This is a genomic window from Moritella sp. 5, from assembly GCF_018219455.1.
Taxonomy (GTDB): Bacteria; Pseudomonadota; Gammaproteobacteria; order Enterobacterales; family Moritellaceae; genus Moritella.
The window spans coordinates 2,190,210-2,651,582 of record NZ_CP056122.1 but is presented as its reverse complement, the minus strand read 5'-3'; the positions used below and the strand labels follow the sequence as shown (position 1 = coordinate 2,651,582).

The 461,373-nt window shown below is 38.6% G+C and carries 406 protein-coding genes, 2 tRNA genes, 4 pseudogenes, 1 riboswitch and 1 other annotated feature (1 of these 414 cut by a window edge); of the genes and pseudogenes, 233 read left to right on the top strand and 179 right to left on the bottom strand.

The genetic code is table 11. The features are described from left to right. The 14 genes from tssA to HWV01_RS11890 all read left to right on the top strand — a co-directional run. On the top strand, window positions 1-24 hold the end of the coding sequence (gene tssA / locus HWV01_RS11955) for a type VI secretion system protein TssA (protein WP_211671748.1). Its footprint begins 1,167 nt before the window's first position; only the last 24 of its 1,191 coding nucleotides appear in the window; the start codon falls outside the window, past its left edge; it ends in the stop codon at window positions 22-24. Window positions 25-96: 72 nt separating this feature from the next. Next, window positions 97-603 carry a type VI secretion system contractile sheath small subunit gene (gene tssB / locus HWV01_RS11950; protein WP_211671747.1) on the top strand — a complete coding sequence of 169 codons (507 nt, stop codon included), beginning with the start codon at window positions 97-99 and terminating at the stop codon, window positions 601-603. After that, window positions 603-2,090: a type VI secretion system contractile sheath large subunit gene (tssC, locus tag HWV01_RS11945; RefSeq protein ID WP_211671746.1), complete on the top strand. Its 1,488-nt coding sequence runs from the start codon at window positions 603-605 to the stop codon at window positions 2,088-2,090. Before tssB ends, tssC (HWV01_RS11945) begins: the two co-directional genes overlap by 1 nt. 77 nt (window positions 2,091-2,167) lie before the next feature. Then, window positions 2,168-3,793 carry a type VI secretion system contractile sheath large subunit gene (gene tssC / locus HWV01_RS11940; protein ID WP_211671745.1) on the top strand — a complete coding sequence of 542 codons (1,626 nt, stop codon included), beginning with the start codon at window positions 2,168-2,170 and terminating at the stop codon, window positions 3,791-3,793. Between the two features lie 53 nt (window positions 3,794-3,846). Further along, the gene (locus tag HWV01_RS11935; RefSeq protein ID WP_211671743.1) at window positions 3,847-4,686 is read left to right on the top strand and encodes a type VI secretion system accessory protein TagJ; all 840 of its coding nucleotides are present in this window, start codon (window positions 3,847-3,849) and stop codon (window positions 4,684-4,686) included. Further along, entirely contained in the window at window positions 4,686-5,177 is a 492-nt protein-coding gene (gene tssE / locus HWV01_RS11930) for a type VI secretion system baseplate subunit TssE (RefSeq protein ID WP_211671741.1), read from the top strand. The genes HWV01_RS11935 and tssE overlap by 1 nt, the downstream gene beginning before the upstream one ends. A gap of 86 nt (window positions 5,178-5,263) precedes the next feature. Then, window positions 5,264-7,099, top strand: coding sequence for a type VI secretion system baseplate subunit TssF (gene tssF / locus HWV01_RS11925; protein ID WP_211671740.1), 1,836 nt, complete (start codon window positions 5,264-5,266; stop codon window positions 7,097-7,099). Window positions 7,100-7,114: 15 nt separating this feature from the next. Continuing rightward, window positions 7,115-8,092, top strand: coding sequence for a type VI secretion system baseplate subunit TssG (gene tssG, locus HWV01_RS11920; RefSeq protein ID WP_211671737.1), 978 nt, complete (start codon window positions 7,115-7,117; stop codon window positions 8,090-8,092). Between the two features lie 115 nt (window positions 8,093-8,207). Beyond that, a complete protein-coding gene (locus HWV01_RS11915; RefSeq protein ID WP_211671735.1) occupies window positions 8,208-8,864 on the top strand; it encodes a peptidoglycan-binding domain-containing protein in 657 nt (218 codons plus the stop codon). Window positions 8,865-8,914: 50 nt separating this feature from the next. Then, complete coding sequence (locus HWV01_RS11910) at window positions 8,915-11,914, top strand: toxin VasX (RefSeq protein ID WP_211671734.1); 3,000 nt, start codon at window positions 8,915-8,917, stop codon at window positions 11,912-11,914. Window positions 11,915-11,928: 14 nt separating this feature from the next. Continuing rightward, window positions 11,929-12,888 (top strand): hypothetical protein, encoded by a 960-nt coding sequence (locus HWV01_RS11905; protein ID WP_211671733.1) that lies wholly within the window; start codon window positions 11,929-11,931, stop codon window positions 12,886-12,888. A 144-nt stretch (window positions 12,889-13,032) separates the two neighbouring features. Beyond that, entirely contained in the window at window positions 13,033-14,712 is a 1,680-nt protein-coding gene (locus tag HWV01_RS11900) for a hypothetical protein (protein ID WP_211671732.1), read from the top strand. After that, a complete protein-coding gene (locus tag HWV01_RS11895; RefSeq protein ID WP_211671731.1) occupies window positions 14,712-15,149 on the top strand; it encodes a hypothetical protein in 438 nt (145 codons plus the stop codon). The genes HWV01_RS11900 and HWV01_RS11895 overlap by 1 nt, the downstream gene beginning before the upstream one ends. A gap of 299 nt (window positions 15,150-15,448) precedes the next feature. Further along, window positions 15,449-16,186, top strand: coding sequence for a hypothetical protein (locus HWV01_RS11890; protein ID WP_211671729.1), 738 nt, complete (start codon window positions 15,449-15,451; stop codon window positions 16,184-16,186). A 78-nt stretch (window positions 16,187-16,264) separates the two neighbouring features. Here the strand turns inward: HWV01_RS11890 and HWV01_RS11885 are convergent, their stop codons facing one another. Both HWV01_RS11885 and HWV01_RS11880 read right to left on the bottom strand, forming a co-directional pair. Further along, window positions 16,265-17,167 (bottom strand): S1/P1 nuclease, encoded by a 903-nt coding sequence (locus HWV01_RS11885; protein WP_211671728.1) that lies wholly within the window; start codon window positions 17,165-17,167, stop codon window positions 16,265-16,267. A 334-nt stretch (window positions 17,168-17,501) separates the two neighbouring features. After that, window positions 17,502-18,917: a serine hydrolase gene (locus tag HWV01_RS11880; RefSeq protein WP_211671727.1), complete on the bottom strand. Its 1,416-nt coding sequence runs from the start codon at window positions 18,915-18,917 to the stop codon at window positions 17,502-17,504. Between the two features lie 266 nt (window positions 18,918-19,183). Between HWV01_RS11880 and tssH the strand changes: the two genes are divergently transcribed. From tssH to HWV01_RS11840, 8 genes are all read left to right on the top strand, one after another. Beyond that, a complete protein-coding gene (gene tssH / locus HWV01_RS11875; RefSeq protein ID WP_211671726.1) occupies window positions 19,184-21,781 on the top strand; it encodes a type VI secretion system ATPase TssH in 2,598 nt (865 codons plus the stop codon). A gap of 235 nt (window positions 21,782-22,016) precedes the next feature. Further along, window positions 22,017-22,496 (top strand): type VI secretion system tube protein Hcp, encoded by a 480-nt coding sequence (locus tag HWV01_RS11870; RefSeq protein WP_211671725.1) that lies wholly within the window; start codon window positions 22,017-22,019, stop codon window positions 22,494-22,496. Window positions 22,497-22,572: 76 nt separating this feature from the next. Beyond that, window positions 22,573-24,474 (top strand): type VI secretion system Vgr family protein, encoded by a 1,902-nt coding sequence (locus tag HWV01_RS11865; RefSeq protein WP_211671724.1) that lies wholly within the window; start codon window positions 22,573-22,575, stop codon window positions 24,472-24,474. A gap of 36 nt (window positions 24,475-24,510) precedes the next feature. Then, the gene (locus tag HWV01_RS11860; RefSeq protein WP_211671723.1) at window positions 24,511-24,798 is read left to right on the top strand and encodes a PAAR domain-containing protein; all 288 of its coding nucleotides are present in this window, start codon (window positions 24,511-24,513) and stop codon (window positions 24,796-24,798) included. Window positions 24,799-24,806: 8 nt separating this feature from the next. After that, window positions 24,807-25,955: a hypothetical protein gene (locus HWV01_RS11855; protein ID WP_211671722.1), complete on the top strand. Its 1,149-nt coding sequence runs from the start codon at window positions 24,807-24,809 to the stop codon at window positions 25,953-25,955. Further along, the gene (locus HWV01_RS11850; protein ID WP_211671721.1) at window positions 25,952-26,905 is read left to right on the top strand and encodes a hypothetical protein; all 954 of its coding nucleotides are present in this window, start codon (window positions 25,952-25,954) and stop codon (window positions 26,903-26,905) included. The genes HWV01_RS11855 and HWV01_RS11850 overlap by 4 nt, the downstream gene beginning before the upstream one ends. Window positions 26,906-27,093: 188 nt before the next feature. Next, entirely contained in the window at window positions 27,094-27,342 is a 249-nt protein-coding gene (locus HWV01_RS11845) for a hypothetical protein (protein ID WP_211671720.1), read from the top strand. A 305-nt stretch (window positions 27,343-27,647) separates the two neighbouring features. Next, a complete protein-coding gene (locus tag HWV01_RS11840) occupies window positions 27,648-28,922 on the top strand; it encodes a DEAD/DEAH box helicase (protein WP_211671718.1) in 1,275 nt (424 codons plus the stop codon). 329 nt (window positions 28,923-29,251) lie between these two features. On the opposite strand, the gene HWV01_RS11835 is transcribed toward HWV01_RS11840, so the two are convergent. The 5 genes from HWV01_RS11835 to HWV01_RS11815 are packed head-to-tail and all read right to left on the bottom strand — an operon-like array spanning window position 29,252 to window position 34,226. Continuing rightward, on the bottom strand, window positions 29,252-29,917 hold the full coding sequence (locus HWV01_RS11835) for an OmpA family protein (protein WP_211671716.1): 666 nt from the start codon (window positions 29,915-29,917) through the stop codon (window positions 29,252-29,254). Continuing rightward, window positions 29,914-30,705: a motility protein A gene (locus HWV01_RS11830; protein WP_211671714.1), complete on the bottom strand. Its 792-nt coding sequence runs from the start codon at window positions 30,703-30,705 to the stop codon at window positions 29,914-29,916. The genes HWV01_RS11835 and HWV01_RS11830 overlap by 4 nt, the downstream gene beginning before the upstream one ends. A 3-nt stretch (window positions 30,706-30,708) precedes the next feature. Next, a complete protein-coding gene (locus HWV01_RS11825; protein WP_211671707.1) occupies window positions 30,709-32,520 on the bottom strand; it encodes a FliG C-terminal domain-containing protein in 1,812 nt (603 codons plus the stop codon). An 8-nt stretch (window positions 32,521-32,528) separates the two neighbouring features. Then, entirely contained in the window at window positions 32,529-33,092 is a 564-nt protein-coding gene (locus HWV01_RS11820; RefSeq protein WP_211671706.1) for a tetratricopeptide repeat protein, read from the bottom strand. 9 nt (window positions 33,093-33,101) lie between these two features. Beyond that, entirely contained in the window at window positions 33,102-34,226 is a 1,125-nt protein-coding gene (locus HWV01_RS11815) for a hypothetical protein (protein ID WP_211671702.1), read from the bottom strand. A 330-nt stretch (window positions 34,227-34,556) separates the two neighbouring features. Here HWV01_RS11815 and HWV01_RS11810 point away from each other — a divergent pair, with 330 nt between their 5' ends. Then, on the top strand, window positions 34,557-35,441 hold the full coding sequence (locus HWV01_RS11810) for an alanyl-tRNA editing protein (protein ID WP_211671700.1): 885 nt from the start codon (window positions 34,557-34,559) through the stop codon (window positions 35,439-35,441). Between the two features lie 149 nt (window positions 35,442-35,590). Here HWV01_RS11810 and HWV01_RS11805 read toward each other — a convergent pair whose 3' ends face one another. Further along, on the bottom strand, window positions 35,591-36,046 hold the full coding sequence (locus HWV01_RS11805; protein WP_211671699.1) for an L-alanine exporter AlaE: 456 nt from the start codon (window positions 36,044-36,046) through the stop codon (window positions 35,591-35,593). 308 nt (window positions 36,047-36,354) lie between these two features. Continuing rightward, a complete protein-coding gene (locus HWV01_RS11800; RefSeq protein WP_211671698.1) occupies window positions 36,355-37,179 on the bottom strand; it encodes a DUF2797 domain-containing protein in 825 nt (274 codons plus the stop codon). Window positions 37,180-37,519: 340 nt separating this feature from the next. Between HWV01_RS11800 and thrS the strand changes: the two genes are divergently transcribed. The 8 genes from thrS to ihfA all read left to right on the top strand — a co-directional run bounded on the left by thrS (window position 37,520) and on the right by ihfA (window position 47,532). Then, window positions 37,520-39,454, top strand: coding sequence for a threonine--tRNA ligase (thrS, locus tag HWV01_RS11795; RefSeq protein ID WP_211671697.1), 1,935 nt, complete (start codon window positions 37,520-37,522; stop codon window positions 39,452-39,454). Continuing rightward, entirely contained in the window at window positions 39,451-39,993 is a 543-nt protein-coding gene (gene infC, locus HWV01_RS11790) for a translation initiation factor IF-3 (protein WP_211675839.1), read from the top strand. The genes thrS and infC overlap by 4 nt, the downstream gene beginning before the upstream one ends. An 84-nt stretch (window positions 39,994-40,077) precedes the next feature. Then, window positions 40,078-40,272, top strand: coding sequence for a 50S ribosomal protein L35 (gene rpmI, locus HWV01_RS11785; protein WP_019439703.1), 195 nt, complete (start codon window positions 40,078-40,080; stop codon window positions 40,270-40,272). Window positions 40,273-40,299: 27 nt separating this feature from the next. Next, window positions 40,300-40,656 (top strand): 50S ribosomal protein L20, encoded by a 357-nt coding sequence (gene rplT / locus HWV01_RS11780; protein WP_019439702.1) that lies wholly within the window; start codon window positions 40,300-40,302, stop codon window positions 40,654-40,656. Window positions 40,657-40,882: 226 nt separating this feature from the next. After that, window positions 40,883-43,759, top strand: a complete 2,877-nt coding sequence (locus tag HWV01_RS11775) for an EAL domain-containing protein (protein WP_249185284.1) — start codon at window positions 40,883-40,885, stop codon at window positions 43,757-43,759. A gap of 90 nt (window positions 43,760-43,849) precedes the next feature. Beyond that, the gene (gene pheS, locus HWV01_RS11770; RefSeq protein WP_211671694.1) at window positions 43,850-44,833 is read left to right on the top strand and encodes a phenylalanine--tRNA ligase subunit alpha; all 984 of its coding nucleotides are present in this window, start codon (window positions 43,850-43,852) and stop codon (window positions 44,831-44,833) included. A gap of 14 nt (window positions 44,834-44,847) precedes the next feature. Beyond that, the gene (gene pheT, locus HWV01_RS11765; RefSeq protein ID WP_211671692.1) at window positions 44,848-47,235 is read left to right on the top strand and encodes a phenylalanine--tRNA ligase subunit beta; all 2,388 of its coding nucleotides are present in this window, start codon (window positions 44,848-44,850) and stop codon (window positions 47,233-47,235) included. Between the two features lie 3 nt (window positions 47,236-47,238). Beyond that, the gene (gene ihfA, locus HWV01_RS11760) at window positions 47,239-47,532 is read left to right on the top strand and encodes an integration host factor subunit alpha (RefSeq protein ID WP_211671691.1); all 294 of its coding nucleotides are present in this window, start codon (window positions 47,239-47,241) and stop codon (window positions 47,530-47,532) included. Between the two features lie 134 nt (window positions 47,533-47,666). On the opposite strand, the gene HWV01_RS11755 is transcribed toward ihfA, so the two are convergent. After that, window positions 47,667-49,226, bottom strand: coding sequence for a SulP family inorganic anion transporter (locus HWV01_RS11755; RefSeq protein WP_211671689.1), 1,560 nt, complete (start codon window positions 49,224-49,226; stop codon window positions 47,667-47,669). Between the two features lie 158 nt (window positions 49,227-49,384). Next, window positions 49,385-53,047 (bottom strand): ribonuclease E, encoded by a 3,663-nt coding sequence (rne, locus tag HWV01_RS11750; protein WP_371816324.1) that lies wholly within the window; start codon window positions 53,045-53,047, stop codon window positions 49,385-49,387. Window positions 53,048-53,589: 542 nt separating this feature from the next. Between rne and rluC the strand changes: the two genes are divergently transcribed. Then, window positions 53,590-54,543, top strand: a complete 954-nt coding sequence (gene rluC / locus HWV01_RS11745) for a 23S rRNA pseudouridine(955/2504/2580) synthase RluC (protein ID WP_211671684.1) — start codon at window positions 53,590-53,592, stop codon at window positions 54,541-54,543. A gap of 107 nt (window positions 54,544-54,650) precedes the next feature. On the opposite strand, the gene HWV01_RS11740 is transcribed toward rluC, so the two are convergent. Then, window positions 54,651-55,238 carry a nucleoside triphosphate pyrophosphatase gene (locus tag HWV01_RS11740; protein WP_211671682.1) on the bottom strand — a complete coding sequence of 196 codons (588 nt, stop codon included), beginning with the start codon at window positions 55,236-55,238 and terminating at the stop codon, window positions 54,651-54,653. Window positions 55,239-55,342: 104 nt separating this feature from the next. On the opposite strand from HWV01_RS11740, the gene yceD reads away from it, so the two are divergent. The 12 genes from yceD (at window position 55,343) to HWV01_RS11680 (ending at window position 64,723) form a co-directional block, all read left to right on the top strand. After that, entirely contained in the window at window positions 55,343-55,891 is a 549-nt protein-coding gene (yceD, locus tag HWV01_RS11735) for a 23S rRNA accumulation protein YceD (RefSeq protein ID WP_211671680.1), read from the top strand. Window positions 55,892-55,907: 16 nt separating this feature from the next. Beyond that, window positions 55,908-56,078: a 50S ribosomal protein L32 gene (rpmF, locus tag HWV01_RS11730; RefSeq protein WP_006033904.1), complete on the top strand. Its 171-nt coding sequence runs from the start codon at window positions 55,908-55,910 to the stop codon at window positions 56,076-56,078. Window positions 56,079-56,089: 11 nt separating this feature from the next. Beyond that, complete coding sequence (gene plsX, locus HWV01_RS11725) at window positions 56,090-57,103, top strand: phosphate acyltransferase PlsX (RefSeq protein ID WP_211671678.1); 1,014 nt, start codon at window positions 56,090-56,092, stop codon at window positions 57,101-57,103. 131 nt (window positions 57,104-57,234) lie between these two features. Then, on the top strand, window positions 57,235-58,158 hold the full coding sequence (fabD, locus tag HWV01_RS11720; RefSeq protein ID WP_211671675.1) for an ACP S-malonyltransferase: 924 nt from the start codon (window positions 57,235-57,237) through the stop codon (window positions 58,156-58,158). Between the two features lie 16 nt (window positions 58,159-58,174). Beyond that, window positions 58,175-58,909, top strand: a complete 735-nt coding sequence (fabG, locus tag HWV01_RS11715) for a 3-oxoacyl-ACP reductase FabG (RefSeq protein WP_211671668.1) — start codon at window positions 58,175-58,177, stop codon at window positions 58,907-58,909. Between the two features lie 141 nt (window positions 58,910-59,050). Then, window positions 59,051-59,287 (top strand): acyl carrier protein, encoded by a 237-nt coding sequence (gene acpP / locus HWV01_RS11710; RefSeq protein WP_067049274.1) that lies wholly within the window; start codon window positions 59,051-59,053, stop codon window positions 59,285-59,287. Between the two features lie 119 nt (window positions 59,288-59,406). Then, complete coding sequence (gene fabF / locus HWV01_RS11705; protein WP_211671665.1) at window positions 59,407-60,651, top strand: beta-ketoacyl-ACP synthase II; 1,245 nt, start codon at window positions 59,407-59,409, stop codon at window positions 60,649-60,651. A 178-nt stretch (window positions 60,652-60,829) separates the two neighbouring features. Beyond that, complete coding sequence (gene mltG / locus HWV01_RS11700; RefSeq protein WP_211671661.1) at window positions 60,830-61,828, top strand: endolytic transglycosylase MltG; 999 nt, start codon at window positions 60,830-60,832, stop codon at window positions 61,826-61,828. A gap of 16 nt (window positions 61,829-61,844) precedes the next feature. Then, complete coding sequence (gene tmk, locus HWV01_RS11695) at window positions 61,845-62,489, top strand: dTMP kinase (protein WP_211671655.1); 645 nt, start codon at window positions 61,845-61,847, stop codon at window positions 62,487-62,489. 46 nt (window positions 62,490-62,535) lie between these two features. Continuing rightward, entirely contained in the window at window positions 62,536-63,465 is a 930-nt protein-coding gene (gene holB / locus HWV01_RS11690) for a DNA polymerase III subunit delta' (RefSeq protein ID WP_249185282.1), read from the top strand. Window position 63,466: 1 nt separating this feature from the next. After that, window positions 63,467-64,240, top strand: coding sequence for a TatD family hydrolase (locus tag HWV01_RS11685; RefSeq protein ID WP_211671653.1), 774 nt, complete (start codon window positions 63,467-63,469; stop codon window positions 64,238-64,240). A 231-nt stretch (window positions 64,241-64,471) separates the two neighbouring features. Further along, window positions 64,472-64,723: a DUF2960 domain-containing protein gene (locus HWV01_RS11680; RefSeq protein ID WP_211671650.1), complete on the top strand. Its 252-nt coding sequence runs from the start codon at window positions 64,472-64,474 to the stop codon at window positions 64,721-64,723. A gap of 123 nt (window positions 64,724-64,846) precedes the next feature. Here the strand turns inward: HWV01_RS11680 and HWV01_RS11675 are convergent, their stop codons facing one another. The 7 genes from HWV01_RS11675 to HWV01_RS11645 all read right to left on the bottom strand — a co-directional run bounded on the left by HWV01_RS11675 (window position 64,847) and on the right by HWV01_RS11645 (window position 75,989). Next, window positions 64,847-67,669, bottom strand: a complete 2,823-nt coding sequence (locus HWV01_RS11675; protein ID WP_211671649.1) for an Hsp70 family protein — start codon at window positions 67,667-67,669, stop codon at window positions 64,847-64,849. A gap of 96 nt (window positions 67,670-67,765) precedes the next feature. Further along, complete coding sequence (locus HWV01_RS11670; RefSeq protein WP_211671647.1) at window positions 67,766-69,595, bottom strand: Hsp70 family protein; 1,830 nt, start codon at window positions 69,593-69,595, stop codon at window positions 67,766-67,768. After that, window positions 69,592-70,212 carry a DUF2760 domain-containing protein gene (locus HWV01_RS11665; protein ID WP_211671645.1) on the bottom strand — a complete coding sequence of 207 codons (621 nt, stop codon included), beginning with the start codon at window positions 70,210-70,212 and terminating at the stop codon, window positions 69,592-69,594. The genes HWV01_RS11670 and HWV01_RS11665 overlap by 4 nt, the downstream gene beginning before the upstream one ends. Window positions 70,213-70,516: 304 nt before the next feature. After that, window positions 70,517-71,977: a 16S rRNA (cytosine(1407)-C(5))-methyltransferase RsmF gene (rsmF, locus tag HWV01_RS11660; RefSeq protein ID WP_211671643.1), complete on the bottom strand. Its 1,461-nt coding sequence runs from the start codon at window positions 71,975-71,977 to the stop codon at window positions 70,517-70,519. 92 nt (window positions 71,978-72,069) lie between these two features. Beyond that, the gene (locus HWV01_RS11655) at window positions 72,070-74,784 is read right to left on the bottom strand and encodes an MlaD family protein (protein ID WP_211671642.1); all 2,715 of its coding nucleotides are present in this window, start codon (window positions 74,782-74,784) and stop codon (window positions 72,070-72,072) included. Continuing rightward, the gene (locus tag HWV01_RS11650) at window positions 74,771-75,394 is read right to left on the bottom strand and encodes a paraquat-inducible protein A (RefSeq protein WP_211671640.1); all 624 of its coding nucleotides are present in this window, start codon (window positions 75,392-75,394) and stop codon (window positions 74,771-74,773) included. Before HWV01_RS11650 ends, HWV01_RS11655 begins: the two co-directional genes overlap by 14 nt. Continuing rightward, window positions 75,381-75,989: a paraquat-inducible protein A gene (locus tag HWV01_RS11645; RefSeq protein ID WP_211671637.1), complete on the bottom strand. Its 609-nt coding sequence runs from the start codon at window positions 75,987-75,989 to the stop codon at window positions 75,381-75,383. The genes HWV01_RS11650 and HWV01_RS11645 overlap by 14 nt, the downstream gene beginning before the upstream one ends. A 247-nt stretch (window positions 75,990-76,236) precedes the next feature. Between HWV01_RS11645 and HWV01_RS11640 the strand changes: the two genes are divergently transcribed. From HWV01_RS11640 to HWV01_RS11580, 13 genes are all read left to right on the top strand, one after another. After that, window positions 76,237-76,548, top strand: coding sequence for a YebG family protein (locus HWV01_RS11640; protein WP_211671635.1), 312 nt, complete (start codon window positions 76,237-76,239; stop codon window positions 76,546-76,548). A 205-nt stretch (window positions 76,549-76,753) separates the two neighbouring features. Further along, window positions 76,754-77,386, top strand: coding sequence for an RNA chaperone ProQ (gene proQ, locus HWV01_RS11635; protein WP_211671634.1), 633 nt, complete (start codon window positions 76,754-76,756; stop codon window positions 77,384-77,386). A gap of 113 nt (window positions 77,387-77,499) precedes the next feature. Next, complete coding sequence (gene prc, locus HWV01_RS11630; RefSeq protein ID WP_211671633.1) at window positions 77,500-79,500, top strand: carboxy terminal-processing peptidase; 2,001 nt, start codon at window positions 77,500-77,502, stop codon at window positions 79,498-79,500. A gap of 91 nt (window positions 79,501-79,591) precedes the next feature. Further along, window positions 79,592-82,204, top strand: coding sequence for an aminopeptidase N (gene pepN, locus HWV01_RS11625; RefSeq protein ID WP_211671632.1), 2,613 nt, complete (start codon window positions 79,592-79,594; stop codon window positions 82,202-82,204). Between the two features lie 261 nt (window positions 82,205-82,465). Further along, window positions 82,466-87,316: an NAD-glutamate dehydrogenase gene (locus HWV01_RS11620; protein ID WP_211671631.1), complete on the top strand. Its 4,851-nt coding sequence runs from the start codon at window positions 82,466-82,468 to the stop codon at window positions 87,314-87,316. 90 nt (window positions 87,317-87,406) lie between these two features. After that, a complete protein-coding gene (pyrD, locus tag HWV01_RS11615) occupies window positions 87,407-88,417 on the top strand; it encodes a quinone-dependent dihydroorotate dehydrogenase (protein WP_211671629.1) in 1,011 nt (336 codons plus the stop codon). A gap of 101 nt (window positions 88,418-88,518) precedes the next feature. Beyond that, window positions 88,519-89,079 carry a cell division protein ZapC domain-containing protein gene (locus HWV01_RS11610; protein ID WP_211671627.1) on the top strand — a complete coding sequence of 187 codons (561 nt, stop codon included), beginning with the start codon at window positions 88,519-88,521 and terminating at the stop codon, window positions 89,077-89,079. A gap of 153 nt (window positions 89,080-89,232) precedes the next feature. Further along, complete coding sequence (gene rlmKL / locus HWV01_RS11605; protein WP_371816322.1) at window positions 89,233-91,365, top strand: bifunctional 23S rRNA (guanine(2069)-N(7))-methyltransferase RlmK/23S rRNA (guanine(2445)-N(2))-methyltransferase RlmL; 2,133 nt, start codon at window positions 89,233-89,235, stop codon at window positions 91,363-91,365. Beyond that, on the top strand, window positions 91,365-91,601 hold the full coding sequence (locus tag HWV01_RS11600) for a glutaredoxin family protein (RefSeq protein ID WP_211671625.1): 237 nt from the start codon (window positions 91,365-91,367) through the stop codon (window positions 91,599-91,601). The genes rlmKL and HWV01_RS11600 overlap by 1 nt, the downstream gene beginning before the upstream one ends. 166 nt (window positions 91,602-91,767) lie before the next feature. Then, entirely contained in the window at window positions 91,768-93,678 is a 1,911-nt protein-coding gene (locus HWV01_RS11595) for an ABC transporter ATP-binding protein (protein ID WP_211671624.1), read from the top strand. 15 nt (window positions 93,679-93,693) lie between these two features. Then, on the top strand, window positions 93,694-95,442 hold the full coding sequence (locus tag HWV01_RS11590) for a DUF3466 family protein (protein ID WP_211671613.1): 1,749 nt from the start codon (window positions 93,694-93,696) through the stop codon (window positions 95,440-95,442). A 155-nt stretch (window positions 95,443-95,597) separates the two neighbouring features. Further along, the gene (rmf, locus tag HWV01_RS11585) at window positions 95,598-95,774 is read left to right on the top strand and encodes a ribosome modulation factor (protein ID WP_067049208.1); all 177 of its coding nucleotides are present in this window, start codon (window positions 95,598-95,600) and stop codon (window positions 95,772-95,774) included. 331 nt (window positions 95,775-96,105) lie between these two features. Further along, complete coding sequence (locus tag HWV01_RS11580; protein ID WP_211671611.1) at window positions 96,106-96,975, top strand: PEP-CTERM sorting domain-containing protein; 870 nt, start codon at window positions 96,106-96,108, stop codon at window positions 96,973-96,975. A gap of 214 nt (window positions 96,976-97,189) precedes the next feature. Here the strand turns inward: HWV01_RS11580 and HWV01_RS11575 are convergent, their stop codons facing one another. Next, entirely contained in the window at window positions 97,190-97,609 is a 420-nt protein-coding gene (locus HWV01_RS11575) for a hypothetical protein (RefSeq protein WP_211671603.1), read from the bottom strand. 191 nt (window positions 97,610-97,800) lie between these two features. After that, window positions 97,801-98,088 carry a glutathione binding-like protein gene (locus HWV01_RS11570; RefSeq protein ID WP_211671599.1) on the bottom strand — a complete coding sequence of 96 codons (288 nt, stop codon included), beginning with the start codon at window positions 98,086-98,088 and terminating at the stop codon, window positions 97,801-97,803. A 414-nt stretch (window positions 98,089-98,502) separates the two neighbouring features. Here HWV01_RS11570 and HWV01_RS22510 point away from each other — a divergent pair, with 414 nt between their 5' ends. The 5 genes from HWV01_RS22510 (at window position 98,503) to HWV01_RS11545 (ending at window position 102,289) form a co-directional block, all read left to right on the top strand. Continuing rightward, window positions 98,503-99,792, top strand: a complete 1,290-nt coding sequence (locus HWV01_RS22510) for a PAS domain-containing methyl-accepting chemotaxis protein (RefSeq protein ID WP_211671596.1) — start codon at window positions 98,503-98,505, stop codon at window positions 99,790-99,792. Between the two features lie 521 nt (window positions 99,793-100,313). Next, window positions 100,314-100,715: a DUF2007 domain-containing protein gene (locus HWV01_RS11560; protein WP_211671594.1), complete on the top strand. Its 402-nt coding sequence runs from the start codon at window positions 100,314-100,316 to the stop codon at window positions 100,713-100,715. Window positions 100,716-100,752: 37 nt separating this feature from the next. Beyond that, window positions 100,753-101,238: a GNAT family N-acetyltransferase gene (locus HWV01_RS11555; protein WP_211671591.1), complete on the top strand. Its 486-nt coding sequence runs from the start codon at window positions 100,753-100,755 to the stop codon at window positions 101,236-101,238. A gap of 22 nt (window positions 101,239-101,260) precedes the next feature. Then, window positions 101,261-101,788 (top strand): GNAT family N-acetyltransferase, encoded by a 528-nt coding sequence (locus HWV01_RS11550; protein WP_211671588.1) that lies wholly within the window; start codon window positions 101,261-101,263, stop codon window positions 101,786-101,788. A gap of 24 nt (window positions 101,789-101,812) precedes the next feature. Further along, the gene (locus tag HWV01_RS11545) at window positions 101,813-102,289 is read left to right on the top strand and encodes a GNAT family N-acetyltransferase (protein WP_211671582.1); all 477 of its coding nucleotides are present in this window, start codon (window positions 101,813-101,815) and stop codon (window positions 102,287-102,289) included. Window positions 102,290-102,624: 335 nt separating this feature from the next. On the opposite strand, the pseudogene HWV01_RS11540 reads toward HWV01_RS11545, so the two are convergent. Next, a pseudogene (locus HWV01_RS11540) lies at window positions 102,625-102,866 on the bottom strand (IS110 family transposase); the annotation flags it as partial. A gap of 131 nt (window positions 102,867-102,997) precedes the next feature. Between HWV01_RS11540 and HWV01_RS11535 the strand changes: the two are divergent. The 14 genes from HWV01_RS11535 to HWV01_RS11470 all read left to right on the top strand — a co-directional run bounded on the left by HWV01_RS11535 (window position 102,998) and on the right by HWV01_RS11470 (window position 114,417). After that, complete coding sequence (locus HWV01_RS11535; protein ID WP_211671577.1) at window positions 102,998-103,306, top strand: hypothetical protein; 309 nt, start codon at window positions 102,998-103,000, stop codon at window positions 103,304-103,306. A 124-nt stretch (window positions 103,307-103,430) separates the two neighbouring features. Continuing rightward, window positions 103,431-103,820 (top strand): HIT family protein, encoded by a 390-nt coding sequence (locus HWV01_RS11530; RefSeq protein WP_211671574.1) that lies wholly within the window; start codon window positions 103,431-103,433, stop codon window positions 103,818-103,820. A gap of 157 nt (window positions 103,821-103,977) precedes the next feature. Beyond that, complete coding sequence (gene rpiB / locus HWV01_RS11525; RefSeq protein ID WP_211671571.1) at window positions 103,978-104,409, top strand: ribose 5-phosphate isomerase B; 432 nt, start codon at window positions 103,978-103,980, stop codon at window positions 104,407-104,409. 57 nt (window positions 104,410-104,466) lie between these two features. Further along, entirely contained in the window at window positions 104,467-105,042 is a 576-nt protein-coding gene (locus tag HWV01_RS11520; RefSeq protein WP_211671568.1) for a YdeI family protein, read from the top strand. Between the two features lie 49 nt (window positions 105,043-105,091). Further along, window positions 105,092-105,442 carry a cupin domain-containing protein gene (locus HWV01_RS11515; RefSeq protein ID WP_211671565.1) on the top strand — a complete coding sequence of 117 codons (351 nt, stop codon included), beginning with the start codon at window positions 105,092-105,094 and terminating at the stop codon, window positions 105,440-105,442. Window positions 105,443-105,477: 35 nt separating this feature from the next. Further along, complete coding sequence (locus tag HWV01_RS22505; protein ID WP_371816360.1) at window positions 105,478-105,780, top strand: isochorismatase family protein; 303 nt, start codon at window positions 105,478-105,480, stop codon at window positions 105,778-105,780. 170 nt (window positions 105,781-105,950) lie between these two features. Then, window positions 105,951-106,460 carry a GNAT family N-acetyltransferase gene (locus tag HWV01_RS11505; RefSeq protein WP_211671563.1) on the top strand — a complete coding sequence of 170 codons (510 nt, stop codon included), beginning with the start codon at window positions 105,951-105,953 and terminating at the stop codon, window positions 106,458-106,460. A 443-nt stretch (window positions 106,461-106,903) separates the two neighbouring features. Next, window positions 106,904-107,731 (top strand): NAD(P)-dependent oxidoreductase, encoded by an 828-nt coding sequence (locus HWV01_RS11500; RefSeq protein WP_211671559.1) that lies wholly within the window; start codon window positions 106,904-106,906, stop codon window positions 107,729-107,731. Between the two features lie 59 nt (window positions 107,732-107,790). Further along, complete coding sequence (locus HWV01_RS11495) at window positions 107,791-109,557, top strand: YdiU family protein (protein ID WP_211671555.1); 1,767 nt, start codon at window positions 107,791-107,793, stop codon at window positions 109,555-109,557. Between the two features lie 108 nt (window positions 109,558-109,665). Continuing rightward, window positions 109,666-110,187, top strand: a complete 522-nt coding sequence (locus tag HWV01_RS11490) for a GNAT family N-acetyltransferase (protein ID WP_211671552.1) — start codon at window positions 109,666-109,668, stop codon at window positions 110,185-110,187. A 97-nt stretch (window positions 110,188-110,284) separates the two neighbouring features. After that, entirely contained in the window at window positions 110,285-110,440 is a 156-nt protein-coding gene (locus tag HWV01_RS11485) for an AAA family ATPase (protein WP_211671550.1), read from the top strand. A gap of 506 nt (window positions 110,441-110,946) precedes the next feature. After that, window positions 110,947-111,753: a hypothetical protein gene (locus HWV01_RS11480; RefSeq protein ID WP_211671547.1), complete on the top strand. Its 807-nt coding sequence runs from the start codon at window positions 110,947-110,949 to the stop codon at window positions 111,751-111,753. A 99-nt stretch (window positions 111,754-111,852) separates the two neighbouring features. Then, window positions 111,853-112,602 carry a hypothetical protein gene (locus HWV01_RS11475; RefSeq protein WP_211671544.1) on the top strand — a complete coding sequence of 250 codons (750 nt, stop codon included), beginning with the start codon at window positions 111,853-111,855 and terminating at the stop codon, window positions 112,600-112,602. A 267-nt stretch (window positions 112,603-112,869) separates the two neighbouring features. Then, a complete protein-coding gene (locus tag HWV01_RS11470; RefSeq protein ID WP_211671536.1) occupies window positions 112,870-114,417 on the top strand; it encodes an Ig-like domain-containing protein in 1,548 nt (515 codons plus the stop codon). A gap of 263 nt (window positions 114,418-114,680) precedes the next feature. Here HWV01_RS11470 and lepB read toward each other — a convergent pair whose 3' ends face one another. After that, the gene (gene lepB, locus HWV01_RS11465; RefSeq protein WP_211671534.1) at window positions 114,681-115,214 is read right to left on the bottom strand and encodes a signal peptidase I; all 534 of its coding nucleotides are present in this window, start codon (window positions 115,212-115,214) and stop codon (window positions 114,681-114,683) included. Window positions 115,215-115,632: 418 nt separating this feature from the next. Between lepB and HWV01_RS11460 the strand changes: the two genes are divergently transcribed. After that, window positions 115,633-116,097, top strand: a complete 465-nt coding sequence (locus tag HWV01_RS11460; RefSeq protein WP_211671532.1) for a DUF1772 domain-containing protein — start codon at window positions 115,633-115,635, stop codon at window positions 116,095-116,097. 592 nt (window positions 116,098-116,689) lie between these two features. Here the strand turns inward: HWV01_RS11460 and fabA are convergent. From fabA to HWV01_RS11440, 4 genes are all read right to left on the bottom strand, one after another. Next, window positions 116,690-117,208, bottom strand: coding sequence for a bifunctional 3-hydroxydecanoyl-ACP dehydratase/trans-2-decenoyl-ACP isomerase (gene fabA / locus HWV01_RS11455; RefSeq protein ID WP_211675836.1), 519 nt, complete (start codon window positions 117,206-117,208; stop codon window positions 116,690-116,692). Window positions 117,209-117,302: 94 nt separating this feature from the next. Further along, a complete protein-coding gene (locus HWV01_RS11450) occupies window positions 117,303-119,276 on the bottom strand; it encodes an AAA family ATPase (RefSeq protein WP_249185280.1) in 1,974 nt (657 codons plus the stop codon). A gap of 245 nt (window positions 119,277-119,521) precedes the next feature. Beyond that, a complete protein-coding gene (locus tag HWV01_RS11445) occupies window positions 119,522-120,061 on the bottom strand; it encodes a DUF2058 domain-containing protein (protein WP_211671528.1) in 540 nt (179 codons plus the stop codon). 159 nt (window positions 120,062-120,220) lie between these two features. Continuing rightward, window positions 120,221-121,054: a Tim44 domain-containing protein gene (locus HWV01_RS11440; RefSeq protein ID WP_211671526.1), complete on the bottom strand. Its 834-nt coding sequence runs from the start codon at window positions 121,052-121,054 to the stop codon at window positions 120,221-120,223. A gap of 271 nt (window positions 121,055-121,325) precedes the next feature. On the opposite strand from HWV01_RS11440, the gene HWV01_RS11435 reads away from it, so the two are divergent. Next, entirely contained in the window at window positions 121,326-122,357 is a 1,032-nt protein-coding gene (locus HWV01_RS11435) for a serine protease (protein ID WP_249185279.1), read from the top strand. Window positions 122,358-122,423: 66 nt separating this feature from the next. After that, window positions 122,424-123,338, top strand: a complete 915-nt coding sequence (locus tag HWV01_RS11430) for a L,D-transpeptidase family protein (RefSeq protein WP_211671521.1) — start codon at window positions 122,424-122,426, stop codon at window positions 123,336-123,338. 92 nt (window positions 123,339-123,430) lie between these two features. On the opposite strand, the gene HWV01_RS11425 is transcribed toward HWV01_RS11430, so the two are convergent. Continuing rightward, window positions 123,431-123,697, bottom strand: a complete 267-nt coding sequence (locus HWV01_RS11425; RefSeq protein WP_211671520.1) for an Lpp/OprI family alanine-zipper lipoprotein — start codon at window positions 123,695-123,697, stop codon at window positions 123,431-123,433. A gap of 222 nt (window positions 123,698-123,919) precedes the next feature. Between HWV01_RS11425 and HWV01_RS11420 the strand changes: the two genes are divergently transcribed. After that, window positions 123,920-124,084 (top strand): hypothetical protein, encoded by a 165-nt coding sequence (locus tag HWV01_RS11420; protein ID WP_211675944.1) that lies wholly within the window; start codon window positions 123,920-123,922, stop codon window positions 124,082-124,084. Between the two features lie 122 nt (window positions 124,085-124,206). On the opposite strand, the gene HWV01_RS11410 is transcribed toward HWV01_RS11420, so the two are convergent. Beyond that, the gene (locus HWV01_RS11410; RefSeq protein WP_211671515.1) at window positions 124,207-124,572 is read right to left on the bottom strand and encodes a PilZ domain-containing protein; all 366 of its coding nucleotides are present in this window, start codon (window positions 124,570-124,572) and stop codon (window positions 124,207-124,209) included. A 461-nt stretch (window positions 124,573-125,033) separates the two neighbouring features. Between HWV01_RS11410 and HWV01_RS11405 the strand changes: the two genes are divergently transcribed. Both HWV01_RS11405 and HWV01_RS11400 read left to right on the top strand, forming a co-directional pair. Continuing rightward, on the top strand, window positions 125,034-126,695 hold the full coding sequence (locus HWV01_RS11405) for an EAL domain-containing protein (RefSeq protein WP_249185277.1): 1,662 nt from the start codon (window positions 125,034-125,036) through the stop codon (window positions 126,693-126,695). Between the two features lie 155 nt (window positions 126,696-126,850). Next, window positions 126,851-127,552, top strand: coding sequence for an oxidative stress defense protein (locus HWV01_RS11400; RefSeq protein WP_211671513.1), 702 nt, complete (start codon window positions 126,851-126,853; stop codon window positions 127,550-127,552). Between the two features lie 109 nt (window positions 127,553-127,661). Here the strand turns inward: HWV01_RS11400 and HWV01_RS11395 are convergent, their stop codons facing one another. Together HWV01_RS11395 and HWV01_RS11390 are read right to left on the bottom strand one after the other, a co-directional pair. Further along, window positions 127,662-129,212 carry an alpha/beta hydrolase gene (locus tag HWV01_RS11395; RefSeq protein WP_211671511.1) on the bottom strand — a complete coding sequence of 517 codons (1,551 nt, stop codon included), beginning with the start codon at window positions 129,210-129,212 and terminating at the stop codon, window positions 127,662-127,664. 212 nt (window positions 129,213-129,424) lie between these two features. Continuing rightward, a complete protein-coding gene (locus HWV01_RS11390) occupies window positions 129,425-130,360 on the bottom strand; it encodes a polysaccharide lyase (protein WP_211671509.1) in 936 nt (311 codons plus the stop codon). Window positions 130,361-131,487: 1,127 nt separating this feature from the next. Here HWV01_RS11390 and HWV01_RS11385 point away from each other — a divergent pair. After that, window positions 131,488-132,414: a bestrophin family protein gene (locus tag HWV01_RS11385; protein ID WP_211671505.1), complete on the top strand. Its 927-nt coding sequence runs from the start codon at window positions 131,488-131,490 to the stop codon at window positions 132,412-132,414. A 51-nt stretch (window positions 132,415-132,465) separates the two neighbouring features. Here the strand turns inward: HWV01_RS11385 and HWV01_RS11380 are convergent, their stop codons facing one another. The 3 genes from HWV01_RS11380 to HWV01_RS11370 form a co-directional block, all read right to left on the bottom strand. Further along, the gene (locus tag HWV01_RS11380) at window positions 132,466-133,044 is read right to left on the bottom strand and encodes a porin family protein (protein WP_211671502.1); all 579 of its coding nucleotides are present in this window, start codon (window positions 133,042-133,044) and stop codon (window positions 132,466-132,468) included. A 607-nt stretch (window positions 133,045-133,651) separates the two neighbouring features. Further along, the gene (locus HWV01_RS11375) at window positions 133,652-134,251 is read right to left on the bottom strand and encodes a porin family protein (protein ID WP_211671501.1); all 600 of its coding nucleotides are present in this window, start codon (window positions 134,249-134,251) and stop codon (window positions 133,652-133,654) included. A 152-nt stretch (window positions 134,252-134,403) separates the two neighbouring features. Beyond that, a complete protein-coding gene (locus HWV01_RS11370) occupies window positions 134,404-135,279 on the bottom strand; it encodes a DMT family transporter (protein WP_211671500.1) in 876 nt (291 codons plus the stop codon). Window positions 135,280-136,349: 1,070 nt separating this feature from the next. Here HWV01_RS11370 and HWV01_RS11365 point away from each other — a divergent pair. Then, entirely contained in the window at window positions 136,350-136,745 is a 396-nt protein-coding gene (locus tag HWV01_RS11365) for a hypothetical protein (protein WP_211671499.1), read from the top strand. Between the two features lie 52 nt (window positions 136,746-136,797). Here the strand turns inward: HWV01_RS11365 and HWV01_RS11360 are convergent, their stop codons facing one another. After that, window positions 136,798-137,883, bottom strand: a complete 1,086-nt coding sequence (locus tag HWV01_RS11360) for a tyrosine-type recombinase/integrase (RefSeq protein WP_211671497.1) — start codon at window positions 137,881-137,883, stop codon at window positions 136,798-136,800. Window positions 137,884-138,324: 441 nt separating this feature from the next. Between HWV01_RS11360 and HWV01_RS11355 the strand changes: the two genes are divergently transcribed. The 3 genes from HWV01_RS11355 to HWV01_RS11345 all read left to right on the top strand — a co-directional run bounded on the left by HWV01_RS11355 (window position 138,325) and on the right by HWV01_RS11345 (window position 140,711). Then, window positions 138,325-138,957, top strand: coding sequence for an SDR family NAD(P)-dependent oxidoreductase (locus HWV01_RS11355; protein ID WP_211671495.1), 633 nt, complete (start codon window positions 138,325-138,327; stop codon window positions 138,955-138,957). Window positions 138,958-139,034: 77 nt separating this feature from the next. Further along, window positions 139,035-139,484, top strand: coding sequence for an MEKHLA domain-containing protein (locus HWV01_RS11350; RefSeq protein WP_211671493.1), 450 nt, complete (start codon window positions 139,035-139,037; stop codon window positions 139,482-139,484). Window positions 139,485-139,536: 52 nt separating this feature from the next. Then, window positions 139,537-139,636: riboswitch (purine riboswitch) on the top strand. 67 nt (window positions 139,637-139,703) lie between these two features. Then, entirely contained in the window at window positions 139,704-140,711 is a 1,008-nt protein-coding gene (locus tag HWV01_RS11345) for an adenosine deaminase (protein ID WP_211671491.1), read from the top strand. Window positions 140,712-140,784: 73 nt separating this feature from the next. Here the strand turns inward: HWV01_RS11345 and HWV01_RS11340 are convergent, their stop codons facing one another. From HWV01_RS11340 to HWV01_RS11330, 3 genes are all read right to left on the bottom strand, one after another. Further along, complete coding sequence (locus HWV01_RS11340; RefSeq protein ID WP_211671489.1) at window positions 140,785-141,024, bottom strand: plasmid replication protein RepB; 240 nt, start codon at window positions 141,022-141,024, stop codon at window positions 140,785-140,787. A 143-nt stretch (window positions 141,025-141,167) separates the two neighbouring features. Next, entirely contained in the window at window positions 141,168-141,941 is a 774-nt protein-coding gene (locus tag HWV01_RS11335) for a hypothetical protein (RefSeq protein ID WP_211671487.1), read from the bottom strand. Between the two features lie 401 nt (window positions 141,942-142,342). Then, window positions 142,343-143,890 carry a sodium:alanine symporter family protein gene (locus tag HWV01_RS11330; protein WP_211671485.1) on the bottom strand — a complete coding sequence of 516 codons (1,548 nt, stop codon included), beginning with the start codon at window positions 143,888-143,890 and terminating at the stop codon, window positions 142,343-142,345. A 599-nt stretch (window positions 143,891-144,489) separates the two neighbouring features. On the opposite strand from HWV01_RS11330, the gene HWV01_RS11325 reads away from it, so the two are divergent. After that, entirely contained in the window at window positions 144,490-144,984 is a 495-nt protein-coding gene (locus HWV01_RS11325) for a hypothetical protein (protein ID WP_211671483.1), read from the top strand. 12 nt (window positions 144,985-144,996) lie between these two features. Then, window positions 144,997-146,625 carry an ABC transporter ATP-binding protein gene (locus HWV01_RS11320; RefSeq protein ID WP_211671482.1) on the top strand — a complete coding sequence of 543 codons (1,629 nt, stop codon included), beginning with the start codon at window positions 144,997-144,999 and terminating at the stop codon, window positions 146,623-146,625. Window positions 146,626-146,686: 61 nt separating this feature from the next. Here HWV01_RS11320 and HWV01_RS11315 read toward each other — a convergent pair whose 3' ends face one another. Then, entirely contained in the window at window positions 146,687-147,268 is a 582-nt protein-coding gene (locus HWV01_RS11315) for a TetR/AcrR family transcriptional regulator (RefSeq protein ID WP_211671477.1), read from the bottom strand. A 192-nt stretch (window positions 147,269-147,460) separates the two neighbouring features. Here HWV01_RS11315 and HWV01_RS11310 point away from each other — a divergent pair, with 192 nt between their 5' ends. The 3 genes from HWV01_RS11310 (at window position 147,461) to HWV01_RS11300 (ending at window position 151,723) form a co-directional block, all read left to right on the top strand. Then, a complete protein-coding gene (locus tag HWV01_RS11310) occupies window positions 147,461-148,261 on the top strand; it encodes a DJ-1/PfpI family protein (RefSeq protein WP_249185276.1) in 801 nt (266 codons plus the stop codon). Window positions 148,262-148,370: 109 nt separating this feature from the next. Further along, a complete protein-coding gene (locus HWV01_RS11305; protein WP_211671475.1) occupies window positions 148,371-149,627 on the top strand; it encodes a hypothetical protein in 1,257 nt (418 codons plus the stop codon). 524 nt (window positions 149,628-150,151) lie between these two features. Further along, a complete protein-coding gene (locus HWV01_RS11300) occupies window positions 150,152-151,723 on the top strand; it encodes an ATP-binding cassette domain-containing protein (RefSeq protein WP_211671473.1) in 1,572 nt (523 codons plus the stop codon). Between the two features lie 94 nt (window positions 151,724-151,817). On the opposite strand, the gene prfH is transcribed toward HWV01_RS11300, so the two are convergent. Further along, window positions 151,818-152,441 (bottom strand): peptide chain release factor H, encoded by a 624-nt coding sequence (gene prfH, locus HWV01_RS11295; RefSeq protein ID WP_211671472.1) that lies wholly within the window; start codon window positions 152,439-152,441, stop codon window positions 151,818-151,820. Next, complete coding sequence (locus HWV01_RS11290; protein ID WP_211671470.1) at window positions 152,438-153,604, bottom strand: RNA ligase RtcB family protein; 1,167 nt, start codon at window positions 153,602-153,604, stop codon at window positions 152,438-152,440. Before HWV01_RS11290 ends, prfH begins: the two co-directional genes overlap by 4 nt. 594 nt (window positions 153,605-154,198) lie before the next feature. Between HWV01_RS11290 and HWV01_RS11285 the strand changes: the two genes are divergently transcribed. Next, a complete protein-coding gene (locus HWV01_RS11285) occupies window positions 154,199-155,386 on the top strand; it encodes a hypothetical protein (protein WP_211671469.1) in 1,188 nt (395 codons plus the stop codon). Window positions 155,387-155,425: 39 nt separating this feature from the next. Here the strand turns inward: HWV01_RS11285 and HWV01_RS11280 are convergent, their stop codons facing one another. Continuing rightward, on the bottom strand, window positions 155,426-156,007 hold the full coding sequence (locus tag HWV01_RS11280; protein ID WP_211675586.1) for a TetR/AcrR family transcriptional regulator: 582 nt from the start codon (window positions 156,005-156,007) through the stop codon (window positions 155,426-155,428). 159 nt (window positions 156,008-156,166) lie between these two features. On the opposite strand from HWV01_RS11280, the gene HWV01_RS11275 reads away from it, so the two are divergent. Next, the gene (locus HWV01_RS11275) at window positions 156,167-157,222 is read left to right on the top strand and encodes an alkene reductase (RefSeq protein WP_211675585.1); all 1,056 of its coding nucleotides are present in this window, start codon (window positions 156,167-156,169) and stop codon (window positions 157,220-157,222) included. Window positions 157,223-157,290: 68 nt separating this feature from the next. On the opposite strand, the gene HWV01_RS11270 is transcribed toward HWV01_RS11275, so the two are convergent. Next, window positions 157,291-158,103 (bottom strand): AraC family transcriptional regulator, encoded by an 813-nt coding sequence (locus tag HWV01_RS11270; RefSeq protein ID WP_211675584.1) that lies wholly within the window; start codon window positions 158,101-158,103, stop codon window positions 157,291-157,293. Between the two features lie 166 nt (window positions 158,104-158,269). Here HWV01_RS11270 and HWV01_RS11265 point away from each other — a divergent pair, with 166 nt between their 5' ends. Genes HWV01_RS11265 through HWV01_RS11245 form a run of 5 tightly spaced genes read left to right on the top strand, consistent with a single transcriptional unit; the run spans window position 158,270 to window position 161,250 of the window. Further along, window positions 158,270-158,755, top strand: coding sequence for a YHS domain-containing (seleno)protein (locus tag HWV01_RS11265; RefSeq protein WP_211675583.1), 486 nt, complete (start codon window positions 158,270-158,272; stop codon window positions 158,753-158,755). A 51-nt stretch (window positions 158,756-158,806) separates the two neighbouring features. Then, window positions 158,807-159,085: a DUF2282 domain-containing protein gene (locus tag HWV01_RS11260; RefSeq protein WP_211675582.1), complete on the top strand. Its 279-nt coding sequence runs from the start codon at window positions 158,807-158,809 to the stop codon at window positions 159,083-159,085. Window positions 159,086-159,102: 17 nt separating this feature from the next. After that, a complete protein-coding gene (locus HWV01_RS11255) occupies window positions 159,103-160,008 on the top strand; it encodes a DUF692 family multinuclear iron-containing protein (RefSeq protein WP_249185531.1) in 906 nt (301 codons plus the stop codon). Continuing rightward, window positions 160,001-160,783 (top strand): DNA-binding domain-containing protein, encoded by a 783-nt coding sequence (locus HWV01_RS11250; protein WP_211675581.1) that lies wholly within the window; start codon window positions 160,001-160,003, stop codon window positions 160,781-160,783. Before HWV01_RS11255 ends, HWV01_RS11250 begins: the two co-directional genes overlap by 8 nt. Window positions 160,784-160,785: 2 nt before the next feature. Then, entirely contained in the window at window positions 160,786-161,250 is a 465-nt protein-coding gene (locus tag HWV01_RS11245) for a DoxX family protein (protein ID WP_211675580.1), read from the top strand. A gap of 159 nt (window positions 161,251-161,409) precedes the next feature. Here HWV01_RS11245 and HWV01_RS11240 read toward each other — a convergent pair whose 3' ends face one another. Together HWV01_RS11240 and HWV01_RS11235 are read right to left on the bottom strand one after the other, a co-directional pair. Then, on the bottom strand, window positions 161,410-162,150 hold the full coding sequence (locus tag HWV01_RS11240) for a DUF1566 domain-containing protein (protein ID WP_211675579.1): 741 nt from the start codon (window positions 162,148-162,150) through the stop codon (window positions 161,410-161,412). Window positions 162,151-162,707: 557 nt separating this feature from the next. Beyond that, window positions 162,708-162,827: pseudogene (locus HWV01_RS11235) on the bottom strand (type IV pilin protein); the annotation flags it as partial. A gap of 586 nt (window positions 162,828-163,413) precedes the next feature. Between HWV01_RS11235 and HWV01_RS11230 the strand changes: the two are divergent. Further along, window positions 163,414-165,141, top strand: coding sequence for a hypothetical protein (locus tag HWV01_RS11230; RefSeq protein ID WP_211675578.1), 1,728 nt, complete (start codon window positions 163,414-163,416; stop codon window positions 165,139-165,141). A gap of 135 nt (window positions 165,142-165,276) precedes the next feature. Here HWV01_RS11230 and HWV01_RS11225 read toward each other — a convergent pair whose 3' ends face one another. Further along, window positions 165,277-167,016: a bifunctional UDP-sugar hydrolase/5'-nucleotidase gene (locus HWV01_RS11225; protein WP_211675577.1), complete on the bottom strand. Its 1,740-nt coding sequence runs from the start codon at window positions 167,014-167,016 to the stop codon at window positions 165,277-165,279. A 384-nt stretch (window positions 167,017-167,400) separates the two neighbouring features. Between HWV01_RS11225 and HWV01_RS11220 the strand changes: the two genes are divergently transcribed. Together HWV01_RS11220 and HWV01_RS11215 are read left to right on the top strand one after the other, a co-directional pair. Further along, the gene (locus tag HWV01_RS11220) at window positions 167,401-167,766 is read left to right on the top strand and encodes a phage tail protein (RefSeq protein ID WP_211675576.1); all 366 of its coding nucleotides are present in this window, start codon (window positions 167,401-167,403) and stop codon (window positions 167,764-167,766) included. Window positions 167,767-167,781: 15 nt separating this feature from the next. After that, entirely contained in the window at window positions 167,782-168,900 is a 1,119-nt protein-coding gene (locus tag HWV01_RS11215) for a phage tail sheath family protein (RefSeq protein WP_211675574.1), read from the top strand. A 101-nt stretch (window positions 168,901-169,001) separates the two neighbouring features. Here HWV01_RS11215 and HWV01_RS11210 read toward each other — a convergent pair. After that, window positions 169,002-169,223: pseudogene (locus tag HWV01_RS11210) on the bottom strand (MFS sugar transporter); the annotation flags it as partial. Between the two features lie 80 nt (window positions 169,224-169,303). Here HWV01_RS11210 and HWV01_RS11205 point away from each other — a divergent pair. The 3 genes and pseudogenes from HWV01_RS11205 to HWV01_RS11195 form a co-directional block, all read left to right on the top strand. Next, window positions 169,304-169,675, top strand: a pseudogene (locus tag HWV01_RS11205) (LysR substrate-binding domain-containing protein); the annotation flags it as partial. A gap of 161 nt (window positions 169,676-169,836) precedes the next feature. Continuing rightward, entirely contained in the window at window positions 169,837-170,292 is a 456-nt protein-coding gene (locus HWV01_RS11200) for a carboxymuconolactone decarboxylase family protein (RefSeq protein WP_211675573.1), read from the top strand. A gap of 16 nt (window positions 170,293-170,308) precedes the next feature. Continuing rightward, entirely contained in the window at window positions 170,309-171,112 is an 804-nt protein-coding gene (locus HWV01_RS11195) for a helix-turn-helix domain-containing protein (protein WP_211675571.1), read from the top strand. A 171-nt stretch (window positions 171,113-171,283) separates the two neighbouring features. On the opposite strand, the gene HWV01_RS11190 is transcribed toward HWV01_RS11195, so the two are convergent. Next, window positions 171,284-171,907: a bifunctional 2-polyprenyl-6-hydroxyphenol methylase/3-demethylubiquinol 3-O-methyltransferase UbiG gene (locus tag HWV01_RS11190; RefSeq protein WP_211675569.1), complete on the bottom strand. Its 624-nt coding sequence runs from the start codon at window positions 171,905-171,907 to the stop codon at window positions 171,284-171,286. A gap of 285 nt (window positions 171,908-172,192) precedes the next feature. On the opposite strand from HWV01_RS11190, the gene HWV01_RS11185 reads away from it, so the two are divergent. From HWV01_RS11185 to HWV01_RS11175, 3 genes are all read left to right on the top strand, one after another. Next, entirely contained in the window at window positions 172,193-172,975 is a 783-nt protein-coding gene (locus HWV01_RS11185) for a phosphotransferase family protein (RefSeq protein WP_211675567.1), read from the top strand. 310 nt (window positions 172,976-173,285) lie between these two features. Beyond that, window positions 173,286-174,896, top strand: coding sequence for an ABC transporter ATP-binding protein (locus tag HWV01_RS11180; RefSeq protein WP_211675565.1), 1,611 nt, complete (start codon window positions 173,286-173,288; stop codon window positions 174,894-174,896). Further along, window positions 174,893-176,545 (top strand): ABC transporter ATP-binding protein, encoded by a 1,653-nt coding sequence (locus HWV01_RS11175; RefSeq protein ID WP_211675563.1) that lies wholly within the window; start codon window positions 174,893-174,895, stop codon window positions 176,543-176,545. Before HWV01_RS11180 ends, HWV01_RS11175 begins: the two co-directional genes overlap by 4 nt. A gap of 103 nt (window positions 176,546-176,648) precedes the next feature. On the opposite strand, the gene HWV01_RS11170 is transcribed toward HWV01_RS11175, so the two are convergent. Continuing rightward, entirely contained in the window at window positions 176,649-177,908 is a 1,260-nt protein-coding gene (locus HWV01_RS11170) for a type II toxin-antitoxin system HipA family toxin (protein WP_249185530.1), read from the bottom strand. A gap of 59 nt (window positions 177,909-177,967) precedes the next feature. Further along, on the bottom strand, window positions 177,968-178,312 hold the full coding sequence (locus tag HWV01_RS11165) for a helix-turn-helix transcriptional regulator (protein WP_249185529.1): 345 nt from the start codon (window positions 178,310-178,312) through the stop codon (window positions 177,968-177,970). A 402-nt stretch (window positions 178,313-178,714) separates the two neighbouring features. Between HWV01_RS11165 and HWV01_RS11160 the strand changes: the two genes are divergently transcribed. Then, window positions 178,715-179,911, top strand: coding sequence for a hypothetical protein (locus HWV01_RS11160; protein ID WP_211675560.1), 1,197 nt, complete (start codon window positions 178,715-178,717; stop codon window positions 179,909-179,911). A 146-nt stretch (window positions 179,912-180,057) separates the two neighbouring features. Here HWV01_RS11160 and HWV01_RS11155 read toward each other — a convergent pair whose 3' ends face one another. Further along, on the bottom strand, window positions 180,058-180,558 hold the full coding sequence (locus HWV01_RS11155; RefSeq protein ID WP_211675558.1) for a hypothetical protein: 501 nt from the start codon (window positions 180,556-180,558) through the stop codon (window positions 180,058-180,060). 510 nt (window positions 180,559-181,068) lie between these two features. Between HWV01_RS11155 and HWV01_RS22375 the strand changes: the two genes are divergently transcribed. Then, entirely contained in the window at window positions 181,069-181,629 is a 561-nt protein-coding gene (locus HWV01_RS22375) for a hypothetical protein (protein WP_249185528.1), read from the top strand. 77 nt (window positions 181,630-181,706) lie between these two features. On the opposite strand, the gene HWV01_RS11145 is transcribed toward HWV01_RS22375, so the two are convergent. From HWV01_RS11145 to HWV01_RS11135, 3 genes are all read right to left on the bottom strand, one after another. After that, window positions 181,707-182,069, bottom strand: a complete 363-nt coding sequence (locus HWV01_RS11145; RefSeq protein ID WP_211675556.1) for a hypothetical protein — start codon at window positions 182,067-182,069, stop codon at window positions 181,707-181,709. A 1,369-nt stretch (window positions 182,070-183,438) separates the two neighbouring features. Beyond that, a complete protein-coding gene (locus tag HWV01_RS11140; protein WP_211675554.1) occupies window positions 183,439-184,197 on the bottom strand; it encodes a hypothetical protein in 759 nt (252 codons plus the stop codon). A gap of 598 nt (window positions 184,198-184,795) precedes the next feature. Next, window positions 184,796-185,167, bottom strand: coding sequence for a helix-turn-helix transcriptional regulator (locus tag HWV01_RS11135; protein WP_075478140.1), 372 nt, complete (start codon window positions 185,165-185,167; stop codon window positions 184,796-184,798). 135 nt (window positions 185,168-185,302) lie between these two features. Here HWV01_RS11135 and HWV01_RS11130 point away from each other — a divergent pair, with 135 nt between their 5' ends. Genes HWV01_RS11130 through HWV01_RS11115 form a run of 4 tightly spaced genes read left to right on the top strand, consistent with a single transcriptional unit; the run spans window position 185,303 to window position 187,393 of the window. After that, window positions 185,303-186,445, top strand: a complete 1,143-nt coding sequence (locus tag HWV01_RS11130) for a phage/plasmid replication protein, II/X family (RefSeq protein ID WP_211675552.1) — start codon at window positions 185,303-185,305, stop codon at window positions 186,443-186,445. Between the two features lie 11 nt (window positions 186,446-186,456). Further along, window positions 186,457-186,738: a single-stranded DNA-binding protein gene (locus HWV01_RS11125; protein ID WP_211675551.1), complete on the top strand. Its 282-nt coding sequence runs from the start codon at window positions 186,457-186,459 to the stop codon at window positions 186,736-186,738. Between the two features lie 12 nt (window positions 186,739-186,750). After that, window positions 186,751-187,113, top strand: coding sequence for a hypothetical protein (locus HWV01_RS11120; RefSeq protein ID WP_211675549.1), 363 nt, complete (start codon window positions 186,751-186,753; stop codon window positions 187,111-187,113). Window position 187,114: 1 nt separating this feature from the next. After that, the gene (locus tag HWV01_RS11115; RefSeq protein WP_211675547.1) at window positions 187,115-187,393 is read left to right on the top strand and encodes a hypothetical protein; all 279 of its coding nucleotides are present in this window, start codon (window positions 187,115-187,117) and stop codon (window positions 187,391-187,393) included. 273 nt (window positions 187,394-187,666) lie between these two features. Here the strand turns inward: HWV01_RS11115 and HWV01_RS11110 are convergent, their stop codons facing one another. Both HWV01_RS11110 and HWV01_RS11105 read right to left on the bottom strand, forming a co-directional pair. Continuing rightward, window positions 187,667-188,425 carry a hypothetical protein gene (locus HWV01_RS11110; RefSeq protein WP_211675554.1) on the bottom strand — a complete coding sequence of 253 codons (759 nt, stop codon included), beginning with the start codon at window positions 188,423-188,425 and terminating at the stop codon, window positions 187,667-187,669. Between the two features lie 598 nt (window positions 188,426-189,023). Beyond that, window positions 189,024-189,395, bottom strand: coding sequence for a helix-turn-helix transcriptional regulator (locus HWV01_RS11105; protein WP_075478140.1), 372 nt, complete (start codon window positions 189,393-189,395; stop codon window positions 189,024-189,026). Window positions 189,396-189,530: 135 nt separating this feature from the next. Between HWV01_RS11105 and HWV01_RS11100 the strand changes: the two genes are divergently transcribed. From HWV01_RS11100 to HWV01_RS11085, 4 genes are read left to right on the top strand one after another with little or no spacing between them, the layout of a single operon-like run. After that, window positions 189,531-190,673, top strand: a complete 1,143-nt coding sequence (locus HWV01_RS11100) for a phage/plasmid replication protein, II/X family (RefSeq protein ID WP_211675552.1) — start codon at window positions 189,531-189,533, stop codon at window positions 190,671-190,673. 11 nt (window positions 190,674-190,684) lie between these two features. Beyond that, window positions 190,685-190,966: a single-stranded DNA-binding protein gene (locus tag HWV01_RS11095; RefSeq protein ID WP_211675551.1), complete on the top strand. Its 282-nt coding sequence runs from the start codon at window positions 190,685-190,687 to the stop codon at window positions 190,964-190,966. A gap of 12 nt (window positions 190,967-190,978) precedes the next feature. Beyond that, window positions 190,979-191,341 (top strand): hypothetical protein, encoded by a 363-nt coding sequence (locus HWV01_RS11090; RefSeq protein ID WP_211675549.1) that lies wholly within the window; start codon window positions 190,979-190,981, stop codon window positions 191,339-191,341. Window position 191,342: 1 nt separating this feature from the next. Further along, window positions 191,343-191,621 (top strand): hypothetical protein, encoded by a 279-nt coding sequence (locus HWV01_RS11085; protein WP_211675547.1) that lies wholly within the window; start codon window positions 191,343-191,345, stop codon window positions 191,619-191,621. Window positions 191,622-192,067: 446 nt separating this feature from the next. Here the strand turns inward: HWV01_RS11085 and HWV01_RS11080 are convergent, their stop codons facing one another. Next, entirely contained in the window at window positions 192,068-193,528 is a 1,461-nt protein-coding gene (locus tag HWV01_RS11080; RefSeq protein WP_211675545.1) for a chitinase, read from the bottom strand. Window positions 193,529-193,925: 397 nt separating this feature from the next. Beyond that, on the bottom strand, window positions 193,926-194,348 hold the full coding sequence (locus HWV01_RS11075; RefSeq protein WP_211675544.1) for a hypothetical protein: 423 nt from the start codon (window positions 194,346-194,348) through the stop codon (window positions 193,926-193,928). A 296-nt stretch (window positions 194,349-194,644) separates the two neighbouring features. On the opposite strand from HWV01_RS11075, the gene HWV01_RS11070 reads away from it, so the two are divergent. Beyond that, window positions 194,645-195,583: a bile acid:sodium symporter family protein gene (locus HWV01_RS11070; RefSeq protein ID WP_211675542.1), complete on the top strand. Its 939-nt coding sequence runs from the start codon at window positions 194,645-194,647 to the stop codon at window positions 195,581-195,583. Here HWV01_RS11070 and HWV01_RS22500 read toward each other — a convergent pair. Then, window positions 195,558-195,749, bottom strand: coding sequence for a TRAP transporter large permease subunit (locus tag HWV01_RS22500; protein WP_371816359.1), 192 nt, complete (start codon window positions 195,747-195,749; stop codon window positions 195,558-195,560). The two genes, HWV01_RS11070 and HWV01_RS22500, sit on opposite strands and share 26 nt — an antisense overlap. Window positions 195,750-196,084: 335 nt before the next feature. On the opposite strand from HWV01_RS22500, the gene HWV01_RS11060 reads away from it, so the two are divergent. Next, window positions 196,085-196,831, top strand: a complete 747-nt coding sequence (locus tag HWV01_RS11060) for a PEP-CTERM sorting domain-containing protein (RefSeq protein ID WP_211675538.1) — start codon at window positions 196,085-196,087, stop codon at window positions 196,829-196,831. Window positions 196,832-196,936: 105 nt separating this feature from the next. Here the strand turns inward: HWV01_RS11060 and HWV01_RS11055 are convergent, their stop codons facing one another. Continuing rightward, window positions 196,937-197,392 carry a TerB family tellurite resistance protein gene (locus HWV01_RS11055; protein ID WP_211675537.1) on the bottom strand — a complete coding sequence of 152 codons (456 nt, stop codon included), beginning with the start codon at window positions 197,390-197,392 and terminating at the stop codon, window positions 196,937-196,939. A 166-nt stretch (window positions 197,393-197,558) separates the two neighbouring features. Between HWV01_RS11055 and HWV01_RS11050 the strand changes: the two genes are divergently transcribed. After that, a complete protein-coding gene (locus HWV01_RS11050) occupies window positions 197,559-199,355 on the top strand; it encodes an ABC transporter transmembrane domain-containing protein (protein ID WP_211675535.1) in 1,797 nt (598 codons plus the stop codon). Between the two features lie 118 nt (window positions 199,356-199,473). Beyond that, window positions 199,474-199,653: a hypothetical protein gene (locus HWV01_RS11045; RefSeq protein ID WP_211675533.1), complete on the top strand. Its 180-nt coding sequence runs from the start codon at window positions 199,474-199,476 to the stop codon at window positions 199,651-199,653. 34 nt (window positions 199,654-199,687) lie between these two features. Here the strand turns inward: HWV01_RS11045 and HWV01_RS11040 are convergent, their stop codons facing one another. Both HWV01_RS11040 and HWV01_RS11035 read right to left on the bottom strand, forming a co-directional pair. Then, complete coding sequence (locus HWV01_RS11040) at window positions 199,688-200,233, bottom strand: hypothetical protein (RefSeq protein ID WP_249185527.1); 546 nt, start codon at window positions 200,231-200,233, stop codon at window positions 199,688-199,690. Window positions 200,234-200,293: 60 nt separating this feature from the next. Continuing rightward, window positions 200,294-202,948, bottom strand: coding sequence for a beta-N-acetylhexosaminidase (locus HWV01_RS11035; RefSeq protein WP_211675531.1), 2,655 nt, complete (start codon window positions 202,946-202,948; stop codon window positions 200,294-200,296). Between the two features lie 633 nt (window positions 202,949-203,581). Here HWV01_RS11035 and HWV01_RS11030 point away from each other — a divergent pair. Both HWV01_RS11030 and HWV01_RS11025 read left to right on the top strand, forming a co-directional pair. After that, window positions 203,582-204,700, top strand: coding sequence for a porin (locus HWV01_RS11030; RefSeq protein ID WP_211675529.1), 1,119 nt, complete (start codon window positions 203,582-203,584; stop codon window positions 204,698-204,700). Between the two features lie 238 nt (window positions 204,701-204,938). Next, on the top strand, window positions 204,939-205,610 hold the full coding sequence (locus tag HWV01_RS11025) for a thioredoxin domain-containing protein (RefSeq protein ID WP_211675528.1): 672 nt from the start codon (window positions 204,939-204,941) through the stop codon (window positions 205,608-205,610). Between the two features lie 59 nt (window positions 205,611-205,669). On the opposite strand, the gene HWV01_RS11020 is transcribed toward HWV01_RS11025, so the two are convergent. After that, window positions 205,670-205,951: a peptidylprolyl isomerase gene (locus HWV01_RS11020; RefSeq protein ID WP_211675826.1), complete on the bottom strand. Its 282-nt coding sequence runs from the start codon at window positions 205,949-205,951 to the stop codon at window positions 205,670-205,672. A 240-nt stretch (window positions 205,952-206,191) separates the two neighbouring features. Between HWV01_RS11020 and pgm the strand changes: the two genes are divergently transcribed. The 12 genes from pgm to ttcA all read left to right on the top strand — a co-directional run bounded on the left by pgm (window position 206,192) and on the right by ttcA (window position 218,206). Continuing rightward, window positions 206,192-207,829 carry a phosphoglucomutase (alpha-D-glucose-1,6-bisphosphate-dependent) gene (pgm, locus tag HWV01_RS11015; RefSeq protein WP_211675526.1) on the top strand — a complete coding sequence of 546 codons (1,638 nt, stop codon included), beginning with the start codon at window positions 206,192-206,194 and terminating at the stop codon, window positions 207,827-207,829. Window positions 207,830-208,274: 445 nt separating this feature from the next. After that, a complete protein-coding gene (ccoN, locus tag HWV01_RS11010; RefSeq protein WP_211675524.1) occupies window positions 208,275-209,702 on the top strand; it encodes a cytochrome-c oxidase, cbb3-type subunit I in 1,428 nt (475 codons plus the stop codon). A gap of 15 nt (window positions 209,703-209,717) precedes the next feature. Further along, window positions 209,718-210,320 (top strand): cytochrome-c oxidase, cbb3-type subunit II, encoded by a 603-nt coding sequence (gene ccoO / locus HWV01_RS11005; RefSeq protein ID WP_211675523.1) that lies wholly within the window; start codon window positions 209,718-209,720, stop codon window positions 210,318-210,320. 11 nt (window positions 210,321-210,331) lie between these two features. After that, window positions 210,332-210,523 carry a CcoQ/FixQ family Cbb3-type cytochrome c oxidase assembly chaperone gene (locus HWV01_RS11000; RefSeq protein ID WP_211675521.1) on the top strand — a complete coding sequence of 64 codons (192 nt, stop codon included), beginning with the start codon at window positions 210,332-210,334 and terminating at the stop codon, window positions 210,521-210,523. A 12-nt stretch (window positions 210,524-210,535) separates the two neighbouring features. Beyond that, window positions 210,536-211,447, top strand: a complete 912-nt coding sequence (gene ccoP / locus HWV01_RS10995) for a cytochrome-c oxidase, cbb3-type subunit III (RefSeq protein WP_211675519.1) — start codon at window positions 210,536-210,538, stop codon at window positions 211,445-211,447. A gap of 96 nt (window positions 211,448-211,543) precedes the next feature. Next, entirely contained in the window at window positions 211,544-212,035 is a 492-nt protein-coding gene (locus HWV01_RS10990; protein WP_211675517.1) for a FixH family protein, read from the top strand. Continuing rightward, a complete protein-coding gene (locus tag HWV01_RS10985; protein ID WP_211675515.1) occupies window positions 212,035-214,428 on the top strand; it encodes a heavy metal translocating P-type ATPase in 2,394 nt (797 codons plus the stop codon). Before HWV01_RS10990 ends, HWV01_RS10985 begins: the two co-directional genes overlap by 1 nt. Further along, window positions 214,428-214,622, top strand: a complete 195-nt coding sequence (ccoS, locus tag HWV01_RS10980; protein ID WP_211675514.1) for a cbb3-type cytochrome oxidase assembly protein CcoS — start codon at window positions 214,428-214,430, stop codon at window positions 214,620-214,622. Before HWV01_RS10985 ends, ccoS begins: the two co-directional genes overlap by 1 nt. Continuing rightward, window positions 214,612-215,301, top strand: coding sequence for a sulfite exporter TauE/SafE family protein (locus HWV01_RS10975; protein ID WP_211675512.1), 690 nt, complete (start codon window positions 214,612-214,614; stop codon window positions 215,299-215,301). Before ccoS ends, HWV01_RS10975 begins: the two co-directional genes overlap by 11 nt. A gap of 44 nt (window positions 215,302-215,345) precedes the next feature. Beyond that, window positions 215,346-216,086 (top strand): FNR family transcription factor, encoded by a 741-nt coding sequence (locus tag HWV01_RS10970; RefSeq protein WP_211675510.1) that lies wholly within the window; start codon window positions 215,346-215,348, stop codon window positions 216,084-216,086. A 160-nt stretch (window positions 216,087-216,246) separates the two neighbouring features. Then, window positions 216,247-217,158, top strand: coding sequence for a universal stress protein UspE (gene uspE / locus HWV01_RS10965; protein ID WP_211675508.1), 912 nt, complete (start codon window positions 216,247-216,249; stop codon window positions 217,156-217,158). A 118-nt stretch (window positions 217,159-217,276) separates the two neighbouring features. Continuing rightward, window positions 217,277-218,206 carry a tRNA 2-thiocytidine(32) synthetase TtcA gene (ttcA, locus tag HWV01_RS10960; RefSeq protein WP_211675506.1) on the top strand — a complete coding sequence of 310 codons (930 nt, stop codon included), beginning with the start codon at window positions 217,277-217,279 and terminating at the stop codon, window positions 218,204-218,206. Window positions 218,207-218,294: 88 nt separating this feature from the next. Here ttcA and HWV01_RS10955 read toward each other — a convergent pair whose 3' ends face one another. Further along, window positions 218,295-218,942 carry a DUF2987 domain-containing protein gene (locus HWV01_RS10955; RefSeq protein ID WP_211675504.1) on the bottom strand — a complete coding sequence of 216 codons (648 nt, stop codon included), beginning with the start codon at window positions 218,940-218,942 and terminating at the stop codon, window positions 218,295-218,297. A 264-nt stretch (window positions 218,943-219,206) separates the two neighbouring features. Between HWV01_RS10955 and potA the strand changes: the two genes are divergently transcribed. The 4 genes from potA to HWV01_RS10935 all read left to right on the top strand — a co-directional run bounded on the left by potA (window position 219,207) and on the right by HWV01_RS10935 (window position 223,041). Next, window positions 219,207-220,310, top strand: a complete 1,104-nt coding sequence (gene potA / locus HWV01_RS10950) for a spermidine/putrescine ABC transporter ATP-binding protein PotA (protein WP_211675502.1) — start codon at window positions 219,207-219,209, stop codon at window positions 220,308-220,310. Next, window positions 220,303-221,160, top strand: a complete 858-nt coding sequence (potB, locus tag HWV01_RS10945; protein ID WP_211675500.1) for a spermidine/putrescine ABC transporter permease PotB — start codon at window positions 220,303-220,305, stop codon at window positions 221,158-221,160. Before potA ends, potB begins: the two co-directional genes overlap by 8 nt. Continuing rightward, window positions 221,153-221,923, top strand: coding sequence for a spermidine/putrescine ABC transporter permease PotC (gene potC / locus HWV01_RS10940; protein WP_211675498.1), 771 nt, complete (start codon window positions 221,153-221,155; stop codon window positions 221,921-221,923). The genes potB and potC overlap by 8 nt, the downstream gene beginning before the upstream one ends. An 83-nt stretch (window positions 221,924-222,006) precedes the next feature. After that, the gene (locus HWV01_RS10935; RefSeq protein ID WP_211675496.1) at window positions 222,007-223,041 is read left to right on the top strand and encodes an extracellular solute-binding protein; all 1,035 of its coding nucleotides are present in this window, start codon (window positions 222,007-222,009) and stop codon (window positions 223,039-223,041) included. Between the two features lie 81 nt (window positions 223,042-223,122). Here the strand turns inward: HWV01_RS10935 and cobB are convergent, their stop codons facing one another. Both cobB and HWV01_RS10925 read right to left on the bottom strand, forming a co-directional pair. After that, entirely contained in the window at window positions 223,123-223,848 is a 726-nt protein-coding gene (gene cobB / locus HWV01_RS10930; RefSeq protein ID WP_211675494.1) for a Sir2 family NAD+-dependent deacetylase, read from the bottom strand. A 274-nt stretch (window positions 223,849-224,122) separates the two neighbouring features. Further along, window positions 224,123-224,851, bottom strand: coding sequence for a phasin family protein (locus tag HWV01_RS10925; protein WP_211675492.1), 729 nt, complete (start codon window positions 224,849-224,851; stop codon window positions 224,123-224,125). A gap of 244 nt (window positions 224,852-225,095) precedes the next feature. Here HWV01_RS10925 and HWV01_RS10920 point away from each other — a divergent pair, with 244 nt between their 5' ends. Together HWV01_RS10920 and radA are read left to right on the top strand one after the other, a co-directional pair. Next, window positions 225,096-226,322, top strand: coding sequence for a threonine/serine exporter ThrE family protein (locus HWV01_RS10920; protein WP_211675491.1), 1,227 nt, complete (start codon window positions 225,096-225,098; stop codon window positions 226,320-226,322). Window positions 226,323-226,404: 82 nt separating this feature from the next. Then, window positions 226,405-227,799 (top strand): DNA repair protein RadA, encoded by a 1,395-nt coding sequence (radA, locus tag HWV01_RS10915; protein WP_211675489.1) that lies wholly within the window; start codon window positions 226,405-226,407, stop codon window positions 227,797-227,799. A 190-nt stretch (window positions 227,800-227,989) separates the two neighbouring features. On the opposite strand, the gene HWV01_RS10910 is transcribed toward radA, so the two are convergent. The 5 genes from HWV01_RS10910 to HWV01_RS10890 are packed head-to-tail and all read right to left on the bottom strand — an operon-like array spanning window position 227,990 to window position 230,639. Beyond that, window positions 227,990-228,232 carry a DUF2492 family protein gene (locus HWV01_RS10910; RefSeq protein ID WP_211675487.1) on the bottom strand — a complete coding sequence of 81 codons (243 nt, stop codon included), beginning with the start codon at window positions 228,230-228,232 and terminating at the stop codon, window positions 227,990-227,992. A gap of 14 nt (window positions 228,233-228,246) precedes the next feature. Then, window positions 228,247-228,681: a YcgN family cysteine cluster protein gene (locus HWV01_RS10905; protein WP_211675486.1), complete on the bottom strand. Its 435-nt coding sequence runs from the start codon at window positions 228,679-228,681 to the stop codon at window positions 228,247-228,249. 11 nt (window positions 228,682-228,692) lie between these two features. Then, complete coding sequence (locus HWV01_RS10900; protein WP_211675484.1) at window positions 228,693-229,364, bottom strand: fumarylacetoacetate hydrolase family protein; 672 nt, start codon at window positions 229,362-229,364, stop codon at window positions 228,693-228,695. A gap of 2 nt (window positions 229,365-229,366) precedes the next feature. Further along, the gene (locus tag HWV01_RS10895) at window positions 229,367-230,329 is read right to left on the bottom strand and encodes a lytic transglycosylase domain-containing protein (RefSeq protein ID WP_211675482.1); all 963 of its coding nucleotides are present in this window, start codon (window positions 230,327-230,329) and stop codon (window positions 229,367-229,369) included. Window positions 230,330-230,360: 31 nt separating this feature from the next. Continuing rightward, window positions 230,361-230,639, bottom strand: coding sequence for a YcgL domain-containing protein (locus HWV01_RS10890; protein ID WP_211675480.1), 279 nt, complete (start codon window positions 230,637-230,639; stop codon window positions 230,361-230,363). A 125-nt stretch (window positions 230,640-230,764) separates the two neighbouring features. On the opposite strand from HWV01_RS10890, the gene minC reads away from it, so the two are divergent. The 3 genes from minC to minE are packed head-to-tail and all read left to right on the top strand — an operon-like array spanning window position 230,765 to window position 232,576. Beyond that, window positions 230,765-231,484 (top strand): septum site-determining protein MinC, encoded by a 720-nt coding sequence (gene minC, locus HWV01_RS10885; protein ID WP_249185526.1) that lies wholly within the window; start codon window positions 230,765-230,767, stop codon window positions 231,482-231,484. Between the two features lie 15 nt (window positions 231,485-231,499). After that, complete coding sequence (gene minD / locus HWV01_RS10880) at window positions 231,500-232,309, top strand: septum site-determining protein MinD (RefSeq protein ID WP_211675478.1); 810 nt, start codon at window positions 231,500-231,502, stop codon at window positions 232,307-232,309. Continuing rightward, entirely contained in the window at window positions 232,310-232,576 is a 267-nt protein-coding gene (minE, locus tag HWV01_RS10875; protein ID WP_211675476.1) for a cell division topological specificity factor MinE, read from the top strand. Window positions 232,577-232,629: 53 nt separating this feature from the next. On the opposite strand, the gene rnd is transcribed toward minE, so the two are convergent. From rnd to HWV01_RS10850, 5 genes are all read right to left on the bottom strand, one after another. Then, window positions 232,630-233,760 (bottom strand): ribonuclease D, encoded by a 1,131-nt coding sequence (gene rnd, locus HWV01_RS10870; RefSeq protein ID WP_211675474.1) that lies wholly within the window; start codon window positions 233,758-233,760, stop codon window positions 232,630-232,632. A gap of 108 nt (window positions 233,761-233,868) precedes the next feature. Continuing rightward, complete coding sequence (gene fadD / locus HWV01_RS10865; protein WP_211675473.1) at window positions 233,869-235,527, bottom strand: long-chain-fatty-acid--CoA ligase FadD; 1,659 nt, start codon at window positions 235,525-235,527, stop codon at window positions 233,869-233,871. Between the two features lie 224 nt (window positions 235,528-235,751). Further along, entirely contained in the window at window positions 235,752-236,621 is an 870-nt protein-coding gene (locus HWV01_RS10860; protein WP_211675471.1) for an alpha/beta fold hydrolase, read from the bottom strand. A 6-nt stretch (window positions 236,622-236,627) separates the two neighbouring features. After that, window positions 236,628-237,332 (bottom strand): tRNA (adenosine(37)-N6)-threonylcarbamoyltransferase complex dimerization subunit type 1 TsaB, encoded by a 705-nt coding sequence (tsaB, locus tag HWV01_RS10855; RefSeq protein WP_211675468.1) that lies wholly within the window; start codon window positions 237,330-237,332, stop codon window positions 236,628-236,630. Between the two features lie 12 nt (window positions 237,333-237,344). Beyond that, window positions 237,345-239,255, bottom strand: coding sequence for an ATP-dependent DNA helicase (locus HWV01_RS10850; RefSeq protein WP_211675451.1), 1,911 nt, complete (start codon window positions 239,253-239,255; stop codon window positions 237,345-237,347). A 342-nt stretch (window positions 239,256-239,597) separates the two neighbouring features. Here HWV01_RS10850 and HWV01_RS10845 point away from each other — a divergent pair, with 342 nt between their 5' ends. Then, entirely contained in the window at window positions 239,598-240,701 is a 1,104-nt protein-coding gene (locus HWV01_RS10845; RefSeq protein ID WP_211675449.1) for a phosphoribosylaminoimidazolesuccinocarboxamide synthase, read from the top strand. Between the two features lie 117 nt (window positions 240,702-240,818). Here the strand turns inward: HWV01_RS10845 and HWV01_RS10840 are convergent, their stop codons facing one another. Further along, window positions 240,819-242,435: an NAD(P)/FAD-dependent oxidoreductase gene (locus HWV01_RS10840; protein WP_211675447.1), complete on the bottom strand. Its 1,617-nt coding sequence runs from the start codon at window positions 242,433-242,435 to the stop codon at window positions 240,819-240,821. Window positions 242,436-242,658: 223 nt separating this feature from the next. Here HWV01_RS10840 and fdxA point away from each other — a divergent pair, with 223 nt between their 5' ends. After that, window positions 242,659-242,982, top strand: a complete 324-nt coding sequence (gene fdxA / locus HWV01_RS10835) for a ferredoxin FdxA (protein WP_211675445.1) — start codon at window positions 242,659-242,661, stop codon at window positions 242,980-242,982. A gap of 213 nt (window positions 242,983-243,195) precedes the next feature. Then, on the top strand, window positions 243,196-243,639 hold the full coding sequence (locus tag HWV01_RS10830) for a hypothetical protein (protein ID WP_211675443.1): 444 nt from the start codon (window positions 243,196-243,198) through the stop codon (window positions 243,637-243,639). Between the two features lie 53 nt (window positions 243,640-243,692). Here HWV01_RS10830 and HWV01_RS10825 read toward each other — a convergent pair whose 3' ends face one another. From HWV01_RS10825 to HWV01_RS10780, 10 genes are all read right to left on the bottom strand, one after another. Further along, entirely contained in the window at window positions 243,693-244,106 is a 414-nt protein-coding gene (locus HWV01_RS10825; protein WP_211675441.1) for a GNAT family N-acetyltransferase, read from the bottom strand. Between the two features lie 86 nt (window positions 244,107-244,192). Beyond that, window positions 244,193-245,773 (bottom strand): tetratricopeptide repeat protein, encoded by a 1,581-nt coding sequence (locus tag HWV01_RS10820; protein WP_211675439.1) that lies wholly within the window; start codon window positions 245,771-245,773, stop codon window positions 244,193-244,195. A gap of 212 nt (window positions 245,774-245,985) precedes the next feature. Beyond that, window positions 245,986-246,813: a hypothetical protein gene (locus HWV01_RS10815; RefSeq protein ID WP_211675437.1), complete on the bottom strand. Its 828-nt coding sequence runs from the start codon at window positions 246,811-246,813 to the stop codon at window positions 245,986-245,988. A 249-nt stretch (window positions 246,814-247,062) separates the two neighbouring features. After that, window positions 247,063-248,307 (bottom strand): MFS transporter, encoded by a 1,245-nt coding sequence (locus HWV01_RS10810; RefSeq protein WP_211675435.1) that lies wholly within the window; start codon window positions 248,305-248,307, stop codon window positions 247,063-247,065. A gap of 40 nt (window positions 248,308-248,347) precedes the next feature. Beyond that, window positions 248,348-248,803 carry an N-acetyltransferase gene (locus HWV01_RS10805; protein ID WP_211675433.1) on the bottom strand — a complete coding sequence of 152 codons (456 nt, stop codon included), beginning with the start codon at window positions 248,801-248,803 and terminating at the stop codon, window positions 248,348-248,350. A gap of 62 nt (window positions 248,804-248,865) precedes the next feature. Next, entirely contained in the window at window positions 248,866-249,384 is a 519-nt protein-coding gene (locus HWV01_RS10800) for a GNAT family N-acetyltransferase (protein WP_211675431.1), read from the bottom strand. Between the two features lie 91 nt (window positions 249,385-249,475). After that, the gene (locus HWV01_RS10795; RefSeq protein ID WP_211675429.1) at window positions 249,476-249,916 is read right to left on the bottom strand and encodes an acetyltransferase; all 441 of its coding nucleotides are present in this window, start codon (window positions 249,914-249,916) and stop codon (window positions 249,476-249,478) included. Between the two features lie 45 nt (window positions 249,917-249,961). Beyond that, on the bottom strand, window positions 249,962-250,393 hold the full coding sequence (locus HWV01_RS10790) for a GNAT family N-acetyltransferase (protein ID WP_211675427.1): 432 nt from the start codon (window positions 250,391-250,393) through the stop codon (window positions 249,962-249,964). A gap of 67 nt (window positions 250,394-250,460) precedes the next feature. Continuing rightward, entirely contained in the window at window positions 250,461-250,892 is a 432-nt protein-coding gene (locus HWV01_RS10785) for a GrpB family protein (protein WP_211675426.1), read from the bottom strand. Window positions 250,893-251,090: 198 nt separating this feature from the next. Beyond that, window positions 251,091-251,456: a DUF4440 domain-containing protein gene (locus HWV01_RS10780; RefSeq protein WP_249185525.1), complete on the bottom strand. Its 366-nt coding sequence runs from the start codon at window positions 251,454-251,456 to the stop codon at window positions 251,091-251,093. Between the two features lie 468 nt (window positions 251,457-251,924). Next, window positions 251,925-252,044 (top strand) — a sequence feature (His leader region). 37 nt (window positions 252,045-252,081) lie between these two features. On the opposite strand from HWV01_RS10780, the gene hisG reads away from it, so the two are divergent. Genes hisG through hisIE form a run of 7 tightly spaced genes read left to right on the top strand, consistent with a single transcriptional unit; the run spans window position 252,082 to window position 258,498 of the window. Then, window positions 252,082-252,993, top strand: coding sequence for an ATP phosphoribosyltransferase (gene hisG / locus HWV01_RS10775; protein WP_211675424.1), 912 nt, complete (start codon window positions 252,082-252,084; stop codon window positions 252,991-252,993). 39 nt (window positions 252,994-253,032) lie between these two features. Then, window positions 253,033-254,328 carry a histidinol dehydrogenase gene (hisD, locus tag HWV01_RS10770; protein ID WP_211675422.1) on the top strand — a complete coding sequence of 432 codons (1,296 nt, stop codon included), beginning with the start codon at window positions 253,033-253,035 and terminating at the stop codon, window positions 254,326-254,328. Further along, window positions 254,325-255,392, top strand: a complete 1,068-nt coding sequence (gene hisC, locus HWV01_RS10765; RefSeq protein ID WP_211675420.1) for a histidinol-phosphate transaminase — start codon at window positions 254,325-254,327, stop codon at window positions 255,390-255,392. Before hisD ends, hisC begins: the two co-directional genes overlap by 4 nt. Before the next feature lie 44 nt (window positions 255,393-255,436). Beyond that, on the top strand, window positions 255,437-256,510 hold the full coding sequence (gene hisB / locus HWV01_RS10760) for a bifunctional histidinol-phosphatase/imidazoleglycerol-phosphate dehydratase HisB (protein WP_211675418.1): 1,074 nt from the start codon (window positions 255,437-255,439) through the stop codon (window positions 256,508-256,510). After that, entirely contained in the window at window positions 256,510-257,112 is a 603-nt protein-coding gene (hisH, locus tag HWV01_RS10755; RefSeq protein WP_211675416.1) for an imidazole glycerol phosphate synthase subunit HisH, read from the top strand. The genes hisB and hisH overlap by 1 nt, the downstream gene beginning before the upstream one ends. 1 nt (window position 257,113) lies before the next feature. Continuing rightward, window positions 257,114-257,887: an imidazole glycerol phosphate synthase subunit HisF gene (gene hisF / locus HWV01_RS10750; protein WP_211675415.1), complete on the top strand. Its 774-nt coding sequence runs from the start codon at window positions 257,114-257,116 to the stop codon at window positions 257,885-257,887. After that, window positions 257,884-258,498: a bifunctional phosphoribosyl-AMP cyclohydrolase/phosphoribosyl-ATP diphosphatase HisIE gene (hisIE, locus tag HWV01_RS10745; protein WP_045110493.1), complete on the top strand. Its 615-nt coding sequence runs from the start codon at window positions 257,884-257,886 to the stop codon at window positions 258,496-258,498. Before hisF ends, hisIE begins: the two co-directional genes overlap by 4 nt. Window positions 258,499-258,642: 144 nt before the next feature. On the opposite strand, the gene rsd is transcribed toward hisIE, so the two are convergent. Next, complete coding sequence (rsd, locus tag HWV01_RS10740) at window positions 258,643-259,116, bottom strand: sigma D regulator (protein ID WP_211675413.1); 474 nt, start codon at window positions 259,114-259,116, stop codon at window positions 258,643-258,645. Window positions 259,117-259,397: 281 nt separating this feature from the next. Beyond that, on the bottom strand, window positions 259,398-260,042 hold the full coding sequence (locus tag HWV01_RS10735; protein ID WP_249185524.1) for a lysophospholipid acyltransferase family protein: 645 nt from the start codon (window positions 260,040-260,042) through the stop codon (window positions 259,398-259,400). Window positions 260,043-260,391: 349 nt separating this feature from the next. Here HWV01_RS10735 and HWV01_RS10730 point away from each other — a divergent pair, with 349 nt between their 5' ends. The 6 genes from HWV01_RS10730 to cydC all read left to right on the top strand — a co-directional run bounded on the left by HWV01_RS10730 (window position 260,392) and on the right by cydC (window position 267,510). Further along, window positions 260,392-260,940, top strand: coding sequence for a GbsR/MarR family transcriptional regulator (locus HWV01_RS10730; protein WP_211675411.1), 549 nt, complete (start codon window positions 260,392-260,394; stop codon window positions 260,938-260,940). Between the two features lie 49 nt (window positions 260,941-260,989). Further along, window positions 260,990-262,579 carry a cytochrome ubiquinol oxidase subunit I gene (locus tag HWV01_RS10725; RefSeq protein WP_211675409.1) on the top strand — a complete coding sequence of 530 codons (1,590 nt, stop codon included), beginning with the start codon at window positions 260,990-260,992 and terminating at the stop codon, window positions 262,577-262,579. Window positions 262,580-262,590: 11 nt separating this feature from the next. Next, window positions 262,591-263,730, top strand: a complete 1,140-nt coding sequence (gene cydB, locus HWV01_RS10720; protein ID WP_211675407.1) for a cytochrome d ubiquinol oxidase subunit II — start codon at window positions 262,591-262,593, stop codon at window positions 263,728-263,730. Window positions 263,731-263,740: 10 nt separating this feature from the next. Then, the gene (gene cydX / locus HWV01_RS10715; protein ID WP_211675405.1) at window positions 263,741-263,875 is read left to right on the top strand and encodes a cytochrome bd-I oxidase subunit CydX; all 135 of its coding nucleotides are present in this window, start codon (window positions 263,741-263,743) and stop codon (window positions 263,873-263,875) included. Between the two features lie 123 nt (window positions 263,876-263,998). Beyond that, window positions 263,999-265,750, top strand: a complete 1,752-nt coding sequence (gene cydD / locus HWV01_RS10710; RefSeq protein ID WP_211675404.1) for a thiol reductant ABC exporter subunit CydD — start codon at window positions 263,999-264,001, stop codon at window positions 265,748-265,750. After that, window positions 265,747-267,510, top strand: a complete 1,764-nt coding sequence (cydC, locus tag HWV01_RS10705) for a thiol reductant ABC exporter subunit CydC (RefSeq protein WP_211675402.1) — start codon at window positions 265,747-265,749, stop codon at window positions 267,508-267,510. Before cydD ends, cydC begins: the two co-directional genes overlap by 4 nt. An 86-nt stretch (window positions 267,511-267,596) precedes the next feature. Here the strand turns inward: cydC and HWV01_RS10700 are convergent, their stop codons facing one another. The 5 genes from HWV01_RS10700 to HWV01_RS10680 form a co-directional block, all read right to left on the bottom strand. Beyond that, window positions 267,597-268,082, bottom strand: a complete 486-nt coding sequence (locus HWV01_RS10700) for a DUF1499 domain-containing protein (protein ID WP_211675400.1) — start codon at window positions 268,080-268,082, stop codon at window positions 267,597-267,599. A 125-nt stretch (window positions 268,083-268,207) separates the two neighbouring features. Further along, window positions 268,208-270,505, bottom strand: a complete 2,298-nt coding sequence (locus HWV01_RS10695; RefSeq protein WP_211675398.1) for a polysaccharide biosynthesis tyrosine autokinase — start codon at window positions 270,503-270,505, stop codon at window positions 268,208-268,210. After that, window positions 270,505-271,020 (bottom strand): polysaccharide biosynthesis/export family protein, encoded by a 516-nt coding sequence (locus tag HWV01_RS10690; RefSeq protein ID WP_211675396.1) that lies wholly within the window; start codon window positions 271,018-271,020, stop codon window positions 270,505-270,507. Before HWV01_RS10690 ends, HWV01_RS10695 begins: the two co-directional genes overlap by 1 nt. Window positions 271,021-271,031: 11 nt before the next feature. Further along, a complete protein-coding gene (locus HWV01_RS10685) occupies window positions 271,032-272,228 on the bottom strand; it encodes an outer membrane beta-barrel protein (RefSeq protein WP_211675395.1) in 1,197 nt (398 codons plus the stop codon). 59 nt (window positions 272,229-272,287) lie between these two features. After that, window positions 272,288-273,682: an undecaprenyl-phosphate glucose phosphotransferase gene (locus HWV01_RS10680; RefSeq protein WP_211675393.1), complete on the bottom strand. Its 1,395-nt coding sequence runs from the start codon at window positions 273,680-273,682 to the stop codon at window positions 272,288-272,290. Window positions 273,683-274,029: 347 nt separating this feature from the next. On the opposite strand from HWV01_RS10680, the gene HWV01_RS10675 reads away from it, so the two are divergent. After that, on the top strand, window positions 274,030-275,046 hold the full coding sequence (locus HWV01_RS10675) for an acyltransferase (protein ID WP_211675391.1): 1,017 nt from the start codon (window positions 274,030-274,032) through the stop codon (window positions 275,044-275,046). Window positions 275,047-275,053: 7 nt separating this feature from the next. Here the strand turns inward: HWV01_RS10675 and HWV01_RS10670 are convergent, their stop codons facing one another. Both HWV01_RS10670 and HWV01_RS10665 read right to left on the bottom strand, forming a co-directional pair. Beyond that, window positions 275,054-276,505, bottom strand: coding sequence for an oligosaccharide flippase family protein (locus HWV01_RS10670; protein WP_211675389.1), 1,452 nt, complete (start codon window positions 276,503-276,505; stop codon window positions 275,054-275,056). 34 nt (window positions 276,506-276,539) lie between these two features. Further along, complete coding sequence (locus HWV01_RS10665) at window positions 276,540-277,799, bottom strand: O-antigen ligase (RefSeq protein ID WP_211675387.1); 1,260 nt, start codon at window positions 277,797-277,799, stop codon at window positions 276,540-276,542. A gap of 187 nt (window positions 277,800-277,986) precedes the next feature. On the opposite strand from HWV01_RS10665, the gene HWV01_RS10660 reads away from it, so the two are divergent. Then, a complete protein-coding gene (locus tag HWV01_RS10660) occupies window positions 277,987-279,078 on the top strand; it encodes a right-handed parallel beta-helix repeat-containing protein (protein ID WP_211675385.1) in 1,092 nt (363 codons plus the stop codon). A 57-nt stretch (window positions 279,079-279,135) separates the two neighbouring features. Here the strand turns inward: HWV01_RS10660 and HWV01_RS10655 are convergent, their stop codons facing one another. Together HWV01_RS10655 and HWV01_RS10650 are read right to left on the bottom strand one after the other, a co-directional pair. Continuing rightward, window positions 279,136-279,684: a DUF882 domain-containing protein gene (locus HWV01_RS10655; protein ID WP_211675383.1), complete on the bottom strand. Its 549-nt coding sequence runs from the start codon at window positions 279,682-279,684 to the stop codon at window positions 279,136-279,138. A 70-nt stretch (window positions 279,685-279,754) separates the two neighbouring features. Beyond that, window positions 279,755-281,068, bottom strand: a complete 1,314-nt coding sequence (locus tag HWV01_RS10650; RefSeq protein WP_249185523.1) for a L,D-transpeptidase family protein — start codon at window positions 281,066-281,068, stop codon at window positions 279,755-279,757. Window positions 281,069-281,191: 123 nt separating this feature from the next. On the opposite strand from HWV01_RS10650, the gene HWV01_RS10645 reads away from it, so the two are divergent. The 3 genes from HWV01_RS10645 (at window position 281,192) to HWV01_RS10635 (ending at window position 282,667) form a co-directional block, all read left to right on the top strand. Beyond that, window positions 281,192-281,647: a YaiI/YqxD family protein gene (locus HWV01_RS10645; protein WP_198155426.1), complete on the top strand. Its 456-nt coding sequence runs from the start codon at window positions 281,192-281,194 to the stop codon at window positions 281,645-281,647. Window positions 281,648-281,679: 32 nt separating this feature from the next. Next, window positions 281,680-282,153 carry an NYN domain-containing protein gene (locus HWV01_RS10640; protein ID WP_211675382.1) on the top strand — a complete coding sequence of 158 codons (474 nt, stop codon included), beginning with the start codon at window positions 281,680-281,682 and terminating at the stop codon, window positions 282,151-282,153. 124 nt (window positions 282,154-282,277) lie between these two features. Beyond that, complete coding sequence (locus HWV01_RS10635) at window positions 282,278-282,667, top strand: GtrA family protein (protein ID WP_211675380.1); 390 nt, start codon at window positions 282,278-282,280, stop codon at window positions 282,665-282,667. Window positions 282,668-282,676: 9 nt separating this feature from the next. Here the strand turns inward: HWV01_RS10635 and HWV01_RS10630 are convergent, their stop codons facing one another. Continuing rightward, window positions 282,677-283,933, bottom strand: coding sequence for a sensor histidine kinase KdpD (locus HWV01_RS10630; protein ID WP_211675378.1), 1,257 nt, complete (start codon window positions 283,931-283,933; stop codon window positions 282,677-282,679). A 67-nt stretch (window positions 283,934-284,000) separates the two neighbouring features. Beyond that, window positions 284,001-284,672 (bottom strand): response regulator transcription factor, encoded by a 672-nt coding sequence (locus tag HWV01_RS10625; protein ID WP_211675377.1) that lies wholly within the window; start codon window positions 284,670-284,672, stop codon window positions 284,001-284,003. A 158-nt stretch (window positions 284,673-284,830) separates the two neighbouring features. Here HWV01_RS10625 and HWV01_RS10620 point away from each other — a divergent pair, with 158 nt between their 5' ends. The 3 genes from HWV01_RS10620 (at window position 284,831) to HWV01_RS10610 (ending at window position 288,453) form a co-directional block, all read left to right on the top strand. Continuing rightward, the gene (locus tag HWV01_RS10620) at window positions 284,831-285,889 is read left to right on the top strand and encodes a glycosyltransferase family 2 protein (RefSeq protein WP_211675375.1); all 1,059 of its coding nucleotides are present in this window, start codon (window positions 284,831-284,833) and stop codon (window positions 285,887-285,889) included. A gap of 5 nt (window positions 285,890-285,894) precedes the next feature. Continuing rightward, on the top strand, window positions 285,895-287,379 hold the full coding sequence (locus HWV01_RS10615) for a glycosyltransferase family 39 protein (protein WP_211675373.1): 1,485 nt from the start codon (window positions 285,895-285,897) through the stop codon (window positions 287,377-287,379). Between the two features lie 165 nt (window positions 287,380-287,544). Beyond that, window positions 287,545-288,453 carry a TIGR01777 family oxidoreductase gene (locus HWV01_RS10610; RefSeq protein ID WP_211675371.1) on the top strand — a complete coding sequence of 303 codons (909 nt, stop codon included), beginning with the start codon at window positions 287,545-287,547 and terminating at the stop codon, window positions 288,451-288,453. Window positions 288,454-288,474: 21 nt separating this feature from the next. Here HWV01_RS10610 and HWV01_RS10605 read toward each other — a convergent pair whose 3' ends face one another. Continuing rightward, window positions 288,475-288,819, bottom strand: coding sequence for a hypothetical protein (locus tag HWV01_RS10605; protein WP_211675369.1), 345 nt, complete (start codon window positions 288,817-288,819; stop codon window positions 288,475-288,477). An 8-nt stretch (window positions 288,820-288,827) separates the two neighbouring features. Continuing rightward, on the bottom strand, window positions 288,828-290,411 hold the full coding sequence (locus HWV01_RS10600) for a ComEC/Rec2 family competence protein (protein WP_249185522.1): 1,584 nt from the start codon (window positions 290,409-290,411) through the stop codon (window positions 288,828-288,830). Between the two features lie 28 nt (window positions 290,412-290,439). On the opposite strand from HWV01_RS10600, the gene HWV01_RS10595 reads away from it, so the two are divergent. After that, complete coding sequence (locus HWV01_RS10595; protein WP_211675368.1) at window positions 290,440-290,958, top strand: DUF2062 domain-containing protein; 519 nt, start codon at window positions 290,440-290,442, stop codon at window positions 290,956-290,958. 470 nt (window positions 290,959-291,428) lie between these two features. Here the strand turns inward: HWV01_RS10595 and lolE are convergent, their stop codons facing one another. Genes lolE through HWV01_RS10580 form a run of 3 tightly spaced genes read right to left on the bottom strand, consistent with a single transcriptional unit; the run spans window position 291,429 to window position 294,614 of the window. Beyond that, window positions 291,429-292,676 (bottom strand): lipoprotein-releasing ABC transporter permease subunit LolE, encoded by a 1,248-nt coding sequence (gene lolE, locus HWV01_RS10590; RefSeq protein ID WP_211675366.1) that lies wholly within the window; start codon window positions 292,674-292,676, stop codon window positions 291,429-291,431. Beyond that, complete coding sequence (gene lolD / locus HWV01_RS10585) at window positions 292,676-293,395, bottom strand: lipoprotein-releasing ABC transporter ATP-binding protein LolD (protein ID WP_211675364.1); 720 nt, start codon at window positions 293,393-293,395, stop codon at window positions 292,676-292,678. Before lolD ends, lolE begins: the two co-directional genes overlap by 1 nt. Beyond that, on the bottom strand, window positions 293,388-294,614 hold the full coding sequence (locus tag HWV01_RS10580) for a lipoprotein-releasing ABC transporter permease subunit (RefSeq protein WP_211675363.1): 1,227 nt from the start codon (window positions 294,612-294,614) through the stop codon (window positions 293,388-293,390). The genes lolD and HWV01_RS10580 overlap by 8 nt, the downstream gene beginning before the upstream one ends. A 218-nt stretch (window positions 294,615-294,832) precedes the next feature. Here HWV01_RS10580 and HWV01_RS10575 point away from each other — a divergent pair, with 218 nt between their 5' ends. From HWV01_RS10575 to HWV01_RS10565, 3 genes are read left to right on the top strand one after another with little or no spacing between them, the layout of a single operon-like run. Beyond that, window positions 294,833-295,432 (top strand): hypothetical protein, encoded by a 600-nt coding sequence (locus HWV01_RS10575; protein ID WP_211675361.1) that lies wholly within the window; start codon window positions 294,833-294,835, stop codon window positions 295,430-295,432. A gap of 48 nt (window positions 295,433-295,480) precedes the next feature. Continuing rightward, the gene (mfd, locus tag HWV01_RS10570) at window positions 295,481-298,957 is read left to right on the top strand and encodes a transcription-repair coupling factor (protein WP_211675359.1); all 3,477 of its coding nucleotides are present in this window, start codon (window positions 295,481-295,483) and stop codon (window positions 298,955-298,957) included. Further along, entirely contained in the window at window positions 298,954-300,213 is a 1,260-nt protein-coding gene (locus HWV01_RS10565) for a CsiV family protein (RefSeq protein ID WP_211675357.1), read from the top strand. The genes mfd and HWV01_RS10565 overlap by 4 nt, the downstream gene beginning before the upstream one ends. A 10-nt stretch (window positions 300,214-300,223) precedes the next feature. On the opposite strand, the gene HWV01_RS10560 is transcribed toward HWV01_RS10565, so the two are convergent. From HWV01_RS10560 to HWV01_RS22370, 6 genes are read right to left on the bottom strand one after another with little or no spacing between them, the layout of a single operon-like run. Then, on the bottom strand, window positions 300,224-302,080 hold the full coding sequence (locus tag HWV01_RS10560; protein ID WP_211675355.1) for a sugar transferase: 1,857 nt from the start codon (window positions 302,078-302,080) through the stop codon (window positions 300,224-300,226). Window positions 302,081-302,083: 3 nt separating this feature from the next. Then, window positions 302,084-303,145 (bottom strand): glycosyltransferase, encoded by a 1,062-nt coding sequence (locus tag HWV01_RS10555; protein WP_211675353.1) that lies wholly within the window; start codon window positions 303,143-303,145, stop codon window positions 302,084-302,086. Continuing rightward, window positions 303,129-304,598, bottom strand: a complete 1,470-nt coding sequence (locus HWV01_RS10550) for a capsule biosynthesis protein (protein ID WP_211675351.1) — start codon at window positions 304,596-304,598, stop codon at window positions 303,129-303,131. Before HWV01_RS10550 ends, HWV01_RS10555 begins: the two co-directional genes overlap by 17 nt. Window positions 304,599-304,600: 2 nt before the next feature. Further along, window positions 304,601-305,086 carry a hypothetical protein gene (locus HWV01_RS10545; RefSeq protein ID WP_211675350.1) on the bottom strand — a complete coding sequence of 162 codons (486 nt, stop codon included), beginning with the start codon at window positions 305,084-305,086 and terminating at the stop codon, window positions 304,601-304,603. Window positions 305,087-305,107: 21 nt separating this feature from the next. After that, window positions 305,108-306,301, bottom strand: coding sequence for a glycosyltransferase (locus HWV01_RS10540; RefSeq protein WP_211675348.1), 1,194 nt, complete (start codon window positions 306,299-306,301; stop codon window positions 305,108-305,110). Next, the gene (locus tag HWV01_RS22370; protein ID WP_249185521.1) at window positions 306,298-307,002 is read right to left on the bottom strand and encodes an acyltransferase; all 705 of its coding nucleotides are present in this window, start codon (window positions 307,000-307,002) and stop codon (window positions 306,298-306,300) included. Before HWV01_RS22370 ends, HWV01_RS10540 begins: the two co-directional genes overlap by 4 nt. Window positions 307,003-307,196: 194 nt before the next feature. Here HWV01_RS22370 and HWV01_RS10530 point away from each other — a divergent pair, with 194 nt between their 5' ends. After that, window positions 307,197-308,147, top strand: coding sequence for a glycosyltransferase family 2 protein (locus HWV01_RS10530; protein ID WP_211675346.1), 951 nt, complete (start codon window positions 307,197-307,199; stop codon window positions 308,145-308,147). 61 nt (window positions 308,148-308,208) lie between these two features. Here HWV01_RS10530 and HWV01_RS10525 read toward each other — a convergent pair whose 3' ends face one another. Next, complete coding sequence (locus HWV01_RS10525; protein ID WP_211675344.1) at window positions 308,209-308,970, bottom strand: Nif3-like dinuclear metal center hexameric protein; 762 nt, start codon at window positions 308,968-308,970, stop codon at window positions 308,209-308,211. A gap of 76 nt (window positions 308,971-309,046) precedes the next feature. On the opposite strand from HWV01_RS10525, the gene HWV01_RS10520 reads away from it, so the two are divergent. Beyond that, entirely contained in the window at window positions 309,047-309,964 is a 918-nt protein-coding gene (locus HWV01_RS10520; RefSeq protein ID WP_211675338.1) for a DUF1853 family protein, read from the top strand. On the opposite strand, the gene fabV is transcribed toward HWV01_RS10520, so the two are convergent. Beyond that, on the bottom strand, window positions 309,951-311,156 hold the full coding sequence (fabV, locus tag HWV01_RS10515) for an enoyl-ACP reductase FabV (RefSeq protein ID WP_211675337.1): 1,206 nt from the start codon (window positions 311,154-311,156) through the stop codon (window positions 309,951-309,953). The genes HWV01_RS10520 and fabV overlap by 14 nt on opposite strands. A gap of 266 nt (window positions 311,157-311,422) precedes the next feature. Here fabV and HWV01_RS10510 point away from each other — a divergent pair, with 266 nt between their 5' ends. The 4 genes from HWV01_RS10510 to HWV01_RS10495 all read left to right on the top strand — a co-directional run bounded on the left by HWV01_RS10510 (window position 311,423) and on the right by HWV01_RS10495 (window position 315,738). Next, on the top strand, window positions 311,423-312,079 hold the full coding sequence (locus HWV01_RS10510) for a pyrimidine 5'-nucleotidase (RefSeq protein WP_211675335.1): 657 nt from the start codon (window positions 311,423-311,425) through the stop codon (window positions 312,077-312,079). Between the two features lie 155 nt (window positions 312,080-312,234). After that, window positions 312,235-314,667, top strand: a complete 2,433-nt coding sequence (locus HWV01_RS10505) for a YgiQ family radical SAM protein (protein ID WP_211675333.1) — start codon at window positions 312,235-312,237, stop codon at window positions 314,665-314,667. A gap of 224 nt (window positions 314,668-314,891) precedes the next feature. After that, window positions 314,892-315,410 (top strand): aminoacyl-tRNA deacylase, encoded by a 519-nt coding sequence (locus HWV01_RS10500; RefSeq protein WP_249185520.1) that lies wholly within the window; start codon window positions 314,892-314,894, stop codon window positions 315,408-315,410. A 46-nt stretch (window positions 315,411-315,456) separates the two neighbouring features. After that, window positions 315,457-315,738, top strand: a complete 282-nt coding sequence (locus tag HWV01_RS10495; protein ID WP_211675332.1) for a hypothetical protein — start codon at window positions 315,457-315,459, stop codon at window positions 315,736-315,738. Window positions 315,739-315,745: 7 nt separating this feature from the next. On the opposite strand, the gene HWV01_RS10490 is transcribed toward HWV01_RS10495, so the two are convergent. Then, window positions 315,746-316,054, bottom strand: coding sequence for a carboxymuconolactone decarboxylase family protein (locus HWV01_RS10490; RefSeq protein WP_211675330.1), 309 nt, complete (start codon window positions 316,052-316,054; stop codon window positions 315,746-315,748). A gap of 148 nt (window positions 316,055-316,202) precedes the next feature. Continuing rightward, complete coding sequence (gene mog, locus HWV01_RS10485) at window positions 316,203-316,736, bottom strand: molybdopterin adenylyltransferase (RefSeq protein WP_211675328.1); 534 nt, start codon at window positions 316,734-316,736, stop codon at window positions 316,203-316,205. Between the two features lie 249 nt (window positions 316,737-316,985). Here mog and dcuC point away from each other — a divergent pair, with 249 nt between their 5' ends. Beyond that, window positions 316,986-318,353, top strand: coding sequence for an anaerobic C4-dicarboxylate transporter DcuC (gene dcuC, locus HWV01_RS10480; protein ID WP_211675326.1), 1,368 nt, complete (start codon window positions 316,986-316,988; stop codon window positions 318,351-318,353). An 82-nt stretch (window positions 318,354-318,435) separates the two neighbouring features. On the opposite strand, the gene HWV01_RS10475 is transcribed toward dcuC, so the two are convergent. Then, on the bottom strand, window positions 318,436-318,855 hold the full coding sequence (locus HWV01_RS10475; protein WP_211675324.1) for a cupin domain-containing protein: 420 nt from the start codon (window positions 318,853-318,855) through the stop codon (window positions 318,436-318,438). Window positions 318,856-319,013: 158 nt separating this feature from the next. Between HWV01_RS10475 and HWV01_RS10470 the strand changes: the two genes are divergently transcribed. Together HWV01_RS10470 and HWV01_RS10465 are read left to right on the top strand one after the other, a co-directional pair. Next, window positions 319,014-319,679, top strand: a complete 666-nt coding sequence (locus tag HWV01_RS10470; protein WP_211675322.1) for an HAD family phosphatase — start codon at window positions 319,014-319,016, stop codon at window positions 319,677-319,679. A 94-nt stretch (window positions 319,680-319,773) separates the two neighbouring features. After that, window positions 319,774-319,938: a hypothetical protein gene (locus HWV01_RS10465; RefSeq protein ID WP_211675320.1), complete on the top strand. Its 165-nt coding sequence runs from the start codon at window positions 319,774-319,776 to the stop codon at window positions 319,936-319,938. Between the two features lie 19 nt (window positions 319,939-319,957). Here HWV01_RS10465 and HWV01_RS10460 read toward each other — a convergent pair whose 3' ends face one another. The 3 genes from HWV01_RS10460 to HWV01_RS10450 form a co-directional block, all read right to left on the bottom strand. Next, window positions 319,958-320,257, bottom strand: a complete 300-nt coding sequence (locus HWV01_RS10460; protein WP_211675318.1) for a hypothetical protein — start codon at window positions 320,255-320,257, stop codon at window positions 319,958-319,960. A 228-nt stretch (window positions 320,258-320,485) separates the two neighbouring features. Next, window positions 320,486-321,643, bottom strand: a complete 1,158-nt coding sequence (locus tag HWV01_RS10455) for an iron-containing alcohol dehydrogenase (protein ID WP_211675317.1) — start codon at window positions 321,641-321,643, stop codon at window positions 320,486-320,488. 15 nt (window positions 321,644-321,658) lie between these two features. Continuing rightward, window positions 321,659-322,354 carry a type 1 glutamine amidotransferase domain-containing protein gene (locus HWV01_RS10450; protein WP_211675315.1) on the bottom strand — a complete coding sequence of 232 codons (696 nt, stop codon included), beginning with the start codon at window positions 322,352-322,354 and terminating at the stop codon, window positions 321,659-321,661. Window positions 322,355-322,522: 168 nt separating this feature from the next. Between HWV01_RS10450 and HWV01_RS10445 the strand changes: the two genes are divergently transcribed. Both HWV01_RS10445 and HWV01_RS10440 read left to right on the top strand, forming a co-directional pair. Beyond that, complete coding sequence (locus tag HWV01_RS10445; protein ID WP_211675313.1) at window positions 322,523-323,452, top strand: LysR family transcriptional regulator; 930 nt, start codon at window positions 322,523-322,525, stop codon at window positions 323,450-323,452. A gap of 86 nt (window positions 323,453-323,538) precedes the next feature. Next, entirely contained in the window at window positions 323,539-323,922 is a 384-nt protein-coding gene (locus HWV01_RS10440) for a hypothetical protein (protein WP_211675311.1), read from the top strand. 91 nt (window positions 323,923-324,013) lie between these two features. Here HWV01_RS10440 and HWV01_RS10435 read toward each other — a convergent pair whose 3' ends face one another. From HWV01_RS10435 to HWV01_RS10425, 3 genes are all read right to left on the bottom strand, one after another. Continuing rightward, the gene (locus tag HWV01_RS10435) at window positions 324,014-324,874 is read right to left on the bottom strand and encodes a PA4780 family RIO1-like protein kinase (RefSeq protein ID WP_211675309.1); all 861 of its coding nucleotides are present in this window, start codon (window positions 324,872-324,874) and stop codon (window positions 324,014-324,016) included. A 182-nt stretch (window positions 324,875-325,056) separates the two neighbouring features. After that, window positions 325,057-327,159, bottom strand: a complete 2,103-nt coding sequence (locus HWV01_RS10430) for a 3-hydroxyacyl-CoA dehydrogenase NAD-binding domain-containing protein (RefSeq protein WP_211675307.1) — start codon at window positions 327,157-327,159, stop codon at window positions 325,057-325,059. A gap of 3 nt (window positions 327,160-327,162) precedes the next feature. Beyond that, window positions 327,163-328,377 (bottom strand): acetyl-CoA C-acetyltransferase, encoded by a 1,215-nt coding sequence (locus tag HWV01_RS10425; protein ID WP_211675306.1) that lies wholly within the window; start codon window positions 328,375-328,377, stop codon window positions 327,163-327,165. 200 nt (window positions 328,378-328,577) lie between these two features. Between HWV01_RS10425 and HWV01_RS10420 the strand changes: the two genes are divergently transcribed. The 4 genes from HWV01_RS10420 (at window position 328,578) to mobB (ending at window position 335,561) form a co-directional block, all read left to right on the top strand. Further along, window positions 328,578-330,293, top strand: coding sequence for a DEAD/DEAH box helicase (locus HWV01_RS10420; RefSeq protein WP_211675304.1), 1,716 nt, complete (start codon window positions 328,578-328,580; stop codon window positions 330,291-330,293). 298 nt (window positions 330,294-330,591) lie between these two features. After that, window positions 330,592-331,701: an efflux RND transporter periplasmic adaptor subunit gene (locus HWV01_RS10415; RefSeq protein WP_211675303.1), complete on the top strand. Its 1,110-nt coding sequence runs from the start codon at window positions 330,592-330,594 to the stop codon at window positions 331,699-331,701. A gap of 12 nt (window positions 331,702-331,713) precedes the next feature. Next, window positions 331,714-334,842: a multidrug efflux RND transporter permease subunit gene (locus HWV01_RS10410; RefSeq protein ID WP_211675302.1), complete on the top strand. Its 3,129-nt coding sequence runs from the start codon at window positions 331,714-331,716 to the stop codon at window positions 334,840-334,842. Between the two features lie 179 nt (window positions 334,843-335,021). Then, entirely contained in the window at window positions 335,022-335,561 is a 540-nt protein-coding gene (gene mobB, locus HWV01_RS10405; RefSeq protein WP_211675301.1) for a molybdopterin-guanine dinucleotide biosynthesis protein B, read from the top strand. A gap of 52 nt (window positions 335,562-335,613) precedes the next feature. On the opposite strand, the gene HWV01_RS10400 is transcribed toward mobB, so the two are convergent. Beyond that, window positions 335,614-336,063, bottom strand: a complete 450-nt coding sequence (locus HWV01_RS10400) for a MerR family transcriptional regulator (RefSeq protein ID WP_211675300.1) — start codon at window positions 336,061-336,063, stop codon at window positions 335,614-335,616. Between the two features lie 126 nt (window positions 336,064-336,189). Between HWV01_RS10400 and HWV01_RS10395 the strand changes: the two genes are divergently transcribed. Then, window positions 336,190-336,717, top strand: coding sequence for a carboxymuconolactone decarboxylase family protein (locus HWV01_RS10395; protein ID WP_211675299.1), 528 nt, complete (start codon window positions 336,190-336,192; stop codon window positions 336,715-336,717). 125 nt (window positions 336,718-336,842) lie between these two features. Here HWV01_RS10395 and HWV01_RS10390 read toward each other — a convergent pair whose 3' ends face one another. The 4 genes from HWV01_RS10390 to queE all read right to left on the bottom strand — a co-directional run bounded on the left by HWV01_RS10390 (window position 336,843) and on the right by queE (window position 341,597). Further along, window positions 336,843-338,219 (bottom strand): DUF1329 domain-containing protein, encoded by a 1,377-nt coding sequence (locus HWV01_RS10390; RefSeq protein ID WP_211675298.1) that lies wholly within the window; start codon window positions 338,217-338,219, stop codon window positions 336,843-336,845. A gap of 79 nt (window positions 338,220-338,298) precedes the next feature. After that, on the bottom strand, window positions 338,299-340,107 hold the full coding sequence (locus tag HWV01_RS10385; RefSeq protein WP_211675297.1) for a DUF1302 domain-containing protein: 1,809 nt from the start codon (window positions 340,105-340,107) through the stop codon (window positions 338,299-338,301). A 283-nt stretch (window positions 340,108-340,390) separates the two neighbouring features. Then, window positions 340,391-340,774: a DUF4440 domain-containing protein gene (locus HWV01_RS10380; protein ID WP_211675296.1), complete on the bottom strand. Its 384-nt coding sequence runs from the start codon at window positions 340,772-340,774 to the stop codon at window positions 340,391-340,393. A 154-nt stretch (window positions 340,775-340,928) separates the two neighbouring features. Then, entirely contained in the window at window positions 340,929-341,597 is a 669-nt protein-coding gene (queE, locus tag HWV01_RS10375; protein WP_211675295.1) for a 7-carboxy-7-deazaguanine synthase QueE, read from the bottom strand. 132 nt (window positions 341,598-341,729) lie between these two features. Here queE and HWV01_RS10370 point away from each other — a divergent pair, with 132 nt between their 5' ends. The 3 genes from HWV01_RS10370 (at window position 341,730) to HWV01_RS10360 (ending at window position 343,170) form a co-directional block, all read left to right on the top strand. Beyond that, window positions 341,730-342,125 carry a CidA/LrgA family protein gene (locus tag HWV01_RS10370; protein WP_211675294.1) on the top strand — a complete coding sequence of 132 codons (396 nt, stop codon included), beginning with the start codon at window positions 341,730-341,732 and terminating at the stop codon, window positions 342,123-342,125. Further along, window positions 342,122-342,811, top strand: a complete 690-nt coding sequence (locus tag HWV01_RS10365) for an LrgB family protein (RefSeq protein ID WP_211675293.1) — start codon at window positions 342,122-342,124, stop codon at window positions 342,809-342,811. Before HWV01_RS10370 ends, HWV01_RS10365 begins: the two co-directional genes overlap by 4 nt. Window positions 342,812-342,966: 155 nt before the next feature. Beyond that, the gene (locus tag HWV01_RS10360; protein WP_211675292.1) at window positions 342,967-343,170 is read left to right on the top strand and encodes a CPXCG motif-containing cysteine-rich protein; all 204 of its coding nucleotides are present in this window, start codon (window positions 342,967-342,969) and stop codon (window positions 343,168-343,170) included. Window positions 343,171-343,317: 147 nt separating this feature from the next. Here the strand turns inward: HWV01_RS10360 and HWV01_RS10355 are convergent, their stop codons facing one another. After that, a complete protein-coding gene (locus HWV01_RS10355; RefSeq protein ID WP_211675291.1) occupies window positions 343,318-343,923 on the bottom strand; it encodes a riboflavin synthase subunit alpha in 606 nt (201 codons plus the stop codon). A 274-nt stretch (window positions 343,924-344,197) separates the two neighbouring features. Between HWV01_RS10355 and HWV01_RS10350 the strand changes: the two genes are divergently transcribed. Further along, window positions 344,198-345,574 (top strand): MATE family efflux transporter, encoded by a 1,377-nt coding sequence (locus HWV01_RS10350; RefSeq protein ID WP_211675290.1) that lies wholly within the window; start codon window positions 344,198-344,200, stop codon window positions 345,572-345,574. A gap of 120 nt (window positions 345,575-345,694) precedes the next feature. On the opposite strand, the gene norR is transcribed toward HWV01_RS10350, so the two are convergent. Further along, window positions 345,695-347,314 carry a nitric oxide reductase transcriptional regulator NorR gene (norR, locus tag HWV01_RS10345; protein WP_211675289.1) on the bottom strand — a complete coding sequence of 540 codons (1,620 nt, stop codon included), beginning with the start codon at window positions 347,312-347,314 and terminating at the stop codon, window positions 345,695-345,697. A gap of 281 nt (window positions 347,315-347,595) precedes the next feature. Between norR and HWV01_RS10340 the strand changes: the two genes are divergently transcribed. After that, entirely contained in the window at window positions 347,596-348,828 is a 1,233-nt protein-coding gene (locus HWV01_RS10340) for an NAD(P)/FAD-dependent oxidoreductase (protein ID WP_211675288.1), read from the top strand. 83 nt (window positions 348,829-348,911) lie between these two features. Here HWV01_RS10340 and HWV01_RS10335 read toward each other — a convergent pair whose 3' ends face one another. Together HWV01_RS10335 and HWV01_RS10330 are read right to left on the bottom strand one after the other, a co-directional pair. Beyond that, complete coding sequence (locus HWV01_RS10335; RefSeq protein WP_211675287.1) at window positions 348,912-349,412, bottom strand: GNAT family N-acetyltransferase; 501 nt, start codon at window positions 349,410-349,412, stop codon at window positions 348,912-348,914. A gap of 102 nt (window positions 349,413-349,514) precedes the next feature. Then, window positions 349,515-350,042 (bottom strand): GNAT family N-acetyltransferase, encoded by a 528-nt coding sequence (locus HWV01_RS10330; RefSeq protein WP_211675286.1) that lies wholly within the window; start codon window positions 350,040-350,042, stop codon window positions 349,515-349,517. A 287-nt stretch (window positions 350,043-350,329) separates the two neighbouring features. On the opposite strand from HWV01_RS10330, the gene hmpA reads away from it, so the two are divergent. The 3 genes from hmpA (at window position 350,330) to HWV01_RS10315 (ending at window position 351,790) form a co-directional block, all read left to right on the top strand. Further along, window positions 350,330-351,520: an NO-inducible flavohemoprotein gene (hmpA, locus tag HWV01_RS10325; protein ID WP_211675285.1), complete on the top strand. Its 1,191-nt coding sequence runs from the start codon at window positions 350,330-350,332 to the stop codon at window positions 351,518-351,520. A gap of 95 nt (window positions 351,521-351,615) precedes the next feature. Next, window positions 351,616-351,691: transfer RNA gene (locus HWV01_RS10320), tRNA-Val, on the top strand. A 23-nt stretch (window positions 351,692-351,714) separates the two neighbouring features. Continuing rightward, window positions 351,715-351,790: transfer RNA gene (locus HWV01_RS10315), tRNA-Val, on the top strand. Between the two features lie 230 nt (window positions 351,791-352,020). Here HWV01_RS10315 and HWV01_RS10310 read toward each other — a convergent pair. After that, entirely contained in the window at window positions 352,021-353,049 is a 1,029-nt protein-coding gene (locus HWV01_RS10310) for a hypothetical protein (protein ID WP_211675284.1), read from the bottom strand. A 347-nt stretch (window positions 353,050-353,396) separates the two neighbouring features. On the opposite strand from HWV01_RS10310, the gene HWV01_RS10305 reads away from it, so the two are divergent. Next, window positions 353,397-354,335 (top strand): hypothetical protein, encoded by a 939-nt coding sequence (locus HWV01_RS10305; protein WP_211675283.1) that lies wholly within the window; start codon window positions 353,397-353,399, stop codon window positions 354,333-354,335. Between the two features lie 37 nt (window positions 354,336-354,372). Here HWV01_RS10305 and HWV01_RS10300 read toward each other — a convergent pair whose 3' ends face one another. The 3 genes from HWV01_RS10300 to HWV01_RS10290 form a co-directional block, all read right to left on the bottom strand. Further along, the gene (locus tag HWV01_RS10300) at window positions 354,373-355,842 is read right to left on the bottom strand and encodes a DASS family sodium-coupled anion symporter (protein ID WP_249185519.1); all 1,470 of its coding nucleotides are present in this window, start codon (window positions 355,840-355,842) and stop codon (window positions 354,373-354,375) included. A gap of 238 nt (window positions 355,843-356,080) precedes the next feature. Further along, a complete protein-coding gene (gene htpX, locus HWV01_RS10295; RefSeq protein ID WP_211675282.1) occupies window positions 356,081-356,956 on the bottom strand; it encodes a protease HtpX in 876 nt (291 codons plus the stop codon). 184 nt (window positions 356,957-357,140) lie between these two features. Beyond that, window positions 357,141-357,326, bottom strand: coding sequence for a hypothetical protein (locus HWV01_RS10290; RefSeq protein ID WP_211675281.1), 186 nt, complete (start codon window positions 357,324-357,326; stop codon window positions 357,141-357,143). Window positions 357,327-357,599: 273 nt separating this feature from the next. Here HWV01_RS10290 and HWV01_RS10285 point away from each other — a divergent pair, with 273 nt between their 5' ends. Continuing rightward, window positions 357,600-358,367 carry a spermidine synthase gene (locus HWV01_RS10285; RefSeq protein WP_211675280.1) on the top strand — a complete coding sequence of 256 codons (768 nt, stop codon included), beginning with the start codon at window positions 357,600-357,602 and terminating at the stop codon, window positions 358,365-358,367. Window positions 358,368-358,494: 127 nt separating this feature from the next. On the opposite strand, the gene HWV01_RS10280 is transcribed toward HWV01_RS10285, so the two are convergent. Further along, window positions 358,495-358,842, bottom strand: coding sequence for a DUF2956 domain-containing protein (locus tag HWV01_RS10280; protein ID WP_211675279.1), 348 nt, complete (start codon window positions 358,840-358,842; stop codon window positions 358,495-358,497). A 408-nt stretch (window positions 358,843-359,250) separates the two neighbouring features. Here HWV01_RS10280 and HWV01_RS10275 point away from each other — a divergent pair, with 408 nt between their 5' ends. After that, window positions 359,251-360,312, top strand: coding sequence for a CNNM domain-containing protein (locus HWV01_RS10275; protein WP_211675278.1), 1,062 nt, complete (start codon window positions 359,251-359,253; stop codon window positions 360,310-360,312). A gap of 206 nt (window positions 360,313-360,518) precedes the next feature. On the opposite strand, the gene HWV01_RS10270 is transcribed toward HWV01_RS10275, so the two are convergent. Then, window positions 360,519-361,172 (bottom strand): beta/gamma crystallin domain-containing protein, encoded by a 654-nt coding sequence (locus tag HWV01_RS10270; RefSeq protein WP_211675277.1) that lies wholly within the window; start codon window positions 361,170-361,172, stop codon window positions 360,519-360,521. 615 nt (window positions 361,173-361,787) lie between these two features. Between HWV01_RS10270 and HWV01_RS10265 the strand changes: the two genes are divergently transcribed. From HWV01_RS10265 to HWV01_RS10250, 4 genes are all read left to right on the top strand, one after another. Continuing rightward, window positions 361,788-362,021 (top strand): ubiquitin-like protein, encoded by a 234-nt coding sequence (locus HWV01_RS10265; RefSeq protein WP_211675276.1) that lies wholly within the window; start codon window positions 361,788-361,790, stop codon window positions 362,019-362,021. A gap of 366 nt (window positions 362,022-362,387) precedes the next feature. Further along, window positions 362,388-362,588: a hypothetical protein gene (locus HWV01_RS10260; protein ID WP_211675275.1), complete on the top strand. Its 201-nt coding sequence runs from the start codon at window positions 362,388-362,390 to the stop codon at window positions 362,586-362,588. Between the two features lie 34 nt (window positions 362,589-362,622). Further along, the gene (locus tag HWV01_RS10255; protein ID WP_211675274.1) at window positions 362,623-363,216 is read left to right on the top strand and encodes a hypothetical protein; all 594 of its coding nucleotides are present in this window, start codon (window positions 362,623-362,625) and stop codon (window positions 363,214-363,216) included. Then, entirely contained in the window at window positions 363,155-364,591 is a 1,437-nt protein-coding gene (locus HWV01_RS10250) for a LysM peptidoglycan-binding domain-containing protein (protein ID WP_211675273.1), read from the top strand. Before HWV01_RS10255 ends, HWV01_RS10250 begins: the two co-directional genes overlap by 62 nt. Window positions 364,592-365,543: 952 nt before the next feature. On the opposite strand, the gene HWV01_RS10245 is transcribed toward HWV01_RS10250, so the two are convergent. Continuing rightward, entirely contained in the window at window positions 365,544-365,747 is a 204-nt protein-coding gene (locus HWV01_RS10245) for a hypothetical protein (protein ID WP_211675272.1), read from the bottom strand. Window positions 365,748-366,618: 871 nt separating this feature from the next. Here HWV01_RS10245 and HWV01_RS10240 point away from each other — a divergent pair. After that, a complete protein-coding gene (locus HWV01_RS10240; RefSeq protein WP_211675271.1) occupies window positions 366,619-367,812 on the top strand; it encodes a DEAD/DEAH box helicase in 1,194 nt (397 codons plus the stop codon). A 98-nt stretch (window positions 367,813-367,910) separates the two neighbouring features. On the opposite strand, the gene HWV01_RS10235 is transcribed toward HWV01_RS10240, so the two are convergent. The 10 genes from HWV01_RS10235 to HWV01_RS10190 all read right to left on the bottom strand — a co-directional run bounded on the left by HWV01_RS10235 (window position 367,911) and on the right by HWV01_RS10190 (window position 382,208). Continuing rightward, window positions 367,911-368,870: an HlyD family secretion protein gene (locus tag HWV01_RS10235; protein WP_211675270.1), complete on the bottom strand. Its 960-nt coding sequence runs from the start codon at window positions 368,868-368,870 to the stop codon at window positions 367,911-367,913. Beyond that, complete coding sequence (locus tag HWV01_RS10230) at window positions 368,870-369,196, bottom strand: DUF3302 domain-containing protein (RefSeq protein WP_211675269.1); 327 nt, start codon at window positions 369,194-369,196, stop codon at window positions 368,870-368,872. The genes HWV01_RS10235 and HWV01_RS10230 overlap by 1 nt, the downstream gene beginning before the upstream one ends. A gap of 159 nt (window positions 369,197-369,355) precedes the next feature. Next, entirely contained in the window at window positions 369,356-370,411 is a 1,056-nt protein-coding gene (locus tag HWV01_RS10225; RefSeq protein ID WP_211675268.1) for a TIGR01620 family protein, read from the bottom strand. After that, on the bottom strand, window positions 370,402-371,847 hold the full coding sequence (locus HWV01_RS10220) for a YcjX family protein (RefSeq protein ID WP_211675267.1): 1,446 nt from the start codon (window positions 371,845-371,847) through the stop codon (window positions 370,402-370,404). Before HWV01_RS10220 ends, HWV01_RS10225 begins: the two co-directional genes overlap by 10 nt. A gap of 468 nt (window positions 371,848-372,315) precedes the next feature. Further along, a complete protein-coding gene (locus tag HWV01_RS10215) occupies window positions 372,316-373,359 on the bottom strand; it encodes a hypothetical protein (protein WP_211675266.1) in 1,044 nt (347 codons plus the stop codon). Window positions 373,360-373,793: 434 nt separating this feature from the next. After that, window positions 373,794-375,095, bottom strand: coding sequence for a DEAD/DEAH box helicase (locus HWV01_RS10210; RefSeq protein ID WP_211675265.1), 1,302 nt, complete (start codon window positions 375,093-375,095; stop codon window positions 373,794-373,796). Window positions 375,096-375,312: 217 nt separating this feature from the next. Next, window positions 375,313-376,140, bottom strand: a complete 828-nt coding sequence (nirC, locus tag HWV01_RS10205) for a nitrite transporter NirC (protein ID WP_211675264.1) — start codon at window positions 376,138-376,140, stop codon at window positions 375,313-375,315. 185 nt (window positions 376,141-376,325) lie between these two features. Continuing rightward, entirely contained in the window at window positions 376,326-376,652 is a 327-nt protein-coding gene (gene nirD, locus HWV01_RS10200; RefSeq protein WP_211675263.1) for a nitrite reductase small subunit NirD, read from the bottom strand. Further along, on the bottom strand, window positions 376,649-379,198 hold the full coding sequence (gene nirB, locus HWV01_RS10195; protein WP_211675262.1) for a nitrite reductase large subunit NirB: 2,550 nt from the start codon (window positions 379,196-379,198) through the stop codon (window positions 376,649-376,651). Before nirB ends, nirD begins: the two co-directional genes overlap by 4 nt. Window positions 379,199-379,490: 292 nt before the next feature. Beyond that, window positions 379,491-382,208, bottom strand: coding sequence for an HD domain-containing phosphohydrolase (locus tag HWV01_RS10190; RefSeq protein WP_249185518.1), 2,718 nt, complete (start codon window positions 382,206-382,208; stop codon window positions 379,491-379,493). 656 nt (window positions 382,209-382,864) lie between these two features. Between HWV01_RS10190 and HWV01_RS10185 the strand changes: the two genes are divergently transcribed. The 5 genes from HWV01_RS10185 (at window position 382,865) to HWV01_RS10165 (ending at window position 391,185) form a co-directional block, all read left to right on the top strand. Beyond that, window positions 382,865-383,185, top strand: a complete 321-nt coding sequence (locus HWV01_RS10185; protein WP_211675261.1) for an isoamylase early set domain-containing protein — start codon at window positions 382,865-382,867, stop codon at window positions 383,183-383,185. A gap of 33 nt (window positions 383,186-383,218) precedes the next feature. Then, window positions 383,219-385,468 carry a 1,4-alpha-glucan branching protein GlgB gene (gene glgB / locus HWV01_RS10180; protein WP_211675260.1) on the top strand — a complete coding sequence of 750 codons (2,250 nt, stop codon included), beginning with the start codon at window positions 383,219-383,221 and terminating at the stop codon, window positions 385,466-385,468. A gap of 51 nt (window positions 385,469-385,519) precedes the next feature. After that, entirely contained in the window at window positions 385,520-388,018 is a 2,499-nt protein-coding gene (locus HWV01_RS10175; RefSeq protein WP_211675259.1) for a glycogen/starch/alpha-glucan phosphorylase, read from the top strand. A gap of 130 nt (window positions 388,019-388,148) precedes the next feature. After that, window positions 388,149-389,465, top strand: a complete 1,317-nt coding sequence (glgC, locus tag HWV01_RS10170; RefSeq protein WP_211675258.1) for a glucose-1-phosphate adenylyltransferase — start codon at window positions 388,149-388,151, stop codon at window positions 389,463-389,465. Between the two features lie 151 nt (window positions 389,466-389,616). After that, a complete protein-coding gene (locus HWV01_RS10165; protein WP_211675257.1) occupies window positions 389,617-391,185 on the top strand; it encodes a glycogen synthase in 1,569 nt (522 codons plus the stop codon). A 397-nt stretch (window positions 391,186-391,582) separates the two neighbouring features. Here HWV01_RS10165 and HWV01_RS10160 read toward each other — a convergent pair whose 3' ends face one another. Next, window positions 391,583-394,570: a di-heme oxidoredictase family protein gene (locus tag HWV01_RS10160; protein WP_211675256.1), complete on the bottom strand. Its 2,988-nt coding sequence runs from the start codon at window positions 394,568-394,570 to the stop codon at window positions 391,583-391,585. Window positions 394,571-395,155: 585 nt separating this feature from the next. On the opposite strand from HWV01_RS10160, the gene HWV01_RS10155 reads away from it, so the two are divergent. Continuing rightward, window positions 395,156-396,028 carry a DNA replication terminus site-binding protein gene (locus HWV01_RS10155; protein WP_211675255.1) on the top strand — a complete coding sequence of 291 codons (873 nt, stop codon included), beginning with the start codon at window positions 395,156-395,158 and terminating at the stop codon, window positions 396,026-396,028. Between the two features lie 9 nt (window positions 396,029-396,037). Here HWV01_RS10155 and HWV01_RS10150 read toward each other — a convergent pair whose 3' ends face one another. Continuing rightward, window positions 396,038-396,472, bottom strand: a complete 435-nt coding sequence (locus HWV01_RS10150) for a TM2 domain-containing protein (protein ID WP_249185517.1) — start codon at window positions 396,470-396,472, stop codon at window positions 396,038-396,040. Window positions 396,473-396,891: 419 nt separating this feature from the next. On the opposite strand from HWV01_RS10150, the gene HWV01_RS10145 reads away from it, so the two are divergent. Continuing rightward, complete coding sequence (locus HWV01_RS10145) at window positions 396,892-397,311, top strand: HPP family protein (protein ID WP_067046411.1); 420 nt, start codon at window positions 396,892-396,894, stop codon at window positions 397,309-397,311. A gap of 70 nt (window positions 397,312-397,381) precedes the next feature. Here HWV01_RS10145 and HWV01_RS10140 read toward each other — a convergent pair whose 3' ends face one another. Further along, entirely contained in the window at window positions 397,382-398,641 is a 1,260-nt protein-coding gene (locus tag HWV01_RS10140) for a multidrug effflux MFS transporter (protein WP_211675253.1), read from the bottom strand. A 96-nt stretch (window positions 398,642-398,737) separates the two neighbouring features. On the opposite strand from HWV01_RS10140, the gene HWV01_RS10135 reads away from it, so the two are divergent. Then, window positions 398,738-399,229: a MarR family winged helix-turn-helix transcriptional regulator gene (locus HWV01_RS10135; RefSeq protein ID WP_249185516.1), complete on the top strand. Its 492-nt coding sequence runs from the start codon at window positions 398,738-398,740 to the stop codon at window positions 399,227-399,229. A 53-nt stretch (window positions 399,230-399,282) separates the two neighbouring features. Here HWV01_RS10135 and HWV01_RS10130 read toward each other — a convergent pair whose 3' ends face one another. The 4 genes from HWV01_RS10130 to HWV01_RS10115 all read right to left on the bottom strand — a co-directional run bounded on the left by HWV01_RS10130 (window position 399,283) and on the right by HWV01_RS10115 (window position 402,756). Then, a complete protein-coding gene (locus HWV01_RS10130) occupies window positions 399,283-399,807 on the bottom strand; it encodes a hypothetical protein (RefSeq protein ID WP_211675252.1) in 525 nt (174 codons plus the stop codon). Window positions 399,808-400,136: 329 nt separating this feature from the next. Next, window positions 400,137-401,129, bottom strand: a complete 993-nt coding sequence (locus HWV01_RS10125) for a Gfo/Idh/MocA family protein (protein ID WP_211675251.1) — start codon at window positions 401,127-401,129, stop codon at window positions 400,137-400,139. Between the two features lie 187 nt (window positions 401,130-401,316). After that, window positions 401,317-402,036: a tRNA-uridine aminocarboxypropyltransferase gene (locus HWV01_RS10120; RefSeq protein WP_211675250.1), complete on the bottom strand. Its 720-nt coding sequence runs from the start codon at window positions 402,034-402,036 to the stop codon at window positions 401,317-401,319. Between the two features lie 135 nt (window positions 402,037-402,171). Further along, window positions 402,172-402,756 (bottom strand): hypothetical protein, encoded by a 585-nt coding sequence (locus HWV01_RS10115; protein WP_211675249.1) that lies wholly within the window; start codon window positions 402,754-402,756, stop codon window positions 402,172-402,174. A 343-nt stretch (window positions 402,757-403,099) separates the two neighbouring features. On the opposite strand from HWV01_RS10115, the gene HWV01_RS10110 reads away from it, so the two are divergent. Next, complete coding sequence (locus HWV01_RS10110; protein WP_211675248.1) at window positions 403,100-403,816, top strand: MOSC domain-containing protein; 717 nt, start codon at window positions 403,100-403,102, stop codon at window positions 403,814-403,816. 102 nt (window positions 403,817-403,918) lie between these two features. Here HWV01_RS10110 and HWV01_RS10105 read toward each other — a convergent pair whose 3' ends face one another. Beyond that, the gene (locus HWV01_RS10105; protein WP_211675247.1) at window positions 403,919-405,370 is read right to left on the bottom strand and encodes a hypothetical protein; all 1,452 of its coding nucleotides are present in this window, start codon (window positions 405,368-405,370) and stop codon (window positions 403,919-403,921) included. Between the two features lie 554 nt (window positions 405,371-405,924). Here HWV01_RS10105 and sbcB point away from each other — a divergent pair. Continuing rightward, entirely contained in the window at window positions 405,925-407,367 is a 1,443-nt protein-coding gene (sbcB, locus tag HWV01_RS10100) for an exodeoxyribonuclease I (protein ID WP_211675246.1), read from the top strand. A 103-nt stretch (window positions 407,368-407,470) separates the two neighbouring features. On the opposite strand, the gene HWV01_RS10095 is transcribed toward sbcB, so the two are convergent. After that, entirely contained in the window at window positions 407,471-409,408 is a 1,938-nt protein-coding gene (locus HWV01_RS10095) for an AsmA family protein (protein ID WP_211675245.1), read from the bottom strand. 606 nt (window positions 409,409-410,014) lie between these two features. Between HWV01_RS10095 and HWV01_RS10090 the strand changes: the two genes are divergently transcribed. Then, window positions 410,015-411,424: a YjiH family protein gene (locus HWV01_RS10090; protein WP_211675244.1), complete on the top strand. Its 1,410-nt coding sequence runs from the start codon at window positions 410,015-410,017 to the stop codon at window positions 411,422-411,424. Between the two features lie 140 nt (window positions 411,425-411,564). Here HWV01_RS10090 and dcd read toward each other — a convergent pair whose 3' ends face one another. From dcd to apbC, 3 genes are all read right to left on the bottom strand, one after another. Continuing rightward, the gene (gene dcd, locus HWV01_RS10085) at window positions 411,565-412,167 is read right to left on the bottom strand and encodes a dCTP deaminase (protein ID WP_211675243.1); all 603 of its coding nucleotides are present in this window, start codon (window positions 412,165-412,167) and stop codon (window positions 411,565-411,567) included. 29 nt (window positions 412,168-412,196) lie between these two features. Then, window positions 412,197-412,841 carry a uridine kinase gene (gene udk, locus HWV01_RS10080; RefSeq protein WP_211675242.1) on the bottom strand — a complete coding sequence of 215 codons (645 nt, stop codon included), beginning with the start codon at window positions 412,839-412,841 and terminating at the stop codon, window positions 412,197-412,199. A 151-nt stretch (window positions 412,842-412,992) separates the two neighbouring features. Further along, window positions 412,993-414,069 carry an iron-sulfur cluster carrier protein ApbC gene (gene apbC, locus HWV01_RS10075; RefSeq protein WP_211675241.1) on the bottom strand — a complete coding sequence of 359 codons (1,077 nt, stop codon included), beginning with the start codon at window positions 414,067-414,069 and terminating at the stop codon, window positions 412,993-412,995. 203 nt (window positions 414,070-414,272) lie between these two features. On the opposite strand from apbC, the gene metG reads away from it, so the two are divergent. The 3 genes from metG (at window position 414,273) to cdd (ending at window position 418,659) form a co-directional block, all read left to right on the top strand. Next, window positions 414,273-416,339 carry a methionine--tRNA ligase gene (gene metG / locus HWV01_RS10070; protein ID WP_211675240.1) on the top strand — a complete coding sequence of 689 codons (2,067 nt, stop codon included), beginning with the start codon at window positions 414,273-414,275 and terminating at the stop codon, window positions 416,337-416,339. A gap of 111 nt (window positions 416,340-416,450) precedes the next feature. After that, window positions 416,451-417,641 carry a class I SAM-dependent methyltransferase gene (locus HWV01_RS10065; RefSeq protein ID WP_211675239.1) on the top strand — a complete coding sequence of 397 codons (1,191 nt, stop codon included), beginning with the start codon at window positions 416,451-416,453 and terminating at the stop codon, window positions 417,639-417,641. Window positions 417,642-417,744: 103 nt separating this feature from the next. Beyond that, a complete protein-coding gene (gene cdd, locus HWV01_RS10060) occupies window positions 417,745-418,659 on the top strand; it encodes a cytidine deaminase (RefSeq protein ID WP_211675238.1) in 915 nt (304 codons plus the stop codon). 73 nt (window positions 418,660-418,732) lie between these two features. Here cdd and HWV01_RS10055 read toward each other — a convergent pair whose 3' ends face one another. Beyond that, window positions 418,733-419,572 (bottom strand): isopenicillin N synthase family oxygenase, encoded by an 840-nt coding sequence (locus tag HWV01_RS10055; RefSeq protein WP_211675237.1) that lies wholly within the window; start codon window positions 419,570-419,572, stop codon window positions 418,733-418,735. A 278-nt stretch (window positions 419,573-419,850) separates the two neighbouring features. Continuing rightward, window positions 419,851-420,528: a thiol:disulfide interchange protein DsbA/DsbL gene (locus tag HWV01_RS10050; protein ID WP_249185515.1), complete on the bottom strand. Its 678-nt coding sequence runs from the start codon at window positions 420,526-420,528 to the stop codon at window positions 419,851-419,853. Between the two features lie 359 nt (window positions 420,529-420,887). On the opposite strand from HWV01_RS10050, the gene HWV01_RS10045 reads away from it, so the two are divergent. From HWV01_RS10045 to HWV01_RS10030, 4 genes are all read left to right on the top strand, one after another. Further along, the gene (locus HWV01_RS10045; protein WP_211675236.1) at window positions 420,888-422,801 is read left to right on the top strand and encodes a methyl-accepting chemotaxis protein; all 1,914 of its coding nucleotides are present in this window, start codon (window positions 420,888-420,890) and stop codon (window positions 422,799-422,801) included. A 312-nt stretch (window positions 422,802-423,113) separates the two neighbouring features. Beyond that, window positions 423,114-425,027, top strand: a complete 1,914-nt coding sequence (locus HWV01_RS10040; RefSeq protein ID WP_211675235.1) for a methyl-accepting chemotaxis protein — start codon at window positions 423,114-423,116, stop codon at window positions 425,025-425,027. 263 nt (window positions 425,028-425,290) lie between these two features. Continuing rightward, on the top strand, window positions 425,291-427,204 hold the full coding sequence (locus HWV01_RS10035) for a methyl-accepting chemotaxis protein (RefSeq protein WP_211675801.1): 1,914 nt from the start codon (window positions 425,291-425,293) through the stop codon (window positions 427,202-427,204). A gap of 224 nt (window positions 427,205-427,428) precedes the next feature. Next, window positions 427,429-429,342, top strand: coding sequence for a methyl-accepting chemotaxis protein (locus HWV01_RS10030; RefSeq protein ID WP_211675234.1), 1,914 nt, complete (start codon window positions 427,429-427,431; stop codon window positions 429,340-429,342). A 115-nt stretch (window positions 429,343-429,457) separates the two neighbouring features. Here the strand turns inward: HWV01_RS10030 and HWV01_RS10025 are convergent, their stop codons facing one another. From HWV01_RS10025 to HWV01_RS10010, 4 genes are all read right to left on the bottom strand, one after another. Further along, window positions 429,458-430,921 (bottom strand): diaminobutyrate--2-oxoglutarate transaminase family protein, encoded by a 1,464-nt coding sequence (locus tag HWV01_RS10025; protein WP_211675233.1) that lies wholly within the window; start codon window positions 430,919-430,921, stop codon window positions 429,458-429,460. A gap of 53 nt (window positions 430,922-430,974) precedes the next feature. Continuing rightward, window positions 430,975-432,147, bottom strand: a complete 1,173-nt coding sequence (nspC, locus tag HWV01_RS10020; RefSeq protein ID WP_211675232.1) for a carboxynorspermidine decarboxylase — start codon at window positions 432,145-432,147, stop codon at window positions 430,975-430,977. Continuing rightward, a complete protein-coding gene (locus HWV01_RS10015) occupies window positions 432,147-433,367 on the bottom strand; it encodes a carboxynorspermidine synthase (RefSeq protein WP_211675231.1) in 1,221 nt (406 codons plus the stop codon). Before HWV01_RS10015 ends, nspC begins: the two co-directional genes overlap by 1 nt. A 119-nt stretch (window positions 433,368-433,486) precedes the next feature. After that, on the bottom strand, window positions 433,487-435,031 hold the full coding sequence (locus tag HWV01_RS10010) for an aspartate aminotransferase family protein (RefSeq protein ID WP_211675230.1): 1,545 nt from the start codon (window positions 435,029-435,031) through the stop codon (window positions 433,487-433,489). A 521-nt stretch (window positions 435,032-435,552) separates the two neighbouring features. Between HWV01_RS10010 and HWV01_RS10005 the strand changes: the two genes are divergently transcribed. Then, window positions 435,553-436,191 carry a M15 family metallopeptidase gene (locus HWV01_RS10005; protein ID WP_211675229.1) on the top strand — a complete coding sequence of 213 codons (639 nt, stop codon included), beginning with the start codon at window positions 435,553-435,555 and terminating at the stop codon, window positions 436,189-436,191. Between the two features lie 81 nt (window positions 436,192-436,272). Here HWV01_RS10005 and HWV01_RS10000 read toward each other — a convergent pair whose 3' ends face one another. Beyond that, window positions 436,273-436,731 carry a nuclear transport factor 2 family protein gene (locus HWV01_RS10000; protein WP_211675228.1) on the bottom strand — a complete coding sequence of 153 codons (459 nt, stop codon included), beginning with the start codon at window positions 436,729-436,731 and terminating at the stop codon, window positions 436,273-436,275. A 401-nt stretch (window positions 436,732-437,132) separates the two neighbouring features. On the opposite strand from HWV01_RS10000, the gene sph reads away from it, so the two are divergent. Next, window positions 437,133-438,596, top strand: a complete 1,464-nt coding sequence (sph, locus tag HWV01_RS09995; RefSeq protein WP_211675227.1) for a sphingomyelin phosphodiesterase — start codon at window positions 437,133-437,135, stop codon at window positions 438,594-438,596. 97 nt (window positions 438,597-438,693) lie between these two features. Here sph and HWV01_RS09990 read toward each other — a convergent pair whose 3' ends face one another. The 4 genes from HWV01_RS09990 to HWV01_RS09975 all read right to left on the bottom strand — a co-directional run bounded on the left by HWV01_RS09990 (window position 438,694) and on the right by HWV01_RS09975 (window position 443,281). Continuing rightward, window positions 438,694-439,140, bottom strand: coding sequence for a hypothetical protein (locus tag HWV01_RS09990; RefSeq protein ID WP_211675226.1), 447 nt, complete (start codon window positions 439,138-439,140; stop codon window positions 438,694-438,696). Between the two features lie 13 nt (window positions 439,141-439,153). Further along, complete coding sequence (locus HWV01_RS09985; protein WP_211675225.1) at window positions 439,154-440,479, bottom strand: excinuclease ABC subunit B; 1,326 nt, start codon at window positions 440,477-440,479, stop codon at window positions 439,154-439,156. A gap of 1,136 nt (window positions 440,480-441,615) precedes the next feature. Further along, window positions 441,616-442,740 (bottom strand): DNA alkylation repair protein, encoded by a 1,125-nt coding sequence (locus HWV01_RS09980; RefSeq protein ID WP_211675224.1) that lies wholly within the window; start codon window positions 442,738-442,740, stop codon window positions 441,616-441,618. 127 nt (window positions 442,741-442,867) lie between these two features. Then, window positions 442,868-443,281: a RidA family protein gene (locus HWV01_RS09975; protein ID WP_211675223.1), complete on the bottom strand. Its 414-nt coding sequence runs from the start codon at window positions 443,279-443,281 to the stop codon at window positions 442,868-442,870. 301 nt (window positions 443,282-443,582) lie between these two features. On the opposite strand from HWV01_RS09975, the gene HWV01_RS09970 reads away from it, so the two are divergent. Continuing rightward, window positions 443,583-443,888: a hypothetical protein gene (locus tag HWV01_RS09970; RefSeq protein WP_211675222.1), complete on the top strand. Its 306-nt coding sequence runs from the start codon at window positions 443,583-443,585 to the stop codon at window positions 443,886-443,888. A gap of 155 nt (window positions 443,889-444,043) precedes the next feature. Next, window positions 444,044-444,493: an SMI1/KNR4 family protein gene (locus HWV01_RS09965; protein WP_211675221.1), complete on the top strand. Its 450-nt coding sequence runs from the start codon at window positions 444,044-444,046 to the stop codon at window positions 444,491-444,493. 66 nt (window positions 444,494-444,559) lie between these two features. On the opposite strand, the gene HWV01_RS09960 is transcribed toward HWV01_RS09965, so the two are convergent. Then, the gene (locus HWV01_RS09960; RefSeq protein WP_249185514.1) at window positions 444,560-445,777 is read right to left on the bottom strand and encodes a hypothetical protein; all 1,218 of its coding nucleotides are present in this window, start codon (window positions 445,775-445,777) and stop codon (window positions 444,560-444,562) included. A gap of 429 nt (window positions 445,778-446,206) precedes the next feature. Between HWV01_RS09960 and HWV01_RS09955 the strand changes: the two genes are divergently transcribed. Together HWV01_RS09955 and HWV01_RS09950 are read left to right on the top strand one after the other, a co-directional pair. After that, complete coding sequence (locus HWV01_RS09955) at window positions 446,207-447,067, top strand: winged helix-turn-helix domain-containing protein (RefSeq protein WP_211675220.1); 861 nt, start codon at window positions 446,207-446,209, stop codon at window positions 447,065-447,067. A 31-nt stretch (window positions 447,068-447,098) separates the two neighbouring features. Then, complete coding sequence (locus tag HWV01_RS09950) at window positions 447,099-447,539, top strand: hypothetical protein (protein WP_249185513.1); 441 nt, start codon at window positions 447,099-447,101, stop codon at window positions 447,537-447,539. A gap of 86 nt (window positions 447,540-447,625) precedes the next feature. Here HWV01_RS09950 and HWV01_RS09945 read toward each other — a convergent pair whose 3' ends face one another. Next, window positions 447,626-448,255 carry a LysE family translocator gene (locus HWV01_RS09945; RefSeq protein ID WP_211675218.1) on the bottom strand — a complete coding sequence of 210 codons (630 nt, stop codon included), beginning with the start codon at window positions 448,253-448,255 and terminating at the stop codon, window positions 447,626-447,628. Between the two features lie 275 nt (window positions 448,256-448,530). On the opposite strand from HWV01_RS09945, the gene HWV01_RS09940 reads away from it, so the two are divergent. Continuing rightward, a complete protein-coding gene (locus HWV01_RS09940) occupies window positions 448,531-449,406 on the top strand; it encodes an alpha/beta fold hydrolase (RefSeq protein ID WP_211675217.1) in 876 nt (291 codons plus the stop codon). Window positions 449,407-449,525: 119 nt separating this feature from the next. On the opposite strand, the gene HWV01_RS09935 is transcribed toward HWV01_RS09940, so the two are convergent. Both HWV01_RS09935 and HWV01_RS22495 read right to left on the bottom strand, forming a co-directional pair. Continuing rightward, window positions 449,526-451,412 (bottom strand): Ig-like domain-containing protein, encoded by a 1,887-nt coding sequence (locus HWV01_RS09935; RefSeq protein WP_211675216.1) that lies wholly within the window; start codon window positions 451,410-451,412, stop codon window positions 449,526-449,528. A gap of 504 nt (window positions 451,413-451,916) precedes the next feature. Then, window positions 451,917-452,372, bottom strand: a complete 456-nt coding sequence (locus tag HWV01_RS22495) for a helix-turn-helix domain-containing protein (protein WP_371816358.1) — start codon at window positions 452,370-452,372, stop codon at window positions 451,917-451,919. 61 nt (window positions 452,373-452,433) lie between these two features. On the opposite strand from HWV01_RS22495, the gene HWV01_RS09925 reads away from it, so the two are divergent. Beyond that, window positions 452,434-453,042: a LysE family translocator gene (locus tag HWV01_RS09925; RefSeq protein WP_211675795.1), complete on the top strand. Its 609-nt coding sequence runs from the start codon at window positions 452,434-452,436 to the stop codon at window positions 453,040-453,042. 90 nt (window positions 453,043-453,132) lie between these two features. Here HWV01_RS09925 and HWV01_RS09920 read toward each other — a convergent pair whose 3' ends face one another. Further along, window positions 453,133-454,221: an acyltransferase gene (locus HWV01_RS09920; protein ID WP_211675215.1), complete on the bottom strand. Its 1,089-nt coding sequence runs from the start codon at window positions 454,219-454,221 to the stop codon at window positions 453,133-453,135. 375 nt (window positions 454,222-454,596) lie between these two features. On the opposite strand from HWV01_RS09920, the gene HWV01_RS09915 reads away from it, so the two are divergent. After that, window positions 454,597-455,442, top strand: a complete 846-nt coding sequence (locus HWV01_RS09915) for an MBL fold metallo-hydrolase (RefSeq protein ID WP_211675214.1) — start codon at window positions 454,597-454,599, stop codon at window positions 455,440-455,442. A gap of 149 nt (window positions 455,443-455,591) precedes the next feature. Here HWV01_RS09915 and HWV01_RS09910 read toward each other — a convergent pair whose 3' ends face one another. The 3 genes from HWV01_RS09910 to HWV01_RS09900 all read right to left on the bottom strand — a co-directional run bounded on the left by HWV01_RS09910 (window position 455,592) and on the right by HWV01_RS09900 (window position 459,770). Then, complete coding sequence (locus tag HWV01_RS09910) at window positions 455,592-457,349, bottom strand: hemopexin repeat-containing protein (protein ID WP_211675213.1); 1,758 nt, start codon at window positions 457,347-457,349, stop codon at window positions 455,592-455,594. A 115-nt stretch (window positions 457,350-457,464) separates the two neighbouring features. After that, window positions 457,465-458,433: a chromosome segregation ATPase gene (locus tag HWV01_RS09905; RefSeq protein WP_211675212.1), complete on the bottom strand. Its 969-nt coding sequence runs from the start codon at window positions 458,431-458,433 to the stop codon at window positions 457,465-457,467. Beyond that, window positions 458,433-459,770, bottom strand: a complete 1,338-nt coding sequence (locus HWV01_RS09900) for a sphingomyelin phosphodiesterase (RefSeq protein ID WP_249185512.1) — start codon at window positions 459,768-459,770, stop codon at window positions 458,433-458,435. The genes HWV01_RS09905 and HWV01_RS09900 overlap by 1 nt, the downstream gene beginning before the upstream one ends. 360 nt (window positions 459,771-460,130) lie before the next feature. Here HWV01_RS09900 and HWV01_RS09895 point away from each other — a divergent pair, with 360 nt between their 5' ends. Continuing rightward, complete coding sequence (locus HWV01_RS09895) at window positions 460,131-461,048, top strand: DUF368 domain-containing protein (RefSeq protein WP_211675211.1); 918 nt, start codon at window positions 460,131-460,133, stop codon at window positions 461,046-461,048. Window positions 461,049-461,373: the final 325 nt, after the last annotated feature.

Here is a 461,373-nt window from a genome sequence, read left to right as displayed (position 1 = left end):
ATAGCCCAGAGTGAAGAGACATAAAAGATTAAACTCAGCAGTAAATACCAATACATAAGTAATGATAGTCATTACTTCATAATTTAAGGAACAGCTATGGAAAGCGTACAGTCAAAATTATCACGAGTTCGTACCCCACGGGTACATATTACCTATGATGTTGAAACCGGTGGTGCAATTGCCAAAAAGGAATTACCTTTTGTGGTTGGCATTATGGGTGACTTTGCGGGAGAAAACAAAAGCTCGTTAAAACCATTAAAAGATCGTCGTTTTGTTCAGATCGATAGAGATAACTTTGATGATGTATTAAAGCGAATGAATCCGAAATTAGAATTTAAAGTAGACAACACCTTGCTTGATGAAGATGGCCAAGAAATGAGTGTTAGTCTTGAGTTTAATTCGCTAGCCGATTTTGAACCCGCTGCAGTTGTTAACCAAATTGAACCATTACGTAAATTAATGGAAACACGAAATAAATTACGAGATTTAATGACAAAAGTCGATCGTTCTGAAGAGTTAGAAGATATTTTAGAAAAAGTATTAAGCAACAATGCTGATTTAGATAAATTAGCAAATGAGCTAGACCTTGGGGAGAAAGCATAATGTCAGATTTTGCAGCAGCACAAGAACTCGAGTCAGCAGAAGAGCAAGTATCAATACTTGACCAAGTCATCGGAGCAACAAAGCAAACCGAAGTATCGCGTTCGGAAGAGTTGATCAAAACCTTAACGGAAGAAGCGTTGAAGGGGACGGTGAGTTGGAATAAAAACTTAACGGTTACATTTAATGAATCGATAGCAGCACTAGATGAGAAAATTTCAAAGCAATTAGCGAAGATTATGCACAATGATAAATTTCAAAAGTTGGAAGGATCATGGCGCGGCGTTCATAACTTGGTTACAAGTACAGATACAGGCGGTACGTTGAAACTGCGTTTAATCACGATAACTAAAAAAGAGCTGCACAAAGATTTGAGTAAAGCGGTTGAGTTTGATCAAAGTCAGATCTTCAAAAAGGTATATGAAGGGGAATTTGGTATCGCTGGTGGTGAACCATTTGGTGCTATTGTCGGTGACTATGAATTTAGTAATCATCCTGAAGATATTGAATGCCTTTCACTTATGTCTAATGTATCTGCGTCTGGTTTCTGCCCATTCTTATCCGCATCTGCGCCTGAATTATTTGGTTTTGATTCATGGAATGAAATGGATAAACCTCGTGATTTAAGTAAAGTATTTGAGTCATTGGAATACACCAAATGGAATTCATTCCGTGACAGTGCAGATTCGCGTTTTGTTACGCTTACTATGCCTCGTGTTTTAGCGCGCTTACCCTATGGTGAGGCAACGTCGCCAGTTGAGGAATTCCGTTACGAAGAATTTGCACTGTCAGAAGATGGCCATATGTCTCAGTCTGCTGACAATGATAACTATTGCTGGTCAAATGCAGCCTATGCGTTAGCATCTCGCCTTACCGAAGCATTTTCAAAATATGGTTTTTGTACTGCGATCCGTGGTGCAGAAGGCGGTGGTAAAGTGGCTGGTTTACCTACACATACTTACATGAGTAGCGATGGTGATCCAACGCTAAAATGCCCAACTGAAATTGGTATTACCGACCGTCGTGAAGCTGAATTGAGTAAACTTGGATTCTTGCCAATCTGTCATTATAAAGACAAAGATTACGCGGTCTTTTTTGGCGCGCAATCTTGTCAAAAAGCCGCCCAGTTTTCTGATCCTAATGCGCAAGCAAATGCGTCAATTTCCACTCGTTTACCTTATATTATGGCAACCTCTCGCTTTGCGCATTACCTTAAAGTGATGGGCCGAGATAAAGTCGGTAGTTTTGCAGAAGCGAAAGATCTTGAAAATTGGTTGAATCGTTGGATCTTGGGTTTTGTTAATGCCTCTGAAGGTGGTGGTCAAGAAATCCGAGCGAAATACCCACTGGCGGATGCGAAAGTTAAAGTCACAGAAATTCCGGGTAAACCTGGTAGCTATAACGCTATTGCATGGATGCGACCTTGGCTACAAATGGAAGAGTTAAGTTCGTCATTACGTCTTGTAGCTAAAATTCCAGAAGGTAATTAATAGTAATAATAACAAATAGTAAGCAGGTGTGTTTAACCTGCTTACTTTCAATATATGCATATTGTTAAAGGAGTAACATGATGCAGCAAACAGTTATCAAACAACCCGAAACAATCAATATTCAAACGTCGACTGCTAGAAAGAAGAATACTAAGGATCAAACGAATAGTGCTTTTGTATTGAATCCTGCTGATTTATTACAGCAAGAATTTTTGCAACAAATGGATGTTGAAGACGATATCATTATTGAAGAATTATTGGTTTGGCTCGTAGACAATGGATTAAAATCAAATGGAAATATCAGACTCGAACTTAACGCAACGCTAACTCAATTATTAACAGATTTAGATAAAGCGTTGAACATGATGATGAACAATATTATTCATCATCATAAATTTCAACGACTTGAGGCGAGTTGGCGAGGCGTCCATTATCTTGTTCAGCAAGAGCAAGCGATTGATCGGGAAGAGATAATTAAAGTCAGTATGCTCAGTATTTCATGGCAGGAAATATCACGAGATTTTAGCCGTGCCATCGAATTTGATCAGAGTAACCTTTATCGCCTTATTTACAGTAACGAATTTGGACAAGCAGGAGGTCAACCGTTTGGATTACTGCTTGGTGATTATCAAATTACTAATCGAATTCAACCGGGAAATTCGTTATCAGATATTGATATTCTACGTAATATGACGCAAGTTTCAGCCGCGGCATTTGCCCCCTTTGTTGCTTCCGCAAGTCCACAACTGTTCGGCGTTAATCGCTTCTCAGAATTAGGCTTAGGTATTGATATCAACGCTCATTTTGAACAAGTTGAATATATACAATGGCGACGGTTACGTGAAACAGAAGACGCTCGATATCTTGGGTTAACAGCGCCGTATATGTTAATGCGGCGTCCTTATTTGGATGACGGTCGTTTTCATCATCAATTTCGTTTCCGTGAACGGATTAAGGATGCCGAGAAAGATAACCTATGGGGCAATATAGGTTACGCGTTTGCCGTCATATTAATGCGGTCTTTTGCAAGTTCAAAATGGTTTGCTCAGATCAGAGGGGTAAATCAAGGTGAGATAAATCGTGGCGTGGTTGATCAATTTCCTCATCATTATCTTGGCGCAGAGTCATCACTAAATATGAATAATGATGTGTATAAACGCCGCAACGAAATACCATTGAATATGTTTGTGAGTGATAGATTAGAAAAGCAATTTTCAGAAGCTGGTTTTATTCCGTTGTCAATTTTACAACACACAGATAAGCTCGCTTTTTTCAGTAACTCATCAGTACAGAAAGCGGTAAATTATATCCATAACGGTATACAAGTGACTGCCGATACTAAAGTGGCACAAGTTAACGCTCGACTCGCGACTATGTTGCAATACATTCTCTGCGTATCACGGTTTGCACATGCAATTAAGGTGATTGGCCGTGAAAAGGTGGGCAGTTATTTGACTGCACAAGAGATACAAAGCGATATTCAAAAATGGTTGCAGGGATACACAGCTGCAGCGGGAAGTGCTTCAGATGAAGTCAGGGCAAAACGTCCTCTGTGCGAAGCACGGGTAGAAGTACATGAAGTGAAAGGGAAAACAGGGAGTTTTTATTCTGTAATTCACTTAAAACCACATTTTCAATTAGATCAAATGGTGTCATCTATCCGTTTAATTACGGAACTGGCAGCAAGTGACGTTGCGGTTTAGCCGTTACGTTAAGCTAAAATTTGAAAAGATTAGACATGCATAAGGATATGAACATGCAAGAAATAAAACAGTTAGTTGAAACCGGTAAGTTAAAAGACGCAATCGCTTATTGTCAGGCAAGATTAAAAAAACAACCACTTGATACTGATATTCGCAGTGCTTATATCGAGCTGCTATGTATTAATGGCGAGCTAGATAAAGCCGATAAACAAATTAACTTGTTAACCAATCAAGCACCCGAAACCGCGATTGGTGGCAAAAATGTCCAACAACTTATTCGAGCGCAGCAATCTCGCGTTGACTTTTCGCAAGGTGGGGCAACGGCAGCAGTATTTAGTGATGCAGACGCAGAGTTAGAAGCCATTGTGGCACTGCAAGTCGCCATTAAAGATAACAACCTAGAAGATATCATGACTCAATGCACAGCTTTAGAATCTGCGCGTTATCAGCATAGCCCTACTAAACCACGGGATCTTGATGACAGTTTGGCTGGTTATTTAGAAGTGCTTGGAACAAATGGTAAATTTTACTTAGTTAAATTCTCACAAATCACCCTGCTGGAATGGCAACCTGCAAGTTCAATCCTAGAGCAAGTATGGCGTCGTGTTCATATTGATATCGCAAACGGACCAAGCGGTGATGCATTCATACCTCTCACTTACCTAAGTAGTCAATCAGACGCTGAAAAGCTTGGTCGTGAAACGGATTGGCAACCAATGAATCAAGCTGCAGGTGAAGGCCTGACTATGTATCAAGGTGTTGGTCATAAAATGCTATTAATTGGTGAGTTAGCTGTTCAGCTGACAGATTTTTACTATGACCAAGAGAATAAAGACAACCATGATAGCCAAGACGTAAATATAGGTATGTCATCACAAGCTGAGTTAGCTTAATGGCCGTTCATAATAAGCAACTTATTGAAGCGTCGTTATTAGATAAGCTTATCGATCTAGAACCGAATATCAGTAATGCACAAGAGAAACGCACAGGCATAACAGTGCGGTCATTACGTCGTTCAATGAAGCGCGACCTCGAAAATCTATTAAATTCGAAGGTGAAATGGATGACCTGGCCTCATTATTATCGTGAGCTCGACGATTCGTTATTTAACTATGGACTTCCGGATTTTTCGGGGCTTCCAGTAGGAACCCTTGATGGAAGACTTGCATTATGCGTTCAAGTTAAACAAACCATTATGCGTTTTGAACCACGTATTATCGAAGTGAATGTAGAACCTGTCGATATCAATGATGACATTGACCGATCATTAAAGCTAAGAATTGAAGCTTTAATGCACGCAGATCCGCATCCGGAACTAATCAGCTTAGAGTCTGAAGTTGAACCTGTTTATCTGGGTATTTCGGTAACAGATAATCTGTACTAATTTTCCAATTTATAATCTAAACGGCAGCAAATAAGTGATTATTTTTTGTCATTGGTATCGCTATAAAATAACCATAGGCTGTACATATGAGTGATGATTTATTAAGTTATTATAATCGTGAATTAAGTTACCTGCGACGAATGGGCGCTGATTATGCTAAAAAATACCCTAAAATAGCAGGTCGATTAAAGCTTGATGATGATTCAGTCGAAGACCCACACGTGTCTCGATTACTGGAAGGCGTGTCCTTATTAACCGCACAGATTAGACAAAAACTTGATGACAGTTTTCCTGAATTAACTGATGCGTTATTAGGGCAGCTTGCACCCGATTATCAAGTTACGATCCCGTCGCTTGGTATTTGCCAGCTTAATGTGAACGACATTGTCAGTAATGGTAGCTTATTTGAGCAAGGTAGTCGTGTAGTTACCCATGTCGCTGGCTACAAGGCTTGTGAGTTTACAACGTGTTATAACACGGATGTTAAACCATTAAAAATCGAAGATATTCACTTTAAGAATGCACCTTTCAATGCGCCTGACTCACCTTGGATCACCAAACCTAAATCCGTTTTGCAATTCACGCTAAAACATTTTGTTGCAGGTGATAATTTATCGCTGGTTAATCCAGACAAATTACGCTTTTATCTTGGTGGTCAACTGCAGCATGCATTTTTACTGTATACACATTTATTTCAGCATCTTATTGGTATTGGTATCAGTACCAAAGACGGTTTAAGTCACTGTAAAACATTCGAATCAAGGCATCTTTCAGCAGTCGGCTTTGGGCATGACGAATCTGTTTTACCTTATGGCAATAAGTCGTTTGATGGCTATCGATTATTAGTCGAGCAGTTTGCTTTCCCACAAAAATTTTTGTTTGTTGAATTAGTCGATTTGCTTTCTAAATTAACACCAGAATATGAAGATGAAGTGCAGTTTCACTTTTATTTTTCAGCGTCCTCGTCAGAGCTTGAGTCAAATATTAATCAGGACAGTCTTAAATTAAACTGCACGCCAATCATCAATTGTTTTGAACAGCAGTTAGAGCCCGTTGTATTAGATCCCAGTGTATATGAATATCGGATTGTTGCAGATAACCGCGATGAATCATGTTCTGAAGTCGTGTCGATTACGGACGTTGCCTTGTATGACAGCGAGATGGATAAAATCAGGCTCGGTCCTTTTTATAGTCAGACTCATCCACGTTATCAAGACGTGAAACATTTTTGGGTTGCAAGGCGTGAGCATTCAGATTGGTCTGGTGGCGTTGCACAAAAAGGCACAGAGTTATTCTTATCCGTCGTTGATCGTGAGTTTAATAGTTTTACGGGTATCGCGGCAAATGGCAGTCGCCAGCGTTTAAGTTTACACGGGCTTTGTTCTAATCGTAACTTGCCAGTACAACTGCCTTATGGTGGGGGAAACCCAGTATTACATACGCCATCCGGTGGTCACATGGTACAAAGTGCCACTTGCATGACAGCTTTCACCGCAGCAGTCAGACCTGAATTAGGTAAAGCAACCCGTTGGCAGCTATTACGTTTAGTTAGCCTCGAGCATTTCTCTGGGAATGGAGGTCGAGATAAACTACGTGATTTATTACACCTATTTAACTTTGCAGACAATGCGGCCAGTAATACACAGATCCAACATATTGAGGGATTAACGATTACGCCTTCTACAGCCAAGTTACTGATACAAGGTCGCATGGGCGTTTGCTATGGTAGTGATATTAACCTAATACTCAATCCAGCGGGTTTTCCTGACAATGATTTATTCTTCTTCGCGACAATCTTAGATCGTTTCTTTGCATTGTTTGCTGCAATCAATAGCTTTACCCGTCTTAAGGTCACTTGTAACGGCAGTACGCAGTTATATCATCAGTGGCCAGCGCGGATTGGCGAACGTGCTTTATTATAAGCTGAGGGAATCGATATGTTAGACAAAGATTTAATACAATACCCGCAGGATTATGATTTTTACCAAGCCGTGTATGCATTGCAAAACCGTGCAAAGCGGGCTGGTTTTGAGCATGGTGCTATTGGGCGTGATAACTTTCCGAGTCTTGAAGCTGTTCGTTTTTCTGTCGCTCAACAAGTGGGTTATGCTGGCGCACCAATTAATAAGGTTTCTGAGGTTACTGACAGTCACCAGTTAGATCTCGCCGTCACATTCTTAGGATTGACGGGAATGAATGGGGTACTGCCATTTCATTATACCGAGGCCATACTCCAACGCATTCGGCATAAAGATCATGCATTGTGTGATTTTTTTGATATGTTTAATAACCGCATTATTGCCTTGTACTACCGCAGTTGGGAAAAATACCGATTTGCAATAGGGTATGAACAGAATGCGTGCAAGCCAACAGATCCAATTAGTGTGGCACTCAGTAATTTAATCGGTGCTGAAGACGACTTAGCGTTATATTTCGCCAGTTATTTTAAACATGCTATCCGCAATGAAGCCAACTTACGCAACATGTTGCAAGAGATCCTTGATGGTGAAGTTGTCATTAAGACACTGCAAGGTCAGTGGGTTAACATGGGCGATGATGAAGTTACGCGGTTATGCTCAAGGCAGCAACCTGAAGGGGCATTTGCCTGTTTAGGGGTTAACAGTATGCTTGGTGAGAATATGTGGGATCTTAGCAGTAAGATTGATATCGTGATCAAACCCAGAAATGGCAGGGATTTTGACCAGTTAAAACCTAATTCTGCAACACGTAAGGTAATTGAAAAGGCCGTTTCCAGTTACCTTGGACCCGCAGTTAAAAGTTCTTTAAAAGTGGAAGCCGATTATGATGCGATCATAAAGCCGCGTTTAGGCTCTGTCGAAATGCAGTTGGGGGCAGGTGCGATGTTGCTGCATGACGAATCACAGAGCTGTCAGCCTCGTAAAGTGTGTTTATAAGCAACAAATTTCATACTTTTTTCATATTTAAGCCATTGATATTGATGATAAGCTGATTTTATTACGGGATGGCGTTACGGCTATTCCCAATAAATTGCTGTATTAAGGATTGATAATGGCAGAACAATACACGGTAGTGCAGGGCGATACCTTACCACGGATTGCCAAACATCATGGTTTTGCCAATTACAAAGCCATATATGAGCATGAGTCGAATACGGATTTTCGTACCAAACGTGATAACCCTAATATCATCTACCCGGGTGATGTCATTACGATCCCCGATCCTGAACCTGTCTTTATGGCGCTAGCCAGTGCCAAGATTAATGTGTTTAAAATTAAAAAGCATGCAGAGTATTTTCGGGCCGATTTTAAAGATAGTGAAGGTAATTCATGGGCTGGTAAGCGCGTGGTGTTATCGCTTGATGGTGTGGAAACTGAATCACTTGTTAATGACGATGGAACTATTGAAATAGAGTTAGAAGAAAATAGTGCAGAAACAGGCATATTAAGTCTTTATTTTGATGACGGTTCCCAAGAACCTAGTGAGATATTTGATGTTAGCTTAGGGCATTTAGATCCTGTCGATACAGAAACCGGCATTCAGGCTCGCTGTCGATTATTGGGCTTTGATTGTGGTGATATTGACGGCAATATTGCTGAGAAATCAACGGCAGGTATTAAAGGTTTTCAAGCTGAGCATGGATTAGCTATCGATGGTAACGCTGCAGCAATAACTCAGGCTAAATTGAAAGAAATATATGGCTGTTAACTTATATGGCTGTAAAAACATTAGGCTGTAAATAGAAAAATGGATTTTATATGACTCAGCAAACTATCGCCGCTCCTGTGGCGAAAAACGACATTAATAAATTTATCATAGATACAAAGGTAACACCGATTTACCCTGTTCGTTATGCGTATGCTAACTTTTTTGAGGAAGAGTTGGTTGAGGCTTCTGAACCACCGGCGTTATCGACGTTACTTTCTCTTGATGCATCCGATAATAGTGGTTACATCAAAGAAAGTAAGGGCTACTTGGTTCGACTATTACGTGAAGGTTGGGTATACATCCGTGAAGAAGACGACGAAGCTAATGGGTATTTGCATATTTTTAAATATGAGAAGATTAGGAGTGAAGGGGAAATAGTTGAACACTTCACTAAATATTTGTTTGAAAATAAAGCGAATGCGCAAGATGGACTGGTTTTAGACGACTCGAAAAAGGATAAGTCATACCCGTTTGTGTTTGTACGTAAAGGTATTAAAGAGATCAGTATCATTTATACAGCACATGAGCTACATCCAAATGTTATTGATAATTTGAATCGTAACGTTGATGAACGCAAGTTAGCAATGCAGCGAGTAAATCTAATTGCTGAATCTCATGAACATGCTGTCAAAGCCAATCCAGATAATTTCAAGAAGTTAATTGAAGACTATAAATCCAGACAAGATCGATTCTTACGATTAAAGGAAACAGATAATCCTGATATACAAGATCTTAACTTAGATGTTTTAACCACTGAATCATCGTATGAATTAGTGGCCGAACAGATCGCTGCAAAGTTACAACGTAAAATCGCATATGGTGACACAGCACGTATTATAGCGCTACACGATCCTGTTGGACGACAAATTGAAATAGCCGAAGCACATGCGAAACTATCTATTTGGGAGAAAAATTTTTCAGCATCGAATATATATCCTTATACAATTGGCAGTATTGTTAATGACTTAAATAAAACTAAAGATGCCGATATGCGGAAGATCCTTGATGAGTCAATAGCTTGGGATAAGCATGAAAAACATTGGGGAGAAATGAATGAGCAATATGCTCAGTTTAAACAGAGGCAAGATCAGTACTCTGCACTATATCTCGATTTTATGTGTGGTTCGGAACTCACAGTCGGCTCACTGAGCATGTATTTTCAACAATTCTTTTGGTCAGAACCGTTATCTGCAAACGATACTGAAGCTGAATTAATCAAACTGTGTACCGTCGGTGCTGAAATGTTTATGGGTATTGTTTCTTCTGCACCGGGTAAAGCAGCAATGGAATCGATCATTACTGATGCAGTTGATAATAAGAATAACAATGCTTATTCAATAAAAATTGCTGTTATGGTTAAATTGTTGACTACGCCCGGGGTTGAATTTTCAACGCATGCTGTCCAGTCTGTTGATAAGTTTTTTGCTGGTTTAGGTTCGCTATGGGGGGAAATGCTCTCCTATTCAGATTATTCAATGCAACTATCTAAAAGACAATTTAATAAATTAAATGTAAAAGCACTGACCTATACCGTAGAAGAAGTTGTGCCTCATTTATTGAAAGTGTTTGGTGTAAAAGTTGATCGCCATAAAAAAGTGCGTATTTCCGATGATGCCTTGGCAAAAGTCTTTGCTAAGGCACTTTCAGGTAAATTAAATTCAGAGGCTAAAGCACATGCTGAAGTCAGTAGTAATGAAAGGGCTAAGTCACGCGGGAATAGACTTTTTGCGACATCTAAAAAATTAAAAGAGATGTCCTCATTTTATTACTCTCTTGCAAACATTACGGTAGATAAAACAGCTGCACACCGTTATAAAACCGTTATTGCGGGGGATATAGCCGCTGATGCTAGCGTTACTGGTAATCATAAAGGTAAGGCAGTGCTTTTTTTAGATACGACATTTTCGGGTTTATCGGCCTTTATTAACGTACAAACTCTTTTTGATATAGCAAACGAATCTAAATATGTGAATGCAGATCCACTTAAACAAGCTGCAATAAATAATTCTGCCATGAGCTTGATAAGCAGTGCTTCCTCTTTAGCGGTTGATACTGTAACCCTTGCAAATACGGTTACTCAAGGTGCGGCGATGATCAGCAAACATGCACCTAAAATTGCGAATATGTCAAAAGTAATGACCCCTGCATTAACTGCACGTGCAGGAAGTGTTGGAACGCTGTTAGCTGGCAAACTGGTGGGTAGTGCTGTTGCACTTGCAAATCTAACCGCGTCTGTTGCTGCGGTCTATAGCGGTATGCGTGCATATGAATTAGGTCATACTGAAGAGGCCACTGGACATTATCTTTCTGCTTTTGGTTCTGGTGTGTTATTCGGACAGGCTGCAGTTGCCGCAGGACTGTATTTAACTACTGGGGCCACGATTCCAACACCCGTTACTTGGGCTGTTGCTGTCGTTGGTTTAGTGGCTATTGGTGCGGGAGTTGTTATCACAATGGTTTACGGTAAAACTAGATTGGAGTTGTTGCTTGAGAGTTGTTTTTGGGGGGCAGGTAAAAAACATTTATTTTGGGATGATAAAGAAAATCGAATTGATGATATAACCAAATTGTTAGAAATGGCAGGTGAAATTCATAATTTAAAATCAGTGCAATCGTCTTTCCAAAACGAATTTCAAGAGTTTATGAATTTATTCTATATGCCAAAATTAGAAATGAAGCAAACAGATAATGGAATAGGAGTGCCACGTACTGTTAATTATCACTTTTCTCTACCAAGTTTTCAGATGGGCCAATCAGATTTACGATTTGATTTCTTTAGTACAGGCTGGTCGGGTAGTGTTGTAGATAATAAATTAAATACCGATTTTAAAACTGCTTTTGAGGCTTATTTAGATAATGAGGCCGATGGCCTTTATAACAAAGGGAACTTGGAATTTGAAATAACGATGCTGGTTCCAAGTAGTAGTCACCTTAAGTGGTCCTACGAATGGCAACCTAGTATTACCGTGCCAACTCGTTTTTTGACTGAAGACGGGATCATAAAGGGCCAAGTCTCTGATTATGGCATGCGTAATGACGACATTATTTAAGGATAGATATTATTATGAAAAAATTTAAGTGGGTTGAACATCCTATTCCACTCATGTTTAAGCGTGATGTGCTACTGGGTTATGAGCGCGATAAAACAAATAATAAAGTCCCTAGACCGGTGATTTCTATTAATAGTGATTTTTTAGTATTAAGTAATAGTTTTGTCATTATTCGGAATTTATTTTTAATTCCAGCATTGTTTTCTGTTCTGTATTTGTGTATTAGCGAAATAGAAGAGATATATCAGAATTGGAAAGCATCGGAGAAAAACGCAATAGAATATATTGAATTCAAAAAAAGTAATTATGGAGATGATTATTTTGAAACATTACCAATAGGAACTAAGTATCGAGATATCATTTTGTATCAATATGGGAGGATTGATGAAAATAATAAACTAAAATTCGAGCAGTTTCTTACTGATAGATATGAAGGGTATTACGTTAATGGTGAGGGTTCTCGTCGTCATGACCGCAACAGTATTATTTTTTTTGGAACAACTATCCCATTATTACTAATTTGGATTATAGGCTTTAAACGCCGTGCGCCTTTGATTTTTGACCGTAAAAGGCGTCTTTTGTACACATGGAGTAAAGGCAGCGTAGTTGCGCAGCGTTATGACAATCTACGTGCTTTGGAAACCCCGTCTTTTTTAGCCATTATGCTAAGAGCGACAGTGAAAAAGGGTCAATTAGGTTGGGGTCGATTCTCTGTCACGCCGCAGGGTAATACTATCTATAACAGTAAAGATTCTTATCAACAGATCCTTGCTTACATCGTACAGTTTATGGAATACGGACGCGAACACGTGATGCCTGAACAAACAGAGTGGCAGGGGCGTAAAGGGTGGTTCTTATTTGAAGATAAAAAGCCCGATGACTTTGAAGGACAGCTTTCGGCATTGTTAGTGAGAATTGATGCTGCGACAGACGAAGTTGACTTTGATGAAAACGGGCAACTTGTTGAGTCTTAATACAGAAACATCATACTAGCCCTCAGTCCTTGGTATAGTTAAGGTATTAATTTAACTAAGAAACATAGGGCTGATAGTTAAACAGATGTAAGATGCAAAGGAATAGCATCATCGTACTTCAATTTTCGCTAAACGGATTTGGCAATGTCTTATAAATTAATATTATTAAGTGAATTAAAACCCACAGATCTTAAAATGGTATTAAGGCCGTATGTTGCTATTGATATTATCCGCGAATGTCACCTTAATCACACTCAAATTTGGGATCTTGATTGGCATAATGATCATGCTGATTTCATGGCCTCGCCAGCAGATAAATATACTCGTGTAATTGATAAACTCCTTCTCGGCCATATTGTTTTACTGCAATGGCCACAAGCACAGTTTGATGGTGTTATTAACGATAGCGGAAATGTACACCAATCTATGACAATGGGTATTGATAATGAAGTATTGGTGAGTAAAGTTAGGACACTTCAAGCGTCAATAATAAAACAAGAAAGTCATTCTCCAGCTGCCGAAAGCAAACCATTATCAAAGCCAATTATTGCGCCAGTTAACACTACTACCGCGCCAGCTAGAGCAATTCAAGATGCGGCTGTCGCCGGCCCATTCGAGATAGAAGTGGAATTATTGGATGAAACTGACACCCCGATAGCGAATGCAGAATATATTTTAAAATTGGCGACGGATGAAGAGCGAACCGGGCAATTAGACGGAAATGGTTATAAGTTATTTTCCGGTGCTGAATATAAACGCTCGCAGATCCATTTCCCACAATACGAAGGCTATGATTGGGAAAGAGGGGCAGCTTCGCAAAGAAATCAACAGGTAAGTAGTAGCCAAAAGAAAGCACTGCAGTCAAGACATATGGAAGCTACACAGCAAAATATACCTTCTTACCTTACTGGTGATGCACCTGAAACCACTATGCATCCATCTTATCCTGTAATAAAAAATACACGTGTTTTTCCTGATGAAAATGTACGGGCGTTGCTAACAGAAAATAATCATGATGTTATGCTTTTAACATTACCTGAAATATTTGAAGTACTACAATCGTGGGGATGGAAAGATACAAAAGAGACTTGGGTCGAAACAACCCAATCTACAGGAGGTCAAGTACTTATTAATTACGGTGTAAATGGTAAGGATGTTGTAACCACATCAATGATTATTGCTAAGCTTGGTGACTTTGGTATTAAAGCAACTGTATATATGAATCATAAAGGTACAGAGTTAATTAAATTTACTGGTTATGCAGGAGTAAGGCAGATTTTGAACGCACCAGTGTTTGGACTGAAAAATCCAAAAGTTGTAGATGTTGGCATTGGTAAATACGGTCTCAAAAACTCGATAATTCAAGGTGCAAGGGTCACTTTTTATGTTGCAGCAGCCTATAGAACCATTGATTTCATACTTAATGATGAAACATCGCTGGCCGAATTTATCGGTAGTTTGGCAACTGATGTAGCTAAAATAGGGATTGCATCAGCTATCTCATGGGGAGTCGGGGGGCTAGTGGTTGCCTCAACGAGCTTTGTTACTGCACCATTAGCTATTGTGGTACTTGTAGGTTTAGGGGCATCAATTGCACTCAATATACTCGATGAGAAATATGAAGTTACAGATCATGTTGTAAAATATCTTGAGAGGGCTCAACAAGAAGTAATGGAAAAAGCCAAAGAAATTGAAAATGGATTTTGGGATTTGGGAGGGATGTTCATTGATGGATTTCTCGATACTGGTAAAGAAATCATTGAATCTGAGATTAAAAATTATGTTAAGAAAGGCATAAGTCAATTAACACCGAGAATTTTATAATGAATGAATTTAACTTTAAATTAAGATTTAAATTAGTAATTGGAAGTATATTCCTTATTTTTTTTATGTACTTATTAGTTAGTTTAGGTATAGAAAAAATAGCTGAGTATCTGATATTCCCTGAATCATTTATTTATACTTCAGGTGCAATATTCATAGCGTTAGGTTCATTCGCTATGCTCCCACTTTTAATTATGCTTTTAAGTCCTATTTTTTACGGCGTAAAAGCTGACGTTAAATTACAGAAAATATATTTTAAAGTCATGGTCTACGCCTTAATTATAGCTTCAATATCCTCATTAACTTTTAGTTTAATATATTTACCGATACTAGAGCGTAGAGGGTATATTGCATGTAAAGGGACACCTATGGGGTATACACCTGGAATGGGAACACAGTATGTATTAGATTTATCTTTATGTGGTGCGAATAAATAGGTTTATCTATTCACGTCGATGATGAATATTATCTCCAAAACCACACACCCAATAGCGCTAGTTCATCACCGTTCAATTGTGATATTTTGATCTCACAAGGGTCATACATAGAATTATCAGATTTAATGCGAATGGTTATATCAGTCCCAGGGAGTAACTCTAAAGATGAAGTAGATTTTGGTATAACGAACATAGCTATGTATCTACATAAACACGTATTAGAGATGCTAGTGATATACCCGTAGTTCAAGTCATCATTGAAAGTAGTTCAAACTTATTTACCAGTAGAGTGGGACATCATGAGTGAAGCAAGTGAAATGACAGAGCAGGAATTAAATGAGTTACGCTGGCAAGTAGAGCGTAAGTTACGTGATATCTTAGATGCTGAATTATTTAAAGCTTCTGTTAGTTACGAGTGGCGACTTATGGTTAAATTTCCAATCGCACCTAAGCTTTGTTGTTATTTGATGGGGGTATTTATTGGTGGTTTATTTGTTTATAGGGGAATGAATGAAGGATCATTAGGTACGATTATTTTTGGTTTTATCTTTGGTTTTATCTTTGGTTTAATTCTTATAAGCATATCTCATTATTTATTTTTTCCAGATAAGGATACACACTACAAACTCACTCCTCTCGGTATTGTTTATACTGAAAAAGATACCATCCCTGATGTAGCTTATACAATTATGCGTGGTTTTGCATGGTTCTCTGCGGTGGCCTGTTTGGCGACAGTTGTTTATGTTGGCCCACTTGCTTTTGTTGGCGCTGGTGGTATGGCGTTGTTAGCAGTTAAATTTACGGGGTTTAAGGCTGTTACTCAAACTCATCACATTAATTTTATCGGGAGCTATAAAATTAAAATTATTCAGAACAAAGGTGTGTTAAGTCTATGGACTAAATCACATGGTGTACATGCATCCGGGCGATTTTATTTTGAAGCCGCCAAAGAAGATGAATTAATTAAGGAACTGTCAAAACATATGGAAATCAAAGAAATAATTCAGGTAAAGAGTATGCGTGAATTAGATTTTTAAAAAATGATATTTTCTTACTACTAACTTACAAAAAAACGAGTCTAAAGTGACTCGCTTTATGCGGTATCAGACTTGAGGTTACTTGGTTGGGTATGCCGAATTTATTTCATCAGCTAAACGATAACCAGCTTGAGATAAACGCTGTTTAACGTCTTTAGTGCCTTGGTCATAGTATGCAGCACTTGGTGTTGTGTCTTTCTTTACACTGTATCCGAAGTCTGCCATTTTATAGCTTTCTTGCACCCACTGATTGATATTACCAGTAGTACCTAGTTCAAACGACTTTTTAGGGTGCGTTTTCTGTAGTGTTACAGCCACATCATGGATATCATAAAGCGTGTCAAGGAAACCCATACCACTGTCCCATAAATGGTGGAGATCGTGTTGTGGAATATTAAGCGTATACTTATTCGCACCTAGGTCACTATTACAGCTGTTAGCAGAAATGTCGCTGCTAATTGAGTGCATTGGTTGGTGTGAATCGCCAGCAAGGTGGCTAATGAACATCATGCTTGCTGCTTGATGATTTACTTTGAAGCTTTCAAATAAGCTTTTAGATACGACTTCCACATTTGGAATGTGAATAAAATTACATTTACTGCTTGCTGGATACGTTTGGTTAATATAATGCCAAGCACCCGTGGTTTTTTCATCCCACTGGTCTAACGATGCCGGTATTTGTTCGCCCATCGATTCCCAAATGTTTTCTGCTGGAACCTTGCGAATTAAATCCGGTACCATAGCGAGTTTTGCAAATTGACTTGCACCTTCAAAAGTATCCATTTTATTTTTGATATCTTGAGGCATTGAGCGATATGCTTTTTCTGCTAACACGTCAACTTGTCCACGTGCTGTGTCAGATAGATTCTGGTAGGCAATCTCTGCAACGATTACATGTCCTTGGTAGTTCCATGCGTTTGCAGCCTGTGGGAGTAGGGCTAATAGTACAACAGATGATGCAATCAGATTTTTATTCTTCACGTTCGTCTCTATTTTATCGTTCAATAAGATAGGTTCCGATTAGGCATTTTTATGTGAGGTACGTCAAATAATATCTTGTAATCTTTTTTATCAAAGGTTGAATTTTGTGCCGTTTGGTCTTGAAGCATCTTTACAGTAGATTTTGAATGTAGGAATTGAAGAAGGGGAAGGACAAGAGTTCAACAAAATCAGTACAAGAGAGATTATGTATTTTTATGAAGAGATACCTATAGGCTTAATCAACTAGAATCTGATGTGTACTAGCTCAAATTTAAACTGACAGGTATCATACAAAAAGTGGATAACTGTCAGATTAAGCCTAAGCTAGTACAACTTAGCTTATCTTCTCAAATTTAAACTTATCCGCTACCGTTATGCCAATAACTCTACCAACGTCATCTTTATGGAAAACGTATGGGTTAAACTTGGACTCTACCTCAATGAATTTTGCTTCCTCAACAGGGTATAAACGTGAAAATTTTTCTTCATCTGGTGCCTTAAATTGTAATTTTTCATCGATAACTCTAATGTCTACAATGTAGTCTCCAGAATAACCAATATTAGTGGACATTTTATACTTTCCTGTAAACTCTTTAAGTTTATCAAGAGGAACATTGAATACATCAATGGACTTTCGTTTGTACATGCCCATTTCATAATATTTGGAGATAGCCATCATAACCTTCATATTCGTTAAACTACCACTGTCTCCATTACTCATCACTATGATGCCTTCACCTTCATTTACGAAAGCGTTAAAGTCATTAGTAAAACCAAGGTTTTTACCGTCGTGACCAAAGATAATTTGGTTGTTAACCTGTCTTATAGATGGACCGAGTCCCCAATCACCTTGATGCTTGATAAAAATAGACTCTACTGTCGATTTCTTTAATATCCCATCGGTTTTTCCCGCTATTATTGATTGCATATGCATGACATATAAAGCTAAATCTGATGGTGTAGTCCATAGGCCGGCAGCAGCCTTCTCTGGGTAATCATTATAAATCGCGGGGTACATTTGTCCATTCTGGTCATAAGCTGCACTTGCACGCTGCTTTAACATCATAGGCAATACATGCTTGAATGTACTACTTGTCATCCCCATTGGCTTAAGAATTTGATTATCGGCATATTCTGAAAAAGAAAGCCCTGTAATGTCTTCGACTATTTTTTGGATGACAGTATAGCCACCTCCGGAATATCGCCAATTTTTTCCTGGTAGCTGATTAACTTCAACTTTGTGAGTGTTTCCCTTACCACTAAGAATATCAATTGTACTTGGAAGTTTACTACCAGTTGCGTACCCTGGAAAACCCGGAACGCTAAGGCCTGCATTATGAGTAAGTAAGTGGCGTAGTGTGACGGGGTTTTCTTTGGTCAGTTGGCTTCCTTCAACCTTCCAACCTTTTAGGTATTGATTGACATCTACATCTAGTTTCAACTTCCCTTGTTCAACCAATTTCAGAGCAGCTAGGGCGGCAACTGGTTTGCTGATTGATGCTGCTTGGAATAGAGTGTCAGTGTTCACCTTCAATGTTGCATTCGCAATACCATAACCTTTTGCCCAATCGATTTTTCCTTTATGAATTACCGCAACACTAAGGCCTGGTAAATTTGTTTTATTCATACTGTCAATTATAGAGATACTTGCGTCTGGTTCACCAACAATCTTAAAAATGTTTTTTAGATTGTTTTCAATATTTTTGGGCGCATCGGCGTTAGTTTGAGCTGCGCACGTAAATGTCAGCAAACACGCAGAAAGCAGCGAGGTATTGAAAAACGAAGAAAAATAACGTTTTTTATTCTTAATGGCGTGTTTGATTTATAGCTCCTTAACAAGCAAGAACAGATGAAAATAATGCTCTTTTTAATGATGAAGTGAAATTTATCACTTGTATTACTTTAACTTGTTTAGACGATATTTTTCAACCTTTTTTCATACCTCTAACCGATTGTTAATTAAGCCTAAAGTTCATACCATTGATGTGTTAATTTGATGGATTAAAAGGATTTTACATGTCAACGATGTCGTTAAAACACCTAGTGGATAAATTAAACCAAAGCGGGAAGAAGGCACTAGAAGGTGCTGCGGGACTTTGTCACTCGCGTAGTCAATTTACGGTTGAGATAGAACACTGGCTATTACAGCTGGTAGAAGAGAAACAAGATGATATAGGAATAATCTGTCAGCTGCAGGGCATCGATGTACAAGTGCTTATCAATGAACTTAATTTATCATTAGAACGACAAAAAACCGGGAATAGCGCAGCGCCAAGCCTCTCTCCGCATATCATCACCTTGTTAAGGCAAGCTTGGTTAAATGCGACGATTGAGTTTGACGAACAGCAGATCCGTTCCGGTATTATTCTTTATACACTGCTTAGTGACGACAGTATTAATGCGATGTTGTCTCGTCATGTTCGCCAATTTGAACGATTATCAGCAGCCTTAATTCGTGATAATTGGTCTATCATCACCGAAAAATCGACAGAGCAAAACAGCCTTGTTGGTGTGTCTAATGCTGGCGTTACAACAAACAGTAAAACACCATCGTTAGACCAATTTACGGTTGATTTAACGCAAAAAGCCCGTAGCGGCAAGATGGACCCTATTTTAGGGCGTGACCCAGAAATAAGACAAATGGTCGATATTCTTACCCGACGACGTCAAAATAATCCAATATTAACCGGAGATGCAGGTGTTGGTAAAACCGCAGTTGTCGAAGGGCTCGCGCAACGTATTGTAGCTAAAGATGTCCCTGAAAGCCTACAGCATGTGCAATTACGCGAACTGGATTTAGCACTACTGCAAGCGGGTGCAGGGATGAAAGGTGAGTTTGAAAACCGCCTTAAAGCGGTATTAAATGAAGTAAAACAATCTGCAAACCCGATCATCTTATTCATTGATGAAGCACATACCATGATTGGTGCTGGTGGCGCGGCAGGTCAAAATGACGCAGCAAATATCCTCAAACCTGCGCTAGCTCGTGGTGAGTTACGTACTATCGCAGCAACAACCTGGGTTGAATACAAAAAGTATTTCGAAAAAGATCCGGCATTAACCCGTCGTTTCCAAGTTGTTAAGATAGAAGAGCCTTCTGTTCCAACTGCAGTCACTATGTTGCGTGGTATTTTACCTGTCATGGAGCAACACCATGATGTTGTTATCACTGCAGATGCCCTTCAAGCCGCTGTGGCCTTATCTAAACGCTATATAAACGGCCGTCAATTACCGGACAAAGCAGTGGCCTTATTGGATACCGCTTGTGCTCGCGTTGCAATTAGTCAAGCTGCAACACCGGGTTTAGTTGAAGATTTACAACGTCAGCAAGCGCAGCTTGAAGTTGAAATTAAACTGCTTGTGCGTGAGCAGTTATCTGGCGATGATCATCGTGACACAATTAGCATGTTACAAACGAGCCTTACTGGCATACAAGATAACTTAGCTATTGAGAAACAAGCTTGGCAAGCGCAATCAGAATTAGTAAAAGCTATTCAACAACAAATTGCAGATATTCATGAAAATGGCGCAGAAGAAGAAAAATATACTCGACTTAAAGCGTTAAAAGCACAATTACACCAAGCTAAAAATACCATGGTCTACTGGCAGGTTGATGAACAAGTTATTTGTGAAGTCATTTCTGACTGGACAGGTATCCCATTAGGTAAAATGGAGCAAGATGAACTGGAAACAGTGCTTAACCTCAGTGACGAAATGAAGTCACGTGTTATCGGTCAAGATCATGCGATTGATATGATTGCTAAAACAGTTCAAATCTCGCGTGCGCAACTCAGTGATGAAAGTAAACCCAATGGTATTTTCATGTTAACGGGCCCAAGTGGTGTCGGTAAAACGGAAACCGCGCTCACACTTGCCGAGCAGGTTTATGGCAGTGAAGAAAATATTATCACGATTAATATGTCTGAATATAAAGAAGAGCATAAAGTATCACTGCTTCTTGGTTCACCTCCCGGCTATGTTGGTTTTGGTGAGGGCGGCGTATTAACCGAAGCTGTTCGCCGTAATCCTTACAGTGTGGTGTTACTCGATGAAATGGATAAAGCAGCACCTGGCGTACAAGATATCTTTTATCAGATCTTCGACAAGGGCTGTGTTAAGGATGGTGAAGGGCGAGATATCGATTTTAAAAATACCATCATTATCATGACATCCAATGTAGGTACTGACACGATAACAGGCTTGTTTGCCGATCCAGACACTGCCCCTGAGTTAGAAAGCTTGCTAGATTGTATTAAAGCAGATTTAACCGCGGTATTTAAACCCGCGTTCTTAGGACGTGCAAACATAATTCCGTTTGTGCCGTTAACGGATGACATGTTAAGTACGATTGCTCAATTACAAATAAATCGTTTGGCTGCGCGAATTCGTCGTAATCACAATGCTGATTTTACAGTTGATAATGAAGTAATTACTCAAATTGTCAGTCGTTGTCATGACGTGGCATCAGGTGCCCGTACAATCCATAACTATCTACAAAATACCTTGTTACCCGAAATATCAGTACAAGTATTGGAAGCAATGACTAAACAGGTTGAATTTAGTCAAATAAACGTTATTACGAATGAAGAAAAATTCATTATCACGCTCATTTAGAACGAAAAGTATGAGATAGAAAACCATTCTTTTTATAGGGTGAAAGCATACTTGGAAAACTTGTATTACAGAGTGGTAATTTAGATAATGTAATCAGCTGTTGAAGCGCAGATTTGTTTATTTATTATAGTGTTAAGTAAACTGGCTGGTAATTTGAAATATATTTTAGAGATGGTTTTTTTGATAAAACTATTGTAATGAAAAGCTTATTTAAGCAATTTAAAAGGATGATAAAATGCAAGCAAATACGTATTTAAATTATGAAGGGATTGCTGGTGAATCTACTGCTAAAGAATTCCCAGATTTAATCACAGTATTATCGTTAGACTTCGGTACAACTCGTGTATTAAGTTCTTATACTGGTACTGCGCAAGATCGTGAAGCAAGTTCTGCAAAGCTTAATGATATAACGATTACAAAATTACAGGATAAAGCGTCACCTGAGCTATTTAAAGAATCGACAATTGGTAAAGGTAAAAGTGCAATCTTCCACATTACTAAGCAGGGTAAAGGCATCGAAGAGATCATGAAAATTGAACTTACAGATGCAATGATCAGCGGCTACCAAGTTTCTGTTCAAGGTGACCGTCCTTTAGAAACGATTACAATTAGTTATACAGAAATGATGATGACTGTAACGCCGACTGATGATCAGAACAATGTACAAGCACCACTTGTATATGGTTACAGCGGTGTAACTGGCCAACAAATGTAAGTTTGCTGGTTTCACAGTTGGGTGACTTAAACAGTTGCCCAACTGTTTCGTTACACTTGTTCAGTTAGGAAATAAAATGGCAGCGGCTACTCAACAACATTCAATGATGAAAATCACCACACCATTGGGTGGTGACGCCTTACATATTACGGCCGTATCAATGCAAGAAAGCATATCTGCTTTGTACGAAATTAATGCCTCGGTGTATACCACAAATAGTGAGCTGGATTACCAAGCGCTACTGGGTCAATCGGTAACCATTGAACTTGCTGTTAAAGATTCTTCTGGCAACTACACAAGAAATTTTAATGGTCTTGTAACGAGTATCAGTTCTCAGGGGCAATCTTATGAAGCACTGAATAATACCAGTAAATATTACCGTTATACCTTAATTATTTCACCGCAGCTTTGGTTAGCAACTATGCGAAGTAATTGCCGTATCTTTCAAGACCTCTCCGTTATCGATATTGCGTCATTAATATTTCCTGAGCATAATATTCAGTTTGTTAACAATGCAGGTACTACATTTAAGCCCTATGAATACTGCGTTCAGTATCATGAAACTGATTATCAACTTTTGACTCGATTATTTGCTCAGGAAGGTATATATTTTTACTTTAAGCAAAGCAGTGGATCTAATTCCGTTATATTAGCAAATTCAACGACTTCACATGTGAACTGTGCAGAAAGTCCTTTGCTACAATCAGATGACATTATTTCTCATGCTTATGTCTCCACTTGGTCGTCATTGGCCGCAGTTAAACCCGGTAAGGTGAGCTTAAGAGCGATTAACTTTGAACAGCCCTTAATGAACATTGACGGTAGTTCAGTTAATGCTGAGTTTACAGGGCAGGATAATTTAGAACATTTTGAATATGTTTCTGGGCATAAAAATTTAGCCGCATCAAATTCATTTTCAGCAACACACTTAGAACAATTACAATCAAACAAAGCTATTTTTAAAGCCAGCTCAAATTATGTGACGATTGAAAGTGGTAAGGTGATTGCTTTTTCTAAGCACGCAACACAAAGCCTTGTGGGGCCTGAATTCCTTATTACACGCAACCATTTTATGGCGAGTCAAGGTTCGCAGCTTGATGTTAATTCAAAAAATGGCATGGAGATCAATTCTAATTTTTGTTGTGTTGAAAATACGCCAAACTATCAGCCGATTATAAATATAAATAAACCAATCATTCGTGGTGTGCAAACAGCCATTGTAACGGGGGCTGCGTCGGACGAGATATATGTTGATTCTTACGGACGCATTAAAGTTAAATTTTATTGGGATAGGCTAGGTACATCAGACGAGAATAGCTCTTGTTGGATCCGAGTTTCTCAAAATTGGGCGGGTAAAAACTGGGGCGCATTCTTTTATCCCCGTGTAGGGCAGGAGGTATTGGTATCATTCTTAGATGGCGATGCTTCACAGCCTATTGTTATTGGTGCTATTTATAATGGCGATCAAATGCCAGCCAATCCTTTACCGGCCAACAAAACTCAAAGCGGTATTAGGACTCACTCAACAACAACTAACGGTAATGCAAACTGTAACGAGCTGATTTTCGAAGACAAAATAGGCAGTGAATTGTTAGGCTTGCGTGCAGAGAAAGATCATAAATTAGTGGTCGTTAATAATCAGACCGACACTGTAGGCAATGATCGTACAACAACGGTCACCAATAATGACACATTGACAGTGACCAATGATCAAACGCAAACCGTCAATAACGACCGTAATAGCAAGATCGCTAATAACGATATGCTCGATGTTGGCAATATACTTAAACTTAAGGCTGCAACGGAGATTAAGCTTGAAGTTGGATCGGCTAGCTTATTAATGAAAAGTGACGGAACGATAAAGCTTTCTGGCGTTAATATCGAAATATCAGGCACAAATGTCAAAGTTAAAGGCTCTGCAACTAATATCGAAGGATCAATGGTTGTTGTGAAAGGTTCTGTCGTTAAAATTAATTAAACTTATTTTATTATCTGGTTTTAGAAAAGGATTTTTATGGGAATGCCAGCGGCCACAATGACGAGTTTTCATGTATGCCCTGCAGTTAGCGGAATAGTGCCTCATATTGGAGGCCCTGTGATCATCGGTTCGCCTACTGTGCTGATTGGAGGACTACCAGCGGCAAGGTTGGGTGATAAAATGGTATGCTGTGGACCACCAGATACGATTGTGAAAGGATCTTCGACGGTTCTCATTAATGGCAAACCTGCTGCTCGAATGGGAGATGCCGCTGCACATGGTGGCAAAATTGTTGCGGGTGTTCCGACTGTGTTAATAGGTTAGGGATTGATATGGATGTAAAGTCTCTACTTTCGTTGATTGGCCTGGCTGAAACTTATTTTCAACAGCGAGAACGTTGCTTTGATAATTGTTGGTCAACGCATTTACAACTCAAGCAACTTGACCAGCAAGCCGCAGGTTGGTTTTATTTATTAACGCAGCAAGGTGATGCATTATTATCGCTAGATATAGATAAACCCACTTGGCTTGACTTATTATTAGCGCAAACGGTCACCGAATTAGTGGAGCTCGTAAAACATCGCACTGCGATTAATGGTAGCGATAGGGTTTGTCTGCAATGGTGGTCACAACATCATAATGGTGCTGCGTTAATTGCTGCGCTTATTACACTGGAAGCAACAGCAAAACAATCATCAGCACAGCAGAGCTTGTTAACACAAGAATTGTTATGTGTTATCGCCAGCGCAACGCCTGTTATTAGCGATCAATTCAATTTTCTTCATGTCGATAATATTAAGCCCTGCATTCATTTTATTAACCAGCATTTGGGCAAAGCATCACATATCTGGTCTAGTCACTTTTTAGACGCAGAAACGACAGCGCAAAATAGTAAAAAGTTATTAGCATTGAGCTTATGTCGAGGCACTTTTCCTGTGAACTTGCCTGTATTATGCAGCGCGTTATTAGCAGACAAATATTTATTGAAACAATATGTTGTTCAAGCAGATAGCCGTTTGGTTGGGGCTTTAATCAATGAATTGTCTGCCCATAACGATAATGCCAAATTTGTATTATCACTCATGGCATTTAGCGGATATAAACAATTTATTCCTTGGTTGATCCAAATGTTAACCGCTGGTTTTTTAAGTCACGCTGCTTTTGCTGCTTTGCATACCTTATTAGGGGCTGACTTAGAGACGCAACTACCCGCTAAATTATATGGCGAGTACGAACCTGAATCTCAAGTAGACTTGCTGGTGGCGTTGAAACAGTCATTGAGTGATTGGTGGATATTGCACCGCGATGAATTCCCTGAGCGTATATTGGCGGGTAAACCAATTAATGAATCAAATATAGACTTTATCTGGCAGCAAGGAAACATTTCTCAATGCGAGGTTGCTGCTTATCACTATTGGTGCATGAAGGCTGAACATCGTTTAACGGATGCGCGAGGGTTTAATATCGGAGGGATGCTATGAAATTTACGGTAGTCGATTATGCCGGTGAATTTGGTTGTCATCCTAATTCAATCGATTCTGTTTTGACTGGGCTAACACCGGATATAGCCTTAACAGAGCTTGCTGAATACGCGCAATTTAAACCCGTTAAACAAGTCGTATTTACTCAGTCAGAATTGGCCGATAACCGTATTGACCGATGGCAAATATTGATTAACGCTGCGTTAGTCAACTCGAATTTAATTGAATTAAGTCAAGATGCACCGGTATTGATGGTACTGCCTTATGTCGATGCTAAATTTAGCCAGATGCAAAATAATTTGATTGATTCTGTGATTGCTATTTTACCTGCGTGGACAAGGCATTCTAATAGTCATTATTACTTGCTGGGGAGTGCGGGGTTTTATCAGGCATTGCGCCAAGCGGACGTATTACTCAGTAGTGGTATGGAGCAGGTGGTGATTGGTGCGGTAGACAGTTGGGCGACAGAACAGGGCTTGTTAAAGTTTATCGGTCAGTTCAGTGATTATGATTCTGTTGTATTACCAGCTTCGGAAGGGGCTGTCTTTATTGTGTTGTCTCGGCTGTCACAGGGTATAGAGGTGTTAGATTGTGGTATGGATGTGGTGATTGATCGACATGCTCCAAGTGGTTTAATTGCGATTATTGCGGATCTTGTCGCTAAACAAACTCAACCTGTGCAGTATTTGTCACTGTGTCATTCCGGAGATGAAAGCTTAGATCAAGTCGGCCACAATACACTCTGTGCGATTTCAGGGCTTTACGATGCTAATACTCGGTTTTTAACGCCACAAATTACGCAAGGCGATATTGGCGCTTGCTATAGCTTATTACATTTTTTACTCAGTTATCATCATTATAAACAGAAGATCTGGCAGGGAACTAGCCTACAAATTGATACGTCGTCGTTGCCCTATGTTGGCGCAGCGATTTATCGCTGGAGTGACTGAGTACTTATCGCGGGTGTGACAGGTACTTACCGGTAGTAAGACAAAGTCGCATTGCTACGACTATATATAATGAATCAGACTGGCTTGTTAAGGCAAAGAATAATAGCGATGGCTTAGGTTCGTTAGACTCATCTGCTGGTGGTTCTGATAATGGCGGGGAACCTGAGACTATTATCGAATCGACAATTATGGCACTTCAGGGAAATGGTTGGTCCTCTCCCTATACAGATCCTACAACTGAAAAATACATCTCAGACGAAACGTTCCTAATTGAAGGTATTGTCACGGCCATCCAAGTTAATGCCTTAGGTAATGATTTACCACAAGGCTTCTTTATTCAAGATGAACTGGGCGATAATGATGTGACAACATCTGATGGTATTTATGTCTCAGGTTTTATAACAGGTCTACTGGCTTATTATCACTTGGTTTCTTAACTGGCTTTGCTTTGTTTCGACGCTTCGGTCAACGATATATTAAGATGAACAGATAATATAATACGAGGTATACCTGTTGAATTATTGGGTATAACCTCATTATTTTGATCTGTATTCACTCATTCACAGGTAAGCTATATGTCGATGGCTCCACTGCCGTTTTTGCAGGGAAATATATGATATTAAGTATTAAAAAGTAAGATTGAATAACATTACCGCAAGGTTTGATCGATTTCACTAACTTAATAGGGCATAAATACGCTAAAATAGTCGGCTATTATCTTATTTCTGAGCTTTATATATTAATGACAACTGTCACAGCACCAGCAAACTTTACCGAACTTGGCCTTATTTCACCTTTGTTAGCGCGATTAACTGAGCTGGAATACCAGCAGCCAACGCCTATTCAAGCGCAAGCTATCCCAAGCGTATTAGCGGGACGTGACTTAATTGCAGGGGCAAATACCGGTTCGGGTAAAACAGCCGCTTTTGCATTGCCTATGCTGCAGCACTTACATACTGAAAAGCAATCGGGTAGTACAAGCAGTAAAGGTAACTATGTTACTGGACTGATCTTGGTACCGACTCGAGAACTAGCAAAGCAAGTTGCAGACAGCATTAAATCTTATGCAGTGCACTTTAACGGCGCGATTAAAACGGTTGCTGTTTTTGGTGGTGTATCAGTAAATACACAGATGCTAGCATTACGCGGCGGTACTGATATTTTGGTTGCAACACCTGGTCGATTACTCGATTTGATTTCAAGTAATGCTATTAAGCTAGATATGGTTAAAACCTTAGTGTTAGATGAAGCCGACCGTATGTTAAGTTTAGGCTTTACAGAGGAGTTGTCTTCACTGTTAGCTTTGTTGCCAAAGAAAAAACAAATTTTATTATTTTCAGCAACTTTCCCTGAAAAAGTACAAACTTTAACGCAAACCTTACTTAACGATCCAATTGAAATTCAACTGCAAAGTGCGGATGCAAGTACCTTAGTTCAGCGTGTTTTTACTGTTAACCAAGGTGAAAAAACAGCCGTTCTAGCGCATTTGATCAATGAAAATCAATGGCGACAAGTGCTTATTTTTGTTAATGCTAAACACAGCTGTAATCACTTAGCAGATAAACTTGCTAAGCGTGACATTACATCACAAGTGTTTCATGGCGATAAAGCGCAAGGCGCTCGTATTCGTACGCTTGACGGATTTAAATCTGGCGAGATTCAAGTGCTTATTGCAACTGATATCGCAGCCCGTGGTTTAGATATCGAAAAACTGCCAGTGGTGATCAACTTTGACTTACCGAGAAGTCCATCTGACTACATGCACCGTATTGGTCGAAGTGGCCGTGCTGGTGAAGTGGGCTTAGCATTATCGCTTATCGACCATGAAGATCATCATCATTTCAGCGTCATCGAAAAGAAGAACAAGATCCGACTTGAGCGTGAGCAAGTAGGGGGTTTTGAAGTAGATGAAACTATCGAAGCATATATACCAATGGCTCCACCTGAAGGCAGCGGTAAGAAAAAGCGTAAAAATAAAGCCCCAGTAAATGCAGATATCTGGTTGAGTAATAATTAACCTACACAGAATAAATCTAGTAATAAAAGTAGGTGTCGCGCAACGGCATCTACTTTACAACACTTCAACGGCCTTTCAGATTCACTTGGTTTTTCCACTGGTTCTATCGTGTTAAATGTTTCAGTAATTCCCATGGAAAACTTTAAGCAGTAATATTTAACTCACATCACACTTAGACCATCATGCATAATATGTTAACTATGATGTTCGCTTTAAGATTTACGTATGTTGTGTTTCAGCAGGGCTGTTCAGGTGCTAGAGTCAGTTTAAATAAGATATACCCCAACGAGTTGGGGTATATTGACTTATGAGAGTTAATTCAGAAGAGGTTAAGGCCTACGAATGTAAATGACAGCGCGACGGTTTGCTGCTCTAGCTGCGTTTATATCCTTAGTTGTACTTAATTCGACTTTGGGTCTTGAGTCAGCATAAGCAACTGCTTTTAGTTTATTTTTTTCAACACCTTGTTGCTCAAGTCGTTTAACAATGACAACTGCTCGAGCGCTCGATAACTCCCAGTTTGATGGGTAGAGTAGGGTATTGATTGGAATGTCGTCAGTATGACCTTCAATTTCAATCTGCTGGTTTTTGACATTTGAGTTATTAATGGCGTCAGCAATTTGATCAATCACAGGTAACATCTGTGATTTGATCTCCGCATCACCAGAGCCATAAAGTGCCTTATTAGAAAACTCAATTTTGATACCTTTTTTATCAATACTGACATCGACTAATTCAGCCATGTTATTTTTTTCTAGTACACTCGTAATGTCTTTTTTCAATTCACTAAAAGGCATAGAGGTCTTAGTTGTGTGGGTTATCGATGTGATACCTTGTTCGAGCTCTTGTAAACGGCCTTCATTTACTTCTGATACACTGACCAGAATAACAAAGAATGCTAGCAATAACGTGATTGCATCACTGTATGTGACTAACCAACCATTATCGTCTTTATCGCTTAATAGCGAGGAAGACGGTGGTCTTTTTAATCTCATTGACCTAACTCCGTCATTTTATGTTTGGGCGCTAGGTAACAGTTTAATCTGTCTTGAATATACAAATTATCTTTGTTTTCTGTTATCAACTCTAAACCAGCTGTTATAATTTGACGCTCGAAGAAAATGCGATGCTGCCTTCTTGCAATGCGAATTGCAGATGGTTTAAAGAGTAGCTGTGCTAACAATGTACCGTACAATGTCGTTAATAGAGCAATGGCAAGGCCTTTGCCTAATGCAGACAAATCACCACTCATATTATCAAGCATGATGATTAAGCCAATCAAAGTACCAACCATACCAAAACTAGGGGCGTATATTGAGAGTGTATTAATGACATTTACGTGTTCATTTCTACGTTGAAAATCACTTTCATTCGTGTCGTCAAGCATACTAGAAAGAACTTTCGATTTATAACCTGTACCCAATAACTCCATTGCATTGATAATGAAATCATCCTTTTTTTCTTTCTCAGTCAAACTGTTTTCTAACGCTGTTATACCTTGTTTTTTGTATATATCATTCCATTCGATAATACGACTAACAAGTTGCTTTAGTTGTTTGTTTTGGTTCTTTTCGTCAAGTAGGTTAACCATCATTTCGGTAAATGCGGCCCAAATCAAACGAAACGAGTAACTAATTAAGGTCGCACCAAAAGTCCCGCCAAGCACGATAAGTAAACTGAATAAGCTTACAAAGATCAGGTAATTATCAGTGCTTTTAAAAATGGCGTAAACGAATAAACCGACTGCACCTAATATGCCTACGAAAGTACTAATTGAAATCATCTATTATCCCTTTAAATCATTCATAGTGAAACGACCTGAGTTGAGCAACTGTCTTACTGCTACAACAATATCTTGTTGCGCGCTCGCTATGCTTTCTTGATCTGGAACTTCGAGTTGTTTTATCTCAAATAGCAGCGCTGATTTTAATTTAACAGGCAGGTCTGTTAATACGTGTTGAATTTGCTCTTCCTCAAAAGAGTGCAAACCAATTGCCACTATTTTACGCTCAAGGTTACGCAATGCATCGGCAAGTACTAACGTTGGTGTCTTCAATACATCATCAAAGCAATAGAATTGCTCGCGAATCTTCATGTAGGTTTCTGGAGAGCTTTCTTTAAGTTGCGTTAATAATGCTTGCTGCTCGTTTAGCGGTAAACGATCTAACATACCAAGTAACAACTCAGTGCCATCTGCATTGATGTGCTTGAAGTCAGGTACATGTCGTGATTTCTTGGCTAGACGCTGTGCAATCTCGTTAAACGTTGCGACCGGGAAGTTATGGAACTGTCCAATTTCAACTGCAACTAATGCACGTTCAGTAGGGCTTAACTGTTTTAATACAGCCGTTGATTTTAATTCTTCAAGCTGTGTTAAAACTAACGCTTTTATCCTAGGCTGTTCTTCTTTAATTAACCACGAGATTTGATTGTCAGTTAATTTTTGAAGGTAAGAAAATGGTTTATGTGTTATTGCTTCAGCATCATTTTCTATGTGCGTCAATAACTGCAGTAGATCATTTAGACTAGTGATTAAAGCAGGGTAATCTTTTTGTTCTTGCTTAAGGTAGTTTATATACTGTGGAATTTCATGCACAAGATTAGGGAAAATCGAAGTGAATATCGAACGACCTAATGTTTGATATGATGCAGCCAACAGTGGCATGTTTTGCTCGTTTAAAGCGATTTTAGCCACGGTGGTTTGGATTTTGTCTGGAGATGCGAGGCTCAGACTGATAATTCGCTGACGTAGGGCTTGTACATCTTGCTGCTGTTGCATTAGTAATGGTTCAGCTGATGGTGGAGTACTATCTATTTCTTCAACTTTTTCTGGCTTACTTCTATTTCGTAATAGTAAAAAAAGTAAAATTAATAATAAGGCGGCGAATAAAACCATTAACCAACTCAACCATTCTTGATACCAGGGTAATGGCTCTGAACTTTCTGAATCTTGAACTGCCAACTGTTTTGGAAAATCAGTCGGTATGATAGTTAATGTGTCACCTCTAAATGGATTGTAGTTTAGCTTTTCAGTAAGCAAGTTTCTTAAGAATACAACTTGTTCGTTGTTAACTGTGCTAGCAACTAATAACTTAGTGTGAAGTACTCGTAATGTTTTTTCTGAATCGTCCTTACTTTTTGGTTGATTGGCTTTTTTTACTTGATTTTCGAGTAACTCAGCTTGCTTGGTAATTGTTTTTTCCATTTCTGCAATTTGAGCTTTTGCCTGTTCTACCGCTGGATTGACAGTATTTTCTTTAGGCATATTACTTGGCAGGGCAGGTAAGTCAAATTCATCTTCAGCTTCAGGTGTTATTGTTGAAGGGGCTTGATTAGCCTGCTCTGGACTTTGTACTTGTTCCGGTGTTGCTTGTGAGGCTTGACCGTTATTATTCGTTAAATCTTGAGATTTAGGCGACGTTAATACTTCAGCTCTAATCGAAAGTATAAAGCTATCATCACCGAGATAGGCTTCGATATCTCTATTCAGCCTTTCTTCTAGGCCTTGGCTTAACTCGAGTGATTCAATTTCATTTGCCATAACCAGTGGTGTAAGCACAAGTAATATAGCGAATAATAAAGATTTAAAAATAGTCATAATCATCCTTATTTATCACCCATTTTAGTCAATGCTTTCTGAACATCTTCGTATGATGGATCAAGTTCTAATGCTTTATTCCATGCGGTTCTTGCATTGGTGTAGTTTTTCATTCTGTAATTCACGCTACCTTTAAGTGCGTGAGTTTGTGCAAGGCTAGGCGCTGCTTTAATCGCATCTTCTACTTTAGCAAGCGCCTCTGGGTAATCTTTATCTACAGCAAGTTGTTGAGCCGCAGATAATAAGCGTAATGCCTTATCTATATCTTCAGGAGCAGGCTCTTGTTCATCTAATATGTCTTCGAACTGCTCGTGATCTTCTTGATTGTTGATAACTTCTTCCGGATTTATGTCCTCATCGTTTTCGATTTCGAATATAATATCGCTACCAAGTACGTTAAATGCGACTTTTGATTCGTAGTTAGTTCCCTTATTTCGAAGGGATAATATGCCTAGTTCTAATGGGTTACCTGCTGCATCTGTTATTGCTTGTACATGATTCTCATTATTATCTTTTTTAGCACTGCATGCGGTAAGGGTGATAAGCATGCATAAAGTAATTATCTGTTTCATATTCTATCCTTAGATACGGTAGCTAAGTGTAATGTCGAAGCTTACGCCACCAAATGTAATCTCTGATGCATAGTTTGCTTTAGAACCTGCATCGATATTACTTTCGGAGACGCTAATGATGCCTAGTTCTAACGAACCACTATCGGGGAAGCTAATTTCAGTACCTACTCTAAACGCAACGGCATGGTAATTTTTGAATAATATTTGACCAATACCGATATAAGGTTTGAATTTAATTTTCTGGTTCCAATCTGGCATTAATAAGAAAACTCGACCTTCGATGTTTACACCGGCTAAGTTTATAATGTCTCTATTTTCAAGGTTTGTGACCGCATCAAAGATAATTGCGTAATCAAGGTAAGGTGTTAAATCAGAAGATTGATTTTTACGAACACCGATTGTTGTGAACTTATCTACACTAGTCGTTTTACCTGTGCTTGTGTTTAATCGTTTAGCTTCAAGACCCCAAACACCTAAAGTAAGTGCCCAGTCTGATTTTTTTGGCAAACCAATATCCGAATTTACTTCAATGTTTTCAGATATATTTTTAGCCCATATCGCATCCATCGTTTTTGCATTCACAAGCTTTAGTTGCAGATCGTAAACGCCATCATGAACTGATGCATCCCACATTAGAAAGGCATTCGCACGAATGTCTTTCGCCATTGTTTGTAATTCTTTATTTGTTTCGGCGCTATGTTTCACACGTACACTGCCATTTTTTACAGTGATATATGTTTTAGAGCATTGAACACATGTTTTAACTCGTATGTCGTTGTCAATAAGGCTCAATGATAATTTATTTTCGATTAAGCTTAATGTTGTTTTGTCTAGTTGGTGCTGTAATCTGTCACCGGTATGGTAGAGAGCAACCGTTCTAATATTTTGCTCAGAAAGTTCCCAGGGAAGTTCTCCCCAGATATCGTTACGGTCAAGAATATTTAAAAATACAAGGTATGATTGGCTAGGGGTAATATTCGATGGCGTTAAAGCTTGATGGGTTATTTCTGATTGTTCGTCATTGTCGGTAAGTTCTGCGGAATGGCTTAATGGGATATATGCGATAGTCATTATACAAAAAGAAAAAAAAGATACAAAAAATGATTTTTTTATATCAAAGAATGAACGTGTCATGGAATGCCTTTTTTATATTTTAATAAGTATATTAATGCATTAGTGTATCTATTTTCAGATTTTTAAACTGTAAGTAATATGTAAGTAAATGTAAGCTGGTCGTAATTAAGTGTAAATAATAAGGAGGAGCTGTAAATTTAACCTGTCTAGGAAATGTTCCATCACATTGAATTTATTGATTAATTAAGATGTAATACCGTGTGAGGTCATACATAGTATTGGCTAATTTAAATAGTGCTTTATACCAATTTTCAATTGAGGTATCTCCTTTAAACGTATTGGAAATGGTATTATTGTGCAATTCACTTACTAATTATCTAAGGGTGTTTAATGTCTGATGTTGTAATTCATCAAGTACGACCAACTAAGGTTCTTTTTACTCAAGGAATCATACAATCTTTAACTCAAGTTCAGTGGGTTGAACAAACAGACACCAGTACTTATGTGGTTACTGAAAAAACACCGTTCCACCCGGTAAGTCATATCTGGCCAGATCATCCTGCGGATAAAGGGTTTTTAGTATTTAACGGTAAGCAATACACAGTCACAGATTGCGTTACGGGTGCTTTCGATATTGAAAATAGTAAGCTATATAAAGGTACAGATATACCCGTAAAACGTGGTGAGCCTGGCTGGTATTTTGTTGTCGTACACGAATTAGAATTAGACATGGCATTAAACATTAATGATTCTGTTGAATTAGTTGTTGATGCAAGGTATCAAACGGCATTAAGTCGAGGACACAGTGCAGGGCATTTGGCTTCTTATGCGTTAAATAAGGTTTTAGAACAAGGTTACTGGCGTAAAGATGCATCACGCAAAGATGTATTAAATAATCGCGACTTTCATTCATACGCACAAACATTAAGTTTGGTCTCTGAAAACAAATCAACAGACAATTACCGTTTGGGTAAAACGTTGAAAAAGCGTGGCCTTAATGTGGCTGAGATGCTTGCAGACCTATCACTCATTGAAGCGAGGGTGAATGGCGTATTGGCAACCTGGCTTGCGACTAAAGCATCTGTTGTGATGAAGTGTGAAGGTGATTCGCTTACGGACTCTCGTTTTTGGTGTTGCGATTTAGGTTGTGGTGAAAGTATTGCTATGCCTTGCGGTGGTTCACACGTACAAAGTTTGGCTGAATATAAAGATATAACGATTGAGTTAACATTTAAGTCTGATCAAGAATTAGAGATGATCACAAAGGCTAATTAAAAATAACCCTTACTAATTTAAAAACATCTGTAAATGCACACGTTAAATCTTTGAATTCCTAAAATAGAGGTTCGTTCAATTTTTTTATCCGAACCTCTATCCATACTATTCTTTAGGGGCAATACCAGTCTGATATATTATTTTGCCGGTTAAGCGCTGATACCTGCGTGGTATCCTGGTACGCGAAATAGCTTACGACATAAATCAAGAAATTGGCCGTAGAACACACCGACAAAGCATGACACAACAGCGTTACTTGATACCGCTGTTACGATTTGCTCAACATCAGCACCGACAGATAATAAAATTAAGGCATAAACAGGTGATTGGAAAGATACATACGCAAACGTATCACCAAATTGTTTTGTTAGTTTATTCTTAACTAATTTAGCACCAGTCCTAATAATAAAGTCACGATATAAACCATATGGGTATGCAATGGCGATGTTGACCGGGATAGAAACCACACGGGAAGCTAAAGATCGTTCAAACGACATCCCAGAGACAAAAATCTCAATCAACATTCCCACAGCAAAGCTAAATATGACCATTGCGAATGTGTCAGCTGCGGCATTACGAACGCAGAAAGGGGCTTTAACTTGCACTTGCTTATCTCCAGATTAGATTAATATCGTGTGTAAATTGATTTATTCATCACTTATAAGCTGGCTGCCTGGTTATAGGTGGAATATGTGAGTATTAAATCACGTATTTGGCAGTTTTAATCACTAAAGGTGGGCCGGTTTTTAAGTTTTTTATGTATTTAATACTGATAATGAATGAAAAATAGAGAGTAAATACTGGGGAGTACAAAGTTTGATACGGATTAGTGTGATTTAGTTCAAATTACTGACCGAAGCTAGCGGTCAGCATCTCGTAATACACAATTACCTATTGACAAGCGATTGAGTGGTTAAGCTGTTAATGTTATTTCATAACTGGTGAATTTTCGCATGTTGATCACACCAGTATCAAAAAACAGGTATTGACCTTTAATACCTTGCAATATGCCTGATACAACAGGCTCTTTATCAAAATTGTGTGAAACTATTTTAGTCGGGTGCTGAGTAACAGGGTAGTTAATGGTAACAATATCCCCTTCGAGTTCCTCGATTGCATCTAAACCATACATCATTTCAATATTACCTAATTGTTCTTCAATTAAAGGCATTAAACGTGCTGCTTCCGCTTTTAAATCAATATCTGCGTTTTCGCCTTTAAGCATGGTACGCCAGTTGGTTTTATCACCAATGAATTCAGCTAATGCGGTTTCTACTAACCCCGATATTTGTCTGGTTTTTACTTTAAAGATCGGCAGACCTTGTGTTGCACCTTGATCAATCCAACGGGTTGGTAATTGAGTATGACGGGTAATACCAACTTTTAATGCAGACGTATTTGAAAGGTATACATAGTGGTCAGTCATACAGAAATCATCGGCCCATTCTGGTTGACGACAAGTTCCGTACTCATAATGACACGTTTCTGGTTTCATGATACACATATCACAACTGGCTAGCTTGCGTGTACAAACAAAACAATGGCCTTGTGAATAGCTCTTCTTTGTTTTCTTTCCACAGTTTAAGCAATGTATGTTGCCAGTGTGCGTGAGTGTGATTGATTTACCGATAAGTTCGTTTAACGGAATAAGTGTATCGTCGAGTGGTAATTGGTAACTGACACTATTATCTGCATTAAGTGTTGAAACCATTTTACTGATATGGCCTGTGTATGACATTTTATGATATTCCATTGCTCGTGAAATTATTTTAGGCTTACGTTGTTTGGTAATTTACGTGTTTCTTCTTATTATAGGGGGATTAATCTACGTAAAATTAACAAAAACCGTGTAATTATAATGTAATTCTATATAATACTTGGTCTGGAATTTCTTTCTACTTATTGTTATCACTTTTAGTTTTTAGATGGCAAAATGTCCAGATTGAATTTTAGTTCTTTATTTACATTAGGTACGTTACTTTGTGTATATAAAAGAAAACTTATCACACGATGTTTAATAACATCTTAATTTATGCAAACGCTGCATCGTAGGCAGCATCACTGCAAAAGGATATAAAATGCCTGTAATTACTCTTCCAGATGGCGCTCAGCGTCAATTTGACAACCCAGTAACGATTATGGAAGTTGCTGCAGATATCAGTTCTGGTCTTGCTAAAGCGTGTATCGCTGGACGCATTAACGGTGAACGTGTTGACGCATGTGACCTGATCACTGAAGACGCTGCAATTGAAATCATTACTTCTAAAGATGCTGATGGTCTAGAGATCCTACGCCACTCTTGTGCGCATTTACTTGGTCATGCTATTAAGCAATTATGGCCAAACACCAAGATGGCTATTGGCCCTACCATTGATAAAGGCTTCTATTATGATGTCGATATGGAAGAACCAATTAGTGAAGCTGATTTAGCTAAGCTAGAAAAGCACATGAACAAACTGGTTAAGACCAACTATCAAGTTATTAAGAAAGTTGTATCTTGGCAAGAAGCGCGTGACACGTTTGAAGCACGTGGTGAAACATATAAAGTAGCTATCTTAGACGAGAACATCGGCAAAGATGAAACGCCTGCTTTATATTACCATGAAGAATACGTTGATATGTGTCGTGGTCCACACGTACCAGTAATGAAGCATTGCCAGCATTTCAAATTAATGTCTGTTGCAGGCGCATACTGGCGCGGTAACTCAGACAATAAGATGTTACAACGTATATATGGTACAGCTTGGACTGATAAGAAAGAGCTAAAAGCATATATTCAACGTCTTGCTGAAGCTGAGAAGCGCGATCACCGTAAAATTGGTAAACAACTAGACCTTTACCATATGCAAGAAGATGCACCTGGTATGGTGTTCTGGCATAACGATGGTTGGACAATTTTCCGTGAGTTAGAAAATTTCATTCGTGAAAAATTACGCGAGTTTGATTACCAAGAAGTGAAAGGTCCACAAATCATGGATCGTAGCTTGTGGGAAAAATCAGGCCATTGGGATAAATATTCAGAAGGTATGTTCTGTACTCACTCAGAAAACCGTGAATATGCGATTAAACCAATGAACTGTCCTGGTCACGTACAGATTTATAACCAAGGTTTAAAATCTTACCGTGATTTACCATTACGTATGGCAGAGTTTGGCTCATGTCACCGTAATGAACCATCTGGTTCGCTACATGGCCTAATGCGTGTACGTGGCTTTACGCAAGATGATGCACATATCTTCTGTACTGAAAGCCAAATTCAGCAAGAAGTATCTGATTGCATCAAGATGGTTTTTGAAACTTACGCTACATTTGGTTTCGAAAATATTGAGATTAAACTATCAACACGTCCTGAAAAACGTGTAGGTAGTGATGAGACTTGGGATAAATCTGAGCAGGCACTTGCTGATGCATTAACTGCAAGTGGTTTAAGCTACGATGTACAAGAAGGCGAGGGTGCGTTCTACGGACCTAAAATCGAGTTCACACTACATGACTGCTTAGATCGTGCATGGCAATGTGGTACAATTCAGCTAGACTTCTCAATGCCTGAGAAATTAGGTGCGGAATATGTGTGTGAAAGTAACGGTCGTGAGACGCCTGTTATGATTCACCGAGCGATTTTAGGTTCACTTGAGCGCTTCATTGGAATTCTGATTGAAGAATATGCAGGACTTTTTCCTACTTGGTTATCACCTGTTCAAGCTGTAGTTATGAACATTACAGATAAACAGGCTGTTTTTGCTACAGAATTTGTAGAAAAAATGAAGAAAGTAGGCATTAGATCAAAATTAGACTTGAGAAATGAGAAGATAGGCTTTAAGATCCGCGAACATACTTTGAAACGTGTGCCATATCTTTTGGTTATCGGCGATAAAGAAGTCGAATCAGGAGAAATTGCAGTACGTACTCGTAAGGGCGTTGACTTAGGTACTATGAAGTTAGATGACTTCATCAGTAAATTACAAACCGAAGTCAATAGCCGCGGTAAAACAACTTTGGAGGATTCGTTATAAAAGGCGGAAAAAAAGGTCAACAACAAACGACCAGACAACATCGTATAAACGAAGAAATTCGTATACCTGAATGTCGCTTAAACGGTGCTGATGGTGAAGTAATTGGAATCGTATCTATAAGAGATGCACTTGCTAAAGCAGAAGAAGCAAGTTTAGATCTTGTAGAAATTAGCCCGAATGCCGAGCCTCCTGTTTGCCGTGTCATGGATTACGGTAAATTTATATACGAGAAAAGTAAATCTGTTAAAGAGCAGAAGAAAAAGCAAGTTCGGGTTCAGGTTAAGGAAATAAAATTCCGACCTGGAACTGATGTTGGCGATTATCAGGTAAAACTACGCAACCTGACTCGCTTCCTCGAAGAAGGTAACAAAGCAAAAATTACGCTGCGTTTCCGAGGTCGAGAAATGGCGCACCAGAGCTTAGGCTTTGATCTTTTAAATCGTATTAAAGAAGATTTACAAGAGATTGCAGTCGTGGAAGCTTTCCCGAAAATGGAAGGTCGCCAAGCTGTAATGGTGTTAGCCCCTAAAAAGAAATAGTAGGTGCTTCCAAGTAATATGAGTACGTAAGTACTCATATTCGCCTTACTGTTATTCATTAATATTCAACAATGCGGAGTTATAATGCCTAAGTTGAAATCGAATAAAGGCGCTGCAAAGCGCTTTAAGAAAACCGCTAATGGTTTTAAACGCAAACAGTCTCACCTACGTCATATTTTGACCAAGAAGAGCACTAAACGTAAACGTCACCTTCGTGGTACGCAAATGGTTGCAAAGTGTGATGTTGCATCTGTTTCACGTATGCTTCCATACGCTTAATTTTAGATATAAAAGAGGAAAATAGTTATGCCTAGAGTTAAACGCGGTGTTGTTGCACGTGCTCGTCATAAGAAAGTTTTAAAACAAGCTAAAGGTTATTACGGAGCTCGTTCACGAGTTTACCGTGTTGCTTTCCAAGCAGTTACAAAAGCTGGTCAATATGCTTACCGTGACCGTCGTCAACGTAAACGTCAATTCCGTCAATTATGGATTACACGTATTAACGCTGCTGCACGTCAAAATGGTATGTCTTACAGCCGTTTCATTAATGGCCTTAAACACGCCTCTATTGAAATCGATCGTAAGATCTTAGCAGACATTGCTGTATTCGATAAAGCGGCATTTACTGTACTAGTAAATAAAGCAAAAGAAGCAGTTGCTTAATTTTAATTAAGTAACCGTTATTAAAAGGAGGCCTCGGCCTCCTTTTTTAGTATTTGGTATAATAACGAAAATTATACCTACAAGTAACTAATCCCCTTGCCCTATAAAATAGTTATAAATACCTGTCCGAACTGCCTCCTATATACTTGAAGAATCCTTTTCTGTAATATCAATGCCTCAATTTAAAATAATTTTGAGATTGATATTAAAATTTATGCATTCTTTATTGTCTTTACTATTTTTTATCACTTTTAGTCTATACGCCACTTTTGCACAAGCTGAAGGCGTTGTTATTGATTCTGACTTTAAAGTTGCCCGTCTTGGTACATCAACAAAGTATTTTGAAGATAAAACCAATTCATATACATTTGATTATTTGTCACAAAGACAATCTGCTATTCCATGGGTTAAAGCTAATCAAACTCATTTTAATTTTGGCTTTTCAGATAGCACATTTTGGTTTAAGGGGGAAATCGTTAATAAAACGAACCTTGATAAATATCTGATTATTGATTTTGGCGATTCGCTGTTAGATCAAATAGATCTTTATTTTATGCATGAAAATGGACAGTCGGTTGTAAAAAGACTCGGTACGCGTCGTCTGGATGAGGATAATATGCCTAAACTGACATTCGCTAGGGGTTTTAAGGTTGAAGCGGGTGAAAGGGTGAGTTACTTCATTCGAATTAAAACAAGTGCCTTTTTACAAACTCCCCTCAGGATTTGGAATGCGAACGATTTCATTGATGAACAATCACAGCATAAATTAATGGTTGGTATGTTTACTGGCCTATTTTTAATGATGATATGTTATCTAATATTTTTATATATTCACCTGCATGAACCACGATTAATTCAATATGTTGTATTTATCATGTGCTATATCTCTGTCATATGGATTTTAGAAGGTTTTGGCTTCATTTATAATGTAAGTTTTATAGCTCATTATTATGATTCAATAATCGTGATATTAATGGGCGTGATTGGTTTAAACTTGAGTTTATTTGCACGACAATTATTAAAGTTAAGATACCGTTCTTGGTTTTCGGTATCGACAAAAATACTTATCTTTTTCTCGACGGTTGTTATTTCAAGTTCAGTATTATTTTCATTTAAAACCAGCATCATATTAATGTCTATTTTAGCTCTTGGCATTACATTGTTGTCAATTGTCTGTGGCTTATTTTTTATCCGTAATGAATCTAAAGATGTTCGTTTTTATGTGCTGTCATTAGTATATTTTATACTTGGTATTGATATTCACATATTAACTCGTTTCGGGTTGCTTGGTCAGAATGAGTTTACGGATTATATCTCGGCATTTTCTGCTTTAATCGTATTGGTTTATTTATGTTGGAATTTTGCAAAGCAAATGGCGCATGACCGGGTTGTAAAAAAAGATGTCGAAAAGCAAATGACATCTGCCAATGAGCGTTATTACAGCGTATTTCAAAATGCAGCCGAGGGTATGTTTACGACGTCACTCGAAGGGTGCATATTAGCGATTAATAAATCAATGTGCAGATTACTCGGTTTTATTAATCTGGAGGACATGCAAAAGTCAGGGAATCTAACCGCAGATGCGTTTTATGCAGACCCTGGCTTGCGTGAAAAAATAATAGAAAGACTACGTGTTGAAGGTGAGATTAATAGCATTGAGATGTCTGGCTATGATCGTTATGGTGAAATATTCCACGGTGAAATCAATATGCGTCTTAATATACAACCTGATATAACTGTTATAGATGGGTCATTTGTTAATACGACAAAACGTAAGCAACATGAAATAAAATTGGCATCGATTGCTAAATATGATCAGTTGACGGGGCTCGTAAACCGTACTCATTTTGAAAAACTGGTTGGTGTAACTTTAGAAAGTAAGCGTTCGGTATTAGAAGACAACATTTTACTTTATTTAGATCTTGATCAGTTTAAGTTGGTTAATGACATTTGTGGGCATGATGTTGGTGATTCACTATTGAAAAAAATCACCGTGGTTTTAAAGTCATTTCTTGATGAAAGTGCGATATTGGCGCGATTTGGTGGTGATGAATTTGGTATTTTACTTAACAAGACTAACTTTGATAGTGCGTTAGAAACTGCAGATACTATTCGCTGTGGTATTGAAAACTTTAGGTTCACACATAATAGTCGACATTTTGTGTTAGGTGTTAGTATCGGTATTGTCATTTTAGATGAATCAATTGAAAACTTTTCACAAGCATTGAGTCTTGCTGATACGGCATGTTTTACAGCAAAAGAGCAGGGGCGTAATCGCGTTCATGTATACAGTAAAAGTAATGATGTAATGCTTGGTCATCAACGTGAAATGCGTTGGATCGGTGTATTGCGTGAAGCGTTAGATGCAGATAGATTCGAGCTTGCGTTTCAAACTATCAAGCCTTTATCTCCTTCTGTGGATGAAGGCTATCGCTATGAAATTTTACTTAGGTTGAGAGATGAACAAGGTGTTTTACAATCACCAAGTGAATTTATTGCCGCCGCTGAAAACTATAATTTTATGTCACAGCTTGATCGTTGGGTTGTTAAAACATACTGTCAGTGGCTGTCTTCTAATCCAAAACACCTTGCCAACCTGAGTTCGGCATCAATCAATTTATGTGGCCAATCTTTGGTTGATCGCAGTATGCATACCTTTATAGAAAAAACAATTTCAGCCTATGGCATACCCCCTGAAAAACTGTGTTTTGAAATTACAGAAAGTCAGGCAATTATGGATTTTGATCGAACAATACTGTTTATGAACAAGTTTAAAGATTTGGGTTGCCGTTTTAGTTTGGACGATTTTGGTAGTGGGTTTTCTTCATACAGCTATATTAAACGATTGCCAATTGATCAACTGAAAATTGATGGTTCATTTGTTAAAAATATTGAAACAGATCATGTTGATTACACTATGGTTAAGTCATTTAATGAAATTGCAAAGGCAGTTAATATTAAAACGGTAGCTGAATATGTGGAAAATGAAAACATTAAAAATATCCTATCAGGAATAGGGATTGATTATGTTCAAGGCTATTTAATAGCCAAACCTGCACTTTTAGTTGATTTAGTTGATATTGAGCACCTAGATTCAGCTTAAGTACTAGCACTTAGGCTTACTTTTGAGTAAAATCATCCATTACTGAATGAATCTATTCACTTTTCCTGCCAACAGGGTGATAAGAAAAACATGCAACACCTCAAAGAAATAATAGTACAGGCCGTAGAAGCCGTAGCAAACGCAACTGACCTCGCAACATTGGACACTGTGCGTGTTGAGTACCTTGGTAAAAAGGGTATTTTAACTGAACAGATGAAAACATTAGGTAAACTGCCTCCAGCAGAAAAACCTAAAGCTGGCCAAGCGATTAATATTGCTAAGCAAGAAGTTCAAAAAGTCATTAACGAGAAACGTGATGCATTACAGCAAGCTGTTTTAGATGCTAAATTAGCTGAAGAAATGATTGATGTGACAGCACCAGGTCGTACCAACCTTAATGGTGGTTTACATCCTGTAACACGTACTATCGAACGTATTGAATCATTTTTCGGTGAATTAGGTTTCGCTGTTAAATCTGGACCAGAAGTTGAAGATGATTATCACAACTTTGATGCATTGAATATCCCTGAGCACCATCCTGCTCGTGCGGATCACGATACATTTTACTTTAACCCTAAATTAGTACTAAGAACACAAACGTCTGGTGTTCAAATTCGTACGATGGAAGTGGAAAAACCACCAATTCGTATTATTTCTCCAGGCCGTGTTTACCGTAATGATTACGATCAAACTCACACACCAATGTTCCACCAAGTAGAAGGTCTATTTGTGGACGAAAAGGTAAGCTTTAGCGAACTAAAAGGTGTGTTACACGATTTCCTAAATAACTTCTTTGAAGAAGATTTAGAAATTCGTTTCCGTCCTTCTTATTTCCCATTCACAGAAACTTCTGCCGAAGTTGATGTTATGGGCAAAAATGGTAAATGGTTAGAAGTACTAGGCTGCGGCATGGTACACCCTAACGTATTAACCTCTGTTGGAATCGACCCTGAGAAATACTCTGGCTTTGCCTTTGGTATGGGTGTTGAACGTTTAGCGATGCTTCGCTATGGCGTTAACGATTTACGTTCATTTTTCGAAAATGATTTACGTTTCCTCAAGCAGTTTAAATAAGATAGGACTCAATAATGAAATTCAGTAATGAATGGTTACAAACTTGGGTTAAACCAGGTCTTACAAATGAAGAGTTAGCTCATCAAATCACGATGGCTGGTCTAGAAGTTGACGGTATTGATGCTGTTGCGGGTGATTTTACTGGTATCGTTGTGGGTCACGTTGTTGAATGTGGTCAGCATCCGGATGCAGATAAATTACAAGTAACTAAAATTGATATAGGTGCAGAAGAGCTAATCGACATCGTATGTGGTGCAGCTAACTGCCGTGAAGGGCTAAAAGTTGCGGTTGCAACTGTTGGTGCTGTGTTACCAGGTGACTTCAAAATTAAAAAAGCAAAACTACGTGGTCAACCATCACACGGTATGCTTTGTTCTGAGTCTGAAATGGGCATGGCTGAATCAGCTGAAGGTCTCATTGAATTACCCGCTGACGCAGTACCTGGTACTTGTATTCGCGAATTCCTTGGTCTTGATGATGTTACGATCGAAGTTGATCTAACACCTAACCGTGCTGATTGTTTAAGTATCGCAGGTATTGCTCGTGAAGTTGGTGTTTTAAACAACATAGCTGTCACGGCACCTGAATGGACTAATGCAACGGAAACAAGCGCTGAAACAGTAAGTGTTTCTGTAGACGCTACAGCGCAGTGTCCTCGTTACCTTGGTCGTGTGATCAGTAACTTAGATGTGACTGCGAAAACGCCTTTATGGATGGTAGAGCGCCTACGTCGTTGTGGTACTCGTTCAATTGATCCAATCGTTGACGTAACAAACTATGTATTGTTAGAACTAGGTCAACCAATGCATGCATTTGACTTAGCGACTTTAACGGGTGGCATTAATGTTCGTCTTGCAAACCAAGATGAAAAATTAACACTACTTGACGGTAATGAAGTTAAGCTAAATGACAATACACTTGTTATTGCAGATGATAGCGGTGCGATTGCAATGGCTGGTATCTTCGGTGGCGAAAAAACTGGCGTAACGACTGCAACAAACTCAATTTTACTGGAGTCTGCATTCTTTAGCCCGCTCGCGATTACTGGTCGCGCTCGTGCATACGGTCTGCATACTGATTCTTCACATCGTTTTGAACGTGGTGTTGATTCAGAGCTTCAATATCAAGCGATGGAACGTGCAACACAGTTAATCGTTGAAATCTGTGGTGGTGAAGTCGCTCCTGTTGTAGATGTGACTACAGAGTCTGCATTACCGACACATGCGCCAATTAACTTACGTCGTCATCAGTTAGATAAAGTAATTGGCTTCCATGTTGAAGATGCGAAAGTAACTGATATTTTAAACAGTTTAGGTTTATCGCCTACGTTTGAAAATGATACATGGACAGTTTCTTCTCCATCTTTCCGCTTCGATATCGAAGTTGAAGTCGATTTAATCGAAGAAGTAGCGCGTGTATTCGGTTACAACAATATCCCAAATGTTGCACCTGTTGCTCCATTGAAGATGACTGATCATAATGAAGCAACATTACCTGTTCGCCGCATTCGTGACTTAATGGTTGACCGTGGTTTCCAAGAAGCAATTACATATAGCTTTGTTGACCCAAAACGTCAGTTATTATTACACCCTGAAGCAGACCATCTTGTATTACCACATCCAATTTCGATTGAAATGTCAGTAATGCGTGTAAGTATGTTTACAGGTTTGGTAGAAGCTGTTGTAGCTAACCAAAAACGTCAGCAACAGCGTATTCGTTTATTTGAAACTGGTCTTACTTTTATTAAAGATGAATCAGTTGAAAATGGCGTGCTTCAAGTGCCAATGCTTGGTGCAATCATCGCGGGTACAGCAAATGCTGAATCGTGGAATCAAGAGAGTAAGTCTGTTGACTATTTTGATCTTAAAGGCGATTTAGACGCATTATTAGATCAAACATGTAACACTGATGAATTTGTACTTAAACGTGCAAGTCATCCTGGATTACATCCTGGTCAAAGTGCTGAAATCTTCTGTGGTGATCGTTCTGTTGGTCATATTGGTACTATCCATCCTTCACTAGAGAAGAAGTTAGGCCTAAATGGTTCAACGATTATTCTTGAGATTGAACTGGCTACATTAACATCTCGTAAATTGCCGCAAGCTGTTGAAGTTTCTAAGTTTACTTCGAACCGTCGTGACATTGCTATGATTGTTAAAGACGACGTTAACGCTGGTGATGTTCTCAACTTCATCAAAAAAGTTGGCGGGAATCAGTTAGTTGGCATAAACTTGTTTGATGTATACCAAGGTACAGGTGTTGCAGAAGGTCATAAGAGCCTAGCAATCAGCTTAACCTTACAAGATATCTCACGCACCTTGGAAGAAAAAGAAATATCTGAAGCAGTAAATAATGTTGTGGAAGCTATCTCATCTGAATTCAATGCATCCTTGAGGGATTAATTTATGGCACTAACCAAAGCTGATATTGCTGAAACTTTATTTAACGACGTTGGCCTGAGTAAACGTGAATCTAAAGAAATGGTAGAAGCTTTCTTTGAAGAGATTCGCTTATCTTTAGAAGTTAACGAACAAGTTAAAATATCTGGTTTTGGTAATTTTGACCTTCGTGATAAAGGTGAACGACCTGGTCGTAATCCTAAAACAGGTGAAGATATACCAATTACAGCTCGTCGCGTTGTGACTTTTAAACCGGGTCAGAAGTTGAAAGCGAAAGTTGAGACTATCTCAAAAAATTAGAGTTTAATCAGATAATAAAAAACCGGCTAATGCCGGTTTTTTTATGCCTGTTATAAACGAATGTTCATAACAGTTACAGATATATTATTACCCTACAACACAATAAAAGGAAGTAGGGTAAGTGCTAGAAGGAATTAACCGCCTAGTTTATCTGATGCAACATGGTACTCAGGGTCTTCAATTAAATTAACTTCAATCATATCGCCTGCGCGCTTCATTAATTGCTTACATTCTAATGAAAGATGGCGTAAGTGTAATACTTTACCTTCTGCGATATAACGTTCAGCCAGTGTGTCGATAGCTTCAATCGCTGAGTGGTCACACACGCGTGAGTTAGCAAAGTCGATGATTACATCTTGTGGATCTGTAGATGTATCAAATAACTCTAAGAAGTGGCTAACAGAACCAAAGAATAGTGGACCATTTACTTTGTATACTTTGCTACCAGACTCTTCGATAGATTTTTCTGCATTGATATGTGCGGCATGTTCCCAAGCAAAACGTAATGCAGAAACAATAACACCGATAATCACAGCAACAGCTAGATCAGTAAATACAGTAACAACTGTAACAAGCACAATTACAAATGTATCTGCCTTTGGAATTTTACGTATTACACGGAAAGTTGCCCATTCAAATGTACCAATCACAACCATGAACATAACACCAACAAGTGCAGCTAGTGGAATTACCTCGATAAGCGATGAGAAGAATAGGATAAAGAGTAATAGTGATATTGCAGCCGTGATACCAGATAAACGGCCGCGACCACCAGAGTTGATGTTGATCATTGATTGGCCGATCATAGCACAACCACCCATAGCACCAAAGAAACCGTTAACGATGTTTGAGGCACCCTGTGCAACACATTCTCGGTTACCTTTACCACGTGTACCAGTCATCTCATCAATAACGGTTAATGTTAATAATGATTCAATAAGACCAACTGCAGCAAGAATTAATGAATAAGGTAAGATTATATAGAGTGTTTCTAGTGTAAATGGCACACTTGGAATACTAAAGCTTGGTAATGAACCTGAAATAGTCGCATTATCATCGCCTGTCATTGAACGAACAAAATCAACAACTGTACGCGTATCTAGTCCCATGTAATAAACAATTAGCGTCACCGTTACAATTGCAACAAGTGAAGAAGGTACTGCTTTTGTTAGTTTCGGTAGGAAATGAATAATAGCCATTGTAAGGGCAACAAGACCTAACATGATATAAAGCTGTGACCCTTGTAACCAAGCTAGATCACCATTAGTGTCAATGAATTTGAATTGACCTAATTGCGCTAAGAAAATGACGATAGCTAGACCATTCACAAACCCCATCATTACTGGGTGTGGTACGATCCGAATAAACTTACCGAGCTTGAATACACCTGCAAGCACTTGCAATAAACCGGCAAGCACAACGGCCGCAAATAAATATTGTACGCCATTGTCAGCTACAAGCGATACCATTACAACAGCCATCGCACCCGTAGCACCGGAGATCATACCTGGACGTCCGCCAAAAATGGCTGTGATTAAACCGACCATAAATGCTGCATATAAGCCGACCAGCGGTTCAACACCTGCAACAAAAGCAAATGCAACAGCTTCTGGGACAAGTGCGAGTGCGACGGTTAATCCAGACAAGACATCATTTTTTACTGATGCTATGGAATATTTTGGAAATTCAAACATAAATTATAAGTTACCGAGTTGTCATTAATGAATAAAATAAAAGGACCATGTGAGTTTGACATGATCCTAGTTATTAAAAGTGTACTAAGTAAGTACTAAAAAGCCGCATAACATGCGGCTTTAAAATTTAGCTAATAGTTATTGTTTAATAATAGTTATTATTTAGCTAATTTGGTTGGCGATGTGCTTTGTGACGAAGCAAATTGACTGCCACCTGGTCCAGCTGCCACATCAATCAATGGTCGTTGAACGACACCAACTTTTGGAACGAAGTGGTGTTGTGAAGGTGCTACTTGTTGAGGTGTCGCCATCTTAACAGTGAAGTTAGTCTTCTTTGATGTTGTACCTTGTGCTTGCAGTGCTGGCACTGAAGTCACTTCAATAGCCTGATAAGCAACAGGTGTTTCAACAACAACAGGTGTTTCAGCAACAGGTGTTTCAACAACAGGTGTTTCAGCAACAACAGGTGTTTCAATAACAACAGGTGTTTCAACAACAACAGGTGTTTCAACAACAACAGGTTTTTCAGCAACAACTGGTGTTTCAACAACAACTGGTGTTTCAACAACAACTGGTGTTTCAACAACAACTGGTGTTTCAACAACAGGTGTATCAGCAACAACTGGTGTTTCAACAACAACAGGTGTTTCAGCAACAACTGGTGTTTCAACAACTGGTGTTTCAACAACAGGTGTTTCAGTAACAACCGGTGTTTCAGCAACAACAGGTGTTTCAGCAACAACTGGTGTTTCAACAACAACAGGTGTATCAGTAACAACCGGTGTCTCAGCAACAACAGGTGTTTCAGTAACAACCGGTGTTTCAGTAACAACCGGTGTTTCAACAACAACTGGTGTCGCAGTTACAACAGGTACGGCACCTGGACGAGTTGCTGGTGCTGTGTGCATTTTACGCGTTACAGATTTAGTTTCAATCTTTACACGTTCAGCTGACGCTTTCGCTGTTGGTGTCACAGCAGGGGTTGCTTCAACAGTGACTGGCGCTGGTTTAGCTGCGGCTGCTGTATGCATAACAGGTTTAGTGACTGCTGCTGTTACAGGTTTAGTTTCAATCTTTACACGTTCAGCTGACGCTTTCGCTGTTGGGGTCACGGCAAGGGTTGCTTCAACAGTGATGACTGGCGCTGGTTTAGCTGCGGCCGCTGTATGCATAACAGGTTTAGTTACCGCTGCTGTTACAGGTTTAGTTACTGCTGCTGTTACAGGTTTAGTTACTGCTGCTGTTACAGGTTTAGTTACTGCTGCTGTTACAGGTTTAGTTACTGCTGCTGTTACAGGTTTAGTTACTGCTGCTGTTACAGGTTTAGTTACTGCTGCTGTTACAGGTTTAGTTACTGCTGCTGTTACAGGTTTAGTTACTGCTGCTGTTACAGGTTTAGTTACCGCTGCTGTTACAGGTTTAGTTACCGCTGCTGTTACAGGTTTAGTTACCGCTGCTGTTACAGGTTTAGTTACCGCTGCTGTTACAGGTTTAGTTGCTGCCGCTGTTACAGGTTTAGTCACTTCAACCGTTACAGGTTTAGTTGTTTCTGTATTTTCAGTTTTTACTGCATCGTTAGTTTTAGCATTTTTAGGACCACGACGAGTACGTTTAGGTTGCGTATTTACATCAGGCTTAGACGTGTTCGAAACATCAGCAGTTGCAGGTGTTTGTTCTAATACTGCAGATACTTTTTGTTCATTGTTCACTCGCACTTTTTTACGCATATTTCGGCGTTGGCGACGTTCAGCTAAAACAGCTTGATTTTGTGAGCTGCTTTCTTCTTTCGCATTTTTAGTCTGTATAGGCGACTTATCTTGATTGTGCGTTTTTTGTTTTTCATCGAACTTTTTATGCTGTTTCGGTTCAACCTTGTTATGCGGTTTCGATTCAACATCGGCTGTTTTATTAGCGTCTTGTTGTTTGTTCTCAACATTATCAGGAGTTCGAGGTTTACGATTGCGACGGGTACGTGGTTTACGAGGCTCATCATTATGACGGTTGCTCGATGTTTTTTCTGTTACCGTCTTTTTAGGTGCTTCTTTAACTGTTTCTTTTACGACAACTTTTTCGTCGCTACTGAAGAACCCTGAAATTGCTTTACCAATACGGCTAAATACCGATTCTTTGTCTACTACAGGCTTCACTGATTTAGCTTGAGTAGATGCTTTAGGTTTTGCACTTTGTGTTACTTTTTTAACTGCTTGAGTTGGTTTACTTTTTTTCTCTTCAGGCGTGTTAATTTGCTTCACAAGAGGTTGAACTGTTTCGTTATTTACTTTTGGTTCATAACGAGTAAATTCACGTGATTGTGTCAGTTCAGTACTCGATAATTCTGAGCTATCGTCATCCGCTTTAACACGAGAAACTTCAAAATGAGGTGTTTGTAAGTTCTCATTTGGAATGATAAAGCTTTTAACTTTGTAACGTTTCTCTAAACGTAGGATTGAGTTACGCTTTTCATTTAATAGGTAAGCAGCAACTGGAACAGGTACTTGCGCTACGATGTGATTTGTATTCTCTTTTAGAGATTCTTCTTCGATTAAACGTAGAATAGATAGTGCTAAAGATTCATTATCACGGATCGTACCTTGACCATTACAGCGAGGGCAGACATGCGTACTTGATTCACCAAGAGAAGGGCGGATACGTTGACGAGACATTTCCATTAGACCAAATCGAGAGATACGACCTAATTGAATTCGCGCTCGATCTTGTCGTACCGCGTCACGTAAGCAGTTTTCAACTTCACGTTGGTTTTTAACTGGACCCATATCGATAAAATCGATAACAACAAGGCCACCAAGATCTCGTAGACGTAGTTGACGAGCAACTTCATCTGCGGCTTCTAAGTTAGTGTTTAATGCTGTTTCTTCAATATCACCACCGCGTGTTGCACGTGCAGAGTTAATATCAATTGAAGTTAAGGCTTCAGTTGGATCAATTACAATTGAACCGCCTGATGGTAGACGAACTTCGCGTTGAAAAGCTGATTCGATTTGAGTTTCAATTTGGTAGTGATTGAATAAAGGAACATCACCTTGATACAATTTAATACGATCAATAAAGTCTGGACGAATTAATTTGATGCGGTTTTTAGCTTCTTCAAACGCTTTTGGATGATCAATGAGGATTTCACCAATATCACGACGAAGATAGTCACGAATAGCACGGGCGATCACGTTACTTTCTTGGTGGATTAAGAAGGTACCTTGACGGTCTTTAGCACTATCTTGGATTGCTCCCCAATGATTTAACAGTACTTTAAGATCCCATTCTAATTCTTCAGCAGATTTACCCACACCAGCAGTACGAACAATCAGTCCCATGCCTTCTGGTAATTCTAATGTAGCAAGTGCAGATTTAAGTTCTGTACGTTCATCACCTTCGATGCGACGTGAAATACCGCCTGCACGAGGATTGTTTGGCATTAGAACAAGATAACTACCAGCTAAACTAATGAAGGTTGTTAATGCTGCACCTTTGTTACCACGTTCTTCTTTTTCAATCTGAACAATTACTTCGGTACCTTCTGCAACAACATCCTTAATGCTTGGACGTCCGCGTTGCTTACCAGTACCTTGTTTGAAGTAAGTGCGAGAGATTTCTTTAAGAGGAAGGAAACCGTGGCGGTCTGCACCGTAATCAACAAAAGCAGCTTCTAAGCTTGGTTCTACGCGGGTAATCTTACCTTTATAGATATTCGCTTTCTTTTGTTCATGGCCAGGGCTTTCAATATCTAGATCATAAAGGCGTTGCCCATCAACTAGCGCAACGCGCAACTCTTCTTTTTGAGTTGCATTAATTAACATTCTTTTCATTTTGTTATGTTACTTATAAATTAATTTTCATGCTTGGATAAATTAGTTAGACGTACATCAGGCCTTGTGTCTGTAGATAATCAACCTCTCGGCTGTTTAAATTAAGGCGCTGTTAGATGCTCTAATTGTGATTAAGTGTCTTACGATTATTTCTGCACTTATTAGATTCCATCGATAACTAACGTGTATAATTGCATTCGAAAAGGTGTCTTACATAGAAGTTGAATTGTGGGGGGTGGTATCCAGCTGGATAAATGAAACTCCCTATCAACGTACACCTTATATACAAAATGTATGCTAAAAACCCGCAGCAAGAATAACGGCATCCTGGTTATTCTGAAATTATTGGTATAAATAAATGATTATTTACCCCAATAGCAGATATACTAAAGCCATTATCATTCTTGGCTGTATTTTTTTAGCAGTACAGAGGGTATTATCCCATTGCCTGCATTAATATAGCAAGTTAACTTTCCATTCAATTTAGAAATTCTTTTCAAATTGATACTTATACGCACTTTGAGTTAGACAATAAAATAATTATGACCGATAAAATTTCACCGAAAGTAGAATTTGTAACCATTACTGAAGATTATCAAGGACAGCGAATTGATAACTTTTTACGCACGAAGTTAAAAGGTGTGCCAAAAAGTATGATTTACCGCATCATACGTAAAGGTGAGGTGAGAGTTAACAAGGGTAGAATTAAACCTGAGTATAAATTACAGCCTGAAGATATTGTTCGTGTACCACCTGTGCGAGTTTCAGAAACTGAAGCTATTTCTCCATCAGCTAATCTTGATTCTGTTCGTGCGCTTGAATCGCAAATTATTTATGAAGATGACTACTTAATTGTCATCAACAAACCATCTGGAATGGCTGTCCACGGTGGTAGTGGGTTAAGCTTTGGATTAATTGAAGGTTTACGTGCCATTCGACCTGATAGTAGATACCTTGAATTGGTGCATCGTTTAGATCGCGATACGTCAGGCTGCCTATTAGTTGCTAAAAAACGTAGTACGCTAAAAGCATTGCATGAGCAATTACGTTTAAAAACCATGCAGAAAGATTACCAAGCACTTGTTGCAGGCGCATGGCCACGCAGTACAAAAGTGGTGAATGCACCGTTGTTAAAAAATACGGTAAGTTCGGGCGAACGTATTGTACGTGTTGATGAGGAAGGTAAGCAATCTCAGACTCGTTTTAAAATCATTCAACGTTATGAACACGGCACATTGGTTCAAGCAAGCCCTATTACTGGTAGAACACACCAAATCCGTGTGCATACATTACATGCAGGTCATCCGATTGCTTGTGATGATAAATATGGCGATAAAGATTTTACTAAGCACATGAACGGCCTAGGCTTGAAACGTCTATTTTTGCATGCAGCACGTTTAAAGTTCTTTAACCCTGGTACAGAAGAAACACAAGAAGTTGAAGCACCATTAGATATGGCGCTGGTTAAAGCGCTAGAAAAACTGAAAAAGTGTTAATCATATAAGTTATTAAGTGTTACTCACTTAATAATCTTAGGTAAAAAGCCAGTATCGATGATGCTGGCTTTTTTTATGTTCTAAATTTGGCTTAAATTGTTCTCTATTTAAGCTTCTAAAACGTTATATCCTTGTTCTTGTAAGATCTCAACTAAACTAATAAGCGGTAATCCGATTAAAGTATTTGGATCCTTACCTTCTAATTTAGAGAATAATGCGATACCAAGTCCTTCACACATAAAACTTCCAGCACAATTATACGGTTTTTCGGTTTCAAGATAGTAACGAATTTGGCTGTCAGTTAACGTCCTAAAATGAACAATGAAGCGTTCAACTATCGTATCTGTACGACCTGTACATTGATTTACAACAGAAAGCCCTGTGTAAAAAGTTATATTTTGTGCAGAAACGGCAGATAATTGTGCAAAAGCTGTTTCAAAGTTACCTGGTTTACCTATTATTTTGTTATTAATGACACAAACCTGATCCGATCCGATAGATATTGAGTTACTATACTCTCGACTGGCAGCTTGAGCTTTTTCTAGTGCTAGGCGTGATACAAGAATTTCAGCCGTTTCGTTTGGCTTTTCGGTTTCATCGACTTTCGGGTTGAAGGTGTCGAAAGGGCAGTTTAGTTTTTCTAAGATCTGTTTACGGAACGGGGATGTTGAAGCAAGGATCAATTTAGGTCTCATGGTTTATCTATCATCAATTATTTAGTTATTTGATGATTTTAACGGCAAGTGACCTATTTTTGTAGGGAAAATTGATTTTTTTTCATTTTCCTTTTGACTATAACATGATGAATCTATATTATCCGCAACCTATGAAAAAGGTAAAACTACCAGTAACTGTTGATCCTTATCGTACTGCTCAACAAAGATTGGACTTTAACACTCGTGTTGAAGCTAGTCTGTTGAAACGTATTACGGATGCAACGGCAGGTGAACCAAGTGATGCTGACGTATCAATTTCGTTCAGTAAAGACAGTCAAGGTCTTATAGTGATACAGGGTAGCGTATCATTAACCGTTAACCTTGAATGTCAGCGCTGTGGCGGGATATTTAAGCAAGCTTGTGAAACCGAATTTAGATATAGTCCTGTGAAAAATGATTCTCAGGCCGACGATCTGCCAGATGCTTATGAGCCCATTGAATTGGACGAAAATGGCGAAGTTAATCCGATTTCATTCATTGAAGATGAAGTGATTATCAATTTACCTCTGGTTGCTTTGCATTCAGAAGAAGATTGTTCAGTGAATCCCAATGAAATGAGTTTTGGTGAAATCGAGCCTGCTGATGAGCAGCCCAACCCATTTGCAGCTTTATCTGAATTAAAGCGCAAGTAATTAGGAGTATAGGTCAATGGCCGTACAAAAAAGTAAAGTAACTCGTTCACGCCGTGGTCAACGTCGTTCACATGACGCTCTAACTGCAGCAGCTACAACTGTTGACGTGACTTCTGGTGAAACTCACCTACGTCACAATGTAACAGCTGATGGTTACTACAAAGGCGTTAAAGTAATTAACAAATAAGTTATATTACTTTGCCTAATCTAACAATTGCGTTAGATGCCATGGGGGGCGATTTCGGCCCCCATGTCACTATCCCCGCCGCAATAAATATACTTAAAAAGTATAAACATCTCTCTATTTACCTTGTCGGTAACGAAGCTGAAATAACCCCTTTATTACAGCAAACTTCTGCGTCTGTTACATCTCGTTATACAATCATTCCTAGTTTCGATGATATACCCATGGATCTTGCCCCTGCGCTATCGCTGCGTAATTTTAAGCAATCCTCTATGCGTATGGCATTGAGCCTTGTTCGTGAAGGGAAAGCGCAAGCCTGTGTGAGTGCTGGAAATACCGGTGCATTGATGGTGCTTTCGCGGCATTTACTTAAAGTGCTGCCTTTTGTCGATCGACCAGCTTTAGTCTCCGCGCTACCTTCTATTACTAAGCAGCCTGTATACATGCTCGATTTGGGTGTGAATGTGAGTTGTGATGCTGATGCATTATTTCAATTTGCATTAATGGGTTCTGCACTTGCAGAACATGTTGGTAATATACCGAACCCAAAAGTTGCCTTACTTAATGTCGGACAAGAGGATATTAAAGGTAATGATTTGGTTAAGCGGGCAGCGCAATTACTGTCTGATCACCAAAGCTTAAATTATATCGGTTTTATTGAAGGCAATGATATTTTTTCTGGAAAAGCAGACGTCATTGTCTGCGATGGCTTTACTGGTAATGTCGCGCTTAAAACAAGTGAAGGTGTTGTTGACTTGGTTGTTTCTCAACTCACATCTGTATCAAATAAGAACATATTTACTAAATTATTATCATTATTGGTCAAACCACTAATAATGAACCGTCTAAGACGTTTGAAACCCGACCAGTATAACGGAGCAACTTTGTTAGGATTGCCGGGTATTGTAATTAAGAGTCATGGTAATGCTGAGCAGGTTGCCTTTGAATTTGCAATTGAACAGGCTGTAAAAGAAGTTGAAAGTGGATTAGTAGATAAAATATCCGCAAGTCTTGATGTTATTGATTAAGATTCAATTTAACTTATTTTATTCGTTTTTTCTCTTGAAAAATTCCATCGTTATCCTCATATTACTTTCTAGTTAGATAAGTTCATTCTCAAATTGATACATGAATCTTTATTAATTTTTATAGGTACTTTATGTCAAAATATGCAGTAGTATTCCCTGGTCAGGGTTCACAAACAATTGGTATGCTTTCAGATCTTGCTTCAGATCATCCAATCGTAGAACAAACGTTTGCTCAAGCAAGTGAAGTGCTTGGCTATGACCTATGGGACTTAGTGCAAAACGGAACTACTGAAGATCTAAGCCAAACTCATATTACGCAACCTGCATTATTGACGACTTCTGTTGCATTGTGGCGAATCGCCTCTGCGAAAGAAAGCTTTAAGCCTTCATTAGTTGCTGGTCATAGTTTAGGCGAGTACTCAGCATTAGTATGTGCTGGTGTCATTAAATTCGAAGACGCAATTGCACTTGTGGAATTACGTGGACAATTAATGCAACAAGCTGTTCCACAAGGTATTGGCGCAATGGCCGCTGTTATTGGTTTAGATAATGATGCGACGATTGCTGCTTGTGCAAAAGCGGCTGAATCTGAAGTTGTATCAGCTGTAAATTTCAATTCACCTGGTCAGGTGGTTATTGCGGGTAATAAAGCCGCGGTTGCTCGTGCTTCTGAGTTATGTATTGAAGCGGGTGCCCGACGTGTCATGCCTTTACCTGTAAGTGTACCTTCTCATTGTTCGTTGATGAAACCTGCAGCGGATGAATTAAAAATCGCATTAGAACAAGTTACTTTTAATATACCTGTCATTAAGGTGATTAATAATGTTGATGTAGCGTCACCAACAGATGCGGATAGCATTAAAGATGCGCTTATACGTCAACTTTATATGCCAGTGCGGTGGACTGAAGTGATAGAGGCTATGGCGAAAGAAGACATTACAACGTTATATGAATTCGGTCCTGGTAAAGTACTTACAGGACTTGTTAAGCGTATTGATAAAACGATTAAAGGTAGTGCAGTAAATAATCAAGCAACAATTGCTGATTTTGCATAACAGTAGGAATAAATAAATGAGTTTTTCAAGTAAAACAGTTCTCGTGACGGGCGCAAGCCGTGGTATTGGTCGCGCAATCGCGGAACATTTTGCAAAGTTAGGTGCCAAAGTTATTGGTACAGCAACTTCTGCACAAGGTGCTGATCGTATTGGCGCTTATTTAGGGGATTCGGGTTTTGGTTTGGAACTAAATGTGACAAATCAAGATTCAGTTGATGCATTATATGCTGAGATCAAAACCCGTGTTGGGCACATTGATATTTTAGTGAATAATGCCGGTATTACAGCAGATAATATCTTCTTGCGTATGAAAGAAGATGAATGGTGTAATGTTATTGACACTAACTTGACCTCTTTATACCGTCTATGTAAGCCTTGCTTACGCGGTATGATGAAGCAACGTTTTGGTCGTATCATTAATATTGGCTCTGTTGTTGGTTCAACTGGTAACGGCGGTCAAGCAAATTACGCAGCGGCTAAATCAGGTTTATTAGGATTTACTAAGTCACTTGCAAGTGAAGTCGCTTCTCGCGGTATCACTGTTAATGCGGTAGCACCTGGCTTTATCGAAACAGATATGACAAGTGAGTTATCGGAAGAACAAAAACAAACCATATTAGCTCAAGTACCAACCAATCGTCTTGGGAGTACTGTTGAGATAGCGGAAACTGTTGGATTTTTAGCATCTGATGGTGCAAGCTATATCACGGGTGAAACCATCCATGTAAATGGCGGAATGTATATGGCATAGCCATTTATATTTGATTTTGTTTATAAATTTGCGAGCTTTTTCACCATTCGTGGTTTGACCACCAAGTTAGGGCTTGCAAGTTTATGAGTAATCAATAAACTACTAATCAAAAGCTTTATATTTTTAAAGGAAAAGTAAAACATGAGTAACTTCGAAGAACGCGTAAAAAAAATCATTATTGAACAACTTGGTGTTAAAGAAGAAGAAGTGAAAAACGAAGCTTCTTTTGTTGATGACCTAGGTGCAGATTCTCTAGATACAGTTGAACTAGTTATGGCTCTAGAAGAAGAATTCGATACTGATATCCCAGACGATGAAGCAGAGAAAATCACTACTGTTCAAGCTGCAATCGACTTCGTTGTTTCTAGCGCTGAATAATTCAGCTGATTAAGTTCTCGATGAGAGATAATCAAAATAGAGTTGTTTTTATAATGACTTTATAAATATATAAAAGCGGTCGCAAGACCGCTTTTTTTTTGCCTATTTGGAGAACGAGTGTGGCTAATAGAAGAGTTGTAATTACAGGATTAGGTATTGTTTCACCAGTTGGTAACTCTGTTACGACTTCATGGGAAGCAATTAAATCTGGTATCAGCGGCATTGAAAATATTGAGCACTTTGATACCACTAATTTCTCAACAAAGTTTGCTGGCTTAGTTAATGATTTTGATGCTGAAGCTGTTGGGCTCAACCGTAAAGACTGCCGTAAAATGGATTTATTTATCCAATACGGGATCGTAGCAGCAGAGCAAGCAATTAAAGATTCAGGGTTAGCTATTACAGAACAAAATGCAACCCGAGTTGGTACTGCTATTGGTTCTGGTATTGGTGGACTTGGTCTGATTGAGCAAAATGTGCATAATTTTGCTAAAGGTGGGGCACGTAAAGTGAGTCCATTCTTTGTACCTTCAACGATTGTTAATATGGTTGCTGGCCATGTGTCTATCCGCAACAACCTAAAAGGTCCAAACATTGCCATCGCAACTGCTTGTACTTCAGGGACGCACTGTATTGGCCAGTCTGCTCGTATGATTGCATATGGCGATGCCGATGTAATGGTTGCCGGTGGTGCAGAAAAGGCATCAACAGAAATGGGCATGGCAGGTTTTGGCTCAGCGAAAGCATTATCAACGCGTAATGATGACCCACAAAAAGCAAGTCGTCCTTGGGATAAAGACCGTGATGGTTTTGTGCTTGGCGATGGTGCGGGTATTTTAGTGCTGGAAGAGTATGAGCATGCTGTCGCTCGTGGTGCAACTATCTATGCTGAATTAGTTGGCTTCGGAATGAGTGGCGATGCATTCCACATGACGTCACCACCTGAAGATGGAGCAGGTGCTGCTCTAGCGATGAGTAATGCAATTGCCGATGCGGGTATTGAAGCAAGTGAAGTCGGTTATGTAAATGCGCATGGCACATCAACACCAGCTGGTGATAAAGCCGAAACAGCTGCGGTTAAATCTGTATTTGGCGAGCACGCTTATAAACTTGCAGTTAGCTCAACAAAATCAATGACAGGTCACCTTTTGGGGGCGGCTGGTGCAATCGAAGCCATTTTTACAATTCTTGCTTTAAGAGATCAAATATTACCCCCAACAATCAACTTGGAGAACCCAAGTGAAGGTTGTGATCTGGATTTTGTAACTGATGGCGCTCGTACAGTGAGTATGGAATACGCCTTATCAAACTCATTTGGTTTTGGCGGTACGAACGGTTCGCTATTATTTAAAAAAGCGGACTAAGATATCAAAGTCATAACGTTAAACAATTAATTATTCATTTTGGTATAGCTAACATAATAAATAAGTGTTTTTAGTTATTTGATATTCACATGCAAGGTGATTAAACACACCTTGCATGTATCAAACAATTTTTCATTGGTGTAAAATGTGTGCTTGAATTTAATTTATGCATCGAGCTATGAAAAAGATAATTACTGCTATTTCCTTACTATTTACTATTCTATTGATTGCAGGTGTACTTTTCTATTCACGCTATCAATCATTTGTGTCTGTTGAACGTGTACAAACAGATCATATCCTTACTGTTTCTTCGGGTGATACCGCGCAATCAATTGCTAATCAAATGATTGCGGAGAGTAACTTCGAATCTAAAGTCTTTTTACGCCTCTTTTTTAAACAACACTCAGGTATTACCAATATTAAACTTGGTTCGTATAAAGTAACTGCAGGTTGGAATTTCCAAACATTATTCGAGCACCTTGCGTCTGGGGATGAGTTCCAGTATAAAATCACCTTCATTGAAGGATCAACATTTAAAGAATGGCGCAAGCAGTTAACACAAGCAACGGGTATTATTGATGATACGGCTGACTTATCTGAAGTCGAATTAGCGCAATTATTAAAAATAGAAAACTCAAAGCTTGAAGGCTTGATGCTGCCTGAGACCTATTTTTATCCGCAAGGGACGTTAGTTTCAGCGTTATATTTAAAATCACATAAAAAACTTCAAGCTTATTTAAATGCGGCGTGGGAAACAAGAGATAAAAACTTACCGCTTAAAACACCTTATGAGGCGCTGATTCTTGCCTCTATCATCGAGAAAGAGACTGGATTAGAAAGCGAAAGAACGACTGTATCGTCTGTGTTTATTAATCGATTGAACAGACGTATGCGTTTACAGACTGATCCAACCGTCATTTATGGCATGGGTGATGAGTATAAAGGTAATATTCGTCGTAAACACCTACGTCAAAAAACAGATTACAACACCTATGTGATAAGAGGTTTACCGCCTACACCGATTGCGATGGTGGGTAAAATGTCTATTGATGCAGCACTACACCCAGCCAAAACAAGCTATTTATATTTTGTTGCAAGTGGTGACGGCGGTCATTATTTTTCAAAAAATTTAAAAGAGCACAATCGTGCTGTTCGTAAATACATTTTAAAAAGATAAATTGAAGAGAGTTATTGTGCAAGCTAAATTTTTAGTAATCGAAGGCCTCGAAGGCGCAGGTAAAAGTACTGCAGTAAGCACCGTTATTAATTGGCTAGCGGAGCAGGGGATCACAGATGTGATCACCACACGTGAACCAGGCGGAACGAAACTTGCCGAAAAGATGCGTGCTATTGTGAAAGAAGTCGATACCGAAGAGCCGTTGACTGAATCAGCTGAATTAATGCTAATGTATGCCGCACGTGCCCAATTAGTGGAAAATGTAATTAAACCAGCCCTAGCGAAAGGCCAATGGGTTGTGGGAGATCGTCATGATCTTTCTTCTATTGCTTACCAAGGTGGCGGCCGTGGTTTTGATATTGGTGTGTTGAATACACTACGTCAAGTCGCTATTGGTGACTTCAAGCCTGATATGACGTTATTGTTAGATATCGATCCCGCGGTTGGTTTAGAACGCGCAAAAGTACGCGGTGAATTAGACCGTATTGAATTAGAGCAACTGTCTTTCTTCCAGCGTATTGGTGCAAAATACCAAGAACTTGCAGCCGCTGATGACACTATTTATAGTGTTGATGCGGGACAGAATATTGATAATGTTCAGGCACAAATCCGTGATGTATTAACGGCGAATGCTAATTGTAATAATGAAAGTGTTGAATAATTAAATGCTATATCCTTGGTTATTACCTCACTGGGAAAAACAACAAATGCAAATGACTGCAGGTCGTTTACATCATGCGTTGTTTATTACCAGTGCTAGCGGTATGGGTAAACTGTCGTATGCGCAGACACTTGCCCAAACTTTATTATGTAAAGAGCCTATTGGTTGGGAGCCTTGCCACCAATGTCACCCTTGCCAGTTATTCGAGACCAGTGTACATCCTGATTATTATTTGGTTTCAACTGAACCCGGTAAAGTGATTGGTGTTGATCAAATAAGGCTTATTAGTCAGAAATTAAATGAGTATTCACAACTTGCTGGTAACAAGGTCGTCATTATCGAGCATGCTGAAAGCTTTAATTTAGCCTCTGCTAATGCATTACTTAAAACATTAGAAGAACCAAGTAATGGTAGCTACATCATTTTGTTGGCTGAAAATAAGTCACAAGTATTACCGACAATTTATAGCCGGTGTCAAAAACTACACCTTCCAGCGCCGCCGGAGCAGGAAACACTGTCATGGTTACAGCTGCAGTTCCCGATAGAGAACCCGACATTGACTGCTATCCGCATTAATCATGGGGCACCTTTACACACGCTAAATTATTTAAACAACGGCGATGATGATTTGCGTAGAGAGATATTCTCAAATATAGCGTTACTGACACAACAGCCAGCTGCGATTACGCGATTGTGTGAGATCATTACAGACCGCACATTAGAGAAGTTATCTTGGTTACAGTTTATCTTACTTGATTTACAGAAAGTTAATCGGGGTGTAGGCGTTGATTATATTGTTAATACAGACCAACTTGAATGGTTAACACACTTCTCAACGCTGTTATCTCAAGACAAAATTACTCAACTACAATCAGAGTTGACAGAGCTTCGTCAGTTATTAATGCAAAATAATAATTTAACGGCTGAAACATTGATTCTGTCATTTTTAATTAAACTAAAAAGATTCATAAATTAATATGCTAGTAGATTCTCATTGCCATTTAGATGGCCTAGATTACGATACAATTCATACAGATCTTGCCGATGTTGTTAATAAAGCGACAGAACGTGGCGTATCGCATTTATTAAGCGTATCTGTGACTTTACCCCGCTTCAAAACCATGATTGAGCTGATAGCTGAATTTGACAATATTCATGCATCATGTGGTGTCCATCCACTTAATCTTGAAGATGAATATGAAAAATCTGAGTTATTGGCATTAGCACAAAATGAAAAAGTCGTCGCTATTGGTGAGACGGGTTTAGATTATTTCTATTCACCTGAAAACAAAGATATCCAGCAAGCATCATTCCGTAATCATATTCAAGTTGCAATTGAGCTTAATAAACCACTGATTATTCATACGCGTGGTGCTGTTGATGACACAATACGTATCTTAAAAGAAGAAGGCGCAGAAAAAATCGGTGGTGTTATCCATTGTTTTACTGAGTCTGATGCAATGGCCGCCGCAGTGTTAGAAATGGGGTTTTACATCTCTATTTCAGGTATTGTAACGTTCAAATCAGCTAAAGATTTACAAGCCGTGGTTAAAACAATCCCTGCGGATAGATTATTAGTCGAAACTGATTCACCCTATTTAGCACCTGTACCTTACCGTGGTAAAGAGAATCAACCTGCTTATGTTCGTGCAGTTGCCGAATTCGTTGCTGATTTACGTGGCGTAACCTTCGCTGAATTAGCAGAATCAACGACAGAGAACTACTTTAAGCTGTTTAACGCTAAAAAGTAATATCAACCTGATATAGCATTTTGACGTAACTTGGTTATATACCGCACTCAACTTTTGACGACTGAGTTGAGTGTGGTATTATCCACACAAATTTATGGCGCTGTTTAATATTACACATCGATAAACTAACAGTACGATGTTAATAAGTTACAGTACTATCTTAATAAGTCACAGTACTACCTCGATATTAATGACATGTAATATCGAATTTAATCATTATTTGGAGGCATTTTGGCCCACCTAGTTAGTTATACTTATAAAAAAGAAGATAAAAAAATTCCATTCTCATACCGACAGTTTCACCATATCTATGAAGCGGTTGCCGCAGAAGAAGGAATCGATCTAACGCAATATATGATTATGGAAAAACAAGTTGAAGATGTATCGAAAGGTACTAAAGCCGTAAGAGAATTCCGTAAAAACCATTTTACTAAATTAGGTTTTAGTAATGTTTGGTTTATTAAAGACGGTATTGAAGAATAACTATTTGTATGAAATGAATAGTTTAGTAATGAATAAATAGTTTTAGTAATTAATGAATTGTTAAAGCTAAACAATAGGTGGTCAAAACGAAGACCACCTATTAAAATAGCGATGACTAAAATATTACGACAGTAAGGTTAACCCTGTAGGTAGGCTATCACCAAAGATACGCTTTATTACTGTTTCATCAGACGTTTGTACATCACTTACTAATGCTAACCAAGCTTCCGATAATTTATTCTGCGTTAATTTTTCTATTACAGCATCTCTTACCTTATCTTGAATATCCATTTCTCTATCACCGGTTTTTCTGGCAATCATAACGGCTGCAAAAGCAATGTGTGGTTCTTTTTGCCAATTAGCTTCAAGTAATGTATTTAACCATGTTTCAACGATATGGCGGGGAATAACATTATGTAGACTACCATAAAAAGCAACGCGAGATGCGATACGGCCTAATGCCCACCAATGTAATTGCTGATTTTGTGGTTTCTTTAATTTAGCCAGTAAGTATTCACCAAACTCAACTTTTAGCGCCACTGGAATGTGTTCTAATGAGGCGACAAGTCGAATAATATCATCATAGCTGCGTTGTTTCGCTTGATTGATGATTTTGGCATGTTTATTAGTGTCTTCAACAAAGTAGACTGAAAGAGTATCGTATATTTCGATCTGTTGTTGTTCACTGAGGCCACCAGCAATACGGCGCCATAAATTCCACCAATCGCTCCATGACTGGGTTGATTTATTATATTGAATAGCTGATTTAAATATCGGCCAAATTTGTTCAATACGCCAATCATCAGCTGGGTAGCCAAAGCCAGGACGCAGCAGGAAGCTTGTTAGTTTTAACCAATTACGTTCATGCTGCTCGGTACGGCGGCGGTTTTTAGCAAACTGTAAGCACGGCGCAGCAAGTTCACGTAATAGGTCTGTGTCCCAAGTATCGCGTTTGCCTAAACGTTTATCAAGGTCGTTACGCAATGATTTAACTAATTTAGGATCGCTTTTTTTACTACTTGCACCATACACAGCTTCAATTAATTTAATTGCCTCAGGGAGGTTGGGGTGGCGCTGTTTAATCGCATTAATATCTTTAGTATCATTATAGGTCTTTTTATTTGTTAAACTTGGGCGAACAGAGAACTCTAATGCCCAGCGTTGCTTGCTGTTGGTTTCACTCACACATTCAAGTTGTAAGGTACCGATACTACTTAACTTGCAAGACAAGTACACTGACTCAAAACGTTTGTGATCTTTGTGCTCAGGGATCGTGACGACAAAAGGTGGTAACGGCGTTTTACCTTTCAACTCACTTTCAAACTCTTTTTCAAACTTTTTATCAATAATGTCACCAGGTTTTAAATTGCTTTCATAGCTTGTGGTGGCAAGATTAAAACGAATGGGTTCACCAATAGTTAATGAAAACAAACGGCTATCTAAATTGATAACGTGCTCGTCTTCTGTGCCTTTCGGCAATAGACAAATAGATTGTGGTGTACCAGAACGATCGGTTATTTCAATGAAGTAATTTCGAGGACTACCACCGCCAATTTGTTTCTGTTTACCCATTTTGGCAAAGCCAAATTCAACAGCGCCATATGCAACCGATAAATCAGGGTTACCATTGTGTAGCATCTGAACTTTTTGTTGCTTCCAACCCGATAATACTTTTTCAATGTGCAGTTTTACTTGTTGGCTATTAAAGATACCACCATTAACAAGCATTGCGGCTGGTACGACAGCTGTATCATAATCGTCGGCTGCGTCTACATCGTAATAAGTGTGGATGAATTCGGCAATATGTTTTGAAATCGCAGGGTCCGAGGTATACGGTAAACCAAATTCCACAACCGCATTTTTTCTGTGCGTTGGTAATTCGTTAAACGCGCTATTGGGCAGGAAGCCATTAAACACCATATCGATGACTTCATTTTTAGTTAGTTCACATTTTTTAGACTGCGCAATTAACTTAGAGCCACGACCCAGCAACGTAATTGATGTGGTACTCGGTGGTTGCTCGGATAAAAAGAGCTCTTTTGCTTGGCGTGTCTGCTGTATTAGTTGTCCTAATGCCGCAGATTTTAAACGTTGGTCTGGTGATATTCTTGATTCGACAATATGGGCTAACGCTAAGTCGATGTTATCACCACCCAGCATTAAATGATCACCAACTGCGACACGATTTAAATTTAGCTCGCCATGATCTAATGACATTTCGATTAAGCTTAAATCCGTTGTACCACCACCGATGTCACATACAAGCATGGTTTTATCGTGTTCAATCAAATCTGTTTTAGCTTGTTTATTTCGGTGATACCAGTCATAACAAACGGCTTGTGGTTCTTCTAATAGCGTCACGTTTGTTAAGCCAACGAGATCTGCAGCGGCGAGAGTTAATGCACGGGCGGTGTCGTTAAAAGAGGCTGGAACAGTGATAGTAATATTTTGATCGGCAAGTAAGTACTCTGGATTATGATAATTCCAAGACGCTTGAAAATGTGCAAGGTAGCTTGCACTGGCAATGACTGGCGATACTTTTTCAATGTTATCTTCAACGGCCCAAGGAAGAATGGCAGCTTGTGCATCGATACTTGGGTGAGATAACCAACTTTTGGCACTCGAAACTAAACGGCCTTTGGTCTTTGTGCCTAAATCGCGTGCCCATTGACCAACAATAACATTCGCTATTTCACCGTTAAAATTAATTTTTTTCCAGGGTAAAACACAATCAGTTGGGGCAATTTCGTTGTCATTAAAATGATAGCGGAATGAAGGGAGTAACGGTTTTCTTGCAACTTCGCCAGGACCAACCAATTGGTCAACGAGAAATACAGAAGCGCTGGCTTGATAATCATCGATATTTTTATAAGAAAGAACACTGTGGGTGGTGCCAAGATCGATGCCAATTACATATTGCGCTGTTTTAGAAACAGGTGAGGGCATTAAAAACTCCATATAATAAAACTCAGGGCAAAGTGCCCTGAGTTAAGTACACATTTATCAATATAACGACTGTGTAATGATTATGTTAGATCATGTTTATTGACGAACAGTTAATTCAATTTCCCAAGCTTCGTCGCTATCATCAGCAATCGCTTCAATTTTTAAAGTACCCACTTCAGTCACAGTCACTGAAAGCGATACAGGAACAACATCGCCACTGTTACGGCTACTTGTCTCGAGCGATACTTCGATATCAGGTAGTTGCTCAAGATCTTCTGGTTGCCAGAAATCAAGGTGCGTACCAACCACATCGTCACGACGTACTGTTGAACCAAAGAACTTGAATTTAACCGGTTGACCGACAACTAAACCAAACTGGTGTGTAGTTACATCAACATTTGAACCTTCTTCGAGACCAAATGGGGCAATGCAAACTGCTTCAAGTGGCGGTTCGAAGCCAGGGATGGCGGGCATTGAGCTTTCAACACCGACATAGTATGAACTCGCTAAACCGCCTTTAATACGAACGCCTTTACCATGTTTCGCATAACCGTGGTAACAAGCACCATTCGCAACAGCAAGATCTAAATCAATCCCCGTTAATAATGTTGCTTCTTCTTCAACGTCAGCTGTAATTAACCAATCATTGATAATACCCATTAGCTTAGTGCTGATAGCATCAGATTTAAACACACCACCATTAAACAATACTGCCGTTGGTTTGATGAAGTCACCGGCATCGGTTTCTAGTGCGTCATGCTGTTTATTCAAGAAGTGAGCAATGTGCTTAGTGATTGCTGCATCTTGTGCATACGGTAGACCAATCTGTGTTAATGCTGTGCGCGTATTCTGTTGTGGCATATCTGTCACAGCTGTTGCAGGGAAGAAACCATCTAAGATAGTTTGGTGTACTTCATCACGTGTTAATTCAGTTTGCATAGTGCCAGCAATTAACTTAGAGCCACGACTAGGGATAACAATTGGCATTGCTTCTATGTCATTATCTAATAGTAGTTGTTCCTTAGCATCACGACACGCATGTGTGATGGCTTGAATTTGCCAAGGTTGTAACTGCTTGCCTTCTTGCATTAACTTCATTTTTAGACGATATGCAAGGGCAAGATCCATATTATCACCGCCAAGTAGGATATGTTCACCTACAGCAACGCGTGATAACGTTAAGTTACCTTCAGACTCTTCAACAGAAATTAATGATAAATCCGTTGTACCACCACCAATATCAACCACTAAGATGGTATCACCAACATTGACTTGGTCTCGCCATTCGTCACCGCATGCTTCTAACCAGCTATAAACTGCCGCTTGAGGTTCTTCAAGTAGATTTAAATGTTTAAGGTTTAAATCTTGTGCTGCTTGCGCCGTTAAGTTACGTGCTGCTGGGTCGAAAGAAGCAGGGATGGTGATTGTTACATCCTGCTCTGAAATTGGCGCATCTGGGTGTGCATCATTCCAAGCTGCAGCTAGGTGGTTTAAGTATTGGCTTGTCGCTGTTACAGGGGAGATCTTTTCAACTTCGTCAGGACTTGAGAATGGTAAGATCGCATCGTGTGGGCTAACGGTCGCATGGCTTAACCAGCTCTTGGCACTTGATACCAAGCGGATAGGGGTCTTTAAACCAAGTTGGCGTGCAACATCACCAACAAGGGCTGTATTTTCACCATCCCATGGTAATGGCGTTTGATCTTGGCTGATCTCTTCGGCATGTGCTTGGTACACAAATGAAGGCAATTGGAATTTTTCTGTTACAGAACCTGGTGCTGATAGTTGTGGGATTGCAAACAACTGCTTAGCTGCTTGATCACTTTCGTCAGTAAGGTCGATGTATGATAATACACAGTGTGTTGTACCTAAATCGATACCAATACTGTATTGTGCGGCAATTTCGCTCATAGTGATGTCGCTCATAGTTCAACCTCTGCTGCTGCAACGATGTTAGCATTGTGGCCTTGTGCCAGTTTAGGTAGATTTACGCTGCTGATTTTCCAACCTTGATGAACTAAAATACCACGGTAAGGCGCGCTGCCAAGTACGTTACCAATCAGTTTGATTTCTGATGGATTAAAACCTTCAGCGACAGTTACTTGGCTTTCTTCTTCTTCAGTACGGATCGGCGTGAAGGTGAAGTATTCATTAATTACTTTTTTACTACCAGTATGGATGATACGTGCTGCAGCACCAATTTGTTCATCCGTTGCACCCGTTAAGTCTTCTTGAATGAAATCAACAAAACGTGCTTCATTTTGTAGTAGTGATAAAAGCTGACATGCGGCAGCTGGGCTTGCTTCTTGTAACGGTGCTTTAATTTCAACAATTTTTTCAACATCTACGTGTTTAATGACTTCCACTATTTTCTCTATTTCAACTGGTACTTCTTTTTCAACAATCTTTTCTATTTCAACAGTCTTTTTACCACCTCGAACTAAGGTAATTAATAATAGGATTAAAGTCAGAGCGAATAGGACGATATGCGCTGCATCAGGACCGGCAGGTAGTTCAGTGATGTTAGTAAGGTCGAAGTTCATATATTTTACTCAAGTTTGTATAAATCAATATTAACGGCGATTTTATCATAGTTATTTATGTAACGAAGCATAATGTGATTTTTTAGCTTATTTACCTAGTAGTTAGGAACAAAGAATAGCCATTTTAGCTGGAATAATTAGAAACGTATTTTCAAGGAGAGTTATTTATAAAAAAAATAAAAAAAAGCCCAATACAAATCCTTGTACTGAGCTTAGGGAAACAGGTATTCTTGTAATATTAAATATAGTAAATTATTTACGTATATCAAATTGCCATTAAGTTATCGTGCTGTCGATCTTGATATTATTCGTTAAACAAATTGTTATCACGCACTAGGTCACGCGGGTAGTTATTTTTTAAACGCTGATTAACACGCTTACCTAAACCAAGCACACTACCTTCGAGTAATACAACAAGTTCACCCTGTAAGTCATCTAAATTATCGATGTCTACATCTGCAAAGTTAATATCACGTCCCATGATATATTGTTTAGCTTGCTCAATATCAAGTGACACGGCGTTTCTATCGCAGCGATGACCAAAGGTACGCGCCCATTCATGTTGTGCTCGGAAGCCTTTTTTAAACTTCTCCGCAATTTTAATACCGATACGATCGAATTTGAATTTACCGATGAACGCTGGGAATTCTTTCGGGAATAGCCAGATCTCACTATCACGATGATAGAAGACGCCACTCTCAAATTCAAAATTAAAGGTGTCACGGAAGTAATCACGAATTGCGTCATTTTCGAGACGGCTAACTGGGCTAAACGGGAATACTAAGCGTTTTTTCTTTTTAATCGGGCGTAGACCAAGTGATTCTTTTTTAGTGAATTTAGCAACAAAGAAACCTTCACTGTCATAAATTTGTGGCCAGACATGTAAGAAACCTTCTGCAGTTAAGCAATCATTCGCCGTTGGGAATAGGTCGGTAAGCGGAATAATGTCTGCGTTATCAGGATACAAATCGAGGAGGTGTTGGCAAACGGCTTGGTTCTCAGTTTGATTTAATGTGCAGGTTGAATAGATTAATGTGCCACCGGGTTTTAAGGCTTTAAATGCACTTTCAATTAATTCTTTCTGAATATCCGCAATGTCGTTAATACTGCCTAACGACCAATTAAGCATCGCTTTATCATCTTTACGGATAGCGCCTTCACCTGAACAAGGTGCATCAAGTAACACAGCATCAAACATTTCCGGTAACCAAGTACCAAATACATTCGCATCATAGTGACTAAGAGCAATGTTCTTAATACCACAGCGTTTGATATTCGCGCTTAATACTTTTAATCGGCTAGATGATAATTCGTTAGCCACAATGAAATTATTATTATTACACAGTGCAGCAATCTGACTTGTTTTTGAACCAGGCGCTGATGCGCAGTCAAGAATGGTATTGTATTGCGCAGTGGCTCCTGATACTTGTTCTTTAAACAACGCAGTAACAGGTAGCATTGAACTGGCTTCTTGAATATAAAAAAGACCTGCGATATGTTCCCAGCTATTACCTAGCTTGGTATCTGTATTTTCTTGTTGTAACCAAAACCCTTCTTCACACCAAGGGATTGATGTGAGTGCCCATTGCTTGGTTTTTGCTAATTGTTTAAATTCTTCAACAGAAATTTTAAGCGTGTTAACACGAACACTGGTTTTCAATGGTGTTTTGCAGCAAGCAATAAAGTCGTCCATAGAAAGATGGTCAGGGATAATGTTACCCATTAGTGTAAGGTAATCTTCAGGCAGTTTTATATTGGAATGCACTTTGCGGGCTCAATTTAGAAAGATGCGGGCATTTTACCATATACCCCAGCTACTTCAAGTTTATGAAACTCGTCGTAGCGGGGTATTATTTCTTATTTAGCGGGCTTTTGGATTTTGGTGTCCCACATCAACCAGTCGGGGTTAACTTCTTGTGCCAAATTGAATTGTGTGAAAGGCGCAGCTAATTTGCTATTTTTATCTGGATTTGGTGTCGCAAATGCAATACCGCCAGCCAGAATCGTTTTTAATGATTCAGCTTTTAGGGTTGCACCAGTTAAACCAATATCAACATTAAACCCTGATACCGCCCAAAATTGGCTATCGTTACGAACAAGGTGTTGATACTCTGGCAGAATATTAAGCGTAATTAATATCTTATCACTAAGCGCCGACAATTCAGAGTGCGTAACTGAGCCAACTTCAATCTGACGGTAATAAACGGGGGTTCCTGCTGTTAATGACATTAATCGTTTACTTACCAGTGTCACCGATAAGCCTGCGTCTTCAGCTGCTATATCCGGCGCAGCGTTGAGTACGTTAAACCGGTGAGTCTCATTACCTGTGCCTTTTGTAACGTTGATGAATGCGCCTGAAATTAAAGTATTCGCATTCTTAATGCCATTTAGGCCTACTTCTATATTTTCTAACCAGTATAGGCTGCCTTGACGTGCAAAATAGTTAGCGTAATCAGTTTCTAATTTAGCCGTTGCTTCAACAAAGCCTTGGTCAACTTTAAGTTTAATACTGCTGATTTCACCAACCTTTATACCTTTATGTTTTATTTCGGTGCCAATGTTAATGTCTGAACCAGAATTAAACGTTAGCGTGACTGTTGGGCGATTATCAGTTGCCGCAGCAAAGCTGTTGAACAGTTTATAATGGCTCAATCTTGACTCGGCAATACTCATTTTATTGTCATTGACAGGTTTGATGTTATCGAAGTTAATACCACCTGCGGCAATGGTTAATAACGATTCTGTTTGAACTTGTAAATTACTTAAACTACCTGATATTTCAATACCTGATACATCCCAAAATACACTGTTTTTGTTGATAAGATGTGCATATTGGCTAAGAATATCAAGCGTGATAATGACGTGTTCGTTGTCGGGCGCTAAATGAAATTCTGCAACGGTACCAACAATTAATTTACGGTAATATACAGGTGCGCCGTTAGAGATAACATGGTCTGGTTTACTGACTAAGGTAACCGTCTTATTTGCTTTGAAGGCGTTGTTACCTAATTTAGCAAGTGCTAAATTCGGGTAGAGGCGGTATCCCTGTGTGTTTCTTTTGGCTTTAAAGGCAGGGTTGTTAACCAGTTCAATACCGCCACTGACTAATGCTGCGATGGGGGAGGATTTAACGTTTATGCCAGATATACTCGCATTCACCGATACACCACTAACATTGATAAAACGTGATGAGGGGGTAAGTAAATGCGCATAATCTTGGTAAAGATTAACGTTTAAATCAATTAGGTTAGTTTTAGTATTAAAGCTCACATGACTAATATGGCCTATAGGGTAATTCTTATAATAAACCTTGTTACCCACGGCTAAGCCGTTAGCATCGTTAGCGGTAATCGATATTTGTTTATGTGGAATAAGATCATCTACGTTTGACACTAAATCAAACGTAGTCCGTAATTCACCTTGGCCTGGCGTAAAGAGAATGTAATTACCAGTGACTAAATTCACAATGTTTTTACTTTCAGAAAGGGACAGGTTTGCTTTTTCAACCCAAAATTGTGTGCTGTCACGAAACAGGTCTACAACGTCAGGATCTACATCGGCAATTGCGGTGGCGACAGATGGCGAGCTTTGTGTCGTAGGGATTAATGATTGTGTCATTACTTGTGTTATTTCACCGACTTTCAAGCCGTTAAAGTAAATATTATTACCTATTTTAATATCATTGCTGTTACTTAATTTGAATTCAATTTGAACAGCACGTTGTGCATCACTAATGCTGTTATATAGAGGATATATTTGTTTATCAATTGCTGGTTTACCAATGGTCGGTGAATCAAATGCAAGAGCACCGCTGATAATAGCGGTTAAACTCTCTGTTTCTATTTTTACGCCATCAACCCCAAACTCAGCGTTAATACCACTTGCATTCCAAAATCGAGATGTGTCTTTAACAAGATAGCTATATTGTTTATTTATGACGGCTTCGACTAGGATCTCATCGGTTTTTTTATCCAGCGTAAAACTATGTACTTGACCGACAGGGATCTTCTTATAGAAAATCTCCGAGCCAGGGCGCACAGATGAAAGCTTGTCAGCTGTTAAATGCACAATCAACCCCTCATCATCTGGCGGATTGTTCGGCGCATTCTGTATCGCTGTAAATTTGATACTGTATTCACCATCACCCGGTAAAAGGTCAATATAGTTTCCTGTTACTAGGGCGTCTAAACCTGAAATTCCTGCAATAGAGGCTTTTGGCGCAACGAGCCAAAATTGTGTGTTACGGCGCAGTACTTGCTCTGCTTTATTATCAATTTCAGCAGTAACATAAACGCCTTTAAGGTTGTCATCTAGCGCGATGTTTTTTACCTTACCTATTATTAATCCTTGGTATTTAACCAGTGTTTTACCAGCGACAATGCCATTCGCATTCGAGAAGTGTACTCGGATCTCGATACCGGCTTGGGTAATGCTTTGGTACATAAGGTAGAGTCCTAGTATGACTGCTACAATGGGTAACAACCATATTGGCGACATCACATTCGGCTTATGTAACACAGGTTTAGGTGCATTACAGTTATCCGGCATTTGTGGTTCGTTATTTTCTTTCATTTGTATGGTTTAAATCCCAAATTAAACGTGTATCAAAACTTTCTGCGGCGAGGATTGTTAATATAACAACCAACCCAAAGCAAGTGGCTCCATATCCGGGGTCAACTGAGAGTAAATTTCCTCGGTTGAGCACCGCGACCATAATCGATATAACAAACAAATCCATGATGGACCATTTGCCGATCCAATGAATTGCATTAAATAATAATAATTTTCGTTTTGGTGTAATAAATATTTTATTTTGAATCGATAATAAAATCAGCATTAAACCTATTATTTTAAATAGCGGAACTAAAATAGAGGCGATAAATATAATGATCGCAATACCTAAATCATCACTTTTTGCTAGTGCGATGGTACCAGACATAATGGTGTCTGGCGTAGACTGACCAGCACTTGTTAGCGTACTTATCGGTAAAAAATTGGCCGGAATCATCATAACTGCCGCCGTAATCAAGAGTGCCCATGTTTTTTGGATACTACGTGGTATACGAAAATGAACACGCGTGAAACAACGCGGACAACGTTGCCGTTTAACCTCCTGCTTCACATCGATTAATAAGTTACATTCATGACATTGGGCAATTTTATTATCTTTAGCGTTTTGCATTTTTCTCCATTTTCTGCCAGAAAATTTCTAGGTTGAGTCCATACATAATAAGGCTAGAAATAAACATAAGTGAAACAAAGCTAAGTAAACCTAACTGAAATTGGATATCAGCAATGTCAGAAAGTTTAAATATAGCGATCAAAAAGCTAACAAGATAAACTTCTAGCATACTCCATTCGGTAAAAAACTTAACGAGTTTGAGTAATAATATGAGCTGTGGTGTATTACGTTTAGTTAGTAGTAATAAACAAGCTTGTACGAGACAAGATAAAAATAGAAAGGGCGCAATAAAACTACAAAAAATAACGAGTAAACCGACGAAGTAAAACTTTTTTTGTAATAAGGCCCAAGCGCCTTGAATGAGTGTCGCCGATTCTTCGTTCCCGAGCATGGTGATCGTGAACATTGGAAACACATTTGCAATAACAACAAGTATAAGCCCGGTTAGTGAAAGCGCTAATATGGCGCTAATGGAAAAAGCATTATTTGTATATAATAACGAATTACAACGGGGGCACAGTGCATGCCTATTTTTTGCAATAGGTATATGATCAACAATAAGATCACATTTATTACAGACATTAATATTCGACATTTACACCCGCCAATAGTTAATTCACTATGCTTTTAAAGTTAGCACAATCATATTCCGTTCATTAATAGCATTATTTTATTGCAAATATCAACAGTATCACAAGTTTATCCTTCATGATTTTGATTATAATTTGACTAAATTAGTCTGCCTTAACTTGAATCGGGCATATTTTATGATCAGTGACTTGAATTAACAGGGAATACTAAATACACTGTCATAATATACAGTGTATTTAGGGAATTAGTTTATGGCCGTAATAGTAAAGTATGTAGTTGAGCGAAATGGTGTGGAAAAAATGGTATCTACAAGTAAAAAAGAAGCGGATGCATATGACAAGATGTTAGATGTGGCGGATGGTCTTACAGACTTTATCGGTACGTCATCACTTGGAATTGATGACCGTCTTACAGAAGAGTTAGCATTATACTTGGCACAAAATAGTGCTTCGCTACAGGTAATCTTGAAAGGTGGTAAATTAAACGCGACTGAAGAGAGTAAAGAAAAGGCACCAAAAGCTAAAAAATCGCCAAAAGTTGCGGAAGGAAAAGAAGCTGCTTAATCTTTCATACGCTTAATTATTGTTTGTCAAAGCATAAAAAATCACCGGAAGAGTTATTTTTTAACACCTTTTTGGGTTAAGTTGGCGGATTAAAGATAGCATTTAATTGCAATCGCTTTATAATAGCGATAAATTTTATACATGCGATATAGCAAGATTACAATTTTGTTATATCAGAACAATTAGAAGTAATTTAAGGTAATTCATGGAAAACATTGAAAAGCTAAAAAATAGCAAAGAAGTTATCGCTTATTTGGTAGAAATATTCCCAAAATGTTTCACTGCAAAGGGCGAAGCTAAACCGCTAAAAATTGGCATTTTTCAAGATCTAGCTGAGCGTCTAAAAGAAGATGATAAAGTTAGTAAAACATTATTACGTACGGCACTTCGTCAGTATACTGCAAGCTGGCGTTACCTTCACGGCGCTAAAAAAGATGCTGTACGAGTTGACTTAGATGGCAACGACGCAGGTGTTTTAGATGCAGAGCACATTGAGCATGCACAAAAAACACTTGAAGAAAGCAAAACTAAATTTTTCGCTGAACGTAATAAGAAAAATGCAGAACAAAAGGCAAAAGCTGAAAAGCAAAAACCTGCTGTTAAAAGAGCACCTAAAAAAGTAGCTAAAAAATCTGCACCTAAAGTAGATCAAAAGCCTACAGTTAAAGTTGAACGCCCTGTAAATGAGGCTGAACTTAAATCAGGTCAATCTGTCAAAGTTGTAATTGGTAAAGCACCGGTACAAGCAACTATCGTTGAAGTATCTAAAGATGGTGTTCAAGTTGAACTGCTATCTGGACTTTCTCTAAAAGTAAAAAAAGAGCACCTTTTTGTATAAAGCAATAAGAGTGTTCTGAATTTTTAATGGTCGAGTGTTAGCTAAATATATGAAATTTCGCTAATACTTGACTATTATGAGTTTAGCGTTACTTATTCTCAAAAGGATTTTTAATGAAAAAAGTTTTACAAAGAACTTTTATCAGTGCTTCGGTACTATTGGCCACGCATGCTTTTGCATTTGACCCTGCCATTTCTATTCAAGAACTCCCTACATTAAAGCAAGAAGCTCAGCATTCTGAAGCAAGTAAACGTCTTGTTAATCTCTTTACTCGTTCGCATTATAAATCGGTTGATTTTGATAGCGGTTTTGCTGTCGAAGTTTTTGATCGTTATTTAAAGCAACTTGATGCCTATCGCACCATTTTCTTGCAAAGTGATATCGATAGTTTTAATAAATACGCTCTGTCGTTTAAAAAAGATTTTCGTCAAGGTCGACTTGCACCTGCATATGATATTTATACTGTAGGTCTTCAACGTCGTTATGAACGTTTTGCATACGCATTAACGTTACTTGATACTGAAATCAAGTTTGATAGTGATGATGCGTATTATTTTGACACATCTAAATTAGACTGGGCAAAGTCGACTGATGAATTAAATGAGTTATGGCGCCAAAAAGTTAAATATGAAGCACTCAATTTAAAATTAACCGGTAAAGACTGGCCTGAGATTCAAAAATTACTGCGCAAACGTTACGATACTGCCATTAAGCGTTTAAAACAGACACAAAGTGAAGATGTGTTCCAAACATTGATGAACTCATACGCACGGAGCATCGAACCGCACACCTCTTATTTATCCCCACGTAATGCGGATCGTTTCAAAACTGAAATGAATCTTTCTTTAGAAGGTATCGGTGCAGTATTACAAACCGTTGATGACTACACCGTTATTCGTTCTTTGGTTTCTGGTGGCCCTGCTGCAGCAACTAAGCAACTCAAAGCAGAAGATAAAATTGTTGGTGTTGCGCAAGATGATAAGACGATCGTTGATATTGTTGGCTGGCGTCTTGATGATGTTGTCGACAAGATAAAAGGCCCTAAAGGCACAAAAGTCCGTCTCGAAATCATACGTGGCGAAGGTGCGAGTGCCAAGCATAAAATCGTGGAAATAATTCGCGATAAAGTACGTTTAGAAGACCGTGCTGCAAAATCGAACGTTATCGATGTTGAAGGCGAGAAGGTTGGCGTTATTGAAATACCAAGTTTCTATGACGGTTTAACTGAAAATGTACTGACTGAATTAACAAAGCTTAAAAAAGATAATGTGAGCTCTATTATTGTCGACTTACGCGATAATGGTGGCGGTGCATTAAAAGAAGCAAACTTACTTTCAGGTTTATTCTTCGATTCAGGCCCGACAGTACAGGTTCGTGATGCGAGAGATAAGGTGAATGTGCTCGAAGATCGTGATGGAAAAACGTACTATGATGGTCCGCTCGTTGTATTAGTTAACCGTTATAGTGCATCAGCGTCTGAGATCTTTGCTGCTGCATTACAAGATTATGGCCGTGCACTCATTGTTGGTGAGCAAACATTTGGTAAGGGCACTGTACAACAGCACAGGACCTTAGCACGTTTGTACGATCTATATGACAAACCAATCGGTAGTGTGCAATATACTATATCGAAATTCTACCGTATTAACGGTGGTAGCACTCAATTACGTGGTGTAATGCCTGACATTACCTTTCCATCGGCAGTGAAACCCGAAGACACTGGTGAGTCAATTGAAGATAATGCGCTGGCTTGGGACCATATCCGTAAAGCAAGCTATCAACAATCGTTAGTATTGCAGTCAAAAGTTAATAAGTTAACTGAAAGTCACAACAAGCGTGTTGCTGTTAATCCTGAGTTTAGTTATATCCAAAAAGATATTCTTAAATATAAACAGGAACTTGATAGTAAAACAATTTCTTTAAAAGAGTCTGTGCGTATTAAAGAACGAGAAGAGAGTGAAGCGATTCGTTTAACTCGTTTGAATGAACGCTTAGCACGAAAGGAATTACCTGCGGTTAAATCATATGATGATAAACCAGAGGATTTTGAGTTTGACGATACATTCTTATTAGAAGCAGCCAATATAGCGATTGATTTAAGTAAATCTAGCTAAACCACCCCTATTTTTACTCCAAGTGCAGCGGGATGCTGCACTTTTTTCCTTTATTTTTACGTCTCTATCCGTCGATAGATTAGGACTATAAATGACAGTTATGCCTAATGCTAAGCATTTAAAAGACTATACAGCTCCCAATTATTTCATAGACAATATCGATCTTGATTTTAATCTTGATGATAGCAACACTAAAATTGTTGCTATCAGTAAGGTTCGCCGTAGTGGTAGTCATAATGACCCGCTTATACTAGACGGTGTTGACCTCACATTATTATCAGTGTCTATCGATGGTCACCGTATTGATAACTACTTAGTTAAAGATAATCAGCTGATCATCTCTGATTTACCCTCTGAATGTGTATTAATCATTGAGACGGAAGTTAATCCACAGGAAAATACCAGTTTAGAAGGCTTGTATAAATCCGCTGACGCATTCTGTACGCAATGTGAATCTGAAGGCTTCCGAAAAATCACTTATTATCTTGATCGACCTGATGTACTGGCTGTGTTTAGTACTAAGATCACGGCTGACAAAGCGGCTTTCCCCTATTTATTGTCTAATGGTAACTGTGTTGATCGTGGTGAATTAGATAATGGTCGTCATTGGGTTCAATGGCGTGACCCTTATCCGAAACCGGCGTATTTATTTGCGCTGGTTGCGGGTGATTTTGATGTATTACGTGATAATTACATTACGACATCTGGTCGTGATGTGAAGTTAGAGTTGTTTGTAGATAAGGGTAACTTATCGCGAGGTCATCATGCGATTGAATCTCTGAAAAGTTCAATGAAATGGGATGAAGACCGCTTTGGCTTAGAATATGACCTTGATATTTATATGATTGTTGCTGTTGATTTCTTCAACATGGGGGCAATGGAAAATAAAGGGCTTAACGTATTCAACTCCAAATATGTATTAGCAGATGCGGCGAGTGCGACGGACGTTGATTATCTGGGTATCGAAGCTGTTATTGGTCATGAGTATTTTCACAACTGGACGGGTAATCGCATTACTTGTCGAGATTGGTTCCAGTTAAGTTTGAAAGAAGGCCTAACGGTATTTCGTGACCAAGAGTTTAGCTCTGATTTGGGCTCGCGTGCAGTTAACCGCATCCAAAACGTTAAAATTTTACGTTCTGCACAATTCCCTGAAGATGCAGGGCCAATGGCACATCCAATTCGTCCAGCGTCTGTGATTGAAATGAATAATTTCTACACTGCAACAGTCTATAATAAGGGCGCAGAAGTTATCCGCATGATCCACACGCTTCTTGGTGAACAGAATTTCCGTGCAGGTATGGATCTTTACTTTAAACGTCATGACGGTCAAGCCGTGACGTGCGATGACTTTGTTGCGTCCATGCAAGATGCATCTAGTGTAGATCTCACTTTATTTAAAAACTGGTATTCACAATCAGGTACCCCGCAAGTAACAGTGACAGATCATTACGATGCTGAAAACAATATTTATACGTTATCAATGCAACAGCATACGCCAAGCACTGCTGATCAAAAAGTAAAACAAGTACTTCATATTCCAGTTGATATTGAATTGCTTGACGCGCAGGGCGGCAAGATTGAATTAAGATTTGAGGGTAAGGGCGTTCACCATATTTTAAATCTTACTGAAAAGCAGCAAGATTTTGTGTTTGAAAATGTAATGTCTGCACCTGTACCAAGTTTATTTAGAGAGTTTTCAGCGCCAGTTAAGCTTAACTATGCTTATACCAATGAGCAACTTACAATGCTAATGGTACATGCGAGCAATGATTTTGCACGTTGGGATGCATCACAGTTATTGATTAATAAGCATGTAATTGAAAATGTAACCCGTATTCGTGATAAACAGAATCTTGTTTTGCCTGCTGTGTTTGGGCAAGCGTTCTGTGATTTAGTGAGTAATGAAGAGCTCGACCCAGCCTTAAAAGCTGAGATGTTGCAGTTCCCATCGACGAACAGTTTAATGGGCTTGTTTGACGAAGTCGATGTCGACGCCTTACTAACAGTGACTGCTTTTATTAAAGCTGAAATCGCTGCTAAAGTTGCAACAACTTGCGCCTCTATTTATGCTGACATGCCTAAACGTGCTTACGAAGTAGAGCATGCGCATATTGCTTTGCGCTCATTAAAAAATGTGTGCCTTGAATATATCGCATTAGCGGGCGTTACTCATGTTAATGAATTGGTATTAGCTCAATTTAAACAGTCAGATAATATGACCGATACCATGGGGGCGATAAGTGCTGCAAATAAAGCACAATTACCTTGCTTTAAAACCATGATGGCTGCATTTGAAACCACCTGGTCTCATGATGGTTTGGTGATGGATAAATGGTTTTCGCAAATCGGGGCTAGCCCAAGTGAAAATTGCCTCTCTGTCGTTAAAGACACGCTGAACCATGTTAGCTTCTCCTTAGCTAATCCAAATCGAACGCGTTCATTAGTGGGTAGTTTTTCTGCACATAACACCAGCGCTTTTCATGCGATTGATGGTAGTGGTTATGTTTTCTTAACAGATATTTTATGTCAGTTGAATAGCAGCAACCCGCAAATTGCATCTCGATTAATTACGCCGCTTATTGAATTTAAGAAATTTGATCAAACCCGCCAAGCGTTAATGAAAGCGCAACTGATCCGTTTAAGCAAGCTTGATGGTTTAGCTACTGATCTATTTGAAAAGATAGACCGTGCTCTAGCTTAACTCGACACCGCAGAAAACATTTAACATTAAGTTAAACGTTTGTTTTATGAAAGGTGGGTATTTTGACCAATTTTGGCGTCATATACCCACCTTGAGTAATTATTCAATGTTTTATTCTTAAAAACCTTCATTTATCTTTCTATCTTGTTGCCTCTGTAGCATTTTTATTACAAATATTAATGTTAGAATGCCCGCTAGAATTACCTCATAAGTTACTTTTTTAGCTAGACTTAATAAACCAAGATTTGAAGGATTGCTAGTATGTTGAATAAAACGCCTATTCCCGTGTTACTGGAAAACGTAATCAGCCTTGTAAAGACTAAAGTAGATGCAAAAAGCAATACATTAGTCGAGCAGTTTGTCACTGCATTATATGCTGGGATGAGGCAAGAAGATCTCTCTTCGCGTAGTGATAGTGATCTGTATTGTGCTGCAATTAGTCTGTGGAACAGATTGAATAGCAGTAACAATAGCGGCCCTGATATTTGTGTTTACAATCCAGAGATCAGCCTCAATGGTTGGCAATCAACACACACGATTGTTGAAATCATTGTCCCTGATTCATCTTTCCTGACCGAATCTGTAATGATGGCGTTATCTCGACTTGGCGTAATTTCACATTTGATGTTACATCAGCCAATTGCTTTGAAACGAGATGAGAACGGCCGTGTAAATAAAATTTTAACAAATCCTAAAAATGCGAAAAATTTCACCTCAGAAACAGTATTTTTAATTGAAATTGATCGTCAAACAGAAAGCAAAAAATTAGATGCGATTAGTGCAGAATTAAACTCTGTATTAAATGAAGTTGCTTTAGCTGTTGGTGACTGGTCTCCAATGCAAGATAAACTAACATCTGTAATCACAAGGTTATCTTCGAAACCTAAACAAAAAGGTATCGACTATTCTGATACCCTTAAATTCCTAAAGTGGTTGTGTGATCATAACTTCACTTTACTTGGCTATCGCCGCTACGATATTGAAGCAATAAAAGGTGATTACGTTATTACACCTGACTGTGATTCAAGCCTAGGCATCATGAAAAATTCGGTTAATAACAAAGGTTATGCCTTAGCAAATCTTTCAACAGACGCACGACGTGAAGTATTATCACAGAACACGCTTATCTTAACGAAGAGTGATGCGAAATCTCGTGTTCATAGACCTGCTAATATCGATTATATTGGCATTAAATTGTTTGATGAAAATAATAACGTCATTGGTGAAGAACGCTTTATTGGTTTGTATGCATCATCAATTTATAATAGCAGCGCAATTGATATTCCGCTTATCAGCGATAAAATTAAACGTGTACTTGTTGCATCTGGTTATAACCCGGTAAATCACTCATATAAAGCGCTATTAAACATTTTAGAAACGTATCCACGAGATGAACTTATTCAATCGAGTGAAGCAGATATCTTACATTGTGCGCTCGGTGTTTTACACATGCAAGATCGCGATCAAGTTAAGCTGTTTGTGCGTAAAGACTTATTCGGCCGTTATTATTCTTGCATGGTGTATGTCACAAAAGAACGCTACAACACGTTATTACGTGAAAAAACACAGCAAGTGTTAGCTGACTACTTAGGCAGTGATAAAGAAGTTGAATTCAATACTTATTTCTCTGAAGGTAACATGGCTAGAACGCAATATATTGTACACGTTGATCCAAATGATAAAGAATTGAAAGTTAACTTAGCTGAAATTGAGCAAAACTTATCTGAAGCTGCTAAATCATGGAATGATAAGCTTAAAACTGCGATTGTAAGTCACTATGGTGAAGAAAAAGGTCGTTATTTATCAGAAAGGTATATCCACGCTTTCCCACAGTCATACAAAGAATATGTGTTACCAAGCTCTGCAGTCGCAGACATTATTAAGTTAGAAGTTCTGTCGGCTGAGCACAAGCTTGAAATGATTTTCTATCGTGCGCAAGAAGAGCAGCATGACTCTAATCACGTACGTTTAAAACTATTCCATAAAGATCACCCAATTCATTTATCTGATGTTTTGCCTATGTTAGAAAATATGGGTTTGAAAGTACTTGGTGAGACACCATTTAAAGTAAAAACTGCTGACGGTGATGTGTACTGGGTGCTAGATTTCACCATGCTTTACACGGGCGATAATGTGCTTGATACAACAGAGCGCAGTGCAGACTTTATGTCTACTTTCCATCAGGTTTGGGAGCGTCGTTTAGAAAATGATGGCTTTAACAAATTGGTTCTTAAGACTAAGTTGTCGGGTCGTCAAATTTCGGTGCTAAGATCATACGCAAAATACATGCGTCAAATTGGCAATAACTTTAGCCAGGCATACATCGAGAATACGTTAGCCTCACTACCTGAACTAGCGAATAGTTTGTATTGTTATTTCCATCAAAAATTTGCAATGGACCAAGGGGCTATTGACAGCCTTGATATTATTGCAAACTTTGAAAGTAAGCTTGAAAAAGTAAATAATTTGGATGATGACCGTATCATTCGTCGCTTTATCGATTTAATTACAGCGACATCACGTACGAACTTCTATCAAATCGATCCAAAATCAACAGCGACTGATCAAAGTAAAGCCTATATTTCGTTTAAATTTGAATCGTCACTGATTCCTGACATGCCATTACCATTACCTAAATTTGAGGTGTTTGTTTATTCTCCACAAGTTGAAGGTGTCCATTTACGTGGTGGCAAAGTGGCCCGTGGCGGTCTGCGTTGGTCTGATAGACGTGAAGATTTCAGAACCGAAGTACTTGGTCTTGTAAAAGCACAGCAAGTTAAAAATACGGTAATTGTACCTGTGGGTGCAAAAGGTGGTTTTGTTTGTAAAGAAATCCAGCCAAGCCACAGCCGCGATGAAGTATTTAATATTGGTAAGCAATGTTACCGTACATTTATCCGTGGTTTGCTTGATATCACAGACAACATTGTAGAAGGCGAACTGGTTCATCCACAAAACGTACGCTTCTATGATGAAGATGATTCATACTTAGTTGTTGCTGCAGATAAAGGTACTGCAACTTTCTCTGATATCGCGAATGAAATCAGCGATGAATATAACTTCTGGCTTGGTGATGCGTTTGCATCGGGCGGCTCAGTGGGCTATGACCATAAGAAAATGGGTATTACAGCGAAAGGTGCTTGGGAATCTGTTAAGCGTCACTTCCGTGAAATGGGTATTAACTGCCAGGAAGAAGAGTTCACTTGTATTGCCGTCGGCGACATGGCTGGTGATGTATTTGGTAATGGTATGCTGTTATCTAAAAGCACCAAGTTAATCGCTGCATTTAACCACATGCATATCTTTATCGATCCAAATCCAGATTGCGCAACAAGTTATGCAGAACGTGACCGTTTATTCAATCTGCCTCGTTCTAGCTGGACTGATTATGATCGTTCGATCATGTCTAAAGGCAGTGGCATCTTCTTACGTTCAGCAAAAGCTATCACGCTAACACCTGAAATCAAAAAGATGCTTGGTACAAAGGTGTCACTAATGACACCAACTGATTTGATTAAAGCTATTCTAACATCACAAGCTGATTTGTTGTGGAATGGTGGTATCGGTACTTACGTTAAAGCAACGTCAGAAACGAATAACGATGTAGGTGACCGAGCTAATGACCACGTACGTATTAACGGTAATGAACTTAACGTTAAGATTGTTGGCGAGGGTGGTAATTTAGGTTGTACTCAGCTAGGTCGTATTGAATATGCGAAAAATGGCGGTCGTATTAATAGTGACTTCATTGACAATGTGGGTGGTGTAGATTGCTCAGATAATGAAGTGAACATTAAAATCTTGCTTAACAGCATTGTAAGTAATGGTGACTTAACACGTAAGCAGCGTAATGAGTTATTGTATTCGATGACAGATGAAGTATCTGAAATTGTATTGAACAACGCATACAAGCAAACCCTATCTGTATCGGTTACTCAAACACGTGCAGCAGAACAGTTAAAAGAACAAATTCGCTTTATGCAAATGCTTGAGCGCTCAGGTAAGTTAAACCGTCAACTTGAATTTTTACCAAGTGAAGAAGAGTTGGCTGAGCGTTTAGCTAGGAATGAAGGCCTAACGCGTCCAGAACTTTCAGTGCTACTTGCTTACGCTAAAATGCAATTGAAAGAACAGCTTAATTGTCCAGAAGTATACGAAGATGCATTTTTATCTGAACTACTTATTATGGCATTTCCACAGCTGCTACAAGACAGATACAAAGATCAGATGCAACTTCATCCCTTGAAAAATGAGATAATTGCAACGCAGCTTGCCAATGATATTATTAATGACATGGGAATGAACTTTGTTGGTCGTATGCAAGACGAAACGGGCTCTACTATTGTCGAAATTGCAAAATGTTTTGTTATCAGTAAACATGTTATCGGTATGGAAAACATGTGGGATGTTGTGACTGGACTCGATAATCAGCTTGATTCTGAAACTCAGCTAGATATGCTATTTGAAAGTCGTCGTTATATCCGTCGTGCCGTTTGTTGGTTAGTTCGTTACCGTGACCGTAACATGGGCATTGCAGAGACGATTAATTTCTACAAACCTATCTATGATGGTATGAAAGAAAATACAGAAGAAGTACTTGTTGATGCAGACAAAGAAAAACAAAATATACGTATCGAAGGCTTAGTTGAAAAATCTGTGCCGAGTGCAATTGCAAACGAAATTGTACATCAGAACACGTTATTCTCGGCGTTTGATATTGCTGATGTTTGTAAACAACACCAAGTACCAATGTCATTAGTGCAGCATATTTTCTTTGCGTTAGGTAACAAACTACAGTTACATGACTTTATGCATCAAATTAACTTGCAACCCGTTGCTAACCATTGGCAAGCGCTTGCAAGAGCTGCATTTCGCGAAGAGCTTGCGCTACAACAACGTAGCTTAACATCTGTGGTGTTATCTACTTGTTCATCAACAGGTAAATGCGATATAATCATAGACGAATGGTTATCTGAACATGAAGCGCTTGTTGTTCGTTGGCTGCAAATGTTGGCTGATTTTAATATGAGTTCTTCGCATGAGTTTGCTAAATTCTCCGTTGCGTTACGTGAATTGAATTTACTTCACTTAAGCTGCCGTAATGCGAGTTAATGGATAAATTAGTGTTTACGTATACACTCAATTAAAATGATTTAATTATGAAGCACTGTTGATACAGTGCTTTTTTATGAGGAATAGAAAATGTTATATCGTATTGCACGTGAATTTTTGTTTATGCAAGACCCAGAAGTAGTGCATGAAATGACAATTAAAGGGTTAAAATTAACTGGCTCTACTCCTTTAAGTTGCTTATATTCGCAGAAATTACCGAGCAAACCAGTCACTGTAATGGGGCTGAAGTTTGATAACCCTGTTGGTTTAGCGGCTGGTCTAGATAAAAATGGCGAGAGTATCGATGCTTTTGCCGCGATGGGTTTTGGTTTTATCGAAGTCGGCACAGTGACACCGCGTCCACAAGTAGGTAATGATAAACCGCGTATATTTCGAATTGTAGAATCGGAAGCGATCATTAACCGTATGGGCTTTAACAATGCAGGTGTTGACGCACTTGTTGAAAATGTAAAAAAAGCGAACTATAAAGGTATTTTAGGTATTAACATTGGTAAAAACAAAGATACGCCAATCGAAAAGGGGAATGAAGATTACCTGATTTGTATGGATAAGGTTTACCAATATGCGTCTTATATCACCATTAATATCTCATCACCAAATACGCCTGGATTACGTACACTTCAGTATGGTGAAGCGCTTGATGGTTTATTAAGTAGTCTTAAAGAGCGTCAGGCTGAATTAACTAAAATACACGAGAAATACGTACCGTTAGCGGTTAAAATTGCACCAGATTTAACCGATGAAGAGCTAGCGCAAGTTGCTGAGTCATTAGTCAAATATAAAATGGACGGTGTAATTTCGACTAATACAACGTTAGACAGAACATTAGTACATGATATGCCGCATGCTTGTGAAGCGGGTGGTTTAAGTGGTCGTCCTGTTCAGCATGCGAGTACTGAAATCGTACGTAAATTAGCAGTATTGCTTGATGGTCAACTACCTATCATAGGTGTAGGCGGTATTGATTCTGTTGTCGCAGCAAAAGAAAAATTCATTGCGGGTGCAGAATTGGTCCAGGTATATAGTGGATTTATCTATAAAGGCCCTAAATTAGTTAAAAATATTGTAAAAAGTTTGTAACTTTTAGCTTGGTTTTCGTCTATATTTCTGATATGGGTATTTACTTATGGATAGGGTGTAGTTAAACTACCTAAAGAGTTAATTACATTACTGGTATCAGGATGTTACTAGAACCAAGCAATAAATGGTATTGGCAATACGACTGCGCAAGTCAATTCATCGTCATTCAATTATCCGATGGGCTTGCGATGTCTTGCCATTTAGATAAACGAAACATGAATAGTTTGTGTAAAGGCCGAATCAATTTTTGTGCCGAGGATTCAAGCTATTATTACTATTTCTTAGAATCACTCAAAGATTTAGCATTAAGTGTGCCTGAAAAAGTACAAATTGCATTGAACGGGGTGACTAATTTACGGTTTCATAAAGTAAAAATGCCGCAAAGCTGGTTCTTTGAATATAATTATTCTGATGACAAGTTTAGTACGGGTGACGTTATTACTTTATCGTTAAGGGGTGATAATGTTCAGTTTGTTATTTTAGAAGCAGATGATCGTGTTTCAACGTGTATGCTATTAGAAAGTAGTGTGCAACTTTCTGACTCTAAAACGTTAAATCAGTTTGATGTTATCCGAGTAATGAATGATCGTGTTAAACTGCAGAATACAGTAGAAAAAGCGCTAGCAGATGATTCTTTTTCCTACGTTCAGATCATGGCATAGCATAATCTATCAATAATCCCCCGTTTATCTAATAATTTCCCTAACATTACTATGCGACTATAATGCTGCGTGGTACAATTCGCACCCATTAATAATCACATTCCTTACTTTCTTTCTACTAGAAAGTATCTCGAAATAATATAGGCTTTCAAATTGACTACAATCAACACTTATTTTGCTTCTTCTCCGAAGGGATTGGAACTTCTACTTAAAGAAGAGCTAATTGAACTTGGCGCACAGGATTGCCGTGAAACCATGGCTGGTGTTTCATTTAAATCGACTCAATTAACAGCGTATAAAATTTGTTTGTGGAGCCGCTTAGCATCTCGAGTGACCTTGCAATTAAAAACATTCAAAATCTTCGATGTATTAGACCTATACCTTGCGGTATCAGGCATGCATTGGGAAAAAATATTCGATCTTGATAAAACTTTTGCCGTCTCTTGTTCTGGTACCAATGACAGTATTCGCGATACACAGTTTGGTGCGTTGAAAGTTAAAGATGGTATTGTTGACCGCTTCACGAAAAGTATGAGCGACCGTCCAAATGTCGCTAAAAATGATCCTGATGTACGTATTCACCTACACATTCGTCGTGAAGAAGCGACGCTTTCTCTTGATCTATGTGGTAATGGTTTACATCAACGTGGTTACCGTCAAGGTACAGGTGCGGCACCGCTAAAAGAAAATCTAGCGGCTGCTATTATCAAACGTAGTGGTTATACGGATGGTCTACTTGTCGATCCTATGTGTGGTTCTGCAACATTACTTATTGAAGCTGCATTAATGGCATTAAAAGTACCGGCTGGTATTTTACGTTCACGTTATTGCTTCCAACAACTGAACGATTTCGATCAATCAGGTTGGGAAGAACTGGTTGCACAAGCTAAATACCAAGCACGTAAAAATATTGCGAACAGCGATCTTAAAGTATACGGTTTTGATAAAAGCTGGCGTGTACTTGACCAAGCAAGAGCCAACGTACGTGCAGCAGGCCTAGAACACATTATTGAATTAGAAACTGGTGACGCTAAAAACCTCGTTAACGATTTCACCAGCGAAGGTACATTAATTTGTAACCCTCCATATGGTGAACGTATGGGTGAACAACCTGAACTTATCGTGTTACACCAAGTATTAGGTGAACGTCTGAAGAGTGAATTCTCGGGCTGGAATGTTGCATTCTTCTCATCAAACCCAGATTTACTCTCTCGCTTAGGCATGCGTGCAAATAAACAATACAAATTGTTCAACGGTTCATTAGAGTGTTTCCTTAAGCTTTACCAAATATCATCGATTGCGCGTCAAGCCAAAGCACACGTTGAAACACAAATGACCCCAGGTTTTGCCGAAGACTTCCGTAACCGTTTAAAGAAAAATATCAAACAGTTAACTAAGTGGGCGAAAAAAGAACAAGTTAACTGCTACCGCATCTATGATGCAGATTTACCTGAATACAATGCTGCTATCGATTTATACGGTGATTGGATTGTTGTACAAGAATATAAAGCACCGAAAGACGTACCAGAGCAAAAAGCCAAACAACGTATCATGGATATTGTTGCTGTTACGCTTGATGTGACTCAAATTGATCCGAACAAGCTTGTATTGAAAGTTCGCCAAAAACAAAAAGGCAGTAACCAATACGAAAAAATACAACAAGTTAAGTCAGTGTTTACGGTAAGTGAATATGGTGCTCAATTTGAAGTGAACATGAAAGATTATTTAGATACGGGTCTGTTTATCGATCACCGTTTAACACGTCGTATGATTGGCGAAATGAGTGCGGGTAAACGTTTCTTAAATCTATTCTCATATACAGGCAGTGCAAGTGTTCACGCTATTTTAGGTGGGGCAGAATCATCAGTTACTGTTGATATGTCGAATACTTACCTTGATTGGGCAAAACGTAACTTTGCATTAAACAACATCAGCATGCGTAAGCACGAAGTTGTACAAGCAGACTGTCTAGCTTGGTTAGCACGTTGTGAAGATAAATTTGACCTTATTTTTATTGATCCTCCAACATTCTCAAACTCAAAGCGTATGGAAGACAGCTTCGATGTAGAACGTGATCACATACAACTGTTTACTTGGTTAGAGAATATTCTATCTGCACGTGGTGAAATTGTTTTCTCTAACAATAAACGTAACTTTAAGCTAGATTTTGAAGGACTCGAAAAACTGGGTCTTAAAGCAACCAATATTACTGAAAAAAATCGTTCTAAAGATTTCGCGCGTAACAAAAACATCAGTAACTGTTGGCTTGTTGAACGAGTAGCATAATGACTAAATACGCGTTCTATACCACAGAAGGTTGCCACTTATGTGAACAAGCTTGGGAATTGGTGACAGCTCAACACTTGGTCAGTGAAATGACACAAGTAGAGATCATCCATGATGAAGATGACATCGCCCGTTATGGTATTCGTATTCCTGTTATTAAGAACAAGGTGACTGATAAAGAAATTGGTTGGCCATTTGATTCTGAAGAATTGGCTGACTTTATCGCACAAGACTAATTTACGTGACTTTATCCGAGTGGATTCTCAATTACAGGTTAATTGTTAACGCTCGGATTTTTTCTATTTTACAACTTTATGTTAGAATCTATCTAACTGCTTGTTTCAACATTACCTATAATGGTTTTATTTTTGAAACAATTGAATTTTATATTGAGGAATTATCGTGGCTGTTATCACGTTACAAAATGCATGTTTAGCCTTTGGCGACTTACCATTATTAAACCATGCCGATGCTGTATTTGAACGAAAAGAACGTGTTTGTCTTGTAGGCCGTAATGGTGCAGGTAAATCGACAATGATGAAAGTTATTGGCGGCGAAATTCAACTTGACGATGGTGTCCTTAGAATTGAACAAGATGCAGTTGTTTCTCGTTTAGAGCAAGATCCACCAAAAGTAAGCGGCGTGACAATCTTTGATTTTGTTGCGGGTGGTCTAGCGGACATCGGTCAAGTACTAAAAGATTACCATCACCAAGCGATCCTTGTCGGTGAAGATTACAGTGAAAAAGCATTAAACAAATTGATGCGTCTACAAGAAGAACTTGATAACCGTAATGGTTGGGAGTTTGAGCAAAACATTGAACAAGTACTTACGCGTTTAGATTTAGAAGCTGACATGTTACTTGATGATTTATCAGGTGGTTGGTTACGTCGCGCAGCATTAGCGCGCGCACTAGCAAGTAAACCAGATATCCTATTACTTGATGAACCAACGAACCACTTGGATATTGAATCTATCCTTTGGTTAGAAGAGTTCTTAAAAGATTTCGCCGGTACAATCATTTTCGTAAGCCATGATAGAAGTTTCATTCGTTCTATGGCAACGCGTATTATTGATATTGACCGCGGTAACTTAATGTCTTTCCCTGGTAACTATGATGAATACCTAGTAGGTAAAGAAGAAGCATTACGTGTAGAAGATGAACAAAATGCATTATTTGACAAGCGCCTAGCGCAAGAAGAAGTATGGATCCGTCAAGGTGTTAAAGCACGTCGTACACGTAATGAAGGTCGCGTTAAAGCACTTAAAGAAATGCGTAACGAACGTAGCGAACGATTGAACGTACAAGGTAAAGCGAAAATTACCGTTGATGAAACATCACGCTCAGGTAAACGTATCTTTGAAGGCGAAGACGTATTCTACGCTTACGAAAACAAGAAAATCGTTAACGACTTTACCTTTAACATTATGCGTGGCGATAAAATTGCATTCGTTGGTCCAAACGGTTGTGGTAAGAGTACATTAATCAAGTTATTGCTTGAAGAATTACAACCACAAGCAGGTATCATCAAATGTGGCACTAAGTTAGAAGTGTCTTACTTCGATCAACATCGTACAGAACTCGATCTTGAAAAAACAGTAATAGACAATTTAGCTGACGGTAAACAAGAAGTTGTAGTAAATGGCAAACCGCGTCATGCACTCGGTTATTTACAAGACTTCTTATTCCACCCACAACGTGCACGTACACCAGTTAAAGTACTGTCTGGTGGCGAACGTAACCGTCTGTTGTTAGCAAAACTATTCCTAAAACCATCTAATCTTTTGATTATGGATGAACCAACCAATGATTTAGATATCGAAACATTGGAACTTTTAGAAGAATTACTTGCCAATTATCAGGGTACGTTATTATTAGTAAGCCATGACCGTAACTTTATTGATAACACAGTAGAAAGTTGCTGGATGTTTGATGGTGAAGGTAACATCACTAACTTTGTTGGTGGTTACCATGATGCTAAGAATCAACAAGCAAATACGCAATCTATGTCAGCAAAGCCAAAGGTAAAATCTGAGGTAGTTGAAAAGCCAGTAAAACAAGAAAAACCAGTTAAGGCTGTTAAAACAAAGAAACTGCCTTATAACATTCAAGTTGAACTTGATAAACTGCCTGCAAAAATGGAACAACTTGAAGCACTAGTTGAAACTTTGCAAGCTGAAATTAATCAACCTGATTTCTTTAATAAGCCTGCTGACGAAACAAAAGCAATGCTTGAACATCTTGCGAGTAAAGAGCAAGAACTAGAGACTGCATTTGCGCGTTGGGAAGAGCTTGAAGAAATGAAAGGCTAAGGAAATCTAAACATAATGCTTTTAAAAAAGACTAAGCTAGCAGGGATTATTAGTCTCGTATTGTGTACAACTGCGGTGGCTTCAACCACCGCTATTGTTGTAGACAGCAGTGGTGCTCACGACTTTGGTCCATATGTGTCAGCAATGGACACGTCAAGTGCTGCTACTGGTACGATGACCAGCGCGACGTACACTCAGAAATATGCACAACAATTTTCATACGATATTGGTGCGCCTTGGACATATAACGAATATTGCGTTTCTGATTCTGATGTGTGTAAGATGTTCTGGAATGGGTCAAAGGCAGATAATAGTGATGGCCTATTCGTTTGGCGTCGTAATATCTTAAATACCTATGGCGATTACAATGGTTCTTATGAATCAGAAACGACGAGCTCAGTAAACACAATTGAAGTGCCTCCAGCAAGTTTACCCCTATCACGTAAAGTCACGGCGTTAGATGGCGCAGTGGAAGTTGGTTATGGGACTTCAGCAGGCAAGATTGTTCGACGTGGTTATTATGGTAAAACACCGCTTGTACCAGAGTTTACTGAAAATGGCGGTTTTAGTTCTGCGTATGATGCCGCAAATGTCAAAGTTAAAAACAGCGAACATTCGGTTGAGTTCGAAAAGAAACTGATTGTTGGTCAAGCAAGTGTACAGTGGTCAAACGCTAATGATACTGGTCGTTTTAATCGCTGTTTTAACTCAGCAGTTAATGATAGCAGAGCAGATTATGATCAACTATATAATTGTCCTGGCTTTGATCTACAAGCAAGCTTTTGGGATGAAAAAGGCACTACTGCTTCATACCTTACTGGTAAAAGGAATTGGTTAAGTGCAGGTAGCAGCGCAACATTTATTGCTAATGCTTATGCGATTAACACATCAGGCTTTGCCGTTGGTTTTTCTACGCAACAGATTTACGAATCGACAAGTGGTGGTCGTGCTCGTGCAACCATATTTAAGCCAACTGTTGAATCCAAAGATGCGCTTTCTTATGCGATGACTGAAATCACAAAGCCTAAAACGGATGCGGGTAGTGATTATAATAGCGTAATTCGCGATACCGTTGCGATTGATATTACAGATACTGTTTATGCCTCAGCTAGTTCATCATTTGCTATTGCAGATGGTACAAATAGTGACTCTCAAGCATTCATCGTTGTTGGCAACCGTACCTATAACCAGCCTCAAAACAGAAGTTATGCAACTGAGTTTTTTACTTATGATGTAAAAACACAAGAAACACGTTACCCATTCATGGCCAACCCTATTAAAGGTGCGAGTTCACAGGTGAGTAAAATCAATAATGACGGTATCGTTGTTGGTTGGCGTGATGATCGAGGGGAAAAATCACCAACAGCAGAAGGTTCTCCACGTTTTCAAAGTGCATTTATCTATGACTACAAAACTAAAAAATCAGCATATTTAGATGATTTATATTGTCAAGGTATCGATGACAGTGATGTTAAATACAGATTTTCTAACGCGATCAGTATTAGTGATCCTGACGTCAATGGAAATGTAGTTGTCGTGTCTAATGCTTTCGATTATAAGAACATTGATAACTATAAGAATAGGCTCGGGTCTACTCCTGTTGTATTAACGATGACAATCACTGCGGATGAATTGGCTAATATGTCCACGACATCACAGTGCCCTATCAAAGCTAAAGAAGAATATTCGCGCAGTGGTGGTAGTATGAGTTGGTTCATATTGTTACCTACTATGTTGCTTTTGTTTCGTCGTTTTAAACGTTAAACGTTAAACGTTAAATATTACGCTTTGTTTCATAAAGCCGCAGTAATTTCATTACTGCGGCTTTTTTATTTGATTTGTCGATTATCTTAACCTATTACTTAATAGAGGCTTGGAAAGTCTCAAGTTTAAGTTAAACATTTTTTGAGGAATCTAGAATGAAGAGACAGAAACGAGATCGTTTGGAAAGAGCATATTCGAAAGGTTATCAAGCTGGAACAGCAGGTAGGTCGAATGAAGTTTGTCCATTTCAAAGCGCAGATTCGCGAGGTCAGTGGTTAGGTGGTTGGCGTGAAGCACAAGAGATCCGAAGTACAGGGCTCTTCATAAAATAATAAACACATAGTAAACACAAAGAAACCCCGTTGGCCCCTGCTAACGGGGTTTTTCTGTTTAATAGCGCCGTTATATCTTTAAATCACTCATTACATTTTCTATCCAGCACCATCGAGGATAACAAATTAAGTATTCAAATAGAGTGTCGATAAGATTTACAATTAATAAATATTTAGATAGGAAAAAACATTAGATAAATCTATTGCGTTGTTTAATTTAACAAAAAAATAATAGGCACACCATTTGCTTTAGGATAGTAGCCAACCGCAATTATCGCCACAATATTTACGAAAAGTGGCTATAAAAAGCGGATTTACCTAGGAGCGTGAAATGAAACATATACTCTGTAAATCATTATTAGCGAGTACTATACTCGTAACCACATCTGCTTATGCAGTGCCTGTGGACCTTGATTTTTCAAACCCATATAACGTTAACTTTGATAAGACTATTTATTGGGATACCGGTCATCTGGCAACCTCAGATGCGGTTGTTCACTATACAAATGTAGGTATGAGTGGCGGTAGCACTATTGATGCTAAGGTTACTGCTACAGTGTTTGGTGATTATGTGTCTGATTGGCAGGCACCAAATTATTCGAATACAAGCGGTGCTGAGCCAAATGGGGATCATGGTTTTCTTTATCGTAGGGATAGCTCATTACCGGGCAATCAAGAAGCAAATGGTGGACTAGAATTTGTTTTTGAATTATTTGATGGTACCGCTGGCCTATCTAATACTTTTACAACTCCAATAATGGCCAATGAATTAAATATTATTGCCTACGATGTTGATGGTGAGTTAGACAATATCGGTAACCAACAAAGTGAAGAGTTACGGGTATTTAAAAGTGATGGCTTAATGTCCTATATCACTGGTACTAACGCGGCAAGTTTAACTGCTACTGATATGGGTGCTACTATTCTGTTTGAAGGTCCGGGTACTAACTTTGCTGAAACTGATACATCAGGTGCTGTTTTATTAACTTATGCCAATACAGATAGTTTTACGTTGCAGTTTGAATCAACGACATATGCGAATATTTCCTCTTTAGATAACCCTATTTTCAGTGCTATTGATGGGGATTTATTTATCCAGTTTACTGGTCCTCCAGTACAAGTTCCTGCACCAATTTCAGTTACATTACTGGGTCTTGGTTTAGTCGGTCTTGGTCTATCAAGAAAAAGAAAAATAGCTTAATGTTATATTTTCAAAATCCCCTGTATCAAGAGGAAGTTATTTTATCTTACGAAAAACATAGCGTTCCAATATCTACAGTATTTCAAAGGAATATTAATAATATATGATTATATGTAGAATTAAAGCTATGATTAATAAAGTAATGGGAGGGTTAGCCTCTCATTACTCCCTTCTAAAATTCAATGGTTAAATAACTAAAATATTTATTCTACTTTTAGTTAGTCATTTTCTTAAACCAATAACTATCCATGCTAGTAACCCAAGTTCCATCTTTTCTTTTAGGTATTACACCAGTCCACATAAGTTCTAACTCTCGGTTGTATGAACCAATAGAGTGTCCACCATATTTCCCTTCAAAAGCTAACACCATAGGTACTTGTCCACTTACACCTGCTTTTCCTTCATAGCAGATTAGTTTATTTTTATGCTCCTGATCTAGAGTGTAACTCACATCAAGGGACACGCAGTTATCTCCACATAAATCGCTAGATGGCGAAATTTTCATCGTGTAGCTATGGGAATTGTCCTGAGACTTCCAGATACCACTTATGTCTTTACATGAGTCGATGTCAGAAGCATAGGCTGTTGATGTTGATAAGCAAAGCAGACTAAGCGAAATTACATTTATTTTCATATGGTTAATTCCATTTTAAAGCCAAAATAACCATGTTACATTTATTGCAGTTTCATTCAACCATGTTTTACTTAAATTGATGTAATTAATGAAATGTTGTGTTGAAAATGGTGCCATAAACTAGATTAATAGACTAATCCTACGCACGTTTATTCCTATTCTGCACTGCGTATAGTTGTAAGTCATAGAATTCATCGAAAATCGCGATATAAGTAATGAAATTTATCTAACTTCGTTTCATTTTTATCGATAAATTCTTGTAACCTTGCAGGCATAGCGTCGGGCCAATCTAGACCATAACCTTTGGGAGTGATTAAAGGCGCTAATAATGATGCCGCGGCTAGATCTGCACGGCTAAAACTATCACCGACTAGAAACTCACGTTGTTGGTATTCGTCATGCAATTTATCAATAGCTTGCTGAATACGGGCTTCTGATTTTTTAGCACCATTTTCATCGATAGCCATTACTTTACGCATTGTAGGTTCGAGCTTCGAAAAAAAGAGCTTAAAAAATAAAGGCCCCCAAAAAGGACCGCCTTGAGTGAAGAAGGGGATTACAATTTTCGGTTCTGCTAATAAAATATGATAACAATAGCGACGAATATGGACTCCAATTTCTACATCACAGTATTTTTCCCATTTTAGTGCTTTTTCTAATAGCTCAGTGTCCTTTGGTGACAGAGACTTTTCAGGATATTCGGCATCTAGATAATTTAAAATAGTGTAAATAATCTAGATGGTTTCATTCTGTATACTAGCAAGTTTTACATATCGAATATAGCTGTAAGTATATGTAAGCAGGTGTAAGGGAGCTTAAGCCGTCGATTTTAATTTAACCTATATTCGCTATACTGGTCATAATTTAATATAGATAATAACTTGAGAGATAGAATGTTTTTTAAGAAAAAGTCACCTGCAATACCGAAGCCTACTTATAACGATGATATTGTCGACTCTATTAATAATTCAGTAGCAGCGATTGAATTTGATAAAAAGGGTAACATAAAAACGGCTAGCCCACTTTTTCTCAAAGCGTTAGGGTATAGTCTTGATGAAATTGAAGGTGAGCATCACCGTATTTTTTGTAGTCAAGAATTTACTACTAGCCATGAATATAGCAATTTTTGGAATGATCTTTCTCGTGGTAAGGCCCTGTCTGGAACGTTCAAGCGCTATAAAAAATCTGGAGATGAAGTTGTTATTGAAGCTACCTATTTCCCTATTATCAAAGATAATGTTGTTGATGGGGTAATGAAAATAGCCAGTGATATCACTATTCAATATAATCAAGCACAGACTCAAAAGGATTTAATTACGGCGCTTAATTGCAGCTTTGCCGTTATTGAGTTCGAGCCGAACGGAACAGTGATAGATGCCAATTCACTTTTCTTGGACACTTTTTCATACACTTTAGACCAAGTAAAAGATTCGCATCATCGCATGTTTTGCTTCGATAGTTTTTATCAAGAACAACCCGACTTTTGGGAAAAACTTTCTAATGGTCATACCTTTTCTGGACGTTTCTTACGAAAAGATATGAATGGGAAAGAAGTATGGATCCAAGCATCGTATAGCCCTGTTTTTGATGCGAATGGCAAGGTATATAAAGTCGTCAAACTTGCATCAGATATAACTTCAGACGTGATGAGGGAATTAGAAATATCAGATGCTGCAAACATTGCATATAGTACTGCAGTCGAAACATCTCAAGTCGCGCTAGAAGGAAGCAAGGTACTTCATGATTCCGTTGAGCTTTCTAACAAGATGTTGGGAAATATAAACTTATCGATACAACAAGTAGAAGAGCTGGGTGTTTTATCTAAAGATGTGTCTGAAATAGTTAAAACCATTAGCGGGATTGCAGCGCAAACGAACCTACTCGCACTTAATGCTGCGATTGAAGCGGCAAGAGCGGGTGAGCAAGGGCGTGGTTTTGCTGTTGTTGCTGATGAGGTCCGCCAGCTAGCCTCTCGCACGTCAGCATCAACTGAAGAAATCAATTTAGTTGTAAGCAAAAATCTTATATTAACGAATGACGTGACAGACTCTATGGTTAAAATTGGTTCTGTAGCAGATGAGACTAATTTAAAAATAACAGAAGTATCTTCTATCATGAATGAAATTTATGAAGGTGCTGAAAGTGTATCAACAGCAGTTAATAGCTTTAAAGATAAGCGTTAATTATTGATACTTGCGTGACCTGTCCTGCTGTCTCAGCTGCGAAAAATGTTGGTTCGCAATGAAGAAAGCAGGGCAGTGAAGGGATTAAGCATAACTCAGTAAGAAAAGAGATGCTGTTTGTTGGATACTATTAACGCCTAAAAATATAATTAAAATTTAACAAACAGCGCATTATGAGTTTATATGGGCTGGCCAACTAACTTGCTTTAAGCTTAATCGATTTGTTACAGTTATTACATTTATAGATACTGCTATAAATTAGTTTTTCAAACCATTTTCTATTCACTTTTACCATTATTGACTTTTTACAGCACTTCATTCTTACTTTTCCTGCGGAGATATCGTTAAATACAGATTTTGGGTAATGATAATTATTATCGCTACCATTAGCAATGGGCAGGCTCAAAAATATATGAATTACACTGTCTTACATTGACGCCGTTTACACGAGGTGAGTGAAACGGTAATCTAGTTGTTTATACGGAGCGCCGTATAAACACTGTTATGCTTCTAGGAGGGGTATGAGTAAATTTGTTGTAGTGTCTAAATATTCATTTCCTTTGGACGCAAATATAGCTAAAGCTAGCTTAGAAAGTGAGGGGATTCCCGCTTATATTGCGGATGAACACACAGTTAATATGCAATGGCTTTACTCCAATGCTATTGGAGGAGTGAGGCTATTTGTCCCTGAGGAATTTGAAACTGAAGCAAAAGCCATATTAGACATGAATTTTTCTGAGGATGTAGATTTAGCTTTTAAAGAAAAGCCCGAACAATGCGCTCAATGTAGTAGTGGTAATGTTATTAATTACACTAAAGGTAAAAAGCCTGCATTCCTATTATTTATATTGTTAGGGTTCCCTTTGTTTTTTTATAAACATGGTAAAAAATGCATGGATTGTGGTTGGTTTAAAGAAACATAAAGGTCAAACGGTGTTATATGCTGCACGAGGTTAACGCATGATAAGAAAAGCCACACAAAGTGACTGTATCAATTTGGCTGTTTTATCGCTGCAGGTTTGGTTACACACTTATGCAACGCAAGGTATCAGAACAAAGCTTTCCCACTATGCATTGTCTACGTTTACAGAGCAATATTTTAATAATATGTTGGATGATTCAACGTGTAACATTTGGGTTTACACCAAAGATGAACACCTTGTTGGTTTTATTGTTGTCGATTTAGCCTCGACCTTTGGTTGCGCCATGAATGGATATGAAGTGAAAACACTATATGTGTCTGAACATTTTCATGGGAAAGGCATTGGTCGAAAATTGCTTGATAAAATCAAAGTTCAACATGGGTATCCATTTTGGTTATCAACATGGGTAAAAAATGAAAGTGCCCTTCGTTTTTATCGCCATTTGGATTTTACAACTATTGGTGAGCTAAACTTTGACATTGATGGTGAACTTCACGAAAATCATGTTCTATCATATTGTTGAGCACAACAAACTGGGAGTTCATATGGAAAGTGAAAGACTTAAGTTAGCTCCACCATCGTTGGAATTTTCCGAACCAATGTATGAAGTAATTGAGGATAGTAGAGCCGAGTTTTCTCAATTCTTGCCTTGGGTTACAGAATCTCTCACGAAAGATGATGTCGTCAAAAACACTCAAGAGGCAATAAGAAACTACGAGGCGTTTATTGGTGAGTTTTGGTTCAACATCATAGAGAAAGAAACTGACTCATTTATTGGCGCAGTCGGATTTATTGTTCGAGATGGATCTGTTCCTTTCTTTGAAATAGGTTATTGGCTACAAACGTCCAAAACGGGCACTGGTTACGTTAGTGAAGCCGTTAAACTAGTGGAAAGGTACGCCTTTCTTGAAAAGGAAGCTAAGCGAGTAGAAATTAAAATGGCGGGCTCAAATACTAAGAGTCAGTTGGTTGCGAAGCGTTGTGGGTATCAACTGGAAGCCCAATTAAACAACGCTAGGCGTCTGCCGTCTGGTGAGTTAGATAGTACGTTAATCTACGCTAAACATACTTAACGCGGCGTTATAAGCGAGTTCATTATGCGTGATAATATCATCGTTAGAGACGGAACATTAACTGATGCAAAAGCAATTCAGGCTATTGCATCTCCTATCATGAAGAGCTACGGGCTTGAACCTGACTTTGCATTTCTTGATTATGAACTTGGACAGTTTGGAAAAAATTATGAAGGTTCAATCGCACAGCTTGTGGCTTGCTTGGATAATGTTGTTATTGGTTCAATTATACTGAAAGTACATAAAGAAAATGTAGCAAAACTTGTTGGGTTTTATATTTCAGATAATCAGCAAGGTAAAGGCGTAGGCAAAAAATTATTGAGTGCTGCTATTCAACGTGCAAAGTTATCTGGGCAAGATGCCATCTACTTAGAAACATGGGATAAAATGGAAGCCGCTACAAGTTTGTATAAAGCAATGGGCTGGAAAAAAACTGAAGATCCGCATCCCGATAGTGGAGCTGAGCGAGCTTACTATCTAAATTTAAAATGGGACTGCTAACAGTTTGTTCGGTTTCGCTTCGCTACACATTTTAGCAAACTATTTCCAGCCCCTTAAATGGACATTGGTATGACTCCCCACGTTAAGTAAAACACAGAGGTCCTTGCTAAAAATATAGCTATAAATTCACTTTATTAAATAAAGTGAGTTAACGTAAGAATGAAGCAAGTATATTCGTCGGTTATCATGCTGATATTCGTGGATCAGCTAACTTTGATTAGCTACCATCCTAACGCCGTCGGTGATTTTGCCACCCCCGATGCTTGATTCTATACGCTAACTCTTCTGGTTCGGGCACGTAGATCACAGTCAGGTCTTCAGACTTGAGTCACTTAGCAACAATGGCCTAGCGATGTTATATCCAATAACTACAAGGACCGGCTTCATAAACGAAGTGCAGCGTTGCATGTGGGTATTTTGATTCGAACCGACGCCCCAATTTTGTAACTGATTGTTTAGTTGATGGATTCTTACCCAGATGAATTGGTTTGACGCCACGCACATCTTCGATATAAACGACCTCAATAAATGATTTGTGCGTGTCCATGCCAATAAAAACTATGTTATGTTTACTCATGCTAGTCTCCAGTTTTATATTTTTGACAAATATATTATGGCTCTGGTTTTTAAAACTAACCCACGAAGTTGGAGGCTAGCACCTTGTGGGAGTCATTATGTCTATAAGTCAACTCAGGATTGGTGATTAAATTGTCAAATATAGGTCATGTTCAATATTCAAAAGGTGATGTCACTGGCGAGCTAAAAGCAGTTTGGGTGCACGATGATTATGGAAGAGGCACAGGTTTAGCTACTGGGAATGCAAATTCTGAATTCGAGGGCAACTACCAAATCAAGTATTTTGATGAAAATAGCATTTTTCTGGCTGAGCTTGATTTAGAGATTATCAATAATGGTAGTAGCTATAATGTGACTTGGAGTAAGAGTGGTCGCGTTACTAGTGTTGGTATAGGAATGGAAAACGCTAGCACATTAACTGTAGGTTACTATGATGTGTAGTGACTTATAATAAGCTAATTAATAAGGATAAAAACAGTGACTGTTTTCGTTCTTCAACATTTAGCCAACAATTTTTAGCCCATTATTTGGGTGTTTTAAGCCAAATCGAAAGTATAAGGAAAATATGACGATAGTTGAACAAATAGTTAGTCGTGAAATAGACGCTGTTATCATTTTTGAGTCAGCTAACGTTATTGCTTTTGCGGACTATGATCCTATTAACTTTGGGCATTTACTTATAGCCCCAACGTTTCCCTATGAAAATTTCATTGATGTTCCAGAGTTAGTATTCAAAGAGATAAATGAAGTGGCTAGAGATTTATACCGTAGGTTGGATTCTAAGTTTAACCCTGATGGCATCAGCTTTATTCAAAATAATGGTAAGTTTAATGATTTAGGTCATTATCATCTACATGTATTCCCACGTTTCGAGGGTGATAAGTTTCGTTGGCAAAGCAGTAATTTGGGAATTCAAAACATAAATGACTTACGCAAGTCGTTAGAAGGTTTATAACAAGCCTCTGAATTAAGAGTCACCAAGGCTGTCTGCCATTGCTGTGCAAATCGTCCACCAGCATATAGTTAACTTATTAACTTATTAGAGGGGCGTTTACGGCAATAGCACTAAGTATCGAGCCATTCACCTATTATTGAGGGTTGTGTATTAAAATATGAAAATTGCATTAGGTGGCGATCATGCCGGATTTGAATATAAAAAAGAGCTAATTGACTTATTAGAAAGCCAAGGGTTTACTATTAAAGATTTTGGTCCTTATGGGACTGATTCATGTGACTATCCAGACTTTGTACATCCAGTAGCAAAAGCAATCGAAGGTGGTGACTTTGAATTAGGGATCATAATATGTGGGAGTGGCAATGGTATTGCTATGACTGTTAATAAACATCAAGGCGTACGTTGTGCTTTAGCTTGGAATACTGAAGTGGCTGAATTGGCTCGGTCGCATAATGATGCAAACATGCTATCTCTACCAGCAAGGTTTATAGACCTAGAAATGGCGAAAGAAATAACACAAGCCTTTATCGGTCCAAGCTTTGAGGGCGGTAGGCATCAACGAAGAGTCGATAAAATACCATGCCGATAAGCAAGGCATATGTAGTAGGCCTCATAATGAGGGTTATGCTGAAGAGGACCTAGTTTTATGCCTGAACCCAATCCAGCGAAAATAATGGCCTTTGCATCGCCGAAAGATCTTGCCCAGTGGCTTAAGGTGAATCATGTCATCGAAAGTGAACTGTGGGTGAAGATATTCAAGATAAAGACTGGGATTCCGAGTGTGACTTGGAACGATGTCGTTATTGAGGTTTTGTGCTGGGGTTGGATTGACGGTATTAAGAAGTCAATTGATGACCAAGCCTATCTCCAGCGAATTACTCCTAGGAAAGCGCGAAGCAACTGGTCAAAAAGGAATCGAGAGCATGTGGAGCGTTTGATAAGCGAAGGCCGAATGACGGAGCCTGGACTCGTACTTGTTCGTGCTGCCAAAGCAGACGGCCGGTGGGAGAACGCCTATGTGACAAGCGAAATGAAAGTGCCGATGGATTTCCTAGCAGCATTAGCGAGCAAGCCGAAGGCTAAACAATTCTTTCAAACACTTAATAAATCGAGTCATTTTGTCATTGCGTATGGATTGACAAGTGCGAAGAAACCCGAAACCAGACAAAGGCGATTTGAAAAATTCATTGATATGCTTGTTAACGAAGAAAAGCCGACTTAAGTCTTTAAAAACAAATGTTATTAATTGGGAAAAATAGAAAGGGACAGTAATGATTCGTAATTTCTACAACTGTGATAAAGAAGTTGATAACAACAGTCATGATGGTGTTGGCTCTATTGATATTTACCGTGTATTTAGACGTAAAGACTTTGATGGTGCTTGGGATTTTGCTATTCGTGTCATTATGCCGCCAGGTAGTTCAATGGGAGAGCATTCTCACGGAGACGATGAAGAAATGTATATAATCCTCAAAGGTGTTGGCTCAATGATTATTGAGGGTGTAAGCAAACGAGTGGTTGCTGGCGATATGATTGTGAATAAACGCTTTGGTACTCATGGTTTATTAAATGATTCAGTTGAAGATATTGAATTACTTATTATTCAAGCAAGTTTAAAGTAATGGCTATTTTGCTTACTTAAACTGCGTGTAAGACAATTACCATAACAATCGTATCAACACGGATTTCTACATTTGAAATTCTAAATTATATTTGTATTCATGGTGCTAAGTCAGTTCCAGTCATCTTTATTCAGCATGAACAACCTGATACTGTCATCGAACATGGTAGCGAAGGTTGGGCTTTACAGTCGAGCCTAATTACACAAAGTGGTGATCATTTCGTGCGTAAGACAACGCCAGACTCGTTTTTGAATACGAGCCTTCAAAGTCTTTTAAAAGAGCTAGAAGTTGATAGTTTAATTGTGTGTGGTTTCGGATGCTCATACAACGCACGCTAGTGGTGCTCAAATTCGAGCACATCATAATGCGACGTTACCTAATATTTCGAGTTTCGGTGTCAAGATAGCAGCAGTAGAGGCAGATAGCCTTTGGCCATAGCTAGCAAGACCAAGCACCGGTATCGATTCGCTCTCCGGTGTTGGTGGTGTTGGTTCACAAGGAGTAACCTTTGGGTTTTGCGAGAGAATTTGAGAGTTCAACGTTTATCTTCAGCCCCATCTGTATAGATGATGCAGTGGCATTGTTTGGGGCGGTTTGTTCAAAAGAGTTTCCTTCATCTCTGCCTTTGGCCAAGATTGAAACGCTGGAGCAAGCTAAAAGTTGGTGCTTGGATAAGATTTTAGATTGGGAAACTGGCAAGTGCTATGTGTGGACATGCTGTCTTTCATCTGACTCAGTAGTTGTTGGTCAGGTTACTCTACTTCCACGGGAAAACTGTTTAGCTTTGGCGTATTGGGTCAGGCCTGAATTTTGGGGGCAAGGAGTGGCAACTCAAATGTGTAAATCGTTACTTTTTCACATTTATAGTGCTGGGTATCGAGGCCGTATATGGGCTGGTGTTAATTCTTGGAATACTCGGAGTTCTGCCGTTTTAGAGAAACTGGGTTTTAAAGCAATAGATTCTGGCGGTGAGTGTACAGAGTACAGTTTGGAAATTGTGTGCTATCAAAGCGGGTAAAAACATTCGTCATTACGGCATCGTTGATTTGAAAGCGGCTGGGTTGACAGTTTCTGCACAGTGAAACGGTGTTACTGTACCCAACACTACCCATCCTAATGCCGCAAAAACGCCGCCGTTCGCAATGATAAGTTATGGTTTTATATCGTATTATTTGTTTATTTCTAAGCTGAGTCTCAGTTTGTCAGATAAAAGTCTTTTTTCCTTTTCTATATATTAAAAATCCAATAGAATCAGTTGTATATGAAGTCTTGTTAATCATTAATATGACTTCTAAAATAAATAACAGGACTGCACACTTTCTAAGAATCTGCTTTAATATCACATTGGTATTTTATCTTATTTTTCATTTGATTAGTCGTTACTGACTAGGCTGAATAGATTTGGAAAGTCGAGAGTCCTGTTATACAGATTTTATGTGTAGATCTAATTCCCGAGGTAGTATGAAATTACTTATTGCAGGTTCAAATGGATATGTTGGAAGTCATGTAAGAGATCTATTCAAAGCTAAAGGTGTTGATGTTTATGTCTATAGCCGAGATGGTACAAGCGATAAATGTGACAATAGAAATATTTCAAGTAAAAATACTGAAATGCACGGGAGCTTTGATGTGGTCATTAATTGCGCCCGTGCACATTGGAAAAGATACACGCCTGAAGAGATTAGCCGGATTGAGAGAGATTTACTTTCAAATTTAAATCTTTTTGCGTCAGAAACTGCAAAAAAAATACATACGTCAGGTGTTTGGCTATTTGGTAATGCAAATGAAAAAGAGCTAAATGATTTCACCTTACGTCCTTTCGAAATGGTCAAAGATGACGAACAAACCATACATGATTCTTTATCTTTAAATTGGAATGTTGTTTATTGCCCGAGCATTATTTATGGTGGTAAGTCGTGCCAAATGCGCCGTATTATTGAAGGTTGGAAAAATTCATCTGTTACAGTGGCAATTCCTAGTACCGGTTATAATCAGTATGTTCATGTATTCGATGTGGCAGATTTTTATTATACATTAGTGTCCCAAAATAATATTAATCCACGCCAACACATCATTGCAGAAAGAAAAGGCTATACACCCGAGGCGTTTGCAGATCTACTTTATAAGAATTCAATTATTGAACGTGTTTGCAAAATCAGTTGGGACGAGTTTGAAATACATAATGGCTTTGGCGCTATAGATATTGAAAAACTAAATCTTAATTTACCAATTAGTCCATATTTCGCAGAAAAATACACAATTAACGAGTACTTCGAGCAATACACATAAATAACGGGGTAAGATACAAAGTATTAAAATTTATCTTTACGAGCTTGGTATAAACAATTATGACTAACCGACGGCCTCAGAAAACTTCCTCGACTATATCAACGCTTAGCGATCTTGCGAAGTTGGCAAATTATTCCCTCATGGACACGCTCAACTGTGATCCTGATGCGAGAGAAAACGGGGCCGACCACGCGCCGCGACAAGTCTTCACGGGGCATTATGTCCCCGTTAATCCTACGCCAATCAAAGACCCAGAGTATGTAGCGCACAGCAAAACCTTTTTTTCCGAGCTTGGCTTCGCCGACAGTATTGCAGAGTCCTCCGACTTCGTTCGCATGTTCTCCGGGGACATTTCTCAGGTTCCAGAGCCGATGCGCAAGGTAGGTTGGGCGAGTGGGTACGCACTTTCCATTTATGGCACTGAATACATCCAGCAATGCCCGTTCCAAACCGGCAACGGATATGGAGACGGTCGTGCAATTTCTGTGCTTGAGGCAGTCATCAACGGTCGACGCTGGGAAATGCAGCTGAAAGGTGGCGGCCGCACGCCATATTGCCGCGGCGCGGATGGTCGCGCTGTCTTGCGGTCTAGTATCCGTGAGTTCTTGGCTCAGGAACACATGCACGCACTGGCCGTACCCACATCACGGTCTTTGAGTTTGTACGTTTCAAAAACGGAGAAGGTAAAGCGACCGTGGTACTCGCAGGGCTCGCGCTCGGAAAATCCCGACATGCTTATATCTGAAGCCGTCGCCATCTCGACACGTGTCGCACCGTCGTTCATCCGTGTAGGCCAACTCGAACTTTTCGCTCGCCGTACTCGTAAAAACGAACACCTGAACGCGATGGCGGAACTCGAGAAAATTGTGCTGCACTTGATTGATCGTGAGTACGCTGACGTTGTCGATAGGCAACTCACCACCTCAGAAAAAGTGGTGTTACTGGCGCGCGAGTTTCGTAGCCGCCTCACGTTGCTGGTGGCTAACTGGATCCGCGTCGGCTTCTGTCAGGGTAACTTCAACAGCGACAACTGCGCAGTCGGTGGCTTTACACTTGATTATGGTCCCTTCGGCTTTTGCGATGTGTTTAACCCGTATTATCAGCCTTGGACGGGTGGTGGTCGTCACTTTGCGTTCATGAACCAACCAAAAGCAGCGCAAAGAAACTTCGACATGTTTTGTTCAGCGTTACGGCCGTTGCTGGCGTCGCATCAGGACTATTTGCTCGAGCTCGACGAGATTCAAAGTGGATTTTCGAAAGTAATGCACGCGCAAATGGAAACGATGTGGGCTGCCAAGCTGGGTCTTAGCACTTTGAACACTGCCTCTCACAAGGCTCTTTGTAACGTACTGTTCAGAGAGCTAGAAACGCTCATGATACAAACTCCTGTCGATTACACTATCTTCTTCCGTGAGCTCTCGTCGATACCCGACGACATTGGCCCACTCAAGAAAAGCTTCTACAATAATTCGCCGCATTATTCAGAGTCCAAAGAGATGGACAAGCGCTGGGCTGAGTGGCTCGAAAAATGGAAAACCATCCTCAACAGCGCCTGTGATGCTAATGCTAGATCGCCCCGAACCAGTGAGGAAATCTCTAGGCAGATGAAGCTAGTCAATCCAAAATACATTTTGCGAGAGTGGTTTGTTATGCCTGCTTATCAGCAAGCAACTGCGGGAAATTACGCTTTAATCCGAGAACTGCAGGATGTGATGACACAGCCATATGCAGAGCAGTCGAAGGATGTGGAGGATAAATACTATAGGTTGAAACCGCCTGAGTTCTTTGAGGTGGGTGGATTGTCACATCTTAGTTGTTCGTCGTGATTTTTTGGACTTAAAAAAGTAGCGCCAGAAACAACTTAATAATGAAGGCTAGGTTTTTATTTATAAAAGATGGCTAAACTGCGCCGTTTAGCTTGACGTTAGGTGCTCATGAGAAAGGAGATTCAAGTGGATATTCGAGAAGTTAAAGTCAGTGATGCTCAGTCTATGTTAGAACTGATGCTGTATCTGGATAGTGAAACACAATTTATGCTGCTTGAGTATGGAGAAAGGACAACTACGATAGAGCAACAAACTAAGATTATTGAATCATTTAGCGAAAGTCAGTCGCAGTCTATGTTTGTATTAGCGAACTCCTCGGGCATTAATGGTTTCATTGTTGGTATCGGCAATACTGCAAATCGAAATAAGCACTCAATGTATTGTGTTATAGGTATCAAGCAGAGTGCCTCTGGAAATGGCTATGGGAAGCAATTATTAGAGCATCTTGAATGCTGGGCTTCAGAGCATGACTTTACGAGACTAGAGCTTACAGTTATGTGCCACAATGAGCCCGCGTATAATCTCTATTTATCTCGTGGTTTTGAGGTTGAGGGTGTCAAACGACGCGCGATGAAAATCGATGACCAGTATGTCGACGAGTTTTACATGTCCAAATTACTAAGTACCTAACAGGCGATCCAACACATGGCATTTTTGCTTTGCAAAGTGTAGACATATGTTGGAGGCAGATTAGCTTAGCACGGTGTAATGCGTAAAAAGAGAAAAGATGAAAAATCAGGGAAAACTGTTCTTCTTCTGTGGCAAGATGGGAGCGGGTAAGACAACGAAATCCAAGGTTGTGGCTATCGAAAACGATGCTGTTTTAATATCAGAAGATGAATGGTTGGAAGCTCACTTTCCGAATCCACCTTGGCCAATTTAAGGTTAGCTTCTGCAGTCGTAATCGGTGCCGAAATAAAGCTAAACAGCGAGTAATCCAACTCATGATTTGTTCCTCTATAATACCTAAAAAGTGCTTAGGGTCTTTTGATACAGCTTTAGCCAGAGCATTAACCCCCGTTAAAAAAAGCGGGTCCACATAAGCCGAAATACCAATAATGGCAGTCTTCAACCCTTCATCTAATCCAAGCCAACGACAAAAACTGTCCGCAATATATGCCGACAAAATCGCCATTAGCACCGACATAAAATAATGAAAAAAGGTAATCCGTGGACTGGGGGGGGATTTGACTCGTGTTGGTAACAGTATGCGAGATGCAGGTCTATCGAAAATAAACTTTGTTCCAGATGGTTAACAAGGTTGTAAGCGTTTCGGTGAACATGCGTGCCCACAAAGCATTACAAATGCTTACATTTTTTTTGCCTGTATTCTTGAACTTAGAAGATATGATACCTATCCATCTGGTTAGTATTGAAAGGATATTGTTAATGAATAAATTATTTTTTTTACTTCTTGTTACGCTTCTTGCAGGCTGTGGATCTGATAATGATGGTACAGGAAGTACAGGAAGTACAGGAAGTACAGGAAGTACAGGAAGTACAGGAAGTACAGGAAAAGCAGTTGTTAACATTTTTTCAATTACAAACGTTAACCTTACAGATAGGGCGTTAGATTTTATAATTAGCCGCGGTTTGGGCGTGAATTCTATTACGAATGTTAGCCCCCTTAATACCTTAAATAAGAATAACCTTAACTTTGGTAGTGGGAGTGTTTTTGCTTACTCCGTTGTCGATAGCAATACTAAAAACATAATCTCTAACATAATGAATTCCATTATTAGAGGGCCAGAAAGAAGTCGACTTTTTATTGCTGTACCTGATACAGGGAAAAAATCGAAAAATAAGGCGAACATTCAAATCTTTACACCTTATTCATCTAATACCGTAAGTCTGGGTAAAAATGTTGAAATTAAGATTTTTAATCTTTCTGGAGATAACACATTATACTTAGATGCCTATTGCAATAGCGGTACTATTGATAAAACTCCGTTTTCTTATAAGTCTATTTCTGGCGCTGGAGAGGCTACACTATCATGTAGCCTAACGATGGGAGACTTGGATAAATTTGTTATTAAAAAGAAACTGAGCGGAAGGCTAGACCAGATAGTTCAATCTATTACGGACCCTGAAACCACTTTCTCTTCTGGTAAACAGTACAACTATATCATTTATAAAGATACTACTGGATCGTTTAAAAGTAGGGTTATGCCTGCTGATGAATTAGGATTAATTTAAAGCGAGCACCTGCTATAGAATGTTTTGGTCGAAAGCTAGTTTTAGTTCAGTTTCGCCCCAAGTTCAAGTTAATAAATTTTAATATAGGGATAGGTTAAAATGAAAATCAAGACCAAACAGTTCAAAAATAATCTTGCTTTAGGTTTGATAGCTATGGCTTTGACAGGTTGTGGTGGCGGTGGTGGTGGTTCTACTACTACAGTTACACCCGCTGAGCCACAGAAACCATATAAACCAGAACATGCCATTAACCTTGATATTCTAAATTTAAATGATGGGGGTAATGTCGACACAGAGAAGGTTGAAAACACAGCCAGGTTAGTATCAGCTTTTTATGATCAGGTTATAAACAATATCTTTTCCGATCTTAATCTTCCAGAAGTTCCAAGTATGGATAACCTAAGAAACTATATGGCAGGAAAAACTAACGATAACCAAGATGCTTTATTCAGAAGTTACGTTATAAATAATACTTCCGTCCATATTGTAATGAAAAAAAATAGCCCAACAAATTTAGCCTCTAAGGATATTTTTGAAGATCAATCTAATCAGCTTGGTGATCGTTACTACGGTTTAGGTGGTTTTGTTTCGTTTGATAATGAAATGACATGTCTACTGATGCTTACGGGTGGGCACGAAATTTTAACATGTGGTGATGGTAGCTCAGCGATGGAACTTACTTATCGAAAACGACCATATGTAAATGAATTTGATTTAAAAATAAATGTTTCAAGCTTTTCTTTTCCTAAAACCTCTGTCAAGTTTGATCCTAATACTCGTTCAGTTACCCTAAATGCTAGCAAAAAAGCAGCCTTGAATAGCGATAACACCCTTAGTTGGGAACCTTAGCACTCAGATTTTGATATAATAACGCCTCCCATGTGGAGGTGTTTTTCGTTACTGAGCTGGTTAAAAAACCTTTATAAAATCCAGAGCATTTCAGTCTGATATTTTTAAATAAAAGCGATTCCCAATTTGTCCTTAAGTTGATACTTTTAGTCCTCATGTTATTACTAAGCCATCCCTATGTACTATATACTTTACTAAGTTTCACAGGCTCAATTATAAAAGCTAATCACACTTATTGGTTGAATCTATATTTAGAAAAGGTCGTATATGTATAAAAAACTTAGTTTGATTTTATGTGTTTTTGTATCACTCTTATTAGGAGGATGTGGAAGTGATCATGCAACTGATGATGGAAATAGTAAAAATGATCCAGTGTTAGAAGACATAAAAATCACACCTCCTGCTATAACAATTCCTAAGGGAGCTTCTCTACCATTAAAGGCGACAGGGTATTATAGTGATGGTACAACAGCAGATATTACTCAATCTGTAGAATGGAATGTTAATGACGATGGGAAGGATATTATTAAGGAAGATAAGCTTCTTTATAATATCGTATCGGTAAAGGGGATCACTTCTGGTGACGCTGTTATCTCGGCAAGAATGAATCGAACAGTAAGTTCTGAAGTAGATGTAAAAGTTACTGATGCTAAATTAGTGCAATTAGAAATAAAGCAAGCATCTGTAGATGCCGATGCTAATATCGTTTTCCTTAATATACCTAAAACATATGAAGTTTTATTACATGCTATCGGAAAATATGATGATGGCAGTAATCTTGATCTTACTCCATATGTCACCTGGAAATCTGACAGCCCGAATGTTATTAATTTTGATAAGAATCTTTATAGTAGTTATTTAGTAGCAAGCGGAGAAGAGGTTGGTCACACAACTATGCGTGCTAAGTTTGAGGAAATTAGCTCATTTGTTTCTGTTGACATCACTGGTACTGAATTGACGAATATTAGAATTGAGCAACTGGGTTCATCAAACCATGAGATTTCCGTAGCGGTAGGAAACCCAGCCATATTAGCTGCAGTTGGTACATTTCAAGATGGTACTAGTCTTATTTTATCTAATAAAAAGCTCGCATGGAGCATCGATGATCAAGCTATAGCCGAAAGCTATAACTGGGGTCGTTATTTTCTTTTAACTGGGAAAACTGCAGGTAAAACTTTCATTAATGTAACACGTGATCAGATCAAAGATACACGAATCTTAACCGTGACTAATGCTGGTCTAGAAAAATTAGAGATTACTTCTGGTGGTAAAGAAGTGACATCTATGTCTATAACTGCTGGGGACGAGACACTATTGAGGGTCCGTGCGACATATGATGATGGAACTACTAGGCCTGTGTCTTTTTCTTCTTCACTTTATGTAGATAATCCTGATGCCGCCTATACAAGACAGCCAGTAGATGACTATTTTGAATTAATAGGAGTTAAAGCAGACTCTACTACGAATCTTCTCGCAACATTCGGTGGTTTAAGCACTCCAACAGTAAGAATCGAAGTGGAAGAAAGAGAACAAGAATTTTCGGGTATAGAGATCACACCTAATGAAGTCATGTTATTTTTTGACAACACTCTATACATACAACCAACCGCGATAGGAATAAAAAGTAATGGTACTAGGATTGATATTTCAGATAGAGTCGAGTGGGTTTCTGCAAACCCTGAGATAGTGGATATGCAAGGCGATTATCTCTGGCCTAGTTCTACTAATTTTGGAACAACAACGGTCACAGCAAAAGCGGGGGATATAGTCAGTATTAATCCAATGACAGTTACTGTGGTATTGCCTAAAAATTAACTAATCTCAGATAAGTTAAGCCATTGCTATTAGCCATTCTTTTCTGAATTAGTAGTAGCGATGGTTCCTTTTGACCGATCTTGTCTACAAAATAAATGTTGAATTGTATATATGTGTATGAAGTGTAGTAAAGTTATAAGTTTATGTGGGAAAATATTGAAAGGGAGCTATTAACTTAATCATCAGTCCAACCTTCATACCCAAGACGTTTTTCTAATTGCTCTGATACGATAAATAGGAAGGACTTTTAGTTTGGTGTTAACTTACATTTCCAAGTCAATAACGCTGATAATATCATCTTTATTGATGATACCTAAATAACGGCTATCGTTAGCAACATCTCGATTGTCACCTAAAACGATGTACTCATCATTTTTTAAATGCCACTCCCAACTATCATTTCGAATATCGAGAGGAACTATCTTCTGATTGAGAAGTTGAATGTTATAGCCAGTCTGCTTACCTTCGGAAAAGATAGTGTTATCATTAGTGCTATAAAGAGAATTCTTCTCTAAGCACTTTGAATTAATACATAGATTATTATCTATGTAAGTTATGTAGTCTCCTGGTAAGCCTATTAACCGTACTATGAACGCATTATCCTTCGACTTAAATAGCACAGACACAATATCGAATCGTTGTGGTTCTCCAAACTTATCCGCACCAATAATATCGCCTACTTGAATAGTCGGTAGCATTGATGACGAAGGTATTTCGTAATATTCATAGCGAATATAAGTATATATAAACGTGGCAAATAAAATCCCCACAATAAAGCTTATTACTTTTTTTTTCATAATATAGTTTCTTTGAATTACAAATTTATTTTTCGTAATATATAGTATCTATAAATATTTTGATGTAAGTGATTGTCAACTATGTAGCGTAACTGGCAGCCATCAAACATCTCAATAAGATATTCCGTTTTAACAACAATAAGTATTACCTGGTAATACAGTCTCCATTACTTAAACCTGTTCAGGTTTCACTAAATCAGATATCTATTCGGTCGCTGGGAACATAAAGCTAACGGTTTTATCTGGATTATCCTCGAAAATCTTTATTTATCTATTTGTAATTAATGACAAGTTTGATACGTTTATAATCATAATGGCACTAAACTTAAATTCACGTTATACGGAAATAAGTATAACAACTTAACAACTATTGGGCATTTTGACGCCCTATGTAATTTACAATTACAGAGAAGGAATTATGATGAATTTTGCGAACGCTAAGAATGTGGTTCAAATTTCTACTATCGCGTTAAATGGCGCATTTATTGGTGCTATGGTTTTGATTGGTTTGGTAATAGCGCCATTTTGGCAAAATACCGAGCCTCAATCATTCTTGGACTGGTTTACAGCATACGGGAGTAGTATAGGTAACCTAATGATCCCATTAGGTCCGGGGGTTCTTATTTTCGCTGTTTTAGCTTTCTTTATGAGTAAAGAAAACAAGCTTCTTTGGGGTTTAACCATCGCGTTTACCCTCGCTAACATTCTTTACTTTCCGGTATATTTTCTTCCAACTAACGCTTCGTTTTCTGAACAAACGATCAATATTATGGGGGTAAGTGATGAACTATCAACATGGGTTAACTTTCATTGGCAAAGGGTACTATTTGCGATCGCTGCTTTGGTCACTTCAATAACAGCAGTAATAAATAGTAAGCAATAAAAAAACCTTGCAAGCGGCCTACACTTTCTCTTGAACAGGTAACTTCAACAATCCAACTGAAGTAACTAAATCTGTTGTTGCATAAGGAATATAATTAAACAACAGCGGTTAACTCTATCGAATTAAAACAATCTACGTAACGTCCTTAGCCTATGATTTGTTCTTATAATGGCCAGCTTTAAGTTTAATCTTTTTGCCACAGTGATTACACTTATAAATACTGCCATAAAATAATTTTTCAAACCAGTTTCGATTCACTTTTCTCATTGTTGAGTCTTTACAGCACTTCATGATTACTTTCCTGTAGAATATATCTAAACACATCAGGATTAATGCTAGCGCTAACATTAATGAAAATGACAGTTATTATCAAGCGTGGTTTTGTAAGAAATTGTAAGTAAATCAGGTGGTTATTCAGTTAGGTGGGGGGTTGTATGTATAGCGATAGCTTTTGGTTATAAGGTTTTTATTAATTGGTGAGTGTGTGGTCAGTATATGGACGTTATTAAATTTAAATTGTTATATTTCAGTTTCTTATAGGTAAATAAAAGCCTCCATAGGGAGGCCTTTTAATTACATGTTTTTCAACAAGCTAAAATACGCTTGTATCTTGGAACAAGCCTACTTTAAGATCTTTTGCAGTATAAATTACTTTACCATCTACAAGCATTTCAGCGTCAGCAATACCCATTACCAAACGACGAAGTACAACACGCTTCATGACAATTTTATAAGTCACTTTTTTATTTGTTGGTAATACTTGACCTGTGAATTTAACTTCACCTACACCTAGTGCACGTCCTTTACCTTTAGCGCCATTCCAACCTAAGAAGAAGCCAACTAATTGCCACATTGCATCTAGGCCTAAGCAGCCTGGCATAACAGGATCACTGTCGAAGTGACAGTCGAAAAACCATAAATCAGGAGTAATATCTAGTTCTGCAATGATTTCGCCTTTACCGAATTCACCGCTTGTACTATCAATGTTTAGAATGCGATCCATCATTAGCATATTGTCTTTTGGAAGGCGAATCTCAGAATCAAATAACTCACCGTTACCACATTTAACTAAATCTTCTTTATCGAAGCTGTTACGCTCTGTTGCTGACATAGGTACCACTTGAACCTCTAATTCATTTATCATAATAATATCCTTGTTATCTTGGAGCCATCTTAGCGTACATATGTACGCCTAACAAGTCCAATCAGTTGTCACGTCCCTGTTTAAAGGTTATTCTAGCGTACAATTGTTTAAGTTTGGTTACAAAAACAGATTCATCGTCTTCTAATTTTTCATCAATCTCGTCGGCGAGTTTCTGAATTATACTATAGATCCCTTCATTTTCATCAAGGTCACCGGCTTTGATATCCATTAACAGCTCTATGGCTTGGTCAATGTGCGTAATAGGATAGATTGCCAGTTGATTATCGTTCACTGCTGTTATGAGCTTATCACTTAAATTCAAATTTACAATATTAGCCGCAGGAATCAAAACGCCCATATTGGTTTGTCCGTTTAATTCACAGATACGCAGGAAACCTTCCAGCTTTTCGTTAATCCCACCAACAGCAAGCACAGTACCAAATTGGTCGATTGCACCAGTAACAGCGAGGTGTTGCGCAATCGGCTTCTGTGCGAGTACAGATAGTAATGCGCAGGTACCAGCTAATGCGGCGCTATCACCATCAATTTCGCCATAGGATTGTTCAAAGACTAAATTGGCGCTAATAGGAAGTGGCATTGGTTTAGCAAACGTGTGTGTAAAAAAGCCCTGAATAATCATCATAGATTTAGCGTGTATATTACCCGCTAACTCGGCTTTGCGTTCAACGTCTGAGATATCACCGTCACCATTTAAATGTCCTGTTGCTGTAATACGAATAGGTTCACCAAAGCTTTCTGGGTGACCATCTATCTCAAGAACAGATAAACCATTTATTTGACCTATTTTAGCGCCATTGGTTTCTAAGATAATCTGTTTTTCGATAATACCTTCGTTACTCAGTCTAATGTGCGTATTTAACGCTTCATGTTGCAGTGTTAACACGGTATTTAAGGTATCACGATCAATCATGTCTAACTTTTGTTCTGAGGCCACATGATGGCAATAGCTCAACAATGTCATTAATTTTGATTCATTTAAGCTAAGGTAGTTATTATGTTCACACCAACGACTGCTTAGTTGAAGTAGACGTGTTAGCCCACTTGAAGACAAGGGAAGTAACTGAGACTCAGTAATTAATGATTTAATATAACCGATGTATTTTTCGATATCTTGATCTGTGACATTAAACTCAGCAGGAAAATCGATAAATGAATTTGTAATACTCGTAAGTTCTCTATCACCTTCAGCTAATTGGCTAATGGCGAGTCGGTCACCGAGTAAAATAACTTTTACATCGATTGGGGCTGGATCTGGTTTTAATTCCGTTTGTACTGCTTGGTTACTTGAGCGCCAACCCAATGTACCTTGTTTAATTACTGCTTTTAATTGAAACCATAGATCAGGATTGTTAATTAACTCATCTATTTTGATTAGGATATAACCACTATGCGCTTGGTGTATTAGGCCTGGCGTTAATTGTGCGACATTACTGCTGTAACTGCCGTTTGTATAAAGCGTGTCTTGATTACCAAATAAAGTGGTTTGGGTAAGGTTATTTGCATCAACGAGATTCGGTGTTGCAGTCTCGCCATTGGTAAGGATCTTAAATGCCTGTTCAACATTAAATTCATTGAGGTTCAATAACAGCGGAACAAGACTCGGGTAGGGCTTAATGATACACGAGTTTAACTGTTCGTCCGCACATTTACCTGTCGCAATAATATTGTTAATAACTTGCTTGAACAAGACTGTTTTATCTCGCCAAATTTCAAATGCGAGTGCACGTCCTATTTTTGTTACATCTTCGATATAACAAATGGATTTAGCACGTTTAGTCGACATCGAGGACAACATATCTGAAAATGATTTGGTGTGTTCAAAGCCTTCAAAATCGGTTGCTACAAGTAGTTTAGCGCTTACTGTATTGTGGAATAATGTGAAGAGTCGATTATTTTGAGGATATAACTGGTCTCGCTTTACTGTATCAAACTCATCGAGTTTACAGCGCGAACCTAGATCAAAGGCAGGGACTAATTTATCAGCAACAATTTTCTCAATTAACAAGGCTATCACTCATTGGAAGGTAGATAGTTAAATTATATGAGATTGTCGTATAAACAGATAGGATTATTCACATGTTGTCATGAATTGATGGTTTAAAGCGGAATTAATAACCAGAACTGACGGTGTTAACAAAAATGGTCATCATTTTATAAGTGGTTATATTTACGATTTATAGTCCAAAGCTAACCCACATAAAATGTGTATAAGCTGATACACGCTAGGGGTTAGCAGGACGCATGATTAATGTTCTCTTATTACCACATTAGGTCATCAGGGATCTGGAAATCAGCATATGGGTCGTCTTCTTCAACTTCCGTTGCGGTGTTTTCATTCAGTACCAGTACGTATGCTTCATCAACGGCTCTAATTTTGTCGATAGCAATACTCGGCATAACATAAGATTTACCTTCAAGCACACATAAGCCAATTTGACCTCGAGTTAATGCGTTATAACTTGGTTGATCGACAGATAGTGTCTTAACCTTGTTATCAAGCACGTAGTTAAACGACAACTCACCAGCAAAATCGGTGATGTGAAGTTGTTGAATCATTTGCTTCACTTTACCATGCTCGGACTTAAGCTCAATTTTTTCTTGGATCACTTTATTTCGGTCAGCATCTAACTGTGCTTGAGCTTCTTTTTGGGCTTTAATATCATCTTGTAGGCTAGTGTCTGCACTTGCCTGATTTTTGCGTACCGCTTTATTTTTTTTGTTTTTTTCTTTGCGGATTTTTTTCGCTTTTTTCTCATCGCCTAAACCGGCCTTTAAAAGCTGTTCTTGTAATGATGCCATGGTTATGAATTCCTGTAGTTTTCGTTTATGCGCGGATCATAGCAGTGTTAACTTTAATTCGCTAGATCCAAACACGGATAGACATTGTCATTGATTTTAGTGATCAAAAAAGGCGGTGATTAGCCGCCTTTTTAATATTAATTTAGGTAGTAAGCGTGTTTATTGCTCGATACCTGTAATTAACCATGGTGCATTTTCTTGTGTCAGGTTACGTTCTAAATGCCACACTTCGTTGATGTCTGCTTCTACATCTTCATGGCTATCACGGTAGCGACCACTAAATTTAACACTTACTTGCGAAAGTGATGCTGTAGATTCTGCACGAACTAACTCTGCGTCAAGGAACATTACTTCTGTATGTTGCTCGCCTTCAAGTTCTTTACGTTGTACACGTAATTCGTTGTATAACTCGATGGATACGTATTCTTGGATTGTTTCTAAATCATTTTCATTCCAAGCTTTCTGTAGTGTTTTATAATGACTACGCGCACCGGTTAAGAAGTTCGTTAGATCAAAGTCTGCAGGTAGGTTAAATGGCACCTCATTGCTTGAACCAGAAAAACCGCCTTGGCTTGCAGTGTTAAACGTTGCATCCGTTGGTGCTTCTTGTCTAAATGCTGGCCCCGATGCTGTTTGCGGTGAGCCTTGTTGCGATGCTGCTTTTGCGCGCATCATGCCTTTGAATAGGCGGAATAATAAGAAGGCAACACCGGCCATGATAATCATGTCCATGAATTGGAAACCTTCAAAAGCACCACCAAACATAGATGCGATTAAGCCACCAACGAGTAGGCCGCCTAACATACCGCCTAGCATGCCTTTTTTGCTCATTCCTTGTTTAGCTGGCGTAGCAGCCGCAGGCGTTTGTTTTTGTGGTGCTGTCTTGTAGCTCTTGCCAAAAGACTTACTACCACCGAATTTTTTAGCGTGTACTTCAGGCGCCGCTAATGAGAAAGCGAATACCATCATTAGAACAGTTAAAATATTTTTCATTATATCCCTTCAATTAATACAAATGTCGTATGCGTATTTTACGTAACTGCATCATAGCAATGGTGTCGTGGGCGTCAATTGCCTTTGGTTACTATTTACACTAGTTGACATAAAATGTCGGTAAAATTATTTTATTTAATTAATAAAGTGATCTGTGTGGGGTTTATTTATTCTGGATATAGAATACTTGGTTATAATAAATAAGAGTGGAACACACATTACAATGAATACACTGCGAATAGTATGAAGACAAATTTGAGAGAGATGAATTTTGATACTAGCGAAAATAATAGCAATGGTCGGTTTATCGGTCTCGTTAGGAGCGTATGCTAATGAGACCGATATCAAAACGACAACCCCCGAGATTAAACCCTTTGTAGTTGGTGGTGTTGATGGGAAAACATCAGAATTACCCTGGCAGATATATCTAGAGATAGAAAAGGGCGGTATTACCTATGCTTGTGGTGGTACGTTAGTGACTGATAAGTGGGTTGTCACCGCTGCTCATTGCATAAATAGATTTGAGAGTAGTTCAGTGTTTAGTCCTGTTCATGCAGACCAACTCACTGTTTACTCCGGTGGGATAGATCGGTCATTGAAGGATGAAATGTCGAGTAATAGTGTTATACAGGTTGTTGCTAATCCACTATATGATCATTCAACTCACACTGGGGACATCGCGTTACTTCAATTATCTAAACCTGTAGAGCTACCTGCACAAGCAATTAGGTTAATGGACGACGCATTGCAAGTGGATGCGGACTTAGAGTTTGATCATGGCGTTAGGAATAATGTGGTCTTATCCGGTTGGGGGCGTACATCCACCGATGGTACAAAAAGTACGAACATTTTGCAAAAAATAGTGCTTGATGGCACCGATGATGATACCTGCGCTCTCGCTTGGGGCTGGTCGGGCTTTGAAACAAGTTTTATTTGTGCAAACGCGTATAATAAAGGCTCTTGCAGTGGCGATTCTGGCGGTCCGCTCATATGGCAAGATAAAAATGCGATAAGCGATAATGATCGAGGTTACCGATTAGCAGGTGTCGTAAGCTTTGGTAATGCACAACAATGTGCTTTAAATTCATTACCTGATGTTTACACCCAAGTTAGCAGCGTTTATGACTGGATTGTAGATGAAATTAACAAAACGTGCGCATATACAGAACCGGTGTCTTCTTTTACACAAGACATATTTACGGTTGAAGCGGCACCGCTACTACAGAGTAAAAAAGGTGGTGGGATAGGTTATTCATTCCTATTTATATTAACGAGTTTACTGCTATATCGTCGAAGAAACTAAAATTGAGAATATCTCTATACTAATAGGCCTATACTTACGCTATAAGATATTTATCTAGGTGTAAGTATGGTTAACCTAAAGCTGAATCTTAACCGCCTATCAATTTGTTTCATTCTTGTCATCCTATGGTCTAAACCTGTTCTTCCTCAACCTTACGCTATGCCTATACTCGGTTCAAGGCTGATTGGTCAGCCGATACAATATACAGTGAAAGTGGGGGATTATTTTCATGCTATTGCGGAGCAATACAATGTCGGAATGATGGCGTTAATGGCATCGAATCCGACTGTTGATCCTTTTTTGCCCCGACCAGGGACTGTGCTTGAGCTTCCAACCAGCATGCTGTTGCCTGACGCGCCATATAAAGGGATAGTGATTAACTTACCTGAGCTCAGGTTGTACTACTTTCCGAAAGACAAAAACATCGTGCACGTATTTCCCGTTGGTATTGGGCGGGAAGGGCGTAAGACACCGCAAATGAACAGCTTTGTTAAAGCAAAGGTAAAAGATCCTATCTGGACACCAACACCCTCTACGCGTGCTGAATACCTAGAAAAGTTTAAAACCGTGTTACCTCGTTATGTTGAGGCTGGTGAACATAATCCATTGGGGCGTTTCGCCTTGCAACTTGCTTATGGACAAAGTAACTATCTTATACATGGCACCAATCAAAGTTTTGGCATTGGGATGAGAATAAGTGCGGGTTGTATTAGAATGAATCCAGATGACATTGAGTTGCTATATGCTCGCGTAGTGGTAAATGAACCTGTGAGGATTATAAATAAACCAGTTAAATTTACGATTGAACCGAATGGTCAGTATTTAGTTGAAGTGCATACCCCTTTATCTTCTGATACATTGGATGATGATTTTAACATGGCAGAGGTTCTTGATAGGTTTGAAGATCATAAGCTTGATGAAAAGGCCCTCAATAATGCGTTACTGCTACACTATGGGTTACCTGTGAATGTCAGTATTTAATACGAGGTGAATTGTTAATGAAGGGAAATAGGTCAACGCTCACTATTGTTAACCTATCCAATGTATCGACCACAACAAAACAATGTTGTTAATTATTTGCTATAAGATGCGGCGATGTTATCGATGCGTGAGTTCGCTCGTTGTGCTTCTTCCGAAGCTTGTAGAGCCGCTGCTGCGTTAGATCCAATGTCAGACTTCATACTTCCTTGTTCAGACTCTAACACTTTCACTTGGGAGGTTAATTTACTGACTTGAGATGTCAAACTACCAACACTATTTTCTAGGTCGGCGTTATTTGCACAACCTCCAATGAGTGCTGAACTTACAATCAATCCAGCAATAAGTAATTTACTGTTCATGAAATACCTCTATTTGTTAGCTTCGGAACATGCATACAACATTTTCCACTATCAGAGTTAAGTATGTCAGAGGTTAGATAATTTTCCACTTAACACTCTATTGTTTTTCTAATTAACAAATATTTATATATTATATTAATCGTTACCGCGTCTTCTATCAGACTATTTTAATGGTTATAGTCTTTATATTTGTATCTAATTTTTTGATATATAAGTTAATTGTTGGCTATTAAATATTTGGCTGGGATTGTTTTCACTACAAATTTATTACTGGCTCATTCAACCGTTGTTGAAGACAGTCATTTTATTTTTTCGCATGAATTAGCCTACTTTAGTTTAGAAAAGCAGAAAGAAGATCAAATTAATGCGTGTTTGTCATCAATATAATGGGCAATTTGATCGTTTGTCCCGGAGTTGGAACCGTATCATAGGAGCTATGGCGAAAGCCTTATATATTATGATCAACACATTTCGAGAGTCGGTGTCGGTTTAGATTAACGAACTGGTTATCATTTGGGAATTGAGTGAGCTAGATGTTCTATATCTCGATGTAAAAGTGATTCATCGGCTAAGTTTAACTGAACTAAACGACGAAGTTCTGAAATACTATTAATATCAATTCTCGTACAACGTAAGCCTAAAACATGTTCTTCATTATGAACTAGAATGGCCTCCATAATGATGACTTGTTCTTGGGTTAGGCTGATTGACAGTGTCATTAGCTGATTAATATTGAACTTTACATTTCTTGGTCTGGTACAGGATAGTCCACGTAAAGATAAATCGATTACATTTGTTGACCATTGATGCCCATTACAAGTTAACATGGCATTATGATCAAATAGTATCCGTTGAAAGTGACGCTTATTATTCATAATACGCTCCTTAATAATTCTCCTGTTTAACTTAATATTTTAGAGCAAAATTATTAATATGGCTGAATTTTTTAATACTAATGACGTATCTAATATGATTTTATCATAGCCCCATTTGACTTGGAGCCAATGACGCTGTCGCGTTTCCTGTTTTTTGCCTGACAAACTAAAAATAAGTTAAAACTTAGTGTTTTAGGCCAAAATAGACAGGACTACATTGACCATAAAATTATGGATGTTTTGCATACAAGATCATACCGTATCACAACTAATCAATATAAAATCATATAGTGAATATTATGTAAGATTAAATAAGTTACTGCTAAGCTTATGTATTTTTTCATATATCATAGTTTATTAAGTCTATAACAGCTTGTTTGTTTAAAAAGATCAAGGTATATATGTGAAGATATGTCATAAGTATATGGCGTAAAGTAACTATTTTATTAAATACGATTAAGATGAGTAGCGAAATGATGGGGATTGAAGATTCGTTTTTACCTGTATTAATAGTCACTAATGATATAATTAATTCTTGTAATCGCATGTTTTCAACATTAGTTGGTATAAGTGAAAGTGAACTCATCAATCGCTCCTTACATGAATATTTGCATTTGGATGGTGACGCAGACTCAGCTGTCAGTAATATCTCTCTATTATTGAAAGCTGCAAGCGTTAGTGAAACCGGATGCTTTGTTGAAGCAACACTGATGGATGTTAACTTTCATCGTTGTAAAGTGGCTCTTCACTGCCAACGTCGTAGTGAAAATCAATTTGATAATGCGTTTAAATTATGCTTTAACGTTATTGAGAATAAATCAATTGATTCAATTACTGGTTTACCGAATGGTTGGGCGATAAGTGCACGCGCAACACATTTATTCAAATTGCCAAATACACAAATGCGTTTGATGATGCTAAGTGTGGATAACTTCTCTACTATTAACTTTCGCTATGGGTTTGATTCTGGAGATAATTACCTTTCTGTACTCGGCAAAAAATTACAAGCAACAGTGAATGGTGATGGGCTGGTGGTTCGATTGGCTAATGCGCGTTATGGTATTTTAATCGAGAATAAACGTCATTTGTCATCAGCCGATTTTAATGCGTATATAACCATGTTTTGCCAGTATTTATGTGATTTATCTTTAGGCTCATTAGTACTAACTAATGGTATTAGAGTAAATAAATCATTTAGCATTGGTATTAGTCGTGAACATACTAAGTATGAAAGTTATTTTGCAATGGAGAATGCGACCGAGACAGCAATGAGGGAGTCGAGACGTCATAGCCATTCTTATTACTGCTTTGCTAAACTCGAAATTAAACCAGAGTTAATGGCCAATAAGCTTATTATTGATGAACTTCCTAGTGCAATTGAAAAGTCTCTCATTAAAATTCATTATCAGCCTCAGTACGATCTTACTACTAAACAGCTGGTGGGTTTTGAAGCGCTATCCCGGTGGATACACAAAGATCTAGGCTATATTCCCCCGGATGTATTCATTAGGATTGTAGAAGACATAGGGCTTCATTTTGAATTTGATTTATGGGTATTTACTCAGGTTTGTAAGCAAGTTGTGGAATGGCAAAAATCAGGTGTTTCCACACCTAAAATAGCAATAAATATATCGTTTAAAACACTTGAAATGATCGACTTTATTTACCGGTTAGAATCTATAATTACGTTAACAGGTTGCCCAAAAGACTTACTCGAGATTGAAGTAACCGAAACTGCTTCAATTAGTAATATGGATACCTTAATCGATAATATCAGCGCTGTACGTAGTCTTGGTATTCTTGTTGCGATTGATGATTTTGGTTCAGGTTATTCGTCGCTAAGCCTTGTTAGAAAATTACGGAAATCACTCAATACGTTGAAAATTGATCGCTCATTAGTTGCCGATATATGTGAATCTACGTTAGATAAAGAATTTGCAAGAAAAATTATCGAATTAGGAAAAGTCTTAAATGTTAAGGTATTAGCTGAAGGCGTCGAAACCTTAGCACAACGAGATTTATTACAAACTCTTGGATGTGATTATGCGCAAGGGTACTATTTTGACAAAGCATTATCGATGGTAGATGCTGAAAATCTCATCTTGAATAAAGCTAGCAATTAAGCCTGATGTTGATTTTAGTATAATAAATGAACGAAAAGGGTTTATATTGTCTTATTTCACTCTAATCGTACATATTTATTAATATAAGGATAATTTTCAATTTGTTACTGTCGGACTATAAGGTAAATAAATAACAATAATGAGAGGTTATTCGTATGAACAAACATTTATTCGCGGCTATTTTTAGTGCTAGTACATTTATTTCTACAGGTGTGATGGCGGCAGATGTCGATTTTCCTCATTTAGAAACCACAGGTATGGGCGAAGTGATTGCTAAGCCAGACATGGCCGTATTCTCTGTCCAAGTATCTGAAACGCGTAAAACAGCAAAAGAAGCAAAAGAAGCTGTCGATAATGCAATAGCGGCATTTAATGGGCGATTGAAAAAGGAAGGAGTGGCGCGTACGGATATTGAAAGTTCTAACATTTCACTGCGTCCTGAGTATCACTATAAGAAAGATCAGGAACCTAAACTCATAGGGTACCGTGCAAACAGAGATGTGACGGTAACTGTCAGAGATTTAAATAAACTTAATAGTTATTTAGATGGTGCGCTTGGCGATGGCATTAATAACATTAATAATATTCAACTGAAAGTAAGTAACGAGCCTAAATTTATAGAACTGGCACGACAAGCTGCAATCTTAGATGCAAAAGAAAAAGCACAGTCACTTGCGAAGGGCTTTGATGAAAAGGTTGATGGTGTTTGGAAAATCACTTACCGCTCATCACAACCTCGTCCAATGTTAATGAGGTCTATGCTTCTTGGCGCAGCACCAGATGTAGAATCGACTTATCAAGATGATAAAATTATTATTCGAGACCAAGTTGATGTGGTATTTCGCCTCGAAGATTAATTAGCTATTCAGAGTAACAACTTTATTAGCTTAGGATAGACTCGTTTACCCTCGATTAAATGAGTGTTACTAGCCGTCAGTCTCGATTTATGACCGACGGCTATATCGATTAGTCTTTATAAATAAACGTCTTATTATTGACGCAAGTAGCATCTAGGTCATTTAACTTCGAGGGGTCTCCAACAAATGTTTTGATATTTTGCTGAATACACTCCCCATTGTCAGAAAATAGAACAACATGATCAACCGTATCATCTGTAATAACTCGGCTGTTTGCAAAATCTTTTTTGACTAGGTTTCCCCATGCTTGTGGAGTCTGGTAATCGTTGCCGCCTTGAGTAATAAGTACAGGGACAGTATCATTATTCACTGCTAAGGCTTCCTCGTCAGCGGCTTTTTTTACATCCCATATTTTACATGCGCTAGGGGTAAACTCCATGTGAAAGCTATTATCGATGACTTGTTGTACTTCACTTGCCCAGTTAGCTCTTTCTGTATTCATTTGCTCATAATAAGGAAGAAATCCATATTCTTCAGCACAAACTACAGATAACCCCATAGCATAAAAATCATCTGGTATATCAGGCACTGCGATGATCTCTTCTTTATGCACCTGAAGTAGCTCCTTAACTTTACTTATTGGTAGTTTAGTGAAAGCTGGAATTGTATATTCGATCCAATCCTCGTGTGTTGTGTCATAAGGCATAAGAGATAGCAATAAACTTAAGTAGTACTGATGATCTTCTTTGGGCAAATCAATAATTTGATTTTTAATCTGACTTTTTAGTGTGTCTGAGTCACAGACTAAAGGAGAACGATCACAGACCTCAATAATGCGTTTAAGGTTCTCGTAATTAGCCCATTTAGCGTCATCAACCCCGTTAATTTGAATTGGGAAAACGCCGTCAAGTACCATTGCTTTAATTCCTGACTCAGTTTGAAAACCTTGATTTGTCAGGCGATCTTCCTCACGTAATACTGTTATAGCTAACCTGGTACCATAAGAGGCGCCAACTAGCGTCCACTTATCTTTGAGCTCTCCGGTATCCTCTAGTTTTTTACGTAAAACAATGAAATCTAGCGCATTATTTTTACTATTGAACGCGTTAAAATCGACGTCATTATTTTCAAAATCGGACTTACATCGTTTTAACTTTTCTTCGTCGGTACTAGTACCTGATTGACAGTATAACGCTGGCGTTGAATAGCCAGTTCCTCTTTGATCAACCAAATAAATATCATTGTTATCACGAATCGTCAGCGTTTTGAAGCGATCTGAATAACTGAGGATGTTTCCGCCTGGTCCGCCTTGCAAAAAGGCAATCGCGCCTTTTTTATTATTATTAGCTGAATTGATTTTAGCGATGGCCAACTTGATTGTTTTACCGTTTTTTGGGTTAACGTAGTCCTCTGGCACAGTCAAAGTCCAGCATTGTTTGACAAAGTCTGGAGGGGTAAAGGATGACGTTTTTAGTTTAAAGTCGGAACAAGTTGTTGAATCTAAGTGCGATATGGCTAAAGCAGATGTGAAATTTTCGAACGGAGAAGGTGGCTTTTTAGCGCCACTATCTCCGGAACCTGCCCCCCCACCAGAGCCGCCACAAGCGACCAAAGAGCTGAAGGTCACCAATGTAAGAACATATTTGACTGTAGATCTCATAAGGAATTTATCCTAAACGTGAGCAATAAGTCTTAATAGTTTAGCTTATAACTTACAGGTTTCTTATTTAGCATTACATTATCCAAGGAATCTCGATCTACAGCCCCGCGGTCACTACTACCGCTACTGCCTTTTCATTGAATGTAATTTACGCAGAAAAAAATTGACCTTGTTAGATAACAAGGTCAATTTTTAATTTATCATTTAGAGGATTATTTTGAATAGCTAATCGGTTTTGTACTTAATACTACATGATCAAAATAAGCTGTTGAATCACGATCTACAGCCCAGTCATTACTGTTGCCACCGTGCCAAAGCTGGAAGTATTGATAGTTAATAGCATGTTTCCCGTTTTCAGAAAACGTCATATTGGTTTTTTCAAGTACTTTAAATCCATTTACATGGATTGTAACAATACCGTTTGCTTGGTTTGCGTCGTTCATTTTCACATACTGTTCGATAAGATATGTTTTTTCACGTTTAAATGAGAAGTTTTCACCTTCATGTTGATAATCAATTTCATCACCACATTTGTTGGTCTTATCTTGGTGATAGAAATAGCCTATCGCACGACCATTTTCACGAAACATTGATCGTAAACTAAAACCTTCGTCTTTGCCGACAGTTTTACAACCATCAGGTTTCTTATCTATGTGAAAATTCAATCCTGCTAATCCAGGTAATTTCCCGCCCATAGAAAAGTCATAATTGTTGCCAAATGTAATTTGATATGAGAAATACAACTCATTATATTCGTTTAATTTTTTACCACCCGAAATCCCTTGTTTATAGTGATCTTTAGGGTGGGTAATAGCTAGCTGTTGTGAACCATTTCTTTCAACAATATTCGCTCTGCCAGTAATTTTACCCCATTCATTGTTAAAATCGCTCTTGAACAAAGCTGCTGTATACGCACCATTCTGATGATTCTCAAAATTAATATCATTGATAATACCTGATGCATTTTTGTAATCCACATTTGGCACAACATCATGAATCTTACTTGGGTCTAGCTCTTTATCTGTAGCTGAATCATTTTTATCTGGTGTTGGAACTTTCTCTGTTTGAGTTTTATCATCTGTTGATGAAGATCCGCCACATGCAACTAAAAATATACATGTAAAAGTACAAAGTAATAAATTTTTCAAGTCTAAACTCCCTGGTGTTTATTATTTATGATAAATTCATACAGCTACTATTTATTCACTGGATATAATTTACACAGGCAAAATTAACCTTATTAAATAACAAGGCTTATTGTGAATTAATTATTTATGGTTTTATTTTTAATCGCTAAATGGTTGTGTGCTTAACACAACATCATCGAAACACCTTGCTTAAATCCGTCTTTAGGGTGAGTTACCGCTAACTGCTTTGAACCTTTCTATCTAAAAAATTTAATTTAGCTAGACAACCTATAGTTCGCCATTCATTATTAAAATCTGCATTAAGTCTCCCGGCTGTATATTCACCGTTCTGGTTGTGCTCAAAATCGATGTATTTGTGTCATCTAGGTTTGGCACAAATAATAAATTTTCAAATGAACACCTGACCTATCTCTAAATGATTTTTAAGCATACTAACGGCATTATTTGACCAGCACAAGCGGGTGGGTTTGTGCTGTGTGATACTTACTGTACGTAAGTGTTTGGTTTAAATTTCTAAGTATTTGATAAGAAAGGACTCGAAATTAATTGAAAAAAATGTCAATTTATAGTGTTAAATCGTAAAATTGTGCTATGGCAGTTTTATCTAGATTTACGAATAATGTCAGTATAAAATTCGCGTTCAGCAGTATTCATTATAGAAATTGACTACTGCAGTAATTTAATTATTTTGTAAAGGATGAGATATATTGAGCAAGTTGTTGCTTAATATACGTAAAATAGTGCTGCTTCTTAAGTAAGTAATAAGTGATTAAATGCAAGCTACTAGCACCAATCGGGTAATATTAACTTTGGTTTTATGTAATTAATGCTAATGGTTAAAATTAGATCAATAAAATATAAACCAAAGTCGATATTATAATAATAAATAGATATATCATATCGACACTGTTTTATAATATATAGTTTGTTTTATTCATTGTTTTTGATTTAGGTCTATACTAGAGATCTATTGTTACAATATAGAAAAAGTTAATTACCATTTAGAGTATTATCATTTAATTTTTAATCATTATAATAGATAACATTTAAATTTTTAAAGGTATTAATTTTGTTAGCTTTTTTATTTCGAGTAAATGAAGGTTCAATTTTTAATTTGCGAGATAATTATGATCGTCCGTGATAACCCAAGTGTATTTAAGCTTTTTTTCATTCTTAAAGGTTCGGTTATTCCGCTGATATTTCCACAGGTTCTATTTATTACATTACTTAGTACTTTAGTTGCAATCGCACATTTTAAATATCCGATTATTCTTCCTACATATACAGTTGCACCGTTTACCTTATTAGGTGTCGCGCTATCGCTGTTTTTAGGGTTTCGTAATAATGCATGCTATGAGCGTTGGTGGGAAGCGAGAAAATTATGGGGACAGCTAATTGTTAATTCACGAAGCATAGGTAGGCAAGTATATTCATTTATAGATGATGATAAAGAAGGTGGTGAGTTGATGCAGAGGCGACTAATCAATCTGACTATCGCTTTTAATCACGCATTACGGCATCATCTTCGCCATTCAGAACCTTGGGACGATATTGGAAAATATCTTGAGCCTGAAGATTTAGCGTGGCTAAAAAAATCTAGAAATATACCCGACTCGATATTACGACTAATGGGATTAAAGTTAGGAACTTGTAGACATAAAAAACTATTGTCTGATTTTTTGGTTCAAAGTATCGATGAACACATAACATCAATGACTGCAGTGCAAGCGGGCTGTGAACGAATTGCTAATACGCCATTACCTTTTGCATATCGATTACTTGTGCAGCGTACCGCATATTTATATTGTATCATTTTGCCATTTGGACTTGTTGCTTCGCAAGGTTTTGCGACACCACTATTTTGTGCCATTGTTGCTTATACTTTTTTTGGATTAGATGCGTTAAGTGAAGAGTTAGAACAACCATTTGGGCTATCTTTCAATGACTTACCTTTGCATTCGATGTCTAGGAATGTTGAGATTGGTTTACTTGAGATGATGGGGGAGGCGGACTTACCTGAACCAATAAAAGCGAAATCACATTTGCTAGAATAACATTGGATAATGAGATGATAACAAAGGGTTTGTTATCATCTCAAATTATTTTTAGAACTTGTAACTTGCAGCTACGTATGCAGAACCAATAACTACGTCTGTATCTGAAGTTGAAAAACCGTTATCAATTGTGAAAGAATCTGCTTCATAACCAGCACGGAAACTTACACCAGATAATGCCGCGGGTGTATATTCTAGACCTAAACCAATGTGAAGAGCTGTTGCTCTATCATCTTTAAATGTTTTAAATGATTCATCTAAATCTAGACTTGAAAGACCAATAATACCAAATGGACGTAAACCATTCTGGAAAGTGTAACCAAGGTTAGCAGATACAGAAAATGATGTTGGATCCCACGTATATGATTTAACTTGTTTAATAGGTGTCACTTCACCATATTGTGTGTATTGTGCTTCAATTGCTACGATACGGTTAAATTGATAGCCACCAATGAACTTTAGCGTTGTACCATCTGTGTCTTCATCGTAGACAACGCCAGTTTCATCTAGATCCGCAAGTGTTGAACCAAAACCACCACCAATGTAGAAACCTGAAACATCTTGATTTGCTTGAACACTTGCAGTTAATGCTAGCGCAGTTAAAGCGCCTAATACAGTAATTGATTTCATTTTTTTACCTTTATTTTTGATTATATATAATATGATAACACCTTAATTATATAGGATAGTGAGTTTTATACAATGCTATAACCCTTAAGTAATATAAATACATGCAAGGTACAGCTGGTTATGTTGACATATTCAGATTAATTAACTAATACATTAATGTTTGGTAAAGAGGCTAACTTTGGACCTGCACGATAAATTATCAAAGCGAATAAAATTAAGCTACAACCGGCTAACTTTGTTAATTCCATTTTTCACCATACCAAAGCATACTTAAAACAACAGTCCAGGTTATTTCTAAAATCATAATAATGGCAGCATTTGCTGTTGTCGTATTCTTTGACCTGCAGTCTGAAGAATTATGGGGAGAATTAATTGTTAATTAACGAAGCATAGGTAGGCAAGTATATTCATTTATAGATGATGATAAAGAAGGTGGCCTTCAATGACTTACCTTTGCATTCGATGTCTAGGAGTGTTGAGATTGGTTTACTTGAGATGATGGGGGAGACGGACTTACCTGAACCTATTAAAGCGAAATTACATTTGTTAGAATAACATTTAATAATGAGATGATAACAAGGGGGTTTGTTATCATCTCAAATTATTTTTAGAACTTGTAACTTGCAGCTACGTATGCAGAACCAATCATTACGTCTGTATCTTCATAACGATTAGCAGTACTATATTCTTCAATTGTGAAAGCATCTGCTTCATAACCAACACGGAAACTGACACCAGATAATGCCGCTGGTGTATATTCTAGACCTAAACCAACGTGAACAGCTGTTGCGTCATCATCTTTAAGTACTTTTGTTGATTGACCTAAATCTAGACTTGAAAGACCAATAATACCAAATGGACGTAAACCATTCTGGAAAGTGTAACCAAGGTTAGCCGATACAGAAAACGTTGTTGCATCCCACTTATATGTTTTACCAGCGTATGTAAGAGTTTTATTAGGTGTGATTTCACCATATTGTGTGTATTGTGCTTCAATTGCTACGATACGGTTAAATTGATAGCCAGCAATGAATTTAACCGTTGAACCATCTGTGTCTTCATTGGAAGTATAGCCAGTTCTATCTAGGTCTACAGTTGTTGAACCTACACCACCACCAATGTAGAAACCTGAAACATCTTGATTTGCTTGAACACTTGCAGTTAATGCTAGCGCAGTTAAAGCGCCTAATACAGTAATTGATTTCATTTTTTACCTTTATTTTTATTTATATATAATACGATAATAACTTAATTATATAGGCTCGTGAGTTTTAAACAATGGTATAACCCTTAAGTAATGTAAGTGAATGTAAGTTGCAGCTGGTTATGTTGACATATTCAGATTAATTAATTGATACGTTAATGCTTGGTTAAAGAGGCTAACTTTGGACCTGCACGATAAATTATCAAAGCGAATAAAATTAAGCTACAACCGACTAATTTTGTTAATTCCATTTTTTCACCATACCAAAGCATACTTAAAACAACAGTCCAGGTTGGTTCTAAAATCATAATAATGGCTGCATTTGCTGTTGTCGTATTTTTTTGACCTGCAGTCTGAAGGGCATAGCGTAAACTTGTTGCGATTAATACACTCATCGCAAGCCAGCCCCAAATTTCCAATTCAATTTGTTGAGGCCATGTTTCGGATAATAGGGATACGAATACTCCAAGAACACCGGTGACGAATAGTTGGATACAAGTAAGAACCAGTGTCGGAATTTTTTGTGCAAAGTGGCTATTTAAATTAAATTGCATGGCAAGCATAACAGCCGAAAACATAAACCAAATTTGACTACCTGAGATAGTCCAGCTACTCCCTTTTGACAAAAGAATTAAACCAAGTATTGCAAAGGGTAGTGAAAACCAAAACATTCTAGGTGGTCTGTTTTTAAAAAAAATCCAAGCGATAATAGGGACAAACAACATTGATAAGCTCATGATGAATGCGCCTTCACCTAGTGAGCTACTATTGGCGATCGCATAAATCCAGATTAAAATTGCAGAACCAAGAAAACAACCGACACTTGCAGCTCCAAGTAAGGTTGCCCGATTAATGTTAAAAAGTGTTCGATAACAAAATGGTAATAATAGTATGGATGCAAGAATAAATCGTAATCCGATGAAACCAAAAGTCGGTAATCCTTGAATCGCCTCTTTGGAAAATATCCATCCAGCTGAAGCAAGTATTGTTGTAATGACAAGGATTAAATCAGCACGGCGGTTATTGGTCATCTCATTCCTAGAAAATTTTAATAGGGATATTATTCTAGCTACATTCTATCGTTAAATAGATATTCATCCCACAAAATACAGCGCTAATATGGCTATTTATTACATTATATTGGTTTGAATCTCGTTAGTTATCAAGGCTACTGGTTTATCTCACTTAATTGTAATGATTAACTGAAATTTAATCATCAAGCCACAAAGTCATAGTAAGTAATTGATAATTATGGATTTATGTTGATTTCAGTGTGCTAACTACATTTTATACATTATTTTAAACCGTATAATGACATTCATTTTGTCTCATTTTTACGGGGCCACATAAATAGCTGTATATAAATACAGTTATCTATTATCTTGTTAAAGACCTATATTTCACTGGAATATACAATGACAGTCGTGATTTTGCTTTAAAATGGTGTTAAATACGTCATTTACAACCCCTTAAATTGCACGTATGGTGTTGATTAATATGGTTAATTCCGCTTTTTGATGGTTTTTTTGTGTGCCGTATGTGAAATCTATAGTTTGGTGGCTATGATTATCCGTAAATTTTAAAAAACAGGCCTAAAACTCTATTGTACGAAATGATATTTCAGTGGTAATAGACGTCTTATTAATTAATGTATACATCATTGAAATTCAGCTATGCATTCTATTTCTTTTGATTTATAAGTCTATTTAATTTCATATTTAATTCTAGCATTCTGAAAATTGGTAATAAATATGGCATCGCTTTATGCATCACTTGGTGAATTTAGGTTAACAAAATAAAATTCAATTTATATTCAGCACACGCCTCTTTATTTCGTATAATGACCGTTAAACGAAATAAAGACGTTGATATCATTGGTATTTATAGATGAATTATTATTTTAATATATAGGTTTTAAAATGTATGTTTTGATTAATAATCTATAAATTTCATACATGCCAGTGTTAATATTCACATTATGAACATAACAAGGAACTTCAAATTGACTCTTAAATTGAACTAAAATGATGTTATAATAAATTCAATTGATTTCTTATTTTTAAAGAAAGCATTCTTCTTAACTTAATCCGTGGTAAATATTATGAAGATTAAACCAGACGCAGTTCGAAAAAACAGTACGATAAGAATGTACGAAAACTTACTCGAAAAATTAGAAAGCATAAGTGATCAATGTAATGTATCTAAGAGTCAGTTTGTTGAAGGTATGCTTGCAGACGTTTTTGAAAATGGCATGGGTGATTTATTATTAGGGACGGGTATTATTACTGTTCATCTTAGTAATAAAATAACGAAGAGGCATGTTGAAAATGTGTTGATCGAAAATTATCCTAAAATAAAAAATACACTTTATGTCGAGACGGATAATGATGAAACAGAAATTACAGTGAATTTAAACGGTAATGAATTTAGCCATCATGATACAGCGTGCATGTTCCATTCAATATTGAATGAGATGGTAAATTTAATTGATGGTTAAAGGCTGTTAATTATAATTGGAAAGGGCATGACCTTTCCAATACATACTAATTTTAATCTGCTGTCATCGCTTCCAATCTTTCTCTAAATTCACGTACTGTCGCAAATTTATTATTCACACCTCGGGTGTAAAGTTCAACCATACGTAAAGTCTTCCAACGACCAGCTCGCATAACCAGCGAATCATCAAAACCAGCGCCGACAAGATCACAAGATGCACCAACTCGAGCAGAGTGTCCACTAAAAGGCCGTTCGGGTAAGTCGATATGTAAATCAAAACTGACAGATTCATTATATGTATTAATTTGATGCCAGGTATTTGCAAACACAAGTTCAACCGTTTTCGTTGATATTGGTTTGTCATTTGGGTTTGGTGAAAGCGAACTCGGTTTTAGCTTTTCTAGTTTACCGCCTCGTGGTGTTGTTCGTTTAAACAGGTATTGCCCATGATGTTCGGTTATTTTTTGAAGGTACAGTGGTAATAGCTTTGATGTGAATTTACTCAAGTGAACAATTGAACCATCTAACGATTTATCTGTTTTCGTATTCGTGATATTAACAGTATAAAGGCCGTTGGTTTTATGTAGTTGTTCTATGAACAGGTGACAGGCTTCACTTTCACGGAGCAGTCCATCGTAGCAAATGTTGAGTAATAATGTATTTCGGATAGAGATCAATGATGATATATCAAGTCGTTCATTTACAAATTTAAGGTGCTCATAAGAAAATGCCACAGCTTGCTTACGTTTAACGCCCAGCTTTACCTCTTGTTTCGAGATGATTTTTAACCTAGCTGTGATCACTGTTTTGAAATAAGGGATCTCTAAACCCGCTAAAGCATGTACCTTTGATACTGCCCATGCGTAAATTCGTAGTGTTTGAGCTTTACATCCTCGCTCATTTTCCTTTATCAGAAATGCTTCAAGCACTGTCGCATCTTGTAATGGTAAAGGGATAATATTACGACTGAGGCAATATTCATTGAATTTATTCACATGGAAATGCAGTGATTTAAGTGTGTTTTCTTCTAACTGCTCTTTACGATCACTAAACCTGAGTAGGTTTTCGATGTGTTCTTCACTAAGGTTAGTTAATGGAATTATTGAGTTATTACCTATATTTATCAATGCTTTAGGCATTTTAATCCCATTTGGTTGCTTAATCTAAAATATTAACGTGGCAATTATAACATCTACAACTGTATAAGCAACCAGTATAAATGGTCTTTATTTTCGTGCGCTACGTGAAATCTGAAGATGTAGTGGGGAACCTAGCTAGTTAAATTCACGTAGGAGCGATAATTCAACACGTTAAAGTCGTATTGAACGAGATAAATGTGTTTAATTCAGTAAGTTTTATTAATGTAACCTGAGTTTATTCAAAAAGTAAGTGATTTTCGTACTGAAACAGCATTATCACCAGAAGCCACTATATAAATAATGAGCATATTTACAGTACAAACAACAGTATCTATAACATTGAGATTAATAATAACAAAACTATTTACTTAATTATGTAGTGACAGATAACAATATAAATATATAATGATAATCATTATCAATAACGCGATGGCTAATAATATGAAAGAAGTAGTGATTTTTGGTGCTGCAAGTGGGTTAGGACTGGCGATGGTCAATTACTTTACGAGTAATGGAGTGTCTGTCATTGGTGTTGCGCGTAATGTTGAAAAAAATGCACTTTCAACATTATGTGATAAAACGTATCAATGTGATGCAACCGATCAAGCACAAGTTTCAAGTGTTGTCGAATCACTTAGTAAAGATGCTATCGTGATCTCAACTATGGGTAGCTTTCGTGCCGATATACCTGTTGATTATATCGGTCATCGACATCTTATAGATGCATTAGAAAGTGCTGGGATTAACCGATTTTTATTAGTAACTTCATTAGGTTGTGGTGATTCGTGGCAGTTTATGTCTGCGCGATCTAAAACTGGTTTTGGTAGCGCAGTAAGAGAAAAGTCACTGGCAGAATCGTACTTACAAACCAGTACGTTAGACTTTACGATCTTGCGACCGGGTGGATTAAAGGATGGTGACGTGACTAATGCTGGTGACTTATCACAGGGTAAGGAAGTGCATGGAATGATCACTCGTCACGAAGTTGCACGATTGGTCCATGCATTATTACTTCAAGATAAGAGTAAGAAGCAAGTATTTGAATGTGTTGATCCAACAGTTGTTTACGGATAGTGATGTAACATATACGAATAGTTATGTAATAATAAGGTTCTTGACTCGACTCTTTATAGATAACAAGGATCTTATCAATGAATCAACCCAGCTCTGAAAATGGATATCTCCACGAACATGCCGATCTATTAATATCAAGTTATCAACGCCTAACGGGTAAAAATCTCATTGATAGTCGTCATGGCGATATTGGCAAAGCTTTATTTTACGCTGACTTTGTCGTTGTATCGCATGGCACTGAAAGTGATCCGATATTTAATTATGGCAACAAGTCGGCATTAAAATCATTTGAACTTAGCTGGTCAGAATTTGTTGTTTTGCCATCGAGAAAGTCTGTGAAATCTCTAGACCGTGATGAAAGACAGGACTTGTTGGAGAGAGTCACAGCGTTTGGTTTTGTTGATGGTTATCGCGGTTTACGTATTTCCTCTACGGGACGTACTTTTTGGATAGAAAATGCAACGGTATGGAATCTTATTGATAACAGAGGGGCTTTTCGTGGCCAAGCTGCTATGTTTAAACCATAGACTTGCTAAATTACATTCTGTATAATCAGTTTCAAGCTAATTCAGTATTTCAATTTTGCAATTAGTTTCCCTTCGTATAACCCTAATGATATGGATTAGGGGTCTCTACCAGGAACCAATAATTCCTGATTACGAAGAGTTTAGTACTTTAGTACTTTTCTCTTTGTAGTGTCTGTTATTAAAGAGAAGTACTTAATAAATTTTATTAGGAACTTAATCATGAAACAATTTATTCAAAATTTACCAAAAGTAGAACTTCATTTACACATCGAAGGCACGCTTGAGCCAGAGCTTATGTTCGAACTTGCCGCACGCAATAATATCGATATTCCCTTCAAATCATTCGAAGATGTGAGAGATGCTTATAATTTTCATAATCTTCAATCATTTTTAGATATCTATTATCAAGGCGCTAATGTATTAATTACAGAGCAAGATTTTTTCGATCTTACCTGGGCTTATCTACTGCGTTGTAAACAAGACAATGTTGTTCATACCGAAGTATTTTTTGATCCACAAACCCACACTGAACGCGGCATTAGTTTTGCTACTGTTGTTAACGGTATCCATAACGCCTTATCTCAAGCGGTTGAAGAGCTTGGCATTACAAGCCAATTGATAATGTGTTTTTTACGTCATCTCGATGAAGAGTCGGCATTTATAACATTAAATAAATCACTTGAGTACAAAGATAAGATCGTCGCCGTCGGGTTAGATTCGTCAGAAAATGGTAACCCAGCCAGTAAGTTTGAACGTGTTTTCAAAGCTGCGATTAATGAAGGTTTCTTAACCGTTGCGCATGCTGGAGAAGAAGGCGAGGCGAGTAGTATTCGCGATGCATTAGCGCTGTTGAAAATTACGCGTATTGATCATGGTGTACGATGTTCTGATGATGAGACGTTAGTTAAAGAGTTAGCAACACTGCGAACGCCGCTAACAGTTTGTCCGTTATCAAATATAAAGCTTAAGGTATTTGAAAAAATGGAAGAACATAATATTGTTGAATTATTACGAGAGAATGTATGCGTTACGATTAATTCTGATGACCCGGCATACTTTGGCGGTTATATGACAGATAACTTCATGGCAGTGAGTCATGCGCACGACATGTCAAAATCAGAAATCGCACAATTTACTTTTAATGCCATTGAGGCCAGTTTTATTTCAGAGGATGAAAAAGAACGTTTAGTTGCAATGAATACAGCCTATTTAGCACTGAATCAATAATAAAATCCCCGTAGAGGTCTTACTTTTACGGGGACTTAAATATAGCTGTGTTTATATACAGTTATATTTTAAGCTAGCTTAAATCGATACTTATCTTCTTAAAACCAATCTTTTGTGCATTCGCTGCTGCGGCATCAATACTCTTAAATGCACGTGGTGTATTTGATTCTTCACGTTGCGAGGTCATCACATGTACATTCTTATTTGTCGTGTTTGCAATTAAGATATAACCGTCCATTAATGGTGCGCGTTTAATTGTTACGGACTTTAACCCTCCGTTATCAAACAATACCTTTAACTCTTTGATTTCCAAGTAATACAGCCTCTTTATTGAACAGAGTAAAAGAACATATTATACAATCAAACTGGAATTTTAACCAATCAAATCAGGAATTTGATTGGTTAATTTAAACCATAACAGGCTTGCTAAGGTGGGGGGCAACCGATGGTATATAGCTAATCGTTTGTGCTTATTAATTTATGAAGTTCGCCTACACGGCTTTTGTTATTTAATGTCACAAACCAATTAGAATTATGGCTCATCATGACTATACTATCAATACCATTGCAATTATCTGGAGTGACGTTGATATTGCCTATTGAGTAAGTTGTAGAAATGTCAAGAAATGTACTTCCAGCACCTTTGACTAACTTACCAGTCACGTTACAGCTTGAGGTCGAAATTTCCACATTTGAGTTATCGATTGTCATGCGGACATCATTATCATCTTTCCAAGTGCCAGCTGCAAACTTGACCGGAAAATCTTCTAGAGTGCTACGAGACATATTACCTATCGTATCAGCGCCAAAACTATGGCCATCCCACTCGAGACTTAATGGGGATGTACCCGTTATGTTTATTTGAACATGTACAAACTTATCTTTATCTTGGCTATTAGGCATTTTGAAATATGCTATCGCAAATATCAATGATTGATCTGTTATCTCCTTATCTTTATCGTCAGATAATATGCCAAAAGAAACTAACTTTCTAGTATTTACAGTATCCGAACTAAAGTCTTTATAGCTAAATATTGCTGGTTTCGTTTTATCTTTTTGAGAAACCATTAAAAATGCTTCCTGACCATCCACTTTATACAAATCTGATTGGATGACTATAGGTTTAGTTGGTGAGACAACTTTAGTTGAAGTGCCACCACCACCACCACCGCATGCAGATAATAGGATAGTAGTTGTTGCAAGTAGTGCACATTTAAAGATCGTCTTCATTTTATTACCTATTTAAATATAATTATCAACAACAGTCATGAAAATAATGTAAGTAATTTTCTTATGACTTTTGCTTTACGCGTAAAGAAAGCGTCGGGATTATATTCCTCAAAAATTAATATAACAATAAATAATAGCGCTATATATCGAATCGGTATAATAGAATTAATCTTATAATTCTATTATCTAATGTCCATAAATATGTATTTCTAAGTAATTATAACAGTTATACGCACCTATAATTGATTTGTTAAAGCATGTGTCACACATATAGTGGGTTATTATTTGAGTGGTATTTTAGAAGTGATTGTTTGTGTTTATATTTTAGATGTAAATAGTCCGGTTGATACTATTAACCGGACTATTTATTATTTAAAAGAGGCGGGGGGAAATTAATTAAATTAGTTATTTATCTCTTTTGAAACCAGTACACCTTCTTTGCTGTAATCTTTTATTTCGCCAGATTTAACTCGAGCAATAAACGAATGTAGCTCTTTTTTCACCACTGGCATTAAGAAATACAAACCGATGATATTGAAGATAGACATTGCAAAGATAGCCGCATCAGAGAAATCAATCACAGCGCCAAAGCTAACACTTGCACCTATGACCACAAAGCCACAGAACATAATTTTATAGACAAGTTCCGTCGTTTTACCTTCACCGAACAGATAAGTCCAAGCCTTAAGCCCATAATAAGACCACGAAATCATTGTTGAGAAAGCAAACATAACAACAGCTACTGCCAGGATATACTGGAATATATCTGCCGTTTCAGTAAATGCCGCTGCGGTGAGTGTTACCCCGCTAAGTTCACCATTGTTCATACCTGAAATTGTGATAACCAGTGCCGTCATAGTACAAATGATCACGGTATCAATGAATGGTTCAAGTACTGAAACCAGACCTTCAGTGATAGGCTCTTTGGTTTTTACTGCTGCATGCGCAATGGCTGCAGAACCAACACCAGCTTCATTTGAGAATGTAGCTCGTTTCATACCTTGGATTAATGCACCAACAAAACCACCGGCAACACCAGCACCAGTGAAGGCACCTTCAATGATTTGTGCAAATGCATCGCCAATCATAGATGCGTTAGATACCAACACAATAACCGACATGCCTATATATAACAGAGCCATTGCTGGGACTAATTTACTTGTTACTTTCGCAATTGATGGCATGCCACCAATAATAACCGAACCAACCATCATCGCTAAAATAACGCCTGTAACCCAGCCATAGCCGTCAGGTATACCCAGAGCTTGTACAATCATTGCGTTCGCTTGGTTCCCTTGGAACATGTTGCCGCCACCGAGCGCGCCTAAAATAGTCATAATTGCAAAGCCGACAGCTAGGAATTTACCTAGACCAGCAAAACCACGTTCTTTTAAACCTCGGCTCAGGTAATACATTGGACCACCCGATACTTCACCGTTTGGCAGCTCATTACGATACTTAACACCAAGTGTACATTCACAGAACTTTGAAGCCATACCAAGCAGGCCACACAGGATCATCCAGAAAGTGGCACCGGGACCACCAATGGCGAGCGCTGCACCAACGCCAGCAATATTACCAAGTCCGACTGTACCAGAAAGTGCTGTTGTTAAGGCTTGGAAGTGAGAAACCTGGCCAGGTTCGTCCTTGTTCGGATCTGTGAAGTCACCTTTGACGATCTTAACCGCTAAACCAAAACGTTTGAACTGAACAAAACCAAAATAAAATGTGAAAATAATGGCCGCAATAAATAACCAGCCTACAATTATGGGGAAGTTTGTCCCATTAACAGGAACTGAGGTGAAAATAGTGTTAGCAAACCAACTGAGGTTTTCATTAAAGAACTGATCAACAGCCTTATCAAACCCGACTGGTTCACTGGCGGCAAAAGCCGAAGAGGTAAACATGCTTAATATTACAGCAAAGTAGCAACTAACCTTAGAGATCATATTCAATTCCATCCATGTTTTATCTTATTTAAGCGATACCAATAGAATAATTCACTATTCAATATGGTATTTCCCGCTCCATGGCAAAATAAATTAGCAATAAATAAACATTTACTCAACAATCGGCGTTAGCATGTGATGGTGCATTGCGCTGCAAAAAAGTTTAATCTCAGGTGTTATAGGCTGCCAATTAATGTATTTACCAGTTAATATCACTGGTAAGTGGTGTGTGGCGGATGATATGCGATTAACATTATATTGATTACATTTTGTTAACTTTGTCACCTTTTTTCAGCATATTACTCTAAAATAGTTAGTTAATTTGGACGTAAGTACTTACAAGTGGTTAGTCAGTTTAAGTTCTTAAATCTGGTTTTTTAAAGGCTGAATTATACTTAATATGTAAATTATTAGATTGCCTGCTTCTGTTTTAGTTATCGATATTTATAGCTTAATTCGCCTCTAAAATTGATTAAATAACGTATAATTAGTGCGACGTTATTATTTTAGTGATACATCTCACCACGAGAATGATTTTGATTTGCAATTGATATCAATTCTCATTAAGATTGGTTTGTCTTATAAATTTGAGGTCGATTATGGAATTGCAGCAATGCTGGATGCGTTATCTGAGGGCTGAAGAGCTAATGGAACAGGGCCATTGGCCTGAAGCTCATCAACTATATGGGGATGTTTTAGACCATCTCCCCATACATATTCATCAGGCTTTAGAAAACGAGCATATTAAACCATGCCAGTTTTCATGCTTGTTATTAGGATTAAGAGATGCCACTGTCGCACAGTCTGAAATTCTTAATCAAATGGGGCAGCAGAAACGCGCATTTGCAACATTAAACCAGTCTTATGCGCTATTTCAATTTATTTCTCTTGAAACAAGTGATCTTGTTCAACGAACAATTACACTTATCGATAATAAAAGTGAAGATATTTTACGCCATATGGGCGCTTTTTGTCACGCCCAACACGATGATCAGTGGATGCTTCAATACGAGCATATCCAAAAAGCGCATCATCACTTTGCTAAGTTAAGAGTGACCTCAGACTCACACCATTCAACGCATCTCTTAAATTGATAAGGACCTATCATGCTAAACCAACCTATTCTTCAAGTTCGTAACCTTTCCGTCAGTTTCACTACCAATGACGGAATGGTTGATGCGGTGAAAAATGTTAATTTTGATTTAAAATCTGGTGAAACGCTGGCTATTGTCGGCGAATCGGGTTCGGGTAAGTCTGTATCATCCAATGCTTTGATGAGCCTATTACCGGATAATGGGATCGTCTCATCTCAATCGAGCATTATTTTTGAAGGCCAATCGATCTTAGATAAAACAGAACGTCAAATGCAATCTATCCGAGGCGACCGTATTGGCATGATATTCCAAGAGCCAATGACCTCTCTAAACCCATATTTAAGGGTAGGAACTCAGGTTGCTGAAGCGATGATGTGCCATCGAAAAGTATCTAAGAAGCAGGCTAAAGCACATGTTTTGGAACTTTTTACTCTCGTCCGTTTACCAGATCCAGAGCAAGCTTACAGTAAGTTCCCACATGAATTTTCAGGCGGTCAGCTGCAACGTATTATGATTGCAATGGCACTTATCAATGAACCTGACATTTTAATTGCCGATGAACCGACCACTGCGTTAGATGTTACGGTACAGGCAGAAGTTCTGGATTTAATTAAAGAGATCCAGAAAAAAATGGGCATGGCTATTTTGTTTATTACACACGACCTCGGCGTAGTTAAACACCTTGCAGACCGAGTACTCGTAATGTGTAAAGGTGAGATCGTCGAAGAAGGAGAGACCAGACTACTTTTCCGAGAACCACAGCACGAATATACAAAAATGTTAATTAACTCGATCCCAAAAGGTCAAAAACAGCCAATCAAAACAACGGCGACAGAGCTGCTTAGAGCTGAAAATATTCACGTTCATTACCTGGTTAAATCTCACTTCATCCCAAGTAAGTGTGAATATTTTGAGGCTGTAAAGGGAATTTCACTCACACTGAAGCAAGGTGAAACCTTGGGCATTGTCGGTGAGTCTGGCTCAGGTAAATCTACTCTAGGCCGGGCGATCATTGGCTTGTTGCCCTTTACAGGTAATCTCTCCTATAAAGGTCAAGATCTCAATTTACTCAGTGATAATGAAAAATTTGAACTCAAAAAAGACGTACAGATGGTTTTCCAGGACCCGTACGGCTCTTTGTCTCCGCGTATGACAGTTGGCGAAATCATTACTGAAGGATTAAGGGTGCACAAACCTTTGATGTCCAAAAAGGAACGTTTACAAAAAGCCTGTCTCGCGCTCGAAGAAGTACGCTTAGAACCAAACTCAATCAATCGTTATCCGCACGAGTTTTCGGGTGGTCAGCGTCAACGAATTGCAATTGCGAGAGCACTGATCTTGAATCCGTCTTTTATTTTGTTAGATGAACCTACCTCTGCGCTTGATCGCTCTGTTCAGCTCACCGTGATTGACTTGCTTAAAGAGATCCAGATAAAACATAACATTGGTTTCATCTTCATCAGCCATGACCTTTCAGTCGTCAAAGCACTATCTGACCGGGTATTGGTGATGCAAAAAGGGGGCGTTATGGAGCAGGGAACGGCTGAGGATATATTTCATAACCCTCAGCATGATTACACTAAAAAACTGATTAATGCTTCGTTTGACTTGGATGAAGAGCCGGTAGAGGTAGTCGCTTAAGATTTATTAAATCAAAAATAAAATGCCCCAACTCTGGGGCTATACGAAACCATCTAACGGCCTAACTTTCGATTGCTCCTATTACTAACGATCTCGTCAAATATTGTAAATAAAGAGCCTGCTTGTTTACACTGAATGTCACAAGGCCCTTGACGAGTTGGATTATACTTTCAACATATATTGCGGCCAATGACGTCGATAATACACTAATAGGGATCTTCATTGAGCAACCGTCTAAAGCGCTTGCTAATTTCACAGCCATACAATTAGCAAGTTTTGTTTTTAGTTGTAATAATGCTTGTGGCCAATCTTTATCGAGCTTAAAATTCATTGGGCGTCTAAAATTGCTATTATTAGAAAATATATTCAGCATATGACTTACAGAAGGGCGAGCCTCACTACTTAACCAGTCATCTTTGCTCGTTAAATCCTGGAGTAATTGATCAAAAATACCATCATGCATGGCCAGTAACACTTCTAATTTACGTTGGTAATATCGATAAAAGGTTGTCTTGCCAACATCAGCTCTCTCAATAATCATCGCAACAGATATATCGCAATAATCTTTTTCCCTCAATAATTCGGTAAAAGCCTTAACTATGCGTTTTTGACTACGATTTGATGTTAATTGTTCTTTCTGCATAATATTTACTTGGTTAAACCTAAAGTCACTTCATATCAAAAATATTTTAGCGTATTTAGCAAATAAGTTAACTATCCGCGTGGAACATTTACCCTAGATAGTTCCATTTGGAACATATTTACTACATTGTATCTGAACAATTGAGTGTATATTTGCAAAACTACAGCTAAATAAACAAATGTGGAAGCCATAATGAAAGAGACAGATAACAGGCGTAATTTCTTAAAAACAGGTCTAGCTTGTTCTATGGGTCTAGGTGTAATGGGCACAAGTTATTTTACCAGTGCAGCACAAAACAAACCATTACTGGCACATAAAAATGTTAAACAGAATCTTAGTACTAATAAGCTCAATGTCGGTATATTCTTATATCCAAATATGACCATGCTGGATGCTTATGGCCCCCTACAAGTATTAGCCTTAGTACCAGAGTTAAATACGTTTACGTTTGCAAAAACATTCGGTCTTTTACCGTGTGATGCAAAAATAGAGCTACTCCCTAACTATGGATTCAGTCATTGTCCTCCCATCGATATTTTGATTGTGCCAGGTGCAGCTAACCCTGCAGAACAAATGCAGGATGACGTTGTTATTGAATTTTTACGGCGTGTAGGAAGTAATGCTAAGTATGTCACTTCTGTGTGTACGGGAGCATTGATCTTGGCCAAAACGGGTTTAATAGATAATTATCAAACTACTATACACTGGGCATATGCCGAGGCCCTAAAGGCTTTCCCTAAGGTTACATATGTCGATAGTCGGGTTGTCATTGACGGTAATCGTATTAGCGGTGGCGGTGTAACTTCTGGTTTGGACTTTGCTTTTAGGTTAATTGGCGAAACGGTTGGAGAAAACCGCGCTAAAGCGATGGAATTACTACTTGAGTATGATCCGCAGCCTCCTTTTAACAGCGGTGATCACAATAATGTTGCTCCCGATTTAAAACTAAAAGTTCAAGAAAAGGTTTACCATATTGCTGCAGAGTTATTTTAATTGGTAACAAGGAATTACAAACATTGACAAAGCAATTATTGCTTAAGATTTAAAAATAATTAAAATTGATACTGCTTAATAGTAAGCCAAAATATAAAAAGAGTTAGTTATGTTGAAAAAAATATTCGTTACCGTATCTACTGCATCACTTGTTGCTTGTGGTGGTGGAGGAGGCGATCAAACACCACCTCCAGCTAAACCCAAAGTTAGCGTACCACAAATGTCTTTATCGGCTGTTAAAGGTAGCGTTGCTAATCCAGATAGTTCAGCGACAAAAGCGTTAGCTGGGTATGCAGCAATGCCACTCACTGACTCGTTTGATGCTCGTTTTAATACCACAAATTGCAGTAGTGCGCTTAGTCTTTTCAACATCTACTCTTTAGGCTGGTCCGATAAATTTAAAGGTGGGCTTACACCGAAACAGATCTTAGATATGAAAGGCTTCTATGGTATTAGTGGGGCTAACGGTATTGTAGATTATTCCGCTTATAGTAAAGAAATGATCGAAGCTAAAGACTGGATCAGCTATTTCTATTACGGTGCTAACTTTCAAGACTGTGAAGCTAGACGTGATAAGGAATACGACAGTATTAATAAAGAAAGTAACGACATTACTGAGCTACGTTATCAAACGCATACAAAAGCAGAAGCGAAAGATAACACACCAGAACAGACCCGAAATAACTATACGGCCTGGCAGATAGATAAAACAAATAACACCCTTGTTGGCCTTATTAGTAATGTTACCCACTTCACCAAAGATGGCGGTAAAATCAAAGAACAGCTGAAGAGTTACCGATGGGATACAGGTCGCGCTGTTGATTCTATTTCTATTGGTGATATGTTCGTTAATAGCTATTTCTTAGAGTCTATTGACAATAGCACGCTAGATTATCAAGTGGTTGGCGGAAAGGTTATTGATAAATATGCAAAGCCAAAGAGCACAGATATAGATCAATACTACGCGGTCAATTTAATTTCAGCTCATTTCCCAGGCATTGGCACACAAGTAAATTGGTGTGTTCGTGGCAGCCAGTTTGCAAAAAATAAAGAAACACCCATTACAGCTGAAAAATACAAAGAAATCATTGATAGTGGCGATCTTGATACTGCTTACTGTGACCCGTTTGATGCCAAAGTTGGTCAAGTTCGTTACTACGATACTGAGGGTAAAAAGGTAACTGATAGTTCAAGTATTGCAACAGAACTAAAAGCTAAACTAGCATCAGGTAATGTTGTTAAAGATAAGCTCGATGAATTAGTTAATAACAAGAAACTGTACTTAGGTAAATCACAACAAGAATACTACCAAGATCTGTCTTTATCTAATCAAGTCGATCAAATTAAAGTAGATCTTAAGCCTTAATCATAGTTTAGACCTATAGCTGAACGTAATCGAAGGGTTCATCCTACGTGAGCCCTTTTTAGTTTAAAACAACAAAGTATTTCCAACTTCATTTCTCAGTTATAAAACCCCATCTTTTGCATTTTAGTAGCGAATCACTCTGAACTTAAAATTCTATATTTAACTTTTTTTACAAAGGCTTTAACGACTTCCCAAGATGATTCTAAGTCGTTAAGGCCTCAAACCGTTAATTTAGCGACTTTACAACCAATCATGTTCATCGCTATAATGTATTAATCATTTCTACTGGAGCTAACGCCATAATGAACAACTAACTTCCTGACATCCAATTAATATCATCATTTGGACACTCGGGGTTAGTGGGCGTTACTTTCGTCATCTCTTATCTTGCAAAAATTGCATATATTATCGTAATTGAATTTCTATTTATCTACGATGATCGTATCTAAGTAACGTCTTGCCAATCTATCTTTATAGAAAGGCGAACCCCTATTACATTTTATTACGTAAAGGGAGGCATTTTCATGCCTGTATTAAGTACACATCAACTGTCATTTCAGCTCGATACTGGGGAATGGCTATTTCAAAATTTAAACTTCAGCTTAACCAGCCGTCTTACAGGATTAGTGGGGCGAAATGGCGTTGGAAAATCAGTATTTCTTTCTCTATTACTTAGGAAACTCACCCCCGTTAACGGTTATGTAACGAGCCAAGGTAAAGTTGCTTACTACTCACAAATATCTTCTCACCTTTTGGATGGGGACTTACGTATTGCGGACTTCTTAGGTATTAGCAATAAACTGTTGGCTTTGAAAGCGATTGAACAGGGATATTGCTTGCAAGAATATTTTGATTTAATTGGAGACGATTGGGATATAAAAAATAAAACAAAACATACATTAAAAACCCTCAAGATCGACCCTAATCTTAATGCGTATTGCCATACTTTGAGTGGAGGGCAATTAGCACGCCTACAACTGTATCAATTGTTTAATTCGGACGCCGAAATATTGTTGCTAGATGAACCGTCTAATCACCTTGATTATGAAGGTAAGCAATGGCTAATTAATCAGCTTAAACAATTTGCAGGACAAATACTTCTGGTGAGTCATGATAGAAGTTTGTTAAGTCATGTGGATGGTATTTATCAGTTAACGAGTCTAGGACTCGGATTTTTCAAAGGGAATTATGAGGCCTATTCAGCGCAATCCTCTACACAGGCTGAAGCATTAGAGAGACAAATTACTCACGTTAAAGCAGAACAAAGAAGGGTGGAGCGTCAAGCCCAAACGAATAAAGAGAAGGCCCTGCAACGGGAACGTCACGGTAATAGAATAAGGAAATCGGGTAGCCAACCTAAGGTTCTGATGGATGCGAAGAAAGATAAAGCAGCACAAAGCCGATCTGCGACAGTGATTAATCAACAGAATCATTTACAACGAAATCAAGAAAAATTACGTGTTATGGAACAACAGAAAGAAGTGTTGAAACCACAAGTTTTGTATCTGCAACAAGCAAGTCAAATTAAGAAGAGAAGATTATTGAATATCGAAAATTGTCAGTTGTATTATGGCTCTGGGAAACCGGTTTCACTCATTCTATTTCACGCTGATCGGTGTTATTTAAATGGCGCTAATGGATGCGGAAAATCCACTTTATTGAAAGCAATACAAAATAACGATTTAAGCTATTCTGGTGTAATAGAGCTGAATGTAAAAACAGTATATTTGGATCAACACTTTGGACTACTGAAGCTTGAAGAATCCATGCTAGAGAACTTAATTAAAAGCAGTAAAGAGCTTACTGAAAATACTGCACGGATTTTGCTTGCAGGGATTGGGTTCCGGCGCGATTCTGTATATCGAAAAGTAGCTAATTTAAGTGGTGGTGAAAAAATGAAGCTATCAATGCTGGTGGTCAGTCACCTTGCTAATTCACCTTTGTTGCTGCTGGATGAACCAGATAACCACCTAGATATTGAGTCCAAACAAACCTTGGCAGCGGCATTGAATGCTTATAAAGGGGCATTCATTTTAGTCAGTCATGATGAGGACTTTGTCTCAGAGATTAGAACCAATAAACATATCGTGATGTGATGTGGTTTTATGATATACCAGAGCCTACACAGCGCTGAATAAATATTCAAAAAATGGTAAATCGTTAGGAGTTACCATTTTATCAAAAATTAAGTTATAACGTAAACTTAAGACCATGAAATGTGTTGACTGGATTACCACGCTCGAGATCCCAGTGTTGTTGCCAACGCTGCTTTTCTTGTTTTGTCATATCATCTAATTTTTTAGATTCAATTTTTTGAAATAGTAATGCTTTGGCCAAACGCTTATTTGCATGCTGACTGCGTTCGCTCTCTATACGGACTGATAAGCCGGTAGCGATATGAGTCGCTCTAATTGCGGAATCTGTACAATTCACATGCTGTCCTCCAGCACCTGATGCTCTACAAGATTGAAACTTAATTGTTTGATCTAATTGTATTTCATTTACTTCGAACATTTTACCACTAAAGAACCAATTTTTACGTTTGTGCTTGGGGCGATAAGGACTTTGACAAACCCATTGCATTACACCTTGCCAAGATATTGCAATTGCTTTTGCTTGGGCTTGACTCTGATTATCGCCAAGTTGGATTAATACTGATTTATAGCAGCCTGATTTTGAGGTTTTAGTGATATCAATAACATCAAATTTAAGTTTATTAATATCACATTGCTTTTCAATCGAACGAAAAGCCAAACTGACGGCTTTACTACATTCCAGTGGCCCTTGGCCTGCTGATAATTGTAATAATATCATGATGAACAATCTCCATTTGTTTTGAAAGTGAGTACTGGGCGTAGTTTTGCAATTATCTTAACTAATCCAGCATCGACCATATCTCCGACAACGCTGGCACAATCCTTATAGGCCTGTGGTGCTTCATCATAAAGTAATGTTTTATTGCCACAAATAACATGGCTGCCTAGTGCTGTTCTAATCATATCATTACGCTTGTATTTATGGCTTAAACGTCCTTGGCATTCACCACGCTTCCATTTTCTTCCAGCACCATGTGCTAATGAAAACAAGCTTAAGTTTGATATATCAATATTTGATAATAGTGGTTTTACAAGGTAAGTGTAGTCACCCCGGGAACCAGGTATTACCACGCAGCCTTGATCGCTCGGGGTCGCACCTTTACGATGTAACCAGCCAGATTTCCCGTTGATATTTTTGGGGGTCACCAAGTTATGGTTTATATCAAGGATACAATGACCTTGAGATTTAATTGCAGTTAAGAAGCGTTGTGCAATGAGCTCTCGATTAAGTTCTGCCCAGCGTACAGCTTCATTGTGCTGTGATAAATAATGCTCAAAATCAGGACCGTGCGTTACGAGACCATCGTGATTACACTGTGTTATATGTTCAACTAATATAGATTGACCAAACCCCCTAGAACCTGAGTGAACAAGTAACTGTAAGTGCCGCTTGTCTAATCCCAGAGTATCGAATATTTGTTGATCATAAATGTCTTCAATAGCCTGAAATTCAGCAAAATGATTACCTCCTCCAATGGTTCCAAGGGCATAGTCAAAGCGTGACGCCTTAATTGATTTGTCATTTTTCCTGGCTTCAATCGTGGAAGACCAACTTTCGTCAAGTGGCAATTCAATGTTGGCAAACCGCTTTGATAGTTTGGGTAAGTTTATTTTTGATACTTTTGCTGATGTTTGCCAAAGTGACATGCCACAGCCTATATCATTACCTACTAATGCTGGATAAATTTTGTTTTGAGTGTAAAAGGCTGCACCAATTGGGTAACCTCTACCTGGGTGTAAATCAGGCATACCTGCAGCTTGAAGCATGCCTGATAAAGTTGATGTTTTAACAAGCTGTTCGATCGCAAGGCCTTCAATCCAAGTATTTTTGGATGCAATAAGGCTAATATTGTCAGTAATTTTTTGGACGGATTTGCCCATAATACCAATTCCTTTAAATAGAATTTAAACGTAAAACGAATTGGCAGGTCTGGTGTTTTTGGTGTGAACTGAAAAACAGATATTAGGTATTAGACTTTCTTAATGTAATAAGAAATAGCTAAATAAACCCGCTATCGGATAAGACCTGCAAAGGATGTCGATGTAATTGTCATAATATTTCTCCTTTACAGTTGAGTGGGGAATTTAAATAAATAGATTTTAACGCGGAGATGATAATCGGTTTACTATAATAATGCAATACTATTATTTTCAATTAGTTAGTAATAATAAAAGAGTTAGTGCATATTTTTATAAAGATGATTTTTACGTAGTGCTACGTAGAATCTGAATGAGCAATCAGTATCCTAGTCAGCAAAATTCACGTATGAATGTTTCAATTAAATATATGTAACAAACACTTACAAAATCTTTATTGCGCTTTAATTGTAAAATAATTAGAATGCATGCTGTTAATAGTAAGTGTGTATAGAAGTGTATGGGCATCATCTATTTTTGTAATTTTTATCCTACCGAATACACCTAGATGATGATTATGACCTCGGTGATTCAATTGAAAAATAAAAAGAGTTAATCATGTTGAAAAAGATATTCGTTGCTGTTTGTAGCGCATCACTTATGGCTTATGCCGGTAGTGGAGACGATGCTATAACTCCAACAAAAAAATCATCAAAACATGAAGTATCAATTCCTAATGACGTAGCTTGTACTCCAGAAGAAACTGTCAGGGCTGTGAAAGATTCAAAGCCACTCGCAATGGACATTGAAATACATGGGGCGCGTTTTGGTGAGCATACTCTATATGGTCAGTATAGATACTTTGATTTAAACAACGACCCTCAAACTAGTAGCCTATTTGAATGGAGCGTGATTAAAAATAACGTTGATACTGTTGTTAGCCGAGAGCAAAGTTACACTCTACAAATGAGCGATGAGGGTAAAGGTAATCAAATTCGATTCTGTGTTACAGCATTGAATGCAAAAGAGCAAGGCGATATACAATGTGTTACTGAAGATATTGCATGGTTTGAAGGGTTCGGTGAATTTAAAGAAGGCGGGGTGATAACCCCTTACTTAGTAGGTTATCCTAATTTTAAACTTTCCTATTGGAAGTCAGCGTCCAACATGTTAACCGCCGCAATGGCATTAGATCTTATACATGATGAAGTAAAACCATTAACTATCGATACTGCAGATCCTAGCTTTAGTAACCTATATCCAATTTCGCTTTGTGTGTCACTCGATCATAACATTCAAAATGATGATGATATTTGTCGAGAAATGAAAGCGAGCAGCAATCTAAATGGCGGAATGGTATTTGACTTTAATGATACCAGCCGAGTCGCAATGAACTACAAACGTGAAGTGAATGTTAGTGTATCAGGGAAAAAATATCGTATTCGACGTCCATATACATGGGCCGAATTTCAAGAATTGAATTTAGATAAAGATCCCGAATTCCTTTCAGCCGAGCCAAGTATCATGCGTGAAGGATTCAATACGGTAAAGGGGGTTAAAATGACACCGATACAAGCCAATAACTTTTGTTTACGAGCCTACGGTGCCCCAGGGCTGATTAGTTCATCCATTAATCTTAGTGACGGGGTTATTCCGTCAGGCAGGCACCAATGGCCGATTTATCTTGCGTTGCAAACGTATGTAACAAAAGAGCCTAATGGTAAGTTTGTTATTGATTCGAATAAACACATGCCTGCAGATATGAACAGTAAGTATGCTTTTGCTTGTATGGCTGCGGTTCCGTAGAACGTATAAGCGCTGTCATAAGGCTGAATACTATAATATTTAGCGACACACATCCTGAAAAAGCTGTTCAGCTAACTGCTTTATGGTATTACCTTCAGGGTGTGTGTGTGCGAATGTTCTTAATCCATATATACCCATCATCAGATAGTGAGCGCGTTCATCAGCGTTGCGGTCGCTGACAATTTCATTATTATCAATAGCCTTTTGCAATACTAAGGTAATAGCTTGTTGCCAGTTAGCGAGATGACGCGTGATAATGCCATGCACTTCTTCATCTTGTTCTGCGACTTCATTTAATGCCTTAGTCAGTAAACAAGCTCGTGATGCATCACAGCTCTGACACTCTAAAACGATATGATCCAGATAACATTTGAGCTCAGCAAGCACCGGGCTTTGACCGGAAAAAATCCCGGTGAACTCTGCATTTCTATCCTGATGGTATTGCTCTAATGCGGCTAAAAGTAAGCCTCGCTTATTTTCAAACGCACAATAGATAGAACCAGGGTGTAAACCAGTGGCCTTTTTTAAATCTTGCATACTCGTTTTACCGTAACCTTTATCCATAAAGGAGGTCATGGCAGATCTCAGTACTTTCTCTCTATCAAATTCTGCAATACGCATGGCTAGTCGGTAACTCTTCTTGAGACTCTTTTTATCGCTGAGTCAAATTATCTAATGAAGTCTATTATAATCAATTTTGAATTTTTATTCAAAAATAGATCTTGAATGTTCATTCAAAAAAGAATATCTTGAACGTACATTCAAGAAACGGGCATCGCTATGACTGACAATTTATTTCAAACTTATGTGCTTAATGAGACTCTATCTTTAAAAAATCGTATTATTATGGCTCCTCTGACTCGTTGTATGGCTGATGATGAGTTAGTTCCGACCCAAGATATGGCTGACTACTATGGCCGTCGCGGCGGAGCTGGTTTAATTATTTCTGAAGCCGTGATTATACGTCCTGACGGTCAAGGTTATCCAAATACTCCTGGTTTATTCACGCCAGCTCAAATTGATGGATGGAGAATGGTAACTGATGCTGTACATCAAAATGGTGGGAAAATATTTGCGCAACTTTGGCACACCGGTCGTGTAGCACACCCACATTTTTACCAAGCAATTACGGGGAACCGGGATGTAATAGCGCCTTCTGAAGTAGGTGTTGATGGTACTGTACCAAGAATGCGCGAGCTGATTTATCAAATACCGAAAGCTGTATCGATAGAAGAGATTGCTCAGCTTGTGAGTGACTATTCTCAAGCTGCGGCTAATGCTATAGACGCAGGTTTTGATGGTGTTGAAATACACGGAGCAAACGGTTATTTAATTGATCAGTTCTTACATCACGACAGTAACCACCGCAGTGATGAATATGGTCAGACACCTGAAAACATGTCTCGTTTCGCGCTGGAGGTTGTTGATGCAATCATTGCTCGTATTGGTAATGAGAGAACTGCACTGCGTGTATCGCCGGGTGCATACTTCAATATGACTGGTGACAGCCGTGACCGTACTGTGTTCGATTATCTAGTCCCTGAACTTGAGAAGCGTGATTTAGCCTTCTTACATATTGGTATTTTCGATGATTCGATGGAATTTGACTATTTAGGTGGTCGAGCATCAAGTTATGTTCGCAGCATTTATAACAAGACATTAGTGGGAGTGGGTAGCTTTACCGCTGAAGCTGGTAGCAAAGCGATTGCGGATGATAAATTTGATCTGCTGGCGATAGGTCGACCATTTATTGCCAACCCTGATTATGTCGAGCGTGTTCGAGATGGTAAGGAGTTAGTTGAATATTCAACTGAGATGCTGACGAGTCTAGTATAAGACTGATTGTCGATAGCAATAAATAATAAGAGGGTTAGCATTGTGCTAGCCCTTTTGTATTAAAACGTTTACTTGAACCATTGTTTAGGTGAAATACCGAGCTTTTTTCTAAATACACGCGCTAGCGCTGAGCCATTTTCATAGCCTACCGCATTAGCTACAACGGCCACAGGCTTGTTTTGAAGTAGCAGACTCTTAGCGACAACAATACGCCAATCAATTATATAGTCGCCAGGGCTTTGACCTACCGTACGCTTAAATATGTCGGCAAACTTTGATCGAGACATAAGCGCTAGTTCAGCCATCTCTTCTAATCCCCATTGTCGTTCAGGTGACTCGTGTATAGCCAATAACACTTTAGATATTTGCGGATGTGCTAATCCTGCGAGCAGACCATGCCGCATTATGTTGTTATCAATAACATGGCGTAGCACGTAAATAATAAAGATATCCGTCAACGAGTTAATCATTGGAAGTCGTCCGCTATCTTCGTTAAATGCCTCTTCAAATAACCATTGCGCGGTTTTCATCAGCGCTTCGTTTTCACTGAGTTTGAAGCACAGTAATCTTGGCAGGGCATTTGCGATAGGGTTCGCTGTATTTTCATTATAAACGATGCTAGCACAGACTAATTTAGGCGGATTTTCTTCACTAGAAATCACACGGTGCGCATGTTGTGTGGGGAAATACATCACTGTGGGCTCATTGATTAAATGTGAGGTTCCTTGCTCATCAATTATTGTGATCTCACCACTTTGCAATAGATGTAAATGACCTTTGTTTGGTTCTCGATTGAAATTAGAAATACCACAAAGATGACCGGTAAAAAACACTTCGGTATTCATTGAGAATCGTTGAAGAATGACTGATAACGGATCCATTATTACCTCATATAGGACTTTTTTGGACGATTGGGTTTAATGTTAGGACTATCTCATCCCTTTTGAATGATTGAAAGCACTATATTTACAACCAAGGAAAACAACCTTCGATTGCGTAACTGGTTAGCTGGTTAACATAAAATTTTCATAAAATACGGAGAATACTATGAAGTTTTCAACATTTGTAAAATCAACATTCATGACGACAGCACTTGTCGCTAGTAGCTTAACTTTTGCTGCAAACATTGAAGTAAATGCGAACAGTAATGATATCGCAATCAGTGGTTACGATACTGTTTCTTACTTTACAAAAGGTACGCCAACTAAAGGGTCGAACAATTTCACGGCCGCTTACAATGGCGCCATTTATCAGTTTTCATCTGCCAGTAACCGCGATTTATTCAAAGCAGATCCAAGTAAATATGCACCACAATATGGTGGTTTTTGCGCGATGGGTGTGGCATTGAATAAAAAATTAGATACCGATCCAACTGCTTGGCATATTCGTGGCGATAAATTGTACCTGAATTACAACAAGGCTGTTCAGAAAAAATGGAACACTGATATTCCTGGTTATATCGAAACAGCGCAAGTTAACTGGATTGATATTAAAGGATTAACTGAAGATCAAATCGAAAAAGTGTACGACTAATATTAAATCCTTGGAACGCACTAATGACGCTTTAACGATATAGGAACCATTATGAATAATAAATTAATAGCAAGTGCTGCATTAGCTGCTGTGATGTCTACAGGTGTTATAGCCTCTGCAGAAGCAGCAAGTAAAAAAGAAAAATGTTACGGCGTAGCGAAAGCGGGTCAAAACGATTGCGCGAACTTAGCCGGTACACATTCGTGTGCAGGGCAATCAAGCCTGAGTTATGACAAAGGTGAGTGGAAATTAGTCACAAAAGGTACCTGCTCAGAATTGGGGGGATTGTCTAAGAAGGAAGCCAAGCAGTTATATTTAGCATCTAAATAAGATTGAGGAGAATGTGTATGTCGGTAAATAGTAAAGAGATGTTGGCAAACAACAAGGATATATTAGTGGGCGTTGGATTAAGGCACCCACATTTTACCGACATATTAACTTCGGCTAAGCAAGTTGACTTTGTCGAAGTGCATTCAGAGAACTTCTTTGGACAAGGTGGCGCTGCTTTATCTGTCCTTAATCAAGTAAGAGAGGCCTATCCGGTTAGTTTGCATTCAACGTCTATGGGTCTTGGCTCGTTACAGGATATACCTACGAGTTATTTAACGCGTTTAAAGCAATTAACGCAAACCATCGATCCATTTCTAATGTCTGAACATGCTTGTTTTACGTGGGGACTATTACAAAATCAAATGCATGGGCAAGTGATACACAGCGGTGACTTATTACCGATAGCGCATACGCGTCATAATTTAAATCGAATGTGCGAGCAAATAGATAAAGTGCAATCGTACCTAGGACGTGAGCTAATTATTGAAAATGTGTCAGCTTATGTGAAATTTGATGAAAGTTATCTTTCTGAAGCTGAATTTCTAACGCAACTGTGTAAACAGACAGGCGCTAAAATACTGCTCGATATTAATAATATTGCGGTGAATAGCTTGAATTTTGAAGGTGGAAATATTCAGGAATCGGTCAATGATTATATAAATATCTTACCAGTAAATAGTGTCGCGCAAATACATCTCGCGGGTTGTAGTACGGTTCCTGATGGTCAAATGGTTATTGATGATCATGCGCGACCTGTTTCTGATGAAGTTTGGCAAGGGTATCGTCAAGCATTAGCACGCTTTGGTGCTGTGCCAACACTGGTTGAATGGGATTCAGATTTACCAGAGTGGTCAGTGTTAATTTCTGAAGCACAAAAAGCACGTGCTATAGCTAATACCGTATTGGGAGATAGCGATGAATGATATTTCTATCAATGAGCAGCAGCGTCTATTAGATGCTATTTGGAGTGATGCAGAATCAGGCGCAGATCTACATGGGTTTAGCGCTCAAGGTATCAGTATTTATCGTCGTAATTTGTTGGCCAATGCTGAACGCGCATTAAGGATAACTTTTCCTACAGTTTTTGAATTACTTGATTGTGATATTAGTACCTTCCTGGTCCAGAAGTTTCTAAAATCATCGCCACCAGTTCAAGGTGATTGGGGGCAATGGGGGCATGACTTTTCTGACTTTATCGCAACAACTGAAATTGGTGTGGATTATCCGTATCTGGCTAGTTGCACGGCTTTGGATTGGCATGTTCATTGTACGTTACATGGTCTGGATCAAACGTTAGATCAAGCGTCATTACAATTACTGGTTAATTGCGAACCCGAACATGTCTTTATTACATTTAACAACAATGTGAAATTGCTGAGCACAAGCTATCCAGTAGCTGACATTTTTGACGCACATAACCATGATGAGAAAGCGCAACGGGACATTTCGTTTAGTCGTGCTAAGCAGGCCTTATCGTCAGTGCTGGTGGAGCATACATTCATGGTTTACCGACCTGAATTTAAACCCCAAGTAACCAAGTTAACAGAGAGTGAAGGGCGCTTCACTTTATCTTTAATGTCGGGGAATTCGCTCGCTCAGTCGCTTGATACTGTTACCAATGATAGTGATTTTTCATTTCAAACCTGGCTGATTAGCGCTATAGAACATAATTTAATTCATTATTTTAAAGAGAGTTAACCATGGATACTTCAAATTCATTGCTGTTATCAGCAAATAAAATGTATCGACGTATTGTTGAAAAAGTAAGTGCGTTGGAGCCTGTTGCATTATTAGCAGCGCGTTTCTATGTCGGTTGGGCTTTCTTCTCATCCGGACTAACAAAACTAAACAACTGGGACAGTACGTTATTCCTATTTGAAGAGGAATATCACGTACCATTATTACCTTATGAACTGGCTGCCTATTTAGGGACTGCTGCTGAGATTATTTTACCCTTGTTATTGATGGCTGGATTAGCAAGTCGCTTCTCTGCATTGGGGTTATTTTTCGTTAATATTGTGGCCGTTATTAGCTTAGAAGATATTGCCGCTGCAGCTTACGCTCAGCATGTATTATGGGGAACTCTATTGCTGCAAGTTGTTATCTTCAGCGGAGGTCGTTTTACTTTCGATTATGTGGTTAAACGTAAGATAGATTTAACGTAATCAGCGGTAAGTACTCTGAAAGTAATCAGAAAAAGTATAGGGTGCTTATATCATCTACGGTGGCACTTATGCAGTAGTGCTACAGTAGATGTAAGGCCTACATCAATTATAAAACGACTTGCTGGGGCTGTATAGGCTTTGCAAGTCGTAGGCATGTGATCAGAATTTCATTTTACTGACCAATAAGCGTTTATTTTTTTTGTACCATAAAATGAGTAATAAGCTCGATATAAGTAACAGACCTGTTGCTGGCGCTGATACTGTTAAACCAACATCCCCATCAGTAACTGCCCAAGCATAATTGTCATTCCATTCATAGTCACTAACAATATCACCCCATCGCAAACTAAAATCCCAATATTCCGTTGGGCTTGATTTTGGTAAAGTACCATCCCAATAGTTATAGTTTTGCATGTTGATAAACATGTTCATATTGGCGACGCCTGCCGCATCTGTTGCCGAAGGGTCCAAGCCGTCTTCAGCATCCAAACCAAAATAATTGTAATACAAGTAACCTAGCTCACTTCCCGTACAGCCATCACCTGAAGTATGGCCATTACTGGGATCGGTATAATCACAATTAGGATCAAATAAATCACGAGTAAATAGACGCCAGTCATTTGTACCTTGAAATACTAACCCTGTTGCCCATGTATTTGCCTCTGCCCATGTCATCAGGCCATCAGCATCATAACCACTAGTTTGTGAGTAGTTAGCATCTTGTAACCAAGTAATGTCTTGAACATCGTCATATACTAGGCCATTTCCTCTATCAATTAATAATGCGTGAGACATGTTGGTAAAAAAAATCAGACACATAAAGATTAAAGCATGAATATTTATAGATTTATAAAATAGTTTCATCACTGTTGTTTCCCTTAAGGTTATTGGTTTTGTCACTATCGTTCTCCTTAATATAAAGTTGCCATTTTTTAACTGGTACTTTCATAGATGCATTAATTAATCCAACTTATTTATGTGTATGTTTATTAAAACCTTTCATATTTAATAAATAATGGCCTAACTAAGATGTGTTAAATTTTCTGACAACAGGAGTTTCGTAGGGAGAGTTCAATTCAAAACGTATGGCTCTAATGCTCAGTATGTTCGCCTCGATCATAAATATGCGCCTGATCAGTTTAAAAATAATATCTTAATTTCCGATGGTAGTGGCATAGAATATAGTTATTCATATGCCACAAGTGATATTTTAGTTCATGAATTGACTATGCTTACACAGGAAAAAGGGGGGCATTCATTCGAGAATATAAATGATTTTAAGGATAGTTTAAGAGGTTGGTCGAAACACTTCTCAGATATAATAGCTGAATACTACCAGTTTAAAACAACGGGTAAGTCCAATAGCACTAAGCTGCTAAGTCGATTTTTGGTTTAGAGGCCTTATTTTGTCATCATTTGTCTTAGCAATCATCATCTATAATTTCATAAATTGGTGGTGCATCTTTAGAAAACGATACAAATTTTGGCAACGCTGTAGCGGCCAGTATTCCAAGAATAACGATAACAATAACTAGCTCAATTAAAGTGAAGCCTTTACTAAGTATACTTCTTTTCATTGTTTAGAGCGTCTCCAGAAAGTAATCAATATCAGTGGTAACGGTTGAATAGTGCGTTAATATACAATAATTAAGGCTTCTAGGTAATAATATTTACTTCAAGTGCCTGTACCATCATAAATATACGCACATCTCCTGCGAATATGTGAAGACATCATCCTATATCCAGATATCCATTCGCCCTCTATTCTTGTTACAACAAAGCCGATAAGACCAGAAAACCATCGCTTAACATTATCAATTATGAAAATAATGGGTTAATGACTTAAACCGACTGAGACTAATTAACCTAAAACATACCTATCATTCAATTTAGTTAAATGCATCGATATTGGTTTAATATCAACATATTAAACCAATGAAACCCGATGACACATCCGTCCCCAAAGTAACTTAACAGGTCACCTTGGCAACAAAATAAAGGCAGGCGTGTAACATGTGAGCTTTAATGCCGCGCATTTTGTGATCAATATCTAAAAAAATATTCAATAAATGCGATAGCATTCAAATTAAATAACATCTCATTAACACTGATGACTATCAACATCAGTTACTTTGTCACAACATATAATGCTTGGAGGATCCGGTGCGAACTATATTTACGCTACTAATATCTGCATTTAATAAAGGCTTTACAGTTTTAGCTTTCACTATTTTATTTTCAACTGTCGCTGTTGCAGCTAGTTACATACCGACTATTGCAACTAGTCATATACCGCCTGCTGTCGATATAGTCACAAGCACAACTCATCACTTTAATTTCAGCGATAAAAAAGAAGTATCTTCGCTTTTTTCGGTAAAACCTAAAGGATTAACATTATTATCCGCTGTTGTTCAGAGTGAATCAGTGGAGGACCCAGATCAAGTTAAAGAGTACAGACTTGATAATATGACATTTTCTATCGCTGACGATGAATATGTCTTTAAGAATGCAACACCACAGAAAGTGAGTCAGATCACAGTAAATTATAATGATGGTATAACGAATGATAACGTTGCGTTATTAAGATTTGATACCGTTGTTAAACCCTTTAGCTCGGTTATATTTGAACTACCAGGGTTAGCACTCAGCAATATTAGTCATAATGACCAGATGAAGCTATTTTTACCTCAAGTCATCTTTCCACCCAAGGATAAGTCTTGTGATAGGGTACCAAGATATTGTTACCTGCCACCTAATCCAAAACAAAAAACAATATATAATACACACATAGTGATGTTGCACAATGCATTGAATACCGTTGCATTTCCCCCATTTATAACAAGAATAATTAATACATATTGCCCGTTTTTTAAGGAGTGTAAAAAGTATGGTACTCAACCCTTGTCATATGCATCACGTAATATGCTTTCATTAGGCGCTGAGGGTCATACGTTTAACATACGGGTATTGGCGGGCAATTATTTTTCAGCTGGCAGGGGTGGTGGTGATAGACCTTGGACTAATAATAAAAAAGCAGCGAACACCTCAGGTAAAGCGGCTGTTTACGAAGGTTATATTACAAAAGGTTCTGGGAGTTATAGACCCTATCATCAAAGAACCTATAATACGTTCTTTCATGAAACAAATCATGCATTTGGTTTTTCCCATGATTCAGCAATGACTTATGGGTTAGGTGTTCCGTATAGCCAAGTCTTTATTACTGAAAATTTTTCAGAAATAGATAGAACAACGATCGGTGAAGTAAACGTACCGTCTGTATTTGTGACAACGGAGCTTAACGCAAAAAATGAAATGACATTGGCATTTTATTATTTACCTGATGAAAAGGAATATGAACAGGTTTCACTTACGATGCTGGGATTATCACTTAATAGCGGTAGTATTGCTTATAAACTCGATCGTAAAGACAAGCCTGTTGATAATACCTTAGTGTTGCATTTTGATACATTACCCACCGCAACGACATATATTCGTACCCATAATACCGACACAAAATATTTATCGACCATTAAACTCTCTCCGAGTGAATTAGTGCCTGTTGTTACCTATAATATCGAAGGCAATGACTATGGTATTCTCGATGATAAAGAGTTACTTAATAAAGATTATGATGGTAGGCAGATCCGAAATCTTTGTACAAATATGGATGGGTTACTTGCAACGAAAGATGAATATCAACGTCTTTGGAGCGATTTAAAAAAGAATGATAAATTGAATCTTTTACAGGAACGCGTATTTTTATCGAGAGATGAACCATCGAATAATACTATATGGAAATTAGAGTTTAATGACGATGCAATGTTAGCGAGTCTGCATTCTATAAATGATAAACTAGGCACTGATAAATCTCTGGTTTGTGTTAATAATTGACCTATTGCGTATTTTAATAACGATGTTACGCAGTTAAAGCCTGCATTTGTTTGCAGGTTTTAACTGCTCCCTCGGCGTTGCGCATACAGTAGGTGATGGTTATGTCCAAGTATGGCTAGGAGGTAGAACCATCAATTATATGCTCACATTGGTTCCATACCACAACTGCTCACGTGAAGTCGATTTATAGTTTGTTTGGATAAAATCAATGAAGCAATCTGCCATCGAATATTGAGTAACAATCCCATCACCTTCCATCATGGTTAGTGCTTCATAACCTTCTTTACCTTTCATGGTATAAGCGGAAGAGGTTCCGTAATAAGTCATTTCATGATCGATATCGTTCCAACCATCTTCTTCCGTATAAATAGTAAGTTTAGCAATTCGCTCACCAAGGGGGCGTTCGGCATAATAGCTAAAATTCAGGTTATAGGTATAAGGGTAGCTTCCCGAGCCAGAGCCAAGAACGCCATTATTGGTGGCGTTGTTTATTGCACCCTCTAGTGCCTGTGCTATATATTTGCCTTTGATGCGATAAACACCAATGGGAACGGCAAAGGGAAGTAGCTTACCTGCAATATCACCAATTGAAATATTACCCCGATGTAAAGACGTTCTCACACCGCCAGCATTATGAATTGAAAAGTCGACTCGATGACCATTTTTATTCATCATATGAGCAAACGATTCGGCTACTAGCGGGGCAATAACACTGCCTCCCTTCTGATCAGGAATGCGGACATGTCGCATATCCTCTGCTAACTTAGCAATCACGGTATTTTGTAGCTTACGTACTCTAGGGATATATTTATCTTGTAGCAAGCTTTGTAGTATCGCATCTTTTTTACATACAACCACATTTTCATGTTGAGTGAGGTAGAGGCTCGCCTTTGCATGGATGTCATCATCATTGGTTGTTAACAGGCTTGCATCAAGACAAAGTCGGCGACCAATAAGCAGCTCATTTTTGCCTTTGAAAGTGCTAACCGAACCATCGGCTGCGAAATCGATCTCACAGTGACCAAGAGCCTGTGAATGAAGTCCAGCCTGAACAATATAAGTACCATTAACCTGATGTCCGTATTCAGATTCTTTTTTCAGCCCTAGGTCACTGAAATCGCCGAGAAGTGTGTGGCTATGACCGCCAACAATCAAGCTGATACCATCTACTTCTTTCGCTAATTCACAATCACCATCAAAACCAAGATGACTCACTAATATTATCTTATTAATACCTGACTTTCGGATAGCTCGAACGGTATTTTTGGCTGTTTCAAAGGCATTAATAAATGGTGTGTCCGGATCTACATTCGCGATATCGGCCATCTTATCCAATGATACCCCGAATATTGCTACGGGCTCGCCATCTACAACACGAGTCATCCAGCGTGCAGTCTGCTGATCTACCTGATAAGAGAATAAGTTTGAACGGCCGCTTAAATGATGAGACTTCGTTTTTATTTCGTTAGAAAGGTCCCAGTTACCAGCTAACAGTGGAAACTGAATACGATCTAAAAATGCAGCCACAGGTTCATTACCCATATCTAGCTCATGATTACCAATTGTCATCACATCAATACCCAGTGCATTGAGCATATCTGAGTTGGCCTTACCTTTAAACAGCGAAAAATAGAGCGTCCCCTGGAAGCAATCTCCAGCATGTACAAATATAAAATCTCGATTATTTTGCAGGGCAGCCGCTTTAAGTTGTTTAGCTCTGGTCGCTATACGGGAAAACCCGCCATTACTTACATAAGGCGATATACTTTTTCCCTCAATGTTAAGCTGTAACTGCAGTGACTGAGGTTCGAAGTAGGAGTGCGTGTCATTTATATGTGCGAGAGTTATTCTAACTGGCTTATTATTCTTTATCATTATTAACTAGACCTTTCTACATGTAACTCGGTAAATCACTGTTATTATTAATTTTAAATGTAAACTGCCTTATATGTTTTTTAATCTTAAAGTACAATCGCTTGCCACTAAGTGTTGCATGTTTCACTCAATGAACTACTACATTGTATAATTCGATAAAGTCATGATTATGAAAGACATGCTGTGTTCGCGATAAAAAGCAAGCCATGTGTGATGAGCATCGAAAAATAAAGCGTAATAATATCATAATCATCATCGACTTTGCTAATCTCTAGCTCTAACGGATTAGATTTCGCTGCTAAAAGCAGCTTGCTTTAGCCTTATAGACTTCGCCCTCACAATATTTTTTTAATCCCGTAACCCTGACTAATTTAAGGAGGCATTATGGCGAACACCGTAGCCGGTTTAGATATTAAATACGAAACAATGGAGTACAAAGATGGCACTGGAGGCATATTCCGCATGCCAGGTCAGTTCAAAGAGGCTAATATCACTCTATCTAAAGGTCGATTCAAAGGTAAAAACACCCTGTTTGAATGGTTGAGCACTATTTCACTTCATGCGGTTGATAAGCGTGACCTATTGATCAGCTTGACTGACGAAACGGGTGGTGAACTGCTGGCTTCTTGGAGTGTCTTTAACGCTTTCCCTACGAGTCTAACAGCCCCTTCTTTTGATGCCACAAGTAATGACATTGTCGTACAGGAAATTGCCCTGATTGCGGACCGCATTACTTATATTGCTCACTAATTGTAAAGGTTTATCATGACAACGACATATCCAGGTGTTTACATTAAAGAACAGAACCAACTGAGCCCATCAGTATCACACTACAATACAGCGGTACCAGCTTTTGCTATTGACGTTGAAGCACAAACTTTATTGGGTATTGATAAGGCTAAACGTATCGATAACTATATGGACTATCAAAAACTGCTGACAAATCGGCGTTTAAGTCACGATATTGAAAGCCAAAAAACAATCACGAAAGATAAGGGGATGAATCAGCTCAATAACTGCATGCGTACCTATTTTGACAACGGCGGCGGTTATTGCTACTTGATCCAAACAGACCAGTTAGTAACAGAAGTGCTAAAGCATGATGATATTACTTTATTGGTTGCTGCCGGTCAGAACCTGGCTGCCGCTGCAAACATTCTTGCGCAAGGTAACAACCTGTTTGCGATCCTAGATGGTCCGAAGTCAGAGATCGATACCCGCTACAAATTAACAGAAGGGATAGATGGTTGGCATAATATGGGGGGCTCTCAATATGCTGCGGCGTATTATCCTTGGTTAACTGCGGATTGGACTGTCGATGATATTCCACCGAGTGCGGCTATCGCCGGTGCATATTGTAAAAATGACCGTAAAGTGGGGGTATGGAAAGCGCCTGCTAATATTGCTTTAGTTGGAGTTATTCCTAAGTATAAAGTCTCTGATATAGTGGAAAGCGCTTTTATCAAGGAAGATAGCGAGGCTCTGAATATGATCCGCCGATTCAATAACGGTCCGTCGATTATTTGGGGCGCGCGCACGCTAAAAGGTTCAGAACAGTACCGTTATGTACCAGTGCGCCGTCTGTTTAACAGCGTAGAAAAAGACATTAAAGATGCGATCAAAGTTGTGATGTTTGAGCCTAACAGTCAACGAACGTGGGACGCCGTACGTACTTCTGTCACTAACTACCTCACCAGACTATGGGGTAATGGCGCGTTGATGGGAACAACACCAGAGGACGCATTCTTTGTTCAAGTGGGTAAAAATATCACCATGGATCAGGCTGATATCAAGCAAGGAAAAATGATTGTTAAAGTGGGAATGGCAGCGGCTCGTCCTGCTGAATTTATTATTCTGAAATTTACTCAAAATGTTGCTCAATAATACTGAGTGTTAATAAGAGGAAGACTGAATCTTCCTCTCTTTTTACTCCCACACTTCATAAAGGCTTAATGAGCACATCAATTTAAGTGCCATCAAGATCATCACGGTGTTCTTGGTGTAGAGCGGTTGTGTTCGATGTTTTCATCACGTAGTGCTTTCTTATCTAGCTTGCCACTCAAACGGGTTAATACAAGAGCAACGAGCACAATGACTGCGCCTACCCAAGGAGTGTGCATTAAGCCTGCTTCGGCAACGATAAGACCACCACCCCAAGAGCCAAGTGCAATACCCACGTTAAAGGCGGCGATGTTTAAACCACGCGCGATAATTAACGTATCGTAGCCTGGAGCTTGCCAAGCGAGTAGGTTACTATGTAGGGGATAAGTGAATGCTGACCCGTTCTGATTATTTATCTCGGCGAGGTATTCCCAAGCAGACAAGCGACCTTTTTACTCATGAAACGATTGGGTTTTCTGGCCCCAAAATATTAAACCATTGGCCGCTAAAAGGTTTTAAAACATTAGAACCGACCTTTACCGCAAGTAATGGTGAAACAGTTCGGAAACTGACGTTAGCGGGGAACGGAATTGCCTGTTTGTCGGGCTTTATGGTGAAAAAAGATATTGAAGAGGGGCGTTTAGTCGCATTATTGGAACCTGAAAAATTGTCTCATACTGGCAGAGAACAGATCAACGCGGTGTTCTATCAGTCTTCTTCAGTAGCAAAACGTATTTCTGCGTTTATCGACTTTATCCAACCTAAGCTGTCTTTATAAGTTAAAGCGTCTACTCATTCATAATATAAGCTACAGAAGTTATTTGGAAGCAGTTAACAATATTACTTAGCCACAACATCACCTTTTTCGGCGATGTCGAAAATATTCAATAAATAAGACCGTATATTATTTATTCTTGTATTTTTAAGAGAGGTATTATTATGAACTATAGAATTAATTATTATGCGGTATCACCAAAATTAATGACTATTTTATTAAGACAAGAAAGGTGTCTCCAGCAACAATTTAGTCTGTCATCAACCTTGTCGATTGCAATATGGGAACTTGTTAAACTGCGTGTATCTCAGATTAACCAGTGTGCATTTTGCATCGATATGCACAGTAAAGATGCATTAAAGCAAGGTGAGTCTGCTGAACGTCTCATTGGATTATCAGCTTGGCAAGATACACTCTTGTATACTGAATCTGAACAGAGCGCTTTACATTGGGCTGAATGTATCACATCAGGACAGCCGGTATCAGACCAACTGTATCAAAGAACTTTAGATATATTTGGTGAGCAAGGTCTAGTTGATTTGACCTTGGCTGTCAATGCCATAAACAGCTGGAATCGTATTGCTAAAGCTTTTAAACCAGAAGTCGGTTTTTCAAGCTAAAAGGAGCTTTTAAGATTTGAAATCATCGCTAGAATTCAAATTAATTCAGCCTAAAGGGCTGCTGTCGCCTTACATTCAAGGGATATGGTCTGCGTCAGTTCATGGACCTGAAGCCTGCGACCATTGGTTACATGGTGATGCATGCAGTGGTATAATATTTAATCTTGGATCTACGATTAAACTTGGAGATAATATTTTCCCTACGGGGGTGATAGTATTACCTGTCAGTAAGTTTGCCCAGAAAATTTCTCTTCCACCGAGATCTAAATTGGTCGGGATGCGTTTTCATCCTGCAATCGGGGCTGGTGTACTTGGGAAGCGTTACGACGAACCGAAAATAGTAACTACTGATAACAAAATGACATTAGCGCTACAAGATTTAAGAGAATCTCTTGCATCGAACCATGGTCACTTCGCATGTATCACAACATTATATCGCTGGTTGATCGATAGGTTAGATTTGTCATGTCCTATTCCTATTGAATTAGCCCACGCACTTAAAGCTATAGAACAGTCTCAAACACCTACACAATTTTGCAATGATATTACGATTAGTCAGCGCCAGATTGAACGTCAGTTCCAAAAATGGTTAGGGTTAACGCCTAAGCACTATCAACGTATTTTACGCGTGAAATCTGTGATAAATGTACTTCGTGAAATCCCTGATAGTGGCCTTGCCGATTTGGCTCTAAGCCATGGTTTTAGCGATCAATCACATATGACGCGAGAATGTAAAAAAATAGCCAAAATAACGCCTAAGGTATTTACAAAGCGAGTGCGTTTACAAATGGAGAGCCTAACACATCTCTTCCAAAAGTGAGTTAGAGTGCTTCTTAACTCATAATATGTTTACTTATTTTGTAAATTAGAGCTCAATATATCAGACTTAAAAACTAACAGGCAGTGAATGATACTGCCTGTTTTTTGATATAGGCTTAGTACGATAACGTTAAGCAGAATTCCCCTAGGTAGTTGGAAACCTAACTGTTTTTTACTTATTATCAGGTTTTTGCGCCGTAATCCACAAGAGTGTTTCATTGCAGATTGTATGATATTCCTGAGCCTCAATTGTAAATCCGATACGTTGTAAATCACAAAATAACTCAGCGGGTTTCTTGTGGCTGTAATAAAACTCAGTATCCATGAATTTGATATAACCGCTAAACTCTTCAACCCCAGTAGCTTCCTTCGTTGCATAAGTAAATAGAAGTTTTCCTTTGGGTTTTAACCACTTAAATATTTCGGAAAAAAGATCGACATGAAGTTCAGATGGAATGTGAAAAAGGCTATACGTTGCTGTTACTGCATCAAACTCATTTGACTTAAATTTTACATCACTGATATCACTTCTAACAGCCTTCATTTTAGGCGCATACTTTGAAGCTAACTCGAGCATACGTTCAGAAAAATCGACACCTGTAACTTGCCAGTCATTATCTATAAAATAGCTGGCAACAGGCTCTCCAGCACCACAACCAAGATCAAGTAATTTTCCACTCTTAGACGCTAAATTAGAATAAAACGAGTTGAGGATGTCAGATATATCAAAAGCCCCTCTATTTACGTCATAAGTATCTGCAAAACTATTATATGTTTCCCGTAAAGAATTATTCATATTGCTCTCATATTTTGTGCTAACGTTTGTGGAGTAAGACGTCTCGATTCAAACCCTGGTTGCCATCTTAGCAAGATAGCAACCTCCTCAATAACTGTTATCCAGTGCAATTTCCTTTGAAAGGTATTTTACACTCTCATAGGGTACCCCTTAGTGAATACCTTGTAAATTGTGAAACGTTATAAATAAATTAAAGAAATGTAATGACTTATTGTCTTAGCTATGTATTTTATAAATAAACTGCGATTTACATTATACGGCGTCCCGTTTACTAAGAGTCATTCTATGAAACAGAAAGAATTATCCCAAATGGGGGAAGCACAGGTGTATTTAACTGAATATCAAGGTGTTCAGTGTATTCAAAAAATAAATGCGACTTCTATTGAAGTGGATTTCTATAAATTAGTCGCTCCAAAATTACGGACTATTGGTGTTGGTATTCCTGAACTATTTTATAGCCAAGGGCGTGACTTGTTCATTGAATATATACCTAACCCGCTTACTCTTACGGAATTAACTCAAACTTCTGAGATGTATGAACAGCTATTGCTTGTCCATAATTGTAATGATCCTTACCAAATTCCGATAAAGCAACATAAATGGGACATAAATCAAAGTGATTCAGCTCTACTTGCTTTAAACCTCCCTAAAAGTTGCGAGAATCTATTCCATTACATGCAAAAGAAAAGCGCCATATTATTCGAATCAGAACATTATATTTCAGGCGATACGAACAGTGGTAATTGGGGTAGGCGTAACGATGGCAGCATTGTATTGTTTGATTGGGAAAGGTTCGGGAAAGGTAGCCCTGCTATTGATTTAGCCCCATTGGTACAAGATATGGGGAATTATACTGAGTATTCAACAATTGTAGAATGTTATCTAAAGAATAACAGTAACCACGATGGTTCAGAGTTATTTGAACAGCTAATTATTGCTAAAGCGTGGTTTGTTATTGAGGTTGTTAATTTGTTGATAGAAAGGCGTCACCCGGAAACGAGTAAATGTATTGATTGGTATAACAAAAATATACCGTCTTGGTTAAGTGAGATGGAACATGCCATATAGCATATAAGAATAGGTGCAACCAAATACCCTGATATATTGATGCCCATGTTGTCATGCCCAGTAAATTATCAACACTTTGATTTATATCGCTAACTTTTCTATACAACCGGAAATACTAATTGCTAATTCTAATAATATTGCTCATATTATGAGCATTACTACAAGATTAAAACGTAGGCTCGATTATCGAACATATTATTTACGACTTAAAACCTGATTACGGCATCCAAAGCACCAGTGGTGAGAGCCTTATACGCTCAACATATCAATCCCACACCTTTTTTCACTACCTCAATAAGTTGGGAAGAGTATGATAAACAAAATCAGCCAACATTATCTCACACCTGCGCTGATGCCAGCGTTACAACCATCAATCGCCAAGCTAATGCTGGGTACCTTTGCTGAAGTGGTCGCTGCACTTGCAAAAATCGGTGCACTATTGTGCTTAATACAATTAATTGACGACCTCTCGAGTAAATGGATCTTCAGTGCAATCGGACTTTGGATCGTTAGTGCCGCCGTCTCTTCATTAGCATCCTGGTGGGTTCATGAAGCTGAATCCCAATTTTCCTCTCAACTACGCCGTCAAGTGGTTCAGCATCTGGCTAGGTTACCAAGCAAAACCGTCTCTCGATATGGTGAGAATCAACTTCGTCGCTTGGCTTCGGAGGACATTAATACACTGCACCATATGATTGCACACTTACCGTCTGAATTTGTCACGTTTATGTTGGTGCCATTAGCGTCCATTCTCATCATGTTGAGTTTGGCAGGGCCAATTGCGCTTTTAGCCCTTATCCCTGGTCTTATCGCCTCACTTTACTATCTGGTGTTTCTACCCAAGTATGCGGCCAAATATGGCACTGAACGCATGAACATTATGGGTGAGATTGTTACTGCAGTGAACGACTACACAAGGGGCATCCGAGTCAACCGTATTTATGGTACTCAATCGGGCGCCATTGCCAATTATCGACATGCCACGCAACGCTTTACAGACGGTATAGTAAAGTGGGTGAGCAATGTTGCACTTGCTGCTGCGGTTTCTGTCGCGCTGCTACAAGCGGTCGCCACTTTAGCTATCGCTTACACGATTTCCTATGAGTTAAGTCCTGCGGCCATGGCTTCGGTTTTCTTTTTTGGCCTTGCCATCGTGACCCCCGTGCTAAAGTTGGGCCACGGCTTAGACTATGTAACGGCAGGTAAAAACGCCGCAAAACACATCAGCAACTTTTTACAAGAAAGCACCATCGCTTCAGGCCAAGTCAAGCGAGAGAGTAAATCAGACTCGTTACATGCCGAACACATCAAGGTTATCACCGAGCAAAAAACGATCATCAACGATCTTTCTTACTCTTTTCTTCCGGGCTCTTTTACAGCCATTATGGGCCCGAGTGGCGTTGGTAAAAGTACTTTTTTACGTATCTTATCCGGTTACGAACAGCCTTCATCAGGGACCGTTACCCTAGGTCATGATGATATATCAGACCTTGATGAAGTATCGCGACATAATGCAATACGCTACGTACCCCAAAACACAGGTGTTTTGAAAACAACGGTGCGAGAGAATCTGCAATTGGCTACACCAGATGCGACTGACGATACGTTTCGCGATGCACTGAGCCGCGCCCAGTTGATTATTGATCTTGCAGCGGACGCATCCTCTCTCTCAGGCGGGCAACAACAACGCATCTCGCTTGCTAACGTGTTCTTAAGTAACGCCAACATAATCTTACTTGACGAGCCTACTAGCGCCCTTGATAAGGAAACTGCGTTGCTTGTGATGCAAAACTTGCGTTCACTGGCTCACCAACAAGGTAAAACCATTATTGTAGTAACCCATGACTCTGACCTCGCTCAGCAAACAGATTTTACGCTGACATTAACTCGAAACGCTGACAAACAGGACGAAGAAGTATGACGAACAACAGCACTAATTCCGCTAGTAACGTACTTCCAGAACAGGCAAAACGTCGGCTGTTCCTTGTTGGCACTGGTTGGGTTCTCGTTGCCGTACTGGAAGCTGCAGCCTACACTGTTTTGGCCCTATCCATAGTTGAACAGCAAACACCTATGTATGTTTTGGTGGCCGCGGCTGCTGCAATCTTGGCAACTGTGATAGTCACTCGATCTGGATTTTTGTCCGGAGCAAAACTTACTGGTGATCTCTATTCAGCGCTTGGTAAAGCACTTAGCCAAGCAAAGCTAGCTTGGTTTACCGACCATCACAGAACGCAAACAACTCAACTGGCAGAGCGTGGCATTCCTGGTTTTATGAGCATACCAGCTCACCAACTGCAAACCTTCCTACACGCGCCACTCCTACCTTTATTTCTGGTGGTTGGAATTGGTCTAGTTGGTGGTTTAACCATAGCGGCGCTGAGTGCAGCATTACTCGCAAGCGCGTTATTCATTCAATATAAAGCGCAATTGGCACTGATCCATACCGATAGCGATCGACACAGCGCAGATGTGAATGCCACCAAATACACACTCGAACTGATCGACCACCTCGATCTACTGCGCGCGACCGCGGGTCCAAAGCGGGCAGTTGAACGAATTGAAGCAAGTTGGACTAAGCAAGAAAAAGTTCACAAAGGCATCAACCGAGCCGCATCTAAAACCACATTTGTATCGACGCTCGCAACAATTTTACCGCTGGCAGGTATGGCGACTTACTTGGTTGTCTCTAGTACAACAGAGCCACTATTGATTTTATCGCTTTTGATACTCATCACTAGAGCAGCAGCGCCTTTGGGCGAGTTAGCATTGGCTGGGTTTGCGATTAATGATGTGCGCGCGGCGATTAAAGACTATATTCATTTATCCACGGTACCAAGCTTGCCAGAGCCTAAACCGGAAAATGCTCAGCAGCCAAATCATCACAAATTACAGTTACATAATGTTGGCTGCTCAGACATTTTTATTGGTGCAAACGCAGAAATTTTAGAAGGCGCGAAAGTTGTGATTAATGGACCAAGTGGCGGTGGTAAGAGTACTCTGTTAGGTTTGCTGATGCGATTTGATGACCCTACGCAAGGTCAAATTACTCTGGGTGGTGTCGATATAAAACAAACCCGTTACGACGTGCTCACTCAATATTTTTCTTACGTTGCACAAGATCCTATTGTTTTCACTGGGACTTTGGCAGACAACATCCGCTTAGGTAAACCCGATGCGAGCGATGAAGAAATCGAGCTATGTGCAAGGCATGCTCAGTTAAGTGAGGTAATAGATCGTTCTGAATTAGGTATTCATCAACTTATTGGGCAAAAAGGTGCAGCGTTATCCGGTGGCGAGAAACAAAGGTTGGCTATTGCACGCGCTCTAATCAAGCAAGCACCTATACTGATTTTTGACGAAGCCACGTCGGCACTTGATGATGCTACCGAGAGACTTATCGCAGAACATGTTCATTCTCTAAAAGCGACAGTAATTGTGGTAACACACAGAGAAGCAAGTATCTGGCAACCGACAATGGAATTTAATATACAAAGCCAAACTGTCACCCATCAGTTACACAATACTAAGTCCAAGCCGAGCAAAACGATTGCATCGGAACCAGCATAGTACGATTTTGTTTCAAAAGAGGTCACACATGATTGTTTACATTTAGTGTGAAGGGCTTAAAAGGTGCAACCAAATATTCTGGTCGCACCTTTGTGATTAATTGCTAAATATTAAGCCTTAGGTTTGACTCGACTTCATCTATTAACGATAGCGGGACAGCTTGTTCGGTAGCGAGTGTACGCCACGTAGATACATGCTGTGTGATATCGTCGATGGTTTCGTCTATGAGTTTTTTAGTAAATAGGGGACTTAGTGTACTCAGGCTATAGAAATCACTACGCTCAAAATTATCACGCTTACCGTTGAGAGTCATCCAATGACAACTGACCCAGTCGCTATCTGGCTTGTATGAGTATGCAATGTCGTAAGCCGGAGAAAGAGACCAGGTACCGGCATCACTCATCATAAATCCAAAGTTCTTTGAGTGGTCGTCATGGTTACGCGATACGATATTAAAGATTAAGCGTCTTAATAGCTGCATAGCCTCTGGCGCTTTCAATCTTAGTTGTCGGACGACTCCAAACAATTCCTCATACGAGTATGAGCCCGCTTGCTTGTAGCTAACATGTGCCATTGCGTTTAGGGTCTGCACATGTACGCGCTTGTTTCCGATTCTATCGAAACGTTGGGTGATAAAGTGGCGACGATCACCTTCGTTCAATAGTTGAGTTGGCATCATATCAATACCGCAAAGCTTATTTGCCATGAGATAATACGTATATTCCATCGCGCCGTAACCTAGTGGGTCACCAAATGTCTCTTTGTTCTTGTTATGCTCACTGACACCATCAAATTTCATTAAGTAATGGGTAAATCCGTCTGGGACTTCAACTTGGCCGGATCTAACTTCGCTAAAACTCTCGTTAAATGCCAAAACTGCTTTAGGTCTGGCACCACCGGCGCTCATTCCGACAGACATAAGTTCTAACATGGCGTCTTTGTTTTCACGGCCAGCATGATCAAGTTCAACGCCAAAGTCTTGTCTCTCAGAGAGAATGTTTTGAGCGACAGAAACCAGAGACTTGATCTCTATCTCTTGCGACTTATTGAAAGAGTTACCGTATTTCTTTGGCGGAGAATAAGACAATGCACCCATTCCTCTCGCTCCCGTATACTTTAAACGTTCAAGCGGGGTTATTTCACTGGGTAATCGTCCGTTTCGAGCTACCCAAGCATTGAGGACTGTATTACCGAAATCATCTGGTAAAGAGTCAGCCAAAAGCCCCGAAAGACCTTTAAAAGTAGCATGATCGATTGATGGGAATGAATAAATTTTCTTAGAGAGTGGCATCATTAGGGGAGATAGTTCAATCCCACTAGAAATGAAGCTAGGATCGTACTCAAACGCGCTTTGCTTTGTCACTGGGTCGTAGCTGGCAGCGCCGACAGCAAGGTCGTTGTAACTGACCTCAATAACTTCTTTTACCATCCTAGGTTATCCTCGTTTTCAGGTTCTTGTTTTTGTTGTTCTCTTGGGCTAGATGCTCTTTTTCGTTCATTCCCATGTAGCTGGGCAAGCTGAACCGGTGATATCTGAGTTGCCGGAAGAAAAATATCGATTTGGTCTATAACGTCTAGCGCTTGCATAATAATAATCATGGTTTCGAGTGAGCATTGCCCATTCTCAGCATTGGCTATCTTTTTACGGGTTAATCCTACGTCTTTAGCGATTGATGCTTGGGTCTTGTTCGCGTTAAGGCGGTAGGTTTTTAGCCTTTCACCAATCACAGTGGTGATTGCAGGTGCTGTCATGTTTGAATAATTCATATCAACCCTTTAATGTTCTGTTATACGTACATTATAGGTTAAAAATAACATTAACGCTCCCAAAATGGAACATTAATATGATTTAACTTAATGTTCCATAAATCACCCATTAATGGCTTGAAGTACCAGTAATGTTCCATATATAAACCATTATTTTAAATTGTGAACGATGGTGTCAATATAATTTTATACATTATTCACAATGGCCTAACTCTGTCGTTTATTCTGCTATTTTACACCCCCTTACATCTCTTACGTTTCTTACATTCATTGTGTTGATGTGCCATATTTAAGTGTGTAATGTGTTAATAATCAAGGATACGCAGAGTATTAACCTACACTTTATGGTTATAAAAGATGTAAATATAATTCTATTGAATATGGAAAAATAAGAGAACTTCGATGAACAATCAAAACCTTAGCAATTTAGACAATGCTCAATTAACTTATGGGGATAATCTAAACCAGATTCAGATGGTCACCAACATGAATACCGGCTTTCGTGGTCCAAGGGGTCTAAATCGAACTGAAGGTGTTAATGTATCTAAATTAGATAACTGGATAAAGTGTCTATCAGATAGAGGTGGTGTGCTAGCTGAAAGGCCTTTGGCTACTTACACGTTACCTGGGTCACACGATGCCTTGACCTATAGGTTTACGGGTGGGGTCATCAGGAGGCTCGCGAGAGGAGGGACGGTTACTCAGGAGTTGAATCTTACCTCTCAATTTAATGCAGGGATTAGATACTTTGATATCCGTGTCGGGGTTAAAGGCGGTAAGCTCATTGGTGTTCATGGCCCTATCAACTTACTGGGAGGCGATATAGAGTCTGATATTACTAATCTTTTAATATTAGCAGTACAGAACAAAGAGCCAATCGTCATTAAATTTGATTATAAGGGCAAAGCCTATTCTATCGTTAAAAAGATAGTGACAATGTTCTCTAAAAGTATCATGCCAACTTCTGAATATTGGAAGGTTGGCGTCGGTGATTGTATTCGCCAAGGTAAAGTATTGTGTTTATTTCACAAGATTAAATCGAAGCAAAAAGAGACATTTAAAGATGCCTCTGAAATGTTTGGAGACTACTCCAAGCACAAGGCTGGCGGATTTTCAAATAAGCACTTTATGAAAGGGCACAGAAAGTACCTTGAAGACTTAGTAGATGAGGCTTATACGCTAGATGAAGAAAGACTTAAAGTCATGTCTTTCAATATACCTTGTACCCCTACAGGCGGCTATACTGCGCTTGGCGTTGCTAACTTTTTTCTCGGCTCGATTCCGAGCAAACTATGCCTAGCGGCACAAGTTGCGGTAAGAGTGAAGCGTGAAAATCGCTGGTTGGGCTGTTATGAAAGTGTCTCTAATATAGAGCAGCGTGAGGTTGTTAAAGATATAAACTTAGGCGTTGTACAAAAACTCACTGATGCGGTTGATTCGTGGTATTTTATGGAGGAAAAAGAAAGCAATCCGATAGCGAGTGCCCTTCACGGAGAGAAGGTGAGTCAACATATTGCAGGTGCTGTAGGTATGGATTTCGTTGGTCGTAAACGGCAGTTAATTCTAGAGCTTATCGAGTTGAACAATCGAGATTACTAAATTCGGGATAAGAAAAGGTAATTTAAACTCAAAGTTAGCTCTACGATTAGATCTTTCAAGCAAGAAAGTACAATCGTAAGGAGCTAGCTTTGAACAAATAGGGCAAGTTTCATATTGAGACCACCCATTAGTCTTTTAACTTTAATCTATCTATAGCCTTTGTAAGTAATTTCATCCTTGTGAAAGCCTATGTCCCGTCTCATTTCACTAAGTAATTTAAGCATTTTGGCGCGGAACACTTCAAATTCAAATTCATCGATAGTACTAAATTGTACTTGCGAGTTATGGATGTAATCGACTAATTCGGTGAACTTATCAAATACATCACTTGAAGCAAATAAAGCTAAGTGTGCAGAGACCTCTAGTCGTTCTTTATCAAATTGGCTTATATCATCAAGACTTAATTTTCCTTCTTCAGGAATTTTGGCTGTTAGGTCTGTTAATGGTTTTAAGACTGTTTTATATAGTTCCAGTTTTCGGTAATCACTGTCTTTTTTAATACGAGTTAACTCTTCTAACTTACTTTTGTGAGTCTTTATTCTTTTATTGGTTATTATATTTGAACATATAGCCCAGAGCGCAGCTAGCAAGCTTATAAAAATGGCGGTTTGTCCACCTACATTAGATATGAATTCTTGAACGTCCATTAATATTAACTCCAATACACTGTCATAATTTAATATTACATTATAGCCAGCCTGAAACATCTTGCTAGCAGTAAAAAAGGATAGGGGTCTTGTAACAAACGTTTCTAAACTACAGTTAAAAGTCATGATTTTACGGGGGGAGATATTTAACTGTATATAAACACAGTGTTAGTTGAGGCTCCGTAAAATCGAGACTTTGAAATTATTATTAACAATAAAATCAATAGTATAGACGTTTCACATAATACTACGTTAAGTCTGAAAACATGACATTTCTAACGGTGGCAATCCTGACACCTCTATCTGGGCTTATTACAACACTGCGCATATATAGAAACGTGATTATGTTGAATAAGAATCCGTTTGCAATACTGGAACAGGCTGACAGGCCAAGTAGTGGTATTTATACATAATCCGCATTATGCGAAGAGCGTATAATCTATTTCAATCATAAGCTTAGTAGCATTATGTTATTATGTCTCGTATACATTAATGATTGGAGTATTACTTATGGATTTATCGTTTTGGTTTGGTGTTGTTGGTACTTTTTTTGGTGTCGTTGGTACTTTGATTTCCATCTATCAATTTGGCGTAGCTAAAGCTAATCGTCAGCGTCAGCGAGAGTTACAATTCATTTTGGCAAGCATTAACAGCACAGCTCTTCAGAAGCAGGTGGCATTTGATAATCAGTGCTATGTGTACATGAAGTATAATAAGAATGGAGAGGGAGATTTAGATGTGATTCGATCTTTAGCTATGGCTAAGGACTCTTTTGGTGAAATAGCTCAAATGACAGTTGCCATGGAAGGGGTTATTGATATTAAAAAATCAGCAATAATGGTAATACAAAAACGGACTATTGAATCAGCTAAGCTATTCAATGAGCTTAAGAGTGTTTCTGAATTCAACTCCACGGGGTCTTCTGAACCTGTTGAACCTGTTGAACCTGTTGAACCTGTTGAACCTGTTGAACCTGTTGAACCTGTTGAACCTGTTGAACCTGTTGAACCTGTTGAACCTGTTGAACCTGTTGAAGAGTTAATAATTTCGAATATAAATGCCGTACGATGAAGTGTCTATTTTGATTTCCTAGTCATTTTAAAGAGTACACTATCTTTAATAGTGTACTCTTGTTTCATTTTGAAACTTTATACAGTGGTTTTTTTGTTTTTATACATTGCTTTGTTCACACCATCAAAAACTTCTTCTTGAATTAACATCTTGTCTATAAATTCACGTTCTTCTCTATCAGGTAGCTTATATTTATAGAAAATATCGGCAACATCCTTCATCTCTTTCACATCTCTTTTTACTTCTTCCATATTATCAGCAATTAATTCTAGCGCTTCACTTTGCCGTTCAACAAGGTTCCTTTGTTGCATGTATTCTTCACCATACGCATTAATAGTGTTTCCACTGTTTTGAAGTTGAGACAGAAGACTATTTAATACCATATAGATTGCTACCAACACTAAAATTAAAAAACCGAATAAAATATATATAATGCTCATATATGATTCCCTTATTGTGCATTTATAGCGGAAACTGAAATATCAGGCGAAGCCCCCTTACTGTCTTACGGGGGTTAACTCTCTGCAGCAATACGGTTTTGCCAAGATCGCTGGATTTCTCAAGGTTAACTATTTTAATCCAAATTAGAATCTAAAGAGTGTCTTTGCTCTTATACAGTAATATCAAAGCCCTAAATTACGCCATAAGGTTCTAAATTTGATTCGGCTTAGTTATGTGTTCTACATACTCATTATACCGCAAAGTGGTTATAATGAACCTAAAATGGCGCATTAAATACAAGCTTATTTAATGAGTCATAAATCAACCATTAGGCATGATTAACGCCAATAATGCACCAAAAACGAATCATTATATACAACCATTCTTATGTGCGAGCTTAACATTTAAACGTCTTATCAGCATAAAAAAGGATAGGGAGCTTGTACCAAATATTTCTAAACTATAATTAAAAGTCAGAGTTTTACGGGGGTAGATATTCAACTGTATATAAACACAGTGTTAATTGACGTTCCGCAAAATCGAGACTTTAGCGTTATTATTAATAGTTTAATCAATAGCATAGCTATTTTACGTGACGCTACGTGAAATCTGAATCAGTAAGTAACATCCTAGTTAGTAAAATTAACGTAGGATCGATTCAAAATAGCATCTTAAATTCCAATTAGTATATTTAGAATTAGATTGGTTCAGTCATATTGATCTAATACGAATTCGCATTGAATGATGCCTGATAAACAAAATCATATTTAATGGTCAGCAAAAATTATTACCAGGTTAAGAACTGTAAATCCAAATTTAGCTAATCGATTCCTAAATCAAAAACAGACAAGTGATCACAGAATCTATTTATTGATAATACAAATCTATAATGAGCGCTGTGTAAATCACGTTGGTAATCACAAGGAAAGCTAACTTAGATTTTACGTAGCGTGTGTTATTGTTATCACAAGATATTGATGACGATGATGAACGAAACTTGATGGCTATGCAAAAATATTCACGTGCTCAAAAGAACTCGAACATTTAAAGTCAGCTAGGTAATTTTAATAATCAAACCCGAAAATAACATGCGCGCTGTGTGAAATCTGCTGTAACAATACTGGCAAAACATTTCAGATTTCACGTAGCGCACGGTAATTTTGTAGTAAATAGAATGGTTTGAACAGAATAATGGCTAATGAACATGACATTTCTAACGGTGCCAATCCTGACACCTCTATTGGGTTTAACACAACACTGCGCATAATAGCAACGTGATTATGTTGAATATTTACCTGCTTGCGACACTGGAACAGGCAAGCAGGCCACTTGTGGTATTTACACATAATCCGCATTATGCGAAGGGTATTATTTTGCTCTTAACCACGTTTTAATATCGCCTTTGCTCGCTATGTGTGCAGCAATTTTATTCACTTGTTTTAGCTTTATTTCAGATTTCACATCTAATTCGAACGACAAGACTACGATAAAAAGTTTAGATATATCTCTGGTATAATTAGATAGATGATTAGGGCCATCAATAGCTTTAGGGCTTTTATAATGATCGAAACAAAACAGTTCAATCATTCTATTTAAAGAATCTTCCCACTCTTCACAGTCTTGGAGTGTGTGTTCCTCCTGTATAATTACATTGAATATATTTTCATACTTATCTTGAATTTCACTTATGATTTCGATGTTGTAATTATTATTAAGGTAATTGGCCCATATTTTGTCATGTATTCGTTTTATTGAATTATTTTCATATGCTTTTATAAGCTTTTCATTAGCTAAAACATAAGTTCTAAACTCATCTAAGTGCTTGTAATAATTTGAAATGTCATTTTGTTTAGTAGCTATTTTAATTTGCCTTACAGTCTGAGCTGAACGATGCATTGTTCCTATGATAATTAATAAAGAAAGAGTTACGGCTATAATTGCACATGGTAATTTAAGAATTTCAAATGCAACATAATTAATAGTGGTGTAATCACTTATTACCTGTGGTGCTAACGGCCATACTTGGGCAGTAAGTATGGCAGCAAGTATAATTCCACTAAAGGCTGTAATTATAAAGGCTGGTAATTGATGAAGGTTTAATTCGGGGTCTATTATTGTTAATTTCATTTAGCCAATAATTCCTTATATGATTAATAGTTTTAGAATTTATGAGAAGATCAAAGAGTACTCTGTCTAATATTCAGAATATATACAGTGTTTTATTATTTTTATACGGTAATATCAAAAGCTTATGTTTAACTATCAAATTCCAAATTTGATTCAAGGTTTATTTATGACGTGACTTTCGAGGGCGAAGGCTGAGCAACGAGAAAACACGGATATAAATATACCCGTACATCATTAAAGTATTTATTACCTAGTAATATTTACTCTGTTTATAGTTAATGAATAGCTGTTACATGTGACAGAGGTTATCTGTTACATAGGCGTAGCCGTTACCCATCTTTCTGCTAAACCAATCTTTTGGCTAAGATTGTGCGTCAATGCTTCGCTATGATCACTTTACTGATTTTCCCCACCTAGATAATGCTTTATGCACGAACGCTTTATACAGGCATGTTATGCGTGTTGAGACTCCGCGCAGCGGGGGATTGATTCGCATAATATGTCTCTTATTCGACAATCGAGCGATGAGCGAAAAAGGGGGTTTTTAAGTTTGGGTTCCTGTTACACCCAAACTAACTCCGGAATTCCGGACTATCGACTAACTCAAGGCGTCTATCAAATCTTCTTTATCTTTAGAAATATCGCCATCAACAAGGCTTAGAAGAAATTGCCCATGGTCTGGAATTTGCTCCCAAATTCTAAGTGCTTCAAGACTCGAACCTGCTCCTATTTGAGCCAGTTGAACAATAAACTTCTCTAGGGGCATTTTACTATTTAGCTTACCTTGGCAGATTTCAGTTTCTGAAATATTCAATGCTTTGGCTAGCTTTGTGACTTGAGAAGCTTTAGGTTCGGTAACATCATTTTCCCACTTTAAGTAGGTTTGCTTAGTTACTCCAACAGCTTCAGCTATTTTATTTTGAGATAGATTTATAGCCTCTCTAGCTTCCTTAAGTACAGAACCAATCACCTAAAACTCCTTATTGATACATATTTATATTCACTATACACCATAAATATAAACCACAATCATTGCATGTGATAAATGTTTACTATAAGGTACATTAATATATACCAACATTTGCATTGACAGGATTTCCATACATTGTTTTTTATAGACCGACTTTTCATACAGCAAGATCATTTACAAGGTGGGTTACCCCTTGTAGGTCGTCATGTTATTGAAAAAATCGATCTAGAAACGGGTGAGAAATTACCTACATCTGTAAATCAAAAGATCATTGAAGGCTCACATTCAACGAAACTAACGATCCGATGTGATGGTGTAAGAGTTCGAGTTGAAGGAAATCCTTCACGTTGGCAGCGTATGGACAATCTTTTTGGATTGAAAACATTAGATGAATGTGTCGAAGTTTTTAACCATATTCTGGCTAAACATGGACTGCCAGCATTCACAAAAAATACCAAAATGTACCATCGTCAAACACCAGAAGGTAAAGCATCTCAACTGGTCGGTAATGGTGCTGAAATTACAGCAATTGATTGGACGGTTAACCATGAAGTAGGCAAGGGAAATGAGCAATCATTTATCCGTGGAATGTCATCAATGCAAATTGGGCGAGGGCGCAAACCTAAGCTTTACCCCGATGGAAATACCTGCAACTGGGGTGAAGCTTCAACTTGGAATATGACCAAACTTTATAATAAAGCAGTCGAGCTTAAACGGCATTTACAAAAAGATGAACGAAAAAGAGACGTAATCCAGCCAGAAAGACTTAGTTATATACATGATTTAATTAACTATTGTGAACAAAAAGGCGTAGTTCGTGAAGAACACAGCTTACGCCAATCATTATTAAAACGATATAACTTACAATTTTACGGTGCAGTCTCAGAAAAAGACTTCATACCACATCTTCAAGAGATCGATAAAGCTATGAAAACAATACATATTTCACACGATGAACATCAATCCATTGCACATCAACTACTTGAAGCCTCAGCGGTTAAAACATTGCGACAAGCAAACACGACCATGAGCTACTTTACAATGTGGCAGCACGGTACTGATTTAAGAAATATGTTATCAAATTCTCAGTTTTATGAACATAAAGCACGCTTAAAAGTGATCGGTATTGATATCGGTCAGCAATTCGATGTCAGCCGTATATGCCCGACACTAAAGCGCTCACAAGTGATTGAAATAAAACATTTAAACGTACCTGATTGGTACCACTTACCAGTTGTTGCACAATCAAATATATTACCATTTAAAGCTTATGCCTAGGAGGCTGTCACATGTTACACATAGAAATATTCCCTGAAAATGTTGATCTAATCACTCGAACTTTACCACCTAAAGACGGTAAACCGGGTCGAAGCTTTAACGAGCAAATTGCATATGCTCACTTAGGCGGTAAATTCCCAGTTGAAATGAAGCTATCTGTTCAAGACGGTCAACTGCCATATGGTGCCGGAACATACTCAGTTGATGCTTCAAGTTTTGCGATTAATAACTACGGTGGCCTAGAACTAAAACGTTTTGGATTAACCATTAAGCCAATTGAACTCGATCTATAAAAGGATATTAAGATGCCTCATGGAAAAACAACAATTCGATTTACTGGCGGTTCGTTAGCTGGTCACGTTGAAGAAAATGTAAATACTAGATTACTAGCACCAAGAATTGAAAATCAGACGGGCATGTGGATTAGAGAAAATGATGATGGTTCAGCACAAATAATGTCGCATGGTCAGCCAGATTCAAACTGGAATTACTTTAAAATTGAGATCTACGAAAAACAAGAACGACTTAGTGAACAAGAACCATTTAATTATAAATACGTTGGCCAAGAAGACGTTTCACGATGCGAATCTAAAACTAAATTAGGTAAACGTTGTAAGAATCGAGCCGTTGCAGCTCAAGAAAATTGTCCAACACACACGGTGAAATAATATGACGGAACATGAATTAACTATCGCAAATAATCATCTGACAGACAGCGCTTTATTTTATCGTTCTGGTGAACAATGTTATCCAGCGAGCAAAGAAATTTCTATCGAGTTCGATGATATTAAAGAATCAATAATATTTTTACATGAAGAATTATTATCACAAGATTTTACTGATGGTGATGAACAAGCTTTCATTGGTTATGCAAAAATATTCGCATACTTGAAAGAACTGGAATTCTTGAAGTCAGATAAAAACATTAGTAATCAAGCATCTAAATAGACATCGCGCTGTGTGAAATCTACAGTAACAATACTGGTAAAGTTTTTCAGATTTCACGTAGCGCACGGGTTTTTGATATCAAATTGGAGTACCAGGGACAGGGTTTTGATATCAATAACGATATTACAAACCTGACATCTCTATCTGGGACTTATTACATCACTGCGCATAATAGCAACGTGATTATGTTGAATATTTACCTGCTTGCGACACTGGAACAGGCAAGCAGGCCACTTGTGGTATTTACACATAATCCGCATTATGCGAAGGGTATTATTTTGCTCTTAACCACGTTTTAATATCGCCTTTGCTCGCTATGTGTGCAGCAATTTTATTCACTTGTTTTAGCTTTATTTCAGATTTCACATCTAATTCGAACGACAAGACTACGATAAAAAGTTTAGATATATCTCTGGTATAATTAGATAGATGATTAGGGCCATCAATAGCTTTAGGGCTTTTATAATGATCGAAACAAAACAGTTCAATCATTCTATTTAAAGAATCTTCCCACTCTTCACAGTCTTGGAGTGTGTGTTCCTCCTGTATAATTACATTGAATATATTTTCATACTTATCTTGAATTTCACTTATGATTTCGATGTTGTAATTATTATTAAGGTAATTGGCCCATATTTTGTCATGTATTCGTTTTATTGAATTATTTTCATATGCTTTTATAAGCTTTTCATTAGCTAAAACATAAGTTCTAAACTCATCTAAGTGCTTGTAATAATTTGAAATGTCATTTTGTTTAGTAGCTATTTTAATTTGCCTTACAGTCTGAGCTGAACGATGCATTGTTCCTATGATAATTAATAAAGAAAGAGTTACGGCTATAATTGCACATGGTAATTTAAGAATTTCAAATGCAACATAATTAATAGTGGTGTAATCACTTATTACCTGTGGTGCTAACGGCCATACTTGGGCAGTAAGTATGGCAGCAAGTATAATTCCACTAAAGGCTGTAATTATAAAGGCTGGTAATTGATGAAGGTTTAATTCGGGGTCTATTATTGTTAATTTCATTTAGCCAATAATTCCTTATATGATTAATAGTTTTAGAATTTATGAGAAGATCAAAGAGTACTCTGTCTAATATTCAGAATATATACAGTGTTTTATTATTTTTATACGGTAATATCAAAAGCTTATGTTTAACTATCAAATTCCAAATTTGATTCAAGGTTTATTTATGACGTGACTTTCGAGGGCGAAGGCTGAGCAACGAGAAAACACGGATATAAATATACCCGTACATCATTAAAGTATTTATTACCTAGTAATATTTACTCTGTTTATAGTTAATGAATAGCTGTTACATGTGACAGAGGTTATCTGTTACATAGGCGTAGCCGTTACCCATCTTTCTGCTAAACCAATCTTTTGGCTAAGATTGTGCGTCAATGCTTCGCTATGATCACTTTACTGATTTTCCCCACCTAGATAATGCTTTATGCACGAACGCTTTATACAGGCATGTTATGCGTGTTGAGACTCCGCGCAGCGGGGGATTGATTCGCATAATATGTCTCTTATTCGACAATCGAGCGATGAGCGAAAAAGGGGGTTTTTAAGTTTGGGTTCCTGTTACACCCAAACTAACTCCGGAATTCCGGACTATCGACTAACTCAAGGCGTCTATCAAATCTTCTTTATCTTTAGAAATATCGCCATCAACAAGGCTTAGAAGAAATTGCCCATGGTCTGGAATTTGCTCCCAAATTCTAAGTGCTTCAAGACTCGAACCTGCTCCTATTTGAGCCAGTTGAACAATAAACTTCTCTAGGGGCATTTTACTATTTAGCTTACCTTGGCAGATTTCAGTTTCTGAAATATTCAATGCTTTGGCTAGCTTTGTGACTTGAGAAGCTTTAGGTTCGGTAACATCATTTTCCCACTTTAAGTAGGTTTGCTTAGTTACTCCAACAGCTTCAGCTATTTTATTTTGAGATAGATTTATAGCCTCTCTAGCTTCCTTAAGTACAGAACCAATCACCTAAAACTCCTTATTGATACATATTTATATTCACTATACACCATAAATATAAACCACAATCATTGCATGTGATAAATGTTTACTATAAGGTACATTAATATATACCAACATTTGCATTGACAGGATTTCCATACATTGTTTTTTATAGACCGACTTTTCATACAGCAAGATCATTTACAAGGTGGGTTACCCCTTGTAGGTCGTCATGTTATTGAAAAAATCGATCTAGAAACGGGTGAGAAATTACCTACATCTGTAAATCAAAAGATCATTGAAGGCTCACATTCAACGAAACTAACGATCCGATGTGATGGTGTAAGAGTTCGAGTTGAAGGAAATCCTTCACGTTGGCAGCGTATGGACAATCTTTTTGGATTGAAAACATTAGATGAATGTGTCGAAGTTTTTAACCATATTCTGGCTAAACATGGACTGCCAGCATTCACAAAAAATACCAAAATGTACCATCGTCAAACACCAGAAGGTAAAGCATCTCAACTGGTCGGTAATGGTGCTGAAATTACAGCAATTGATTGGACGGTTAACCATGAAGTAGGCAAGGGAAATGAGCAATCATTTATCCGTGGAATGTCATCAATGCAAATTGGGCGAGGGCGCAAACCTAAGCTTTACCCCGATGGAAATACCTGCAACTGGGGTGAAGCTTCAACTTGGAATATGACCAAACTTTATAATAAAGCAGTCGAGCTTAAACGGCATTTACAAAAAGATGAACGAAAAAGAGACGTAATCCAGCCAGAAAGACTTAGTTATATACATGATTTAATTAACTATTGTGAACAAAAAGGCGTAGTTCGTGAAGAACACAGCTTACGCCAATCATTATTAAAACGATATAACTTACAATTTTACGGTGCAGTCTCAGAAAAAGACTTCATACCACATCTTCAAGAGATCGATAAAGCTATGAAAACAATACATATTTCACACGATGAACATCAATCCATTGCACATCAACTACTTGAAGCCTCAGCGGTTAAAACATTGCGACAAGCAAACACGACCATGAGCTACTTTACAATGTGGCAGCACGGTACTGATTTAAGAAATATGTTATCAAATTCTCAGTTTTATGAACATAAAGCACGCTTAAAAGTGATCGGTATTGATATCGGTCAGCAATTCGATGTCAGCCGTATATGCCCGACACTAAAGCGCTCACAAGTGATTGAAATAAAACATTTAAACGTACCTGATTGGTACCACTTACCAGTTGTTGCACAATCAAATATATTACCATTTAAAGCTTATGCCTAGGAGGCTGTCACATGTTACACATAGAAATATTCCCTGAAAATGTTGATCTAATCACTCGAACTTTACCACCTAAAGACGGTAAACCGGGTCGAAGCTTTAACGAGCAAATTGCATATGCTCACTTAGGCGGTAAATTCCCAGTTGAAATGAAGCTATCTGTTCAAGACGGTCAACTGCCATATGGTGCCGGAACATACTCAGTTGATGCTTCAAGTTTTGCGATTAATAACTACGGTGGCCTAGAACTAAAACGTTTTGGATTAACCATTAAGCCAATTGAACTCGATCTATAAAAGGATATTAAGATGCCTCATGGAAAAACAACAATTCGATTTACTGGCGGTTCGTTAGCTGGTCACGTTGAAGAAAATGTAAATACTAGATTACTAGCACCAAGAATTGAAAATCAGACGGGCATGTGGATTAGAGAAAATGATGATGGTTCAGCACAAATAATGTCGCATGGTCAGCCAGATTCAAACTGGAATTACTTTAAAATTGAGATCTACGAAAAACAAGAACGACTTAGTGAACAAGAACCATTTAATTATAAATACGTTGGCCAAGAAGACGTTTCACGATGCGAATCTAAAACTAAATTAGGTAAACGTTGTAAGAATCGAGCCGTTGCAGCTCAAGAAAATTGTCCAACACACACGGTGAAATAATATGACGGAACATGAATTAACTATCGCAAATAATCATCTGACAGACAGCGCTTTATTTTATCGTTCTGGTGAACAATGTTATCCAGCGAGCAAAGAAATTTCTATCGAGTTCGATGATATTAAAGAATCAATAATATTTTTACATGAAGAATTATTATCACAAGATTTTACTGATGGTGATGAACAAGCTTTCATTGGTTATGCAAAAATATTCGCATACTTGAAAGAACTGGAATTCTTGAAGTCAGATAAAAACATTAGTAATCAAGCATCTAAATAGACATCGCGCTGTGTGAAATCTACAGTAACAATACTGGTAAAGTTTTTCAGATTTCACGTAGCGCACGGGTTTTTGATATCAAATTGGAGTACCAGGGACAGGGTTTTGATATCAATAACGATATTACAAACCTGACATCTCTATCTGGGACTTATTACATCACTGCGCATAATGTATATTATGTTAAATAGGGTTTATAGTGATCTGAGATAAGACCCTATTTGATGACCGGTTGTATTATTTGATAGGCAGTGACGATTTGAGATGTTGTCAATTTAACACTTGGGTTATTTACCATAAAGTATATGATATGCATCTAAATGATTTCATCATATTTTATCCAAAATATGATGAAATCAAATATCTTCACACATATTAAAACACCAAAACATAAAAATCCCCGTTAACTAACGAGGATTTTAGATTTAGACTAACAAAAGACTAACTTATTGGCAGGATATTTCGTCCCACAGGTTGTTAGAAACCGCTGGAGTATCCCAAACGCCAGGAGCATTTTTAGCAATAAAACACTTACCTATATTTGTTACCTTGTCACCGCTGGCTACTTGAGACACACCATCTTCCCAAATAATGAAATTAGTTGGAGATGAATCAACTGACGTTGCAGTTACTGGAGTGACTGTTACAGCCTTAATGAATAACCATGGCCAACCTGCATGAGAGCCAAAGAAGTTTGTGACACATTTTCCATAATCACCTGGGACCAGAGCTGAATAAGCAGTTTGAAAGCCAACTAATTCACACTCAAATGAAGCGCCACCTGGACGGTCCGCGTAATATTTCCAGTTACCATCCCAGTTTGTGTAAAGCACATCAGTTGCGCCATTCAGATTAATACTGCCGTAGGGTGTTTGTTGAAAACATGTATTTTTTTCATCAGACTCAAGAAGGATTTGGTAGTGTGCTGATAACCCTTCCCAGTAACGAATTCGATTAACTGGCTGTCCTTTAGTTTTGTTTTGCTCTCCACACTCAATCCCGCCATTGATAACGTTGATTGTGGTACCAAAACCATAAGTAATTCCGGCATCTGCTTCACGCTGTGACGGAGACCATGTTCGGTCAATAACATGCAACATTGCTGGTTTTGGTGCTTGTGGAGTTAAAAAGAACCAAACAGCAGACGCCAAATTTAACCAAGAATCAGCAACTATACTTGGATTATTTAACAATACAGTCGCATCACCGTCGTACATGACTTCAGAGAACATGCCATAGTTAAAGTGGTAAGAAAGTTGTTTAGCACCACGACCAAAATAACCTTGTCCTGCAGAACATGGCCAACGGGTATTTTGCCAATCGTTCTGACCACAAGCTGTCGTGTACCCTTCTTGACCTTCAGACCAACCCATCTCACGAACGTGTACAAGCGCTTGCTGCCACTCTTCTAAGGCTTGCGGGTTGTCTGAGATATTGTCTTTAGCAATATGCCCACCCGTTTCTTGTGAAAAATGAGCAAATGCAGTAATGATTGATTTATTACAAATTGCATCTGAGTTACGGCCATCTGTGTATTCACCACAGAATGCAGGAAACTTACCAACAGCACGTAATAAACGAGTATAGGTATATTCAGGAGCGGCCATCTTCGTTAAGAAGTCCCATTCAGTTTGTGGGAAAACACGTTCTAAGCGTTTAACATTGTCTGGATTTGAAACTAAACCAGGTTCAATAACGTCGACCACAGCGTTAGGTTGTGTGCGTAATGCTTGAGCCCAAATATCATACATAGGGTCTAATGTTTTAGCATCTTCTGCAGCTTTAACTTCTGATTGAGAAACGATAAATCCGGTTGGATTAAGTGGGTCTTCTTGTGGGTTCATTGCATAACTGTTGAGTACAACACTATAGCCTATCAAAGTAGATAGAAATGTACGTTTAAACATGATTTATCCTTAAATAATGCCAATCCTAGGCATATATCCATCATTTTTTGGTTCATTGAAAAAACCAAAAATCCATTCCGGAAAATATCTAATTATTTGAATTAAGCGAAATAATCAACTCAATATTTTCTGGATGATGCATAATTATCACAACTAAATATCATGTCAATAATGTATTATCAATACCTTGCACGTGATGGGTTATCACAAAAAGGTCCGATCTGTTAGAGGTGGTAACTGATGTGACTGCCCTTTTCTCTTTATTAACTTAACGCTCTCATGCTTGATTAATCGTGTTGGCTATCTATTTTTCTGCCTTACATAACATGCGCTATTTAAGATGAGCCAACTTAGCTTGTACCTAAGTTGGCGATGTCATTGCAGACACCTATCATTCTCACATTATCGTATAGGTAAGAGTATTTTGTCTGCCTACAGGCTCATTAGCGCCGGCTATTTGAGTAAAGATCGCCATACCATATTTATCCGTTAAGCATTTGAAGATAACTGTATGTGAGGGTTTGTTCAGTGGTTTTGTTTCGTCACCCAAATAGATACCGACACCATTTTCATCGTCGAGTACTTTATAAGTATAAGATCCAGTGAAAGGACCAATTTCTTTATTAAGAAATTCGTTAAGATAACGATCTGTCGTATAGGTAACTTTCGATATAGCTCCTGCATTCGGATTCGTTGCACTGTATTGGGATTCAACATGATTGATCAACGTCATATTTTCCAAACTATTGGGCACGCTACAGCTTGCATAAGTAAACCCTGAAAAAATGACGGGGAGACATAATATTATTTTCTTAAACATTAACGTTCCTAATTGTTGTGTTAAAAATAGAATTATTAATAATACCCAACAATGGGTATTTCGTCTAGCCAATTTATTATGAGTGCTCAAGGTTTAAAAGAAATGAATAAGGGTAAAGATGATGTGTTTACACACTACCCCTTTTGACTATAATGCTTAGTCACAAAATTACAAAATAGCTAATGTTTTAAAAGGGTTAAAATCGATCTACGTTTAAAACGGAACCAATAACTGGACAATTAATTACACATACTTCAGCTGCAAATGAATGCGCACAAATTTAAAAAGGATAATACATGTTAAATAGAATTACAGCTCTTTTCCCGCTATGGGCACTTTTGGGGGCTATTTTCGCCTATGTTCAACCCGAACTTTTGATTTCTTTCAAAGGTTATATTGTTCCATTATTGATTATCATTATGTTATCCATGGGGTTAACACTCAGTTTTCGTGATTTTACCAATGTGCTTACGTATAAATATGCGGTTGGTGCCGGAGTATTACTACAATTTACTATTATGCCTTTGGTCGCGTTAATGATTAGCATATTTATGGGTTTGGATGAATCTCTGATGATAGGTATGGTATTAGTTGGAACTGTGGCAGGTGGGACTGCGTCGAATGTAGTGTGCTATTTGGCGAAAGGCGATGTTGCTTTATCTATCACCATGACGGCAACGTCAACACTGCTTGGCGTCGTATTAACCCCCTTATTGGCAGAGTTATTGATTGGCCAAAAAGTAGATATTCCAATGGCTGTGATGATATGGAGCCTAGTTAAAATTGTATTATTACCTGTGAGTATCGGTTTGCTAATAAACCAATTGATAGGAAGTAAAATTACTCGTATTACTCCTATATTACCTCTTATCTCTATGCTATCGATTGTCACCGCAATTATGATTATTGTCGCACTTAATGCAAAACAATTTGCACAGCTTGGTCCCTTGATTGCACTTGCTGTTGTTTTGCATAACAGCATCGGATTATTGCTTGGGTATATCTGTTGCCGTTTAATGGGATTCAATAAAACGATTTGTCGAACCATTTCATTAGAGGTCGGATTACAAAATTCGGGGTTAGCGACCGCGCTGGCGATGAAATTCTTTACTCCGCTGGCAGCTTTACCTGCGGCTATATTTTCTGTGTGGCATAATTTATCCGGTGCATTATTGGCTGGATACTGGTCGCAGCGTGAGGAGACACCTCCTACCCCGTGTAATGATAAGGGATAAATAACGCGATCTCTGGTAACAGGTAGATAATCAAAACCGCCAATAAAATGAGTATGAAAAAAGGAGTTACACCTTTAGTTATATCGATTATTGGGCTGCCTGTTACTGCTTGTATCGTAAATAGGTTTAAGCCGACAGGTGGAGTAACCAGAGCGCATTCAATCATCATCACGAATAATATCGCGAATCAGATAATCTCGATCCCCATTAGCTGAAACCCTGAACAAATGACGGAGAGACATAATATGATTTTCTTAAACATTAACGTTCCTAATGATTGTGTTAAAAATAGAGTGTTTATAACAGAATTTATAATGCTGATTTTGTACTGTCGGCTTTTTTTACAAAAAGGTTCATAAAATATTAAGTTATGCTTCAACCATTTGTTATTACTATTATTTAATTTTTGGTGTGTTTATTGCAGCTCTATCAAAGTGCTATTGCTATAAGCAATAAAATACGCTTACCAAAATAGCTAAAAGATATTAATAAGGAATGCATATGCATATAAGAATGTTGAAAACCAGTTTAGCTGTCTTATTTTTATCTATGAGCAGCTTTGTTAATGCGGGATTGCTTGACTTAAACACCTGGACACCTACCTCTGGAGGAACTTGGACCGTAGATGGTACAGGGACAAGCGTTTTACAAACCATAAACGGAGATCCAACTTTCTTTCTTAGTGACTCTAACTATATAGATAGTATATTTGAGGGCTCTTTTGGAGTTGAAACTACAAGTGACGACGACTATATAGGTTTTGCTTTCGGGTATAATAATAGTAATAATTTTTTACTTTTTGATTGGAAACAAGGTACTCAAAACCATGCATGGGGGTATGCTCCATCTGGTTTTACGCTGTCAAAAACTAGCGGTCCAAATGTAAATTATTGGGATCATACAGGTTCAGATATAACTGTCCTAGCATCTAACTATGATCCAAGTAACGGGTGGGCAGATAATACTGTTTACGATTTCACTTTAGACTTTACAACGACTGGAATTAAAATCGGTATTGATGGTACGAATATCTTTGATGTGTCAGGGAGCTTTAATACCGGCAAATTTGGTTTTTATAACTATTCTCAATCACAGGTTCGCTATGCAGGATTCGAGGAAGAAGTCAGTCCGTCAGTGCCAGAACCATCTTCAATCGCCATTTTAGCATTAGGAATCATATTACTAGTATCAAGTCGGGTTATAGTATTAAAGAAAATTCGCAATAATGAATTTCAGACGAGTCTCTAATAGCGAAGCATAATTTCATACGAACAGTATGAAATTATTTACACACAAAAAAGCCTGCTCGTATGATCAGGCTTTGGTTTTATACGGTCACAGAAATGATAACTATTATAAAGGCTCTGGATATGCGGCTAATTTTGCTTTGATGAAATCTGAATGTGTAATGTAGATAAGTTCTGATACTTGTCTGATCAAAGCTTCTTCATATGGGTCAAGAATGCCATCGGCATAAGCGACATGCCACATAGCCTCTGTTAGTACATAGCGTTGTGCATAATCGATGTTACGTAATTTAGAGGTGAACTCATAAATTGATACCGATTCGTCACTATTTCCCTGAGCAAGAGTTAACAATTCATTAGCTCTTTCAATATTGATATCGAGTAACACTGCAAGTTGGTGTGACTTTGCATTTTTTTCTTTTTCACTTATGACATTGTCAGCACTGGCGACTTCACATAACAATGCAGCCATTGATAATTCAAATTCTCTAGTATTAGCACTGCCTATTGAAGCGGTTTCATTAGTGAATTGTTTAAATAAACTTTGTAATGTTTTAAACATAAAATGCTTCGCTCTTATTGATAATGATAAAATAGTTATCTTGGGTATTAGGGTGAGACAACAGTTACTGTAAAAAGTTGGTATCTACTTATCGCTATAATCTTAATTAGCTTGATACAAGTCTGCTATTCTGATTATCAATCAATCTAAAGCGAAGGTAAATATAATGAGTGCAAGATTATCGGGGAAAATAAATAAGACTCAGGCATTTACAAGTTTATTACCTATATTTGCTTTTATTAAGCCTTATAAACTGATGGTAATGTACGCCCTACTTGCTCTTTTGGTGACCGCGGGGGTTAACTTATCAATAGGCCAAGGGGTTAGGTTTGTGATTGATAATGGCTTTATTGCGGGGTCAGAAACACAATTAAAAAACGCCATATTTGTGCTTATTGTACTCATAACATTACTTGCTGTCGGTACATTTAGCCGATTTTACTTAATGTCATGGTTAGGTGAACGAGTGAGTGCTGACATACGAAAAGCAGTTTTTAATCAGGTTATTAAGCTTCACCCAAATTACTTTGAGGAAAATCGAAGTGGTGAAATAATGTCAAGGCTAACAACTGACACCACACTACTTCAGTCTATCATTGGTTCTTCGTTTTCAATGGCATTACGGAGTGTGCTCATGTTATTTGGTGGCTTGATTATGTTATTAGTCACAAATTTAGGACTGACTTTATGGGTTGTTGCTTGTGTCCCTTTTATCCTTATTCCTATACTTATCTATGGTAGAAAAGTAAGAGTATTGGCTGCAAGTAGTCAAGATGCAATTGCAGATATTGGTACATATGCCGGTGAAATAATTCAAAACATTAAAGTCGTACAAAGCTATACGCATGAAGAAAAAGAACAATTATCGTTTGCTAATGAAGTAGAAAATGCATTTACAGTGGCAAAAGATAGAATTAAACAACGTTCGCTATTAATCGCAATTGTTATATTCCTGACATTTAGTGCCATTAGTATAATGCTTTGGATTGGCGGCATGGATGTTCTCGAAGGAAAAATGACAGCCGGTGAATTAGGTGCGTTTTTGTTTTATGCCATTATGGTCGCTATGTCGGTCGCTACTATTTCCGAGGTCTATGGAGAATTGCAGCGGGCGGCTGGTTCTGCCACACGGTTGTTAGAATTACTTGAAGTCACAAGCAAGATACAATCACCTGATACACCGAAAGAAATCACGAAGCAACATGACAATATTATTGAATTTAAAAACTTGAATTTTTATTATCCATCACGCCCAAATACAGCTGCTTTAAAATCAATTAATCTTAAAATCCCGAAAGGTAAAGTCGTCGCATTGGTTGGTCCATCAGGCGCAGGTAAAACGACACTGTTTGAACTGTTACAGCGATTTTATGATCCGCAAATGGGTCATGTACTGTTTAATAATATCAATATTAATGAGTTAGAACTGAATGATGTGCGCAAACGAATGGGCATGGTACCGCAACACCCGGTCTTATTTAGCGCTGATGTTTGGCATAACATTCGCTATGGTGATCCAACCGCTTCAGATGAAGATGTGATTAAAGCTGCTGAACTAGCCCATGCGAATGAATTTATTGATCAACTACCAGAAGGTTACAACAGTTTTCTAGGTGAGCAAGGTGTGCGTTTGTCCGGTGGTCAAAAACAACGTATCGCCCTCGCCCGTGCGATTTTAAAAGACCCTGAAGTATTATTACTTGATGAAGCAACCAGTGCTCTCGATGCAGAAAGTGAACATCATGTTCAAGCAGCACTTGAAAAATTAATGGAAAATAGAACGACACTTATTATTGCCCATCGGTTATCGACAGTTGTAAATGCAGACCTTATTTTACTGATGGATAAAGGGGAAATTGTTGCTCAAGGAACGCACTCTCAATTGATGAATGAATCGACTTTATATAAACGTCTTTGCGAACTGCAGTTTGATACGGCTGTATATAAGCATAAATCGAGATAGTCTTAATTTTTAGTATAAATTAATTTATCAAACTTGAAGTTAATTACCTACTGTCTACTATTACAAAGTAGAGGATGATACATCTATGTATCTACTTAAATAAAACAGTAGGAATACTATGAAACAATTAATTTTATTGATGGTGTTAGTGATACCTTCAGTTACATTTTCAGTGAGTGCAACCGAAGGGCAAGGCTCTGGAGTATTAGGGCCGGAAGTGCAATGTAAATTACAAAACGGTTCTGTTATTCAAACATTCACTCAAATATGTACAGCACACAAAGGCAGCTCATTATAATTAGGGCATATTAGTACAAGCTTACAACCTTGTACTAATTACTGGCTTTAATTTCGGCCTGCACATGTTGATAACCTTTCAGATACTCTGTAGGCAGCGTGATAAGTGGACCGTGTTTACTCCCCGCTTTTTCTTGCAGTCTAATGGTCAGATCATCATTACCTAGGTCCTTTGGTAACGAAAATGAGAACATTTGGTCGTAAACACATAACTCATCACATGTTCTAAATGTTGCTCGCTCTTGTTTAATCGCGACAGATTGATGTCCGTTTAAAGACACAAATCCATATTCAAAACCAAAATCTGTGTGCTTAACAAGTAGGTTAACACGCGTATTTATTTGATGTTTGTCGTTCTTACTTTCTCTGCCATACATATAGGCATCGGCAGTAAATAGTGCTTGGCTGGTTCCAGCTTGTGGCTCTAATGTTATCGCTGGCCCTGTTAACCTTTTACCTTCCCAAGTTTGTTTAATTGAGACCATATCTTGAAATTGCTCTGCGTTCGCATCTTGGTAAGTATTTGTACAGGCTGACATTGTAAGTGGTAGTAGTGGTGCTAAAAATTTAAGTTTCATCATTGTTATCTCTTGTTATTACCTTAAGTCGTTTATAATCATGCTATTTATAACGATGGTTAATTATTTTACGCTTGTGATACGACTAAAGCGTTTACCATCGGGGGATACCGTTCTTAGCTCTGCTGATGTGACCTCAACAGGTTTAGTCCAAGTTACCCATGATGAACCTGAGTCTGTGCTGTATTGTACCTCTAGACCAGGGAATGCAACGTTCGTAACCAATTTACCTGACTCTATTTTCCCACCTGGTACTGGTAAACGATATTGAATACCGGTTGAATCTATTTTAGCCAGTTCACGTTGTCCAATGATGTTCGCAAACTGAATCCACTCAGTCTGCTGCTTGTTCGTGTCGACAAATGTGGTCTCGCCACCTTTGAATTCGCGATCTTTAACATAATTAAGTTCCCATGATGCTTTATGCCACGCACGTTCTGCTAATGGTAAGATCCGTGGGAATACCATGTACTCAAACTGTTCATCTGTACGTACTACCTCACTCCAAAGCTGACCCGAAATACCATTGTAACCACGTTTTTCCGTGTCACCTTTTATATTAAAGTTATTACCATCGCGGTCTTTAGATGTTTCAGCATTCTGAGGTAAGTTGTTCGGTGAGAATTTAAATACCTTTTTACTGTCTGTATAACGTGTTGCCCAATAGTAACCACGTTCTTTCGGGTTTACTTCCTGAGGGAAATCGAAATACAGGTAATCCGGATGTGATTGAACGACTTCAAACCCTTGTTCTACCATGTGATTTGATGCGTTGGCACCGCCCCAATACAAGGTTTCCCAAACGTTAGCAACGGCGATCAATGGCAGATCTTTAGGATCAACATCTTTAAGCCCATCTTGCCAGAGTTGTGTTTTTTCAATGCCTGCAGCGGAAATGATATTTGCGACTTTTTTAACAAACATAGGGCCAAGATCATGCGCAGTTTCTAAGCTATCATCTGCGGCAACTTGCGCGATACATTGTGGTGATTTAGCCCACGGCATTGATTCTTTAGTTAAGTCTTTATCACCTTTCCAAGCTGTTGACCCGCCTGTCTGCTCATAACCATTGCCTAAATGAATATTTTTAGCTTCATCACCGCCCATGTGCCATGTTTTTAATGGCTGGCCGGCTTCTAGGTGCATTAACTGTACTTCAGAAATAACTTTACTAATGAACTTATAAGTTGAATCCATACAAGGATTTAAAATACCGTCATTGTAGAATTGAATGGTTGTATAAACGGATTCATCATCAGGATCTGCTAAGCGGTATTCATTTGCTTTTGTAATATCGGAATCTTTGTATTTTTTGTAACGTGCTTCCATTGAAATCACGCCAGCACGCGCGTGCGCTGGCATATCAATTTCTGGAATGACTTCAATGTTACGCGCATCAGCATATTGGACTAATTCGATGTAATCTTCTTTAGATAAATAACCTGAACCGAGGTTATCTGATGTTGGACCAGACCCAAGTTGAGGTAATAAACAGCTGTTTTCGTCTAAATCGTGGCAACGTTGTGAGCCAACATCGGTTAACTCTGGTAATCCTGGAATGGCCAAGCGCCAGCCTTCGTCATCAGTCAGGTGAATATGGAATTTATTCAATTTATACGCACTCATTTGATCGAGTAAACGTAAAAGCGATGCTTTACTGTGGAAGTTACGTGCAATATCAACTTCCATTCCGCGGTATTCAAAGTTTGGCGCATCTTTAACGCTTACTTGTGAAATGGTTTTATTCGACAAAAAATCGGATGGAATTAAGGATGCGATAGATTGTAAAGCGTAGAGTGCACCAGCATTATCAAACGCAATAATCTCGGCGCTGCTATCTGAAATATCAAGGCTGTAGCCACCTGATTTAGCATAATCAGTATCTAATTGTAGAGGTGCAATAGTCACATTTACTGGGTATTTACCTGAAACATTCACACCGAAATCATCAAATCGGCTTGTAACAGCAGCAAGTGACGCCGTATTCATGCCTGGAGCATTAATGTTAATGCCTTTACTAAGGTCTGCGCTTCCTCTAATAGCGATATCTTGCCAAACAGGTGTTGGTAAAATCTTGTTTGCAATTGTAGATACTGACAGTTGTGCAGTCGCTTTGTTTTTATCAAACCGCGTATTTGCATTCATAATTATGCTGTTATCATCGGCATGACGCTTTAAGTTTTCGCCTGTTAATGGTGTGATGATCTTTGACATATCTTCGGTATCAGTACTTGCGATGACTTTTGGTTCTGCATTTTCGGCTGTTACGTAATAGCGTGGGATCACATCGGTTTCAAATAATGACGGGTACTCTGCGATGAAGTTTATTTCTACTGTTGAATTTGCATCAAAGCCTTTAAATTTATCTGTAGGTGTTAGTTTATGTAGGTCACCATTAATATGTTCAATCGTAAATTCAGGTGATTTCACATCTAAGATACGACGAATACTATGAAAGTATATTTCCCACTCATTAGAATTAATCGCAGCACCGTTATTAGTCAGTTGAATTGTCGCATCTTGACATGCTGCCCATCCAGCGCCAAGTGTTTTACATATTGCAGCCGAATCAGATTCAAGCTTTTGATTTACCTGATAAGTAACTTGTACAGATGAAGATATTGCATCAACCACCGTTTGTGTCGATAACGTTTCTGGCATTGTAGTACAACCTGCCAGTGCAAGACTTAATCCAAGTGCTATTGCTGTTTTTTTCATATCCACCCCTTCCTTTGCATGAAATCAGTTTTAACCTTAAACTTAATTTGGACTATAAAATAATCAACTGTATTTACCAGCAGGATTTCTACCCAATGTGACAAAAATCACTTTTATAATGAATTTTATGGATGTTACGTGATTAAAGTCATTATTAATGAATAACTAAGCGTGAGGAATAAATTAAATAATCACAGTATGAGAAATAACAAACATAAAAACCACCTCTGATTAAATGAAGCATAATCATAATTAACATAATTCTCGCAGGCCAACTCTAAATGGGATGATATTAATATGACTAAAAATCAGCTACCTACGTGTAAATAATTATCATTTCAGTCTTTATTGTTAGAGGCGTAATGAAAGTTCATTTCATAAATAAATCCAGATCACATAGTTTACCATGTAAATTATTACAGTGAATTAATGGTAGGCCATAGTTATTAATGAGATCTTAATCATTATTTATAACTTTATATTAATTTTATTGTGATTTTTATCACGTATGAAAACAACTTAATTTGTAACGCGAATTTAATTGAGTAGACTCAAAATCAACAAGTTATAAAGTTCATTATTAATTTACGACAAATAACAAACAGCATTTACATCTACTAAAAGGAATTTAGAATGAATAAGTTAAGTCTATCGGCAGTATCCCTAGCGGTATCAACTGTTTTGTTTTCAACTGGCGCGAGTGCATACGTATTAGGCACCGAAAATACAGGCAATGTGGAAATCTACGGTGTCGTAGCAGTATCTACTTATGGCCACACGGGTGATGATACAAATCTGGCAGATTACAGTATTGATAACGAAACACGTGTAGGTTTTCGCGGTAGTAAGCAAATGACAGATGAGATAAATGTCATATTTCAAGTTGAATCAGGATATACAGATGTAGATGACTGGTCTGGTGGCGGTTTAGGTTTCCGCGATACATTCGTGGGTGTTGAAGGTGATTACGGTAAAGTAACTGTTGGCCGACAGTTAACGCCTATGTACGAAGTTGTGGACTGGCCTTTTACTAACCCTGGCTTAGGCCGCGTATTTGACCCTGCCGCAACAGGAGATATTGCTTACATGTACGATCGTACGGAGTCTATTCGTTATTTTGCCCCTGCGATGGGAAATCTGAATGTTAATGTTGCAACGGGTCGTGCTGGCAGTGATGAAAATGGCCATTGGTTCGGTGGCGCAGCTAAGTATAAAGCATTTGATACGGTCACATTACATGCGACGTTTGAGTATGGTAATAGTAGACAATCAAAAGCAGCTGTAGATGGTGTCGCAGCAGGACATAAAATTGATGCGAATGGTGTGATTGTACCTGTTGCTGCTGTAGATCCAATAGACGCAGTTATAACGGACACTTTTACCTATCTCGTTGGTTTTGAAGCACCAATTTTAGATACTGGCATCAGCATTGCTGCCGCGTATAAATACGGCCAAGCTGAGAATATAGCGACTAAAAAAGTTGACTCACAAGGTTCATATTCTGTTGTTGCGCAATATTGGAATGGCCCACTGGGTATTAAATTGGGTTACGCGGCAACGGAAGACGTAGATTCAGAAGACAACTCAAACGAAAGAAAAGGCTCTTCTGTAACATCACTACAAGTGATGGGTGTTGTGAACGGTTTTGTTCCTTATGTGCGAGTTGGTATGACAGACAAACTTGGCTGGGGTGCAAAAACGTCTGATAGCCAAGAAACATTTGCTCGTGTAGGTCTTGAATACGGTTTCTAACAATTTGCCTCTTATATAGCAAAGCAATATAGATAACAAAAACCAGATGCTAAAATTGGCAGCTGGTTTTTTTAATTCTACGTGCAGATGTTACGCATTACTTAGCTTGGTGTTGATTTCATGAACCGATAGAGTAATTACCTGTACTTTTTATCCGTAAATTAGCGTTTGATCAAGACGTTATTGATTTTTAAATCTAGAATACGCTGTGTATTTCATTTTCTATTTAGGTTTATTCATGAAAAAATTAGTGACAACAAAAAGTTTAGAAATAAAAAAGAAAAATAAAATAATATCAATGGCTATATTATGTATAGCTGTTGTAATCAGTGCCTTTGCATTTATGACTCAAGAGACAAATAAAAATATAGATCAATATCTCTACAGTGAAAATGCACTTATTTTTGGTAATCAAAATGCCAAAGTGACTATTGTTGAATTCTTTGACCCCGCATGTGAGTCTTGTCGTGCCTTTTACCCTCTCGTTAAAAGCCAAATAAAGAAATATAAAGGCAAAGTGAACTTAATTGTTCGACCAGTGGCATTCCATAAAAATGTAGGACCTGTTGTTACCGCATTAGAAGCAACTAAAATGCAAGGTAAATACTGGGATGCACTGAGTACGACGCTATATAATCAAAGTCGTTGGGCAATCAATCATACTGCCAATGTAGAGTTGTTATATCCATATCTGCAGGACGCTGGTATTGATATTGAAAAGCTTAAAATTGATATGAAGAAAACAGTTATTACTGACAAATTGGCTCAAGATACACAAGATGCTAAAACGCTAAAAGTATTAAAGACACCGACCTTCTATGTTAACGGCGTGAAACTGACAACTTTTGGCGACGCACCATTAAAAGCGCTTATTGCAAGTGAAGTAAAAAAAGTATATTCAGGTAAATAGTTTAATAACGAAGCATAAAAAGCCCTCACATTAATTGAGGGCTTTTTATTACAAGCTAATTACGTTCTATACAATATCTTAACGATGTGCCAACCATGCTTGGTCTTAACAAGATGTGGAGTAAGAATTTCAGCATTGAAACAAACCTTATCGAAGGCGGGAACCATCGCACCTTTTCTGAACTCACCTAAGTTACCACCATCCTTCTTACCTGATGGGCAAAGAGAATGTGATTTAGCTAGCTTTTGGAAGTTGCCACCTTTTTCTAGCTGTTCTAAAATTTCATATGCTTTATCTTGGTGCTTTACTAAGATATGTAATGCTGCAGCTGTACGCGCCATAACTAAATTAACTCTAAATAAATAATTTACAATCACGCATTTTAACACAATCGATACACCAATGCCTATAATCTTAATACGCAGCTACTAATCACTGGTTATAGAAAGCGCAGAAACAACAACTAAGACCAGTTTTTTGTCATTTCAAATGAAACAGTGTGCCACTATTAACTTATAAGAGGTATAATGGTAACAATTAAAACAAATAATCGCTTTCATATATTAAGGAAATAATTGCACATGGCAGTTCACCAAAGAGCCGGACAAAAGGCATTAAATTCTGATCTTTGTAATATCCCTGCACTTGTCTCTCATTATTACATCAACAAACCTGATGTGAGTAAAATTGCTGAGCGTGTTGCATTTGGCACATCTGGTCATCGTGGTAACGCTTTTGCGTCTTCTTTTAATGAAGACCATATCCTCGCTATTTCTCAAGCGATTGCTGAATATCGCCATGAACAAGGCATTACAGGCCCTTTATTTATCGGTAAAGATACACACGCATTATCTGAACCAGCAAATATTTCAGTTATCGAAGTATTAGTTGCAAATGGTGTTGATGTACGCATTCAAGCGGATGATGGTTTTACACCGACGCCGGTTATCTCACATGCAATTTTAACGCATAACAATAGCAACAAAATTCAAGCTGACGGTATTGTTATCACGCCATCACACAACCCACCACAAGATGGCGGCATTAAATATAATCCGCCACATGGTGGCCCGGCTGATGGTGATGTAACGAAAATAATTGAAAACCGTGCCAACGATATTATTGCAGAAGGCTTAACTGCTGTTAAACGTATTAGCTTTGCTATTGCTATTGAGTCTGCTCATTATCAAGAAATTGATTATGTAGCAGGCTATGTTGCAGATTTAGAAAATGTGCTCAACCTTAAAGCGATTTCAGATGCAGGCATTAAAATCGGTGTCGATACGTTAGGCGGTTCTGGTTTTGCATACTGGGAAGTGATTGCTGCGAAATATAATTTAGATATTGAAGTAGTAAACGACCGCGTAGACCCAAGTTTTTCATTTATGTGCCTAGATAAAGATGGCAAGATCCGCATGGACTGTTCATCACCCTATGCAATGGCAAGTTTGATCAATTTAAAAGACGATTTTGATATTGCCATTGGCAATGATCCCGATTATGACCGCCATGGTATTGTGACGAAAAGTGGCTTGATGAATCCGAACCATTACCTTGCAGTCGCAATTCAATACTTATTTAGTCATCGCAAAGATTGGCCAGTGAATGCGAAAATAGGTAAAACACTTGTATCAAGTTCTATGATTGATCGTGTCGCAACTAAGATTGAACGTCCATTATGTGAAGTTCCTGTTGGTTTTAAGTGGTTTGTTGACGGTTTACATACTGCCGATTTTGCCTTTGGCGGCGAAGAAAGTGCGGGTGCATCATTCCTACGTAAAAACGGTACCGTTTGGACTACGGATAAAGACGGCATCATTCTAGCATTACTTTCTGCAGAGATTCTTGCGGTAACAGGTAAAGATCCTGCACAACTTTATGCAGCACTGACTGAAGAGTTTGGCTCTCCCGTTTATAACCGTATCGATGCGCCAGCTTCATTTGAAGAAAAAGCGATTCTTTCGAATTTATCACCAGAGTCGGTTCAGGCTAAAACATTGGCCGGTGAAACTATCACGGCTAAATTAACAAACGCGCCAGGCAACAATGGGAAAATTGGTGGTTTAAAAGTAACGACTGAAAATGGTTGGTTTGCTGCGCGCCCATCAGGCACAGAAGCTATTTACAAAATTTATGCAGAAAGCTTTAAAAATGAAGCGCATTTAGCGTTAATTTTAAGCGAAGCACAAGAAATTGTATCAGCAGCATTAAAAGCTTAAGCGATTAATTAACACGTTTAATCTCATACTTTAATCTAGTACGAGCCAAAAGGTTGCCTAACTCTCTTAATACAGCAGAGCTAAGCAACCTTTTTTATTAACAAGCTAATAACCTTATGTTGCGCTAGACTCAAAAAGAACACGAATCATTTTACACCCTGTTATGTTCTTAGCACTATTTTTGCTTGATTATTATCAATTCAACATTGAAAAATCTATTTTTAATCCCAAATTCATTGATCTAAATCAACCAAGATAAATACACCTATTTATAGTGTCTTTTTAACAAAATAACAAACAAATTCCGCTGTTAATGTTACGTAAAATCGCGTAATATCCCCATCTGAGTACGGTAGTCAATTTAGAACACCTATATTTACACGTACTTTTTTGGGTATTCACGCATCGTAAGATGTTTAATTATTCGTAGCACCGGAAGCAAAATATGAGCTCTCATTCACCTATAAAAACTGACTATAACTATAAAGTTGTACGACAGTTTACTGTGATGGCTGTTATCTGGGGTATTGTTGGTATGTCAGTTGGTGTGCTAATTGCAGCACAGCTAATTTGGCCTGCACTAAATTTCGATACACCTTGGTTAACTTATAGCCGTCTTCGTCCCCTACATACCAATGCAGTAATCTTTGCATTTGGTACTTCGGCCCTAATGGCAACATCTTTTTATGTTGTTCAACGTACCTGTCAAACCCGCTTATTTGGCGGTGTTTTACCAGCAGTTGTATTTTGGGGTTGGCAACTTGTTATTATCTCCGCCGTTATATCATTACCACAGGGTTATAACACCTCAAAAGAATACGCAGAACTTGAATGGCCAATTAGTATTTTAATTGCAATTGTTTGGGTTATCTACGCAATTGTATTCTTTGGCACCATTGTTAAACGACGTACGTCACATATTTATGTTGCGAACTGGTTCTTTGGCGCATTCATTCTAACTGTTGCTATTCTACATATAGTGAATAATGCTGCAATCCCACTGAATATGATGAAATCCTATTCTATCTACGGTGGAGCTATTGATGCAATGGTTCAGTGGTGGTATGGCCATAATGCAGTAGGTTTCCTTCTAACGGCAGGTTTCCTAGGTATGATGTATTACTTTGTTCCTAAACAAGCGAATCGTCCTGTTTACTCATATCGTTTATCTATTGTTCACTTCTGGGCATTAATATCGCTGTACATCTGGGCTGGTCCTCACCACCTTCATTACACAGCGTTACCTGATTGGACTCAGTCAGTTGGTATGGTCATGTCGTTAATCCTATTTGCGCCATCTTGGGGTGGTATGATTAATGGTATCATGACGCTTTCAGGTGCATGGCATAAACTACGTTATGACCCTATCCTACGTTTCCTAATTGTATCTTTATCTTTCTACGGTATGTCTACGTTCGAAGGCCCTATGATGGCAATTAAGAGTGTAAACGCATTATCGCATTACACTGACTGGACTATTGGTCACGTACACTCTGGTGCCCTAGGTTGGGTTGCAATGGTCTCTATTGGTGCTATCTACCATTTAATCCCTGTGTTATTTAACCAAGGTCGTATGTATAGCGTTAAGCTTATCAATGTTCACTTCTGGTTGGCAACTGTCGGTACAGTTCTTTACATTGTTGCAATGTGGATCTCAGGCGTTATGCAAGGGCTAATGTGGAGAGCGGTAAATGCTGACGGTACTTTAACGTATAGCTTCGTTGAATCACTGCAAGCTTCATACCCATTCTACTTTGTGCGCTTCATTGGTGGTGTGTTCTTTGTAACAGGTATGCTTCTTATGGCATATAATGTCTTTAAGACAATCTCTGCCGCAGATCATTCAATCAAAGCTGATGCTGAAGCTGCATAACTTAGGAGATATGTTATGAAACATGAATTAATTGAAAAGAACATCGGTTTATTAGCGATCTTCATCGTCATTGCTATCAGCTTTGGCGCAATGGTTGAAATTACGCCACTATTCTGGCAAAAAGATACCACTGAACCTTTAGATACCCTGCGCCCTTATACGGCGCTAGAGATGGAAGGTCGTGATATCTACATCCGTGAGAACTGTTCAGTTTGTCATAGTCAAATGATCCGACCTTTCCGTGCAGAAACAGAGCGCTACGGTGCATATTCTGTTGCTGGTGAGTCTGTTTGGGAGCATCCATTCCTATGGGGTTCTAAACGTACTGGCCCAGATCTAGCGCGTGTTGGCGGTCGTTATTCTGATGATTGGCATCGTGCTCATTTACTTGACCCACGTAGTGTTGTTCCTGAATCAAACATGCCAGCTTTCCCTTGGTTAGCTGAAAATGTATTAGATGGTTCAGAATCTGCTAAGAAACTAAGTATCTTCAAAAACTACTTTGATGTTCCTTACACAGATGCCGATATTGCTGGTGCAGAAGCCGCGGTTAAAGGTAAAACTGAACTAGACGCTTTGGTTGCTTACCTGCAATCATTAGGTCATGCATTAAAATAGGGGTATAACGTATGGATTACGGTACATTTCAAGGGGTTTATACCCTAATACTAATGGCCATTATTATCGGTATTATTGCTTGGGCTTACAGCAAACGTCAAAAACGTTCGTTTGATGAAGCTGCTAACTTAGTATTTGCTGATGAAAAAGTCCACAGTGATTCACTTAATGGAGAGCAGAGAAATACATCTGCTCGTATTTAGGAGTTTATGATTATGAGTACTTTTTGGAGTATTTGGATCACAGTGATCACGCTCGGTAGTATTTTTGGTTGCTTATGGCTACTTTGGCTATGTAACAAGAATGATACGGGTGTTAAAGAAGGCGAATCAATGGGTCACTCTTTCGATGGTATCGAAGAGTTAAATAATCCATTACCAACATGGTGGAAATACTTGTTTATTTTCACATGTATTGGTGGTTTCATCTATTTTGCACTTTACCCTGGTTTAGGTGCTTATAAGGGCCTATTAGGTTGGACGAGCACTAATGAATACCAACGCGAAGTGTCGTCTGCAGATGAAAAATATGCAGCTGTATTTAACAAATTAGTTAAAACAGAAGAAAGTAACTTCACAGAATACCGTGAAATTGCTGACATAGCGAAGGATCCGGAAGCGGTTAAAGTAGGTCAACGCCTATTTTTGCAAAACTGTTCACAGTGTCATGGTTCTGATGCACGTGGTGCTAAAGGCTTCCCTAACCTAACTGATGGTGATTGGTTATACGGCGGTACGACTGCTGATATCAAAACCACTATCATGCACGGCCGTGCAGGTGTAATGCCAGCTTGGTTGCCTGTACTTGGCGATGAGAAAGTAGATCTCGTTACAACTTATGTTGTAGGCCTATCTGGTCGTAAAGTTAACGCTCGTGATCAAGCCGCAGGTAAAGAAGTATTCCTTCAAACTTGTTCTGCTTGTCATGGTGCAGATGCTAAAGGCATGACGATGCTAGGTGCACCTAACCTAACGGACAAAACTTGGTTGTACGGTGGTTCGCGTAAAGTAATCCAACAAACAATCAGTTACGGTCGTAGCGGTGTAATGCCAGCATGGAGTCACATCCTTGGTGAAGACAAAGTAACGCTATTAAGCAGTTATGTTTACAGCTTAAGTGTAAAGTAACGTAATAGTGGTAATTTAAAGCTCCATTTACTAAATGGAGCTTTTTTTTTAGCTGTAACTTTGTTAAATTTCGCTTTTCCCTTTTTGGAGTTCACAATGAAATCTTATTGGTATAAAGAACCTTGGTTCTGGTTCGTTTTTTTCTTTCCTTTTTTGTCTGTGGTTGCAGGTACTTCGACATTTATTGTTTTTCAACATAACCAGCCAAACATGGTTTCTGAAGATTACTATAAAGATGGTAAAAAAATTAACCAAGACTTAACTAAATACCATGAAGCGTTAGCTCGAAATATTACATTCAATTTAAAATTCGACAACGGCTTTGCTGTGTTCACACCAGCCACAGGTGATATAACAGAGAACGAAGCGCTTAACATTTCATTTTTCCACGTAACGTTGGCAAAACATGATATTTCAATGTTAGCTACAGCAGCGGCTGACGGGAGTTACCGTGTAGAAATACCAAAAGATATGCTACAAGGAAAATGGCGTGTGCGTGCAGAGTCTTTTGATCATACATGGCGTGTTCAAGAATACGTTCAATATCCAAATACTTCTGTAATTAAGTTAGACGGCGAGCAAGATTAATGTCAAACGGTACTAATTGTTATCACTGTGGCGAAGATGTTTTAACTGCAGATAAAAATAAATATAAAGTGTATATCGCACCTGAAGAACGTGAAATGTGTTGCCCAGGTTGTATGTCTGTCGCTGAAATGATTGTCGGTTCAGGCTTAAGCTCATATTATGAACACAGAACTGATTTATCTCCCACAGCAAAGCAATTAGTACCGGATGAGTTATTACGATTAGAAATATACGATGATAATGAAATTCAAGATGAGTTTGTTTATCAAGACGGTGAAATAAAAGAAATCACCCTCACCGTTGAAGGATTAACCTGTGCCGCTTGTGCTTGGTTAATTGAAAAAAGTTTACGTAATACCCAAGGTATTCACTTCATCAACGTCAACGCGACAAGTAATCGCATTACGATAAAGTGGGTTGATGAAGAAATAAAGTTAAGTGATATTTTAAAACGAATCAGCAATTTAGGTTACAGTGCATCGCCTTTTCAAGCAGACCAACATGAATTGATGTACAACAAGCAACTTAAATCTTATTTCAGACGATTAGGGTTAGCTGGGTTAGCAACAATGCAAGTAATGATGTTTGCAGTAGCGCTCTACTCTACTTGGTTCGGTGATATGGAAGAGATGTATCGCCAACTTTTCCGATGGGTAAGTTTGATTGTTGCAACGCCTGTATTACTTTATTCCGCACAGCCTTTTTATTCTAATGCCTTACGTAATTTACGTACCAGAACGCTGGGTATGGACGTACCTGTTTCAATCGCATTACTTGGCGCTTATTCAGCCTCTGCTTATGCAACCATGACTGGAACAGGCGAAGTTTACTTCGAATCTATTTCAATGTTCACTTTCTTCTTATTATTTGGTCGTTATCTAGAACTAAGAGCCAGAAAGAAAACGTCCGAACTGAGTGCAAACATGGCAAAGCTTATTCCAAATATGGCATTGCGTGTTAATAAAGATAAAACTGAAAAACTAATTCCTACAAAACAGCTTGAAATCAACGATCTCGTCATTGTCAAAATCGGCGAAGTGATCCCTTGTGATGGCACCATTGTAGCAGGTGAAACAAGTGTAGATGAATCAATGCTAACTGGTGAGTTCTTACCCATTACAAAATCGGTTGATTGTGGTGTGTACACAGGTAGTCTTAATGTTGAACAAACAATTAAGGTATGCGTTACTAAAACACACAAGCACAATTTGATTTCAGAAATTATCCGGTTACAAAATACAGCGCAGTCATCAAAACCTCAGATTTCAATCTTGGCTGATAAAATATCACGTTATTTTGTTCTCGCGCTATTGGTCATATCCGCAAGTACTTACCTTTTCTGGTTGGGTTATGAACCTGAGAAAGCGTTTTGGGTCACCTTGTCTGTTCTTGTAGCAACCTGCCCTTGTGCTTTATCATTGGCTACGCCAACGGCACTAACCTGCGCAACCAGCTTCTTATCTCAACGTGGTATTTTAATTCGTAAAGAACACGTGCTTGAATCGCTAACTAAAGTTGATGAAATCGCATTCGATAAAACAGGAACGTTAACAAAAGGTTCATTCTCGCTAACGAGTATTAAATCGGACAGTGAATTACAAGAAAATGAATTATTACGCATAGCAACGTCTTTAGAGCAACACTCAACACACCCGATAGCATCTGCGTTTAAATCGAATATAGAAATAATTCAATTTGATACAACACAAAATCATATTGGTTTAGGTATTACGGGAACACTTGGCGAGAATACTTACAAAATAGGTTCTTCTGCCTTTACACAGCAAACAAGTTCAACATCAGATGGTAAAGAAATTGTTGTTTATTTAATTAAAAACAATCAGTTAATTGCACGTTTTTATATTCAAGATGAAATGCGAGAGAACGTTTCAACCACATTGGATTATATTGCCAATACTGGCTTAGACGTTACCCTGCTTACTGGCGATACAGAAAACAACACCAATAAAGTGATCAACGGTTTGGCAATAACAAATATAAAAACCAGCCAATCACCAGAAAGTAAACTTGCCTACATCAATCAACAACAAGCACAAGGAAAATTAATGCTAATGGTTGGCGATGGGGTTAACGATGCGCCAGTACTCAGTGCTGCGACTGTATCTGTTGCAATGGGTGAAGGCTCTGATCTTGCGAAAAACAGTGCAGATGTGGTGTTATTAACGACTGATTTCATTGCAATGAAATATATGCTGGCTACTGCGACAAAAACATATAAAATAATAAAACAAAACTTAATGTGGGCACTTGGTTACAATTCATTAATTTTACCGTTAGCAATGTCAGGAAGCGTCCCTCCCTATATTGCTGTTATTGGAATGTCACTCAGCTCACTGCTCGTTATTGGTAATTCATTAAGGCTGTTAAAGTAATGGAAATTATTTTTATGTTAATCCCGATTGCGATAATTTTTGTTGCAATCGCTGTAGGTATCTTTTTTTGGGCCGTTAAGTCAGACCAATTTGAAGATTTAGAACGTGAAGGCAGTAATATCTTGTTTGACGACGACGATAATAATAACAACGAATCACCGGTTACTAAACCAGTTGTCAAACATGATAACTAGTTTTTTCGCTGCTTTTATGATTGGTATCTTAGGGGCTGGTCATTGTATTGCAATGTGTGGCGGTATTTCTGGCGCAATCGCACATGCAAACACGCAATCATCACCTCAAACTGCATCACTCGCCCCACTATTTTATAATCTAGGACGAATCTCTAGCTACACGCTAATTGGCCTAATTGTCGGTTATACTGCACAAATTGGCTTAAATTTTGGTGCTGGCTATGACTTATTAGTGATTTTACGCTTTGTTTCTGGTATTACATTAATATTGATTGGTTTATATATTGCGCAAATCAATTCAGCAATTCTCCAACTTGAAAAAGTTGGTCGTTTAGTCTGGCGATATATTCAACCTCTGGCTCGCCAATTTTTGCCATTAAAAACACCTTATCACGCCTTCCCGCTCGGATTTTTATGGGGTTGGTTACCGTGTGGCTTAGTTTATTCAGCATTAACTCTCGCGTTATCAAGCGGGTCAGCATTAGAGTCGGCATTAACGATGTTTTCTTTCGGGTTAGGAACCTTTCCTATCATGTTCTTAGTTGGGAACTTATCGAATAAATTCAACCATTTAATACAAAACACCAGATTCAAGAAAGTGAGTGGTTTATTACTCGTTTTATTCGGTTTACATATTATTTATATAGCATTAGTACAATTAAGTGCTTCTGGCATTTAATTTTGCTACAATATTGACATATATCAAAAGAGTTTATTGGAATTATGGCCCTAGATAACAAGATCCCTACACGAATTGCTACTTCAAAGTGTGAAATCCACTGTCAAAACTGCAGCATTAGCCAACTTTGCATACCATATTCTTTGAATGATTCAGAGCTAGATTCTCTCGACCAAATTATTGAACGCAAAAAACCTTTTCAAAAGCACGATGAAATTTTTAAAGCTGGTGATAAAATTAAATCACTTTACGCTATCCGTTCAGGATCTGTAAAATCATATACAATTACAGAACAAGGTGATGAGCAAATTACAGGTTTCCATCTAGCTGGTGACTTAATCGGTTTTGATGCATTGAGCTCTGGTATTCACCCAAGTTTTTCTCAAGCATTAGAAACGTCTATGGTTTGTGAAATACCTTATGACACCCTTGATGACTTAATTGGTAAAATGCCGATGTTACGTCGCCAAATAATGCGTTTAATGAGTGGCGAAATTGCCGCTGATCAAGAAATGATTCTTTTATTAAGTAAAAAGAACGCTGAACAACGTCTTGCCGCTTTCTTAAATAACCTTTCAGCGCGTTTCTCTGAGCGTGGATTTTCGCCTAAAGAATTCCGATTGACCATGACACGTGGTGATATTGGTAATTATTTAGGGCTTACAGTTGAAACCATCAGCCGCCTACTTGGTCGCTTCCAAATAAGTAAAATGATTGAAGTTAAAGGAAAATACATCACGATCTTAGATCGTGAGGGTTTAGCTTTACTCGCTGGTAAGAAATAGTCTTAGTTCACAGTGCTAACTTATAGCCCATAAAATGCAATACATTTATGGCATCTATCACAAATTGAGATATAGTTAAATAAGTAAAATTGTTGATGGTGTATAATCAATATAAGAAACATATACTTACTCTATATTCAATTTGTGATGAAGGTGCCTTATGAATAAATATAAAAATATTCTAGTGGTTGCAGATCCCGTTAATACGCCACAAATCGCATTATCCCGTGCATTGTATCTAGCATCTCAACAAGATAATGTATCAATTACCCTTCTTCTTGTTATCTATGACCTTTCTTATGAACTAACGTCTCTATTTTCGAGTGATGAACGTCAATCAATGCAAGATGCTATTGTTGCCGAAGAAAAAAAATCATTTACACAGCAATTAAAACAAGATTATTCAGGTACAAATTTAAAGTTAAAGCTTATTTGGCATAAGCGTCCTTTCGAATCAATCTTAGAAGAAGCTAAACTCAATAATCACGATTTGATTGTAAAAAGTACACACGATCATAATAAGCTAAGTGCAGTTATGTTTACACCAACTGACTGGCATCTGTTGCGTAAAAGTCAATGTCCAGTATTGCTTGTTAAAGAGCATGAATGGCCGGTTGGGGGGAATATTGTTGCCGCTATTCAAGTACTTGAAACAACGAGCCTCAGCTCAGAAGATGGTAACTCTATTAATGGACGAATTACCCAAGAAGCGCTGCAGCTAAAAGAATTACTTAATGCAAATATACATTTAGTGAATGCTTATCCAAGTACACCTGAACATATATCGATAGAAATCCCTAATTTTGATGCGGTCGCATATAATCAAGAGATTGAAGACCATCATAAAAGCACTATGTATAGTCATGCCGCTAAATTTAATGTCGCTAAAGAAAATGTACATGTTCAGTCGGGAGCTCCGGAAGACGTGATTGCTGATGTAGTTCAAGCAGTAGATGCCGAGTTAGTCATACTCGGTGCACCAACGCGTAACGGGTTTTCTGCATTTTTAATCGGCAATACGGCTGAAATGGTGATTGATTCAATTAACTGTGACCTTCTCGCATTAAAATAATGATCAATTTCTAATGTAAAACTTTACGGTAACACTCTGCCCTTGCTCTGGAACTTGCTTTTCCAGCTTGCTTGGGTATACTGCGCTGCTTACAGCAATATTTATCCTGAGTGACCCAATGAATCCAGAAAACCTTACCGCTTTAGAAAAAAAGCAATTTGCTAAACTGCAAAAAAAACTGCGCCATGAAACAGGTAAAGCAATCGTAGATTATAATATGATTGAAGATGGTGACAGAGTCATGGTTTGTTTGTCTGGTGGTGCTGATAGTTTTACAATGCTTGATATTTTAATTCAATTACAAGCAGCTGCACCGATTAGTTTCGATATTATTGCGGTTAACTTAGATCAAAAACAACCGGGCTTCCCTGAAGATATTCTTCCCCGCTACCTTGAAAATCTTGGAATTGAATACAAAATTGTTCAGAAAGATACTTACAGTATCGTTAAAGATAAAATTCCAGAAGGTAAAACAACGTGTAGCCTTTGTTCTCGTTTACGTCGTGGTATTCTGTATAATGCAGCGGTAGAGCTTCGTGCGACCAAACTTGCACTTGGCCATCATGCTGATGATATCGTTGAAACATTATTCTTGAATATGTTTCATGGTGCCAAAATGAAAACAATGCCACCAAAACTAATTTCTGACGATAAGCGTAATATTGTTATTCGCCCACTTGCATATTGCCGCGAAGCAGATATTAAAGCTTACTCAGCCTTTAAAGAATTCCCTATTATCCCTTGTAACCTATGTGGTTCACAAGAAAATTTACAACGCCAAGCGGTTAAGGCAATGCTAGCACAGTGGGATGAAGCAAACCCTGGTCGTGTGAATAATTGCTTTAATGCTATTCGTAACATAGTGCCAAGCCACCTTGCAGACACCAACGCGTTTGATTTTGTGAATATGGATTTAGAGCGCGCTGATGAGTTAACTGAACTCGATACAGCGTTTGATAATGAAATTGAAATGGTTCCTGTTGAAAAATCTAAAACAGGTGTAGAAAATTTTGATCCAAACGACGCTATTACTGTTGTTGAATTATAAACGTTTCGAATTTTAGAAATAAAAAAGCACTGCATTATCGCAGTGCTTTTTTTTACTAAATTTTGAACTTTACCTAATTCAGAGTAAATCAAATTTCAGTTAGCGGAATGATACGTAGTGGTTGTTTACTGAATTTTATTCCCGCAATTTTATCACGAATAATTTCATCCTGAGATAACGAAATTTGTTGACCACTTTTAAATAAATCTCCGCTGGTGGTATAAGCGTCAACAGGTTCATCAAAAATAAATTGTACGCCTACAGTTGCAGGTAAATTCATCCGGCCAAAGTAACCCGCCATATTACCTAAAAATAGATCAAACTCTTCAATTTGCTTCACTAAAGATAAAGTTGAATATTCAACACTGTTATTGTCTGCAGCCATAATTTGAAACGCAAGGTCACATGACGCGGTATCGGTCACATTCACGTGCAGTTTTGCTTTATTATCACGTAAATCTTTATCGTAAGGAAGCAGTAACTCAGAGTCAGCTCCAATTTTAACATCAGTGATCGCGCCTTCGAAATTAATAAATGCATTTTCGATCTGGCAATGTTTACCTGTCTGACTATTATTAAGGAAAACACCAATCTTTGTATTAACGTACTGTTCTTTTTTACTATTTTTTATTCTGTTATAAAAACCATCATAACCAACGACTAATTCTTGGGCGCTTAAAGAAGGGACAAGGAGACTTGAAAGAAGCACCACTTTGATGAAATGGTTATTAAACATGATCTGGTTCCTTAATAAATAAGTAAGTAAAAGTAAGGGGGTATTATTCTCTCGCTGATTATACCTAAAATAAGTCATAAATTAGAGCACATATTCCGACTTTATTACTTTTAAAGTTTTAAAAATGACCTGAATATGTTTTAAATGCATTATTTTTATTGAAGTTCAAATTTATGCTTCATTTCTGTGAACTATAGCATTAGAATTCACGCAAATTGTTCATCTTATTCGATTAGATGGGCCTCTTATCATTTAGGTTTATTGATGCTTAATAAAAATCAAAACTCAATCATTAGACTTGCTAACGCAAAAAAGTCATTTGATAACAAACTTATTATTAATGATTTAACATTAGATATTTATGATGGTGAATTTGTCACAATTTTAGGCCCTTCTGGCTGTGGCAAAACAACTGCATTGCGTGTGCTTGCTGGATTAGAAACGCTTGATAGCGGTGATGTATACCTTGAAAATACATGTATCACAGATGTCCCGGCAGAAAAGCGTAATACCAATACCGTTTTTCAAGGCTATGCTCTGTTCCCTCACATGACGGTGTTTGAAAATATAGCCTTTGGTTTGCGTATGAAAAAAATTGCGGAATCAGAAATCAAACAACGTGTTGAAGATATTCTCGCTATCGTTAAGTTAACTGATTTTAAAGATCGCAAGCCAGCCCAACTTTCAGGTGGTCAACAGCAACGTGTTGCAATTGCACGCGCTGTAATTAACCAGCCAAAAGTACTGCTATTGGATGAATCGTTAAGCGCATTAGATTATAAGCTGCGTAAGGAAATGCAGAACGAGCTTAAAATGTTGCAACGAAAGTTAAACATTACCTTTATATTCGTTACGCACGATCAAGAAGAAGCATTAACAATGTCTGATCGTATTATTGTAATGAACAACGGGAATGTTGAACAGATAGGTACACCTCGAGAAATATATGAAACGCCAATAAACTTATTCGTGGCTAAGTTTATTGGTGAAATTAATATCTTCCCTGGTGCTATTGAATCATGCTTAGGTGAAGATAAATACATTGCCAGTGTACATGGCTGTCAGTATACGATTTCAACAGCACTATCATTAGAACTCGATCAGCAAATCAATATTTTATTACGACCAGAAGATTTAAGAATTAAAGAAATAGACGCTAAAGCTACGTCAGCACAGATTACTGGGCATATTATCGAACGGAATTACAAAGGGATGACGCTAGATTCGGTTATCCGCTTAGATTCAGGTGAAAGAGTACAAATCAGTGAATTCTTTGATGAAGATGATCCCGATTTTGACCATAGCCTCGGACAAAAAGTGGCTGTTTCATGGGTAGAAAGCTGGGAGGTTATCTTAACAAATGATTAATTCGTCGCTTTTTAAGCGTTTCTCTATTGGACTGTTACTTGTTTGGCTAAGTGTCTTCGTTTTAGTACCTAATTTGATGATTATCGTCACCAGTTTTTTAACACGTGATGATGCAAACTTAATAAGCTTAACTTTTACGTTAGACAACTATGTGCGTTTATTTGATCCCTTGTACTTCAAGGTATTAAGTCATTCAGTATATATGGCGAGTATAGCAACATTTGTCTGCTTAATTATTGGCTACCCTTTTGCTTATACGATAGCCCTGTTACCTAAAAAAGTACGACCTGTGTTGTTATTCCTAATTATTGTCCCGTTTTGGACAAATTCATTAATTAGAACATACGGAATTAAGATCTTATTAGCTAAAAAGGGTCTACTTAACGCTTTATTACTCAATTTACATATCATTGATAAGCCGTTAAAGCTGATGTACACCGAATTTGCCGTCATTTTTGCTTTGGTCTATATATTACTGCCATTTATGATTTTACCATTGTATTCGAGTATTGAAAAAATAGATAAAAGCTTGATTGAAGCTGCGAAAGATCTTGGTGCTTCTAAGTTTACTACTTTTTTAAAAGTTGAATTACCTTTGACGATGCCGGGGATTATCGCAGGTATGTTATTAGTATTTTTACCTGCTATGGGGATGTTTTATATTGCAGACCTGGTCGGGGGAGCTAAAAACTTACTGATTGGTAATACAATCAAAACACAATTTTTGAATATTCGAGATTGGCCGTTTGGTTCTGCCGCAAGTATCACTTTAACAGTGTTCATGGCGGGCTTACTGTTTTTCTATTATAAGGTAGGTAAATCGATTAAAAACAGAGGTAACAATGCTTAAACGTCATATATCCAAAGTCTTGTTGCTATTAGTATATATATACTTGTATACACCCATCTTTATTTTAATCGGAAATTCGTTTAATGCCTCTAAATACGGCTTAAAGTGGAAAGGATTGACAACAAAGTGGTATGAACTACTTTGGAGTAACGATACATTACTCCAAGCCGCATTTAACTCGATAACAATTGCTGTTTTTGCATCATCAATTGCCGTCGTTATAGGTACATTGGGCGCCGTCGCTTTATTTAAGCATAAGTTTAAAGGTAAAAAGTTTATATCTGGGCTACTCTTTGTTGTGATGATGTCTCCCGATATTGTGATGGCGATTTCATTATTATCTTTATTTATTATACTTGGTTTAGATCTTGGCTTTGTGACCTTACTTATCGCTCACATAACCTTTTGCATCCCGTTTGTTGTCATCACGGTTTACAGTCGTTTAAGTAATTTTGATAACGCGATATTAGAAGCCGGTAAAGATTTAGGCGCAAGCGAAGCAACCATCTTTAAACGCATTATTTTACCCATTGCTAAGCCCGCCATTATTGCGAGTTGGCTATTATCATTTACCTTATCGCTTGATGATGTAATTGTGAGCTCGTTCGTGACAGGCCCTAGTTTTGAAGTACTCCCATTGAAGATATATTCGATGGTTAAAGTGGGCGTTTCGCCCGAGGTTAATGCATTGGCGACAGTTATGATTTTAATATCGATTTCGTTTGTTATTGCCGCAGCCCTTATTAATAAAGGTGAAAAGTAGATTCTCTAGAATCTACTTTTACTTGTTATGCAGCCTTATGCTGCAATTGTTTACTATTCAATAAAAGAAGATGTCAAATTACTATGTTTAAATCAACCATAAAGTGTATTGCCACTGCCCTACTTTTTAGTAGCTCAGCTTACGCAACAACCATTAATTTTTATAACTGGTCTGAATATATTCCGCCAGGTTTGTTAGCTCGTTTCACTGAAGAAACAGGTATTAAAGTCGTTTATTCAACGTATGAATCTAACGAGTCAATGTACGCCAAATTAAAAACGTATGATAAGAACGGTTATGATCTTGTTGTACCGTCAACTTACTTCATTAGTAAAATGAAGAAAGAAGGTATGCTTCAAGAAATAGATCATAAGAAGCTAACTAATTTTGGTAACCTAGAACCGTCTTTGTTAAACAAAGAATATGATTTAGGTAACCGTTATAGTATTCCATATATCTGGGGTGCAACGGGTATTGGTGTCAACACTGCAAATATTGAATTATCGTCAATAACAAGCTGGGAAGACTTGTGGGACCCGAAATGGAAAGGTCAGTTACTATTGACTGACGATGCTCGTGAAATTTTCCACATGGCATTAAAAATACAAGGTCACTCAGCTAATACACAAGACAAAGAAGAATTAGCACAAGCATATGAATTATTGAAAAAACTAATGCCTAACGTGCTTGTATTTAACTCTGACACACCAGCTAACCCTTATATAGCAGGCGAAGTAGAGTTTGGTATGATTTGGAACGGCAGCACGTACATGGCCCAACAAGAAGATAGTGATATTACGATGGTATATCCAAAAGAAGGCGCTGTATTTTGGATGGATAGCTTAGCAATTCCTAAGAATGCCAAGAACGTTGATGCCGTACACAAGCTTATCGACTTCTTACTACGCCCAGAAGTTGCTGCTGAAGTTGCTTTAGAGATTGGTTACCCAACGCCTAACAAGGCAGCTAAAAAATTATTACCTAAAGAGTTTACTGAAAACAAGATTGTATTCCCTGATGCAGAAACAATTGAAAACGGTGAGTTCCACTCAGATGTTGGTGAAGCAAATATCATTTACGAACGCTATTACGAAAAACTAAAAGCGCAAAACCTGTAAGGTTAAACGCAGCTTAGAAGTGATAATAAAAAGGTGCATCATGTATGCACCTTTTTATCGCGTTCAATTCTAATTGATTCTTTAAAAGAATTGCTTATCTCTCGCCATTAATTCATCAACCAACTCTCTCACTTCATCCGTTGCTTTACCGATTCGGTGTTCTTGAAAGTTATCCGAGATATGCGTAGAGTCTAAATTTATTTCGATGGTATGCGCACACGCTTTATGTGCTTCATTAACAAAATCAGCCGCAGGGTAAACCGAGCCTGATGTACCGATAGCAATAAAGAGATCTACAGTGCTTAATGTTTTATAAATATCATTCATAGATAAAGGAATTTCATTAAACCAGACAACATGTGGGCGAAGGTTACCGGCTTCTTTGCAACATCGGCATTTTAGTGTCTTATTTAATTGCTTGTAGGGGAATAATTTATGCGTCTTTTCACAACGTGCTTTAATTAACTCGCCATGCATATGAATAACATTCTCCGCACCACCACGCTCGTGTAAATTATCTATATTTTGCGTGATAATACTAACGTTACCAGAATAGTTTTTTTGTAGCTCAGCTAATGCTATATGTGCGTCATTAGGTTGAATACTAGGCAAAGATAATTGGTTAAATCGTTGATTATAAAAACTATAAACTAACTCTGGATCTCGACGATAACCATCTAGAGTGGCAATATCATCTATGTGATGTTTAGCCCATAATCCATCACTTGCACGGAATGTTTCAATACCTGATTCAGCAGAAATACCTGAACCTGTAAGGATTACTATGTTGTTATAGTAGTCGAACATTTAACTTCTCTTTGTAATAAATCTTATATTAACCATATCATTATTGTGTCTTTTCCGCACGATGAAATACCTATTTTAGGTAATTTATTTGTGTTATGTGATACGTATTAAAGTTAGATTATTAGGATGTTATTAAACGACAAAATCGGCGCTAACTATATGGAAGGATTATATAAATAAGGGAGCTATATGATTACAGAGGTTGGCATACTTGAAATAATAAAATCTTATTGTGGCAGTCCTACCAACCACCACAATAAGTTACACTACATTATTATTTTTTTTTCGCGACTGCTTTTTTAACTCGTTTGTTTGGTACTTTTTTTGACGTTTGCTTAACCGATTGCTTAACTGTTGCAACAGCTTCTTTTACAACTGGATTAACTGCTGTAGGCGCAATAACATCAGCAACAGTTTCAACCGCCGTGGTCACTTGAGCGACAACACTTGAAACGCTTTCACTTGCCTGTACAACTACTGGATTGGTTGTTGCTGGCGCAATAACGTCGGCGACAGTTTCCACTGCAGCGGTTACTTGGGCTGCCACACTCGCCACTTTTCCCGTTACAGCAATCTCTACTTTTTCAACAACGTCTTTAATCGCTTCAACTTCGACGATTACGTCTTTATTTTGCTGTGTTTTAGCTTCTGAAAGTGCCTTTTCGATTTGATCAATTTTATCAATAATGTTATCGAATGTATTAACATCAATATGCGTTAACGTCGTGACGGCCTTATGTACTTTATCTTGTAACGCATCTGTCGCACATTGACTTGCTGATGTTAATTTATTTTTTTGAGACGTAAGAGTTTGTGTTGTGTCTGCTTCTAACTTACGGCCTCGCTCAACTAATTCATCGAAGATTGATTGGCTTTTCGTTACCGTGTTTGATGCTGATTCATAACCTTTATCATAGGCACCTAAACCTGCTAACCAAATATTACGTGTAATTTGATCTTTTGCAGACCATACTTGTTTTGCTGCAGTAATTACTTTCGACATAAGAAACCCTTTTTGAAGCCGCTAATACAATATAAATTTTATGATTTATATATTATCGAGGGAAATTAGAAGTTACATTCCAAAATTTAAGTTACTTAAGTGGTCTCACACACTACAAACAACTTTTAATTTAACAAGTCACCTACAATTTTCGATTAAATTGAAAATAACCAACATTTAAGCTAACAAATTAACTTAAATGGAACTAAAATATAGCTCTTTTTGCATCTCCCAGAATATAACTATGCACAGTCAGACATATAAGCTTCAAATAAATTTTATTATTAAACTCGGGCTCGCCTTACATCGTTGTGGTGCAACAAGTTATCGAATTGAAAATCATTTAATAAATTTAGCTAAGTTCTGGAATATCGAAGCAAGTTTTCTTGTCACTCCGACAGCGTTTACATTCATATTTTCAAGTAACCCAGACGATCAGCATACGCATATTGCACGCGTTAAACCGGCGGGTAACGACCTTGGTAAACTGGCAACAATTGATGAAATTGTCGAAAAAGTTGTAGATTCAGAAGTTACGTTGGACCAGGCTATCGATTTATTAATTGAAGCGAAGCAACAACCTGGTTTTTATGGCGTAAAAACTGAAGCGCTTGGTTGGTGTGTGACCGGTGGCGCGTTTGCAATGCTGCTGTCTGATTCAAGTTTAGACATTGTAAGCTCATTTTTCTTTTCTTTTCTTGTCTTTGTTTTATACAAACTGTCTGCGCACTCGTCACGACTTGCTTCAATTGTAGAGTTCTTCGCACCTTTTATTTCCGCGCTGTTGGCGTGTTTTTTCGCCAGCCTCGAAGTGAATATTAATGTTCCATTTGTCATATTATCATCTGTTATTATTTTCATTCCAGGGTTAGCCATTACTGTCGCGCTAAGTGAGATCGTAAACAAAGATTTGGTTTCTGGTACTTCTAAACTAGTTGATGCCATCATGTTGCTTTTTAAACTCTATTTCGGCGCTTTACTTGGTATCACGTTAGGGAATCTGATTTGGACAATTGACCCGCTAATGCTTGATATGAGTTACTCGTTACCCGATTGGAAAAACTACATCGCTGTAGTTGCGCTATCAACAGGCCTTGTCGTTGCGTTTAATGTGCATAAATCTGACATGCTTTGGGGGATTTCAGCAGGTCTTATTGCTTATGTTGTTAGTACCTTTGCCGCCCAATACTTAGGCTTCACTTTAGGTACTTTCGTCGGTTCTTTCACCGTCGGTTTATTTAGTAATATATATGCAATAATTAAAAACAGACCCGCATCAATAGTCTTGATTCAAGGTATTGTATTGTTAGTTCCTGGTAGTAGAACTTATATGGAATTAAATACTTATATTTCAGGACATGAAATATTAAATAATATTAATGACAGTGGTTTTGTTTTCATGATCTTTATTGCGATCCTTGCGGGTATGATTTTAGCAAACGCGGTATTACCAGCCAAAAAGAGTTTGTAATTTTATTAAACGAAAACAACTGTATAAACATCCATATACTCATGCTATTATTATGGCATGAGTATTTTTTTATAGTTAAATCATGGCCAAAACTCCCAAAACAAAAATAAGCTTCCTCTGTTCAGAATGTGGTGCTAACTTCCCTCGCTGGCAAGGCCAGTGTAATGCCTGTAAAGCATGGAATACATTAGCTGAATTCAAAGAAGCGACATTACCGAGTCAACAACGTGCAATAGCATCTCAAGGTGGTTATGCCGGTACACTCGGCAATACCGTTAAAAAGATGTCTGAAGTATCACACGTCGCATTAAATAAAATAGATACAGAGATAGGTGAATTAGACCGTGTACTCGGTAACGGTCTAACCGTGGGCTCTATTGTGCTGATTTCTGGTGATCCAGGTGCCGGAAAAACGACGATATTGACACAGCTCTCTGCAAATCTTAGCAAGCAAATGGTTTCGATGTACTGTACTGCGGAAGAAAGCTTAGAACAGTTCAAAAGTCGCGCCATAGAACGTTTGAAAATTCATTTTGTAGAAGAAAACTTGTTACTGATGTCTGAATATATTGTGTCTAACATTATGGAGCGGGCTTTAGAGGCTAAAGTTAAATTTTTAATTATAGACTCGATCCAAGCTTTAGAAAGTGAACACTGTAACGGTAGTGCCGGCTCTGTTAGTCAAGTTAAAGGCTGTGCTCAAGAACTGAGCCGATTTGCCAAGCAGCATGGTATTACACTTATCATTATTGGCCACGTAACCAAAGGCAGTGACTTAGCGGGTCCAAAAACCCTCGAACATATTGTTGATACCCTGCTCCATATTGAGGTTAACGACAGTATTATTCGTACAATACGTGCAAGTAAAAACCGTTTTGGTGATGTAGACCAAGTCGGTATCTTCCAAATGCACAGTAAAGGTATGCTCTCTGTCGATAATCCAAGTAAGTTGTTCCTATCTGGTGCCGACGAGCACGTAGCAGGCTCTGCAATTACTTGTATTCGTGACGGTAATCGTAATTTATTACTTGAAGTACAATGTTTAGTCTCTGAATGTGAGGCAGAAAATCAACAACGCGTGAGTATTGGTCTTAGTTTTAATCGATTAAAAATGATTACCGCAGTGCTACGTAAACATGGACGAATTAAGCTGTTCCATGATGTTTATGTCAACTTAGTTGGTGGTTTAAAGCTACCTGAAACAGATACAAGTGCTGACTTAGCCATTGCTGCATCATTAATTAGCTCTCTGAACGATAAAGAAATGTCTCGTAAACACTGTTTTATGGGCGAAATTTCGTTAAGTGGTGAAGTTAGACCCATTAATGGTGGTGTTCCGCGCGTTAACGAAGCGATTAAACACGGTTTTGATGTGATCTATATACCGAAAGCAAATTACCACAAATCAATGGAAAATAATGGTGCGAAGATAATACAAATCGAGAAGATTGGTGATCTTCTAGAAGCCCTTAATTAACTACCCTGTTCAACTTTGAATGATTTAACGTTATAGCTTTACTTAAGTTGTAGCGTTAAATTAAAGTCTGCGTTTATTTAGAATATAGAAACACTATTGCATGATGGTCTAAACAATTTCCCGTATTATTTAAAATGATAATATTTTCTCTGACTTTGAGATATTCAGAGGCTAAATAGCCCCTGAATCATTATTTGTTTTTACACCCACAACTCGTTTCAGCAACTAAAACATTGTTTCTCTCTACAATGCGACCTTTCGTCATCATGTTTGCTAGTATTTGTGTTTTATCCATGCCTTTTATTTTGCATGTGTGAAATAAATCTTGAGGAAATTGCTTACCTATAAGATTTAATAGTTCAGCCTTTTTCATTACCTGTGACTGCGCAGCTAATAGCGCTACGATTTCTCTACCATGAATAGATTCGGTCATCTTATCCTCAATAATTACAGTTTAAACGTTATGATATGGTCTTCTAAGTCACCTGCTTGTGATTCAGCAACGGCTTTACCACGAATTGAATAACCTAATTTATGCATCTCAGATTGACTACCTGTAATTAGCGGGTGCCATTCAGGAATATCACTCCCTTCAAGTAAACGCTTGTAAGCACAAGTTTCAGGTAACCAATGAAATGCATCTATATCATCTAATGTCACCTTAAAACAATCTGAAACATACTTAAAACGTTTCTCGTACTTCTTACAGCGACATGATTTGGTATTTAATAACTCACAAGCAACATTGGTGAAATGTATTTCATCCGTTTCATCTTCGATAATCTTATGCAAACAACATTTTCCGCAACCATCACAAAGTGACTCCCACTCTGTATCAGACATTTTAGCTAGTGTTTTAGTCTGCCAAAATTTTTCTACCATTTCATTAATCTCTAAATAATCTCGCAGCCGAACTTATAACGGTTTGCTAGCGTTAATGCAAGTTTATCTCCGCTATTTAGCACGCCGACGCCTGCTGGTGTACCTGTGAGCACAATATCACCGGGTAGCAGTGTAAAACAGTCCGTAATTTCAGAGATCAATGACTCTATTGAACGCATCATTTTAGCAGTATTGCCCTGCTGCCTAGTTATATTATTAACGGTTAAACTAAATTCAAGCTGATTCAAATCATGAAATTCATTAATTGGAATAAATCTTGATATCGGACACGAATAATCAAAGGCTTTAGCCCGTTCCCACGGCTGGCCTTTATCTTTGAGCTTTGATTGTAAGTCCCTTAATGTTAAATCAAGACCAAGCCCTACTCCCCATATCATTTCTGCGATATTTATAACATCACCACGTTGAATTGGTGAACTTATCAATAAAGCGACTTCAAGTTCGTTATGACATTCGCCAAGTCCTGCTGGTAATAATAATGGCTCATCAAGACTAACAAGTGCTGTAGCGGGTTTCATGAACAATAATGCTTGCTCTGGAACTTCGTTACCAAGCTCACGAATGTGGTCGAGGTAATTTCGACCGATACAAACAACCTTACCTGCGGGTAAGTCTAACGTATTATCACTGATGTTCTTATGTTGATAAAGGGAGTAGCTCATTTTCAATCCTTGAATTTTATTGCATCAGACAAATGTGCAACAGAAGTAGCAAAATAATCAGAACGATTCCAACGCATAATGCTTTTATAGTTGTTATATACTAAATAGATACGGCCATTTTCACCATCAGGCATAATCAGAGACGCATCAAGATCAACTTTAGGTAGGTTGTTTCCTTCGTAAGTCCGTATACCGAGTGACTGCCATTCATTTAATTTCTTTGTTAACTTAAGACCTGATACTTGTGCATCATAATTATTAGGTAACAATACCTGTCGACCCCAAGTATAAGTATCATCCCACTTTGCTTGTTTTAGGTAGTTTGCAGCAGAAGCCAACGCATCGGCTGTATTGTTCCAAATATCCTTTTTTCCGTCTTTGTTATAATCAACCGCATACGCATTAAATGAAGACGGCATGAATTGAACTTGCCCCATAGCACCAGCCCATGATCCTTTCATATCAGCAGGTGTAATATGGCCTTCATCAATAATTTTTAATGCTGCAAAGAATTCTTTTTTGAAAAAAGTTTCACGTCTACCGTCATAGGCAAGTGTCGCAAGTGCAGATAATGTAGAGAAGTTCCCAGTATAACTACCGAAGTTTGTTTCAACTCCCCACAGCGCGACAATGAATCTTGGTTGAACACCAAAGTCTTTTCCAATTCGGTCTAATAGTTCTTTATTTTCTTGGAACAATTTACGCGCTTTCGCTATTTTCCATTCTGGAACAGCTCTAGGAATATACGCATCAAGTGTTATTTTTTGGCGTTCCGGTTGCGCTTTGTCATGTACGATTGTTTTTTTTCTATAGTTAATAGTACCGAACGCATCATTAATCGTTTGTTCACTGAGCCCTAATAATTCGGATTCAGTGCGTAAGGTCGATAAATATTCATCGAATGTCGGCTTGGCATACACAGATGTTGAACTTAAAGCTAATAACACTAGTCCTGCTAATTTCATTTTATCTCCTTATGTACCCTTCAATGACGTGCTATTTGTTTTCATCACGCCATTTTTTATATTCATCTAAATGATTTACAGGCGGTGGTGGCATCTGTAAATAAAAGCCCGTTGTTGTTAAGTTATCTAATACTTTCTTAGTATCGGCAAATGGCAACTTTCGTGTTTCAGTCAAATTCATCGTGACAACTAACTTAGGTTGACCAAACATACCTAATAAAGTTTCAGGAACTTGGCTAAAATCGTCACGGCGGGAAATAAATAAATACATCTCTTCTTTTTTATTAGTTTTATAAATTGAACACAGCATTGTTTTTCTCTTTGGTTATGAACTTGCCTATTTTGCAAGTAAAATATAACATGGCATAATGAATTAACTAAGTGCTATAACAATAAATGCAAAAACAGGCATAAAAACTAAGCAACCAGGGAAAAATGATGGCAGATCAGTCAATAAAATTTAAAGGGACTAGCTTTACGCTTTCAGTAATTCATATCGAAAATGATGCTGCAATGGCTAATCTTCATTCCTTTATTGCCGACAAAGTATGCCAAGCACCTGCATTTTTTAAATCTGCACCGGTTGTTGTTAACGTGGCGAACTTAGCCGACGATATCGACTTTCAAGCTATTGAACATGTCATCACCAATAATGGGATGAATCTTGTAGGTATTGAGGGTTGTAAAACGGCAGAACAAAAACTAAGTGTTCGAGAGGCTGGCCTTTCCGTTATATCGAATACAGCTAAAAATAATACAAGCACATTTGTATCAACGTCAAAAATAAAACCAGAAATTCAGACAGTTATTGTTGAAAAATCTGTAACTAAGACCATAGTTCATAAAGGGCAGATACGATCTGGGCAACAAATTTATGCTCAAGATGCTTCTTTAACCGTTTTGGGTAATATAAGCGCAGGTGCTGAAGTTATTGCAGATGGTTCAATTCATATATATGGTGCATTACGTGGCCGTGCAATAGCTGGTGCTAAAGGTGACGGTAGCGCACAAATTTTTTGTAACAAATTAGACCCAGAATTATTATCAATTAATGGCACTTATATTTTAAGTGATGCCGTGCAGTCAGAATTTTTAAATGCTCGAGCGCAAATCAATTGTATTAATAACAAATTAGAAATTACAAAGTTCGATTAAATTCAAGGAATTAAAATGGCTGAGATTATTGTCGTAACATCCGGTAAAGGTGGTGTAGGTAAGACGACTACAAGCGCCGCTATTGCAACTGGATTAGCAATGCGAGGGAAAAGAACTGTTGTTATCGATTTCGATATCGGTTTACGTAATTTAGACTTAATCATGGGCTGTGAACGCCGTGTGGTTTATGACTTTGTTAATGTAATCAACGGTGAAGCAAACCTGTCGCAAGCTTTGATTAAAGATAAACGCGTAGCGAACCTGAATATTCTACCCGCTTCGCAAACGCGTGATAAAGATGCACTCACAAAAGAAGGCGTTGGTAAAGTATTAGACCAACTTGCTGAAAATCATGATTACATCATTTGCGATTCACCTGCAGGAATCGAAGCAGGCGCTATGATGGCATTATACTTTGCAGATGTAGCGGTTATTACCACAAACCCAGAAGTCTCGTCAGTGCGCGATTCAGACCGTATTATAGGTATGCTACAAAGCCGTTCTCGTCGTGCCGAACAAGGTCTAGAACCGATTAAAGAACATTTGCTTATTACTCGCTACGTACCAGAACGCGTTGCGCGTGGTGATATGTTAAGTGTTGAAAACATCACTGAAATTTTAGCCGTACCGCTTGCAGGTGTCATCCCTGAATCAGCAGCCGTATTGAAAGCATCTAACTGTGGCCAACCTGTGATCCTTGACACAGAAAGTGATGCAGGACAAGCTTATGCAGATACTGTTTCTAGAATTTTAGGTGAAGAACGCGAATTTCGTTTTCTTGACGTAGAAAAGAAAGGCTTTTTAAGCAGAATTTTTGGAGGTTAAATGTCGTTACTTGATTATTTTCGCACATCAAAACCGGATGTGTCATCTGCTAATTTAGCGAAAGACCGCTTACAAATAATTGTTGCACATGAACGTAACATACGTGACAGCACGCCAGATTATTTACCACAGTTAAAGCTGGATATACTTGAAGTAATCAAAAAGTATGTTGCTGTAACATCAGATCAGGTTCATGTTCAACTTGACCAAAGAGACAACAATCTTTCAGTTTTAGAACTGAACGTGACTCTTTCTGAAGACCAGTAAGCATTTAAGCAAGTGTACAACATTCATGTACACTTGCTATTACTTATTACTTATTACTTATTAGCCATTAAACCTTCAAACAAGTGATTACCGATCAGTTCTGAACGCCAATCACTTAACAACACAGGTTTACTACCGACAGCACGCTCCTCCTCTGTCAATTTCCAGACCCAGTTTAATAATTCATTGATAATTTTCTTTGAACCAATTAGTTCTGCTGGAATATTCGTTTTATCGGCAACGATAGCAATCTTATTACGTATTCCTTGTACTATTTTTTTATAGCCAGGGTAATCAGAAATTCGCGTTAACTCTTCAGGCAACTCTTCATCTGAAAGACTTTGAGCTTGTTTAACAAGATCGATAATCTGTTTTCCGTGACGCTTAATCTCGATAGGAAGTAACCCTAACTTATTTAGATCTCGTAATGATTTAGGCTGCTGTTTCGCGACTTCCAGAAGGTGGGCTTCTTTAACCACAAAATTGACAGCCATATCACGGTTAACCGCATTGGTCTCACGCCATTCGCCTAGCGCTTGTAAGATTGCAAGCTCACGAGGTGATAAAAAAGATGCATTTTTGAATTGTTTATAGACTGTTTTAGGATTCTTATTGATCATTTTTCTGCGACGTAAATTATCTAACTCTTGCAAATAAAAATCGTAATAGCCTAGTTCATCAAGTTTGGATTTTAATTCATGCCAGCATGGCAGCAAATGATACACATCAGCAGCGGCATAACTTAACTGCTTAGTTGTTAATGGACGTGCTAACCAGTTAGAACGAGACTCACCTTTATCTAACGTGATATTTTGAAATTCAGAAACTAAACCACCAAAACCGAGAGAAGAACCGAGTCCACAAAATGCAGCTGCGATTTGTGTATCATGGAAAAAATCAGGAAATTTATTTGCAACCGTCATGAATACATCGAGATCTTCAGAACAAGCGTGAAGAACAACAGGTTGACGATCGAGGAGTTGCCATAATGCGCTAAGGTCATCAATAGCGAGTGGATCAACTAAATACGTTTCAGTACCATTATATAACTGAAACAATCCTAAGATTGGGTAATAAGTACGCTGTCTGATAAATTCAGTGTCGATAGCTAAAATTTCAACTTCCGCACATTGAGCTATCATCTTCTGCAATGTTATTTGATCTTCAACTAAAATATATTCCACTTATAACCTCAAAAAAAAGCCACTTTCTTACAATTTAGAAAGTGGCTTAATTTTAGCGAAATATATTACTAATGATAAGTGTTTTATTACTTTAAATTAGATCTAGTACTAATCGCGTAATTCACGGCGTAAAATTTTACCTACGTTACTCTTAGGTAATTCATCACGGAATTCAATAATACGAGGAATTTTATAGGCAGTAAGGTGCTCACGACAATGCGCAACAATCTCTTCTTTCGAAATTTCACCTTTCTTCACAACGAAGATTTTAACTGTTTCGCCTGACGACTCATGAGGAACACCAATAGCAGCGGCTTCAAGAATGTTGTCATTTAACGTTAGTACGTCTTCAATTTCGTTAGGGAATACGTTAAAGCCTGACACAAGGATCATATCTTTTTTACGGTCAACGATGTAGAAGAAACCATCTTCATCCATACGAGCGATATCACCTGTGTTTAACCAGCCATCGGCAGTAATCACTTCAGCTGTGTCTTGTGGACGCTGCCAATAACCCTGCATGACTTGAGGACCACGAACTTGCATCTCACCAACTGCGCCAGGTTTTGTTAAAACGCCACCGTCTTCATCAATGATACGAACATCCGTCGATGATACAGGTAAACCGATTGAGCCATTGTATTCATGTAGATCGTAAGGATTTACAGTTACAAGTGGTGAACATTCAGTTAAACCATAACCTTCAAGTAAGTGATTACCCGTTATTTTCTTCCATTTTTCCGCTACAGAACGTTGAACAGCCATACCGCCACCAACTGAAAGCTTCAATCCAGAGAAATTAATCTTTGCGAATGTTTCATCATTTACAAGCGCATTAAACAAGGTGTTTACACCTGTAATTGCAGTTGGTTTATGGTCGTCAATTTCTTTAATTAATGCAGGAAGATCACGAGGGTTTGTAATAAGAATATTCTTACCACCGCTCAAGAAGAACAACAAACCATTCACTGTTAAGGCAAATACATGATATAGCGGTAATGCCGTAATAACTGTTTCAGTACCACGGTCAATAATACTGCCGTATGCACCTTCAGCCTGTAATACATTCGCAAGCATATTTTTGTGCGTTAATATTGCACCTTTAGATACACCGGTGGTACCGCCTGTATACTGAAGGAAAGCAATATCATCAAAACCAGTTTCAACTTTGGTAAACTTCATTGAACGACCTTTATTCAACACGCGGTTGAATGTGATCGCATTTGGTAAGCTAAACTTAGGGACCATTTTCTTCACGTACTTAACAACTAAGTTTGTGATAGCACCTTTAACTGGAGAGAACAAGTCACCCAATTGCGTTAAAATTACATGTTCAACAGGTGAGTCTTTAATCACCTTTTCCAAAACGCTTGCAAAGTTTGAGATAATAACAATTGCTTTTGCACCAGAATCGTTTAGCTGATGTTTTAATTCACGCGGTGTATATAAAGGATTTACATTAACAATCACCAAACCCGCACGCAATACACCAAATAAGGCAATCGGGTATTGAAGTAAGTTTGGCATCATTAACGCGACACGGTCGCCTTTATTTAATTTAAGCTCGTTTTGAAGGTAAGCTGCAAAAGCACGAGATTTTTCTTCGATTTCACCATAAGTTAATGAACAACCCATATTTACATATGCAGGGTTGTTACTAAATTTTTGAACTGTTTGATCGAATATATCGTTCAAAGAACGAAATGAACCAAAGTCAATTTCTGCGGGAACATTTTCCGGGTATCTATTTAACCAAACCTTTTCCACCTTACCACTCCTTTTTATTTAACTTATTAATTTAACAAAACGACTAAGTATTATTAATCCATTTATAATATTTAGCCGCTATTGATGAAATTATTTATTGTGAACAGATCTTAATTGATTAACACTCAATTAACAAATGAAATATCTATATTACACGCTTATTTAAATCTTCATTATTTAGAATTAGATAATATAAACTCTATTTTTATCGATTAAATAAACTATTATTTTAATTTATCAACAAATTTAACGATCGCACTTGCAGTTTCGACAGCATTATCCATATGAACATGATGCCCGCCGGTAAGTGTCAAAATATCAAAATTTTCTTTATTAAATATGTCCAACTTTAATTTATCAACAATTAAAGAATAACCTTTATCACCAACAATAATCAGGCATCTCGTTGATATAGATGATAAAATATCAACAACCTGAGGCTCTGTCAACCTAACCAAAGATCGTAGTTTGAGCTTAGGATCAGATCGCCATGTTATTTTTTCTGCATTAATAATTAAATTTCTTCTACATATCAATACAGCATTTTGCTCCGTCAAATCAGAAACAAAACAACGTGCTTTAACGACCTTTTCCAATGTCAAAGCATCAGCCCCACGACTAACACTTTGGTGGTAATTGTAACAGCGTTCTATCCCTTTACGCAATTGGTTTACTGTTTGTTCAGCTTCTGCTGAAATTGCGCCCAACCCTTCAATTAGTATCAAACGATTAACAAGTTCTGGAAATGTTGCTGCAAAAATGGAACTGATCATTGCGCCCATTGAGTGCCCAACTATACTGACGGTGCCCCAATGCTGTGTTTTAATTATTTGATAAAGGTCTTCTACCCATTCAATGAAATTGTAATGACCTTTCTTATGATCAGAATGACCATGACCGGGTAAATCTATCGCAATCAATTGATAGGGTAATGAGCCATCATCTAAATTACGCTTTAGTTCTTCAACAAGAGGAATAAAGCTTGCAGCATTGTCTAACCACCCATGAACAGCCAGTAAAATAGGTTTGGACTTATCACCATAGCGTAAACCAGCAATAGTTTTACCATTGACCTCTATACTAAAGCTATTCATTAGAATTTACTCTCTACCCGGTAGTTTTTTCCAGGTTACTGTATCGCGAACGTAAACAGGCATAGCATCTTCAACTGAAACCGCATTCCCTTGTTCGAATTCAGCCGCTGCAATAATGAGCATATCTTGTGAACTTGGGAACTGTATACCTTCACATGCTGTTAGTTGAGCAACGCTTAAATCAGCAAGTTGTTCAGCATAGGTAGACCAACCCGTTCCAAGCGTATGGAATGCAGTTTCTGATTTATTAAAATCAGCCAATAGCTGATCTGGCGTAACTACAATTTCTTTATCAACTAGTGTCATTACGCCCGCTCCATTGAGCTTGTAATGAGCAAAATATATTTCGCCCATACGTGCATCAATTGCCGGTAATACGTCAGTTACATTGTGTAAACGATGAGCACCTTGCGCCATCGCTGCCAGGGTTGAAATTGGTAGCATTGGTAAATCAGCACCAAATGCTAAACCTTGCGCAATCCCCGTCCCAATACGAACACCGGTAAAGCTGCCTGGTCCACGACCAAATGCGAGTGCATCTAAATCTTTTAATTTAACCCCTGCTTCAGTCAATAAGCTATCGACCATAGGCAATATACGCTTAGTGTGCTCGCGTGGGCTTTCTAGCTCTCTCACTAATACCTGGCCGTTAATGCTCAATGCGGCAGAACAATTTTCTGTTGATGTATCTAGTGCTAAAATATTACTCATAAAATTCACTTTCTAATTGTTAGTTTTCTTAATAAAAGATAAAACGCTATTTATATCTCTGGTTCGTGGCATATCGGGTAAGCTATTGATAAACGTTGCGCCATATCCACGAGAGACGATACGTGTATCACAAATAATAACACATCCCGTGTCTTTGACATCACGGATTAAACGCCCTACTCCTTGCTTTAAATTAATAACAGCCTTTGGTATTTGCAATGCAGAGAAAGGATCTTCACCTTTACGCTGGCAATCTTCAATACGCGCTTGTAAAAGAGGATCATCTGGTGACGCAAAAGGCAATTTATCAATAATAACACAGCTTAATGTTTGCCCACGTACATCGATACCTTCCCAGAACGAGTATGTCCCAATCAGTAACGCATTACCGTGCTCAATAAATTGGTCGAGTAAGACTTGTTTATTATCTTGTCCTTGGACAAAGATCGGCATAGTCAGCTGTTGTTGTAATAAACTCGCTACTTGCCTAATCATGTAATGACTTGTGCATAAGAAAAAACAGCGACCTTTATTGGCTATAATAATAGGTGCTAATTTTTCAACCAGTATACGGGCTATATTTGGATCATTTGGCTCAGGTATATTACGCGGTACGCACAACATTGCCTGGTTGTGATAATCAAATGGGCTTGCTAGAATTAACTCTTTCGCATCTGCGAGTCCCATTTGTTGGCGATAATGTGAGAAACCATTATCGACAGCTAATGTCGCAGAAGTAAAAATCCAGGTTGATTTGCTTTTTTCTTGTTCAGCGCTAAAACGTTCTGCAATATTAAGTGGCGTTATATTTAAAGTAAAGTTTCGCTTAGTGCATTCATACCAATAGCTCTCGCCAGTATTATTAACCGCCATTATTTGTTGAAATGTTGCTTTAATTTCCACCACGCGATCAAAGCATTGATCGACAAGTTCCGTTCGACCAAGATTAAGCTTGATCACTTCATATATGAAGTCGAGTTGATCTTGAAAGCGTATAATCGTTTTCATTACCGCTTGTTGACTGAATAAATGCCGCCAATTTCCACGTCCAGATTCCATCGAAAAACTCAATCTTAAATCTTGCGTAGCATTCGCTAAACCATTCGCAGCTTTAGTTACTTGTATTGAGTCCTTAAGATCTGTTCGCCCTAAATACTGCACATCTTTACAAAGTGCTTGTATCTGTTTACTGGTGATTCTTTTACCAAAATACTCTGAAGCAATATCTGGTACTTGGTGAGCTTCATCAAAAACAATCACATCAGCGTCTGGTAAGAGTCGACCAAACCCTGAGTCTTTAACATTCAAATCAGCAAAGTATAAATGATGATTAACAACCACTACATCCGCTTCAAGCGCCTTACGGCGCGCTTTGACTAAAAAACAATCGTCATAGTCAGGACAATCTCGCCCTAAGCAATTATCATTAGTAGAGGTAACTAAGGGTAAAATTTCTGCGTCGTCTTTAAGACCCGGCACTGAACTCATATCACCGCTAATAGTGATATTGGACCAACCCTTTACTTTAACATAATCACTTAATATAGTTTGATTTTGATATTGAGTTTCTCGCCCTAACCGCGTTAATCGCTCCGTGCACAGGTAATTACTTCGACCTTTGAGTAACGCAGTTTTTGCTTTACTGTTTAATGCATCAATAATAAAGGGTAAATCGCGATTGAATAATTGCTCTTGAAGATTTTTACTACCCGTACTGATAATTGTTGTTTTATCATTAATCAATGCTGGTATTAGATAGGCAAACGTTTTACCAGTCCCCGTTTCAGCTTCAACGATTAAACTCCCCTTGTTTGTGATCACTGAATTAATGGCTTTTGCCATATCAATTTGTGGTTGACGAGCGGTATAGCCATCGATGACCTTGGCTAAAGCGCCACCCGATAAAAAATATTGCTCTATCACAAACAAGTTTCCATATAGTTTTATAAGACAGCATTTAATATCATCACTCGTCGTAATAATCAAATTGATGTTTTATAAAATCGAGTTTATGGTTATTTTTCGACCCTATTTTAGAAAGTCACCTCCTTATAGTTTGTTCTTTTTAACAAAATTAATCAGTAATAGTGGCATCACTCTCCACATCTGGTAAAATCGCCGTCAAATCGACAGCAACACCTCGAATCTAGCTAAATGAGTCCAAAGTAACTTGGAAGAGCCTTCAGGGATATTGAAAGAAACTCTTCCAAGTTACTTAGGTGTAAGTTTTATTTAAACGATTAAACTCAATAAGGATAGTTAACAATGAGTCTTGCTGATAAAGTATTAGCTGTAAACAATGATTTACCGATACGTACAGATAAACCTGTTCACAGCGGTAAAGTGCGTTCTGTTTACTGGTTAACTGAAGCTGACAGTCGTCGTCTGATCGAAGAAAAAGGTTACGATGTAGCGGCGGATGCACCACTTGCAATTATGGTTATTAGTGACCGTATTTCTGCGTTTGAATGCATTTGGCACGGTGAAGGCGGCATGCGCGGTGTACCTGGGAAAGGTGCGGCGTTAAACGCAATTTCAAACCATTGGTTTAAGTCTTTCCGTGAAAACGGTTTAGCTGATAGTCATATTCTTGATATCCCTCACCCATTCATTTGGATCGTTCAAAAAGCCAGACCAGTAATGATTGAAGCTATTTGCCGCCAATACATCACAGGTTCTATGTGGCGTGCTTATAGCCAAGGCGAGCGTAATTTCTGTGGTATTGAACTACCTGAAGGTTTAACTAAAGACCAAAAATTACCAGAGCTACTCATTACACCGTCTACTAAAGGTATTTTAGAAGACATACCAGGTGTTCCAGCTGTCGATGATGTGAATATCACCCGCAAAAATATTTCAGATAACTACGAAGCATTTAACTTCAAATCACCTGATGATATTACTTACTACGAAAAGTTACTAAAAGAAGGCTTTAACGTAATCAGTGATGCATTAGCGGATGTTGACCAAATGTTTGTTGATACTAAATTCGAATTTGGCTATGTAACAGACAGTAAAGGTCAAGACAAGCTTATCTATATGGATGAAGTTGGTACACCGGATTCATCACGTATTTGGGATGCAGCAGCTTTCCGTGAAGGTGATGTGGTTGAAAACTCAAAAGAAGGTTTCCGTCAGTTATTACTTAACTACTTCCCTGAACCTGATATTTTACTCAATAAAAACAGAATGGATGAACGTTTAGCGCTTGCTGAACATAATGTATTACCGACATCTGTATTAATGTCTGTTTCTGAAACTTATTTGAATATCGCAGAGAAGATCACTGGCGAAAAGATTATTTTATCTGATAATCCGAAAGCTGAAATCATTAAAATATTACGTGACGATTATAATCTTATCGATTAATACCTTCGGGTATCAAATCGCAGATTGATTAAAACGTTAAAATGAAAAGGAGAGCTAATTAGCTCTCCTTTTTAATACCGATTTTCTAAAACTTATTTAAACTCACTAAATAAGTAATTAAACTTCTTTTACAAGCATAGAAAGCGCCATTGCTTCCGCTACTTTAATGCCATCTATGCCCGCAGATAAAATGCCACCAGCATAACCAGCACCTTCACCAGCAGGGTATAAACCTTTCGTACTAATACTTTGGAAATCACGACCACGTTTAATACTTACAGGCGATGATGTACGAGTTTCAACACCCGTTAGTGTTGCGTCTTTCGCAGAGAAACCTTTAATTTTCTTTTCAAAAGCAGGAATGGCTTCACGAATAGCTGCAACAGCAAACGGAGGAAGAGTTTTGCTTAAGTCTGTAAATTTAAGACCAGGCTTGTATGAAGGAACCACATCACCAAACTCACCTTCGCCACGACCAGTAAGGAAATCACCTACAGTTTGTCCCGGAGCATCGTAGTTGCTACCACCAATAACGAATGCATTTTTTTCCCACTTACGCTGTAAGTCTATACCAGCCAATGGATTACCTGGGTAATCTTCTGGTGTGATACCAACAACGATAGCGCTGTTCGCATTCATTTCATTTCGTGAATATTGGCTCATGCCATTGGTAACAACGTGACCCTCTTCTGACGTTGCAGCAACAACAGTGCCGCCTGGACACATGCAGAAGCTATAAACTGAACGGCCATTCTTACAATGATGAACAAGTTTATAATCGGCTGAACCTAGTAGTGGGTTACCTGCATTTTTACCAAAACGCGCGTCATCAATAGCTGATTGTTTGTGTTCAATACGGAAACCAATTGAGAAAGGCTTCGCTTCGAGGTAAACACCACGGTTTTGTAACATTTCGAATGTATCACGCGCACTGTGGCCAATAGCCAGAGAAACATGGTTTGTTTCAATAATTTCGCCACCAGCAAGCTCAACACCTGTAACTTGATCATTTTCAATTAAAATATCATCAACACGAGCACTAAAACGAATTTCACCGCCTAGCGCAATGATATCTTTTCGCATACGCTCAATCATAGTAACCAGTTTAAATGTGCCAATGTGCGGCTTACTTAAGTACATGATCTCTTCAGGTGCGCCAGCTTTAACAAATTCAGTTAAGATCTTACGCGCATGAAATTTAGGATCTTTAACTTGGCTATATAATTTGCCGTCAGAGAATGTCCCCGCACCGCCTTCACCAAATTGAACATTCGATTCAGGGTTTAATTCACGCTTACGCCAAAATCCGAATGTATCCTTCGTTCTTTCACGAACTTCTTTACCACGTTCAAGTACAATTGGTTTTAATCCCATTTGAGCAAGAATTAATGCAGTAAATAAACCACATGGGCCAAAGCCAATCACAACAGGACGCTGCTCTAGCTCTTCTGTTTTTTCAGCAACAAATTTGTATTCCATATCAGGAGTAATACGAACATGTTGATCTTTTTCAAACTTAGCCAGAAGCGTTTGCTCATCTACGCTATCAGCCAACGTAATATCTAATGTGTACATTAAGATAATCACATCACGTTTACGTGCATCATAACCACGACGAAAAACAGTATATTCAATCAATTGTTCAGGTTGAAGTGACAATCTCTGTAAAATATATTCATTAATAGCTTGATCATCATGATCTAGCGGAAGTTTTACATCGGTTAAACGTAACATAGAAAATTATCCAAATATCAAAGTGCATCGCGCTGTTAGAGCACTAGCCAGAAAACTAAAATCTTAGGGCGGGTATTTTACGTTATTATTAATAAATATGCATTTTATTATTTGAAATTAGGTTGTTTTTCAAGCCTCTTTTACTGCCTTTATAGGATGTTAATTGCTTTTAAGTCGTGCTTACGTATAATGCCAGCACTTTGAAAATTGAGGAACAAGCATCATGGCTTTTGTCGTAACCGAAAACTGTATTAAATGTAAACATGGTGATTGTGTCCCTGTATGCCCTGCTGATGCCTTTCATGAAGGACCAAACTTTTTAGTCATAAATCCAATAGCCTGTATTGATTGTGGACTTTGCGTACCAGAATGTCCTGTCGATGCAATTTTCCAAGAAGATGAAGTGCCTGAAGATCAAGAGATATTTATCGAATTAAATGAAGAGCTCTCTGAACTATGGCCTGTTATTACAGATAAATGCGAGCCACCAGCAGATGCTGACGTATGGGATGGAGTCGAAAATAAGCTGTCTTTACTCGAGCGCTAATAATTGCATACCCTATCATGTAACCCAAATCCATCTATTCTAGCCTTATTAAAATAGTGTACCCAGTAAATTAGGTATGAAGGACGAAAAAAATCAGCGAACTGACGTCGAATCACATTTTTCAATCTTAGTCATATAATCAATAGGTTAAGTGTTATTCTTAGTGATACATTCGACAAGTTAGATATTCTCACTAAAATTAAGGATGATTAAATGGCTGATATTTACAAAAGTGATTCAGGTTACTCAGAAATGGTAGGGGTCTTTGAAACTGCACATTCTACTAGTTACAGTGGTAAATGGGGCAAAGTGTACCAAGATTCAACTGAAGTTGGACAATGCGAAAGTCAATCAACAACAGGTTACAGTGCTAAATGGGGCAAAGTGTACAAAGATTCAAACGAAGTCGGAAAATGGGAAAATGAATCAACAACAGGTTACAGTGCTAAATGGCACAAAATTTATGATGTTTTTGGAGAAGAAATAGGTCGATACGAATGTGCGAGCTCTACTAGCTATAGTGCTAAGTGGGGCAAGGTGTATAAAGGTAATAATCCACATTTTTTACAAGAAGTCGGTGTAATCAAAAACGCTAAAGATGATGATGAAGCTTTACAAACAGCAGCTGCGGCCTTGTTATTAGGTCTTTTAGATTGATACTATAGTCCTTCTCCTCTTCATAATTTTATGGAGAGGATCTCAGCGGCCTGTTAAGTCAGCTTTAAACACTTTTTCAAATAAAATCTCTTATGTCCATTTTTATAACCATCAAGCTTACCAAAAATTTCATATCCTAACTTTTCATAAAACTCTTTAGCCTGAAAATCGAAGGTATCAAGTTGAGCGTATTTACAACCACGGTGAATAGCCTCTTCTTCGGCCTTTAAAAGTAACTCTCGGGCAATACCTTTACCCCTGTGTTCGGAGGACACCCACAAATAATCAATATCAAGCCTTTCCCAATATGTCTTTGCAGTTAACCCCGCAATTAATACTCCCTGAATATCTCGTTCAAATACAGCTAACTCACTGAAATCATTTGGCATGAACTCTAGGTTATAATGCCTTACATTCGAACTAATAATGCGTATATCTTCTTCTTTTGGATTGTCTGTGATTTCCAATGGTTCCCCCTAGAGCTTAACAGGTTTCTATCGCGCCTCTCGATAAAAACATTCCTAACTTATAACGAGACTATTCATGGTAATGCTTAGATAGCCCCTGCAACTTTCAATTTATCCAGAGCGGCGGTATAACCTTGCGCAGCAGCTTTACGAAATAATTTTATGGCTTCAGCATTATTCTGAGGTAAGCCTCTCCCAGTTAAATACATAATACCAAGGTTATATTGACCTTCTGCAAAACCCTGTGCGGCTGATTTTCGGTACAGGTTCACTGCTTCGCTATAACTCTGAGGTATACCTAGCCCGTACTCATAGATTAACCCAAGGTTAGATTGTGCTGATTCAACGCCTTGTTCAGCCGCTTTTCTGAACCAATATGCCGCTTTTTTATAGCTCAGAGACACACCGAGTCCATTATAATATAAATCAGCAAGATTATTTTGTGCTTTAGGATGTCCTTGTTCGGCCGCTTTTTGGAACCAGCGCACCGCTTTTTTATAATCTATAGAACACCCTCGACCAAATCTATACATGCTACCAAGGTAATACTGTGCGACTGCAAGTCCCTGCTCTGCCGATTGCAGGTACAGCTTTTCTGCTTCAGGGTAATTCTTAGGTTGATCCTTTCCGATATCATACATAAGAGCAAGAACGAGTTGCGCCTCGGCATTTCCTTGTTTCGCCGCTTTACTAAGCCAATTAACAGCCTTGGAATAACTCTTTGTTACACCTTTACCATGATAATACATGGCTCCAATCTGATATTGTGCCTTAGCATAGCCCTGTTTTGCCGAACTATGAAGTAAGTTTATAGCCTCTGCATTTTCCTGAGGTACACCTTGTCCATTTAAATACATAAGGCCAAGATAATATTGCGCACCAGCATAATTATGCGCCGCAGCTTTACCAAGCCATAACGCCGCTTCGTTATAATTTTGAGCAATCGTAGTACCTAGCCCCTGATAATATATCGAACCGAGAAGGGCTTGAGCATAAGCTTCATTTTGATTAGCAGCCTTACGTAACCAATTTATTGACTCACTATCATTCTGAACAACAAACAGTCCCTCCAAGTACATAACACTAAGCATGGTTTGTGCTCTGACATCCCCTTGGTCAGCCGATTTACGATACCAAATGACTGCTTCGCTGCCATTTTTAAAATCATCTGGTCCACTAAAATATATACGAGCAAGTTCATATTGCGCTTCCGAGTTACCTTGCTCTGCCGCCTCATGAAACCACATGATTGCTTCGGTATTGCTCTGAGAAACACCTTTCCCATATTTATACATATAACCAAGCAGTAATTGTCCATAAACATTACCTTGCTCGGCAGCTTTACGATACCACTGAGCGGCCTCTATATCGCTCAGTGGTATATCTTGTCCATTCTCATGCATAACACCAATATAGTTTTCCGCTTGCGTTTCAGTGAGCCCCTGCTCCACTCTTCTATGAAACAAAGCTACGGTATCTGAATAGCCCTGAGAAATATCGTCATCACGGTAATACATAACGGCCAACTCATATGGCGAAGACAACGGCTCATATTTAACAGCATCTCGCGTTTCATATTTGATAGTATCTAGCGGTTTATTAGTATTTGAACAACCTGAAAGAACAAAAAAAGCAACAGGGAACGCTACAAGTAAAATATGTTTCATTTTAATTATTTTTAATCCTTAAATTATAATTAACGATGATATCCCAATTAATATCATACATTTAAAACCATACGGTTGGATATAGATCTTAACCACCTTATTCCGCAATATTGAGACTTTTATTTAAAGGGATCTTTTATAGGACATTTGGTGAAGAACAGAAGCGGAAGAATCGAGTTAGAGTGATTGTAAGATTGTGATTGTGATTGACATCACCAACCGAGTGGAAAGCTAATATAAGCGCGGATCACCATATCGTTATCCCAAGCCAATATCGCTTGATAATCAGGTGCACTCGCAGGTTTATTATCATAAGGATCTAAATTATATTTTGTGTACACGGCACTGATAATAGTATTGCTCTTTTTAATCCAATCAGTTGTATTATAAACTAGGCTAAACGTATATTGATTTTCAAGCCAGGTATCACCATCATGCCATTGTTGCGCTGAGGCGTTCATTTCCAGCTTTTCCCTTAAAGCAAAGCGCACATCCGCACTGAGTGACATTGCCCCGCTTTTATTTTGCAAATCATCTCGAGCGTAACCACGTAGTTTCGGCGCATCATCATCTATTTCTAAGAAGTAATAGCCCGTTAAAAACGTCGAGGCTATAGACAAAGAAGGTGAGTCGTACTGGAGATTAACTCCCGGCATCAACTTAAACTCTTGCTCTACTGCACTTACTGTATTGCACCTCCCCTTGATGTCTATTAACCAATTAACCGATACGTCTTTAGAAAGCCGCGCGAGTAAGGCTTTACTTAACAACTTAAATTGATACCAAATAGGAATATGGTCTTGATCAAGCTCATCCTTATCTCGATCAATAAAAGCATCAACACTTCCAGTTAACAGAATCTCATTCTCTGTTGTGTGTAATACGACAAGTCCAACCCCAGCACCGAACGTATGCGAGCTCTCCTGAGCGACGAAAAAATCATGCACCCCTGCATTCATTTTCCAGTCGGCGGCATAAAGCTGAGTTGTAAAGGGGCATGTCAGGATGAATAAACGGGTACACAATGTTGTATTAAACATCTTAGTTATCACCATTTAGTTATTTTTATCTGCTAAGTGTAGGCGAATAAGATTAAATTAGATGGTTTACAGGACTATTACTGTCGGTACACATAGGTAGGGTTTTAACAAGTGACTCACTTAAAGCTTGTAGTGCTATGTAGTGGCTAAGTAATACTGTTCCACGCTCAGATATGATCTATACGACGAAAAGCAATACCATAAGTCTTTACAATATTGCCTAATAAAATTGATGACCTTGATTGCTTGTTATGAATATTTTTCAATAGCAACTACAGGACCCTGCTTGTTTTTGATTGTCATTACATAAAGTCCGATAGCAGCAACAATTGAAATTGCGATCACACTATACCAAGTAAAACGGTAACCATAATTATCGATAAAGTAACCGATAACGATAAAACTTGGCATAACCAAAATACTTCGGAGCGTAACTAACACACCTTGAATTCTCCCTCGATGACTAGATGGAGAGTTATTTGCTAAATATATGCCCTCTTTCGTCAACAGCAGGACTTCACCAGCAGATAGAAACAACCAAGCGATAAAATGCACAGGGATATTTGGGAACAGCATGACTAGCGTATATCCAAATGCAAACATAAAACCTGCATATGCCAAGCTGATTGTTTCAGCTTTATTCGCCGTAAACTTCATCAAAATTGGCGTAATAAATACGACTAATACACACGCATAGGTCATTAGCTGCCCAAATAAAATGGGCCCCGCGTCTCCAAATATATGGCTCAAATATAGCGGGCTTGCCATCGTCATTTGATTTAATGAGTACCACAATAATCCGCAAAGGAAAGTGAAAAACAATAGTCTTGGTCTTGCCCTCAGGACAGACCAGACTGAGCCAGAAACAGGTTTTTCTAACTCACTTTCGTTTATAGATTCAGTTTCAGGTTGTACCTGAATAAACATAGCTACAATCAAAACGCCAAACAATGCGGCGAAACCATTACCAAAAAATATCCATTCGGTATAATTCCAGAATAAATACCCCGCCATAATTGGACCTAAAGCTGAACCAAAATTATAGGCTAGATAGCTCAACGACATGACCGCATCACGATTATTCGCATTTGATAGATCTGCGACTAAAGCGTTACTTGCTGGTAATGCCAAACCAATAAAGAAATAAGCACCAAATAAAAATGCTGGCACCAATACAGGAGCATCAGAAAAGAAACCACAGAAAATGAGTAATAGAGCCCCTATAAACTCGCCGAAAACCATGACCAGTTTATACCCTAATATATCCGATAACTTCCCACCTAAAAAACTACCCAAAAGATAAGTCCCAGTAACCCCCATAGCTAGAGAGCCTGCGACCGTAGCTGAATAACCCAATTTATCTGTTAAAAATAAAACTAAAAAGGGAATGATAAAATTACCCATTCCTAAAATCATTCTTGCGACCGCTAGATAATAGATATTTTTCGGTAAACCGCGATAAATCGAAATCGCTGACAAAAACTTCTTAATCATGAAACGCCTAAAATATTTGGAAAATGTTTTCATTCCGTTTTTAAACTCTGGTTATGCTAAAGGGCAAGCTTGAACTTAAAATAAATTCCATTTCTATTAACCCATTCACTTCTACGGTTTGAGTAAACTTTTTTTCTTTATATAGTTTGACGGCTGGGTTTTCACTAAAAACGCGAAGAAGTAACTTTGTCGATTTATGCTGCCTTGCATGTTCAACAATAATATCGAGACTTTTACTTCCAATTCCCTTTCCTTGAAATTCTGGACTTAACTGTAAATCTCGTAGAAAAGTGGTTGATTCGTTATAACTAAAACGAACAACACCAACACGAAGTCCATCCGCGAATATGTCAAAATTATCCAATTTGGCCCAGTTATTTATAAACAAATTGCTATCCCAAACGATATTCCGAGTTAAATAATAACGAGACATATTGGACTGAGTTAGTGACTCTGCATATTTCATCTCAGAAGCACTTTTAAACTGGATATCCATACTTACCCCTTGAGAACAAATAGAGATTTAGACGCTCTAAACCCGCTGTATTCAAGCGTTTGTTAGGCAACATTAGTACACAATTTCAATCTCATTGGTTGAACAGACAGCACTGATATTTCTCGGAGCCTTCCTAATGACCCACAAGGCTCAAACCCAATCGTTTTATATAGATGAACAGCGGCCATATTGGTCGTTGTTACTGCTAAAGAAATATAATCCAAACCACAGTTTTTTGCCCATTCAATGATTTTGTTAAGCAATAATCGACCAACACCTTGACCACGAACACGAGAAGAAACCCACATTTGATAGATATGGGCTGTTTTATCGCTCGGACTGTGAAGCATTCCCCAAGCTAGACCTATTGCAACACCATTTAGCTCTGCAATAAGTGGCCGTGCATATTTCGCCCGATTATCAGGATCAAGACGAGAAACCCACTCTTCATTAGGAAACTGAACCTCATGTTCATAACTACTGCCAAACGAATCTGGCGAGTCTTGTAGAGATAAGAGGCGGAGTTCTTTATAAATTGCCCAGTCTTCCTTATTTAGAACTCTTATATTCAGACTACTCATGTCTATCCTTTGATGCCTAATGCCCAAATAATGGGCTAAAAATATATAGCGAAACGTAACCAACTGTTACGTGCCCTCGTTTATTTTCTTGTTATGTGTCGGTTAACGCCATATGGATTAACGGGAAAGGATTACCTTGCCCATCTAATGGCGAACGACCGATAACGCTAAAACCTAAATGTTTGTAAAAGCCCACTGCATCTGGATTCTGTTCATTTACATCTACTTTATTGGCGGATTGATTTTCAATCGCATTTTTAAGTAGAAGTGAACCAACACCTTTATTTCTGTAGTCTGGCGAAATAAATAACATTTCTACGTTACAATCTGCGACCCCAATAAAGCCAGCAATTGTTTTACTGTCATTTTTAGCTACTCGTAAGTCGACAGCATCAAAATAATGTTCAAGTATTAGCGGCTTTAACGATGAGATATTTTCGTCACTCAAAAAATCATGAGTAGCACGAACAGATGACTCCCAAATTTTTATTAATTCTAAATATTCAGCTTTAGTCGCTGTGTCAATTTTCATACGGCCCCTTAAGAAACGTGTTCGCCTTTGATGATGTCAATGGTATTAGCTATAAAGACTATTATCATTGAGCGATTTGGTGAGAAATGAAAGCGATGAATCTAAAGGGTAGTTCTCCAACACCATTTGGCATTTGTACCCATGCTTTTCATAAAAGGGTTTGGCTTGGAAGCTTAATGTATCAACAAGTGCTGACTTACACCCTTCCGATTTTGCATACTCTTCAATAAGATGAAGAAGCTCGCTACCGACTTGCTTACCTCTCATGGAATCATCAACCCAAAGGAATTTAATAAGTAACCAATTCCCCCAAAGGTCAGCGACAATGCCACCCATTTTTTTGTCCCCCTCTACGGCGTAGTAGCTAACCTCTGACTTGATAATACCGCCCAAAAATGGAGTGTTATGCTTGATTAAACCACAACGGATCTCATTGATATCATTATCTAATGGCTCTATATCTAATTTATATTCCATATACTACCTAAACTCGGATTGATTGGTTGTGCCTGCGCTAAGACGTGCTCTACAAAGGCTGACTTTTTTAAGCGGTACTCATCTTGAGGCAGCCTGTACAAGATATTTTGAGCTCATTGTATTCCTGAACTAGAGAGCTGTTTTCACGTAGTTTATCGCGAAAATCTAAAAAGCACTCAAACTCTGAATCATTAGCGACTACTTGAAATGCGACATCTTCGCCAGAGGTGGCTTCCAACATGCAGAGTTCAGGTGTTCTTAACGTATCGGCTTTCTCTTGAAAGCCTAAAGTCGTGAGGAGTTTAACTGCCTCTTCTAGTTCGGCACCATCTACACCTACTAATATATCTAGATCACCTTTAGATACAGCCATAGGAATAGAAGATGCCCCAATATGCTCAATAACTGCATCAGGAAGCAACGTCAGTATCTCCCGGTGGTATCGCTGAAACTGCTCTTCACAAGATACCTGATATTCTTCAGCACGATAAAACTTCATGGAATCTCCTGAAAGACATAGACATAATGACTCCCCACTAGGTGCTAGGTGGGTATATTTTAACTAGTTCCATGAATCTACTCCGTGACGCCTAACGCTAACCTAAACCGCAGATAATGCTGGCGCAGGTTTTGCGCTTTTTGTTGTTTGCGAAAAAATACGACAGTGTTAGCTGTCGCATTCAGGTTCTTGTTAAGGTTACGGCTCAAAGGATTCACAAGGCGTGCCTTGATGAAACTCCATTTGCCATACTTCATTATTTAATTTCCAAATTGAACTTCGAAGTGAATAACGAATGCCATCATCAGTTGTTTTTTTCATGGTCGCTCTATATACCAGTTGGACGACATTTGGACTCAGTTCGCGGAGTTTAAAATCACTCGCCGTAAATTCGGGTGGTACTTCTTCAGGTAGGCGTGCTATTACCTCTTTCTTACCAAAGCTAAGACCAGACGCTCCAAATTCCAAAAAATCATCGGCAATTAAACGCTCAAGTTCAGCTAAAGAAGTTCTCACTTCAGGTTTTAAAAGCTCAAGTTCAAGTTTAATAATTTTTTCTATCAATTTTGACTCCACTCTCAAAGAGTAATCCTAACTGTTTGTTATACAGAATCCCGTATAACATGAATTCCAGTTTAATTTAATTATTATAAACAGTACCAAATATACTATTAATTACAAATAGATAATGGGAAATAGCGGTTGTAAATCAAATAAAACCAGGTCACTGACCTTATCGTGAAATTTATCCACAACAACGTATATGGGAAATTGATATAAGTTACGGCGCTAAAGCGGTTGGTTTGACCCTCCGATTGAATATGCACACAAGTCCCTATATTGCCTAATTAAGATAACGCAATAAAGAAGTACTTTTAATGCTAAATAGCAGTAATGGAGGATAATTTATAAATAATTCGCCAAAAAGCATTGCAATTTTATCCTAGATTGTTATTGTGAACTCAACCACAATTATTAGTAACAATATACTAACTGGAAAAACATTATGAATAACAACCTGAAAGTAAACGTGCATCACCATCATCATATTTGATTAGCTTTCAGGCTGTTGACTGGAGGTGTATGCATGCAAACTTCCGGAACTCATTTAGAAAAACCCTCGGAAGATTGAACTTCCGGGGGTTTTTTCGTTTATAGACAATTATTTTGACAAGGTTAAAGGATTACTATGTTAGAAATCAAAAATGAACAACCAAGACTAAGAATCGCAATTCAAAAATCAGGCCGTCTTAGCACTGAATCCCAAAACCTACTTAAAGCAATGGGCCTTAAAATTAACATGCGCGAACAACGTCTGATCGCACACTGTGAAAACATGCCCGTTGACCTTCTACGTGTACGTGATGACGATATTCCCGGTTTAATCATGGACGGCGTCGCTGACCTTGGTTTCATTGGTGAAAACGAACTAGAAGAAAAAGAACTAGAACGTGAACGTCTTGGTGAGCCCGCCGAATACAAGCTGCTTAAACGCATGACATTTGGTGGTTGCCGCTTATCTATTGCTGCAACAGAAGAGTTTGACTACCAAGGCCCGCACTCACTAGAAGGGTTACGTATTGCAACATCATACCCTGAACTACTAAAACGCTACTTAGATAAAGAAGGCGTTAATTTTAAATCAGTCATGCTCAATGGTTCAGTTGAAGTTGCTCCTCGTGCTGGTATTGCAGATGCGATTTGTGACCTAGTATCAACTGGTGCAACACTTGAAGCTAACGGTCTGAAAGAAGTGCAAGACATCTTCCACTCAAAAGCCGTGCTAATCCAAGCAAAAGCAGCCTTATCTGAAGAGAAGCAAGCATTGGTTGATCGTTTGATGGTACGTGCTCAAGGTGTAATGCAAGCAAAAGAAAGTAAATACATCATGCTACACGCACCAAAATCACAACTAGATGCGGTAATAGCCCTACTTCCAGGTGCAGAAAACCCTACAGTATTACCACTTGCATCGACTGACGATACAGTTGCAGTACACTTGGTAAGTACCGAAAAGTTATTCTGGGAAACAATGGAAGAACTTAAACAGTTAGGCGCAAGTTCAATTTTAGTATTACCAATTGAGAAAATGCTCGGTTAGTAGCAAGCATGCATAAGCAATGTTAAGGGAGGATCAAGCATGAAGACAGTAGTATGGGATCAACTTAGTCAAGTAGAACAATCAGCATTATTAATGCGACCTGCAATATCAAACTCGGCAAAAATAGGTGACATTGTTACCGATATAATTGCCCAAGTAAGAAATGAAGGTGATACCGCATTAAAAGCATTAACCGCAAAACTTGATAATGTTGAAACGGATTGTTTACGTGTGACAACGGCAGAAATTGAAGCTGCAAGTCAACGCGTAGACGATGAAACTAAACAAGCTATCAAACAAGCACAGCAACACATTCATCTTTTTCATGAAGCACAAGTACAAGATACGATTTGTGTAGAAACGATGCCTGGTGTTATGTGTGAAATGCATACGGTTGCGCTTGATGCTGTTGGTTTATATATCCCAGGCGGCACAGCCCCACTACCATCAACTGTACTTATGCTTGCTACACCGGCTAACATTGCAAATTGTGAACGTATTGTATTAACAACACCACCACCGATTGCCGATGAAATTTTATTTTCCGCCCAATTATGCGGTGTCACCGAAATTTATACACTTGGTGGTGCACAAGCAATCGCAGCCCTAGCCTACGGATCTGAATCTATACTAAAAGTAGATAAGATCTTTGGCCCTGGCAATGCTTTTGTTACGGAAGCTAAACGCCAAGTAAGCATGGATATTAAAGGGGCTGCTATTGATATGCCCGCAGGACCATCGGAGGTATTGGTGATTGCCGATGCTGACGCTGACGCTGGTTTTATCGCAGCTGACTTACTTTCACAAGCTGAACACGGTCCCGATTCACAATCCATACTGGTTGTATCATCGAGCAAGTTAGCGGCAGAAGTTGCTCAAGAAGTTCAGCAACAATTAGCGTGTTTGTCTCGACAGGAGATAGCTGTACAGTCTATTGCATCAAGTTTAATTATTGTGACCAATGATATAGACACATCAATTGCAATTAGTAACCTCTATGCACCAGAGCATTTAATTGTTCAAACTGAAAATGCACGTAGTCTGTTGCCGAAACTGAAACATGCGGGTTCAATTTTCTTAGGTGCTTGGTCACCAGAGTCTGTCGGTGATTATGCAAGTGGTACTAACCATGTATTACCAACCTATGGTTACACCAAAACCTATTCAAGTTTAGGTCTTGCAGATTTTACTAAACGCTTTACTGTTCAGGAGTTAACCCAAGATGGTCTCAAGAGCTTGGCGAAGACGGTCACTTGTCTGGCTGATGCAGAAGGACTCGACGCACACAAACGTGCCGTCACAATCAGAATCGATCGTTTGGGAGCAACGCTATGAGCAAAAAATTAACGCAACTCGCAAGAAAGAGCGTACAAAAACTAACGCCATACCTATCGGCTCGTAGAATCGGTGGTACTGGTGATATTTGGTTAAATGCCAATGAAGCCCCTGATTCAGGCCACTATTCATTAGACTGTAGTCGCTTAAATCGCTACCCCGAGTTTCAACCCGCATCAGTAATTAATGGTTATGCCGAATACGCGGGTGTAACACCAGAACAAGTTATCACTACACGTGGTGCTGATGAAGCGATTGAACTGCTGATTCGTACTTTCTGTGAGCCAGGTAAAGATAGTATTCTCATTAATCCACCCACTTATGGCATGTATGAAATCAGTGCTGAAACGTGTGGTGTAAATATCATAAGACAGGATCTAGATGCGAATTTCGACCCTGATTATGATGCGATTAAAGCACAGCTAGACACGGTAAATGTTGTGTTTTTGTGTGCACCAAATAATCCAACGGGTAATCTACTTAGTACAGACCACTTAACTGATTTATTGAACGCGGCAAAAGATAAAGCCATTATCGTATGCGATGAAGCTTATATCGAATTTTGCCCCGAAGCATCACAAGTATCATTGTTGCAAGACTTCGATAACCTTGTCATTTTAAGAACACTATCAAAAGCATTCGCGTTAGCATCATTACGCTGTGGTTTTGCATTAGCCAGTAAAACCGTTATTGGTTTACTGTCAAAAGTAATTGCACCTTATCCAGTACCTGAGCCTGTGGCACAAATTGCCACTCAAGCGTTAACAGAATCAGGCATTAGTACGATGCAAGCCCGCGTAACTCAGCTGAATGGTATGCGCAGTGCATTTATCGACGAGTTAAATCAGTTGCAGGGGGTAACAAAAGTATTCCCAGCCACAGGTAACTATGTATTAATACAATTTAGCGATAGCCAAAAAGTGTTTAGCTTATTAGGCGAACAAGGTATTGTATTAAGAGATTTTAGTTCCAAAGTAAGATTAGAAAACTGTATTCGAATCACCTTAGGCAGCGCGGCTGAAATGCACAATACATTAGCCGCTTTAAAGTCCGTACTCTCTTAATATAAGAGCATTAAAAAATAAAAATACACAAGCAGGAGCCCGATGTGAGCAAGGAAAAATTCTTATTTATTGATCGCGATGGTACATTGATTGACGAACCAATTAGCGATAAGCAAGTCGACAGTTTAGAGAAGCTAAAATTTGAACCACTAGTGATCCCAGCACTACTTAAATTACAAGCTGCGGGTTTCACACTGGTTATTGTGTCTAACCAAGATGGTCTCGGTAGTGATAGCTATCCACAACGTGATTTTGATATTCCACAAAATGCCATGATGGAACTGTTTGCTTCACAAGGTGTAAAATTCGAGTCCGTATTACTCTGCCCCCACTTTACCGAAGATAACTGCAGTTGCCGTAAGCCGCACTTAGGCATGGTCAAAGAATACTTGCAGTCAGGTCGTATCGATTTTGCTAACTCGTATGTTATTGGTGATCGTATCACTGATATCCAACTTGCCGAAAACATGGGCATTGAAGGTATCTTCTATAATAGAGATAACTTGAATTGGCCTATGATTGAGCAGAAAATACTGAACAAAGGTAATCGTGTGGCGAGTGTAACCCGCACCACGAAAGAAACGAATATCCAAGTTGATGTCGACCTCGACAGCCAAGGTGGTAATAGCATTGATACCGGCATGGGGTTCTTTGATCATATGTTAGATCAAATTGCAACACACGGCGGTTTTAGACTAAAACTGAGCGTATCAGGCGATTTACACATTGATGATCACCATACCGTTGAAGACACTGCACTGGCGTTAGGTAATGCGATCAATCAAGCATTAGGCGACAAACGTGGTATTGGCCGCTTTGGTTTTGTATTGCCAATGGACGAATGCGAAGCATCTTGTTCTCTGGATCTATCAGGCCGCGCTTACTTGCAGTTTAGTGGTGACTTCCCTCGCGATCATATTGGCGAATTTGCAACCGAAATGGTACCGCACTTCTTCCGTTCTTTAAGTGATGGCATGGCGGCAACCCTGCACCTTAAGGTAGAAGGTAAAAATACCCATCACCTTGTTGAAAGTTTATTTAAGGTATTTGGTCGGACATTGCGCCAATGCATTAAAGTCGAAGGTGATGTGCTACCAAGCTCGAAAGGAGTACTTTAATGGATCAAGCAAATAGCAAGGTTGTTATTATCGATACGGGTTGCGCCAACCTATCGTCGGTAAGATTTGCCGTTGAACGTCTTGGTTATACAGTAACGGTAAGTCGTGAATCCGACGTATTACGCAACGCAGATAAATTATTCTTACCCGGTGTTGGTACTGCGCAAGAAGCAATGAAGAACTTAGCTGACCGCGATCTCATTGAGTTAGTAAAAAGCCTCACTCAACCTGTGTTAGGTATTTGCCTTGGTATGCAGCTACTGGCTGAATTCTCGGCTGAAGGTAATGTGGCAACGCTTGGCTTAATTAGTGGCAGTATTGACTCAATGCCAAATGAAGGTGTTCGACTGCCTCATATGGGCTGGAATCAAATAATACCGCAACAAGATCATCCGTTATTCAAGGATATTCCAAGTGGCAGTTATTTCTATTTTGTACACAGTTATGCGCTTGCCGTTGGCAGTGACACGATTGCAACCTGTACGCACGGCTCACCGTTTACTGCTGCCGTGCACAGAGATAATTTCTACGGAGTGCAATTCCACCCAGAGCGTTCAAGTAAAGCGGGTGCACAATTAATCAAGAATTTCCTGGAGATGTAATATGTTAGCAAAACGCATAATACCGTGTTTAGATGTTAAAGATGGTAAGGTCGTCAAAGGGGTTAAATTCCGTAACCATGAATTGATTGGCGACATAGTTCCACTTGCTAAACGTTACGCTGAAGAAGGCGCTGATGAATTAGTATTTTATGATATTACAGCCAGTGCTGACGAACGAGTTGTCGATAAAAGTTGGGTTAGCCGCGTTGCAGAAGTAATTGATATTCCTTTCTGTGTTGCTGGTGGAATAAAAAGTGAAGAAGATGCAGCGCGTATTTTAGAGTTTGGTGCTGACAAAGTATCAATCAACTCCCCTGCACTTGCAGATCCAAGCTTAATTAACCGCCTTGCAGCCAAATTTGGTGTGCAATGCATTGTGATTGGTATCGACAGTTATTTCGATGAAGACACCCAAGAGTACAAGGTATACCAGTTCACAGGTGATGAAACACGCACGCAAGTGACTAAATGGACAACCTTTGAATGGATCAAAGAAGTTCAGAAACGTGGCGCTGGTGAGATTGTGCTTAATGTAATGAACCAAGACGGTGTTCGTGGCGGTTATGACACCGTGCAATTATCAAAAGCACGAAAAATTTGTAACGTGCCATTAATTGCATCTGGCGGAGCCGGTGAAATGACTCATTTTAACCGCGTATTTAAAGATGCCGACGTTGATGGCGCATTAGCTGCAAGTGTATTTCATAAGCAAGTCATCAATATTGGTGAATTAAAAGAATATCTACGAGATCAAGATGTGGAGATCAGAACATGATAACAAACGAACAAATTAACCAACTTGATTGGAAAAAAGTAGATGGTTTAATGCCGGCAATCATTCAAGACTCAGTATCAGGTGAAGTACTGATGCTGGGCTATATGAATGAAGAAGCTTTAACGACAACACGCGAATTAGGTAAGGTGACATTTTTTAGCCGTACTAAACAACGTTTATGGACAAAAGGGGAATCTTCTGAGAACTATTTATTAGTGCAAGAGATCACCAAAGATTGTGATAACGATGCATTACTTATTACCGCTAAACCTTGTGGTCCAACTTGCCACCTTGGCACTGAAAGCTGCTTTGTAACAGAAAACAAACCTGCACTTACTTTTATCGCACAGCTGGATAAAGTATTGGAACAACGTAAGACAGCGGATCCAGAAGAAAGCTATACGGCAAGTTTATTTGCCCGTGGCACGAAACGCTGCGCACAGAAAGTGGGTGAAGAAGGTGTTGAAGTTGCTTTGGCTGCCGTTGCAAAAGATCGTGACGAATTAGTGAATGAAAGCTCAGACCTCCTATATCACCTACTCGTACTGCTACAAAAAGAAGATGTGCCACTGACTGAAGTGGTTCAGTGTCTAGAGAATCGTCATAAATAACGTTTAAACCGACACTAAATAGTTATTTAATCGACCTAAATCAGTTAAAACTCAGGATTTTACGAGCCTTGAGTTTTAACTGTGTATTTAACCAGTGCTTTTAATTACCGCCAAAGGCAGTCGTAATACAACAATTATTTTTTATTAAGCCGTTTGTGTCACTTGCTCAAATAAAGCTGCAATCAATTTATTCTCTAACTCAAAACGTTGATCAAGACTTCCCATAAGTATCGCTAAATCACTATCTAATTCATTCAATAGTAAATCAGATAGTTCTGAATATTTATCAGTAAAGTATAAGAGAATAGAAGTTGTCTCACTGATCTGAAGCATAATTAGTTGAAGCTCTTCAGGACATAATTTACCGTTCATTTCATATCGTGCAATCAGAGCGTCATAAATTTCAAAGTGCCCCATCGAAATATAATCAACTAATGTATTGCAAAACTCTTCAATTGCAAAACTAGTCGGTAAAGTTCGCTTATCTTGACTAAATGGCGGTAACCCTGCAATTTTATAGTAATTAACGATCAGGTTATGGCGCCTAGATAGTAAAAAATCTATAAGTTCGTTCTTCCCTTCCCATTGCAGAACTGCCTTTTTATTTCTAGTTAACATTTGAGTACCTCTTTATAAGTAGCTGATTGGTAAACCTATTACAGAAATGACGATCAATCAACTAACAGTATTTAGAAATATGATTTAAATCCTGTAATTCAGGTTAAAAGCTAAATGTACCGAAGAGGAGGGTTACAACGAATCAAACATCATTAGAGTCATGATTATTACGGTGGAAGCTGTCATAATGGCCACGAATATTGTAGTGGCCATTCTTTTATAACGCGTTAGCTGTTAATGATTATGCGTAAATGGAAGAAGAAAATATCAGTAACTAATATTCATTTAAATTTAGCTAAGCAATACTTCTCTTTAAATTTAGGTGTAACACCTTTAAATACCATATCAATTGCCGCCAGATCTTTTTCAATATCCCCAGTGACCTTTATCACATCACCTATGGTTACGCGCTTATTCTTATAATCTAAACGGTACAAAATAATTGGCACATTTGCTTGTAGCGCAATGTAATAAAAACCTGAACGCCAAAAATCTTGATATTTTCGAGTGCCTTCAGGCGACATCGCATAGAGAAACTGCTCTTGAGTATTAAAAATATCAACAACACTCTGAACCATATTGGTCGACTTTGAACGCTCAATCGGCACTCCGCCTAAAAAAGTCAGTATATTTTTAAATGGCCAACAAAACATCTCCGATTTTCCTGCCCACTGCACATTCACTTTATTAGCAAATCGCGCGCCCATCAATAACGGAAAATCCCAATTCGATGTATGTGGCGCGTACGCAATAACCGCTTTTTTGTATTTGTGAGGGATCGGTTCACAATACCAGCCCGTCAAATCAAGTACTTTTCTTGCACACGCACTAAAAAACGAATTCTGAGAACTATCCGTACTTATGCTTTTATCGTTTTGGCTATGTACAGGTTCTACTGGGGGTGTACTTTCATTATTCATTGGCATTATTTAATCCTTTACGCACAATTTATATACAGTCGATTGATTCACATAAGAACAGTTGAATATCAGGATAAATAACATAGATATTAACCTTATGTAAATTAACTTAATTTAAAATACTTTATAGCTGCATTAAGTTAGTCTAAATCACAATCACTTACTGGAAAAACACAGGGTGTCATTAAATGCTGTTTATAACAAGTCTTTGATAAATCTAATCCTCTATATAGCGTTTTGATATAAATCAACAAAACTTTACACTTATAAACGTATTTATACAGAATTTGACCTTGATCAATTACAACTAGTGATTTAAACTTTCAGAAATTTCTGAAAGTTCGTTAGGTAGCATGTGAATATCTCCGCACAAAACCAATCTTTTGTTTATCACTTCGGTGAAATGGGCAGTCGTTGGGGCTTTAACCGTACGGTTGGCCAAATGTATGCGCTTCTTGTTATTACAGAAGAGCCTGTCAGCGCAAATGATCTTGCCAGTGGCTTAAATATTTCTCGTGGCAATGTAAGCATGGGCATTAAAGAACTGCAATCATGGCAGTTGATTCAAGTGAGCCACATTCCTGGTGATCGTAAAGAGTACTACAGCGCCATTGGCAGCATCTGGGATATGGCCAATACTGTATTCAAAGAACGCCGTAAGCGTGAAATTGATCCAACGCTCTCTTTACTTCGCACTTCTTTACTAGAGAAGCCTACCGATACTGGTGATGAGTACGCTCAAAGTAAAATGCAAGAGATCCATGACCTACTGGAAATGGTCACTGAGTGGGCAGCAGAATTACAACGGCTTAACCCAGAACAACTCAGTAGATTAATGAAGTTGGGTGCTGGCGTATCCAAAATGTTATCTGTAAAAGAGCAATTGTTTCCAAATAAAAAATAAAAAATAAAAAATAATCTGATTCTAATTAATCTAGAGGGGTATTACAACAATGATTAATGAAACCTTAGTAGAGTTTTCTCGTTGGCAATTCGCCATCACAGCTCTATTCCACTTCCTTTTTGTACCATTAACAATCGGTATGACTTGGATCCTGTTTATCATGGAAGCGGTATACGTGATGACAGGACGTATTATCTACCGTGATATGACTAAATTCTGGGGTAAACTCTTTGCTATTAACTTCGCGATCGGGGTCGCGACGGGTTTAACAATGGAGTTTGAATTCGGTACCAACTGGTCATATTACTCTCATTATGTAGGTGATGTCTTCGGTGCACCGCTAGCGATCGAAGGCTTGATGGCCTTCTTCCTCGAATCTACCTTTGTTGGCATGTTCTTACTCGGTTGGGATAGATTAAGTAAGCGACAGCATTTAGCTGCTACTTTCTTAATGGCAATCGGTACTAACCTATCTGCAATGTGGATCCTTGTTGCGAACGGTTGGATGCAAAACCCTATAGGAAGCGAATTTAACTACGCAACCATGCGTATGGAAATGGTTAGTTTTTCTGAACTTGTTTTCAACCCTGTTGCACAAGTTAAATTTATTCATACTGTCGCGGCTGGTTATGTAGCTGGCGCTATGTTTGTAATGAGTATCAGTAGTTACTACTTGCTTAAAGGGCGCGACGTTGCATTTGCAAAACGTTCATTCTCTGTAGCCTGTGGTTTCGGTGTTGCAGCCATCTGCTCAGTGTTGTTACTGGGTGATGAATCTGGTTATGAAGTCGGTGAAGTGCAGCGTGTGAAGCTTGCCGCCATTGAGGCAGAGTTCCATACCGAACCCGCACCTGCCGCGTTTACGTTAGTTGGTTTACCCAATGAAGAAACGATGGAAACAGATTACGCGATCAAGATTCCTTATGCGCTCGGTATTATCGCAACACGTTCTTTAGACGGTCAAGTGACAGGTATCAGTGATCTTAAGAAAGAACATGAAGCACGTATTCGTGAAGGTATGATCGCTTATGACTACTTACAAAAATTGCGTGGTGGTGAAGAAACGCCTGAAAACATTGCTCGTTTCAATGAGTATAAAGACGACTTAGGCTATGGCCTATTGTTAAAACGTTACTCTGAAAATGTCGTTGATGCGACTGAAGAACAAATTCAGATGGCCGTTGAAGATTCTATCCCACCTGTTGCGCCAATATTTTGGGCATTCCGCATGATGGTTGGTAGTGGCGTTGTTATGTTTGGCTTATTCATCTTAGCCTTCTACTTTAACGCGCGTCGTCAAATTGAACAAAAACGTTGGTTATTGAAAGCAATTCTATTTGCACTACCACTACCTTGGATTGCAATTGAAACAGGCTGGTTCGTTGCTGAAGTAGGTCGTCAACCTTGGGCTATCAGTGAGATTTTACCAACGTTCATGGCGACTTCAAGCCACGAAGCAAGTTCAGTACTCTTTACGATGATTTCATTCATTGCTGTTTATGCCATTTTGTTCGTTATTGAAATGTGGTTAATGATCAAGTTTGCGAAAATTGGTCCAAGCGCGCTACACACTGGCCGTTACCATTTTGAAAAAGAAGAGCAACAAGCATCACCACAATTACGTCAAGACAAATACTAAGGGCTTAGATTATGTTTGATTATGAAAGCTTAAAACTTATCTGGTGGTTAATCATCGGTGTTTTACTCATCGGTTTTGCAGTGACCGATGGAATGGATATGGGCGTGGGTGGCTTACTGCCCTTCGTTGCAAAAGATGATACTGAACGCCGTGTTGTGATCAATACGATTGCCGCTCACTGGGACGGTAACCAAGTATGGTTGATTACCGCGGGAGCGTCGTTATTCGCTGCATGGCCAATGGTATATGCAACCGCATTTAGTGGTTTCTATTTTGCCATGATGCTGACACTTTTCTGCTTATTCTTACGCCCACTTGGCTTTGATTATCGCAGTAAGATTGATTCACCAAAATGGCGCTACAACTGGGATAAAGCCTTATTCGTTGGCAGCATGGTCCCAACATTAGTGTTCGGTATTGCGTTTGGTAATTTATTGCAAGGTGTACCATTTAACTTTGATGAATTTATGCGTGTTACGTATACAGGTTCATTCTTTGCTTTATTCAACCCGTTTGCGCTACTTAGTGGTGTAGTCAGTGTTTCTATGGTGTTAATGCACGGTGGCACTTGGTTATCAATGCGTACAGATGAACATGTTGCCGCTCGTTCAGCAAAAGCAGCACAGATATTTGCAGCTGTACTTGTTGTTAGCTTTAGCCTTGCAGGTCTAATGATTGCCACTTCAATTGATGGTTTTATCATTCAAAGCACGATAGACCCATTTGCCCTTGCACAGCCAACAACAAAAGTTGTAACAACAGCAACTGGCGCTTGGTTAAATAACTTTAATGCACATCCTGTACTTTGGTTATTACCAACAACCGGTATTGTTATGGCTATTATCGCGGGCTTACTTGCACGCTTCAAGCCGGGTGGTCTAGCGTTTACTGCAAGTGCATTATCAATTGCCGGTGTAATTTTCACTATGGGTGTATCTATGTTCCCATTTGTTATGCCTTCAAGTAGCACACCCAATCACAGCTTAACATTATGGGATGCTGTATCGAGTGAAGGTACGTTAAACTTAATGTTGATGGTTGTTGCAGTATTCTTACCTATTATTCTTTGTTACACCATCTGGTGCTATAGCAAGATGTGGAGAACGGTAACTCGTTCAGAAATTGAAAATAATAATCATTCATCTTATTAAGGAGTAAACCATGTGGTATTTCAGTTGGATTCTAGGTGTTTTGCTGGCTGTTTCACTCGGTATCATTAATGTAATGTGGTACGAAATGGAACAACACACGGATAACATCGCAAAAGATCAGGACGATCAAAAGAATAAAAAGTAACTAAGCATAATTAAAGTTATAAAAAGTAAGGATTAAGCTCTGCGCCCAAGGACGGGCGTCTGTTTCTAAACCTCCAATTTCAGGGTCTATTCTTTCAATATTCCTCCAATTTCAGGCTACCCAATGACAGAATCAGTAAAAACAGATTACACACAAAAAGAACTTCTAACTTGGCTAAAAAGCCAGCGAACCCACGCCCAAGGTCGTTTAAGCAAAGCGATTGCATTAGGCTCGTTGAATGGCATATTAATGATCGTTCAAATGGCTATTTTAGCTGGTATCATCAACGAAATTATATTCTCAAACAAAGCTATCGCAGAAATAAAACCATTATTATTTGGCTTAGTTGCCATCATCATTATTCGTACTATATTCGGCTATATCAGTGAGCGATACAGTCGCCATGCAGCCATGCTAATCAAAGTGTCAATTAGACAACAGTTGTTGCAGCACTTGTTCGCAATGGGTCCCGCAAAAACACAAACTATCGGCAGCGCTAAAATAGCCCAACTGCTGCATCAAGGTGTTGACTCACTCGAAGATTACTTCTCCGGTTACTTACCTATTGTCGCTTATTGTTCGGTGATCCCAAGCGCTATTTTATTTGCAGTATTCCCGATGGATTGGCGTTCTGGTTTAGTCTTAATGTTAACAGCACCAATGGTACCGATGTTTATGATCATCATTGGCCATAAAGCGCATGATTTAAACCAAAAACATTGGACCAAGCTACTGCGCATGAGCAGTCATTTTCTTGATATTATTCAAGGGCTTACCCAGCTTAAAATATTCAACGCATCGCGCCAAGAAATGGCTGCAGTAAAAACCATTAGTGAAGACTATGGTAACCAAACCATGGGTATCTTAAAGGTCGCCTTTCTTTCTTCATTCATGTTAGAGTTTTTGGCCTCTATTGCCATTGCGCTTGTTGCTGTGATCTTAGGTTTTAGACTTTATTATGGTGGTGTTGATTATTTATTAGCGCTGTGGGTATTGTTACTGGCCCCGGAATTCTATTTACCATTTAGACAATTAGGTACTCAGTATCACGCCAAAATGGCGGGGGTTACCGCAGCCCAAGATATGCTACAAATTCTCAGTACACCAATTAAAGAAAACCAAACTGAAACGCAGTTTAAAGCACCTTTCGATATCAGCTTAACAGATGTTAACTTCACCTACTCGGGTCGTAAGAACACGCTTAAAAATATTAACTTAACACTGTCTAATCACGGTTTATATGCTGTTATTGGCGAAAGTGGCGCGGGTAAGTCAACGCTGATCGATACCATCTTAGGTTTTAATACCCCTGATAGTGGTTCAATGACGATCAACGGTACTAAACACACATCCGCAGAGCGTGATGCTTGGTTAAATCATTGTGGCTGGATCGCACAACAAGGTCACGTTTTCTACGGCAGTCTTGGTTTCAATATTGCGTTAACAGAAGACTATGACAACGCTAAAATACAACAAGTATTAACCAGTGTCGGCCTTGCTGATTTCGTATCGCAATTAAAAGACGGATTAAATACCCATGTTGGTGAAGGTGGTGTTGGTATTTCTGGTGGTCAATCTCAACGGTTAGCATTAGCACGCGCATTTTACCACCAGCCGGATGTACTCATTCTTGATGAACCAAGCAGCCATTTAGATAAAGATACCGAACAAATTGTCAGTGATAGCATCGCTGAATATGCAAAACAACATTTGGTTATTGTTATTGCCCATCGTTTACATACCGTGATTGACGCGAAACAGATCATTGTATTAGAACAAGGTCAAATTATCGAACAAGGTAGCCACACAGAATTACTTGAGCTAAATGGCAGCTATGCAAATACTGTTAACATCGATATGGAGATAAGCGTATGAATCCATTAGTTAGATTGATGAGACTACTTAAACCACAACTCCCTTTAATGTTACTTGGTACCTTGTTGTCTATTATTACCGTGATGGCTAATATTGGCTTACTCGCGATTTCCGGTTGGTTCATTACTATCATGGCGATTGCAGGACTGTCTGGTGTAACAGCTAACTATTTCACGCCTGCCGCCATTATCCGTTTTTTAGCCATCGTACGTACAGCAGGTCGATATGCTGAACGTTTGTTAACTCACCGTGCAACATTTAATACACTTGCTGCATTACGTTACTATTTTTATACACGCTTAGAGCCTTTATTGCCCTACTACCGTGTTAACTTCAAGTCAGCAGATATCCTTGCTCGTTTGCAGCAAGACATCGATGAACTTGATAACTTTTACTTAAGAGTGTTACTACCGGCATTACTTGCTATTTGTAGTATTCCACTTGTTGGCTTGGGGGTGAGTTTTATTTCATCCGATCTCGCGTTTGTTATTGTCGGTGCATTAATTCTTGTCGGTTTTGTTTTACCAATATTCATTTTATTATTAAGCAAAAAGCGCGCACAACAACAAGCGAAACTCTCGAGTGAGCTAAAAGTTGAATTAGTCGACGGCATGGCATCAATGCGTGAATTATTGGTTTATCAAATATCACAGCAATATCAACAATCGATTCATCGTGTGTCTGAAAACTATCACCGCGCTGAATTACATTTACACCGCCTGCATGCATTCGCCACAGCTTTAACATTTTTAGCCATTAACACAACCGTGCTGGCAAGCATATATCTACTCGTACCTCTGGTACAAACTGGCGATTTAAAACCGGAATTTGTTGCCAGTGCTGCGTTACTCATTTTAGTTTGTTTCGAAACAGTCATTAATATGCCCCTCGCCTGCCAAATCTTACCTAAAGTGCATGACAGTGCCGCTCGCTTGTTCGAGATTATTGATAAACCTATTCCCGACCTAGGTGGTGATACTTTAGTGACAACAGGTCCAATTAAGTTTAATAATTTAAGTTTCACTTACCCTGATGGTCATGACTGTGTTTTAAAAGATATTGACCTTACCATTCAACAAGGTAAGAAAGTTGCGATTATCGGTGCCAGTGGTGCGGGTAAATCAACCTTAGTAAATCTATTAATGGGATTCTGGCCTATTCCCCCATCTAACAATACACCACGTTCAGATATGGTCGGTAAGTTAAAGCCTGGTATCACCATTGATGACATTGACTTAAATGAGTTGAGTACAGAATCATTACGTGAACACATTGCATTAATGAGCCAAAACAGCCATCTTTTTCATGCAACGATTGGTGATAACCTTCGCTTAGCAAACCCGAAAATAACAGAGTCACAAATGCGTGATGTATGTCGGGTTGTGGGGTTAATCGATTTTATTGATGAACTAGAAAATGGGTTTAGCACTTGGTTAGGAGAAACAGGTTCTGGTTTATCCGGTGGTCAAAAGCAACGTTTATGTTTAGCGCAAGTGTTATTACGAAATGCAAAGGTACTCGTTCTCGATGAGCCAACCAAAGGACTTGATCGTCATAGTGAAAGAACAATCATTACAAACCTATTTGAACAACTTGAGCAATCACGACAAAGCTTACTCCTGATCACGCACAAACCATTAATGTTACAAAAAATGGATCACATCATCGTTATGGATGAAGGCACTATCGTAGCCCAAGGGGACCATAAAACCTTAATGGAAACCAATGATTATTACCGAAAACTGTTAAATTACTTCTAATCTCCCGTAATGAATCGGTAATTAAAACAATCTATATATTAATAAAACTAAAAATGGGTAATACAATAAAATGTATTACCCATTAATCAAATTGGCTTAGGCGCCTCGCTAACTAAGCCTTTATCATTCAAAATCTTATATAAATCATCAACACGCTGCTTATTTACACCAAAGTCTGACTTACCTAATCGCGATGCTGACCTAACCGCAATAATGCCATCTTTTAAACGAAGGTGAAGTTCAAAGTCATCGACAAATCGCATTAAAGTACTCGTACTTTCGACATATATGTAATCTGTCGTTTCTATCATAATTTCCATATTGTGTTGCGCTTGTAAATAGACTTTAATTTCCGACCAAACCCGCTCAGCGTTCACTTCTAATTTGAAAGCTGGCACATAATGACTTTCGTCTAGACTGTCACTTGATACGCAATTCGGTGATTCAGGGCAAACAGCCAACTTTGAGTTAACAACACCAAGGTTATCAGGCGGAGTGCCTGTACAAGCGGCCAGTAATACACTCCAAGTCAGTACGAATGTAGAACGAGTGAACATGCGAGAGGTGAACATTTTAATCCTTGTAAACTAATTTATAATTTACATCATTTAACCATAAATTGAATAAACAGCAAACACGTCATATTTATCCAAGTGCTTGCTGTAAATATTAACTCACTGATTAAGATTGGGATAAACTATGACTTAGTCGGTTTTTCTGCATAATCATCATCACTGTAATAACCGTAATAATATTCAGAATCAGCAACACCATCGGTATTAACGTGGTTCATCACAATCCCGACTAAATTGGCGTCTACTTTAGCAAGACGACGAATGCCGTTTTGCACTAATCTTACTCGTGTCGCTTCGCTTTTAATGACATAAATAATCGCGTCTGTGTGTAGAGATATAATCAATGAATCACTGACAGCTTGAATAGGTGGCGTATCAATAACTATCCGATCATAAGATTGTCTGAGGCTTTCCAATAATTGCTTAAAACGTTTTGAGGATAGTAATTCTTGCGCATTCTTCGGTGTTGGGCCGCACGTCATTACATGAACACCCGAGGCTGGGTCCACGGTAATACAATCAGATAAATTAGCATTACCCGTTATCACTTGTGCAAGTCCAGGTTTATCTTTTGGAATGCGAAAGTTCTTTGCCAAACTTGGTTTACGCATATCAGCATCTATCAGTACTGTCTTTTCGATCTGAGCTAACGAGAACGCAATATTTGTCGCGGTTGTAGACTTACCTTCATTAGGTTGAGATGAAATGATCCCTATCACTTGATTAACCCGCAGACCCTGTGCAAGCAGGAAGCTCGTGCGTAATGTCCGCACTGATTCAGAAAACTGGCGGCCATCGTCATTAAAAAAATAATGTAAATCTAAATCTTGATTTCGTTTTCTAGCAACCTTGGGTAATACACCTAACACAGGTAATCCAAGCTTAGTTTCTATATCTCCCACAGAGTTAAAATTGTCGGTAAAATATTCTTTAATGAGTAAATAGGTGATATGTAACAATACCGTTATTATAAATACAATAATAACTGCTATTTTAGTACTTAACGTAATCGGTTTATTTGGTGCTTTAGCTCTGTCAGTAAAACGTGCTACAGCTGCATTAAAATCACTCGTCAGCGCCGTTTCTTTAGAGCGTTCTAGAAACGTATTATATAATTTCCGGTTACTTTCTACGTCTCGCACTAACTTTTGATATTCATTATCTTTACCGATAACATCTTGAAATTGATTCTGAATATTACTGTATTGCCTTTCTAAAGCCGAAACATTACTTTTCTTGGTTTTTAGTTCTCTCTCCAAACCTCTTACTAATTTAGAAATTTGTGTTGTCAGATGCTTGTTCACCGTATAGAGCTCTGATTTAGCTGCAATAAGATCGGGATGCTTACGACCATAAATTTGTGATAATTCCGATACTTTTAATTTAGCTTTTACCTTTAAACTTTTGATATTTTGAATCACCGGGTGTGATGTTATCTCTGGTATTGACTCTAATCTCTCCAGGTTTTTAACCCCAAATTCATTAATAGCACGCACAATACTCCGTAGCTGATTCACCTCATTTTTAGCTTCAACTAATTGATAAGACGTTTGCTCAAGTTCATTACTCACTAAACCGGTTAATCCTCGTCCGCCTCGATCTTGTAAATCAATGATATTTTCATCTTTACGATATGCTTGTAATAGCGTTTCAGACTTATCAAGACTCTGGCGTAAACCCTCAAGTCTTTTTGTTAACCAGTGAGCTGCATTTTTATTAATAGATGATTTTATCTCAAGGTCTTGTGCTATATATGCCTCGCCGACAGCATTGGCAATCATTGCAGCAAGTGCGGGATCTTCACTCTCAAATGAAAGCTTAACAAGCTGTGTTTTTCTAATTGGCGTCACTGTTAAACGTTTTGAAAACTGCCTTAAACGCGCAATTTTCACTTGTTGACTTTCAAGCTCTTGATTACCTATATCTGTCGCTGATTGTGGTACGCCACTGATATAACCCGCACCAATGTTCTCCGCAAATTCACTATCAATATTCATAATAAATGATTTAAGAAGAGGTGAAGCATCAAGAATATACGCGACGGCTATATCACGCCAACTCTCACGTTTTTGAAATGATGGTTGCTGTTGTAAATTTAAGCGGTCAAATACAGTTTCCGCAATTGACCCCGATTTAAGTATTTCAAACTGAGTTAGATAATACTCTTTTCTATTTGAATCAAGACCTTGCACTGAATCAAACGAAACAGCTTGCGCTTGATTTGCTTCGATTAATAACGTGGCAGAAGCGCGGTATAACGGTTGTTCTTTTGATAAATACAACGCAGCACAGAGAGAGACAAAGACAGACAGTAAAAGAATTCGCCATTTATAGCGCTGGACAACATGCCAATGTGGTGAAGGTAACACAATGTCTTTATTGACCGACGATTTATTGAGACTCTGTTCAAGTTTATCCATTAGAAAAACCTTTGCTTAATCAAAATGGTATCACCAGCATTAACTTTATACGTTAAGCTTGCGTTTATTTGCGTGTTTTTATTCTTTTCTTTAAATAAATATATTTTTTGTTTTGATGCGCGTTCAGTTAGTCCGCCAGCCAACGCTATCGCTTGATTTACCGTTAAACCAGGCTGATATGAATAACCTCCTGGTTTATTAACTTCACCGTGTATATAAAAAGGTCGGTACTCAACGACATGAACATAAACATTTGGATTAACGAGGTAATCTCCTTTCAAACCGTTATAAATCAATTTTTCAACTTGCTTAACCGTTAGACCTGTTACCTTTATTTCACCAAAAAACGGATAATTAATTTGACCACTATTACTCAGTAACGTCTCTACCGTCAGATTTTTTTGTCCGAAAACTTTAATTTCGACCTTATCACCAGGCCCTAAAATATAAGATCCCTTTGCCAATACAGGTGTTTGTATTAAGAGCAATAATATACAAAAAAAGATACTTTTCATTACACTGTCCTTTAAAGCGTCAATGTTAAACTAGCGCCGACAACATTTTTATCATATTCAAATATCGTATTTGTTGAAGTATTTCTATCCCAAAGTCCAAATAGGGTGATGGCAATATTATCGGTAAAGTCATAGTTAAATTTAATCTTGTAACCGTCCGTATCATCAACTCGAGATATACCACTGTAATCATCCGTGAACTTATAAACCCCTACCGATGAATAAAAATACGATGTCCAGTTATGCTTCCAATCAAGCTTGTATTTTGTTTCAAGCACATAGTCTCCATCAACATCAGGGTCTTTCGTTGTTTGAGACGTGGACAACGTGATTTTTGAATAAGTTAGCGGACGCCAAACACCACCAATATTCCAGCTAAAACCCGTAAAGTCTTTACGGCCTTTATCATCAAATTCTTTTGCTTGTCCACCCAATTTAATGAACCCATGGACGACGGAAGATGCTTTCCACTGCATACCTAACAATGCAGTATATACATCAGAATCGCGATTTAGATCCCCTGGTTTGTTATAATCATAACCAATAGTTTCGGCATTTATTTCAATAAATACATCGGTATGTGCTCTTGTAGAATAGAAAAATATTGAGCCCAATAACAATGAGTCGTGATTACTTCTTCGGGTAATAGTTTCAAAGTTAGTATATTCTTTTTCGTAAAATTTTGCGTTAAAGGCAAGGCGCCCTTTTGTTTCCAAAGCGCCATATTCATATTTTGCAGACAGCGTCTTTTTACCATATTTAATAGGTTCGTTTGTTAATTCATAATTCTGCTCTGTCAAACCACCGCCGCGCTGTTCCGCTAACCATTGAGCTTTAAGGTTTATGTCTAGACGGTGCGTGTCACTGGGTTCTAAATGCACATTAAAACCCAACAATCCGTCCATATAATTATCAGCAGAGCTTGCTTTATAGATACCTTTTTCAGCTTTAGCATCAAGGCTAAAGTAATTAATACCATCATCAAGTTTTAAATTTATCATCGGAATAACAGTGATTATAGAGCTACTTTTACCGTTTTTTTGTTGCTTATAAATATTATCATCATCTGCAATACTCACTTCCAATGACGGTTTTACGAATAGCCCACCATCAGTAATGTATGTATCTTGGGTGTATGCAACAGCCCCTCCACTCAACAAAACTAAGCTTAAACCTAAGCAATAGTAGTTATCTTTGAATGCTTTCATTCTGGCTCACCTCGCAGGTTGATATACCGAGTCTTGTTCATACTTTACCTCTCAAATAGCTAATATGTGTTCTCGCTTTTTAAGCAGGTCAAAACAGTTAAAAGCATAATTTTGAAATCAAACCAAATTGACCATTGCAAAATATAATAAAGATCAAACTCAATACGTTTTTGCATTTTATCTAATGTATCAGTTTCCCCTCGCCAGCCACTGACTTGGGCCCAACCGGTAATACCTGGTTTAACATGATGTCTTAACATGTAAAATTGAATGAGTTTACGATATTCCTCGTTGTGTGATACAGCATGAGGCCGAGGCCCAACAACTGACATGTCTCCCATCAATACATTAAAAAATTGCGGGATCTCATCAAGGGAACTGCGACGTAAAAAACCACCGAAAGGGGTAACACGTTTATCACCTCTTGTTGCCTGTGTTAGCTTCCCGTCAGATTCCATTACCGACATACTTCTGAATTTGTATACAGTAATTTTGTCACCGTGTAGTCCATAACGACTTTGCTTGAACAATACTGGACCAGGGGATGTAAACTTTAACGTTATTGCAATAGCAAGATACACTGGGGAAAGCAATATTATGGCGATTAGACTGACTAAAATATCTTCAAATCGTTTTAACCAAACTTTGGCACCTAAATAAGGGGATTCAAAAATACTTAGCGCATCAACTTTACCAATATGGGTAACACGGCCATGCATAACATCAGAGAGCATAAATGCGGGTAAAACATAAACATCGACAGTTGTGTCTGATAATAAGTTGATAATTTCTGCTATACGTTTCTCGGCTGAAATAGGTAAAGCAATGAACAACACGTCAATTGAGCCATTTTTAGCTTCAAAAATACCCGCAGAGATATTACTCACTACCGTAATGCCTTTAGGTAAACGTTCTGCGTTTCTATCATCAAAGAAACCCACAAAATCAAACCCAAGTTCATCACAATGACTGATCTCATGATATAAATTAGCCCCTGTTGACGTAGCCCCTAATATAGCCATTTTTCGTAAGTTTATGCCCAATTTACAGCGTACAACAGACCATTGATACTTCAATACTCGCCACGAAAAACAACACAAAAATGCCACAAAGTACCAGACATTTAAGACATAACTCGGAAACTCAAAAGAAGCTTCCAGCCATGTGCCAATACCAAACAATATTAAAAATGAAGATATAAATACAGCAACGACAGTCATGAGGACTGCAATAAATCGGCCTACACGCCATGATTGATATAAATTAAGCGCTTCTGCAATATATAAAAAAACGACGGCAGTCGTTAACGCTATAATTATATATTCTTGTGTCATTCGAAGGTTATAGCTATGAATTACAATAAAAAAAGAAAATGTAACACAACTTAAATCTAAGAAGCGATAAACAAAAGAATAATTGGCAGTACTTACCTTAAATGTATTAATAGGTTTCAAAATACGATTCCTTAACAAATTTAAAGTAGTCACATTTTGAAAATGAACTACCGAGCTAAATAAATGATTCGCTCATCCAATGAATATGTCATTGATAATCCATTAATTATTTTCTTCAATGAAGATAGTAGCATTAAGTTTAAAATACTAATTAAACATCTCACTAAATATAGCAGTGATTTTTTTTATGGCCGCAACATGCGTTACCTTTCAGAAGAGTATATATTCAATAGTAATGAAAAATGCAACATAAACAATCAAAAGCAGACGCAATGGCAGTGGAAAACTTTATATAACTAGTGATTAAGCTATAATCTTAAATCGTGCCATTAAGAAGAAGAGTTAATATGTTTATAAGTTCTTTTCACTACTTCCGAGGATTCGCAATATTAATTATCATCGCAGGACATGTTCACGTAGGTAATAGCGAATTGGACTACCCTACATTTACGAACCTAGTTTCAGGGTCTACGGCTTTATTTGTATTCATTAGTGGTTATTTATTTCAACATTTACAAAAAGGTGTATTTAATTATCCTTTGTATTTAAATAAGAAGTTTAAGTATGTAATTCTTCCATATTTAATCTGTTCAACCCCGGCTATTATTAACATAGCAATCACAGGTAAGTTTCACCCACTCCTCGGGGATGTAACGGCTATCGAAGGTAGTGTAATCAATCTTCTCACAGGTAGGCATGTGACTGCATATTGGTATGTTCCCTTTGCTGCCTTACTATTTATGAGCGCACCAATTATAGTGAAGTTCTCATTATTAAAACATAGCATGCAATTATCGATACTCTTTATATTTTCGATTATCGCGATCTATGCTCACCGACCTATAGGTGGACTTAACCCGTTTCATTCTTTCCTCTATTATATCCCATTCTATTTATTTGGTATTTATGCTGTTGTAAACCGAGACTTAATTGAAAAAATAAAAAAGTACAATGTGATTTTTTTAATAGCAACGGTACTACTCGCTTATTTTCAAGTTAACTTCATGGATGTTATTGGTAGTAGCCACAAAGACTTATTTACATTCTCAGGCATTGACATTATGTACCTACAAAAGGTTTTTTTATTGTTATTTGTGATAACGTCGTTAAATACACTTGAAAACAAAAATGTTAAACCTCTTTCTTTCTTTGCTAATATATCTTTTTCACTATATTTCATTCATGGCTATGTATTAATATTGTTAGCTCGATTATCTATCAACGATACATTATTAAATTATGGTTTCAATGAGTCTGGAGCTATGCTTATAAAGTTCACCCTTGTGGTTGTAATAAGTTCATTACTATCTATTAGCATTATTAAAATATTAGGTAAACGAAGCCGGTATTTCATCGGAAGCTAATTTTAATTTATACATTATCTTTTAAGAACCATTTTAATTTTCTTCTTACAATAAATGAAAATATTAATATTAATAGCAAGGGTGCTATTGCATAAGCGATATTATAAAAACTGTTAGCGTAAGTAAAACTGTCATGCGGAATGTTTTCTGTCTGACCCAAAAAAATATTTAGTAAACCAATTAACACAAAGAAAGATAAAGTCATGAACGACTTCAATTTTTTAACCTTAAATACAAAGCGATGTAATACATAGAAACATTGTATATAGTTGATGATAAAAGCGGTCACTAAACTGATACACAATACGATCATATCCCCCATATAAACACCAAAAATAATAGCGGATACATTAACAACCGATGAAAATATACCACAATAAAACATTTGCTTTGTAGCACCCATCGCTTGATACAAGCCTCCTGTAGAACTTAAAACCATTTGCACAGGGATTGATAATGCTAATATTTTCAATAATTCACTCACTGCGAACCACTGCGAGCCAAAGAGGATGAAGATAATATCGTCTGCATACCAAAACATAATTGTAGCCGTCAAGATCCCCAATAAAGCCAATTTATAGGCCAATCGATAGTAAGCAGTAAAAACTATATCAGGCTGACTTTTATACTTAGTCAATACGGGTTGCAGTGCAGGTGTGATAGCAAAAGTAAACAATTGGAGTGGATAACGCATAACTTGATATGTTTTTTCATAGAAACCAACAGTCGTAACACCAAAATATTTCGCCACTAATACAGTATCTAAATTGCGCGAGAAAAAATTAAGGATATTAAATCCAAGTTGAAATTTAGCTATCGCGAACAAGGGTATAATACTTGATATTTTGATTCCTATTTTGGCTTTACCTATTTCAGTATTATTTGAAAAACGATGATAGAAAATGAAACGTCCTATTGGCGTAACTAATATTTTTATAGCCAAGGCTACAACCCCTAGCCCCATAAAATAAAGTAGAATACAAATCATTAGTGCAATTAACTCTGCAATTATTTCTGCTTTCCCAATAATAATAAATTGGGTGTCCTTTTGTAACGATGCCAATGGCAGCATTGAAATTGCAGAAAAAAAGACACTCAAGGCTAAAATATATGTGAGTAAATTGACATTCATTAACTCAAGCCAATTCGCTAGGACAGGCGTAATATAAATAAATAATAATGACAACATAAGACCAATGATTAATGTCGCACTAAAGATACCATCACGCTCTTCATCATTAATCGAATCTCTGTGTATAATTGCAGGCCCAAGGCCTGATGTGGCTAACAGCTGAAAGAATAAAATAAGAACTTGTAACGCAGCTAACGTACCAAAGTCATTGGGAGTGAACAATCTTGCTAAAATAGCCAGAGATGCGATTTGTAGGACATAAAGTGAATACTTGCCTATCAGGCTATGAAGAATACCTTTGTTTAATTCGTTATTTATTTTACTCATAATGAGATAAACCTATCACTAAGTGAATAATAGATCACTCAGCACCGTGAATTACTTCATGCTCATTGATAACTTCATCCCTAATCATATAAACACCAGATGAAATAACAATCATCACCATCAAAAACCACGCCATGTTAGCGTCCCTAAATATACTGGACTCTGTTACATTTTGTAAAATGGGGATGATTAGTGCCGTATGGATAAAAACACTATTCGATTTCAGCATTGAGAGCACAAAAAATATAAAGATAAGCGATGAACCAACAACGCCAAACTGTAGAAGTAATTGCAAGTAACCATTATGAGCCGATGATATATATTGTAAAAAGCTATATTTATCATCTAATACAAAGGGGATTACACCTACTTCAAAGTAACTACCGTAGCCATAACCAAGTGTCATTTTGTCAAAAAACTCAAGATCATAATACAATGAGTCCCAAATAATACCCCGGCCAGTAAAGAAATCTGCATCAACATATAATGCAATATGCTGATAATCATTCATGTGATAACTGACGCCAGGTATAAAAATAAACACCGAAAAAAACGTAATCGCGAGTATAGACATTACTACTTTTATTTTAAAAATGCTGAGCTGAATTAATATAAAATATGTCATACATAATACAATACTCGTCTTACTTTGGGTTATTAATAGAAACGCAAATAAAATAATAAGTAAAACGTTGATAAAACGACTATTTACATCAAAAGACTTAATCCACATATAGCTAATAACAATCAGCACAGCTAAATTGACACCCATCGTATTCTTGGACTTAAAATAACCTGCCAAATTTAAACTTTCATTAAAACCGGCGCCTTTAACAATAGAAAAAATGATCATTAAAATACAGATGACGATCGCGACTTTAAGATTAACCTCAATACTTTTGTGATAAAATGAAAAGCAAAATGCAATTGATACAGATGCACAAAATACCATTTGAAATATGGCTCGCTTCATTGTTATTAGTGGATAATTTGACCAACTCGCACTCAGTAAAGCAATGAGGCAGATAACGAGTAAAATAAAAAGTTTATTGATCAAGACTAACTTAAGGTTGTTAAACTCTTTATTTATAAAAAACCGAAACGAAAAAAACAAGAACAGAGAAATCCAAAAAAGTTGTTTAAATATATTACTCTCTGCAAGACTACCAGTAACCACGTCTAATTCATGATCCATCATACTAATCTTACTTGTAAAATCAGGTGTGAAAACACCTAGACAATACAACAACATAAGCAACAAACCATATTTTTCAAGCCAAATAAGCACATTCATACAGAACCAACTAGGACGTTATATCTAAAGCAAGAGTAGATAAATACATTTAAGGAGACAGATATCAATTATTTCAGCATAAATATGATATTAGACGTTAGGTATGATTTTGGCATCAAACTAAAGCCAATGTGCAGCTAATACACTATTATTAACACAGTTACATTACCGATAAACAAGGTTCTGTATGACATATAACGTTATCAATAAACAAAATAATATCGTCATTATTTTTATAATGGCTGTATTCATCAACACAGCTAAAGCTGAATCAAATCCCGCGACAAGTAAGTGCACAAAAATAATTTCAAATGAAAAATTAGCAGTTCTCATCCCTACGTATAAAAATATCAATAACGCCTTAGAAAAGTATGTGGACGGTGATGTCATATGCCTAGCCGACGGCGAGCAACCAGCGATAACAATTGAAAATTTTGATAGTGGAAGCAAGCCGTTAATAATACGCCCATGGCATTATTTAAGAACAAAAATAAAAAACAGGCATTACACTGGCACTGGAATAACAATAAAAAACTCACAAGGGATAATTATTAAAGGATTAATCATAACAGGAGGCTTAACTGCTATTTTGGTGCAAGATTCATCAAACATATCACTTCTATCAAATAAGGTATTTAACACGGGTAACCAAGCAATATCGATAAAACCACGCCATCATGGTGGTAGCCATTATTTAGTTAAAGATAACGTAATTTTTAACACCGGACTTTTAAACCCACGCTATGGCGAAGGATTATATATTGGCGATGGTTCGTATACTGAAGATAAGAGCAGATTGAAAATACAGTACACTGTTGATGACGTTATAATAAAAAACAACATAATTCATCATACTAGAAATGAAGCTATTGATGTAAAAGCAAACGCATACAATGTTAAAATAATCAGTAATAGCATCAACGATATAAACTTAAAATTCAACGCTGCGATCACCATAGCAACTGAGTCATCCTTTGCCGAGCTAGGAGGCTATGAGATAATTGATAATGTAATTACAAATATCGTTAACCGTTCTGGTTACCGCCCTATTGGTATTGCGGTCGGACACGGTGATACGCTAATTAAAAACAACTTGATTATCGATAATAATGATAATGATAATTTTCTTGCGACTTGTCTGTTTACTACATTTCTAAATCCAAAATTAAATAAAGTAACATTAGAGAATAATCAATTAATTGGTACGGGAACTCCGTTCTCTGCAGGGTGTAGAGGCGGAACAAATGATAACGCGAAGGCAGTTGTCATATTAAAATAACTGCCTATCGACACTCCTTTCATGATTAATTCGGTTACGCCTATTTGTAAAACAAAACTACCAAATTCTAACAGGGCCTGTATCAACATGTACAAAACCCGACTTAGGGTAATAACCCACTCCGCCTAATTTTAATGAGATAGCAGCTTCACGTAAATGAAGTAATTTAACATCTGGGATAGCAATATCAATAGCCATGCCTCGCATATGGTAGCTGTTAGTTGCTACTTCATTGCTCTTACCCGCTAACATCTGATTAGTTTTAGGTGAACGATAACCAGAAATAACATGGAACTCTTCTGATACATTCAGTGTTCTGTTTAGTCTATAGAGTAGGTCGTATAAACGGTTGTCCATAGGTACGGACAAGTTTTGCCTATGATCACGTAATAAATGGCTGAAACTTTGAAGTGTATCTTCTTGATACAAGCCATCTATCCAGTAATTACCCTGGTCATGCTCTCTCGTGTGTATGTTGTAAAAACCGAGTTCTCTCATGCCTAACACACCTTGACTTGCTTGAGCTTTAACTGGTGCAACAGAGTACGCCGCTAACCCCCCAAGACTTAATAACACTTTTCTACGTGTTGGACATTCTATTGACACTACACCACCACCGATCACTTTTCATACAGAAATCGTGGAATATATATGCTAAAAAGTGTTTAATCAAGTTTTATTTCTGTAATGCATATATATCATCGCGAAATTGGCTTAATCCACTGTCGTCAATCCATGCTGTCCAATACACCAAGTGAACCGGTAGTGCATCATTCAAAGGGAACCATTTTGTTATATCTCGACTGAACCTTAGTTTTGACCACAACGACTTATTATCGACTAAACTATGTGCAATCCAATTAGCCAATTCATCCACTTTTTCGATACGAATACAGCCGGAAGACAGCGCTCGATTCGAATGACTAAACAATTTAGGATTGGTTGTATCATGTAGATAAACACTGAAGTTATTAGGAAAATAGAATTTATAACGACCTAGCGTATTCTTTACACCAGGCATTTGCTCAAGTCGATATGGAAATAGACCATTTGCTAGCATTTCCCATTCTTCAGGTGACTTTTCAACTCTTTCATTTTGATAATTGTAAACACTAAAATCGCGCTGATTAAAGAAATCACCATTGAGTTTTACTTTTGGCAGCAGATCATCTTCTAAAATACTGCGGGGTACACGCCAGATTGGATTAATCACCATACTTTTAATTTCACTGGTCAGTATCGGGGTTGGTTTTTTAGGTTTACCGACGATAACACGTGAGCGCAGTGCAATTTCACCATTATCACTCAGTAATAATTCGTAAGCAGGTATATTAACAAGGAGATAACGAGCGCCAAGATTTGCCATGAAGTTAATCTTTCGTTGCATATTATGAGTGAGTAATTCAGCTCTACGGTGAGGATTTAAATTTAACCACTTTAATGTATTTGGACCAATTATAGCGTCAGGATTAAGACCGTGTCGACGCTGAAAACTGCGCACTGCACTGGCTACTTTATCTGTATAAAGATCTGACACTTCTACCGATTCATCACCATCGCCAAGTAATATTAATCGTGAATGTATATCATAAATCACCGCGTCACGATCGCCAACACGTAATAACCCTGATATCTTGATTTCATCCCACGTATATTGCGAGGAGAGCCTGCTAAGATAGCTTGCACGACTCAAAAATTGCAGTTCTGTTTTAGACATAGGCACAAAGATATTACCACTCATAAAAGGCAATGCACTGTGCGGTTGTAAATTGCGGTGATTTACAACCGCATACCGATCATTTATGATTTCATTTGTACTTTTTGATTCATTAAAATTGGGCCCTACAATCGAGATCTGATGTAACGGCAAAGCAGATAAAGAATGGTAATAGACTAACAACATTACGAATAGCAGTGATAATGTTATTTTATTTTTTAGCCCACTTCGAAGTACATATTTTAATCCCTTAAAGGGATACCTTTTAAACATGGTAATCCCTCCACTGAATATAATTAAGTATGGTAAATAAATACCAACTGACCAACAATTTTGGTTGTTAATACGCTAAAATGAAGTTTATTAAACTAACGTGAAGGTTATATGCAAAACAATATTACAATTTGGGTTGACGCAGATGCTTGTCCGATTCCAATGAAAGAAATACTTTTTCGTGCAGCAGTTCGCGTTAAAGCGCCATTAGTATTAGTTGCAAATCATTGGATACGAGTCCCTGCCTCTCCTTATATTTCGATGACACAAGTACCTGCTGGTTTTGATGTTGCTGATGATCACATTGTCTTAAAAGTAGCGAAGGATGATCTCGTTATTACCTCTGATATACCACTTGCAGCAGAAGTCATCGAAAAAGGCGCACATGTAATCACCTCTCGTGGCGAAAAATATACATTAAGTAATATTCGTCAACGTCTTAATATGAGGGACTTTATGGATACGATGCGAGCAAGTGGTGAAATGACTGGTGGTCCAGCGGCTTTAGGAGCAAAAGATAAACAAGCGTTTGGTAATGCTCTTGACCAATATCTTGCTAAGTATGCGAATAAATCATAACTCTCATTAATATCGAACCCTAGGAATCATTTGTGCAAAAAATTGCTGTGTTTGTTGATGTTCAAAATATCTATTACACCACTCGCCAAACTTATGGTCGCCAGTTTAATTACCGAAAACTCTGGCAACATTTATTATTACAGGGCGACGTAATAACAGCGTATGCTTATGCCATAGATAAAGGTGATGATCAGCAACGTAAATTCCAAGATGCACTCAAACATATCGGTTTTGACGTGAAGCTTAAACCATTTATCCAACGCAGTGATGGTTCGGCGAAAGGTGACTGGGATGTAGGGATCACAATCGATGTACTACAAGTCGCAGAATCGGTCGATACTGTTGTCCTGCTCTCTGGAGATGGTGACTTTTCTATCCTGCTTGATACGATAAAAAACCGTCATCAAGTGAGAACTGAAGTTTATGGTGTGCCCGCCTTAACCGCGAATGCTTTAATCAATAGCGCAACCGTATTCAATCCTATTTATGAAGATTTTTTATTGTAACATCGGGGTAAATTTTCGAACATCTATTTAATTACTCACAATGAGTACCATTGTGTTATTTACATTTTTTCGACATGTTTAGTGCTAGATTTTATATTTGTAAACTTATTGGCGTGCATTAAACATGAATACCAAATACATTAAATTTGCTTTTGTCGGAGGTATTGGCTTTATAATAGATTTAAGCACAATGCTGTTATTATCTTCTCTAATACCTTTGTTCATTGCTCGGTTAGTTGCTTTTTTCTGTGCAGTGAATAGCAATTGGTTATTAAACCGAAGCTTTACCTTTAAAACACAACAATTAGACAATGACACAGGATTGGCTCAGGAATGGAGTAAATTTATTTGCTCGTCTTGCTTTGGCGCAATCCCCAACCTGCTTTGTTACTGGATTCTAGTGACAGGTCTTTCACTATCAGGGAGTGCAGCAATCATAGCGATCATTCCCGGTATTTTATTTGGTATGCTGATTAACTTTATTCTCGCTGATCGTTGGGTATTTAAAAAATAATCAGCCGAGCTACGAAAGGTGAATAATAGCGATACAACCACCAGCATCGTTATTTTTCAACTCAAATGTCCAATTGTATTTACGACAGATATCTCGGGTAATTAACAAACCTAGCCCATGACCATCATCGTTACGCTGCTTCTTGTAAAGACCCACACCAGTATCAGTCACAGAGATACTATGGCTATCAACAACAACATTGACCTCACCAGCGTCCGTACAGGTAAAAGCATTCTTTAACAAATTACCAAGCAATAGTTTTAACGCGACCTCAGGAATAATAACCATTGGCGCTTGCCTTAGTTCAATATGAACGACAACGGATTTGGTGTTTAATAATGCACTGTGTGCATCGACAATAACGTTTATTTCTTCTTTAGTCAGCTGTCGTTTGGATAAGGCTAAATCTTTCTCTGATTTAGTTAGTGATAATAGCGCATCAATAAAATCGTTCATCTCGTTAGTTGCACTTTGTAAACGCACTTGCTGTTTTTTAATGAATTCAGGTTCATTACTGTAGCTCAATAAATTAGTCGCGCCTTGCATCACCATCAATGGTGTCCGTAATTCGTGACTTGCCATACGGTTGAAAGCCCGTTCTCGCTCAATTAATGCATTTTTTTGTTGTTGATTCTGATTGTAACTATCCACTAATTGCAGTAGTTCCTTCGTTGCAAGTCCTGACGGCAATTGAATATCACTTGTATCGTCAGGTGAGCGATTGGCAATCTGCTTAGCGAATACAGATATCGGTGCCGTTAACCTTTCTGATATTCGCATCACAACGAACAATGCCACCAACAACAAAAATAACGAAATTAAAGACTGCCATGATTGCGTCCACATAATCTCCTCTTCACCAAGTTCAAAAGCAGGGTCTGTATGAACAACATAAATAAATTTATCCTTCTTTTCTGACACGGCCAATTTCATCAAAAAGAACTCGGTACCTATAGCATTACTCTTCTGGATTTCCACCGCTTCATCGATAGGTAGAAAAATTTTTTCATCTACCAATTCAGGTAAGGTGACTCGATCCACATAACCCGTTGTAAATTCGTCAATTTTGAACGAGCTAGTATGATTACTTAAATTAGATTTTTCAACAATTGACTCTTTCTGTAATAACAGCCTATTTTGAATACTCAATTTTTCGATACTTTCAAGCGTGGAGTCAAGCACTGTGGCGTGGATCATGATGATCGCAAAAGCAACGATAGAAAAATAAATGAATGTAAGTTGTTTCGCAGACCTAACTTTTGCCATTATTATTACCTTATTGGAACAAACCCTTGTCTTTTTGACCTAATTATTATCTTGTTGTTCGAGCGATTTAACTAGATACTAACTGATAGCCGATTTTGGATAAGGTTTTAATGTAATGCTGTTGAAAAGGTTTATCAACCTGGTTACGTAGCTGATAGATATGACTACGCAGAATATCCCCTTCAGGTTCGTCTTGCCCCCAAATCGCGTTAATTATCTCACTTTTAGTGACAATTTCAGGTGTACGCATCATCAATAATTTTAAAATCGTAAATTGGGTCGGATTAAGTTCGAAATTACAGCCATTACGTGTGGCAACATGGGTCTTTAGGTCCAGAGACAATTCATGAAAGGTTAATGTTTTGGCTATATTTTGGCCACTGCGACGGCGATGTAACGCTTGAATTCGCGCAGCTAAAATATCAAGGTCAAATGGTTTAATAAGATAATCATCCGCACCACAATCAAAACCAGCTAACGTATCTTCTCGGGTATCGCGGGCAGTTAACATCAGGATTGGTGTATCATTCCCCTGCTCTCGCAATTTTTGACAAACAGTTAAACCATCCATACGTGGCATCTGTATATCTAAAATAATTAAATCATAATAGTTATTACTAGCGAGCTCATAACCATGCACACCATCTTGCGCATAATCCAAGGTGTAGCCTTTAATTTCAAAAAAATCAAAAATAATGCCGGCGATATCTTGATGATCTTCTACTAATAATATTTTCATAGTCACTCAATCTAATAAAATAAATACGGGGCTATTATGACAAAGACGATGTCGAATTAATGTAAAAATACAGAAAATGTAAAAAACATGTCGAAAACATTTATTCGACATCCACCTAGTTAGCATTCCAATATTGTTAATCCGTTTGGGAATGCTATATGCAAGCCAATATCACATCTATTACAGGGCATAGAGATGGGCCTAAAGTTACCTTACCACCATTATTGTCAATTGTGGTTCCATTTTTTAATGAAGATGAAGTGCTAACATCTTGCCATCAGCGTGTTGTTGCTGTACTCAATTCTATCGGAAAATCTTGCGAGATTATTTATATTGATGATGGTAGCCGGGATGACTCATGGTCTCAGGTCATTAATTTTACAGCCAATAATCATGTAATACGGTGTATTAAACTCAGTCGTAACTTTGGTAAAGAAGCCGCGATGACCGCGGGTATGGTTAATGCGGCAGGCCTCGCGATCATTCTATTGGATGCCGATTTGCAAGATCCACCCGAACTCATTCCTCAAATGGTCGTCGAATGGGAACGTGGTTATGATGTCGTTAATATGCAACGTAAAGAACGCCACGGTGAAAATTGGCTAAAACGTACAACGGCCTCCCTTTTTTATAAACTCATTAACCGTCTGGCTGATATTGAAATACCCCGTAATGTGGGTGATTTTAGACTATTAGACCGTAAAGTGGTCGATGTCATTAATAACTTACCAGAACGTAATCGTTTCATGAAAGGGCTGCTATCTTGGCCTGGTTTCAATACCTGTACATTACAATTCGACCGTGATGCGCGCCAAGCAGGTATCACTAAGTGGAATTACACGAAACTAATTCACCTCGCCTTTGAAGGTATTACCTCTTTTAGTATTAAGCCATTACGTATCGCCACAGCGGCAGGCGTCGTCACATCGTTCATTTCGATATTAATGGCGATTGTACTCGTCAGTAAAACCCTATTTTGGGGTGACCCAGTAGCGGGTTACCCTTCCCTCATGACAGTCGTCTTATTACTTGGCGGCATACAACTATTATCGATTGGTTTGATGGGTGAGTATGTCGGCCGTTTATTTATTGAATCGAAACAAAGACCTAACTTTATTGTCATGGATGAAAAAACCACCGTATCAAGTATAGTCTTTAACGTAAATCAGCAGACAAGTACGAATCAAACACACAACACCAATTACAAACAAGGCTAGTCGACATGTCTAACGCACTGAAGCAATTATCTTTGACCAAAATAGCAATCACACTGGTTATCACCGCGATAGTAATCAGATTATTTACCCTCGGCTTCTTTCCTCTCATGGACACAACAGAAGCTCGTTACGGTGAAATGGCTAGGATCATGGCTGAAACAGGCAATTGGGTCACACCGATGTTCGATTACGATGTACCATTCTGGGGTAAGCCCCCCCTATTCACCTGGATGAGCGCGAGCGGTATTAAGCTATTTGGTTTAAATGAGTTAGCCGTTAGATTGCCACACTTACTTGCTGGTGGCTTCGTGCTATTCATCGTCGGTCTGCTTGCTTATAGTATTACCCCATCGCGTAGCACTGCAGATCGTAAACAAGAAGCATGGTTAGCAGCAGGTATCCTTGCAACTACAACGACGTTTATCGTGGTGACAGGCGCAGTCATGACTGACACAGCTCTGACTTTAGGCATTACGTTAAGCATGGCTGCATTTTGGCTTAACTATAAAAACAAATCCGCGTTATGGGGTCACCTGTTTTTTATTGGCTTAACCGTCGGCATGTTAGCGAAGGGTCCACTAGCATTAGTCTTAATTGGCGTAAGTTTGTTCATCTGGGCATTATTTAACAAAACTTGGGCGGGTATGTTCCGTCGCTTACCGTGGAAAACAGGTATTCCACTTTTCCTTGCGACAAGTTTACCTTGGTACATGATTGCAGAGTATTCATCTCCGGGTTTCCTTAATTATTTCATTGTTGGCGAGCATGTTAAACGCTTCTTAGTAAGTGGATGGCAAGGTGATTTATATGGAACGGCACATAAGGAAATAAAAGGCACAATTTGGATATTCGCTATTGTATCTGCACTACCTTGGACGCCAATTTTTATTTATCAATGGATTAAAAGCTTACAAATAACAAAAAGAACTGAAACTGAAACTGAAACCCAAGCAAAACAAGATGATGATACCACTGAACTTAGTTATACCAGTTTCTTATGGGCATGGTTGTTAGCACCCCTACTCTTATTTACATTCAGCGGCAACATTCTGTCTAGCTATGTGATGCCTTGCTTACCCGCATTTGCATTATTGATGGTGACATATCAACGTAATAACCCCTTATCAAGCAAAGTATATAAGACAGGCTTTATAACCCCCATATTAATCTTGCTTGTCGCTATTTTATTACGTACAGAAGTAACTGGTAAGCAATCAGAAAAAGGGTTGATGCAAACGTGGTCAGAGCAAGCACAAAATAATGAGCTGATTTATATTGATAAACGCCCATTCTCTGCACAGTTTTATTCGCGTGGTGTCGCGGTTGAACGTAAAGAAAAGCTAGAAGTCGCAGTACAAGGCATAACAAAAGACACTTATTTTGTCACCCTAAAATCAACTGAGTCAGAATTACTTATTACCAGCTTACCGCAATGTAAGATTATCGAAGAAGCAAAAAAACGTATACTGGTGTTTTGTAGCGCAACCTAATAATCATAACTACGCTGTAGTAAAAAACACCGTATAACGCAGTCGTAAAAAGCAAGTTAGGTTTATGGCCTGACTTACTTTTTGTTAAGTCCGACATAAAACAATATTATAAAAAAGGCCAAAATGACCTACACTGAAAGTAGCATAACTAACTGAGTAACAAGCATGCATATATTGATAACGGGTGGCACAGGCTTTATCGGCCAAGCATTTATTAATACCTTTCAAGCTGATTATCAATTTACCGTATTGACCCGCGATGTTAATAATGCAAAAGCTATCTTTTTACATATTTCTACAGAGAACATCAAGTTCATCTCGGAGTTACATGAGTTACCCAGTGCAATCCATATCGATGCAGTGATCAATTTGGCTGGTTCCCCTATTATGGATAAAATGTGGAGTGCAAAGCACAAACATGTTTTAGAGTCGAGTCGCTGGGAAATAACACAACACCTGGTTGATTTTATTACCACAAAGACGATCACACCCGACGTCTTTATCAGTGGTTCAGCCGTTGGCGTTTATGGTCGACAAGGTGATAGTAGCATAGATGAAAAACACCTCAATCATTATCCCGAATATGCGAGCAAGCTGTGTGAACATTGGGAGGAAATAGCCCGTACATGCTGCCCGTCGACCCGCACTGTTATATTACGCACGGGTATTGTATTAGGTAAAGATAAAGGCGCATTACAAAAGATGGCATTTCCTTTTAAATTAGGACTTGGCGGTCCAATAGGAAAAGGTCATCAATACATGTCATGGATACATATTGACGACATGGTTGCTGCAATTAATTATTTGTTACAACATGAATCAGCCAGTGGCGCCTTTAACCTTACCTCACCAAACCCGGTGACGAATACTGATTTTGCCCAAAAATTAGCCGCTTGCTTTGGTAAAAAGGCGCGCTTAACGACACCAGCGCTTCTTTTACGATTATTACTGGGCGAACGAGCCGACCTCCTTGTTTATGGTCAACGCGTATTGCCAACTCGATTACTTGATGCTGGTTTTACGTTTAGTTTTGATGCACTAGATCAAGCATTTTCAGCTATCTATGATGCATGATTGGCTAAATATTGATGAAATTTATTCATGCCCAAGTTTTCTTGCTAATCTAATTGCATCCAATATATTAACAAGCCATACGCAGAGCAACACAATAGTTGCAAGGTGCATGTTTTGTGTATCTATAGATGCCGCCTGCTGTGTAAGTAACTGGTTAATACTGAGTAAATCGATATTACCACCTGATAACATAACTTGATCTACAATTAATTGCGTCTGCGTTATAGTGATATCCATAATGTAATACAGTGGTAGCGCTGCAGCAACGGCAAAGACAGTCGCCGCCATATACTTCTTTAACCACAAATGTCCAGCACCTGGAAATAAGAACGCGGATAATAGGCCTGCTTTAAGGGTTTTATTCATAACATCTCCTAACTCAATATATAGCTATAACAAACTAAGGGTAATAATAACAAGGATAAAGAATGAAATGTCACTTGTAACGGTTTAAATAGTAAACCAGCCATCAATAATATGAAAATGAGCAACAAACAGTTATAAAAGACCGTATTTAATTCCGCTCCAACATCAATCCAAATAACGTCATTAGACGTCAATTTAACCCATATCTCCTGAATGATATTCAAGAATGTATTAACAGTGCTCATGAATACACGACTAATCATCGGCATGACAGGCAATAGTATGACTGCAAACAACAATGCCGGTAATATTAATACACTAAATACGGGTATGAAAATCAGATTTACGACAGCAGACAACCAACTAAACCCTGAAAAAACAGCAACTTGAATGGGAAGCAATAGTAATGTTAACAACATCTGGTTACAACATACGGTTGTCAATTTACGGTAACCATTCTTTAACGCCTGTTTAATTGGGCTCTCATCCCTGATTTTAGTCTCTTTTTGATAAATCCAAACTAACATAAATACGGCAGCCATTGCTGAAAATGATAGCCAAAAACTAATCGAAAATGCCGTTAAAGGATCCAGTAGTAAGGTAACTAAGAGCATTGTCGCGAACAATTGAAATAGTGTCACTTTGTAATATTGAATGCGATATAAACAATGTAAACACAGTAAAACAATAGCCCGTAGCGCAGGTAATGAAAAACCCGCAATCCATGCATAAAAGATGGCTGCAACAAGACTTATCGATAAACTAATCACAAGATTATAAGGGGGCCAAAATAACCTCAATAATCGCCGTGAGCAGAGATAACAAAACCCAAAAATAAGCCCAATGTGCAAACCTGATATTGCAACTAAGTGGCCAATACCGAGTAATTTAAACTGAGTCCAAAGTGCATTATTGATATAACTGCGATCACCAAATGTTAATGCGTACAACATAGGGTTTGCATTAGTCGGTAATACAGATTTAAACATCTGATACAAGTCACCGCGCAAATTCAATTGAGGTCGAATCACCTCACCCTTTTCAATTAACCCTATATATTGAATATGCCGAGATGACAATCTAGATTTAAAGGAAAGGAAGGCATTATCATCCGTCTGAATCTTTGGCTTAATTAATCGTACTTTAAACCGCCATACTTGACCGATACCCAGTTCCCCTGGATAGTAGTATTCTGGGTTTCGCCATTTTAAGGCCAGTTTAGGTTGTATAAAAGACAACGCTGTATTATTAATCTCGATGACTTTTACATCAAACGAAAGTAGGTTTTTTTTATTTACTAATGTTATTACCTCAGCTGTTATGATATTGTCTTGTGCAGCTTCCACTTGTGGTTGTTTGTGTTGCGATGTCGTATTATTGAATAACGTATTCGCTTCATTTATTACGCTGTTTTTATACAAAATGGACCAGCTCAATGTAACCAACAGAAGAACTAAAATAGGTGGCACTTTCACATAAGCAAGGATAAAGGCCACGACCGTCATTATCGTTAAAAATTGAATACGTTCAAGATCAACAAAGAACATACTTATTAATATGGTAATGGAAAGCAGTATGGCCTTAACGGTCATTCATTACCCCTGAGAATTGATTAGAATTATGCCTAAGAATTTAATTAAAAAATATCTCCCAAACCCAGAATCAATCAAAGAACATAAGCACCTTAAGATCTTTGGTGATCTGTTACACAACCCAAACCTCTGGCACCTAAATCGCCGCTCTGCAGCTGGTGCTTTCGCTGTTGGTCTTTTTATGGCGTTTGTTCCCGTGCCTTTTCAGATGTTATTAGCCGCTGGTTTTGCCATTTTATTCCGTGTAAATTTACCATTATCAGTAGCGCTCGTGTGGTTATCAAACCCCATTACCATGCCACCAATGTTTTTTGCCACTTATGAGTTAGGTGCATGGATATTGCAAGAACCAGTCCATCCATTCTCATTCGAACTAACAATAGACTGGTTAATGCAGGCGATAAACTTATATGGTCCTGCATTTCTACTTGGCTGTTTTGTATCCGGCACACTCTTTTCTATTGCTGGTTATTTTAGTATCCGCTGGTTATGGCGTTGGAAAATTATTAATGCTTGGAAGAAACGTAAAGCATCACGCACAAAATAAGTGTTAAAAATGAGAAGGCCACATCACTTAATCAGCGATGTGGCCTTTTGTATTCTTACCCATTTCAATAATCATAATACCCAACAAGACTGAATTTTATGGGTTTTCCGTAATAACCTTCATCCCAAAAGGCTAGGAGCACAGACACAGAGTCAAATTCTTCTATGCACATCTCTTCATCCGATTTTCTTCCAGAACAAACCATTTGTACTATAAGAAGTACGATACCAATACACTTTCAACACTGATCGGTGGCGGTATTACATAATTAAGCCCTCACTATTTACCCGATACTGGCTAGTATTAATGTAAAAGCTAGTACAAATCTGATATTCATATCGACCTCAAATATGGAGAGTTAAAACAACCTATTGTGGGTTTATCATTTAAGCATGAATTCGAGACAAAAAAATACACCTCTCGAGGAAGTGCATCCAATTACTTGTTGATATATAGCGAATTTTATTTAACTACTTGTTTCCGAGTTCACGCGCAGGCTGTACCGAACACGCTTTATTTGCTGGATAGATAGTTGCGAGTACACTCATGGCCATTGCAACACCACCGACCACCAGCACGTCATTTACTGCAAGCTGGGATGGTAGAAAGTCGATAAAGTATATGTCACCTGATAAAAATTCATGACCTATTAAGCCTTCAATAAATTTGATAATCACAGTTAAATTCTCTGAGATTAAAATACCCAGTATCGTCCCTGAAACAACACCAAGAATACCGTTAATACCTCCGTGCACGATGAAGATCAAACGTAATAACGTATTTGACGCCCCCATCGTTTTTAAAATGGCAATATCTGCTCGCTTATCATTAACTGCCATCACTAATGTGGTCACAATATTAAAACAAGCCACGGCAATAACTAAAATTAAGATTACGTACATCAAACTTTTAACCATCTGAATATCTTGATATAAGAACCCCTGACTTGTCATCCAACTGCGAATGTACAAGTAATGATTTAACTTATTACCCGCTTCACGGACAATACGGTTCGCCGCAAAAATGTCAGTCACTTTAATACTCAAGCCATCTGCTTTAAACGCTTTATCCTGAATATCTTGAGCTGCACTCAAAGGCACATAGGCAAGGTTGTTATCTAATTGACCACTTAGGTGAATAATACCTGATACAGTAAAGTTAAAACGGCGTGGTGCTTTAAAGGATTGCCCTGATTGCTGCGATAATAATACCGTGACCGTATCTCCAAGTGCTAACTTAAGCTCTTTTGCAATGCCTCGACCGAGCACAACTTGTCGGTTATTAGTCGGGTCATTAAGACTATCCCACGTCCCTTGCGCAACATACCGGTATACTTCAGAGACTTGCTTTTCAGCCTCACTGTCGACCGCGCGAAGTTGAACCGCCTTTAACTCATGACCTTTTTGTAATAAACCATTCAGTTTGATAAAGGGTGCTGCGCCGACAACTTCGGGATGGTCGAGTAATGTCTTCTGTGCACTTTGCCAATCATCAAAAGGTTCACTCACCCCTTCGAGCTCACCATTAGGCACAACCGCTAAAATCCGGTTTTTAAGCTCATACTCAAAACCGTTCATTGCAGATAAACCAATAATCAATACCATCACACCTAATGCAATGCCTACAGTTGAGGATGCTGAGATAAACGCAATAAAGCCATTTCGACGCTTAGATGATGTATACCTCAATCCGATATAAGCCGCTAACGGACGAAACATTACACCTCCTCCTTCACAGTACTTACCTGCAGATTTTCATTCTCGTTTGTTAATACGCCGTCAGCCATATGCAAAGTACGCCCTAACCGATTAGCGAGCTCTTCATCATGGGTAACGATAATAAAGGCCGTATCACAAGTCTCATTTAACTCTTTAATCAAATTGAAAATCGTTTCAGCACTGCTTTGGTCTAAGTTACCCGTTGGTTCATCCGCGAACACAATATTAGGTTCGTTAATCAAGGCACGTGCAATCGCAACACGTTGACGTTCACCACCAGAAAGCTCGCTTGGTTTATGTTCAACACGATGAGATAACCCGACTCGATCTAATATTGCCAATGCTTTTTGTTTCGCTAAGGACACTTTCATACCGGCAATCAACAACGGCATACACACATTTTCTAACGCCGTAAATTCATTAAGCAGGTGATGAAATTGATACACAAAACCCATGTTCTGGTTACGCATTGCCGCTTGTTTCTTTTCTGACATGCTGTGAATATCAACACCGTTAAGGTGTACCGAACCTGAAGTCGGCGTATCTAACGCGCCCATCAAATGTAATAATGTGCTTTTACCAGAACCTGAACGACCAACAATCGCAACCAACTCACCTTTTTCGACCGTTAATGACACTTTCTTTAATACGTGAGTATCAAGATTACCTTCTTGGTAAATTTTTTCGAGATTATTGCAAACTAATAAAGAATTATTCATAACGTAATGCCTCGGCAGGTTTAATATTTGCCGCTCTAAATGCAGGATAAAGTGTTGCGAGTAGACTTAATGCAATCGCACCGAAAATTATGGACGCGATCTGCGACCAATCAAATAAAACAGGTAATAAACGCGCACCGCCAGATGCTTGCGCTAAAAGATTAAGACCAATAAGGGACATAAACTCATTTAAATTAGCCGCTAATGCAATGCCCATAATGCCACCAACCATTGCGCCCAGCACACCGGTCCAAGCACCTTGGATAATAAAAATTTGCACAATAGTCGGTCGGTTCATACCTAAGGTTTTCATAATAGCAACATCCGTTTCTTTCTCTGTGACCAGCATAACCAGTGATGAAAGAATGTTAAACACAGCAACAGTAATGATTAAGAACAGCAATAAGCCAATCATATTTTTTTCCATTTTTACTGCTTGGAATAACTCACCACGCGCAGTCTGCCAATCCATTGAATCAAAATCATTAAAAAAGTCACGACTGGCTAATTCATTAACAGAAAACGGATCATGCACAAACACACGATGTTGCATCGGACTCGAGGGTTTTAAGCGCGCCAATTTACCCGCATCGGTAATATTAACCAATACCTGCGTGGCTTCGACATCCGAGCCAACAGAATAAATCCCCACTACCGTAAATTTACGTTGGCTCGGCACGCGCCCCATCGGCGTAAAAACACTGCCTTTGGTTGAAATAAGTCTAATTTTATCGCCAAGCTTAACATTTAACGATTTTGCCATGCTGCGGCCAATAATGATGTTGTACTTACCCGGTTGCAATAATGAAATATCACCAATAAGCATATTCTGACGAATAACATCCCATTGCGGATAAGACGCGGGATCGATGCCCTGTAACTGTGCACCTTGGATTTCGCTTTTACTTTGCACCATCGCATCAGCTTGTAAGAAGGGGGTAACAGCGGCCACTAAGGGGTCGTTAGCCAATGCAGACAAACTTTTTTCTACATCAATCGAATCTGTTTTTGGGGTGACAATTACATGGGGAACAGCGCCAAGAATACGGACTTTCAAATCTTGCTCAAAACCGTTCATTACCGATAAAACAGTGATCAGCGCTAATACGCCAATGGTGATACCAGCTGTCGAAAATAAAGTAATAAATGATACGAATCGATTGTTGCGCTTCGAGCGAGTATAACGCAAGCCGATGAATAAACTTAGAGGGTGATACATAAATATAATTAAGAATACCTTGCTAAAAACTGTCTTTCATTCTAAAGACATGACCACTAATGAGCAAGTAAAATCACGTCTTCACACCAACTTGTGATCGATTAGTTATTCTGGTTTTAAAGCAGCGTCTTAAAGTGCAATACAATAAACTAAACAAGATAAATAGAAATAGATATGCCACAATAACAGGTTCGTAATCTCGAAAAGGATGACAGCAAGTGGCTCAACAATATTTTTCTATTCAGCATAGTTTATCTGTCAATATTGAACCTGTTTCTATTGATCAAGTCCCAACGTCTCGATTGGCGCTCGAAAACGAAATGCCAGTTCCATTTAAAATGGCCAATGACGTTGCCGAAATCGACAGTAATGCCTTACGCTCAATTCGAAACATCGGCGAACAAGCTGACGCACTTGCTGATTTTTTACAGATGCAAAATAATAAAATAAATTTGATCATGGGTTATGTTCTCGCACAACAAGATCACCCTGAATCTCGCTTTAACTCAACGATGTTTGGTGCGGGTGAAGTCAAGTTTCTAGCGCATACTGATTTAGCTCTAGAGCAAGCAGTACGTATTAAGATATTCTTACCTAATGACTCTTCGGCTATTTATTGCTATGGCGCTATCTCTGAACGTGAAGAACAACACTCTGCACGTGATGAGCTAGACACAGATGATAGCCTCATTGAATATACCGCATCATATACTAGGATCCGTGATATCGACCGAGAAATATTAATCCGTGCGACGTTGCGAATTCAGCAGTTGCAGCTTAAACAACGTGCCGAGCTACGCCAAGAAAATGGTCAATAAATAGACTAAAACACAATCCCTAACAATTCGATTAGATTACTGATAACTATGAAATCAACAGCTATTCTTTCTTTACCATTACCGAAAAAACAAGGCGATAAAATCGCCTACGGTAACCTTGTTGGCAGTAGCCTCGCATTCACACTTGCAGAGCTCTGTTCACAAACAAATACCCCTATCCTTGCGGTTGTTGCAGATACCCCAAGTGCCTTAAAACTTGAACAAGAAGTACGCCATTTTTTAGCGGATGATAAACCCTTAATCACCTTCCCTGATTGGGAGACATTACCCTATGATAACTTTTCGCCACACCAAGATATTATTTCGCAACGTATTCATGCCCTGCACCGTTTTCAGCAGACTACCAGTGGGCTAATCATTGTATCGGTTAATACTTTGATGCAACGTATCGCTCCGGTCAGTTTTTTAGCCCAACATAGCTTGATCGTCAAAACTGGCGACAAAATTGATATGCATGCGATGCGCCAACGTTTAGAAACCAGTGGTTACAATGCTGTTGAACAAGTATTAGAGCACGGTGAATTTTCTGCGCGCGGTTCGATTCTTGATCTGTATCCGATGGGCAGTAATTCACCGTTTCGAATCGACTTTTTTGATGATGAAGTCGAAGAGATTCGTGGTTTTAACACCGAGACTCAGCGTTCAGAGGGTACCCTTAAAGCCATTAATTTATTACCTGCACACGAATTTCCAACAGATGATAAAGCGATTGAATTATTCCGCCAGCAGTTTAGAGCATTGTTTACGCCATCTCGTGAAGCTGAATCCATTTATCAGCAAGTAAGCAAAGGTTTCTTACCAACAGGTATTGAGTATTATCACCCGTTGTTCTTAACTGAAACTGCCACGTTATTTGATTATTTACCTAAACAACTTACGATTGCGCAAGTAGGTGAATTACATCAAGCATCAGAAGTGTTCTTCCAAGACGTTGAAAAACGCTACGAAGACCGCCGCCATGATATTCAACGCCCATTACTTACGCCAAGCTCACTTTATTTACCTGTTGCAGAACTATTCCAAGCACTTGGCCAGTACAGTAAAATAAGCTTAAGCAATAAATTTCTGAATGAAAAAGCAGGTAATACCAACTTAAGCTTTAGCACTTTACCTGAAATATCAGTTAACCATCAGAAAAAAGCCCCGCTTGCGCCGTTGCTTGAATTTATCGAAGGGTTTGACGGTAAAATAATTTTCAGTGTTGAATCTGAAGGTCGCCGTGAAACGCTATTAGATCTACTTGGAAAAACCAAGCTAAAGCCTAAAGCAATCACCAGTATAGCCAAATTTTTGAAAGCGAAACCTACGGTTGGTATTTGGGTAAGTCAGTGTGTAAACAGCTTTATTATTGACGATCTAAATGTCGCTATCATTTGTGAAAATGAACTGCTTGGTCACAAGATCATCCAGCGCCGTCGTACCGATAAAAAAATACAAGCAAACAACGATGCGCTAGTACGAAACCTCACTGAGTTAAGTATTGGTCAACCGGTTGTGCATATCTCACATGGTGTCGGTCGTTATCTCGGCCTGCAGATTATTGCTAATGCAGGGATGGAAACCGAGTTTTTAACCCTTGAATATGCCAATGCAGCAAAACTCTATGTACCGGTTTCTGCACTGCACCTTATCAGCCGTTATAGCGGTGCCGGAGAAGCGTCAGCACCACTACATAAACTAGGCAGCGATAGCTGGGTAAAATCCAAAACCAAAGCAATGGAGCGTGTTCGAGACGTTGCTGCAGAATTACTGGATATCTACGCACAGCGCGCCGCTAAGAGTGGTTTTCAATATAAATGCGACAAAGAATCATATGCTGCCTTTGCCGATGGATTCCCGTTTGAAGAAACAGACGATCAGAAAACGGCGATTCAAGCCGTGCTAGATGATATGCGCCAAGACAAAACGATGGATCGTCTTGTATGCGGTGACGTGGGGTTTGGCAAAACAGAAGTAGCAATGCGCGCCGCCTTCATGGCAATGATGAACGACAAACAAGTCGCCGTACTGGTACCGACCACCTTACTTGCTCAGCAGCATTTCGAAAACTTCAAAGATCGTTTTGCTAACTGGCCTGTACGTGTCGAAGTTATCTCTCGTTTTAAAACAGCTAAAGATCAAAAGCTGATTTTAGCTGATGTAAAAGCCGGTAAAGTTGATTTACTGATTGGTACGCACAAGTTACTCAGTAATAAAATTGAGTTTGCCGAGCTTGGTTTACTTATTATTGACGAAGAACATCGCTTTGGTGTGCGTCAAAAAGAAAAAGTAAAAGCGCTACGTGCCGACATTGATATTTTAACGCTTACCGCAACGCCAATTCCAAGAACACTGAATATGGCCATGAATGGCATGCGTGATTTATCTATCATAGCAACACCGCCAGCAAAGCGTTTGGCCGTTAAAACATTTGTCCGCCAGTACGACGACAATGTGGTAAAAGAAGCAATCATGCGTGAGATCATGCGTGGTGGTCAGGTTTATTTCTTGCATAACAATGTCGACTCAATAGATAAAACAGCTGAAGCATTGGCGTTACTCCTACCGGAAGCGCGTATTGTTACGGCTCACGGGCAAATGGCAGAACGTGAATTAGAATCCGTTATGGCTGATTTCTATCATCAACGTTTCAATGTGTTGGTATGTACAACCATTATCGAAACGGGTATCGACATCCCTACTGCCAATACAATTATTATGGATCGTGCAGATCATCTCGGTTTAGCACAACTTCATCAATTACGTGGTCGTGTTGGTCGTTCTCATCACCAAGCCTATGCCTACTTATTAACGCCGCACCCTAAACGCATCACCAGTGATGCTAAAAAACGTCTTGAGGCTATCGCATCATTAGAAGATCTTGGCGCAGGTTTCACCTTGGCAACGCACGATCTTGAAATCCGTGGCGCTGGTGAACTATTAGGTGATGAGCAAAGCGGTCAAATAACCTCTGTTGGTTTCTCCTTGTATATGGAAATGCTCGACCAGGCAGTGAAAAGCATCAAAGAAGGTAAATCAGTTTCGCTTGAAGATGCCCTTAAAAATCAAACCGAAATTGAACTACGTGTGCCAGCCCTATTACCGAATGATTACATTCATGACGTTAATATGCGTTTATCTCTGTATAAACGTATCGCAAGTTGTCAAAGTGAAGAGCAGTTACGTGAAGTTCAAGTTGAACTCATTGATCGTTTTGGTTTATTACCTGACAATGCTAAAAACTTGATCCGTCAAACCGAGTTAAAATTACAAGCAGAGCCTTTAGGTATTAAACGACTTGAAATAGGCCCCGCTGGTGGCTATATTAGCTTTGGGGAAGATAATCAGGTTGATGTAGGTTATCTTATCCGTCTAATCCAGCAACAACCTCGTGTGTATAGCATGGATGGACCATCAAAATTGAAGTTTGCAATCAAATCACCGGATGCAAAAGATCGTGTTAAATTAGTAGAAGCAATGCTAGTTGAATTTGCAAAAAATAAGATTGCAGGAGTTAAACGTTGAAAAAATCGTTAATCAGTTTATTAGTTGGTTTATCTGTTGGTAGTTCATTTACAGTAAATGCCGCTGAAGAAGACCGTTGGTTCGAAGTAGAAGTTATTTTATTCGAACGGAATGTCAACCCAGATAAAGTGATAGAACATTGGGATCAAGCCGTATATCCAACTTATTCTAAACAGAATAAAGACCCGATGTCATTGTTCATTAACAATGACAATTTGATCACACCATATGGCGATGCGAATACACAAGCTTTCGCGAACGATACAATAACAGCAGGCTTACAGCCTACGCTTATCGACGATAGCGATACGTTGCCTATATACGGTGAAGATAGCGGCCAGCAGGCTGTCGCTAAAACAAATATAAACAGCGACATAATTAAATCGACGCATGTTGTCATTGATGGTGCAAATTTAAAAGGTAACGTCAAAGACCCAGCCTTACAAATTGTGCCAGCAAGTGAATTGCAACTTAATACCCAATTTTCAGCACTGAACAATCATGCTAATTACAATGTTGTTTTGCATTCAGCATGGCGTATGCAACCTCAAACACGAAAAGACGCAATACCAATTCGTCTGTTCGCGGGTCAAAATTACCAGCAACAATATCAGTTGAATGGTAATGCTATAATCCAGAGCCTCACACCAACAGCCATTACTGCCAATGTAAGCACGATGACCGATGAGTCAAATGTAATCGATTTAGATAATGCAGCGACCATCAATGATGGCGTTATCATTCAAACAGGCGGCGTTGAAACGATTACCCCCTCTGTTACACCAGTAGAACCGACAACTCCTGTTTGGAAGATTGATGGTGAATTAACGATATACCTAGAACATTATCTTTATGCAAAAACAAACTTGTTTGTACGTAAAGAAGGTACTAAAGTTATTCCTGCAACTCAGGTTGAAGGTGTAAAAACGACTGAAAAAGTAACAACGAACGCTGAAGATGTCGATTTATTGAAACTACTCGATATTCATTTAGAACCTAAGCAAGCAAAGCACAACGAAATAGCCTTGACAGATAAAAAAATTAAAATCAATGATGATGCATCACTTGGCGAAGCCGTTAACAATGTACAACCACGTGATAAAACGGTGCCTTTCTTAAATAGCTATCCAATGCAACAATTACGCGTGATCCGCAGTGGCGAAATTCACTACCTTGATCACCCTATGTTTGGCATGCTAATTCAAATCAGAAAGTATGAGCCACCAGCACCTGAAAAAACAGAAGCGGTCCAATAAGGTAACGTTCTCAGTGACCTTTGGACCTAACCATCGTTAAAAAGGTTTTTAATATAATAATCGTATCTGCTTTAAGCCAGCGACTAAAACTCGTTAGGTTTAAAGCATATGTATGATCCCAATAGAGCTTATTTTGCACATCTTCTATGCAAGTATCTGCACCTTGGGATATTTGTGCTAACCCGGTTATACCCGGTCTAACACCGTGAGTACGCTCTAAATAATACGGAATTTTTTCTTCTAATTTACCACAAAAAATAGGCCGCTCAGGTCTTGGTCCTACAATCGCCATGTCGCCAAGTATCACATTCACCAGCTGCGGTAGCTCATCTATCCTCGTTTTACGTAAGAATCGACCTACAGACGTAGCTCTCTCATCTTGTTCTTGTGCCCAGACAGGACCTGATTTCGATTCTGATTCTAGCGCCATCGTTCTAAATTTAATGAGCATAAATACTTCTACATATTCATAACGAATTTCACCGACGCGTAATTGACGATAAAAAACAGGCCCTTTAGAGTTCAATTTAATGGCGAGTGCTATAAATGGCACAAAAGGGGCGATAATACACAATGCAACTATCGATATGAGCATGTCAGAAATTCGTTTAGGAATAACCACGCTTTTTTTCTGAAAATCATTGGTATTCTCCTGCTCGCTATTAATTTTAACCCAAGCCCCTCGCTCTAAACCAAAGATATAACGAATTCCACCATAAAAACTAGCCATATAACCTACTGCTATATAATAAAGTGATGCCCAAGGTTGACGAACAGGCGCGATATCAAACAGCAAACCCACAGCCGAACCACCATACAAACAGCATTGACTAAAGCATAAGAACCAAGCTACGTTGGCAACAATGACATATTCACTATTTGTTAGAAAGAATGTAAAAACAAATAAAACCAATAAATTAAATGGCATTAACGTCCGTAAGAATTTACCACTAAAAAAGTTAAACCCCGTCAGTCCATGCCCTGATGATAATAAACTACTAAGTCTAAGTACTTGTTGAACATTACCAGCGCCAATGCGGGTACGTCGCGAAAAATCATCAGACTCACTTGTTGCCTCCATTTCAATAATCGAAATGCGTTCATCCAATACAGCCCTATATCCACGACTTACTAATAACATAGGGAAGACAAAGTCATCATTGATGGTATCAAACGGGATCTCTTCAAATAACCTAGCTTTAATTGCGTATAAGGCACCAGGAGGTCCAATAATTGACCCCGTTACACTTTCTGCTTTACGAATATTTCGTTGGTACTTCCAATAATGAGTTTCACCTTTCGAACCATCCTCATATAGCTGATAGTCACCCGTTACAATCCCAACATCGTCTTCAGCCATCCGATAAGCAAATATCTGCATCGCATCAATGGAAATTAATGCACTCACATCACTCAAAACTAAAATATCGGACTTTGCTTTATATTGCCTTAATAGTTTATTGATTACATAAACCTTGCCATGATTTTCTTCGTGCACATCTAATTCAATCTGTATGTTATGCAATTCAAACTGATCTAAATATTGTTCCGCAACTTGCAAAGAATTATCTGAACAACCATCAAACCCGAGCACAACAAGCAATTTATCGGCCGGATAATCAAGCATAAGTAGATTCGTCAGCTTGTCGCCTAAGTATTTAGCTTCGTTATAGACTGGCATAACGATCGTTATTATAGGAAGTCCATTATCAACATCATTTGAAACATATTTTCGTGATTTAAATGTGTCATTTTTTTTCCCTCTCACCTTACACTTTGCGTATAATTGCAAAATTTTAGGGTAAGCCCAATGATGGTAAATGAATAAGTTAATCGATAATATTGCACCAAACAGAAGCCAATCCATAGGCTACTCCTCAATAAGCTTGTTATAAGCTTTGATCATCTTTTTAATATCAAAATTTTGCGTAATAAAATCACGAGGTTGATACTCACTACGCTGCTTTATCTGTGCTTTTATTGCAATATGAAATTCATTAACAGAATGGCGTTTAATTAATCGACCCGTTTGCTTGCATACACCCTCATGTACACCGCCAACATCGCTACAAACGACAGGAACATTACACGACTGAGCTTCTAATATTGACAAAGGTAGTCCTTCATTTGACGAAGTAAGTACGAATAAGTCTAACTGATGATAAAAACTAACCATATCATCTGTATAGCCAATGAATTTAACTTTAGTTGACAAGCCTAATTCCTGCACTAAATTAACAAGGTTATGCTTTTCAGGGCCATCGCCAGCAATATATAGTTCCGCATTAGGAATATCCGCGATAGCTTGAATTAATACGTCCAAGGATTTTTCAGTGACAAGCCTTGCTGCGCAACCAATTTTGAAAACACGGGTGTTATTTTTATAACGTTTATGATTTAGGCTCGGTAAAAATCTTTCTGTATCAATGCCATTTAAGATCGTGACAGGATTAACATTACTGCCAAGCATTTCAGATAGCTTTATTCCAACCGTTGACGCATCGGCAACTAACGTGATTCGACTTAACCGCAACATTAACTTTGTCATCTGTAACTGCTTATTATCAAGCAAATGCCACGTATCATGTTCTGTATGAATATGCTGTATGTTGGTTGATTTTAGTGTTGCCATACAACCATAAAGCAAAGGACCAATATGATGAGTGTGTATAACATCAGCCTCTAATTTCCTTAATATTTTACGCAGTCGCCTTACCGTCGAGAGTGTAAACCCCGGTTTCTTGTCCAAAAAAACTAATCGTTCTTGATACCGTTTCAATGCAGGCCAGAGCGCTAAACAAGCCGACTTATCCCCCTCTAACGCTACGATGTAAACCCTAACATCTGAATCTTGTAATCGCATGATATCAATCACTAACTTTTCAATACCACCCGGTTTTAGATGTTGAATAATTTCAACCATGATTTTCATTATCAACATCCTTTTCATAATCAATCGAAGGTAATCGTACGATAATGTCAATACCATCAAACAAGCTGATTTTTCTTATGTGCCATAACGTGTCGTCTAATAACTCGACTATAACCGCCAAACCAATACCACCACCGATACCACTAAATAGACCAATAATAATGTATACGAACAGAGATAAATTAGAGGGATAACCTGGCGTAAAAGGCCTATCAATTACTTTAATTTTTTCAGGTTCTTCATGACGACCTAGCTCACCAGTCACTTTTGCCATCTCGTGACGGTTTAACAAATCATGATATAATTTGGTGTTAACGGTCAGATCACGCTTTAGAGCACTCAGCTCTTTCGCCACATCCGCTTCCATCGCGACGTTACTTGTTAAATGCTCCGATTGTTGTCGTAACATTGCAACTTCATTTTCTAATTGTATAACGCGCGATTGAGCGGCTTGCAGATTCTCTAACTGAGATAATAACAATGACGGAACTTTACTTTCACCATTCCCGTTCTCAGCAACAGAAACCAAATTCCATAGCTGTTCTAACTGTTCATCTGTTAATGCCACGTTTTTGCTTAGTAATTTATTTTGCTCATTTCTTAAATTATTTAACTGCAATTCAACAGATTGAACTTTAGAGTGGCTACGGGTGTAACTTGCTTTTAAGAGTGACAGTTTTGCTTCTGCTGTTACGATTTGCTCTTCAACTACACCGATCACGGGATTCGTTTGCGCCAATTTAAGCTTTAGGCTATTCAACTGACCATAAGCGCCTGACAATTCAATATCTTTCTCTCTAATTTCACTGTAAATAGAAAATAGCGTCTGATTATTTTGAATAAATAACTCAGGTAAAACTCCGATATGTTTACGACGAAAAGAAGCCATTTTTTCCTCTGCTACGACCAACTTATCACGCCTTAACTCTAGCTGTGCAAGTAGAAATTCCTCTGATGAAATAATTGATGCTCTACTGGGTGCCATTAAACTATCAATAAACAATTGACTAACAGAGCTCAAAATCGATTCCATTTTATTTGGATCATCCCAACTCAAAGAGATAATCACCAGATCTGTGCCAGATAGCGTTAATAGGATTGCATCTGACAGTTGTTCAACAATTAAGTCTCTTTCTCGATAACTGCTGCTGGTATTGATTAACTCATTTTGCTTAGCAACGGTTAATAATATGTGCCGGCTATGTACTAACACGCGTAAAGCCACGATCCTTTGTTCAAGATTAAATGATACTGATAAGTCTTCTAAAAATGGATTAAGCAATGCACTTTCCTGAACTAATATCGATGTGTGTGCATCGTATCGTTTATCCGTGACAACACTCATGAAGGATGCACTCAGCATTGCGATTACAATAGAAACACCAAGGTAATAACGTCGGCGCCACATCGTCTCGATAAATCGATAAATATTACCCCATACAATAATACCCATATTTACAGCCTAGAGTTCTCAACTAAATCCGTTTTTTTATCAGTAGCTATACGTGTTGTTTGGACAATATTTTCTTTAACCACTACAGAGTCCTCAGCCAATGTCGGATCATAATTAACCTGAAGTATTACCTGATTTTTAGCTAAGGCTTGACTAACTGCTTGCACACGTTTATGTCCGATAAACAAACCTGTATAGTCATTTTCGGCTTTTGCTTTACCATAACTAATGATCGCGCCGTGCTGCCAGTCATAAAGGTAAAGTAACTGATTCCGCTGCTCTCTGCTTAACTCTACTTGCTTGTATTCGAAAATAAAATTTAGTTTTCTCGGTTCTATTACTGCCGATTTACCACGTTCTGATAGCGATGCTATCCCAATCATTGCCATTGGAATAACCGTTGGCGAATTCGCACATCCGAACTGCGATATTAACGTGACGAATAGCAACGCTGTTCCTCTATATTTATTCTGGATAAGTCCTTTCATAACGTACTCCCAAGACCATTGTTAATTACATGCAATGTTGTCTTTATCTGTTAGTTTCTGCATTAATAACGCCGAAACATAATCACACCTCGCTTCCCAAGTTGAGCTTTCAACCATTTTCCGAGATTCGTCTTTAAGCTGTTTAAGCTCTGTCTGCGATAAAATTAATGCTGTATTTAACTGCTCTAGCATCTGTTGCTGATTATCTGCAATATAAATACATTCTGAAAATTCCATAACTGCTGGATATTTAGTGCTTAGTATTGGGTGTCCAATGGCTAAATATTCTCTTAATTTTAAAGGATTACATGCTCGAATCTGTTCATTATTAACGAATGGGATTAATGATACTTGCCAATTAGCTGCATATTTAATCAACTCTTTATGAGGCATATCCACCAAATGGACAATATTTTCATACTCAAACATTGGACAATCATCGATCTCAATTCTCCCAATAAATAGAAATGTAATATCGGGTCGAGCACGCGCGAGGAACGTTATTAATTCAAAATTTAACCAACGGGTAATACTGCCATAATAGCCTACGACAAGATCGGAGTCAGGATAATGATTCGGACGTTTATACTCTGATGAAAAGTGCTTTAAATCAACGCCGTGTGGTAACAAGTAGGTTTTATGCTGAGGAAATTGACGGGCGATATTGTCACTTGCGGCAAAGATAATATCCGCACATTTTACTAGTTCAACCTCTTCAAAATTAACTTTTTTATGATCAACACCGTGCAACGCACTAAAGTCATCACCAACATAATAAACGACAATATCTTCTTCTAATGCATCGATAACACAACGCCCCGTCGGTAATGATAACCATAAAATACGCGATAAATTCTTATCCGTTACATGCCGATCCAACAGTGCACGAATTTGATACGTTAATAACAAACGATTAATCACATAAGCGATATGACTTCCAGGCCAAGGTAATGCGATTGGAGCAAGGATTTCTAACGGCTTCATCTCAACATTCGAAAGCATTTTATTCTGGTTAAAATCATTCGCATAGGCATTCTTCAGTTGTTTTAGTTTTTCAATAATACGTTTACCATCCGTTAACTTAGGACGTCTCAAACCTATTGAGTTAACCCAGTATACCTGATGTTTACGCGTCATTGATTTCATCAAATGCTGTGTACTGCTTGGGTGGCGTCCCCAGTCTTCACCAAGTACAATCCATTGCCAGTTGTTCATAATGATTTAATTACCTTAGCTGGTATGCCGCCAGCAAGTACACTTGAGGGTAAATCTTTGGTCACTATGCTGCCTGCAGCAACGATTGTGCCTTCTCCAATAGTAACCCCAGCCATAACACTGACACCCGTCGCTAACCAAACATCACGCTTTAAAACAATGTCGCCGACTTGATGTTCATGATCTGGTAACCCCGCAGCGCGCTCTTTTACATCAATAGGGTGGCCAGGGTAACCAGCCAAAAAAACCCGTCCTGCTAGCCTTACATTATCTTCAATCACAATATTCCCACCTACCGCAATATTATTTTGCCAGTTTATATCGACATTGTTTCCGATTATTAGACGAGATGGCCGCCCGTCCATACTTCGTCCACTTAATGTTGAAATACCAGATACACGGCAATTGTCGCCCATTTCAATAGTTAAATGTCCTAATACCAATGGCATTCCTGAATATAGGTATAAGTTACTCGGTCTTGTTACTAAGCGACTTTTAAATAAAGGGGTCCAATATAAAATCCGAAAAATATTTGCGAATAAGTGGGTAATAAGGAGGTGTATTCGAAGCATACAAGGATGAATAAAAGGAATAACGGGTATAGAAAAATGCATCAGTTCACGAATACAACGATGGCACGCTTTAGCTATCGCACTCTCGTCATTTTTTAGCCATAGCTTTATTGATCCAAGCATATCCATATAAGAGCTGTCCTTGTAACCGTTAACTATGTATCAAGACTAGACTATATAAAAACAATAGATTAAATATGCTTAAAAATGATCTATATTAAAAAGTACAAAATTAAAACACAGGTCAGCCGTAATTAATTAAATCGACTAAGCTATCTATTAATGCAAAAGGATTTGTAACTTATAGATCAGTAGGGGTGAATATGAAACCAACAGTGAGTGTCATTATTCCAAACAAAAATTGTCTTCCCTCTCTACCTCAAGCAATCGAGAGTATTTGGCAACAAAATATAGATAATATAGAAGTCATCATTGTTGACGATGGTTCAACCGATGGTAGTTGGAAATGGATTTGCCAGCTCTGCCGAAAACACAATAATATTATCGCCTTAAAATTAAATGGAGAAGGTACATCGACTGCTAGAAACCATGCGGTTCGGGTGGCAAGTGGTACATATATTGCCTTTCTTGATGCCGATAAATACTGGTATAAAAACAAACTACAACAACAAATTAAGTTTATGAAAGAAAAACCACAACTTGGTATTTGCTTTACTAACTGTGAATTAATGAATGATAAAAGTGAAGTAACTCACGATAGCTTTACCCATAGTGATTATTTTAAACAACAAATAGTTCAACATAGCGCGGATGCATTTGTCATCCCTAAAGGTGCTGCCGCGATCTTCTCCGAAAACATCATTGGCACATCGACTGTACTTGTTAGACGGGATTTATATTTAGCACTAGACGGTTTTGATCATAATATAAAGCTGGTATCAGATTGGGACTTGTGGTTAAAAATAGCATTACACACTGCAATCGGTTGTATTAAGAAACCATTAGCAGCTTGCCTACGCAAAAAGACCATTATAACTAATCGAATTAAGCAGTTAAAAGCTGTTGAACAGGTTATCAGGCGCTACGAAAGAAAAATTAAAACCATTGACCCTTATGCGGTACGCTCTGCTCATGCACATTTATCAGAATCGTACGCAGAATATTACCGCCAAGTAGCGCGTCCAACTCAAGCATTGGCCTGTGATATCAAGGCTCTGTGTGAACAACCTGCATCACGCCGTTTTCGGAATATCCTCACCGATTTAAAATTGACTATCCAGATGTCCGGGTATGACCACAATCTAAATATGTAGTTTATACATGCATAAAAGGCTTACTCAGCAACATATTTTGTTAATGAGTAAGCCAATTTAATTACACCGGATTATCAATATCAATAAAAGTTACGTCCAAACCTTTTTCTTCTGCTAACCATTCACCTAACGCTTTAACACCATAACGTTCTGTTGCGTGATGACCCGCAGCAAAAAAACTTATACCGGCTTCACGAGCCAAATGAATGGTCTGTTCGGACGCTTCACCACTGATAAATGCATCAATTCCCTGTTCAATTGCTAATTCAATATAACTTTGACCACCGCCAGTACACCAAGCCACCGATTTAATTGGCTTACCCGCATCAACAACCAACGGAGAACGGTTAAGTTGAGTTTCAATACGTTGAGTGAGTTCTTCAGTTGAGATCTCATCTTCGAATTTACCCACTAAAGCAACACTCGCTTTATCCCACGGTTCCAGACCACGACGAACCGTAATACCTAATAGCTTAGCTAATTCAACATTGTTACCCAATTCAGGGTGTATATCTAGCGGCAGGTGATAAGCATACAAGTTAATATCATGCTTGATCAGCGTTTTAATGCGATTATATTTAATCCCCGTAATCGCTGGTGATTCATTTTTCCAAAAATAGCCATGATGCACTAAAATTGCATCTGCTTGCTGCTCTACTGCAGCGTCAATTAATGCTTGAGATGCTGTGACACCCGTGATCACTTTAGTCACGGTGTCTTTACCCTGAACCTGCATACCGTTAACGGTAAAATCACGAACACGATGTGGCTGCATAAAGTCAGTTAAAATATTTTCAAGTTTTTTATTATTGAGTGAGGCCATGCCCGCTCCTCGTTATTTGTTGAATCCTAATCTAAGGTTATATGTATACGTTAAGTTGGAGCTTGAAGCAAATAACATGCCGATAGAAAGTGTTTTAGACACCTATAACTATAATTTTAACCATCCGATAGTACGTGATCTAGCATGGTCGATTGCAAGTCCTCCAATGATTAACTTAAATAGCAACGCCCTTGTTTCAACAGATTGGTTAGCTCAGCAATACACAGACTACTTACCGCGGCTCTTTGCTTTAGATGTCGACCCTGCGCCATTACTCAATTTTATACGACCAGCTACAAGGTTGGGTTTATATTTTGAACAACTTTGGCACTTCTTTTTTATCGATAATCCAAACTTTGAGGTGCTACTCGCTAATACGCAAGTGCGTGATGATCACTTTACCTATGGAGAATTTGATTTTATTGTCAAAGACAACACCACTAATCAAGTCACTCACTTTGAAGTCGCAGTAAAATTTTATCTTGGATACCCTAGCACAAATAATGAACCACCATTATGGTATGGCGCGAACATGAAAGATCGTTTCGATATTAAATTTAACCATATGCTAGAACACCAGATTAAGTTAGGTCGACAAGAAGCAGCACAAGGAGTATTACGCGAACACAATATCAATATTGATGATGAAAAAATAATACTCAAAGGCCGTTTATACCAAGCACACCCAGCTCTTGAGCTAACAAAGCAGTTATTACCGAATAGCTGTAATTGGCGTTGGATAACACATCATTATTTTAAGAAAGAGTGCATACATCACCGTTGGTATCAAATAATGAAGCCAAATTACCTTGCAACACGGGCCAAGACCGAACTTGATATTTATCAACACCAAACAATGGGCGAAAAAAAACCGCTACAGCTCCTAAGATATAATAATCAAAAAGAAGCAGAGCGGTTAATACTTGTTCCCGATGAATGGCTAGCTAAAATTAAGCTAGACCGTTCAAAACAGGCTAAGATTAGTCAAGTGTAATTGGAGCAAAATCAACAATCGGATTAACGTCAGCATCATAATCAACGCCTTCGATACCAAAGCCAAACAATGCTAAAAACTCATCTTTGTAATACTGATAATCAGTTGTTTCAAACAAGTTCTCATCGGTCACTTCGTCCCATAGCTTCACGCAAGTAGCTTGAATATCTTCACGAAGTTCCCAATCATCCATGCGTAGACGATTTTCCTCGTCTAATTTAGCGTTGCTAAGACCTTGTGGGTAAAGTGAACCACGGAATAGACGTGAAATTTGCTCTAAACAACCTTCATGTAAACCATGTTCTTTCATCACACGGAATGCCATTGCGATATAAAGCGGCATAACTGGAATTGCAGCACTTGCTTGTGTGACTACACTCTTAAGTACAGCTACGTTTGCACTGCCACCTTTTACTTTTAGGTCCGCATCGATCGCATGAGCAGCACGATCAAGATCTTGCTTTGCCTTGCCTAAGGCACCATCCCAATAGATCGGCCATGTAATTTCTGTACCGATATAGCTATAAGCAACGGTTTTACATCCTTCAGCTAATACACCGGCATCAGATAATGCAGACATCCATAGTTCCCAATCTTCACCACCCATAACGGTAATGGTATCTTTGATCTCTTGCTCTGTTGCAGGTTCAACACTTGCTTCAAATATTTTATTTTTATTGGTATCAACCGCTTTCGCTGTATACGTTTCACCAATAGGTTTCAAGCAAGAACGTACAACTTCACCAGTGCTTGGTAACTTACGTACTGGTGATGCCAATGAATAAACAACGAGGTCAATTTGACCTAGATCTTCTTTAATTAGGTTAATTGCAGTTTGTTTTGCTTTGTCAGAAAATGCATCGCCATTAATGCTCTTTGCATATAGGCCTTCTTCTGCTGCATATTTTTCAAATGAAGCACTGTTATACCAACCTGCTGTACCCGGCTTTCTCTCTGTTGCCGGTTTTTCGAAAAACACACCAATAGTAGAAGCGCCACCACCGAATGCAGCAGTAATACGAGACGAAAGCCCGTAACCACTTGATGAGCCAACTACCAGAACACGTTTTGGTGCATTTTCAATGACACCTTGCTCTTTATTATACTGTATCTGTTCTTTAACATTCAAATCACAACCAGTAGGGTGAGTTGTGGTACAGATGAAACCGCGAGTTTTTGGTTTAATAATCATATTATCTTCACAATGTTGAGACACAGTAGATAGGATAAAAGTTTCTGAAAAATTAAGCACCTATTTTTTAACGTTTTTCATCTGGTTGGAGTTCTAACCACAAAAATAAGACGCTATTTAAGCAAACAAAATAGGATACATTTGCATTATTGTACTTTTACACTAATATTGCAGCCTTATAATGCGTACTGCTCATTCAGATTTATCATCACACACAAAATGCACGATTAATGCGTTGAGCAGCGTAAAAAATTGAGAAGAGTAATATGCAAAAAATTAACCAAGCCAATACTTACTTGTTCGATCTTGATGACACGCTTTATTGCCCTTCGTTAGGCATATTAAAGCAGGTCGAATCACGAATGCACCAGTTTATAGCTAACGCACTGTCTCTACCACTTCCAGAGGCCACTCTTTTATCTAACCAATATTACAGACAATATGGCGGTACAGTAAAAGGGTTAATCAAGCACCATCATGTGAATCGTGATGATTTCATCCATTATTGCCACGACATCAATATGACGACGCTGAAAGCACAGCCCAATTTAGGGCAACAAATCGGTCAATTGGCTGGTCGTAAAATAATTTATACGAACTCACCAAAACATTACGCGACTAAAATTCTAACGGAATTAGCGTTAATCGACTGCTTTGATGATATTTTTTCATTAGAAGACGCAAATTATGAGCTAAAACCACACAATTCAAGCTATCAAACACTTTGTGATACACACGCGATTGATCGCCATAACACGGTCTTCTTTGATGACCAACTTCGCAACCTAAAACCAGCCAAAACCCTTGGTATGACTACGGTTTGGCTGTCTGGTTCAGAGCAAGTTGTGACGAATATAGATTACAAAGCCGATTATGAAGCAAATAATTTAACTCAGTTTTTCAACCTGTTACAAGCAAGCTAAATATATATTGCCGCTTTTAATCGCAAAAGACGTTGTAAGTGGCTATAATCCGCCCTCAGTAACGGCTGGCTTTCTCTTTTTTGTATTTATTCCAGCCGTGAAAATAGCCTTCGCAATTAACTTTGCGCACTAAAATTAATACCCAAGAGTACTTTATGCAAACTGCCAAAGATCTTTTTTCATATCCAAAATTTCAGAATCGGGTGACAAAACCCGCACCATTTTTGCCAATGACACGTGCAGAGATGGACAAACTCGGTTGGGATAGCTGTGACGTTATTGTTGTTACAGGTGACGCGTATATCGATCACCCAAGTTTTGGTATGGCTATTATCGGCAGAACCTTAGAAGCACAAGGCTTTCGTGTCGGCATCATCTCTCAACCCGACTGGGAAAGTGCAGAACCGTTTAAAGAGCTAGGTCGCCCGAATCTATTTTTCGGCGTAACTTCCGGTAACATGGATTCGATGATTAACCGTTATACCTCGGATCTCAAATTACGTCATGATGATGCTTATACACCAGGTGACATCGGCGGAAAACGTCCTGACCGTGCCGTATTAGTTTACACTCAACGCTGTAAGCAAGCATTTAAAGATGTACCTGTCGTTATTGGTGGTATTGAAGCCAGTTTACGCCGTATTGCGCACTATGATTATTGGTCAGATAAAGTACGTGGTTCAGTGCTACCTGACTCAAAAGCCGATATGCTGATTTACGGTAATGCAGAACGCCCCTTAATCCAAGTGGCACATCGTCTTGCAAGTGGCGAATCAATTAAAGACATTCAAGATGTTCGTGGTACAGGCGTGATGCTAAAAGAACCACTACCAACTTGGAAAGGTATTGACTCACGAACACTCGATACTCCAGGCAAGATTGAACCAATTATCAGCCCTTACACTGAAATTGATGAAACCTGTTCTAAACAAGATAATGAACAAGTGATTGATAATTCTGATGCTGATGTGGCGAAACCTATCGTAATGCAAGCGCCTAAGCAGATGCCTTGGCACGAAACTTATATTCGCCTGCCTGACATGGAAACAGTGAAAAAAGACAAAATGTTATACGCACATACGTCACGTGTATTCCATCAAGAAACAAACCCTGTTTCATCTCGTGCATTGATCCAAAAACACGGTGCGCGTGAAGTATGGTTAAATCCACCAGCAACTCCACTAGCAGAAGGTGAGATGGATGGTGTATTCGATTTAGAATACGCGCGTCTGCCACATCCAAGTTATGGTGATGAGAAGATCCCTGCATACGATATGATCAAAACATCGATCAATATTATGCGTGGCTGTTTTGGCGGTTGTTCTTTCTGCTCAATTACAGAACATGAAGGACGTGTAATTCAAAGTCGTTCGGAAGACTCTATTGTCAAAGAAATGGAAGCAATCCGCGATAAAGTGCCTGGTTTTACCGGTGTTATTTCCGACCTTGGTGGACCAACAGCAAACATGTATAAGCTGGGCTGTATGAGTGCAAAAGCGGAAGCAACTTGTCGCCGCCTTTCGTGTATCTTTCCAGCAATTTGTACGCACATGGACACAGACCATACACCTACCATCGATCTCTACCGTCGCGCACGTAAAGTTCCGGGTATTAAAAAGATCTTGATTGCATCAGGCGTACGCTATGATTTAGCGATTGAAGATCCACGTTACGTGAAAGAATTAGTAGAACATCATGTCGGTGGTTACTTGAAAATTGCGCCTGAGCATACCGAAAAGTCACCACTTGATATCATGATGAAGCCAGGTATGGGCACGTACGATAAGTTTAAAGAAATGTTTGATCGTTTCTCTGCTGAAGCTGGCAAGAAACAATACCTTATTCCTTACTTTATCTCTGCACACCCAGGGACTAATGACAAAGACATGCTTACTTTAGCCTTATGGTTAAAACAGTATAAGTTTAAGCTTGATCAAGTACAAAACTTCTACCCTTCACCACTTGCTAATGCAACAGCCGTGTATCACACAGAGCTTAACTCATTACATAAAGTACGTGAAACAGATGGAAAAGTGGTTGTGCCAAAAGGCGCACGTCAACGTCGTCTGCACAAAGCGCTTTTACGTTACCACGATCCAGCTAACTGGCCAATGATTCGCGAATACCTGCTCAAAACGGGTAATCGTCATTTAATTGGTCGCGGTCCAAAACATCTAGTACCACCAGAAAGTTTGGCCGAAAAACAAGCACAACGCAGCAATACAAAACCACATCTTGGTAAAGGTGGTGCTAACAGTAAGGGTAAGCCGAATACCAGTAATAAAGGTGTTAAACAACAACGTGCTCAACCAGGTACTAAGCAGTTCACTAATGCGTTAACTAAACACACAGGTCTTGCTCCACAAGAAGGTGTTGGCATTAACGAAAACGGTAATAAAGGCGGTAACAAACCTAACCGTAAAAAACCCACTGTAGGTGGCAATAACAGCACCAACGGCAGTAAGAATGCGAATGGTAGTGTTAAAGGTGGTGGATTCAAGAAGCCATCAGGCAACCGTCCAAGCGCTAACAAGTCAGCAAATAAAGGTGGTCAAGGCCAGCAAGCTAAACGCAGTAACAAACGTTAAGCATTAACGCACTATATTGCCTAAGTTAAATATGTAAATACTAAAGGGTAAAATGTTTATGCATTTTACCCTTTTTCTATTCACCACCCACCAGTCAATACGTCATGATTTCTTTTACTGAGCTTATCTCGTAACCCGTCATTAAAATAATTAACAACTATAATTAAAGCTCCTAAACATTCTTGATAAATGTATTAGCGCATTAACCGCTAGGGAGGTTGATTATGCTCATGCGAAAAATCACCCATTATTTAGATCAGGCTTATATAAACTACCAAAGTGATCATCACCCACCCGGCTATACTGCTCAGCATGTTGCTGAATTTAGCAAGACTAACGGTATGTCTTTTGCTAAAACTGTCATAATAACAGCTGATACTAAGCTTGTTATGATTGTTATGCCCGCCCCTTACCTCATTGACTTCGATAATATTGCTTTTTCTATTGGCGCTCGTTACGTTAACTTAGCCTATGAACACCAGTTCAGTAGTATGTTTCCTGATTGTGAAACAGGTGCAATGCCTCCATTTGGTCATTTGTTTAACATGCCTGTTTATATGTCAGAAGAACTAGTGAAACAAGAGGAAGTAAGTTTTAATGCTGGCGATCATGCTGAAACTATTAAAATGAAAACATCAGATTTAATAGGATTAGTACAACCAACAATTATCAGTTGTGGTTTTCATAAATCTGGTAGTGGTTATCATCATGAACATGCTAGGCAAGGTAAATTAAGACATTAAAAACACGCTAAATAATTCCTATCAACGACCAGAGGAACTTTAAGTCATGAGGATTTGCGGCACGTTATTAACAAGCTCAGAAAGTACATTAGCTAAAATAAAAGGTCAATCAAACTGGCAACAAGAGATCGATGCACTTAAATCAAATTCTGATGAACAAGCGGTGATAGACATCATCACCGCCAATATAGTCCTCACGATTCAATGCAGCGGCATAACAATGATTGGTGAGCTATACAAAAATATCAACGCCTATGCCCAAGACGCATCACAGCATATTAAAATTGATGTAGATAATGTCATTCACAAGGTAATGCGTAATCTATAGGTTTAGACTATAACTTTTCATCTGCCCAACTCATTGCAGCCATAACGCAAGGAAAACCCAATGTGCTTGTGAGCAGCAGTAATGCATGGCGAATTTCATCAACGCTTACGCCAGCTTCAAGTGCCCTTTTGGCATGGCTATGAACAGCACCTTCAGAACGAATGGCTGCAGCGGCAGCTAATTGAATTAACTGTGCGGTTTTTTCATCTATTGGTCCTTCCTGTTTTGCCACTTTACCAAGAGATTCGACAGCACTAATCAACTGTGGGTGTCTTTGTTTTATCTTTAAATATTGAGTAGATGGATTTGCGGCCATGAAGTGATCCTATATTTATTATGATTGGTATCACTACAAAATTAGTTCAAGATGCAAAAAAAGCTAAACCCCTTACACTAAAAAACATTACAGGCGATTAGCGACAGCTAATCGTCGACTTTCATTGGGAGGTTGAATAAATGGTCTATTATTTCGCTTTTGGGCGGAACGGTTTAACCACCGACTCATCACATTCAAGAAAAGGGCCATCCATCAAATCAATACAATAAGGGATCGCTGGAAATACAGCATCTAAACATTCCCGGATTGATTTTGGTTTACCCGGCAAGTTAACGATTAATGAATCTGCACGTAATCCTGCCGTTTGACGAGAAAGAATTGCAGTTGGAACAAATTTTAGCGATTCTGCACGCATTAACTCGCCAAATCCAGGCATCATACGATCACAAACAGCTTCTGTCGCTTCTGGCGTTACGTCACGCTTAGCAGGGCCTGTGCCACCTGTAGTAACAATCAAACTGCAGTTTTGCTCATCGGCCATTTTGATCAATGTTGCTTCAATCACATCTTGCTCATCTGGAATAACTTCATAAACAGGTTCCCACTCAGAAATCAGGTACTCATTCAATACAGAGATAATGGCTTTACCAGAAAGATCTTCATATATGCCAGCACTGGCTCTATCACTTACTGTCACAATACCGATTTTAGCTTTAGTCATGTTTATTCCATATAGCCTATTTGATTAATGCACTAATTTTAACCGAAGCTAATGAGTCTGTAAAATCAACGAATTGATCTGGCTCAAACTATCCTTTGAGAGTTTATTAAACCCTGATTTAGATCATGAATAGTTGTGTTAGCTATCGCGACAACATCTCTTTATAGGTACATTCAGCTGCAAAGGAAACATTATTTTAAAGGTTAAAATACTGTTAATTACGCATTTGAATACAATAAAGAGGTTTCAATGTTAGAGTTATTCATTGGTTTAATCGTGACTGTCGGTGTCGGTTACTTCATCGTCAAAGAATACAAGGCAGCGGGAGTATTACTCACAGCTGGTATTACACTACTTATCATAACAGGCTTACTTGGCAAGCAAATTCTCCCTTCAAGTATAACAAGCACAGGGAATACCATTACAGACTCATTAGAATTTGTTAAATATATGCTGCAATATCGTGGAGGCGGCTTAGGGATGCAAATCATGTTGTTATGTGGTTTTGCATCTTACATGACAAAAATTGATGCCAACAATGTTGTTGTTAAACAATTTTCAAAACCATTATCACTTATCAAATCTCCTTACACCCTCCTTGTTGCCGCTTACATAGTTGCCTGCTTAATGTCACTGGCGGTAAGCTCTGCAACAGGACTTGGTGTATTACTTATGGCTACCTTATTCCCAATGATGACAGCAATGGGAATATCTCGACCAGCTGCTGTTGCTGTTTGTGCATCTCCTGCTGCTATTATTTTGTCACCAACATCTGGCGATGTTGTTGTAGCCGCAGAAAAATCAGGATTACCACTACATGTGTTTTCTGTTGAAACCGTACTACCCGTATCTATTTGTGCCATCCTAGTGATGGCAGCTGCGGCATTTTTATGGAATCGTTATTTAGACAAAAAAGAAAACACGCCAATGGTAAAAACTGACATATCAGAAATAACAGTAACTGCGCCGGGTTATTATTCCATCCTACCATTCCTACCTATCATAGGTGTTTTTGTATTTAATGGCTCAACAATTAAAGGGCTAGAACTTGATATCTACACTATCGTAGTTTTTTCCATTTTCATTAGTGCTGTTATCGACTTTATCACTAAACGGTTAGATGGGAAGGCAACCTTAGAAGACTTAGAGTCTTGCTATGAAGGGATGGCAAATGCTTTTAAAGGTGTCGTCATGCTATTAGTTGCTGCAGGTGTCTTTGCACAGGGCTTGATGTCGATTGGTGCTATTGATAATTTAATCGGCCTTGCGGAGGCAGCTGGTGCAGGCGGATTTGCATTAATGCTCATTTTAACAGGTCTCACTGTAGCTGCAGCAATAGCAACAGGCTCAGGCAACGCCCCTTTCTATGCATTTGTTGAACTTGCTCCTACACTGGCCGGTAAAATGGGCTTAAACCCAGCGTTCTTAATTATCCCGATGTTACAAGCATCGAACCTCGGTCGTACTGTGTCTCCGGTAGCGGGTGTCATTGTAGCGACAAGTGGTATGGGAAAAGTCAGTCCATTTGAAGTTGTTAAGCGAACGTCAGTACCCGTATTAGCAGGTCTAATTACCGTTATCGCAGGTACTATGGTTCTTGTTCCTATGTATGCTTAGCTTGAAGCCTTCATTTAAAAAAAGATAATAAGACATTAATTTATCAAAAGGCTAGGATAAAAAACCTAGCCTTTAACTCTAATTATTTATGCTTAATTGTTAAAGGCTCCCCTTCAACGCCAGCATAAAAAACAACAATTTCAGCTGGTACATCACCTTTATTTATTCCGTAATGCCATTTGTTGATAACTTCAACAAGCGTATCGCCTGCTTTAAGCTCCAAAACCTCACCGTCTTGAGTTACAACAGTTAATTCACCACTCACTAAATAACCAGCATTAATCACCGGATGCTCATGCAAAGGCAACTTAACACCAGGTGCAATATCAATTTTTAAGATCGTAACTTCCGGCTTACCCTTTGGGTAACTCGGAAGCATAGAACCATCCCAGCTAGTTGTCGACTTAGCTAATACTTCAACCGTCACTGGTTTGGATTCAGTTGCTGATACATTACCAGCAACTAAGAGCGCCAAACATAAACCACTCATTAAACCTTTCATAGATTCCCTATCATTCAAATTGTTAATATAGTTCTAGTCCATTACGATATTATCGATACTTTATAGGTAGTACAAACAGTATGTAAACTTAATTATCACGGTTAGATTTGTTATACTCATTTCATTAAATAAGTTGTCATCAATATAGGATACATAAAGTGAATTACCAAGCAGCTATTTTTGATATGGATGGACTTCTTCTCGACACAGAGCGTGTTTGCAAAGGGATCTTTGAAGAAGCATGTGCATCATTATCGATTCCATTTTTAGAAAATGTTTATCTCGATATTATCGGTCGTAATTCTCAAGGCATAGAAAAAGTAATCCGTGCTGGTTACGGCAGTGATTTAGATTATCCAGTACTTCATGATGCATGGCGTATACGTTACAACGCCGTCGTTAAACATCAAGCTATTCCTGTTAAAGACGGTGTTGTTGAGTTACTCACTTGGTTAAAAAATAATAATATTCCTACTGCGGTTGCGACGTCAACACAACAAGATGTTGCAACAATCAAATTAAAGCTTGCTGGCTTAGACCACTTTTTTGATAATTTGACAACAGGATGCGAAGTTAAGAATGGCAAACCCGACCCAGAAATTTACTTGCTTGCAGCAGGTCGTTTAAATATTCAGCCGGAACAATGTTTAGCCTTTGAAGATTCCAATAACGGCGTTTTATCTGCCGTAAGCGCTAATATGCAAACATTTCAAATCCCAGATCTCGTGCAACCCAGTGCTGAAGTTTTAACATTGGGTCATACTGTAAGCGCGTCTTTATCAGACGTTTTAAAGATTCTAAAGCAAAGTAAACAAGCCGCTTAATAAATAACGTTCAATTATCAGCTCTACCTCTAATAACGCTTCTGTCTAAAATCAACTAAAATTATTAATATGCAGGTTATTAGAGGTAATCAATATGTCAGTGTTTAACGAAACGATGCGCCAGAAAGGCCAAGCCGAAGAAGATATGTTCTATGCGAAGTTAGATCTGGAACTTATTGCCGCGCTACATAAAAAACACGATAAAGAGCAGCAACAAGTATTACAGCAAATACCAACGAATTCAGGTTACGATCGTTAGCGCTTAAATCAACAAAACATTATACCGAATCAAAAAATAAAGAGACCAACGCTTTTAAAGCACCGTGATCGACTAGTGTGGCGCTACCAACTAGAAAAATAATCATGCCAGCAATAAAATATTTAAATAATTGATGAACACCATTATCTAAAATAACTTCGGGCGTTGTGTTTTTTAATTGCACTTGGGCTTGTTCTCTATCCACGCTCGTCAATATTTTTTTATGCTGTAAATAATAGTGTAAATTGAATCTCGCGATAGCGGCAAGTAAAAATCCCGATAACATAATTACACCTAACATCCATTCTAAATCAGCCATTACTCTTCCTTAAGTTTCGATAACAACACGATAAGATTATTTAATAAGAACAATATCATTTAGTTATAGCATCGTTGAATTAAAAAAGTATGACACTGGGACTAATAAATGGCTAATCGTCATTTTGTAATAAAAAAAAGGCTGAAATGAATAATCATTCCAACCTTTTCTATTAATGCGTTATTTACTGCTAGTTAACTATTTAAATAAAGTGACCATAATAAGCATTTATAATGCAACTTCTAAAATCTGACGGCTTACTTCCAAAGTGATATTTTTACGCTCACCCAATGCCACCATGCCGTGTTTCTCTAATTTAGCAATTAAGTTGTCAATATCATTAAACGTAATACCTGCATCCGTAAGCCTTGTTGGAACTTCCATTGCTTTAAAAAATGCTTCTGTTTTTGCTATCGCTTGATCGATTTTTTCATCTTCATCGGCAACTGTAATATTCCAGACACGTTCAGCATATTGCAGTAATTTACTGCGCTTGTCTTCACGTAGTACTTTCATTACTGCAGGTAACACGATTGATAAACTACGCGCATGATCAACACCGTGGGCGGCAGTTAATTCATGACCAATCATATGTGTTGCCCAATCATGTGGTACGCCAGCACCAATAAGACCGTTTAACGCCATCGTTGCCGACCACATAATATTACCGCGGATCTCTAAATCGTCTTTAGTCTCAGGTTTTAATGCTTTTGGCCCTTCTTCGATAAGCGTCAGCAATAACCCTTCAGAAAAACGGTCTTGTACTTTCGCGTTAATGCTATACGTCATGTATTGTTCCATAATATGAACAAATGCATCAACAACACCATTACTGATTTGACGATCAGATAAGCTTAAGCTCACTGCTGGATCTAAAATCGCAAACGTTGGACGTACTAATGGACTACCAAATGATAACTTGCTGCCATCACGTGTAATAACAGCACCACCATTTGACTCTGAACCCGTTGCTGGTAACGTTAATACTGCACCCAATGGTAATGCTTTAGTAATTGGTGCGTATTTACTTAGGATATCCCAAGCATCATCGCCTTCAAATACAGCTGCAGCTGCAATGAATTTGCTGCCATCAACAACAGAACCACCACCGACTGCAAGAATGTAATCAACATTGTGCTCATTAATAACATCGACAGCTTTAATTAATTGGTCATAAGTTGGGTTTGGTTCGATACCTGAAAACTCAACCCAGTTATGTTCAGACAATGCAGCTACAACTTGGTCATATACACCATTTGACTTAATTGAACCACCGCCGTAAGTCACTAATACTTTAGCGTCTATTGGGATTTCTTTGCTGATCGCTTTAATCTGATCATCACCAAAATGAATGCGAGTTGGGTTTTGAAACGTAAAATTCAACATATTTGTTTCCTAGTATTAAGCGTGTGCGATTAGTTTTTCTGCGACTAATGCTGAAGACGCTGGGTTTTGACCTGTGATGATTAAACCATCTTGTACGGCAAATGGCGTCCAATCAGCAACTTTCTGATAGTCTCCGCCACGCTTTACAAGCTCATCTTCTAATAAAAAAGGTACGATATCAGTTAATTGTACAGCATCTTCTTCTGTATTTGAAAACCCTGTTACCGCTTTATCTTTAATTACATACTCACCTTCAGGCGTTTTAACGTTTAGTAGCGCCGCACTTGCATGACAAACAGCTGATACTGGTTTGTTATTCGCAATAAACGCAGCTAATAAATCAATTGATGTTGTGTTGTCAGTTAAATCCCATAATGGACCGTGGCCACCAGGATAAAATACCGCATCAAAGTCTTGTTCTTTAACATCGATTAATTTAACTGTTGTCGCTAGGGCTTTTTGTACGACATCATCAGCATCAAAGCGACGAGTTGCATCCGTCTGCATGCTCTCATCTGCACTTTTAGGGTCAATTGGTGGCTTACCACCAGCAGGTGATGCCAGCGTAACAGTCATTCCAGCATCAACAAATACATAATAAGGTGCAGCAAGTTCTTCAACCCAGAAACCTGTTTTCTCACCTGTATTGCCCAAATCTGCATGTGATGTTAATACCACTAAAATATTCTTACTTGTGCTGTTCTTATTCATGATAGTTCCCTCTCTGTCTGAGCTGTTATACATACTGTATGCGTGTTAACAACGAATAGAGACAGTCTATACCTCAATGTAAAATCTAACAATGCAGAGTAAATTGACTACACTGTTCAACATTTTGATACAATAAAGTGTGTTGTTATCTTTAGCTGGATTTTATTAATGAATGTTTCTTTTGAACAATTAAAAAGTATGGTTGTTTACGCACAAATAGTGGAACAAGGTACACTTTCTGCTGCAGCGAAGCACTTAAACCTATCTCGCGCTGTTGTCAGCTACCACCTTAAAAAACTTGAGACTCAATTAGGTCTCAAGTTACTTAACCGAACAACCCGTAGTTTTACACTGACAGAAGCGGGTCAACAGTACTACCAACACTGTCAAGAAATAGCACAACAAGCTGAAGCCGCAAATCAACAAATCGAGAATTTAAAGCACGAGCCTGAAGGATTGATAAAAGTAACATGTCCGGTTAATGTCGGATTACAGATAATTGTCCCTGCTTTAAACATGTTCAAGATCCAATTTCCGAAGATTGAATTGGACATAATGCTTACTGATGATATCGTTAACATCATGCAGGAGGGCATTGACTTGGCAATCAGAGGCGCCCCGCTTACTGATTCAGGCTTACAAGCGCGTAAATTAATATCGATGAAAACCTGTCTATGCGCATCACCTGATTATTTAAACAAGTACGGTCGGCCAACAACCCCTACCGAACTTGTCGATCATAGCTGGGTGTTATACAAATTAAGTTCAAGCACATTAACACTAACGAAAGGAAGCCGAGCTTACAGCGTAAAACCAAAAGGAAGTGTTAGCACCAATAATGCAGCAGCAAGAACAGCGTTCGTAGAAGGCGGTCATGGCATTGCACGTATTCCTTTTTACGATGCAGCTCCAAAAATCGCAGCCAACAAACTCGAACAACTGTTGTTTGATTATGAACTCTCGAGCATTGATCTATATGGAGTTTTTCCACCAGGAAGCGCGGGTTCGAAAAAACATAGGGTGTTATTGAGTTTCTTAAGGGAACATTTTAATCATTTAGCGAAAAAATGTGACCGCGATCGAACTATTACTTTTTAGGCATTATTTGTACGGTCTAAACCTCTCTAAAAAAAAGTTTGAGGCTAGACTTAAAATTAGTTTTAAACACAAGTGGAGATAAACCAATGCAAGCAGTAGCATTTATAAATGAGAAATCTGTGTTATTAACCGACAATGTGAATAAATTTCTCATGCATAAAATCAGTTACAAAGTATTAAGTAACTTGGTGTGGGATGTTTTACAAGATTGGCAATCTCTAGATGTCATCGACGAAAAAGTATCAGGGGAGAAAGAGCATATATTTTGGTTTCTCATTTTTGAATTACACTATTGGGAGGAGAACACATTAATAAAGGATGCAGAACTGCGTAAAAACTTATACGCCTGTGCCTTGTATCTAGAACGTGAGCAAGATTTACCTAAATTCTGTGTTGGTTTGCGCCCAAATCGATATGTGTCAGAGGAAAGCATTACAAATATGGAGAAAGATATCGTTACATCAGATTAGATTTAAAACATAAGCAGCTAATAAATATGTCTAATAATAGAATGAATACATTAAAAGCCCCTTAGTTGAATTAAACGAGGGGCTAATGGTTTTATTCGACTTCTTCTTCCGCAAATTGAATACGCGCTAAGCGTTCCAATTCTTCTTCTCTTGCTGCATTGATTTCATCTAAAATACCATCTACATCTGCAGATTCTGTATTTTCAATAAACTGACCAGTCAATTCAACATCAATAGTAAGCTCTGCAGCTTCGTATAAAGCCCACATTTCTTTAGCATATTTTGTCTTAAGTAATTCTGGTGCGTATTGCCCGTAATATTGTCTCATATTATCAACATCACGTTCTAACATCCATTTCGCATTGTTGTTTGCTGACGCATCAACCGCTTGTGGCAGATCAATAATAACAGGACCATATTCGTCAACAAGTACATTAAATTCGGATAAATCACCATGAATGAGACCCGCGCAAAGCATCAATCTTGCGTAATGGATCATTTTTCCATGATCAATCACAGCCTGCTCTGGCGTTAATGCAACATCCGCTAAACGCGGTGCAGCAAAGCCATCAGCATCCGTGACCAACTCCATAAGTAATACACCGTCAAAACAACCATAAGGTTCAGGAACGCGAACACCTGCATTATCTAAGCGATATAACGCATCAACTTCGGCATTTTGCCATATTTTTTCTTGTTCATTACGGCCAAAGTTAGAGCCTTTTTCCATTGCACGAGCACGTCGACTATTACGAACTTTACGACCTTCTCGATATTGCACCGCTTGTTTAAAACTGCGGTTCTCTATGTCTTTGTAAACTTTCGCGCAACGGATCTCCTGACCACAACGCACAACGTATACAGTCGCTTCTTTACCACTCATTAACTGACGTAATACTTCGTCAACAAGTCCGTCATCAACAAGAGGTTGTATTCTTTGAGGCACCTTCACTAGTTATTATTCCCTAGTTAACCGTTACATGAACCTAGGATAATAACATTAAGTGAATTTGTTTTAAAAGGCTACCGCCTAATTTATAAACGGTCATCATCGTATTTATTCACCAACTAGCTCAAATTTACCTTCGTAGACTTCGCCAGCCTTGGGTTTTGTCGTACTAAGGCAATAAAATTTCAGCCTTTCCACTGAGACAATACGGCCGGAGGCATAAATTGCGGACCAAACTGCTCATATAATTGCTCTGCGCGCTGCTTAAATTTATCCGCACCATAATGGTCAACGAATTGTAAGACACCACCGGTCCACGCAGGAAAACCTAATCCCATAATAGAGCCGATATTAGCATCACGGCAACTGGTAACGACACCTTCATCATACGCTCTAAGGGCTTCGAGTGATTGCACGAACAATAATCGGTCTTTAACCATATTAATATCCCAGTCATCCGTTGTCGGAAATAAGTCGACTAAACCAGACCACAACCGCTTTTCCCCTCTTCTAGTATAATCATAGAATCCAGCGCCAGTCGATTTACCGAGTCGTTTTAGGGCAAGTAATTGATCTAACACTCCATCAGCAGGATTATCAAGTCGTGCTTTCCCCTCAGCTTTTAAATCAATTCGAGCTTGATTACGTACATTATCAATCAGTGACAAGCTTACCTCATCAAGAATGGCTAAAGGCCCTACGGGTAACCCTGCTTGAATTGCTGCATTTTCAATGACTTCTCCTGGAATACCTTCACTTAGCATACGCATACCTTCCGAAACATAAGTAAAGAATACGCGTGATGTGAAAAAACCACGAGAGTCATTAACGATAATGGGTACTTTACCAATCTGTAGCACTAAATCATAAGCAGCGGCCAAAGTAGCTGATGATGTTTTATCACCTTTAATGATTTCAACAAGTTGCATCTTGTCCACTGGAGAGAAAAAGTGCAGACCAATAAAGTTTTCAGGCTTCGTAGACGAATTAGCTAAACTGGTAATCGGCAATGTTGATGTATTGGATGCCATAATAATATCATCACCAACAACCTGTAATATTTCTGTGGTTGCTTGAGATTTAATTTTACGATCTTCAAATACCGCTTCAATCACCATTTCACAACCAATCAAGTCAATGGGATCTTTTGTTGGAATAATACGTTGTAATATTCTACTTTTCTCTGCATCAGACAATTTACAATTCGCTAAAATAGAAGCTGAATATGACTTGGCAAATACTGCTTTTTCAAGACTAATATCTTTTAGTATGACAGTAATACCGTGGCTTGCTAAAGCATAAGCAATACCAGCCCCCATCATCCCCGCACCTAATACACCTATTTTACTGAATGTCGTTAACGCATGTTCCTTTGGTCGCGACGCACCGGCTTTAATCTCGTTATGCTGATGCCAAAACGTATTCATCATATTTTTAGCTACTTGACTGCGGATGACATAAATAAAGTATCGTGTCTCTATCCGTAATGCGGTGTCAATATCAATGTCTGTTGATTCAATCATCACTGATAATATCGCTTCAGGTGCGGGTTGGTTCCCTTGTGTTTTTTTCTTCAGTATTGCAGGAGCGGTAGCGATAACAACAGCCATATGCGGATCGCTAACATCACCGCCTGGGAACTGATAACCCTTATTATCAAAACATTGTCTCACTGGCAGTGATTGCGACAAGATCCAGTTTTTTGCTTGCGCCATCATTTGAGTATTTGATGCCGCTATTTGATCTATTAATCCAAGCGCTAAACCCTCTTGGCAATCAAATAGTTTACCCTTGAGTAAGTAAGGTAATACTGCCTCGACACCCAGCAACCGAGTCATTTTGACAACACCACCAACACCAGGCATTAAGCCCAATGTAACCTCTGGTAAGCCTAGCACTACTTTCTTCGATAATGCTATACGATGGTGACACCCTAACGCGAGTTCCCAACCACTACCAAGTGCAGCACCATTAATACATGCAACCACAGGCTTATCGCATGTTTCTAGCCATCGCATTGCCGCTTTTAGGGAAGACAATAATAAGTAAGTGTCCTCCACACTTTGCTCTGCACATGCACTAAGCACCGTTATATCTCCACCAGCAAAAAAACTTGATTTTTTTGAGCGTAATATGACCCCAGTAAATTGCATATCCTTTAGTTTATTAATCGTCACTATGTAGTCATCAATAAACACACGATCAAGTAGGTTAACCTTTGAGCTAGGTTTATCAAAAATCAAATGTACTATCCCTGCATCGTCTTGCTCTAAACAGATTGATGACATACTTTACCCCTCTACACGTTCAATAATTGTTGCGATCCCCATGCCGCCACCGACACATAAAGTTACAAGGCCACGTTTCAAGTCACGCGCTTCTAATTCATCTAACAATGTCCCTAAGATAATAGCCCCCGTAGCCCCAAGTGGATGTCCCATGGCAATAGAACCACCATTCACATTGACGATATCTGGCGAGACATTAAGTTCGTTCATAAACCGCATCACAACGGCGGCAAAGGCTTCATTAACCTCAAATAAATCAATATCGTCTATCGTTAATCCTGCCACTGCTAATGCTTTTTGGGTCGCGGGGACAGGTCCAGTCAACATGATTGTTGGATCAGCACCAACAACTGCAGTAGCAACGATTTTTGCTCTTGGTTTTAATCCCCATTTAACGCCGACTTCAGCACTACCGAGTAAAACCAACGCCGCGCCATCGACAATCCCAGAGGCATTACCTGGAGTATGTACATGTTGAATTTGTCCTACTTGTGGATAATGACGTTGAGCAACACTATCAAAAACAGTTTGACCAAGACGACTAAAAGAAGGGTTTAGCTTTGCTAATGTAGCGAGAGAACAATCTGGACGAACAAGCTGGTCTTTATCAAGTAATAACATGCCATTACGATCACATACAGGAACAACTGATTTATCGAATGCGTTATGTTGCCAAGCCGCTGTAGCACGTTGATGTGAGCGAGCAGCAAAAGCATCAACATCTTCACGACTATAGCCATCAAGTGTCGCAATAAGATCAGCACCAATACCTTGTGGCATATAGTCTGTTGCTAGGCTGGTTTCAGGATCCATCGACCAAGCGCCACCATCGCTGCCCATTTTTACACGCGACATAGATTCAACACCGCCTGCAATAACTAGGTGCTCCCAACCCGATCGTATTTTCATTGCTGCTATATTGACTGACTCTAGGCCTGACGCACAAAACCTATTTAAGCTAACCCCTGCAACGTTATCTTTCCAACCTGCAATTAATGCCGCTGTTTTAGCAATATCAGCACCTTGATCCCTAATAGGCGTTACACAGCCTAACACTATGTCATCCACCGCATCAGTATCAAAACCATTGCGAGTCTGTAAATGATTAAGTAAATCAGCTAATAGGTTAACAGGCTTAACTTCGTGTAAAGCCCCCGTTGGTTTACCTAAACCTCGTGGCGTTCTGATCGCGTCATAAATGAATGCTTGGGGTATCATCAATAACTCCTAAAATGCACATTGTTACTTAACCATAGGCACTAAATTAACAATACGTTAAGGCCTACTTCAAAAATAATAAAATACCATCACAATTTATACCTTATGTAATAACACTATGAATTTTAGCTCAAAGATATTTCTCTTTGCGTTATACTGTATTCCTCTTTATGTCCTAACCTAATAACGATAGATTCGATATGCCTCTTCGAGATTACCAACAAGCAGCAGTAGATGCAGCTTTAGCTCACTTTAGAAAATCAGACCAACCCGCAGTTATCACCTTACCAACAGGCGCAGGAAAAAGTCACGTATTAGCAGAGTTAGCACGTCTAGCGAGACATCCAGTACTTATCCTTGCCCATGTAAAAGAACTTGTAGAACAAAATCACAGTAAATTTGAACATGATGGTTTTGAAGCCGGTATCTTCGCTGCTGGGCTAGGTAAAAAACAAGATGAGTTTAAAACAACGTTTGCAAGTGTGCAGTCTTTAAGCCGTAATCTAGATAAGTTTGATGGTTTTTACTCATTACTCATTATCGATGAATGTCATCGTGTTAGTTTAAGTGAGGATAGCCAATACCAAAAAGTCATCAGCCATTTAAAAAAGACTAATCCCAAGCTGAAAGTACTAGGCCTCACAGCGACGCCTTATCGCTTAGACAAAGGTTGGATCTATAAAAAGCATTATCAAGGCTATGTTAGGACAGAAGATGAAACACCCTTTGAAAGTTGCATATTCGAGCTGCCTTTACGCTATCTTGTGCAAAAAGGATTTTTAACCACACCTGCAGTGATTGATGCGCCAGTTGCGCGTTATCAGTTTGACGATTTGCCACAGGAATATAACGAAGTTCAATTGGATCAATTTTTAGCCAAGAGTCCGCGCGTAACACAAGCTATCTGTAAGCAATTGATCGAACTTGCCAGCAATCGTGAAGGCATCATGATCTTTGCCGCTAGTATTAAACATGCTCAAGAAATATTTAAGCTATTACCAGACGATCAAGCTGCTATTATCACAGGTAAAACTGCCATTAAAGAACGTGATGAACTGATCCGCCAATTCAAAGCCAAAGAAGTGAAATACCTCGTCAATGTATCTGTATTAACGACAGGTTTTGATGCCCCACATGTCGATGTTATTGCCATTTTACGCCGTACGGACTCAGTAAGCTTATACCAGCAAATCGCAGGTCGAGGTCTACGTCTTGCGGAAGGAAAAACAGACTGTTTAATCATTGACTACGCCGGTAATGGATTTGATTTATATCAGCCAGAGATAGGATCAACCAAACCAAATAGTAATAGCGATCTGGTACAAGTACCCTGCCCGAGCTGTGATTTTGCCAACTTGTTTTGGGGGGTAACGGATGCGGACGGTGATATCATTGAGCATTATGGTCGGCGTTGCCAAGGGTTAGTTGAGCTCAGTAATGGCAGTGAAGTACAATGCAATTACCGTTTTAAATACAAGCAATGCCCACAATGTAATGCCGAAAATGATATTGCCGCTCGCGAGTGCCAACAATGCCATGTCGATTTGATCGACCCTGATAATCAATTAAAAAAAGCGCTGCAACTTAAAGACCGTAAGGTGTTACGCTGTTCGGGTATTTCAGCGCTAGCTGATGGCGACAAAATCAAAATAAATTACCATGATGAAGATGGCGATGTTGTCAAAGAGACCTTCTATTTCAGTAATAACAAGCAACGCCAACGATTTTTCAGTATTTTTTCTAGAACCGTTACAGGGTCACCGATTAGCGCGACCACTACCGAGCAAATAACAGCCCAAATTCAAAGCTTTGTCGCGCCGGACTTTGTCATTGCAAAAAAAGAAAAATACTTCTGGAAAATCGAACATCGTATATTTGACTACAAAGGGAACTACCGAAAAGCCAATCAGCAGTAAAGCATTCCTAAGTCACAAAAGATTGAAAAACAGTCATGAAAGTTTAAAAAGAAAGCAGTCGGCTGTCACTCTTTTAGAGGTATTGTCAACAGAAAAAACTACTAAAATTACCGATTTGGTAAATATACGTAAATAAGCACTTTTAATCTACAAAAGACTTGATTGGGACCCGTTAACATCTAGAATGAATATAACAAATACATCATCTGAACGAGCAATGGTAGATATTTATAGACCAGCGCAGTCTCACCTCAGAGCTTATATAACGTTTATATAAAACCCCGGAGTTTATCAATTCATGAAAAAGTGGACCTTTGCCATGTTACTAATCGCACTAACCTTATTTGGTAGTGTAATTGGTTTTAATCTTTTCAAACAAAAAAAGATTGCAGAATTTATGGCCAACATACCTGAAGCGGAATTCCCAGTCACTGTTGTTAATACTAAAACAACTAATTGGGTCCCAACAATTCAAGCTATTGGTTTCATTGAACCTAACCAAGGTGTAGATATTGCTAACGAAATTGCTGGTAAAATCGATCATATTGCGTTTGATTCGGGAACTAAAGTAACCAAAGGCCAATTATTGGTTAATTTAGATTCGCGAGTAGAAAAGGCGAATCTAAAAAGTTCACAAGCAAAACTTAACGCAGCTGAATCTAAATATTTACGATACAAAGCACTTTACAAGAAAAATGCGGTGTCTAAAGAAGCATTGGATGAATCAGAAGCGTCTTACTCTTCACTACTTGCTGATATCGAAAGTCAAAAAGCAGTGATTGAACGCCGCCAAATTACAGCACCATTCGATGGTGAAGTTGGTTTACGCAATGTGTTCTTAGGTGAGTTTTTATCTACTGGTACAACGATTGTTCGCTTAGAAGACACAAGTGTTATGCGTTTACGCTTCACTGTACCTCAAACACAAATATCTAAAATTTACTTAGGTCAGGTAGTTGAAATTTTCGTTGATGCTTATCCTGAAACAGCATTTAGCGGTAAAATCAGTGCAATCGAACCAGCGGTTAATTTCCAAAGTGGTTTAATTCAAATTCAAGCAGACATTCCAAATAATGATTCACAACTGCGTTCAGGTATGTTTGCTCGCGCTAGCATCATCCTACCAACAGTAACAGATCAAATTACACTACCACAAACAGCAATCACGTTCACACTATACGGTGACAATGTATACATCGTTCGTGAGGATGAAAACGGGGACCTACGTGTAACACAATCTGTTGTTAAAGTCGGTGAACGTATTGATTCAATCGCTCATATTTTAGAAGGCGTTAAAGCAGGCGATAAAATTGTTACATCTGGTCAAGTTCGTTTAAGTAATCACGCTAAAGTGCGTGTTGTTGAAAACGATACATTGAATGTTCCAGCTGAAACACCAATGCTTTAATTCGGAGTATATATGCGCTTTACTGATATTTTTATTAAGCGTCCTGTTCTAGCGGTATCTATCAGCTTTTTGATTGCTTTGCTTGGTGTACAAGCAATTTTCAAAATGCAGGTTCGAGAATACCCTGACATGACCAATACGGTTGTTACCGTAACGACTGGCTACTACGGTGCCAGTGCCGATTTGATCCAAGGCTTTATTACTCAGCCCTTAGAGCAAGCGGTTGCCCAAGCCGACAATATCGACTTCATGACCTCATCGAGTGTATTAGGTAGTTCAACTATTACTATTACGATGAAACTGAATACCGATCCTAATGCAGCCTTATCTGATATTTTGGCTAAAACGAATTCAGTTCGCTCACAGTTGCCAAAAGAAGCTGAAGATCCAACCGTAACTATGTCTACGGGCTCAACAACTGCGGTATTGTATATTGCTTTTAGCAGTGATGAGCTATCTTCAAGCCAGGTAACCGATTATCTTGATCGCGTAATCAATCCTCAGCTATTTACTATTAATGGTGTTTCTAAAGTTGACATGTATGGTGGTATTAAATACGCACTACGTGTTTGGCTAGACCCATTAAAGATGGCAGCTTATGACCTTACCGCTACCGAAATAATGGGAGTACTGAATAGTAATAACTATCAGTCAGCAACAGGTCAATCGATTGGTGAATTCGTTCTTTATAACGGTAATGCCGATACTCAAGTTAAAGGTACTGAGGACCTTGAACGCCTTGTGGTTTCGACTGATAAAGGTCAAGTTATCCGCTTAGCAGACATAGCTAAGGTAACGTTAGCAAAGAGCCATGATGTTTATCGAGCCTCAGCGAATGGTAAAGAAGCCGTTGTAGCTGCCGTTAACGCAGCACCAACAGCCAACCCAATTGACATTGCTGCTGACGTATTAGAATTACTACCTGAACTTGAACGTAACTTACCGACTAACATCAAAATGAACGTGATGTATGACTCGACAGTTGCGATTAACGAATCAATTCATGAAGTAATTAAAACGATTATCGAAGCAGCGCTTATTGTGATCGTGGTAATTACCCTGTTCCTTGGTTCCTTCCGTGCGGTAATCATTCCTATTGTTACTATTCCATTGTCACTGATTGGTGTTGCAATGGTGATGCAGATGTTTGGTTTCTCATGGAACTTGATGACGCTACTAGCAATGGTACTGGCAATTGGTCTGGTGGTAGATGACGCGATTGTTGTATTGGAAAATATTGACCGGCACATTAAGCTCGGCGAATCCCCTTTCCGAGCCGCCGTGATTGGTACCCGTGAAATTGCTGTACCTGTTATTGCAATGACATTAACACTGGGTGCGGTATATGCGCCAATCGCGTTAATGGGTGGTATCACAGGTGCATTATTTAAAGAGTTTGCCCTTACCTTAGCCGGTGCGGTATTCATTTCAGGTATTTTAGCACTGACATTATCGCCAATGATGTGTTCTAAAATCTTGTTAGCCAATGCGAAACCAAGCAGATTTGAACGCACTGTTCATGCTTTTCTTGAGCGCATGACTAATGGTTATGAAAAAATGATTACGGCGGTAATGCACAAGCGTCCAGTGATGATCGCATTTGCACTTATCGTATTTGCTGCGCTACCTATGCTGTTTAAATTTATTCCAAGCGAGCTTGCACCATCTGAAGATAAAGGTGTATTAATGATGATGGGTACTGCACCATCAAATGCTAACTTGGATTACATTCAAAACTCAATGGATGAAGTTAACGCGAAACTAAACGAACAACCTGAAATTGCATACGCACAGATCTTCTCTGGTGTTCCTAACTCAAACCAAGCATTTGGTATTGCGTCTATGGTTCCTTGGAGTGAACGTGAAGCAAGCCAAGGTGAAGTTGTTAAACGTGTAACGGGCTTAGTTAAAGATGTACCGGGAATGTCAGTTATTGCTTTCCAAATGCCTGAATTACCAGGTGCTGGTTCTGGCTTACCAGTTCAGTTTGTTATCACTACCCCGAATAGCTTTGAAAGCCTATTCCAAGTAGCGACTGACGTATTGACGGAAGTACAATCTAATCCACTCTTCGTTTATTCTGATTTAGATCTTAACTTCGACTCAGCAACAATGAAGATTAACATTGATAAAGACAAAGCTGGCGCTTACGGTATTACCATGCAAGATATTGGTATTACGCTAAGTACAATGATGTCTGACGGTTATGTTAACCGTATCGATTTAAATGGCCGTTCATACGAGGTTATCCCTCAAGTTGAACGTAAATACCGTTTAAATCCTGAATCAATGAATAGCTACTATGTACGTGCAGCTGACGGTAACGCCGTTCCACTAGGCAGCTTGATCAGTATTGATGTTGTAGCAGAACCACGCTCACTTCCTCACTTCAACCAGCTAAACTCAGCAACGATTGGTGCTGTACCGAGTCCAGGTGTTGCGATGGGTGATGCAATTTCATGGTTCGAAAACACCGCGTCATCGAAACTACCAAAAGGTTATCGTCATGACTTTATGGGTGAATCTCGTCAGTTTGTGACGGAAGGCAGTGCCTTGTATATGACGTTTGCTTTAGCACTCGCAATCATTTACTTAGTACTGGCTATTCAGTTCGAATCAGCACGAGATCCATTAGTTATCATGGTATCGGTTCCACTTGCCGTATCAGGCGCGCTAATATCACTTGCTTGGGGTCTTTCAACCATGAATATCTATTCTCAGGTTGGTTTGATTACCCTTGTCGGCCTTATTACCAAACACGGTATCTTGATTTGTGAAGTAGCAAAAGAAGAACAGCTGCATCATGGTAAGAGCCGAACTGAGGCTGTGATTGAAGCGGCTAAAGTACGTTTACGCCCAATCCTAATGACAACAGCGGCAATGATTGCGGGCCTTATTCCGTTAATGTATGCAACTGGTGCAGGTGCTGAACAGCGCTTTAGTATTGGTCTTGTGATCGTATCAGGCCTTGCAATTGGTACTCTGTTTACACTATTCATCTTACCTGTAATTTATTCATTCCTTGCAACGGAACACAAACCATTACCGGTTTTCGTTGAAGATGAAGAATTAGAAGAAAGTGATAAACAGCATGCAATCGCATGTGCTAAAGCAGCTTGTGAAGAAAAACCAGCAAGTTAGTTTGTACATATAATCGGCAGCTAAATCATGCTGTAATCAGTTCTAAATCAATATCTATGTAGAATTGATGTAAAGAGGTCGCTTATGCGACCTCTTTTTTTACCTATAACCTAAATTAAAAGGTATATTAACTATCCCCGTTAATTTTGTCTTCTTCATCCTGTAATTGAGTATTCATCATGACTTCTTTAGAACACTTCCCTATCCCGTTACTTGGCTTTGCTGCGTTTAGTGGGACAGGTAAAACAACGTTAATCACCCAGCTACTACCCGAGTTAACGAAACGTGGCCTACGAATTGGCATGGTGAAACACAGTCATCATGACATCGAAATGGATAACCCTAACAAAGACAGTTATAAATTAAGAAAGGCTGGTGCTTGCCAAATGGTACTCGCATCGCCACACAGAACTGTTTTATTTGTAGAACAAGATGAGCCTACAGAACCCGCATTAATCACTCAGTTGAATTGGCTGAACACCAATGAATTGGACTTGGTATTAGTCGAAGGATTTAGGCATGAAGCCTTTACCAAGATAGAATTGCACCGCCCTAGTTTAGGCAAGCCGATATTAGCGAATGAAGATAAGCACATTATTGCAATCGCCACGGATGCAGCGATTGATAAAACAGCTTTATTAGAGAGAGAATTAACTTATTTAGAGTTGAACGACATCAATGTCATCACTGACTTTATCGTGCATTATAGTCAACAATAATCAGCGTAATCTAATTTATTATGTCTATTTAGTCGAGTTATTCATCAGGTTATCACTCGATAGGTTCAAGTTTATCCTGATGGGTTAGTTCGCCAAGGTATGCTTGATAACTTGATTCAATGTCGATGTCACATGCGAATAAATCTTTCATCGCTATCTTTTCTAGCATTTCTAGTTCAGCTATATTCTCTTGTAATGCAAGTTGCTGCTCACGTAGTTCATCTAATCTTGTACGACTTTGATGTAACATGTACAACATACGAGGTGGGCTATCCGGTTTGTCATCATACAGCGCCAAATAATGCTTTGCTGATGCCAAGCTAATACCTAGACGTTTGCTACGTAAAATAATAATTAAACGGGCACGCTGACGATAGTCATAATACATAAACCGTCCTCGACGTTCGGATTGTAATAATCCCTTCGTCTCATAAAAACGAATGGCTCGTCGCGTGATCGAGAACTCTTCAGCAAGATCCGCCGCGGTATAATACGTCGTCATTAATTAAACCCTTATTTAAAAACTGCTCTATGCTTTGCAACGAATAATCTACCACAAATTCACCCTATTGCTTAATTTAAACCATAATTAGTGTTGCAAAGCTTATGTAATGCATCGAGGTTAGTTATGCGTATCCCCAAATTACAATCAAGCCAATACTCGTGGTTCATACGTCCGATCTTGTGGTTACTTGCGAGAAAACAAAATAAGACCTTAAAACCCGCACAAATACTGGGGCGTAAACCTAGGCTATTCGCTGTCGTCTTTCTATTATATAAAACCATTAATAGAAGAAGTTCCCCTATTCAACTCTATATTCACGCACTCATGAGTGTACGCGTGGCACAGCTAAATCAGTGTGAGTTCACCATCGAACATGATTCTAAAGTATTACGCACCCTTAAAGAAAGGTTGAATAAAGATAAGCTATTAGATTGGCAAAATTGCAGTGATTTCAAGCCTCAAGAATGTGCAGTACTGGCCTATACCGACGCAATTACAAACACGTCATTACATGTGACTGACAGACATATAGATCAATTACGTTGTTATTATAATGATGATGAAATTGTTGAACTAACCACTATTATTGTATTTCAAAACATGACCACAAAATTCAACACTGCATTTGATGTCTGCAGAAAAACAGTTTAGAAAATTCAATCCTAGCAGTCTCGAAAAATACGGGGCTGAAAACGAAAAACGAGAGTGTTAATACTTTTATTAAGTACTAACACTCTCGCTATAATTGTAATGCTAATCAAGCAAATTGATTAAAATTAGCGGCCCATACGTTTCAATGCTGACGTAGAGAAATCTTTACGTTTCGCTTTAACGTCGAACTGAATACCTTTGCGTTCTTCATTATTCAGACCTGTCACAAGGTAACGACCGGCGATAATATCATAGAGCGTTTCTGCAGCAAACCAGTTCACATCAGCGTTATAATATTGAACTGAATGTGCTTCTGCAACACGCCATAAGTTACCACGTGCATCATAATGGTCAATCACACCTGCTTGCCAACTATCCTCATCAATAAAGAAGTTACGCTGTGCATAAACATGACGTTGGCCATCTTTTACTTTTGCTTGAACTTCCCACACACGATGCTTTTCGTAACGTGTGTATTCTTGGTTGATATGGCCAGGCTTCACAATATCTTTATATTCAAGATCGGTAGAAGAAAGGTTGTAAGAGTTATATGGAATATATAGCTCTTTTTTACCAATCAGCGTCCAGTTATAACGGTCAGGAGCACCATTGTACATATCATAGTTATCTGACGTCCGTGAACCTTCTACGCCAATCCCTTCGCCATCATACGATACGTTTGGAGCACGACGAACACGACGTTGCCCTGAATTATAGATCCATGCTTTACGTGGTTCTTTCACTTGGTCAATAGTTTCATGTACAAGGGCAATCGTACCTGTTAGACGTGCAGGTGCGATAATACGCTGCATGTAATAGAACAAAATATTGTCATCTTTCTTCGCATCACGACCGCCTTTCAGCGCTTCAGGAATGTAGAATTTATCCTGTACTTTTACCGCAGTATAAGCACCGTTACGCTGCACTGGAATGGTGGTAATGACACGTTCAGCGTGACCTCCACGATAACGAGTAATGTGATTCCAGATTACTTCTAAACCATTTTCAGGAATTGGAAACGGAATTGATATTTTAAAATTGTTTAAACCATTACCACCCGCCGAAAGAGTCGTATTTAATGCGTTATCTTTAATCGTGGCATAGATATCATCTGGCTGAGCAAAACTACGGCGCGTTTCATAAACAGGCATCGTATAAGTATCAGGATATTTCTTAAACATAGCCAACTGGCCAGGCGTTAAGTTGTCTTTGTATTTATCAACATTGGCAGCTGTAATAACAAACTGCGGCTTATCCGCTGCGAATGGATTCGTCACCCTATCATTTTTACCAATGTCTGTCCCTAGGATTGCGTTAGTAATGCCGCCTGTCCATGCAGGAATGGAACCGTCAGCATTGCCCACTGTAACCGCACCAACTGGCGTTAACTCTTTCCCTAATTTAGCCGCATCTGCCTCACTTACTTTTGCAAGTGCTGATGCCGAGAATGCCATAGCTACTGAAATCGCAGCTACGCTATATGCTTTATTTAAAACTTTCATATTAAAATCCTTTTCGATAACGTCTATTCGCTCTATCCGAATTTACTCTCTAAAACTTAATATACTTCTCAATGCCTAATTAGAACGATATACCAACTGCAACAGAAACATAATCACGATCCGATAGCGGGTTAAAATCACCACCAAATTGGGTATAGCTCACTGACGCATTGTATTTTTTTAGGTAATCCGCTTTTAAGGCAACATTGATACCTGTACGACCTTCCTGGAATGTACCTTGTGGTTCAGGGCTGTAACCATAAACGTCATGAGACCAAGCTACAGACGGTGCTAAATCAACACCAGCGAAAACATTACGATAATCGGCTTTTACTGCTAGACGATAACCGGCACTGTCAGACGTTGTAAAGCCATCTTTATCATCACCTACACCATCAAAACTAACGCCATAAACCGTTGCACGACCATATTTAACAGCACCATCTGATTCATCTAAGTCCCATACGTGACCATAACCCAGTTCAGCAACCGCGGTAATTCGATCGGTACCCAGTGCTTTATCGAAGAATTTAATAAACGTCAGTTGCGCTTGGCTATAATCAAAACGCTCAAAACCATCGACAGTATCACCAGCTTTTGCCTTTCGGTATTCTGGCGTTAACGGTGAGCCATCGGCATCTGATAGTGCTGAAGCGAGAAGATCTGCGCCATTAATTTGCAGTGGCATATCCAGACGATGACTCACTTCACCTGATACAGCCCATTCTGAAACAGTGGTATTAAAACTAAGACCAAACAACTGAATATCTTCTGGATAAACAGTATGATAATGAGGGTTATACGCATCAACGCCTGGGATAAATGGTAACGGACCATCGGGACCAATGGTTGGATTTGTATTATAAACACCGGCCTCTGCACTCGCATACGGTAAACGAGAGTGGTAGTTCATATAATATAATCCAAATTCGGTTGCATTTAAGCTTTCTGCATAATATTTGAATGCGACACCGAATTGACCATCATCAGATGCCATTTCGTCCGTACCACGCGTTGCATAGATCCCCGCTTTATATAAACCGGTATCATTAACTTTTAGACCTGGGTCAACAACGAGTATATTACAGCCTTCAGCTAAATAATCTGCTGTCGAGAAATAAGTACCACAGCTATCAATTACTGTTGGTTCAAATTCTAATTGATAAAATGCTTCAACACTTAAATTGTCAGTTAGACCAACATTAGCAAAAATCATGTTTACGGGTAATAAACCTTCTTTCACTTCTGCACCAGGGCGACGGAAAGCGGCTGCATCAACAGGGTTGACCGCATTAATACCGCCTTGAATGAATGAACTTTCACCCCAGTTAACAACCTGTTTACCAATACGTAGATCAACAGCAGTATCGCCTAAATAAAAGCCAGTGAAGATATAAGCATCAAGTAATGCGACACCTTTCGACTTAGTTAAATCATTAAAGTCATCATCATTAATAGGCTGATTAGCAACGTAACCATTTGTACCACTGCCGTGTATGGCATCATTTTTATCTAATGCATAGTCATACCAATACTTACCACGGACAAAGGCACCAAAAGTTGTACCTTCTTCAGTTTCGTACGTTAAGCCAAGATCATGAAGTCCCTTAATCGTCTGAGTAAAAGCATCACCTTTAGCATAATTTAAGTTACCATCATCACCCGTTGGTGTATTACCAAGTAAACCACCGTTACCCACACCCACATTTTTAGCATCAGGTTTTTCAACACGCCAGCTTGAACCCGCAGTAATTTGTGAGTTAAATGAACCTTCAACATCACCCCAGTTGAATTCAATTGCATGTGGCGCGGCTGTATAGCCTGAGACGATTAGCGCAAGAGCAATTGGTGTTGTTCTAAAAAATTTCTTCTGAGTTGTATTTTTCATAATAGTATCCATGCTACACCTTTAATTTGTTTTCATTCCGTTAACAATTAGGTTGTAAGTATTATATTCACATAATACTTTTACTACACAGTGTCAGGTATAGGCTAAACGTGCCAAATTACTGTCAATCCAAGCCAAGAAGATATTTTATGCGAGCTATGTCAAACAATTAAAATAGATATGGAAACTTTACATCGGGAAGGTTATCCCCCTAAAGAGGAGGTATACGGAAAATAGTACTAGGAAAGTAGGCTAAACATGAATGGGCAAATATACAGGTTAGTTAGTTTTTTGTTGCTTGGTGGAATTGAAGCCGCCATTGCAGGTTGTTAAAACGCCAAATTGAACTACGTAAGCTGCCTGTTTCTTTTACCTTACCATCATTTATCGAATTAGCTTGATAACAAACCAACATTATATCTGATGCCAACTCAACAATTTTAAACTGGCTCAAACTCCAACGCTGTGTCGCTGACTTGGCTAATAACCATGCCACTATCTCGCTACGTGAAGTATAGGTACCTATTGGTGATACCTCAAATAATTCAGGGTGTAAGAGCTCATCAAGCCGCATAGGAAATTGTGAAAAATCAGTGTGTAATAAGGTTTCTTCACGTTGTTTAAAGCGATCGATTAGTCCGGCGTCTGGTGTATCAAAATGATTCATACCTGTCCCTACTTCCTATTAATACTTATTGATACTAGGTGGCGATGATTTTGTCATGCCAACTGATTTCTATTTAGCGATGCGTTATGCCGCCATCCCCTGCTACAGATAAATGGAGCAGAAGGTAGGCGAATATCAACACATGTAACACTACTTAATCGATAAAGATGTATTTATGCATTTGAACAGACAGTTTCCAGTTACGTTCAATACATAGTTTAATCGCTAAGTCTGTTGCACGTTTTTGCTGTGAGATAGGCTGTAAACACATAATCTTGTCCGCGGTGTCTATATTCGCGATTAGCTCGTCCAGCTCTTCAATGTGTTTTTCCATTGCGATCACATGTTTAATTTCATTTGCACGACGCAGTGCACTCTGTAGAACCGGTAACTGACCTTTCATCTGGATCTTTGGTGATACTGTCACCCAAGTCGTGTCTGTTGCGCGAACTTCGGATGTTCCCGATGTCTCAATTTGGCAGAAATACCCTGCTTGTTCTAATTCACGCGTTAATTCAACAAGGTCATATTGGCAAGGTTCACCACCCGAAATCACAATATGCTTTGCAACAAAACCGTTTTTTTGTATCATGGCAATGAATTCTTGTGCAGTAAAGTTCGCCCAATGTGGTTTATCATCGCAAGCTTTGTTCACCGTTTGTTGTGACACTTGCATCTCGGGATCAACAGCCCAAGTTTGTTTGGTATCACACCACGAACAACCTACATCGCATCCTTGTAGGCGAATAAAGATGACGGGATAACCAGTAAAATGGCCTTCACCTTGCACTGTTTCAAAAATTTCATTAACCGGATACTGCATTTTTATAACCTAATAAACTTCAAGTAACGTTTATTGTATCATCTGCCCTGTATATTTTTAACATTTTATATAGGGCGCTTTCGATCGCACAGTAATTGCTTAGCAATCGCATAATTAGTAGGTAGGTAATCAATGAAAATATGGCTGTACAATATTTTCACCATTTTTTGTTTTGTGGTTTTAGGGCGTGTTATTAGCATGCTATTACCCGTTGAATTTCCCTCAAGTATCATCGGCTTATTACTTTTATTTTTCGCATTAAGCAGTGGCATGCTAAAGCAAAAGTATGTAGCAAAAGTATGCTTTCAACTTAATCGTCACATAGGTATCTTATTTGTACCTGCAGGTGTTGCCCTCATGGGTTACTTTGATTTAGTGCAACAAAACTTGCTGCCCCTCATAATGGCGAGTTTCATTGGTACTGTTGTTATCTTTTTTACCGTTGGACATACCTATTGTTTTTTTAATCGAGCAAGTGCCACCAAATCAAATAAAGCACTAAATAAAAAACAAGGTGGTGATAAATGATCGTATATTTAGCTATCCCATTAACCCTTCTTATCTATTTTTTTGCGCAATGGATTTATAAGAAAACCGCACTTGCGATCTTTAATCCAATCCTGCTTTGTATTGGCATGTTAATTACCATCATGATGGTATTTGGATTTAAGCTTGAAGAATACGAACAAGGTACAACGGTATTAACGCGTTTGCTCGAACCTGCCGTTATTGCCCTCGCCTTCCCCTTATATCAACAATTTGTCCATGTTAAGGCAAAAATAGTGCCCATATTAATTGCCTGTAGTGCTGGCGTAATTATCGGGTTGGTCGTTACCGTATTCGTCGCCATTAGCTTTTCAGCTCCACCTGAAATTGTGGCCTCAGCAGCACCTAAAGCAGTAACCATGCCAATAGCAATGGCAATTAGCGAAACGATCGGTGGGATCCCTGCTATTTCTGCGATCATGGTTATTATGGTCGGTATATTTGGTAACGTCTGCGCACCATTTTTATTGAAACATTTACGAATTCACACCCCCGAAGCCCAAGGACTTGCTATTGGTGCAGGTTCACATGTTATTGGTACTTCTAAGGCGATGGAATTGAGTCATACTCACGGTGCGTTTAGCACCACGGCATTGCTCATTAGCGGCGTATTAACATCTATTATTGCGCCAGTGCTATACCCTTACCTGCTCAGTTGGATGCTCTAGTATAACCACATAACATCCATTTTTTGGTACTGATATCGAGATATGTCAGTACCTATTTTCATCGTTACCCATGCCTAATACTCCAAACATGCAAAAGTACAATCTTCAGCTAAAATAAGCTTAGAGGATGCGATATATAACCTGCGGAGGTTATCATGAAACAATTTTCCCATAGAACAGTTGTGTGTCCACATTGTGGTAAATTTATCACGGCTGATATTGATGCCAGCAATGGCGAGCAAGATTTTTATGATGAGTGCAGTGCCTGCTGCAATAGTATTCACTTTAAATTATTGCATGATCAAGCTCATGAAAAGTTTGAATTATTTATTGATGCGGATGATGAGCAAATATTTTAAATCAGATTCTTTTGAATACAAATTGTATAAATAAGGTCGTATTAGAGAGTGTGCTAATTTAGAGCGATGCGGCATGTTTGAAAAAACTGCTAAGCCTGAATATCGCTCTTATGATGCTATTTTCTATCAACTATAAGGTAACGTTAATTACTTATTTGCCATCATACGTTCGACAGTATCAACAATCGCTTGTGTCTGGCTGTCAATTTCAATGTTTACAAACTGACCAATACGACGACTGCCTAGGTTCGTTACGGCTAACGTTTCTGGTATTAAATGCACCCAAAAATGACCGTCAGCTACATCACCTAATGTGAGGCTGATACCATCAATTGAGATAAAGCCTTTTGGTAATACGTATTTTTGCCATTCTTGGGCTATTTTAAAACAGATATCACAGTTAGTTTCAGTACGATTAATGGTGACAATTTCAGCTTGTGTATGTACATGACCCGACAATAGATGCCCGCCAATCTCATCACCAAATTTTGCAGCGCGTTCTAGATTAACTTCATCGCCGACTTCAAGGTCGACAAGATTAGTCACTTTAAGTGTTTCTTCAATCACGTCAAAGCAAACACTGTCATCATTCATCTTTACTACCGTCAAGCATGTACCGTTATTCGCGATACTTGCACCGATAACTAAACCGTCTTGATGTACTTTATCTAGCGCAACTTCTAACGTATGTAATTGCTCTTTTTTGTCGATACTAATAATCTTTGCTTTTCTTTGTACAATACCAGTAAACATAAATGACCTTTATCACTACTTAAACGAATATACCTAACTATATCGTGTTAGTTTAGATAATTCATCTAGTTAATAACTTGATGTTAATATCGAATAAAATAAATTTAAATACATCTTTAAATGCTAGCCATAAAGGATTATTATGCTTCTAGCTGGATCAGGTATGCCCTCACGAACGCGAATATCACAACATTCATAATCACTTCTTTCGTTTTCAGCAACATCAATTCTTAGAATACACAATATAACAACCCCAAAAATATTCGGAGTAGCAGTGCAGAAATATCGATCTGAGGTTTCTAAATTATTTAAATTAATGGTTCCAATTTTGATCGCACAACTTGCGTTCACTGTCATGGGCTTTGTTGATACCGTAATGGCTGGCGCAGTAAGTGCAACAGACATGGCGGCGGTCGCGATCGCCAACAGTATTTGGTTCCCAGTACTCATGTTTTTGATCGGCATTTTAATGGCGATCACCCCTATCGTAGCGCAACTTTATGGCGCTAAAAAGAAAAATCAAATTGCACAAGTGGTTCAACAAGGTATCTGGTTTGTATTAATCACCTTTCTGCCTATGATGGCGCTACTGTATTACAGCCCTATGATCCTTGAGTTCATGCATGTTGAAGATAGATTAGCTGAGCTAACAACAGGTTATTTACGTGTTATTTCATTAGCATTGCCTTTTGCATGTGGTTATCAAGTATTTCGTAGTTACCATGAAGGTCTAGGCATTACCAAACCAACCATGGTGATTGGTTTAATTGGTATCATGGTAAACGTACCTGCAAACTACATCTTCATTAATGGTCACTTTGGTATGCCTGCACTGGGTGGCGTTGGTTGTGCTGTTGCATCTGCATTAGTATTTGTTGCTATGTGTTTTTCGATGATTGCTTATAGCTACTTCCATAAAGACTTTAAAGAGATCAAATTATTCGATCAAGTTTATGGTATCGATAAAAAAGAAATGTCGCACATCATTAGTGTTGGTTTCCCAATTGCCGCATCTATGTTCTGTGAAGTAACTTTATTTGCAGTTGTGTCTATTCTGTTAGCACCACTTGGCGCGATTACGGTTGCAGCACATCAGGTTGCGTTAAACTTCTCATCAATGGTCTTCATGCTACCACTTAGTATTGGTATTGCAGCGACAATTACCGTTGGCCAATATGTTGGGGAGAAAAAACCACTACAAGCGAAGTTTGCCAGTATCACTGCGATGTGGATGGGTGTTGGTTTTTCTGTGATTACTGCGATCTTCACCATTATACTGCGTAACGAGATTGCAGAAATTTATACCGAAGACATGACCACCATTAATATTGCAACAGGTTTAATGTTGATTGCCGCTGTGTATCAAATTTCAGATGCAGTTCAGGTTATTGCTGCTGGTGCATTACGTGGTTATAAAGAAACAAGTGTGATCTTTTACATCACTCTATTCTCTTATTGGGCTGTGGGCATGACTATTGGTTATACGCTGGCATTAACAAATTTAATTGTACCAGCAATGGGCGCAGCTGGTTTCTGGATTGGCTTTATTTCAGGTCTAACAATGGCGGCGATATTGTTATCGATTAAACTTGCAAGTGTTTATAAGAAAACAACGCAGGATCATACAGTTGAGTTAGCGACAGCAGCCTAATCAATATTGCTGTTTGGTTAGCACTAATATAATAAAATAGTTAAAAGGCGGCAGTGATTCAGATCACTACCGCCTTTTTTATACAACTTCGATGACGTTTAATCAAGTAAACGCGATGGCTTACTGAATATCAAGTCGCTTCATCAAGCGATGTAAATTACTTCTATCAACCCCAATCGCGCGTGCCGTTGCCGCCGAATTACCATTATTTTCAGCTAACATACTTTTGATAAACTGGGTCTGGAAATCGTCGGTTATTTGTTTTAGGTTATTATCATTGGCACTCGGGCTAATCACAATTTCGCCTTGTTCAACATTGCTATCAGCCGACATAGCAGCCGATCTATTTATCGGTAAAGAAGACGTAATTTTACTGATCTCATTCGCTGTTTGTATATCTAAATCACTGCTTTCTAGTATCACTACTCGATCATCTTTACGGTTGCGAGCAGCTGCACGCAATGATGCCCTACTCAATAGATGCTCTAATTCTCGCACGTTACCTGGCCATTCATACGCCAATAATACACGCTCAGCCTCTTTGGCTAACGTTAAGTTATTAATGCCGACTTTACGCTGAATTTTAGCAAGGAAATTACCTGCTAATAACAAGATATCATTACCACGTTCGCGTAAGCTTGGTACTTTTAAGGGATACACAGTTAAGCGATGGTATAAGTCATCTCTAAAGCGCCCTTCCGCCACCTCTTTCGCTAAATCTCGGTTAGTCGCGGTGATTAAACGCACATCTACTTTATGCTGTTTGTCACTGCCCAAGCGTTGCAGTTCGCCAAACTGAATTACCCTTAATAGCTTGGCTTGAATAGACATAGGTAATTCACCGATTTCATCTAAGAATAACGTGCCACCATCAGCAAGTTCAAATTTACCCAAACGGTTTTTAGTTGCGCCGGTAAACGCACCTGCGACATGACCAAACAGCTCACTTTCGACCATGGTTTCGGGTAATGCAGCGCAGTTCACTGTAATTAATGCTTCCTTGGCACGTTTTGATGCCATATGAATTCGGCGCGCGACCAGCTCTTTACCCGAACCAGACTCACCATATATCAATGCTGCCAAGTCAGAATCAGCCACTAAGTCTATTTCTAAATTAAGCATGTTCATCGCTGAACTTGAGCCGATCATTTCCTCACTGAACTTCTCGCTAATTAAACTAGCAGTCACTTGCTCTTGTCGTTGCACTCTTTGGTCTAATGCAAAGATTAAGTTGGCGGTTTTTATCACAACTTCGGTCAAGCCAATCATGGAATTCAGGATTTGTGGGTCGAGGAAATCGAAGCGTTGTGAATTAAGCGCATCCATAGTGACAATACCCCACGGCTTGTTATCAATCACTAAAACCGCGCCCATACAATCGTGGACATTAAGTTGTCCATCTGGCGTTTGGATCAAGCCATCATAAGGATCGGGCAGATCACAGGCAGCATCAAAACGGAGTACTTTTTTTTGCACTTCATTTTCGTAGTTAGCTAGAATCTGCTCAAATCTTGGATGTTCTGCAATGGGAAAATGTCGCCCCATTGCTTCTATTTGTAAACCGTTAGCCGATTTAGGCACCAAATTATCGCCTTCCAGCTTGAGTAATACACACGCGTCACATGAAAAAATATCCCGCCATGACTGCAATAATCGGTTATATCTTTGGTGCTTAGGTAGTTCTCGAGAAAGGTCATAGATAATCGTATCTATGCTCTCGATAAAACGGAGATTTTCCATTGTAACTAGTCCTTAAATCGATCATTCAATAAGTATTAGTTATAGCACTGAGTAGTCATAGTGACAACATAAAATACTACAATTATATTTTTATAAAAACCAAGGAGTTAAATAACCACCTTAGAACTATAAATCCACCAGCCTAGCTTGATTTATATCAACTATATTTATCGATTTACTTAAAGGTTTTAACCAAGTATCGAACATGTGATAAAATCACCATATAAATATTTTACTAACTCAATCTGCCGAGATAATACTCGATATAATAAGGAATTCTTGTGTCTTCAACACAACCAGCACATGTCGTCATTATTGGCGCAGGCCCTTCAGGCTCGCTCGCTGCTGCACTACTAAACAAGCAAGGCATTAACGCAACTATTATCGAAAAATCTATATTCCCACGTTTTTCTATTGGCGAGAGTTTATTGCCAGCGTGTATGGAATCACTTAAAAAAGCCGATATGTTTGATGCTGTCAACGCTGCTGGTTTCCAATTTAAAAATGGCGCAGCTTTTCATGCTTCTGGCAAATACACTGAGTTTAATTTCACCGATAAATACACCGCTGGTGAAGGTACTACATTCCAGGTACAGCGTGGACACTTTGACAAATTGCTTGCCGATTGTGCAGAGCAACAAGGCGTCACGATTAGCTATGAGCACGAAGTTAAAAGCGTTGATGTAGATAGAGAGAAACCATTATTAACCATCTTAGATAAAAATAAAAATAGCTATGAAATAGAAGCTGATTTTATCCTTGACGCCAGCGGTTTTGGTCGTGTATTACCGCGTTTACTCGGACTGGAAGAACCATCAACCCTGCCTCCAAGACGCGCTATCTTTACCCATATTGAAGATAACATTACTGCCACTCACTTTGACCGTAATAAGATCTTAATTTCCGTGCATCCAGACGACAGCAAGGTTTGGTATTGGCTCATTCCATTTAGTAATGGAAGTTGCTCGTTTGGTGTAGTAGGTGAACCAGAATTCTTTGCCAACTATCCTGATGACCACCTTGAGGCATTAAAGCAATTAGCCAGAGAAGAGCACAACCTAGCCGCGTTACTTGCACAAGCAAACTACCCTAACGCTTGTGGCTCTATCATGGGTTATTCTGCTAACGTGACTAAGTTGTTTGATCGCCATTATGCTTTGCTTGGTAATGCGGGTGAGTTTTTAGACCCGGTATTCTCGTCTGGTGTGACGATTGCGATGAAATCAGCTGAGCTTGCAACTGACTTATTGATAAAACAGTTCAACAATGAAACCGTTAATTGGCAAACGGAGTATTCAGATACGCTCATGACCGGTGTTAACGCATTCCGCTGTTATGTTGAAGGCTGGTATACTGGTGAATTCCAAGATGTGGTTTTACACGAAAATCCTAATCCGAAGATCAAACAAATGATCTGTTCGATTTTAGCGGGTTACGCGTGGGATAAAACCAATCCGTTTGTCGCAGAACCAGCCCGTCGATTGAAAGTCGTTGCCGAGCTTTGCAAGTCTTAATTCAATAACGAAACCTTCCTCTGTCATTGAGGAAGGTTAATAATTGAGCTCAACAATAATTGTGTCCAAACTTTAAAAATACCCTACAAGAGTTTTTCTATAAGCACTTCGTCTATATACTTACCGCCTATCTTAGCGTGCTTTTTAGCTATACCTATTACTTCGAATCCCTGCTTCAAATAAGTTGCCAATGCATCTTGATTATCATCACGTACATAGGCAAATAGCTTTTCATAACCTTTGGATTTTGCTCGCTCGAACGTGGCGTTAAATAAGCTGGATGCAATACCCTGTCTTCTATAGCTACTATCAACATAGGTGCCGATGATACCAACATGATCAAAGGCATGGGTATACGTTGCAAATGGTTCTACGTTTTGAAAGCCTACAATGTTTGATTCTTCTGAGTTGAATGCAACATTAAAGACGCCTCTTTCAGGGAAGTCTTGAATAAATTGCTCTTCCTCTTCAAGTGAGAAGGTTGTATCAAGAATGGTATAAAGACCAGCCTCGATGATAGGGTTTAATATGTTGATGATGCCTTGTGAATCTGCTTTTTGAACGCCTCTAATTATCAATTTCATTTTGTTCCTTCGCTGTATGAGGTACCCGGCAAAAAATAAGTCAACCATTACAGATAGTTATTAGCGCTTAAATTATCGATGTGTGATACCTATTGTTATATGTTAGGCTTGCAATTGCAGCTGGTATATATGTAAGTCCTGATTTTCATTATCTGCATTCATATAGTTAGGTATTGAACCCACTAACTCTGCACCCGACTTTTTTGCCACTCGAATACTCGAAATGTTATTTTCCAGACATCTAAATTCCATTATTTTTGCATCTGTCCTCTCTAACAAAAAAGAGGATAACTGAGCAATAATTTTAGTCATGATTCCATTACCATGCACAGCATGTGATAACCAATAACCGATCTCAGCAACACCACTATTAATTGAAATAGACTTAATAGCAAAGACACCACAAACTTGCGTGTTGAATTTTATTTTGAACCATCGTGAGCCAGGTAACCCACTATGTAAACGCTCTGCTATGTATTTATGAGCCGATACCTCATCTAGAACACTATCTACCCAATAGAGATACTTCCCTAGTTGGGGTCGACTGGACTCAACTAAATTTAATATAGTTAAAGAATCACCTTCCTCTAGAGAAAGTAATTCTATGCTTTCTGTAACATTCAATTTCATCTTAACTCCTTTATGAACAACATCTTAGCAATTTCAGGCAACAAGGTAAACGGCGGTGAATATTCAAGCTTAATTCCATTTAGTTCACACACATGACGTTGTCATTTGGACGTCGCGTTGTATTATTGACAACTCAAAGTGGTTGTCATAATAACAACCCACTCATAAGCAAAATAGTAAACAATTTAAAAACAACCACTTACAAACTTGGCACAACTACTGCAATAGAACAAATATAAACATTGATGCAGATCAATTATTTCACTAACCTATACAAGGTAGCTATTATGCTAACGCAACACACTATTGATATTATCAAAGCGACTGTCCCTGCTGTTTCTGTTCATGCCAATGATATTACAGCGCATTTTTATCCTTTGATGTTTAGAGAATATCCAGAAGTAAAGCGTTTTTTCAACCAAAAAAACCAAGCAGGTAATGCTCAGCCTAAAGCATTAGCTAATGCACTTGTTGCTTATGCAGCTAATATTGACAATCTTTCAGTATTAGAAAAAGCGGTAAGTGTAATTGTAAATAAACATGTTGTACTTGATATTCAACCAGCACATTATGAAATTGTTGGCGAATGTTTATTAAAAGCGATCAAAGCTGTTCTAGGTGATGCCGCAACAGATGAGGTTATTGATGCTTGGGGACTTGCATACTGGCAACTCGCAGACCTACTTATCGGTGCAGAAGAAGCTGTTTACTCTGCTAATGAAGAAGAAAAAGGCATGTGGCGTGGTGAACGTGAGTTTAGAGTAACTACAAAAGTAGCTGAAAGCGATAACATTATGTCATTCTACCTGACGCCAACCGATGGTGAACCAGCACCGTCATTCACACCGGGTCAATTCATTGGTTTAGTTCTAAATATCGACGGTGAAGAAACACGTCGTCAATACAGTTTATCTGATTCACCAAACTCAGAATACTTACGTATTAGTGTAAAACGTGAGGAAGGTGGTGCGGCATCAGGTTACCTGCACGATCGCATTCAAACAGGTGATACACTTAACCTACTCGCACCTGCTGGCGACTTCATCCTAAAAGACAACAACAAACCAGTTGTACTGGTAACAGGTGGCGTTGGTATTACTCCAGCAATAAGCATGCTAAATAGTTTAAAAGGCACAGACCGCCCTATTCACTTTATTCATGCTGCAATGAACACCAAGGTACATGCATTCCGTGACCATGTAACAAACCTTGCCGCTGAAAACGAAAACATCAAACCCTACTTCGTTTACAGTGATGCAACGTCAGAATGTAAACCAGATGCAACAGGTTTCATCAACTTAGCCATGCTTGAAGACAAAATCGGTGATGATCGTGATGTAGAATTCTATTTCTTAGGTCCAAAACCTTTCATGCAAGCAATGAATGGCTTCGCACCAAAATTAGGGATCCCAGCTGAAAATGTCCATTTTGAATTCTTCGGTCCGTCAGAAGATCTAAATATCAACCCAACTGCTTAATTTTAAAGCAAAGGACTGATATTATTTAAAAAAGACTTGCTGATAATTTGGATGCGGGCTAATATTTGTCTCGTCTTAACGACATACCAAATTATGCTCGCTTAGCTCAGTTGGTAGAGCGCTAGCTCGACATGCTAGATGTCACAAGTTCAAATCTTGTAGCGAGCACCATTTTTTAAAATGGTACAAACAACGCGTCCTTAGCTCAGTTGGTAGAGCGCTAGCTCGACATGCTAGATGTCACAAGTTCGAATCTTGTAGGACGCACCAAATAATGAAGCCTTGCTCAATGAGCGAGGTTTTTTTATATCTAAAATTCAGGGTTTGTTATATTTGAAGTGCATCGAGAATAGTTAACATTAAGCTTGAATGCATTACCACCACAGGTTTAGCAATACTCATACACAGTAAACCCGCTAAACCAATTAATGTGCAACCGGCTTAGCAGAGTTTCAATACTGATCAACACTCTTGGTATTAAGCGTTTAAATCCCGCGCTTTCAAAGCTCAGATAAACAAGAACGACTATCAACACCCGCATCGTTCAAAACACTTAACTGATTAACAATAATCGCTTTTAGTTCAGAGACCGCAGCAACATAGTCTGCATCAACGTGTTGCAGAGCTTCATAACCAGGGAAGCTTAATCTTAACTTACTCATTTGCTTATCTATGCTGTTAATCACCAAGACTGAACTTGCGTGATAAATTTTAACTAGCTTATCTGCTTTCTGTTTATCAATAATAGATAAACCCTCTAAGATCCCTGCTTCACCCACAAAATGCTCTGCCATTGCAAACTCAACATCTTTATACCATTCACGTACCGCTAACAGTGGCACGACATCAGTATTCAACCCCTTGTGATACGTTGCTAAGATCGGTATTTGTCCAAACAGCTCATCAAAGTGTTCTTGAGTATTAGCGTATTTTATCATGGCTGGAAATAACAGCTTAATGTCATCAAGCTTTAGCTGTTCATTGTTTGCAAGGATTAATGCTTGTTGTTTAGCATTACGCCATTTAGATGAGAACCAACAAAACATCCCTGCATTATCTAAACAGCATTGAAGATTTTTCAGTGTACTCGCAGACCCTAACTGATGAGTATTGACAAACGGCGCGAGTTTCTTATTTAACGGTTTTAAAATGGCTAATTGCTGTTGTAATTCAGCCAAACGAAAATCCATTTCATAACAATTAAAACTATCATCCCTTAACGACCACAGTGCTTGTGGCGCACTTTCGATAATCTTCACCAATGCTGCAAGTTGTTCGCGACTGGTTGCAGAACCTTGAAAACAAATATGTAACCTTGATGGTAAATTTGTGATTAACGGTGAATAGCTATCTTGCAATTGCTGACAGCTAACGAGAACAGCATCAAGCTCAAGGGTCTGGAATTCTATCGCTTCAAGTGTCATCAAGCCCGAGATACCCAAGTTACTTAGCTGTTTAACAGCGCAAGCATGTGAATCGTCGTTTAGTGTTTTATCTTGTAGTAAACGATTCGTTTCCAAAGATGACATTATTTTATCCTACTCAATATTAGATTATGCAAATTAACCACATGTTTAGCTTAACATAATCAACTTCAAATATTTAACAGGCTTCAGCTTACCTTATTCCTAACACTTAATCGACCTACTTCATCTTACCCGCTATTCGCAGTGGCAGAAGAACACACAGCCCTAACGCGGCAAGAGCCCATTAAATTATTAGATCCAGATCAATTAACAAGAAATAACTCGTACTAAGACTGGCATAGTTGTTGAATGTGAATAATTAGTTATTTAAATATTTATTAAAAACTGTTTAAATGTTGTAGTTATTATTGATGATATAAATTCAGTGAATTCAAAGAAAGTGGTGATCTATGAAGACAAAGCCAGTATTAGACCAATTCATTCAGCGCCATCAGTTGGATGCAGACTATTTAACCCATGCATCAAAAAATTTTTCGAGTGCACTGTTGAGTATCGTAGCGCACCAAAAACAAGCAAAACAAACCTTCCTCGTTGGTATCAATGGCTGTCAAGGTTCAGGTAAGTCAACGCTTGCTGATTATCTAGGCACTCGCCTAAGCACAGAGTTTGACTTAAACGTCGCGGTAATATCACTTGATGACTTTTATTACAGTCGGCATCAGCGCAACGAACTGGCCAACCAAGTTCATCCTTTACTGCGTACCCGCGGTGTTCCCGGCACGCACGACATGAATCTTGCTAATGCGACATTAGATAAGCTGTGTGCAGGCGCAAGCGAAAGCGAACCAGTAAAATTACCAAGATTTAACAAGTTTGCAGATAACCCTTACCCACAATCACAATGGCCAATTGTAGACCGCCCTATTGATGTGATTATATTGGAAGGTTGGTGTTTAGGTGTGCAACCCCAGTTAATGAAAGAGCTTATTTATCCGATCAACAAATTAGAAGCAATAAAAGACAAGTACGGGATTTGGCGCAGTTATGTTAACCAACAATTAAAGCAGAACTACCAGGAATTATATCAACGTATTGATCATTGGATCATGCTTAAAGCACCCAGCTTTAACAGTGTACAAGCATGGCGATTAGAGCAGGAAAACAAACGTCAAACACTTGAAGAAAATACTGACCATAAGCAAAAAGAAACATTCATGACAAGTGCAGAGGTCCGTAACTTCACCGCTTATTTCCAGCGTATTACCGAGCAGTGTTTAGCCACGCTTCCCAATCAATGTGATTGGGTATATGAGCTAGATAATCAGCGTAACATCGTCAATATCGTGCATCAACAATCGCTAGGCGAAACTGCTACAGATTCAATTTAGCTATTTGCTCACTCAATTTAACTGATTATCACTAAATCTAACTGATAGTAACAAAAAACAGAATAACCGTATAAACGAGTCCTAAACCAGCAAGTCCCATGATAAGTCCCACTCTTGCCATGTCCTTGCTGGCAACTAATCCAGTTGCATACGCCAACGAATTAGGAGGCGTTGAAACAGGTAGTATCATTCCTAGTGACGCAGAACAAGCCACCACAACCAGCATCACCAATAATGATAAATCATCCATCGATGTTGCGACCGCTGCTGCAATTGGCATTAACAAATTCGCAGTTGCTGTATTTGAGATAAAATTTGCCATCAACCAACACACAAAAGACATGACCAAGATAACTAACAAGGCTGGTAACACAGAGTAATCAATCGCATTTGCCATCACTCCCGCTAACCCTGTTTTATCTAATGCAATACCAATCGCAATACCACCAGCAACCAGCCATAACACATCCCAATTAATTAACTTCAATTCTTCTTTACCTATGATGCCAGTTAACGTAAATATCGCCAGTGGCACAATCGCGACAACATAGGTATTCATGCCATGTAGACCAGTACTCATCCACAAGATAATCGTTAACGCAAAGGTGATATAAACCACGATGGCTTGCCAACTACGTTGAAAGTCACCGCCAAGCTGTAAATGTAAGCTGTCACCGCTAAAGGGAAACAGTTTTTGTAATAACCACCATGCAAAAGCCAGTAGCACGATGACAAAGGGCAAACCAATCATCATCCAATCCAGAAAACTGACATTATAAAGACGGTCTAAATACTGCAGCGCAATTGCATTCGGCGGCGTACCAATCGGTGTCGCGATCCCGCCAAGGTTAGCAGCAATGGGCACACTTAATACTAATGCTTTGACACCCTTTTCTTCTTTCGGCACAGACATCAGGATTGGTCCTAACAAGGACAGCATCATCACCGTCGTTGCCGTGTTTGACATAAACATAGAAAACAACGCAGTGATCATCATCAAGCCAAGCATAATCATAGCGGGTTTAGTGCCAAACGGTTTTAATAATACGTTAGCTAGATTTGTATCCAAAGCATATTTATTTGCTGCAATTGCAAGTGAGAAACCACCTAAAAACAACACAATAATCGGTGACGAAAAAGCAGCGAAAATATCGTTATAATGCATCAGCCCCTCGATATTAGTGGCGGGATCGATCCCATCATTAAAAAAACGAAAACTGTAAAGCCCTTGATCTGAGAGCATCACTAACTCAAGCGTTATAATTAAAATCGATGTGGCAAAGACAGGCACAGGTTCGAGGATCCACAATAAGGCAGCAAGGACAAAAATGGCTAACAATCGATGTTGTATAATACTAAGGTTATCAAAGGGTAATTGTGAGGTTGGGACAGAGAGTAAAAACAGCGGAATGCCAAACGAAATTAATAGTTTAACTAATCTAATCATTAACAAATGGCTACCGTTACCGTCAACCACAGGTACTTTATCTACAGTTATGTTCGTCATTAGCTTTAACCTCATAAGCCACTAATTCATAACATATAAAATACACTTTTTTGATCTTTATTATTCGTTTGTCTATCACGTTTTAAACGTATAAAACATTTAGGTAACCATAAAGAGATACTTTCGTTAGTGATCTTACAGAAAACAAAAAAGCCCCAAAGGTATAATCTTATTTTTAGTAAGACTACCAATGGGGCTAACTTAATCATCAGAAATGATTATTTATAACATCCGTAAATTAAAGGTTACGTAATGCGTTAATACGGTTTTGAAGCGGTGGATGGCTCATTAATAATTCCATCATCGTCTTCTTACCTGTAATACCAAACGCCATCATCGAACCTTCAAGTTGTGTTTCTTGACTTGTTTTTAGACGTTCTAGTGCAGCAATCATCTTCTCTTTACCAACTAGATTTGCTGCGCCAGAGTCTGCCTTAAACTCACGTTGACGGCTGAACCACATTGTTAAGAAGCTTGCTAAGAAACCAAATAGCATTTCTAACACCATTGATACGATGAAGTAAGTCATAAAGCTACCACCTTCACCCTCGCCTTCTTCATCATCCGATGTGAAACCACTTACTGCATTAGCAATAATACGTGATAAGAAGATAACAAACGTATTCACAACACCTTGCATCAAGGCCATTGTGATCATGTCACCGTTAGCAACATGATTGATTTCGTGGGCAACAACAGCTTCTGCTTCATCACGTGTCATTTGTGCTAATAGACCCGTTGATACCGCAATTAAAGCGTCATCGCGTTTAGCACCCGTTGCAAATGCATTCATCTCGGCAGCATCATAAATAGCAACATCAGGCATGCCAATACCCGCTTGTTTTGCTTGTCGAGTAACGGTTTCTAATAACCAATGTTCATTCGAGTTACGAGGCTCTGTGATGATCTCGCCGCCAATTGAACGTAGCGCCATTTTCTTCGACATCATTAATGAGATTAATGAACCACCAAAACCAAACAATACCGCCATCACCAACAACCCAGAAAGGCTACCTGATTGAATACCGGTAGTTGCATAGATAATGTTTAATACAATACTAAAAACCACCATTACGGCCAGGTTGGTTGCAAGGAATAGCATAACGCGTTTCATATATGTGTTTTCTCCAATCAAAATAGAATGACATAATATGACAAAATTCAGAAAACGCAAAGAGATGACACTGTAAAGAGGAGTAAAGAATAAAAAATGACCTTTAAATGCTTAATACATCTAAAGGTCCAAAATACAAATGTCGCTGAGTGATGACACTGTATGTACTACAAAATAAAAAAGGTTAATTAACCGCTATATGAATAAGGTCAATAAGCTCTGTTTCTGTCGCAGGTTCACGAGCAAGGTCTAACTCGGGAGCCGCGCCACCACTTAGAGAGTAAACTTTCGAACCACAGTGATCGTAATGATACCAAGTACCATCAATACACACGTCCGTGTAACATTTAGGGTTGCGTAATAATTCCATCTTTACCGCCTTTACTCATGTGTGAATCACTTTACATACTGTTCACATTAACTATAAACGCATAGACTGATACCAGCCATTGATACAGATCAAGTTACAATTCGTTTAATGCTTTGTCACCATTTTATTTCGCTAACTTGCAACACAGGCACGCGTCATTTATCATCATGGTGCTTAACACCCCCACTATACACTCGCTAAATACGATTAACTCATCACTGAACTAAGCTTAGACATTAGGGCTTACAAGGCTATATAAAAGGTTAAAATACGATGGATATTAATGGTACCTGTATTTCACACACTGTCGATGAACACGGTCCTATCTACGTTTATGAAACAAGGACTAGCCGGATCCTCAGCTTTGATGGGAAGATCTATCAAAGTTACATGAAACTGAATAACATTAATGGATTAGCACTCGGCTACACACAAGCTATGATGACGGGTTTATTGTTTATCCCTATACTAAAAACAGTCTCGATTATGGGACTCGGTGCAGGCTCAATGGCAAAGAACCTACTCAGTAGTTTCTCCGACTTAAACGTACACGTGGTTGAATACCGTGAAGCAGTAGCTAAGACCGCAAAAAAATATTTTAGCTTGCCCGACACTGACCGCCTCTTCATTCATATAGACGATGCTGTTAACCACATGAAAAATACCAACATGAAAAGCGACATTATCTTTTCAGATCTATACAACTCAGCAGGTATGGAACCAAAGCAAATACAGTCATCCTACTTGTCTGATTGTAAAAGTGCACTCAACGAACAAGGTGTCCTTGTACTCAATATTTGGCATACGACTCTTAAATCACGTCAAGAGTTAGATGAATTACTCGCACTCGAATTTGAAGGCCGACTACTCAGCTTCGAAGTCGAAAGTGGAAATACGATCGTACTCGCATTCAAAAACAACATCCCTTCAATAAAAAGAGCAGAGCTACTGACTAAAGGTAAATGGCTGCAGGAAGAAATGAACATTCCGATGGAACGTTATGCTGAATTACTTTGGGATACGCAAAATTTATCAGGATAGCAAGCTAACAACACCCACTATGTATACAAATAGGTGTCGCTGGATGACACCTATTCTTATACTAAATATAAGATTTAATGCTGTCTGTAACCGATGTCGCGAGCTCACGGATTAGGTAGCAAAACGATTAACCTACTTTAAGCACACCAGTTTGTACAAGATAACCTGCAAAACCAGCCCAGCTTAGTGCTAATAATGCCCAAGGTAATCGACTTGAACTTGATTTTGCTTGTTCAATTTCAATATCTGCTTCATTTTCTTTTGCTACTGCCGCGTTATTAGATCTTATTTTTTGTTTTTTCTGTTTATCAAGTTGGCGAACTTTAGCTTTATGCTGTTTTTTGTATTCGGCTATTCCCTTTTCAATACCTGCTGCGATCAATTTAGTCTGCTCTCTGCTTTGACCTGGTTTTTTAATACCGTTAGCAATGCGTGTCGATTCAGTTTGCACTTCTGTTGATACTTTCTGTGTCATGGATTTTTCACTCTTAATTCAGTTACCTTGATGATAAATAACTCAGGTCCATGTTGCAAGTTTGCAAGATTACATTCCAAGTTTCCGATGATCTATTTCTGGAAAACCGTGCAGTCATGTTCTCATGGAATATGTTGAAAAAAATAATCAAGTTATACCAAGTTTACTTATTAAGGGGTCAATAATGCTTAGCATTATTGCACTAAGCCATTGTTGGACATAAACGTGTTAGAATTATTGTACAAGCTGATAGTAATACTCATTGTTTTTTGTTGGATAAGTGAAGACATTCAACTGTTAACTATAAAATTTTAATTGATGTTTTATATGAGTGATGTTGTACGTTTAAAACGGAAGTGACATAGTTAACATAAATAATTTGCGGATTCCGTAGCAAAAGGGGAAGTTATGTTTCTTCTAGGATTATATTTATTTATTGCCTTATTTTTTTCATTCTTGTGCTCTATTGCTGAAGCTGTTTTGTTGAGTGTGTCTCGTGTACACATTGCCATAATGGAAAAAGAAGGGCATAAAGCAGGTGGAATTCTACACGTATTAAAAGAGGATATTAATAAGCCGTTAGCAGCGATCCTAACTCTGAATACAATTGCGCATACGGCAGGTGCCGCAGGAGTTGGTGCTCAAGCAACAGTTGTTTTTGGAAACTCTTCACTGGGTATTGTTTCAGCGGTATTAACTTTACTGATCCTCGTTTTTTCAGAGATAATTCCTAAAACACTGGGCGCTTCGTATTGGAAGGAGTTGGCCCCAGTCACCGCTTACAGTCTGAAGTTTCTGATTTTTGTATTGTATCCGTTTATCAAAATGTCGGAAATTATTACCCGTAACATTCAGGGTAAGGAAGACTCAGCAGGTTTTAATCGCAATGAATTTACCGTCATGGCACAGTTAAGTGCCGAGGAAGGTCATATCGATAAGGAAGAAGCCACCATATTACAAAACCTGCTGCTATTACAAAAAATTAAGGCCAATGATGTGATGACACCAAGCACAGTGATACTTTGTGCTTCCCAAAATTTAAAAGTAGAAGAGTTTTTTCATAAATATAAGAAAACTCGATTTACGCGAATACCCATTTATGACAAAGATCCAGATGACATTGTTGGTTTTGTTATCCGCTCTGATCTGCTATTGGCGCAAGCTCGCGGCAATAAAGATACCCGATTAAATAACTACCTCCGAAAAATGCCAACTTTTCTGGATGTTATATCTTTATCTCATGTCATGAAGGAATTATTATCTGGTAAAATCCATATTGCGCTAATTGTAAATGAATATGGTACTGTTCGGGGAATATTAACACTGGAAGATATCTTGGAAACCCTGATTGGTCGTGAAATTATCGACGAAGATGACAAAGATATTGATATGCAAAAATTAGCAAAACGCTTATGGAAAATCAAAGCTAAAAAATTCGGCATTAAACCAGGCAATACCAGAGCTGATTAGATTATCTATTCATCCCCACTAACCATAAGATCGTTATTCGCAGTGGTCATGTTGGAGCAGTAAATCAAGGCAAGTTTATCTCGGGATTAAAGATATCAACAATGTGACATTTTAAACTTGCCTTAACATGGTGAGACATGCAACCCATACGTGTTATTGTTAAAATAATCTGACGAAAGGGTTATAATGCGGTTCTTGTCGTTGGTTTACATAAAATTGACCGTATCAAGGATCAAATTGAATAAATTGTTACCTTTAACCTCTACAGCCATATTTTTAGGATAATTAAGAGACGCGTCCCAATCAACAGATGCTTCAACACCATCCGTTTTAAAATACAGCGCCCCATTAGCAACAAATTCACCATAATTGCTAGATGAAAGGTCAGTGTCACGAACTTGTACCGAAATGTACATATCATGCTCGGGAGTCATATCCCCAACAGCAATATAATCATTATCATTAGACGTTGTAATGACTTCAGGCATAACGCCAATGCTACCTGCGATTTTAGCGAACAAGGTGTATTCGTTAGAATTAGAGCCTGAATGGTCGATGAGACGAATTTTAACCACTTGGTTTTCTTCTGGAACAATTTTAAAACAAGAGAGTCCTTGGAGTTCATTTATATTAGCCTGGTCTTCTTTGTACTCTCGATAAACACCCGCTGCGCCTTGGTGTTGCCAGCAGTGGAGAGAGCAAGCAGATCCAACTTTAACTGAATAAGCTTTGTCATTGAAATCTTCTTTAACACAGTCATACACCTTATCAGTAACCTCATAAGGACCATATTGAGAACCTTCGAAACTAAAATCTGAAAAGAATAATACAGTACGAGCAGTAATTTTAGTGTTTTCCATAATATGTGTAATTTCCATTTTATATATTGAAAGAATGTCTTAATTAAAAGCACAATTAAATATAGCAACACTAAAAGAAAACTAAACCACCACGTAACACTTTAGGGATATGAATCACATAAGGTAATTGCTTATTCAATAGTACAGGCACAGAAATATTACTTAGTATCAATAACTGTTTGTCACAATAATCATTATTCATCTGCTAAGTTGAAGCCCCCACCTCGCTTCGCGCCCGACAAGTCAGGTTTTACTGCGCGGTTATTTCTACATTAAATCGACTGTCTTCTACGTAACAGCTTAGCTATCATGCTCAGTGCCATATCGGCCTTACTCATTTTTCCTGCTTTGTTTTTCCTTAGTGCCACTATCGCGTCTTTGAATTTACGCCGAGCATGAGCCAGCAGCCCACAAGTTTGTTGCTTGCCTGCTGATAAGCCGCGTAGCCATCGAGTTTAAATAGCCATTAAACAGAAAGCGTCCTATTCGACTTGACTTGACAATACAATGTTAACGATAATGATAAAGCATTGATAATAATAAAATATTGATACGGTTTTGTGGCTTAGAGTCCACGTAGTCATATATATTTCAACTTACAACAGGGAATTGTTCATGAGTATACAAATTAATGTAAAAAAGCTAGCAGGATCTAACCGAGTTTCAACTTATGGTGTAGAGCTAACGGATACTATTAAAGTACTTAAATTGAAGATAAAAGATAAAGAAGGAGGGATACCACCTGAAGCGTTTCGTCTTATATATTTAGGGAAGCAAGTTGAGGACAGTAAGACGATTGCAGACTATTCTGTTGAAGAAGGATCAACTTTGTATCTCGTACTTCGATAGAAAGCGGCTTGCTCCCGTAAGCTCGCTAACTTTTTTAAATCAAAAACCTTATTCAGTTTGCTTGTCTTTTAATCTGCGCAACTGATTTTGGGGAAAATTTGGCTTAGCGCAATTGCACTAAGCCAAAGCTGGACAGAACCTTGATAGTGTAATTATACTAGACGGTGGTGCTACTCATTAGATTTTGTTATATCCAATGCCATAAGTTCACCTAGCAAGTAAAACATCCCCTTACACATAAATTAAGAGAAATTTAAATATACCTATTTGAAAAATAGTTATTTTACCTATGATTTCAGTGAGAATTTAAATTTATGAACTGATAAGATTATTCCTTTTGGAATCGGTTTTATTTATAGGTATTGTATGCGATATGAAAGTTTGCCTAGTGAGGCAGTAAAGGACTACGATACTCGTAGACAAAAAGAGATAAGCGATAGAGAAAACCAAAGTAATCGTATCGTGCATGAAGTTAAAGAATTAAAGCATCATTACGCCTTAGATATTCATTGCGGTATTGAAACATACAAGCAAGCCATTAAATCTAATATACCCTTTTCAAATTAAAGATGTAATACCTGCTAATTGGAAAGCTGAAGAAATGGGTCCATCTAAAACTAGACTCACATACCCGCTTGCTGATAATACCCCAAAAACGTTAATGTTACGCTATCGTGATTCATTTATGAGTGCTTATCAAATCGATGAAGTCACTGTGGATGGAGCCGTTCACGATGCATTTTTACCTTGCTATCTAGCTGTTCAGGTTGAAAACCGACTTGGGCTACCTACACAGGGCTTTATTTATCATTTTATCGATTCTAAATTTGCACATGAATATAAAATAAATACCAAACCCGGAGCGTGGAATTTTAGTCCAACCCACTCTACAAGTGACTCACTTTCTGATGATATTATCGACCTTTCACTTAACTTCGTCTTACTTCCAACAAAGTTAAAAAATGCACCTGTGAAGCAGCACCTTTTTTATCGTCAAGATAAATTAATTCAAGACGATTTTTCTGATATTAATGATGGGTGGCTTACTAAGAATGCAGTCAGTATTGATACAAAGGCTCTAATATCAGCGTTAGAAGAACCCCTAAAACGGGTAAATGGTAGTGATGACAGTAATGAAATCAATACCCCCCCCAGCTCAAACACACGTAGTAAAAATAGGAGATACATGGAGTAGCATAGCGGCTAAATACGGATTAGCGCCTAAAGCATTATTAAACCTTAATATGAAGTTTGACAAAGACCCCGACAGCTTAGCAGCTGGTGACTCATTACAAGTTGAGGAATCGAAACAAGCTCAATGTAACGAGGTTGATAATACATTGCCTGCATCTGCGGTTAAAATTGAAAATAACACACCTAATTCAACGTATCAGTTTAACGGTAAAATGTTGACATCAGAGGTTCACACGTTAAAAGAAGGGACACTACCTTTTGCAATGCCCTTGCTTAACCTCGGCATTAAGACATCAGCAATAAAAGATATTGATGATTGTTATTTATTTTTTGGTGACAGTGATGAAACGCTTGAATCGTTTGCTGAAGATGTTTATGGCAGTGATGATTTATTTTTTGTTGAGCATATTAAGAACACTAACCCGCATTTAAAGTATTCCTTTGGGCAAATAAAATCAGGAATGCCAGTAGTAGTAACTACTTGGAAAACAAAGCACAATGAAGAAGAAAATACCATTGCGCAAGCTAAAGAGTTAATGACTCAGTATCTCACTTTAAACGTAGATGAACGACAATGGTTTGCTGATAACCATGATGTTGTTACTGAAGTCTTAACCATGTCCGCAGAAGGTGGGATGGATAGCTTGCAAGTCAATGCTGATACTGGTGAGCTTATTGAAATTAACCTTAATAACATTATAGCAAGCACAGGCGCGGTAATCGCTGGTGTGGGAACGCAAGGTGACCATATTAGCAAAAGACTAAAAGCTTTTTCGGATTACTCTAATTACATATCGTCCAAAACAGCAGGTTTAACAGGGCAAGCTCTCTACTCTAATACTGACTATAAGGATTGGCGAAAACGAGAAAGAGCATTCCGAGGAGAGATGAAGTCACAGCTCGGGCAGATGGGTAAGCCTAAGTACATAAAAGGGCTCCAAGCGAAAAATATAGGTAACCTGTTAAACGTTAACAAGCGACAAATTTACCGTTCCAAAGATTTCGCTAAAGCGATGGGTGGAATTGGAATGACGCCACTATACAAGCAAGCTATGTCGTTCAGTAAACAAATCAAAATTGGCGGATGGATTGTCACCGGTTTAGGTCTATATGGCAACGCCGCTGATATTTATCGGGATTGTAACATTAGCGGAGTAATGAGCGAAACATGTGGGAGGTCGGCAGCTAGGAATTTGTCGTCAGGAATATTTAATGTTACGGCTGGGTATGTGTTAGGCATAGCTTTAATGGCTGCTCCGGTTACAGGTGGATTATCAATAGTACTAGTGAGTGCTGGTACGCTTGCTTGGGGTATGTATGGCGGTGACAAATCCAACGAAGTTGGCTCATTTATTGAAGAGGTTATATTTGACTAATGGATATACTAATACACGAGATGATGAAATATTCAGCAATACTTTCTGTGTTAGGTGCTATTGCTGTTCTCATACCTAATATTTACTTATCGATAAAATTAAGGAACCACAAGCAAATAATTATAGAAAGCATAATCTCAGGAGTACCAGAACGACTTCAATTCAGAATTAGTGTTGGTGTTAATGCGAATATGTCTTGGGTGTTTGCTTCATATGCAATATATATATGGTTTTCTTATTTACTTTTTCGCTATGGGCACCATGTTACTCAAGATGAGTTTAAATCATGGCATCAGGCCACTAAGAAAGCATTTGGTCGCTATTTTTACCTTGGTCTGCTCTCTGCGTTCGGGGGAAATTGTTTCGCATTCGGCTTTATATTTTTTATTCCCCTTTCTACCTTATCTTAAGTGGCTGTGAGCTCAGTGAGACCGTCCCCCTTTATTGGTGGCCTGTTTTGCTCTTGCGATGAAAAACAGCATTCATTCCTCACATAAGAAAATGTATGGCAAATCGATATGAAAACATCGTGAGTGAGTAACTGCTCTAACGCAGAATGGGGCAATTTTGAGTTAGCTAGGCTAGCCAACTCAATTCTGGACAAAGTCTTGTTATAGTTATTGTACTAGCGGATGGCAATACTCATTATATTTTGTAGGGGAAGTGAAGGGATCTAGCAGACTCCCTCACTCTCACTAACCATAACGTACTTTATGCGTGTAACACTTATTGAGTACTGTAAGTTTAACTTAGTTATATCACTCTTATCATATGGTTTTTATTGTGAAAAGCTTGATGAAACAGCAGCATAATTCTATCTGAGGGATAGTATGTCCTTTATTCTTAACAATTAAATTTGAATTTACGACACAAGCCTAACTCTGCAAGATCGCATTCCTGACAGGAGACTAAGCATTGTAAATACAATGCTTAGATAACGTTAATTGAGAGTTCACTTTCCGACATGAGTTTTATCTGGGTGGTAAGGTTCAAGCGTACCGTATTTTAATTCCACAGTTAATGGTAACTCAGCTGTTACAGCTTGAGTACTTCCTTCAAGTGTAACGCTTACTTCCTCAATAATTGTAGCTTGCGCAGATGTGATAGCTAATCCTGAAAACAGAATTGCGATTGCTGATAATTGTTTTTTTAACATACCTAATCCTTTAGTTAATTATTAATCAATAAGTACAACATTAATATCTCACGAATGTAGCGCTTTTAATGTTAAAATCTCTATGTATCCAATATCACTTTAAATCGATGATATAACTATATTAATCCAACTAAACAACAAAAAAAACTACAGCAGCATCACTTTAGACATTTCAGAATGAAAAACCTTATTTGGGGTTAAACAAAATAAGAAAAACCATAATTCGAGCAATAATGAGCATTATAACAATTATAATATATCCCAACAACGTTACCACAATATTATTACGTCCTAGGGCCCTTAATATGATAACTTCGACGGTTATTACTGTTGGAATATTTAATCACTCTTATTTCTTGCCATAAGGCAAATAATCGTCAAAGGATGTACTTTAGGTCTGCCGAGATTCTTACGAAACAGGCCAAGTTGAGCGTAACATATTGTTATTATTTTAAAGTTCCACCTGTTTTCGTAACTCCATGGCTACTAGGAATTGAGTCACTAAACTTTACGTAGTGAATAACACTTATTGGGTATTATCTCGTATGGCAATATCAACTCATTCTTGGACAAACCTTGATAGGATATAATGACTAAATCCCCCCCCAGCCCCCCGAATTACAGAACGTATTACTCAATTGAAATGGTAACATCCTACACAAGACAGCTTCTTTTCTTTCCGGTGAATATAGAGTCATTTCAGCCCCCTATAGTTGACTGAAAATACAGGGGTAAGAACACTGATTACTGAACTGTTTTTGTGAGATATTTTGTAGGTATTTGTCAGAAAAAGTCATCTTGAATACGTCTTAAATATGTTAAAGCATTCTGTTAGAATAATAGGCTATTGATTAAAGAATACCGAGCCAGCATGTCAGAGTTTAAAGAATTTTCACTTTTAGAGTCAATTATTGACCGCGTTAGTCTTAAAGGCTATAAACAGCCCACACCAATCCAAAAAGAATGTATCCCAGCTCTTATTAATGGGAATGATCTTCTTGGTATAGCGCAAACGGGAACAGGAAAAACGGCGGCTTTTTCATTGCCTATTATCAATAATTTTGGGCGGAATAAAATAGATATCAAAGCTAAGAGCACGCGTTCGCTCATACTAACACCCACGAGAGAGCTTGCCTCGCAAATAATGCAAAACATTGATGACTACTCTGATGGTTTAGGGCTTAAAACTAAGGTTGTTTATGGTGGTGTAGGAAGACAAGATCAAGTTGACTCTATCGCACTTGGACTTGATATTTTAGTAGCCACCCCTGGAAGGTTATTGGATTTAATTAAAACGGGCGATATAAATTTTAAGGCGTTAGAAGTATTTGTATTAGATGAAGCAGATACAATGCTTGATATGGGGTTCTTTAAGGATGTTCAAAGCATCATATCTAAACTGCCAAAGAACCGACAAACACTATTGTTTTCAGCTACTATGCCTCCTAAAATAGAGATACTTGCAGAAGCAATATTAACGGATCCAACAAAAATTCAAATTACTGCTAAAACGGTTACTATCGACTTGATTAATCAAAGTGTATACCATCTTGAAAAATCGAATAAAGTACCTTTGCTACTTAATCTCCTGAAAGAATCTGACTATAAAAAAGTGCTCATCTTTTGTAAAACCAAGCCTGGCGCAGACATCATTGTTAACACACTCGAAGAAGCATCCATAACTGCCGCTAGCCTTCACAGTGGTAAAACACAAGCAGCGAGAGAGGAAGCGTTACAGCACTTTAAAAACGCTAATTTACGCGTATTAGTTGCAACGGATGTTGCTGCTCGTGGCATTGATGTTGATAATATTACTTTAGTCATTAACTATAACCTGCCTGAAGATCCAAGAAACTACATACACCGTATAGGACGAACTGCACGTGCAGGGAAAAGTGGAATGGCCATTTCATTTGCTGTCGAAAATGATATAACGCTATTAAAGAGTATTGAAAAGAGCATAGGCCAAGTCATTCCTGTTGTTACAGAACAGCCTTTCCATAAAGAGTTTGCTGAAGCGCTTAAAAAAGCCAAGAAAAAGGTTAAAAAAAGAAATAGAAGGTGAGAATATCGAGTCTGAGTAAAGATATCGTAATAAGCGCCTGATAAAAAAGGACTATAACCGTGGTTATAATCCTTTAGGAAAGTCGTAAAACAAAAAAATTAATGGAATGGGAAGAGGTAATTCATCCAAGATGCCATACGTAACAATATTTTACGCATGATAGCCACGTGTTCAAAATGCTCTGAATAGATTGCTGTCTGACCATACGCGCCCCCCATCATCACATCACTGTATTGCTCGAAGCGTGGATCATCGATTTCAAACAATACAGGGATACGGCCTGGAATTCGCGCAGTCTGAACTGAAATTAATGTACCCGATGCTTGAATTTGTCCTTCAGGGATCGCAGGAATAGCACCGATCACCCTCGCGCTAAACACCTTACCCGGCAGCCCATCAAAAATCACTTCAGCTTTCGAACCTTTCTTAAGACGCAGCATACTGTTTTGACGATACCAACCGACCAGATTCTTATCGTCTTTATGTTTAAACACCATCACAGGTCGCAATGGTATACTCACTGCACGCATCCCTGGACGTAATGCTTGTTGTACGACATAACCGTCCGTTGGTGCACGAACAACTGTACTATCAAGGTTATACAAGGCTAACTCTCGCTTAGCCGTTAAGTCATCAACTTGGCCACGAGTCAGATCAACATCTCGTTGTTTACCAATGCCTTTACGATACAGTTTTTCCGCACGTTTAAAGTCTGCGCCTGCAACCACTAAATTCGCTTCAATTGAATCTAGCTTGTCTTGAAACGGCTTAGGATCTAACTTAAATAGCACATCCCCTTTCAGCAGTAATTGATTCGGTTCAACCGGTACTTCAATCACAGTACCGCTAACGGCAGGCACAATTGGCGTAGTCGCATAATACTCCCGACTAATCTCTGAAAATGGGTGATTGTAATTCATGGTGAACACCAGTCCACCAATTAGAATGATGCCACCAAGTATCGCAGTTGGTACACTCCATTTATTTAGTGGGATCTTGAAGATTTTGAATATCGCGATACATAAGGCGGTATACGTTAATATGAGTAATAAATCCATTATTCACTATCCCCTTCTAACGCATTAAGACGTTGTTTAACTTCGGTTAATTCAAGTTTTAATTTTTCGATGTGTTCTTTACTTGAATGACCATCCGAGAAACCCCAACCACGATCGGTTCGGTACAACGTCGCCCAGATCCACAAAAACGGCCAAAGTACATGTAAGGTGAAGAGACTTACCCAGCCTGCAACATGGATGGCATCTTGGTGTGGATGATTACGATGAACAGCAATTTCATAAGGAATATCATGTATAACGATGACACCATAAAACAGCAAAATAGCAACAAACACCAGTAACCCGAGTGCAACGTATTCCAACATAATAACTCCTTTGACCGTTGAAAATATTGCTTACTGCCAGTGAGGAGTCAGTAAGCCTATCATTTAACTCTAAAAATAATACAATTCGTATACAGAGCTTCAATGATAGACTACGTCGGTGGGATTTAGCGGGGAACGAACCCATTTATATTCGAGAATTTAACCATTCATACGTTGTATTATACGTTTTATAAAATCTTTCAATTTAGGTTTGTTCTCTGGTGAAAAACTAATAGGTCGACATGCCGCTACAGCTGCTAAACCAATACGTGCAGTATATACGCCAGCACCAACACCTTGGCTTAAGCGAGCACCTGTTATTCCCGCTAAACTTGTTGTGCCAAATTCTTGCAACATTTCATCAAGTGCAAGTTCACTTACACCAATTAATGCCAAGTAACGGAGCACGCTCTTTAATAGCTTGTAACGGTTGGCCAACGAAGGACGCATGCCATATACCTGCCCTACCTCGTCAATCATTTTCATACTACGCCACAATGCTAATAACATATCAACAGTTGCCCACGGACTCGCAGCTACCACCATACCCGTTTGTAAACTGTGCTTAGATACACGCCGTAACGCTTCTTTATCCAATGGAGCTAAAAACACCTGTTCAAGATGTACCATAGCTTCTTTATCACTGCTGTAATCAGGCATAGTTTTAATGCTTTTAGCTAGCAGAGCCGCTTGTGGTTTGCCTTTATAAAATTGCGTTAACTTAGCGATGAAGCCTTTCGCTTGACCAACATCATTGGTCATTTTTAATTGTTCGGCCTTATCTTGTAACCCTGCTAATGCCGCCATATTTTCTTTATCAGACATAAAGCTAAACACGCTACGTAATGCCAACATAGCAACAATGATAATCAATCCTGCAAAACCTGCAGCAGCGATCCAATGTAAGGCTAAGGCACTTTGGAATATGGTATACATTTGCCATAACGACATCACACCAAAGATACTCGCAATACCGATAACAAACGACTTTAACCCTTTGATTGGTAATGCTTCGAGCGTTAACCCACGGTAAGTATCATCAACCACATCTTCAGCAGTAATTGATGCGGGGACTTTACTCAAGTCATTATCGAGATCGGGCATAAATATTTTTGCTTCACGGCTCACCGTCACCACAGCCTCTTCGACTTGCATGTCGATGGTTTTACCTTGATTACGTGTTGAGCTGCTATTCGCTTGCTTGGTCATAGGCATTTGTCCCCTATTAATTCATTTAAAATAGTATCAATTCGAATATGTGGTAATACATCCTGATTACTGTACGACAGCCCTTGTGGTGGATTTAACAAGGGTATTTGCCAATCTAAAAATGGCTGCCACTGCTCCCCCTCGGGGATTCGTGTTGGTATAGTAGGATGAATGTAACCAATTGGTTCACCATTCACTCCTCGTCCAGTAATACCACGATCGCCTTGATGCTTTATCTCTTTAGAAGAACGTACTGCTGCCGTTGCTTCACAGATTGGTTGTACCCCTTCATGCTGCGCACTCTTATAGGCTTGTTTTACAATTACCCCCAGTAGTTGACGCACTGCATCATGGTCTTCACTTAACACCTGATCAATCTTGGTCGCAGCAAACACAACCTTGTCTATTTTAGGCTTAAACAATTGCACTAACCGATTTTGGCGACCATACGAAAAGCTTTCAGTAATACTGGTTAACGCCTGACGCATATCATCAAGATATTCAGGCCCTGAATTTAAGGTATTAACCACATCCACCAGCACTAATTGTCGGTCAATACGGCTAAAGAATGTTTTGTAAAATGGTTCAACCAAATGCTTCACATAGCCTTGATAATTACGTTGGCAATGCTTGTAATAACTGTTGTCAGCCGCACCATTAAGCACATCGTAACTGTATTTCTGACAGCCAAGTAAAGGCACGAAGTTCAATAGTTCTGTATTCTCAACCGTACCCGGTAATAAGAAACGCCCTGGTTGGATCAAACTTAAACTACTGTATTTATATTTACAGTCATGAAGAAACTGTACAAATTTAACGTTTAGTGATTTTAGAACGTCTTCGTCAACGACTGATAATGGGTCTAGCTGCGTTAATTCGTCGAACAACTCCCCCATCAACGCCCGTCGTGGTGATACTTGATACTGCGCTTGGCATTGTTCGCTCCAACGTGCAAAGCTCATTTCACGTAAAGGTAAATCGAGTAACCACTCGCCCGGATAATCACGAATTTCAAGAAACAAAGAAAACTGCTCTGCTTTTAACGGATTTAAACGTCGTCCCGAACGAGATAGTCTTAATTCAAGTAAGCAACCGCTAATATTAGTGGTTGATGCAGGCCATTTTGCTTCAGCTTGCGTTAAACTTTGGTAGTTCTTGTCATACGGAAATACCGGAATATCTGCATCTGCTAGCGGGTGCATTTTTACACCCAACAAACGTTCACTTAATACGGGTGAAAATCCAGCTAGGCTCGCATTCTCGTGATGCATGAGCTGGTTAATTAAGCTGGTGATAAAGGTTGATTTACCACTTTTACTTAAGCCTGTAATACCAACACAAAAGTAACGGTTCTGTAATTTAGCAATGCTCGCCAGCCCGTCAGCTTTAAGAGACGATGCTTTATTCATTAACTTAGAAAACTTTTTGTCTGGGTCTCGCATATACCTACTTCATGGTTAAAGGAAGAAGAACAAAGATTATTTATTATAAACAGTGAGCTTACTATAACTTAAATAAACTGAACAAGAGAAAAATTAGATCGATTAATGCGGCACGTTTTCATATTGAAAGGATAAATCGCTTAATACGCTGGCGTGTTACGTATCTCTTCACCTGACGATTTGACCCAATATGATTGTATTATTATGGGAACAAGTTTGAAGAATCGATATTGGCGGTTTGTTACTGAAGAAAATGAAATCTCGGTGCCTGTACAAAGTATGTATATCATTTATCTTTCGCATAAACATTTAGCTCGAAACGTGGGAGGCTAAAGTATAACCAACTTGAGCCCCCCTACATTCTTTGACACATTGCAGTTAATCCAAAAGCTCCCACGTTCATGAGCAGACGAGCTTCTGGTCTAGCGCTATATACGGATTTAAACATAGACGTATGTGTACAGTATCTTACAACGCTATTCTATAGAGGCCACCACTAAAGAATGACGTAACCAATAGATTTCCTTCATCAAATAAAGGGTTACCTTCTGGCAAGTTTAGCTGATAAACAATACTACTCGGTATCACTTTCATACGGATAGTTGAATATTTTTTAGCTCTGTCTTCAAATTCAGCTGGTGTCAAGATAACAACAGCACCTGGTACAGAAATTTTAGAGTATGCAATATAGCCTTCATGAATAGCAAAATCATCTATACCCGCAAGTTTTGACCCATTGTAATGAACATTTACGTCACTCGCAGAAAAGTCTGGATTTATTTTGGCTTTGAGGATATTTGAACCACCTGCATAATAAAGAGTATTTCCTTCTATTTGCACACCATTAGGGAAGATTTCATTTCCTGATATCCAAGTTTTATGGTTAAACTCCAAAGAGCTAGAGTCACCATTATCTGTGATCGTCACTTGCGAAATGGTATCTCCGTTAGGCGCGAGAAAGGCCTTGGTATTACTGATATAAAGATGCCCTGCACTATCTACCGCCATACCATTTGCCATAAACCAGTATGGGTCAAATGGTTTTTCATCATCCCCTTGAATGAAATTGCTATCTGTCATGTAACCTGTTTTAACTCGTTCACTATTTAGAGCGGTTTCTACTTGAAATAAGGAAACAGTTTCAATTCTTAATCCTGAAAGGCCACTCTTCTGCAAGCAAGCTGCATAAAGTAACGAACCATTCGCAGTTAACCCCGTAAAGGTACACTCTTCACCTTCTGGGGTATCATTGATACCACCTAACACAGTCCCATCAACTGTTCCTTTAACATAAGGAATATGCGTATACGAACCTTCTGAATTTTTGATGATTTCAAAAATCCAACTTTCTTTATCTCTATTTTCTCCCACAACAAACAAGCGACCATCTGTTGTAAAAGCGCTATTTTCAGTTGCTTTAATCTCTTTATGCGAAACAGGTTCAGAGACTATACAACCCTGCAAAAGACCCGTAAGAGTTAAAATTAATGAGAGTTTCATGATTTTATTCATTTTTATTTCCTTATCATAGGCAAAGCAATAGGTATATAAAGCCAAATGCTTGCCATCCTTTTTATTTTTATTTCTATACCTTATCAGGACCCTTATCAGGACTTAGTTTCTTTTTACTATCTAGCAAAAAAGAAGCGATCGCACATAAGTACAACATCTTCATTTTGCCAATTTTTTCAACTCAATCCACCACAAATGCGGTATATCCCTTCAATTTGAGAACCAAGTCTCAAATCATAGGCAGGTTCTTTGAAAAAGATAAAGGTTGTAGCTTAATTCGAAAGGACAATATGAGGGGTTCAAAAATGCTGGAATATTGACGACGTATTTCATTTACCAAGTAATAACGAGAGCTTGTTATGGTTGGAAATCGAGGGAAAAAATGGCTAAGGTCTTTAACCTTAGCCATTCATGAACTAAAAAGTGTATCCAAATTAATTATTTGGCTTAGCGTCTTTTTTCGCTCGATTATTTGTTTTCTTACCATAAGAACGGTTCTTAGCACGGCGTTTATCAGCAGTACGGCTGTTATTATTACCTTTGCTACCGCCTTTACCACGGCCATCATCAACAGGTTTACTTAGATCAGGTTCATAACCCGGCAACCACTGTGCTACTAAACGGGTATCAAGCAGTGTTTCGATTTCTTCTAATAACCAGTTTTCACCAATACTTACTAACGACGTAGCAGTACCTGATAGACCAGCACGACCGGTACGACCGATACGGTGAATATAGTCTTCTGCTTTAAACGGTAATTCAAAGTTAATTACGTGTTTAAGCTGTTCGATATCAAGACCACGGGCAGCAACATCTGTCGCCACTAATGCACGTATTTTACCATTTTTGAAATCTTCAAGACCGCGTTCACGTGCGCCCTGTGATTTGTCGCCGTGTACAGCAATTGTTTTAATACCATCTTTGCACATCTCTTTTGCTAGGCTATCTGCCCCCTGCTTAGTACGGGTAAAGATAAGTACTTGATGCCAGTTGCGAGAACCGATTAGGTAAGACGTTAATTCACGTTTACGATCAGTATCAACCGCATAAACAATTTGTTCAACTTGCTCAGCCGCTGCATTACGCGTATCTACTTCCACTAATAGTGGATCGTTTAATAAGCTTTTGCTTAGCTTAAAGATTGCATCATCAAATGTTGCCGAGAACAACATCGTTTGACGTTTTTTCGGTAGGTGTTTTAGGATACGACGAATTTCTTCCATAAAGCCCATATCGAGCATACGGTCAGCTTCATCGAATACGATTTTTTCAACAAACTCAAGTGTTAGTGTTTCACGATCTAATAGATCCAATAAACGACCTGGTGTTGCAACTAAAATGTCAGCACCTTGTGCAAGCGCTTTAACTTGTGGGTTAATGCTCACGCCACCGTAAACAAGTTCAGCCGTTAATTCACTGTCTTCGCTATATGTAACAAAGCTTTTGTGTACTTGCTGTGATAATTCACGCGTTGGCGTTAATACTAAAGCTCGAATTTGTTTTTTAGCCGTTGGCTCTGCTGAGTTAGCGGTTAACTGCTGGGCCATTAACTGGTGAATTATGGGCAATGCAAATGCTGCCGTTTTACCTGTACCAGTTTGAGCACCACCCATGATGTCACGCCCTTCCAGAATTGCAGGAATAGCCTGAGCTTGAATTGGTGTAGGCGTTTCGTAGCCTAACTTGGTAACAGTATTAATTAAATTTTGATTAAGATTTAAAGCAGAAAAACCCATAATGACCTTACTAAACACAACAACAAAAACGATATGCCGCGCAGTTTAGCAGAAGTATTACAAGATTGCAGATAAAGTCGGTAAAGCAATGATTTTAAGAAGTAGAGGGCAATTTCTGCATATAAAAAAGCCAACCGTGTATACAGTTGGCTATCACTTAAAGCGTTAGTTAAATTTAAAACTTATATGCAATCGAAATCTAGATTGAACTAGTCAATTAAGCTTTAGCTGTTTTACCTGTAACTGTTGTCGCTTTTACAACTTCTTGGTTTACTACAGGGCGCTCTGCTTTTGGTGTCGAGTACCAATAACCTAGTCCCATGAATGCAGTACCAGAAATGATATTACCGAGTGAAACCCATAATAGGTTATGACCAACACCAACCAGATTGAATGCTTCTTGGCTATCTCCGAAGTAAGCCATTGCAAAGATAGTCATGTTAGCGATTGAATGCTCGTAACCAGACGCGATAAATGCTAATAGACACCACCAAATAGCGATAAATTTAGCTGAACCTTCAACACGTTGACACATCCAGATTGCAAGACAGACTAACCAGTTGCATAAGATACCTTTGAATAACAAAACGATTGCTGGTGCAGTTGTTTTCGCTAACGCAACTTTGTGCACTAAACTTTCTGAGTTACCTAATAATTTTCCGCCACCAGCATAATAAAATAACGCTGCAACTGCGATTGAACCAATAAGATTATATAACCATGTTTTTGGTAATATACGTACATTATCAGCCCAAGTGATAGCCCCTGTTTTCGCTCCTAGTGCTAAAAACATAGTATGACCAGTGAACAGCTCAGAACCCGCAATAATAACTAACGTTAATGCAATACCAAATGTCGCGCCCATCACTAATGAACGAATTGATGGATCAACCATGTTACCTAACGTGAAGATCAAGATAATACCAAGACCCACATACGCACCAGCCATAGCACCGCTGATAAGAAAGCTAAGTGGATCTGTCTTGTCTAGTTTTACAATGCGGGCAGCGTTGGCTGAGCATTTTTTAATTGTGTCTGCATACATGAAGGAATATCCTTTTTATAATTGTTAAATTCGAAATTGATACACCAATAATGACTTCACATTTATGTAAGTGATTATTCGTTATTGGAACAGCAACTCTGTAACAGTTTCCATGTTTAAATGCCCCATCCACAACAAATGGGGCATTCATTAATCTAATGTTTCATTATTTCTATTGATGCTACTTAAACGCCAATCTCAACAGCATCTTTGTTTACTCTAATTTTATACGTTGCAAGTGACACTACATCGTTTTCTAAACATTGCCCTGTCGATAAATTAAAGCGTTGTTTCTTCAACGGACTTGCTACCCAAAGCTGCTCGTCATGTTCGCAAATAAGACCGCGTGAAAGTACATTCGATTTAGCAAACGGGTCCATATTGTCTATCGCAAACAACTCATCGTTGTCACGTGGACGAAAAATCGCAACTTGTTTACCATTAACCAGTGCACACACACCTGTCTTTGGGTTGATATCGCTTAGTTGGCAAACGCTAATCCATTTACTCATGCGTGCTCCTCCACTGTGATTGTATAAGTATCCGCTTTCTCTGCAGTTGAAGCAGGACGATGTTGGTCACGTGCACTCACAAAGCGCACATTGCTGTCTTGCTCATCGCTATTAATAAAGTGAGCGAAACGTTTTTGCTGTTCTTCACTTTCGACTACTTCAGACCATTCGCATCGGAATTCATTAATCAGTTTATTAATGTCAGTTTCTAGTTGTTCATTAATACCCAGTTTGTCATTAACAACCACTTCACGTAGGTAATCAACACCACCCTCTAGGTTATCCATCCATACCGACGTACGTTGTAGCTTGTCTGCTGTGCGAACATAGAACATTAAGAAACGGTCAATATATTGAAGTAATGTTGCTTCATCTAGATCCGATGCGAGTAAATCTGCGTGACGCGGGTTCATGCCGCCATTACCACAGACATACATATTCCAACCAGAGTCTGTTGCAATAAGACCTAAATCTTTACCCTGTGCTTCAGCACATTCACGCGTACAACCGGATACACCAAACTTCATTTTGTGTGGAGTACGAATACCTTTATATCGGTTTTCAAGTAACACACCGAGACCGACACTGTCTTGCACACCAAAGCGACACCAAGTACTACCAACACAGGTTTTAGCCATACGTAATGCTTTTGCATACGCTTGACCCGTTTCATAACCTCCAGCAATCAGTTTCTTCCAGATTGTTGGTAAATCACCTTTATGAGCCCCGAACAAACCAATACGTTGTGCGCCAGTGATCTTGGTATACAAGTTATATTCAGCAGCAACATCAGCCAGTACAGCCAGTGCTTGTGGTGTTACTTCACCGCCTGCCATACGTGGAATAACTGAATAAGTACCGTCTTTTTGCATGTTTCCTAAGAAGTTATCATTGGTATCTTGCAGGCCAACATTATCACGACTTAATATATGCTCACCCCAACACGATGCTAAGATGGAACCAACAGTTGGTTTACACACTTCACAACCGTAACCTTTACCGTATTTAGTCAATAATTCGTCAAAGGTCTTAATACATTCAATGCGGATAAGGTGGAATAACTCTTGGCGAGAATATTCGAAGTGACAACATAAATGGTTTTTCACTTCAATGCCTGATTTAGCCAGTTCTGAATTCAATACCTGTGTAATAAGTGGTAAACAACCACCACAACCTGTACCGGCTTTAGTAACTGCTTTTATTTCGCCTATTGTTGTGTGGCCATCGGCAACTGCGGCTGCAATTTTACCTTTAGTGACATCAAAACAAGAACACAATACCGCAGTATCTGGTAATGAATCAGCACCCATTGCAGGCTTATCGCCACCTGCATGCGCAGGTAAAATCAAACTATCTGGATGCTCAGGTAGATCCATGTCATTCAATTTAAGTTGTAATAAATTACCGTAATCAGATGTATCACCGATTAATACTGCACCCAGTAATTTTTTGCCGTCTTCAGAAACAATAATACGTTTGTATACTTCCTCTGTTTCATCAAGGTATACGAAGCTCTTGCAGCCCGGTGTACGGCCATTTGCATCACCGATACTCCCTACTTTTACGCCAAGTAGTTTGAGTTTTGCACTCATGTCCGCGCCTTCAAATACACTTTCATGACCTAACAAGTGGTCAACAGCAACTTGTGCCATTTTGTAACCCGGTGCCACTAATCCAAAGAATTGTTCGTTCCAAGATGCACACTCACCGATCGCATACACATCGTTATCGCTCGTCACACATTGGTCAGTAATGGTAATACCACCACGGCGGCCTGTTGCTAAACCTGATTGATGAGCCAACTTGTCTTGTGGACGAATACCGGTTGAGAATACGATAAAATCAACTTCAAGCTCGGTACCATCAGCAAACTTCATGGTATTACGTGCCGTTTCACCTTGCGCAACGATTTCTAATGTATTCTTACTGGTATGCACTTGTACGCCCAGTTTTTCAATTTTTTTACGAAGCTGTTCGCCACCTTCACGATCTAGTTGCTCAGCCATTAATACCGGTGAAAACTCGATAACGTGTGTTTCGACACCCAGCGCTTTTAATGCGCCTGCCGCTTCTAGACCTAATAAACCACCGCCTACAACGACACCGCTTTTACTGCGTTTTGCCGTTGCTTCAATGGTTTTCAAATCTTCAATAGTACGGTAAACAAAGCAATCTTTACTTTCGTTACCTTTAATTGGTGGTACCCAAGGTGTTGAGCCCGTTGCCATAATCAATTTGTCGTATTTTATTTCACGGCCTGAGTTTGAATAAATGATCTTCTGTGAGCGGTTAATATTGATAGCACGTTCACCAATTAATACATTGATATTATGCTTGCCATAAAAACCTTCTTTTACCAGAGATAATTCATCGGCAGTATGATGAGAGAAATAAGAAGAGAGATGGACGCGATCATAGGCAACGCGGGGTTCTTCACAAAATACAGTTATATCAAAATTTTCGATTTCAGCTTTTTCTACTAAGTCTTCGATGTAACGGTGGCCAACCATACCGTTACCAATAATAACCAGTCTGACTTTGCTCATAATTATTCCTATATATTTATTATGTAGGCATTTTGAGGTATTACTTAGGAGTTAATAATGATGCAGATCAATTTTAATTATGAGGTAACATGAAGGAGATCAAAAGTGTGAACCGGAACGTAATTATATAACGTAATATAGCGTTTAATAATTGAAAATTGATAAATACTGCCATTAATGTAATTTAAAAACAACAAAAACACCAATAAAAATACTCACAAATAGGTATTCATGAGTATTTTGTTATTTAATTACAAATGTGACAAGTCGCTAATCTGTGTATTTATATCGATTATTTTTTGATATAAATAGCTCTAAGCCCATCAACATCGACAAAATCAAGTTGTTCAGGTTTTAAGTATTCATCTGCATAAGATTCGTAGACGCCTTTTGTTAAAAACAAATCAAACACATCATGATCAAGGTGCTCGTCTTTTACCATAAATGCCATTATTTTTAATGCTTGGCTTAACTTTTTAGCGTCTTTATAGGGACGGTCTGATGCTGTCAGTGCTTCAAAAATATCAGCGACAGCAATCATACGACCACCCATCGGGATCTCTTCCCCTTTTAATTTCAAAGGATAGCCTTCACCATTCATTTTTTCGTGATGACTACCAGCAATTAACGGAACATTCTTTAAGTATTCAGGATACATAATCTGATCTAGCATTATGTATGTTTGCACTATATGATCGTTAATGTGGTAACGCTCTTCCTCTGTTAACGTTCCGGCCTTAACAATAAGGTTATGTATTTCACCACGGTTAAAGCGGTGCGCGGGTTGCAGTATTTTAAAATCACGTTTACTGTGCTTATTCTGCTTTTGCTTTTCTTCCCATGTACATAAATGTTCTAGTTTGTCCGCTAACACATTCTCAATGGCTGGCAGCTGATTCAAACCCGCAGGTTTTTTCGCTAACGCTTGTTGAGAGATACCAATATCATCAGGCAATGTTCTTAACCAAGTACGTTTTGATATCTCGGTTAATCGTTGCTGTTTTTCCGGTGCTAAAAACTCACTACCCGGGTTACAACTTGCTATAAATGCAAATTCTTCATCTAATTCCGCTTTTAGCTCGTGGCAAACTTGCTGGGCTCGAGACTTATCCATTCCCTTTGCTATCGACTGCCAATATACAAGGTCAGCATCTCGTTTTAACACTTCATAACGCATACGTATTTCATGAATACGATCATAAATAGTTTCAAGTTTCGTTGCTTTATCCATCACATAATCAGGCGTTGTGACTTTACCGCAATCATGTAACCAGGCGGCAATTAACAGCTCTTCCCTACTTTTTGAAGTTAGCGAAAAATCAGCAAATAGGTCCGTATCAGATTCAGCCGCCTCGGCGATTAATTTGGTAATTTCCGGTACCCGCTGACAATGACCGCCAGTGTAAGGGGATTTTGTATCTAACGCGGTCGCTGTCATCATCACAAAAGAATGGAATAATTCCTGCTGTTCCTGTTCTTTCTCTAAATGTTCTAACACTATTTCGTTAAAACCAATAAAATTTCGTACCAAGCGAATTCGATCGTAGGCTGTTTTATCTATTTTGTCTTTAAAGCCGATCACTAAAACACCGATATTTTCTTCTTTACGGTTCATTAAAGGAATAATAAAGCCTGTTTTACACGGCCCACCAGAAAAAATAGCTTTAGCACCTTCCCCTGATAATTTATGTACATGTTTATCAAATACGTCTTTATTGTCACTAGCGAAAGACTGAAGTTCAAACTCAGGAATAGAACCCGAATTGGCAGCGAGATGAAATTTTTGTCTATTTGTTCTGTTAGTGATGAACAACTGGCAACTACTTGCAGATAAAATAACTTCTGTCTGTTCCACAATCGAAGCGGATAACTCTTCAGGCTTAGATGAACGGGCCACATGGTAAAGGTTATTAAAGAAATCAACGAGCACGCTTTCCATCAATAGCATGGTTTCATTAAGTTGATCAATCTCCGCAATATTTGAGGGTTGATATTTCTTATGTCGATACTTAAATGTTTGAATATTAGTTAAAGATTTATTTAAATATATAAGCGGCCTCGCGATACGCCTAGTCGACAAAATACTAATAATAAAAAATATCAGCGTTAAAAACAGCATGTTTTTAACATTGAACTGAGAACTAATATAGGCTGACATAGCTAAAAACTCTTGTTCTTTAATCAGATTAACAAGATAAATAACGTGTTCGTCTCCAACATTCAACGGGGTTATTAATAACCGAGAGGCTTGACCGTTATTAGTAATAGATTGCATTACCGTATTAAAGGGGGCTAAACGATCTAAATTTACCAGTGCTTTCACTAGCCCTGGCTCACTACTTTCTAGTAAATAGTCATTATCTATATCAATGTTACTGGCAATTACATCTTTCGATGGGGTTAATAAGAAAGTCTTCGCATGTTTCGAGTACTTCATGTCCTGAGCTACTCGTGATAACGACTTATAATCAAAATCGACACCAACAACACTTTTACCGTCATAGGCACGACGTGAAAATGTAATACCTAAATGTTGAGAAGGGTAAAACTTATACGGCTTAGAAAATAAAATACTGCCATCAAGTTTTGTGTTTTTAAACCAAGGGCGAACTCTTGGCTCATAACCACCATTGTCATAATACTCCCAAGAAACAACTTCTAATTCCTTATTCAAAAATACACGACGTTGCTTCCCACTAACCTGATTGAAGTTAACACTGAATACAGCATTAGCTGGCAGCGTATGCTCAGAACTACGCATATCTTCTGTGATTCGGTAAATAAAAACCGACTTGCCATCTTGATTCGCTGCATATAGGGAGGTCATATACGGATTTTTAATTAATGTTGTAGCTATAGGTGCTAGCCATGCTAAATCTTTGTCGTTATTTTCAACTAAGTTAACGACTATCAACATATCAAGGGAAGTGATCGCGGGGATCGAAATAAGTTTAATTTGGCTTTGCAAACTGCTGGTATATTTCTTTACATACTCGTTTGTAAAATTCACTTTTTCTGACTCCATATGGCTTACCCCTGCCACTATCGTCGTTAAGCTAAATATACTAAAGAGTAAAATGAAAATGCCAGAAATATAAGTTCTAAACGAAATAGGTTTCATAATCCATATAATGTTGTAAATATTCTTTGATGACATTGTATCGTTAAAATGACGATTAACGAGGAATATTAAATCTGCTAAGTTTTCCCCTTACAAATCTTACAAACAAAGTGATTTATCGCTCTAATTTTAGACTAAGTGAATACCAAAAAAACACTTATTTTAATCAAGGGTTTAGCTTGTTAAGTAAATAGCCCGTAATACATCAACATCAACATCAGCATCGTCAATTTGCTCTGCGTTAAGTATTCTTGATATCTGTCATCCACTCATCTGTCCAGATAATTAATATTACTAATTGGTTAGTTTTTAATTAGAATATAACTGAAAACCTCATTAAGCATAAGAAATGACGCATTGTTACGAATGAAACCAATAAAAGGTGACATATATCACAATATGGATAGTAATAGCTTTAACTAACATCAAACCTTAATGATAATACCTACATATAGTTACCCAATTAGGTGGATAAACTTAATTTAAACGTGTAGATGAAACAGCTTTGATTTGTTAAACCGATGACATACGACAAGGAAGATAACATGTTAAAAAAACGTTTTTTTAAAACAAAAGCCGAGGCCGATGTTACTTTTGAGTTCGCCTGCGATACCAGTACATCATTAATTAACAGTGATATTGTCGAACTGCATGCTGACTTTAATAATTGGCAACCAATACCAATGAAGTACATAAAAAAAGATAACGTTTTCCGCACTAAAGTTCGTTTACCCACAAACCAGAATTTTCATTTTCGCTACTTAATTAATAGTAATGAATGGCATAACGATCATAAAGCCGATTTATATTTACCTAATACCTACGGTACAGATAATAGCGTTGTATCAACGCTACGTACTAAATAGATAACTAACAATACGTTTAATCCAGGATGGATCATGAGTAACATTTCGACTACAGCAACAATAACAGGGCGCTTTGAAGAACGCTTTAGTCATCAAATCGATGCGCTAAACCAAGGTACACTCGATGACCCTTTTGCTTTTTTAGGTCCACACCAAATCACCAGTGATAAGTACGAACTTAGCGCTTTCATTCCCGGTGCGCAACAGGTGTTTTATCAAGATAAAGACCATCAGCGACGTTATCAACGTGTTGGTACCAGCGACCTGTTTGTTCTTAGCTTGTCAAAAAAACAATACAATGCTAATTATCAACTCACAATCGCATATCCATTTTCTACCGTAGTCGAGCAAGACCCTTATAAATTTGCATCAACCTTAGATCCAAAAGCCGTCTACTTATTTAACGAAGGTACGTTGGAACAAGCTCAACGCCATTTAGGTGCGCATTGGACGATCACCGATAATATTGAAGGCGTTCGTTTTACGGTATGGGCACCAAATGCAAACTCAGTCAGTTTGATCGGTAATTTTAACCATTGGAATCCAACGCGTCATCCAATGCGTAAACACCTAAGTGCAGGTATCTGGGAAATATTCATTGCCGATATTACTGATTCTGATACCGACAATAATTACAAATTCAGTATCATTACCGAAAATGGTGAGCGCTTAGAAAAAGCCGATCCATTTGCCTCGTCCATGCAGTTACCACCGCAAACGGCATCATGTGTCCCCACTAAAGTAAGCTCTAGTGTATGGCAGCAGTCCCCAGCGAAAGCATGGGCACAACGAGCAGAACGAAACGCGATTAACGCACCTATTAGTATCTATGAAGTGCATGCGGGTTCATGGAAACGAGACGAAAATAATGAGTTCTTAAGTTATAAAGCATTATCCGAACAGCTTGTACCTTATGTAAAAGATCTTGGGTTTACGCATATCCAATTAATGCCAATCAGTGAATTTCCGTTTGATGGTTCGTGGGGTTATCAGCCTGTTGGTTTATTTGCCCCGACCAGTCGTTTTGGTAGCTTGGCGGATTTCCAATTTTTTGTTGACGCTTGTCACGAAGCCAACATAGGTTTATTAATCGATTGGGTACCTGGACACTTCCCTGCTGATGCACATGGTTTAGCACAATTTGATGGTTCACATCTTTTTGAACATGCGGATAAACGTCAAGGCTTCCATCCCGATTGGCAAACCCATATCTTTAATTATGATCGCGCCGAAGTACAAAGCTTTTTAATTTCAAATGCACTTGCTTGGTTTGATAACTTTGCCATTGATGGTCTACGTGTTGATGCTGTTGCGTCCATGTTGTATCTCGATTACAGCCGTCAAGAAGGTGAGTGGATCCCAAATCAGTATGGGGGCCGTGAAAATCTAGGTGCCATTGAATTATTAAAACAAGTTAATCAGCGTTGCTATAAAAATCATCCTGGCATCATGATGGTTGCCGAAGAATCAACAGCCTGGCCAGGTGTGACAGCCTTCACTGACCAAGGTGGCCTTGGGTTTGGTTATAAATGGAACATGGGCTGGATGAATGACAGCTTAGAATACATGAGCTGCGACCCACTCTATCGCCAGCATCACCATCATGAAATGACCTTTTCATTAGCTTATGCATTCAGTGAAAACTTTATTTTACCGCTAAGCCATGACGAAGTTGTACACGGTAAAGGCTCACTGCTTAACAAGATGCCCGGAGATGATTGGCAAAAATTTGCTAATTTACGTGCCTATTACGGTTTCATGTGGGCACATCCGGGTAAAAAACTACTGTTTATGGGTTGTGAATTTGGCCAACGTGCGGAATGGAATCATGACCAGTCACTCGACTGGCATTTACTTGATCAACCAGCGCATCAAGGTGTTCAAGCGCTCATAAAAGCCTTAAATAACAGTTACTGTCATCAAGATGCCTTATTTGAGTTAGACACTGAACATCAAGGTTTTGATTGGATCGACGCAAGTAATGCCGAGCAATCCGTGTTTAGTTTTTTACGTTATAACAAAGCAAAAGATGAACATGTTGTCGTGGTATCGAATATGACACCTGCATGCCACTCAAGCTACCGTATTGGCGTACCAAATCTAGGTGAATATGAGGTTATCGTTAATACCGATGATACTGAATTTGGCGGTAGCGGTTTTGCAAGCCAAGCGAGTTACACAGCCGAATACGTTGAATGGCAAGGATTTACACAAAGTATTTGTATAGCGCTACCACCGCTATCAACGGTGTACTTAGCCCCCCAAAAAAATAGCAAAAAATAACCACAGTAATAAAAGAATAGTTAGCCCAAATGTCATAATAAAGGAAGTAATATGTCATTAAAAAAACATACATCTAAAACAAACAAAGTTTGTACGTTAGAGACAAATAATGGGCCAGTGGTGAATGCCAGAACCTTGCCTGAGGATTTAAAACGTCATTTCCATTATACCCTTGGTCGTGATGAAGTGGGTGAATCACCACAATATCTGTACCATGCTCTGGCATTAACAGTCCGTGATCGCTTAATGGAAAAATCACGCGCGACAAAAAAACGACAGCAAACGCAACCGACACGTCGTGCAGCTTATATCTCATTAGAATTCTTAATGGGTCGCGCATTAGGTAATGCGGTGCTAAACCTTGATTTAGAAGACAGTGTTCGTAAAGGCTTGAGCCATTACAGCTGTAAATTAGAATCCATTGCAGATTCTGAACACGATGCCGGTTTAGGCAATGGTGGTCTAGGTCGATTAGCTGCTTGTTTCCTCGATAGCTGTGCAAGTTTAGCATTACCGGTGACAGGCTACGGTATCCGTTATGAATACGGTATGTTTAATCAAAGCATCGAAAATGGTCATCAAGTAGAACACCCAGATAACTGGCTACGTGATGGCCACCCTTGGGAAGTTGCCGCGCCAGAGCATAACCGCCGTATTAAGTTCTTTGGTCATGTAGAAACCTATCAAGATAAAGAAGGTCGCACTCATCACCAATGGGTTGGGACTGAAGATGTACTCGCTGTGCCTTATGATGTACCCGTTCCTGGTTATCAAAACGGTATCGTTAATACGCTTCGCCTTTGGAAGTCAGCGGCAACAGATGAATTTGATCTCGGTGAATTCAACGCTGGTAGCTACACCGAAGCGGTTGCACGTAAAAACTTAGCTGAACAAATTACCATGGTGCTGTATCCAAACGATGCCAGTGAAAACGGTAAAGAGCTACGTTTACGTCAGCAATATTTCCTTACGTCTGCTAGCTTACAAGACATCATTGCTGAATGGGTAAAAGTACACGGCAGTGATTTTACTGATTTTGCTAAATACCACGTGTTCCAACTTAATGATACGCACCCAAGTGTGGCGGTTGCAGAACTGATGCGTTTACTACTGGATGAGCATGATCTAGATTGGGATCTCGCGTGGCAGATCACAACGTCTACAATGGCGTACACCAACCATACCCTGTTGCCAGAAGCATTAGAAAAATGGTCTGTACGTTTATTTTCACACCTATTACCCCGCCTGCTTGAGATTATTTATGAAATCAATGCGCGATTCTTAACGGAAGTCGCTTGTCAGTGGCCAGGTAATGTTGATAAACAACGTGCGTTATCAATTATCGAAGAAGGCGATGATCCACAAGTCCGCATGGCTTACCTTGCAATTGTGGGGAGTTTCTCGGTAAACGGTGTTGCCGCATTGCACACCCAGTTATTGAGTGAAGGTTTATTCAATGATTTCTATCAGCTGTCACCAAACAAATTCAATAACAAAACAAACGGTGTAACGCCACGTCGTTGGTTAGCACACTGTAATCCAAAACTAAGCGAACTGATTAGCGACAAGATTGGTCATAACTGGACCCGTGACTTAAGCGAAATCAGTAAACTACGTCGTTATTATGACAACGCTAAGTTCCATGCCAAGTGGCAAGACGTTAAAAAACACAACAAACAAAAATTAGCGGATTTAGTAAAAGAAGCATGTGGGGTTGAATTCGATACCAACATGATGTTTGACGTTCAAGTTAAACGTATGCACGAATACAAACGCCAGTTACTTAATATTCTGCATGTTATCCATCTTTATGATCGCATCCGTCGTGGTGATACCGAAGGTATGACACCACGCTGCGTATTAATTGGTGGTAAAGCGGCGCCAGGTTATTTCATTGCTAAGTTGACGATCAAATTAATCAATAACGTTGCCGCAACGATCAATGCCGATCCGCTAGCACAGCCTTGGTTACGTATTGCATTCTTACCAAATTACAACGTAACAGCGATGGAAACTATCTGTGCAGCAACGGACTTGTCAGAACAGATCTCAACCGCAGGTAAAGAGGCGTCTGGTACAGGCAACATGAAATTCATGATGAATGGCGCTGCCACTATCGGTACATTAGACGGGGCAAACATCGAGATCCGTGATGCTGTCGGTGCAGATAACTTCTTCTTGTTTGGTGCTCACAGCGAACAGATCACCGATATCCGGGCTCACTACAACCCTGAAAATATCATTGCCAATGACGACAAACTAAACAGTGTAATGACATTACTCAACAGTGGCCATTTCAACTTATTTGAAAATGGTTTATTCCAACCATTAATCGACTCAATTTTAAACCCGCATGATCAGTGGTTAGTCGCCCATGATTTTGCAAGCTACTGTGAAGCGCAACAATCAGCCGCCCTCGCCTATCAAGATAAAGCAGCATGGACACGATTAAGCATTCTGAACACCGCAGCAAGTAGCACGTTTTCAAGCGACCGAACAATTAATGAATACAATCAAGATATTTGGAAGCTAACACAGCTGGACGCTTGATTTAACACTATTTATTAAGCCCTTGATTACTCTTGCTTTCACAACAAAATAACTTAAAGCATTGATTTAATAGTTAATTCAAGGGTGAATAATTAAACCGAATTTCGACACAAGCTTATGGAGAAGTAATATGTCAAAAGGTACACATCGTTATATTAGTAACTTAACTAAAGATACTTACGCCTTAATCCTTGCAGGCGGCAGAGGTAGTCGTTTACATGAGTTAACTGATTGGCGCGCAAAACCAGCTGTATTTTTCGGTGGCAAATTCCGCATTATTGATTTCCCATTATCTAATTGCATTAACTCTGGGATCCGTCGTGTTGGTATTGCAACTCAGTACAAATCACATTCATTAATCCGTCACGTAAACCGTGGTTGGGGACATTTCAAGAAAGAATTGTCTGAGTCTGTCGAGATCTTACCGGCATCACAACGTTACGGTAACGATTGGTATTCAGGTACGGCAGATGCCGTATTTCAAAACATCGATATTATTCGTTCAGAAATGCCAAAATACGTCATGATCTTGTCTGGTGACCACGTATATCGCATGGATTACGGTGATCTACTTGCTAAGCACGTTGAAAATGGGGCTGACATGACGGTATGCTGTATCGAAGTCGCAACAGAAGAAGCGGCTGGCCAGTTTGGTGTAATGACAGTAGACGAAGATAACCGCGTTAAGCGTTTCGACGAAAAACCTGCACAACCAAATGAGATCCCAGGTAAACCAGGGCAGTGTTTAGCATCAATGGGCAACTATGTATTTAATACTGAGTTCTTATTTGATCAACTAGAAAAAGATGCGACGCGAACTACATCTGACCGTGATTTCGGTAATGACATCATTCCCGCAATCATTGAAGATCATCAAGTATTTGCATTCCCATTCAGCGATCCAAATAGTGATCAACAGCCGTACTGGCGCGATGTAGGCACGCTTGACTCGTTCTGGGAAGCAAACATGGAACTAGTGACACCTGAGCCACAACTTAACCTTTATGATTCAAGCTGGCCAATTTGGACGTACCAAGAACAACTACCACCAGCTAAATTTGTTTTTGATAACGATGTACGCCGTGGTATGGCTGTCGATTCGACCGTTTCTGGTGGTTGTATTATTTCAGGTTCAACAATCCGTAAATCACTGCTATTTTCAAATGTACATGTGCATTCATACTCAACAATTGAAGAGTCGGTAATATTACCGGGTGCTAATATAGGCGAAAATTGTAAATTGCGCCGTACTATCATCGACAGCAAATGTGTATTACCAGCCGGATTGATCGTAGGCTATGATAAAGACCAAGACTTAGCAAACGGTTTCCGCGTATCCGCAAAAGGGATCACCTTAGTAACATCGGATATGCTTAAAAAAATGGCAGAAAAGGGCGTTAAAGCAGCACTAGAAAAAGCCGCTAAACAAACTGCAGAACTCGTTTAATCGATAACTGAAAATTAATGTTTTATAGGCAATAAGTCTCTTAACTAAGTGACTTATTGCTATTTTTGTTTTATAACAATAAGTCTCTTTAATTCCACGATTATATTTCAATAAGACAACTTTAATATTCTGCTTTAAGGACAATTTATTCATGCACGTTTTAATGATAGCCGCCGAAAATGATGCGATACCAGGTGCTAAAGTTGGTGGCGTTGCTGACGTAGTTCGGGATTTACCAAAAGCTTTACCTAACCATGATATAAGCGTTGATGTTCTGATTCCTGATTATGGTCATTACGCGAACAAGTTTGAGTCACGCAAACTTGCAAGTGTAAAGGTTGGGTTTGCAGGTCAAACCGAAACAGTTACCCTATTCGAACTGTTTTTACCCGAAACACCAAATAAAGTACGTCAGTTTGTACTGCAACATCCCTTATTTAGTCAAGGCGGTCATGTGTATAGTCATGACGAAGGCAACCGCCCTTTTGCTACTGACGCAACAAAGTACGCCTTGTTTAATCTTGCTGTATGCCAACTTCTTATCGAGTCAAAATTAACCCGACCTGATGTATTACACTTACACGACTGGCACAGTGCAACAATAGCTGTATTAGCCCAATACGCTCCGCAATATAAAGCACTTGCTAATATCCACTCGGTTTACACCGTGCATAACATTGCCTTGCAAGGTATCCGTCCGATTGCAGGCGATAAATCAAGTTTACTACATTGGTTCCCAACACTTAATTTTGATAAAAATGCCATTTGCGATCCGCGCTATAACCACTGCTATAACCCAATGCGCGCTGGTATCAATCTGTGTAACAAAGTCCATGTGGTATCACCGACTTATGCGGAAGAAGTATTATACGCCAGTGATGCTAGCAATGGTTTCTTTGGTGGCGAAGGACTAGAACAAGATCTGGCAAACGCAAAACAGCAAAATCGTTTAGTCGGTATTTTAAATGGCTGTGAATACACAGATACAGTCAATAAAAAACGCACTAAACCACCTGCACTAAGTACCTTTTTAGCCCCTGCACAGCAACAAGTTAAGCGCTGGTTAGCACAGTCTGAACATTTAAAAACGGTACATTACCTTGCGAATGAACAGATCAATACCTGGAATAGCCAAGCACCTTTCACTGATTTTTTAGTAACCAGCATTGGTCGTTTAACCGATCAAAAAGCACTGTTATTACGTCAGCCTTATCAAGGTAAAACAGTATTGTCTGTATTACTTGATGATCTTGCACGCATGAATGGCCGCATGATCATTCTAGGTTCTGGCGATACTCGCATTGAATTTGAATTCATGCAGCTAATGGCAAGTCACGATAATTTCTTATTCTTAAATGGTTATGGCCAGACATTATCCGATCAAATGTATCTACATGGTGATCTGTTTTTAATGCCAAGTTCATTCGAGCCTTGTGGTATTAGCCAAATGTTAGCCATGCGTGATGGTCAACCTTGCCTCGTTCATGCTGTTGGCGGTTTAAAGGACACTGTTCAGCATTTAGAAAATGGCTTTAGCTTTAACGGTTCATCACTACAAGAACAAAGTGATAACTTGATTAATGCCTTTAACGAAGCAATCAAACTCCATGCAAACAAACCTAAAACATGGGCAAAGATTGCAGACAACGCAAAGTCGGCTCGTTTTAGCTGGCAAGAAAGCACAAAGCAATATCTAGAACAGCTCTATACACACGACTAGACTAATAGACTAATAGACTAATAGACTAATAGACTAATACAGTGATAAATATCTAAACCACCCTGCTTTGCTCGGTGGTTTTTTGTTTCCAGCGACGATAAAAATGCACAAGCTATACATTGGGGCGCTGGTTTAGAATATACACCCGCTACATTTTCAGATATAAGTTTCCGTATTGGTTATGAAGCTGATTCTTTTAAACTTGAACAGAAAAAGGCTAAGGATACTAACGTAACGATTGCTTCTGCATACCTTGCTGCAACATACAAATTCTAATTTTAGCTGGTAAGAAAATACAAAAAAATATTTAGAATTACTTCACACGAATTAATTTCTGTAAACGAGTTCAAAGCCACCTAATATTATTAGCTGGCTTTGAACTGTTATTTAACGCTCGTTATAGAGAGCGTAAGAAGGCAATCAAAGCTTGTTTATCAGCTGTTGATAGGTTTTGGTAATTTTCGTTAGATAGTTGAGCCTCACCGCCGTGCCACAGAATAGCTTCGTCGATTGTTCTTGCACGACCATCATGTAGATAACTTGCATCTGGAGAACAAACTTCATCACCCCGCTTATTACGGTCTACATCAATCACACCGCCTGTAACACAAGCTGAAAGACCTAACCCCCAAAGTGGCGCAGTCCGCCATTCTGCTCCAGTAGCTTGACCTTCACCTAAATTATCAGCTAAGCCAGTCCCCATATTATGCAGTAATAGATCCGTATAAGGATGAATAGTTTGGTCTCTAAGTTCAGAAAAAGGTGCATATGAACTCGTTTGCATTGTATCTCGGTGACAACTTTCACAGCCAATAGCATTGAACTTCTGCTTACCAACAATGACCTGTTGTTGCTCAATATCACGCTGAGGTCTAACACCTAACAAAGCAATGTATTTAACTAAATTATCAAGATTCTCATCAGATAGCTCAGCCCCTTGACTATTGTTACAATTTTTTTGCTCTGCTCCACAATCAGGATTAGGTAGCACACTCGTCATCACACCCATATCAGTATTTAAAGCACCTGCAATTTGATGTTTCAAACTAGACGCTCCAGCTTTATAACCAAACCGGCCTAGACGAGTTTCGCCAGTAACGGGGTCAGTTACCTTTTGTGCTCGACCTGAAATACCATCTTGATTTGTATCTTGAGGATCTTCACGTTGTAAAATCACCCCCTCACTAACCGCTTCAAGTAACCCTAAACCAACAAGTTGCGGTGCAAGTCTTGCAGAAAATTGTGCAGGTCTATTTTTAGAAAACTCATAATTTGGTGAGCGTAAACCATTAGATTCACTCCAAGCACCAAGAGCAACACCACCTTCACCCTCTTGCTCTGCAATTCCAACATTGTTTGGCTGTAGTACGGACCCAATAAGCGGATGTGGATTTCCATTGCTATCCGCAACTTTAAACACCCACTTGTCTAATGCCTCGCCAACGTCAGCAACAGGTGCGCGACCATTTCTAGCATGGCAAGAAGAACATGAGTTATTAACGTAATGCGTTCCAATTTTATTTTTAAGCTCCTCAAAAATCCCATTTTTTGCTGATTCATCATGCTCTCCACTGCCCATATTCGAGTGGTGAACACGGCGGCCTAAAACAAAAGCTTGGCCATTAACGCTAGATAGATTCGTCGCCATCTGCATAAAATGATTATCAGGCTCCGCGCTATATTGATAAGGTAGCGTTGTTTTACCACCTAACCAAGCAGCCTCATTAATAGGTTTAGAATTTTCACGTTCAGAAGACTGGTCAGCAAAGTCGCCCACTGTTTTCCAAGGAACCATACCGCCTGCACCAACTTGATAGAGGTAAGTTGTACCGTAATAGTTATCACGTCCTTCTGGGGCATTATCAAGAAATTGACTCACTTCAATCTCCATATACTGACCTAACGCTAAATCACTTCTAGTACCATCAAGAGCGATAAATTGATCAATAGTAAGTCGATATTTATATTGGTTTCCATCATTACTTACCAACTCCAAATTATCATCGAAAGTACCATTAGCAATTTCTTGAACATGATTCTCATAATTCCCATGATATTCGGCTACAGTGCCAATTCCTCTATACCAAGCCCTAAACTCTTTAACGCCCAGTTTCCACTCTGTAACAAAAGTGATTTCAATATCACTGCCGCCTTTAGCGACAGTATCAACAAATTTAAAACGAGCCGTTCTGTGGGTCCAATAATGTGAAAGGTAATGATCGTATGCTTGGAAATGATCTTCTTTTGCGTGACGGTCACGACCACGGTCTGCAAAACGGGTTATCACAGCATTATTCGTCTCTGAAATAACACTTGGTTCCAATACTGTGTCAGCATTAAATAAAGGCGTGATGTCAGCGTCATTGATAGGACAACCGAACTCATTGACTGGATTACCCATTGGCGTATTTCCACACTGATCTATTGCATCGTTAATACCATCACCATCAGAGTCAATTTCAGGCTCGACTTCACAACCGACCTCATTAACAACTACATCTGGTCGAGTATTAGGGCACAAATCAATACTATCAATGACGCCATCGCTGTCAGTATCATTTACAGAACTAGATTCAAGCGTATAAGTTTTACTTTCAGTGTCAGTTGCAGACTTTCCAGTCCAGTAGGTAAAGCTATAAACAATCGAATCACCAATAGACAGGTTATTTAACTGAAAGTGATTACCATTTCCAGATCCAAGCATGCGAATATTTCGCAGCCCTCCTCCGTTGACCTTGAAATGAACGTCAGCCCAGGCATTATTATTCACATAAAAATTAACAGTATCTGAGCCAACCTGTTCGATCCCTGTCATTTCAGTAGCCACTTCACAACCATTTGTATCAACAGCCTGACCACTTTGAGTATTTGGACACTGGTCTAAGCTATCAACCACACCATCGTTGTCACCATCAAGTTCGCAACCGACTTCATTAACGCTGGCACCTTTACGAGTTGTAGGGCATTGATCAATACTATCAATAACACCATCATTGTCCGTATCTTTAGCTTGTTCAGATTGAAGTGTATAATTTTGAACGGAAGTAACAATCGCAAATCCTTCACTTCCCCAATAAGTAAAACGATAGCTAATTGAATCCCCGCTAGATAAATTGTTTAACTGAAATCTGTTGCTATTCACAGATAACGTCATACGGATATTTCTTTGATTTCCGCCGTTAACCTTATAGTGGACATCAGCCCAGTCATTACTATCAAGGTGGAATTCAACCGCGTCGTCGTTAATCTGTGTGATACCTGCTATTTCAGTAGGTATTTCACCACCAGCTCTCACTTGATTTACATTTAAAATTAACATCCCCATAATGAAAAATATTCGACCCGTCATTCTATTTGTTTTTTTTATTATATTATTTTTTATCATTACTCACACTCAGCATAAAAAGTGGAATTCAGTCATTCATTGCTAATAACTAAATGTATTTAAAATTGCTAAATCACTTACTACACAGCGATCTAGCCGACACCAGATGACACTAACTTACAGTGGTCAACGCTAACTGACACTAACTGACACTAACTGACACTGGTGGTTTTTTTAAATTCACTTTATTTTTAACAACATTCTTTAAATTTTATCTATTCTTGTCCAAGTGTCGGTACAACTTCCGACTTAAAACGCTACTATTTTGTTGTTATACAATAATATTTGAGTACGAATACAGCCAAAATACGTCAATAAATAAAAATAAAAGAATTGTGAAGTCAATAACTACCATAAAAATCTACATCATATTTTTCACGCCAAAACTAAGTTACCTTCGGATAAAATAGCAATAGAAAACCAAGCTTACTGAAACCTTTAAAAATCAGTACATCACAAGATCGATCAACGAATGAGCTGCGATGATCACATAGCGATCACCTAATTAGTCACGCTATTGCATGATGGTCTACTCATTACTATGCTAGTGATTAACGATAATTAAGGTTAACACTAGGATTAAACATGACTGATATTAAAAGCTTATTTGATCAACTCACCGCAGATTTAGACTTATTAAAAAAACTGCTAGGAGCCACACAGCCTGTGCAGGCATTAGTTAGCCGGATCCCAGCGGTACTAAAAGGCCAAGAACAAGCAATAATTAACGAAATCATTCCCGAATTAACGACCGATATGTTGGCAATGAAGTTAGCTGCAGAGGCCTTTAAAGACATTCACATTAAACACCCATTTTCGCAAAAATCAGCCCGCCGCTATGTCGGTATTATTCATTTACACCCAGACCACGACAATACAGAGAAAATAGTTACACAAATTAATGCCATTAATACGATCAAAGCGAAGATAGAACATGCTGTTGTTAGCGAGAATGACACACGCCAAGCGAGATTCAGCGCAATACACGATAATTGCCCAGGGGTGATGACTGTACACCTCTATCGAAAGATACATTGTGTAGATGATGAGTTAGTTAAATCAGTGCGTTTTAGTTGGCAGCGTAAAGATTCATTACACCAACCCGATAAGATAAAGTTATTAGCACAAATCACGATTGAACAAGAAAGAGCGACACTAGATAACCAATTGGCACTAGCGCAACTTTATCAAAAAATAGCCACGACACCAGAACATGCATTACGTATTCGTCGACCTGTCAAAGTACAACCAGCAGCGAATATTGTAAAAGTAACCGGATTAAAAACAGTCACGGCACCATTACCAATAATAGTGGTGCAGAAAGAACCATTAGAAACAAATGAAGTGGCAGATTTTGTTGCATCGCAGGTACGAAAGCAACGTTCAGATAAGCGTAAAAATACAGTATTAGGAACTCTGACTGGACATACTATTGAGAAAATAACCGCTGAACGATAACCCTGATAACTAGAACCAAGGACGGCTTTCTAATACATATTCTTGTTCAAATTCAACATTTGACTTAAACAAATAGATAACAAACTCAACCAAAGCAATAATCGCAATGACCATCGAAGGTAAACCGAGAAAAACATAACCTAGTACAAACAACACCAACATGCAAATACCTTGTTTATGGTACCCTAAATAAAATTTATGGAAGCCTAAAGCGCCAAAGAAAAAAGCCAATAATACCGCGCCCATTTTCTTTGATTTCCCTACTGTTGTCATTGTGACTGAAACAAGTTCACCGGACTTTAAAGTGAAGTAAACTTGACTACCTATCTGAGGTAGTCGTTGGTACATCCACTGATTGATATTAAATATATAACGACATCCATCCTCACCAGAAATAACGCCGTTCTTACTTCCGATATCAAATTCAAGGATCGATCCCTTCATCACTAACTCCATCTATAAATATAAGTGGTTAAATTATCACATTATTATTAACAATAACACCAAACTGACATACTGTTACATTACGAAGCGCAATCAATAAAGAACTATAAAAAATATTAGTGCCAAACAATGGTTAACATTTTTATATGCACGATCGGGAAGCCATTATATTTATTGAAACCAAAGCAAACAACAGTAAAATTTATTTTATATTATTAATATGCATATTTAATTAAAAGTTAATGTTTTTGGTTAATTATCACTCGAACTTATTAAAATAAAATTTAAATCATCAACACGATTGCTATTAACTTGCTGATAAATTGAATGAATTTATAGTTATTTTAATCTTAACATCGCATTCTATTCACATTTGGGTATACTAAATAAATCAATACAACATAACACAGAGTTAATATATGAAAGTAAGAGATATAATGGCAGACAATATTGTTTGTATTAGCCATAAGGCCAGTTTAAAAGATGCGCATGAACTCATGCAAACTCGTGGTGTGCGCCATTTACCCGTTATCTCTGAAGACGATGGCACACTGGTTGGTATTCTGACTCACAAAAAAATGATCAGCACTGTCATTTCAATGATGAACAAATACGGCACTGACATACTCGCAAGAAAAGAACGTGGTCAGTTAATCGAAGATTTAATGGAATCAGACTTTCAGAAACTAACCGAAGACGAACCGCTTAAAATTGTTGTTGAATACTTTATTGGTAATAAACTTGGCTGCCTTCCGGTCATCGATAATCAGAACAAAGTCATTGGTATTGTTACTTCATCTGACTTTGTAAAATTATGCGCGCAATTACTGAATGAATAATAATACAATTTATTTGTCTGCTGTAAGCAAGGAGGCTGGTAGTTCCTTTCTCAGCCCTTGCTCAATGTTGTTATGACACAGTTTTACGAGAATAGGCTGCGGCAATTGTGGCCCCCGTAAGCGCTATCATAGACGAAAGCAGCATCATGATAACGACAGGTTGCACTGAACCCAGACTTATAAATGCAGATAGTGCACTCACAGTCCCACCGATTGTATACTGAGTTGCTCCTAATACCGCAGAAGCAGAGCCAGCATTACGCCCAAAACTCTTCATAAAACATGCACTCGAATTTGAGATCACCGCACCATTTGCCGAAATAGCAATAACAAAGCCGACGACAGCCACATATAAAGCATCAGGTACAAGCACAGATGCTGTCACTAATATTATGCCACCAAACACTTGCAAGCTGAGAAACGCTTTTAATAAAGCTTCTGGTTCAAACCGCGCTAATAAAAATGTATTCGCGCGGTTAACAACCACCAAACCACAGATATTGGCAAAGAACAACATTGAAAACTGTTTTGGCGTTTGACCAAACACTTCCATATACATCATCGACGCATTCGTTAAAAATATCATCATCACTGAATAAGCAAACGCTTGTGCAACCATGAAGCCTAATGCGCGTTTTTCACTAAATACCGATAATAACCCGAACTTTTGCTGTATTTCTGAAGATGCGGATTCAAGTATAACCTTTTCAGTTGGCTCAGGCATAAAGCACATAACTAGAATAGCCACCAGCACAGCCATGATCGCAAGTGTATAAAAGATCCAACGCCAATCAGCTAACGACATAATGATGGTACCCACTGTCGGCGCGATAGAAGGTGCAATCATCATAATGAGCGCAATCAACGAAAACAACTTAGCGGCTTCTTTACCACTGGTCGTATCCCGAATAGTTGCAGGGACACCAACCACAGCCATACCACCACCGATAGCTTGCAACACACGCCATAACCACAAAGCTTCAATTTGATTTGCAGTGGTTAATAATATGCTCGCAATCGCAAACACAGCTAAACCAGCAATCATAGCAAAACTACGGCCTTTCTTATCTGACAAGGGCCCACCGATTAACTGCCCTATAGCCAGTCCAAAAATGTATAAGCTTACCGTCACTGACATCAAAGAAATATCAACGCCCATTGCATTGGCAATGGTTGGCATTGCAGGCAAATAACTGTCAATAGTAAAAGGGGTTAATGCAAATACTGCAGCCAGCGTTACAATCAGTGTCTTATTCATTTTTCCGGTATTATCTATCGTATCAATTTTTATCTCACTCGTGGCAAGTGAAGAACCATTACTCAGTGTCATTTTACGCCTCCAATTTATCTTTCTAGAAAGATAATAACTGGACTTTAGCTTTCTGGCAAGATATATTATCGAGGCGACTAAATAGATAGGGATTGAATGATGACGAATAGCATTAACGACATACTTGAAGCAATGAGTGAAAACTGGCCCCAGTGCGCTGACACGGTTTCTCCCGCATTATTACGCTTACTCCGTGTCAGTAATCTATTTCACAATAAAATGGAAACGCTTGTTGAAAGCCATAATTTACAGCGCGCAGAATTCAGTGTATTAGCGACATTAAGACGGAGCCCAATACCTTATTGTATGTCACCCACAGCACTATATCAGTCAATGATATTTAGCTCTGGTGGACTGACCAAAGTATTGCATCGCTTAAACCAAGCAGATTTGATTGAAAGAGTTGATAACCCAGAAGATAAGCGCAGTAAACTGGTACAATTGACAAGTACAGGTAAGCAATTAATTGAAACGGTAATGCCACAATTACATCAAAAAGAAAGAAATATATTAAGTGTGTTATCACCAGATGAGCAACAACAACTTGACTCGTTTATGCGACGTATTTTAGAGGCGCATGAGCCGTAAGATAATAACAGTGCAGGATTACGATCACCCTGCACTCTTTATTTTTACGCCACCTAAAATGTGCCCATACTCATCTCTACGCTGGCACTATGGAACACCTGTAAAGACGGTAATTCAGGGATTTCCATGGCTGTCACTTTATGTTTGATAAACAAAGAAACTGGAAATTGTTTAGACGATGCAAAATAAATTGACAATAAATGTAGTCCATTCTCATGATGTAGCGGTTGGGTTTCGAGTGACAGCGCTTCCAATTTATCCGCATTTTCGAGCCAAGTTAAAAAACCTTTAAAATCATCCTCTAGCACGTCTTTACTGACAAAGCTTATACGTAAAAAATCCAATTCAAGAAATGACCATAAAGGCTCTAGCTCTGATTCGTCACACATATCTATTACGATATTAATACCATTAATACAGTGGCCATAATGTGTCAGATGCTTGATTTTGCTTATATCACAGGCATGCTTAGTATTAGCAATATTGATTTTAGCACCAGGGGTTTGTCGTAATAACGTTTCCACTTCCTGCGTGGTTGGCACATATTTGAACATGATTTCTTTGGGGGTAAATTCCATTTAGACACCTTATTTATCCATATAAACGACATGAGTAACCAAATATAAACACACCGTCTTATTTTGACATGACTATTACATAGATAAAATGTCATAAATATGCCATTTATGACAAATATGATCTAAATGACACAAAGATGGAAATAAAGAGGTAGTTTCGTGGTAAATTCTAAAATAAAATGAGTCTCTACGTCAAGAATAAAATACAAAAATACAAAAATATAACAAATAATAATAGATATTTAATATACAACTTGATACAAATCTAATGTACCATCAATCTCCATTTTTACGTTTTTGTGACACCCTGTAATTCTTATTCTACGCGGTTATTTATCACCTAATATTTGCTCCATTACCCAACTGGTATGTAAAGCCGTTTCACCGCTAGATGGGTGGTCGATATTATTAACAAGATGCTCCCGCATATTCTGCACATGATAGAGCTGAATATTTTCAGGATTCTCAATGATAAATTCTTGGCGTTGAGCAAGGGTTTGCAGAATAACGGCGGCTTCATCAAAAACAGAAAAACGGATTTCACCTTTACTGCCAGTGATCACAACTCGATCTTCCCGTGTACAACCACCAAAATTCCAGCTTCCAACGCCTGTCACGCCACTTTTATGTTGCCAGCATGCTGATACCGAATCTAACGATGAATACAAGCCTTGCTGATTGGTTCCAAGCCCCTTAACAATATCAAATTCACCTAGCAAATAAGCAAACAGATCGAGTCCATGACTCGCTAGATCGTCAAAGTAACCCCCTGCAGCAACGTCTTTATCTGTTCGCCAATTAAACTCACCCGATAAATCTAATGCATTGGCTGGTTTATTCAAAAATGCATTAATCGTTCTGACTTGGCCAATAGCACTGGCTTCAAGTAATGCTTTCACTTTATTAAAGCGTGGTAATGAACGACGGTAATAAGCCACAAACAAGGGAATATTCTTATCATTAAACGCATTATAAATGTCGAGGCTATCCGCATAATTTGGTGCTAACGGTTTCTCGATACAACAAGGTTTACCTGCTTGTGCAACTTGCAAGGCATAAAGCTTATGACTATCGGGAGGAGTCGCGATATAAACAGCATCAATATTATCACTATTAATAATATCGTCCGGATTTGAGGAGTATGCTTCAACCTTATGTCTTAAGGCATAATCTTGGGCAAGATCAAGGTTACGTCGCATTACAGCCGAAAGTTTAAATCCCGCTACTTTTTGATATGCAGGACCACTTTTCAATTCCGTTACATTACCGCAACCGATAATTCCCCAGCGAATCGGTAATGTCATTTCATTTTTACTCTGCATATTCTATCCACGAAAGGTTAAATTGAGTCGAATACTCATCTATCTATTGTGATTAGTATAATACCTCAGAGATAAGAATATAGGCTATTAATATTAAGCAGAAAAGAGGATTAACAAGAAAAGAAAAAAACATCAAAATTGGCTGTACACATTTCCACATGCATACAACCGTTCTGTTCGATAACAATTAAACTGTTAGTGTATGCAACCGTTTAAGGGCCGCATCAACACCGACGTCAATTTGCTTAGTACCAGCGAGATAACGTTCACGGAAAACATCAAACCAGCAAGCAAGAATGTCAGCATTCAATGCTTCACCGTGATGACCGAGAACCAGTGACGCAACTTCAGCCGTTGCGAGCTGATTGTCTTTTGCAGCCTTACGGATCTGATATTGGGAAACCACATCAGGATCAAATGAGATGACCGGAATATGTTCTAACCAGGGGCTCTTTTTGAACATCTTCTTAGCTTCACGCCAACTGCCATCGAGTAAGATGTATAACGGTCGTTTACCCGGTTCAGTTATTAATGGTCCTGTTTGTACCCGCTCACGCTCAACCACATACTCTTCAGGGAAGATAATGAATGGTTGCCAGCAATCTGTATTGATAATGTCGATCATCTCTTGATTAGGTTCAGTGCGCGACCATTGATAAGCAAACGTATCTTCAACCACATCAGCAATCAAACGACCCGTATTGCTTGGTTTAATCATTTCATAATCAAACATCACCAGCATAAAACCAGCTGTCGACTTAACAAGTGGTTGATGCTCACAAATACAAAACTGTTTGCCTAACATGCAATAATCGCAACGACGTAATCGTCCGCCACGGGCTTTAAAAGGTTTAGTGCTGTCAGCTAAACGCTGTGTCGCTAATCGATGAACATTATGAATGCGCATAAAGTGATACCACTTAGAAATAAGTTGCTAAATTGCAGATAAAAAAATGACCCAGTAGCAAGTTCTATCTCCACCGTCGTGGGATAATACCTGCTACTGAGTCATTCACATATTTAGGTACGCGTTTAGCGTCACTTAATTATGGTGCTTACGATCTTCCAATTCAGATTTAGTCGCACGAACCTGACGCATAAAGAAGTTAGCCATCGATGCAGCAGCAGGTTTCTTTTCTGGTGCTGGCATTTTTGACGTAATTACGCGTGGTTTCGGTGGCGTTACTGGTGCAGCCGCAACAACAGGTTTTGCAACTTCCGGCTTAATTGCAGCAGGTGTTGCAGTTGCATGTACAGGACGAACCTGACTTGTCGCAAATTGTGACGATGCAACGTGTTGTCTTTGTTGTTGTGCTTGTTGCCCACTCACTTGTGGACGTGTTCTAATCACTTCTATCGAGTAAAGTTTACTTGAGATAGAGTTTGTAGACTGTGAGACTTGCTCACGACGTAAACGTTCACCCGTTGATTTGAATTCTTGGTATTGTACTGCTAACCAATTCTTCAAATGCATTAACATACCTGCTTCAATTAACTCTAGGCAAGTTCGGTTGTTATACTCAACTAGTTTCGTTTCTGAAAAATACGTCTTGGCTTCTGCTTCTGAGCCGATGCGTTCGACTAGTTCGAACCATGTTGATAAACCTAATACTGTGTAATGACTCATTGTCTACCTTGCAGATAACCAGCTACATTTTAGTAGCTTTCTCGAAAAATTAGGAGGCGGATTCTATACCTTTGTCGCTGTGATTAAAAGCATATTTACGAAAAAAACTTAAAAATAATGTGATAACTCATAAATGTGCAGTTTCAGCTCCATTTAGACTAGACTAAATTAATTTTTTAGTGTTCGAAAAAGCTAAAAATAATAACATAATTTTTTAACCAAATGAGTGCCGATAAAAATTCTAGAAGCGATTATATCAGATGTTTCTGATTATCCTTGAGGTTTCGAGTTGCCTCTGTGAGAATGATCAAACTAAATTTTATTTATTAAAGGAAATGTGAGAATGCCTGACTCTTTATTACAAATCAGCCCTCAAACACACAAGGTTCAAATTTATATCGGTCAGGTTAAGCATCACTACGGTTTTGATTCTGCAATTGATAAAGAAACGGTCAATACCTGCATTTATCTTTCTGAGCTTGGACTCGCAAACGACACAACTGCCGATAAAAAATACCACGGTGGTCTTGAGCGTGCTTTGCATCAGTACCCTGCCGAGCATTATTCATTCTGGCAACAAGTATTTTCACCACGCAATAATAAGCAACCACGATTTGAAGCGCCGGGCATGGGTGAAAATATTAGTGCAATAGGGATGACAGAAGAAAATGTTTGTATTGGAGATCAATATCAATGGGGCGAAGCTATTATCGAAGTGAGTCAACCTCGCCTGCCTTGTTTTAAATTAAATAGCCGTTGGAATGTCTCCGACATTTCAGTTCAGATGCAAACATTAAGCCGTTGTGGCTGGTTATATCGTGTTATCAAACCGGGTATGATCGGTCAAAGTGATGAACTACACCTCATTAAACGACTTGAATCTGCAACCACAGTTAAACAAGTATGTGAATTATTCTTTAGCGAGCCATTAAACAAAGCTAACCTGATTCGATTGATAGAAATGCCAGCGCTGACACCTATATGGGGTGAGGCCGCAAGCAAACGCTTAGAAACCAATACCGTCGAAAATTGGAACTTTAGATTACTCGATCATCCTTAACCAATATAGAGAAGCAAGGTAGACAGTATTATAACTCGCCATCTACCTGTGCTTAACTCAAACATGGATTAAGATCTTGCTGTACTTCCGTGCCACGTAATTTTACTTAATAGCACTTTTCAAAATCGAATCAAAATTACGGATCCATGGGTAGTTCGTTTTCAGGCGCAGTGGTAAAATACTCATTGCAACCTGCGCCTCAGTAAAACTGGCAAAGTCACCGTAGTACAAATTATACCAATCACGCTGAATATGCAGGCTCTTATTAAAAGAAAGCAATTTCCCACTCAGCCCTATTTCATTTTGATTCACATAAGAAACTAAGTAGCTTTCGTCATAAGCACCCATCAGCTGAATCGTATAATGAGCAGGATTACGCTGGGCTATCCAGCCGACATCATTGAGTGGTACTAACGATTGAGTTACTGCTCCATTTTTATTTCCTGGGCCTTCGACCTGAAACTTCAAGTCATCCATACCCGTTTTAACCGATGTGAGCGTCGCTGTGAGATGACCTAGCTGAGAAGTGCTCTTTTCTATCTGGGACTGTAATGCTAAACGCTCTGCATTACGTCGTTCATCGATGGTTTCAGCCTTGGCTTCGAGTTCAGTAAGTTTTGTCTTCACATCTGCAACATCACCTATTAATTCGGTACGAATTTCTGACTGCAGTGCCGTTTCAGTTTTAATCTCGGTCACTGAACTATTAAGCGTCGATAGCGATGATGTCAATTCAGACAATTCAGTTTTTACAAACTCAGGGACAACGGTAGGATTCAGTTCAAGCAAGGTTATCGCAGATGCCAGAGCAATAGTCACCCCAGTACCTACACCCGCAACAACTTTAAACCCTTTACGCGTGTAGCGCTTCAAGCTGCTAGTATTCAACTCAATGCTATAGACTTTATCAGCCAGCTCGTTAACCTGGTCTTTCAGTGATTCATGTTCTTCGGATAATATGACAAGTGATTTTTTCTGATCTTGATGCTGCGCTTTCAACCCTTCTATGTGGGCTTTGTTCGCCTCAATTCTTTGATAGGATTCCCGTGTGTGAGCTTGCAGGACCTCGTCGGTATCATCGGCATTTTTTTCAAGTCGCTTTTGCATTTCTTCAAAAGCAGTTTGAACCATGAACAAACGCTTGAGCTGATCACCCTGCTCAATAATGGATTCATTCGCATCCTCAAAACCGCCCGTTAACGCATTCAGTTTAGCCTGTATACGCTGCTCTAGATCATCCGATAACTTAACTTGTTCCAAGGTAGATTGACTTAAATTTGAACCTACACTTTCAATCTTCTTATCAAGTTTGGCGTTGCGACTTCGTAATGAACGAATAGTGGCGCCCAAATCGTCCTGAGCTTCAGAGAAATCTTTGGTTAACGTGTCAAAATGGATTTCGAAATCACCCATTTTGCTATTAATATCCCTCGCAGAAAGTAATTTAGCGTCCTGCTCAGGAAGCTCAATAATGCGTGAGTCATCTTGACCCGATATTATAGGTTCTTCTGTTGTCACGGATTCAGGGTAATCGAATTTTTTTTCAGCAGACATGGTAAACCTCCAACCTTGGAAAATAAGTCATTTTATGAATATTTAATATTCGACATTTAAGGTAGGTTCTCACCTACCTACAATAAAGACACTCGCAATCACACCCGAAGTACTTCAAAGTTTTGGCTATCAATACACCTTAGATTTACCCATTAACTGCTCAGGAATTTCAAATCTGAACCTTTTCTTCGTCGGCTTGTTACTCGTACCCTCGTTCAACACTTGGCCACATCAACACTAGGCCAATAAATTAGAATATTCATCCAACCTTCCATCCTATATATTACATCTCACAACCAAACATTTAGTATTGATGATTATTCTGAATAAGATTGCGGATCATTACCATCAAACATAGATTTACGACGCTTAATAACTTGCTCTCACGCTTCGCTTAGCTTAATCTCTGGATATCATCCTAGCGACATTCTAAAATCACTAGAAACGAAAATTAAACGTGATGTAAATTGTAATGCAAGTTTCTGAACCAACTCAGCATAACAATAAAAATTAACATCTAAATTAGATAAAAATGAATAAGTACAAGGCGTAGTATGGATAATAATTCGAACAAAACAGCAACAGATCAGCCGACTTTTTACTGGCATGACTATGAGACTTTCGGATTAAGTCCGTCACTGGATCGTCCTTCTCAATTTGCTGGTATTCGCACCGACATGGACTTTAACGTAATCGGCGAACCAGATATGTTTTACTGCCGTCAATCAGATGATTACCTTCCTTCGCCAGAAGCTGCCATGATCACAGGGATCACACCTCAAAAGACCCAAGCAGAAGGTGTAACTGAAGCAGAATTTAGTAAACGTATTGAAGCGCAGTTCAGCCACAAAAATACGTGTATCATTGGTTATAACAACATTCGTTTCGATGATGAAGTAACACGTAATATCTTTTACCGAAATTTCTACGACCCATACGCACACACCTGGAAAGATGGTAACTCTCGTTGGGATATTATCGACTTGATGCGCGCTTGTTATGCGCTGCGTCCAGAAGGTATTATTTGGCCAGAAAATGACGACGGCCTGCCAAGTATGCGCCTTGAGCTATTAACTAAAGCTAATGGTATTGAACACGCGAATGCCCATGATGCGACATCGGATGTATACGCAACGATTGCTATGGCTAAATTGGTTAAAGAAAAACAACCTAAATTATTTGATTTCTTATTTAACCTACGTAGTAAGCGCAAAGTAGAATCGCTGATTGATATTATCAACATGACACCATTAGTGCATGTAAGCGGTATGTTTGGTGCAGATCGCGGGTTCACTAGCTGGGTTGTGCCACTGGCTTGGCACCCAAGCAACAACAACGCGGTTATCGTGGTTGATTTAGCCCAAGACATTACGCCGTTATTAGAGTTAAGCCCGGACGAACTACGTGAACGTTTATATACACCAAAGAAAGATCTCGGTGACTTAGCCCCTATCCCGCTAAAACTTATTCATATCAATAAGTGTCCAGTACTAGCACCGGCTAAAACTTTATTACCTGAAAATGCAGAGCGTTTAGGGATTGATCGTAACGCCTGCCTTGCAAACCTAAAACGTTTAAAAGAAAGTGCAACACTGCGTGAGAATGTTGTGGGTGTTTATCAAGTAGAACGTGAATATCCAAAATCAACCAATGTGGATGCGATGATCTACGATGGTTTCTTTAGTGCTGGTGATAAAGCAAACTTTGAGATACTACGCGAAACAGCACCAGAGCAACTTGCAGGACTGCAACTAAAAGTCGGTGATGCGCGTTTTAATGAATTGTTCTTCCGCTATCGAGCACGTAACTTCCCGCATTTATTATCAATGCCAGAGCAACAAAAATGGCTTGATCATTGTCGCACAGTACTAGAAGACAGTGCGCCAGCCTATTTTGCACGTTTAGATGCATTAGCAATCGAAAACAGCCATGACGAGCGAAAAATGAAACTACTACAACAATTATATCTTTATGGTCAGCAGATCATTGGCGGCTAAGTAAAAAATTAAAATTAACGTATTAAAAAGCCTGTTAGTGATCTCACTAACAGGCTTTTACGCTGAACTAACCAAACTTAAACTACTGATCTTAAATCTCAGATTAGAATAGCTTTTTCAAACCTCTAAATATTTCATTTTTAATCTTGTTCTTGTCTTCATCTGAACCAAGATACTTATCAATCAGTTTATCTTTTTCAAGCTCGATCACTTGTTTAGTAATATCACTAAAATCAAACTTGATACGTGGCGCGACAAAGCTGCCTTTCACCTCAATAGGAAGACGTAAATCACGTACAGCCTTCATCGTTGAACTTGATTGACCACCAATGTTTTCAGCAAGTGAAGCACCAAAAGTAAAATCAAGCTTTTCACGCATCAGATCTGCATAGCCCTTACCATCGACCTTGATTGCAGGTGAAGCCAAATCGATTTTCGTCGATGTTAACTTACCGTCAGCGAGTTTAAAGTTTACAACCATCGCGCTGAAATCAGTCTGTTCACTTTGATCCGTATTATCAGCAGATTTCTTACCAAGCATAGCAATCGCTTTACGCACTTCTTTTGCTACATTAACCCCTAACAGCGCACCGTCAGAAAAGGTTGTATTAATCGTCCCTCTCGTCGCAGACTTAAGTTTAGTCATCGCTAAGCCTTTACCACTTAAACGCACGTCAACATCAACCAAACCCGTTAACAATTTTTTACCTGCGGCGATCGTGAGCAATTGTTCTGACTGTACTTTCTCTAACGCACTATTCAAATTAAATGTAGCGGGTTTCTTGTTACTGTCTAATAACGCTTTAACCATTAACTTCCCTTCATAAAGATCTGAAGATAATTTGGTTAACTGGAATACGCCGTCTTTTAACTCACTCTGAACCTTAACATTATCCAAGACATACTCGCCTTGTTTAATTTTAGTAATCGTCAATGACCCTTTTTGATTCACACTTGATAATGCACTCAAGTCAGGCTCTACGTCTGAAGAGGCTTTTTTACCCTGGTTATCTGTCGAGGTTTGAGTCACTTTTTTACTTGTGCCAGTCGCTTTCGATGCATTCTTTTTATCTACGGGCTCAGTTTTAGGTAACCAATCATCAACAACAAGTGTATTCATGGCTAAGTTGTATTCAAGACTCGGTTTTGAAAATACATCAACAGACAGATCGCCGGTAATACTAAGTTCATCAACGTCTAATTTAAGTCCTGCCAATTTCATTTTTTTGTAAGCATTATCGTATGTCATGTCACCTTGCAATGAAATATTCATTTCTGGTCGCGGTAATAACTTGCCCGTTAACGCTAGTTTATTATCAAGCTGCGATAATTTTATTTCATTAAATTGCTCGTCAATCGTTAATATCATGCTTGTTTTTAGTTTAGCCGTTAACTCATTGGTTCGGTAATTTGCAGCTAACGTAATCGCAACAGGTTTAGCAAAGGCAAACTCACCGACGGTTAAGCTACTATCAGACAATTTATGGTAGGTACCATCTTGAAGGTTATTCAATGATAATTGTGCGTTGGTTATATTCACCGCTTTAATCACAAACTTATATTCGCTCTTCGAAATGTCACCTTCTGGTGTGACTTTAACCGCTTGAATATCTTCGTTTGATAATGCCTTTTCTGGTGGTGACAATGTGGCAAGTAATTCATCCATGTTATTACGGCCATCGGCTAATGTTTCGACATTAACGGTTAGACCATCCACTTCCACATTTGTTACCACTATCGTTTTGGTAAAGAGTGACATCAATTCGACAGCGACCTGTACACTTTTAACTTCAACTTGTTTTGAGTCCGCATATTCATGCTTATTGAATAAGGTTACTTTTCCTAGCTCAAAACCCATTTGTGGATAGAAAGTTAGATTTAAATTACCTTCAATTGTGACGTCTTGTTTAGTGAACTGCTTTGCTTGTGTAATGAGATTATCTTTAATTAACTCCTCATTAACTAAAAACTTAATTGCAATAAGTCCCACGACGATAATAATCGCAATGAGCCCACTAATACCAAGGAGTATTTTTTTCATCCTGAAACCACCTTATAGAAATATATCTTAATCCGCTAAGACAACACATAGAAGATTATGTTTACACTATCGACTCTAAGAATATCATGTAATTACCAGAAAGGCAGAAAGATAAACAATAAAACACCTAACCTAGATAAAAGCTAAGCAAAGTACATTTAGATTATAGAATAGAACTCATTATATTCAGCGATGCGAAAAAACTAGCTTAAAAAAGGAACATAAAATCAATTTAGTTATTTACACATTATTCACAAATACAGACAAAACCCGAAAATATAATCACGTTTACTGCATATCTATTAATTACCGATATATAAGACTAGAGAAATCACACTAATCAATACAATCAGCCTACATTAAAACCTATTTATGTGACATTAAACACCTAAAGCAACATAAAAAATTTTATTTTCATGACAGCTGACACATGGTGTTAATAATATGTTTCTCACATGTATATTCGCAGTTACTATCTCCAGCAATTAAGTTTACGGCAATTAAAAACACCTAACCTTAAATAAAATGGAAGATCGAATACTTAGTGACAATACTGTTATACCGAACTGGTAACCAGTAATTAGTCCTATAAAAGGGAACAATTAAATGAAAGATAATAATATTTACGCGGAATCACCGCGTAATCTAAACAAAACAAACACAGATGCTCAGACACACACAGGTAATAAATCAGTATTACGATTTTTACTGCCTTCACTAATCGGTTTATTTTTATTTATGACCCCGGTAACCTATGAAGGTGACATGACGATCCCCGTCGCGTTGTTAGCAAAAGTATTAATGGCTGCACTAGACGGTTATTTGCTTCATATCATTACCGTCATCATTTCATTTATGGCGGTGGCATCGACATTAGCGGTTTTACTTAAGCCTAAGTTTATTACTCAGAGTAAATTCCTTCATGAGTTATTCATACCGACACCGCTTTGGCTAACCATTCGAATTATCAGTTGTGCGTTTACTATCGCGACTGTATTTCAGATTGGTCCAGAATATATCTGGAATGAAAATACCGGTGGCCTTGTGCTCAATGACTTACTGCCGACTCTATTTGCAGTATTCATCTTTGCAGGTCTACTACTGCCTTTATTGCTTAACTTTGGGTTGCTGGAGCTGTGTGGTTCGCTATGTACAAAGATTATGCGTCCAATTTTCAATCTACCAGGACGTTCAGCGGTTGACTGCATCGCCTCTTGGTTAGGTGATGGCAGCGTAGGTATCTTACTGACCGATAAACAGTATCAAGAAAAATTCTATACTCAGCGTGAAGCAGCCGTTATTGGCACCACATTCTCGGCTGTATCGATTACATTCAGCCTTGTTGTTATCGCACAAGTGAATTTAGAGCAATACTTCTTACCTTATTACTTAGCAATTACATTATCAGGCATTGTAGCTGCAATCATAGTACCTAAATTACCGCCATTATGCTGGAAGAAAGATATCTATATAGATGGCACAGAAAAGGCCCATGATTTAGAATCGATTCCTGCTGGTCACAATGTCTTTTCATGGGGCATTAACCAAGCAATTGACCGCGCATCAAAAGTAACCTCATACCAAGCAGTGTTTATCGAAGGTCTAAAAAACGCGGCGCATATGGTGTTTGGTATTTTACCGGTAGTGATGGCAATAGGTACAATTGGTTTGTTAATCGCAGAATACACCTCGCTATTTGCGATTCTTGGTAAACCATTTATGTATTACCTTCAATTCATGAACGTACCAGAAGCTGCACAAGCATCTGAATCGTTAGTGGTTGGTTTTGCCGATATGTTTGTACCAAGTATTCTTGCTACGTCTCTCGATAATGACATGACTCGCTTCATTATTGCGGGTGTATCAGTGTCGCAACTTATCTACATGTCAGAAGTCGGTGCATTACTGTTAGGCAGTAAAATCCCGGTTAATATCGTTGATTTGTTTATTATCTTCGTACTACGTACAATCATAACACTACCGATTATCACTGGTGTTGCACATCTAATCTTCTAATTACGATTAGCTAAGAAAACGAAGTAAACCTAGACAAAAAAATGCCCATCACTTTAACGGTGATGGGCATTTTTGTATTTTAATTAAGTGATATATTAACTGCTATACCAATTGCTACTCATTATATTACTGAGTAACCATTATGCACTTTGATTGTCATTATCATCTTGATTAATACGACTTGAATCAGCACCATGCTGGTTTTTATACTTGGCATCTTTACGTTGATTGTAAGGACGTGCAGCAGGCGCGGTCAGTGTTTCAAAGTTTAACGCTGCAATAGTCATTTTCGGACGTAGTGCTAGCGGCAACTTACCACTGTTATAAAATTCAAGTACGATACGACCAGACCAGCCTGGATCAATACGGTGTGCTGTTACATGTACCATAAGACCAAGACGTGCTAATGATGACCGTCCATCTAACCAACCAACGATATCTGCTGGTAACGTTACTTTTTCAAACGTCACAGATAAAGCAAATTCACCTGGATGTAAAATAAAGGCTTCACCGTCAGGCACTACAATTTCATCACTCATTACTTTATCAAGTTGAGTAGCCACTTCTTCTTTTGGACCACTCAAATCAATGTAAGGCGCGTTATGTGCTTGGAATACTCGGAATTCATGACCTAAAGTAACATCAACGCTTACGCCACTAATTTTACTTTGTTCAGGCCTTGGTTCTATCGCAATTCGACCATCATCTAAGTATTTTTCAATATCTGTATCGCACAGGCGCATGTTTTCTCTCTTTAATAGGTGCTACGTTATTAGTCGTTCAATAACTGACAAATTTTTGCTTTTAATGTATCAATCGCGAAACGGTTTTTACCACCGCGCGGAACAATAAGATCCGCATATTGTTTTGATGGCTCAATAAACTGTAAGAACATTGGACGAACCGTGTCATTGTATTGCTCAATTACCGATTCCATTGTTCTGCCACGTTCAGCAACATCACGCTGTAAACGACGTACAAAACAGATGTCTAACGGTGTATCCATAAATACACTTGCGTGAATAATGTTACGGATAGCTGGATCTGTCAGTAACAAAATACCTTCTAAAATGATCACTTTTTTGGGTGTCAACTTAGTCGTCTCAGCCATACGCGTATGTTCTGTATAGCTGTACGTTGGAATTTCAACTGCTTTACCGTCACTCAAACCCTGTAAATGACTGCACAATAATTTATGATCCATCGCTTGTGGATGGTCATAATTTGTTTTAACTCGGTCTTCCATCTCGAGGTGACTTTGATCACGGTAATAACAATCTTCAGTAATGACTGCAATTTGTGACTCGCCAAACTCTGCAACAAGTTCGTTGTAGATTGTTGAAGAAAGTAGGCTTTTTCCAGATGCAGAAGCACCTGCGATCGCGATGATCACACAAGAGTTAGATTTATTATTCATTTATAAAATGATCCGTTAGGGCTTAAGACCCCGTTATTATAGAAATTTATAGTCTGTCATTCTAGAGTAAACCGAAAAATACCTACAATAAGTTAGTAAATACCTATAATAAGTTAAAAAATAGCAATAGTAAGATACAAAAGTACCTACATTACGTTAGCTTAATCGGTATCTCTGTTGATATTGTGTGCGTTTGAAAAAACATTTTACTCACAATGTCATTTGCTAGTTGCGTATAGACAGCTGCAAACTCAGAGTCAGGTCGTGCAGCAACGGTTGGTGTACCCGCATCTATATCCGCACGCAAGTCAATATGTAACGGTAGTTGAGCCACACATTCTGTGTCAAAACGTGCGGCCATTTTAACCACACCACCCGTGCCAAAAATTGCTTCTTCGTGCCCGCAGTTACTACAGATATGCGTACTCATGTTTTCGACAACACCCAATACAGGTACTTTCACTTGTCTGAACATGCTAATACCTTTGGCAGCATCAGCAAGCGCAACATCTTGTGGTGTTGATACGATCAATGCACCCGTTACTGGAATATTTTGACTCAAGGTTAATTGAATATCACCCGTACCCGGTGGCATATCAATAAATAGATAATCAAGTTCACCCCAATGTGTTTCACCGAGTAACTGCATTAAAGCTTTACTTGCCATTGGACCACGCCAAATCATCGCTTGATCATTTAGTGCAATAAAACCAATACTATTAACCGCTAAACCATGGGCCTTGATCGCAGTCATGGTATTACCATCGTATGCTTCAGGGCGAGATTCGCTTACACCAAGCATGAGGGGAATTGAAGGGCCATAGATATCCGCGTCCATGATACCGACTTTCGCCCCCATTTTAGCCAATGCGAGCGCTGTATTAACAGTTGTAGTTGACTTACCCACTCCACCTTTACCTGAGGCAACCGCAATCACATTTTTCACACCGTGAATAGCTGGCGCATCGTTACAACGGGCTAAGGTCGCAATATCTAATGTTATCATCCACTGAACGCTTTCCACGCCCTTCATGAGTGCTACTTTTGGTTCTAACTTGGTTTTAACTTCGCTTTCAAAATCCAACGATGGAAACGGTAACCGTATCTGGATCTCAACACAACCATCCTTGTTGCTAATTGTTTCTAATACATTACTGTCAGCAATATTTTTCAACCAATTTTTAGGTTGAAAAATACCAACGAGCTGAGTGATCTTTGCTATATCCATAACCGCCTCTTAATTTAAGCTTGTAAGTGTTTAGCTTTTAAGCATTTATACTTTATTAATCTACTATATCAATGATAAAGCAAAGAATCACAAATAAATACGCTAAAAAACGCAGGGTTTTTAGCCTAACATCTATGCTTTATAAGTCGTATCAGGTAACATCGGATAACTTTATTTTTCACCACAAGATGAATCAGATTTTTATGACATCAGAACGCAAAATCTTAGTAACAAGCGCATTACCCTATGCCAATGGCCCTATTCACTTAGGTCATATGCTTGAGTATATCCAGACTGACATCTGGGTTCGTTTCCAAAAGCAACGTGGCCACACATGTACATATGTATGTGCAGATGACGCCCACGGCACGCCTATCATGCTTAAAGCGCAAGAGCGCGGTATTACGCCGGAAGCAATGATCGCGCAGACTAAAATTGAGCATATGGCTGATTTTGCTGATTTCAATGTTGGTTTTGATAACTATCATTCAACGCACAGTGATGAAAACCGTGAACTTGCAAGCATGATCTACACGCGTCTACGCGACAATGGTCATATCAAAACACGTGTAATTTCACAGCTATTCGATCCTGAAAAACAAATGTTCTTACCAGATCGTTTTGTTAAAGGTATCTGCCCAGAATGTAAGAGTGAAGATCAAAATGGTGATAACTGCGACAACTGTGGCGCAACGTATTCTCCAACTGATTTAATCTCTCCAAAATCAGTTGTTTCAGGCGCAGAACCAATTCTTAAAGATTCAGAGCATTACTTCTTTGATCTACCTGCATTTGCTGACATGTTACAAGCATGGACACGCTCAGGTACATTACAAGACGAAATCGCGAATAAACTTGCTGAATGGTTTGAAGCTGGCCTGCAACAGTGGGATATCAGCCGTGATGCACCTTACTTTGGTTTCGAAATCCCTGATGCGCCAGGTAAATTCTTCTACGTTTGGTTAGACGCGCCAATCGGTTACATGGGTAGTTTCAAAAACCTTTGTGATCGTCGTGACGATCTTGATTTTGACGAGTACTTCAAAAAGGATTCAACGACTGAACTTTATCACTTCATTGGTAAAGACATCGTTAACTTCCACAGCCTATTCTGGCCAGCAATGCTTGAAGGCACGGGTTTCCGTAAGCCAACAGCTGTATTTGCACACGGTTTTGTTACTGTAAACGGTAAGAAAATGTCTAAATCACGCGGTACATTTATTATGGCGCGTACTTACCTAGACAACCTAAACCCAGAATACCTACGTTATTACTACGCAGCAAAACTCAGTAACAAGATTGTTGATCTAGATTTAAATCTAGAAGATTTTGCACAACGCGTAAACTCTGACGTTGTTGGTAAAGTAGTGAATCTTGCAAGTCGTACTGCTGGCTTCATCTACAAACGTTTTGATGCAAAACTAGCAAGCGAAATCTCAGAACCTGAATTATTAGCTGAATTCGTTGCTGCTGGTGATACTATTGCTCAATATTACGAAACACGTGATTTTAGCAAAGCGATTAAAGAAATCATGGCACTTGCTGATAAAGCAAATGCATACATTGCAGACAAAGCACCGTGGCAACTTGTTAAGCAAGAAGGCTGTGAAGCCGAAGCGCACCTTGTTTGTACAATGGGTATCAACTTATTCCGTATCCTATCAGTTTACTTGAAGCCAGTATTACCAGAAATGGTTGCTGAAGTTGAAAAATTCTTAAACGATGATTTCAATTGGGATAGCTACAAAACAGCATTAACAGACCACGAGATCAACAAGTTCAAACCGTTAATGCAACGTGTTGACATGGACAAAGTTGAAACGATGGTTGAAGCATCTAAACAAAACTTAGTAGTTGCTGAAGAAGAGAAAGAAGAAGTTGTTGTTGAAGAAACACCGCTTGATCTTGCTTCTGATAAGCACCTTAAAGATGAGCCAATTGGTGAAATGATCGCATTTGATGATTTTGCAAAAGTTGACTTACGTATTGCTAAAATTGTAAAAGCTGAACATGTTGAAGGCGCTAAGAAATTACTTAAGCTAACCTTAGATGTAGGCGGCGAAACGCGTCAAGTATTTGCTGGTATCAAATCAGCTTACGAACCAGAGCAACTTGAAGGTCGCTTAACGGTTATGGTTGCTAACTTAGCACCACGTAAGATGAAGTTTGGTATGTCAGAAGGTATGGTACTTGCTGCAGGCCCTGGCGGCAGCGATATTTTCGTACTAAACCCGGATGAAGGTTCTGAACCTGGCATGCGCGTAATGTAAGACGGTTTAGTCATAAAAATAGTGTTTCATCGCTATTATTATCACTAACTTTAAAGGGACTCACACTGAGTCCCTTTTTATCTATCTACTATAGAAGAATAAGAGATTTAAATGACAGCTCAAATTATCCTTGCTAAAGGCAAAGAAAAAGCACTTAAACGTAGACACCCGTGGATCTTCTCTGGCGCAGTTTCAAAAGTGAAAGGCGAAGCAACAGCTGGTGACACAGTTGATATCATGAGTGCCGGCGGTGAATGGCTAGCATCTGGTAGCTACTCTCCAGAATCTCAAATTCGTGTACGAGTGTGGCATTACGACCGTGGCGTAGAAATCGATCAAGCATTCTTTGAAAAGCGCATCAAACAAGCGCAATCATTACGTGATGAGTTAATCGAAGAAAAAGGCCTAACTGGCTACCGTTTAATCGCAGCTGAATCTGATAGCCTTCCAGGTATCACAATCGATCGTTACAACGATTTCTTAGTATGTCAGTTATTATCAGCGGGTGCAGACTTTCACCGTGAAACACTTGTTGCAGCATTAAGCGTTCTTTACCCAGAGTGCAGTATCTACGAACGTTCAGATGTAGCCGTACGTAAAAAAGAAGGCCTAGAGCTAGTACAAGGTGTTCTTAAAGGTGAAGAGCCACCAGAAGTAGTTATCATTGAAGAAAATGGCGTTAAAATTGAAGTTGATATTAAAGGTGGCCACAAAACTGGTTTCTACCTTGATCAACGTGATAACCGTAAAGCAGCTGCAAAATATGCAAAAGGCAAAGACGTGCTTAACTGCTTCTCTTACACGGGTGGTTTTGGTGTTTACGCACTACAAGCTGGCGCAAAATCAATCACTAATGTTGATTTATCACAACCTGCGCTAGACATTGCAAAGCGTAATATGGAACACAACGAATTAGACATTTCAAAAGCAGAATTCGAACGTGCTGACGTATTCAAACTACTACGTAAATACCGTGAAGAAGGTCGTACATTTGATACGATCATTCTTGACCCACCTAAATTTGCAGAAAACAAAGCGCAAATGAAAGGTGCTTGTCGTGGTTATAAAGACATCAACTTTGTGGCAATGCAAGTACTTAAGCCAGGCGGCACACTGTTAACATTCTCATGTTCAGGCCTTATGGAAGATGGTTTATTCCAGAAAATTGTTGCGGATGCAGCACTGGATGCTGGTCGTGATGCTTATATCGTTGAACGTTTATCACAAGCAGGTGATCACCCAACGGCTAGCTTCTATCCAGAAGGTTATTATCTAAACGGTTTAGTACTAAAAGTTTTATAATTTAGAGCTTTGATCTTGTAATAAATTGGATTTAGTTGCAAAGTGGCACTCAGATAGAATTTAATTCTCTATTCAGTGCCACTTTTTAATAAGGCCAATTTTTATGAAAAAAAATCTTCAAACAGCACTTTCCAGTTTACCGACATCACTTCAAAGCCATGTTCTACCTATAATCTCTAAACCTGATTTTAAAGGTGTCATTAGCGCTGCCGATGTCGATTTATTACAACTGCATTCAGCACTTGAAACACCTGAATTATTATTCAGTTTGTTACCCCTCGCTGCTGCCTATTCTGTTGCACCGATCTCTGAATTTAATGTCGGCGCAATTGCACGAGCAGGATCTGGTAATCTGTATTTCGGTGCTAACTATGAATTTTCGAATCAAGCATTATTCAACAGTGTTCATGCTGAACAAGCCGCTATCAATAATGTATTTAGTCACCATGAAACTGAAATTTTAGATATTACAATTACCGCAAGCCCCTGTGGTCACTGCCGCCAGTTTATGAATGAATTAAGCTGTGCCAACGAATTAATTGTGAACCTTGAAGCCAGCGGTAGCAAACCACTGTCAGCCCTATTACCCGATTCATTTGGCCCAAGTGACTTAGGTGTAACCTCTCCCCTTCTTACTGCAGAAGCGGTATCGTTGACACTTAGTAGCGACTCAGCATCCGCAATTAGTGGTCATAATTCAACACTTACTGAGGTCGCACTTCAAGCAGTAAATACAAGCTATGCACCCTACAGCCATTGCCATGCTGGCATCGCGTTAAGAACAACATCAGGTACTGTAATTACAGGTCGTTACATTGAGAATGCGGCATTTAATCCATCGCTATCACCACTGCAATCCGTGTTAATTAATTTGAATTTAGCGGGATTTGAATTGGCCGATATTGAGGCGATGATCTTGGTTGAAAAAGCAGAAACGAAGATGAGTCATGCACAAGCAACACAAGTATTGGTATCTGAAATAGGCGTTGTGAATTATCAATACTTATTAGCAAGTTAAACAATAAACGAAAACATCAACTATCCGAGCAATACTTGATGTTTTCGTTATTAAATACTTTTAGTCTAGAATGTTAAAGAACACCTAGCTCACGCAGTCTTTCTGTTAAATATTCACCTGCGGTATAACGCTCTGATAATACAACCTCTGAATTAGGGTGTAAAAATAGCGGTAGCGAAACACGCGCTTTAGTCATATCAGCACCTTCAGGGTTTATCACTCGGTGCGTTGTCGATGGAAAATAACCACCCGATGCTTCTTGCAGCATGTCACCAATGTTAATAATGATGTTACCAAAATCACTTGGTACATCTAACCAGCTACCATCTTGTTTCTGTACTTGTAAACCTGGCTCATTAGCAGCAGGTAACACTGTTAACATGTTAATATCTTCATGTGCCGCTGCTCGAATAGCACCCATTTCTTCATCGCCCGTCATTGGTGGGTAATGTAATACGCGTAGTAGCGTAAGCGAGCTTTCTTCAACCATTTTTGACAATGGCATGCTGTATGTAGCAGACACATCGGCAGGTGAAAATTCTTCAACCCAATCAAGTAGCTCAGCGGCAAGTGCATTTGCTTGCTCGTAATACGCTAGAATATTCTCTTTTAATGACTCAGGAATACGGCCCCAAGTATATACATGGAAATATTCTTTAATATCTTTAACACTGTGGCCTTTTGCTGTTTCAGAAACAGTTGCAGGGAAAAAACCATCTTGCGTTTCAGGTTTAAATAAGAAATCATGTTTTTCTTCTGTTTCGAAAAACGCTTGCCATTCAGTATAAATAGTTCGAACTAATTCCGGATTAATCGGGTGATTAGTTAATACACCAAAACCTGTTTCACGAAGCGATTTTACAAACGCTTCAGCGCTGTTCTCTGCGCGGTAATCAATTGCTGCTAATGTCATTGCATATACTTCTCTGTTTAATTATTACAGAGAATAATAAAATTCATTAAACATAATGTCTACTGTTATCAACCATTTTTACCATATTATTTATCAAATGAACTACAATAGTACCTGCTTGCCATCACAAACAATACTATTAACCTTTGAATGAAAGTCGATATAAAAACACATAATATACAACTATTCGATATTTAACCCTGAAGAAGTGCAAAAAAAAAGAGCCACATAAATGCAACTCCTCAGTATTGATATCTGTTATATGATGTAATTAAAGGCTATTGCTCTAAAGTATTTAAGTAAGAAATAGTCGCAGCCAGATCTTTTAATGTTTTATGCGCACCTGAATTAACTAAGTACTTACCTTTTACTAAAAAAACAGGTACAGATGCAATATTAGCGTTAGTCACAATCTCTTCTGCTTTAACCATTTTCTGATATACCGCTTCATGTTCAGCTTGGTTTAAATCGATTGGGCTCTTCATGTTATATTTTTTAAATATGGTTATCATCTGTTCTTTTTTCTGTGCTGGCGTCATAATTTTAACAGGTTCTTCATTCTTTTGACCTTCTCCATGATCATGATTGTCTGCACCCGCACCACTTTGCGTATAAGTAAACAAATCAGCCATCATCTCTGAACTCGGTTTACCACCATTTTGATTTGCTGCTGCATAATAAACATAAGCCGAACGTTGCGCACTTTCATTAAACGTTACGTGGGTTTTGGCAAAATCTATTTTGGTCATATCTTCCATTACAGGAATCATTGTTTCCATGTTCTTACAATTGCCGCACGCAAGGGAAAAAATCTCTACAACATCAGGTAAATCAGACATAGGCGTCGGGATAATTGTATATTCGTTCCCTTCTTTTGGACTATTGTCCTCACTGCAGCCAGTAAGCGCAAAGAAAGAAACAAGAACGAATAATAACGGCTTAAAGATAGATTTCATAATAAATAGGGGACCATAAGTTGGAAGTTTTGAGAGCCTACAATGGATTATTATCAGTGTCTAATTATATTACTTAGCTTTACTTTCGGTATGATATAGATCAATTAAGTGACGCCATAACGACTATCAAGATAAATAAGTTCATAACACTATGACCACCGACTTTGCTGGTCATTAAATAATGATAATTACAAATTAATAGGTAGTTAGCCGCAATTAAAGTGATCTAGATACAGATTATAATATAAAGAAATATACAATAAAGAACCATATGGCTATTATCCTGCGGGCTATGTCTACAGCTTCCACATCTACCCTTCTACTATCAATTAATACCGTTATGTAAGGATTATGTTAACGTGAATTTTTTATCCAGTTTTAAAGGCCGTATCATTACAGTAGTGATATTACTCGTTATTTCCTCACTCGTGATATCGAGTTTTATTTCTTACCGACAATTATCTACTTCTATCGTAGGTAATATTGATAAATATTCACAGCTACAAGTCGATAGCACAGCCAACAAAATTAATAGTTGGTTTCAAGGCATCAAAAAAGGTTTAGCTGCAACAGCGCCTGATTTTGCAATCCCTCGTGATGATGAACAATTATTACTCATGGTGAAACAAGTATTTCTCGCTACCGACGCAAATGATATTTTGGCTGCTTATGAAGACGGTAAAGCAATTACAGCCATAGACGGTAAGCTAAGTTTAGAAAGCTATGATCCACGTACTCGCGACTGGTATAAAGATGCAAAACAAAAAGGCTCTACAATCATTACCGGTATTTACAGTGATGCTACAACGGGCGGATTGATGATAAGTATTGCTGAACCCTTCTATAATAATGGCCAATTTTCAGGGGCATTATTAGCTGATATTCGCTTAGAAACAGTAAGTAACTTTATTAAGAATTCATCATTTGCAGATACCACGCTTAATTTATATGACATGACAGGCATGACCATCGCGTCAACAGATGAACGTCAAATCGTAGGTAAGCCGATGGACTCAGCTAATGCTACATTGACACCACTTAAAGACATGATCTCAAGTAACGAAGAAGGTACTTTCGAATTTAGCCAAGACAAGAAAACAACGCTTGCGTATTTCACAACATTAAACCTTAATGATACTATTTCTTGGAAAGTAGCTATCACAGTAGACAAGTCTTCTCACTTTATCGAGATTGAAGAAGGTTTAAACAGCGCACTTATCACTGGATTCATCCTCGTGATTCTGGCATCTATTATTAGCTTATTATCCTTAAACCGTTTATATCGCCCTATCCTCACACTAAAAGAAACAATTGTAGATCTTGCTAATGGCAATGCTGATTTAACCCGCCGTATCGATGTTCAAAGCAATGATGACTTAGGCCTGATTGCAGACGCAGTGAATAAATTCACGCTTAATTTACAAAGCATGATGTTAGACATATCACAATCAACAACCTATATCTCAGATGGTATTGAAGCACTTCGTTCGCAGACGGTACACAATAATAATGTATTACTAGAGCATGCATCGGAAACAGAACAGATTGTTGTTGCTATTACAGAGATGAGTTCTACAGCAGATAGCGTTGCTCAAAGTGCTGCGCAATCGGCTACCTTCACACAAAAATCAACAGATGAAGCTAAACGTTCTAAAGAAGTGGTTAAAGGTGCGGTATTTGGCGTTGCAGAACTCGTTACAGAAGTGGATAAGATGGCATTGAACATTCAAACCATGAACGAAGATACCAATAAAATTAACTCAGTATTAAGCGTCATTGGAGAAATTGCAGACCAAACGAATTTACTCGCATTAAACGCCGCAATTGAAGCTGCTCGAGCAGGTGATCAAGGTCGTGGATTCGCCGTCGTCGCAGATGAAGTGCGAACGTTAGCAGCCAGAACACAACAAAGTACCTCTGAAATTAACGATATGCTAACCCGATTACGTAGCGGTGCGGACTCTGTAGTGCAAGCAATGAAAACCACAAAAACGAGCTGCGAACAAACAGCGGAAACGACAGGAAGTGTGAATGAAAGCCTAGATTCAATGACAGAATCAGTACTTCAAATAAACGATCTTGGCATTCAAATCGCCACAGCGGCAGAAGAACAAAGCTCAGTAACGGAAGAAATTAATCGTAACATGACCGCGATTCAACATATGGTACAGCAATTAACAAGTAACAGTGAAAAGACACTCAATAGCACCCATGACTTAGCAAGTAGTAATACACAGCTAATGAGTATTGTTAGCCAGTTCAAACTGAAATAAATAAATCTTTAAGCAATGCGTTGAACCTTATTCAACTTTGGAACAACGCATTAATTCATTGCTAACGCCCGCTAAAGCCTCACAAATATAACCACTCTAAATCCCTCAAAACTCAATCCAACCCAATGTATGCATTAATACTTAATGATTAGAGATACTAAAGTTTAGTGACCAAGATCAACTATTGGGCATTAAAAATGCGATGTCTATTTCCCCTGCCGATAAGCTAATAACAATGTAATTACGATAGTGTTGTCGCGTTATCATGCGCATTAACACTCCCGATACTAATGATTATAAGGATGTACCCACGTGAATGTCTTATCAAGTTTTAAAGGCCGGATAATTACAGTTATTATGTTACTGCTTATTACAACGCTAGCAATTTCGAACTTACTTTCTTATCGTCAAATGTCTTTATTAATTAAAGAAGATATCGACCGCTACTCAACACTAAAAATACATAGCACGTCAGACAAAATAAACACATGGTTTCAAACTATTAAAGATGGTTTAATCGGAACAGCTCCTGACTTTGCTAAACCGCATAACGATTACCAAATTAACTTAATGGTTCAACAGATTAATGCATCAACAAAAGCAACGGATATTCTTGTTGGGTTTGAAGATGGCAGCTCGTACAGTGCTATGACAGGCACTCGTTATGTCGCTGATTACGACCCTCGTTCTCGTGCTTGGTATGAAGACGCGAAACGTACAGGTACAACAATTATAACCCCGATGTATAAAGACGCACTGACTAATAATTTATTAGTGAGTATTGCCGAACCTTTCTATAAAGATGGGCAACTGGTCGGTGTATTACTTGCTGATATCGAGCTAAACATACTTGAAGATATCGTTAAATCATCAGCATCTGACCATGCGAGCACTAGCCTATTTGACGAGACTGGCACTATAATCGCGTCAACAGATAAAATAGAAGATCCAGGAAAATCAAAACTTGCAGACAATAGTGCTCTAACAGAACTACAACAGGCAATGCTAACAGGAGACGCTGGTAAGCTAACCCATCCCGTTAATGGCAAAGAAAAAATCAGCTATTTTGATTCAATTAAACTTGATAACCAGCTAAGCTGGCATATATTGGTAACGGTAGATAAAAAGGCTCACTACGCTGTGATCGCAGACAGCTTAGAAGATTCGCTTATCACTGCGATTATAATGACGCTTATTGTGACCTTGTTAATATTCATTTGTCTGAATAAACTCTACCAACCAATCATCGCACTGAAATCGACGGTTCAAGACCTGGCGCAAGGTAATGGCGATTTAACCCAGCGACTTGAAGTAACAAGTAAAGATGATTTAGGGCAGATTGCTGAAGCGGTAAATACCTTTATTGCTAATCTCCAAACAATCATGTTAGAAATATCGCAATCAACAACACATATTTCTAGCGGTATTGAGCAACTTAGATCCCATACAGAACACAATAATAGCGTATTAATTGACCACGCAAGTGAAACAGATCAGGTCGTTGTCGCAGTAACAGAAATGAGTTCGACTGCTGACAGTGTGGCTCAAAGTGCTGCGCAAAGTGCAACCTTCACACAAAAATCAACCGATGAGGCACACCAATCTAAAACGGTCGTTCAAGGTGCAGTAAACGGGGTTGCAGACTTAGTAAATGAAGTTGAAGCAATGGCGTTAAACATTCAAACTATGAATGAAGATACTCACAAAATTAGCTCGGTATTAAGTGTGATTGGTGAAATTGCAGATCAAACTAACCTACTCGCGCTAAATGCTGCGATTGAAGCGGCACGTGCAGGTGAACAAGGTCGAGGCTTCGCGGTGGTTGCAGATGAAGTTAGAACGCTAGCGGCAAGAACCCAGCAAAGTACCTCAGAGATTAATGAGATGCTAACTCGCTTACGCAGTGGTGCAGATACCGTTGTAAAAGCCATGGACGCAACGAAATTGAGTTGTCAGCAAACCGCAGATACAACAGCAAGTGTGAATGAGAGTCTTGATTCTATGACGAATTCAGTTATGCAGATTAATGATCTCGGTATTCAAATTGCGACAGCAGCAGAAGAACAAAGCTCAGTAACAGAAGAAATAAACCGTAACATGACAATGATTCAAAGCATGGTTTCTCAACTAACCGAAAATGGTGGAAAAACCATGGACAGTACACATACTCTAGCAAGTACGAATGATCAACTGGTTACCATTGTTGGACAGTTCAAGCTGCAATAATTTGATTTGATGTAGGCCTTCATCATTTTGAAGGTCTACCGATTTAATAATGGCCATTTAAAAGTGATTATTGTTTGAAGCTCTTCTTACAATTGTAAGCCATCGTAAGTTTTCACTGAATTGTCGACACTAAGTATATACAACAAGTTATCTTGTATATATCATCCGCTGACTATCACACACCAATAAACATTTATACAAAGTGAATACGTATTTTTAATCATTAAAGTATGAATAACTATAATTTCAAAGGATTTTATTTCATGGGCTTTATGGCGAGTTTTAAAGGAAGAATCATCTCGGTTGTTATTTTATTATTGATAACCTCACTGACAATTGCGAGTTATATTTCCTATAAGCAATTATCAAATTCAATGGTAAACAATATTGATCAATACTCAAAATTAAAAGTCCAAAGTACTACTGATAAAATTACCGACTGGTTTGAAACCATTAAAGATGCATTAACTCAGACGGCACCAAGTTTTGCGATAACGAGAGACGATGAACAGACATTACGCATGGTGAAACAAGTTGCGAATTCCACTAAAGCTACTGATATAATTGTAGGTTATGAAGATGGGCGTACATTTAGCGCATTAGAGGGATTTATTCCATTATCTGTCTTGGATGCAAGAACAAGAGCTTGGTATAAAAGTGCACGCCAAAATCAAACGACAGTAATCACCGACATTTATAAGCATGCTATCTCTGGTGAATTGCTCATCAGTATTGCCGAACCTTTTTATGAAGATGGCCAATTTAAAGGTGTACTATTAGCTGATATTAACTTAAATATGCTTAAAGATATGATCAACAAATCAGCATTTTTGGGAGCCACTACCAGTCTATATGATATCAATACGATGACAATCGCATCGACAGATGAACGAGAAGTCATTGGTAACAAAATGCAATCTTATAGTAGTGCTTATACAAGGCTTCAAAGAGAGATTTTTGAAAATAATACAGGCTCATTTGAACTTGAAAACAATGGTATAAACCAAATTGTTTACTATACAAGCCTACAATTAGATGATAAATCAAGCTGGAAAATTATTGTTACCATTGATAAATCAGTGCTTTTCTTACCTGTTCAAAACAGCCTGAATAACTCAATCATAAGCAATGTATTACTTGTCATTCTTGCCTCGATTATTATATTTATCGCCCTTTCACGTTTATACCGACCTATCCTGGCTTTAAAAGCGACTGTTTATGACTTAGCACAAGGCGATGCAGACCTGACTCGACGCTTAGAGGTGAATAGCCGTGATGACCTCGGTCAAATTGCCGAATCAGTGAATGCGTTTGTCAGTAATTTACAACGTATGATGTTAGAAATATCAGAATCAACAGACCATATATCAATGGGTGTTGAGCAATTAAAAGCACAGACAGAGCGTAACAATTCAGTACTTATCGATCATGCAAGTGAAACAGATCAAGTGGTTGTTGCGGTAACAGAAATGAGCTCAACAGCAGATAGTGTTGCTCAAAGTGCCGCGCAATCTGCCACCTTCACTCAGCGAACAACTGACGATGCTCACAGCTCAAAAGCCGTTGTCGAAGGTGCTGTACATGGGGTGGCTGACTTAGTGAATGAAGTTGAAGCGATGGCGCTTAACATTCAAACAATGAATGAAGATACCCATAAGATCAGTTCAGTATTAAGTGTGATTGGCGAAATTGCAGACCAAACTAACCTACTTGCATTAAATGCTGCAATTGAAGCTGCGCGTGCAGGTGAGCAAGGTCGTGGCTTTGCCGTGGTTGCTGACGAAGTTCGTACACTTGCAGCAAGAACTCAACAAAGTACATCTGAAATTAACGAGATGCTTACACGCTTACGTAACGGGGCCGATATGGTTGTACGAGCGATGGACATCACTAAAGCAAGCTGTCAACAAACAGCCGCGACGACAGCAAGTGTCAATGATAACCTCGACTCAATGACTGACTCTGTCATGCAAATTAATGATCTTGGCATCCAAATAGCTACAGCGGCTGAAGAACAAAGTTCGGTGACCGAAGAAATTAACCGTAATATGACGATGATCCAAAGCATGGTTAATCAACTTACTGAAAATGGCGAAAAGACCATGGACAGCACACGTAATCTAGCAAGTTGTAATGAACAGCTATTAGCTATTGTTGGCCAATTTAAACTAGAATAGCCACAATATAAAATATTTAACTTTGTGGCGTTTATAGCCACAAAGTTAAATATTTAACAACAATCAAGAACTTCACGCCAAAACTAACGTTACATAAGCTTACAAAACCCTACCGAAACCTTCATATGAATGATAGGATGTTCAAAAAATTGCCATAATCTGAATATATATTGGCAAATCAGTCGAATAGCAAGATTTCTAATCATTAAAGGGTATTTGTTCACGTGGATTTTCTATCAAGTTTTAAAGGGCGAATAATATCTGTCATTATTCTGCTCTTAATAATAACCTTAACTATTTCTAACTTATTTTCTTATCGTCAGTTATCTTCTTCAATGTCGAGTAATATCAATAATTACTCTGTATTAAAAGTGGATACCACATCGGCAAAGATCAACACTTGGTTTCAAACTATTAAAGAAGGTTTAATTGCGACTGCACCCGATTTTTCGCAAGCACGTGATGACGAGCAACTACATTTAATGGTTCGACAAATCACCGCAGCGACAAAAGCCAGTGATATTGTAGTCGGTTTTGAAGATGGTCGTTCTTATGGCGCAGCAAGTGGTAAACGAGATTTAGCAAGCTACGATCCTCGTACACGTGACTGGTATATCCTAGCACAACAAAAGCGTACTACGATCGTTACCGCAATGTATAAAGATGCGCTAACTAAACAATTACTTATTAGTATTGCTTCACCGTTTTATAAAAATGGTCAACTTGAAGGTGTATTGCTTGCCGATATCGAGTTAGGTGTGCTAAATGAGATGGTTCGTGCATCAGCATTTGCCAACGCGGTAACAAGCTTACACGATAACCAAGGCACCACAATCGCATCAACAGAGCAGATCCGTAATCCAGGACAAAGCAGGCTAGCTGATGATAGCGGTTATTCGCAACTACAACAAGAAATGCTAAACAAAGATGAAGGCGTAATAAACTTCACTGTTAATGGTGCTGATAAAGTAAGCTACTTTGAAAGCATCAAGTTAGATGATTCGATAAGCTGGCATTTACTCATCACAGTAGACCAATCTGCTCACTATGCAGTAGTACAAAAGCTATTAAAAGACAGCACATTAAGTGCCCTCTTACTTATTCTTATAGCATCAGCAATCGTATATGCCGCTCTTAATCGATTATATCGCCCAATTCTTGCGTTAAAATCGACAGTTCAAGATCTTGCTCAAGGTAATGCAGATTTAACACAACGTTTAGCTGTAAATAGTAATGATGATTTAGGTCAAATAGCTGAAGCAGTAAATCGTTTCGTGATCAACTTACAAGATATGATGTTAGAAATATCACAATCAACAGATCATATTTCATCTGGTATTGAGCAATTAAGATCGCAAACGGAACACAACAACACAGTATTAATCGACCATGCAAGTGAAACAGATCAAGTTGTAGTTGCAGTAACAGAAATGAGTTCAACAGCGGATAGTGTTGCTCAAAATGCAGCCCAGTCAGCAACCTTCACTCAAAAATCGGCAGATGAAGCGCATCAATCAAAGGCTGTAGTAGAAGGTGCTGTACATGGTGTTGCAGACTTAGTTAATGAAGTTGAAGCGATGGCTCTGAACATTCAAACAATGAATGAAGATACCCATAAGATTAGTACTGTATTAAGCGTTATTGGTGAAATCGCCGACCAAACTAACTTACTGGCATTGAATGCTGCAATTGAAGCCGCACGTGCTGGTGAGCAAGGTCGTGGCTTTGCCGTTGTTGCAGATGAGGTCCGTACATTGGCAGCACGCACACAGCAAAGCACCTCTGAAATTAACGAAATGCTAACTCGTTTACGAAATGGTGCAGACATTGTTGTCCGAGCTATGGACATAACTAAAGCAAGTTGCCAACAAACAGCAACAACAACTGCTAGCGTAAATGATAATCTTGATTCAATGACGACATCAGTAATGCAGATTAACGATCTTGGTATTCAGATCGCAACAGCGGCTGAGGAGCAAAGCTCAGTAACGGAAGAAATTAACCGTAACATGACTATGATCCAAAGTATGGTTAATCAGCTTACCACGAACGGTGAGAAAACGATGGATAGTACACGTGATCTAGCAAGTTCAAATGAGCAGTTAGTCGCTATTGTGGGTCAGTTTAAACTAAGATAAGACGTTGTAAGTAACAAACTCAAAGTACGCGAACAAAAAAGGCCTTTGGCATTGTTTTATACAGTACTAAAGGCCTTTTTATTAAGTTGAAATGTTAGCTATAGCTATTTAACCATTAACCAACTGAGTTAACCGCATCCGTTAAGATAGCGACAACCACATCAATCTCCTCAGGCTGGATAATCAGTGGTGGTAACATCCGAATCGTTGAACCAAAGCGGCCGCCTAATTCGATAATCAAACCACGGCGTAATGCCGCTTGTTGAATGTCTTTCGCACGTCGACCATCTTGCGGTCGATTACCTAACGCATCTCGTTCACCATTAGGATCAACAATTTCGATACCTAACATCAAACCACGGCCACGAACGTCACCGATAACGTCACTTTCCATCGCTTCTAAGTCATGCTTTAACTTAGCGCCCATTGCACCCGCATGTAAATGCAGTTGGTCTTGCGCAAGGTGACGCATCACCACCAACCCCGAGGCCATAGCCAATTGATTACCACGGAATGTCCCCGCGTGTGCTCCTGGTTCCCATTTATCAAAGTCACTATGATAAATGACTGCCGCTAATGGTTGTCCACCACCTAGTGCTTTAGATACCACGATCACATCAGGTTCGATATCTGCATGTTCGAAGGCAAATACTTTACCCGTACGCCCCATACCCGCTTGAATTTCATCAATGATAAGGACAATACCGTGACGTTTAGTAATATCACGTAAACCTTTAAGCCATGTTGGATCTGCAGGTAATGAACCGGCTTCGCCCTGCACTGCTTCAACAATGATTGCAGCGGGTTTAGCAACACCCGATTCAGGATCGGTTAGCATCGTCTCTAGTTGATAAAGACTGGCTTTAATCCCTGTTTCACCTAATCCATAAGGACAGCGAGGAGCATACGGGAATGGCATAATTTGCACATCAGCCCCTGTCATACTCAATGCAGATTTAGGTCCTAAATTACCCATCATAGCTAACGCGCCATGCGTCATGCCATGATAAGCACCCGAAAATGCCAGTATAGAACGACGACCAGTGGCAATTTTAGCCAATTTTAATGCAGCTTCAACTGCATCTGAACCACAAGGGCTACACATTTGAATGCGTGCATGTTCAGCCATATTACCCGGTAGCAGATCCAATAATTGCGTCATAAACTGATCTTTAACAGGTGTCATCAGATCTAACGTTTGCATTGGTACTTCTGATTGCACAGCTTGTATCAAAGCTTCTGTCACATCGGGGTGACTATGACCCAGTGCTAACGTACCAGCAGCAGCTAAACAATCAATAAAAATCTGTTGTTCAGTATCTTCAACAAAGATACCTTGCCCGCGTTTTAACGCAAATGGCAAACGACGCGGATAACTGCGTGCATTTGATTCACGCTGTTCTTGGCGTTGTAAATAGCTATTAGTCGCTAGCACACGTGCAGACTGACTCAGAAACGAAGCAAGATTTAACACAGCGGGCGTTTGTGGACGCATCACTGACTCACCATTATTCATTTCTGTCACATAATTTAAAACTTCGCTCACGTCGTTTCCAACCTTCTCTGATCTTTTATTCATAATTGCCACCTTGTGAAAGGTATCAGTCATATTGTTACTTACATTCGGCAAGATTAATCTTGACCCAACGTGGCCTTGAAATCCTGATAATCAAATTGATTCAAGGTTTCTATTTTACCTTCAACACGCGTCCCATTAACGTCATCGCTAGCAATACGCTTGTAGTAGATACTTGGCATTTTAAGGCCATTAAACCAGTTCAGTTTCACCATGGTGTAACCCGCTGAATCCTTAATAGTTAAACGATCACCGACTTGCAATGGCTGTGGAAAATTGGCCTCACCAAATATATCCCCCGCCAGACATGAACAGCTGCCAATAATGTAAGGATGTTCGCCATCTTCTCTTGCTTCAGCAAAACTCGCAGGCTCATTATAGATTAGGGTATCTAAACGATGTGCTTCAGTTGCACTGTCTACAATCGCGGTTTTTTTATCATTTTCAACAACATCTAATACCGACACAACTAGATCTGTCGTATCAGTAATAACCGCTTCACCCGGTTCCAAATAAAGCTGTACTTGGTGCTTTTCAGCAAAGGCTTTAAGCGCTAATGCTAAGTCTGCCACAGGGTAACCCGGATAAGTGAAGAACAAGCCACCGCCTAAGCTAACCCAAGATACTTGATCTAAGTGCGCTGAAAACTGTTCTGAAATTGTGTTAAGAATAGTGCTGTAAGCAACAAAATCCTTGTTTTCACAATTCATGTGGAACATCAGACCATCAAGTTTAGACACTGTTTTCGCAGTTAACCCTGCTTGTTTAACACCTAAGCGAGAATATGCACGCGCTGGATCGGCAAGATCTTGGCCTGCATAGCTCACTTCAGGGTTTATACGTAGCCCAACGCTGCTCACTGCGTTTAACAAAGGTTGCATGCGTTCAAGTTGTGATACCGAATTAAAAATAATTTTATCGGCTATATCTCGCACAGCAATCACGTCATCTTCGCTGTAACCCACGCTATAAGCATGTGTTTCACCAGGAAATGTGTCGTGACCGAGCTGCACTTCATAAGGACCACTGCTGGTTGTACCGTCAAGGTATTTACTGATGGTGTTGAATGTTCCCCATGTAGAGAAACACTTCAATGCCAATACCAGTTTCACGCCAGAAAGATCTTTTAACTGCTTGCAGATCTCAAGATTACGCAACAGTTTGTCTTCGTGAATCATGAAATACGGTGTTTTCAGCGTACTTGTAATCGCTACTTCAGTCGCCGACATTACTCGCAATCCAACTCTTGAACTTCCCACGTTAGACCAATGCGTGGCATCAATTCTAAGAAGTCATCAGGGTTAAGCTGTTCTACGTTGAACAAACCAGCCTCGCTCCACTTACCTTGGAAGTAAAGCAATGCAGCAGTGATTGCTGGTACACCCGTTGTGTAAGAAATCGCTTGGTGCTCAACTTCTTTGTAGGCTTCTTCGTGATCACAAATATTGTAAACGAATACGCTACGCGGCTTGCCAGCTTTCGTTCCACGTACCCAAGTACCGATACAGGTTTTACCTGTGTAGCCTTCAGCAAGTGAAGTAGGATCCGGTAAGATCGCTTTTAATACTTTCAGTGGTTCAACCGTTATACCGTCCGTTGTTGTTACTGGTACTTGGCTTAATAAACCAATGTCACGCATTACATTGAAATAGTTTAAGTAATTGTCAGAGAAACCCATCCAGAACTCAATACGTTTAGCTGGAATGAATTCTGCTAATGAACGTACTTCATCGTGCGCCATTGAATACACTTTTTGTTGACCAACAACTGGGAAATCAAATTCCATTACACGGCTGTGGCAAGGCACTTGATGCCATTCTTTGTTTTCAAAGTAGAATGAATCACCTAAGATCTCTAACATGTTTGTTTCTGGATCGAAGTTAGTTGCAAAGCGTTGACCGTGATCACCCGCGTTTACATCCATAACGTCAATACTATCGATTTCGTCAAACAAGTGCTTATAAGCATACGTTGCAAATACGCTTACTACACCTGGATCAAAACCTGCACCAAGAATACCTGTGATACCGGCTTTTTCGAAGTCGTCACGGAATGCCCATTGTGGATCATAAGCCTCAGGTACTTGCTGACCTTCACTGCATAAATCCGTTGCAACAGATGTATCAAGGTAAGCCGTTTTAGTTGCTACACACGCAGCCATAATTGCCACGTTAACCCATGGAGGACCGGCATTGATTACAAGATCCGGATTCACTTCTTCAATCAGTGCAATTAGACAATCTTTGTTATCAACGTTGATTTCACGTGATACTAAGCTGCGAGTCTTGTCTTTTAAGTTGTCGCGATGATGAACACTTGTGATGATCTTGTCACATTTAGCGATTGTACGTGAAGCGATTGTGATATCACCAAACACGTCATTGTTTTGAGCACATTTATGCGCAATAACCCAACCAACACCACCAGCACCAATTTGTAATACAGACATATCTATTCCTTAAACTTATTCTTTATTGTTATTTTATAAATGGCTGATCTATTCGAAACAGATCAACCACTGTTATATTTATTGATATAAACGCTAAGCTAGCGTTATTTGATATAGCTCTAATTGATATAACTTTGAAGTTCAGCAAAATCAGCGATCTTGCTAAACAAGCTTTCAAAATCACTTAACTGTAAACACGGATTCAAAATCGTCAGTTTTAAGCAGGTATAACCATTAATTTTGGTTTCGCCCAATACTGCTTGGCCTGCTGTTAACAGATCTAAACGTAAACGCTGATTGATCATGCTGATTTCTTCTTCATGCTCAATGCTTACATCACTGTTTGTAGATAAATGGTTATATCTAAATAACACGGTGCTTAATTGCGGTTGCGCCAACAGTTCAAACTTGTCTGTCGCTGTCACTAACCCGCCTACATCTTGCGTTAAGCTGATTAGGTGATCGTACATCGCACCAAATTTATCAGTCCCTAACGCTTGCATAGACATCAACAGTTTCAACGCATCAAAACGTTTTGTTGTCGCAATTGATTTATCCACCAAGTTTGGTAGTTCGTCAGTTTCACGATTAAGATAGTCCGCATGATGTAACAAGTATTTGAAATTGTGGTTATCACGAATCAGTAATGCGCCGCAGCTAATCGGTTGGAAGAACAACTTGTGAAAATCGGTGCTAATCGAATCCGCTAGCTCAATACCAGCCAGACGATCTTTGTGTGAGCTTAGGATTAATGCGCCACCATAAGCACCATCAACGTGGAACCACATATTATGCTGTTCGCTGATAGCCGCAATCGCTTGCAGATCATCAATTGCACCAAGGTCTGTCGTACCTGCCGTACCAACTACACAGAATGGGATCAAGTCTTGCGACTCTAGATCGGCAATCGTTGCAGTTAGCGCGTTCATATCTAAACAACCAAACTCGTCAGTCGCCACAGTAACCACGGCACGTTCACCCAGTCCCATTAAGGATGCTGATTTTTGCACGGTAAAATGACTTGTTTGTGAACACAGGATGCGCAACTTTTTCGCGTAACTTGGTAAACCATCTTTCTGCACGCTTTCACCTGAGATTTGTTCTACGGCACGGTCACGTGCCAATAACAGACCCATTAAGTTACTTTGCGTGCCACCACTGGTAAACACACCATCAGCGCCATTGCTTGTTGCTGAATGCTCAAGGTTATAACCGAATAACTCACACAACCAATCTGTCATTTTTTGTTCTACATAGGTAGCAGAAGACGCTTGGTCCCATGAATCCATTGATTGATTTAATGCCGATATAATCGTTTCGGCAGCAAGCGCCGGGATTAACGGTGGCGTGTGTAAATGCGCAATACAATGCGGATGTTGCACGATAATTGAGTTTTTACCAATTAGGTTAACATTGTTAGAAATGATTTCAGCCAAGGGGGCAATCGGCGATTTACCAATTGGCATCGCCATGATTTTTGCATTTAACTGCGCAGGTTCAAGCCCTGAATACGGTGCGTCAACAGCAGTAAACATCGCTGATAATTCGCGTGCAGAATGCTCGATAGCGTTAAGATAATGCGGTTGTGCTTTAGGATCAAGATGTACGAATACATCAGACCAATCACTGTTGTGATTTGAGTTTTGGTTTGAGTTTTTCATCATTCTTCAAATTTTAAATAAAAAAATGCATATTCGAATGTTTAATCGCCTAAAAACGTTTTAATCACGCTAAAGACAAGAGTTTAAACAAGCGAACAGATAGCTGCGTTGAGCAACAGATAGAAAATGCTAAATTTTAGGCAAAGCGGTAAAGCGCTCGCGCTAATCAGAGATCAGAAGTACGGTAGGGAAATACGAAATGTGTGATTAATGATTTGTATCACTGTATTTTAAAGTCCATATAAAAACAAAATAATCGAGGAGCTCGATTTAATGGCGACAATGTAATTTAAATGTAATTTAGATGCAAGTGTTTTATGTCACGATTATTATAAATTAATCTGTAAATACAAGATCATTTGGTGATAACAACCAGTTTGGTAACAAATAATATACATATTTAGAAGGCTTAACACTACTGTTTATTTAAGATAATATAGCCCGTATATTGATGTGCGTAGCATTAAATAAGATTACTCGCTACCAAATTTGGCGTTATACGCTCGTATCTAGGAATAAAATTGATGACGAATATTGTTTTTGAACAAATACCAATACAAGAAAACGGTGAACCCCTGCTCTGTCTTGCTGAACTCGGCTTCATCCTTGAACCAGCCTATTTCAATATGGGCCTTTCAGATGACCCAAATCTCTATGCTAGAGAGAGCGTTGTAAACAAATTGATACAGATTAGTAACCGCCTAGGAGAATACCGTTTCAAAATTTGGGATCCTTGGAGATCAAGAGAAGTCCAAAATAATATTTATAAAAAATATTGGTCAGAGCTCAGCACAGAACACCCCGAATGGGATGAGGATCAACTGAAGGAGGAAGTTGGAAAGTTTGTCACTGTTCCAGATAATCCTGAACGCGTTCCACCTCATGCGACTGGTGGATCTGTTGATCTGACATTAGTTGACTTAGATGGAAACGAACTTGATATGGGGACTTGCTTCGATCACTTCGGAGCAGAAGCTGCAACGCTTTACTACGAAGAAGATGGAAGAGATATAGCGATAAGAGATAATCGCCGACTGTTGCGCCAGGCTATGGAAAGTGCAGGCTTTCGATCTGACGAAGATGAGTGGTGGCATTTCGATTACGGAAATCAGCTCTGGGCAGCTCAGTTTGGTTATAGCTTTGCTATTTATGGTGAAAAATAAGCTTTCGTTTTCCACACCCCATTCCGATTAATATGGGGTGTAGAACGAAGGTAACAACATGACGCAATATGACGCTATCGTTTACGGCGCAGCTGAACTCTGACTTTCTAAAGGTGAGATATCTATGTATATATTAACAGCTCTCACCTTGTTATCACTGTCATAGATAAACGTATCGACAAATGGGATAGACACTTGTCTATTATCTTTTGTGGTATAAGTCACTACCCCCTCTGCAGCTACATTACATTCATCTATCCAGATACGCTGCAACTTGTGACTCATGCCTTTAACAGAGCTAAAGAAATCTTTTTGTGCTTTACGAATAGCCTCTCGCCCCTTAGAAGCAGGCCAATTAGCAAATTTAAACGTTGAATCATCAGTTATAACGGCTTGATACGTCTCAAGGTCTATACGTGCAGCATCAATCGCGGTAAAGGTGTCATACACAGTACTTTTAATAATGTTGCATTGATTCGCTGCTACGGCCGGAAAATTCAAAGCCGATACCAAGCAAATAATACCGATTTTTTTTATCATGATGTTCTCCTGAACCCTTCGCACTCTCGTGTTTAATTATTTTAATGAGTCTAGTTTAAGTGCAGGATTAGGGCAAATAGTAATGTTAGATAGCGTATTGAGCAGAGATTTTTTATCTCAAACATCATAAAAGATATAAATACATCTTTGATTAAAATTTCATACCCGGTTAATTCTCAAATATGACAATAAGATAAAATAACTAAATATGCCCTTTATGCTCAGTTATTTTCACGCATATCCATTCTCATAAAGTCTTCATAAATAGATTAAATCAGAACCACTTAACACTATAATTATTATAATAAATATTTGATGTTTTTATATGAATACCCGTATGTAAGTTATAAGTGCCGTATGACACTATTGAAATACAATAAAATAATAAACGATGGACTCAAGTGAATATTAAACATCTAATTTTAGCTGCACCTATACTAACAAGCTCGATGATTAACGCCGAGGAATACACGGCTCCACCTAAAATAATGAGTTATAACGTGTATATGCTCTCAAGCACACTATTTCATACCAGCCAAACGAAAAGAGCGGAACTTCTTACACAATCCAACATTTTTGACATCACAGATATTGTTTCTTTTAACGAAGCATTTGATAATGAAAGTAGTCAAATTATCTCTGATGGATTAAAAGAACGCTTCCCTTATTACACCCCTGTTCTAGGTCGACAAATAAATGGTTGGGACAACACAGACGGAAGTTGGAGTCCGTCAACCCCCGAAGATGGCGGTGTATTTATGATGAGCCGTTATCCGATAATGTACAAAGCACAGCATATATTTTCCAATGCTTGTGGCGCAGACGGTCTATCTCAAAAAGGTTTTGTTTACATCAAAATTAAGAAAGATAATAAGTTATTCCATATTATCGCCACACACGTACAGGCAGATGATCCCGGTTGCTCAAATCCAGCCTCTATACGAGCTCAACAATTCGAAGAAATTACCCAGTATATCGCCCAACAAAACATCCCGAATAATGAAATGGTCATCATTGCAGGCGATTTGAATGTAGCCAAAAATTCAACTGAATTTAATTCAATGTTATTAGCTTTAAACAGCTCTGAACCCGACAGTTTTGCTGGTGCTGACTATTCATGGGATCCAACTGTGAATGCGTTAGCATACGACAGTTATCCCAACCTAAAAGGTCAATTACTCGACTATATCTTGGTTGAAAAGAATCACCAACAACCTCAATTTTGGCACAACCAAATACTCGATGTGATATCACCGAAAGTAGAAATATCAGGTACACTTGACAAATATTATGCTTATGAATACTCAGATCATTTCCCTGTAACCGCTTTTGAATATGCTGATAACACGACACTAGCCCAAAGCTTTAGACCAAGCAACACACCGTACAACAATATCAAAATTGAACACGTAGATACGGGTAGTTACGTTAAAGCTGATACTGAGCAGTGGATCACAACCACCGATATGAATAATCCGTTATCGATAGAATTTAAACTTGATACTTGGATACCTAAAAATGCATTTTGCGTACATGATGATGATTACATCCAACTATCACTCACAGGTAACTATTCGAATTACTTTTGGAATTGGAATTTGTCGGGTTATTACTACGCACGAGAAAATAATGCCGCTGATTACTTAAAAATACGACGTAAAAGCCCGCAAAGCGGCTGTATCAAAGATGGTGATGAAATCTATATGTATGATCATTCAGAATTAGGACCTGATGAGTACCTGCTACCCGATGGACACGGATGGATGATTTCAGCAACAATGCCATTTAAAAACGATGGCCTATTTGTAATAGAAATGCCTGAAGCTACCTACACAGATTGGTCGCATGAACTGTATTACCGTTAGTCAATAAACAAAAGGTGACGGTGACGTTTATAATGTGAAGGCGTTGAATAAAAAAACCACTGCTAAGCAGTGGTTAGAAGTACAGTTAAATTATAACTTAGTTAATATGTTTTGAGATCACACTAGATAACACAGTAGCAACTTTCATATCAGCTGTATCTTTACCAACATTATAAGTATTAATTTCTCTTGTTTTTAAATCATGAATATTACTAATTGCAATAACATCACGTTGAACACCAAAACCAAAAAGGTCAATCATTAATGTTTTATTGTTTGATTTATCACCAATGATAACAATAGCGTTATACGCAGATAACATCTTTTTAGTCAGTTGATCAACCTTAGTAATATTACTATCAATAAATAAGATGTCGGCATTAACAACACTCCGGCTTCCGGGCTTACCTTGCTCAAGCTGTAATTGTTGCATAGCAAGAAAAACACCATTATTTTGAGCGCTAACAGAATCTAAACTTGATGCATTCACGCCAGATGTAAGTAGTAGCATGCCTACAGCAATAGTATTTTTAAATAAATTCATCTCGATCTCCCTATTATAATAATGTTTCTTTTTTAAGACGGAATGTTTGACCTTTTTGGTCAGTTGTACATTCTGTAGCAACCACAACACCGTAATCAGCATCCGCTATTTTTGTATCTTCGTCTGCAATATCCCAATTAGAGCCATACATATTTAAATGTGTACGAGCAATTTTAAGTGAATTACCAAAAATAAGGTTTTGCGACGTACAAGAACTAGAATCCTCTGTGTAATTCTCTTGCCATGCTTCATAACTTGTTAAAGGATAGCTACGATAAAGGTCTTCACCCCAAATTTCTGCCGCATTGACAACACGATTCCAGCCATCATTACTAGCCTGATAATCTTCAGCAGCTGCCCCTAGTGCAAGAGTATTGATTTTTTGCGTAACAGCAGTACCAATGTCATTACCTTGACCTACAGATTTCAGCGTCAATACATTATGTGTTTGAGATGAGGATGTCGTTTGATCGAATCCAAAACCAACGCCTAAACCAGCAGAAGGTCCATCTGATTTACTCGCCTGAAAATCACCAGTAATATTAAAGCTGAAAGAGGTACTATTAGCAATATCAACCGTATTTCCAGCCGCATTGGTTGATGATGGAAATGTTTCAGTACCAATTAACTGGTTCCCAAACCCCTTCCCTTGAGGAATACAGCTTGCATTTATAGCACCATCACCGCATGTGTCAGCTAAATATTTCCAAGTTAAACGCTCAATTTCCGAGTCGTCATTAGTCTCTTGCATAGCTTTAAATTCCGCCGAGGCATATGCAGATTCACCAGCAATATAATTAAACTGAGAATTACCATGGAAAACTTGCCCAATATATCCTTCCCGGTACCAAAAGAATGGAAGAACATTTTCGTCATACCAACTTATTTCACCACCGTAATTAACAGTCTGTTTTGATACATCGACAGAACCATCAACAATAACGACATAGTCTGTTTTATTCGATTGCGAAAACATTAATAAGTCGATGGTACGTGCAACATCAAGTTGCTCCGTAACAGGGTAACTATTGCTGCCATCTTGGTAAGCGCCATTAACAGTAGTCAAATAGTATGTATCTTCAATTTGACCATCAGTAAACCGTACGGCTTGGCATAGGTTGCTAATATGTCCAGCACCTTCAGTCTGACTAAGTACACTATTAATATACTTGACTTTCTGATTGAAAACATCGCATGCAGTTCTTGGGTCTTTATATGCTTGAAATTGATCAGCACCGTGGAAATAAGCATCATCAATACCATCAATTGGACTTGCATTAGCTAAACCAGATGCAACGAATAGAGCTGCATAGCTCATTTTAAAATATTTTTTATTCATGAAATTCCTTTCCTTGTATATCACTATAAAAAGATCGTAATTAAACACAGTCAGTTAATGTTAAGTACTTGTCTACCTAGCGTTAATAGCTGACATTTAACACTCATGAAAGTTAACATTTAAGATCTAAATAAGCATAAAAACACCATCAAACTTATGTGAATAAAAAATCAAATTAATATAAACGCATTATCAAATAGAACACACATTATCAACCGTGCTAAAAAACCAACAAAACAATGTTTTGATACTATCAACGTGACTTGGTGATACTAATGTGCTGACTCGCAATCCGAAATTATCTATCGTTAATCTGTAAAGACCTGCCATTTTATTTACCAACCAAGTGTTAATTGACTGTATCGCACTGAAAATTTCGACGAAATAGATTTAATAGATGGATTATTTCAATATAGGGGGAATGGATTAAAACTAAGTTAATAATAACGACGAAGTAAACTGCCGATCATCTATCCTCTAAATATAGAGGACATTCGATACGCGCTAATTTTTAAATCCTGGTACTTTAAAATAATTCTCAAGATCAAAAGGTGTTGTTGTCGCTACCATCTTAAACGGTTGAAGCTCTTCCGCAGGGTAGAACATTTGATCGAGTGCCGGTATGTGCAGTGATAGGTTCCTTGATAAAGCGTTGATTTACTCTAACTAAAGTATTGTGCATCGGTCCATCAGACCGCCATTTAATCGCTCTGTTTACCACAAAGTAAAAGTGATTACCCTGCCCTAATCAAATCAAATCAAAGGCAGTTTTTATAATTCACGTAAGTACAGATATATATCTGTCTGCAGTAAGTTATTTTTCTTCGCGATTACTTTTAAATCAAAGTCACTTATCAATAACATAAAAATGACATTAATCCGTTATTTGCCACCAGCGCAAATTCTATTTCAATAGGCAATACAGTGGGTTCTGACGTATTCATTAGTTCAGCAAGGTGAACTGTTAGTTGGCAGTTGAGGTAAAGGCATGAACAGCGACTTTTCGACCGCCGAACTTAGTAGATATAGGCGCAAACAAACAATATCTATTCGCCCCTATGATGATGGATAATGAAGTTAGCGCATGGAAATTCAGTGACTTTTAGTCATGAGCATCCACTCGCTTATTAAAACGATCAACTTGTTAATTCAAAGCTATACAACGCCTCTTTTTCAGTACTGATCTTGCTTTCTTGGCCATTAATAATAATGGCCAGTTTATGCATGCCTAAATGAAACACACGGGTACTGATCACTTTAAAGCTTTGATGACGCGTTATCTGTTCTTCTGTATTCCCAGCAATAACGCGTTCAGTGATTTTAAATACTTTTCGCGCCAATGTTCCATTCTTTTTAAGATAATACAGCCCGTATTCCAAACGTAATTTTTGTGGTGAACCACTCGTGTTATTAATCGTGAAGTTAAACGTCAGCTTGCCCCCTACTTTTACAACAGGTGTCGTGATCGACATTTCAGTAAGCGTAATTAGGTCTTGTTGAAAGCCAAACAGTGCCATTATCTCTGGCTGAGCTTGCTTGAGTAAAGTACGACACGCATGTTTGACGAGTTTATCTGTCAGTGCGTTGTCTCCTAACCAAAGCGTTGTTACATGCACTACTACATCGCTGTTATCTTTAGCAATGTCATTGAGATTATTCGCTACACTGCGCCTCACAACTTCACAGTTATCGAATTTCAATGCTGTTAAAATGGGTAACAAAGGCGTCGGATCTTTTTTAAATGCTGGCAATGCCATCGCCCAAGGTAATCTAGGTCGTGAACCTTCGCTGGCTAAGCGGCGTACATGGCGACTCTCGTGTGTAGTCCACGCCAGCAGCTGCACTAACATTTTAGCAGGATAACGTATAATGAAAGGTCTAACAGCAAATTCACAGCTGGTGTATTGGGTTACATATTCAAAGCAATCGACAGCACTGTCGTAATAGTCCAATCCATATGTCTCGATATAATCAGGCAAACACATATATTCAATACTGCGTTCTTTAATCCCCTGTCCACGCAGTTCATCAATAATGCGTTTGAGAGTTACAACAGCAGAGCTAAAATCTTCAGGCATAAAATGATGTAAGACTTCCGCCGTATGATGCATACGTTGCTTTAGTTCATAATCAGCAAAGCGTTCATTAAAGATCATTTGGTTAAATTTAATGGAATCAAAGTCAGGTAATACCTTAGTTAACACCTCCGAAAATTGCTCATAAAATGCAGGGCAATAAACGTCCTTAAATAACTCAGCCATAAGTAAATTCTCATCCTAATGGTAATCAATGCGGCGATTGATAAAACTGTATGGATAAAACTATATAGCAAGACTGGATTAATTTAAATGATTTGGGCTAGTGTGATAACTAAAATCTCCAACTGCATTACCTTGCTAGCATCATTTCATATTCAACCATCATATCGGCCATACCTAAGCGTTGAACATAACGTAATGTACCAGTGGCAGGTTTAACCTCTACATCAACCAGAAACTCTTCCCATACTGCCGCTATTTCACCAAATTGCTCTCCGCTGACTTCATTAACGAATGTCCAATCAGTGCGTACGATATCATCGATGCTGAATCCTGCCTCTTCTAGAAAGTCCTTCATCTGAGCAAGAATAAGACGTGTCTGTGCAACTGGATCACCTGGATGTTGAGTTATAAATTGCGGGTTACAATCGGCATGACCCGTGACAAAAAATATCTCCTTGAAGTCACTCAATTTCAACCCCCAACTGAAAGCATTACGCATGTCAGGTAAATCTTTGTTATGAAATCCTTGTTTATTCGCCATGGTATTTTCCCTTATGTTTTATCCGTTTAGTCCTTGCAGACCCGATAACGCTACTTTGCCAAAACTAATACATATAGTCTAATTGATGATTTATATAGTATTCATTGATAATATGAATGTGATTGAGAAATACGCCTATCATCCCATATAAAATAATCTATGTTTGGCCTACTGTTCGAGTTAATACCGCAGCGGCGTTTACTGCAAAAATGATGTTATTCTGTATACGAGACATGCAATAAGTATAAATATGGCATTTTAAAATATATCTTGATGATAGAAGAAGATAACGGAGCAACAATTGATCACGAGTGAATATGTAGCAAAAAAACCAGATGATACCTTATTAACCTTGAAAGTTTGTATTGGTATACCAGAACCTGATGGTGCAGATTACCGCTGTAAGGTTGAAATTACAGCGCTGTCATTTTGTGAATACGTTTATGGCATTGATGCTCTGCAGTCGCTCTGCTTGGTTGTTCAATGCTTAAAATACGTTTTTGAGCCATTAGTCCGAAAGGGATGGACGTTTTATTTACCTCAAGACTTAGAGTATGAATTAGACATATTATCAGTCTACTTTCCAACGCAATCTACAGCGAGCTAATCGCTACTTAGCAATACTTTCTGACAAATAATAAATACATCAATAATAAATTGAATCATCTGCTCATCATGTGTATCTTGTTTTCATTATAAAATTAAGACGAATTTAATCGTAATCACGGTAATAGTCCGTTAGCGATTTTGGAGTACTTTGAAATGAATAGCATTGATACATTTGTAAAAAACTGGGGCAGTAAAAACGCCATGGTACCAATCAATACTCAGGATATTACAGAGCTTGAATCAAAGTTGAAGGGAATTTTACCGGACTCATATAAATATTTAATCTCTACCTATGGCTTGGTTCACACGCCAAATGTATTAACTAAAATTTGTGATTTGAATTCCGATATTTCTGAAGTACAAGATTTTTTAAGCCTGGAAGATGTCGCTTCGCTATCACAGCTATATGAAATGAGCGGCATGCCAAAGGGGCATATTTTGTTTGCGTCAGATTGTAAGGGCAACATGTTTTGTTTCAAACTTAGCGATTGTGCAAGTCAACAAACAGATGTGCCGGTATGGTTTTTTAACTATGGTGCTTGCAGTGTTACGCAAGTATCTAATTCTTTCACCGAATGGCTCGATGAGTTCAACGAGCTTTAAGATCTCCTACAATAAAGTGAGTAATATCTATCAATATTGATAGATATTACCTCCAAAAATTTGGATTTACAATTTTTCAATCGCATCATTAAACTTCAAGCTTTCTATTTTTTGAAGCGTTACCTTTCCATCACCACTATCTCTATGATCTTCAACTAAATATGAGTTACCACTTAATTTAGTTATTGTATAATTGCCTACATCACCAGAAAATATAACGGTATTACTACCTGAATTCCCTGTAATGTTATTGTCGAGTTCATTCACAACAACATTTGTGTTTTTATTACCCGTTAAACTAACGTCTTTTAAGTATCGAGAATGGTTTGTGTACGGCTTTAACTCATTATACCTAAGACTGAATGTCCCATCGAAACTTTCATCTATTCGAGCATTGTAAGTTAAATAAGGGTGGAAAAAATCCCCTATTAAAGCAGCACCTAAAGGATCTTTTGTTTTAATATCGGCTCTTGTTTTTGCTAGATATATTCCCCACATTCCTCCGCTGTTCAAGTCTTTCTGTTTCCAAGCGCCCCATAAACCATAATAAGAGTCGATAGCAGCTGCAAAATACTCCTGAGATAAACTATTTTCAGCTGTAAGTTCTACAATCCAATCTTTATTGTCATTGCCCAAACCCCATATACGACCTGTCATAGCCCCGACTTGCGCGCTTCGAATATCGCTTTGATATGCAGGTAGTGAACCTATAAACTCTTCATTTTGGTCAACACCAATACCAGTGTCATGAACCATATGCAAAATTTCTTCAAATGTTGCATCTCGGTGTTTATAATCTTGCTTGATATACCACTCATCTCCTTCAACTTGTATCTCATTTTGATAGAGCGGTTGACCATCTAATTCAGCTGCCGGATTCTTCCCATCATCACTTCCATTTAGTAATAGTAACGTCGCACCATTCCCTGCCATTTTATTAGCAACCGAAGACTTATCACTCCCATACTTAGATGAAGTATAATTCGTTAAATAATGAGCTAGAACCGAACGAGCTCTGACTATTTGGTTATTGCTTAACTGATCTTGAGCAATAATATGTATTGCCTGTCCATTTGGTGTAATTACAGCAGTATATCGGTCAAACCTAAGCGCTTTCGTATATTTATCTGAAAGCGCTTTAGGTACTGATGAAATACCAACGACTGTCACTGTTGATGAAGTAGAAGTAGAAGTAGAAGTAGAACTAGTTCTAGAACTAGAGTTACAGCCGACTAATAAAGAAGTCATAATCATTGCGGCTATATACGATTTTTTTATTACCATAACAGTGTTCTCATTCATGTAAATATTAGAAATGAAAGTATCAAAAATAAAATAGGAATGCTTTATTAGACCTCTCAATTTTACACACGCATACATACCTTATACACTCTCTTACACACCATAATTGAGCAAGTAAATGTGATTTTCAATCCGTTAATTAAAAGCTATACAGTGCCCCTTAGTCAGGATTGACCTCGCTTTCTTAGCCATTAATAATAATGGTCAATTTATGTATACCTAAATTAAATATCAAAACTATATTAATTAAACTTTAAATTTATCAAAAAATTCTCAAACTCATGATTTTTAGGGTTTATGCTTTCAATTTATCGCTCTCTGTAATAGTCTATGCCCACTCTATATCTACACCTTAATTCACATGAAAAATTAAGTTATACTTTTTATGATAAATAACATATCGGCGTGTCTATGTATAAAGTAAAGCAGTGGGTTCTTATTTCAGATTACTCCATGTTGAAAAACACAATCACAGATGAAGAAAAACGCATAGGGAGCCACGACTTTTTAGTCTTGCTTCTATTATGTGAAAATTCGGGAAATATTGTACATAAACACAAATTATTAGAATATGCTTGGGCTGGAAAGCATGTATCTGAAGGTTCAGTAGCACAAGCTATTAGTAATATACGCAATGTGATTGACGATAATGGTAAAGATCAAAAACATCTAAAAACTATCCCAAAAATAGGTTATAAGCTAGACAGCTGTGTCGTTGAGATCATAGATGATCCTACTTTTGATCGTACTCTGATCGAAGAAAAGGCTGAGGGTAAAATATTATCCCCTGATACAAGTGAGCAAGAAAAGAATACTCACGATGCCTCTATCCCAGCTCAAAAGGATATGGCTAACCATTCAATAGGCAATAAATATAGTTGGCTACACTCATGGCAATTTATTAGTGGTGTTATTTGTCTGCTTATTGCTTTCATTTATCCATCGATAAGAAAGCATGACATCAATACTCCTGATACCACATCGATAATAGTTCCAGAAACGATAACAGATAGTGCCAGCCTCACCATGTTTTGGGATAACAAAGAGCGAGGGGAAATAGTTTCACTACGCTTACTTCCCTATATAGAGGCATTACAGAAAACGCATCCCCCTATTAGATTGGTTATTATGCACGTAGAAAACACACTTTCTCTCGTTATATTAAAAGAGTCTCTCAAACCAATCAATGTCATTTTCATGTTAAATAGTGGTGATGATGTAGAATTAATAACTCAGTTAATCAAGGACGAAATTCAATATCATGAACATTAGGACCGCATTTTTTTGTTTTGGCTTCATTATTATGGTGACGTCCATTATTGTCAGCCTAAAAACAGGCCCTAAGGCAGCAATTAATGGAGCAATGTTCATCCACTCTTCTGATGGTTCTTACAATGCAACACGTCATTTTGAAATGTTTGTGAAGAAGCATAGCTTTGAGTCCAATGTCATATTTACGGAGACAGGGCTGAAAAATATCATTGAGGCTAAAAGTACTGGAGAAATAAATAAAAATGCACCGGGTCAATACACAATAACTCTCTTTAATGAAACAGAGAATCGAGCATACATCAAAGATTACAACAAGATCCCTTTATATAATGAGTATATCAGTGCTAACCGTAAATTAGCTGGCTATCAAAAAATCCAATTAGTTGAAGAGTTAAACAATGATTATATGATCGTCGCTACTAATGGCTGGGCTCCCCATATGATAGCGATTCAAGTGGTGGTAAAAGAGTGATCGTTAAAAACATACCGAATTCTTTCAGTGAATAGCTGAAAGAAATCAACAAATTTTAAGTTAACAAAAATAAAGAAAAGAGAAAATTACACCCTAGTACTGGCTAAACTCACGCCAAAACTAACAAAGAGTCCACCACTAACATAGTTTAACCACTTCGCTATTTTAGGTGTTGTCAGCAACGCTTTAAGCTTCGTAGCAAAAATAATGACCACAAGGAACCAGCTAGCCACAACCAACGCCTGAACAAGCCCTAGCATCATGCTTTGTTCTAAAATATGTTGTGGCGAAATAAATTGGGGGAAGATAGACAAATAGAACAACACAATCTTGGGATTGAGTAAATTGGTTAACAATCCTTTTGTAAAGCTACTAAGTAAAGACGGATTAATCGCGCGTTTATTCGGATCTAATGTTAACTCAGACAGCTTTAGGCCGTTCTTGATATTACTCACGCCTAGCCACAGTAAATAACCGACCCCTAACCATTTAAAGAGATTAAAAGCCACAGCAGACTGTGACAGTAACAGGCTTAACCCTTGCGCTGATACAAAGGCATGAATCAAAAAACCGAAACCTACACCGACTATATTAACGAACGCAAATCGCTTCCCTTGAGCCAATGAGGTATACAAAATTAGCAGGGCGTTGGGCCCTGGAATAATTGCCAATAAAAAAACGATGCCAGCGAAGGCCATCAAAGTATTAATCGTCATTTTTGAATCCTAATAAAAGTCTCAGAAACATGCTAAATAAGCAGTGTAAAGCGTATTATAGTGACATTAATAGCTAAATAGCGAGTGACGATTAACTGTATTTACCAGTACTCAGCAGACAAGCAGGCTTGTTTCATTGATTAAAAACCTAATAACCTTCAGTCCCTCCTTTCGTTATAACACCAAATACCTTTATTTTTCGGATGAAGCGTTGCAACTGGTATGACCTCATGTACAATGTTGTTGAAATGTTACTCTAAGCATATGGACTTGAAATGAATGATTTTTTAATAAATGAAGTAGACGTTTATTGCCAAGATGGCTGCAAACTTTCCGCCACACTTTTCAACCCCATAAGTGAGGTGAAAGCGGCAGTATTGCTCGGCCCTGCTACAGGAATAACACAACAGTTTTACAAAAGTTTCGCCAGTTTTTTAGCCCAGCATGGATATGCAGTGATCACCTTTGATAACCGAGGCATTGGAAAGTCACTATCGGGTAAAATCAATGCCAGTACCGCATCATTGCAGTGTTGGGGCGAGCAAGATATGCCCGCAATCCTTGAATTTCTCAAAACAACCTACCCAGACAGCGCTTATCACCTGATTGGTCACAGCGCCGGTGGTCAACTAGTCGGGTTAATGCATAATGCAACAGACTTCAGTTCTATTTTCACATTTGCTAGTTCTTCTGGCCGCTTAAAAAATATGAAAATGCCTTATGCTATAAAAGCACAATTCTTTATGAACCTGTTCATCCCAATGAGTAACCTGATTTTTGGCCATACAAAATCGCAGTTGCTTGGCATGGGAGAACCCTTGCCTAAAGCTGTTGCCCAGCAATGGCGTCATTGGTGTAATGGACAAGGTTATGTGAAGACAGCCTTTGGAAAATCGGTACATAATCACCTGTACAATACACTTTCAACGCCTTCCCTATGGGTAAACGCCACCGATGATGACATCGCCATTGATGCTAATGTCGCTGATATGTTGACCGTTTTTGAAAATATAAACGCGGAAACACTGACCTTATCGCCTGAAGCATGTAATTTAAGTGAAATCGGCCACATGAAGTTTTTTAGTCGCAAGGCCAATCATCTATGGCAGCACCCTTTAACTTGGTTAGAAAACAATGCTCCCTCGCTGTAGATTGAAGCATTTTAATATAACAAATAATCCCCAACCTTAAACAAGATTAGGGATTATTGCCCAGCGGTAGGATCGCTGAAGTTTATGGAGTGATTAGTATTTTTACAATGTTGTTATTTCTACTCTTGCCATGATTTACTGTTATGCCATGATGACCACCAATTACCGAGGTCTTTTTGTTCATGGCTTAACTCAAATACGTCATCTTCAGGGGTTGCTGTACTTTGCCCTGCTGTTATTACCCAACGACCTTTTTCGGTTTTTTTCGCATTCATTAAATCGATCAAGGAGTTAGTCGCTGTTGATGCAGAAAAGCCACTATTTATATCTTTAGCATCAAACGCAATTTGCCATAAATACCACAAGCGGCCATTCACATGCTTCTGACCTAGTTTTTTATATTCATTTGTATGAATCCAAGGCGTTTTAAGATAACTGATTGCTGCAATATCTCGCTCTGGAGTATTTAAGCCACCATAATAAACACCCGAAACACCTGAGAATCCATCACTAGTGCTAGATACGTCATAAAAGGCAATTGCAACGTTATCTAAAGCAAGCTGTTCGGCAATCGATCGGTTGATCTCTTCATTCCAAGGTTGTCCAGAATAACCGGGATTGTAGTAGCCAGATAAACCTGTGGCTAATGCAGCCTCTTTATCTGTGTCCCTATGCTCTGTAGCCGTTGTAACCAGTGCTTTTGCCGGATGCTCATCCCAGTAATCATCAGCTACGTTTGCCCCCGCCCAGTATGGGTCAATCAGCGCTAACCTATCAGGAATTAAAGCTGCACTCTTCTTGTTTTCACTTAAAATATAAGCCGCCCCATGCACCATCTGGCTTCCAAGAGAGTGACCTGCAAGTCTAAACTCATTATCATCCATTTCATCAAGTGCACTCTCCAAAATTTCCGCCAATATAACTGACATAGGTTTAGTCGGGTTATTTACGTCTTGGCGATCATATTCCCACACATCCTCTGGCTTAATCGGTTTATCCTGACGTGCAGAACCCGTTAGTGAATAAGGTGATACGGCATAACGCATTTGAATTGTATTCCAAATCTTAGACTCGGCCTTATAGGGTACAGCAGCTCCGACTGAAGATTTTGCATTATCATCATCATCCGCTATCTGATTCCAATAGAATGCGCCAAAGTTCCAGCTCTTATCTTTCCAAATACTCACGAGATCCATAGTTTCAGTCATTCCACTGGAAAATCCTGAGGTTTCACTGTTAACAAAATGGTTAAAACCTTCCCGTCTATAGTCTGCAACAACACTTTCTTGCTGCCAGCCGTGAGCATAAATTAAAGTATCATTTTCAGGAGCATAGTAAGATTTATCAATTTTTCGCCCCGGGATATATTTAACTGCATCCGTTGAATTTTTAAACCAGTATAAGCCGTAGTCTACATCCGTTGTTTTGAACGTCCATGTTAACTCTTTAGCTGGAGTGCTTAACACAGCACCGTCGGCAGATGTGATGCTTTCAGAGATAGTTACTTGATATTCATAGCCTGGTTTTAGGCCATTCCAGTTAGGCTTACTTTCTGTATAGTAAGCAAATGTCGAGCGATCTAAATAAGGTTTATAAGCAGGTTTAAAAGTAAGACTTTTATTGTCAGTACTTAGAACCCAATTACCACTAATTATATTATTATTATTTAGCTCAGAATCTGCAAAAGGGGTATCTTCCATATGCAGCCTTTTAATTTGAACTGTACTATCTGTAATTGAGGCAGGATCGACCTCGTTGTCAAATTCAATAACTACATAGCTATGTATTTCTACATTTTCTTCAGTGAAGTTATTGGAAAAGGCATTTTCATAATTTTGGCTTTTATCAAAATGTCCTTTGTCGTAATAATGCCCTGTTATATAAATTGGTTGTTTAACATCTGGTTCATTAATATCTGCTTTACTAATATCTAACTTATCATCCCATTCACAACCTGTCAGTGAAAGTATAATGGCCATAAAAAATGCCATTCTTATTGTGTTCATATATTCCCTCTGGGTAATTTAAGTAATGTTATGATGTTGTCACGGGCGATTGAAGTTACCATTAGGTCACTAATCATATTATTGAATAATGATATGACTATTCTATCCGTAAATAAAAGTAAATTTTTTCTGTTTTCAGAATAAAAACATCTATTTAAGCTAGCTTCACGCAGTGTTTTACAACAAGGTGTCACATCAATTTTTGTTTCTTAAATTTCGAGTGTTACATTAAAAACGTTTAAAATAAAAAGGAAGAATATTTTGAAGTAAGTGGTTAAATGTCTCGATATTGCAGGTTAAACAATGAATATGTCGTTAACTTCATGTTTACGGAATTATAACGGCCAGAGTAATTAAGTTGAATAACGAGAATAAAAAGTCCTATCTATGTAGCACTTTAAATACCTGTAAGTTGGTTCAATGTCCACCTTCTGACTACCTTATAAAATGTGACACCTTGTTTCTTTTATCTACGATAAGGTGATAAATCACCCATCCTGGTGGTCATCGGTATTCCGAAATTAACATGCCACACGTGCCTTCTTGCAATGCTTCAAACATATGCGGCAAGTCGCCGGGATAGGTAATATAGTCCCCTTCAGTCAGAACGTAAGAGTTTGATTTTAAACCTACTCTGGCACATCCTTTCGTTATAATCACGTGTTCTATGACTCCAGGATTGTGCGGTTTTGAATAGAAAGGTTCACCTAGACTCACTTCAATCCAGTATATATCACGACTTACATTGGCTGGACACGAGGAAAGCAAAGTCGCTTGGTAGTCTTTGCACTTAGAAAATACGGATTCTCCTTCACCATAGCGAATGACTTTCGTCTTTGGACTTGGTGATTCGATCAGACGTGAAAAAGGGATATCCAGCACCACACAAATGGACCATAGGGTTTCAATACTAGGGTTACCTACTCCATTTTCTAATTGAGATAAAGTTGATTTGGCTATGCTTGCACGTCGAGCTGAATACAGTGTTGCGATTACATGGAAGTATCAGGAGGAGTTAAGTTTGGAATACTTATTGTCTGTGGCATTATTTGCCATCACATCTTCGGTAACACCGGGGCCGAATAACATCATGGTGATGACCTCTGGGCTAAATTTCGGTGTACGAAGAAGCCTGCCCTTACTGACGGGGATATGCGTGGGTTTTACGGTGATGCTGTTATTAGTCGGACTCGGTTTTGGTCAGCTGTTTATTTTGTTTCCCCATTTGGATTTGGCCATAAAAACGATAGGTACCGCATACTTACTTTATTTGGCGTGGCAAATTGCCAGAGCGACTAACGTTGGGTCAGCCGACCAGCAAGCGAAGCCGTTTGGGTTTATAAAAGGAGCCTTGTTTCAATGGGTGAATGCCAAAGCATGGGTGGTGGCCATTGGCGCTATTTCTGCGTTTACCACAGTAGGAGACAGCTTCTTATCGCAGAATGTGACCATTGCGTTTACCTTTTTTATCGCTTCTTTCCCGTGTGTTGGTATTTGGCTAATATTCGGAACCTGGCTACGTGAATGTCTTGAAAATAGGGTTTATCAGCGCTGCTTCAATATGATTATGGCAATTTTGTTGGTAGGCTCTATGCTGCCCGTTGTCACGGATATTTGGCACCAACTCTAATTTGTGAAGGTATCAATTTGATCAAATCACGGACTAATAAAGCAAGCGGAAGAGCCTAAATAGCCTCTCTAAAGCCCTATCATGTAAACGCTATTTCAACGCCAAAAATGGCCTTTCAATGATCCTATACGAACACCCTGCTAACAATAAAGTTACCCCGAACCCGGCTATAGCAACCAACACGTACGGTAGAGATATGCTGAAATTCTGCTCAAGAACCCCCGAGGCTTTGTCAGATATTCCAGCCCCAATTTCATGATACAGATACATCGGATATGAAATCGCTCCTATTGATACCGCATACTTTGAACTTAGCCATAAAAATGGCTTCTCTCTATGGCGAGCTAGTGCTAATACCAACATGACAGATATAATTATCGCCTCCACACTAAACCCAAGTGTATAGGAATAACCTGGATATGCTTTACCTACAAACCTCGACAGTAAAAGCGCTCCAATAAGAATGGGAAACAACCAACCTTTGTACACAAAACCTGAAATATATCTTCTACTATTAATGTTAAAAAGTAGAACTGCCAACAAACAACCTATTGCCAAGTTATCAAATCGAGCATCAAATGTCCGGTATAGCCACTTATCTTCGAAACCGAGATGAAAGTAAGCGACATAACGCCATATTAACCCCGCAACCAAAACAACCGCTAGAAATAAGGTTTGAACATTTTGACCATATCTAAAGCATACAATAAATAATATCGGCCATAAAAGATAAAATTGCTCCTCTACGCACAATGACCATATATGACTTAGCTGCTCATGTTTTTCACCAACAATTGGATAGTAATAGTTATAATAATAAAAAATTGAAGGCATTATGAATTTGCGTATAGTCTCATCGGACTGTATATACTCTATTGTAAAAACAACAAACAGGAAAAAAAAATAGGCAGGAAAAATCCTGAGAGATCTCCTCCGATAAAACCCACTCAGAGAAACACGACTTTTGGCCGCGGTTTCCTTAAGTAACAACCAAGTTATTAAAAAACCACTTAATACAAAAAAAGCACTTACTCCGAGCCTCCCACCAATCCATCCAAAACTATGGTACAACATGACTAAAGACACAGCTACTACCCTTATACCGTCCAAGCAGGGAATTTTTTTACTATCTAACGCGATATCCAAGCCATTGCTACTGTCCGGAATCAACTTATCCATGACATTACCTTAACATTTAGTGGTAAAAAGACTCATTTTGCATAAAGTATAGGATGAATAAAAGACCTTGACCTTACAAAGTCTAATACGTATTACCATCGGCTAGAACAATAGCGTTAAGCCATTTATGTCCAAGAATGAGTTAGCTAGCCTTGCTAACTAAAAATTGCCCCAAAGTGAGTTAGAGCATCTACTCATTCATATTTTGTTCATGACACTTCGCCATACATTTATCATGTAAGCATTAAAGAGGGCTTTATCTGAGTGGTTAAATGGCTGTTAAGTAGTTAGTAACATTAATAAACTAGTGTAAATAATGGCACATGAAAATTCAGGTATAGTAGACTTAACTAAACAATGGTTTAGGAAGTCGATATGATACTGACAGTGTTAATTGATAATACTCGATTAGATGATAGAACAGACCTTAAGGTTGAAAGAGGGTTATCTTTTCATATAAAAACGATGGGGCAAGAAATTCTGTTTGATGCTGGTAGCAGTAAAGCCTTTTGTGATAATGCCATTTTATTAGGCATTAAGATGGAAGATGTTGATGCTGCAATTATTTCGCACCGTCATCATGATCACTGTAATGGCGTCACTCATTTCCTTGACCGAAATTCTAAGGCACAGGTCTATTTCCGCGAATGTACAGAAACTGATTATAGTTTCAAAGCGTTTGGTTTCAAAAGTAATGTGGGTATTGATAAAGCATTATTAAACAAAGCTAGTGGTCGATTCAGCTTCATTAATAAAACTACTGAGATACGGCCAAATATTTTTATTATTACAAGTCTGAGTCGTAAGTATGAACAGCCAAAAGGTAATAAATATCTCTTTACTGATTCAGGTGATGGCTGTAAACCCGACACATTTGACCATGAGTTACTCTTAGTCATCAAAGAAGATGATGGTCTTATAGTATTTACTGGTTGTGCTCATAGTGGGGTGCTCAATATGATTGAAACCGCTATTGAATTGTTTCCAAACACGAGAGTTAAGGCTGTTGTCGGTGGATTTCATTTGGTCGGACTACCTTTATTTAATAGTATTGGCGGAACAAAGAAAGACATAGAGGCAATTGGTGAAACCATGCTCACTTATCCAATAGATAAGCTCTATACTGGCCATTGTACAGGTATGAAAGCCTATGAAATATTAAAAGGCGTGCTTGGTGATACCCTTGAGTACTTCCCAACAGGACGCAGCGTAATTATTTGATTTAAAATAGGCTTAAATTTCCCTACAAAATCTAATGTATATTATCTCGGTTAGCACAATAACTCTAAGCCACTTTTGTCCAATAACGGCTTAGCGAATATAAAAACAACCAAAACAGCATCTCGTTTTGGTTGTTAAGTTAGGCCCTATTACATCCCTAACAGACCTGGCCATGTACTATCATTGGTCGGTTTAGGGTAACCACTATCAGCACGATCACGCGTTATACTATAGCGAATATAACGTTGACCATCCAAGAAGAAATATGCTCGGGTATCATCCCAATAAATGGCAGCCGTAATCTGTTGTGCATAAGCCCCCAGACCAGGCCAAGTTGAATCATTTATCGGTTTTGGATAACCACTGTCAACGCTATCGTTAACTAAGTCATAACGTAAATAAATTCCATCATCAAGGAAGAAATAAACTTTATTACCTTTCCAGCGTAATGTGGCAACGATGTTGTCAGCATATGCTTCAAGCCCTGACCACGTGGTAGCGTCAACCGCTTTCGGATAACCGTCTCTCACTGAGTCTGTATTAAGGTCGTAAGATAAATATTGTCCATCGTGAGTAAAGAAGTAAGCCGTGTCACTGTCTTTATGGAAACTGGCGACAAGGTTTTCACGATAAGCACCAAGACCAGGCCAATTACTCTCATTCACAGCGCGAGGGTAACCATCTTCTGCTTTATCCAATACTTTGTTATAACGTACATATTGCGTATCACTGCGGAAGAAATAGCCTCGCGATAAGCTCCAACTTAGCCCTGCATTTACATCCATCACATTATTTCGAAAAGCGACTGGATTAGCGTTACTCGCAAGAACATAATCTACTATACCCAACCGAGTATTCGCATTGTCTTGCCACGATTTTTTTTGCGCAGACAATATATCAACCAAAATATCATTACGATAAATGCGAATATCATCGTCACTCTCATTTATCCACTGTAAATGACCATCAGTACTTGCCACTAATTTACGAACACCTAACTCACCGATAAGTGATGGACCATCCAATTTCCATTTTGGTTCAACCTTAATTCCCAAGTGGGTTAATAAAGTCGGTACAATCGACGTTTGTGCCGCGTAACCATAAAGTCCTGAAAAATCATTATTTGCACCAACCGATTTCTCGGTAAGCTCAGCATTAACTGGTTCATTACTGCCGATAAAGATGGTTTTTTGATTCAGCTTCTGCGCACCATGACCACAACCTAAGCTGTCACGACCATGATCTGTCGTTACCATTAGCAGCCAATTATCGCCACTTTTTCTTTCAGCCGACTCAATTGCGTCTAGGATTTCACCCAATTGCTGATCAGCAGTAATAATACTCTTGTTATAAGCGCTACCAAAACACGTACTGTGCCCATGATGGTCAGGGTCATCTAAGTGTGCAAATACAAAATCAGTACCTTTATTTATTTCACTAATTGTCGCGGACGTTACATCCGCATCACTGATGCCACTTTCGACCCGCTCAACATTAGTAATATCTTGAGTGAAAAACTGCGTATTAATCGGAGACCAATGCACTAATGACGCTTGAGTTAATATCGGGTTCGCATCATTAATGCGTTTAAAAATACTGGGAAAATCGGCATTAGCCAAACCTGCACTGTTAGTATCAACGTTATGTTTATTAACCCAAACACCCGTTAAAATTGTCGCCCAGCCAGGTCCACTTGATGTTAACTGCTCATTGTCATAACCTTTCATACCACCCGTATACGCTTTGTTGATATTTAAGCGATCAAAGTTTGGGGTATTTAAAATTTGTACTTTTTCCCATTGCACCCCATCAATACCCAATAACACGGCTTTATTGGCCGCTAACACAGAGGGTACTTGCATCCCTACCCCAACAGTTAATAACGCAATTATCATCGTCTTCTTCATGGTCATCTCCTTGTCGACTTCACAAAATTACATCTGGTATAGCCCAGATGTTAATCTAGTCTGCGCCGTTAACATGAAGGAAACATGACTTTTTCATTAAGCTTTTTAATACAAACTAAAAACTAAAAAAGTTAAGACGATATTGATATAAACGTTCCGCTTTATAAACCTGCCAATCTTCATCATTCATGGTTTCCTTTGATGTTGCTCGTTCATTAGCAAGTGTTACCTCAAGTTCATTTAATCCTTGCTGGTAATCCGTTATTTCTTGCTCTTGCTTATCCACTTGCTGCTCTCGGTTAACAATAGATTGTCGTTCGCTAGCGGTGAGATATTGCGAAGCCAGATCAGCCTTGATTCTGGCTGTTTCATCTTCAGGCATAGACGGTGGGATTAACTGCAATGCCTCTTCATATTTGGCGGTATCAGAACTTAACGCAAAGCTATCTAAGTCATTAGCCCGTTCTGCCAACATAGTGTTGTATGCATTGATAAAATCATCCGCGTTATGAGTCTGGCTAAATCGACTATCAGGATCCGATAACGATAAACGGTAGTCATAATAGGTATCTTGCTGCTGAAATAACAGCGCTGCATCGTCACCCCACACCTGCTCTCTAATCGCTTTAACATTGGCGATTTTATCCGCCAAACTTGCATCCTGACTGATTAACGATTCCCCCATCATACGTTGCTCTTCCTGCTGGTTCACAGGAAAGTTAACTAACAACTGATAACGATCATCATCAAGTAGCAACCGCTGTTTGGCTAACAATTTATCACAATTATTATGTCTGCGACATTGCTGCCAAAATGACGTTATCGCCGCCATTAGCGTCTGACCTTGTGTGCCTTGCAATGAGGTATCTTGCTCGGGCATATTTTCATTAACTTGCATCTGTTCTTTAACGTGCATCTTTTCTTTAGCTTGATTCGATGCCATGTCTGTCGGTTGTATTGTTGAACTTACGATTTTAGATAATGCACTTTCTTGCTCAACTGAGTTCAGTTTATTTTCATTGGTGATGAAGAAATAAACGCTGCCCATAAAGGCAACGCTTATTAATAGTAAAGGTAACCGCATTAACGTATCACTGCTTTAACAGGGAAATGGTCGGATAGATTCCAATGTTTCCATAAACTAGCAACCGTTGTACGCGGTATTTTGACAGTGTTTATATTGTCATTTCGCTTAGCAAACTCATTACTGACAACAACATAATCAAGATATTCGATATTTTCACCACCCGATAGTGCACTTCCTGCATAATCATTAATACGCGGGTCGAACGTTGACTCTGTATAACCTGCATATTGCGGTTCATCAGCGCTAAGGTTCACAAACATCTGGTGATAGTCAGTTGGGAATTTAAGCTTATTCACATTAAAATCACCACCGTAGACAACTGTGTCAGTGGCTGGAATATTCTGCGCTTGTGCAAAATTGCGCATCTGGCGGAATTGACGTTGGCGGTATTCACGTGCGGTATCAGTATCAAACGACGCGGTATGGGTTGCTAATACATGGTACGCCTGACCATTTTTGATCACTTCAGCATAATTTACGCCTTTATCAGCAAAGCAGTCTGTACCAGAGCAATCGGGATAGACGTACTGCCCTTCATTAACAATTGGATAGCGACTCACAATAGTCACACCACCATCGTAAATATTAATCCCAGGAGAAGCTAACATCTTCGTTTGATACGGGTATTCTTTAGCAAGATCTCGCAAAAATGCATCACGACCAGAAGCAAAGACTTCCTGTAGCATGAGTACATCATAGCCTTTTAAATGCTTCGGAATTTCCTGAAAACGGTCACCGATGTGCTTTGCAATCACAGGCAGAGCCCAGACATTATATGACATGACTTTGAGTGTACCTGCGTCTGCTACAGGCTGTTCATCAATTTTTTGCGGTGTGATACTGTAATAAATATCATCATAACGGCCAGTTGCACTCGCTTTAAACGCGATTTCAGTACTCTTGCTGTTACTGTTATATTGCGATTGATAACGGTAAGTATCACGATCATCCGCCCAGTTTAGCGCAACATCATTGGCACTCGCACCATGATCAAGTGTTGATTTATACCAATATCCTTTCACTTGTTGTAGCAAAGACAGCGACTCGCCATTTTCATTAGTTACAAGTGTTTCGAATTGATAAGTATCACCAGACTTAACCCCTTTCCAGCGATTAAAACTTAATACCATTTTAGTTTCCCATGGTTTAAGTGTTTGCACATATTGTTTCCATTCCGCGCCTTCTTCAAGTAAATCTGAACCGGTATGGTTAACTTGAATAGACATAGTCTGGTTAGAGTTATTAGTAAGGTAAATATCACTGTCGGCAAGTGCAGACGCACTCATAACACAAGTGAGGCAAGTTGTTGTTATTACATTTTTTAGTATATTCACATCAAATCCTTTGATTGTTGTTATAGCGGACCCGAGGTTAAATTAAGAATATGACATTTAGAATACAATAATATTAAATATTTAGTTGGGATCACAATTAAGCATGAACATAGATAAAAAGCGTGATCGTTGATAATAAACACCAAAGTAACAACAAAAATAATCCGCTTTATAACTTCACATAAAACCGACCACTGATCACACTTATATCGCTTTCTATCATAAGTTTCGATCAATAAATAACGTATAGGATTATTTATGCGAAATGGAAAATGTATTTACGATAATGACATATTTTCACTAAAACAGTTTATAATGCTGTTAAATTTGACCTTTAATCAATAAATTATACGGAGAATCATGAGTAAAGTTTCTATCTTTATAAAAGGCATGGCGATGGGCGCAGCAGACGTTGTACCAGGTGTGTCAGGTGGTACAATTGCCTTCATTACCGGCATTTACGATACTCTGTTAGGCAGTATTAGTCGTATTACTCCAAGCCTAATCGGCATGATCAGAAAGGATGGCCTAAAAGCTGCTTTTGATTATATCAATGGTACATTCTTGATAGTGTTACTAGCGGGTATTCTGACGAGTATCTTTACGTTGGCACGAGTGATCACTTGGATGTTACATACGCATCCTATTCCACTGTGGTCTTTCTTCTTCGGTTTAATCATCATCTCGGTAAACCACATGTTTAAGCAGGTCGAATTCTGGAAAGTCAGCCGCTTTGTAGCTGTCATCATCGGCATTGGATTTGCATATAGTATTACCGTACTGCAACCGCTTAATCTTGAACCGACCTCGATCAATATTTTACTTGCTGGCTCAATTGCGATTTGTGCCATGATATTACCGGGTATTTCAGGTAGTTTTATCCTGTTAATGTTAGGTATGTATGCACCGATCCTTGCTGCTGCTAAGTCTATCGATATTGTCACCCTAGGTACGTTTGCCGCAGGTTGTGCCATTGGTATTCTTACTTTCTCGCACGTGCTTACCTGGGTACTAAAACACTACCGCGATATCGCACTGACGTTTTTAACCGGATTAATGATAGGTACGCTTGGTAAAGTGTGGCCATGGAAAGAAACGCTAACTTGGCGTACTAATTCAAGTGGCCTTGAAGTGCCACTGCTAGAACGTAACCTTTCACCCTTTAGCTTCGAACAAGTAACAGGTCAGCCAGCATTGTTAGCGTATGCTATCGTTGCGATGCTTGCTGCTGTTATACTTATCTTGGCCTTAGAAAAGACCGCAGAAAAAGCATCTTAGTTCAATATCGAGTAAAAGTGAATACGGCAGTTCATGTTGTCGCATTCACAACAGTTACTCCTAACCCTGCCGTAGCTAACAATATATTAATTACTGCTTTGATATTTGTTCTTTACTTAAAAACTATCATGATAAAAATAAGAGATGCATGATACTCGATGATTAAATATTGTGATAAAACAAGAACTAAATACATAACAAGGTTGAAATATAATAATTTTAAGTGTAATTTTCTTATGAAATAGTTGATATCTTCGTAACTGAAAGTTCATAAAATATGAGTTTATCTCAAATAAACACTTCTCGTACGTTCTCTCTCGAAATA

Bases quoted from the DNA above. Each gene is read 5' to 3' on its own strand.
- tssB (WP_211671747.1), top strand. From the start codon at position 97: ATGGAAAGCGTACAGTCAAAATTATCACGAGTTCGTACCCCACGGGTA.
- tssC (WP_211671746.1), top strand. From the start codon at position 603: ATGTCAGATTTTGCAGCAGCACAAGAACTCGAGTCAGCAGAAGAGCAA.
- tssC (WP_211671745.1), top strand. From the start codon at position 2,168: ATGATGCAGCAAACAGTTATCAAACAACCCGAAACAATCAATATTCAA.
- HWV01_RS11935 (WP_211671743.1), top strand. From the start codon at position 3,847: ATGCAAGAAATAAAACAGTTAGTTGAAACCGGTAAGTTAAAAGACGCA.
- tssE (WP_211671741.1), top strand. From the start codon at position 4,686: ATGGCCGTTCATAATAAGCAACTTATTGAAGCGTCGTTATTAGATAAG.
- tssF (WP_211671740.1), top strand. From the start codon at position 5,264: ATGAGTGATGATTTATTAAGTTATTATAATCGTGAATTAAGTTACCTG.
- tssG (WP_211671737.1), top strand. From the start codon at position 7,115: ATGTTAGACAAAGATTTAATACAATACCCGCAGGATTATGATTTTTAC.
- HWV01_RS11915 (WP_211671735.1), top strand. From the start codon at position 8,208: ATGGCAGAACAATACACGGTAGTGCAGGGCGATACCTTACCACGGATT.
- HWV01_RS11910 (WP_211671734.1), top strand. From the start codon at position 8,915: ATGACTCAGCAAACTATCGCCGCTCCTGTGGCGAAAAACGACATTAAT.
- HWV01_RS11905 (WP_211671733.1), top strand. From the start codon at position 11,929: ATGAAAAAATTTAAGTGGGTTGAACATCCTATTCCACTCATGTTTAAG.
- HWV01_RS11900 (WP_211671732.1), top strand. From the start codon at position 13,033: ATGTCTTATAAATTAATATTATTAAGTGAATTAAAACCCACAGATCTT.
- HWV01_RS11895 (WP_211671731.1), top strand. From the start codon at position 14,712: ATGAATGAATTTAACTTTAAATTAAGATTTAAATTAGTAATTGGAAGT.
- HWV01_RS11890 (WP_211671729.1), top strand. From the start codon at position 15,449: ATGAGTGAAGCAAGTGAAATGACAGAGCAGGAATTAAATGAGTTACGC.
- tssH (WP_211671726.1), top strand. From the start codon at position 19,184: ATGTCAACGATGTCGTTAAAACACCTAGTGGATAAATTAAACCAAAGC.
- HWV01_RS11870 (WP_211671725.1), top strand. From the start codon at position 22,017: ATGCAAGCAAATACGTATTTAAATTATGAAGGGATTGCTGGTGAATCT.
- HWV01_RS11865 (WP_211671724.1), top strand. From the start codon at position 22,573: ATGGCAGCGGCTACTCAACAACATTCAATGATGAAAATCACCACACCA.
- HWV01_RS11860 (WP_211671723.1), top strand. From the start codon at position 24,511: ATGGGAATGCCAGCGGCCACAATGACGAGTTTTCATGTATGCCCTGCA.
- HWV01_RS11855 (WP_211671722.1), top strand. From the start codon at position 24,807: ATGGATGTAAAGTCTCTACTTTCGTTGATTGGCCTGGCTGAAACTTAT.
- HWV01_RS11850 (WP_211671721.1), top strand. From the start codon at position 25,952: ATGAAATTTACGGTAGTCGATTATGCCGGTGAATTTGGTTGTCATCCT.
- HWV01_RS11845 (WP_211671720.1), top strand. From the start codon at position 27,094: ATGGCACTTCAGGGAAATGGTTGGTCCTCTCCCTATACAGATCCTACA.
- HWV01_RS11840 (WP_211671718.1), top strand. From the start codon at position 27,648: ATGACAACTGTCACAGCACCAGCAAACTTTACCGAACTTGGCCTTATT.
- HWV01_RS11835 (WP_211671716.1), bottom strand. From the start codon at position 29,917: ATGAGATTAAAAAGACCACCGTCTTCCTCGCTATTAAGCGATAAAGAC.
- HWV01_RS11830 (WP_211671714.1), bottom strand. From the start codon at position 30,705: ATGATTTCAATTAGTACTTTCGTAGGCATATTAGGTGCAGTCGGTTTA.
- HWV01_RS11825 (WP_211671707.1), bottom strand. From the start codon at position 32,520: ATGACTATTTTTAAATCTTTATTATTCGCTATATTACTTGTGCTTACA.
- HWV01_RS11820 (WP_211671706.1), bottom strand. From the start codon at position 33,092: ATGAAACAGATAATTACTTTATGCATGCTTATCACCCTTACCGCATGC.
- HWV01_RS11815 (WP_211671702.1), bottom strand. From the start codon at position 34,226: ATGACACGTTCATTCTTTGATATAAAAAAATCATTTTTTGTATCTTTT.
- HWV01_RS11810 (WP_211671700.1), top strand. From the start codon at position 34,557: ATGTCTGATGTTGTAATTCATCAAGTACGACCAACTAAGGTTCTTTTT.
- HWV01_RS11800 (WP_211671698.1), bottom strand. From the start codon at position 37,179: ATGTCATACACAGGCCATATCAGTAAAATGGTTTCAACACTTAATGCA.
- thrS (WP_211671697.1), top strand. From the start codon at position 37,520: ATGCCTGTAATTACTCTTCCAGATGGCGCTCAGCGTCAATTTGACAAC.
- rpmI (WP_019439703.1), top strand. From the start codon at position 40,078: ATGCCTAAGTTGAAATCGAATAAAGGCGCTGCAAAGCGCTTTAAGAAA.
- rplT (WP_019439702.1), top strand. From the start codon at position 40,300: ATGCCTAGAGTTAAACGCGGTGTTGTTGCACGTGCTCGTCATAAGAAA.
- pheS (WP_211671694.1), top strand. From the start codon at position 43,850: ATGCAACACCTCAAAGAAATAATAGTACAGGCCGTAGAAGCCGTAGCA.
- pheT (WP_211671692.1), top strand. From the start codon at position 44,848: ATGAAATTCAGTAATGAATGGTTACAAACTTGGGTTAAACCAGGTCTT.
- ihfA (WP_211671691.1), top strand. From the start codon at position 47,239: ATGGCACTAACCAAAGCTGATATTGCTGAAACTTTATTTAACGACGTT.
- HWV01_RS11755 (WP_211671689.1), bottom strand. From the start codon at position 49,226: ATGTTTGAATTTCCAAAATATTCCATAGCATCAGTAAAAAATGATGTC.
- rne (WP_371816324.1), bottom strand. From the start codon at position 53,047: ATGAAAAGAATGTTAATTAATGCAACTCAAAAAGAAGAGTTGCGCGTT.
- rluC (WP_211671684.1), top strand. From the start codon at position 53,590: ATGACCGATAAAATTTCACCGAAAGTAGAATTTGTAACCATTACTGAA.
- HWV01_RS11740 (WP_211671682.1), bottom strand. From the start codon at position 55,238: ATGAGACCTAAATTGATCCTTGCTTCAACATCCCCGTTCCGTAAACAG.
- yceD (WP_211671680.1), top strand. From the start codon at position 55,343: ATGATGAATCTATATTATCCGCAACCTATGAAAAAGGTAAAACTACCA.
- rpmF (WP_006033904.1), top strand. From the start codon at position 55,908: ATGGCCGTACAAAAAAGTAAAGTAACTCGTTCACGCCGTGGTCAACGT.
- fabD (WP_211671675.1), top strand. From the start codon at position 57,235: ATGTCAAAATATGCAGTAGTATTCCCTGGTCAGGGTTCACAAACAATT.
- fabG (WP_211671668.1), top strand. From the start codon at position 58,175: ATGAGTTTTTCAAGTAAAACAGTTCTCGTGACGGGCGCAAGCCGTGGT.
- acpP (WP_067049274.1), top strand. From the start codon at position 59,051: ATGAGTAACTTCGAAGAACGCGTAAAAAAAATCATTATTGAACAACTT.
- mltG (WP_211671661.1), top strand. From the start codon at position 60,830: ATGAAAAAGATAATTACTGCTATTTCCTTACTATTTACTATTCTATTG.
- holB (WP_249185282.1), top strand. From the start codon at position 62,536: ATGCAAATGACTGCAGGTCGTTTACATCATGCGTTGTTTATTACCAGT.
- HWV01_RS11685 (WP_211671653.1), top strand. From the start codon at position 63,467: ATGCTAGTAGATTCTCATTGCCATTTAGATGGCCTAGATTACGATACA.
- HWV01_RS11675 (WP_211671649.1), bottom strand. From the start codon at position 67,669: ATGCCCTCACCTGTTTCTAAAACAGCGCAATATGTAATTGGCATCGAT.
- HWV01_RS11670 (WP_211671647.1), bottom strand. From the start codon at position 69,595: ATGAGCGACATCACTATGAGCGAAATTGCCGCACAATACAGTATTGGT.
- HWV01_RS11665 (WP_211671645.1), bottom strand. From the start codon at position 70,212: ATGAACTTCGACCTTACTAACATCACTGAACTACCTGCCGGTCCTGAT.
- HWV01_RS11655 (WP_211671642.1), bottom strand. From the start codon at position 74,784: ATGAAAGAAAATAACGAACCACAAATGCCGGATAACTGTAATGCACCT.
- HWV01_RS11650 (WP_211671640.1), bottom strand. From the start codon at position 75,394: ATGCAAAACGCTAAAGATAATAAAATTGCCCAATGTCATGAATGTAAC.
- HWV01_RS11645 (WP_211671637.1), bottom strand. From the start codon at position 75,989: ATGTCGAATATTAATGTCTGTAATAAATGTGATCTTATTGTTGATCAT.
- HWV01_RS11640 (WP_211671635.1), top strand. From the start codon at position 76,237: ATGGCCGTAATAGTAAAGTATGTAGTTGAGCGAAATGGTGTGGAAAAA.
- proQ (WP_211671634.1), top strand. From the start codon at position 76,754: ATGGAAAACATTGAAAAGCTAAAAAATAGCAAAGAAGTTATCGCTTAT.
- prc (WP_211671633.1), top strand. From the start codon at position 77,500: ATGAAAAAAGTTTTACAAAGAACTTTTATCAGTGCTTCGGTACTATTG.
- pepN (WP_211671632.1), top strand. From the start codon at position 79,592: ATGACAGTTATGCCTAATGCTAAGCATTTAAAAGACTATACAGCTCCC.
- HWV01_RS11620 (WP_211671631.1), top strand. From the start codon at position 82,466: ATGTTGAATAAAACGCCTATTCCCGTGTTACTGGAAAACGTAATCAGC.
- pyrD (WP_211671629.1), top strand. From the start codon at position 87,407: ATGTTATATCGTATTGCACGTGAATTTTTGTTTATGCAAGACCCAGAA.
- HWV01_RS11610 (WP_211671627.1), top strand. From the start codon at position 88,519: ATGTTACTAGAACCAAGCAATAAATGGTATTGGCAATACGACTGCGCA.
- HWV01_RS11600 (WP_211671625.1), top strand. From the start codon at position 91,365: ATGACTAAATACGCGTTCTATACCACAGAAGGTTGCCACTTATGTGAA.
- HWV01_RS11590 (WP_211671613.1), top strand. From the start codon at position 93,694: ATGCTTTTAAAAAAGACTAAGCTAGCAGGGATTATTAGTCTCGTATTG.
- rmf (WP_067049208.1), top strand. From the start codon at position 95,598: ATGAAGAGACAGAAACGAGATCGTTTGGAAAGAGCATATTCGAAAGGT.
- HWV01_RS11580 (WP_211671611.1), top strand. From the start codon at position 96,106: ATGAAACATATACTCTGTAAATCATTATTAGCGAGTACTATACTCGTA.
- HWV01_RS11575 (WP_211671603.1), bottom strand. From the start codon at position 97,609: ATGAAAATAAATGTAATTTCGCTTAGTCTGCTTTGCTTATCAACATCA.
- HWV01_RS11570 (WP_211671599.1), bottom strand. From the start codon at position 98,088: ATGCGTAAAGTAATGGCTATCGATGAAAATGGTGCTAAAAAATCAGAA.
- HWV01_RS22510 (WP_211671596.1), top strand. From the start codon at position 98,503: ATGTTTTTTAAGAAAAAGTCACCTGCAATACCGAAGCCTACTTATAAC.
- HWV01_RS11560 (WP_211671594.1), top strand. From the start codon at position 100,314: ATGAGTAAATTTGTTGTAGTGTCTAAATATTCATTTCCTTTGGACGCA.
- HWV01_RS11555 (WP_211671591.1), top strand. From the start codon at position 100,753: ATGATAAGAAAAGCCACACAAAGTGACTGTATCAATTTGGCTGTTTTA.
- HWV01_RS11550 (WP_211671588.1), top strand. From the start codon at position 101,261: ATGGAAAGTGAAAGACTTAAGTTAGCTCCACCATCGTTGGAATTTTCC.
- HWV01_RS11545 (WP_211671582.1), top strand. From the start codon at position 101,813: ATGCGTGATAATATCATCGTTAGAGACGGAACATTAACTGATGCAAAA.
- HWV01_RS11530 (WP_211671574.1), top strand. From the start codon at position 103,431: ATGACGATAGTTGAACAAATAGTTAGTCGTGAAATAGACGCTGTTATC.
- rpiB (WP_211671571.1), top strand. From the start codon at position 103,978: ATGAAAATTGCATTAGGTGGCGATCATGCCGGATTTGAATATAAAAAA.
- HWV01_RS11520 (WP_211671568.1), top strand. From the start codon at position 104,467: ATGCCTGAACCCAATCCAGCGAAAATAATGGCCTTTGCATCGCCGAAA.
- HWV01_RS11515 (WP_211671565.1), top strand. From the start codon at position 105,092: ATGATTCGTAATTTCTACAACTGTGATAAAGAAGTTGATAACAACAGT.
- HWV01_RS11500 (WP_211671559.1), top strand. From the start codon at position 106,904: ATGAAATTACTTATTGCAGGTTCAAATGGATATGTTGGAAGTCATGTA.
- HWV01_RS11495 (WP_211671555.1), top strand. From the start codon at position 107,791: ATGACTAACCGACGGCCTCAGAAAACTTCCTCGACTATATCAACGCTT.
- HWV01_RS11490 (WP_211671552.1), top strand. From the start codon at position 109,666: ATGAGAAAGGAGATTCAAGTGGATATTCGAGAAGTTAAAGTCAGTGAT.
- HWV01_RS11485 (WP_211671550.1), top strand. From the start codon at position 110,285: ATGAAAAATCAGGGAAAACTGTTCTTCTTCTGTGGCAAGATGGGAGCG.
- HWV01_RS11480 (WP_211671547.1), top strand. From the start codon at position 110,947: ATGAATAAATTATTTTTTTTACTTCTTGTTACGCTTCTTGCAGGCTGT.
- HWV01_RS11475 (WP_211671544.1), top strand. From the start codon at position 111,853: ATGAAAATCAAGACCAAACAGTTCAAAAATAATCTTGCTTTAGGTTTG.
- HWV01_RS11470 (WP_211671536.1), top strand. From the start codon at position 112,870: ATGTATAAAAAACTTAGTTTGATTTTATGTGTTTTTGTATCACTCTTA.
- lepB (WP_211671534.1), bottom strand. From the start codon at position 115,214: ATGAAAAAAAAAGTAATAAGCTTTATTGTGGGGATTTTATTTGCCACG.
- HWV01_RS11460 (WP_211671532.1), top strand. From the start codon at position 115,633: ATGATGAATTTTGCGAACGCTAAGAATGTGGTTCAAATTTCTACTATC.
- fabA (WP_211675836.1), bottom strand. From the start codon at position 117,208: ATGTCAGCAACAGAGCGTAACAGCTTCGATAAAGAAGATTTAGTTAAA.
- HWV01_RS11445 (WP_211671528.1), bottom strand. From the start codon at position 120,061: ATGGCATCATTACAAGAACAGCTTTTAAAGGCCGGTTTAGGCGATGAG.
- HWV01_RS11440 (WP_211671526.1), bottom strand. From the start codon at position 121,054: ATGAAAAATATTTTAACTGTTCTAATGATGGTATTCGCTTTCTCATTA.
- HWV01_RS11430 (WP_211671521.1), top strand. From the start codon at position 122,424: ATGGTTAACCTAAAGCTGAATCTTAACCGCCTATCAATTTGTTTCATT.
- HWV01_RS11425 (WP_211671520.1), bottom strand. From the start codon at position 123,697: ATGAACAGTAAATTACTTATTGCTGGATTGATTGTAAGTTCAGCACTC.
- HWV01_RS11410 (WP_211671515.1), bottom strand. From the start codon at position 124,572: ATGAATAATAAGCGTCACTTTCAACGGATACTATTTGATCATAATGCC.
- HWV01_RS11405 (WP_249185277.1), top strand. From the start codon at position 125,034: ATGAGTAGCGAAATGATGGGGATTGAAGATTCGTTTTTACCTGTATTA.
- HWV01_RS11400 (WP_211671513.1), top strand. From the start codon at position 126,851: ATGAACAAACATTTATTCGCGGCTATTTTTAGTGCTAGTACATTTATT.
- HWV01_RS11395 (WP_211671511.1), bottom strand. From the start codon at position 129,212: ATGAGATCTACAGTCAAATATGTTCTTACATTGGTGACCTTCAGCTCT.
- HWV01_RS11385 (WP_211671505.1), top strand. From the start codon at position 131,488: ATGATCGTCCGTGATAACCCAAGTGTATTTAAGCTTTTTTTCATTCTT.
- HWV01_RS11380 (WP_211671502.1), bottom strand. From the start codon at position 133,044: ATGAAATCAATTACTGTATTAGGCGCTTTAACTGCGCTAGCATTAACT.
- HWV01_RS11375 (WP_211671501.1), bottom strand. From the start codon at position 134,251: ATGAAATCAATTACTGTATTAGGCGCTTTAACTGCGCTAGCATTAACT.
- HWV01_RS11370 (WP_211671500.1), bottom strand. From the start codon at position 135,279: ATGACCAATAACCGCCGTGCTGATTTAATCCTTGTCATTACAACAATA.
- HWV01_RS11365 (WP_211671499.1), top strand. From the start codon at position 136,350: ATGAAGATTAAACCAGACGCAGTTCGAAAAAACAGTACGATAAGAATG.
- HWV01_RS11360 (WP_211671497.1), bottom strand. From the start codon at position 137,883: ATGCCTAAAGCATTGATAAATATAGGTAATAACTCAATAATTCCATTA.
- HWV01_RS11355 (WP_211671495.1), top strand. From the start codon at position 138,325: ATGAAAGAAGTAGTGATTTTTGGTGCTGCAAGTGGGTTAGGACTGGCG.
- HWV01_RS11350 (WP_211671493.1), top strand. From the start codon at position 139,035: ATGAATCAACCCAGCTCTGAAAATGGATATCTCCACGAACATGCCGAT.
- HWV01_RS11345 (WP_211671491.1), top strand. From the start codon at position 139,704: ATGAAACAATTTATTCAAAATTTACCAAAAGTAGAACTTCATTTACAC.
- HWV01_RS11335 (WP_211671487.1), bottom strand. From the start codon at position 141,941: ATGAAGACGATCTTTAAATGTGCACTACTTGCAACAACTACTATCCTA.
- HWV01_RS11330 (WP_211671485.1), bottom strand. From the start codon at position 143,890: ATGATCTCTAAGGTTAGTTGCTACTTTGCTGTAATATTAAGCATGTTT.
- HWV01_RS11325 (WP_211671483.1), top strand. From the start codon at position 144,490: ATGGAATTGCAGCAATGCTGGATGCGTTATCTGAGGGCTGAAGAGCTA.
- HWV01_RS11320 (WP_211671482.1), top strand. From the start codon at position 144,997: ATGCTAAACCAACCTATTCTTCAAGTTCGTAACCTTTCCGTCAGTTTC.
- HWV01_RS11315 (WP_211671477.1), bottom strand. From the start codon at position 147,268: ATGCAGAAAGAACAATTAACATCAAATCGTAGTCAAAAACGCATAGTT.
- HWV01_RS11310 (WP_249185276.1), top strand. From the start codon at position 147,461: ATGAAAGAGACAGATAACAGGCGTAATTTCTTAAAAACAGGTCTAGCT.
- HWV01_RS11305 (WP_211671475.1), top strand. From the start codon at position 148,371: ATGTTGAAAAAAATATTCGTTACCGTATCTACTGCATCACTTGTTGCT.
- HWV01_RS11300 (WP_211671473.1), top strand. From the start codon at position 150,152: ATGCCTGTATTAAGTACACATCAACTGTCATTTCAGCTCGATACTGGG.
- prfH (WP_211671472.1), bottom strand. From the start codon at position 152,441: ATGATATTATTACAATTATCAGCAGGCCAAGGGCCACTGGAATGTAGT.
- HWV01_RS11290 (WP_211671470.1), bottom strand. From the start codon at position 153,604: ATGGGCAAATCCGTCCAAAAAATTACTGACAATATTAGCCTTATTGCA.
- HWV01_RS11285 (WP_211671469.1), top strand. From the start codon at position 154,199: ATGTTGAAAAAGATATTCGTTGCTGTTTGTAGCGCATCACTTATGGCT.
- HWV01_RS11280 (WP_211675586.1), bottom strand. From the start codon at position 156,007: ATGCGTATTGCAGAATTTGATAGAGAGAAAGTACTGAGATCTGCCATG.
- HWV01_RS11275 (WP_211675585.1), top strand. From the start codon at position 156,167: ATGACTGACAATTTATTTCAAACTTATGTGCTTAATGAGACTCTATCT.
- HWV01_RS11270 (WP_211675584.1), bottom strand. From the start codon at position 158,103: ATGGATCCGTTATCAGTCATTCTTCAACGATTCTCAATGAATACCGAA.
- HWV01_RS11265 (WP_211675583.1), top strand. From the start codon at position 158,270: ATGAAGTTTTCAACATTTGTAAAATCAACATTCATGACGACAGCACTT.
- HWV01_RS11260 (WP_211675582.1), top strand. From the start codon at position 158,807: ATGAATAATAAATTAATAGCAAGTGCTGCATTAGCTGCTGTGATGTCT.
- HWV01_RS11255 (WP_249185531.1), top strand. From the start codon at position 159,103: ATGTCGGTAAATAGTAAAGAGATGTTGGCAAACAACAAGGATATATTA.
- HWV01_RS11250 (WP_211675581.1), top strand. From the start codon at position 160,001: ATGAATGATATTTCTATCAATGAGCAGCAGCGTCTATTAGATGCTATT.
- HWV01_RS11245 (WP_211675580.1), top strand. From the start codon at position 160,786: ATGGATACTTCAAATTCATTGCTGTTATCAGCAAATAAAATGTATCGA.
- HWV01_RS11225 (WP_211675577.1), bottom strand. From the start codon at position 167,016: ATGATAAAGAATAATAAGCCAGTTAGAATAACTCTCGCACATATAAAT.
- HWV01_RS11220 (WP_211675576.1), top strand. From the start codon at position 167,401: ATGGCGAACACCGTAGCCGGTTTAGATATTAAATACGAAACAATGGAG.
- HWV01_RS11215 (WP_211675574.1), top strand. From the start codon at position 167,782: ATGACAACGACATATCCAGGTGTTTACATTAAAGAACAGAACCAACTG.
- HWV01_RS11200 (WP_211675573.1), top strand. From the start codon at position 169,837: ATGAACTATAGAATTAATTATTATGCGGTATCACCAAAATTAATGACT.
- HWV01_RS11190 (WP_211675569.1), bottom strand. From the start codon at position 171,907: ATGAATAATTCTTTACGGGAAACATATAATAGTTTTGCAGATACTTAT.
- HWV01_RS11185 (WP_211675567.1), top strand. From the start codon at position 172,193: ATGAAACAGAAAGAATTATCCCAAATGGGGGAAGCACAGGTGTATTTA.
- HWV01_RS11180 (WP_211675565.1), top strand. From the start codon at position 173,286: ATGATAAACAAAATCAGCCAACATTATCTCACACCTGCGCTGATGCCA.
- HWV01_RS11175 (WP_211675563.1), top strand. From the start codon at position 174,893: ATGACGAACAACAGCACTAATTCCGCTAGTAACGTACTTCCAGAACAG.
- HWV01_RS11165 (WP_249185529.1), bottom strand. From the start codon at position 178,312: ATGAATTATTCAAACATGACAGCACCTGCAATCACCACTGTGATTGGT.
- HWV01_RS11160 (WP_211675560.1), top strand. From the start codon at position 178,715: ATGAACAATCAAAACCTTAGCAATTTAGACAATGCTCAATTAACTTAT.
- HWV01_RS11155 (WP_211675558.1), bottom strand. From the start codon at position 180,558: ATGGACGTTCAAGAATTCATATCTAATGTAGGTGGACAAACCGCCATT.
- HWV01_RS22375 (WP_249185528.1), top strand. From the start codon at position 181,069: ATGGATTTATCGTTTTGGTTTGGTGTTGTTGGTACTTTTTTTGGTGTC.
- HWV01_RS11145 (WP_211675556.1), bottom strand. From the start codon at position 182,069: ATGAGCATTATATATATTTTATTCGGTTTTTTAATTTTAGTGTTGGTA.
- HWV01_RS11140 (WP_211675554.1), bottom strand. From the start codon at position 184,197: ATGAAATTAACAATAATAGACCCCGAATTAAACCTTCATCAATTACCA.
- HWV01_RS11125 (WP_211675551.1), top strand. From the start codon at position 186,457: ATGTTACACATAGAAATATTCCCTGAAAATGTTGATCTAATCACTCGA.
- HWV01_RS11120 (WP_211675549.1), top strand. From the start codon at position 186,751: ATGCCTCATGGAAAAACAACAATTCGATTTACTGGCGGTTCGTTAGCT.
- HWV01_RS11115 (WP_211675547.1), top strand. From the start codon at position 187,115: ATGACGGAACATGAATTAACTATCGCAAATAATCATCTGACAGACAGC.
- HWV01_RS11110 (WP_211675554.1), bottom strand. From the start codon at position 188,425: ATGAAATTAACAATAATAGACCCCGAATTAAACCTTCATCAATTACCA.
- HWV01_RS11095 (WP_211675551.1), top strand. From the start codon at position 190,685: ATGTTACACATAGAAATATTCCCTGAAAATGTTGATCTAATCACTCGA.
- HWV01_RS11090 (WP_211675549.1), top strand. From the start codon at position 190,979: ATGCCTCATGGAAAAACAACAATTCGATTTACTGGCGGTTCGTTAGCT.
- HWV01_RS11085 (WP_211675547.1), top strand. From the start codon at position 191,343: ATGACGGAACATGAATTAACTATCGCAAATAATCATCTGACAGACAGC.
- HWV01_RS11080 (WP_211675545.1), bottom strand. From the start codon at position 193,528: ATGTTTAAACGTACATTTCTATCTACTTTGATAGGCTATAGTGTTGTA.
- HWV01_RS11075 (WP_211675544.1), bottom strand. From the start codon at position 194,348: ATGTTTAAGAAAATAATATTATGTCTCCCCGTCATTTTTTCAGGGTTT.
- HWV01_RS11070 (WP_211675542.1), top strand. From the start codon at position 194,645: ATGTTAAATAGAATTACAGCTCTTTTCCCGCTATGGGCACTTTTGGGG.
- HWV01_RS22500 (WP_371816359.1), bottom strand. From the start codon at position 195,749: ATGATTGAATGCGCTCTGGTTACTCCACCTGTCGGCTTAAACCTATTT.
- HWV01_RS11060 (WP_211675538.1), top strand. From the start codon at position 196,085: ATGCATATAAGAATGTTGAAAACCAGTTTAGCTGTCTTATTTTTATCT.
- HWV01_RS11055 (WP_211675537.1), bottom strand. From the start codon at position 197,392: ATGTTTAAAACATTACAAAGTTTATTTAAACAATTCACTAATGAAACC.
- HWV01_RS11050 (WP_211675535.1), top strand. From the start codon at position 197,559: ATGAGTGCAAGATTATCGGGGAAAATAAATAAGACTCAGGCATTTACA.
- HWV01_RS11045 (WP_211675533.1), top strand. From the start codon at position 199,474: ATGAAACAATTAATTTTATTGATGGTGTTAGTGATACCTTCAGTTACA.
- HWV01_RS11040 (WP_249185527.1), bottom strand. From the start codon at position 200,233: ATGATGAAACTTAAATTTTTAGCACCACTACTACCACTTACAATGTCA.
- HWV01_RS11035 (WP_211675531.1), bottom strand. From the start codon at position 202,948: ATGAAAAAAACAGCAATAGCACTTGGATTAAGTCTTGCACTGGCAGGT.
- HWV01_RS11030 (WP_211675529.1), top strand. From the start codon at position 203,582: ATGAATAAGTTAAGTCTATCGGCAGTATCCCTAGCGGTATCAACTGTT.
- HWV01_RS11025 (WP_211675528.1), top strand. From the start codon at position 204,939: ATGAAAAAATTAGTGACAACAAAAAGTTTAGAAATAAAAAAGAAAAAT.
- HWV01_RS11020 (WP_211675826.1), bottom strand. From the start codon at position 205,951: ATGGCGCGTACAGCTGCAGCATTACATATCTTAGTAAAGCACCAAGAT.
- pgm (WP_211675526.1), top strand. From the start codon at position 206,192: ATGGCAGTTCACCAAAGAGCCGGACAAAAGGCATTAAATTCTGATCTT.
- ccoN (WP_211675524.1), top strand. From the start codon at position 208,275: ATGAGCTCTCATTCACCTATAAAAACTGACTATAACTATAAAGTTGTA.
- ccoO (WP_211675523.1), top strand. From the start codon at position 209,718: ATGAAACATGAATTAATTGAAAAGAACATCGGTTTATTAGCGATCTTC.
- HWV01_RS11000 (WP_211675521.1), top strand. From the start codon at position 210,332: ATGGATTACGGTACATTTCAAGGGGTTTATACCCTAATACTAATGGCC.
- ccoP (WP_211675519.1), top strand. From the start codon at position 210,536: ATGAGTACTTTTTGGAGTATTTGGATCACAGTGATCACGCTCGGTAGT.
- HWV01_RS10990 (WP_211675517.1), top strand. From the start codon at position 211,544: ATGAAATCTTATTGGTATAAAGAACCTTGGTTCTGGTTCGTTTTTTTC.
- HWV01_RS10985 (WP_211675515.1), top strand. From the start codon at position 212,035: ATGTCAAACGGTACTAATTGTTATCACTGTGGCGAAGATGTTTTAACT.
- ccoS (WP_211675514.1), top strand. From the start codon at position 214,428: ATGGAAATTATTTTTATGTTAATCCCGATTGCGATAATTTTTGTTGCA.
- HWV01_RS10975 (WP_211675512.1), top strand. From the start codon at position 214,612: ATGATAACTAGTTTTTTCGCTGCTTTTATGATTGGTATCTTAGGGGCT.
- HWV01_RS10970 (WP_211675510.1), top strand. From the start codon at position 215,346: ATGGCCCTAGATAACAAGATCCCTACACGAATTGCTACTTCAAAGTGT.
- uspE (WP_211675508.1), top strand. From the start codon at position 216,247: ATGAATAAATATAAAAATATTCTAGTGGTTGCAGATCCCGTTAATACG.
- ttcA (WP_211675506.1), top strand. From the start codon at position 217,277: ATGAATCCAGAAAACCTTACCGCTTTAGAAAAAAAGCAATTTGCTAAA.
- HWV01_RS10955 (WP_211675504.1), bottom strand. From the start codon at position 218,942: ATGTTTAATAACCATTTCATCAAAGTGGTGCTTCTTTCAAGTCTCCTT.
- potA (WP_211675502.1), top strand. From the start codon at position 219,207: ATGCTTAATAAAAATCAAAACTCAATCATTAGACTTGCTAACGCAAAA.
- potB (WP_211675500.1), top strand. From the start codon at position 220,303: ATGATTAATTCGTCGCTTTTTAAGCGTTTCTCTATTGGACTGTTACTT.
- potC (WP_211675498.1), top strand. From the start codon at position 221,153: ATGCTTAAACGTCATATATCCAAAGTCTTGTTGCTATTAGTATATATA.
- HWV01_RS10935 (WP_211675496.1), top strand. From the start codon at position 222,007: ATGTTTAAATCAACCATAAAGTGTATTGCCACTGCCCTACTTTTTAGT.
- cobB (WP_211675494.1), bottom strand. From the start codon at position 223,848: ATGTTCGACTACTATAACAACATAGTAATCCTTACAGGTTCAGGTATT.
- HWV01_RS10925 (WP_211675492.1), bottom strand. From the start codon at position 224,851: ATGTCGAAAGTAATTACTGCAGCAAAACAAGTATGGTCTGCAAAAGAT.
- HWV01_RS10920 (WP_211675491.1), top strand. From the start codon at position 225,096: ATGCACAGTCAGACATATAAGCTTCAAATAAATTTTATTATTAAACTC.
- radA (WP_211675489.1), top strand. From the start codon at position 226,405: ATGGCCAAAACTCCCAAAACAAAAATAAGCTTCCTCTGTTCAGAATGT.
- HWV01_RS10910 (WP_211675487.1), bottom strand. From the start codon at position 228,232: ATGACCGAATCTATTCATGGTAGAGAAATCGTAGCGCTATTAGCTGCG.
- HWV01_RS10905 (WP_211675486.1), bottom strand. From the start codon at position 228,681: ATGGTAGAAAAATTTTGGCAGACTAAAACACTAGCTAAAATGTCTGAT.
- HWV01_RS10900 (WP_211675484.1), bottom strand. From the start codon at position 229,364: ATGAGCTACTCCCTTTATCAACATAAGAACATCAGTGATAATACGTTA.
- HWV01_RS10895 (WP_211675482.1), bottom strand. From the start codon at position 230,329: ATGAAATTAGCAGGACTAGTGTTATTAGCTTTAAGTTCAACATCTGTG.
- HWV01_RS10890 (WP_211675480.1), bottom strand. From the start codon at position 230,639: ATGCTGTGTTCAATTTATAAAACTAATAAAAAAGAAGAGATGTATTTA.
- minC (WP_249185526.1), top strand. From the start codon at position 230,765: ATGATGGCAGATCAGTCAATAAAATTTAAAGGGACTAGCTTTACGCTT.
- minD (WP_211675478.1), top strand. From the start codon at position 231,500: ATGGCTGAGATTATTGTCGTAACATCCGGTAAAGGTGGTGTAGGTAAG.
- minE (WP_211675476.1), top strand. From the start codon at position 232,310: ATGTCGTTACTTGATTATTTTCGCACATCAAAACCGGATGTGTCATCT.
- HWV01_RS10860 (WP_211675471.1), bottom strand. From the start codon at position 236,621: ATGAATAGCTTTAGTATAGAGGTCAATGGTAAAACTATTGCTGGTTTA.
- tsaB (WP_211675468.1), bottom strand. From the start codon at position 237,332: ATGAGTAATATTTTAGCACTAGATACATCAACAGAAAATTGTTCTGCC.
- HWV01_RS10845 (WP_211675449.1), top strand. From the start codon at position 239,598: ATGAGTCTTGCTGATAAAGTATTAGCTGTAAACAATGATTTACCGATA.
- HWV01_RS10840 (WP_211675447.1), bottom strand. From the start codon at position 242,435: ATGTTACGTTTAACCGATGTAAAACTTCCGCTAGATCATGATGATCAA.
- fdxA (WP_211675445.1), top strand. From the start codon at position 242,659: ATGGCTTTTGTCGTAACCGAAAACTGTATTAAATGTAAACATGGTGAT.
- HWV01_RS10830 (WP_211675443.1), top strand. From the start codon at position 243,196: ATGGCTGATATTTACAAAAGTGATTCAGGTTACTCAGAAATGGTAGGG.
- HWV01_RS10820 (WP_211675439.1), bottom strand. From the start codon at position 245,773: ATGAAACATATTTTACTTGTAGCGTTCCCTGTTGCTTTTTTTGTTCTT.
- HWV01_RS10815 (WP_211675437.1), bottom strand. From the start codon at position 246,813: ATGTTTAATACAACATTGTGTACCCGTTTATTCATCCTGACATGCCCC.
- HWV01_RS10810 (WP_211675435.1), bottom strand. From the start codon at position 248,307: ATGATTAAGAAGTTTTTGTCAGCGATTTCGATTTATCGCGGTTTACCG.
- HWV01_RS10805 (WP_211675433.1), bottom strand. From the start codon at position 248,803: ATGGATATCCAGTTTAAAAGTGCTTCTGAGATGAAATATGCAGAGTCA.
- HWV01_RS10800 (WP_211675431.1), bottom strand. From the start codon at position 249,384: ATGAGTAGTCTGAATATAAGAGTTCTAAATAAGGAAGACTGGGCAATT.
- HWV01_RS10795 (WP_211675429.1), bottom strand. From the start codon at position 249,916: ATGAAAATTGACACAGCGACTAAAGCTGAATATTTAGAATTAATAAAA.
- HWV01_RS10790 (WP_211675427.1), bottom strand. From the start codon at position 250,393: ATGGAATATAAATTAGATATAGAGCCATTAGATAATGATATCAATGAG.
- HWV01_RS10785 (WP_211675426.1), bottom strand. From the start codon at position 250,892: ATGAAGTTTTATCGTGCTGAAGAATATCAGGTATCTTGTGAAGAGCAG.
- hisG (WP_211675424.1), top strand. From the start codon at position 252,082: ATGTTAGAAATCAAAAATGAACAACCAAGACTAAGAATCGCAATTCAA.
- hisD (WP_211675422.1), top strand. From the start codon at position 253,033: ATGAAGACAGTAGTATGGGATCAACTTAGTCAAGTAGAACAATCAGCA.
- hisC (WP_211675420.1), top strand. From the start codon at position 254,325: ATGAGCAAAAAATTAACGCAACTCGCAAGAAAGAGCGTACAAAAACTA.
- hisH (WP_211675416.1), top strand. From the start codon at position 256,510: ATGGATCAAGCAAATAGCAAGGTTGTTATTATCGATACGGGTTGCGCC.
- hisF (WP_211675415.1), top strand. From the start codon at position 257,114: ATGTTAGCAAAACGCATAATACCGTGTTTAGATGTTAAAGATGGTAAG.
- hisIE (WP_045110493.1), top strand. From the start codon at position 257,884: ATGATAACAAACGAACAAATTAACCAACTTGATTGGAAAAAAGTAGAT.
- rsd (WP_211675413.1), bottom strand. From the start codon at position 259,116: ATGTTAACTAGAAATAAAAAGGCAGTTCTGCAATGGGAAGGGAAGAAC.
- HWV01_RS10735 (WP_249185524.1), bottom strand. From the start codon at position 260,042: ATGCCAATGAATAATGAAAGTACACCCCCAGTAGAACCTGTACATAGC.
- HWV01_RS10725 (WP_211675409.1), top strand. From the start codon at position 260,990: ATGATTAATGAAACCTTAGTAGAGTTTTCTCGTTGGCAATTCGCCATC.
- cydB (WP_211675407.1), top strand. From the start codon at position 262,591: ATGTTTGATTATGAAAGCTTAAAACTTATCTGGTGGTTAATCATCGGT.
- cydX (WP_211675405.1), top strand. From the start codon at position 263,741: ATGTGGTATTTCAGTTGGATTCTAGGTGTTTTGCTGGCTGTTTCACTC.
- cydD (WP_211675404.1), top strand. From the start codon at position 263,999: ATGACAGAATCAGTAAAAACAGATTACACACAAAAAGAACTTCTAACT.
- cydC (WP_211675402.1), top strand. From the start codon at position 265,747: ATGAATCCATTAGTTAGATTGATGAGACTACTTAAACCACAACTCCCT.
- HWV01_RS10700 (WP_211675400.1), bottom strand. From the start codon at position 268,082: ATGTTCACCTCTCGCATGTTCACTCGTTCTACATTCGTACTGACTTGG.
- HWV01_RS10695 (WP_211675398.1), bottom strand. From the start codon at position 270,505: ATGGATAAACTTGAACAGAGTCTCAATAAATCGTCGGTCAATAAAGAC.
- HWV01_RS10690 (WP_211675396.1), bottom strand. From the start codon at position 271,020: ATGAAAAGTATCTTTTTTTGTATATTATTGCTCTTAATACAAACACCT.
- HWV01_RS10685 (WP_211675395.1), bottom strand. From the start codon at position 272,228: ATGAAAGCATTCAAAGATAACTACTATTGCTTAGGTTTAAGCTTAGTT.
- HWV01_RS10675 (WP_211675391.1), top strand. From the start codon at position 274,030: ATGTTTATAAGTTCTTTTCACTACTTCCGAGGATTCGCAATATTAATT.
- HWV01_RS10670 (WP_211675389.1), bottom strand. From the start codon at position 276,505: ATGAGTAAAATAAATAACGAATTAAACAAAGGTATTCTTCATAGCCTG.
- HWV01_RS10665 (WP_211675387.1), bottom strand. From the start codon at position 277,799: ATGAATGTGCTTATTTGGCTTGAAAAATATGGTTTGTTGCTTATGTTG.
- HWV01_RS10660 (WP_211675385.1), top strand. From the start codon at position 277,987: ATGACATATAACGTTATCAATAAACAAAATAATATCGTCATTATTTTT.
- HWV01_RS10650 (WP_249185523.1), bottom strand. From the start codon at position 281,068: ATGTTTAAAAGGTATCCCTTTAAGGGATTAAAATATGTACTTCGAAGT.
- HWV01_RS10635 (WP_211675380.1), top strand. From the start codon at position 282,278: ATGAATACCAAATACATTAAATTTGCTTTTGTCGGAGGTATTGGCTTT.
- HWV01_RS10630 (WP_211675378.1), bottom strand. From the start codon at position 283,933: ATGGCAAAAGTTAGGTCTGCGAAACAACTTACATTCATTTATTTTTCT.
- HWV01_RS10625 (WP_211675377.1), bottom strand. From the start codon at position 284,672: ATGAAAATATTATTAGTAGAAGATCATCAAGATATCGCCGGCATTATT.
- HWV01_RS10620 (WP_211675375.1), top strand. From the start codon at position 284,831: ATGCAAGCCAATATCACATCTATTACAGGGCATAGAGATGGGCCTAAA.
- HWV01_RS10615 (WP_211675373.1), top strand. From the start codon at position 285,895: ATGTCTAACGCACTGAAGCAATTATCTTTGACCAAAATAGCAATCACA.
- HWV01_RS10610 (WP_211675371.1), top strand. From the start codon at position 287,545: ATGCATATATTGATAACGGGTGGCACAGGCTTTATCGGCCAAGCATTT.
- HWV01_RS10605 (WP_211675369.1), bottom strand. From the start codon at position 288,819: ATGAATAAAACCCTTAAAGCAGGCCTATTATCCGCGTTCTTATTTCCA.
- HWV01_RS10600 (WP_249185522.1), bottom strand. From the start codon at position 290,411: ATGACCGTTAAGGCCATACTGCTTTCCATTACCATATTAATAAGTATG.
- HWV01_RS10595 (WP_211675368.1), top strand. From the start codon at position 290,440: ATGCCTAAGAATTTAATTAAAAAATATCTCCCAAACCCAGAATCAATC.
- lolE (WP_211675366.1), bottom strand. From the start codon at position 292,676: ATGTTTCGTCCGTTAGCGGCTTATATCGGATTGAGGTATACATCATCT.
- lolD (WP_211675364.1), bottom strand. From the start codon at position 293,395: ATGAATAATTCTTTATTAGTTTGCAATAATCTCGAAAAAATTTACCAA.
- HWV01_RS10580 (WP_211675363.1), bottom strand. From the start codon at position 294,614: ATGTATCACCCTCTAAGTTTATTCATCGGCTTGCGTTATACTCGCTCG.
- mfd (WP_211675359.1), top strand. From the start codon at position 295,481: ATGAAATCAACAGCTATTCTTTCTTTACCATTACCGAAAAAACAAGGC.
- HWV01_RS10560 (WP_211675355.1), bottom strand. From the start codon at position 302,080: ATGGATTGGCTTCTGTTTGGTGCAATATTATCGATTAACTTATTCATT.
- HWV01_RS10555 (WP_211675353.1), bottom strand. From the start codon at position 303,145: ATGAAAATCATGGTTGAAATTATTCAACATCTAAAACCGGGTGGTATT.
- HWV01_RS10550 (WP_211675351.1), bottom strand. From the start codon at position 304,598: ATGGGTATTATTGTATGGGGTAATATTTATCGATTTATCGAGACGATG.
- HWV01_RS10545 (WP_211675350.1), bottom strand. From the start codon at position 305,086: ATGAAAGGACTTATCCAGAATAAATATAGAGGAACAGCGTTGCTATTC.
- HWV01_RS10540 (WP_211675348.1), bottom strand. From the start codon at position 306,301: ATGAACAACTGGCAATGGATTGTACTTGGTGAAGACTGGGGACGCCAC.
- HWV01_RS22370 (WP_249185521.1), bottom strand. From the start codon at position 307,002: ATGGATATGCTTGGATCAATAAAGCTATGGCTAAAAAATGACGAGAGT.
- HWV01_RS10530 (WP_211675346.1), top strand. From the start codon at position 307,197: ATGAAACCAACAGTGAGTGTCATTATTCCAAACAAAAATTGTCTTCCC.
- HWV01_RS10525 (WP_211675344.1), bottom strand. From the start codon at position 308,970: ATGGCCTCACTCAATAATAAAAAACTTGAAAATATTTTAACTGACTTT.
- HWV01_RS10520 (WP_211675338.1), top strand. From the start codon at position 309,047: ATGCCGATAGAAAGTGTTTTAGACACCTATAACTATAATTTTAACCAT.
- fabV (WP_211675337.1), bottom strand. From the start codon at position 311,156: ATGATTATTAAACCAAAAACTCGCGGTTTCATCTGTACCACAACTCAC.
- HWV01_RS10510 (WP_211675335.1), top strand. From the start codon at position 311,423: ATGCAAAAAATTAACCAAGCCAATACTTACTTGTTCGATCTTGATGAC.
- HWV01_RS10505 (WP_211675333.1), top strand. From the start codon at position 312,235: ATGCAAACTGCCAAAGATCTTTTTTCATATCCAAAATTTCAGAATCGG.
- HWV01_RS10500 (WP_249185520.1), top strand. From the start codon at position 314,892: ATGCTCATGCGAAAAATCACCCATTATTTAGATCAGGCTTATATAAAC.
- HWV01_RS10495 (WP_211675332.1), top strand. From the start codon at position 315,457: ATGAGGATTTGCGGCACGTTATTAACAAGCTCAGAAAGTACATTAGCT.
- HWV01_RS10490 (WP_211675330.1), bottom strand. From the start codon at position 316,054: ATGGCCGCAAATCCATCTACTCAATATTTAAAGATAAAACAAAGACAC.
- mog (WP_211675328.1), bottom strand. From the start codon at position 316,736: ATGACTAAAGCTAAAATCGGTATTGTGACAGTAAGTGATAGAGCCAGT.
- dcuC (WP_211675326.1), top strand. From the start codon at position 316,986: ATGTTAGAGTTATTCATTGGTTTAATCGTGACTGTCGGTGTCGGTTAC.
- HWV01_RS10475 (WP_211675324.1), bottom strand. From the start codon at position 318,855: ATGAAAGGTTTAATGAGTGGTTTATGTTTGGCGCTCTTAGTTGCTGGT.
- HWV01_RS10465 (WP_211675320.1), top strand. From the start codon at position 319,774: ATGTCAGTGTTTAACGAAACGATGCGCCAGAAAGGCCAAGCCGAAGAA.
- HWV01_RS10460 (WP_211675318.1), bottom strand. From the start codon at position 320,257: ATGGCTGATTTAGAATGGATGTTAGGTGTAATTATGTTATCGGGATTT.
- HWV01_RS10455 (WP_211675317.1), bottom strand. From the start codon at position 321,643: ATGTTGAATTTTACGTTTCAAAACCCAACTCGCATTCATTTTGGTGAT.
- HWV01_RS10450 (WP_211675315.1), bottom strand. From the start codon at position 322,354: ATGAATAAGAACAGCACAAGTAAGAATATTTTAGTGGTATTAACATCA.
- HWV01_RS10445 (WP_211675313.1), top strand. From the start codon at position 322,523: ATGAATGTTTCTTTTGAACAATTAAAAAGTATGGTTGTTTACGCACAA.
- HWV01_RS10440 (WP_211675311.1), top strand. From the start codon at position 323,539: ATGCAAGCAGTAGCATTTATAAATGAGAAATCTGTGTTATTAACCGAC.
- HWV01_RS10430 (WP_211675307.1), bottom strand. From the start codon at position 327,159: ATGTCATCAATCTGTTTAGAGCAAGACGATGCAGGGATAGTACATTTG.
- HWV01_RS10425 (WP_211675306.1), bottom strand. From the start codon at position 328,377: ATGATACCCCAAGCATTCATTTATGACGCGATCAGAACGCCACGAGGT.
- HWV01_RS10420 (WP_211675304.1), top strand. From the start codon at position 328,578: ATGCCTCTTCGAGATTACCAACAAGCAGCAGTAGATGCAGCTTTAGCT.
- HWV01_RS10415 (WP_211675303.1), top strand. From the start codon at position 330,592: ATGAAAAAGTGGACCTTTGCCATGTTACTAATCGCACTAACCTTATTT.
- HWV01_RS10410 (WP_211675302.1), top strand. From the start codon at position 331,714: ATGCGCTTTACTGATATTTTTATTAAGCGTCCTGTTCTAGCGGTATCT.
- mobB (WP_211675301.1), top strand. From the start codon at position 335,022: ATGACTTCTTTAGAACACTTCCCTATCCCGTTACTTGGCTTTGCTGCG.
- HWV01_RS10400 (WP_211675300.1), bottom strand. From the start codon at position 336,063: ATGACGACGTATTATACCGCGGCGGATCTTGCTGAAGAGTTCTCGATC.
- HWV01_RS10395 (WP_211675299.1), top strand. From the start codon at position 336,190: ATGCGTATCCCCAAATTACAATCAAGCCAATACTCGTGGTTCATACGT.
- HWV01_RS10390 (WP_211675298.1), bottom strand. From the start codon at position 338,219: ATGAAAGTTTTAAATAAAGCATATAGCGTAGCTGCGATTTCAGTAGCT.
- HWV01_RS10385 (WP_211675297.1), bottom strand. From the start codon at position 340,107: ATGAAAAATACAACTCAGAAGAAATTTTTTAGAACAACACCAATTGCT.
- HWV01_RS10380 (WP_211675296.1), bottom strand. From the start codon at position 340,774: ATGAATCATTTTGATACACCAGACGCCGGACTAATCGATCGCTTTAAA.
- queE (WP_211675295.1), bottom strand. From the start codon at position 341,597: ATGCAGTATCCGGTTAATGAAATTTTTGAAACAGTGCAAGGTGAAGGC.
- HWV01_RS10370 (WP_211675294.1), top strand. From the start codon at position 341,730: ATGAAAATATGGCTGTACAATATTTTCACCATTTTTTGTTTTGTGGTT.
- HWV01_RS10365 (WP_211675293.1), top strand. From the start codon at position 342,122: ATGATCGTATATTTAGCTATCCCATTAACCCTTCTTATCTATTTTTTT.
- HWV01_RS10360 (WP_211675292.1), top strand. From the start codon at position 342,967: ATGAAACAATTTTCCCATAGAACAGTTGTGTGTCCACATTGTGGTAAA.
- HWV01_RS10355 (WP_211675291.1), bottom strand. From the start codon at position 343,923: ATGTTTACTGGTATTGTACAAAGAAAAGCAAAGATTATTAGTATCGAC.
- norR (WP_211675289.1), bottom strand. From the start codon at position 347,314: ATGGAAAATCTCCGTTTTATCGAGAGCATAGATACGATTATCTATGAC.
- HWV01_RS10335 (WP_211675287.1), bottom strand. From the start codon at position 349,412: ATGAAATTGATAATTAGAGGCGTTCAAAAAGCAGATTCACAAGGCATC.
- HWV01_RS10330 (WP_211675286.1), bottom strand. From the start codon at position 350,042: ATGAAATTGAATGTTACAGAAAGCATAGAATTACTTTCTCTAGAGGAA.
- hmpA (WP_211675285.1), top strand. From the start codon at position 350,330: ATGCTAACGCAACACACTATTGATATTATCAAAGCGACTGTCCCTGCT.
- HWV01_RS10310 (WP_211675284.1), bottom strand. From the start codon at position 353,049: ATGTCATCTTTGGAAACGAATCGTTTACTACAAGATAAAACACTAAAC.
- HWV01_RS10305 (WP_211675283.1), top strand. From the start codon at position 353,397: ATGAAGACAAAGCCAGTATTAGACCAATTCATTCAGCGCCATCAGTTG.
- HWV01_RS10300 (WP_249185519.1), bottom strand. From the start codon at position 355,842: ATGACGAACATAACTGTAGATAAAGTACCTGTGGTTGACGGTAACGGT.
- htpX (WP_211675282.1), bottom strand. From the start codon at position 356,956: ATGAAACGCGTTATGCTATTCCTTGCAACCAACCTGGCCGTAATGGTG.
- HWV01_RS10290 (WP_211675281.1), bottom strand. From the start codon at position 357,326: ATGGAATTATTACGCAACCCTAAATGTTACACGGACGTGTGTATTGAT.
- HWV01_RS10285 (WP_211675280.1), top strand. From the start codon at position 357,600: ATGGATATTAATGGTACCTGTATTTCACACACTGTCGATGAACACGGT.
- HWV01_RS10280 (WP_211675279.1), bottom strand. From the start codon at position 358,842: ATGACACAGAAAGTATCAACAGAAGTGCAAACTGAATCGACACGCATT.
- HWV01_RS10275 (WP_211675278.1), top strand. From the start codon at position 359,251: ATGTTTCTTCTAGGATTATATTTATTTATTGCCTTATTTTTTTCATTC.
- HWV01_RS10270 (WP_211675277.1), bottom strand. From the start codon at position 361,172: ATGGAAAACACTAAAATTACTGCTCGTACTGTATTATTCTTTTCAGAT.
- HWV01_RS10265 (WP_211675276.1), top strand. From the start codon at position 361,788: ATGAGTATACAAATTAATGTAAAAAAGCTAGCAGGATCTAACCGAGTT.
- HWV01_RS10260 (WP_211675275.1), top strand. From the start codon at position 362,388: ATGCGATATGAAAGTTTGCCTAGTGAGGCAGTAAAGGACTACGATACT.
- HWV01_RS10255 (WP_211675274.1), top strand. From the start codon at position 362,623: ATGGGTCCATCTAAAACTAGACTCACATACCCGCTTGCTGATAATACC.
- HWV01_RS10250 (WP_211675273.1), top strand. From the start codon at position 363,155: ATGAAATCAATACCCCCCCCAGCTCAAACACACGTAGTAAAAATAGGA.
- HWV01_RS10245 (WP_211675272.1), bottom strand. From the start codon at position 365,747: ATGTTAAAAAAACAATTATCAGCAATCGCAATTCTGTTTTCAGGATTA.
- HWV01_RS10240 (WP_211675271.1), top strand. From the start codon at position 366,619: ATGTCAGAGTTTAAAGAATTTTCACTTTTAGAGTCAATTATTGACCGC.
- HWV01_RS10235 (WP_211675270.1), bottom strand. From the start codon at position 368,870: ATGGATTTATTACTCATATTAACGTATACCGCCTTATGTATCGCGATA.
- HWV01_RS10230 (WP_211675269.1), bottom strand. From the start codon at position 369,196: ATGTTGGAATACGTTGCACTCGGGTTACTGGTGTTTGTTGCTATTTTG.
- HWV01_RS10225 (WP_211675268.1), bottom strand. From the start codon at position 370,411: ATGCCTATGACCAAGCAAGCGAATAGCAGCTCAACACGTAATCAAGGT.
- HWV01_RS10220 (WP_211675267.1), bottom strand. From the start codon at position 371,847: ATGCGAGACCCAGACAAAAAGTTTTCTAAGTTAATGAATAAAGCATCG.
- HWV01_RS10215 (WP_211675266.1), bottom strand. From the start codon at position 373,359: ATGAATAAAATCATGAAACTCTCATTAATTTTAACTCTTACGGGTCTT.
- HWV01_RS10210 (WP_211675265.1), bottom strand. From the start codon at position 375,095: ATGGGTTTTTCTGCTTTAAATCTTAATCAAAATTTAATTAATACTGTT.
- nirC (WP_211675264.1), bottom strand. From the start codon at position 376,140: ATGTATGCAGACACAATTAAAAAATGCTCAGCCAACGCTGCCCGCATT.
- nirD (WP_211675263.1), bottom strand. From the start codon at position 376,652: ATGAGTAAATGGATTAGCGTTTGCCAACTAAGCGATATCAACCCAAAG.
- nirB (WP_211675262.1), bottom strand. From the start codon at position 379,198: ATGAGCAAAGTCAGACTGGTTATTATTGGTAACGGTATGGTTGGCCAC.
- HWV01_RS10185 (WP_211675261.1), top strand. From the start codon at position 382,865: ATGTTAAAAAAACGTTTTTTTAAAACAAAAGCCGAGGCCGATGTTACT.
- glgB (WP_211675260.1), top strand. From the start codon at position 383,219: ATGAGTAACATTTCGACTACAGCAACAATAACAGGGCGCTTTGAAGAA.
- HWV01_RS10175 (WP_211675259.1), top strand. From the start codon at position 385,520: ATGTCATTAAAAAAACATACATCTAAAACAAACAAAGTTTGTACGTTA.
- glgC (WP_211675258.1), top strand. From the start codon at position 388,149: ATGTCAAAAGGTACACATCGTTATATTAGTAACTTAACTAAAGATACT.
- HWV01_RS10165 (WP_211675257.1), top strand. From the start codon at position 389,617: ATGCACGTTTTAATGATAGCCGCCGAAAATGATGCGATACCAGGTGCT.
- HWV01_RS10160 (WP_211675256.1), bottom strand. From the start codon at position 394,570: ATGATAAAAAATAATATAATAAAAAAAACAAATAGAATGACGGGTCGA.
- HWV01_RS10155 (WP_211675255.1), top strand. From the start codon at position 395,156: ATGACTGATATTAAAAGCTTATTTGATCAACTCACCGCAGATTTAGAC.
- HWV01_RS10150 (WP_249185517.1), bottom strand. From the start codon at position 396,472: ATGAAGGGATCGATCCTTGAATTTGATATCGGAAGTAAGAACGGCGTT.
- HWV01_RS10145 (WP_067046411.1), top strand. From the start codon at position 396,892: ATGAAAGTAAGAGATATAATGGCAGACAATATTGTTTGTATTAGCCAT.
- HWV01_RS10140 (WP_211675253.1), bottom strand. From the start codon at position 398,641: ATGACACTGAGTAATGGTTCTTCACTTGCCACGAGTGAGATAAAAATT.
- HWV01_RS10135 (WP_249185516.1), top strand. From the start codon at position 398,738: ATGATGACGAATAGCATTAACGACATACTTGAAGCAATGAGTGAAAAC.
- HWV01_RS10130 (WP_211675252.1), bottom strand. From the start codon at position 399,807: ATGGAATTTACCCCCAAAGAAATCATGTTCAAATATGTGCCAACCACG.
- HWV01_RS10125 (WP_211675251.1), bottom strand. From the start codon at position 401,129: ATGCAGAGTAAAAATGAAATGACATTACCGATTCGCTGGGGAATTATC.
- HWV01_RS10120 (WP_211675250.1), bottom strand. From the start codon at position 402,036: ATGCGCATTCATAATGTTCATCGATTAGCGACACAGCGTTTAGCTGAC.
- HWV01_RS10115 (WP_211675249.1), bottom strand. From the start codon at position 402,756: ATGAGTCATTACACAGTATTAGGTTTATCAACATGGTTCGAACTAGTC.
- HWV01_RS10110 (WP_211675248.1), top strand. From the start codon at position 403,100: ATGCCTGACTCTTTATTACAAATCAGCCCTCAAACACACAAGGTTCAA.
- HWV01_RS10105 (WP_211675247.1), bottom strand. From the start codon at position 405,370: ATGTCTGCTGAAAAAAAATTCGATTACCCTGAATCCGTGACAACAGAA.
- sbcB (WP_211675246.1), top strand. From the start codon at position 405,925: ATGGATAATAATTCGAACAAAACAGCAACAGATCAGCCGACTTTTTAC.
- HWV01_RS10095 (WP_211675245.1), bottom strand. From the start codon at position 409,408: ATGAAAAAAATACTCCTTGGTATTAGTGGGCTCATTGCGATTATTATC.
- HWV01_RS10090 (WP_211675244.1), top strand. From the start codon at position 410,015: ATGAAAGATAATAATATTTACGCGGAATCACCGCGTAATCTAAACAAA.
- dcd (WP_211675243.1), bottom strand. From the start codon at position 412,167: ATGCGCCTGTGCGATACAGATATTGAAAAATACTTAGATGATGGTCGA.
- udk (WP_211675242.1), bottom strand. From the start codon at position 412,841: ATGAATAATAAATCTAACTCTTGTGTGATCATCGCGATCGCAGGTGCT.
- apbC (WP_211675241.1), bottom strand. From the start codon at position 414,069: ATGGATATAGCAAAGATCACTCAGCTCGTTGGTATTTTTCAACCTAAA.
- metG (WP_211675240.1), top strand. From the start codon at position 414,273: ATGACATCAGAACGCAAAATCTTAGTAACAAGCGCATTACCCTATGCC.
- HWV01_RS10065 (WP_211675239.1), top strand. From the start codon at position 416,451: ATGACAGCTCAAATTATCCTTGCTAAAGGCAAAGAAAAAGCACTTAAA.
- cdd (WP_211675238.1), top strand. From the start codon at position 417,745: ATGAAAAAAAATCTTCAAACAGCACTTTCCAGTTTACCGACATCACTT.
- HWV01_RS10055 (WP_211675237.1), bottom strand. From the start codon at position 419,572: ATGACATTAGCAGCAATTGATTACCGCGCAGAGAACAGCGCTGAAGCG.
- HWV01_RS10050 (WP_249185515.1), bottom strand. From the start codon at position 420,528: ATGAAATCTATCTTTAAGCCGTTATTATTCGTTCTTGTTTCTTTCTTT.
- HWV01_RS10035 (WP_211675801.1), top strand. From the start codon at position 425,291: ATGGGCTTTATGGCGAGTTTTAAAGGAAGAATCATCTCGGTTGTTATT.
- HWV01_RS10025 (WP_211675233.1), bottom strand. From the start codon at position 430,921: ATGAATAAAAGATCAGAGAAGGTTGGAAACGACGTGAGCGAAGTTTTA.
- nspC (WP_211675232.1), bottom strand. From the start codon at position 432,147: ATGTCGGCGACTGAAGTAGCGATTACAAGTACGCTGAAAACACCGTAT.
- HWV01_RS10015 (WP_211675231.1), bottom strand. From the start codon at position 433,367: ATGTCTGTATTACAAATTGGTGCTGGTGGTGTTGGTTGGGTTATTGCG.
- HWV01_RS10010 (WP_211675230.1), bottom strand. From the start codon at position 435,031: ATGATGAAAAACTCAAACCAAAACTCAAATCACAACAGTGATTGGTCT.
- HWV01_RS10005 (WP_211675229.1), top strand. From the start codon at position 435,553: ATGACGAATATTGTTTTTGAACAAATACCAATACAAGAAAACGGTGAA.
- HWV01_RS10000 (WP_211675228.1), bottom strand. From the start codon at position 436,731: ATGATAAAAAAAATCGGTATTATTTGCTTGGTATCGGCTTTGAATTTT.
- HWV01_RS09990 (WP_211675226.1), bottom strand. From the start codon at position 439,140: ATGAATTTATTTAAAAATACTATTGCTGTAGGCATGCTACTACTTACA.
- HWV01_RS09985 (WP_211675225.1), bottom strand. From the start codon at position 440,479: ATGAATAAAAAATATTTTAAAATGAGCTATGCAGCTCTATTCGTTGCA.
- HWV01_RS09980 (WP_211675224.1), bottom strand. From the start codon at position 442,740: ATGGCTGAGTTATTTAAGGACGTTTATTGCCCTGCATTTTATGAGCAA.
- HWV01_RS09975 (WP_211675223.1), bottom strand. From the start codon at position 443,281: ATGGCGAATAAACAAGGATTTCATAACAAAGATTTACCTGACATGCGT.
- HWV01_RS09965 (WP_211675221.1), top strand. From the start codon at position 444,044: ATGAATAGCATTGATACATTTGTAAAAAACTGGGGCAGTAAAAACGCC.
- HWV01_RS09960 (WP_249185514.1), bottom strand. From the start codon at position 445,777: ATGGTAATAAAAAAATCGTATATAGCCGCAATGATTATGACTTCTTTA.
- HWV01_RS09955 (WP_211675220.1), top strand. From the start codon at position 446,207: ATGTATAAAGTAAAGCAGTGGGTTCTTATTTCAGATTACTCCATGTTG.
- HWV01_RS09950 (WP_249185513.1), top strand. From the start codon at position 447,099: ATGGTGACGTCCATTATTGTCAGCCTAAAAACAGGCCCTAAGGCAGCA.
- HWV01_RS09945 (WP_211675218.1), bottom strand. From the start codon at position 448,255: ATGACGATTAATACTTTGATGGCCTTCGCTGGCATCGTTTTTTTATTG.
- HWV01_RS09940 (WP_211675217.1), top strand. From the start codon at position 448,531: ATGAATGATTTTTTAATAAATGAAGTAGACGTTTATTGCCAAGATGGC.
- HWV01_RS09935 (WP_211675216.1), bottom strand. From the start codon at position 451,412: ATGAACACAATAAGAATGGCATTTTTTATGGCCATTATACTTTCACTG.
- HWV01_RS09920 (WP_211675215.1), bottom strand. From the start codon at position 454,221: ATGGATAAGTTGATTCCGGACAGTAGCAATGGCTTGGATATCGCGTTA.
- HWV01_RS09915 (WP_211675214.1), top strand. From the start codon at position 454,597: ATGATACTGACAGTGTTAATTGATAATACTCGATTAGATGATAGAACA.
- HWV01_RS09910 (WP_211675213.1), bottom strand. From the start codon at position 457,349: ATGAAGAAGACGATGATAATTGCGTTATTAACTGTTGGGGTAGGGATG.
- HWV01_RS09905 (WP_211675212.1), bottom strand. From the start codon at position 458,433: ATGCGGTTACCTTTACTATTAATAAGCGTTGCCTTTATGGGCAGCGTT.
- HWV01_RS09895 (WP_211675211.1), top strand. From the start codon at position 460,131: ATGAGTAAAGTTTCTATCTTTATAAAAGGCATGGCGATGGGCGCAGCA.